Raw genomic sequence first — 461373 nt, 5'->3', positions numbered from 1 at the left:
ATTGGTCATTTTCTGCGAAAAACCAGTCTGGATGAATTGCCGCAATTATTTAATGTGCTGAAAGGTGAGATGAGCCTGGTGGGGCCGCGACCGATCATAACCGCAGAACTCGGGCGTTATGACGACGAGGTCGAATATTACCTGCTGAGTAAACCGGGCATGACCGGATTGTGGCAGGTGAGCGGACGCAGTGAAGTGGATTATTCCACCCGCGTTTATCTTGATGCCTGGTATGTCAAAAACTGGTCCATGTGGAACGATATTGCCATCTTATTTAAAACGGTCGGCGTAGTACTGAAAAAAGAGGGTGCGTATTAACGTATTGCCATAATGAGAAAGTCATCATTTATTAGCTTGATTTTTATATTCCCATGCCCGCAAAGACTCTGGCTTTCGCATGAGAGTAGTTGATGTTTTTTAATATCTTCACACAGGAATGGAAAATTGCGACTGCCGGAAGGGAATACGGAATTACTCTGGAAGGCAGATATTAAAACTGAACAGCAGATGATGTGAGATAATGAAAAATAGCTTTTTTAATATTTCGTTGGTGACATTTACGTCCGTTGTATTAAGCGGTTGCACCGTGATACCCGGACAAAGTTTACAAACTCAGAACAAGCAGGTTATCGAACAACCAGACAGTCATTTTGATATTGATAAACTGGTGAATGTTTATCCGTTAACGCCACGACTGGTCGACGGGTTGCGTCCGGATTCGGTAATGGCGCGTCCTAACCCGCAATTAGATCAACTGCTTAAAAGTTATCAGTATCACGTGGGTGTAGGCGATGTCCTGATGGTAACGGTCTGGGATCACCCAGAGCTGACGACACCGGCGGGGCAATACCGCAGCGCCAGCGATACCGGAAACTGGGTCAATGCCGATGGGACGATTTTCTATCCTTACATCGGCAAACTGAAAGTCACCGGAAAAACGGTCAGCCAGATCCGCGAGGATATCAGCAGCCGTCTTGCGACCTATATTGAAAGTCCTCAGGTGGACGTCAGTATCGCAGCTTTCCGCTCACAGAAAATTTATACCACCGGCGAAGTGTTGAAGTCAGGGCAACAGCCCATCACCAATATCCCCCTTACCGTCATTGACGCGATAAATGCGGCGGGCGGATTAGCGCCGGACGCTGACTGGCGCAACGTGGTGCTTAATCACAACGGCAAAGACACACAGATCTCACTGCATGCGCTGATGCAAAAAGGCGACCTGACGCAGAACCGTTTGCTGTACCCCGGCGATATCCTGTTTGTGCCGCGCAATGATGACCTGAAAGTGTTTGTGATGGGTGAAGTCGTCAAACAAAGCACGCTCAAAATGGATCGCAGCGGGATGACGCTGGCGGAAGCACTGGGCAGTTCAGACGGTATTTCGCAGAGCATGGCCGATGCCTCGGGGATCTTTGTTATCAGGCCGCTGAAAGGCAGCAATCAGGGCAAGATCGCCAACATCTACCAGCTGAACGCCAAAGATGCCGCATCGATGGTGATGAGTACCGAGTTCCAGCTACAGCCCTACGATATTGTCTACGTCACCACTGCGCCTGTCGTGCGCTGGAACCGCGTCATTTCGCAGATTGTCCCCACCATTACGGGAGTGCACGACATGATAGAGGCCGGTCGTTTCGTGCGGCAGTGGAATCCATAATGTTTGATTCCATTTTGGTGGTCTGCACCGGGAATATCTGCCGTTCGCCTATAGCTGAGAGGCTGCTGAGGCAGGTGTTACCCGACAAGAGAATAGACTCGGCTGGCATGGCGGCGCTGGTGAGTAACCCGGCTGACCCCGGAGCGATACAGGTCGCCAAAAAGCACCTGTTAGCACTTGAAAATCACCACGCCACCCAGTTCACGTCTGCCCTTGGGCGCCAGTACGACCTGATCCTGGTGATGGAGAAATCTCATCAGGAGCAAATCAGCCGTATCTCACCCGAGGCGCGCGGCAAGATTATGCTGCTGGGGCACTGGCTCGGACAGAGGGAGATCCCCGACCCTTACCGAAAAAGTCAGGAAGCCTTTGAATCTGTTTACCGGCTAATCGACCAGGCCTGTCAGTCCTGGTTACAAAAACTGAACGGATAACTCCATCAGGGAAATCAACGCATGTCTCCAGTCATATCCAAAACGCTCGCTTCACTCGATTCCGATGAAATAGATTTAAGTCGTCTAATTGGCGAACTTATCGACCACCGTAAATTAATTATTGCCATCACCTCGGTGATCACCGTGCTGGCCATTGTTTATGTTCTCTTGGCCACACCGGTTTATCAGGCTGATGCTCTGATTCAGGTGGAGCAGAAACAGGGTAATGCGATCCTCGAAAGCCTGAGCCAGGTATTACCTGACGCTCAGCCCCAGTCAGCGCCAGAAATCGCCTTATTGCAGTCGCGAATGATCCTCGGGAAAACAGTAGATGACCTGAACTTACAGGCCGTGGTGAGACAGAAATACTTTCCTCTTCTGGGCCGGGGATGGGCAAGATTAACCGGTGACGTACCGGGTAAGCTGTCGATCAGTCGTTTGTATGTGCCTTCGGGCGGCGGCGATATCCCTAAATTAATGATTACGGTTATAGATAAAAATAATTATCGGGTCGAAGGCGATAATATCGAGAGCAAAGGCGTGGTCGGCAGTCTGCTTAATGAGAAAGGGATTTCATTGCTGGTCAATGATATCCAGGCTCCGGCGGGCAGCCGTTTCAACGTCTATTACCTGAGCAGATTACGGGCGATAAACGATTTGCTTGATGCCTTCAGCGTCACTGACCAGGGAAAAGACACCGGCATCCTGAACCTCTCGCTGAACGGCGATAATCAGGAACTGATTTCAGCCATTCTCAACAATATCAGCCAGAACTATCTCGATCAAAATATCGCCCGTCAGGCCGCACAGGACGCCAAGAGTCTCGATTTTCTTGACCAGCAATTACCACAGGTTCGTACGGATCTGAACACGTCTGAAGATGCCCTGAATACTTACCGTCGGCAGAAAGATTCTGTCGATCTTTCACTTGAGGCGAAATCAATACTCGACCAGATAGTGAATGTTGAGAGCCAGTTGAATGAGCTGACATTCCGCGAAGCAGAGATTTCACAGCTCTACACTAAAGATCATCCTACCTACAAAGCACTATTAGAAAAGCGCCAGACCTTACTCAAAGAACGGGATCGTCTGAACAAAAGTGTTTCCGCCATGCCCGCGACCCAGCAGGAAGTCGCCAGACTCAGTCGTGATGCAGAGTCCAACCGTGCCATCTACATGCAATTGCTTAACCGCCAGCAGGAGCTGAGTATCGCCAAATCCAGTGCAATCGGTAATGTACGGATCATCGACACGGCCGTGACTGAGCCTAAAGCCGTTAAGCCGAAAAAAGTGCTGATCGTGTTAATTGGCCTAATACTGGGTGCTCTGATTTCAGTGGCATTGGTGCTTCTACGCGTATTCCTGCGTAAAGGCATTGATTCACCTGAGCAATTGGAAGAGAAAGGGATCAACGTTTACGCCAGTATCCCGCTTTCCGAATGGTTGAGCAGAAATAGTAAGTCAGACAGAAAACGGTCATTAAAGGCAAAAAGAAAAACATCGCCCACTAATTTTCTGGCGGTCGAAAACTCAGCAGATCTGGCGATTGAAGCGATTCGTAGTCTGCGAACCAGCCTGCATTTCGCGATGATGGAAGCCAAGAACAATGTGCTGATGATTTCCGGCCCCAGCCAGAGTGCCGGTAAAACTTTTATCAGCAGCAATCTGGCGGCGGTTATTTCGCAAACCAATAAAAAGGTGCTGTTTATCGATGCGGATATGCGAAGAGGATATGCCCACAAATTATTCAAAGTAGATATCGATGAGGGGCTTTCAAGTATTTTATCAGGTAAGACAAGCCCTGATAAAGCCGTCAAAAGTGTTTCATCCGTGAATATTGATTTTATATCAAGGGGGGAAATACCTCCTAACCCGGCCGAACTTCTGATGCATCCGCGTTTCGAGACACTGATTACCTGGGCGTCTGAACATTATGATCTTGTTATTGTAGATACACCGCCAATTTTAGCCGTGACAGATGCAGCAATTATCGGACGTTACGTCGGTACCACCTTGTTGGTTGCGCGTTTCGAAATGAATACTGTCAAAGAAGTGGAAGTCAGTATCAGACGTTTTGAACAAAGCGGTATACGCGTGAAAGGGTGCATTCTTAACAGCGTTATTAGAAAAGCCAGTAGTTATTACGGCTATGGTTATACAAATTATGATTACTCTTATTCAACAAAAAATGATTAAGCTAATTTGTAAAACAGAAATAACATCGGGTATGATATGAATATCGAAAAGTTTGCATTTCCGACTTTCATTTTTTTCATCTTTGTCAAAGCCTTTTCTGGTCCCATTGGTATGGTCGTTCCATTGGTTAATTACAGTGCCGTGCTCATTATGTTGGTGCTATTAATCTACAAATGGATAAAAAGCCTGCTGGTTATACCATCGCTGATGGTTATGTCTTTTCTTTTCATCTTTTATATCATGCTGGGGACGCTTAATAGTGGCCTGATTCAGACACTATTTGGTGTGTATATATTTATACCCTTTATGTTTAGTGTGGCGTATTCTGGCTCGATATTTGATGGCCTACTGAAATCTTCAAATAAATATTTTATTTTTTTTGCTGCCACAAGCGTAATTGGTGTTATGTATGTGAGCAGTTTTGGTGCCCCTTGGCTAGGGGGCATTATGGATATTGGTAGTTATTCTAAGGTAGTATCGCGAGACTGGACAGCGGGGGGGGCTTTACGTAATCCCGGTTTCACCGCAGCATCATTTGATGTAGCGACATTGATGTTAATCAGCTTCTTCTTTTTATTGTATAAGCTGAGAAGTAAAAAAAGATGGATAAGTTACGCATTGATTTCCCTTGTCCCCCTATACCCAATTTATCTTACAACGACCAAGACCACTATTTTAACCTATATAATATTAGTATTGGTGATGTTATTACCCGCATTCGTCGCTATTGCTTTCTCAAGGATATCAATCGTATTCAGCGTATTTTTTTCATATTTTTACATGTTGCCAGGACAAGGGCAGACACGTTACGACGAAACAAATACGTTTTTGCAAAGAATGTATGAAACCTGGCCTAAAGCTATGGGGTTATTAAAAGATAATTATGCTTACCTTATAGGGAAGGGCATAGGTGGAATAGGAACACCCTCATTATTTTTTTCACCTCAAAATTATAATCCGGCAGATAATGCATTAGTGTATCTGTATGTGATCAGCGGTTCAGTCAGTGTTGTATTCGTTTTCCTTTTCTTATTTAAGTTTCTACTCTCCAGTTTTAATGATAAATATGCCAGAACAGCTTATTATCTATTTGCCTTTTGCATTTTTACCGGTGGTGTGACGTACAATCTTTTTGAGTCGGTATTTTATTCTCCATTTTCCGGAGTGTTGGTAGGTGTTATTTTTAATAGCAGGTTCTGTGTGATGCGGAAGTTTAATGCGGTGAATTCAGTCAGGGTAAAAATGCAGTAAAAATAATCACCACTGGTGTTTACCTATATCCATTAAGGAGTCGATGTGATCCCCAAGGTCATACATTACTGTTGGTTTGGCAGAGCGAAAAAACCGAAATCTGTACAAAAGTATATTGATGCTTTTCATTGTCTTAAGCCCGAAGGATATGAAATCATTGAATGGAATGAAGAGAGTTATCCGCTTGAAGGCAATACTTATCTTCTTAACGCATATAAGCAAAAGAAATGGGCTCACGTATCCGATTTTGTCAGGCTGGACGTGTTATATAATTATGGTGGAATTTACCTTGATACCGATATTGAAATTGTTGCAGGTTTCGAAGATTTATTGAATCTTAATCTTTTTATGGGATTTATGTGGGATTGCAATTTGGGAACGGCAGTTATCGGTGTTTCTAAAGAAAATCCGATTATTCATAATCTCAGGGATAAGTATCTGAAAGAAGAAATATCATTGACTTCACCGAATAATGATTTGTTTACGCGTTATTTCCTGAATTCGGTATCCGGGTTTAAACTCAATGGTAAGGAGCAGTTGCTGCCAGGGAGTATTAAGATATTTGATAAATGTATTTTTGAACACCCTTCATTGTTTAAAAGAAAAAATAAAACAATACATCATTTCTCTCAATCCTGGAAAACAACAAAAAAGTTTAAATCCAAACTTAAAATAATGGTGGTCTCAATTATGGGGCTTTATTTATACAGAAAGTACATATGTAAAAAATCCCTCCGTATTTCACCCTTTTATGAACGCTATAAACATGATCTTCGTACTAAGTGAGTAATAGCATTAAATTAAAGAGAATGTAATGATAACTAGTTATTTATTAGATGAAAGATTATGAGAAAATATTTAGCAAACTCGCTTTGGGTTTTATCAGAAAAGGTGATAAGACTGACTGTTGTATTCTGTCTTTTTTCATACGTCTCTCAAAAGCTTTCGGTATACGATTTTGGGGTGTTTTCTCTGGCTCAGACCATAGCCTCATTAATGATCGGGATTGTTGCATTTGGGTTTGATAATGTGCTGATAAAGGAATTTGCAATTTCTGAAAAAGTTAATGAGGTTTTCTCAACCGCCTTCATCTTTAGAATGATGCTTTCAACCATAGTTGTTTTAATTTTTCTAATCTACACTTTGTTATCGGATTATAAAAATGTGTATAAGGCTGTTTTTTTAATTTCTTCTTTCAGTGTTTTCTTTCAGGTTCAGACAATTTATTACTCATATTATCAGGCAATATCGCGGTCTAAAGTCATTACGAAGACAAGTGTTATAGCATTAGTTATTTCTTCGTTGATTAAAATCACCATAATTTATCTTAATTTGGGTTTGGTCTACTATACCCTATCATTTTGCCTTGATTATTTATTCTCTTTCTTATTGATATTTCTTGTTTCCAGAAAAGGTGGGTTAATTCTTAGCTTCAAGTTTTTCAATAAAAAGACATTAACTTCTTTATTACGGCAGTCGTCACCTATTCTTATTTCTACTTTAATTGTAATGATTTACACACGGGTAGATCAGTTCATGATCGCCCAAATGACGGGAATGGAAGATGTTGCCAGATTCAGTGTGGCGGTCAGAATCTCAGATGCTTACATGTTCATTCCTCTTGCCATCTCAGCCTCTTTTTTTCCGATGGTGGCAAACGACAGTTCAGCCAGTAACATAAGAAAATATTTCAATATTACACATTTTTTTACCGTGATATCAGGATTACTGGTGATTCTGCTAACGCCATTTATCGTTAATTCGTTTTTTGGTGAGCGTTATCATAATTCTATTTCTGTTATCTATATTATCGTCATAGCAAATATTATCTCTTCATTAGGTTCTGTCAGTACCAACATTCTTATCATCCGTGGAATTACCTATCTGAGAATATACAGAGCGATATACGGATTGGTGATCAATGTCGTGTTGAATTTTTTGCTAATCCCTAAGTTTGGCATGCTCGGTGCAGCCTATGCATCGCTCTTCAGCCAGATAATTGCGGCATGGATAAGTAATGCTTTCACCAAAAAAACAAGAGACTGCTTTTATTATCAATCGCTTTCTTTGATGACTTTTGGTATCCCTGCAATAAAAGATATCATTAGGGCAGTAAGAAAGGTTTAATTCAATGAGAACGACTCTTGAATAGTTCACGTAAACAATTATTTGGAAGAAACATGAAGAATGTTCTTTTTGTTATGCCATTTCTTGGCAGAACAGGTGCTGAGCGCGTAATTTGTAATCTAATAAATAATATTAACTCTCGGTTGTACCGTTCTCATGTTCTACTTTATGCCAATGATCCGACACGTAATACACTTTTGAAAAATTTATCAGATGATGTTCCTGTTAGTTATCTTAATGTGAAAGGCCGCGCACGGTATAATTTGCATAAGATTATTTTTGGTATCAGACGTTATTGCAAGAAAAATGATATTGAGACGATGTTAATCAGTGATGGAACAGCGAATGCCTTTATATCACCATTTCTTTTTATATTGGGAAGTAACGTAAAAAAAATTGCCAGAGAATCTAATCTGCCAAGTCTTTACGAAAAAAATCCGCTAGCAAAAATGCTGTATAAATTATGTTATAAAAACTATGACGTTATTATCGTCCAAAGTGATGACATGCTGGCAGATCTCACATTGAAAATGAGGATACCAGAAACAAAGGTAGTTAAAATAAATAACCCATTAGACATTAAGCTGATAATGGAAATGGCTTCCCTGAAATCGGAGTATTCTTATCCGAAGCATAAAGTTAATCTTTTGACTATTGGCAGGCTGACTTACCAAAAAGGTTTTGATATTTTAATCAATGCATTTTCAAAAATCAGCAATGACAATCTCCACCTTACCATAGTAGGTACAGGTGAAGAAAAAGAAAAATTAACTCAGCAGGTGAATTATTTAGGCTTAAGTCAAAAAATAACATTTATCCCTTCAACTGATAATCCTTATGCATTGATGAAGCTTGCAGACGTGTTTATTTCAAGCTCTCGCTGGGAGGGATATCCTAATGTCGTTATAGAATCATTAGCCTGTGGCACCCCTGTCGTAGCAAATAACTATCCCGGTGGAATTAACGAGATAATCCACGAAAAAAATGGCTTTATATGTAATTTGGAAACGGAGTTATCCCAGGGTTTAGAGTATGTTACACATTTAACAGACATAGAGTTTGATAACCAAAAAATAATCAAGATATTTAAAGACTATGAATCATTACTCTAGCTGGATTTTGACGTTTCAAAGAGAGCAACAGCGGATGGAACACATATGATGCCGGTCAAAACTTTTGCTTTAATACTATTTATTATCCCCGCCTTTAGTTATGCAAAAATGGATATAGGTGTGGCCACTCATCTTAACGCCTACAACCAACCGTCAGATGATTACAGAGAGATAATCAAAAGCTTGGGTTTTGATTCTGTGAGAGATGGATTTTCATGGAACTCTGTGCAAAATGAAACAGGCAAACTGAACCTTTCGAAGGAACGAATGAATTCAGATAATTTTTTTGCTACAAATAGTCACCAGTCTGACGATATCTCGACACTATTTGTTCTGGGGTATGGCAGCAATCTCTATACACAGGGAGGATACCCTCAGAACCGGAAGCAAGTCGATAAGTTTGTAGACTATGTGGCCTGGGTGGCAAAACGTTATAAAGGAAAAGTTAAGTACTATGAAATATGGAATGAATGGTTGCTTGGAACCGGAGTAGGGTCAAAAAGAAATAAACCTGACGATGAGATATTTCTTTATCTTGTTAAAAAGTCTTCTGAGAAAATAAAAGAAATAGACCCGAATGCAGTTGTGCTTACCGGCTCTGTTAATCCATTACATAAGAATGAAGTTAACTGGCTAAATAGTCTGGTTGATAAAGGATTAATGAATTATGTCGACGGGATTTCTATTCATCCCTATGCATTTAATGAACCGGCAAATGTCAGAGATCCGGAGGGGAGTTTTATTGCCCTTGATAGCTTCGACGCTTCGTTGACAAACAGGGTGGGTAAACCAGTCTCACTTTATATCACTGAGATGGGCTATCCTACCGGCTCAGAATTTACAGGAGGTGTATCGAATGTTATTTCGGCACAGAACATTGTCAAGTATACGCTTTTAGCGGCATCAAAAAATTATGTCAAAGGGTTGTGGTGGTATGATTTAATGGACGATGGCGCCGATAAGACAAATAAAGAGCATAATTTCGGCTTACTACACCGTGACGGCAGTGAGAAGGAGTCAGCTCAGTTGATCAAAAAACTTCTTCCTATAATCAGAAATAAAAACTTATCAGTCTCCAGCAGTGAAAATAAACACTTTGTTATTACTACGCAAGAAGGTGAGCAGTTGGTATGGGAGCGTGGTCAGAACTATTCGCTAAAGCAATGGCTGACAAAAATAAACGGTCTTAATCATTAACTTCGAGGTGGTTATCGTTGAAAAATATACTGCGCGGACTCTATTTGATAGTCACGAAGTTTTTTAAAGTTATTTACTGTATTTATTATTTCAATGACGGCCGTATCGCACTTTATAGCGAACTTACCATAGGACTTAAGGTTTTAAAAAATAACAAAACCCGACTTCCACATCCATTTGGCGTGGTTATCGGAAGAGGCGTCAGCATTGGAGTGGGCTGCCGAATTTATCAGGGGGTTACCATAGGGTCCAAACTTGAAGATGGTGTCACCTATCCGGTTATTGGTAATAACGTAACAATATACGCGAACAGCGTCATTATCGGTGATGTGAGAATCGGTGATAATGTCATTGTTGGTGCTTCAACATTGGTTATACAAGATGTTCCTGAAAATTCAATCATTGTAGGCAACCCTGCAAGAATAATAAGTAAGTCTGTTTGATATTGCGATTTTTATTTTACCCCTCTCAAATTTATTTTAAATAACGCTGGGTTGATTATTTAATGATATATATTAATGGCCGTTTTTTAACTCAAAATATGACTGGTGTCCAAAGGTTTGCTGAAGAGATCTCATTACAGATTGAATATATGAGAGACGATGTGATACTTCTTGTTCCTGATGTCAAAGCTATCAAGAAACAGTCTTTGTTAAAACGTTTCAATATTGAAGAAGTACCTGGTTTAAACGGGCATTTGTGGGAGCAGATTACCTTACCTCTCTATTTATTGAGGAGAAAAAGTCCCTTATTGATCAACTTGGGTAACACAGCACCTGTTTTTTATTCACATCAGGTTGTTACACATCATGACATCACTTATTTAAAGTATCCGAAGAGTTTCCCTTTCTCTTTTAGGTTGTTGTATCGGATTATTTCACCTCTCATGATACGCAACAGTAAACAGGTTGTCACGGTAAGCCAATTTTCCCGTTCTGAAATATCAAGTCAATATCGGTGCCAGGAAGAAAAAATAAAAATAATTTACAATGCTGTTTCTGATTTATTTGAACCCACAAAAGAGGTAACTTCTGAGCCAGACAAAGAACGTTATCTATTGGCAGTATCATCCACTAATTATCATAAGAATTTCCATGGGTTAATTGATGCTTTTTCAGATGCGAATTTAGATATTGATTTGAAAATCATAGGTGACAGTGCTGATGTTTTCTCAACATTGGATCTTAAACGTAATCATCCGCGCATTCATTTTGTGGGAAGGGTTAATGATGATGAGTTAGTTAAACTTTATCAGCATGCCACCGCGTTCGTGTTCCCTTCTTTTTATGAAGGATTTGGCATTCCTCCTTTGGAAGCTCAGGCCTGTGGTTGCCCTGTCATATCGTCAAATACCGCCTCAATGCCGGAAGTGTTAGGTGAAAGTGTCTTATATTTTAATCCTGAATCTAAAAGAGAAATAATCAACGCACTAAGCTTAATTGTCAGTGATGTTGAATTAAGGGCGCAGTTAGTTGAAAAAGGCTTTAAAAATAAAGAGCGATTTTCCTGGGGTGAGTCGGCAAGTAAATTAAACGATATTATCCGGAATTTTAGTTTTTAACTATCTCCCGTCAAATTTACCAACCGAGGGTAATCATGATCCTTCCCGTCATTATGGCCGGTGGTACCGGTAGCCGTTTATGGCCAATGTCCCGCGAGCTTTATCCAAAACAGTTTTTGCGTCTTTATGGTGAACAATCCATGTTGCAGGAAACCGTCACCCGATTAAAAGGGTTGGAGGCGTCTGAACCGTTGGTTATTTGTAATGAAGAACACCGTTTTTTGGTTGCGGAGCAATTAAGGCAGATTAACCAGTTGTCGAATAATATTATTCTTGAGCCTGTTGGCCGCAATACAGCACCTGCGATTACCCTGGCCGCACTCAGTGCTATCGATGAGAATTATGATCCCTTATTGCTGGTGCTGGCCGCCGATCACGTTATTGAAGATACGGACGCTTTTCATCAGGCGGTTCAGAACGCCATCCCTTTTGCCGAGCAGGGTAAACTCGTCACCTTTGGCATTGTTCCTGCCGGGCCGGAAACCGGGTACGGATATATCCAGCGCGGCGGGGAATTCAGCGGCTATTCGGGGCCTGTTTTTCGGGTGCAGCGCTTTGTCGAAAAACCTGACTTGCCGACCGCTCTGCAATATCTCGAAACCGGCGAATATTACTGGAACAGCGGTATGTTTCTGTTCCGCGCTAAACGATTTCTGCAAGAGATGGCCACTTACCGGCCAGACATTCTCGACGCCTGCCTTAAAGCCATCGAAACCTCGCAACCTGACACGCAGCAGGCGTTTATCCGCGTGGATAAAGCCGCCTTTATGGCGTGCCCGGATGAGTCTGTCGATTACGCTGTAATGGAAAAAACCACCGATGCCATTGTCGTGCCATTAGATGCCGGCTGGAATGATGTGGGTTCCTGGGCCGCGTTGTGGGAAGTGAATAATAAGAATCTGGAAGGCAACGCAGTCACCGGGGATGTATTTACTCACAACGCCACAAATTGTTATATCAACACCGATGAGAAATTAGTGGCGGCTATTGGTGTCGAGAATCTGGTGATTGTGAATACCAAGGATGCCGTTCTTATTATTGATAAGTCTCAGGTGCAGGATGTTAAAAAAGTCGTTGAGTTTTTAAAAAGTAACGATCGCCGGGAATATCGTTTACATCGCGAGTCTTATCGCCCCTGGGGACGAAACGATAATGTGGTGAATACGCTTCGTTATCACGTCAATCGTTTAACAGTAAAACCTGGCGGTCAGTCCTCTTTGCAGATGCATCATCATCGCGCAGAACATTGGGTGGTTCTTTCCGGGACGGCGAAAGTTTCGCTCGATGATAAAACCTATTTACTGACTGAAAACCAGTCGACGTTTATTCCCATCGGTTCGCAACATATGTTGGAAAATCCGGGGAAAATCCCGCTTGAAATTCTGGAAATACAGTCGGGCTCTTATCTGGAAGACGACGATATTATTCGTATTAAAGACCACTATGACCGTTGCTAATTTAAGGGTGAAATATGTCTGGGAAATTAACGTGCTTTAAAGCGTATGACATCAGGGGCGAACTGGGGACGGAATTAAATGAAGATATTGCCTACCGAATAGGGCGCGCGTACGGGCAATATTTAAAACCCACAAAAATGGTGGTGGGTGGCGATGTCCGTTTAACCAGCGAAGCCTTAAAACTGGCTCTGGCAAGGGGATTACAAGATTCAGGTACGGACGTGGTTGATATTGGTGTCACGGGGACGGAAGAGATTTATTTCGCGACGTCATATCTCAGCCTTGATGGCGGCATTGAAGTGACGGCCAGCCATAATCCGATGAACTACAACGGCATGAAACTGGTGCGCGAAGAATCAAAACCGGTCAGCGGCGATACCGGTCTTCATGAAATACAACGTCTGGCCGAAGCTAATGATTTTAAAACGATTGATCCCGCTAAACGTGGCAGTTACGAGAAAGCTTCTGTACTCGATGCCTACATTGATAAATTGATCAGCTATATCAATTTTGACCATTTCACCCGGCCACTGAAGTTAGTCCTTAACTCAGGGAATGGGGCGGCTGGTCATGTTGTTGATGCCTTAGAAGAGCGGTTTAAACAAGCCGGTGCGCCCGTCGAATTTATTAAAGTCCACCATCAGCCGGACGGTAATTTCCCCAACGGTATTCCTAATCCGTTATTACCCGAATGTCGCCAGGATACGACCGATGCCATCATCAAACACCAGGCTGATATGGGTATTGCTTTTGACGGTGATTTCGACCGGTGTTTCCTTTTTGACCACACCGGTGAATTTATTGAAGGTTACTACATTGTCGGATTACTGGCCGATGCGTTTTTGGAAAAACATCCCGGCTCCCGAATCATCCATGATCCGCGTTTAAGCTGGAATACCATTGATATCGTGACGCAGGCCGGTGGCGTACCTGTTATGTCTAAAACCGGCCATGCCTTTATCAAAGAGCGTATGCGCCTGGAGAATGCGGTGTACGGTGGCGAAATGAGTGCGCATCATTATTTTCGTGATTTTTATTACTGCGACAGCGGCATGGTGCCGTGGTTACTGGTGGCTGAATTAATGTTGGTCAAAGGCCAGTCACTGCGAACAATGATTAATGATCGCATCACCGCCTATCCGGCATCCGGTGAAATAAACAGCATTCTGCTTCAGCCCAAAGAAGCGATTGGCCGCGTATTGTCGGTTTACGAAGGTGACGCGCTGCAGATTGATTATACCGATGGCATTAGCCTGGAATTTGAAGAGTGGCGTTTTAACCTGCGCAGTTCGAATACAGAACCTGTCGTGCGACTGAATGTAGAGTCCCGCGCTGATATTAAACTGATGCAGGAGCAAACCCAAAAGATCCTGTCAATTCTGTGTCAGGAATAATTTAAATCCAGAGGTTTCCATTATGTCACATGATGTGAGTGTTGGAATTGTCGCCGACTGGCTGGTGACATTTGCAGGTGCTGAAAAAGTTATCGCTGAGTTTATTAAAATATTTCCCGAGGCAGAATTGTATTCGGTGGTGGATTTCCTGTCTGATGAAAACAGAAAATTATTCTATGGAAAAAATGTCACGACTTCATTTATTCAACGCTTACCCTTTGCCAAAAATAAATACCAAAATTATCTGCCATTAATGCCGCTCGCTATTGAACAACTCGATGTGACAAAACATGACATCGTTTTATCCAGCAGCCATGCGGTGGCGAAAGGCGTGTTGACGGGGCCTGATCAACTTCATATCAGTTATGTGCATTCTCCTATTCGTTATGCCTGGGATTTTCAACACCAATATCTGCGGGAGTCTGGATTAAATAAGGGATTGAAGGGGAAACTCGCTCGCTGGTTTTTACACAAAATCAGGATCTGGGATTCCCGCACTGCCAACGGTGTCGATCACTTCGTGGCGAACTCCCAGTTCATTGCCCGTCGGATTAAAAAGGTCTACGGGCGTGATGCCGATGTTATCTACCCGCCGGTGGATGTGGAACGTTTTACACTGCAGGAAGAGAAAGAGGATTTTTATTTCACCGCATCACGCATGGTGCCTTACAAGCGTATTGACCTGATTGTCGAAGCCTTCACGCAGATGCCGGACAAAAAACTGGTGGTTATCGGCGACGGTTCGGAAATGGCGAAAATCAAAGCGAAGGCCGGGAGCAATATTGAAATCCTCGGGTATCAGCCCGATGCCGTTATGCAGAGTCATATGCGTCGCGCTAAAGCCTTCGTATTTGCCGCCGAAGAGGATTTCGGTATCACGCCGGTCGAAGCGCAGGCCTGTGGCACACCTGTGATTGCTTATGGGAAAGGGGGCGTTCTCGAAACGATACGACCTTATGGAGAAGCGCATTCCACGGGGCTGTTTTTCGCGCAGCAGACTGTCACCTCATTGATACAGGCCGTCCGTCAGTTTGAGCTGATCCATAAGTCTATTCTCCCGCAAGATTGCCGGGATAATGCACTGAGATTTTCTGCAGAACGTTTTCATCAGGAACTGGATGATTATATTAAAACGAAATGGAATGAATTTAGCGATCGCAAAAAAATAAGATATTAGTATTTAATCCCATGTAGTGACATTGACTGATTTCACATCTTACTTCTGTTTTATTTTTCTGGTTTGAAGACCTTACAATTCTAATCTTGCATCCCAAAAAAATGCGTTCTTTTTAATTGTAATCCAAGGATCGTGTATGTCTAAAGTTGCACTTATTACCAGTATAACTGGACAAGATGGTTCTTATCTGGCTGAGCTTTTATTAAAAAAAGGCTATACAGTCCACGGTATTAATCGACATATTCCTTTATCAGCCAGACAGCATACTGAATTTATTGATGACGGGTTCAGTATTCATTCTCCCGGATTTTATCTTCACGAGGAAGATCTGGCGGATACCTCTTCACTTAACAACCTGCTGGCCCGGCTTGCACCCGATGAAATTTATAATCTCGGCGGATTACGTCATACCGCTGAACGCCATCGTCATCACTCTTCTTATACTGAGGCAGACATCAGCGCGCTGAGGTTTCTTGAGGCAATCCGTTCTCAGGGGCTTGAGCAGAAAACCCGCTATTACCACGCATCGCCTGCCGAGCTGTGTGGTCTGGTTAACGGTATGACAATTAATGAAATGGTGACCTCTACTCTCTGCCCGCCGGAAACCGTTGCGCTGATTTCCGATTTTTGGACGGTGGTGAATTATCGCAAAACGTTTGGAATCTATGCCTGCAACGGCATTCTTTTTAATCATGAATCGCCGCGCCGCAGCGAGCATTTTGTGACCCGTAAAATCTCCATGGGGCTCGCGAATATCACTCAGGGGCTGGAGCAGTGTTTGTATCTGGGTAATCTCAATGCGTTACGTGACTGGGGGCATGCGAAGGATTACGTCAAAATGCAGTGGTCGATGTTGCAGCAAGATGAACCTGAGGACTTTGTGATTGCGACCGGCGTGCAATATACGGTGCGTCAGTTTGTCACCTTTGCGGCGCTGGAGCTGGGTATCAAGCTTCGGTTTGTCGGCAAGGGCACCGAGGAGAAAGGAGTGATTGCGGCGATAATCAGCCCGATTGCGGCGGCGTTAAAAGTCGGCGATGTAGTGGTGGCCGTTGATCCTCGCTATATCCGTCCTGCGGAAAAGTGCAAAGTCTCGGCGAACCCGACCAAAGCCCGTCGCAAGCTGGGCTGGGGGCCTGAAACATCGTTACAGGATTTGGTCATTGAGATGGTACAGGCCGATCTGGCCTCAGCTAAAGAAATGGCCCGGCTCAAACTTTATGGATGAATGCCGCTGACCAACAACCTTACCGCTGTAAAAGCCGAAGAATGTCTATATTCTTCGGCTTTTTTTTTGCCAATCAGCCGGTTTTATCAGGCTGTAAGATCAAAACGCGATCAGTCTTTGGGTCACTTTGTTTTTTTAGCAGCAGTGTGGCAGATACCACTGAGAGGAGAGTCCGTATCCCAAAAAGCAAAAAACCAGCCCTTAGGCTGGTTTCTTTAAATATGGTGCCCGGACTCGGACTAACGCCGCAGGCGTTTGAACAACGGCTTTGCCGTTGGCCCGCAGGGCGAGCCTGTTAAGGCGAGTCATCGAACGGAGTTCGATGGAGAGTCCGCACCCCTAAAAGCAAAAAACCAGCCCTTAGGCTGGTTTCTTTAAATATGGTGCCCGGACTCGGAATCGAACCAAGGACACAGGGATTTTCAATCCCTTGCTCTACCGACTGAGCTATCCGGGCAACGCGGCGCATTAAACCGTATTGGGCATGTGTCGTCAACGGGTTTTTATGACAAACGGCGGGTTGGTCACCCGAGTGATGTTTTTTACAACGATTTGCCGCTTTTCCCTTCAACGTCTTCACTGAGCCACGAAAGCCTCTGCGGCGTGAGAAATTTCGCGCTGCGGCGGTGTCGCATTCTGTAAGAATTTGGCGCTATGTTCAGGGTTGAACAGGGGGTAAAAAGATGACATTATTGCGCCGATTTATTAAACAACTCCCGTTCCCGTTTTCACGCGACAGCTCAAGAGGGTTGCGGCATGGCTGGTTTATCACATCGCGCTTTATGTTTTTTCTCTCAGCGCAGAACACATCTGATGATGATCTCCGGGTGCTGTAAACACCACGATTTCAGTTTTCCTCCTTTTGCAGATCCTTTCATGCGGTAAGGCTACCGTTTGCCCGCTGTAGGCATTATTAAAAACAGAGAATTCACTTCCTGCTCTGATTTTACTGTTGTCTATCAGACGTGGCTGAGCCTGAAACGCCAACTGTCACCACCTTGCCGCACCGGCATCGTCCCGTCACACTCGACGTCTCACTCAGGCCAACGTCAATTGCCGGGCTGGACTCTGCGCATTGTTTTCTTATGACGGAAGTGCCAGCTCATTGCCGTGCCCTGTGGCACACCCTCTTACTTAACCGTTTGAGAGTCTGAATGAAACTTTTAAAACTTGCAGCAAGCACCTCCGTTTCCCCCTATCTCCAGACCGCGCGTCTGGTGGCTGACCTGCGTCGCGCTGATTTTGCCGACGTCGCCGCCATCATTATCTCCGTCGGGGATTTGAACCACGGCAGGCTGGCGGAAATTGAAAAGCTGGGGTTTGGTATTCCCGCGTTTGTCGCTGTGCAGGGAACCGAGCAGGTTTCGCCTGAGTTTTTACCGGCGCTGAAAGGGGTGATCACCTTATCGGACGCCAATCAGGCGTTTTATGGCGCGCAGATTGAATCCGCGGCGCAGGCCTATGAAGAAGCTTTGTTCCCGCCGTTTTTCGACACGCTGAAAAAATATGTCGAAATGGAGAACGCCACCTTCGCCTGCCCTGGGCATCAGGGCGGTGAGTTTTTCCGTCGCCATCCGGCAGGGCGTCAGTTTTATGATTTCTACGGCCCGAATATTTTCCGCTCTGACATGTGCAATGCCGACGTCAAGCTGGGCGATTTGCTGATCCATGAAGGCTCGGCGAAAGATGCGCAAAAGTATGCCGCCAAAGTCTTTAACGCGGATAAAACTTATTTCGTTCTAAACGGCACGTCGGCGGCGAATAAAGTGGTGACCAATGCACTGCTGACCCGAGGCGATTTGGTGCTGTTCGACCGTAACAACCACAAATCTAATCACCACGGCGCACTGCTCCAGGCGGGCGCGACGCCGGTGTATCTTGAGACGGCGCGTAACCCGTTCGGCTTTATCGGCGGTATCGATGCTGCGTGTTTTGACGAAGATTATTTGCGCAATCAAATCAAACAGGTTGCGCCGGATCGCGCCGGTGAGAAGCGTCCGTTCCGCCTGGCGATTATTCAGCTCGGCACCTACGATGGCACCGTTTACAACGCGCGTCAGGTGGTCGATAAAATCGGACACCTGTGCGATTACATCCTGTTTGACTCCGCATGGGTCGGCTACGAGCAATTCATCCCGATGATGAAAGAGTGCTCGCCACTGTTGCTGGAGCTGAACGAGAACGATCCCGGCATCATTGTCACGCAGTCAGTGCACAAGCAGCAGGCTGGCTTCTCTCAGACGTCGCAAATCCACAAAAAAGATAACCATATCAAAGGCCAGAAGCGCCATTGCAGCCATAAAAAGCTCAATAATGCTTTCATGATGCACGCCTCCACCAGCCCGTTTTATCCGCTGTTTGCCGCGCTGGATGTCAATGCGCGTATCCACGCGGGCGGCAGCGGTAAACATATGTGGATGGAATGCGTGAAGCTCGGTATCGAAACCCGCAAGATGCTGCTCGAACAGTGCTCGATGATTCTGCCGTTCGTGCCGCCGGTTGTTGACGGTATCGCCTGGCAGAACCATGAAACGGAGAAAATGGCCAATGACGTGCGCTTCTTCGATTTCGTGCCGGGTGAGCGCTGGCATGCCTTCTCCGGCTATGCCGAGAAGCAGTATTTTGTCGACCCGTGCAAACTGCTGCTGACCACGCCGGGCATTGATGCAACGACCGGTAAGTACACCGAATTCGGCATTCCGGCGACCATTCTGGCGAACTATCTGCGAGAAAACGGCATTGTGCCGGAGAAGTGCGATCTGAACTCGATCCTGTTCCTGCTGACGCCGGCAGAAACACCGGCCAAAATGCAGTTGCTGGTCGAGGAAATTGCGCGTTTTGAGCAATATATCGAAGAAGATGCGCCACTCAGCGAAGTGCTGCCGACGGTGTATCGTAAAAATGAAGATCGTTATCGCAATTACACCATCCGCCAGCTGTGCCAGGAGATGCATAACCTGTACGTCAGTTTTGACGTCAAGGAACTGCAAAAAGAGATGTTCCGCGAGAAGAGCTTCCCGCAGGTGGTGATGAACGCGCAGGATGCGCATAACGAGTTTATCCGCGACAACATTGAGCTGGTGCCGATTGGTGAAGCAGAAGGCCGTATCGCCGCAGAAGGCGCGCTGCCTTATCCTCCGGGCGTACTCTGCGTGGTGCCGGGCGAACTGTGGGGCGGCGCGGTGCAGCGTTACTTCATGGCGCTGGAAGAGGGCATCAATCTGCTGCCAGGCTTCTCCCCTGAGTTGCAGGGCGTTTATATCGAGAAGAAACCGGTCGGCTGGAAACGCGTGATGGGGTACGTGATAGCGGTGTAATGTGTTAATTCCATTGTAAATAAGGGGCGAAAGCTCTTTATTTACTTGATTAATATAGATGGCTTATTGCGAGGTAGTCGCGGGAAATATATATTAGCGTTTAAATTATTATTTATAATGCTTCGTTGATTGCCATATAAATAACATATTAAACATTCCTTATCAATTAGTTGACTTATTGTTTATTTTTGGTATTTTACACGCGGTCATTTAACTAACTCATTATTGTCGATATTTTTATTGATTGACTTTTTTATACTCAATTTATTTTAAATCCATTAATGAGCTTTCATATTCGTTTTTTATTATCGCTATTTAATTCAAGGGAAAGAATGAATGGTAGTATGTAAAGGGCTGCCTTTAATTATTATGATAACACTCCCTCTATTAAGTGCATGCACGGTTGTTCCCGGGAGTCACTTGCCACTTTTAGGGAAAACGGTCAAACAATCAGAGAGTGCTACTGTTAATATTAATGACCTCGTCGATGTTTACCCGATCACTCCAGATCTCGTTGCGCATATGCAAAGTAAGCCTGTCATCGCACAAACGAATCCTGTATTAGAAAAAGAGTTAAAAGCCTACGAATACCATATTGGTATTGGTGACGTTATTATGGTTACCGTCTGGGATCACCCGGAGCTGACAACGCCAGCGGGGCAGTATCGCAGTGCCGGTGATACGGGAAACTGGGTGCATGCAGACGGTAGCATCTTTTATCCTTACATCGGAAAGGTTGACGTCGTGGGTAAAACGGTAACAGACGTTCGGGAAGATATTACTGAAAAACTTCGTAATTTTATCGAGTCACCTCAGGTCGATGTGAGCATTGCGACTTTCCGGTCTCAGAAAACGTTTGTGTCAGGAGAAGTGGTCAGAAGCGGACCACAGGCAATTACCAATATTCCGTTGACCGTCATTGAGGCAATCAATCAGGCGGGAGGTATTACGGAGTTTGCCGACTGGAATAACGTTACGCTGACAAAAAATGGAGAAGAAAAACATATATCATTATTAGCGCTTTTGCAAAATGGCGATTTGACTCAGAATTACCTCTTATATAATGGTGATATTCTTTATATACCGCGTAATGATGCGCTCAAAATTTTTGTTATGGGTGAAGTCAACAAACAAGCGACCTTAAGGATTGATCGAAATGGAATGTCGATCACCGAGGCTTTGGGTAATGCGGGGGGAATTGATCAACTGAGTAGTGATGCCAGTGGTGTTTTTGTTATTCGATCAAATAAGAATAAATCGCCAGCAAACAAAAAAATAGCCACGATTTATCAGTTGAATATCCAGGATGCATCATCACTCGTTCTCGGTACTGAGTTCTTACTTGAACCCTACGATATTGTCTATGTCACAACAGCTCCTGTTGTGCGTTGGAATCGCGTTGTGAGTCAGTTAGCGCCAACGATCACGGGCATAAACAGTGTAGTTGAAGCGGCGAGGTGGACACACAGTTGGGGAACATAATTTGTAAAAAAATTCTGGTTGTCTGTGTGGGCAATATTTGTCGCTCACCTGTCGGTGCGGAAATTTTGCGCAGACGGTTGCCCCGACAAAATATTTATTCAGCCGGACTTTGTGCGCTTGTCGGACATTCTGTTCATCCCTCCGCCTTACAGGTTGCGTCGCAATATGGAATAGTTATAGAACATCATTACGCACAACAGGTTACCCGGGCTTTATGCCATCAGGCTGATCTGATCCTTGTTATGGAGACATCGCACATTCCTTTGCTCGTCAATATCGCGATTGAGGCCAGAGGAAAGATAATGCTCTTCGGCGGCTGGCACAAAAATAAAAATATCCCCGACCCTATAGGTTATGATGAACCCATATTTAACACTATGTTTCATCATCTTCTTGAGGCCGCCGATGGATGGGTAAGATTTTTCGATAAATAAAGTTTTCGTTTTTATAAGGAAGTAATATGTCAAATAATATACATACCCTTACTCCCGAATCCAAACAAGAGGAAATAGATATCTCTCAAATCCTGGGTGTGTTAGTGGATGGTCGTTATTTTATAATCGTAATTGTGCTGATCGCTATTGTTATTACAGTCGCCATTCCTCAATTATCTACACCAGTTTATCGAGCTGATGCATTAATTCAACTCGAGAAAGATAAGAATAGCAGTTTTTTCCCGGAATTAATGACGAATTTGCCGGGCGCAGCACCGGTATCATTATCTGAAAGCACACTGATTAAATCCCGATCCGTACTGTCGCAAACAGTCGATGAATTTGATCTGGATTTAGGCATTTCTGAAGAAAAAAAGAGTATCTGGAATAAATTCTCCTCCTTGTTTTCCAGGGGTAAGAAACCGACGCTTAAAATCCTGCAGTTTGATATTCCAGATTATCTGCAGGATAAACCGTTTGAGTTGACTATTCTTGCAGGAGAAAAATATGTCTTGCAGAGTGATAATTATCAGGTAACAGGGAGTATCGGAAAAATACTCAATGATAACGAACTGAATGTTTTTATTGAATACACGGATGCAGTGGCGGGCAAGCATTTCACCATACATAAGATCGATCAGGTTGAAGCGGTGGAACAACTCCTGAAACGGCTTTCAGTAACGGATATCGGTACGAATAGCGGTATGCTGAAGCTCTCATTAACAGGAACAGATATAAAGCAGATTCCCGGTGTATTAGATTCTATTTGCAATAATTACATACGCCAAAACATAGCAAGAAACTCCGAGGTCGCCAGAAAAAGCCTAAATTTTTTACAAACGCAAATTCCCAAGATCAAAAAACAGCTGGAAGAATCTGAGACTGCACTCAACTCATACCGGGAGATGAATGATAGCGTAGATATCTCTATGGAGACGAAGGTACTGTTAGATAAAAGTATTGCTAACGCAACTCAGATTAATGAACTGGCGCTGGAAGAAGCCTCTGTCTCTGAGAAATACACGAAGGGACATCCCTTGTACAAAGCATTAAATGAAAAACAGATGATGCTAAATAAGAAGAAAAAAGAGATCGATTCAAAAATAAATGAGATGCCTAAAACTCAGCAAAACATTATGCGTCTTACTCGTGATGTGCAGACCGGAAATGAAATTTATATGCTCCTGCTGAGTAAACAGCAAGAATTGAATATTACTCAGGCAAGTGAGATTGGGAATGCGCGTATTATTGATGAGGCGGCAGTAAATTATCATCCCATGAAACCTGCCAAGTCTCTGTTATTGATCATTGGTGCTATGTTGGGTTTTATTATTTCTTCTGCAATTCTTCTTATTCGTTGTTTTCTTCAGCGCCTCGTGACGACGCCCGAACAACTGACACAGCTGGGGTTGACGGTATACAGCGAAGTACCTTATGTCCGCAGGAATAAAGCAAATGCATCAGGACTCATAGTCCTGAAAGATCCCTATCATTTAACGGTTGAGGCCATCCGAAGTCTGAGAACGAGCCTTTATTTTACGATGAAGTCCTCTAAAAATAAGATCATCATGATCTCAGGCCCTGACAGCGGTGTCGGGAAGAGTTTCATCAGTGGTAATCTTGCGGCAGTATTTTCTCAGTCAGGATTGCGTGTGTTATTGATTGATGCTGATATGCGGCTTGGGCATATGCATACACAACTGGAAGTTTCAGTGGGTTATGGCGTATCGGATATTTTATCGGGTAAAAAAAGCATTGAAGAGTGCATTGTTCATACAGCGCTCGAGAAGCTGGATTTTATTTCCAGAGGACCCGTTCCGAACAATCCTTCCGAGTTATTGCTAGGTTCATCGCTCGCCAGTTTATTGAATTATGCAAATGATAATTATGATTTAGTGCTTGTAGACTCGCCCCCTCTTTTGCGGGTAGCCGATGCCATTATTATTGCAAAACTCACGGGGACAAATCTGATCATTTCCCGTTTCGAACTCACTAAGTTGCATGAGATCAGCGCGACTATTTCTCGTTTTGAGCAGGCAGGATGCCGTATCAATGGCGTGGTATTAAATGCGATTAAAAGACGCTCATCGCGATCCCTTAGGAGTAAGTATTACGGGTATTATGGTTATGGTGAAGAGAAACGTCAGCCTTAGATAAAAAACGGAGACCCTTTCGGATCTCCGCTTTCATTTCTCATGCCATAAACCTCAATCCACGCGGCGATAGCTGCGCTGCGTGTTGTTCACTTTGTACAGATAACGACGTGATTCGGCTGAAGGGTGTTTTGTCGTCAGGGTGGCGTAGACGTCACCGGCAGACATGCTGTTGATGATACTAAACGCCTGTGTCTTATCACGGGAGAACACGCGTAACACGCTGCCTGCACCGCCGTTGTAAGCGGTAATCACCGCATAGCGACGCGCCGTTGGATCGTTAATATTCCCCAGATACGTTTTCTGCAAAATCGCCAGATACGCCGTACCTGTGTTGATATTATTTTGCGGATCAAACAGATAGCTGCGGCTAGGTTTGCCCCATTTCCCTTCGGATTTAAACACATCCACGCCTGCGGTGTGCTGCACGACCTGCATCAGCCCCAGCGCATCGGCGTTACTTACCGCATACGGGTTAAACGCGGATTCAGTCTGCATAATCGCCAGGATCAGTGACTGATCGACACCGTATTTGGCAGACGCTTCGCGGATCATCGGCAGATATTTGTGCGCACGCTGATTCAGGTGGTTTGGCACCATCTGGATAGTCACGGAATAGATGACGTGCAGACCGGACTGGCGGCGCATCAATTTGTTCTGAATCAGATAATCAGCAAAGCTCGCGGCGCGGCCTTCCCAGCGAATTGGCTTACCGGTGTTATCGAGCACCTGCCCGTACAGCATCGGTTCGCGGCTGATCTGAATGTCATTGGCGTCGGAATACAGGTCGACGTTACCCGGGTCTTCACCCACCAGTAAGGTGCTGATGATAGCCTGACGCAGGCTGGCGGCCGGATCGGTGCCCGAAATGGTTTCGAGGGTGATGGTACCCGCATCAAAGTTGATGTGGCTGCGGGTGTAATATTGATCGCTGTATTTTACGTAGTCCTTAGGACCCGCAATCAGCACCTCATTCATCCCCCAGATGTTCTCGATATTGTGGGCAAATTGGCCCATCAGAATATCGAACCCATTGGTGTCTTTGACGTAAGCTTCGTTGAACTGGTCTTTCTTACTGCCGGAGCAGGAGATCAGCATCGGGGCGATAACCAGCAAAGCTAAAATTTTCTTCATCTTAAAACCATTTCTGGTGATAGAAGCAGACACCCGAAAGCGGCTGCTTTGTTGTTATTGATGATTATTTTTGAACGATCAGCTTGAAGGCGGGGTATAGCCTTCAATGTGCACATCCTGACCTTCGAACAGAAAATTCACCATTTCCTGTTCCAGCAGTTTGCGGTCTTCGGGGTTCATCATGCTGAGTTTCTTTTCGTTGATAAGCATCGTCTGCTTGCTCATCCAGCGCGACCAGGCTTCTTTCGAAATCTCGTTATAAATGCGTTTGCCAATCTCGCCAGGGTACAGCTGGAAATCTTGCCCTTCGGCATCCTGCTTCAGGAAAGTGCAAAAAATTGTTCTGCTCATACTGATTCCTTATCGATCGTTTTTGGGGACGGTTGTTTTGCCAGTTGCGTCAGTAAACGCTCCACCGGCGCGGCCAGCCCGACGAATTGTGGTTGCGCTAAGTTATACCAGAGACCCGCACCTTCATCCATGCAACCCGCAGATGTTCGCAGATTTAACCACATCGGGACGATATCCAGATGGAAATGGCTGAACGTGTGACGAAAAGCGGTCTGCTGTTGAAGCTGATTCGGCGTTGCGCCGTATTTATGCAACCCCTGCACCAGTTCCTCTTCGGTGGCATATTGCGGGAAGCAGAACAAGCCGCCCCACAGGCCGACCGGCGGACGCTGTTCCAGCCACACTTTGTCATCTTGCTGAATCATCAGCATAAATGCGGTGCGCTCTGGCAGGGTTTTCTTGGGTTTCTTGCCAGGGTATTTTGCCCAGCTGTTGTGCGCATAAGCTTCGCAGCCGGTTTTCACCGGGCAGAGTTCGCATTTCGGTTTGCTGCGCGTGCAGACTATCGCACCGAGATCCATCATCGCCTGATTAAACTGGGCGACGCCTTTTGCTGGCGTCACGTCTTCGCTTATCGCCCACAACCGGTTCTCCGTTTTCTTGTCGCCTGGCCACCCGTCCACGGCATAACACCGCGCCAGCACGCGCTTCACATTCCCGTCTAAAATGGGATAGTGCTGATTCAGCGCCAGCGAAAGGACTGCGCCCGCCGTCGAACGTCCAATACCGGGCAGGGCGAGGATTTCATCGAACGTCGTCGGGAATACGCCGCCGTGCTGGCTGGCGATAGTCTGCGCCGCTTTATGCAGATTGCGCGCACGGGCGTAATAGCCTAGGCCGGTCCACAGGTGCAGCACTTCGTCGAGCGGTGCGGCCGCGAGATCAGACACCGTCGGGAAACGTTGCATAAAGCGTTCAAAATAGGGGATCACCGTCGCAACCTGGGTTTGTTGCAACATCACTTCTGAAAGCCAGACTTTATAAGGTGTTTTTTCGAGTTGCCAGGGCAGCGTTTTGCGGCCATAACGCTGATACCAGTCGAGCACCAGCATTGAGAAATTTTTTGCTTCCATGAAACCAGGGGCTTCCATCATGGGTGAATTACAGTCCGGCAGGGTTAAAAGACGGGGGTGATCACATCACAGTTGTTATCGGGCTGTAAACCGGAACTTTCCGGACTGTATTGACGGATTTCGTGCCCGCAATCCTTGCTTATCGGGAGTAAGTTTGGATAATGCGCCATTCTTCATAGTTAATGACCAAAACACCGCAGTGACCGAATACCGCGTCTTGCCAAACGGAGTGGAAACACCATGAAAAACGACGTCATTTCACCGGAGTTCGACGAGAACGGTCGCGCTATGCGCCGTATCCGTAGTTTTGTCCGCCGTCAGGGCCGTCTGACTAAAGGTCAGCAACACGCGCTGGACAACTTCTGGCCGGTGATGGGCGTGGAATATCAGGCAGAACCGCTGGCAATCGACGCACTGTTTGGTCGCGAAGCGCCGGTCGTGCTGGAAATTGGTTTTGGCATGGGCACCTCGCTGGTGACCATGGCGCAGAACAATCCGCAGCAAAACTTTATCGGTATTGAAGTGCATTCGCCGGGTGTCGGTGCGTGTCTTGCGACCGCACACGAAGAGGGTGTCAGCAACCTGCGCGTGATGTGTCACGATGCGGTAGAAGTGCTGGAAAAAATGATCCCCGATGGCTCACTCGACATGGTGCAGCTATTCTTTCCTGACCCGTGGCACAAAGCACGTCATAATAAGCGCCGGATTGTTCAGCCAGCGTTCGTGGAACTGCTGCGCATTAAACTAAAAGTGGGCGGCGTATTCCATATGGCAACCGACTGGGAGCCGTATGCCGAACACATGCTTGAGGTGATGACCAGCTTAGAAAACTGGAAAAACCTCTCGCAGGAAAACAACTATGTACCGCGCCCGGAATCGCGCCCGGTGACCAAGTTCGAAATGCGTGGCCAGCGTTTAGGCCACGGCGTATGGGATCTGATGTTTGAGAGGAAGCAATAATGGCTAAGAATCGCAGTCGTCGTTTACGTAAGAAGTTACACATTGCCGAGTTCCAGGAACTGGGCTTCTCTGTAAAATGGCGTTTCCCGGAAGGTACTCCGGTTGAAACCATCGACGAATCACTGGATCTGTTTATTGAAGGTGTGATCGAGCCAAACAAACTGGCCTTTGATGGCAGTGGCTATCTGCAGTGGGAAGGCCTGGTTTGCCGTCAGGAAATCGGTCATTGCACCGATGAGCACCGTGAGCAAATCAAAAAATGGTTGGAAGACCATAAAATGGAAGCGGTTGAAGTATCAGAACTCTTCGATATCTGGTGGGATTGATCTCCGCAGATTGACTAAGAACGCTGAAATTAAAGGTGCCTTTCCGGCACCTTTGTTACATCTGGAGGCAGGACGTTGGGTACCGAACTTGATAACAGTTTGCTGGAAGAAATTCTCCAGCAGGTCAGGCCGCTGATTGGCCGTGGCAAAGTCGCCGACTATATCCCTGCGCTGGCTGAAGTCAGCCCCGATCATTTAGGGATCGCCGTGTGTACCACGAAAGGAGAAATCTTTCGTGCCGGTGATGCCGATACCCGGTTCTCTATCCAGTCCATCTCCAAAGTGCTTAGCCTGACGCTGGCGCTGACCCGTTATCAGGAAAGTGAAATCTGGCAGCGCGTCGGCAAAGAACCCTCCGGCCAGCCATTTAATTCGCTGGTACAGCTGGAGCTGGAACAGGGGAAACCGCGTAATCCCTTTATCAATCCTGGCGCGCTGGTGGTGTGCGATATGCTGCAAACCCGCCTGACTGCGCCGAAGCAAAGAATGCTGGAAGTGGTACGTCAGCTGGCTGGATCGCCAGATCTCAACTACGATCGGCACGTTGCGCGTTCAGAGTTCGATCACTCCGATCGCAACGCGGCCATTGCGTACCTGATGAAGTCTTTCGGGAATTTCGAGAATGACGTCATCACCGTTTTGCACACCTATTTCCACTACTGCGCACTGCGCATGAGCTGCGAAGAACTGGCGCGAACCTTTGTTTATCTGGCCAATAAAGGCCATCCTTTAGGCAGCGAACAGCCGCTGATTGATGCCCGTCAGGCGCGGCAGATTAACGCCATGATGGTGACCAGCGGCATGTACGACGGTGCAGGTGAATTCGCCTACCGCGTAGGGATGCCGGGTAAATCGGGCGTCGGCGGTGGCATTCTGGCCGTGGTGCCGGGGGAGATGTGCATTGCGGTGTGGTCACCCGAACTTGATACGGCAGGGAACTCTTTGGCCGGTATTGCTGCCTTAGAACTGCTGGCTCAGCGTATTGGCCGTTCAATTTTTTAAGTTTGCAGTCTTAGGGAGAGTACATGTTAGTGAAAACCGGTGTTGTGAAAAGTAGGGTTTTAAAGACATCAGTGGCCGCGATGCTGGCGCTGACGGCATGGAGTGCGCAGGCCGATTACCAGTGCGCCGTGCAGCCAAAAGAAGATGTCGTCATCAAGCCGCAAACCGTGCAGATTGTGGGCACCAGCAGCGACTTGCTGATCACGCCAAACGGCAACGTGACCCTCAACGGTAAAGAAATCACCCTGAGCGCGAAACAGCGTCAGGAAGCCATCGACTATCAGGCGTCCCTGCGCCGTGATTTGCCGTGGATAGATCAGGGTGCCACTGCGCATCTGGAAAAAGGCCGTGTGGCCGTTGACCGCGTGATCGTCGAAAAACTGGGCAGCGACAGCAATGTGCGCAACCGTCTGGTTACGCTCGATAAGCAGTTGAAACAGCAGATGAATCTGATTATCGAGCATCGTACCGATGGTCTGACGTTCCACCATAAAGCGGTCGATCAGGTTAAACAGAATGGTCAGAAGCTGATGGAACAAACCATGGGCGGCGTGATGCAGGACAGCATCAATGAAATGGGCCTGAAACAGGCGGCCAGCGGCGGTAATCCGCTACAGGCGATGATGGGCAATCTGGGCGGTCTGCAACAGGCGGTTCAGGATGAGTGGAGCAAGCAGGAAAAAGAGTTCAAAGCCTTTGGTGATGACGTGTGTAAGCGCGTGACCGCACTTGATACGCAGCGTAAAACCCTGCTGGCTGATTTGAAACAGTAATCCCTCAGCCCAAAATGCAGTGACAAAAAAACCGCGATTAAGCGGTTTTTTTGTTGGTTCAGCATTCAACGCTCAGGGAGGATTTGAAATCCCTGAACCCGGCATCATTCCGCTAAAAACAACTCCAGCAACGAGTTCAGGAACAACTTCCCTTTGCGGGTGATCTGCCAGTGCGTCTGCGTTTCAACCAGATATTCTTTTCCAATAGCCTCGTCCAGCTGCGCGCGGATCACGGATTCTTCCTGTCCGGTATACAGGCTAAATTCTTCGCGCGGCGCCGCTTCCAGCAGGCGAAAACGGTTCATAAAGAACTCGAACGCCAGATCTTCGGTTTCGACCGCATGCTGTTTGTCCATGTAACGCCCCTGCATGTAGCCGCGCGGGTGTTTAGTCTTCACGGTACGCAGGATTTGCCCGTCAGGCTGCGTCAGCTTGCCGTGCGCGCCACAGCCGATGCCGAGATAATCCCCGAATCGCCAGTAGTTGAGGTTGTGCTGGCACTGATACCCTGGCCTGGCGTAGGCGGAGGTTTCATATTGCTGATAACCGGCAGCGGTCAGGAGCTGATCGCCTTTCTCGAAAATATCCCAAAGCGCATCGTCATCCGGCAGGGTTGGCGGACGCGAGGCGTACATCGTATTAGGCTCGATAGTCAGCTGATACCACGACAGGTGCGGCGGATTCAGAGCAATGGCCTGACGTAAATCGTCCAGCGCCTCTTCGAGCGTCTGATCCGGCAAGCCATGCATCAGATCCAAATTGAAGCTGCGCAGGTTAAGGCCGGTGGCCAGATGCGCGGCGCGTTTAGCTTCTTCAGGGCCGTGAATGCGCCCCAGACGCTCCAGTTTCTGCGCATCGAAACTTTGTACACCAATCGAAATACGGTTAACACCGGCGCGCTGATAAGCGCTGAAGCGGTCAGCTTCGACGGTACCGGGGTTGGCTTCCATCGTGATTTCAGCCCCGGCCTCAAGCGGCAAACGTGCCCGCACGCCGTCGAGCAGGTCTTGCATCGCTTTGCTGCTCAGCAGGCTTGGCGTTCCGCCGCCGATGAAAATCGTCCCTACGCTGCGATCGCCCACCAGATGCAGATCCGCATCCAGATCCGCCAGCAGATGTGCGACATAATCGTCATGCGGCACTTCGCCCTTTAACGCGTGCGAGTTGAAATCGCAGTAGGGGCACTTTTGCACGCACCACGGAATATGGATGTAGAGACTCAGCGGCGGCAACTTACGCATTCTTTTGTACTGCCTCTTTCATCGCGGCCAGTAACAGTTTCAGCGCCTGACCACGGTGGGATACCGCGCTCTTTTCTTCACGCGTCAACTCTGCGGCCGTTTTGCCAAGCGCCGGCACGAAGAAAATTGGGTCATAGCCAAAACCGCCTGCACCGGCTTCGGCGAAAGCAATCTCACCCGGCCAGCTGCCGTGGCAAACCAGCGGCGTCGGATCTTCCGCATGGCGCATATACACCAGCACGCAATGGAACTGCGCAGCGCGCTGCCCCTGCGGAACGTCTTTCAGCGCGACCAGCAGCTTGTCGAGATTTTGCTGATCACTGGCATCAACACCTGCGTAACGTGCGGAGTAAATGCCCGGTGCGCCGCCGAGAAAATCGACCGCCAGACCGGAGTCATCGGCAATCGCAGGCAAACCGGTTTCTGCCGCCGCGTGGCGGGCTTTCAGGATGGCGTTCTCGATGAACGTCAGACCGGTTTCTTCGGCAGACTCAACGCCGAGTTCGGTCTGTGCGACCACGTCCAGCCCGAAATCTGCCAGCAGATGTGCGAGTTCACGGACTTTACCGGCGTTGCCGGTAGCTAATACGACTTTCTGCATGGGAAGGTCCTGATTTAACGAATTATTCAGCGAGCAGTACCGCGACCTCGGCCGGGATATTTTGCGGATGGGTAATGCGGACTTGTTTATGGCGGCCCAGCTCGCCCTTTTCAATGCTGACCTGACTTTTGGCGACTTTAAACTGTTTGGCGAGAAATTTCACCAGATGCGTGTTCGCCTGACCGTCAACCGGCGGGGCGGTAATGGCGACTTTCAGTTCGTCGCCATGCAAACCGACCAGGCTGTCACGGCTGGCTTTGGGCTGGATAACCAGCCGCAAAACCAGCTCGTCGGACTGCCAGAAAACCGGACTTAGAGCTGGAACCACAGGGCACCCAGCAGATCCATACCGAGATAATTCAGCATGTAGAGGATCAAAATCACCACCATTGCCGAGAAATCAATGCCGCCCATCGCCGGGAGAATACGGCGGATTGGCGACATCAGCGGCTCGGTTAACTGCAACAGCAGGAAATCCATCGGGCCGCGACCCTGACTTACCCAGCTCATCAGAGAGCGGATAATCACCAGCCAGAACACCAGATAACCGGCAGCTTTCACCAGGCCTATCAGGCCAATCAACAAATTGCTCAGCCCGATATAAATGCCACCGCTTTGGATCAGCAACAGCAGCGGGAATTTCAGCGTGCAGAGCAGGAAAGCCAGCAGCAGGCTCGCGCTGTCGATTGGGCCCAGCGGCGGAATGATACGACGCAGTGGTCCGATAACAGGCTGTGTAATCTTCACCACAAACTGTGAGAACGGGTTGTAAAAATCAGTGCGAGCCCACTGCATCCAGATGCGCAGCAGTAAAACCATGACATAGAGGTCGATAAGAGTCTTGACCAGAAAAGTCAGCGTAAGCATAAATCCCCTTTGCCCTTCATCCTTCGAGCCGCTCCTGCGCTGGCAGCCTTCGTGAATCCTGGTCACATACTGATGTAGGCTTCCAGGACTTCGACTCAGTTGCCGCTTTGATGCGACTCAAATGATTTTGAGCATAAATTATAATTAAAACAGTTTTTCCATTTCCTGCGCGCGGGTAATGGCGGCCTGCATGGCCTCGGAAACGATCCCCGGTAATTTGCGATCGGTGAAGACTTTCAGAGCTTCAAAAGTGGTTCCGCCTTTGGACGTCACATTCTCACGAAGTTGTGACAATGGCGTGTCCGGACTGGCGGCCACTAACGCGGTGGCACCGCTGGCGGCTTGTTCAACCAGCATCCTCGCGGCATCTGCGCTGAAACCGAGACGCTGCGCTTCGGCCTGCATCGCTTCCATAAACAGGAAGAAATACGCCGGTGCGCTGCCTGCGGCGGCAATAATGTGGTTGATACCTTCTTCGGTATCGACCCAGCAAATTTTGCCGACCGCCGTCATCAGTTCGCCGCTGTAATCGCGATCCGCCTGCGACACCTGTTTAGGCGCATACAGTCCGCTCATGCCTTTTCCCACAAGGGATGGCGTGTTCGGCATAATGCGCACAATGTTCAGGTTATCACCGAGCAATTCGCAGAAACGCGCGACGCTGACGCCTGCGGCAATCGACAGTACCAGTTTGCCGCTAAAATCCACGTCTTTTTGCAGTGCTTTACACACATCTGCCATCATTTGCGGTTTAACGGAGAGCACTACGACGTCCGCTTCATTGGCGCAGCCGTTGTTGTCGCTGCTGCTTTTTACACCGTATTTCTCAGCCAGCACGTCACGGTGCGTGGCAGAAGGGGCACAAACGCTAATAAGCGCCGCCGGATAGCCGCTTTCGACCAGACCAGAAATGATCGCGCCTGCCATGTTACCTGCGCCGATAAAACATAATTTGCGATGTTGCATTCATGCTCCTTGTTTTTAATGGGGGCTGAATTGAGCCGATCAATAGTAAAACAGTAAACCGCCAACGCTGTTTATTGTTTTGCGCTGTAATCACGGGCACCGAAAATGGCGGTGCCGATACGTACCATGGTGCTGCCTGCAGCAATCGCAGCGGGCATATCGTCAGTCATGCCCATCGACAGCGTATCTGCCTGCGGGCAAATCGTCTGTAACGTTTGCAGCGCCTCGCGCATCTGCCCGAAAACTTCCAGCTGACGTGTGTAATCGCTTTCTGCCGCCGGGATCGCCATCAGGCCGCGCAGTTGCAGATTCGGCATCGCCATAATCTGCGTAGCCAGCGCTGCGACGTCACCGACGGCAATACCGGATTTACTGGCTTCATCGCTGATATTCACCTGAATCAACACCTGTAACGGCGGCAAGCCAGCCGGGCGCTGTTCGTTCAGGCGCTGGGCGATTTTCAGCCGGTCGATGGTGTGGCACCAGTCAAAATTCTCCGCCACTAAACGGCTTTTGTTCGACTGTAACGGTCCGATGAAGTGCCAGGTGAGCGCGGGCTGATGCCCGGCAAAGTGGGCTATCTTATCCACCCCTTCCTGCACGTAGTTTTCACCGAACGCCAGCTGACCGGCGGCAATCGCTTCTTCGACAGCGCTCGCAGGTTTTGTTTTGCTGACTGCAAGCAAGGTAATTTCTTCTGAAGACCTGCCGCAAAGCTGTGCAGCGGCTGCGATTTTCTCGCGGACATTCTGTAAGTTCTGCTCAATAGCGTTTTGCTGACTAAGGCTCATAGGGACTCAGGAGGATTTCAACATGGATATTGATGGATTAGTGGTGCGTAGTGTAAAGCAAAATGCCTCCGATCTGCACCTTTGTACCGGCTATCCGCCGATGTTGCGTATTGATGGCGAATTATGCCGCTGCGAGGATCTGCCGGTGATCGACGCGCCCCTGATGCAGGCGCTCTGCGGCCAGTGGCTGGATGATGCGCAGCAGGCGGTCTTGCAGCAGGCCGGACAGGTGGATAAAGCCCTGACGCTCGGCGAAGGCGTGCGGATGCGCCTCAATGTCTTCCGGCAATGGCACGGACTGTCTGCGGCGCTGCGACCGATCCCCGCCTGCTGCCCCGAATTGGCAAGTTTGCGGGCACCGGATATTTTGCAGCACATCATCATGCAGGAGGATGGATTGATTCTGGTCACCGGAGCAACCGGCAGCGGGAAATCTACCACGCTGGCTGCGCTGATTGACCACCTCAACCGCCATTCTGCGCGGCATATTATTACGCTGGAGGATCCGATAGAGCTGATTCACGTCAGCGAGCGATGTCTTATCCAGCAACGCGAGCTGGGTTTGCATACGCGATCGTTTGGTGAAGCGGTACGCGGCGCGTTGCGCGAAGACCCGGATGTGTTGCTGCTCGGTGAGCTGCGCGATACTGAAAGTATCCGGCTGGCGCTGACGGCGGCGGAAACCGGGCATCTGGTGCTTGCGACGCTGCATACGCGCAATGCGACGCAGGCCATCGACCGGCTGGTCGACGTCTTCCCGGCAGAAGAAAAGGCTTTCGTACGGGCACAGCTGGCGGGGAGTTTACGCGCAGTGGTGGCACAAAAGCTGGCGGTGACGGAAGCGGGAGAAGGTATAAAGGCGGGCAGGGTGGCGCTGTTCGAAGTACTGACATCGACGCCAGCGGTGTGCAATCTTATTCGCGAAGGCAAAACACATCAGCTGGCGGACATTCTGCAAACCGGCGCGCAGGCCGGAATGCAGACGTTTGCCCAAAGCCGGCAGCAGCGGCAAAGCGCCGGATTACGGGTCAGGGAGCTGGCTGACTCCACTGTTTCTCGAACCAGCTTTCCAGAATGATCACCGCAGAGGCGGCATCGACACTGCCTTTATCGAGCGCGCGGAAACCGCCACGGTCGAACAGGTCGGCGCGGGCTTCGACGGTACTCAGACGTTCATCGTGCAGCTCCACCTGAACGCCAAAACGGCCATGCAGACGATTAGCGAATTTGCGGGCGCGGGCAGTCAGCGGCTGTTCGGTGCCGTCCATGTTCAGCGGCAGACCCACCACCACGACGTCTGGCAGCCACTCTTTAAGCAGCTTCTCGATCTTCTGCCAGTCCGGCGTGCCGTCCTGCGCTTTAAACGAGGTCAGCGGGCGTGCTGTACCGGTGACTTCCTGACCGATGGCCAGACCGATGCTTTTGGTGCCGAAGTCGAAGGCAAACACCGTGCGGTTCGCCATTATGCGTGCCCCGCGTGGGTGGCGAGCTGGCTAACATCAATGCCGATCATTTTCGCGGCTTCGCGCCAGCGGTCAGCAATCGGTGTGCGGAAGAGAATGTCGCTGCTGGCTTCAATCGTCAGCCACGCGTTATCCAGCAATTCTTTTTCCAGCTGACCCTGTTCCCAGGCGGCGTAACCGAGGGCCACCAGCACATCTTTCGGCTGGTCGGGCGTCCCAAGAGTTTCCAGCACGTCTTTAGAGGTGGTGATCATGGTGCTGTCAGAAATAAGAATGCTGGAGCCAAAACCTTCGCGCGGGGTATGCAGGATAAAACCGCGGTCGTCGGCCAGCGGACCGCCGGAGAAAACAGGGCGATCGAGGCGGATATTCGGGTCGCGCGGCTGAGGGCTGATATCCAGCTTATCGAGGACATTTTCAATGGTGAAATCGTCGACCAGCTTATTAATTACCAGACCCATTGCGCCATCTTCATTATGTTCGCAGATATAGACAACAGAACGTTTGAACTGGGGTTCATCCAGCCCGGGCATCGCAATGAGAAAGTGATGTTGTAGATTCATGGTATGCAGGATGTTTAACCTCAGAAAGTAATGATGGCGCAGTCAACTGCGCCATTGTGCAGCGGTTTTGTTTAGCGCGCGGCGAGGCGCTTTTCGATAGCGTCCATCAGCATGCCGGTGACGGAAATCGGGAAGGCCGCTTCGATTTCACGTGCACAGGTCGGGCTGGTGACGTTAATTTCGGTCAGGCGGTCACCGATGATATCCAGACCGACAAAGATCAGGCCTTTCTGCTTGAGAATTGGCGCGACGGTGCGCGCGATCTGCCAGTCACTTTCGCTTAACGGACGCGCTTCGCCACGGCCACCGGCGGCCAGATTACCGCGGGTTTCGCCCTGTGCAGGGATGCGAGCCAGACAGTAAGGCACCGGTTCACCATCGACGACTAAGACGCGTTTGTCACCGTCTTTGATAGCAGGCAGATAGTTTTGCGCCATGCAGAAACGCGTGCCGTGCTCGGTCAGGGTTTCGATAACCACCGAGACGTTAGCGTCTTCCGGTTTCAGACGGAAGATCGACGCGCCACCCATGCCGTCCAGCGGCTTGAGGATCACATCGGTGTGCTCTTTATGGAAGGCTTTCAGCTGCGCGGAATTGCGAGTCACCAGCGTATCCGGCGTCAGTTCCGGGAACCATGCGGTGAACAGCTTTTCGTTACAGTCGCGCAGGCTCTGCGGTTTGTTCACGATAAGCGTGCCGTTTTCTTCAGCACGTTCGAGAATATAGGTGGCATAAATGAATTCGGTATCGAACGGCGGATCTTTACGCATCAGGATCACGTCGAGATCCTGCAGGGCGATATCCTGCTCGGTGCCGAATTCATACCAGCCGTCGTAATCTTGTTTTACGCTGAGTTTTTTGGTCGTCGCACGGCCTACTCCTCCGCGCAGATACAGGGAATTCATTTCCATGTAGTGCAGTTCGTAACCACGACTCTGCGCTTCCAGCAACATAGCGAAACTGGTGTCTTTTTTGATGTTGATGGATGAAATCGGGTCCATCACGATGCCAAGCTTGATCATGTCGTTTCCTCTTATCCCAGATCGCCGAAACGGACCTGTAAGGCCGTTATCGCGGTGAGTGCTGTGGTTTCTGTACGCAGAACACGGGGTCCCAGTAGGATATCAGTAAATCCGTAACCGGAAGTCATTGCAATTTCATCGGCGGACAAACCGCCTTCCGGGCCGATCAGCAGACGGACATGCTTCACCGGCAGCGGCAGGGTATTGATGCTGTGGCTGGCACGCGGATGCAGGTTCAGCTTCAGGCTGTCATCCTGCTCGGCACACCAGGCTTCCAGCTGCATCGCAGGACGAATTTCCGGGATACGGTTGCGGCCACACTGTTCGCAGGCGGCAATGGCGATTTTCTGCCACTGCTGCAATTTTTTCTCCAGACGCTCGCCGTCCAGTTTGACGCCGCAGCGCTCAGAGAACAGCGGAGTAATGGTGTTTGCACCCAGCTCGATGGATTTCTGAATGGTGAATTCCATCTTGTCGCCGCGAGAAATCACCTGGCCGAGATGCAGATTTAGCGGAGACTCGTTGTCAGACAACACGCCTTCGCCGAGGCTGACGCGCACACTTTTCTTATCCACCTGCGTAATGCTGGCCTCGAAGACCTGATTGCTGCCATCAAATAGCTGGACAGCCTGACCGGGCTGCATACGCAGAACGCGTCCGACGTGGTTAGCGGCATCTTCGCACAGTGCAATTTCGCTGTGGGCGATCAGTGTTTCGGGATGATAAATGCGGGGTATGCGCATGTGTGGCTGCTGTCCTTAAAATGTTTAAGCGGGTTATTTTGGCGTGATTAGCCCGCATTGTCGCGAGCTAATGTGCTCTGATGGCGTGTTTAATACTAAGTTAGCTTTTTCTCTGAGCGCAAGCCTGCTGAACGTAAGGATTATGATTCCCCTGCACGTTAGCGATGCGGTTATCGCGTTCGCATTCCCACGCGGTGACCGGATACTGACGATCCCAGGCGGTAAACAGCTGTGTTTGCTGGCGGGAAAGATTCAGTTTGTACTGGTCACGCATGTAGAAATAGGTGCGGGCGATAGCGCCGCGTGCGCGGACTGGCGGCTCGGCGGATTTGGCTTTAAAGTCGACTTTCATCTCGCAGCGTCCGTACTGGCCTTCACCGCCATTCCACTGGCTGTACATGAAGTTGTTGCGGTCACCGTTCACTTCACCAATTGCCGGCTGAAGGTTATGCAGATCGGTTTCTACCTGACGGTAATCGGCATTTTTCGCACAGTTTTTGCGCCCGCCGTCCTGCCAGCACTGCATCTGGTGGCCGAACTGCCACGCAGGCACCACGTGTTCCCATTCAATCCGGCTGGCGCGCTGTTCGCTTTTACGTACCGCGTAACCGCAGGATTTCAGATCCGGCGTCCCTTTTTTGCCCTGCCAGCTGATGTCACATCCGCAATAGAAAGAGGGCGCGCCCTGATTGATTTTGACGGCCGCGGCTTTGGCCTGGCTGAAATTGTTGATGCTCTTGCCGGACTGGCTGAATGCGCTGAGCGGTGCCAGTGCCAGGATAAACAGAAAGGCTGAAAGCGTTTTACGAAACATGTTTCTAAATGACCTGATGTGAAAAGGTCGGAAGGGTAACGGATGCGGTGCGGTGTGACAATGGGACATTGCTGCTATTTAGTGATTGAAAAATCAGCAGTTAGTCGTGCCTTTAGCATTAAACCGTAACAATTCGCCGCAATGACGACAGCGGTATTCCGACTCTTTACGCATCACTTTATTGTGACGACGTACGGTCAGCTGGTGGTCGCGACAGGCGCACAGATACGGATACGTTTTACTCTGCACCGAGGCGACTTCGAACTTATGAGTACGGCTGGCAGAAACGCCGAGGACGTGCTCCATCATCCAGCGCCACTCTTTACCGTGCGGCGCAGGTGCGCGGCCAAAACGGCGGAATACCAGCAAATGCGCCAGTTCGTGCGGGACCACTTCATCAATAAACGGTTGCTGATTTTCCTGTAAGAGCACCTGATTCAGCCGGATTTGCCAGTGTTGCAGATACGCACTGCCCGCGCTGGTGCCGCGTTGCTGATAGGTGATTTCAGGCTCCGGATAGTCGGTGCCAAAAAACTGATTTGCCATCTGAAGTTTTTCCCGCAGGCAGCGCATAACGGCTTGTTGCAGGGCGATGGGGAGTCGTGAGGTTTTCATCAGGCGAAGGATAAATGCGGCGGAGGGGAGATGCAATATGGAATTCCTCCCCTTTGCAGGGGAGGACAGTGACGCTTACTTACCGATGTCGCGCAGTGCTTCGCCTTTCATCAGATTGCGTTCAATGTGTTCCAGAGAGACGTTTTTGGTCTCAGGGATCAGCGCAATGGTGATGAAGATGAAGACCACGTTCAGCGCGGCGTACACCCAGAAGGTGTTGGCGTTACCGAGAGTTTCCAGCATGGTCAGGAAGGTGGCACCGACAATCATGTTAGCAATCCAGTTGGTCGCCGTGGAAACGGTGATACCAAAATCGCGGCCTTTCAGCGGCTGAATTTCGGAACACAGTACCCAGATCAGCGGACCGGCACTCATCGCAAAACCTACGATGAACATCAGCAACATGGCGATAGAGAAGTATTTAGCAAAGTCAGACTCCACACCGATGTGCAGCATCGTACCGAGAATACCCATGCCGACCGCCATCACCAGGAAGCCCAGTTTGAGCGTTGGCTTACGGCCCCAGCGGTCAACCAGACCGATAGCAATGAAGGTCGCCAGCACGTTGACCAGACCCACAATCACCGTACCCCACATTTGCTGAGAAGTACTGGCGAAACCGGCGATACCGAAAATTTTAGGTGCGTAATACATGATGACGTTCATACCGGTGAACTGCTGCATCACCTGCAACAAAATTCCGAGGTAAACCGCACGACGGAAGTTTTTGTTGTTGATGAACAAACCCCAGCCGCTCTGTTTCACTTTCAGGCTTTCACGGATTTCATCCAGTTCGCTTTTCGCCTGCGCGGTGGAATCGCGCAGTTTTTCCAGCACGCGGCGGGCTTTGTCGTCATTACCCCGAGCGGCGAGCCAGCGCGGGCTGTCCGGCAGGAAGAAAACGCCGATCAACAGCAGCAGGGCAGGGATGGTGATAACACCCAGCATCCAGCGCCATGCGCCACTGTAGCTGAACGCGGTATCTGACAGATACGCCGCCAGAATACCGATGGTGATCATCAGCTGGTACATGGAAATCATGCTGCCACGGATTTTCTCCGGTGCGATTTCAGACAGATAAATCGGCGCAGTGTAAGAAGCCACACCCACCGCCAGACCCAGCAGAACGCGGGCGACGATCAACACTTCGGTGTTTGGCGCGAAGGCGGAACACAGCGAACCGACCACGAACAGAACCGCACCGATCATCAGGCTGTATTTACGGCCAAGACGGAAGTTCAGCCAGCCACTGCCGACGGCACCGACGGCGGCACCGAACATCATTGAGCTGACCACCCACTCCTGCTGATGGTTAGTTATCTGAAAATCATGGCTGATAAACGGCAGTGCGCCAGCGATGACACCGATGTCCAGACCGAACAAAAGTCCGGCCAGTGCAGCGAGAAAACAGACAAAGAAAGTGACGCTTTTATTCGAGCGTTTTCCTTTGGTCGACGTTGAGTTGTTCATCCGGTCTCCAAAATAGTGCAATCGTATTGTGTTTGTAATAATGCTTAGGCTGTTATGTTATTAACCCTGCCTCCAGCTTAACGTGAACCCGGTCACAGTGTTGTAATCGTTTACACTAATGGCTGTGATTGGAATCATTGTTCTGGAAGGGATTCAAAGAGATGCAAAGCAGGAAGGGGTAAAGCCGTTAAAGTAATAGTGCATAAATTGATTTATATCAATCAAATTTCTGTTTCAAACTTTTACCTATAGAAATAATACATTATTTAATAACAAGTTATTACCTGTAACCGTTTTCATTTGGTTCGGTGTTTATGCTGTTTTAGGAATTTTCCTCAAATTTCAGGCAATAAAAAAACCCTGCCGCAAGGACAGGGTTGATGTGCAGAACTGTCTGAAAAGTGACTTACAGGCCAGCAGCGTCACGCAGTTGTGCGGCACGGTCGGTTTTTTCCCAAGGGAAATGTTCACGACCAAAGTGACCGTACGCAGCGGTTTCTTTGTAGATTGGGTGCAGCAGATCCATCATCTGGATCAGACCGTATGGACGCAGGTCGAAGAATTCGCGTACCAGCAGAGTCAGTTGCTCGTTAGAAATTTTACCGGTACCGAAAGTTTCCACCATGATGGACGTCGGTTCTGCCACGCCGATAGCGTAAGACACCTGAATTTCACAACGGTCAGCCAGACCGGCAGCGACGATATTTTTCGCCACGTAACGTGCAGCGTACGCCGCTGAACGGTCAACCTTAGACGGATCTTTACCAGAGAACGCGCCGCCGCCGTGACGGGCCATGCCGCCGTAGGTATCGACGATGATTTTACGCCCGGTCAGACCGCAGTCACCCATTGGTCCGCCGATAACGAAGCGGCCAGTCGGGTTGATGTGGTATTTGGTGCCGGCGTTCAGCCATTCTGCTGGCAATACAGGTTTGATGATTTCTTCCATCACCGCTTCCTGCAAATCTTTCAGGCCGATGTCTTCAGAATGCTGGGTGGAGAGGACGACCGCATCGATACCGACAATTTTGCCTTCATCGTACTGGAAAGTGACCTGGCTTTTCGCATCAGGACGCAACCAGGACAGGGTGCCCGCTTTGCGAACTTCAGCCTGACGCTGCACCAGACGGTGTGCGTAAGTGATCGGTGCTGGCATCAGCACATCGGTTTCGTTGGTCGCATAACCAAACATCAGACCCTGGTCGCCTGCGCCTTGCTCAAGCGGATCCTGACGGTCAACGCCCTGGTTGATGTCCGGAGACTGCTTACCGATGGCGCTCAGTACGGCACAAGAATTGGCATCGAAGCCCATCTGGGAATTGACGTAGCCAATTTCACGGATGGTCTGACGGGTGATTTCTTCTACGTCGACCCAGGCGGTAGTGGTGATTTCACCGCCAACGAGGACCATGCCGGTTTTGACATAAGTTTCACATGCAACACGTGCTTTCGGGTCTTGTTCTAAAATCGCGTCCAGTACGGCATCGGAAATCTGGTCAGCGATTTTATCTGGATGTCCTTCTGAAACTGATTCGGACGTGAAGAGGTGTTTAGCCATTATGTTCTTTACCTTCATACGACGGGTTAGATATCACTGCATAACACTGGGGAGACTGGCAGATGAGGAGCGGTGCTCGCCATTGTCGCAATGCGTCCTGCATGTCCCCATAAGGCAAAGCCTTGAAGCAGTTTGAGCATTAATCCACAAGCTTGCTACGGACGGATTAACATCTGGACGGCTATTTTAGGATAGCAGGTGTTACGAAAGCCAGTCATTTTTGTGATGAACATGGCGTTTTCGTGCGCCTTTGCAGTGATATTCACGCACTGAAACCATCAAGGCTGCATTTTCATTTTGCATTTACAGCAGGTTGCCGGTATAAACGCCGCGCGCCCGGCACTTTCTCGACGCCCGCGTATCCCAGTAATTACTGTTTTCTCAGTTCGAATGCCCGCGGGTGATGCGTGGCACGTGTGGAGGTGGTTAGGTTAATGACCCACTTTTTACCGCTTGTTACATTTCAACAGCATCTCCTGCAGACCCAAATCGGCCATGCAGCACTTCTATCAGAAAAAATTCTGTCATCCCTGCGTGGTTATAAACAGCCTGACTATAGACAGGGCAGCTGCCGACATCTGCACGCTACTCAGTAACCTCGGTCCGACTCATCATCGTATTCCCGACACAAAACTGACGTAGCCTGCAACCTCCTGGGGCATTTATCCCTTTAGTTTCTCCTGACTCGTTACACGGAGTCTAACAACGTGTTTTACAATCATATGAGTGAAAAACAGTTCCGGGGCTGTGGCGCACAGGTTTTTATCCTGTCTGAAAGCCAGCCGTTCGGGTTGTTCTCACCTGTTGTTACTGCGATAGTGGCTGGCCATGTTGTCAGTGTAGAAAGAGGATTTACCTATGTCTGATGACATCCAGTCCCATCGTCCGTCACATGCGGGCGATTCTGTTTCTTTGCGCTCCATGCAGGAGGTTGCCGTGAACGATCGTGATGCCAGCAAAATGCTGCGCACTTACAACGTTGCCTATTGGGGTAACAATTATTATGACGTCAACGAACTGGGCCACATCAGTGTTTGCCCTGATCCTGACGTCCCGTCGGCCCGCGTGGATCTGGCGCAACTGGTGAAAAAAATGCGTGACCAGGAGAACGGTCAACGTCTGCCAGCGTTATTCTGCTTCCCACAAATTTTACAGCACCGTCTGCGTTCGATTAACGCCGCTTTTAAACGTGCGCGTGAGTCGTTCGGCTACGAGGGTGACTACTTCCTGGTCTATCCGATTAAGGTAAACCAGCATCGCCGTGTGATTGAGTCGCTGGTTGAGTCTGGTGAGCCGCTGGGTCTGGAAGCGGGTTCAAAAGCGGAGTTAATGGCCGTACTGGCGCATGCCGGAATGACCCGCTCTGTTATCGTCTGTAACGGCTATAAAGACCGTGAATACATTCGTCTGGCGCTGATCGGCGAGAAGCTCGGTCACAAGGTGTATCTGGTTATCGAGAAGATGACTGAGATTAAGCTGGTGCTGGAAGAAGCTGAACGTCTGAACGTGATACCGCGTCTGGGCGTGCGTGCGCGTCTGTCTTCGCAGGGCTCCGGCAAATGGCAGTCCAGTGGCGGCGAGAAGTCTAAATTTGGTCTGGCGGCATCACAGGTTCTGCAACTGGTGGAAATGCTGCGCGAAGCCAACCGTCTGGAAAGCCTGCAACTGCTGCACTTCCATCTCGGTTCCCAGTTATCCAATATCCGTGACATCTCAACCGGCGTGCGTGAATCCGCGCGTTTCTACGTTGAGTTACACAAGCTGGGCGTCAACATTCAGTGCTTTGACGTCGGCGGCGGTTTGGGTGTGGATTATGAAGGCACCCGTTCGCAGTCTGACTGCTCGGTCAACTACGGCCTGAACGAATACGCGAACAACGTGATTTGGGGGATCGGTGATGCCTGTAATGAGCACGGCCTGCCGCATCCGACCGTGATCACAGAGTCTGGCCGTGCGGTTACCGCGCACCATACGGTGCTGGTATCCAACATCATCGGCGTTGAGCGCAATGAATTCCGTGACCCGATTGCCCCGGAAGAAGACGCACCGCGTGCGCTCGGCAGCATGTGGGATACCTGGAATGAAATGCACGATCCGGAAAATCGCCGCTCACTGCGCGAATGGCTGCATGACAGCCAGATGGATTTGCATGACGTCCATTCTCAGTACGCACACGGTATTTTGGATCTCACTCAGCGCGCCTGGGCGGAAGATATCTACCTGAATATCTGCAATATGATTCAGGGTCAGCTTGATCCGAGCAACCGCGCGCACCGTCCGATCATCGACGAATTGCAGGAACGCATGGCGGACAAACTGTACGTCAACTTCTCGCTGTTCCAGTCAATGCCGGATGCGTGGGGTATCGATCAGCTGTTCCCGGTTCTGCCGCTGGAAGGTCTGGATAAACCGCCGGTCGGCCGTGCCGTGCTGCTGGATATCACCTGTGACTCCGACGGGACTATCGATCACTACATCGACGGTGACGGCGTGGCAACCACGATGCCAATGCCTCCGTATGATCCGGAAAATCCGCCAGTGCTGGGCTTCTTTATGGTCGGCGCGTATCAGGAAATTCTCGGCAACATGCACAACCTGTTCGGTGATACCGCAGCGGTAGACGTGTTCGTCTTCCCTGACGGTGAAATCGAAGTGCAGCAGTCAGATGAAGGCGATACCGTCGCTGACATGCTGGAGTACGTGCAGCTGGATCCGAACGTTCTGCTGGCCCGTTTCCGCGATCAGGTGAAAGAAACCGATCTGGATGCCGACCTTCAGGCGCAGTTCGTCGAAGAGTTTGAATCCGGTTTGTACGGTTACACTTATCTGGAAGAAGACGAGTAAAAGCGCACAATAATCCGGCTTGAAGCTGAGCCGGATTAAGGTAAAATTCGCGCCAACAGCAGTACAATATGAATTTGTAGAAATCCCTTTCAGGTCGGGCAAACGACGTGGTTGGGATTTTTTTTCATCTATACTTCACCATTCTGTGTCAGCAGCAGGCTGCACGGCGATGCAAAAAGAGGACATTTTTTATGAGTAAATTAGTGAGCACTTTAGGCAATGAGCCTGATAACTCCCTGGTTTCCAACGCATTTGGTTTTCTGCGTTTCCCGCTGAACTTCCAGCCGTACACGGCGGAAGCTGACTGGGTCATCACCGGTATTCCTTTCGACATGGCGGCCTCTGGCCGTTCAGGCGCACGTCTCGGTCCTGCCGCTATCCGTCAGGTGTCAGTGAATCTGGCGTGGGAAGGTCAGCGCTGGCCGTGGGATTTCGATCTGCGCGATCGTCTGAACGTCATCGACTGTGGCGATCTGGTGTTCAACTTCGGTGATGCACAGGATCTGACGGACAAACTGCAACAGCACGCTGATAAAGTATTGTCATCTGGCAAGCGTATGCTGTCTTTCGGCGGTGACCACTTTGTAACCCTGCCACTGCTGCGCGCTCACGCTAAGCACTTCGGTAAAATGGCGCTGGTACATTTCGATGCGCACACCGATACCTATTCTAACGGCAGCAAATTCGACCACGGCACCATGTTCTTCCATGCGCCAAATGAAGGCCTGATCGACCCGAATCACTCCGTGCAGATCGGTATCCGCACCGAGTTTGATAAAAATCTCGGCTTCACCGTTCTGGATGCTGCGCAGGTTAACGACCGCACCGTGGATGATATTCTGGCGCAGGTGAAGCAAATCGTCGGCGATCTGCCGGTTTACCTGAGCTTCGACATCGACTGTCTGGATCCGGCACATGCTCCGGGCACCGGTACACCGGTCATCGGTGGCCTGACGTCCGATCGCGCGCTGAAACTGGTTCGCGGCCTGAAAGATTTGGATCTGGATATCGTGGGTATGGATATCGTGGAAGTGGCTCCGGCTTACGACCAGTCAGAAATCACCGCACTGGCCGCTGCCACACTGGCGCTGGAAATGCTTCACGTGCAGGCGTCCAAAAAAGGCTGATGTGCAGCCAGCTCGTCATTTTTTAAGGCACCCTTGTGGTGCCTTAATTATTTGTGTAGAGAATATGTTTTTATTTATTATATAAAATAAAGGCGGTGGTTATTGCGTTGAGAATAGTAAAATCGTTCACCACGGATGAATGTTTGGGGAATGAAAAACGCAGCGTTCTGCGCAAACCCTGCGCTTTATTCCTTCTTAGCGGGTATTATTTATCTTGCGCCATCCGTTCTTTCATATGATCGGCGCGTTCCTGCGATGGCGGGTGTGAGCTGAACAAACTCTTCTCACTACCACCGCTCAGTTTTGCCAGTTTCTCGAAGGCGGTCACCAGACCTTTGACAGGCAATTTGCGTTTTTTCAGTAAATCGTAAGAGTAATCATCGGCGTCAGATTCCTGCTTCTGCGAGAACTGCGCATTGATCAGATCTTCGCCCAGATCGGCCAGCTGAGTGCTGGAAAGCTGGCCGACGACGCCACCGGCCGCGCCGGCTGCGGTATGTGCTGCGGCTGCGCTGTAAGCCACCTGCATGGCTTTTTTGGTATGACCCAGCGCCACGTGACCCATTTCGTGGCCCAGTACGCCTTCGATTTCATCGTCGTTCATCATGTCCATCAGACCGCTGTAAACACGGATACAGCCGTTGGCCATCGCCCAGGCGTTGACGTCGCTGGTCAGATAAACTTTATAGTTCGCCGGGGTACCGTTGATGTTATTACCGAGGTTTTTGGCAATCTTATTCAGGCGTTTGGTATATTTACTTTTTGCTGATGCAATGTTGGAACCGGCATCCATTTCTTTGCAGGCGCCGTCAGTCATGTTTTTGACATCCTGATCGGTCAGCGTGGCAGCTTTATAAGCCTGCGAACCCGAATCCAGTAACGCATTGGTATTCAGACCGTTTTGACAACCGCTTAATAATACCGTTATGCCAACTGCAATGGCTGTTACGCGAAAATTCATAATCCATCGTCCTTTGATAGTGAATCAGAAAGTTAATTAATAAAATAAATCGCAGGAAGAATAACCAATCATTTTAAGTTAGCGAGGAAAAGAGGGCGGGGGATGTTATTTTCAGATTTTGTGCGGATTAATTTCTCTTATATAGAAATTAATGGAATTAATAGAAAGTAGTAAGGCTTTATAATTAGAGATGCGCCGGTGACGCATCTCTTAATTGATTATTTACCGGCGGCGATACGCTCGCGAATATGTTTGGCACGAGCTTCTGACGATGGGTGATCGTCAAACCAGCCGATGCTGCTTCCCTGATCCAGTTTCGCCAGTTTATCGAAGCTGGTCGCCAGACCGGTCGGATCGATCCCGCGTTTTTTCAGCAGGTCGAAAGAGTAATCGTCGGCTTGGGATTCCTGCTTTTGGGAGAATTGGGCATTCACGTATTTCTCGCCCAGATCCGCCAGCTGCGACTGTGACAGCGTAGCGCTGACGCCGCCGAGTGAGGAAATTGCTGAGCGTGCCGCCGTTGCGCTGTACGCCACCTGCATGGCTTTGCGGGTATGGCCGAGGGCGACGTGGCCCATTTCGTGGCCGAGTACGCCTTCGACTTCGTTGTCGTTCATCATATCCATCAGGCCGCTGTAGACGCGGATACACCCGTTGGCCATTGCCCAGGCGTTGACGTCTTTGGTCACGTAGACCTTGTAGTTGGCCGGTGTGCCGTTGATGTTATCCCCCAGCGCGGCGGAGATTTTTTTCAGACGCTGCGCATACTCGCTGCTGTCCGGCGCGATTTGCGCTTTTTTATCCATCTCTTCGCACGACTGAACGCTGAGGGTTTTCACATCAGCGTCGCTCAGGGTATACGCCTGATAAGCCTGCGCGCCGGATTGCATTAAGGTATCGGTATTTACTGTTGCACAACCGCTCACCAGAGTGGTGGCCAGCAGGCTCAACATTACAGGATGAAATTTCATCAATTCAGGTTCCCAGAGAAAGTGAAAAAATCAGTCAATGCAGCCTGAAAAAGGCTGTCATTGTAAGAATAGCGTTAAGGTAGGATTTTCGCAGTGCCCGATCTATAGTGTAAGTCCGAAAAAACGCACTGATTTAAAAGCGTATTCTGTGAACTTCATCACGTGAGTGATTATAGATTGCCGATTTAATGCCGAGTCTGAGAAAATGACTTCCTTGACTGCTTTATTAATCCGACCTGGAGTAGAACATGTCCTCTCGTAAAGAGCTTGCGAACGCAATCCGCGCACTTAGTATGGATGCCGTGCAGAAAGCGAATTCCGGCCACCCTGGCGCCCCTATGGGCATGGCTGACATTGCCGAAGTCCTGTGGCGTGACTACCTGAACCATAACCCGACAAACCCAAACTGGGCTGACCGCGACCGCTTCGTGCTGTCCAATGGTCATGGTTCCATGCTGATTTACAGCCTGCTGCACCTCACAGGCTATGATCTGCCAATCAGCGAACTGGCAAATTTCCGTCAGCTGCACTCCAAAACCCCAGGCCACCCGGAATACGGTTATACCGCTGGCGTTGAAACCACGACCGGCCCGCTGGGTCAGGGTATCGCGAACGCAATTGGTTTTGCTATTGCAGAACGCACGCTGGCTGCGCAGTTCAACAAACCAGGCCACGACATCGTTAACCACCAGACCTACGCTTTCCTGGGGGATGGTTGCATGATGGAAGGCATTTCTCACGAAGTGTGTTCACTGGCCGGTACCTTGAAACTCGGCAAACTGACCGCGTTTTATGATGACAACGGCATTTCCATCGATGGCCACGTTGAAGGCTGGTTCACCGATGACACCGCTAAACGTTTCGAAGCCTATGGCTGGCACGTCGTCCGTGGCGTTGACGGTCACAATCCTGACGCTATCAAAGCCGCTATCGAAGAAGCACATAACGTCACCGACAAACCTTCCCTGCTGATGTGCAAAACCGTGATCGGTTTCGGTTCGCCGAACAAAGCCGGTACGCACGATGTGCACGGTGCCGCGCTGGGCGCAGATGAAGTCGCCGCCACCCGTGAAAAACTGGGCTGGAAATATGCTGCGTTTGAAATTCCACAAGATATCTACGCACAGTGGGATGCGAAAGAAGTCGGCAAAGCGAAAGAAGCAGCATGGGACGAGAAATTCGCGGCCTATGCCAAAGCACATCCTGAACTGGCAAAAGAGTTCAAACGTCGTGTGAACGGCGAGCTGCCAGCTAACTGGGAAGCGGGCGCACAGAAATTTATCGAAGAGTTGCAGGCAAATCCTGCCAACATCGCCAGCCGTAAAGCATCTCAGAATGCGCTGGAAGCATTCGGTAAAGTCTTACCAGAATTCCTGGGCGGGTCTGCTGACCTGGCACCAAGCAACCTGACTATGTGGTCTGGTTCCAAGTCTATCGGCGACGATAAGGCGGGTAACTATATCCATTACGGCGTGCGTGAATTCGGTATGACTGCGATCACCAACGGTATCGCGCTGCACGGTGGTTTCCTGCCGTACTCTGCGACCTTCCTGATGTTCGTCGAATATGCGCGTAACGCCGTGCGTATGGCGGCTCTGATGAAGATCCGCAACGTGTTCGTGTACACCCATGACTCCATCGGTCTGGGCGAAGACGGCCCGACGCACCAGCCGGTTGAGCAAATCGCCAGCCTGCGCGTCACGCCAAACATGAGCACATGGCGTCCGGCTGACCAGGTTGAATCTGCGGTAGCGTGGAAATACGCAATCGAACGTAATGACGGGCCGGTTACCTTGATCTTCTCTCGTCAGAACCTGACCCAGCAACCACGTACTGCTGAGCAGCTGGCAAACGTGGCGCGCGGTGGTTACATTCTGAAAGATTGCGAGGGTACGCCTGAAGTTATCCTGATCGCGACCGGTTCAGAAGTGGGTATCACCGTAGAAGCCGCAGACAAACTGGCTGCAGCAGGCACTAAAGTGCGCGTTGTCTCCATGCCGTCTACCGACGCCTTCGACAAACAGGACGCGGCTTACCGTGAATCCGTCCTGCCAAAAGCTGTTTCCGCGCGCGTTGCGGTGGAAGCGGGTATCGCTGACTACTGGTTCAAATACGTTGGCCTGAACGGCGCTATCGTCGGCATGCACAGCTTCGGCGAGTCAGCTCCGGCAGACCTGCTGTTCAAAGAGTTCGGTTTCACTGTTGATAACGTGGTTGCGCAAGCACAGTCGTTGTTGAAGTAATTCCCTTCTCCAGTGGATCTCAAAAGCACCTTCGGGTGCTTTTTTTACATCCTGATACCATGAGCAGGCTTGCAGTTTCCTTGCTAAATGACACAGGTCAAACCCTTCACAGGCGATCCTCGTTACACTCGCATCATTCTGAAACTGTTTTAATCTTTCGGTTTTTGAGAGGAATCACTGTCTGAAACGTGATGAAAAAGTAAAATCACTGTGAACGCACGGATTTGCATGGTGTTTTTTTAAGCGATCGAAGCGATTCGTACGGTGAAATTCCTGGAATTATTCCTTTTAGACATAGTTTCGTTTATTCTCAGCTGAACCGTTTCAGTCAGGCGATTTGAGCTTATCGTCGTCACCACGTAGTTAACGTGTAGGAAAAGAAAAATTTTCTGCGGCACGTTTCGTGCGTACCGATGATGATGGTTATTCACCGTAAACGCACGCTGCATTACTATAGGTGTTACTGATTTTGAGTAACAACCGTGTAACAGGGAGAAGTATGCCAATACGTATTGCAATTAATGGCTTTGGTCGCATTGGCCGTAGCGTATTGCGCGCGTTATACGAATCCGGGCGTCGGGCGGAAATCTCCGTTATCGCTATCAATGAAATTGCCAGCCCCGAAGGCATGGCCCATCTGCTTAAATACGACTCCAGCCACGGTCGCTTCGCCTGGGATGTCCGCCAGGAAGGTGAAAACCTTTACGTCGGCGATGACTCCATCCGATTATTCCATCAACCTGATGCCAGCCAACTGCCTTGGGGCGAGCTGAGTATTGACGTCGTGCTCGATTGCACAGGCGTTTACGGTAGCCGCGCAGACGGCGAAACTCAACTTGAGGCCGGAGCCAAAAAAATTCTGTTCGCGCATCCGGGCGGTCACGATCTTGACGCCACCGTGGTGTACGGTGTGAACCACCAGTTGCTCGAGCGCCAGCACCGCATTGTGTCCAATGCGTCCTGCACCACCAATTGTATTATCCCTGTGATCAAGCTGCTCGACGATGCCTACGGCATTGAGTCCGGCACCGTAACGACCATCCACTCTTCGATGAATGACCAGCCGGTAATCGACGCCTACCACGCCGATTTACGCCGTACGCGCGCCGCCAGTCAGTCCATTATTCCGGTCGATACCAAGCTTGCCGCAGGGATCACGCGCATCATGCCTAAGTTCTGCGATCGCTTTGAAGCGATCTCTGTGCGTGTGCCGACTATCAATGTCACAGCCATTGATTTGAGCGTATTTGTCGAGGGTTCGGTCACGGTCGACGAGGTGAACCAACTGCTGCAAAAGGCCGCAACGGGCTCTTTTCGTGGTATAGTTGACTATACCGAACTACCATTAGTCTCGACAGATTTTAACCATGATCCCCACAGCGCCATTGTAGATGGAACGCAGACGCGGGTAAGTGGAAAGCACCTGATAAAAACACTGGTCTGGTGCGATAACGAGTGGGGTTTTGCTAACCGAATGTTGGATACAACATTGGCAATGTCCGCTAGCGGTTTCTAGTACGGTTGTTGCGGCCTCTCTGGCCGAAACCGCCTTCAAGCAACTTTAAAGAGAATCAACGAGAGGATTCACCATGTCTGTTATTAAGATGAGCGATCTGGATTTAGCAGGTAAGCGCGTATTGATCCGTGCGGATCTCAACGTGCCGGTTAAAGATGGCAAAGTAACGTCAGATGCACGTATCCGCGCTTCTTTACCTACCATCGAAACTGCCCTGAAACAGGGTGCACGCGTGATGGTTACCTCGCATCTGGGTCGTCCTACTGAAGGCGAATATAACGAAGAGTTTTCTCTGCTGCCTGTTGTTAACTACCTGAAAGAACATCTGAAATCTCCAGTTCGTCTGGCGAAAGATTACCTTGATGGCGTTGAAGTTGCAGAAGGCGAGCTGGTTGTTCTGGAAAACGTTCGCTTTAACAAAGGCGAAAAGAAAGACGACGAAGCGCTGTCCAAAAAATATGCTGCCCTGTGTGACATCTATGTGATGGACGCATTCGGTACGGCGCATCGCGCACAAGCTTCTACCCACGGCGTCGGCAAATTTGCTCCAATCGCCTGTGCGGGTCCTCTGCTGTCAGCTGAGCTGGAAGCACTGGGCAAAGCACTGGGTAACCCGGCGCGTCCGATGGTGGCGATCGTTGGTGGTTCTAAAGTGTCTACCAAACTGACCGTTCTGGATTCCCTGTCCAAAATCGCTGACCAGCTGATCGTTGGCGGTGGTATTGCGAACACCTTCGTTGCTGCACAAGGTAACAACGTGGGTAAATCCCTGTACGAAGCGGATCTGGTTGATACAGCAAGCAAATTGCTGGAAACCTGCGATATTCCTGTTCCTACAGACGTTCGCGTGGCCACTGAGTTCTCTGAAACTGCCGTCGCTACCGTGAAGTCTGTTAAAGACATCAAAGATGACGAACAAATTCTCGACATGGGCGACGAGTCTGCTTACCGCCTGGCTGAGATTATCAAAAACGCCAAAACCATTCTTTGGAATGGCCCGGTAGGCGTGTTCGAGTTCCCTAACTTCCGCAGAGGAACCGAAATTGTGGCGCAGGCCATTGCTGACAGCGAAGGTTTCTCTATCGCAGGCGGCGGCGACACCTTAGCGGCTATCGACCTGTTCGGTATCGCTGACAAAATTTCCTATATCTCCACTGGCGGTGGCGCATTCCTCGAGTTCGTTGAAGGGAAAGCACTGCCAGCGGTTGTGATGCTGGAAGAGCGTGCTAAGAAGTAATGAACCCTGAACAGGAAGCATAGGGTTTCCTGTTCTTCTTTGCCGCGCGAGGGGCTGCACAGTGGAACTCGCGCGACATAGCAAACCGATTCAATCCATCTACGGCCGACGAATACAGGACAAAGAACTATGTCTAAAATTTTTGATTTCGTAAAACCAGGCGTTATCACTGGTGATGATGTACAGAAAGTTTTCGCTGTTGCTAAAGAAAACAAATTTGCTCTGCCAGCGGTTAACTGCGTAGGCACCGACTCAATCAACGCCGTTCTCGAAGCTGCTGCGAAAGTCCGTTCCCCGGTTATCGTTCAGTTCTCTAACGGCGGCGCTGCGTTCATCGCAGGTAAAGGCCTGAAAACTGACGTGCCACAAGGCGCTGCAATCCTGGGTGCAATCTCTGGCGCACATCATGTGCATCAGATGGCAGAACATTACGGCGTGCCAGTCATCCTGCACACCGACCATTGCGCGAAAAAATTGCTGCCATGGATCGACGGTCTGCTGGACGCGGGTGAAGCTCACTTCGCCAAAACCGGTAAACCATTGTTCTCTTCTCACATGATCGACCTGTCTGAAGAATCTCTGGAAGAAAACATCGAAATTTGCAGCAAGTACTTAGCTCGCATGGCAAAACTCGATATGACTCTGGAAATCGAACTGGGTTGTACTGGTGGTGAAGAAGATGGCGTAGACAACAGCCATATGGACGCTTCTGCGCTGTACACTCAGCCACAAGACGTTGATTACGCATACGAAAAACTGAACGCAATCAGCCCGCGTTTCACTATCGCTGCGTCATTCGGTAACGTACACGGCGTGTACAAACCAGGTAACGTTAAACTGACTCCAACGATTCTGCGCGATTCTCAGGAATACGTTTGCAAGAAACACAACCTGCCACACAACAGCCTGAACTTCGTGTTCCACGGCGGTTCTGGTTCTACTGCAGCAGAAATCAAAGAATCTGTAGGTTACGGTGTTATCAAAATGAACATCGATACCGACACCCAATGGGCAAACTGGGACGGTATTCTGCAGTTCTACAAGAAAAACGAAGCTTACCTGCAAGGTCAGTTGGGTAACCCGGAAGGCGCGGACAAACCTAACAAGAAATTCTATGACCCACGCGTATGGCTGCGTTCTGCTCAGACTTCCATGGTGACTCGCCTGGAACTGGCATTCAAAGAACTGAACGCGATCGACGTACTGTAATTCTTGTCCTTCTGGTGCTTGACCACCGGAATGTGAGGATCGTAACCAAAGGGGCTTCGGCCCCTTTTTTATTGTTTGCTTTCCGGCCACAATAGTCCGTCCTGCGCGTTCCCGCATGAACCCCGAAGAGAGAGCCATGAAGCCAAAATCTGTCACCCTCGATGATGTGGCGCGCCACGCCGGTGTGTCTTATCAGACCGTGTCCCGCGTGCTTAATCAGGCGGCGCACGTCTCGACCAAGACGCGCGATAAAGTCGAGAAGGCGATGGCAGCGCTGAACTATGTGCCGAACCGCGTCGCCCAGCAACTGGCGGGTAAACAAAGCTACACGCTGGGGCTGGCGACCACCGAACTGGCACTTCATGCACCTTCGCAAATTGCCTCGGCGGTGAAAACCCGCGCCAATCAGTTAGGCTTTAACGTCGTGATTTCGATGACGGATAACCTGAGCTTGTCTGCCTGCCGCGCGGCGGTGAGCGAGCTGATGTCGCAACGCGTCGATGGCGTGCTGATCAACGTGCCGCTGTTCAACGACAGTGCCGATGCAATAGCACAGATGTGCGGCAACTTACCGGCGCTGTTTCTGGATGTCGATCCGCAGGCTGACGTGTTCAAAATTTTGTTCGATCCGCACTGCGGGGCAGAGCAGGGCGTGGAGCATCTGCTGGCGCTCGGGCATCAGCAAATTGCATTACTGACCGGTCCGCTCGAATCCATTTCTGCACGTCTGCGTTATGAAGGCTGGCTGGAGACACTGGCAAAACATGCTGTGACGCCCTGTGCGGTCCAGCACGGCGACTGGAGCGCGGCATCCGGTTACCAGCAGGCATTGTTATTACTGAACCAGCCTGTGCGGCCTGGCGCGATTTTGGTCGCCAACGATCAGATGGCGCTCGGCGTTTTACGTGCGGTACATGAGTATGGCCTGCGCGTGCCGGAGCAAATCTCGGTCATCGGGTATGATGATACCGAAGACAGCGCGTTTTTCTTCCCGCCGCTGACCACCATCAAACAGGATTTTCGCCTGCTCGGGCATGAAAGCGTCAACCGTCTGGTCGATCACCTGCACACCCACGGCGATCGTCGCCGCTCATCTCTGTTACTGCCGACCTCTCTGGTAGAGCGCCACACCACGGCGACGCGCGGTGAAACGCCTGTTTCACAGGAAGCATTGTCCCAGGAGTTGATCCGAATTGCGCGACAGCTCAGCGCGCTATAATTCTCAAAATCAGAACGTACTGACGCGGAATCTGTGATCCGCGTCCCTTTCCTGCTTCCCTTCGCTTTACTTACTGCTTCGTGTTACGCATCTTTATTTATATTGTGAGCGCATAACAATTTTGCAGAGGATAAACGATGAGTACATCAGGGGACGAAAAACTGTCATCGCTGGCCGTGGTTCTGGCCCGTCGTGACTGGGAAAAACCGGCATCGACGCAGGTCAACCGCCTCGCGGCGCATCCGCCTTTCAACAGCTGGCGTAATAGCGCCGAAGCCAGAGAAAATCACCCATCCTCCAGTCTTCGCTCCCTGAACGGTGAGTGGGGATTCAGCTATTTCCCCCGTCCGGAAGCTGTGCCTGAACAGTGGCTGCAACAGGATTTACCCGGTGCTGACCGGGTTCAGGTGCCGTCTAACTGGCAGCTGGCAGGTTACGACGCGCCGATTTATACCAACGTTCAGTACCCTATCCCGGTGAACCCGCCGTTTGTACCGGAAGAAAACCCCACCGGTTGTTACTCGCTCACAGTGGGCGTGGATAGCGCCTGGCTGAACAGCGGGCAGACGCGCATTGTGTTCAACGGCGTCAACTCTGCGTTCTATCTGTGGTGTAACGGTCAGTGGATCGGTTATTCGCAGGACAGCCGTCTGCCGGCGGAATTCGACCTCAGCGGGGTGCTGCGCGTGGGCGAAAACCGTCTGGCGGTGATGGTGCTGCGCTGGAGTGACGGCAGCTATCTGGAAGATCAGGATATGTGGCGCATGAGCGGGATTTTCCGCGACGTCACGCTGATGCACAAAACGGCGGAGCAGATCACCGATTATCAGGTGCGCACTCATCTGTTCCACGGTTTCAAGCAGGCCGAACTGGAAGTGCAGGTCAGCGCCGCCGTACCAACGGATACGGCGGCGGATTATCAGGTTCGCGTCCAGCTCTGGCATGGCGATAACGCAATCGCAGAACATACGCAGCCGCTCGGCAGTGACATCATCGATGAGCGCGGCAATGCGTTCGATAAAACCACCGTGCGCCTGCCGGTCAGCCAGCCTGCGTTATGGAGTGCTGAACAGCCTGCGCTTTATCGCGCGGTGATTTCCCTGCTTTCGCCAGACGGTGAGGTAATCGAAGCTGAAGCCTGCAACGTCGGGTTCCGTCAGGTAGAAATCAGCAACGGCCTGCTCAAAGTGAATGGCCAGCCGGTGCTGATCCGCGGAACAAACCGCCATGAACATCATCCTGAAAACGGTCAGGTGATGGATGAAGCGACCATGCGCCGTGACATCGTGCTGATGAAACAACACAACTTTAATGCAGTGCGCTGTTCGCATTACCCGAACCATCCGCTGTGGTACCGCCTTTGCGATGAATACGGCCTGTACGTCGTGGATGAAGCCAATATCGAAACCCACGGCATGCAACCTATGAACCGTCTGTCAGACGATCCCGTCTGGTTCAACGCCTTCAGCGAGCGCGTCACCCGCATGGTTCAACGCGATCGCAACCATCCGTGCATCATCATCTGGTCATTGGGTAACGAATCCGGCCACGGGGCGAACCATGACGCCATGTACCGCTGGATCAAATCTGTCGATCCGACCCGTCCGGTGCAGTATGAAGGTGGCGGCGCAAACAGCGCGGCGACCGACATTATCTGCCCGATGTATTCCCGCGTGGAGCAGGATCAGCCGTTCCCGGCGGTGCCAAAATGGTCTATCAAAAAGTGGATCAGCATGCCGGACGAAACGCGTCCGCTGATCCTCTGCGAGTACGCCCACGCGATGGGCAACAGCTTTGGTGGTTTCGATAAATATTGGAAAGCCTTCCGCCAGTTCCCGCGTTTGCAGGGCGGATTTGTCTGGGACTGGGTGGATCAGAGCTTGCTGCGTACCGGCGAAGACGGTGAGCGTTATATGGCTTACGGCGGTGATTTTGGCGATACGCCGAACGACCGTCAGTTCTGCATGAACGGTCTGGTGTTCGCAGACCGCACGCCGCATCCGTCGCTGTTTGAAGCCCAGCGCGCACAGCAGTTCTTCCAGTTCTCACTGCTTAGCACCGCGCCCCTGACGCTGCAAATTCAAAGCGAATACCTGTTCCGCCACAGCGATAACGAGCAACTGGTCTGGCGCATTGAGCAAGATGGCGAAGTGATTTCACAGGGTGAAGCCGTATTAAACATCGCGCCGAACGGTACGCAAACGCTGGAGCTGGGGCAGATCCCGCAGGCAAAAGGGGATTTATGGCTGAACGTTGCCGTGCATCAGCCGCAGTCGACGGCGTGGTCAGAAGCCGGACATCGCAGTGCGTGGGATCAGTGGCAACTGCCGCAGGCGCTGAGCCTGCCAGTGCCGGAAAAAATCACCGCCGCTGCGCCGGTTCTCGATGTGCAGGGCGATCAGATTTTTGTCGTGCACGGCACGCAGCGCTGGGAATTCAGTAAGCAGACCGGTTTGCTGGAACAGTGGTTTGATGGCAAAACGCCGCGTCTGCTTTCTGCGTTACGCGATCAGTTTGTACGTGCGCCGGTGGATAACGATATCGGCGTCAGTGAAGTCACCCGCATCGATCCGAATGCGTGGGTGGAACGCTGGAAAGCCGCCGGGATGTATCAGCTCGAATCGCGCACGCTGAGTGTGATCGCCGATCAGTTAGAAGATCGCGTGATCATTGTCGCCAGGCACGCTTTCCTTGCAGATGATGAAACCCGTGTGCTGAGCAACAAGGTTTACCGTATTGATAATCAGGGCGAATTGCACATCGACGTGAATGTGCGCGTGGCCTCTAACGCGCCGTCTCCGGGGCGCATCGGTATGACTTGCCAGCTGGCGGACACCGCAGAAAACGTCAGCTGGCTGGGGCTGGGGCCGCATGAGAACTATCCGGACCGCCGTCTGGCCGCGCAACATGGCCGCTGGACGTTGCCACTGGCAGAGCTCTACACACCTTACGTCTTCCCGACGGAAAACGGCCTGCGCGGTGATACACGTGAACTGGATTACGCCGGATGGCAACTGAGTGGCGATTTCCACTTTGGCCTGAGCCGCTTCAGCCTGCAACAGCTTATGGACACCAGTCATCGTCACCTGTTGCGCGCAGAGCAGGGCACATGGCTGAACATCGACGGCTTCCATATGGGCGTCGGCGGCGATGATTCATGGAGCCCGAGCGTCAGCCCGGACTTCCTGCTGACTGCCGGTCATTACCATTACGCCTTCACCTGGAAACGATCCTGATATCCCGCGCCGCGGCGTTAATCCGCTGCGGCGCAGCATTCAGTCGCAAGGAAACTGCAAATGAATTACATGAAAAATACCAATTTCTGGATGTTCGGGCTGTTCTTCTTTTTCTACTTTTTCATCATGGGAGCCTATTTCCCGTTCTTCCCGATCTGGCTGCACGACATTAATCAGATCAGCAAAAGCGATACCGGGATTATCTTCGCCAGTATTTCGCTGTTCTCATTACTCTTCCAGCCGGTATTTGGTTTGCTCTCGGATAAGCTGGGACTGAAAAAGCATCTGCTGTGGATCATCACCGGGATGCTGGTGCTGTTTGCGCCGTTCTTTATCTACGTGTTCGGCCCGTTGCTGAAAGTAAATATCTATTTGGGATCAATAGTCGGCGGGATCTATCTCGGCCTGATTTACAACGCCGGTGCGCCAGCGATTGAAGCCTATATCGAAAAAGTCAGCCGTCGCAGCAGCTTCGAATTTGGCCGTGCGCGGATGTTTGGCTGCGTTGGCTGGGCGCTGTGCGCGTCGGTGGTCGGCATCATGTTTACCATTAACAACGAGTTTGTATTCTGGCTCGGTTCTGGCTGTGCGGTGATCCTCGCCATTCTGTTGCTGATCGCCAAACCGGAAGTGACCTCCAGTGCGCGGGTGGCAAACGATCTGGGCGCGAATACCAAACCCTTCAGCCTGAAAATTGCCCTTGAGCTGCTGAAAGACCGCAAACTGTGGTTCCTGGCGTTGTACGTGATTGGCGTTTCCTGCACCTATGATGTTTTCGATCAGCAGTTTGCTAACTTCTTCACTTCGTTCTTTGCTTCCTCTTCTGAAGGCACGCGCGTCTTCGGTTACGTCACCACCATGGGCGAGTTGCTGAACGCCTGCATCATGTTCTTCGCGCCGCTTATCGTGAACCGTATCGGTGGCAAAAATGCGCTGCTGCTGGCAGGGGCTATCATGTCTGTGCGCATCATCGGCTCTTCCTTCGCCTCTTCGCCTGTCGAAGTGGTGGTGCTGAAAACGCTGCACATGTTTGAAGTCCCGTTTTTAATCGTCGGCTGCTTCAAGTACATCACGTCAGTATTTGAAGTGCGCTTCTCGGCGACAATTTATCTGGTGACGTTCTGCTTCTTCAAACAGGTGGCAATCATGTTTATGTCGGTGTTTGCCGGGAACATGTATGACCGAATCGGTTTCCACGGTACTTATCTGATCCTGGGAATGATCGCGCTGACCTTCACCGTGATCTCGGCCTTTACGCTGAGCGGACGTGGTCCGTTGCAGGCTTTCAAAACACCAGAGCCGTTGAAGAATCACCCTGCAAATTCCTAATTTCACTGGGATCTTGCCCCTGAAATTGGCACTTCATCGCATTGTTAGTTAACCTTAACCCACAGTTGCTGCCCGTATCCCGGGCAGCTTTGGTTTCTTATAACCCGTCAGGGTAATTTTTTTGGGGTAATTAAATGGATGATTTGAACGTTGTGGGTAGCATTAACAATGCGGGCAACTGGTTAGTGAGAAATCAGGCTTTACTGATCCATTACGCCGTCAACATCGTCGCGGCTATCTTTATTCTTATCATCGGTCTGATCGTTGCCCGCGTATTATCCGGCGCAGTCAGCCGTGTGATGAAATTGCGCGGTATTGATCTGACCGTGTCTGACTTCCTCGCCGCTCTTGTGCGTTATGCCGTTATCGCCGTTACGCTGATTGCCGTTCTGGGGCGCGTTGGCGTGCAGACCGCATCGGTCATCGCCGTTCTCGGTGCCGCAGGTTTGGCCGTAGCATTGGCCTTGCAGGGATCGCTTGCAAACTTTGCCGCAGGCGTGCTGCTGGTGATCTTCCGTCCGTTCCGTGCCGGTGAATACGTCGATCTCGGCGGCGTGGCCGGTACCGTGACACAGGTGCAGATTTTCTCCACTACGTTGCGTACCCCTGATGACAAAATGATTGTGGTGCCGAACGGTAAAATCATCGCCGGTAACATTATCAATACGTCACGCGAGCCGAACCGTCGTACTGAGATCGTTGTAGGCGTGGGTTATGAATCTGATATCGATCAGGTGAAAAAAGTTCTGGGCGATATTATCGCGGCGGACAACCGCATCCAGCATGACAAAGGCGTTACCGTGCGTCTTAATGAAATGGGCGCTTCCACGCTGAACTTTGTGGTACGTGTCTGGAGTTCCAACGGCGATGCTCAGGAAGTCTACTGGGATCTGCTGGAAGCCTTCAAACGTGCGCTCGACGAGAACAAAATCAACATCGCTTACCCGCAGATGGACGTGCATTTGCATCGCGTTGCGGATGCCGCAGCCAGCCAGCAGGAAGAACAACGTTCAATCGAAAGCAAAGGCATCGCGGAATAACGCGCGACTGGCCGAAAAATTCAGGCGCCTGCGGGCGCCTTTTTCATACACTAATTCGATGAATCCCTGTGATAAGCTAATCTAATGGGGGATTAGAATTATCCATTTCCTCTAATGCCATCAATGCCCTTACACTGCGCGCATTCTCTCTGACTGACTGTTTAAAGGATGACGACGTGCTGGCTATTTTCCTGCAAGGACTGGCGATGAGCGCCGCAATGATTTTACCGATTGGCCCGCAGAATGCGTTTGTAATGAACCAGGGCATTCGCCGCCAGTATCATTTGATGATTGCCGGATTGTGCGCGCTGAGCGACATCGCACTCATCTGTGGCGGCATCTTTGGCGGTAGCGCGCTGCTGAGCAAATCACCGCTTTTACTCCTGCTGGTGAGCTGGGGCGGCGTGGCGTTTTTACTTTGGTACGGCTGGGGCGCGTTCCGTACGGCGTTCAGCAAAAATCCTGAACTGGCGCAGGCCGAGGTGGCAAAGCAAAGCCGCTGGAAAATTGTGGTCAGCATGCTGGCCGTCACCTGGCTGAATCCGCACGTGTATCTCGATACTTTCGTAGTACTCGGCAGTCTGGGCGGCAGCCTGAATGCCGACGAACGTTCCTGGTTCGCGCTCGGCGCGGTCAGTGCGTCGGTTATCTGGTTCTTCGGACTGGCTATCCTCGCCGCCATGCTGGCGCCGTGGCTGAACACCGGCAAAGTGCAGCGGGTGATAAATTTTATCGTCGGCACCATTATGTGGGGCATCGCCATCCAGCTGGCACGGCAGACCGGCGTGCTTTAAGTTAGCCGGGTAAACAGGTTTTTGTCACTAATCTTAGTTTCTGTTGTAACGGATTATGCTACGGTTTCGCAGTTAATACGTTTATTGCCATATCTTTGATGATTAATGGAGGCACTGTGAAACTGAAAGCATTGACTGTAGCAGCGATGTTGGGATTAGGGACATTACCGCTGGCGTTGCAGGCGGCAGAATTACCTGCCGGACCGCACGTTGTGACCTCAGGAACGGCGAGCGTTGACGCCACGCCAGATATTGCCACGCTGGCGATCGAAGTGAACGTCTCTGCGAAAGATGCCGCAAGTGCCAAGCAACAGGCCGATGCGCGTGTGGCGGAATACTTTGCTTTCCTGCAGAAAAACGGCATTGAGAAGAAAGACATTAATGCAGCGAATTTACGCACTCAGCCGGAATACGACTACCTGAAAGATGGTACATCTCAGCTGAAAGGCTACCGTGCGGTACGTCAGGTACAGGTGACGTTGCGTCAGCTGGATAAACTGAACGAACTGCTGGACGGTGCGCTGAAATCGGGCCTGAATGAAGTCCGAGCCGTCGAACTGGGCGTTGCGAATCCGGATCGTTTCCGTGATGAAGCGCGACAGAAAGCGATTGATAACGCCACGCAGCAGGCGAAATCACTGGCTGAAGGCTTCCACACCAAACTGGGGCCGGTTTACAGCATTCGCTATCACGTCGCTAACTACCAGCCGATGCCGGTCGCGCGGATGTACAAAACCGCCGAAGCCGCAGGTCAGAGCGATGTGGCACAGACTTACGAACAGCAAAGCATTCACTTTGACGATCAGGTTGATGTGGTGTTTGAATTGCAGCCGCCAGCGCCCGCTCCTGCTGCGCAATAAATAAAATATGACGCTGTAAAAATGAAAAAACCCGCTCCGGCGGGTTTTTTGTTTCTGGCCGGACCGTCATTCAGTCCTGACGCAACACCTGATGGCCGTGCGCCAGCAGAGCGTCGGTGACTTTACGCATCATACGGCTTTCCGGGGCGAAGCGGTGCCAGTAAAGCATCCTGCGCTGGAACAGGCCCGGCGTCAGGTCGATCAGCTCGCCACTTTCCAGCTCTTTCTCGATTTGCAGATGCGGGATCATGCAGCAGGTGGTGCCCTGACGCGCCAGTTGCACGAAAGCTTCCGACGAGTTCACAATATGACAAGGCACGCTGCCCGGCGACAAATCAAAGTTCTGCTGTAAAAAGGCCTGATGCATATCGTCGAGATGGTCAAATGCCACCGCCGGCGCTTTTAACAACGCCGAGCGGGTTACGCCATTCGGGAAGTAGCGGTCGGCGAACGGTTTCGAACCGACGAACAGGTAATCGAGCGCGCCCAGTTGATCAACCAGACAGCTCGGCAACGGTTGCGGCTGGATACTCACCGCACCGACTACTTCACCACGGCGCAGACGTTCCTGCGTCCGTGTTTCATCTTCCACCTGTAAATTCAGGCGGATAGGGGAATCGACCAGCACCGATTTCAGCGCCGGTAACAGCCAGGTGGCGAGACTGTCGGCGTTGACCGCCAGCGAGAGCAGCAGCGGCGTATCATTGCTGTCGCTATTACTGTCACTGCCCAGCCACTCTTCTTCCAGCAGTTCGACCTGATGCAACAGCGCCAGCAATTTTTGCCCCTGTTCGGTCGGACGGGGTGGCACGGTGCGCACCAGCAAAGGCTGGCCGAACAGGTTTTCCAGTTGTTTAATGCGCTGTGAGACCGCCGATTGAGTGATGCAAAGCTTCTGCGCCGCGCGCTCAAAACCGCGCTCACGGATCACCGCGTCCAGTGCCTGCAACGTTCTATAATCTGGGCGTTTCATCGGAGTTCTGTCCCTTGGATTTCATTTTATCCAAACACTATGCCACAGATTGTCAGGTTTTGTGGTGATGAAAATCTTTGCGTTTGCAGCACGATTGCACTTAATAAGTGTGATCTCGCGACGGCGTTGTTTATCCCAATCACCCTGACTTGCTTTATAATCACCGGCACTTTCGGGTTATCAGACAGAGAAGCCATTATGACGCAGGAAGAATTGAAGAAAGCAGTCGGCTGGGCCGCACTGGATTACGTTACGCCGGGCACCATCGTCGGTGTAGGTACCGGATCCACCGCCGCCCATTTCATTGATGCACTCGGCTCGATCAAAGGGCAAATCGAAGGCGCGGTTTCCAGTTCCGATGCCTCTACCGCAAAACTGAAAAGCTTAGGCATTCACGTTTTCGACAGCAACGAAGTCGATTCGCTGGATGTGTACGTTGACGGTGCCGACGAAATCAACGGCTTCATGCAGATGATCAAAGGCGGCGGCGCTGCGCTGACTCGTGAAAAAATCATTGCTGCGATTGCAAAAAAATTCATCTGTATCGTCGATGCGTCCAAGCAGGTCGATGTGTTGGGTAAATTCCCGCTGCCGGTAGAAGTCATACCAATGGCGCGATCTTACGTGGCGCGTGAGCTGGTGAAACTTGGCGGTCTGCCGGAATACCGTAAAAATGTGCTGACTGATAACGGCAACGTGATACTCGACGTGCATAATCTGAACATTCTTGATGCCGTCGCGATGGAAAATAAGATCAACAATATTGCCGGTGTCGTGACCGTCGGTCTGTTTGCTAACCGTGGCGCTGACGTTGCCCTGGTCGGTACTTCGGAAGGCGTTAAAACTGTTACGCTGAAATAATCCAGCGATAAGCAGAAGATCTGGCTGCTGCATTAAAAGCAGCCAGACACACCTCTGTCATAACGCAATGTTATGAAGATGATAATTTTCTGACTGAATCATCTTTTCTTCAAAAGCCTTAATTCGGTGACTTATGTCACATTTTCGATAATCTCCTCCTGAACGTCTGGCGCAGTAAAATCTAACCAGCATGAAATGCTAGAAACCCTCTGGCACGGTGAGCCTTCTGCTACCGGGCAGGCAATCGTTTGTATTGATGATGGCGGATTTTTTGTTATGTTGGCTGTGAGCAATCACCTTGCAGTTCGAATTCAGGCAGAAACATATAGGGTCGGGAAATGGCAAAAGTATCACTTGAGAAAGACAAGATTAAATTTTTGTTAGTGGAAGGCGTCCACCAAAGTGCGGTTGATACCCTCCGTGCAGCGGGCTACACCAATATTGAATTTCACAAAGGTGCTTTGGATACGGAATCGCTGAAAGAGTCGATCCGTGATGCGCACTTTGTTGGGCTCCGATCGCGTACTCAGCTGACCGAAGAAGTTTTCCAGGCAGCAGAAAAACTGGTGGCTGTGGGGTGTTTCTGTATCGGAACCAATCAGGTTGATCTGAAAGCCGCCACGCGTCGCGGTGTTCCGGTCTTCAACGCACCGTTCTCCAACACCCGTTCCGTTGCCGAAATGGTGCTGGGCGAAATGTTGCTGATGATGCGCGGCATTCCTGAAGCGAACGCCAAAGCACACCGCGGCATCTGGAACAAACTGGCTGTCGGTTCATTCGAAGCGCGCGGCAAACGTCTGGGCATCATCGGTTACGGCCATATCGGCACGCAGCTGGGCATTCTGGCCGAGAGCCTCGGGATGCGCGTCTTCTACTACGACATCGAAAGCAAATTGCCACTGGGCAATGCGCAGCCGATTGCCTCTCTGGAAGAATTGCTCAACACCAGCGATGTCGTGACGTTGCACGTGCCGGAAACGATCAGTACCAAAGATATGATTTCCGAAGTGCAACTGGCGCAGATGAAGCCGGGCGCACTGCTGATCAACGCCTCACGCGGCACCGTGATCGACATTCCTGCGCTATGCAACGCACTGCGCAGCAAACATCTGTCAGGCGCGGCGATCGACGTCTTCCCGGAAGAACCGGCGACCAACAGCGATCCATTCAATTCGCCGCTGTGTGAGTTCGACAATGTGCTGCTGACGCCGCATATCGGCGGCTCTACCATGGAAGCGCAGGAAGGTATTGGTCTGGAAGTGGCGGGCAAACTGGCGAAATACTCTGATAACGGCTCGACGTTGTCAGCGGTCAACTTCCCGGAAGCATCTTTGCCGGCACACACCGAGAAAGCCAGCCGTCTGCTGCACATCCACGAAAACCGTCCGGGCGTGCTGACCAGCATCAACCAGATTTTCGCCGAGCAGGGGATCAACATCGCAGCGCAGTATCTGCAAACCAGCCCTGAAATCGGTTATGTGGTGATTGATGCTGAAACGGATATTGCGACGCTGACTACCGCGCTGCAGCTGATGAAGGCCATTCCGGGAACAATTCGTGCCCGTCTGCTTTACTGATCGCATCAGCTGAAACAACAAGGCCGCCGAAAGGCGGTTTTTTTGTGTCTGGTATCAGGGCGTTTTGGGGTATCGCGGGTCCTCTAATGACGATTCAAAATCTCATCAGAAGCAGCAGGGCGATCAGACCGCAGAGGATCATGGAGGAAAAGGTTATTTCGAACTGGTAGCGTCGCAGCATCTTGCGGTACCTCAGGGCAAAAATGGATAAAAAAACACCCGGCGGACCGGGTGTCAGATTATCAGTCCTGATAGCGGACAAGTGCAGACACTTATCTGGCTATCTTATTCAGACTTATGCAGCAGGTGTTGCTTTTGCAGCAGGAGCCGCTTTCTTAGCATGTTTCACGTGTTTTTTAGCAGCCTGGGCTTTCTGAGCAACCGGTGCTGCTTTCTTAACGTGTTTCACGTGTTTTTTAGCAGCCTGGGCTTTCTGAGCAACCGGTGCTGCTTTCTTAGCGTGTTTCACAGGTTTTTTAGCAGCCTGGGCTTTCTGAGCAACCGGCGCTGCTTTCTTAGCGTGTTTTACGTGTTTCTTAGCCGCTTGCGCTTTCTGAGCGACTTTCTTGTGAGTCTTATGTTTAGTTACATGCTTGGCAGCAGGTGCAGCCGTTGTTGCGGTAGCAGCAGGTGCCGGAGTTGCTGTTGTTTCAGCAGCGAAAGCGACAGAAGACAGGCCCATTGCAGCGGCTACAACCAGAGCTAATACTTTTTTCATCGTTAATTCCTCAAGGATTTTTAGTTTATGTGTCTACCCCACTGCGGGGCCGATGAAAGGATAATAAGCGTGTTGAACTCTGCTGTCCGTGAGTGATTGGTTTCGGCGTGTAACGGTATGTATAAATCAAAAAAAATATTATTTTTCAGTAGATTGAAGTGAAACGTGAACGTTTTTATGTTCTTTATTAAGTATTAGTTACAACATACTTAAGTTTTCACCGAGATAAACAGAAGGACCTGAGCATTACCACGTCCAGACGTTGCCCGGCGTAATCACTTCCGGCAATGGCACGTCCCAGTGCTCAACCGGCAATTCCTCTACTTTCTGGCAATCATGGGCTAAACCGATCGGATATGGCCCGCCGTTCTGCCAGTGCTCCAGCGTACGGTCATAAAAACCACCGCCCATGCCCAGGCGCTGACCTTGGTTATCGAACGCCACCAGAGGTGTCAGGATAATATCCAGCTGCGTGAGGGGGAGAACCTTTGTGACGTCCAGCTGTGGTTCGAGAATTTTAAGGCGATTACGTACAAGCAGAGTTTGCGGCGTGTAGTGCAGAAACAGCAAATGATGAGATGAAAAAGGGTGCAGCACCGGCAGGTAAAGCTGTTTGCCTTCTTGCCATAAACGCTGAATGAGCGGTGCGGTATCGAGTTCTCCGTCAAAAGACAGAAATACGGAAACAGTCGTCGCAGAGCGGATTTTAGAATGCGAAGCAACGCGTTCGGCGGCCTGAAGGGCAAAATGAGTTTGCTGTTCGGGAGTGAGATTTTTCCTGCGTTGGCGTATTTCGGTGCGGAGTTGTTGTCGGGCTAAAGTGAACTGAGGTGTGTGCAACATAGATACATGAACCAGAAAGGGATGTACCGAAAAGAAAGGGGAATCTCCGAGATGCCGTCGCAGGCTGTAACCCTTGAACCCATGGTTCAAGGTGAACGTGCTGTCGCAATCTTTAGGCTTCTCGGACGGACCGAGCATGCGCACCGATTACGGATCATCACATTCTGTTGGTACTAATTATCGGCTCAGGGGACGGGCCCGCTGGCGAACATCTCAGAGAAATTTTTTACCGTTTCTGACTGCCTGTGACCAGCAAATCAGCAACGTGTGTTATTCGAAAGGCGCCCCTTCACGTTCAGAGATCCGGCCTTGTTCGAGCAGTGCCTGCTCGATGGTTTGTTGCAGCATCCGGATACGTTGTTCCATATTGGATGCGTAATCGCGAGTTTTCAACCTTTCCTGAGCAAGTTCGTGACATACGTTCAATGCCGCGATGAAAACCAGTTGCTCTGTATTGGTGACTCTAGTGCGAACTTTCAGATCTTGCAACCGCTGATTAAGATCTTCAGCTGCCAGATTCAGTGCTTCCTGTTGTTCTGGCGGACAATTCACTCGTAGAGAGCGACCAAAAATTTGAATATCTACCGGTTGTGCAGACATGCCACCTTCCTGCTAATTTATTCGTCCGCCCCAACGTGACCACTACGACCTGGCGCAGGATGTTGGAAGCGGGCGCCACTATAACTATCTCAATACCAGGTTACAACCCCGTGGCTGACTGACTGCTGCCCGATTGTTCAGAGCGAGACATTCAACCCTCAGTGTGCCTGAGACAGGCTGCTAATCTGGTACTACGACAGACCTTGGTGGTAGCATAACACGAACTTATCCAGCCAACGATGGCGAATGCGCATGTCTATTGAGAATACTTACCCAACTTACGATTCGTTGGATCAAAACCTGAAACAACAATCGGTTGCTTTAACCGCAGCAGAAATGCACGGGTTGATCAGTGGTTTACTGTGCGGTGGCAACCGGGACGGTAGCTGGTTAACGCTGGTGCATGACCTGACGAATGAAGGCATGGCCTACCCGCACACGCTGGCCGATTTGCTACAGCAATTGCGTAAAGTCACCTCCGATACCCTGGAAGACGACAGTTTCGAATTCAAAATCATGATGCCTGATGATGATAAAAGCATCTTCGAGCGCGCCGACGCACTGGCGGGATGGGTCAACCATTTCCTGCTCGGTCTCGGCATGATGCAGCCCAAACTCGCCAAAGTGAAAGGCGAAGTCGGCGAAGCTATCGACGATTTGCGTAGCATCGCGCAATTAGGTTACGACGAAGATGAAGATCAGGAACAATTGGCGCAGTCTTTAGAAGAAGTGGTGGAATACGTCCGCGTGGCAGCCATCCTGTGCTTTGGCGAATTTGGCCACAGCTTGCCGACCGCCCCGGAAAATCCGCGTACATTGCATTAAGTTTTTCATGAATTGTTCTTAACACGATTAATTAAAACGATTTCAGGAGAGCAGGTGAGATGACTCAGCAAGAATTTGAGAATCGTCGTCAGGCACTTTTAGCCAAGATGGCACCAGGCAGCGCCGCCGTGATTTTTGCAGCACCCGAAGTGCCGCGCAGCGCCGACAGTGAATACCCGTATCGTCAGAATAGCGACTTCTGGTATTTCACCGGTTTCAACGAACCGGATGCGGTGCTGATTCTGGTGAAAAGTGATGAGAACCATAACCACAGCGTGCTGTTCAACCGCGTGCGTGATCTCACTGCTGAAATCTGGTTTGGCCGTCGTCTTGGCCAAGACGCGGCACCGGCTAAGCTGGGCGTCACCAAAGCACTGCCGTTCAGCGACATCAACCAGCAACTGCATCTGCTGCTCAACGGCCTGGACGTGGTGTACCACGCGCAGGGCGAATACGCCTACGCCGATGAAATTCTTAACCGTGCGATGGATAAACTGCGCAAAGGCTTCCGTCAGAACTTCTCTGCACCGGCCACGGTCACCGACTGGCGTCCGTGGGTTCACGATCTGCGCCTGTTCAAATCCGCTGAAGAAATCAGCATCATGCGTCGCGCCGGACAAATCACCGCGCTGGCCCATACCCGCGCGATGGAAAAATGCCGTCCGGGCATGTTTGAATATCACCTTGAAGGCGAAATTCATCACGAATTTACCCGTCATGGCGCACGTTATCCGTCCTACAACACGATTGTTGGCGGCGGCGAGAACGCCTGCATTTTGCATTACACCGAAAACGAGTGTGAGCTGCGCGACGGTGATTTAGTGTTGATCGACGCCGGTTGTGAATACAAAGGTTACGCGGGTGATATCACCCGTACCTTCCCGGTGAACGGCAAATTCAGCAAAGCACAGCGCGAAATCTATGACATCGTGCTGGCGTCAGAATACAAAGCACTGGAAGTGCTCAAACCAGGCAGCAGTATTCAGGCAGCAACCGAAGCTGCCGTCCGCGTGATGATTGAAGGTCTGGTCACACTGGGTGTGATGAAGGGCGACGTTGAGACACTCTATGCCGAGCAGGCGCACCGTCAGTTCTTCATGCACGGCCTGTCCCACTGGCTGGGGCTGGATGTGCATGACGTCGGCCATTATGGTTCGGTTGATCGTAGCCGTACGCTGGAACCGGGGATGGTACTGACCGTCGAACCCGGTTTGTACATTGCGCCGGATGCCGATGTGCCGGAAGCCTATCGCGGCATCGGTATTCGTATCGAAGACGACATCCTGATCACCGCCACCGGCATTGAAATTCTGACCGGCGACGTAGTGAAAGAAGCTGATGACATTGAAGCGTTGATGGCAGCAGCACGTAACTAACATGAGCAACGTTTGTCTATGAGCATAGTGATTGTTGGCGGCGGAATGACCGGTGCCACACTGGCGCTGGCGATATCCGCGCTGACGCAAGGGCGTCTGGCGGTGCATCTGGTGGAAGCCACTGCGCCGGAAAATCACGGGCATCCGGGCTTTGATGCCCGTTCGATAGCGCTGGCGCAGGGGACTTGTCAGCAGCTGGCTCGCGTGGGCATCTGGCCGGCACTGGCAAAAATCGCCACGCCGATCCGTGATATCCACGTCAGCGATCGCGGCCATGCGGCCTTCGTGCATCTCAATGCCGCGCATTACGGCGTTGAAGCATTGGGGCAGGTAGTTGAGCTGCATGAAGTCGGCAAACGTCTGTTTGCACTCCTGAAGGCCGCTCCGGGCGTCACGTTGCATTGTCCGGCCAAAGTCGTGGATATCGCACGGACGGCAGATTCTGCCAGCGTCACGCTCGATACCGGCGAAACACTGACCGCGCAGCTTCTGGTCGCCGCCGACGGTTCCCACTCCTCGCTGGCGAAGGCCTGCAATATTGGCTGGCAGCGCGAAGACTATGGTCAGATTGCGGTCATCACCAATGTCGCAACGTCTGAACCGCATCGTGGCCGTGCGTTTGAACGCTTCACACAACACGGTCCGCTGGCCTTATTACCGATGTCCGACGGGCGCAGCTCGCTGGTGTGGTGTCATCCGCGTGAGGCCAAAGCTGAAATCGATGGCTGGACTGAAGCGCAATTTCTCAGTGAACTGCAAAAAGCCTTCGGCTGGCGTCTGGGCACGATGAAACAGGCCGGTACGCGCTTTAGCTATCCGCTGCAATTACAGAAAGCCAACAGTCATATCAGCCACCGTCTGGCGCTGGTCGGCAATGCCGCCCAAACGCTGCATCCGATCGCCGGACAGGGCTTTAATCTTGGTTTACGTGACGTGATGACGCTGGCGGAAACGCTGGCAAATGCCGCCGCGCACGGAACCGACGTCGGCAGTTATCGCGTGCTGAGTGAATACCAGCAGCGCCGTCAGCCCGATCAGCAAGCTACCGTCGGCGTGACCGATGGTCTGATCCATTTATTTGCCAATCGCTGGCTGCCATTAATGGTCGGACGCAATCTGGGTTTACTGGCGATGGAAGGCATTACGCCGCTGCGCGATGCTTTTACACGCAGGACTTTAGGCTGGGTTGATCGTTAAGCCTTACAGGAAAAATTATGCAATCTTTTGATGTGGTTATCGCCGGTGGCGGGATGGTCGGTCTGGCGCTGGCGTGCGGATTACAGGGCAGCGGATTGCGCGTTGCAGTGCTTGAAAGCCAGCAGCCAGATCTCGATTCTCCTTTGCCGGAACAGCCGGGTCTGCGTGTTTCAGCCATCAATGCCGCCAGTGAGCGTTTACTGAAATACATCGGCGTCTGGGACAACATCACCGCGCAACGCGCCAATGCTTATCAGGGTATGGAAGTCTGGGATCGCGACAGCTTCGGCAAAATCGCGTTTCGTGGCGAAGAATACGGATTCAGCCATCTCGGCCACATCATTGAGAATCAGGTGATCCACCGCGCGCTCTGGCAACAGGCGGAGAAGTCCTCTGATATCACCCTGCTGGCACCCGCTACGCTGAAAAACGTTGCGTGGGGCGAAAACGACGCCTTCATTACGCTTAATGACGATCGCCAGCTGAGCGCGCGCTTGGTCGTTGGCGCTGATGGCGCACAGTCGTGGCTGCGTCAGCACGCCGATATCCCGCTGACATTTTGGGATTACCGCCATCATGCACTGGTGGCGACCATCCGCACCGAAGAGCCGCACCAGTCTGTTGCACGACAGGTCTTCCACGGCGAGGGTATTCTGGCCTTTTTGCCGCTGGCCGATGCGCATTTGTCTTCGATTGTGTGGTCCGTTTCGCCGGATGAGGCACAGCGCCTGCGCGGGCTGGAGCCTGAAGAATTCAACAAAATTCTCGCCAGCACTTTCGATCTGCGTCTGGGCATCTGTACCGTTGAAAGCGAGCGTCAGACCTTCCCGCTGACCGGTCGTTATGCCCGCAGTTTTGCCGGACAGCGTCTGGCGCTGGTGGGGGATGCGGCGCACACCGTACATCCGCTGGCGGGGCAGGGCGTAAACTTAGGCTTTATGGATGCGGCCGAGCTGGCGTCTGAAATCAAACGCCTGCAAAAAGAAGGCAAAGATTTCGGGCAGCACATGTATCTGCGTCGCTATGAGCGCCGCCGTAAGCACAGTGCTGCGTTGATGCTGGCCGGAATGCAGGGTTTTCGCGAACTGTTTGCCGGTGACAATCCAGCGAAGAAACTCCTGCGTGATATCGGCCTGACGCTGGCTGATTCACTGCCGGGCGTGAAACCTAAATTAGTGCGTCAGGCCATGGGGCTGAACGATTTACCCGAATGGTTGCAGGAAGATTCGCTTCGATTGAAATAATCTAATTTCAGCTCAGTTTTTCCATTACATTTTCTAATCCGGGGCCGGATTTCTCATTCTGCAAATGGTGAGAAATCCGGCCTTGTCGTTATATAACGTCGATATTTTTGCTGTTTATTTGTAGATTTTGCGCCACAAACCCCATTTTCCCAGTCAAAAACTCTGCACAATGCCCCTGCTATTTAACTGACATTCCCTTTGCTCTGCATATTTTATCTTATGGTTAGCAGGGGAATTCGGTGGTAAGTTCAGGTAAAGGGTATCGTTTGCGCTCCCTGCGAATTTCGACTTTTTCAGGCAGCCTTTTCGTCATGAGGAATAAGATGGTTAAGCAGACTCAGCTTTTTGAACAACATGTCGCGTGCGGTGCGCGTATGGTCGATTTCCACGGCTGGATGATGCCTCTGCATTATGGCTCCCAGCTGGATGAACACCACGTTGTGCGCCAGGATGCCGGCATGTTCGACGTCTCGCACATGACCATCGTTGATCTCCGCGGTGCCCGTACCCGTGAATTCCTCCGTTACCTGCTGGCGAACGATGTCGCCAAACTCACCGTTCCCGGCAAAGCGCTGTACACCGGCATGCTCAATGCCTCCGGCGGCGTGATCGATGACCTGATTGTTTATTTCCTTACCGAAGATTATTTCCGCCTGGTGGTGAACTCCGCGACCCGTGAGAAAGATCTGGCATGGATTTCGCAGCATGCAGAACCGTACGGCGTTGAACTGACCGTACGTGATGATTTAGCGCTGGTGGCCGTTCAGGGGCCGCAGGCGAAAGAAAAAGCCCAAACCTTATTTACTGCTGAACAAAAACAGGCCGTCGAGGGCATGAAGCCGTTCTTTGGCGTGCAGGCGGGCGATTTGTTTATCGCGACCACCGGCTACACCGGTGAAGCGGGCTATGAAATCGCGCTGCCGCAAGAACAGGTCGCAGATTTCTGGCAGAAATTGCTGGCGGCGGGCGTGAAGCCTGCTGGTCTTGGGGCACGTGACACGCTGCGTCTGGAAGCGGGTATGAACCTTTACGGTCAGGAAATGGATGAAGGCGTTTCACCGCTGGCGGCCAACATGGGCTGGACCATTGCGTGGGCACCGGAAGACCGCGATTTTATTGGCCGTGACGCCCTGGAAAGACAGCGCGAGCAGGGCGCCGAACAGCTGGTCGGTCTGGTGATGACCGAAAAAGGCGTATTGCGTAACGAGCTGCCGGTGCATTTCACCGATGCGGCAGGCAACACTCAACAAGGCGTGATCACCAGCGGTTCATTCTCCCCGACGCTGGGCTACAGCATCGCGCTGGCGCGCGTTCCGGCAGGCATTGGCGAGCAGGCGATTGTGCAAATTCGTAACCGTGAGATGCCGGTAAAAGTCACCAAACCGGGCTTTGTCCGTAATGGTAAACCGCTGGCGCAGTAACGAATCCGATTGAGTTGAACACAAAAATTTAAAAACATTTTCAGGAGATTATTGATGAGCAATGTTCCCGCAGAGTTGAAATATGCCTCTTCCCACGAATGGGTGCGTTCTGAAGGCAACGGCGTTTACACCGTAGGCATCACCGAACACGCGCAGGAATTGCTGGGCGACATGGTGTTTGTCGATCTGCCAGAAGTTGGCCGTGAAGTGGCTGCTGGCGAAGACTGCGCCGTGGCAGAATCCGTGAAAGCGGCTTCCGATATTTACTCCCCGATCAGCGGCGAAATCATCGCGGTGAACGGTGAACTGGAAGGTTCTCCGGAGCTGGTTAACAGCGAGCCATACGGTGCCGGTTTCCTGTTCCAGATTAAAGCGTCAGACGAAGCCGAACTGGCTAACCTGCTTGATGCAGCAGCTTATGGTTCCTCGATCGACGAATAAGTAAGACTGCACGACCGCCTCGCAACCCGTTTGCGGGGCGCATTCAACACCCGTAGCTTTTGTCAGTATCCCAAGACACCTCCAGCAGATTTCAGGAATGCGTAGCAAATGACTCAGACTCTCAGCCAACTCGAACACAGCGAAGCGTTTATCGGCCGCCACATTGGTCCGTCTTCTCAGCAGCAGCAAGATATGCTGGAGACGGTCGGTGCCGGTTCGTTAAATGCCCTGATCCAGCAGATCGTTCCGGTCGATATTCAGTTGCCGGGGCCACCGGCCGTCGGCGATGCCGTAACCGAACATCAGGCGCTGGCTGAGCTTAAAGCCATTGCCAGCCAGAATCAGCGCTATAAATCCTACATCGGTATGGGTTACAGCGCGGTGCTGACGCCGCCGGTAATCCTGCGTAATATGCTGGAAAATCCGGGCTGGTACACCGCGTATACGCCGTATCAACCCGAGGTGTCGCAGGGGCGTCTGGAATCACTGCTGAACTTCCAGCAGCTGACGCTGGATCTGACCGGTCTGGATCTGGCTTCTGCTTCGTTGCTTGATGAAGCGACCGCCGCTGCTGAAGCGATGGCGCTGGCAAAACGCGCCAGCAAACTGAAAAACGCCAACCGTTTCTTCGTGGCTGACGATGTGCACCCGCAAACCCTGGACGTGGTTCGCACACGTGCTGAAACCTTTGGCTTCGACATCATTGTTGATAAAGCCGAGAAGGTGCTGGATCTGGAAGGCGTGTTCGGTGTGCTGTTACAGCAGGTCGGCACCACAGGTGAAGTTCACGATTACAGCGCACTGCTGGCTGAACTGAAATCCCGCAAAATTATCACCAGCGTTGCCGCTGACATTATGGCACTGGTTACGCTGACCGCGCCGGGCAAGCAGGGCGCGGACGTAGTCTTTGGTTCGGCACAGCGTTTCGGCGTGCCAATGGGCTACGGCGGCCCGCACGCGGCGTTCTTCGCCTGTATTGATGATTTCAAGCGCTCAATGCCGGGCCGCATTATCGGTGTTTCCCGCGACGCTGCAGGCAAAACCGCACTGCGCATGGCGATGCAGACTCGTGAGCAACATATCCGCCGCGAAAAAGCCAACTCCAACATCTGTACCTCGCAGGTTTTACTGGCCAACATCGCCAGCCTGTATGCGGTATTCCACGGCCCTGAAGGCCTGAAACGCATTGCTTCACGCATTCACCGCCTGACCGACATTCTGGCCACTGGCCTGAAACAGGGCGGTCTGACCCTGCGTCACAATACCTGGTTCGATACCCTGACCGTGGAAGTGAAAGACAAAGCCGCCGTGCTGGAACGCGCGCTGAGCTTCGGTCTGAACCTGCGTACTGATATTCACGGTGCTGTCGGCGTGACGCTTGATGAAGCCACCTCCCGTGAAGACGTGCAGATCTTGTTCGCCGCTCTGCTGGGGGACGATAACGGTCTGGACATCGATAAACTGGATAAAGCTGTTTCGACTGACAGCAACTCGATCCCGGCCGCGATGCTGCGTGTGGATCCGATCCTGACGCATCCGGTATTCAATCAGTACCACAGCGAAACCGAGATGATGCGTTACATGCACCGTCTGGAGAAAAAGGATCTGGCGCTGAATCAGGCGATGATCCCGCTGGGTTCCTGCACCATGAAACTCAATGCCGCCGCCGAGATGATCCCAATCACCTGGCCGGAATTCGCTGAACTGCACCCGTTCTGCCCGACTGAACAGGCCGCCGGTTATCAGCAAATGATTGGTCAGCTGTCACAGTGGCTGGTGCAACTGACCGGTTACGATGCCGTCTGTATGCAGCCTAACTCTGGCGCGCAGGGCGAATACGCCGGTCTGCTGGCGATCCGCCGTTACCATGAAAGCCGTAACGAAAGCAGCCGTCACATTTGTCTGATCCCAAGTTCTGCCCACGGTACCAACCCGGCGTCTGCACAGATGGCGAGCATGACCGTGGTGGTTGTCGCCTGTGACAAACAGGGCAACATTGATCTGAGCGATCTGCGTGAAAAAGCGGCGCAGGCGGGCGATGCGCTGTCTTGTATCATGGTGACTTACCCGTCAACGCACGGCGTTTACGAAGAAACCATCCGCGAAGTCTGCCAGATTGTTCACCAGTATGGCGGTCAGGTTTACCTCGATGGCGCGAACATGAACGCACAGGTCGGCATTACTACGCCGGGCTACATCGGCGCAGATGTTTCGCACCTCAACTTGCATAAAACCTTCTGTATCCCACACGGCGGTGGCGGTCCGGGCATGGGCCCTATCGGCGTGAAAGCCCATCTGGCGCCGTTTGTACCGGGTCACAGCGTAGTACAGATTGACGGCGTACTGACACAAAATGGCGCGGTGTCCGCCGCACCGTTCGGCAGCGCTTCAATTCTGCCAATCAGCTGGATGTATATCCGCATGATGGGCGCGGAAGGGTTGAAACAGGCCAGTCAGGTTGCGATCCTGAACGCTAACTACATTGCCACCCGTCTGAAAGAGGCTTATCCGGTGCTCTACACCGGACGCGATGGTCGCGTGGCGCACGAATGTATTCTGGACATCCGACCGCTGAAAGAAGCGACCGGCATTAGCGAAATGGACATCGCCAAGCGTCTGATCGACTACGGCTTCCACGCCCCGACCATGTCCTTCCCGGTTGCCGGTACGCTGATGGTTGAACCGACCGAATCAGAAAGCAAAGTCGAGCTGGATCGCTTTATCGACGCGCTGCTGGCAATTCGCGGTGAAATCGACAGCGTCGCCAAAGGCGAATGGCCGCTGGCTGATAATCCGCTGGTGAATGCCCCGCACGTGCAGGACGAACTGGTCAGCGAGTGGACCCATCCGTACAGCCGTGAACTGGCGGTCTTCCCGGCAGGCAGCGAGAATAAATACTGGCCGGCGGTGAAGCGTCTGGATGATGTCTACGGTGACAGAAACTTGTTCTGTTCATGTGTGCCGATCTCAGATTACGAGTAAGACTCCAAATTCCTCCCCCTTCGCAGGGGGAGGAGCAACCACTTTCCTCACTTCCCCTGGAAACGCCCTGATGAAAATAGCCCTCGTTACCGGTGCCAGCCGCGGCATTGGCCGGGCCACGGCGATATTACTCGCCGAACAAGGTTACGCCGTCGGCGTCAACTACCTCCGCAATGAAATGGCCGCACGGGCCGTCGTCAACGACATCACCGTGAACGGGGGAAGGGCTATCGCCCTGCAAGCCGATATCGCCGACGAGGCGCAGGTTGTCGCCATGTTCTGGCGTATCAATGATGAACTGGGGCCGATTACCGCGCTGGTCAATAATGCCGGGATCTTGTTCCAGCAGACGACCATTGAAAATCTTTCTGCTGAACGCATCAACAAAGTGCTTTCCACCAATGTGACGGGCTATTTCCTGTGCTGTCGCGAGGCGGTGAAAATCATGTCGCATCGTCATGGCGGAAAGGGCGGGGCGATTGTGAATGTCTCCTCGGCGGCTTCGCGTCTGGGTGCTCCGGGTGAATACGTGGATTACGCCGCGTCGAAAGGCGCAGTGGATACCCTGACCACCGGTCTGGCACTGGAAGTGGCTGCCTGCGGTATCCGTGTAAACTGCGTGCGGCCCGGTTTGATCTACACAGAAATGCACGCCAGCGGCGGTGAGCCGGGGCGTGTGGATCGCGTGAAAGCCAGTCTGCCGATGCAGCGCGGCGGCCAGCCGGAAGAAGTGGCTCAGGCAATTTGCTGGCTGCTGTCAGATTCCGCGTCCTATGTGACCGGAAGTTTTCTGGAGCTGGCAGGCGGAAAGTAAAACCCTCTTTAACAACATCAGAAGCGCCTCAGGGCGCTTTTTTTTATGCCAAACGGTCAAAGCCACACAAACGGTCATAGTCGGTCACTGCGTCGCACGAGGAATTGTGACCGTTTGCAAATCTGTTGCTGTCTTGTTGCAGCCTGAATGACGATTTAATGCCGTTCCCGCCACAGATCCAAACTTTAACATTTCATCTCTTCTCATCTTTTCGTGACAACTATCACATGACGACGGCGGCGAAAAACGCACGCGGTCGCTTTTGAGGCACTGCGCATTCCGCAAGCATCCGGCTGCGTATCCTAATTGACATCGGGAAAGAGGAATCACCACATGCTGCCTGTAGAACGCCATCGTTTTATCACTGAAATCCTCAGCCAGCGCGGCCGCATTCTGGTGCAGGAAGTGGCGCAGTTATGCCGCATCTCGCTGGAGACTGCGCGGCGCGATCTGGCGCTGCTGGAAAGGCGCGGGATTTTGCAACGCAGCCATGGCGGCGCGGTATTTGCCCAACATGCGGCGTCCGGGACAGCCTCGGTGCCGTCGCAGATTGAGCAGGGAGAATCGTTTCGCGACCGCAGCAACCAGTCCCCCGACAGCAAAACCCGCATTGCCAAGCGCGCGTTGCAGCTGATCAATCCCGGCGATTGTCTGCTGCTCGACAGCAGCTCAAGCAGCTGGTTTCTGGCCCGGCAGTTGCCGGACATCCAGCTGGTGGTGCTGACCAATTCGGTGCACATCATTCAGACGCTGGCAGTGAAAGCCAATGTGCGGGTGATCGGGTTGGGCGGTGAATATTCAGCGAAGTATGAGGATTTTGTCGGCGTTCTGGCCGAACAAATGCTGAAAGAGTTCGTGATAAATAAATTGTTTTTCTCCTGTCACGGCATCAGCCACGAAGGTGGTATCCGTGAAAGTAACGAGCATCACGCGCGGCTGAAACAGCAAATGCTGCTTTCTTCCGAGCACAAAATTTTGCTGGCTGATGCCAGTAAATTCGGCCGGCGCTCTTTTGCGCGGATCTGCCACTACCGGGAAATAGACACACTGATAACAGACCATCTGGAGGATGAAGAATTCCGACAGGAACTGGCCTGGAGCAACGTCAACGTAATTGAGGTTTCTCCTTCACCCCTACAGAAAAAAACTAAAAACAGTCGCAACGGCCCTCTCGCTGCGGCAAATAACTGAACCTCTTTGGAGAGAAAACATGATCAAGAAATCCGTTCTTGCCTGCCTGTTTGCTACAGCCATGTTGTCCCTGTCAGCCCACGCTGCCGACAAAATCCGCATGGGTGTGGTGGTGAAAGTCGGCGGTAACGCCTGGTTCAACGCGATGGAAGCTGGGATCAAAAGTGAAGCGGCCAAACGCGGGATCGATGCCTGGCAGGTCGGGCCGACCAGCGCGGATCCGGCATTGCAGGTACGTGCCATTGAAGATCTGATCGCGCAAAAAGTGGATGTGATAGGCGTGGTGCCTAACGATGCCCGCGTGCTCGAACCGGTGCTGAAACGCGCCCACGATGCCGGGATCAAAGTCATCGTTCATGAATCACCGGATCAGAAATACGCCGACTGGGATTTTGAAATGGTGGATGCCACGCAGCACGGCATTACGCACATGGTCGCCCTCGCACAGTGCATGAAAGAAAAGGGCGATTACGCGGTGTACGTCGGCAGCTTAACGGTGCCGCTGCATCAGAAATGGGCCGATGCCGCCATCAATTATCAGAAAGAGCACTACCCGAATATGCATCTGGTCGGTGACAAGTTTGGCGTCGGTGAATCCCTCGACGACAGCATCCGTACCACCAATGACCTGATGTCCAAAGACGCCAACCTGAAAGGCATTCTGGCGATCGGTTCACAGGGTCCGATCGGCGCAGGCCGCGCGGTGCTGAACCGGGGTAAAACGGACGACATTTGCGTCTTCGGGCCGTTCAGTCCGGGTCAGGGTGCAAGTCTGGTAAAAGCCGGTGCCATCAAAGGCGGCTTTATCTGGAATCCGATGGTTGCTGGCGAAGTCTTCGTGCGCATCGCCGAGAAGCTGGAAAAAGGCGAAAAAATCACTGACGGCATGACCATTGAAGGTATGGGCAAAGTGAAAGTAGATGAAGCCACGCACACCATTCTGGGTAACGAAACCGAAAGCCTGGACAAAGCAAATCTGCCGAAACTGGTCAAAATGGGGCTGTAATCATGGCAATCTCCGAGATCATTCAAACAGACAACGAACCGCTGATTGATGTGCAGAATCTGTCGGTGACCTTTGGCGGACAGCGTGCGCTCAACGATATCTCCCTGCGGCTGATGCCGGGCGAAGTTCACTGCCTGGCGGGTACCAACGGCTGCGGAAAAAGTACGTTGATCAAAGTGATCTCGGGGGTTTATCAGCCGGACAACGGTTGCCAAATCACACTGTGTTCACAACAACAGGGCGTGCAAAGCTTCAGCAAGCTGAACCCGGATCAGGCGCGGCAGTTTGGCATTCAGGTCATTTATCAGGATCTGTCGTTATTCCCTAACCTCAGCGTCGCTGAAAACATCGCGTTCGACCACAACCTGCACGGGCTGATGGGCTGGTATCGCCCGTCACGCTTGCGTGAGACTGCTCAGCGCATTCTCACCGAACTTAATTACAGCTTAAATCTCGACAGTAAAGTCTCGACGCTGCCGATTGCCCAGCGTCAGCAGGTGGCGATTTGCCGCGCGCTGGTGGCCGATGCGCGGCTGGTTATCATGGATGAGCCGACCGCCTCGCTCACCCGTACCGAAGTCAACCAGCTGCTGCGCACCGTGCATTATCTGAAAAACAAAGGGATCAGCGTGGTTTTCGTCAGCCATCGTCTTGATGAAGTACTGGAAATATCCGACAGCGTGACGGTTATCCGCGACGGCAAAAAAGTCGGTACTTTCCCGGCTTCAGAGGTGAGCAGCGAACGTCTGACCGAGCTGATGACCGGCCTTAAACTCGATTACCGCCTGAAAGCCGCCAACATGAATGACGAACGCATCATGCTGGAAGCCGACAAACTCACCCGTGAAGGCCAGTACCACGATGTCAGTTTCAAACTGCACGCCGGTGAAGTGCTCGGCCTGTGCGGCCTGCTCGGGTCGGGGCGCACCGAACTGGCGCTCAGCCTGTTTGGAATGACCAAACCGGACAGCGGCAAAATTTATCTCGACAGCAAACCGGTACGTTTTCGCAGCCATGAAGACGCCATTAAATCCGGTATCGGCTATGTCTCGGAAGACCGGCTGACGCTCGGCTTGATCCAGCAGCAGTCGGTCGGCGACAACACGGTGCTGGCAATCATGGATCAGCTGCGCAGCCGTTTTCATCTGATCGATGAATACCGCAAAAACAAGATCATCCAGCAGTGGATCGAAAAACTCGGCGTCAAAGTCGCCAATCCGGATCAGGCGATCTCGACGCTTTCCGGCGGCAATCAGCAAAAAATCGTACTGGCGAAATGGGTACTGACCCAGCCGAAAATCCTGATCCTCGATTCACCGACGGTCGGCGTAGACGTCGGCGCCAAAGCCAGCATCTATCAGCTGATCCACCAACTGGCGGAAGAGGGAATTTCAATCCTGCTGATTTCGGACGAAGTCCCGGAAGTTTATTTCAACTGTGACCGCGTGCTGCATTTCAGCGAAGGGACGGTAGTGGGCGAATACCTGCCGCGCGGTATCACCCAGCAACAGCTTGCGGAGGCCGTCAATGCTTAAGCTCAGCCGGTTACGCCCGTCCAGCAACGAAGGCTATTTAGCCTGGGTGTTGCTGGTGGTTATCGTCACCTTTTCCCTGCTCACTGACCAGTTTCTGACCTTACAGAACCTGCTGGATCTCACCGAAAGCTACGCCGTCAGCGGCATTTTTGCGCTCGGCCTGTTTGTGGTGCTGGTCACCGGTGGCATCGACATTTCCTTTGCGGCGGTGGCATCGGTGGTGCAGTACATCATCGCCACGCTGGCGATCCACTATGGCCTCAGCAGCCCGGCGGGCAGCATTTTACTGGCTGTCGCGATCGGCACCGTGCTCGGCATGATCAACGCGATTCTGATCTACTGCCTGCGCATTGTGTCGATCATCGTGACCATCAGTATGCAGTCGCTGCTGTTCGGGATGCTGATGTGGCTGACCAACGGCACCAGCCTGTATGACCTGCCGGACTGGCTGACCACGCCCGTGCGCGTCCTGCCGTTCAGCGTTGGCGAGCACCATTATCAGATTGGCCTGCCGGTGGTGGTGATGCTGGGCGTCGCCGGGCTGAGCTGGATCCTGCTCAATAAAACGCACCTCGGGCGGCAGCTGTTTGCGGTCGGTGGCGATCAGGAATCGGCACGCCGCATCGGGATCCGCGTCGGTCTGCTGCATCTTTTCGCCTACGGCTATCTCGGAGCAATGGCGGCCATCGGCGGGCTGGTGCAGGTATATCGCGTCGGGGAAGTCGTGCCGAATGCGCTGGTCGGCGGCGAGCTGGACGTCCTCGCTGCGGCGGTGCTCGGCGGGGCCAGCCTCAATGGCGGCAAAGGCAGCGTGGTCGGCACACTGATGGGCGTGTTCCTGATTGGTGTGCTGAAAAACGGCCTTAACCTGATCGGCGTGTCCAGCTACTTCATGAATATCGTTATCGGCGTGGTGATTGTCGCGGCCATCACTGTTACCCATTACAAGAAACGCAAAGAAACCGAAGTCGGCTTCGCGTAAGGAACCCGCTATGTTCGCGAAAAGCAGAAATTTGAACCTGAAAACTAAGCCTGACACCCGGCCACGGCTGAGGATCGCCAGCCTGAAAATCGACAACACGACGCTCGGATTATCACTGTTACTGCTGGTGGTCATCATCGGATTCAGTCTGGCCATGCCGGGGCGATTCTTCAGTGACGCCACCTTTATGAGCGTCGCCTTCCAGCTGCCGGAGCTGGGTTTGCTGACGCTGGCGATGTTTATCCCCATTCTCAGCGGCGGCCTGAATCTGTGCATTATTGCCACCGCGAATCTGACCAGCTTACTGATGGCGTGGGTATTTCTGACCTGGCTGCCGCCGGACGCCAGCATGGCGATGCAGGCGGTATGGCTGACGCTGGCGTTGGTCGGCGCAATGATTCTGGCGCTGGTGATTGGCATGCTGACCGGCGCGCTGGTGGCCTACGTGGGTGCGCATCCGATTCTGGTGACGTTGGCGACCATGACAATGGTAAACGGCGTCGGTATCTATCTTTCACGCGGCGCGGCAATCAGCGGCATGCCGGACATCGTGCGCTTCATCGGCGCAGAGACGCTGCTCGGCATACCGGTGCCACTGATTGTTTTCCTGCTGACGGCGGGGCTGGTAGCGGTGTTTCTGGAGCGCACACGCCTTGGCAAATACATCTACATGAGCGGCAGCAACATCAACGCCACCCATTTCAGCGGCGTGAACACCCACCGCGTGCTGATCGCCATCTACGTCATCTCCAGCATGTTATGCGTCATTGCGGGGCTGATCATGATGGCGCGCTTCAACTCGGCGCGCATGGGCTACGGCGATTCATACCTGCTGCTGACCGTGCTGGCGATCATTCTCGGCGGCACCGACCCCAATGGCGGATTCGGCAAAGTGGCAGGCGTGGTGCTCTCGCTGATTGTCTTACAAGTGATTTCCACCGGCCTGAATCTCATGAACGTCAGCCCGCATTTCAGCCTGGCAATGTGGGGAGCGGTACTGATTGTGGTACTGGCGCTGAAATTCTTCCGTGCACGCTTTCTTCAGAAACGGGCGGGGCGCATGAGCGCCGCCAAAGCGCGCGCTGCACAACCTTAACGCTTTCATTTATCTGATTACTTTAGCCTCTGACCCAAGGACAACATCATGGAATACAAAATTTCTCCGTCGCTGATGTGCATGAGCCTGATTGACATCAAACAGCAACTGGAGGTTCTGAACCGCCGCGCCGATATGCTGCACATTGACATCATGGACGGTCATTACGTCAAAAATATCACCTTGTCACCGTTCTTTATCGAGCAGATCCGCCCGCACACCCCACTGATCCTTGACGTGCATATGATGGTGGAAAATCCGTCGGACTTTATCGAGCCGATTGCCCTTGCCGGTGCCGATTTCATCTGCCCGCACGCCGAAACCATCAACCGCGACGCGTTCCGCATCATCAACCAGATCCGCTCACTGGGGAAAAAAGTTGGCGTGGTGCTCAATCCTGCAACGCCGGTGGAGTACATCCAGCACTACATCCATCTGGTGGATAAAGTCACCGTGATGACCGTCGATCCGGGCTATGCCGGGCAGCCGTTCATCCCGGAGATGCTGGGGAAAATCGCCCAGCTGCGCGATCTCAAACAGCAAAAAGGCTATCGCTATCTGATCGAGATCGACGGTTCCTGCAACCTGCGCACCTATCAGGATCTGCTGTCGGCGGGCGCGGAAGTGCTGATCGTCGGCAGCTCCGGCCTGTTCACGCTGGACGACGATCTGGATATCGCCTGGGACAAAATGCTCGATCAGATGCGTCAGGCGCGTCACGCAGCCTGAGGGCAGGAGAGCCGTATGCCGCATTTTCTCGGAGTGGATGTCGGGGGTACCAATACCCGTTTAATGCTGATGGACAGCCAGCAACAGTTTCGTGGCTACCAAAAAACGCCGACCCAAAGCTGGGCGGGACAGAGCAGCCCGTTACAGGGTCTGGAAGCGCTGATCGCTGAGTTTCTGCACACGCAGGATTCGCACTGTCAGGTGGCGCAGGTGATGCTCGGCCTGCCGGGCGTTCTCTCGCGTGACCGCAATACCGTGCTGTCGCTGCCGTTCATTTCCGCGCTGGATAACCAGCCGGTGGCGGCGCTGCTGTCGGAGCGTCTGCATCTGCCGGTGACGATGGATAAAGACGTTAACCATCTGATGTGGTGGGATTTACAGCAGCACGGCGCGCTGCCGGACGTAGCGGTCGGGATGTATCTCGGCACCGGCCTGGGTAACAGTTTGTGGATCAACGGTGATTTTTATCACGGCGCGCATGGCGGTGCCGGTGAGCTGGGTCATATCCCACTGCCAGGCAATCTGTTGCTCTGTCCGTGCGGTAAAACCGGCTGTGTCGAGACGCTGACTTCCGGCAACTGGCTGACCGGCTGGGCGCGGCAACATGTGCCTCAAACGCCTTTCGCCGAGCTGTTTACGCGGCACGCCGGGCATGACGATTTAATCGAATTTGTAGCCCGTCTGGCACGTACCGTCGCCAGCGAAATGAACATTCTGGATCCGGAGTTTCTGGTGCTGGGCGGCGGTGTGCTGGCGATGGCGAACTTCCCGCTTGCGCAGCTGGAGCAGCAACTGCGGAGTCATCTGCGCAGCCCGTATCCGGCGAACGGACTGAGTATTCACTTTAGCGCCATTACCGACGAGACCGGCTGCCGGGGTGCGTGTTTAGCCGCACAGCGCATTTTTCAGTCGCAGCCTGCTGTTGCAGCGCGACCGTTTTCCTTGAGGAGAGAGGCATGAACAAAGGCAAGGTATGCGTATTCGGTTCTTTCAACCTCGACATCGTCGCAGGCATGGCGCGCTTTCCGCAGCCGGGGGAATCCCTGATTGCCCGCAACAGCATGATGGGCGCGGGCGGTAAAGGCGCCAATCAGGCCGTCGCCGCTCTGCGCGCCGGAGCGCGGGTGCATTACATCGGCAAGGTCGGGCGCGATGACTTCGGTATGTTCGCCCGTCGCCATCTCGACAGCGCCGGTTTCGATGCCGTCACGCTGTTTTCCACCGGCGAATGCCCGACCGGCAACGCGCTGATTTACGTCGCCGGTGCCGACGCGGAAAATATGATCGCAGTCGATCCGGGTGCAAATCTGACGGTCACCGACGAAGAGGTCGAACAGTGTCGTCCTGCCGTCGCGGCGGCGGATATCCTGCTGACGCAGCTGGAAAATAACTTACCGGCGATCGAAAAGCTGATAGGCATTGCCAGGGAAAACGACACTTACATTATCCTCAATCCTGCGCCGTTCCAGCCGGTCTCCGACCACCTGCTGGCGCAGGTAGATCTGCTCACGCCGAACGCCACAGAATGCACGCTGCTGACCGGTATCGAGGTGCGCGATATTCCGTCGGCACAACGCGCCGCCCTCGCGCTGCACGCCAAAGGTATACAGGCGTTGATCATCACGCTCGGTACGCAGGGCGCACTGCTGTCGGTCAATGGTGAAACCCAGCTCATCGCCGCCTGCCCGGCAACGCCGGTCGATACCACCGGCGCGGGTGACGCCTTTAACGGCGCGCTGGCTTCACAGCTCGCCGCAGGTTCGACGCTGCAAGATGCCGCTTTGTTTGCTTCCGCCTACGCCTCAGTTTGTGTGGAAAGGGCAGGTGCGGCGGCGTCAATGCCGACGTATAAGGAAGCGCGGGAACGGCAAAACAGCGTGATAAATGTTGAGTAGATTAAAATTAAAAAAGTCCTGAAAAGAAATTCAGGACTTTTTCAACGTACTCCGGGCAGTCAGTCATTGACTAATAACAGACAGTGTTGTTACTGCTGATTGTCCGTTAATGGTATAAATATTATTTAAATAAGACGAAAGGACTGGCAGAGTAAATGAACACTTTGTTCCTTCTGTTGGATTGTTTTTCACTCCGGTATATTGACCAGCACATAGCCCAGGAATATCGCTGTTAATTTGTTTTGCTAAGGCACTTGCCCATCGATAGGTTGGCATCCAATAATCACTCGGCGGAGTATAAATTGATTCATATTTTGTGCCATCCTCAAAGATCACCGAGAACTTAACGGATTGCCCAGTATGTAAATCAGAAGCAGATATATATCCTACCTGAAGGTACTTATCAAGAATACGTGTTGTATAATTCGCATTTTGACCTGTAGTCGTATAAATCTTGTTTAAATAGGATGAGCCTATCGGTGTCATGAACTTACAAGCATTATTTGCAGTGACCTGCTGTGTTAAAACGCCTGCGCATGCATCAGCTATTTTTTCATTGAAAATTTTTGTTAAACCCGGTGTCCAGCGGTAAACCGGATAATAATAATCACTATCCGGAGAGTAAACAGCGAACTGAGGAGTTTTTTCGCCAATAGTGATATCTATCCTTGCAAGCTGATTCTCTTTGAGGTCCGACCCCGTAATTTCCCCAACGTATTTCCATAATGGTATCGGTTCTACAGATAAAAGAGGTATTTTGGCCGGTGGAATTCGTCCTTTTGCAGTTTCTACGTCAATATTTTTAAAATCGCTTGTGTTTACTTGAGTTTGGTCGTGAAAAGTATTATTTGCCTCTAGAAACTCACCTGTAGGATTTCTCCATGTACCAAAAATGCCCAAGATAGTCTGGTCTTTTGCCTGGAACTTGTTATCAAAAACAACAAAATTACTAACTGAGATACTCTCCGTATCTGAATTTACAATATCCTGATAATAATTTACTGTACCTTCTTTTATGAAGTTATTAAATACAAATGTATCATTCATAAAAGTTGTTGCTGATGACTTATAAGCTCTTGCATCAAAGTCCACACTATCAAGATAATTTCCAACAAAGTAAACTCCTGTTGCATTACGGAATTTAGCCCCTCCTGAATCATCTGCTGGCCAACCTGAAAATAAGTTGTTTTTCAATGTGACATTGCTGTATTGCTTTATATACATAACATGATCGCGAGATATGTTACAGTTACCCGTTGTTGGATCACTTTTTAAACATGTCTTTTTATTGCCTGCTACAATATTGTAATTGAATTCAGAGTCAGTCAATCCATCAGTAGCGTACCATCCTGACTGGAAGTACCCTTGATCTTCTTTCACTATTAGCCTTCCATTTTTCGCTGCCAATTTTAGCTTGTTAACAAGTTCAAAGGTTCCAGTGTCATAATAGTTAAGGCGTGGGATTAAATTTGAATCTGAAATGTCGCCTATTATATTATGCTCAACGACAGTGTTTTTATTTCTGTAGGTACTTAAACCAATGCCAGGATGATCTTCATCACGTAACAGTATATTTCCTTGAATAATGAAAGGATTGTGGGATATGGCAAGTTGTACGTCAGTGTAGAGTGTGTTAATTAATGCGTTATTTATTATGCTAATATTACTTTTGTTTCCATAAAAATATATACGAACATTGTTGAAAACAATACCTTTTATTGTCAGGTTTTTTACTATCGAGCTATAGTTAGCATCCCCTACAAATGCAGTGTTATCACCTCTGTTGTCATGAAAAATAGTCGTACCAGTTTCCGAGCCCACTAAACTATTAGCAGTTTTTAAGACAATGTTCTGATTGATAATGTAATCACCCGCTGGGAAGAAAATCCCGCCATTTACTGGCATTGCCGAGCTAATTAGTCCTGAAACATCTGTCCCTGTATTAGGTAATATGCCCAGATCTTTGGCGCAGGTTAATGTGACATCTTTTATTTCCGGGATTTTTTCACCGGCACATAGCGTATCTGCTGCATAAACCTGGAGAGTAAGTAAATGCAGAACTGTGCAGAGTGATAGGCTGAGTATATTAGGATATATTCTCATGATAGTATTTCCTTAAGATATTATTTAATCTTTTTTTGGATGGTTTTTACTGATTTTCATAGCTATCTTGAAGGCTTGCGTAATTAAATGCACATCATTTTTTATGTAAAGGAGATAACACAACAAAGACTGACTTACTCGCGGATATATAAAATCATCATCAATAATTATTTATATTTTCATCACATCATTTATATTCCCGATGTGGAATTTTGATTACTCTCTGGGGAAAGGTTCACCTGCCACGATTGTGCCGAAACAGTTTGTTAAGCCTCCTCCCAAGAGTAGGGGAGGAGCTAAAATCAGAAATTAAAATTACTTCAGCCAGCCCTGCTGATGGGCGTTATCGAGATGGTTGCGCAGGTGTTGCCACAGTTCCGGGTGGATATCCGCGATGAAAGCATTGCGTGCCAGAACCTGTTCCAGACGGATATTGTTTTCCACCCAGCTCTGCCCCTGATTGTTCAGGTTCATGATCATCGGCATGATGCGGTCGATCACCAGTGCGAATTTCGCTTCCTGCGTTTCACCTGCTTCGTATTCATTCCATAAGTCGAGGAACTGGCCACCGAGCGGCGCGGGCAAAAGGCCGAACAGGCGTTTTGCTGCAATGATTTCCTGATCGTGAACCGCCGCGCGGGCAGCCAGATCGTAAACCAGCACATCGCCGGCATCGATTTCGACGATATCGTGAATCAACGCCATACGGATAACTTTATTGATATCAACACCCTCTGGCGCGAAAGGGGCCAGCGACATCGCCGCCACGGCGAAATGCCAGCTATGTTCTGCCGAATTCTCCCGACGATCGGTGCCTAACACTTTGGTGCGGCGTTGCACGCTTTTCAGTTTGTCGATTTCCATCAGGAATTGAAAAACTTCGGTCATGGCACCGAAATTCAGCGGGGGAGTTGCTACTGACATAATCAAACCTTAGTCAAATTGACGACATGATGAACAGCGTTATCAGAGATTTCAGCTATACGATAATCGCTTGGTGACAAAAAATCATGTTTTTGGGTGCGGAAACTCCCCGCGTTATAAAAATGTAATATAGGTAAATTATAAACAAAGTGAATGAATTGAAGGGCTTTGCAATCTGATGCGAAGAAAATGATGATCCGGCTAAGAGACTGTTACAGGACGAAATACTCAATTTAAGCGTACAGGTGTACACTGGAATCGTTCTCAGCTACTCTGCTGGTCTGGGTAATTTATAACCTGTCATTTTATTGTTCTGAGGATCCTCATCGTATGGGTAAGTCGTCTCCATCACCACAGGGATATCCGTGGGCTGAAGAAATTGCCAACAGTCTGAGTCACGGCGTTGGTTTGGTATTTGGGATTGTCGGGCTGGTGTTATTACTGGTTCAGGCGTTGGGCGATAACGCCAGCGCGATGGCAATTACCAGTTATAGCATTTACGGCGGCAGTATGATTTTGCTGTTTCTGGCCTCGACGCTTTATCACGCCATTCCGCATGAAAAAGCGAAATACTGGCTGAAGAAACTCGATCACTGCGCCATTTACATACTGATTGCGGGCACTTACACGCCGTTCCTGCTGGTCGGGCTGAATTCCCCGCTGGCAAAAGGCCTGATGGCGGTTATCTGGGGACTGGCGCTGTTCGGCGTGATTTTTAAACTGGCGTTTGCGCACCGTTTTGAAGTGCTTTCGCTCATCACTTATCTGACGATGGGCTGGCTGTCGCTGGTGGTGATTTATCAGCTGGCGATGAAACTGCTGCCCGGCGGCGTATGGCTGCTGGCGATCGGCGGCGTGGTGTACACGCTCGGGGTCATATTTTACGCCTCGAAGCGTTTTCGCTTCGGTCATGCCATCTGGCACGGATTCGTGCTTGGCGGCAGCGCCTGTCACTTTCTGGCGATCTATTTCTACGTCTAGCCTTGCTTGTGTGATGCAAAAGCGGAGCCCGTGCTCCGCTTTTTTATGCCTGTTATTCCCCCGCCCACCACTGGACCAGAGAGGGTACCGGGCTTAGATCGTAATGCGATTCTCCCAGCAGATGATTGAGGATTTTTGCGGAGCGCCACGCCGTCAGGGTCAGTTGCCCTTCGGCGCTGCCGTGGCTGTGGATCCCGGCGTTCACCGCATAAATCCGGTTCTTATCCGGGCCATCCCAACGCAGATTGAAATTCGGCTGCAACGGTAAATGCTGCTCGCGGTCATAAGGGATCCGCTCAAGCATTGGCGCGAGATACTCCGGCAGGCCGGGGCGATAGCCGGTCGCCAGAATCACGATATCCGCGCTGAAATGTTCTTCGCAGTTTTCCAGCCCGTGTTTGGCCTGCAAGCTGAAATCTCCGGCGGCATTGCGTGCGATATGATCGAGTGCGCGGTGTGGTAATAAACGCACGTTGCGTGGCTGATGCAACACGTCGAAACGGTGATAAAGCTGCTTATAGATATCTTCCAGTGTGTGATAACTGATGCCGTCCGACGGTAATTTTTGCGTGGCAATCTCGCGCTCACGCACGTCTTCCGGCAGGGTGTAGAAGTAATTCACGTATTCCGGCGTGAAGTATTCGTTGGTGAAAATTGACTCGTCCAGCGGCTGGAAGTTCGGTCGTCGTGAGAGCCAGCTCAGTTCAGCGAATTCTCCCCAGTGGCCGCTCAGCGCATTGAGAATAATGTCGGCGCCGCTCTGGCCGCCGCCGACCACGGCAACGCGTTTGCCGGTGAAATCCGGCTCGCGCAGTTCAATTTCGGCGGCATGAAAACAGTTTTCCCCCAGCGCTGCCCTTGCCGGTTTCGGTATCCACGGCGCGTGGCCGGTGCCGAGACAGATATTGCGGGCGCGGTGCTCCCCTTTTTTGCTCTGCACCACGAATTCCTGACGCTTATCGTCGAAATCAATACTCTCCACCGGCGCGGAAAAATGCAGATCCGGGATGCGGTCGCAGGCCCAGCGCAGATAATCGGAGAATTCATCACGGCTGATGATCAACTGTTCGGTGGCCAGAAAGCGATAAATTTTCTTCTGTTCGACCAGATAGTTGATAAAGGAGAATTCGCTGCGTGGCGCGACGGTCGTCACCAGATCCTGCAGGACATAGGTCTGCATGGTGGCGGTCGGCAATAACATGCCGGGGTGCCAGCTGAATTCCGGGTTTGCATCGAAGAAGGCGGCGTCGAGTTTCCCCGTATCCTTTGCCATCGCGGCCAGGCTTAAGTTGAAGGGGCCTATGCCAATACCTATCAAATCCTTCGCGGGCATCTTTCTGTTCCTTGTGTTTTCATTGAAATGATATGGAAAGTGCCTTAAGCATAGGTCAGCCATTGGCGACTGACATTTTTCTCGATAACTTATCGAATTATTCTTAAACTCAGTGACTTCACCCTTTCTTTCTCCCTGATTAAAAAGGATTTGCTATGACCCGCCTGCGTCGTTTCAAACAAGTTGATGTGTTTACCGCTGTGCCACTGAAAGGCAATGCGCTGGCCGTGATCCTTGATGCCGAAGGGCTGACGGATGATGAAATGTACGCCATGGCGCGCTGGACCAATCTGGCGGAAACGGCATTTGTACTCAAACCGGCGTCGCCGGAGGCCGATTACCGCGTGCGTATTTTCACCACCGATAAAGAGTTGCCTTTTGCCGGGCATCCGACGCTGGGTACGGCGTACGCGCTGTTAGAAAGCGGGCTGACGCCAAAAAATCCGGGGTATCTGATTCAGGAATGCGGCGTCGGGCTGGTTCAGGTGAACCAGCTGGCCGAAGGCGGGCAGGCGTTTTCCGCGCCTCCTGCGGTGCTGAAACCACTGGCGGCTGAGTATAACGATTTGCTGGCCAGCGCGTTGCGCGGCGGGAAAATACAAGCCAACGTCACGCCAGTTCAGGCCGACATGGGCATTATCTGGCTGGTGGTGCGGATGGAGAGCGCGCAGGACTGCCTGAATATAAAAGCCGACGCGGCAGCCATCAGCCAGTTGCAAACGCAGCTCGGCATCAACGGCGTGGCAGTCTATGGTCTGCATGATGACAATGGCCCGGCGAATTACGAAGTGCGGGCGCTGATCGATGAAGACGGTGTGCTGAAAGAGGATCCGGTCACCGGCAGCGCCAACGCCTGTCTGGCGCGGGTGCTGAAAGAAGCCGGTTTCCCGGACGGCAATAATACTGACCAAAAATACCTTGTGCGTCAGGGCACGAAGCTCCAGCGTGATGGCCGCGTCACCGTCACCTTCATTGACGGCGAACCCTGGATCGGTGGCGATTCCTGTACGCTGATCGACGGCACGTTAGATCTGTAAACTCAGCGGTTAGCGGATGCCAGCTCCTGTTGCGCCGTCTGCAACAGATGGATAAATGCCTGCATATGGGGGATGGCGTTCAGTTTATGGCGATGCAGCAGCCAGGTGCGGTTCTTCACCGTTGACCCATCTACGGTGACGGGCCGCCGGTAAAAATGCGCGGGCAACGGTAAATAGGTCGCGACAATCGCATATCCCAGCCCGTGTTCCACCATCGCCATGCAGACTTCCAGCTTGTCGACTTCCATGGTCACGTTGGGCGCGTGCGAGAAATTAGCATTCCACCAGCGCTCAATCAGCTGCGTAACGTGCGCACCGTGATGAATGCGGATCTGCGGCATATGCGGCAGCAGCGCGAAATCGAAATCCTGACTGTTCACCAGCACATAATCGTCTTCTTCGATCAGATGCTTGCTCTCCTTCCAGTTAAAATCGTCCTTCACCAGTGCCATATCAATTTCGCCGCGCAGTAGCTTTTGAATGATGTCCTCACTGAAGCCGCTCATCAGGTTCACGCGAATGCCCGGATGCGTCTGGCGAAACTGGCTCAGCAACGGCGGTAGCCTGTACGCCGCGAAGTTGCTGGAAACCCCGAGCGAAATCTCACCCTGCTGCGCCTGATCCAGACTGTGCAGATTGAGTTTCAGCTGCTGTAAATCATTGAGCACGCTCACCGCATGCTGTGCCAGATAATCGCCCTGCGCGCTGAACACCAGTCCCTTTTGCCCCTCTTCAAACAGGCGGATTGCCAGCTTGCGTTCGATTTGCCGTAAGCGATAACTGAGCGCGGGCTGCGAGGTATAAAGCTGCTCCGCCGCGCGGGTAATATTTTTATGCTGATAAACAGCGCGCAAGATCAGCCAGTCTTTCTCGTTCATTTTGTACCCGATGCAGGCCACGAAAAGTGATCACCATAAAATAATTTTTTCGTAAAAAGAGCAACGGATAAAAAGGCTGAATTTGACCGAAACTCTCAAAAGCCCTATTTCTGGTGGTACAGAGACGAATTAACGTGATGCCAGATTTTCATATCAGAAAAGAATTTTTGGTTTTGCACCACCGCAGGGAATAAAAATGTCTGGTTGCACCACACAAGAACAGAAAGTGCAGATCATCGCCGCCGTCGATTCACTTGCCGCAGAAGCCAGTACGCTGGCGCTTAATCTCCACGCCAATCCCGAACTGAGTTTTGAAGAAATTGAATCCGCCGCGGCGTTAATCGCGCCGCTGCGAGCCGCCGGTTTTGAGATTGAAGAACAACTGGCCGGGCTGCCCACGGCGTTTCGCGCCACCTTTGACAGCGGGAAGCCGGGGCCGGTTGTTGCGCTGCTGGCAGAATATGATGCGCTGAGGGATCTCGGCCACGCTTGTGGCCATAACCTGATCGGCACGGCCTCCGTCACCGCTGCGCTGGCGCTGAAACAGGTATCGCACCTGCTGAAAGGCCGGCTGGAAGTCATCGGCACACCGGCGGAAGAAGAAGGCGGCGGGAAAATTATCCTCAGCGAAAAAGGTATTTTTGACCAGGTTGATGCGGTGATGATGTTCCATCCCCGCGATAAAACCATGGTGGTGCGCGGCGGTCTGGCGTGCGTTGACGCGGTCTTCAAATTCTATGGCAAAGCCGCCCACGCCGCGTCTGCTCCGCAAAACGGTATCAGCGCGCTCGACGCGGTGATCCACACCTTCAACGGCATCAATGCACTGCGCCAGCTGTTCACCGACGACGTACGCGTTCACGGCATCATTACCGACGGCGGCAGCGCCACCAATATCGTTCCTGCCTTCGGTGAGGCGAAATTCCTGATGCGCGCCAACACGGTCGTTGGTTTGTCGGGGGTGAAGCAAAAAGTGTTTGATGCTGCACGCGGCGCGGCGCTGATGACCGGGGCGCGGCTGGAAATTGAAGAAGGGCTGACCTACGCCGAGCGCAATAACAACCTGACGCTGGCGCAATACTTCCAACAGAATCTGGAGGCGCTGGGCGTGGAGGTGGTTCCGCCACCGTTAAGCGGCGGTATCGGCTCTTCGGATATCGGCAATGTCAGCCAGATAACGGCGGCGATCCATCCCTATATCCGTATCGGCGATGTGCTGCCGCATACGCCGGAATTTGCGGCTGCCGCGGGTTCCGCCCCCGGTTTGGAAGGCATGTTGCAGGGCGCAAAAGCGCTGGCGATGACAGCGCTGGATTTGTATCAGGACGAAACCAAACTTCACGCGGTACGGGAAGAATTTTTAAGCTGGCAGTCAAAACAATCACTTCGGGGATGAGAATAATGTTGAAGAAAACGATGTTCCATAAGTACGTGGCGGCTGGCATTTTGACGTTGTCATTGGGCAGCTCAATGGCGCACGCCGGGGGCGAAACTCTGCGCGTGGGCGCTGACTTAGCGTTCCCGCCGTTCCAGTTCCGTGACGCCAGCGGTGCACCGACCGGGTTTGAGATCGACATTACCAACGCCATCTGCAAAGAGATGAAGGTGACTTGTGAATTTGTGGTCAGCAGTTTTGATGCCGAAATCCCTTCGCTGCTGGCTAAAAAAGTTGATTTTATTTCACCCCAGGGGCCGACGGAAAAACGCCGTAAGGTGATCGACTTCAGCGATTTTGTCTTCCATATCCCGACAAAGCTGGTGGTGCAAAAAGGCAGCCCGCTGCTGCCAACGCCGGAATCTTTGCAGGGCAAACACATCGCGGTGCAGCAGGGTTCTATTCAGGAAACGTACGCCAATGCTTACTGGCAGCCAAAGGGCGTGGACGTAGTGGCCTATGCCGATCAGGATACTATTTATCAGGACCTGATCGCCGGACGCCTTGATGGCGCACTCAGCCCGGCGGTGGCGGTGACCTTTGGTTTCCTTAATAAACCGGAAGGTAAAGACTTCACCCTGACCGGCCCGGAAGTGCGCGACGATAAACTGTTCAGCATCGGTTCATCATTTGGCCTGCGAAAGGGCGACGACAAAATGAAAAAATTGCTCAACGACGGACTGGCGAAAATCAAAGCTGACGGCACCTGGGAGCAGATCAAAATCAAATATTTTGGTCCGCTGGATATCTCGGTAAAAGGTGCCGTTTCTGCGCCTCAATAAGCCCGACGCGTTGCCGCTATTTGTCGCTCATCACCAGCAAATAGCGGCAAGGGTGTTCGCCGGGATTGCTGAACGTAATCGGCAGATCGACGCCAAACGTCAGCGCATCTCCGGCGGATAACGCATAATTCTGTGCGCCGTAATCTATATTCAGTGAGCCCTCCACCATCCATAAACGCTGCCGGTAAGCCTGATGGCTCCAGCCCGGATAGCTGACGCGGGTGCCAGCGGGCAGGGTGATTTCCACCAGTTCCGGGGCGCCGTGTTCTTCATGCGCCGTCACCTGTCGACGTAAATAGCCGATATCCGGATCCTGCCAGACTTCCTGCTGCGCGAGCGGCCGTAACGGCGCAGACTGGGCATTATCCTCCGCAAGCAATTGCGCGAGCGATACGCCCAGACTGGCCGCCAGGCGTCCCAACAGGCTGGCGCTCGGACTGCTGTCTTGTCGCTCGATTTTCGAAATCATGGCTTTACTGACGTCAGAACGGCTGGCGAGCTGCTCAAGGCTCAGGCCCTGCGCTTTGCGTAATGACTGCAACCGGGTGGCGATCAACTGGTCGATTGACATAGGGAAAGTTCCGTTGTTTACTTTTGTGGAATTAATTCTACTATAGTGGAATTTAACGCATAACGAAAGCCACTGGAAACGACTTATGAAACTGATTGCCTGCACTGAGCGCCAGCATGCTGTCGCGATTCTGGATATTTTTAACGACGCGATCCTGACATCCACCGCGTTGTATGATTATAAACCGCGCCACATCGACAGTATGACCCCATGGTTTGCCTCTAAACTGACCAATAACTTCCCGGTGATCGGGCTGGAAGATGAACAGGGCGTACTGCTCGGATTCGCCAGCTACGGCACCTTCCGTGCATGGCCTGCGTATAAATACTCCGTCGAGCATTCGATTTATATTCATAAAGACCATCGCGGAAAAGGGTTGGGAAAAGTGCTTCTCATGGCATTGATTGACGCCGCCCGTGAGCGGGATGTCCATACGCTGATTGGCGCCATTGATGCCACTAACGGCGGCAGCATTGCTCTGCATGAGAAAAACGGCTTCAGCCATACCGGCACAATCAGGCAGGCCGCGTTTAAATTTGACCGCTGGCTGGATTTGGCCTTTTATCAGTTGATTCTGGCTACGCCATCTAAGCCGATGGGTGGCTGAGAAGGGGGGACCGAATGAGAAAGCAAGAGCCGGAGGGCGCGCCGAAGGCCAGCAGCTTAAGCTGAGATTCAATCAGTCGGGAAACGTGAGGCGCACTATGTCAGGCAAATCGAAAACTCTCTATCAGGCAACCATGAACATACATAAAACAGCGCAGGATCCGCGCTGGCTGGCGGTCATTAACTGCGACGGCAGTGCTGACGGTGAATTTGTGTACGCGGTAAAAACGACCGGTATTTACTGCGCGCCTTCCTGTCCGTCGCGTCAGCCGAACCCGGAAAATGTTATGTTTTTCGACAATGCCGAAGCGGCCGAGCAGGCCGGTTTCCGGCCCTGCAAGCGTTGCCGTCAGGGGGTGATTTCACTGGCACAATTTCATGCACAGCGGGTGGAAAAAGCCTGCCGGTTGCTGGAAGAGTCTGCTGAAGTAGTGACGCTCAATCAGCTGGCGGAAGCAGTTGGCATCAGCGCCTATCATTTTCATCGCCTGTTCAAAGCGCAAACCGGGGTCACGCCAAAAGATTATCAGCAGGCGCAACGCGCCCGACGGGTTCGCGAAAAACTGGCAGACAGCGTTACCGTGACCGAAGCGATCCACGCCGCTGGTTATCCTTCCGATGGCCGTTTTTACGAAACTTCAGGTGCGACGTTGGGTATGACGCCGCAGGGTTTTCGCTCCGGCGGGCGCGATGTGCGTGTCTGGTTTGCGATCGCCGACTCTGCGCTGGGCGCAATTTTAGTTGCTGAAAGTCAGCGGGGAATTTGCGCGATATTACTCGGTGATGATCCGCAGGCGCTGATCATCGAGTTGCAAAATAGCTTCCCGCAGGCGGAGTTGCTCGGGGGCGATCCGGACTTTGAACAGCGTATTGCGTCGATTGTCGGCTTTGTCGAAGCGCCGCATATTGGCCTCGACTTACCCCTGGATATTCGCGGTACGGCTTTCCAGCAGCGTGTCTGGCAGGCACTGCGCGCCATTCCCGCGGGCACTACCGCCAGTTATGCGGAAATCGCCCGTCAAATCGGCTTACCGAAATCGGTTCGCGCGGTGGCCGGAGCCTGCGCCGCAAATGTGCTGGCGGTCGCGATCCCTTGTCATCGCGTAGTTAAAACCGACGGTAATATTTCCGGCTATCGCTGGGGCGTTGAGCGCAAACGCAGTTTGCTGGCGCGTGAAGAAAAAAACTGACTATACTGGCCCGACTGCGTTTTTTTCGATAATTATCAACATTGAATGAGGGATCCTGTGCCTGAATTATCACTGCGTTTTGCTAAGCCTGCGGATATTGATGTACTGGCTGCCTTACACGTCGCTATCTGGCGCGATACCTATCGCGATCTTGCGCCCGCAGAGGCTTTTTCTGCGCTGGACGTTCCGCGCCGGAAACTCTTCTGGCAGGAAAAATTTGAAAATCCGGCCGCCGGACAGTGCATTTTACTGGCCGAGGTTGACGGACAACTGGCGGGTTTCACTCTGGCATCGTCTTCATCAAATCCGGAATTTGGGGAAATGGCTGAAATCAAATTCCTGTACGTGTCTGGCGATTTTAAACGTCAGGGGATCGGTAAGCGGTTAATCAACGAAGCTTCACGACATCTTGCTGAGGCGGGTTATCGTAGTGCCGGGCTGGGCGTGGTGGAAGGCAACGAACCGGCTGTCCGTTTTTATCGCGCGCTGGGTGGTAAGGAAGCCGGACGTTATACCGATGCCGGGCCGTTATGGCGTTCTCGCAATATTATTTATGCCTGGCCAGACATTACGCTGCTGACCGCAATGTCATAGCGTTGCACTTTTTACGGTTCCCGCGCCAATAAATTGCGGGAACTGTTCATCTTTTCCCTTCGTTTTCAGCTCTTTCTCAGATCTTCCAGCCGTTGTTTCTGTTGACCTTCAGCCGTGAAATTCTCCGGACTTAACCATCGATCGAAGGTGCTTTTTGATGCTGGCCATTCGTGATCGAGCAATGAGAACCAGAGCGTATCGCGATTACGCCCTTTATTTACAATAGCCTGGCGGAAAGTCCCTTCGTACTGAAAACCAAAACGCTCAGCCGCCAGTTTTGACGGTTCGTTCAGGCTGTGGCATTTCCATTCGCAGCGGCGATATTTCAGGGTATCGAACAGATAGCGTTGCAGCAGGTAAATGGCTTCAGTGCCAAAGCGGGTGCGCTTCATCAGCGGCGACCAGTTCACCCAGCCAATTTCCGCAACGCCGTTGACGGCATCGATGCGCATCAGAGAGACGCTACCCACCGCGCGCTGAGTCGCCAAATCCACCACGGCGAAAAACACCGGGTCTTCACTTTTTTCCTGCAGACTGATAAATGCATCGCACTCTGCCTGCGTTGCAGGACGATCAACTGAGAGATACGTCCAGTCACGATTGTCATCAATACTGTGCCAGGCGTTGAATAAATCCTGACTGTGACGCTCGCGACTTAGTGGCTCGAGACGGCACCAGATACCGTCCAGTTGAACGTGCGTCGGGCGTTCGCGCGGTTGCCAGTCGGGCAGGGCATCACCGACGGGTTGACCAAAGTGGTTAAGGGTTGTCATAGCAGTTTCCATTCACTGTCGAAGAGCATCCATAAAATCAGAACAGATGGATGGCTGCAACCGGACCGGCCATAAAAACCAGTTAAGCGGGGATAATCCCCGCCTGGTTTCAGTGATATTCAGCAATGAATAAAATGGTTACAACCGCCCGGCGCTGCCACAAATCCTGATCTTCTCCTCGACGACCTTTTGCATGGCGATTTTGCCTGGCACGACGTATTTTCGCGGATCGTTCGCTTCAGGATGCTCGGAGAAATACTGCTTTATACCCTCAGCAAATGCGATCTTCAGTTCTGTAGCAACGTTAACTTTGCAAATTCCCAGTTCGATCGCCTGATGAATCATCTTCTCCGGGATCCCTGATGCACCATGCAGCACCAGTGGGATATCGACCAGTTGCCGGATCTGCCCCAGTCGGGTGAAATCCAGTTTAGGTTCGCCCTGATACAAGCCATGAGCGGAACCGATCGCCACGGCCAGTGAGTCGATGTTGGTGGCATCGACGAAATGTCTCGCCACGACCGGATCGGTAAAGAAGCTGTCGCCTTCGTCCACCACCAGGTCATCCTCCTGCCCGCCAAGACGACCGAGTTCAGCTTCAACGCTGGCATCGAATGCGTGGCACAAACGTACGGCTTGCCTGACTTTTTCGATATTTTTTGGCAGGGGAAAATGTGAGGCGTCGATCATTACTGATCGAATACCCGCGCGAACTTTTGTTTCGATATCACTTTGTTCTTCATGATGATCCAGATGCAGCGACAGCGGAAGGCGATATTTCCGCGCCGCTTCCTGACAAATTGAAATCAGGTAATCCGTTCCCGCATAGCTGAATGTGCCCGGTGTACCCGCCAGAATCACTGGCGAACTCATGGCTGCTGCAGTTTCGGCAACGACCTGAACGGTTTCCAGATTGTGGATGTTAAAGGCCGGTACGGCATATCCTTCGCGCTGCGCCGCCAACAGCATTTCCCTGTTTGAAATCAGATACATTGTTTCATCTCCCTGTCATATCCAGCAAAATTTTGCCGGTCATCGGCTTGCCCGCCAGCGAAATCACATCTGTGACGAACTCCTCCGGCGTGCTGAGGCTTGCAATAAGCGGCTCCAGGTTCATCTTATTTTCGGCAAATAACTGCGTCGCCTGCTGCCACTCGCTGCCCGGCCACGGCGCAGAGTAATTCATCCAGCTGCCCAGTATCGTCAGTTCTTTGCGTAAAATATGGCTGAAGGTGACAACGTTTAGCGTCAGATCTTTGTGTAAGGTGCCCACCAGCGCGACCTGCGCTTTCGGACCTGCGATATCCAGAGCCAGTGCCACGGTTTGCGGCGTACCCGCAGTTTCCAGGATTAACTGATTAAAGCGGCGTTCATGAGAATGCTGACGGATTTCTTCCTCACTCATGATTGCACTGTCGCAGGCATGGGTGGCACCGGTACTTAACGCCAGATCCAGTCGCCGGGGATTGATATCAATCGCGGTGACGGATTTTGCACCCAATGCGGCAGCGGCCTGAATGATGAGCTGGCCGATAGTGCCTGCGCCAATCACGACCACTTCTTTGCCCTCGCATCCACCCGCCAGTTTCAAGGCATGTAAGCCGACGGTTATGGGTTCAAAAAATGCGCCCTGCATCAGCGAAGTGCCTTTCGGCAGCCTGAACAGGTTTTTACATGAAACCACGACAAATTCGGCGTGCCCGCCATCGCGGCGGGATCCAATAAACTGATAGTGCTTACACTGTGAGTACGCTGCTTTGCAGCACTCCTCGCATTGAAAACAAGGCAATAACGGTACGCAAACCACGGCATCACCTTCCTGTAAATCACCGCACTCTGTGCCGGTGCTGACCACGTGGCCGCTGAATTCGTGGCCGAGTGTTATCGGATAAAAATGCGCACCGTTGGAAAAAATGCGGGGAATATCAGAGCCGCACAGGCCGGAATAGGCAACACGCACCAGCACGTCATCGGGAGCATTAAGTTCAGGCATCGGGCTCTCTTCAACGCTCATCTTCCCGCCCGTATGTACAACGACAGATTTCATAGTCAGTTTCCTTTTAGCGGGGGATTCCCCCCGCCGGAACGAAGTTTTAAGCGTTGGCCAGTTCAGCGGCCAGCTTTTCGGTTTTGATGAAATTGCAGGCGCGACGCCATGTGAGGAAGACACCGATGGCGTAAATCACGCCAATGATGCTCAACCCCGCGATGTTTTTAAGCGTACAGAGTTGAATCAGCAGATACGTGATCGGTGAGCCGCCCTGATCCATTGAGGCAACCCGGCCACCCGCGCTTAAGGCACCGGCATTTGCTGCCAGCTGGGTGTGCAAATCAATGGTCTGCGTGGCAATCCACAGGGTGATACTCATGATGATGCATCCGGAGATTAACGTGCGGAACAGGTTGCCCTGATGCACGGCGACCGCGATGGCGACAAAGAAGCCGATGGTAGCGAGGTCGCCGAACGGCAAGACCTGATTTCCCGGAACCAGTACCGCTATCAGAATCGTCAGCGGAATAAAGATCAGGCTGGCAGAGACAACGGCGGTATGGCCGAGCAACAGCGCCGGATCCAGGCCAATCAGGAATTCCTGCCCTCCGAAGCGGGCCTGAAGACGGCTACGGGCATGGCGTGCAATGGGCGTTAATCCATCCATAATCGGTTTGATCACCCGCGGCATCAGCAGCATAACCGCAGCGGTTTTGACCGCCAGTTGCAATACGCCTTTGATGTCATAACCCGCGAGGTAGCCGATGATAAGCCCCATCACAAAACCGACGGTGACAGGTTCACCAAACGGGCCGAAACGTTTTTGTACGTCATCTGCGCTGAAGTGAATTTTGTTCAGGCCGGGGATTTTTTCAATAATGGTATCGACCAGTACGGCAATAGGCCCGAGGTAAGCTGATGAACCGTGAGGAATAGCGATACCTTCGAGATTGAAGAAATTCCGCGTGTCTCTGGCAAACCAGTCACCCAGTTTGTAGATAAACGCCGCATGCGCCACCACCCCCATGATTCCGAGCCAGTAGGAGCCTGTCGCGAGATGCAACATGGCGCCGGTAAAGGTCATGTGCCAAATGTTCCAGATATCCACGTTGACGACGCGCGTCATGCGTGTCAGCAACATGAGGATATTCACACCGATCGCAATAGGAATGGCGACCAGAGCAATTTGTGATGCCCAGGTCATCGGCGATGAACCCGGCCAGCCGATATCGACAACCTGCAGATTGATTTCAAAATGCTCAGCCATCGCTTTTGCGGCAGGTCCGATGGAATCCAGCATCAGGCCAATGACCAGTCCGATACCTACAAAACCAATCCCTATATGAATCGCAGATTTAAAAGAATCACCCAGCTTCATCCCTAATATCAGGGAGAAAATGATGATCACTCCGGGCAGCATGACTGTTGGCCCGAGATCGAGGATGTAGCGCATAATTTCGGTAAACATGGCTTACTCCTGTAACAGGGTCAGTATTGTTTCACGCAAAGTTTCCATGCCCACACCAGAGATAAACGGCATGCCGTGGACCAGCGGAATATCCCCGAACGTGCGGTCGACTTTGGCTGTGGTACAAATCAGGTGCACGCCATCCATGAAAGTTTCAATTTCATTGATGCGGCACTGAACGATCTCCACCTGTATGCCGTGAGCTTCACACAGCTCTTTAATCTCTTCTGCCGCCAGCGTTGAGGTGGCAACAGCGCCGCCACAGGCGACAATGACTTTTCGTTTCACGGTAAGACTCCTTGATGGTCTGTTTTTGATGTTATTTTTTGTAGGACTTCGGGTACAGCGTTGGTCATAAAAACGTCTTTGTTCAAAACACCTTCTATGTTCACAATAACTTCAGGCAGAGACTGCTGCCGCCTTTAGGGGAGTCGCGGCAAATACATGCTGTTTAAACAAGGCTGCCAGCTGATCTTCGGGGACCGTCAGCAAGCCTTCGAAAAACGCAGGATCCTGCAACTGGCTGAATAACTGACGCAATAACACCAGTTGCTCCGACGGATGCGTGACGATCAGCGCCACAATCAATGACGCCGGCACCGTGCCTTCATCGTCAGCCTGAAAGAATTCAACCGGTGCATCGGGGCGTATCAGGTAAATGGCTGGCGTGAGGGCATGTGTAGAATCGCAATGCGGTATGGCGACCGCGTGTTTTTCAAGCTGGATACCGGTGGGGTATTCCGCTTCACGGTCAAGCAGCGCCTGCGGATAGCTATTCTCAACAACACCCGCTTCCACCATGCATTTACCGATATGCGTCAGTGCGTCGTAATAATCTTCAAAGGCGATACCGGTTTTAATGAAGACTTCGCAGTTATGCATGGTTGCACTCTCCGCAGGTTGCTCTTTGTGGAGTACAGCCAAAGTGATAGGCGCGTAAGACGTCCTGAATTTTGTCGATGATCAGTTCATGAGGATCGCTGGCCAGAGCGCCTGCCATCACACGTTCGAACTGGGCTGGCAGATACTGGCTTAGCAGTCCCAGCGGGATATCCAGGGATTGTAAGTTACTGATCAGCACTTCCATCGCCCGGTTGATACGCGCGTGTGGCCAGTAGTAGCGGATACGATCAGAAAGGCTGAAATGAAGGTCGATCAGAGACAGGCTGAATGTCGGGTTGTAATACTTTTTCCAGTAACATGGTTCATCAAGCATGACGCCGTCGATTACCGTCAGCAGCTGGCTGCGGGATTCTGGTGCAATGAGGACCTGTTCGATATTTGCGAGTGCAAAGACAGCCTCACGCAATGCAAAAGTTAGCGCCGGTCCGACTTTGAGAATGGCGTAATGATCGTTTACCAGATTGCGGTAGGAGTTCCGGGTCTGGTAATCGGTGGAATGTGCCTCGTAAACCAGTGGCGTGGTTTTTATATAGGCTGATAAATCTTGTGCGAGATCGGGCTGATAATGGATCACCCTGCTGTGATCGAACTCAACGCCGGGTTGAACCACGACGGCGATGATCCGATTGATGGCTTCTTCCAAACCGGCTTCACGGAATGCCTGATGGTGCATATTTAGCGTCGCTTTCGCGTCTCTGGCTGCGGTAACGTGCACATGCTGAATGGCTGATGCTTCGCCGCCGGGAACCGGCACTTCCGTACCAATGACGTAAGTCAGAGACGCTTTTTGCTGCGGTGTTGCCACTTTTTCCGCGATCTGACATAAACGTGCTGCACGCTGAGCGACAATAAAAGGATCCAGCGTAATAGGATCATCCGCACAGGACATTGAAGCATCCAGATGGATTTTACTGAAACCAGCTTCCACGTAGTGCGCGATTAAGACTTCCGCTTTACTCATTGCACTTTCAGCATTTTCGCTCTGCCAGCAATTTGGCCCCAGATGATCGCCCCCTAATATCAAGCGCTGAACAGGAAAGCCGATTTTCTCGGCTATCGCGAGAACGAAATCGCGAAAATCAATGGGCAACATACCGGTATAGCCACCGAACTGGTTAACCTGATTGGACGTGGCCTCGATGAGGACTTTTCGGCTGGTTTGTAGGTCTTCCCGAAGTGCAGCCTCGATCACCAAAGGGTGGGCCGAGCAGACTGAGCAAATACCGATACTTTCGCCATTCTTATGTTTTGATATTAATTCTTTCATTTTTCCTCCGTTTGTTTTCGAAGATATTCGTATCTTTCCGAAATCCAGACAATAGCGATTTTTGTTTTTCGTGATGATGATCGTAATATTTCGTAAGTTATTTCATTCGTTTTCTTTCGTTTGGGGCGCTGTGCCGTGTAATTTCATTCTGTACACAAATGGATAGTTCGATAAAACATGGTTACGTGTTTCACATTCGGACTATTTTTTTCTCCTCATTGCGAAGTCTTTTGTTTACACTAAGGCCTATATGGCGTTTTGGGCTAAACAGAATGAATACTTTCGATCGTCGCAATAGAATTATTGAGTTAGTCAATCTGAAGGGGAATGTTCAGGTTGCGGAGCTTTCGAGTGCTTTCGGTGTTTCCGAAGTGACCATTCGCTCTGACCTGACTTTGCTGGACCAAAAAGGTGAATTGACCCGTTTTCACGGCGGAGCGGCCAGGCGGCAAGAGAAGGAGAGCCGCGGACAGGATAACCAGCAGCATGAAATGGTGATGGAGGAACGTTATCTTCAGGCCAGTGATCCTAAAAAACGTATCGCTTTGGCGGCCGCTGGCATGGTGAAGCCAGGTAATACCGTGATCCTCGACAGTGGTAGTACTACGATGCTACTTGCTGAAGAACTGGTGAAATTCGGCGATATCACAGTCATTACCAATAATTTACCGGCTGCCTTTGTGCTTTCCGAGAACCCCGATATCACGCTGGTGGTGTGCGGCGGAACGCTGAGACATAAAACGCGTTCATTGCATGGCAACATTACCGAATATGCCTTGCAGGGGATTGTCGCTAACCTGATGTTCGTCGGCGCCGATGGCCTGGATGCGGCATCTGGCATCACGACGTTTAATGAGGGTTACAGTATCAGCGGCATTATGGCTGAGGCTGCCCAGCGGGTTGTTGTCGTCACCGATTCCACCAAGTTTGGTCGTCGGGGATACAACCTTGTGCTGCCAATGGATAAAATCGACGCCATCATTACCGATACGGACATCAGCGAAGAGGCACAGCAGGCACTAAAACAGACATCGACCGATCTCATTCTTGTTTAACTCCCTATCGAAGCAGGTATTTTCAACGCATGCTGACTGTATGCTGCTGGGAAAATAAGGGAAACAGGCAGTTTTAAGGGGTAAGCGGCATCACGAAAACAATGTGAAAGCGTTGCAGTAGCAGACAGAGTATTTTGGGAGATGAATTCAAACACAGGCCGCTGGGAATGATCCCTGTGGCCGGTATGGGGGATATCCAGGTTTCTTGTTATCTACCTCAAAAGTGAGGTATTTCTTTTCCAGAATGTCGTACGTGCCATTTTTTATGGATTTCTGCCTGCACATTGTTAAGTAATTTCAGATACCACAGTTCCCCTGTACGCAGGTCAACCGCTGTGCCCTCCTGCGTATAAGCTTGTCGCCTCGACAGAAATTTCTCGAGTGTCGCTGTGGTAGATCTCACCAATACCTTCACCGAAATAAAACCCGCAATCGGGGTTCGGGTCGTCTGTCGGATCCCGAGCAATATCGCTCCAACATTTTCGGCAATTAACTCGCCGGTACTGAATGGGCTCGTTTGGATCTGCAATGACGATGTTCCATAGCCAGCGCATTACATCATCGGCCCTTATCCGGCCAGAAGCTAACCGGTCTTTCATCGCAGACTGGACTGCGCGATTCACCTTAACATTTCTATACAGGCGTGAGGCTGCTGCGCAAAGAGATCCTGGTGCGCAATTGTACCAAGTGCGACGGTATGCTGCTGACTGATTCAGGTCTTTGAGATACTCATACACAAAGCGCTGTTGCATGTGGTTTAGCCAGTATTCATTGGGCTCATGACTTTCCCTGGCTCGATTTATTTCGTACTTCTGTATCAGTTGAGTATTGAATTGTGTGAGAGGGGGGGAACGTTAATCCCTGCAGGTTTTAAGTGTTGTTGCTGCGTACTATTTGCGTACCTGTTATTGCGTACCCAACCATCAGTCCTGGCGCGTTTTCTGATGGCGTCTTCACTCAGACCATACTTTTTACCCAAGGCTCTGTGGGAAAGTTGGGTGGTGATGTAGTCGTGTGGAGGTAACAAGTTTTCATGAGGCCAGTTATAAGTATAGGCTACTTGAATTCAATATTATAATTATAGTAGATATACACTCAGGAAAGTAGTTGCGAATTATTAAAATGTAAAGCGCCCGATTTATTTTTATCAGGCGTTTTAAATATTGAATAAATTAATCAATTTGAACTTCTATAATTACTTTTGATCCCGTGGTTTCCCTGCATCATCACGCTTTTTACGCAACTGTCCATCCTCGTTTCGAGCCCTCGGTTGTTCACCACCACCAGGTTTTGGAACATTTACATCTTTGTTGATTGGTCGTCTGTCAGTCATTTTTTGTTTCCTTTTACTTTAAAGATGAAAATATTATTTTCGTTTGTGTTTTTAACAAGTGGTTTATAACTGTGTAATTACTGCTTAATTAGATTTCACTTTGATTAGACTTCCGTCAATTGAGCTAATTGAGCCAGATCAAAAAATAGGTATTAATAATTCTCTAATTTTTTAGATTAATGGAGGCTCGACATTTTCCATTGACTACTTTGTATAAATTACATCGATAACGATATGATTTAAATAAATCACTAAAAGATTTTATGTCTGAGAGGGATACTGTAATTGCCTAAAGGTGGATGGGGGTTATTGATTTAACTCGGGTTTTATTATTTTATTGGATACCTCTTGAACTGAGATTACAGCAGTCACTCTAATATTATGCTTATCACCAGCATATCCTGATACCCCATACGTTTTATGGCTGCGTTGGCCGTCTGGCTGTTCATTGGGGCTTTGGGTTTTTTGATGGAGTGGAAAACGTGTTCCCGATGCTGGCTGAGTGGCGAAAGAGTTTGCAGGATATCCAGCGCGGGTTCAGAAAGCGGGATAACGTGAATGTAACCGCTAGCTTTGCGCTTCTGATTGCCTTTCATTTTATGCGCGGGGATCCGCCATTGTTTGTTCTCGAGATCGATATCCTCCCACGCAGTTTCAGCCGCTTCAGCTGGCCGTACTAAAGTCAGTAACTGCCACTTGATCACTAAACGCGTGGTGAGGTCGATACTCGCCAGAGAAACGGCTTTCATGAATGCGGGTAATTCTTCAGGCCGTATCGTTGGCATGTGTTCTTTGGCTGGCATTCTTGAATGCCCGGCCAATACCTGAGGCTGGGTTAGCGTCAATCAGGCCAGAGTTAACAGCATATATCATGATTTCGTTAACCCGCTGGCTCAGACGTCTGACAGTTTCTAATGCTCCGCGACCGGATACCGGTTCAAGCGCACTGATTACCGTCTTTGCTTTGATCGGGCTGACGGGGGAGATTACCCAGGGTTGGGAGCAAATCTTTTTCGATAGAGCGCCAGACGTCTTTGGCATAGTCGGCAGAGATTTCAGATTTTTTAATCTGCATCCAAGCTTCAGCGACCTTTGCAAAGGTGTGCGAGTTCATCGCCGTTTCAGCTTCAGTGAGCTCTCGCTGATGGTTTTGAGGATCGAAATTTTTAGCGAGGAGCGATTTGGCGTTCTCTCTCAACTGGCGCGCATCGGCAAGCGAGATTGAAGGGTAGGCGCCAAAACTGATCAGCGCTCGCGTTTTCGTGTCAGGCCGATAGTAGTTAAAGCGCCATATCTTGACGCCGCTGGGTTTGATCAAAAGGTAAAGACCGCCACCATCCTGCAAAGTGTGTTCTTTATCTTTAGCCTTCGCGGCTTTGATTTCTGTGTTGGTGAGTGGTGTGGTGGTCCGAGCCATTTTAGTAATACGCTTTGTAGTTATATGGAGGGGATATAACTAAACGTATAACCAAAAATGCCGGTTGTATACAGAGCTTACCGGCAGATAACAGGCAATAAAAAAGCCGCAAACCCTTGCGGGCTGCGGCTTTCTTTGCGGTAACGGCCTTATCTGGTAATAACCGAAACCTTGTTTGGTGGAGCTGGGGGGATTTGAACCCCCGTCCAGAATTACTACACCGTCGGCACTACATGCTTAGTCCAATCTTTACATTCGCCGGTTAGCTGCGGATGGACACGCCACTAACAAACTATCCTGATTGGGTTTAACGCTTTCACCCCAGGCAAGGTGTCCACGCGATCTCTTTTGGGTTTGACCTCTCTTGATCCCCGTCCTAAGAGCGGAGGCTAGGGAGAGAGGGCTCTAAGCAGGGTATTAAGCTGCTAGGGCGTAGTTTTCGTCGTTTGCGACTATTTTTTTGCGGCTTTTTACGAGGCCAACCGCCCCTCGGCATGCTCCTTGGGCTTCGCAAATCCTGTCGAATCCAGAATCAGCCCCAAGTACTATTTCGCAGTATACCAGCAAAACACTAAGCTAAGCCAGAGACTTAGCGATTTGCGTGCTTCATGATACGTGCTTTGTCTACTTTCCACTCACGATCTTTGATGTCATCGCGCTTATCGTGCTCTTTCTTACCTTTCGCCAGACCGATCTTCACTTTTGACCAGGCATTTTTCCAGTACATGGAAAGCGCGACCACGGTATAACCGTCGCGACTGACTTTACCGAACAGTGTTTCTAACTCACGTTTGTTCAGCAGTAATTTTCTTGTACGGGTCGGGTCACAAACAATGTGACTGGACGCCATGTTGAGAGGTTGAATGGTTGCGCCAAACAAAAAGGCTTCACCGTCGCGGAATGTGACGTAGCTGTCAGTGATGTTTGCTTTACCAGCACGCATCGATTTGACTTCCCATCCCTGCAAAGCAAGCCCCGCCTCGAATTCATCTTCAATGATATATTCGTGGCGAGCGCGTTTGTTCATCGCGATAGTCGCGGAACCGGGTTTATGTGCTTTTTTCTTTGTCATAGTGATACTTATTATACTGTAAGCGTTGCCGAATGAAATCCCCACGGGTCTGACTCTGTTGTTTTTCCTTTTTTGGCCCCCTGTGCTTCGTAGTTTTTATTACCGTGCGGATAAATGGTATTATCTGTACGTTTTATGACACCTGGAAAATGATATGCCACAGATAAGTCGTTCTGCGCTGGTGCCCTTCAGCGTGGAGCAGATGTACACTTTAGTGAATGATGTTGATGCTTACCCGCAGTTTTTGCCGGGTTGTACTGGCAGCCGTATTTTGGATAACAGTGATACGTCGATGACGGCGGCAGTTGATGTTTCGAAAGCCGGTATCAGCAAAACCTTTACCACGAAGAACACGTTAATCAGTAATAAGCGTATTGATATGCAACTGGTGGATGGCCCGTTTCGTAAGCTGACCGGGGGGTGGGACTTCATCGAACTCAGTCCGGATGCCTGCAAAGTGCAGCTCAGCCTGGATTTCGAATTTACGAATAAATTGATCGAATTGGCTTTCGGGAAAATCTTCAAAGAGTTGGCTGGCAGCATGGTTCAGGCGTTCACCCTGCGGGCGAAAGAGGTCTACAGTGTCTGACATCCGCGTTGAAGTGGTCTATGCGTTGCCTGAACGTCAGTATTTGCGGACCGTTAAACTCGAACAGGGCAGTAATGTCGAACAGGCGCTACTGGCGTCTGGCTTGCTTGAGTTGCGTAAAGATATTGATCTGAAAAAGAACAAATTTGGGATTTACAGTCGCCCGGTCAAACTGGCGGATATCGTCAATGACGGTGACAGAATCGAAATTTACCGGCCGCTGATTGCGGATCCCAAAGAGTTACGGCGTATCCGCGCTGAACGTTCCAAAAAATAAGGCGCCTCTGGCGCCTTATTTTTTTTACCCTGAAAGATGAATTCGTGGTTGTTACCAGCGACCATCACACCGGGACGATTTATTTTTGATCGCTTAACGTCGGCTTGTTATCAATGTTAGTCAGCGTATCTGAGCCGTTGAAGGTCAGTGTCAGTGTTTGCTGAGTGACGCCCTGATGGCCCGGTTCCTGACGGAACACGTAATACCAGACATCGCTGCCAAACGGATCGTGCAGCATCGGCGTGCCAAGAACATAAGCAACCTGTTGCTTAGTCATGCCGGTATGAATTTTTTGTACGTCAGCAGGAGATAAGTAGTTCCCCTGATTAATGTCAGGCCGATAAACCACCTTTTCCAGAGTGGAACAGCCCGCAGTAAGCATTACAAGAGCTACAGCGGCGGCAGTTAGCGTTTTACAGCGCATAGTCATTACATTCCTTTAGGGCATAAGATGCCGATGATAATAGACCTTTCATCAGTTTGAAACCTTTGCGGGGCACCTGTATGACCGCTGAACTGTAAAAAAGTTGAGCTTTTTACGCTGCGAGCAACTCTTTTGCATTGGCCAGGGTGTTTCGGGTGACTTCACTTCCACCCAGTAAACGCGCCAGTTCCTGCAAACGCGCCTTTTTATCGAGGCGATTCATTTGCGTTTCTGTCACTTCACCGTCGGTTTCTTTGCTGACAAAATAATGCTGATGGCCGCAACCTGCAACCTGCGGTAAGTGCGTAACGCACATTACCTGGGTTGATTCACCCAACTGACGCAACAGACGTCCGACAATCGCCGCAGTCGGGCCACTGATGCCGACATCCACTTCATCAAAGATCAGTGCGGGTGTTTCCATCTTCTGCGCTGTAATAACCTGAATCGCCAGCGCGATACGGGAAAGCTCGCCACCTGAAGCGACCTTAGCTAAAGCCTGCAACGGTTGTCCCGGGTTAGTGGTGACCTGGAACTCCAGACGGTCAGCGCCTTCTGCTCCCAGATGTTCCGGTTCGAAATGCACCTGAATCTGGAACTTACCGTGTGGCATGGAAAGAGCTTGCATACTTTGAGTTATCAGCAGCGTCAGTTCATCAGCGAAGAACTGACGCTTATCGTGTAGCTCTGCGGCAATGGCGACAGCTTGCTGGTAATGAGTCTGCACCGCTTCACTCAGTTCGGCCTGATTGGTTTCCTGATCATCGAGCGCCTGCTGTTCTTCGAGCAACTGGCGATGATGCTCGGGCAATTCTTCCGGCCTCACATGATGCTTACGTGCCAGATTCATCTGACGAGATAAACGCTGCTCCAGTTCAAACAACCGGTTCGGATCCATATCCAGACGTTCACTGTAATGGCGAAGTTCGTCACTGGCCTCGCTGATTTGAATCGAGGCGTCGTCCAGCATGATGATGAGGTCATTCATCTTGCTGTCGAGCTCAGCCAGTTCAGTGAGTTGGTTGCGCGCGCTGTATAGCAGGCTGACGATATTTTGATCTTCGCCATCGGCCAGTAAATACAACGCGCTCTGGCTCAGTGAGAGAAGCTGCCCGCTGTTCGCCAGACGTTTGTATTCTTCATCGATTTGTTCATATTCGCCGGCCTGCGGAGAGAACTCGTTGAGCTCTTTCAACTGATATTGTAATAACTGACGACGGGATTCACGTTCGTTCATTTGTTGCTGATACAGCGCCAGCTGGCGGCAACTCTGATGCCAGTTCTGGTAGGCTTTACGCATTTCAGCCAGCAGGAAGGGCTGATCAGAGTAGGCATCCAACAGATGTTTTTGATGTTCAGGTTTGAGTAAAAGCTGGTGGGCGTGCTGCCCGTGGATTTGGATCAGATGCTGACCCAATTCGCGCAGCTGCGATAATGGCACCGGTGTCCCGTTGATAAAGCCCCGTGAGCGCCCGTCATTGCTGATGGTGCGACGCAGCAGGCAGTCATGCCCATCATCGAGTTGATTTTCAGCCAGCCAGAGTTTAGCGGAAGGCGTATCGGCTAAGGTGAAGCGGGCACAGATATCTGCGCGGCTTGCACCTAGGCGCACCATGCTGCCATCGGCGCGGTTGCCCAGGCAAAGCCCGAGAGCGTCAATAGCGATGGACTTACCAGCCCCGGTTTCCCCGGTGATTGCCGTCATCCCTGCATGAAAATCGATTTCTAACTCACGGACAATAGCAAAGTTACTGATAGTTAATTGCGCCAGCATGATCACCTTCCTGTACATAACAACAGACCTGTAATTACATACAGTATAAACTGGTTTTATATACAGTAAAGAGGCTGGCGAATTATTTTTTCAATTCAGAATAGTTTTTTAGACCACCCGAGTTTGGTGCTTAAGGTATTGAAATAACTGTAATCCTTTGGATGAATAAGGTTCAGGTGGAACTCGCTGCGACGAATCACGACTTCTTCACCTGGCTGGATAGGCAACGCAATCTGGCTGTCACAGCTGATTTCCAGATCAGTGCTCATATGCGAGAACCGCAGGCAAATGGTGCTGTTACTGTTAATGACAAGCGGACGCGCCGAGAGCGTGTGCGGGAACATCGGCACCAGCGCAATCGCTTCTAACGTCGGCGTCAGGATCGGGCCACCGCCGGAGAGCGAATACGCCGTTGAACCCGTTGGTGTTGATATAATCAGGCCGTCGGAGCGTTGAGAAAACGCGAATTTGTCGTCGATATAGACTTCAAATTCAATCATGTGTGCGACTTTTCCCGGATGGAGCACCACTTCGTTGATAGCCGTGCTCACGCGACATTGCTGACCTTTACAGCGCACCATCGCTTCCAGCAGGAAACGTTGCTCACTGATATATTCGCCTTGTAAAACGTCATCCAGCTGCTGTAATGCGTTGTCCGGATCCAGGTCGGTGAGAAACCCAAGGTTACCGCGGTTAATGCCGATAACTTTTATGTCATAGCGCGCCAGTACCCGTGCCGCGCCGAGCATATTGCCGTCACCGCCGACCACAACAGCCAGATCTGCTAATTTACCGATGTCCGTCAGACTGCCGGTTTGCGCGCCTTCCAGGGCTAAATCTTGCGCCACCTGCCGCTCAACAATCACCTGATAACCCTTTGAGATTAGCCAGTGATAGAGCATTTCATGGGTGGCAAGTGCGGAAGGATGGCGAGGGTGTCCGACTATCCCAATGCACTCAAATTTTTTATTCATCGCTGTGGTTATCCTCAGCAGGGTGTGATGACTCCTGCATTATGACCGGTTTCATTAAAAACCAAACCTTGAATCCCCGGTTTTGATCCCCATAATAAGCCAACTAGCAAGATTAATGCTAAAACGCGGAGATATTCATGAGTAGTAAAGAACATAAGACACCTGACGAGCAAGTCTCTGAAGAACTGAATCAGGAACAAGAGCTGCATGCGCAAGCGGAAACTCAGGCGGCAGATGTCGTTGACCCGCGCGATGAACGCATTGCTGAATTAGAAGCACAGCTGAAAGAAGTCCAGCAGCGTGAGCGTGACAGCCTGCTGCGTGCGAAAGCGGAAGTGGAAAACGTCCGTCGCCGTACTGAACTGGATATCGAAAAAGCACATAAATTCGCCCTGGAAAAATTCTCCGGCGAGTTGCTGCCAGTTATTGATAACCTGGAACGTGCGATCGATTTGGCTGATAAATCCAATCCTGAACTGACCGGTCTGATTGAAGGGGTTGAGCTGACCCTGAAATCCATGCTGGATGCGGTTCGCAAGTTCGGTATGGAAGTTGTGGGCGATATTCACGTCCCATTCAATCCTGAACTGCATCAGGCGATGACCATGATGGAATCCGAAGAGCTGGAGCCTAATCACGTGATTATGGTTATGCAGAAGGGTTACACGCTGAATGGTCGTCTCCTACGCCCGGCGATGGTCGCGGTTTCAAAGGCGAAAGCCTGATTCTGTTTTGAACAGAGACAGATGATGAGAGAGGCACCTTTGCGGGTGCCTCTTTTTTACGTCATTCTGCAGGTAATACTGGCACCCAATCGATGGGAGCCAGCCCCTGTTGTTCCAACAAGGTATTCGCCTGAGAGAAATGTTTGCAACCCAGGAACCCGCGATGTGCCGAAAGCGGGGAAGGGTGCGGCGCTTTCAGAACATGATGGCGTTGCGTATCTATAATGTTGCCCTTTTTCTGTGCGTGCGAACCCCACAGTAAGAAGACAATCCCTTCGCGATTTTCATTCAGTGCCGCAATCACCCGATCGGTGAACGTTTCCCAGCCCAGTTTGGCGTGAGAGTGGGCCTGCCCGCCTTCAACGGTCAGAACCGTGTTAAGCAGTAACACCCCCTGATCGGCCCAGCTTTGCAGATAGCCGTGGTTCGGACGCTCAAACCCCGGAATATCCGTCATCAGCTCTTTATACATATTCACCAGCGATGGGGGCGCAGGAATACCGGGACGCACGGAGAAGGATAAACCGTGTGCCTGATTAGGACCGTGGTAAGGGTCCTGCCCGAGAATCACCACTTTCACATCTGCCAGCTCTGCCGAGCGAAAGGCGTTAAACACATCCTGTTGCGGCGGATAAATGGTTTTCCCTGCTGCACGTTCAGCGGCAACGAACTTCAGGGTTTCAACGAAGTAGGGCTTTTCTTTTTCCTGACCAATCACGTCATGCCAGGTGAGAGTAGTGGACATTGACGCTCTCCTTTTGAAGGTAATTTTGTTGCGCGTAGCTTACCTGCTCGTTCTTCTGAGTGAAACCCGCACATCATTTTGCTGATGTTTATCTGTGGCTTAAGGTTTGCGTGCAAATTTTATTGATAATTTACAAAAATAATTTAAGTAAAGGGCTTGGAAAAATTGATATAAAACATAAATATGCCGTGAGCAGGAAATAGGCACACTAAAAAGATTGATATTAGTCAAGGTTTGCGGGGTGTAGTGCTGTTATATCTGAGAGCAGAAATAACAGGTTGCCGTATGAACCTGGCACTCAACCTATTAACAGTATCGTAGCCAATTATGGAGGCAACATATGATCACCGGGATCCAAATTACCAAAACTAACAACGAAGCCCTGAAAAATTCTTTCTGGCTGCTGGATGATGAGAAAGCGGAAGCTCGCTGCGTGTGTGCAAAAGCGGGTTATGCGGAAGACCAGATCGTTGCTGTCAGCGAACTCGGCCAGTTCGAATACCGTGAAGTGCCGATGGAAGTTCAACCGACTGTACGCGTAGAGGGTGGCCAACACCTGAACGTTAACGTACTGCGTCGCGAAACGCTGGAAGATGCGGTTAAGCATCCTGAAAAATACCCACAGCTGACCATTCGTGTGTCCGGCTATGCGGTACGTTTTAACTCCCTGACTGCTGAACAGCAGCGTGACGTGATCACCCGTACCTTCACCGAAAGCCTGTAATCACAGCGCTGTTTCGCTGACTGAATCCAATAAAAAACCGCCTGAAAGGCGGTTTTTTTTCATCTGTATCAGGTGATTAGCTGATACTTATTTTGACGCGTCTTTCGCCGCATCAGGTTTTACGCGGCGTTTGCCTACGTTTTTACTGTCGCGATGGCGAACCTTCACTTTCACCTTCGATTTTTCCTGCGCGGATTTCTGTTTCTCTTTACGCTTCGCCAGCACTTTCTTCGATGGCTTGCCTGTGGTTTTCTCGCTTGGTGCTTTCGTTTTCGGACGCAGTTCGTCGATCACGCGAGGTTTCAGCGGCTCATTCAGATAACGGCCAATTTTGCCCAGCAGCAGATGGTCATGCGCTTCCACGAACGAAATCGCGGTACCTTTACGGCCAGCACGGCCGGTACGCCCGATACGGTGCAGGTAGATATCAGCCGTCAGCGGCAGGTCAAAGTTGAAGACGTGGCTGATGTCGTTGATGTCCAGACCGCGCGCGGCGATATCGGTGGCAACCAGCACGTTCACGCGGTCTTCGACCATGCGTTTAACCGCTTCAGTACGCTTAACCTGAACCATTTCGCCTTCGAGATAGCAGGAGTTAATTCCCGCTTCGCGCAGCCATGCAACCAGTTCGTGAACACGCTCACGCTTACGCACGAAGATCACGGATTTGGTGACATCTTCCTGCTTCAGCAGGTGGATCAGCATCTGCGTTTTGTGTGGCACATCATCAACGCGATAATACCACTGCAGGATCTTCTTACGTTCGCGACGTGACGGATCGGCTTCGATCTCTACCGGTTCAGTCAGAATGCGTTCGGCGAATTCACGGATGGCTTCCCCTTCAAGCGTTGCGGAGAACAGCAACGTCTGTTTGCGCCAGCGTGCTTCGGCAGAAATGGTTTCGATATCCTGCGCAAAACCCATGTCCAGCATGCGGTCAGCTTCATCGAGGATCAGCGTTTCGATGGCGCGGCAATCGAAGTTTTCTTCTTTAATGTATTGCAGCAAACGGCCAGTCGTCGCGACGACAATGTCCTGGTTTTCGCTGAATACTTCGGCATGGTTCATGTAAGCCACGCCGCCGGTGATCGTCGCGATATCCAGATCGGTATGCTTAGCCAGTTCGCGTGCCTGATCGGCAACCTGCATGGCCAGTTCACGGGTTGGCGTGAGGATCAGAATTCGTGGCGGACCAGATTTCTTACGCGGGAAATCCAGCAAATGCTGCAATGCAGGCAACAGGAATGCCGCTGTTTTGCCGGTGCCGGTAGGAGCCGAACCCAACACATCGCGTCCGTCCATTGCAGGCGGAATTGCCTCTGCCTGAATGACAGTCGGGCGGGTATAGCCTTTTTCGCCTAAGGCGTCTAGCAGGCGTTCATCGAGTTCGAGTTCGGAAAAATTCGTTACAGTCATGGTCTACCTCTACTTGGGGCGCCGATTATAGACGTGTTAGACGCGATCTTCACCTATTTAAGCGGTTTGTGTACCTTTTCCTCTGCATCTCTTTGCCCTATGCTACGTCAGTTTTCGTTCACAGGCCTGATGACTGGCGCAATTACGGTGAAATCAGTGACAAAAGAAGTCAGTTCCCCTCAGCCTTTACGGCGTAATGGATTTACCTTTAAACAGTTCTTTGTGGCGCACGATCGGTGCGCGATGAAAGTTGGCACCGATGGCGTTCTGCTTGGCGCAACGGCATCGGTGACCCATACCCGGCGTATTCTGGATATCGGCTGCGGTAGCGGACTTATCGCTATGATGCTGGCGCAGCGCACCGGTCCCCAGACGCAGATTGATGCCGTGGAACTTGAGCCTGCCGCGGCTTCGCAGGCGGCTGAAAATTTTGCCGAGTCCATTTGGGCACACAGGATGGCCGTGTATGCACAGGATATCAATGATTACGCCGATGAACATCAGGCAGCATATGACCTGATCGTCAGTAATCCCCCTTACTTCGAATCTGCGGTAGCCTGCCGCGATGAAGCGCGAAATGCTGCGCGATACACTGAAACGCTGACCCACGACGCGTTGCTCGATTGTGCGGCTAAGCTCATCACGCCTGAGGGAGTGTTCAGCGTAGTGCTGCCTTATGATATTGGGATGACGTTTGAAGCGATGGCGCATCAGAAAGGCTGGTTCAGCGCCTGGAGGATGGTGGTTCGCGATCGCCCAGGGAAACCCCTGAACCGTATGCTGCTGACATTATCCCGACAACCGGCAGATATTGTCGAACAGGAACTGGCGCTGCGCAAATCTGAAGGGATTTATAGCGAAGCGTTTTGCGCATTGATTACGGATTTTTATCTGAATTATTGAGAAGGGCAAAAATTGAAAAGTGCGTTCCTTCGCACTTTGACGCCATTAAGGCTGGAGGATCGTGGGCTGCGGGTTTTCCTGTAAATCAGGGTAATCCAGCGTGTAGTGCAGTCCGCGACTTTCCTTGCGTTCCATGGCACTGCGGACAATCAGCTCCGCGACTAACACCAGATTTCGCAACTCGAGCAAGTTATTGGAGATGCGGAAATTGGCGTAGTATTCATCAATCTCCTGCTGCAGTGTCATGATACGACGCAGCGCACGCTCCAGTCGTTTCGTCGTGCGCACAATCCCAACGTAGTCCCACATGAACAACCTCAATTCATGCCAGTTATGTTGGATAACTACTTGCTCATCGGAATTGTCCACCCGGCTTTCGTCCCACTGCGGTACATGTTTTGCCAGTTTGACGTGAGGTAACCGCTTAATAATATCTTCAGCCGCTGACCAGCCATACACCACGCATTCGAGTAAAGAGTTCGATGCCAGCCGGTTCGCACCATGCAAGCCGGTGTAGCTGACTTCACCGATAGCATATAAACCGTCGAGATCGGTACGCCCGTGCTGATCGACCATCACGCCACCGCAGGTGTAATGCGCAGCAGGAACAATCGGAATGGCTTCTTTGGTGAGATCAATGCCGAGAGAGCTGAGCTTTTCATCAATCATTGGAAAGTGATGTTTGATGAATTCCGGCGGGCGATGGCTGATATCAAGATACATGCAATCCGCGCCGAGCCGCTTCATCTCATGGTCAATGGCTCTGGCAACGACATCGCGGGGAGCCAGTTCGCCACGCGAGTCAAAGTCCGGCATAAAGCGCGAGCCGTCCGGGCGTTTGAGTACGGCGCCTTCGCCGCGCAGGGCTTCCGTCAGCAGGAAATTACGTGCCTGCGGATGATAGAGACAGGTCGGGTGAAACTGATTGAATTCGAGATTGGCCACACGACAGCCTGCGCGCCAGGCCATTGCGACACCGTCGCCCGATGAAATATCCGGATTGGTGGTGTATTGATACACTTTCGCCGCACCGCCCGTCGCCAGCACAACGGCTTTGGCTCGCAGCGTTTCGACATGTTCTTTGTCGCGGTTCCAGACATACGCACCCACCACGCGCTGTGTACCCGGTAAACCGATTTTGCTGGAGGTAATTAAATCAACTGCATTATAGCGTTCCTTAACGCAAATATTGGCATGTGCTCTTGCTTTACTTACCAGCGTAGTTTCTACTTCTTTACCTGTCGCATCAGCAGCATGCAGGATTCTGCGGTGGCTGTGACCACCTTCACGGGTCAGGTGATAACGTTCTTCTGAACTCGCGTTGGTTTCGGTATCAAACAGAACTCCCTGATCGATCAACCACTGGACGCAATGGCGTGCATTGCTGGCGATAAATTCAACGGCTTCTTTATCGCATAATCCTGCGCCGGCGATTAAAGTGTCTTCGACGTGTGAGGCAATACTGTCTGCTTCATCGAAAACGGCGGCGATACCACCCTGTGCGTAAAAGGTAGAGCCTTCGTTGAGAGGGCCTTTGCTGAGAATAGTTACGTGACAGTGGTCTGCAAGTCGCAAAGCCAAAGAAAGGCCCGCAGCGCCACTTCCGATAATCAATACATCACTGACAAATTCAGATGAAGGTTGCATAACGTATGATGTTTGCAGAAGAAGAGGGAAATTCATGTTAGCCTAAACCTCCGTGCAAAAGCCACGGGCATGAGACTTCATTAGAAAAAACAATGGCGATGTGGAACTTAACGTTCCATGTGAACTCCAAGCTGTACTTGCTCAGGAATATAATGATGAAAGCTGGCAGTACTACTTTATGCGCGGAGATAGTTTTGGGGAGATTTTACCTCGGATGAGCGAGCAGTTAGCCGATCAGGTTCTGGTTGAGCGGGTCCAGAAGGGTGATCAAAAATCGTTCAATTTACTGGTTATCCGATACCAGCATAAGGTAGCGAGCCTTGTATCCCGCTATGTGCCACAGGGCGATGTGCCTGATGTGGTTCAGGAATCTTTCATTAAAGCCTATCGCGCACTGGAATCGTTCCGTGGCGACAGCGCTTTTTATACCTGGCTGTACCGTATTGCAGTCAATACGGCGAAAAATTATTTAGTTGCTCAGGGCAGGCGTCCACCCTCCAGTGATGTGGATGCAAACGAAGCCGAGAATTTTGAAAGTGGCGGCGCTCTGAAAGAAATATCGAACCCTGAGAACTTGATGTTGTCAGAAGAGTTACGGCAAATAGTTTTCCGTACTATTGAAGCACTCCCGGAAGATCTTCGCATGGCGATCACTCTGAGGGAGCTGGATGGATTAAGCTACGAAGAGATAGCGACCATCATGGACTGTCCGGTGGGTACGGTGAGATCCCGAATTTTCCGTGCCCGGGAAGCAATTGACAATAAAGTTCAACCGCTCATCCAGCGTTAGAGATGACGGACACAGGAAGGGTACTTAGGCATGCAGAAAGAAAAGCTTTCCGCTCTGATGGATGGTGAAGCCATTGATAATGAACTGTTAAGTTCTCTATCAACAGATCCTGCGCTTCAGCAAAACTGGCAGAGTTATCATTTGATCCGCGATACCTTGCGTGGTGATATTGGGAATGTGGTGCATCTGGATATCGCAGATCGTGTGGCCGCTGCGCTGGCAAACGAGCCGGTTAAACTGGTTCCGGGGTCTGCGACTGAATCGCAACCTCAGCCTCATACCTGGCAAAAAATGCCGTTCTGGCAGAAGGTTCGCCCTTGGGCAAGCCAACTGACTCAGGTCGGTGTTGCAGCCTGTGTATCGCTGGCGGTGATTGTCGGTGTTCAGCACTACAATCAGCCTGATGCTTCTGGTGCTTCACCAGAAACACCGGCGTTCAATACTCTGCCAATGATGGGTAAAGCTTCTCCGGTCAGCTTCGGCGTACCGAGCGAAAGTAATACTGCTAACGGGCAGCAGAACGTCCAGGAGCAGCGTAAGCGCATCAATGCGATGTTGCAGGATTATGAATTGCAGCGTCGTCTGCACTCAGAACAGCTTCAACTCGAACCTGTCACCCCGCAACAGGCCGCTGTTCAGGTCCCTGGTACTCAGTCTTTAGGAACGCAAACGCAGTAATGAAGCAAAATTGGTTTGCCGTTTTTTTAGCAACGGGCAGCCTGCTTTATTCAGGTATCGCCTCGGCAGAGTCATCTACCGAGGCGTTATTACAGGATATGGGCAAAGCCAGCCAGTCGCTGAATTATGAAATGGGTTTTATCAACATCACGAAGCAAGGGATTGATTCCTATCGCTATCGTCATGCTATCTCTAACCGAACCTCGCTGGCACAGCTGGTTCTGATGGACGGTCCGCGCCGTGAAATTGTCCAGCGCGGAAAAGATATCAGCTACTTTGAAACCGGCCTGCAACCTTTCACACTGGATGGCGATCACATCGTTGATTCGCTCCCTTCCATTGTTTTCAGTGATTTCTCCCTGCTCTCAAAGTATTACGACTTTATTGCCGTAGGCCGTGCGCGGGCTGCTGACCGCCTCAGCCAGGTGATCCGTGTTGTTTCGCGTGATGGCACGCGTTTCAGCTACGTGATTTGGGTGGATGAAGAAACGAAGTTGCCAATGCGCGTCGATTTGTTGGATCGCGATGGTGAGACGCTGGAGCAATTCCGGGTGATTGGCTTTAATGACGTTGATAAAGTTGTCATCAGCTCACTGGCCGACCTCGAAAAAGCCAACCTTCCTCCTGTGCTTTCTTTACCGGCTTCCGAGCAGGTGAAGTTTACATGGCAGGTGAAATGGCTCCCGGCAGGGATCACCGAAGTGGCCAGCAGCCGCCGAACGTTGCCAAATATGCCCGTTACGATAGAATCACGGTTGTATACCGACGGATTGTTCAGTTTCTCAGTCAACGTCAGTGCAACAACCAACGGTCCATCTGAGCAATTGATCAGGCAGGGGCGCAGAACGGTGCAAACAGAAGTACGTAATGGCAATGAAATTACTGTCGTCGGCGAATTGCCGCCTTCCACCGCCAAACGTATCGCTGACAGCATCGTGTTCTCCGCAAAATAAATTTAAGGGCAATCGCATGATGAAAGAATGGGCCACCGTGGTCTCGTGGCAAGATGGTGTCGCATCACTGCGCTGTGAAACGCAGGCGGGATGCAGCAGCTGCCATTCACGTTCAGGATGTGGTGCCCGCGTACTTAATGAACTGGGGCCGCAAACCGAGCATAATCTGCAGGTCAACATCTCTGAGCGCCTGGAGCCGGGACAAAAAGTCGAACTGGGCATTCCCGAAGGAAGCCTGCTGCGTTCCGCATTTTTGGTTTATATGACGCCGTTGTTTGGCGTGATCCTCGGCGGCGGTCTGCTACAGGCGCTGTTGAAGGCTGATGTTTATGCGGTAATCGGAGCGGTGCTGGGGGGCGGGCTGGGCTTTTTACTCGCCAAAGCGCTGGCGGCGAAAGTTGATGGTCAGTCAGGTTATCAGCCTGTGGTTTTGCAGGTGGGCTTACCGCCAAATGCGTTCCGGTATTCTACGGAGTCAGAACCGAATCTCCCTTCCTGATATTAAGCCGCTATCTCTGAGAGATAACGGCTTTTAGTTTACGTCCTTGTCATCCTGCCTGTTCTAATGTCTGACCGGTATCCGGTTCTGAATCATATGCTCAATCAGCGCGATAAAAAGATCGGCACTGGAAAGCGATGCATACGGAACGGAGAATAAAATTCTGCCATGCTTATCGAGCAACCGGACCAGCGGGCTATTGCTGCCTCCGCTGATAAACTGAATATCCTCTACCGGCACGGTTTTACCTTCGTCGGATGTCAGCGCCAGCGCGCTCAGTCTGATTTTTTTCTCATTCATCATCATGAGCTTAGTGCTGAAGAAATGTTTCAGGCCACAGCGTGCATGCGTCGTGCTGGTGAAATGAATGTCACCGCCCTGGGCCAGCGTATTGAGTGCCCACGGGCCACGAAACATCAATTGCTCAGTTTTAATGATCTCAATTAGTCGTTCAGAGTTAGCAATGTTTGGCGTGATATGGTGCCAGGTTCGGCTATTTTCTTCGCGAAATAACATGGTATTCAAAATTCGCCGCGAATATTTTCCTGTTCTGAAACGATATATATCCATGATCCTTTCGAATGGAATGAACCTGTTTTTTTTGTCTTCCTGACTTATCACTAAAATGCCATTTTCATGCAACTGATAGATCTGATGAGGCCTGATCAGGCGTCTTAAAAACATCAGGACAACACCCAAAGCAATGCTCAAAAGTGCCGTAAAAAACACACTGTAGATGCTGCTTGCCGGGTGATCCACTGTCAGCAGAAAGGCAAGTTGTATTGCCCCTGCGACCAGTAAGAGAATTGACAGGACCAGTGTGATCCACGAGTTGGCTTTGGCAAAGCCATGCTGACTGAGCAGCCGCCCTTCATTGATCATGATGATAACCTTGTGACCGGATTGAGTTAAAAAAATAAAAGATGCTTAAGGAAGAATGGAGATTGAAAATTATATTTTAGGAATCAGTTTTTCTTTTTATAACAGTATATTAAGTACAGGGCGTGGTTTTTGTATATGGGTATTTTCCTAAAGCAGTAAAGGCCGCTGAATGTCGATAATCTGAAATCGGGCGCATGCGAAAGTATCTGCTGACAGAAGGTGGCGTGGATAACTGATGTCAATGTGCGTTCTGGCTTTCAGGAAAGCTCGCATAATCTGGAGTTAAGGTATGTCGAGACTAGGTTTTCACGGTGCTGACATGTAGAATGCTGCCACTTAGGCGAAAGACAGCCAATCTACAAACCGTCGCTGTATGTTCATGGCGAATGATCCAGAAATACCAAGGCAGAAAAACTTTTATAATGAAGCATATACGAAATTTCTCCATTATTGCCCACATTGACCACGGTAAGTCGACGCTGTCCGACCGTATTATTCAAATTTGCGGTGGCTTGTCCGACCGTGAAATGGAATCTCAGGTCCTCGACTCGATGGATCTTGAGCGTGAACGCGGCATTACCATCAAAGCTCAGAGCGTAACCCTCGATTACAAAGCCAAAGATGGGCAAGTTTACCATCTGAACTTTATCGACACTCCCGGGCACGTTGACTTCTCCTATGAAGTTTCCCGTTCACTGGCTGCTTGCGAAGGCGCATTGCTGGTCGTGGATGCGGGGCAGGGCGTAGAGGCTCAGACTCTGGCTAACTGCTATACCGCGATGGAAATGAATCTGGAAGTCGTGCCGGTTCTTAATAAAATCGATTTGCCTGCGGCCGATCCCGATCGCGCTGCGCAGGAAATCGAAGACATCGTCGGTATTGATGCGACAGATGCGGTGCGTTGCTCTGCGAAAACCGGCGTCGGTGTTCCGGAAGTTCTGGAACGTCTGGTGCGCGACGTTCCGCCGCCAGAAGGCGATCCGGATGCTCCTCTGCAGGCGCTTATCATCGACTCATGGTTCGATAACTACCTGGGCGTTGTCTCTCTGGTCCGTATTAAAAACGGCACCATGAAGAAGGGCGACAAGATTAAAGTAATGAGTACCGGACAGGTTTATAACGCCGATCGTCTGGGTATCTTTACGCCGAAACGCGTTGATAAAGATATTCTTAACTGCGGTGAAGTAGGCTGGCTGGTCTGTGCGATTAAAGACATTCTGGGCGCACCGGTGGGTGACACCCTGACGCTGCAACGTAATCCTGCGGATAAAGTTCTGCCTGGTTTCAAGAAAGTAAAACCACAGGTTTACGCCGGTCTGTTCCCTGTTAGCTCCGATGATTACGAAAACTTCCGCGATGCGCTGGGTAAACTTAGCCTGAACGATGCCTCGTTGTTCTACGAACCAGAGAGTTCTACCGCACTGGGCTTCGGTTTCCGTATTGGCTTCCTCGGCCTGCTGCATATGGAAATCATTCAGGAACGTCTGGAGCGCGAATACGATCTTGATCTGATTACCACTGCACCAACGGTTGTTTATGAAGTGGTGACCACCGGTAACGAAATCATCTACGTTGACAGCCCGTCTAAGCTCCCTGCGCTGAATAATATTCTGGAATTACGCGAACCTATCGCTGAGTGTCATATGCTGATGCCTCAGGAATATCTGGGTAGCGTGATCACATTGTGTATTGAGAAACGTGGCGTACAGACGAATATGGTTTACCACGGTAACCAGGTTGCACTGACCTATGAAATCCCAATGGCAGAAGTGGTTCTCGATTTCTTTGACCGTCTGAAATCAACTTCCCGTGGTTATGCCTCACTTGATTACAATTTCAAACGTTTCCAGGCTTCTGACATGGTACGTGTTGATGTTCTAATCAACGGCGAGCGCGTGGATGCCTTGGCGCTGATCACTCACCGTGGCAACTCGCAAGGTCGCGGACGCCAGCTGGTTGAGAAGATGCAGGAGTTGATCCCGCGTCAGCAGTTCGACATTGCTATTCAGGCGGCGATTGGTGCTCATATTATTGCTCGTTCAACTGTTAAACAGTTACGTAAAAACGTTTTAGCCAAGTGCTACGGCGGCGACGTCAGTCGTAAGAAGAAACTGTTGCAGAAGCAGAAAGATGGTAAGAAGCGCATGAAGCAGGTGGGTAACGTTGAGTTGCCTCAGGAAGCGTTCCTGGCCATTCTCCATGTGGGCAAAGACGGCAATAAATAAATCCTTAATTGAGTTGTAGGGAGTATGCATGGCTAACATGTTTGCCCTGGTTCTGGCGATTGCAACGCTGGTTTCAGGGATTATCTGGTGCCTTGACCGTTTCAAGCTTGCACCTGCTCGTCGGGCTAAAATTGCCAAAATTAAGGCCGAAACGGGCGGTGCCGTAGACGATACAACGCTGAACAAGGTGGCGAAGCAGCCGGGTTGGGTAGAAACCTGTGCTTCGGTATTCCCGGTTTTGTTAGTCGTGTTTGTGGTGCGTTCATTTATTTATGAACCCTTCCAGATCCCGTCAGGCTCCATGATGCCAACGCTGTTAATCGGCGATTTTATCGTGGTAGAAAAATATGCCTACGGTCTGAAAGATCCGATTACTCAGACTAAACTTATCGAAACGGGCGAGCCGAAACGCGGTGATGTCGTGGTGTTCAAATATCCGCAGAACCCCAAAGTGGATTATATTAAACGCCTTGTAGGCTTACCGGGTGACCGGGTGACTTACGATCCTTTCAGTAAGCAAGTTACTATTCAGCCCGCGTGCAAAAGCGGCAGTAACTGTAATACCGCGCTGGCTGTGACCTATGACGCCGGCGCTGCCAGTGATTTCGTTCAGACCTTCGGTCAGGCATCCGGTGGTGAAGCAAGCAGCGGATTCTTTGAAACCCCGCCGACGGCGAATGTCCCTCAGGATGGCGTCCGTTTGGTTCAGTTCAATGAAACGCTGGGCAATGTTACTCATCATATTCTGACCGTGCCCGGCGCGCGTGACCAGTTAGGGGCTTATTATCAGCAACCGGGCCAGCCGATGGGCACCTGGGTTGTTCCGGCCGGCCATTACTTCATGATGGGCGATAACCGTGACAACAGCGCAGACAGCCGCTATTGGGGCTTTGTGCCAGAAAAGAACTTAGTGGGTAAAGCTTCTGCCATCTGGATGAGCTTTAAAAAACAAGAAGGTGAATGGCCTACCGGCGTTCGTTTAAGCCGTATCGGTGGAATACATTAATTCTTGCTGTTGCTGCCCGGAATAATTCGAGTTGCAGGAGGTGAAAGCCCCTGCAACTTCAGTAATGACGGGCATATTAGCGCAGCATTAAATATCCACACGTTGTAGAATAACCCTTCGGGCGATAAAAGTTGGCTCTTCAGATTTTAATTTCATATTGAAAATGCACTGAGAGAGCCACTGCAAACGAAACAGCTTTGGATTGGCTTAGGGCGAAGCAGGCCTGTTCCGTATGCTGAAGTTTTTGACGCATTCTTGATCTATTGGTAACTCATGAATCCCATCGTAATAAACAGGCTTCAGCGGAAGCTGGGCTACACTTTTCAACAGCAGGAGCTTTTATTGCAGGCACTGACTCACCGCAGCGCAAGCAGTAAACACAATGAGCGTTTAGAGTTCCTGGGTGATTCCATTCTTAGTTATGTGATTGCTAACGCACTGTACCAACGTTTTCCTCGGGTAGATGAGGGCGATATGAGTCGCATGCGTGCCACGCTGGTGCGCGGAAATACGTTAGCTGAAATGGCACGTGAATTCGATCTTGGTGAATGCTTACGTTTAGGGCCGGGCGAATTAAAAAGTGGTGGTTTCCGCCGTGAGTCAATTCTTGCGGATACGGTGGAGGCACTCATTGGCGGCGTATTCCTGGACAGTGATATCCAGAACGTCGAAAAGCTGATTCTCGATTGGTACCGTAGTCGTTTAGACGAAATCAGTCCCGGTGATAAGCAGAAAGACCCAAAAACCCGTTTACAGGAGTTTTTGCAAGGTCGCCATCTGCCGTTGCCTTCTTATCTGGTTGTGCAGGTTCGCGGTGAAGCGCACGACCAAGAGTTTACCATCCACTGCCAGGTCAGTGGCTTGAACCAGCCGGTTGTAGGAACCGGGTCAAGCCGCAGAAAAGCCGAGCAGGCGGCAGCGGAACAAGCGCTGATACAGCTGGAGCTTGAATGAGCGAAGAAAAGAATTACTGTGGTTTTGTAGCAATCGTTGGCCGTCCTAACGTCGGTAAATCAACCTTGCTGAACGAATTACTGGGGCAGAAGATCTCCATTACTTCGCGTAAACCGCAAACAACACGTCACCGTATTATGGGTATCCATACAGAAGGCCCTTATCAGGCGATTTACGTTGACACCCCAGGGCTGCACATGGAAGAAAAGCGGGCGATCAACCGCCTGATGAACCGTGCTGCCAGCAGTTCAATTGGTGATGTTGAACTGGTTATTTTCGTGGTTGAAGGCACCCACTGGACGCCTGACGACGAAATGGTCGTGAATAAATTGCGCGATATCAAAGCGCCGGTTCTGCTGGCTATCAACAAAATCGATAATGTCACTGACAAATCGAAGCTGTTGCCACACCTGCAGTTCCTCAGCGAACAGATGAACTTTATCGACATCGTGCCAATGTCTGCCGAAAAACGTATTAACGTCGATACCATCGCCAGCATCGTCCGTAAGCGTCTGCCGGAAGCGATTCATCACTTCCCTGAAGACTATATTACTGACCGCTCACAGCGCTTTATGGCCTCTGAAATCATTCGTGAAAAACTGATGCGTTTCCTGGGCGAAGAACTGCCTTACTCGGTGACCGTAGAAATCGAGCGATTTGTGAGTAATGAACGTGGCGGTTACGATATCAATGGCCTGATTCTGGTAGAACGTGAAGGCCAGAAAAAAATGGTTATCGGTAATAAAGGCTCAAAAATCAAGACGATCGGTATCGAGTCTCGTCAGGACATGGAAAACATGTTTGAAGCGAAGGTTCATCTTGAATTGTGGGTTAAGGTCAAATCCGGTTGGGCAGACGACGAACGTGCGCTGCGCAGTCTGGGTTATACAGACGACTTATAAGGTCTGCGCCTATGGAAGGCTGGCAACGCGCATTTGTTTTGCATGGGCGACCTTACAGTGAAACCAGTCTCATGCTGGATCTTTTCACTGAAGGACAAGGGCGGGTGCGCATACTGGCAAAAGGTGCGCGCGGCCGCCGGTCGAATCTGAAAGGCTGCTTGCAGCCTTTTACGCCTTTACTGGTTCGCTGGAGCGGGCGGGGAGAAGTGAAAACCCTGCGTAACGCCGAGCCGGTCTCTCTGGCACTTCCTCTCTCGGGTCTGATGCTTTACAGCGGCCTGTACGTTAACGAACTGGTTTCCCGCGTGCTCGAACAGGAAGCTAACTACTCTTCGTTATTCTTCGATTATCTCAATTGTCTGCAAAATTTGGCGGGTGCGACCGGCTCTCCGGAATATGCGCTGCGTCAGTTTGAACTCGCACTGCTGCATCATCTGGGTTATGGCGTAGATTTTCTGCATTGTGCGGGCAGCGGCGAAGAAGTCAGTGACACCATGACCTATCGTTATCGCGAAGAGAAAGGGTTTATCGCCAGTCTGGTGATCGACAATTCAAGCTTTACCGGTAAAGATTTGAAAGCGTTGGCCAGTCGTGATTTCCCCGATGTAGCCACTCTGCGCGCCGCCAAACGTTTTACCCGTATTGCGCTCAAGCCCTATCTAGGCGGTAAGCCGCTGAAAAGCCGTGAGCTGTTTCGCCAGTTTCAGGTCAAAAAGCCTGTCGCACCTTCTGACAATTCTGCCAGCTAATTTTTTCCCCGGACTACACGCCACTGCACCCCAGGGTGTAAACTGCGGAAATTGGTTTTTTTCAACCACTCTTAAATTAATCCATTCTTAAATCTGGAGCTGTTATGGCTGAGTTGCTGTTAGGCGTTAACATTGATCATGTCGCGACACTGCGTAATGCACGCGGTACGGCTTACCCTGATCCGGTTCAGGCGGCGTTTATTGCTGAGCAGGCGGGAGCTGACGGGATCACCGTTCACCTGCGCGAAGACCGTCGCCATATCACCGATCGTGATGTCCGTCTTCTGCGTCAGACCATCCAGACCCGCATGAATCTCGAAATGGCGGTGACCGATGAAATGGTCGGGATTGCCTGTGAAATTCTGCCGCATTTCTGCTGCCTGGTTCCGGAAAAGCGTGAAGAAGTGACTACCGAAGGCGGACTGGACGTTGCCGGGCAGATCGACAAAATGACCGTCGCCGTCTCCCGTCTCAGTGAAGCTGGCATTCTGGTTTCCCTGTTTATCGATGCGGATCTGCGCCAGATCGACGCTGCCGTTGCCGTGGGTGCGCCTTATATCGAAATTCATACCGGTGCGTATGCCGAAGCGAAAACTGACCTTGAGCGCCAGGCTGAGCTTCAGCGTATTAAACAAGGTGCCGCCTATGCCGCGGGCAAAGGGCTGAAAGTGAACGCCGGCCACGGGCTGACTTACCACAACGTACAACCGATCGCTGCGATGCCAGAGATGCACGAGCTGAACATTGGCCACGCCATTATTGGTCAGGCCGTGATTGATGGTTTATCGGGTGCCGTACGTGAAATGAAAAACCTGATGCGGGAAGCACGCCGTTAATGAGTATTTTAGGTTTAGGTACGGATATCGTTGAGATAACCCGTATCGAAGCAGTAATTGCACGCAGCGGCGACCGGCTGGCAAAACGTATCTTGTGCGCCAATGAATGGGCTGTCTATCAGCAGCATCAGCAGCCGGTTCGCTTTCTGGCAAAGCGTTTTGCAGTGAAAGAAGCCGCGGCGAAAGCGCTGGGCACGGGCATCCGCAACGGGCTGGCGTTTGAACAGTTTGAAGTGGTGAATGATGTGCTGGGAAAACCGGGGCTGATATTTCACGCCCGTGCCGCAGAAATGGCGGCGGAGCTGGGCGTGAAAAACGTGCATGTGACGCTGGCCGATGAGCGACGTTACGCGTGCGCCACGGTGATCATCGAAAATTGAATTACACGGCGTGATGCAGTACGACGAATTTGTCCCAAAGCTGCTCGTTGGATTCGGTGTGTTGCGGATTGATGATGATCGTGTTGTCGATCGGGCAGACGCTCTGGCAGGTCGGCTTGTCGTAGTGGCCGACACATTCCGTACAGCGATCGCTGTCAATTTCGTAAATCTCATTGCCCATCGAGATCGCCTGATTCGGGCACTCCGGTTCGCACATATCGCAGTTAATGCATTTGTGTGTGATCAGCAGGGCCATAACGTTTCTCGTATCTTCAATAATCAGGGCGCGCAGTATACCAGAATTGCGCTGGCATAGTTTCCGTGCCAGCGCCTTTCCACGCGTGAACTGATCCTGATCAAACCAGCTTTTTTACTAATTCTTCGCTGTGGCGGATCCGCTCCGGCGCATGTTCCGTATCCTGCTGAACCAGCGCGACAAACAGCAGATCGGTCAGTGAATATTGCGCGGTGGTTGCCGAGAGCGCGGCACCTCGCGTAGCCGGTAATTCGGCGACGGTATACAGGCAGTGGTCGGCCTGCTGTTGTAGCGTATTGGGTGTAAAACCGGTGATCGCCAGTACTTTCGCACCGCTTTCACGTGCGACCCTCGCCGCCAGATTTATTTCACTGCGCTCGCCGCTCGATGAAATCGCCAGCAGCAAATCCTTTTTAGACAGCGCCTGCACAGTGGCGATAAGCACATGAGTGTCGGATTCGGCGATAGCTGTCACGCCGATTTTCAGCAGCTTATACGCCAGATCCTTCGCGACCAGACCGGACGCACCGATGCCCGTCAGCACGATTTTTCTGGCATCGGCCAGCATGGATAAGCCAATCTTTAACCGGGGCTCACCGTTAATATCCAGCGTGGCGCGCAACGCCGCCTGTTTTTCTGCCAGCAATTTCTCCCCGACCACATGCAAACTGTCCGTGCTGAGGATCTGATTGTGGACCGTCACAGGCGCATTGTTTTTCGGGGAGGCCAGCGATTCGCTCATCGCCAGTTTCAACGCAGGAAAACCTTTGTACCCTAATTTTTGTGCGAACTTCACGACGCCTGACTGGCTGACGCCCGCCATTTCCGCCAGTTTCTGCGAGCTCAGATGGCGTGCTTTATCCGGCTGTTCCAGCAAGAAATCGGCCAGCTTGCGGTCATTTTGTGCCAGCGTTGGGTAGAGCTGGCGGATCCGAATCATACAACTCATGCTGGGTTTTCCCCGTTCCTCAAAATACCGACATCACGTTTTACTGATTATGTTCTTTAAAGTAGCAAATATTTCTCGCATTGATGAATAAAATATTCAAGTATTGTGTAATTAATTTGAATTAAAAATTCAGGAGTGTGCAATGAATCAAACGATGAACTTAGGTGCTCTGGTTTCAGAGAGCCGTAACCCGGATACGATGAATCTGGATGAAATGTCTACGCTGGATCTGGTGACCTGCTTTAACCGGGAAGACCGCAAGGTGCCGGAGGCGATCGATAAGGTACTTCCGCAAATCGCCCAGGCTGTCGATAAGGCTGCCGCCTCATTTAAAGCCGGAGGGCGCCTGATTTATCTTGGCGCAGGAACCAGCGGCCGTCTGGGCGTGCTGGATGCGTCCGAGTGTCCTCCGACGTTTGGCGTCCCGCACACCATGGTCATTGGCCTGATTGCCGGTGGGCCGGGTGCGATGCTTAAAGCCGTGGAAGGCGCGGAAGACAACGAAGCGCTGGGGGTCGAAGATTTAAAAAATCTCAATCTGACCGCCAAAGATACGGTGGTGGGTCTTGCGGCCAGCGGGCGGACACCTTATGTCATTGGTGCGCTGCGTTACGCTACGCAACTCGGTTGCTCCACCGTCGCGATTTCCTGCAACCCTGATTCGCCGATTGCCCGTGAAGCCGGTATCGCGATTTCGCCGGTCGTCGGTCCGGAAGCGCTGACCGGTTCCACTCGTCTGAAATCCGGCACCGCGCAGAAACTGGTGCTGAATATGATTTCAACCGGCGCGATGGTCAAAACCGGCAAGGTCTATCAGAACCTGATGGTGGATGTGAAAGCGACCAACATTAAACTGGTCGATCGCGCCTGCCGCATTGTGGTTGAAGCCACCGGAGCTGCGCGGGAAGCCGCTGAACAGGCTTTGTCAGAAACCGAATTCGAAGTGAAACCGGCGATTCTGATGTTGCTGGCGGGGATCGATGCGCAGCAGGCAATTGCGCGTCTGACAAAACACAATGGATTCCTGCGCGCAGCTCTGGCGGATTAAAGCAAAGGGGATAAGCATGGCGACGGCGATGAACAAAACTCACCTGCTGGCTTCGAAGATCTTGCAGGGTGTGGGCGGTGAAGCAAATATCAGTAAGCTGGAAAACTGCATGACGCGCGTACGCGTGGAAGTGCATGACGACGGGCTTCTGGATCTGGCCAGCCTGAAAACGCTGGAAGGTATAAAGGGCTATCTGAAGCAGGGCGAGCAGCATCAGTTTATTGTCGGTCCGGGTGCGGCGGCAAAAGTCGTGGACGCCATGCGGTTACAGCTCAGCCCGGTGCGCACTGGCTCTGGTGAAAACGACATCGCGCGTAATAAGGCCAATGCGAAAGCCAAATATTCCGCGCCAATGAGCGGAGCGCTGCGCAAACTGGCAGATGTCTTTATCCCGCTTATTCCGGCTTTTATCGCCTCTGGCCTGATCATGGGCATCATCAATCTGCTTAAACGGCCTGATATTGCCGGTTCGATTGCGACAGAATATCCGAATATTCTCGGGCTGCTGGCGGTATTCGGCGGTGCAGTGTTTGCCATCATGAATATTCTGGTCGGTGTGAACGCCGCGCGGGTATTCGGTGGTTCGCAGGCGATGGGGGGCGTGATGGCGGGGATCCTCTCGAGCCCGGCGTTGGCGCAAATCACTTTATTCGGGGAAACACTTCAGCCTGGCCGTGGCGGCGTGATTGCCGTGTTGCTGGTGGTTGCGCTGATGTGCTGGCTGGAAAAACGCCTGCGGCAGTGGTTGCCGGAATCCGTTGAGCTGATCCTCAATCCGCTGATCACCACGCTGATTACGGCGACACTGGCGATCATCATCCTGCAACCGCTCGGCGGACTCATCTCTGACGGTATCGCGCATGGCGTGAATATCGCCATCGACAAAGGCGGTTTGCTGGTCGGCGCTATTCTGGCTGGGGCGTTTTTACCGCTGGTACTCTCAGGTTTACATCAGGGGCTGGTGCCAATCCACGTCGAGCTGATTCAGGCGCACGGTTCCAATCCACTGTTACCGATCCTGGCAATGGCCGGCGTCGGGCAGGTGGGGGCGGCGATTGCGGTCTATATGAAAACCCGCAATGCACGGTTGAAAAAAGTGATTAAAGGCGCCTTGCCGGTCGGCATTTTGGGCATCGGTGAGCCACTGATATTTGGCGTGACATTGCCACTCGGGCGACCTTTTATCGGCGCATGTCTGGGCGGAGCCGTCGGCGGTGCGCTAATCTGTTATTGGAAAGTCGCGACGGTAATCACTTTTGGAATTTCAGGATTGCCGCTGGCGCTGACCATTGTTTCCGGCAAAGTGATGTTGTATCTGGCAGGTTTAGTCATTACGGTATTAGCTGGTTTTATATTTACCTGGATGATGGGGTTCAACGATCCCGAGGAGTAACGGATTGACTACGAAGCCTGACCGACGGGTAGTGTTTTTTGATCTTGATGGCACGCTGCATCAGCAGGATATGTTTGGATCCTTCTTACGTTTCCTGCTTTGGCGTATGCCGCAAAATCTGATTCTGGTGGTGCCTTTACTGCCGCTGATTGGGCTGGGGCTATTCTTTCAGGGGCGCGCGACCCGCTGGCCGATGAGCCTTTTGCTTTGGGCGATCACCTTCGGGCACAGCGAGGCGCGACTCAAGGCACTGGAGTTGCAGTTTGTGAATACATTTCGCCAGAAAGTGGTGGAGTTCCCGGTGGTTCAGCGACGGTTGCGGGAGTATCTCGACAGCGATGATACCGAAGTCTGGCTGATTACCGGGTCGCCGGAAAGTCTGGTGAAGCAGGTGTATCACGAATCGCTGTTTTTACCGCAGGTGAAACTGGTGGGTAGCCGGATTGCGCGGGCTAAAGGCGGCTGGGTTTTACCACTGCGTTGTCTCGGCGAAGAGAAGGTCGTACAGCTGGAAAGCCGCATCGGTTCGCCACTGAAACTCTACAGCGGATACAGCGACAGCAAGCAGGACAACCCGTTGCTGTACTTTTGCGAGCACCGTTTTCGCGTCAGCAAACAGGGTGAGTTACAGCAGCTGGAATGATGTTTCCGGCTCTGCGCCTCGCAAACAGAAAAGGCCGGATTTCCGGCCTTTTCTGTTTTTCTTTCCCCGGCGATCCCGCCAGGGTTAAGAAACTTTCCTGGAAGGGCTACATTGCCGCTTTGAAAATCGCAACAATATCCTGATGTGTCCCCTGAATCGGGTTAGTCAGCGCACAGGCATCGTTCAGCGCGTTGGTGGCCAGCGTATTAAAATCTTCTTCTTTCACATTCAAATCACGCAGACCGGTCGGAATACCTACGTCGCGTGACAGCTGGCGGATCGCATCGATACAGGCTTTGGCACCTTGCTCGTCTGTCATACCTGCGACATCAATGTGCATTGCGGCGGCGATGTCTTTAAGACGCGGGCTGGCCACGCGGGCGTTATATTCCTGTACGAACGGAAGCAGCACCGCATTACAGACACCGTGCGGCAGATTGTAGAAACCGCCTAACTGGTGTGCCATCGCGTGAACATACCCGAGTGACGCGTTGTTAAACGCCATCCCGGCCAGGAACTGTGCGTAGGCCATGTTTTCACGCGCTGGCATGTTGGCGCCATCGTTGACGGCGGTGCGCAGCGAATCGGCAATCATGGTGACCGCTTTCAGCGCACAGGCATCGGTGATCGGATTCGCGGCGCTGGACACATAGGCTTCAATCGCGTGCGTTAATGCGTCCATACCGGTTGCGGCAGTCAGCCCTTTTGGCATACCAGCCATCAGATGCGGATCGTTGACGGACATCAGCGGGGTCACATTCTTATCGACGATGGCCATTTTGATATGACGTGCTTCATCCGTGATAATGCAAAAGCGGGTCATTTCGGATGCTGTACCGGCGGTGGTGTTAATGGAGATCAGCGGCAACTGTGGTTTAGCAGAACGGTCAACGCCTTCGTAATCTTTGATGTCGCCGCCGTTAGTGGCGAGCAGGGCGATCCCTTTTGCGCAGTCGTGCGGTGAACCCCCACCGAGGGAAATCACGCAATCACAGGCATCACGTTGCAGAATTTCCAAACCTTCACGCACATTGCGGGTGGTCGGGTTGGGATGTGTTCCGTGGTAGACGCTGCTTTGCACATCGCTTTGCGCCAGTAATTCCTGAACCTGTTTGACGACGCCGATATCGAACAGCACTTTATCGGTAACGATCAGCGCGTGGTGGAAACCGTGCTGTGCGATGGCAGACGCTGCATCGTTGAGTGCGCCTGAACCAATTACGTTGACAGAAGGGATGAAGAAAGTTGCGGTAGCCATAATATATTTCCTTATTGTTAATTCTTATGAGGTACAAATAAAGCTTATGATTGTTACCGGTAACACCGATTGATCTACCGCAATAATTTCTGCTTTTGGTGGGTAATAAATAAATTACCTTTATGAATTACAAGGTTATTGTCTCCTGTTTTTATTTCATGGATACAAATTCATTGATAAATATCCATGAGGTAAACTGTTCAATCATTGCTGTGAATAGTTTTCTTTGACATGTCCCGCCGACGTGGGCGAGCTACCCGAAGAAAGGTATAATGACGGCCGGTTTAAAATGATTGAGGTTGAAGTGGCAGAGGTTGAGTTGGCAGAAGTAAAAGATGATGAGTTCTGGATGCACCATGCCATGAATCTGGCACTTAAAGCACAGGATGAAGGTGAAGTGCCCGTAGGTGCCGTGCTGGTTTTAGATAATCAGGTCATTGGCGAGGGCTGGAACCGTTCCATCGGTCGTCACGATCCCACCGCACATGCCGAAATTATGGCGCTGCGGCAGGGCGGCAAGGTGGTACAAAACTATCGCCTGATTGACGCCACGCTGTATGTCACGCTGGAGCCTTGTGTGATGTGTGCGGGCGCGATGATCCACAGCCGGATCCGCCGCGTAGTGTATGGCGCGGCAGACGCCAAAACCGGGGCTGCCGGTTCCCTGATCGATGTGTTGCGCCATCCGGGCATGAATCATCAGGTAGAAATCACATCCGGCATACTGGCCGATGCCTGTTCGGAACAGCTGAGCGCATTCTTCCGTTATCGTCGCAGTCAGAAAAAAGCGCTGCGGCTGGCGCAACGCGTTGCTGAAAATGGCGCACCGCCGGAAGAATGATCACAGGATTATTCCTCCAGCGCTTCCTTCGTATCCACCACCGGATAGCCCTGGCCTAACTGAGCTTGCAACGCTGCCTGTTGCGCCTGTTTTTTCTCTCTTTCCATCAGATATCCCACCAGACTGAGCTGATAGCGACGGATGTTTTCGACGTAATTATAGGCCTGAGTCCCACGCGCATAGCCGTAGGTTGTGCGGCCGATATAACGTTTTTGATTCAGCATCGGCAACCGCTGTTTTACATCCGCCCAGCTGTCGGGGTTGGCTTTCTGTTGCGCCGTCAGCTTACGGGCATCCAGCATGTGGCCGTAACCCATGTTATACGCGGCAAGGGCAAACCAGATTTTCTCATCCTGCGGAATCGTTTCCGGCATCTTTTCCATCAGCCTCGATAGATAGAGCGCACCGCCGCGAATACTTTGCTCAGCATCGGTTCTGTCATCCACGTCCAGCCCGGATGCGGTTGCACGGGTTAACATCATCACGCCACGCACGCCGGTCGGTGATTTGGCCTGTGGATCCCAATGTGATTCCTGATAAGCAATAGCAGCCAGCAACCGCCAGTCGATGTCCTGTGCGTACTTTTCAAACAGCGGCTGCAGATCCGGCAGCGTTTTGTCGATGGCATTGAGGAAGGTGCGAGTATCGACGTAATCGAAGTCGCCTACGTGGCCGAGGTATTTTTCCTCGAGTTTCTCCAGCGTACCGTCGTCGGCAATCTGACTGAAAAAATCCAGCATGGCGGCGGAGAGGCTGTCATCGTCCGGCTGCTTGCGGTAATACCAGGTGACGGGTTCATCTTCGGTGACGTCGAAGGCAACGGCCAGACGCGGATACACACGCTGCATCAGTGCAATAGTCACGGAATCGCCCAGAGTGTAATCCAGCTTGCCGTTTTCCACCTGTTGCAACAGGTCGCGCGGCGACATCTTGTCTGTGGTGCTCCACGTCAGGTTAGGGAATTTTTTGCCCGCGGCTTCGAGCGTCGCAATATGCGCGGTGCCAGCGGAAACCATGAGCGTGCCTTTAATGTCGGCGAAGCTTTTCGGGCGTGCGGCACCCTGCCGGTAAACCAGCTGCTGCGAAATGGAATAGTATTCTGGCCCGGCCCGGTAGTTTTTCAGCCGTTCATTGTTGTAAACCAGACCCGATGCCAGCATGTCGGCTTTATCGTGGTCCAGCTCACTGAACATGGCGTCAACGGTGGTGTGCTGAGAGACGACCAGCGTCACGCCCAGATAATCTGCAAAGCGTTTCGCCAGCTCGTAATCGAAGCCGAGATTACCTTCCGGGGAGTCCATAAAAGTCAGTGGAGAATTGAGCGTGCTGACGCGCAATTCTCCACGGGATTTTATTTGATCCAACTGGTCGCCATCACCCCTGTGCCACGGCACGGCAGGCCATAAGGCCAGCGCCAGCAACAGGGCGGCAATCCCCATCAGGACATAATTAATTTTTAGTCGCGTCAAATAGTTATCTCGCTGCGGCGCTCTTGTTTTTATACGATATGCTGTGCAGTTAGTATGGTTATATCCCCAGTGCTGACGCATTTTGCTCAACAAAACGGCAGTCTGCAACTTTATTCATAATGCCCGCACAAAATGTCCGCCTATAAATGAATATCAATATTCCCTGCGCAAACGGTTTCGTCGGGCGATGGCTTTCTTTATAATAGGCCGCGTTTTCCCCCTGTTGCGCCCAATGAAGCACTGTGGTCAGTGTCTTCGAAGACGAGAGATCTGTGATTATGGAAATACTGCGTGGTTCGCCCGCTTTGTCGGCTTTTCGCATTAACAAATTGTTGTCCCGCTGTCAGGATGCCCACCTTCCGGTCAGCGATGTCTACGCCGAATATGTACACTTTGCCGATGTCAGCGCACCGCTGAGTTCGGACGAACAAACCAAGTTACAACGCCTCCTGAAATACGGTCCTTCTCTCGCTGAACACGCTCCAACTGGCCGCTTACTGCTGGTCACTCCACGTCCCGGCACCATTTCTCCGTGGTCTTCCAAAGCCACTGACATCGCTCACAACTGCGGTTTATCTCAGGTGCTGCGTCTGGAGCGTGGTCTGGCATTCTACGTACAGGCACCGCAACTGACCGACGCGCAATGGGCACAGCTGGGCGCATTGCTGCATGACCGGATGATGGAAACCCTCTTCGGTAAGCTGGAAGACGCCAGCGCTTTGTTCGCACAACATCAGCCCGCGCCGGTACAGCATGTAGATGTTCTTGGCGAAGGTCGCAGCGCGCTGGAAAGCGCCAACACCAAACTGGGTCTGGCACTGGCGCAGGACGAAATTGACTACCTGATGGAAGCCTTTACGTCGTTGGGGCGCAACCCGACTGACATCGAACTCTATATGTTCGCGCAGGCTAACTCCGAACACTGCCGCCACAAAATCTTCAACGCTGACTGGGTTATCGACGGCGAAACGCAGCCGAAATCCCTGTTTAAGATGATCAAAAATACCTTCGAACAGACGCCGGACTACGTGCTTTCTGCGTATAAAGATAACGCCGCTGTAATGGAAGGTTCGCAGGTTGGCCGTTTTTACGCCGATGCGAAAGACGGTCTGTACGATTTCCATCAGGAGCAGGCGCATATCCTGATGAAGGTCGAGACCCACAATCACCCGACGGCAATTTCTCCGTGGCCGGGCGCGGCAACGGGATCCGGTGGTGAAATCCGTGACGAAGGCGCAACCGGTCGCGGGGCAAAACCAAAAGCGGGTCTGGTCGGTTTCTCCGTTTCTAACCTGCGAATTCCGGGCTTTGAACAGCCGTGGGAAGAAGATTTCGGGAAGCCGGATCGCATCGTTACCGCGCTCGATATCATGACCGACGGTCCGCTGGGCGGCGCAGCGTTCAACAATGAATTTGGTCGCCCGGCGCTGTTGGGCTACTTCCGTACTTACGAAGAAAACGTCAACAGCCACAACGGCCCAGAGCTGCGCGGTTACCACAAACCGATCATGCTGGCGGGAGGCATTGGTAACATCCGTGCCGATCACGTGCAAAAAGGCGAGATCACCGTTGGTGCGAAGTTGATTGTCCTCGGCGGTCCTGCGATGAATATCGGTCTGGGCGGCGGTGCGGCTTCTTCTATGGCCTCTGGCCAGTCCGATGCGGATCTGGATTTTGCTTCCGTACAGCGCGATAACCCGGAAATGGAACGTCGCTGCCAGGAAGTCATCGATCGCTGCTGGCAGCTCGGTGAAGACAACCCGATTCTGTTCATCCATGACGTCGGCGCAGGCGGCTTATCCAACGCCATGCCGGAACTGGTGAGCGACGGCAACCGTGGCGGCCGCTTCCAGTTGCGCGATATCCTCAACGACGAGCCGGGCATGAGCCCGCTGGAAGTCTGGTGTAACGAATCTCAGGAACGTTACGTGATGGCGGTCGCACCTGCTCAGCTCGAACAGTTCGATGCCATCTGTAAACGCGAGCGCGCGCCTTACGCCGTGATCGGCGAAGCGACAGAAGAAATGCACTTGTCTCTGGAAGACAGCCATTTCGACAACCAGCCGATTGATATGCCGCTGGACGTGCTGCTCGGCAAAACGCCGAAAATGACCCGTGACGTCACGACGCTGAAAGCGAACGGTGATGACCTTAACGCGGAAAATATTCAAATCGCTGAAGCAGTAAAACGCGTGATGCATCTGCCTGCGGTGGCTGAGAAAACCTTCCTGATCACTATCGGCGACCGCACGGTTACCGGCATGGTTGCGCGTGACCAGATGGTCGGCCCGTGGCAGATCCCTGTCGCTGACTGCGCCGTCACCACTGCCAGCCTCGACAGCTATTATGGCGAAGCGATGTCTCTGGGCGAACGTGCACCGATTGCGCTGCTGGACTTCGCCGCTTCCGGGCGCATGGCCGTCGGCGAAGCGCTGACCAACATCGCGGCGGTGGAAATTGGCAGCCTCAAGCGCGTGAAGCTTTCTGCTAACTGGATGTCAGCGGCCGGTCATCCGGGCGAAGATGCCGGTCTGTACGCGGCGGTGAAAGCCGTGGGTGAAGAGCTTTGTCCGGCGCTGGGTATCACCATACCTGTGGGCAAAGACTCTATGTCGATGAAAACCCGCTGGCAGGAAGGCAACGAACAACGCGAGATGACGTCACCGCTGTCCCTGGTTATCACCGCGTTTGCCCGCGTCGAAGACGTGCGTCATACCGTGACGCCACAGCTGCGCACGGATAAAGGCGATACCGCGCTGCTGCTGGTGGATCTGGGTGCCGGTCATAATGCGCTGGGTGCAACGGCGCTGGCACAGGTTTATCGTCAGTTGGGTAATACCCCTGCTGACGTGCGCAGTGCAGAACAGCTCGGTGGCTTCTTCAATGCTATGCAGGCGCTGGTCTCTGAGCAGAAACTGCTTGCTTACCATGACCGTTCCGACGGCGGTTTGCTGGTCACGCTCGCCGAGATGGCCTTTGCTGGTCATTGCGGCCTGACGGCGGATATCGCTGCACTCGGCAATGACGCGCTGGCGGCCTTGTTCAATGAGGAGTTGGGTGCGGTGATTCAGGTTCGCGCAGAGGACCGTGATGCCGTTGAGCAGACGCTGGCGAAGTTTGGTCTGGCGGATTGCACGCATTATCTCGGTACAGTGGAAACCGGCGACCGTTTCATCATCACTCATGGCGACAAACCGGTGTACAGCGAAAGCCGCACCACGTTGCGTACCTGGTGGGCGGAAACCACCTGGCAGATGCAGCGTCTGCGTGATAACCCGGAATGTGCCGATCAGGAACATCAGGCCAAAACGCACGATCTCGATCCGGGTCTGAACGTCAAACTGACGTTCGCACCTGACGAAGACGTTGCTGCGCCTTACATCGCGAAAGGTGCGCGTCCGAAAGTCGCGGTGCTGCGTGAGCAGGGTGTGAACTCTCACGTGGAAATGGCAGCCGCCTTCCACCGCGCAGGTTTCGACGCAGTAGACGTCCACATGAGTGATCTGCTGGCCGGTCGCCGTGATTTGCAGGATTTCCACACGCTGGTAGCGTGCGGCGGGTTCTCCTACGGTGACGTGCTGGGCGCAGGTGAAGGCTGGGCGAAGTCTGTCCTGTTCAACGACCGCGTGCGTGAAGAGTTCGCCGAGTTCTTCCATCGTCCGCAAACACTGGCGCTGGGCGTGTGTAACGGCTGTCAGATGATGTCCAACCTGAAAGAGCTGATTCCTGGCGCAGAACACTGGCCACGCTTTGTGCGTAACCTGTCTGACCGCTTCGAAGCGCGCTTCAGTCTGGTAGAAGTGACCGCCAGCCCTTCGATGTTCATGCAGGGCATGGCCGGTTCACGTATGCCAATTGCGGTTTCACACGGCGAAGGCCATGTGGAAGTGCGAGACGCTGCGCATCTGGCACAGATTGAGCACAGCAATCTGGTGGCGCTACGCTTTGTGGATAACCACGGTCAGGTGACGGAAAACTATCCGGCGAATCCGAACGGTTCACCGAACGGGATTACTGCGGTCACAAACCTGTCAGGTCGCGTTACCGTAATGATGCCGCATCCTGAGCGAGTCTTCCGTACCGTCAGTAACTCCTGGCACCCGGAAGAGTGGGGCGAAGATAGCCCGTGGATGCGTATGTTCCGTAATGCGCGTAAACAGTTGGGCTGATACGCCAAATTGCGTCAGTAATAAAAATCCGCAGCGCGAAAGCCCTGCGGTTTTTTTATATCTGCACGCCACAAAATATGTGGCCTGGAGAAGTCAGATCCCCTAAATGTAAATCAATGTTTCAGTATTTTTTTGTGCCACAATTCATAACCCATTGTTTTTAAATGTTTATAAAAAATCACATCTGCATTGTTTATGATTACTTAATGCATGATTCAATATTTATATAGTTTTTACATTATATGATGCCCCGGTCAAATTAACAGGGCGTTCATTTCAATGAAAAATATCCGTTTATTAAATCTAAGCGCAATATTCTCTTTTTCAATTTATGCTGCTTTTTTACTTACCGCAAACCCTGCGCAGGCAGAGGAAAGTGTGATAGTTCCGCAAACTCAAACTGTTTCTGAACAGGGTAATAACGAAAGTTTATGGTCTGCATATAAAAATAATATTGCGGAAACCTGGAATGCTCCGCAGCACCAGGATCTCTTTCTGCCCGTATTAACACGCCACAATCGTCATACTCACAGTGAAAAACAAATTGATGGATATAACGAACATCCATGGGGTGGGGGTTACGGTGTTTCTCGCTATGATAAAAAAGGAAACTGGCATGCGCTTTATGCTATGGCGTTTAAAGACTCCTTTAATAAATGGGAACCCGTTGCCGGTTATGGTTATGAAAAGATATGGCAACCCCTGAATGATAAAGAATTCCGTTTAGGCGCCGGATATATTACTGCCGTCTCGGCACGTGATAATTATGATTACGTTCCTTTCCCGATGGTTCTGCCTCTGGTTTCAGCAGGCTATTCCCGGCTGACGTTCCAGGCAACTTACGTGCCAGGCGCCAACAGCAAAGGTAATGTACTTTTTGGCTGGTTCCGCTTTCAGTTTTGATAATTAATTTAATTACTTTAGTTTAATAATAGGATAATTCTCGCAGCCTCTCTGCGGATATTCTGAGTGTTCTGGGGATTCTAGGTGGTAATTGTATAAACAGAATCTAAATCATTTAAGGATAATTCTGATAATACATAATTTAAACGCTTTAAATTCATTAAATTAACGGCAATAAGGTTTTTTCGTTATACCTACGTTTACTTTATTGAGCCAGGCTTTGTTTATGATACTACCTCAATGCAGGGAGTTATTATGAAAATGCTAATCAATAAAGTCATAGCTGGTTTCATTGTGGTGGTGACATTAGGGTTAAGTTCGCCAGTCTGGGCATCCAATAGCGGGCTGGACCCGATGAACACCCCCAATAAAGATGGCACGCAGTCCATTTTTCCGCAGATGTGGGATACTTTCAAAGATAACGTGTCCAGCACCTGGAACGATTCTGATTCCCAGGACATCTATCTGCCGGTCATTACCTGGCACAACCGCCTGGCTTATGACAAAGAAAAAACTGACAGATATAACGAACGTCCGTGGGGCGGAGGTTATGGTATTTCCCGATATGATGAGAAAGGAAACTGGAACGGCATCTATTTTATGGCGTTTAAAGACTCACATAATAAATGGCAACCGATCGGGGGTTATGGCTGGGAAAAAATATGGCAGCCAATGAATGATAAAGATTTTCGTTTAGGATTAGGTTATACGGCGGCGGTCACCGCGCGAGATGACTATAAATATATTCCTATTCCGATCGTATTACCGCTGGCTTCGGTAGGCTATGACAAACTCACTTTTCAGGCGACCTATATTCCCGGTACTCACAACAATGGCAACGTGTTCTTTGCCTGGCTGCGTTATCAGTTCTGAATCAGTTTCTTTGTGACTGAACAAAGCCCCGGACGCAGGTTGTGAACCTGATCCCCCACTTCTGGTGAATATTCCACTATGCTAGAAATTCATCGCAGGAATCAATCTGTTGGATCCTGCGGTGATTTTTTATTTCAGGGAATCTACAAAACTATTCATTAAGAGGATCACTCGTGAAAAAAGCATCCCGTTTTCTTGCATTGTCTGCACTTGCCTGCGTTTTGCCGCTCTCCGTGCCTGTCGCTCAGGCCGCTCAGTCCGATAATTTAGAACTGCAACAGGTGCTGGTGCTTAGCCGCCACGGTATCCGTGCGCCGCTGGTCAATTATGGTGATGTGCTGGCCGAATCCACCACGCACACCTGGCCTGTCTGGAAAACTGAAGGTGGCTTGCTGACGCCAAAAGGCGGCCAGGTTTCCGAGCATATGGGACATTATTTCCGCGCCTGGCTGGCGAAAGACAAACTGCTGCCTGCCGCCGGATGTCCTGCAAACGCGCAAGTCTTTACTTACGCCAACAGTTTGCCGCGCACCATTGATACCGCGAAACACTTTACGACCGGCGCTTTCCCCGGCTGTGATGTGGCGGTCATCAACCGCGTAGAAATCGGTAAAATGGATCCGGTCTTTAACCCCATTATTACTGCCGAAGTGAACGAAACCTTCAAAACCAGCGCGTTGAATTCTGTTAATCAGCATGCGGGTGAGGGCGGTCTGGCGGGGTTGAATCAGCGTCTGAAACCCAATTACCAACTGCTGGAAAGTATTCTCGATTACAAAAACAGCAAAATCTGTAAAGAGAAACAACAGTGCGATCTGGCATCTCAGCCGTCGGATGTCGTGCTGACGCAGGGCAAAGAGCCGGGCATTACCGGGCCTCTGCGCATGGCGACCGGTGCGACCGACGCGTTCATGTTGCAATATTACGAAGGTTTCCCGATGAAAGACATCGCATGGGGAAAAATCAGTACGCCTGAACAATGGACGAAGCTGGAAACTATCAAAAATCTGTATCACGAGACCCTGTTCGGCTCGCCAGCGATTGCGGCGAATGCGGCTAAACCGTTGCTCACCTTTATTGCCGGCTCACTGGATCCAAAACTGGCGAATACCGCTGACGAAAAAGCGGCACAGCAGTCAAAACTGGCCGTGCTGGTCGGGCATGATTCGAATATCGCCTCGCTGCTCGCCGCGCTGAAAACGCAGGACTACACCTTACCGGGTCAGTACGAACGTACGCCAATCAGCGGCACCGTTGTTTTCCAGCGCTGGCATGACAAGAAAGCCAATAAAGATTTGATGAAGATCGAATACATTTATCCGACCGCGAAGCAAATCCGTAACAATGTTGCGCTGAGTATCAAAAATCCTCCTGAGCGTGTGACGCTGCAAATCGAAGGCTGTGCCGTCGATAAACAAGGTTTCTGCCCGATGGACGAATTCACTCAGGCTGTGCAGAAAGATCTGCAAGGTTAAGCTGAGTTATAAGACGTCTCCAGCCCGCTCCGGCGGGCTTTTTTACGCCTGAACTGTGCCGCAGGTCTTTAGCGCTGAACTGGCAATAGAATGCATTTTAAGTCAGTTCGCCGAAGTGCCGGGATGCGGGATAATTTGCCGAAGCCTTTATCATCAGTAGCGCGGAAAATTATGGCGTCGACCTCCTTTTACCTCAGCGCCCGACAGCGGGCGGATATCGTGGCCCGTTCCCGCCGCATCCTGTGGCGGCTGGAATTACCGACGTGGGTGCTTATCGCTGCCGTCTACAGCGGCTGGTTTGCCGTCGTCATGTTCTGGACGTCGCTCGGCGTGTGGATCGGCACGCCGCTGCTGATTTGGTTCACCACATGGTACATGTCGCTGCAACATGAACTTATTCACGGCCACCCGACCCGCAAACCGTGGTTAAATCAGCTGATGGGCACGCTGCCGCTGGCGGTCTGGTATCCGTACGGCCTGTATCGCGATACCCATTTGCAGCATCACGTTAATGAACATCTCACGCTGCCCGGCGACGATCCCGAAGGCTATTACTTCAGCCGCAACAGCTGGGAAACGCTTTCACCGGCAATGAAAGCGCTGGTTCGATTACGCAATACCCTGCCGGGCAGAATGCTGCTCGGCCCGCTGCTGGATATTTGCAGCACGCTGACCGGCGCATTCACGGCGGTGTTTCGTGGCGACTGGCGGGCGGTCACGATGTGGCTGACGCACGGCATTTTGCTGGCGGGATTGCTGTACTGGATGGTACAGCGCGGTTTATCGCCTGCCTTTTTTATTCTGGCGGTGAGTTATCCGGCGCTCAGCCTGACGAAAGTCCGCTCTTTCTTCGAACACCGTGCCGAACATGCGCCCGAGGCGCGATCCACCCTGAACGAAGCCGGTCTGGTGTGGCGGATCTTGTTCCTCAACCTGAATTACCATCTGGTGCATCACGATCTGCCTGGCGTCCCGTGGTTTGCATTGCGTCAGGTGTATGCCGCCGATCGTGAGGCATACATTGCGCGAAGCGAAGGGTTTGTGGTGAAAGGTTACCGGCAGTGGTTTCGCGATCACTCGAGGTCTCCGGTCGCCGTCGAAAGTCATCCTTTTGCGCCGGAGGGAGTGCCAGCGCAACCGTCGCGCAGCGACTATGATTATCAGCAGGACACCCCCTGACGGAGTCGCCAAATCATGCTGATGTCTTTACCGATGTACGCCATCTCCCCGCCTGACGTTGAGGCGTTCGCCAGCGTGTTGCGTGACAAGCTCCGCCAACTCGGCCTGCACGATACGCCTGACTCTCTGAGCTGGCCGCAGACGTTGCTGGCGCACTGGCAACGACCGGATTTACTGCTCAGTCAGACCTGCGGATTCCCGCTGGTGGAAAGCCTGCCGCAGGTGCAGCTGGTGGGATTATTCAGCTACCGCGCTCCCGGCTGTGACGGGTTCCGTTACCGCAGCTTTTTAGTTGTGCGTGAGGAGGATAAAGGGCGGTTTCTGGCTGATTTCCGCCACCGACGTCTGGCGTTCAACAGCACCGATTCTCAGTCCGGTTATAACAGCCTGCGCGCACTGGTGGCTCCGCTGGCCGACGCAGGGCGATTTTTTTCTGAAGCCTCAGCAACGGGCAGCCACCGCGAATCCCTTCATTTTATTCAGCAGAGTAAAGCCGATATTGCGGCTGTGGATTGCGTGACGATGGAATTGCTCAAACGCGCGGAACCTGAAACCCTCACCGGCCTGGTCGTTATTGGCCAAACTGCTGCCGTGCCCGGTTTACCGCTGATCACATCAGCACAAACCTCACCGGAACAGCTGGCGATTTTACGACAGGCATTGCATGAAATCGCGCACGAACCCGTCAGCGAGCCGTTACTGATCGAAGAGTTCACCGAAGTGCCGCGACTGGCCTACGGCGTGATCGCGCTAATGAAAGAGATCGCGCAGTCGTTCGGCGTCAGTGAACTGACCCTGCAAAAAACGGCATAAAAAAACCGGGCTTCTCAGCCCGGTTTTTAATTTCTCACACCATATTTTCAGTGCGTTTCGATAGGGAAATCTTCGTTCACGTCACCCCATTCTGCCCACGAACCGTCGTACAGCGCGACATCTTTCACGCCCAGCGCGTCCAGCCCGAAAGCCAGTGCCGCGGCGGTTACGCCCGAGCCACAGCTGGTGATCACCGGTTTATTCAGATCCACGCCCAGCTTTTCGAACGTTGCTTTCAGGGCCTGTGGCGCTTTCAGATGACCGTCCTGCGTCAGCTCGGTAAAAGGCACGCTAAGGCTGCCCGGAATATGGCCGCCGTGCAAACCCGGACGCGGCTCCGGCGCTTCGGCTTTAAAGCGCGCCAGCGAGCGGGCATCGATGATTTGCACTTTGCCCAGGGATTCTTTGACCTGCTGTGCCGAGACGACCACCGGACGCACAAGTTTGGCGTTGAACGTTGAAGGCACGCGGGTGTGTTCACCGCTTTGTGTCGGCTTACCTTCGGCAATCCAGGCGTTAAGGCCACCGTCCAGCACGCGGACGCTTTTCGCGCCGAAACTGGTCAGCATCCACCATACGCGCGGCGCAGAGAATAAATCGCCTTCATCGTAAAGCACGATAGTTTGCGTGTCGGCCACGCCGAGACGGCTCATTGACGCAGCAAATTCTTCGGCTGTCGGCATCATATGCGGCAGGCCGGTAGTACAGTCGGAAATGCTGTCGACTTCCACATAGATTGCATTGGGGATATGCGCTTCAAGATATTTGGCATGAAAATCAATCGGCGGGGTGATGCCCGGCTTGGATTTCCGACAATCGATAATGACCACGTCCGGTGAATTCAGATTCTTCGCCAGCCAGTCGGTAGATACGGTATGGGTAGAAAAAGTCATGTTCTGTGCCTTATCTTTTTTGTGAAGCCAGCTCAGAGATCGCCCGGGATCAGGGAATAGACCCAGGCGTCGCGCGGCTGACCGTGATAATAAAGACGATTGCGATGCAGGCCCTCGGAAGTGGCACCCGCTTTCTCCGCGACGCGGCGGCTGCGGAAGTTGCTTTCCATCGCCACAATTTCCAGCCGCGTGAGTTCAAGTTCGGTAAAAGCAAAACGGGCCGCCGCTCTGACTGCCAGCGTCGCCAGACTCCGGCCGGTGTACCCGGTACGGATCCAATATCCGACATTGGCGAACTTATATTCCTGCACGATGCGGTTAATGCCCACGCTGCCAATCAGCTCACCGCTGGCGCGATCGAACAGACAGAAATTGAATTCTGCGCCGCGATGGCGTTTTTGCTCGCTGTCGGTCAGATACTTGCGGCTGTCCTCCAGCGTGTATTTTTCGGTGCACCAGGTTTCCCATGCGCCAATTTCTTTTACTGAGGCCTGAACGGCTGCAAAGTGCAGCACGGCCTCCAGTTCGTTTGCAGCACGGATTTCGATTTCTTCGTCCTGATAAATCTGGCGTGTCATCATGATTATCATCCGTCAGTGTAGAAATGATTCGGAAAAGCAATCAAATCAGCCTCACACATACAGCATCAATATGTCAATTGGCGGCAAGGGCAATTAAGTGTGAAAAAACAGCGCTGTCTGGCTTGCGGTCTTACTCCTGCGGGACCAGCATCACCAGCTTGCAGTCGGCATATCCCGCCGGGAAAAATGTCTGCTGACGGTAACTTTTTTCACCTTCCGCCGGATGATTAAAGCGCCGTTCACCTCCCTCCCGCGACAAAACTTCCTGCTGCGTCCACCACTGATTGAAGTCTGTGCTGCGTTCGCGCAGGCTGATAACGGTCTCCCGAACCGCATCCGAATGCGCATAGTGGCTGGTTTCGGCGCGAAATTCTGCGACCACGCGCTTGGCGCGTTCAGCCCAGTTAGTCACCAGTTTACGCGCCAGCGGATGCAGAAACATGAAGTCGAGCAGATTGGGTTGCGGATCAGCCCCCAGCCAGCCGCTGAACAACGCTTCGGCCTGAGCATTCCACGCCAGTACGTTCCAGCAGCTGTCGAGCAGATAAGCAGGGCAGGTGAACTGATTCACGCAGTTTTTCAGGCTGACGTCCGGTGCGCCGGAAATGTGCACAGCCTGCGGATCTTTCACCGCCGCTAAGCTGAACAGATACTCGCGCGCGGCCGGTTCCATCCGCAAGGCGTTAGCGAGATTATCGAGCGTAGCCGCGGAAATAGACACATCACGCCCCTGTTCAATCCATGTGTACCAGGTGGCGCTGATGCCACTGATTTGCGCCAGCTCCTCACGCCGCAGGCCGCTGGTTCTGCGGCGCGATGACCCTGGCAGCCCGACCATTTCCGGCGTAACCCGCTCACGGTGGGTACGTAAAAAAAGCCCCAGTGCCTTCGGGCCGGTGAGTGACTCTGCGTTATCTATCATTCTTATCTCTCAGACTGGGAGTAACTGATACCAGTATAAACGCTCATATTGTACCCGTATAGAACAATGCCTATAGTGATTTTGAGGTCATTTGAAACCCGCATTTATCCCCATAAAAACAAGACAGGCAGGAGCAATGATGAACATGAAAAATACTCACAGTGAGGCGGTTGATAAGCAGTTTGGTTCGCAGGCACAGGATTATCTGACCAGCGCCGTTCATTCACAGGGCGCGGATTTGAAGCGGCTGGCAACCCTGCTGGCACCGCATAAAGAGGCGCAGGTTATCGATCTGGGCTGCGGTGCAGGACACGCCAGCTTTGTGGCGGCGGGCGTGGTGAAAAGCGTGATTGCCTATGATTTGTCCGCGCAAATGCTGGCGGTGGTGGCGCAGGCGGCGAAGGACAAACACCTGGATAACATCCGCGTACAGCAGGGCGTAGCGGAATCACTGCCGTTTGCCGACAATAGCGCCGATGTCATTATCAGCCGCTATTCCGCGCACCACTGGCACGATGTCGGGCAGGCGCTGCGCGAAGTGGCTCGTGTGCTGAAGCCGGGCGGGAAATTCATCATGATGGACGTGGTGTCGCCGGGACATCCGCTGCTGGATATCTATCTGCAAACCATCGAGGTGTTACGCGATACGTCGCATGTGCGTAACTATTCGCCGGGCGAATGGCTGAATATGTCATCAGAGGCCGGGTTGATTACCCGCGAGGTCACCACCGACCGCCTGTCGCTGGAGTTCACCAGCTGGGTCGCACGCATGCGCACACCGGAACATTTCTCCGTGGCGATCCGCGAGTTGCAAAAAGTGATGTCAGACGATGTCGTGCAGCATTTCGAGATCCAGCCCGACGGTTCTTTCACCAGCGACATTATGATGCTGGTGGCGTCAAAGAACTGAACGAATTGAAGAGGGGGAATAGCGCCCTTCTGTAAAAGGAGGGCGCAAAACGGCAGTTTTTATTTCTTCCCAAACATCTTTTGCCCAAGCAGCACTGCACCCAGAACAGCAGCGCCGACCACCAGGCCTACACCCAAATCAGTAGCGCCGGTGATCAGCGTATTCACCCAGCCCTGATGGCCGTGGGTGAATTTTTCCAGCAGGCTGTGCATGAAAGGCAGGCCATGGCTGATAATGCTGCCACCGACCAGGAACATAGCAATCGTGCCGACGACCGACAGCGTTTTCATCAGCCATGGCGCAAGATTCACAATGCCACGGCCAAACGCACGCACGCCGTTCATGACGCTGCTCTCACCGGAGAGTTTGCTCAGATACAAACCTGCATCGTCGATTTTTACAATCGCGCCCACCAGTCCGTATACGCCGATGGTCATGGCGACAGCAATCAGCACCATGACGGTGACCTGATTGAGGAACGGCGCAGCGGATACGATACCGAGAGAAATCACGATAATTTCAGCCGAAAGAATGAAGTCGGTGCGCACTGCGCCTTTTACTTTTTCTTTTTCGAGTTTTTTCGCATCAGCATCGGTTTTTACCTGTTCCGTTGCCGGTTTTTCTTCTTCCTGATGTTTGCCGGGCATCAGTTTGTGCGCGACTTTCTCAAACCCTTCATAACATAAGTACGCGCCGCCAATCATCAGCAACGGCGTGATAGCCCACGGAATGAAGGCACTGATCAGTAGCGCCAGCGGCACCAGTATGGCTTTGTTTAACATCGAGCCTTTCGCCACGGCCCAGACGATCGGTAATTCCCTGTCGGCTTTTACGCCCGTGACCTGTTGTGCGTTCAGCGCTAAATCGTCTCCGAGCACGCTGGCGGTTTTTTTTGCCGCCACTTTGCTCATTGCGGCCACGTCATCGAGAATCGATGCGATATCATCGATTAAGGCCAGAAGGCTACCACCCGCCATAATGTATGCTCCCCATAAAAACGTCCTTAGTATCATTGTTTAAATGAGCTCCCGCCCGCGCGGAAGCCCGAATCTGCGACCCTGACTGTGCAGGTGATCAAGGAAGCAGAAAATTCATAAAAAATAATCATATCAGTGATTGCACTACGGCGTCGATTTGTGCGAATGTTGTGCGGGCTATAAATAACTTTGAAAACTCTCCATCATTTCTCCATCAAATATCGTTAATTCTCTTGCAGTTATCATCGCCGAAATACTTCCTTTCAATCTCTCCTTATTTTTACCACAATGGTTAAACTTCTTTACGTTGCATTACGCCCCCTTTCATTGTTTCAACGATAATTATTTCAACGGATTACTTCCGCTCCATTAATTAACGAAACTAACGAAAGAAAGGTGCGTAATATGAAACTCTTACCTGCAATTACAGCTGTTGCTATTACTGTTGCTTCATTCTCAGCGCTGGCGGCTTCGCCAATTACTGCGCAAGAAGCACAAAGCGGGACTTACCAGTCACTGGGTATGGTGTCTGTGAGTGCGCCAAGCACCGTTCCGGGCAGCATGAAAGATGCATTGAACCAGATTGCCAGCGATAAAGGCGCAACACACTACCGCGTTGTCGGTGCGGGTACGCCGGGCGATTCAAGCCTGAACCGTGCAAACGTTGAGTTGTATAAATAAAAATCTGACTGTCTTCTGATTCACTTCAGATAGCGTGTGAGAAGGCCAATGTCACCTGACGTTGGCCTTTTTGTTATTTATACATAACCCGGCATAACGCTTTTTTTGGGAGTTATCCCATGTGATTTATTTTTAATTAGCCTCTGTGACGTTTATTCCCCTTATTAATCATTTCTTAAGAATTTTTCTGTTATATAAGGGTCTATTTCCTCAGGAGGTAGTTAATATGTTGAATGCCGCGAGAATGACGATTAAGAACACCGGTCTTTCGATCCAGAATCAATTTTTTTATTTGCAGAATTTTATTAGCTCACCACGGACAATGGGGACGCTGATGCCGTCGTCCCCCTGGTTGTGTCACGCGATGCTCAGCCAGATCGACTGGACAAAGTCTTTACATATCGCCGAGTTAGGCGCAGCTGACGGCGTGCTGACGCGGCGGATCCTTAACCGCATGCGTGCGGATGCACGGCTGGATGCTTTTGAGATTGAGCCGGCGTTTATCCGCAAGCTGAATCTGTTCGACGACCGACGGTTACAGGTTATGGCGCATTCAGCCGAGCACCTGACGGGAGATTATGATGCCGTATTTTCCTGTCTGCCGCTGCTGTCGATGCCGACGCGCATCAGCATGAAGATTTTGCAGAAAACGCAGCAGCAGCTGAAGGCGAAAGACGGTGTACTGGTGCTGTTCCAGTACAGTCATCTTTCCGAGAAAATGCTCTCCCGTTACTTCACCTGGAAAAAAATCCGCGTTGTGAAAAATTTCCCCCCGGCACTGGTCTATATTTGTAAACCACACTGATACAGCACTTTAGCGATCCAAGCTGCTGAGAACATTGCGCTGTAAAGATTTATCAGTATGATGCCACGGGTGGCGTAAATAAAACGCTACAGAAGCTTCACCGGCAGGTGACAAAAACCTGCCAGTGAGGCTTTTTTGTTGTACTATCTTGCGAGTACGTCCAGGCGCCAGATCAGCAACTATTTTGACATTCATGCGTCAGGTAAATGATGGATTTTCATCAGATGAGCAACGAGGCTCCCGGGGAATTAAGGACAGCGTTAATGACACAACCCATATTCATGGTAGGCGCGCGTGGCGCAGGTAAAACGACAGTTGGGAGTGCTCTGGCGAAAGCGCTGGGCTATAAATTTGTCGATACCGATCTCTATCTGCTGGGTACCTCAGGGCTCAGCGTGGCCGATATCGTTGACCGTGAAGGCTGGGCAGGTTTCCGCCGTCGTGAAACTGAAACGCTGAAGGCGATAAGCTCGCCGCTGACCGTGGTCGCTACCGGTGGCGGTGTGGTGCTGTCGGCGGAAAACCGTGATTTTATGCGCCAGACAGGCACCGTTATCTATCTGCGTTCACCGGCCTCCACGCTGGCAAACCGTCTGGAAGATGCCCCGATGGAAGATCAGCGTCCTACGCTGACCGGTAAGCCGATCACTGAAGAAATGATGCAGGTGCTGAATGAGCGCGAAGCATTGTATCAGCAGGCTGCACATCACGTTGTCGACGGTACGCAGGATCCGGCGCAGGTGGTGAATGCCATCATGGAAGCACTGGCCTTGCCGATGGCACGCTGACAGCCGTGATGATGAAAAACGACGAGCCCAGGTGGCTCGTTTTTTTATGTCTGCGGGGTGGGAAATCACGGAAAACGTAAACAAAATGGGCCACGTTATGTGATGAGTATCACGCAGGGTTACTTATTGTTCTTACGAATAGATGGGAGTAAGGTAATAACTCAGGTGATTACTTTAACCTCCACTACGGAACCCATGATGAAACCCCTGATGTCGTTCTTTCACCAGCACAGCAAAGCGATGCCCGCTGTCTGGTCGGTCACTATCATCCTCGTCGAAGCCTCTATCGCGCTGTATATTTTGCGTAATCTTTAATCGCTATAATCTGCTGAGTTTGACGCGCGTCACCTCATAAATACTCGGCAATTCATTCCCCCTTTCTCTTTAATGAATGGCTTTAGGATTATCTTTAAGCATATTTATTAAGTGCAATTTTATTCCGCCAAAAATAAACGCCTTGACGCTGACACGTATCAGCACTATTTTTCAATCAACTTTACAGGAACCTTGTTCCACATAGCGGAACTCTTCTCTTTATGAGCACTTTAGAGAATGCGACGGCAGTACTGAAGTTATTTTCGAGGCAGGGCGTCAACCAGGGTCATCCGGGGCTGTCATTTAGCGATGTGGTGAACAATTTAGCCTTGCCAAAAAGTACCGTGTCCCGATTATTAATGACCATGGAAAGTGAAGGCTTATTAGAGCGCGATCCGGACAGTCGTTTATATCGAATCGGAAAATTATTACTGGCGATATCCAGCCACTATTTATCGACGCCGCTGGTCGATGCGACAACGCCTTACATGACGCAGCTCAGTCAGCTGACGCAGTGCACCGGTTATGTTTCGATGCTCGAAGGCCGCGAGATAATGATCATGCGGATGTTTCCTGGCAGAACTTATCTGCAGGTGGTGACACCGGCGGGCAGTTTATTACCGGCGCATGAAACGGCGATTGGCCGGGCGATTCTGGCGCGCTACAGCGACGATGAAGTTCGCGAGCGGTATCGCGGCGAATATCAGGTGAAATCGGCGAATTCACCGAAAAGTATCGATTTATTATTAGTGCGGCTGGCTGAAATCCGGCAGAACGGATTGTCCTTTGCCAATAACGAAACCTTGCAGGGGATCAGTTCTTTAGCCACCAGTATTTTTAATAAGCACAGAAATGAGATTGTGGGGTTAGGGCTGTCTTTCTCTTCCCCAGCCGAAGGAAAGGGCATACCGGAAGGGATAAAGGATGGCCTGACCGCCGTGACCCGAAAAATTGCTGAAAAGCTGGGTGATGATGACTGGATTAATCATCAGCGTCTCTCCGGCTTGCAGTAAACGCATCGGGCAACCGATGCAGAAAGTGAAGTGAGTACCAGACCGACACCAGGGCTTATTTAGCCAGCACTAAACAATGACTGTTCCACGATGAACAGCGTTCGTAACCGTTTTTAGCTCATGCGCTTTTGCGCCGGTTACGTGGTTTAAGAGGACTTTGTGATGAGTTTACAAAACACATTTACGATATCTGCGTTTTATCCTTCCTTGTGCCATTCAGGGGCGACTGACCTGAATGGCCGGACATCCCGCTTATGATGACTTCTTTTGCTACCCTCACCATTGGACAGGCGCCGCGCAGCGACATAACACCGCTGCTGATGACGCATCTGCCGGACGAACCCGTCACGCATGTCGGGTTACTGGACGGCCTTAGCAGGGAGCAAATTGAGCAGCGTTATGCGCCGCAGGAGGGCGAGGCCGTGCTGGTCGCGCTGTTACTGGATGGTTCGCAGGTTTTACTTGCTGCGGCCGGTGCCGAGCGTGGATTGCAGGAAAAAATCCACCAGCTGGAAGCGCAAGGATGTGCCACTATTCTGCTGCTGTGCGGTGGCGAATTCAGCAGTTTACATGCCGACAGCGCATTGCTTATCGAACCGGAGCGGATGATCCCGCCGCTGATTGGCGCGATGGTCGGAACGCACCGGGCTGGCATTGTGGTGCCGGTGGAATCCCAGATTGGCTGGCAGACGAATAAATGGCGCAAGCTGGAACAGGCACCGTGTTTTGCGGTGGCGAGTCCGTATTTACCTGACGACCAGGCACTGACTGATGCGGCGATACGCTTTGCCGAGCAGGGTGCGGAAGTGGTGGTGCTTGATTGCTTCGGCTACAACCATCATCACGTTGAAGTGCTAGAGCAGCATCTCGATATCCCTGTGTTACTGGCGAATGTGCTGATGGTGCAACTGGCGGCTGAACTGGTGGCGTAAGCGGGGTTGTGTGCGTGCGTGACTCCCCACAATGGCACTGTGCAGACGTAAAATCAAATCAGTGATTGCGGTTTGCGGGCGGTGTCGCCGGGTGGGGAGAAAGCTATAATAATCAGTGACAGCGGCGGGTTTTTGCCCCTAATATGAAACCTCTGAAAATTATCGCAAAGGGCCAATCTATGTTGAAAAATAATGAGTATTTTGACGGGAAAGTAAAATCGATTGGTTTTGACAGCGAAAGTACGGGTGCCGCCAGCGTTGGCGTGATGGCCGTCGGCGAATACACATTTGGCACGGCAAAACCGGAAGAAATGACGGTCATCAGTGGTTCACTGAAAGTGCTGATCCCAGGCTCTCCGGACTGGCAGGTCTTCAAGCCCGGCGAAACGTTCTACATTCCGGGTAAAAGCGAATTCAACCTGCAGGTCGGCGAAACCACCTCGTACCTGTGTAAGTATCTGAGTAAATAAACCGTTTCAGACACAGTACCAATAGAAAAGGCGCCAATGAGCGCCTTTTTTACGTCCGGAGTTTGCGGGTTATCTTTGGGCTTCGCCGCCCAGCGCTTCGATCAGGTTTTGAATCAGCGCGGCCAGTTCACCGGTCATCAGGATGAAGTCGGCATCAAAGCGGCCAGCGAAATCTTCGCGGTCGATATCTTCGTTTTGATCGCGAATAACATCGCTGAATTTCAGACGCTTGATGCTGCCGTCATCGGCCAGCACCACGGCGATACGTTCCTGCCAGTCCACCGCCAGCTTGGTCACCAGCTTGCCATTCTCAATGTGCGTGGCGATTTCGTCACTGACCAGCGCCTGTTTTTTACAGCGGATCACGCCGCCTTCTTCCAGAATCGCTTTCAGCTCAGCTTCGTCCTGCAACGTGAAACCGGCCGGGGTCACGCCTGAACGTACCCACTCGGTCAGCGTCAGTTCGATTGGGCTTTCCATGGTCAGCGGCACCACCGGCAGCGAGCCGAGGCTTTTGCGCAGCAGGGCCAGCATATCTTCGGCTTTCTTGGCGCTGGCGGCATCGACCATGATCAGGCCGTTAACGGTGTCGATCCACATGAAAGTCTGGCTGTAGCGGCTGAAGGCGCGTGGCATCAGGCTGTGCAGCACTTCGTCTTTCAGGGAGTCTTTTTCGGTTTTCTTCAGCTTGCGATGCTGTTCACCTTCGAGCTGGTCGATCTTGGCCTGTAACTCCTGCTTGATCACCGGAGAAGGCAGAATTTTTTCTTCTTTACGCGCGCAGATGAGGATCTGGCCGCCGTTGACGTGAGTCAGCGCGTCGCCACCGTGGGAACCCATCGGTGAAACCCAGCCGGTTTTCGCCATGTCCTGGCTGCCGCACGGAGTAAAGGTGAAAGCGCTGAGCTGTTTTTCCATTTCGTCAGCAGATAACGAAACTTCACGGCTCAAACGGTATACCAACAAATTCTTAAACCATAACATGGCGTTATCCCTGTCCCGGCGCACTCGTGGTACGCTGATTAAATGAATACAGGGCGGCATGATACTCAATTGGGCGTCAGCCGTCGTTAAGAAATCGCCCCTGTGCGAAACATTGCATAACACCTTATTCTGGTGGTTGCCGCTTCAGGCTTCTAAACTGGATTAATGATAAAAAACTGACCCTACCCGATGTGACAGGAGAAGAAAACGTGCGAATTGGCATTGATTTAGGTGGCACAAAAATAGAAGTCATTGCGTTATCCGACGAAGGCCGTGAGCTTTTTCGTAAACGTGTGGATACGCCAAGGAATGATTACGAACGCACGCTGAAAGCGATTGAAGGGCTGGTGCTGGATGCCGAGAAGGCCACCGGCCAGCGCGGCAGCGTCGGTCTGGGTATTCCCGGCACGCTTTCTCCGTTCACCGGTAAAGTGAAAAACTCGAATTCGGTATGGCTCAACGGCCAGCAGCTGGATGAAGACCTGGCGCTGTTGCTCAACCGCGAAGTGCACATTGCCAACGACGCTAACTGCCTGGCGGTGTCCGAGGCCACCGACGGCGCAGGCGCAGGCCGTAACACGGTGTTTGCGGTGATCATCGGCACCGGCTGCGGTTCCGGCGTGGCGCTGCACGGTGCCGCGCACGCGGGGGGGAACGGCAATGCCGGGGAATGGGGGCACAATCCGCTGCCGTGGCAGGATGATGAGGAAAGACAGTTTGCCAGCGAAGTGCCGTGTTATTGCGGAAAATCAGGCTGCGTTGAGACGTTCGTTTCGGGTACTGGATTTGCGGAGGATTATTTCCGTCTGTCCGGCCAGCGGCGGAAAGGACCAGAGATTATTGCACTGGTGGAAGAGGGCGATGAAACAGCGGAGCTGGCGCTTGGGCGTTATGAACGTCGCCTGGCGAAAGCGCTGGCAAACGTGGTGAATATTCTCGATCCCGACGCAATTGTGCTCGGCGGGGGAATGAGCAATGTCGATCGCCTGTATGACACCGTTCCGCTGCTGGTGAAACAATGGGTGTTTGGGGGGGAATGCGAGACGCCGATCCTCAAAGCCCTTCACGGCGATTCCAGCGGCGTACGCGGTGCGGCATGGCTGTGGCCGCAGTCGCGGTTTGCGCTTTAATCTTTATTATCCTTTGAGAAACTATCGGGCGCGGGATTTGCTAAAAATACCGCGCCCGTTCATTCGGTCAGAGCGCCATCTCCCGTTTAAACACTTCCAGCGTATGCGCCTTCACGCGGATAAATTCCGGGTGGCTCATGATTTCTGAACCGCGCGGGCGCGGCAGATCGAACGGCACGATTTCTGCCACCTGGGTCGGGCGCCGCGTGAGCAGCAAAATCTCATCCGCCAGAAATACCGCATCTTCCAGATCGTGAGACACAATCAGCATGGTGACACCGGTCGCCAGCTGCACTTCCTGCAATTTATCGCGAATAAACAACGTCATTTCGAAATCCAGCGCCGAGAAAGGCTCGTCCAGGAACATCACTTCTGGCCGCGTCGCCAGTGCCCGCATGATGCACACAGTTTGCTGCTGCCCGCCGGAAAGCTCATAGGGATAACGTTTGAGATCGAAGCGAATATCAAACATCTGCGTCAGCTCATCGACGCGGGCGTTCACCTCGGCCTTGCTCATGCCGTTACGCACCAGCGGATAGGCGATGTTGGAACGTGCACTCATCCACGGAAACAGCGCATCGCGGTAGTTTTGAAATACGTAGCCGATGGTGGTCTGCGCCAGCGTTTTGCCGTCGAAAAGAATGTCGCCTTTGTCTACCGGGATAAGCCCGGCGATCATGTTCATCAACGTGGATTTCCCGCAGCCGTTCGGCCCGAAGATCGACACGATTTTGCCGCGCGGCAGATCCAGGTTGAGATCCGTATACAACGGCTGCCCGGCAAAGGCTTTGGTCAGCCCGCGAATAGTGACATGGGTATCCGGGCGCGTGGCGTATTGCGGCAGCTGAGGGCCTTTGTAATCAGGTTTTAGCGAGAGAGGTTGCGTCATGCTTTGCTACTCCAGTGGACGGTTTTTTTCTCGATCAGCAAAAAGGCCAGATTCAGTAAATAGCCCAGTGCGCCGGTGATAAGGATCGAGGCATACATGTCTTTGATATTGAAGACCTGCTGCGCGTCGATGATCCGATGTCCGAGGCCGGTTTCCGAACCGATAAACATTTCAGCGACGATCACGATGACCAACGCAATCGACACGCCGGTGCGCAGGCCGACAAACGTCTGCGCCAGACTTTCCATCAGCAGGATGTCTTTGAAAATGTGCCAGCGGGAAATGCCCATCACTTTGGCCGCCATCAGGCGGGTTTTCTTGGCATTCATTACGCCGTAGGCGCTGTTGAAAAGGATGACCAGTACGGCGGCAAAGGCGGCAATGGCGATTTTGTTGGCGTCGGTGATGCCGAAAATCAGCATGAACAGCGGGATCAGCGCCGAGGACGGCGTCGAGCGGAAGAAGTCGATCAGAAACTCCAGGCTGCGATACACTTTTTCATTGCTGCCTAAAATCACGCCGAGCGGGACGCCAATCACCGCCGCGAAGCCAAAGGCCACCAGCGTGCGATACAGGGTCGCGCCGATGTCAGTGCGCATCGAGACATCAGAAAACGACTGGAACATGAAGCCCAGCGTTTCGACGGGCGAAGGCAGCAGCACCGGATTCAGCCATTTGGCGCTCACTGCCAGCTGCCAGAAAAGAAACAGCAGCACCGGGCCAATCAGCGGCAATAATCTCGAAGACCAACGTGACGTCATAATAATTCCCCTTATCCCTGATAAATCAGCGAAGCGACATCCACCGGTTTGCTGAAGATTTTTCTTTCCGTAAAGACGTCATAAAACTTCTGGAACCATTGCAGGTTGTCGCCCTTTAGGTCGGGATACATCACGAAGCCCGGCAGCGGCACTTCTTTCACCAGCGCCGGTTCGATGCTGGTATATCCCGCCACGTTTTCCCGTGCTTTGTCCGGGTTGGCGGCAATAAATTCCACGGCTTTCTGGTAGGCGGCGATAAACTTTTTCGCGGCGTCAGGGTTGCTTTGAATGAAGGTGGAATTGAGCGCCGCTGCGCCGCCGAACCATGGAGCATCGGCATTACCGAGCACGTATTTGGAGATGACGCCGGTTTCCAGCGTGCGCGAAAGATGTTTCATACGCCCGACGGTGCCGGTCGGCTCAAGCGTATAAACGCCGTCAATTTGCCCGGCAGCAAGGGCTGGGGCGTGCTGACCGACGGGGAGTTCGATCACTGAGGGATTAGTGAACCCGTTCTTTTCCAAAATGATTTTTGCCATGGTGACGTTCTGGATGCCCGGCCCGCAGGCGATTTTCTTGCCTTTCAGATCCGCGATGGTTTTCGCCGTGCTGTTCAGCGGGACCAGAAATTCATCTAACACCAGCGTGTGATTGGACGGATTCGAACAGATAATTTTGAACAAGCCGGGCGATGTGATTTCCCCTAAACCCAGCGCACCGGTGGCGGTGCCGTTGGCGCAGCCGTGGATCCTGCCGGTTATCATTCCTTCGACAATTTGCTGTGCGCTGGCAAATTTGACGCCTTTGACGTTCAGCCCGGCCTCTTTAAAGAAACCCTGTTCGAGCGCGACGTACAACGGCAAACCACCGACAATCGGCCAGTAGCCGATGCGAATTTCATCGTCGTCCGCGGCGAAAACGGTGGTGGGGATCATTCCGCCCAGCGTCATCACGCCGCCGGTGATCGCCAGCCATTTCATCATCTGACGGCGTTGTTTATTGAACGGAAGGATTTCAGGTTTGTCGTTTTTCATCGGCGTTCCCCTTGGCGGTTATGCAGGCTGTGCAGCTTGTACTGCAACTTGTATACATAACGTTAAGCACAGGGCGTGCCAGATCGACGGTTTAACGAAATAACCGATTATTCATCAGGTTGTCTGGAGAGAGCGCACTGCAACGGTGCGATTTTTGCGCGGGTGCTCACAGAAAGGATCCACCACAGGGCAAGGCGATAGCACGATTGCTAGCGGCTTGCCCTGTGGCAAAGCGGTCAGACTTTAAATTCACTGCTCAGGCGGCTGACGCCCAGACCGTTCACTTTGGTGACTTTGATTTGCACCGGAATGCGGTCTTTCATCGCTTCGACGTGGCTTATCACGCCGATGGTTTTACCGGAGGCATTCAGGCTGTCAAGGGCGTCGAGCGCGGTGTCCAACGTGTCAGCATCAAGCGTGCCGAAACCTTCATCGAGGAACAGCGAATCAATGCGGGTTTTATCACTGACCAGATCGGACAACGCCAGCGCCAGCGCCAGACTCACGAGGAAACTCTCGCCGCCGGAAAGCGTACGGGTATCGCGCACCGCATCGGCCTGCCAGGTATCGACCACCTGCAACTCCAGTGCGTCGCTGGTTTTGCGCTGTAACAGATAGCGGCCGTGCAGTTTTTCCAGCTGACGGTTCGCCAGATACACCAGATGATCCAGCGTCAGCCCCTGGGCGAATTTGCGGAATTTCGCGCCGTCGCTGGAACCGATCATCTGGTTGAGATAGCCCCAGTCGTCGCAGGTCAGCTGTGTCTGTGCAATCTGACCGATTAACGCCTGTTGTCCGCTGTGCCGTTCTTTATCAAATTTCAGCTGATTGCTGACTTCACCGAGTTGCTGCTGTAACCCTTTCAGCTGTTGCGCCAGCGCGGCCTTTTCTGCGGTCAGCTGAGTGAGGTCGATTTCGTTCTCGCTCAAATGTGCAGGGCGTGCCAGACGGTGAGTTTCCAGCGTCGCGCTGGCATCACTCAGCAGTGCCTGCGCCTGCGCCAGCTGTTGTTGCAGCCGTTCTTTTTGCCGCTGTAGTTGCTGACGCAGCCCGTCATCGAGCAGGGCGAGTCTCACCGCATCTTTGTCAGAGAATTCGCTGGCGGCCAGCGCCTGTTGCCACTCGCTCTCAGCCTGATGCAGACGTGCCGTGGCCAGCTGATGTTGCTGCTGTGTGCTGGCCAGCTGACCGGCCAGTTTATCGCGCTGTTCCTGTGCTTTGTTCAGTGCGTCGGTCGCGTCGCTGACGGCTTTCTCGGCGGCCAGTTGCTGCTGATGTAAGTGCTCGCGAACCTGCGCAATCTGGCGATCGCCGAACAGACTGCGACGCTGCGCGTTCAGCTCTGCCAGCGTTTTCTCGCCTTCAGTAAACTGTTTTTGCAGGTGCTCCATCTGTTCCTGAAGTCTGACCTGACTTTGCCCGATAAGCGTAAACCGCTCGCTCAGCAGGGCGGCGTGTTGCTGCGTTTTCTGTTGCTCCGTCACGGCGTCATTCAGCGCATCTTTCGCCTGTTGCAGGGCCCGCGCCAGCTGTTCGTGCTGACCCAGCAGATCCTGAGATTGTTGTTCTTCGCGATCGCGTTCCGCCAGCCATTGCTGAGCAGCGTCGGTATCCTGCAACCCGAACGTCAGGTTCAGCGGGGTACTCAGCTGCTGCCAGCTTTCCTGATGTGCGTTCAGCTGTTGCTTATCCTGCTCAAGCTGGGTTTGCAGACGCATTTGCTGCTCTTTCAGGCTTTTGATCTTCGCCGCCAACTCAATGCCGCTGGCTTTTTCTTTATCGAATTCTGCCTGCATTTGCTCCAGCCGCTGCGCGGTTTCTGACGGTTTGACGTCCTGGTAGCTTTCCACCGCCGGATGCGACGTCGAGCCGCACAGCGGACACGGCTTGCCGCTTTGCAGATTCGCGCGCTCGGCGGTGAGGCTGACGATCAGCTCTTCACTTTTCAGGCGCGCTTTAACGTCATTGAGATGTTCCAGTTGCTTCTGACATTGCAGACGTATCGCGCCAAGCCGCTGTTCTTCTTCCGTGACCTGCGTCTGGATCTGTAGGAAATCGGCGTTTTGCTGCACCACCCGGCGATTCAGCGGAGGGTAAAGCTGTGCGAGCGAATACAGCTGCTGGCGCACTGGCCGAAGTTGTGTCAGTTCGGCTTGGCGTTTTTGCAAGGCCGTCAGCGGATGCTGATTTTCCAGCGTGGCCTGATGTTGTTGCTGCGCGGTGAGTGCATCGGTCAGGGCCGTATGCCGTGTCTGATGCTGACGACTTTGCTCCTCAAGCTTCTGGCGTTCGGCGGTCAGCTGTTCCAGCGTGAGATTCTGTTCGCTGACTTGTTTTTGGACATCATTCACTGACTGCCGGGTGTCGTTTTGCGATTTCTGCCACTGGGCGATGCTGTTATCCAGTGGCAGGATCTGTTCTTCAATCAGCGTCTGCTGCTGGCGCTGTTCTTCGGCCTGTTTCTGGCGCTCACTCTGCGCCAGTTCTGCGGCCTGTTTCAGCGGCGTCATCTGCGCCAGTTGCTGTTCCTGCTGGTGAATCAGCTCTGCGGTCTGCTGTTGCAGGCTTAGCGTTTCCTGCTCGCATCGCTGGCGATCGTTCAGTCGTGAACGGAGTTTTTCCGCCGGTTCGCTGCGCGCCAGTTGCTGTAACTGCGGCGCAGCCTGCGCCATTTCCTGCTCCGTCGCGGCCAGCTGTTGCACCGATTGCTGATGCTTTTGCTGCACCTGCTGCCACTGTTGCAGCCAGTTAAGATCCTGCTGACGCTGCTGCGCCTGCTGACTGAGGCTGATTTCCTGCGCGTTCAGTTCTTTAAGCTGCATTTCCAGCGCCAGACGCTGTTCTTCACTGAGCAGTTCGATACCGGCCATGCGCTGATGCAAACCGTCGAGCGCCACGCGCGCCTCTTTATGTTGTTCGAATACGCGCTCAGACAGCTGGCCGTAGATTTCCGTGCCGGTCAGTTCTTCCAGCAGTTCGGCGCGATCGTTGGCGTCGGCATTGAGAAAGGCCGCAAACTGCCCCTGCGACAGCATCATCGATTTGGTGAAACGGCCAAAATCCAGGCCGGTCAGTTCTGCAATAGCGTCAAGTTTATCGCGGACTTTATCCGCCAGAATTTTGCCGTCCGCCAGCAATGCCAGCTCGACTTTCGGCGCCTGTAAATTGCCGTCCGGCGAGTTCTTCGCCCGGCGCTGGCTCCAGAAGGCACGGTAGCCAATGCCTTTGACCTCGAACTCCACTTCGGCCAGCGATTCGGCGGTGTGGCGGGTCATCAGTTCATTCTGGCTGGGTGTGACGTTGAGGCGCGGCGTCTGATGATACAGTGCGAGACAAATGGCATCGAGCAGGGTGGTTTTCCCCGCGCCGGTCGGGCCGGTGATGGCGAATAATCCGTTGCTGGCAAAAGGCTCAGCGGTGAAGTCGATTTTCCATTCGCCTTGCAGCGAGTTTAGATTTTTTAAACGCAGGCTGAGAATTTTCATTGTGCGGCGTCCTCTGCGTGATGGCCGCTGGTGACCTCATCGACCACCTGCGCGAACAGCGTGCGCATCCGCGCCTGACGCTGTTCGTCGGCGTCCGCTTCGAGCGACAGCCGCCGCTCGAAGACATCGCTCACGCTCAGCTCGCTGAGGGTTTCTTTTTCCTGTTGTTCAATGCTGTTAATGCGCTGTTCTTTACTGCGGCGCAGCAGCACGACTTCCACCGGCAGTTCGGCGGTCAGCGTCTGGATCCGCCGCTGAATGTCGCTGAGGTAATCCTGCGTCGCGACTTCAATATCAAGCCAGACCGGTTTTGTGGCATCGCCGTCGGTAAACTGCATCAGTTGTTTTTCTATTTCGGCCAGCGAGCCTTTGATCATCTGCATCGGCTGAAATACCGGAATTTCCAGCGTGTCGATGCTGTTAAGCGTTGCACCCGTAAAATCGAGCAAAAACACGCTTTTGGCTTTGCCGAGTTCGTCAAAACTCAGCGCAATCGGCGAGCCGCTGTAGCGGATGTGGTGGGTTTTCGCCACGCACTGGGCGCGATGAATATGCCCGAGTGCAACGTAATCGACCGGCGGAAAGGCCTGTGCCGGAAAGGCGTCGAGGGTGCCTATATAAATGTCACGTACCGAATCCGAGGTGCTGACGCCGACGGTGGTCAGATGGCCGGTGGCGATGATGGGCAGCGGAACGCCGAGCTGGTCACGCTTCGCCTGTGCCGCTTTATATAAAGCGTCATAATGGGCGGCGATGGCTTCTTGCAATGCCAGCTGCTTGTCGCTGCCGGACTGACCAGCCTGACTGGCTATCAAATCGCGCGGGCGTAAGAACGGGATCGCACACAGCACTGCGCCGGGCGAGCCATCCCGATGATTTAATTCCAGAACCTGCTCAGACAAGTCTTCACCGACGGTAGCGATCACGCGGGTATTGAGGCAGGAAAGCAGTTCCTTAGATTCATTGAGCGTGGCGACAGAGTCGTGGTTGCCGGCCAGCACTACCAGCTGGCAGCCGGTGTGTTGTAATTCCACCACGAAGCGGTTATACAGTTCCCGCGCATAGCTCGGTGGCGAGCCGGTATCGAAAATATCGCCCGCCACAATCACGGCATCTGCCTGATGAATTTCCACCTGTTCCGTCAGCCAGCGCAGAAAAGCCTGATGCTCGGCGGCGCGGCTTTTGGTAAAGAAATACTGGCCAAGGTGCCAGTCTGAAGTGTGGATCAGGCGCATGAAACTCCCGGTGATTCGCTGCACGGTAACAATGGCGCAAAGTATAAACGCCGTCGGGGGACGATGTCCCCAGAAAAATCAGGCGCATTTCAGCAAGATGGCTGTCAAAGTGCGGTGTAATAGACCATCCTTTCTATTCATAAATCTGTCACAAAACTGACGCATAATGGCGCCCGCAATCAAATAAAAGATCGCTAACCTATTGGCAGGACCTACGATGGCTAGACGTATATTGGTGGTTGAAGACGAAGCTCCAATCCGTGAAATGGTGTGTTTTGTACTGGAACAAAATGGCTATCAGGCAGTAGAAGCTGAAGATTTTGATTCCGCGATTGGCCAACTGGTCGAGCCTTATCCTGAGCTTATCCTGCTTGACTGGATGTTACCGGGCGGTTCCGGGATCCAGTTTATCAAGCATCTGAAACGTGAAGCCCTGACCCGCGAAATTCCGGTGATGATGCTGACCGCACGCGGTGAAGAAGAAGACCGGGTGCGTGGCCTCGAAGTGGGTGCCGATGATTACATCACTAAACCGTTCTCTCCCAAAGAACTGGTTGCCCGTATAAAAGCTGTGATGCGCCGTATTTCGCCGATGGCGGTGGAAGAGGTGATCGACATGCAGGGTCTGACACTTGATCCTTCCTCCCACCGGGTGATGGCCAATGAGCAGGCGCTCGACATGGGGCCGACCGAATTCAAATTACTGCACTTCTTTATGACCCACTCGGAACGTGTTTACAGCCGCGAGCAGTTGCTGAATAACGTCTGGGGCACTAACGTTTATGTGGAAGATCGAACCGTGGACGTGCATATTCGTCGTTTACGCAAAGCGCTGGAAACCAGTGGACATGACAGAATGATCCAGACTGTCCGTGGCACGGGATATCGTTTCTCAACGCGTTATTAGTCCCCACAGCGGAGAATCTGTGTGTTAGAACGTTTGTCATGGAAACGGCTGGCCGGCGAATTTTTTCTGTTTTGCCTGCCAGCGATCATTCTCGGTATTTTTGTCGGCCATTTTGGCTGGCTTCTCTTTGCGTCGCTGCTGGCGGCGCTGGGCTGGAACTATTATAACCAGCTTAAACTCTCACACTGGCTGTGGCTTGACCGCAGCATCACCCCGCCAAATGGTCGCTGGAGCTGGGAGCCGTTGTTCTACGGGCTGAACCAGATGCAGATGCGCAACCGGCGTCGCCGCCGTGAATTAGGGCAACTCATTAAACGTTTTCGCAGCGGTGCAGAATCCTTGCCGGATGCGGTGGTGCTGACCACCGAAGAGGGCAATATTTTCTGGTGCAACGGTCTGGCCCAGGAACTGCTCGGCTTCCGCTGGCCGGAAGATAACGGGCAACACATCTTCAACCTGCTGCGCTATCCGGAATTTCGCGTCTGGATCCAGGCGCGTGATTTTAGCCGCGCCCTAAATCTCCAGCTCAATAATGAACATTACGTCGAATTTCGCGTGATGCCTTATTCCGAGGGGCAGTTACTGATGGTGGCGCGTGACGTCACGCAAATGCGCCAGCTGGAAGGTGCGCGACGTAACTTCTTCGCCAACGTCAGCCATGAACTTCGCACCCCGCTGACCGTTTTGCAGGGCTATCTGGAAATGATGGAAGACGCCAAGCTGGAAGAGCCGTTTCGCACTAAGGCGCTCGATACCATGCAAGAGCAAACGCGACGCATGGACGGGCTGGTCAAGCAGCTCCTGACGCTGTCAAAAATCGAAGCCTCCGCCAATATGGATTTGCACGAAAAAGTCGATATTCCGGTGATGCTCGGAATGCTGGAGCGCGAAGTACAGACGCTGAGCGGCGGTCAGCACGAAGTGGTGTTCCGCGTAAACGACAAGCTGAAGGTCTTCGGCAATGAGGATCAGCTACGCAGTGCGGTGTCGAATCTGGTGTATAACGCGGTGAACCATACGCCGCCGGGCACCAGAATAGAGGTCAGCTGGCAGCAAACGCCACAGGGTGCGCAGTTCCAGATTAGCGATAATGGGCCGGGGATTGCGCCTCAGCACTTGCCGCGCCTGACCGAACGGTTTTATCGCGTCGACAAAGCCCGTTCCCGTCAGACCGGCGGCAGCGGTCTGGGGCTGGCGATCGTCAAACATGCGCTCAGCCACCACAACGCCCGGCTTGAGGTGATGAGCGAAGTCGGCGTCGGCACGCGCTTTATGTTTACGCTGGCACCGAGACTGATTGTTCCTTCCGATAACACCTCTAAAATTTCAGTGAAACCGTAATTTGCTGTTTTCTATTGAGCCCGTCATTTCTACATGACGGGCTTTTTTTGCTTGCTGCTTCATGAACTCTCCGCATTTGATCATGAATTTATTTCACCTCCCATGAAAATTCCTCTGTTGTGGGTGAGTAACCGGCATGACAGTATGGCCTTAAAGCCATTTAGACATCTAGAAGTCTAAATGTAACGCGGCGTAATTATTTACCCTGTAAATCATTTGCATTTCGTCTGCGACGGGGTGCCATTAAGGAGTCTTTCATGCAACGTACCACCCCTCCGTTCCGTGCTGACGTGGTCGGCAGTTTCCTTCGCCCGGCGGCTATCAAAGAAGCCCGTAAGCAGTTTCAGGCCGGTGAGATTGATGCCGGGCAACTGCGCGCCGTTGAAGATACCGAAATCCGCCGCGTGGTGGATTTACAACGCGAAGCCGGTCTGCAGGTGGTCACTGACGGTGAGTTCCGCCGCGCGTGGTGGCACTTCGATTTTTTCGAAGGGCTGAACGGTGTGGAAGGTTACGACGCAGTCCAGGGGATTCAGTTCAACGGCGTACAGACCAAAGCGCGCAGCATTAAAGTCACAGGCAAACTCGGCTTTGGTTCACATCCGATGCTGGAAGATTTTCGTTTCCTGAAAAGCATCTGCGGCAGCGCAGTGCCCAAAATGACCATTCCAAGCCCGAGCGTAATGCATTTCCGCGGTGGCCGTAACGCCATCAGTAAAGAGGTGTATCCGGATCTGAAAGACTATTTCGACGATTTGGCACAGGTTTACCGCGACGCGATTAAAGCGTTTTACGACGCCGGTTGCCGTTATCTGCAACTCGACGATACCGTCTGGGCGTATCTGTGCTCGGAAGATCAGAAGCAGCAAATCCGCGAGCGTGGCGATTCTCCTGAAGAGTTAGCACGTACTTACGCTGACGTGCTGAACAAAGCCATTGCCGGTAAACCGGACGATCTGGTGATTGGTTTGCACGTGTGTCGCGGTAACTTCCGCTCGACCTGGATTTCAGAAGGTGGCTACGAGCCGGTGGCTGAGATCCTGTTTGGCGGTGTAAATATCGATGCCTTCTTCCTTGAGTATGACAATGAGCGTTCCGGTGGTTTCGAACCGCTGCGCTTTATCAAAAAAGGCCATCAGCAGGTGGTTCTGGGGTTAATCACCACTAAGTCCGGCGAACTGGAACTGGCCAAAACCGTCGAAACGCGTCTGGCGGAAGCGGCGCAATATCTGGATATCAATCAGATTTGCCTCAGCCCGCAGTGTGGTTTTGCCTCGACGGAAGAGGGCAACAGCCTCACCGAAGTGCAGCAGTGGGAAAAACTGAAACTGGTGGTGGATATCGCTGCCCGCGTCTGGTAATACGGCAGATTGGTTGTTTTGTGACCTCACAAATATGCTGGATATTGTGCGTGTAATCGCCTCTTAATGGTGATTTCACGCACTTTTTGCCATTAAGGAGCATATCTTGTGCTTACTTCGCTTAAAAATCATACATATCATATTGCGTGTTTCATGCCGTATTTAGTGATAAAGGCTGCTTTAGAGTATTAATCTGGTTGAACGCTCTGCTTTTTGGATCTCGGCTTGCCTTTCTGCGCTATAAACGTTTACCTTAGCCCCCGCTGTCGCTCGATACTCCCTGCATATGCCCGTCATATTTCACGTTGCAGATGCGTTGGCCACGCTCGTTAACCCGAATCACTTACCCAGGTAAGCCCATCGGGATTTCCTCGCTTGCCGCCTTCCCGCACCATGAAATATTTAGGGATAACAACATAATCATCTGCATATCATCAGGCGTTTTAAGCACACTTCGATCTTACAGTGGTGCTCTCTGGTCTTTTACACCATTCATCCTTTTGACGAAGCTGCACGGCGACAGCAACGGTCACTTTATTCATTTGAACAGGCAACACGACACCAATCATGAGTACTCGTTTAACAAATAAAGATATTCTGGCGCTGGGTTTCATGACCTTCGCTTTATTCGTCGGGGCGGGGAACATTATTTTCCCGCCGATGGTTGGCCTGCAGGCCGGTCCTGAAGTCTGGTGGGCAGCTGCCGGGTTTATGATAACCGCGGTAGGTCTCCCGGTGATGACCGTGATTGCGCTGGCGCGCGTCGGTGGCGGTGTCGATGCCCTGAGTACGCCGATTGGCCGTGGTGCCGGTATTCTGCTGGCGACCGTCTGTTATCTGGCTGTCGGCCCGCTGTTCGCCACGCCACGTACCGCAACCGTCTCTTTTGAAGTGGGTATCGCACCGATGACCGGTGACGGCCCGCTTCCTTTGCTGATTTACAGCGTGATCTACTTCGCGCTGGTGATCGGCATTTCACTCTATCCGGGCCGCTTGCTTGATACCGTCGGGCATTTCCTCGCGCCGCTGAAAATGGTCGCGCTGGCTGCACTGGGCGTTGCCGCGCTGCTGTGGCCTGCCGGTCAGACCATGCCTGCGGTGGATGCTTACCAGACCGTTCCGTTCTCCAGCGGTTTCGTTAATGGCTATCTGACAATGGATACGCTGGGCGCGCTGGTCTTCGGCATTGTTATTGTTAATGCTGCCCGTTCGCGCGGTGTGACTGATGCCAAACTGCTGACCCGTTACACTATTTTGGCCGGTCTGATTGCTGGCTTAGGTCTGGTGCTGGTCTATCTGAGCCTGTTCAAACTCGGGGAAAACAGTGCTTCACTGGTGCCTGGCGCAACCAATGGCGCAGTTATCTTGCATGCCTATGTGGCACATACCTTCGGTGGCGTCGGTAGCTTCTTCCTCGGTGCGCTGATCTTCATCGCCTGTATGGTGACGGCGGTTGGCCTGACCTGCGCCTGTGCGGAGTTCTTTGCTCAGTACCTGCCGCTGTCGTATAAGTCATTGGTATTTATTCTGGGTCTGTTCTCTATGCTGGTGTCTAATCTCGGCCTGAGCCATCTGATCCAGATTTCCATTCCGGTGCTGACGGCCATCTATCCGCCATGTATCGCACTGGTGGTGTTGAGCTTCACCCTGCGCTGGTGGAATAATACGACGCGCATCGTGGCGCCGGTTATGCTGGTCAGCCTGGTGTTCGGTATTGTCGACGGCATCAAAGCCTCTGCGTTTGCTGATATCATGCCTGTCTGGGCCGGAAAACTGCCGCTGGCAGCACAGGGTCTTGCCTGGTTACCGCCTTCAGTATTAATGCTGGTGCTGGTCGGTATTTATGACAAAATCAGTGGTCCGCGCAGCGTTACCGCGCACCAATAATTATCGGCAGAATATTCGAACGTAGTTGAATGAATGTTTCGCCATCAGGCCACGGAAACCTTTCCGTGGCTTTTTCATTGGCAGGACGCAGTGTTTTTTAGAATTCGCATTTTTGATTTTCCAAATACAGAAACGGGTTAGGGTCAATGCAACAATCAGCTGAACAACCAACCGCGCAGCCAGAAGCGCCGGGCACGAAGCTAAAACGCGGTCTGACAACGCGTCATATTCGCTTTATGGCATTGGGATCGGCCATAGGAACCGGGCTGTTTTACGGATCGGCGGATGCGATCAAACTGGCGGGGCCAAGCGTGCTGCTGGCCTATCTGGTCGGCGGCATTATCGCCTTTATCATCATGCGCGCCCTTGGCGAGATGTCTGTTAACAATCCGCAGAGTGGCTCTTTCTCACGCTATGCGCAGGATTATCTCGGGCCAATGGCGGGTTACATCACCGGCTGGACCTATTGTTTTGAAATCCTGATCGTTGCCATCGCGGACGTCACGGCGTTCGGCATTTATATGGGCGTCTGGTTCCCGGACGTGCCGCAGTGGACGTGGGTGCTGAGCGTGGTGCTGATTATCGGCGCCATCAATCTGGTCAGCGTGAAGGTGTTCGGCGAGCTGGAATTTTGGTTCTCCTTCTTCAAAGTGCTGACGATCATCATCATGATTGTGGCGGGCTTCGGCATTATTATTTGGGGCATCGGTAACGGCGGGCAGGCGACGGGTATTCATAATCTGTGGAGCCACGGCGGCTTCTTTAGTCAGGGCATCATGGGCACCATTTTGTCTTTACAGCTGGTCATGTTTGCCTACGGCGGGATTGAAATCATCGGTATTACTGCCGGTGAAGCTGAAGACCCGAAGAAGTCTATTCCAAAAGCCATTAACTCCGTGCCGCTGCGTATTCTGGTGTTTTATGTGGGCACACTGTTTGTCATTATGTCCATTTTCCCATGGAATCAGATAGGTACGCAGGGCAGCCCGTTCGTGCTGACGTTCCAGCATATGGGGATCACCGCAGCGGCAGGCATTCTGAACTTTGTAGTGATCACCGCGTCACTGTCGGCGATTAACAGCGATGTGTTTGGCGTGGGCCGTATGCTGCACGGAATGGCAGAGCAGGGGCAGGCACCGAAAATATTCAGCAAGGTGTCGCGTCTGGGCACTCCATGGGTCACGGTGCTGGTGATGATGGGGGCGCTGCTGATTGCGGTTTACCTCAACTTCATCATGCCTTCCAGCGTATTCCTGGTGATTGCGTCTCTGGCGACCTTCGCGACCGTTTGGGTGTGGATTATGATCCTGTTCTCCCAGATAGGTTTTCGTCGCAAGTTGAATAAACAACAGGTTAAAGAGCTCGAGTTCCCGTTGCGTGGCGGCGTCTACACTTCGGTATTCGGCATCATCTTCCTGGTGTTTATCATCGGCCTGATCGGTTACTTCCCGGATACCCGCGTGTCACTTTACGTCGGCATGGTTTGGGTTGTGGCGCTGCTGATAGGTTATGCGTTCAAGTTGCGTAACGACCGTAAGAAGCAGGCGTTGTCGCTCAGTAAGTAACGCGTAAGCAAGTGCTTACCTTCGGATAAAGAAAAACCCCCGATATCTTCGCGACATCGGGGGTTTTTTATTTTCTGCCGCTGAAGGTTAATAGCCTATTGCAGCACCCGCCGGGCGACGCACGTCATTCGCGCCATACAAATAGCCCTCACGGACTTTCCCCGACAATGCCGAGTCATTGCCTGAGTTCATCGGCGTGACACCCGCCGCGCCCGGTAAGCCCACCAGAATCAACTCTGCTGCGCCCCACGGGGTTTGCTCGACCATTTTGTAGCCCATCTTCGCTAGGATGTTCAGGCTGTCCTGCGAGACGCCACGCTGCTCGTAATAGACCTCATCCGGCAGCCACTGGTGGTGAATGCGCGGCGCATTGACGGCCTCCTGCGGAGGCATGCCGTAATCAATCACGTTAAGCGCGGTTTGCAATGTGATCGTGATGATGCGCGAACCACCCGGAGACCCCAGTACCATGAAGATTTTACCGTCTTTGGTCACCAGACTCGGGCTCATCGACGATAGTGGGCGCTTACCGGGGGCGATGGCGTTACGCGTCCCCTGCACCAGCCCGTACAGGTTTTTCTCGCCGACTTTGGTGGTGAAATCATCCATTTCATCGTTAAGGAAGAAACCGGTGCCCGGCGCAATCACCACGGAACCAAACAGGCCGTTGATGGTGTACGTCGTAGAAACAGCATTGCCCATTTTATCGACGATAGAGTAATGCGTGGTTTCCGGCTTCTCGTGCGGTTCCATGCCCGGCTGAACCTGCGTGGATGGCGTCGCTTTATCCGCTTCTATCTTCTTACGAATTTCTTCGGCATAGCTTTTGCTGATCAGACGATCGACCGGATTCTTCACAAAGGCCGGATCGCCGAGATAAGTGTTGCGGTCCATATAGGCGTGACGCATGGCTTCGGTCAGCGTGTGAATGGACGCCGCTGAGTTGAAGCCCATGCTTTTCAGATCATAGCCTTCAACGATGTTGAGGATTTCGCACATCGTTACGCCGCCAGAACTCGGCGGGGGCGCGGAGACAAATTTATAGCCGCGATAGCTACAGGTGATCGGCGCATCTTCTGTGACTTTGTAGTTAGCGAAATCCGCCGCAGTCAAAATGCCGCCGCCTTTTTTCGAGGCCGCTTCTACTGCTGCCGGGATTTTGCCTTTATAGAACGCGTCCGGGCCGTGCCTGGAAACAGACTCCAGCGTGTTGGCTAAATCGGTTTGCACCAGTTTGTCGCCAGGCTGCAACGGGCTGCCGTCTTTTCGCAGGAAGATACGCGCGGCTTCGGGATCTTCTTTGAAGCGGGCTACTTTGGTATCGAGAATATCGGTATCCGCGCGGGTCAGCACGAAGCCCTGGCGTGCGAGTTTTATCGCCGGTGCCATGACCTGCTCACGCGTGAGCGTGCCGTACTCTTTCTGAACCGTATCCATTCCCAGCACCGTACCCGGAACGCCTGCGGCCAGATAGCCGTAAAGGCTGGCGCCTTTTTTCACATTGCCATCGGCGTCCAGATACATATCGGCGCTGGCGGCGGCGGGTGCGGTTTCACGAAAGTTGATAAACGTGTCTTTACCGTCTGCCAGATGCACCGTCATGAAGCCACCGCCGCCAATGTTGCCACAACATGGGTTGACGACGGCCTGTGCGTAACCGACTGCGACGGCGGCATCAATCGCGTTGCCCCCCATCTTGAGGATGTCGACGCCGACCTGTGACGCTAAATGTTGCGAGGTGACGACCATACCGTTTTTCGCTTCAACGGCCGGATTTGACGCGGCCAGCAGCGGAAAACTGGTAAAAATAGCCAGCGCGATGAGCGATTTTTTCCATGGACTCCGTAACATGTAAACTCCTGTCTTTTGAAAATCAGAACCTTCAGGCTCTTGTGTGATAACGCTTTTTTGGGTGTTAACGATGTTGTTTAACGCAATACATTTATGCAAAGCGCACGCCACTCTTTATAAAAGTGCGTACCACTCTGACGCAGGTGATACGTTTTCAGCGTAGACGTAAAAGACCGGGAGTGAGCAGAAGGAAGGGGAGAACTGTGATCGTGGCAAATGGCAGGCAAAAAAAAACGGCCAGCGAGGCTGACCGTTATTGACCTTGATATCCGAAGAGGATTACAGGTTTGAAGCGTTTTCAGACAGGTATTTAGCCACGCCATCCGGAGATGCGCCCATGCCTTTTTTGCCTTTTTCCCACTGAGCCGGGCACACTTCGCCGTGCTCTTCGTGGAATTGCAGCGCGTCAACCATACGCAGCATTTCGTCGATGTTACGACCCAGTGGCAGATCGTTCACTACCTGGTGACGGACAACGCCTTCTTTGTCGATCAGGAAGGAGCCGCGCAGTGCAACACCAGCGTCCGGATGTTCGATACCGTAGGCTTTCTGAATTTCGCGTTTGATGTCAGCAACCATTGCGTATTTGACAGGGCCGATGCCGCCTTTCTCAACAGGGGTGTTACGCCATGCGTTGTGAACGAACTCGGAGTCAAAGGAAACGCCTACCACTTCTACGCCACGTTTCTGGAATTCTTCGTAACGGTGATCGAAAGCGATCAGCTCAGAAGGACAAACGAAAGTGAAGTCCATTGGCCAGAAGAAGATAACAGTTGGTTTGCCTGCGGTGTGTTTTTTGAAGTTGAAGTTTTCAACTACTTCGCCGCTGCCGAGTACTGCAGCTGCGGTGAAATCAGGGGCTGGGCGAGTTACCAGAACCATAAATTACTCCTTTTAAGACCCATGAGGGCATCGTAGGTGGAAAGGGTGAACAAAACGACTGCCAGTATAGGGGCAAGCCGGTAGTGAATAAACCCCATCGCGCCAATCAATCAGATAGCATCCGGCTATCAGTATTTGATCTAAGTCTCACGGTTCTTTATCAACAACCACCTGTCTTGCAGGGATTTGTGCTGTGACTCACAGGTTTAGCGCGGTTTGTCAGAGTTGACGATCTTTCGCCTGCTGCATCATCACCGGGTAAAATTGCCAGAATAACTGCTCGAGCGCGTCATAGTTCAGTTCGATATCGTGGAAGGAACCGGTCAGTGCACTGAGTTTTGGCCGCCGTGAGGCCATGCCGCGAAGTACATCGGCGATAAACGGAAGTGCGGCGTAGCGTTCCATCCAGCGCTCCGGCCATAACCAGGCATTCAGATTCTGGAAAGGCTCCGGCATATCCGGCAAATGCGGCGTAATTTCCTGCTGACAGGCGGCAAGAAAATCTTCCAGCGGTTGCTGTGGATGAATTGTCGCCCAATGGCGCGACAGGAAGTGATCCCACACCACGTCGAGCGTGATCGGCGAGACGCGGCGGAAATCATCACGGAAATAGCTGCGCGCGATCCGCACTTCGGGCAGGGAGTCGGTCAGGGTATCAACGCGGCGATGCATACGGATCCCGCTGACGATTTCAGCAGAATATTGTCCGTCAGGATTGCCGCGAACGAAGTCCGCCAGCAAATTGCCCAGCAGGGAACTGTCGGCCAGTGAGGCCAGATGGAGGTGCGCTAAAAAATTCATCGGCGAAGTATAACGCAGGAAACGTGATCTCTGACAGGTCAGCGGGTGCCTTTATTAGCGCAGAAGCTTGCAGGGGATGCCCCGTCCCACTAGACTAAGCCGCCTGTTTTTGTCGTTAAAGTGAAGTGAAAACCCATGCGTGTTGCCGATTTTTCTTTTGAACTCCCGGAATCCCTGATCGCCCGCTATCCGCAGACCCAGCGCAGCGGCTGTCGTTTGTTGTCTCTGGACGGGCCGAGCGGTGAGTTAACGCACGGCGTGTTCACCGACATTCTCGATAAAATCCTGCCCGGTGATCTGCTGGTCTTCAACAATACCCGCGTGATCCCCGCCCGCGTGTTTGGCCGTAAGGTCAGCGGTGGCAAGATTGAAGTGCTGGTTGAACGCGTTCTGGATTCGCACCGCGTTCTGGCGCACGTTCGCGCCTCAAAATCTCCGAAGCCCGGCGCAGAGTTGCTGCTCGGTGATAAAGAAGACATTAAAGCCACGATGGTGGCGCGTCACGATACGCTGTTTGAGCTGGAATTTAATGAAGACCGCGATGTCTTTACCCTGCTCAACGAAATCGGCCATATGCCGCTGCCGCCGTACATTGACCGTCCTGACGAAGATGCCGACCGCGAACTGTATCAGACAGTCTACAGTGAACGTCTGGGGGCTGTTGCTGCACCGACTGCCGGTCTGCACTTTGATCAGCCGCTGATGGATGCGCTGAAAGAAAAGGGCGTGGAATTTGCGTTCGTCACGCTGCACGTCGGCGCGGGGACGTTCCAGCCGGTACGCGTAGATACCATCGAAGACCACATCATGCACGCTGAGTATGCCGAAGTGCCTCAGGACGTGGTGGATGCGGTGCTGGCGTGTAAAGCGCGCGGTAACAAAGTGGTGGCCGTGGGTACCACGTCTGTCCGTTCGCTGGAAAGTGCCGCGAAAGCCAGCGAAGATGCGCTGATTGCACCGTTCTTCGGTGATACTAAGATATTCATCTATCCGGGTTATCACTATCAGGTGATTGATTCCCTGATAACGAACTTCCATCTGCCTGAATCGACCCTGATCATGCTGGTGTCGGCGTTTGCCGGATACAAAAACACCATGAATGCTTACCATCAGGCGGTGGCTGAGCAGTACCGTTTCTTTAGTTACGGTGATGCCATGTTCATCAACCGTAACCCGCTGGCCCCTCAGGAAGTGGTGGGCGAGTAAGTTTTTTAAAACTACCGGTCCGGACGCACTCGGTGCATTCGGGCTTTCTTTTCCGGGCGTCATGCCACGGACTTAACCTCATCAGACTGTTTCTCTGATGCTGGAGGCAATGTGAAGTACGAATTAAGCACTACTGATGGCCGCGCCCGTCGCGGACGTCTGGTCTTTGAACGCGGCGTGGTCGAAACCCCGGCCTTTATGCCCGTCGGTACCTACGGCACCGTTAAAGGCATGACCCCGGAAGAAGTTAAAGAAACCGGCGCACAGATCCTGCTCGGTAACACCTTCCACCTGTGGCTGCGTCCGGGTCAGGAAATCATGAAGCTGCATGGCGATTTGCATGATTTCATGAACTGGCACGGCCCGATCCTCACTGATTCCGGCGGTTTCCAGGTGTTCAGCCTGGGTGCGATGCGCAAAATCAAAGAGGAGGGTGTGCATTTCCGTAACCCGATCAACGGAGATCCGGTGTTCCTGAGCCCGGAAAAATCCATGGAGATCCAAAACGATCTCGGCTCTGACATCGTGATGATCTTCGACGAATGTACGCCATATCCTGCCGACTGGGATTACGCCAAACGCTCGATGGAGATGTCTTTGCGCTGGGCGCAACGCAGTCGCGATCGTCACAACGAATTGAATAATAAGAATGCTTTGTTCGGGATTATCCAGGGAAGCGTTTACGAAGATTTACGAGATGTATCATTAAAAGGGCTGGTAGATATCGGCTTTGATGGTTACGCTGTGGGCGGTTTGGCGGTAGGCGAGCCGAAAGAAGACATGCACCGTATCCTCGAGCACGTTTGCCCGCAAATTCCGCAAGACAAACCTCGTTATCTGATGGGCGTCGGCAAACCGGAAGATTTGGTGGAAGGCGTGCGTCGCGGTGTCGATATGTTTGACTGTGTAATGCCAACGCGTAACGCGCGTAACGGCCACCTGTTCGTCACCGACGGCATCGTGAAAATCCGTAATGCCAAGCATAAAGATGACACCTCGACGCTGGATGAACACTGTGATTGCTACACGTGTCGCAATTATAGCCGCGCCTACTTGCATCATCTCGACCGTTGCAACGAAATTCTGGGTGCGCGTTTAAATACCATTCATAATTTGCGCTATTACCAGCGTCTGATGGCCGGTTTACGCCAGGCTATCGAAGAGGGTAAATTAGAGCTCTTTGTGACAGACTTCTACGAGAGTAAAGGCAAACCGGTTCCGCCTTTAAACTTCTGATTTCTTAGTCGTGTCGGTATCACCTCAGGGCGGTGCCGATTTTATCATTTGTTGAGCCGTCATAATGGGGTATTGTGCGAGACGTTTCATCGCCAGACTCCATTTTGGAAATACGGTATTTTTTACAACAACTCTTTTGCTTCACAACAACAATGAGGGAATTTAAATGAGTCTTTTCATTTCCGATGCTGTCGCAGCGTCTGGCGCACCGTCACAGGGAAGTCCTTACTCTCTGGTTATTATGCTGGTGGTTTTTGGTCTGATTTTCTATTTCATGATCCTGCGCCCGCAGCAGAAACGCTCTAAAGAACACAAAAAACTGATGGATTCCATCGGTAAAGGTGACGAAGTGATGACCACCGGTGGCCTGATCGGTCGCGTAACGAAAGTGGCTGAAACCGGCTATGTCGTTATCGCACTGAACGACACTAACGAAGTGATGATCAAGCGTGACTTCGTGGCAGCAGTTCTGCCAAAAGGCACGATGAAGTCTATCTAATTTTCGATTTTCCCGAAGGGAACTGCCGTGTTAAACCGTTATCCTGCGTGGAAGTATCTGATGCTGATCGTTGTGGTCATCGTCGGGCTGCTTTATGCACTTCCCAACCTTTATGGTGAGGATCCGGCTGTTCAAATCACTGGTGCTCGGGGTTCCGACGCCAGTGAAGCAACGCTGGACCAAGTCCGTAACGTATTAGATCAAAGCAAAATTCAGATCAAATCAGTTGCTCTGGAAAATGGCGCTATTCTTGCCCGTTTCAATGACACGGATGTACAGCTTCGTGCACGTGAAGCGCTGACCGAAGCGCTGGGCGACAAGTTTGTCATTGCACTGAACCTCGCGCCTGCAACGCCGCGCTGGTTGAGCATGCTGGGTGCCGAGCCGATGAAGCTGGGCCTCGACTTACGTGGTGGTGTGCACTTCCTGATGGAAGTGGATATGGATACCGCGCTGAGTAAGCTGCAAGAGCAGACAATGGACAACATGCGCAGCGATCTGCGCGACAAGAATATTCCTTATGCCACGGTGCGTAAGCTCGACAACTATGGCGTTGAAGTGCGATTCCGTGATGCTGCCACCCGCGATTCTGCGGTCAGCTTCCTCGGCCCACGTCATCGCGATTTAGTGATCACCAACAGTGGCGATAACGCCATAAAAGTGGTGATGACTGATGCTCGTCTGAGTGAAGCTCGCGAGTATGCCGTTCAGCAAAACATCACCATCTTGCGTAACCGTGTTAACCAACTGGGTGTGGCCGAGCCGCTGGTACAGCGTCAGGGTGCTGACCGTATTGTGGTTGAGTTGCCGGGTATTCAGGACACCGCTCGCGCGAAAGAAATTCTCGGCGCGACCGCGACGCTGGAATTCCGTCTGGTCAACACCAATGTGGATGCTACCGCTGCAACTTCTGGCCGCGTGCCGGGTGACAGCGAAGTGAAAAATACCCGTGAAGGCCGCCCGGTTGTCTTGTACAAACGCGTGATCCTGACCGGTGACCATATCACTGACTCCACCTCCAGCATGGATGAGTACAATCAGCCGCAGGTAAACATCTCTCTCGACAGCGCTGGCGGTAACGCCATGTCTAACTTCACGAAGGATAACATCGGCAAACCGATGGCGACCCTGTTCGTGGAATATAAAGACAGCGGTAAGAAAGATGCCAACGGCCGTTCGATTCTGGCGAAACAGGAAGAAGTCATCAACGTGGCGACCATTCAGTCACGTCTGGGCAACAGCTTCCGCATCACCGGTGTGAACGATCCGAATGAAGCCCGTCAGCTGTCTCTGCTGCTGCGTGCCGGTGCGTTGATCGCGCCAATTCAGATTGTTGAAGAACGTACCATCGGCCCGACCCTAGGGATGGAAAACATCAAGCAAGGTCTGGAAGCCTGTCTGGCAGGACTTGCGGTCTCAATTATCTTCATGCTGTTCTTCTATAAGAAGTTTGGCCTGATTGCGACCTCTGCGCTGATTGCTAACCTGGTGCTTATTGTTGGGATCATGTCTCTGATACCAGGGGCAACACTGACTATGCCGGGTATTGCGGGTATCGTATTAACCCTTGCCGTAGCGGTTGATGCCAACGTACTGATCAACGAACGTATTAAGGAAGAACTTAGTAACGGACGTACAGTACAGCAGGCTATTGATGAAGGTTACAAAGGCGCGTTCAGCTCCATCTTTGATGCCAACGTCACGACGCTAATCAAGGTCATCATCCTGTATGCCGTCGGCACCGGGGCAATTAAAGGCTTTGCGATTACAACCGGTATTGGTGTAGCGACGTCAATGTTTACCGCAATCGTCGGTACCCGTGCCATCGTAAACCTGTTGTACGGCGGCAAGCGCATCAAAAAGCTGTCTATCTGAGGAGTGCGTTGTGGCACAGGAATATACTGTAGAACAATTAAACCACGGCCGTAGAGTCTATGACTTTATGCGCTGGGATTACTGGGCTTTCGGTATCTCCGGTTTCCTGTTGATCCTTTCTATCGCCATTATCGGTGTGAAGGGTTTCAACTGGGGTCTGGATTTCACCGGCGGTACGGTCATTGAAATCTCGCTGGAAAAACCTGCGGATTTGGACGTGATGCGCGCTTCGCTTGAGAAAGCAGGCTTTGCAGAACCGCTGGTACAGAACTTTGGTAGCAGCCGTGACATCATGGTTCGTATGCCACCGACTAAGGGTGAAACAGGCGGCCAGGAACTGGGTGCCAGAGTTCTTAGCGTGATTAACGAAACGACCAGCCAGAATGCCCAGGTCAAACGTATCGAGTTCGTTGGCCCGAGCGTAGGTGCTGATTTGGCGCAAAATGGTGCTATGGCGCTGTTAGTGGCGCTGATCGCTATCTTGGTTTACGTCGGTTTCCGCTTCGAGTGGCGTCTGGCAGCAGGTGTTGTTATCGCACTTGCTCACGACGTGGTGATCACCATGGGTGTGCTCTCGTTGTTCCATATCGAGGTCGACCTGACTATCGTTGCTTCGTTAATGTCGGTTATCGGTTACTCGCTTAACGACAGCATCGTAGTATCGGACCGTATTCGTGAGAACTTCCGCAAGATCCGTCGCGGGACATCTTACGAAATCTTTAACGTGTCGTTGACCCAGACGTTGCACAGAACATTAATCACATCCGGTACCACGTTAGTCGTGATCCTGATGCTGTATCTGTTTGGTGGTGCATTGCTGCGTGGTTTCTCACTGACCATGTTGATTGGTGTTTCAATTGGTACGGCTTCATCGATTTACGTTGCTTCGGCGCTGGCTCTGAAACTGGGCATGAAGCGTGAACACATGTTGCAGCAAAAAGTTGAAAAAGAAGGTGCAGATCAGCCTTCGATTCTGCCTTAATCTGCAAACCGTTCAGTAATAAAAAACCCCGCGTTGCGGGGTTTTTTTTGTCTGACATTTGGGGGGGTTACGGCTGAACCGGCGCGGGCTGAGGCGTGGCAACCATATTATGCAAATGGATAAAGCCCAGCGTTTCCATCGTGACCTGACTAAACTTCACGTCGAAAGTTTTTACCGGCCCCGGTAACAAATCCGGTTCGACGGTGATGTTTTGGGTTTGCATATCCACGGTCAGTGGTTTGCCGGTCACCGGATCCAGCTGGCCCCAGCTCAGGGACGCGGTAAACGGCGGCAACGGCTGACCGGCATTATTCTTCACTTCCAGAACGGCCTGTAATCCGCTCGCGTCAGGTGCCACACGCAGCAGCGTGACGGTCAGTTCACCCAGATCACTTTTCAGCAGCGCCGGGCTTTTCGCCGCAGGCAGCAAATACACGCCGTTGGTGGACTGACGGTTAAGCGTGGTCTGCTGCTCCAGCGCGACGGCCAAATCGGTCAGCCGTTGCAGTTTCTGATTCAGCTGGCCCACTTCGGTTTTCAGTTCCGGCAATTGTGGATTTTGCTTCGCGCAGCCGGTCAGGCTGAGCAATGCGGCGCAGGCCAGCCAAAGGCGAGGGTGTTTCGTCATATCAGAGATTTCCTTTCTTCTGCCCGATGTAACATCCGTCCGGGCACTAATAGAGATGCGTAAGTTTAACCCGATGTCTATGAAAGTAGCGACAGCCTTTGTTGTCGGCACACTTCGGGTTAAACTGATGTCCAATTGAGTTCGCGATCAGGAAGTGCTATGCATTGCCCATTTTGTGCCGCTGTTGATACTAAAGTCATTGATTCCCGCCTGGTGGGCGATGGATCGCAGGTTCGCCGCCGCCGTCAGTGCCTGGTGTGCCATGAACGTTTCACCACGTTTGAAGTGGCGGAACTGGTGATGCCGCGCGTCATAAAAAGCAATGAAGTCCGCGAACCTTTTAATGAAGACAAATTACGTAGCGGATTCCTGAAAGCGCTGGAAAAGCGGCCGGTCAGTTCAGATGACGTTGAAACCGCCATCAGCCACATTAAATCCCAGTTGCGCGCCACCGGCGAACGTGAAATTCCAGCCAAAATGATCGGCGGTCTGGTGATGGATGCGCTGAAAGGACTGGATAAAGTGGCCTATATCCGCTTCGCATCGGTGTATCGCAGCTTTGAAGATATCCGCGAATTTGGCGAAGAGATTGCCCGTCTTCAGGATTAAGGAACGTTAATGCTGTCCGAAAAAGCTTCTGATGAACGTTTTATGGCGCGTGCTTTCGAGCTGGCGCGCCGCGGACGTTTCACTACCACGCCAAACCCGAACGTCGGCTGTGTCATTGTGCTTAATGGCGAAATCATCGGTGAAGGCTACCATGTGCGTGCCGGTGAACCTCATGCTGAAGTCCATGCGTTACGCATGGCAGGCGAAAAAGCCAAAGGTGCCACGGCCTATGTGACGCTCGAACCTTGCAGCCACCACGGGCGCACGCCGCCGTGTGCCGATGCGCTGCTGGCCGCCGGGATCACCCGCGTGGTGGCCGCCATGCAGGATCCGAACCCGGAAGTCGCCGGGCGTGGTTTATATCGCCTCAAGCAAAATGGTGTGGATGTCAGCCACGGCCTGATGCATTCGCAGGCGGAAGCCGTCAATCTTGGTTTCCTCAAGCGGATGCGCACCGGTTTCCCTTACGTGCAGCTGAAAATGGGCGCTTCGTTGGATGGCAGAACGGCAATGGCCTCGGGCGAAAGCCAGTGGATCACATCTGCTGCAGCGCGCGCTGACGTTCAGCGTTTTCGCGCAGAAAGCTCAGCCATTCTCAGTACCAGTGCTACCGTGCTGGCCGACAATCCATCGCTGAACGTGCGCTGGAGCGAACTGGGCAGCGACGTGCAGGCGATTTATCCCGAAGAAAATCTGCGCCAACCGCTGCGGATCATTCTCGACAGCCAGAACCGTGTCACCCCTGAGCATCAGCTGATGAAACTCCCCGGTGATGTGCTGCTGGCGCGTCTGGAGAAGGATAATCAACTCTGGCCTGAATCCGTAGAGCAATGGTGCGTTCCTGGCCGCGACAATCGAATCGATCTGGTTCTGCTGATGATGCAGCTGGCGAAGCGTCAGATAAACTCTGTCTGGGTCGAAGCAGGCGCACAACTCGCCGGTGCCTTATTACAAGCCGGTCTGGTTGATGAATTAATCGTTTATATGGCACCTAAGTTATTGGGTAATAATGGCCGGGCGCTGTGTGAACTGCCCGGATTGCAGCATCTGAGCGATGCGGCGGAATTCGCCTTCAGCGATGTCCGGCAGATTGGCCAGGATCTGCGTCTGCGCATGAAACCGCAGTACTGAATAGCGTGCTGAAAACATCGTACTGAGAATTTTACGCCTCCTTGTCCGCATGGGTTTAAAAGCACATGTCCAGACAGGGTAATTTTATGATAGAATCCGCCCCCCTGCGGCTGGGGTTGAGAAACTCCTGAACCCACTTTAAGGAAAACTATGAACGTTATTGAAGGTGTTGTAGCCACGCCTAACGCGCGCGTAGCGATCGCGATTGCTCGTTTTAACAATTTCATCAACGACAGCCTGCTTTCCGGTGCTATTGATGCGTTGAAACGTATTGGTCAGGTCAGCGATGACAACATCACCGTAGTCTGGGTCCCTGGCGCATACGAATTGCCTCTGGCAACCCGTGCTCTGGCTGAAAGCGGTAAGTACGACGCCGTGGTTGCACTCGGTACCGTGATCCGCGGGGGCACAGCCCACTTTGAATTCGTCGCGGGCGAATGCAGCTCTGGCTTGTCCAGCGTTGCAATGAACAGCGAAATCCCGGTTGCCTTTGGTGTGCTGACAACAGAAAGCATTGAACAAGCCATCGAACGTGCAGGGACAAAAGCCGGTAATAAAGGTGCAGAAGCTGCACTGACCGCGCTTGAAATGATTAATGTTATCAAGGCTATTAAGGCCTGAATCTAGTTAAGGGGAAATCCGTGAAACCTGCTGCTCGTCGCCGCGCCCGTGAATGTGCCGTTCAGGCGCTTTACTCCTGGCAGTTGTCGAAAAATGACATCGCCGATGTTGAATTAGAATTCCTGACCGAGCAGGATGTCAAAGACGTAGACATTGCCTATTTCCGCGAACTGTTGTCGGGTGTAGCAAACAGTGCAGAGAAACTCGATGCATTGATGGCGCCATACCTGTCACGTCAGCTGGATGAATTAGGCCAGGTGGAAAGAGCTATCTTGCGTCTGGCTCTGTTTGAGCTGAGCAAGCGCCAGGATGTCCCTTACAAAGTGGCCATCAATGAAGCGATCGAACTGGCGAAAACCTTCGGCGCTGAAGACAGCCACAAGTTTGTCAACGGTGTGCTGGACAAAGCGGGCCCGCATATTCGCAAAAAATAATGTCAGCCAGAGTCAGCGTTTCTGATAAATGATCACACTCATTTTCAGCCGAATGCGCGCTCTGTTGATAGTCTGGTGATGTCACCTCGCTTATCTTCTGTGTGACACCCCTCTTAAGGCCGGTTTTCCGGCCTTAAGTCATTCTAACGATTTGGAATTGTACTATGGCATCCGGCGAATTTGACGTTATCAATCGCTACTTTAACCGGTTCAGAACTGCCCGGCAGGATGTTCAGTTAGGCATTGGTGATGATTGTGCCTTACTGACGGTGGGCGAAAAGCAGCTACTGGCAGTCAGTACTGATACCCTGGTCGAAGGCATTCATTTCCTTAAAACCATTTCTCCGGCCGATTTGGGTTACAAAGCGCTGGCAGTAAACCTCAGTGATTTGGCCGCAATGGGCGCGGATCCGGCCTGGGTTTCTCTCGCACTGACGCTGCCTGAGGTGAAAGCCGACTGGTTAGAAGCATTCAGCGACAGCCTGTTCGAACAACTTAACTATTACGGCATGCAGCTGATTGGCGGCGATACTACGCGCGGTCCGTTGAGCATGACGCTGACCATTCAGGGGCTGGTTCCCGTTGGGCGCGCATTAACGCGTTCCGGCGCGGGCGTCGGCGACTGGATTTTCGTGACCGGCACGTTGGGTGACAGCGCGGCGGGTCTGGCGGTACTGCTGGAACAGCTGAACATCAGTGATGATAAATCCCGCGAGTTTCTGCTCAAACGTCATCTGCGGCCATCGCCGCGCGTTTTGCAGGGGCAGGCGCTGCGTGATTTAGCCACGTCGGCCATCGACCTCTCTGACGGGCTGATTTCCGATCTGAAACACATTCTGAAAGCCAGCGACTGCGGCGCGCGTCTGGATCTTGACGCTATCCCGTTGTCTGACGCGATGAAGAAAATTGCTGATCCTGAGCAGGCGCTGAAATGGGCGTTGACCGGCGGCGAAGATTACGAGCTTTGCTTCACCGTACCGGAAATAAACCGGGGCGCGCTGGACGTTGCGCTGAGCCATCTGGGTGTAGATTTCACCTGTGTCGGTCAGATCGCACCGCTGTCGGAAGGTATTAAGTTCTTGCGCGGCGGCAAACAGGTAGAGCTGGAATGGCAGGGGTTTGATCACTTCGCCTGACGGGCCGTTAGACGGTTTGATTCAATGTAAAAAAAGGCGCGGCAGGTTGATTCTGTCGCGCCTTTTTTTTAACTCAAAATGTTTCGCTGATCTTATTCAAAACCGACGGCCTTGTGCGGTACGTAAGCCATTTCCAGTTCGGCGATTTCTTCGATGGTCAGCCTGATGTTCAACGCAGCAATCGCGTCATCGAGATGAGCGGGGCGGGAAGCACCGATGATAGGTGCCGTGATCACGTGTTTGCTGAGGATCCACGCCAGCGCAATCTGAGCACGCGGCACTCCGTGGTCTTCGGCAATTTTACCGACACGTTCAGCGATTTTACCGTCAGCTTCGTCGGTGGCGTCGTACAACGTATTGGCAAAACTGTCAGAGACTGAACGCGCAGTGGTTTCACCCCACGGACGCGTTAACTTACCCCGTGCCAGCGGGCTCCACGGCAGCACCGCGATGTTTTCTTCCAGGCACAGCGGATACATCTCTTTCTCTTCTTCACGCTGAATGAGGTTGTATTGATCCTGCATCGAGACGAAACGCGCCCAGCCATTTTGCTCGGAAATATCCAGCGCCTGTTTAAACTGATGGGCGTGCATCGATGATGCACCGATAAAACGCGCTTTCCCGGCTTTCACCACATCATTCAGCGCTTCCAGCGTTTCTTCAATCGGCGTGTTGTAATCCCAGCGGTGGATTTGCAGCAGATCGACATACTCCATGCCGAGTCGGCGCAGGCTGTCGTCGATGGATTGCATGACAGAGGCGCGTGACAATCCGCCTTCCAGACCGGTAATCGGATAAAACACTTTGGTAGCGACAACGATGTCATCGCGTTTTGCAAAGTCCTTCAGCGCACGTCCGACGATCTCTTCGCTGCTGCCGTCAGAATAGCTGTTGGCTGTATCAAAGAAGTTAATGCCCGCATCAAGCGCCTGTTTGATGATCGGGCGGCTGCTCTCTTCCGGCAGCGTCCAGGCATGTCTGCCGCGATCCGGTTCGCCATACGTCATACAACCCAGACACAGTTGCGACACTTTCAGACCGGTTTTTCCCAACGTGGTGTATTGCATTGCATCTCTCCGTTAAAGCCTGCGCCAAGACCGGCAGGCGTAAAAAAATGATTAGCATGCTTAACTGTAGCTCACAGAACGGCAGGATTGCGCAAGAGATGAGGGTATGGAGGGAGAAATCCCCTCTTTCAGGAGAAAGAGGGGGAAATGATCAGGCCAGCCAGTCGGTGATTTGACGGTCGATCCCTTCGGCATCCAGACCGACGTCATGACGAATTTCGTCCTGTGTACCCTGTGGCACAAAGTTGTCCGCCAGACCGATATTGAGCACCGGCACCAGCATACGTTTGGCCATCAGCAGTTCGTTCACGCCGCTGCCTGCGCCGCCCATAATGGCGTTTTCCTCAACCGTCACCAGCACTTCGTGGCTGGCGGCCAGTTCCAGAATCAGGGCTTCGTCCAGCGGTTTCACAAAGCGCATGTCCACCACGGTGGCATTACGTTTTTCAGCGGCTTCCAGCGCATCCGGTAACAAAGTCCCGAAGTTAAGGATCGCCACTTTCTCGCCTTCGCGGCGCACCACACCTTTACCCATTGGCAGTGACGCCAGCGGCTCGCAGGTTGCGCCAGTGCCGGTACCGCGCGGATAACGCACCGCTACCGGACCGCCATTATGGTGATAACCGGTATGGAGCATCTGACGGCATTCGTTTTCATCACTTGGTGTCATGATGATCATGTTCGGAATGCAGCGCAGGAACGAGAGATCGAACGCGCCCTGATGCGTCTGGCCGTCGGCACCGACAATACCGCCACGGTCGATGGCAAACAGCACCGGCAGATTCTGAATCGCTACGTCATGGATCACCTGATCATAGGCGCGTTGCAGGAAGGTGGAGTAGATCGCGACAACCGGCTTGTAGCCGCCGATCGCCAGACCCGCCGCAAAGGTCACGGCGTGCTGCTCAGCAATCGCCACGTCGAAATATTGCTGCGGATATTCGCGGGAGAAGCGCACCATGCCGGAGCCTTCACGCATCGCAGGCGTCACCGCCATCAGCTTGCTGTCTTTAGCCGCCGTTTCGCACAGCCAGTCGCCGAAGACTTTCGAATAGGTCGGTAAACCCTCTTTGCCTTTTGGCAAAATACCGGATGCCGGATCGAATTTCGGCACTGCGTGCCAGCCAATCGGATCCTTTTCGGCAGGTGCATAGCCCTTGCCTTTTTTGGTCATAATGTGCAGCAACTGCGGGCCTTTGAGGTCACGCATGTTTTTCAGCGTTTGCACCAGCGCCACCACGTCGTGTCCGTCAACCGGGCCGATGTAGTTAAAGCCCAGCTCTTCAAACAGCGTGCCTGGTACCATCATGCCTTTCAGATGTTCTTCAGTACGGCGTACCAGCTCTTTGATAGGCGGAATGCCGGACAAGACTTTCTTACCGCCCTCACGCAGATGGGAATACAACTTACCGGATAACAGCTGCGCCAGATGATTGTTCAGCGCCCCTACGTTTTCGGAAATTGACATCTCGTTGTCGTTGAGGATAACCAGCATGTCCGGCTTGATATCACCGGCGTGGTTCATGGCTTCGAATGCCATACCTGCCGTGATCGCGCCATCACCAATTACGCAGACAGTACGGCGGTTCTTGCCTTCACGCTCGGCGGCCACGGCCATGCCCAGACCGGCGCTGATTGACGTCGAAGAGTGACCGACAGACAGCGTGTCGTACTCGCTTTCACCGCGCCACGGGAATGGGTGCAGGCCGCCTTTCTGGCGGATGGTGGAAATCCGGTCACGGCGTCCGGTCAATATTTTATGCGGATAGGCCTGATGGCCGACGTCCCAGACCACGTGGTCGAACGGCGTATTGTAGACATAGTGCATGGCTACGGTCAGTTCAACCGTTCCCAGCCCGGACGCAAAGTGTCCGCTGGACTGGCTGACGCTGGCCAGTAAATACTGGCGCAGTTCGTCGCAGAGCTTAGGCAGGCTCTCTTTAGGAAGTGAACGGAGATCTTCAGGATTCTCCGCCAGCGCCAGTGTCGGGTATTTGGCTAGTTCAAGACTCATCAGTTGCTCATAGTAAGTATTAATTATCGCGCTCAATAATGAAGCTGGCTAACGCGAGAAGTGGCGCTGTGTTGTAAGAAAGCGCGGCGAGCTGGTCCAGTGCGGAAACGGCTTCCTGATACAGGTCCATGGCCTTGGCCTTTGCGCCGTCGAGCCCCAGCAGGGCAGGGTAAGTACTTTTACCGAGTTGTTGATCAGCACCCTGACGTTTGCCCAACGTGGCGGTATCGCCAATCACATCCAGAATGTCATCCTGAACCTGAAACGCCAGGCCAATCGCCTGTGCATAGGTATCCAGTATAGGCAAAACGGCGCGTCCGGTATTGCCGGCGGCCAGCGCACCCATGCGCACAGCGGCAAGGATCAGCGCACCGGTTTTATGGCGGTGGATTTTTTCCAGTGCATCAAGGCTGACCTGCTGGCCTTCGGCGGCCAGATCCAGCGCTTGTCCGCCGCACATGCCGCTGGCGCCGCTGGCAGTGGCCAGTTCGGACACCATCGACAGACGATCTTTAACCAGTACGTCCGGCATGTCGCCGTCGGCTAAAATAGTGAACGCCAGCGTTTGCAGCGCGTCACCGGCGAGGATAGCGTTCGCTTCACCAAATTTGATGTGACAGGTCGGCTGTCCGCGACGCAGATCGTCGTCATCCATCGCCGGCAGATCGTCATGGATCAGCGAATAAGCATGAATGCATTCGACCGCCGCCGCGGGCGCATCAAGATTTTTCAAATCCAGCCCGAACAGCTGCCCGGTGGCGTACACCAGATAAGGGCGCATGCGTTTACCGCCGAGCAACGCACCGTAGCGCATCGCTTCAACCAGCGGTAAATCAGCCAGCGGCTGCGCATCTATATACGCGGTCAGTACGCTGTCAACGCGCTGCTGCATGGCGCGCAGCTCACGGGAGAACTCGCCAGCCGGAGAAAGAGACATCGCTTCAGACATAAACCTTTACTCAGCTTGCGGTGTGAAAGGTGCCAGCGGTGCATCTTCATCGCTGTCGAGCAGGATCTGTACACGCTGTTCGGCCTGTTGCAGTTTTTGCTGGCCCTGACGGGCAAGCTGGACGCCTTGCTCAAATTCATTCAGCGCGTCTTCTAAAGGCAATTCGCCTGATTCAAGGCGGGCAACGATCTGTTCCAGGTCGGCCAGAGCCGTTTCGAAATTGGCGGGTGGTGCAGATTTTTTCGGCATAATTCTCTTTCAATATCGTTGATCAGACTCGGTGACCAGAGCGCTGAGACGGCAGGGTCGGTTCTCAGCCCAGGGAGACATCCCGTTAAGCATGGCACTGCTGTTTGGTTTTGCGCGCAGAATATCCATGAAAAGTGATATACTCTGCGCCGCTGAGTTTATTGCTAAGCCCAATGTGGCACAAAACTGATGATTCATAAACAAACATAAGGCTTAGCAATAATAGGATCCTAGATCCTTATTCAGCGACTTACTACCCCGTTCTTTAACCTGCTAACAAAAGACTGCCATGAAGTTTATCATTAAATTGTTCCCTGAAATCACCATCAAGAGCCAATCTGTGCGTTTGCGCTTCATTAAGATCCTCTCAAGCAGCATTCGCAACATTGTGCGACCGCATGATGAGACGCTGGCAGTCGTACGCCATTGGGATCATATCGAAGTTCGCAGCAAAGACGAAAGCAAACACGATCTCATCCAGGAAATGCTGTGCCGCATTCCGGGCATCCGCTACGTAGAAGAAGTGGAAGATCGTCCTTATACCGACATGCATAACATTTTCGAACAGGCGCTTGAAGCCTATCGTTCTGAAGTGGAAGGAAAAACCTTCTGCGTGCGTGTTAAACGTCGCGGTAAGCATGAATTCAGCTCCGGCGACGTAGAACGCTACGTGGGCGGCGGTCTGAATCAACACATTGAGTCTGCACGGGTGAATCTGACTTCGCCAGAAGTTACGGTGAAACTGGAAATCAACGACGACAAACTGGTACTGGTGAAAAGCCGCCTCGAAGGTCAGGGCGGTTATCCGATCGGCACGCAGGAAGATGTGATGTCACTGATCTCCGGCGGTTTCGACTCCGGCGTTTCCAGTTATATGCTGATGCGTCGTGGCTGCCGTGTGCATTACTGCTTCTTTAATCTCGGCGGCGCGGCTCATGAAATAGGTGTAAAACAGGTGGCGCATTACCTGTGGAACCGTTTTGGCAGCTCACACCGCGTGCGCTTCATTGCCATTGATTTTGAACCGGTGGTCGGTGAGATCCTGGAAAAAATTGAAGACGGTCAGATGGGCGTCGTTCTCAAACGTATGATGGTGCGCGCAGCGTCTTCTATCGCAGAACGTTACGGTGTACAGGCGCTGGTGACCGGCGAAGCGCTGGGCCAGGTGTCTAGCCAGACGTTGACCAACTTACGCCTGATCGACAACGTCTCTGACACGCTGATCCTGCGTCCGCTGATTTCTCACGATAAAGAGCACATCATCAAGATTGCCCGTGAAATCGGCACCGAAGACTTCGCCAAAACCATGCCGGAATATTGCGGTGTGATTTCGAAAAGCCCGACCGTAAAAGCGGTGAAAGCTAAAATCGAAGCTGAAGAAGCGATGTTCGATTTCTCGGTGCTGGATAAAGTGGTCAGCGAAGCGCGAAACGTCGACATCCGTGAAATTGCTGAGCAGGCCGCTCAGGAAGTTCCTGAAGTCGAAACCGTCGCTGAGTTTGTTTCTACCGATATCGTGCTCGACGTGCGTGCGCCGGATGAAGCTGAAGCAGACCCGCTGGCACTGGAGAATGTCGAAGTGAAGACGCTGGCATTCTATAAGCTGGCGACGCAGTTCGGCGATTTGGATCAGAGCAAAACCTATTTGTTGTACTGCGATCGCGGCGTCATGAGCCGTTTGCAGGCGCTGTATCTGAAAGAGCAGGGCTTTAACAATGTGAAAGTTTATCGCCCTTAGTTTCACGGCGATAAAAATAAAGGGGTTCAGCATCGCTGAGCCCCTTTTTACTTTCTGAGGTTCCGGTCAGGATTCGCGGGCGCCTTCATCGGTATAGTTGTAAATCCCCGGCGCGAGCACCAGCTGCGCGGCGATTTCGGCGGCCTTAGTTTTACCGAGCAGCAGATCGATAATCTTCAGGGCAAACTCCATCGACGTGCCCGGTCCCTGGCTGGTCAGCAGATTGACGCGCGGATCGAAAATCACCCGGCGATCGGACCATTTATTCGGATCGATTTTATCGCGCAGCCCAGGGAAACCGGTCATATTGCCGACCGGGAATAAGTCGTGATATTCCAGCACCAGCGCGGGCGCAGCGCAGATAGCGGCGACAATTTTCCCGCTGATGTGCATCTGACGGACTTTCTCCACCAGCAGCGGGCTTTCACTGAAACAGGTCGCTCCGCCGAGGCCGCCCGGCAGCACGATCACGTCAAAGTCGTCGTCGGCGACCTCGACCAGAGTGACATCCGCCAAAATACGCACGCCGCGCGAACAGCGGATTTCCAGATTACCGTCGCCCGCCACGCTGGCAGTGGTGACATCAATGCCTGCGCGAACCAGCAAATCAATTGCGGTGACAGCTTCAATCTCTTCGCTACCAGGTGCCAGGCAGACCAGAACTGATGCGCTCATAGTCGTTTTCCTTTCTTTTAATTTGTTCAAATATGCGGGTGTTTACCGGCAGGCTCAGCCCGTGTTTGCGCCCGCGGCGCAGTACGTAACCGGTAATATAATCAATTTCAGTGTGACGCTGATGACGGATATCCTGCAACATCGAGGAATGGTTGGCCGCCGTCGTGTCGATCACCTGATAGACAAAACTCAGCAGTGATTCGCTGTGGATCTCATATCCCTCTATCGCCATGACCTGTGCCACTTCCAGACAAATCTGCTCAATCTGGTCAGGGAAGGCGATGAGATCGCCATTAGTACATTCATGAAGCGCGGTGAGAGGATTGATCACGCAGTTTACCGCCAGTTTGTTCCACAGCGACGGCCTGATGTTGTCGTGCCAGGCGACGTCCGGCAGCGCATGATGCAAGGTATCCGCCAGCGCACTGTGCGCCGCGCCACGCGGCGTGACCGGCCCGATGTGAGTCATACCCGATGCGACGTGCATAATCGCGTTACCTTCGTGCCGGGCGGCGTGGGTGGTGGCGCCTTGTAAGATAGCCAGCCGGTTAGCCGGTAATTCATCCACCGTGCCCATGCCGTTATGCAGCAACAGGATGGTGCAATTATCATTGAGCATCGGCATCAGTGCGCTGACCGCACTGGAAACCTGCCACGCTTTGAGCGTCACCAGCAGCAGTTCGCTTTGCGCCAGATGCTCCGGATCGTTGGTCGGCATATTACGGTTAAACGCCACGCCTTCCGGGGAAATCACGTTGACGGCACAAAAAGGCTGCGGAATGCGGATCCACCCCTGCACGTCGTGGCCTTGCTGATAAAGGGCTGATAGCCAAAGTTGTCCCAGCGCACCGCAACCTAATACCGTAATTTTCATTGTGCCTCCCGGGAGTGGTGGCGAATTACGCCGTAGGAATCGGGTGTAGAAAGAATATTCTGCTGTCCGGTTATCGTATTAGTATAGACATTTGTGCTGCACATCACATTTTCACCTGCACTTTTTGACCGTCGTGCCCATTTGTGGCTGGAGCTTTGCTGTCGTTTGGCATCGGCGGTTGAAGGCGGTATTATGCACGCCATATAACGTGCAATACAAAACTACAGGGAGAAGCGATTATGCCGTCTTTTGACATTGTTTCCGAAATCGACATGCAGGAAGTTCGTAACGCCGTGGAAAACGCCAGCCGTGATCTGCAAACCCGCTGGGATTTCCGCAATGTGCCAGCCAGCTTCGATCTCAACGAAAAAAACGAGAGCATCAAAGTGGCCAGCGAATCTGATTTTCAGGTCAACCAGCTGGTAGATATTCTGCGTGAGAAGTTAGCCAAACGTGGGATTGAAGGTGGCGCGCTGGAAATTCCGGAGCAGATGGATCACAGCGGTAAAACCTACAGTGTGGAAGCCAAACTGCACTCAGGTATTGAATCGACGCTGGCAAAGAAAATCGTCAAGCTGATCAAAGACAGTAAGATCAAAGTCCAGGCGCAGGTTCAGGGCGATGAAGTTCGCGTGACCGGCAAGGCTCGTGATGATTTGCAGGCCGTGATGGCGCTGGTGCGCAACGGGGATTTGGGACAGCCGTTCCAGTTCAAGAATTTCCGCGACTAATCATCGTCGTTCTTTGAGCCGCAGCCAGGGATCCGATTCACTTATTAGTGCTGTAATTCAAATTACTGGGTTATCTCAGTTATAAGGGACGCTTATCGCGTCCCTTTTTCATGTGTGCTATTTCTTTTGTTGCAGCCGCTTCACCAGCTCGAAGTCTTTAAAGTAAATCGGTTTATCGTGCTGCATGGAGAGATTGCCGGCGATACCGGTCAGGATCGACATGGCGCCTGCGCGGTGATCGGCAGCGCGTTTTAACGGATCCTCTTTACGTTCGCCGAACAGATCCTCAAGCATGGCGTTATCTCCACCACCGTGACCGCCTTCGCCCAGTGAGAATTCGGCTTCCCACGCTTTGGCAAACAGCGGATACACCACTATTTTTGCCTCTTCCAGACTGCCTTCGTTTTCACGTTTACCGCCAGCATTCACGTAGGACATCTCGACGATTTTCATTTCAATGCGCCCTTTGGTGCCGTTGAATACTACGTTCAGTCCTTCCCATGGCAGATAGGCGTTGAGTGAATATGTCATCTGCACTTTGTTCTGGTATTTAACCAGCACCGACAGCGTATCTTCAATGTTGATACCGTCGCTGAAAACGCTCTGATCGCGGAAATAGTTATCCTCGTGCTCGGCATCAAGATACAACGCTTTGAGCTGAGCGTTATCAGACATATGCAGGGCAAAAGGGTCGTTATCAGCCTGCGGATAGCCGTGCGCACGCGGGTAAAACTCCGTCACGCCGCGCTTCTCGGCATTCTCTTTACCGTAAAATCGCAGGTCGCCTTGTGCATAAACTTTTTCCGGCGTGCTGTTAAGCCAGAAATTCATCAGATCAAAATGGTGGGTGGATTTGTGCACCAGCAGGCCGCCGGAGTTGCGCTTTTCACGGTGCCAGCGGCGGAAATAGTCAGCGCCGTGTTCGGTATTGAGCAGCCATTCAAAATGCACAGAAAGGACTTCGCCGATGGTGTCCTCCATCAGCAGTTCGCGGATTTTGCTGTGGTGCGGCGCGTAACGGTAGTTGAAGGCCACGCGAACCTGATAGCCAGTGGCATCGACCGCATCGAGAATACGCAGCGCACGGTTTTCATCAATGGTCATCGGCTTTTCAGTGATCACATCACAACCGGCATGCAGGGCGCGGACAATATAATCGTCATGCGTGCGATCCATGCTGGTGACAATCACGATGTCGGGTTTAGTCTCGCTGAGCATGTCGCCGAAGTCGCAGGCTTTCCAGGTGGGCACCGGCGCGATGTCACGCTGCGCCAGCTGCTGATTCGCATAATCCATGCGTGTCTGATTGGTGTCGCAGAAAGCCACAAACTTTGCGTTGTGGCGGTATTTGCCGGTGATCGCGTCAATGTACAAACCAGAGCGCCCGCCGGTGCCCACTAAAGCATACGTTTTCATGAGATCCCCAAAGGCTGAAAAGCCGTCATGGCTGACAGAATTTTTGTTAAGGAATTCCTGAGGATAATGATTGCGGGAGATTTTTAAGTGAGGTGTATCACAGCGGGAAACATCGAAATGAAATGGCGTGCCATTTTTAGAGGCACGCCGGAATTAACAGTAAAAATGTGCAAAAATCAGGCAGCGCTGACCAGCTGTTCCAGCGCCTTGCGGTTGGTCTGTTTTGTGTCGACTTTCACGTAAGCGCTGAATTCCTCCGGCACGACCACGGCTTCAGCCACACCCGGCTGCGCCATAATACGCGCCTGCAGGGCAGAATCTTTCACCGCCAGTTCAGACAGCGTGATGCGCAGGCTGCTGACGTACGGCGGTTCGGTCATGGTCGAGCTGACCATCAGCCAGACCACGGCAATTGCCGCACACACCAGGAAGACAGCGCCGGCACCGACGTTACCGTAGACGTAACCGCCTAAGCTGCCGCCAATCGCCACGCCGATAAACTGACTGGTGGAATAAAGCCCCATCGCGGTGCCTTTATATCCGGCCGGAGATTCTTTACTGATAAGCGACGGCAGAATGGCCTCCATCACGTTAAAAGCAAGGAAGAAGAGCTGGATACCCGCGATGACTGCCCACAAATGCAGACCGGCAGACCACAGCACGATTTCAGCCAGCAGTAAAACCGCCACGCAGCCCATGAAGACCTGCTTCATATGACGTTTTTTCTCGGCGTAGATAATAACCGGGATTACCGCGACGAAGGACGTCAGCATGGTGACCAGATAGACGCGCCAGTGCTCGCTTGGAGGGAAGCCTGCGTGTTCCATCACCTGCGGTAATACCACGAAGCTCGACATCAGCAGGATATGCAGGCACAAAATGCCGAAATTCAGCTTCAGGAGTTTCGGGTTGCTCAGCACTTTGCCGAAGCTGCCTTTCACCATGCTCGATTCGCGATTAAGAATATGGGTGGCAGGGGAGGGGACAACGGCGACGGTAATGATGATGCCGATGATAGTCAGTACGGCAATCGCCCAGAACAGCGCATGTAAACCCCACGCGTGCGTGATGATTGGGCCGAGCACCATCGCTATCGCAAAGGTCACGCCGAAGCTGATGCCGATAAAGGCCATCGCTTTGGTGCGGTTCTGCTCACGGGTGAGATCTGACAATAGCGCCATGACCGCGGCGGCAATTGCCCCGGAGCCTTGCAGAGCACGACCAATGATCACGCCCCAGATAGATTCGGTGGATGCAGCAACGATGCTGCCGATACAGAAAATGATCAAACCAAAGACGATCAGCGGTTTGCGGCCAACGCGGTCAGACATCAATCCAAACGGGATTTGGAACACAGCCTGTGCAAGGCCATAAATACCGATTGCGATGCCGATCAGCGTTTCGCTGGCACCGGATAACGCCATACCGTAGGTGGTCAGGACGGGAAGAACCATGAACATGCCGAGCATGCGTAAAGAAAATACTGTCCCTAGTCCCCATGTTGCCCGACTTTCCTGCGGGGTCATCTGGTTATCGTTCACATTACTACCTCAAAATAACAATCGTGCATTGTAGTGCTTTTGGCGAGTTGGGGTAAAACGATGGATCTTTAGCAGATATTACGGGTTTTGCTTTCCGGCAGAACAAAAGAAAAGGCCAGTATCGCTACTGGCCTTTCAGTGTGCTGATTATCGGAATGAACGACAGCGCGTCAGGCTAACAGCTCGGGTTACCAAACGTAGGTTAGCAGTGATGTGGGTGCGGAATTAAAGTCCACAGACATCATAAAGCTCAGCGACATAATGGTCACGATGGAGAAGCCAAACAGCTTCCTCGCCCAGACCACGTCGTTCTCAGCTTTGTAACCTTTCAGTGCCATGCCCAGCCACCAGACACTCACCGCACCTGCGACAATCAGGTATTTATAACCTGCATAGCCGCTCAGGGTAAGCATCAGTGTCGCAATCATAAACGCCAGAATGTAGACGGTAATATGATGCTTGGCGACGGAAATGCCTTTCACTACGGGCAGAACCGGGATGCCTGCAGCCTGATAATCTTTAAAGCGGAAGATGGCAATCGCGTACGAGTGCGGCATCTGCCACAGGCTGAAAATCAGAAGCAGGATCAGCGCACCGGTATCAAACTGGCCGGAAACGGCACAGTAACCAATCACCGGTGGCGCCGCGCCCGACAAGCTGCCGATCAGCGTGCCGTAGACCGAGTTGCGTTTCATGTACAGGCTGTAAACGCCGACATAAATCACAAAGCCCATCACCGCCAGCCACATGGCCAGCGGATTGGCGCCGATATACAACAACGCAAAGCCCACAATACCCAGAATAGTGGCGTAAACCAGGGTTGTTTTCGGCGGAATAAGTCCTTTTACCAGGGCCCTGTTCTTCGTTCTTTCCATGATCCGGTCGATGTCGCGGTCGATGAAGTTGTTAAACACACAACCCGATGCGACGACCAGCGAAACGCCCACCAAAGTGGCGAGAAAGAGTGGGAAGTCGATGTTGCCTTTGGCAGCAAGGAGGAATCCCCCGATGACAGAAATTAAGTTGCCGAAAATAATTCCTGGTTTCGTTACTTGCAGGTATTGCTTAATCATCACGTGCAGCTCGGCTCTTTAACTGACCATCATATTGAGGTTGAGGTTATACATAATCCACAATGAGCCCACAACGACGATAAAGATAATCACAGCGGTGAACAGAAATGCCACCAGATTCCAGCGAGCTTCCGACGCAGTACTTAAGTGCAGGAAGAACACCAGATGGACAACGATCTGGATGACCGCGGATGCAACCACGGTACCAATGATCAGTGAATGCGAAGCAGTATCGCTCATGACCATGGCGAACGGGATAACCGTCAGGATCACTGACAGGATGAAGCCAATCAGGTATGACTTCACGCTGCCGTGGCTTGCGCCGCCGTGGGAAGTGGCAGAATGACTCATGCTAATACCCCCATCAGGTAAACAACGGTGAATACACAGATCCAGACAACGTCCAGGAAGTGCCAGAACAGACTCAGGCACATCAGACGGGTTTGGTTAACGGCGTTCAGACCACGGCGGCTTACCTGTACCATCATGATGATGATCCAGATCAGACCGCAGGTTACGTGGATCCCGTGGGTGGCTACCAGCGCAAAGAACGCTGACAGGAAACCACTGCGATCCGGACCGAAACCTTCTTTGATCAGGTGATGGAATTCGTACACTTCCATGCAGATGAAGCCCAGACCGAACAGGAAGGTCAGGAACAACCAGCCGTTGACTGCTTTCACACTGCCCTTGCTCATACCGAGCATCGCCATGCCGTACGTAATACTACTGAACAGCAGGAAGAAGGTTTCTACCAGAACGAACGGCAGTTCAAAAATGTCTTTACCAGTCGGGCCACCCGCGGTCCCGTGCACCAGCACCGCGTAAGTTGCGAACAAGCTCGCAAACAGTACGCAGTCACTCATCAGGTAGATCCAGAAGCCGAAGACTTTGGTCTCACCCGCGTCGTGGTGCCCATGCTCTGCATGGGCTGCGTCGTGGTTAGTCAGGGTATCAGTTGCCATGTTTCACACCTGCTTTACGGATTTGTTCATGATGAAGATTTTCAATACGTTCGACTTCTTCAGCTGATACGTAGTAATCAACATCTTCGTCGAAGCTTTTCACAATCCAGGTCACTACCAGTGCGAGGAAGCTTACTGCTGCCAGCCACCAGATATCCCAGATTAATGCGAAACCACAAACCAGACTCAACATAGCGATGATGAAGCCTGCGCCGCTGTTACGTGGCATATGAATTTTTTCATATTTTGCAGGTTGCTTGTAAGCGGTGCCTTTCTCTTTCATGTCCCAGAACTCATCGCGGTCGTGAATTTGCGGCACGATAGCGAAGTTGTAGAACGGAGGAGGAGAAGAAGTTGACCACTCCAGAGTACGTGCATCCCACGGGTCACCGGTCAGATCGCGGTTCTGGTCGCGGTCGCGGACAGAAACGAAGATCATGATCAGCTGGCAGAGGATACCGATAGCAATCAGTGCTGCACCACACGCGGCGATAACCAGCAGCGGATGGAACTCAGGATCGATATTCTGGCTGACACGACGGGTCATACCCATGAAGCCCAGTACGTACAGTGGCATGAATGCAACGAAGAAGCCGATGATCCAGAACCAGAATGAACGCACACCCCATTTCTCATTCAGCGTAAAGCCGAAGGATTTAGGGAACCAGTAAGTAAGACCTGCGAAGCAACCGAAGACCACACCACCGATGATAACGTTGTGGAAGTGAGCAATCAGGAACAGGCTGTTGTGCAACACGAAGTCAGCACCCGGAACCGCCAACAGAACGCCGGTCATACCACCCACAGAGAAGGTGACAATGAAGCCAACGGTCCACAGCATCGCTGCGTTCAGCGTGATACGGCCCTGGTACATGGTGAACAGCCAGTTGAAGATTTTTACCCCGGTCGGGATAGAAATGATCATCGTCATGATGCCGAAGAAGGCATTGACGTTAGCGCCTGAACCCATGGTGAAGAAGTGGTGCAGCCAAACGACGAACGACAACACGGTGATGGCGATGGTTGCCCATACCAGCGAGGTGTAACCGAACAGACGTTTCTTAGAGAAGGTTGCGGTAACTTCAGAGAACACACCAAAGACTGGCAGAACCAAAATGTACACTTCCGGATGGCCCCAGGCCCAAATCAGGTTGATGTACATCATCATGTTGCCGCCCATATCATTCGTGAAGAAATGGGTGCCCAGATAACGGTCTAAAGTCAGCAGTGCAACAGTCACGGTCAGAATCGGGAAGGACACGATAATCAACACGTTGGTGCACAGTGCGGCCCAGGTAAATACCGGCATTTTCATCAGCGGCATGCCTGGTGCGCGCATCTTGAGGATGGTCGCGAAGAAGTTAACACCAGTCAGCAAGGTACCAATACCGGATATCTGTAGACTCCATATCCAATAATCGACCCCCACCCCCGGACTGTATTCCTTACCGGACAACGGCGGATAGGCCAACCAACCGGTCTGTGCGAACTCACCGACACCCAGAGAGATGTTGATAAGAATCACAGCGGCAGCGGTGAACCAGAAGCTGACGTTGTTCAGGAACGGGAACGCAACGTCGCGTGCACCGATCTGCAAAGGAACCACCACGTTCATCAAACCGATAACGAAAGGCATCGCCATGAAGAAGATCATGATTACGCCGTGCGCGGTAAAGATTTGGTCGTAGTGATGAGGCGGCAGGAAGCCAGGTTCACCCGCAGAGGCGAGCACCTGCTGGCTACGCATCATGATGGCATCGGCAAAGCCACGCAACAGCATGACGAAAGCCAGAATGATGTACATGATACCTAATTTTTTGTGGTCGACGGAGGTCAGCCACTCGGTCCACAGATACTTCCACTTGCCGAAATAGGTGATACCGGCAACAACTGCCAGACCGCCCAGGATTATTGCGGCAACGGTGACCATGATAATCGGTTCATGATACGGAACCGAATCAAGCGTTAATTTTCCGAACATCGTTTATTCCTCGGCTCCGGCTGCGTGAGACTGTCCACCCATATCCATGCCTTTCATGTCAGTGCCGGCAGGCATTGGCATGGTATGACCTTCTGGCGCTGCCTTCATGTCATGCATGGAGTATTTGCCAATGATTTCTTTGAACAGGCCTGGTTTTGCGACAGAGAAATATTCGACCGGGTTGTCGATGCTCTGTGCAGCCAGCTTGTTGAAGTCATCAGTGGTTGCCAGTTGGTTCGGTGCGCTTTTCACTTTCGCTACCCAGGTGTCGAAATCGCCACGGGTTGGGGTCGCAATTGTGTTGAACTTCATGCCAGAGAAACCACGGCCACTGAAGTTTGACGAGATGCCTTTATAGGTGCCAGCTTCATTTGCAATCAAATGCAACTGAGTCTGCATACCCGCCATCGCGTAAATCTGTCCGCCTAACTGAGGAATAAAGAACGAGTTCATCACAGAGTCTGAAGTGACTTTGAACTGAACAGGCACGTCTTTCGGGATAACCAGTTCGTTAACAGTTGCGATGCCCTGTTCCGGATAAATGAACAACCATTTCCAGTCCAGAGAAACGACTTCAACCGTCATCGGTTTTTGGTCAGATACGATTGGCTTGAACGGATCAAGCGCATGGGTGGTCTTCCAGGTAATCGTTGCCAGAATGGCAATGATAATAATTGGAACAGTCCAGACGACGGCTTCAATTTTGTTGGAGTGGGACCAGTTAGGACTGTAGGTTGCTTTTGTGTTGGAAGCACGATACTTCCACGCAAAGGCAAACGCCATGATAATAACTGGAATAACAACGATCAGCATTAAACCGATCGCCGTTAAAATCAGCGTTCTCTGTTCAAGTCCAATTGCTCCCTTGGGATCCATCAATGCCGTATTGCAACCGCTTAACATTAACGCGGAAGCAAATAAGGACAACATCCCAATACTTTTATTGTATTTCTTAAGTCTCATCTAACGACCTCAATAACTAGGGCTCTATTGTCGCTTCAGGTGTGCGGGCATTTTACGGGAAGGTTGCAGGACTGTAAACACGCTTAAACAAGTGTCAAAGCGCTGTTGACACTTTATGTTAACGCAGTCACACATGTCACGGATCGTGACAATTCACAGTGGGCAACAATATGTTGCGTATAGATTTTTTTCTATAGTGATGAAAAACAAGGGGTGTCGGAATTTGTAAATATTATTCTCACCGATTATCCGGCCGGAAGGTTTAATTAATGTTAAATTAATGTAGATTTCAGGTGAAATAAAAAGCATCAAATGAGCGCCTGAAAAATAAAAACAGAAAATATTATTTTTTTCGACGGCAAATTGTTGAGCAATATTTATAGATGAATTGTTAAATCGAATCCGCCATTCATTTTCAAAACGAATGGCGGAAAATCAGGCGCGTGCGCTGCGGCGCAGTGACAGGAAATCCAGCAGGCTGCCAAGGATAATTCCCGCCAGACAGATGAATGCTCCGGTTTCGAGCAGCGTCACTGCCAGCGATTGCCATGACGCCCAGCCCAGACTGTTTATAATCAGCGTAATCAGCCAAAGAGCGAGCAATACGCTACCGGCTACCATGCAGCGCAACGCCCAGCGATACGGCGTGGCGAAGTGGATCCGGGGCAGGAAACTGTCGGTTTTTTGCGTGTACTCCAGTGTGTCGCGACAGACCGCCAGCAACAACAGACCAGGAACGGCGGCCACGATAGAGAACAAATAAAACCACGGCCACCCGTAGGCTTCGACAAACCAGCCCGCAATCGGCCCGACGTAAACGCGGCCCACGGCGGAAAGGGCAGACAGCAGCGCGAACTGTGTGGCGGAGAATGACCGGTTGCAGAGCGTCATCAGCAGGGCAACAAACGCTGCCGTGCCCATACCGCCGCACAGGTTTTCAAAGAAGATCGCCGCGCCCATGGAATACAGATGTTTGTCAGTCACCGCAAGGATCCAGTAACCGGCGTTGGAGACGGCCTGCAAAATCCCAAACAGCATCAGCGCGCGGAACAGACTCAGACGTTGCATCAACATTCCGCCGAACAGCGCTCCGACGATCGTCGCCAGCAGTCCTAATGATTTGTTCACCAGACCGACTTCTCCGGCGTCAAAACCAACCCCACGAATTAAAAAAGTGGTGCTCAGGCTACCGGCAAAGGCATCGCCCATTTTGTACATCACGATCAGCAGTAAAATCAGCCACGCGTTGTTGCGGCCAAAGAAGTCTTTCAAGGGAGCGACCACCGCCATTTCGATGGTGCGCGGCGCGGGTTGTGAATATTCTGGCTCCGGTGCCATCAGCGTCGCGAGCACGCCGCACAGCATCAGGGCAGCCATCAGCCAGTACATGTGCTGCCAGCCGAGATAGCGGTCAGCCAGCCAGAGTGCCAGCCCGCCGGAAACCAGCATCGCCAGCCGGTAACCCAGCACCGAAACCGCTGCGCCGTTGCCGCGCTCTTCGGCGGGGAGTAAATCCGTTTTATAGGCGTCGAAGACAATATCCTGCGACGCCGAAGCAAAGGCTATCAGCACCGCCAGCGCCGCCAGCCAGAACAGGTCCTTTGAAGGATCCATAAAGCCCATGCCGAAAATCGCCACGACCAGCAGCAGTTGCGTCAGCACCAGCCAGCCGCGCCTGCGCCCGAGAAAAGAGGGCGTGTAGCGGTCCATCATCGGCGACCACAGGAACTTAAAGACGTAAGCCTGACCGACCAGCGAGAAGATACCGATGGTTTTCAGATCGACATTCTCGACCGTCATCCACGCCTGTAACGTGCCAGAGGTCAGCGCCAGCGGTAACCCGGACGCAAAACCCAGCAGCAGTAAAATGACCGTATTACGCTGTGTGAAAATCTTAAAGTACTGACTGATCATGAAAAGTATGTTCCTGCGGACAGGTGAAAGAGTGGCGCATGGGCATAATAAAGGAAGGGATGCTTCGCGGGGAATAAATTCACTGGCTTTCATTAGCATTCTGCCCGGACAGGCCGGGCAGAAAGTATCAGGCTGACAACAACGGAATCTTAACGTGCGTTAGCTTTAATGAAGTCGCTGATGCTGGTGTCAGACGCCATGTCGCTGATGACATCGCCCAGCGTGGTGTTCACCGCGGTGGTGATTTTAGCGTTGGTCGCAGACAGCGCGCCCTGAACGTTATAGGTCGAGCGGTAGTTTTTCACCTGCTTGCTGCCATTTTTCGCGGTAGCAATGATGGAGATGTCTGCTTTGGTGGTGATGTTGTAACGCAGATTACCTTCCTGTACGTCCGCATACAGGTTATTCACGACGATTTGCAGATCGACGACACCGTCAGCTCCGACCATGTAACCACGTGCAGTCATTTGTTTTTCGAGAGATTCCTGCAACAGGAAACGCAGGTCGCGTGACGGGGTCAGAGAAATCAGCTGGCCATCGCGGTTAACTTTCGCCAGCGCCTGATCCTGACGCTGGTCAGCGCCGTTAACGCTGATAGTGATGCCCTGAAGCGTTGGGTCTTGTGAAGGCAGAACGATTTTTGGCGAAACGTCCAGCGTGTTGGTGCTGGTGGCGCAACCGGCCAGCATCAACATCGCCAGCACAGGGAAAATAATTTTCTTTAACATGTGTGTTTTCTCAATATTTATAAGGGAATAGTGCTCATATTTATCTCGCCATCATAACATTGCCATTTGCGGGTGGAAGTCCCAACAATCTGGAAAAGTGATTTTTTAGCGTTTTATTTCATCAGGTCTGCTGATTACGGTCTTCATCCGTGGCTAAGCCGCCATTTCTTTGACAGACTGAGCGCCGATTTTATCAATCAAATCTATAAATTTTTTAACGTGATTAACGTGGATGTCGGAAAACAGCCTATTCTTAAAGGGTAGAACGTGAAGATAAAGGAATGTAAGACAAAGGGAACCCGACGTGCGCAGTTCTCTGCTGATACGGTGTAAGGAGATAGCGATGATTCGTGAGCAAATAGAAGCAAAGTTAGTCGAGGCGTTTGAACCCGCGTTTCTGGAAGTGACTGACGAAAGCTATCGTCATAATGTACCGGCAGGCTCAGAAAGCCATTTCAAAGTGGTCATGGTATCCGATAAGTTCCTTGGTGAACGTTTTCTGGCGCGCCATCGTGCTATATACGGGCATCTGGCTGAAGAACTTGCAGGCAGCGTACATGCACTGGCATTGCACACCTACACCCAAAAAGAATGGGAAGGGTTGCAGGACACGGTTCCGGCATCACCCCCGTGTCGCGGTGCCGGAACAATGGCCTGATCGTCGAGATCTGATTCACAAAAGGCATAAATATCGCCGTTTGACGCAGTATCACTGGAACTTTGCTTGTCAGATGCGGTATTAGTAGATGCGAATTTCATGAAACGGCCCGCGGGCCGTTTTTGTTTTTCCCAAGACAGGCAGACGACAAGGGCAATTTTCGCCTCTGCATCGACCGCATTTTTCGAAGGATCGAGTCCCCGTGTGAGTTTCCCTCCCGCGCTTGTAGATACCGTCCTCGACTCAATGCGTCTGCGTCGCTATAATGTCGCGTCTAATTTTTCCGGAATGGTTTCGGACGCTCTCGAATACAGGGCTACGTTCTGATACAGAACTGTCCCGGTTCTTAGAAGTCGTTTTCAAGGTAAGTTTGCGCTTTTGGTGCTTCTCATCTTGTGAACGACTTCTGGAGTTGACCGAGCACTGTGATTTTTTTTTGAGGTAACAAGATGCAAGTTTCTGTTGAAACCACTCAAGGCCTTGGGCGCCGCTTAACGATTACTGTTCCTGCTGAAAGCATTGAAAAAGCAGTGAAAAGTGAACTGGTCAACGTCTCTAAAAAAGTACGTATTGACGGCTTCCGTAAAGGCAAAGTACCAAGCCACATCATCGAACAGCGTTACGGCGCGTCAGTACGTCAGGACGTGCTGGGTGATCTGATGCAACGCAACTTTGTTGATGCGATCATCAAAGAAAAAATCAATCCAGCTGGCGCACCTAACTATATCCCGGGTGAGTACAAGCAGGGTGAAGAGTTCACTTTCACCGTAGAATTTGAAGTTTACCCGGAAGTTGAGCTGAAAGATCTGGAAAACATCGAAGTTGAAAAACCTGTTGTTGAAGTTAACGACGCTGATGTTGATACCATGCTGGAAACTCTGCGCAAGCAACAAGCTGACTGGAAAGAAACTGATGCAGCTGTCACCGCAGAAGACCGCGTGACCGTTGATTTCTCCGGTTCTATCGACGGTGAAGATTTCGAAGGCGGCAAAGCCTCTGATTTCGTACTGGCTATGGGCCAGGGCCGCATGATCCCAGGTTTCGAAGAAGGTCTGGTCGGTCACAAAGCCGGTGAAGAATTTACTATCGACGTAAACTTCCCAGAAGATTACCACGCTGAAAATCTGAAAGGTAAAGCGGCTAAGTTCGTTATTACCCTGAAGAAAGTGGAAGAGCGTGAGCTGCCAGAACTGACGCCAGAATTCATCAAACGTTTCGGCGTAGCTGATGGTTCTGTTGAAGGTCTGCGTGCAGAAGTGCGTAAAAACATGGAGCGCGAGCTGAAAGGTGCTGTTCGTAACCGCATCAAAACTCAGGCTATCGACGGTCTGGTCAGCGCTAACGAAATCGACGTGCCAGCTGCACTGATCGACGGCGAAGTTGACGTTCTGCGTCGCCAGGCTGCACAGCGTTTTGGTGGCAACGAAAAACAAGCGCTGGAACTGCCACGCGAGTTGTTCGAAGAGCAAGCTAAACGCCGCGTTGTTGTCGGTCTGCTGCTGGGCGAAGTCATCAGCCAGCACGAACTGAAAGCTGACGAAGATCGCGTTAAAGCGCTGATCGAAGAAATGGCTTCTGCGTACGAAGATCCACAGGAAGTTGTTGAGTTCTACAGCAAAAACAAAGAGCTGATGAACAACATGCGTAACGTCGCGCTGGAAGAACAAGCGGTCGAAACTCTGTTGTCTAAAGCGAAAGTGACTGAAAAAGCCACTACCTTTACTGAGCTGATGAACCAGACTCAACCTGCATAATTTTATTGCACGTTGCTGAATCTGTCCGCAGATTCACGTTTAAAAGCCCGCAGTTTTCACTGCGGGCTTTTTATTTGCCGAAAATCAGGTATTTTTGTTTTGGCTGTTGTTTTTGCACTATATTTATCTCTATAAGGCACAGCGCACGTAGAACCGCTCCGTTGTCTCCCGCAAAATGGCCTTTCAGCGGCCCGGATTGGGGGATAGAGAAAAGAATTATGACGGCAGGCTTGAAAAAGGGGCCTAAATCCCCCAATTGATAAACACGAACTCAGATAAATTTGTAGTCAGAATCTGACTGATAACGACCGTCAGGCGTGTAAAAGGCGACTTGGCCGCTTGAGCATAGTCATGTGTGTCTATCTCAAGTAGAATCGGTTTTAAATAGCGCCAAACAGAATCTATTAGGAGACGGTTATGTCATACAGTGGTGAAAGAGAGCAATTTGCACCAAACATGGCGTTGGTACCCATGGTGGTTGAGCAAACTTCACGGGGCGAGCGTTCATACGACATCTTCTCCCGTCTGCTTAAGGAACGCATCATCTTCCTGACTGGTCAGGTCGAAGACCATATGGCTAACCTGATTGTTGCCCAGATGCTGTTCCTGGAAGCAGAAAGCCCGGAAAAAGACATCTATCTGTACATCAACTCACCGGGTGGCGTGATCACTGCCGGGATGTCTATTTATGACACCATGCAGTTCATCAAGCCGGACGTCAGTACGATTTGTATGGGCCAGGCATGTTCAATGGGCGCGTTCCTGTTGACCGCAGGTGCAGAAGGTAAGCGTTTCTGCCTGCCAAACTCGCGCGTGATGATCCACCAGCCACTGGGCGGTTTCCAGGGGCAGGCGACGGACATTGAGATCCATGCGAAAGAAATCCTGAAAGTGAAATCTCGTATGAATGAGCTGATGGCGAAACACACGGGCAAAACGCTTGAAGAAATCGAGCGCGATACAGAGCGTGACCGTTTCCTGTCTGCTGATGAGGCTGTACAGTACGGTTTAGTGGATTCTGTATTTACCCATCGCGCCTGACGGCTCAATCGTGCCGGGCTGATGGTCTATAGTTATACTCATACCGTGGTTACGTGGGCGGAAACTTTCCGAAAAGGAAAAAGAGTGTGGCATTAACGACACTTTTCCACCCGATGTGAGTCATAACATGAATGAACAGACATCAGCCCTCATGCGGCTGTTGTGTAACATGGTCGTGTCGTCGCGTTATAGTAACGCTGCGGGACTGATACTAAAGAAGAGGTTTACTGATGACAGATAAGCGCAAAGACGGTTCAGGAAAGCTGCTGTACTGCTCTTTTTGCGGCAAAAGCCAGCATGAAGTGCGTAAGCTGATTGCCGGGCCGTCAGTGTATATCTGCGATGAATGTGTCGATTTGTGCAATGACATTATTCGCGAAGAGATTAAAGAAGTCGCGCCACACCGTGAACGCAGTGCATTACCGACGCCGCACGAAATCCGTCAGCACCTTGACGATTACGTTATCGGTCAGGAACCTGCGAAGAAAGTGCTGGCTGTGGCGGTATACAATCACTACAAACGCCTGCGTAATGGCGATACCAGTAATGGGATCGAATTAGGCAAAAGTAACATTCTGCTGATCGGGCCGACCGGTAGCGGTAAAACGCTGCTGGCTGAAACCCTCGCACGTTTCCTGGATGTGCCATTTACTATGGCCGATGCCACCACACTGACCGAAGCCGGTTACGTGGGGGAAGATGTTGAAAACATCATTCAGAAACTACTGCAGAAATGTGATTACGATGTTCAGAAAGCGCAACGCGGTATTGTCTACATTGACGAAATCGACAAGATTTCCCGCAAGTCTGACAACCCATCGATCACACGTGACGTGTCCGGTGAAGGTGTCCAGCAGGCGCTGCTGAAACTGATTGAAGGTACGGTTGCTGCAGTTCCACCTCAGGGCGGACGTAAGCATCCACAGCAGGAATTCCTGCAAGTTGATACCTCGAAAATCCTCTTTATCTGCGGCGGCGCGTTTGCCGGTCTGGATAAAGTGATTGGCCAGCGTATTAACACCAGTACCGGTATCGGTTTTGGTGCAGAAGTGAAAGGCAAAGAGCAAAAAGCCACTGAAGGTCAGTTGCTGGCGCAGGCTGAACCGGAAGATTTGATCAAATTTGGTCTGATCCCTGAGTTCATTGGTCGTCTGCCAGTGGTCGCGACGCTCAGCGAGCTGAATGAAGATGCACTGATTCAAATTCTGAAAGAGCCGAAAAATGCGCTGACTAAGCAATATCAGGCATTGTTCAATCTGGAAGGCGTTGAACTGGAATTCCGTGATGAAGCGCTGATTGCGATTGCGAAGAAAGCCATGAACCGTAAAACGGGTGCCCGTGGTTTACGTTCAATCGTTGAGGCTGCATTGCTGGACACTATGTACGATCTGCCGTCTCTCGACGATGTGGAGAAAGTGGTGATTGATGAGTCCGTAATTGCGGGCCAGTCAGAACCTCTGATGATTTATGGCAAGCCTGAGGCGCAACAAGCGTCTGGTGAATAATTAGCCAAACTATCCAGAGAGTTAGCCACAAAATGGGGGATTTAGTCCCCCATTTTTTTTTCGCACATTCTTATCGTTGAATGTCGGACATTCATCCCCATATACTCAGTTAACGACTTGCTGAAACCCGTCTGACTCGTGTTTCACGAGATTTCCTTAACCTGGCGGAAGCTAAACTAAGAGAGAGCTCTATGAACCCTGAGCGTTCTGAACGCATAGAAATCCCCGTATTGCCTCTGCGCGATGTGGTGGTTTATCCGCACATGGTGATCCCGTTGTTCGTTGGCAGGGAAAAATCGATTCGATGCCTCGAAGCCGCGATGGATCACGACAAAAAAATCATGCTGGTTGCGCAGAAAGAAGCGTCGACCGATGAGCCGGGCGTTAACGATCTCTTCTCCGTGGGTACGGTTGCCTCAATATTACAAATGCTGAAGCTCCCGGACGGCACGGTAAAAGTGCTGGTGGAAGGGTTACAACGCGCACGTATTACCACACTTTCTGACAGTGGCGAGCATTTTGCTGCCCAGGCAGAATACCTTGAATCTCCGGCCGTTGATGAACGCGAGCAGGAAGTTCTGGTACGCACAGCGATTAATCAGTTTGAAGGCTATATCAAACTGAACAAAAAAATCCCGCCAGAAGTGCTGACGTCGCTGAACAGCATTGAAGATGCTGCACGTCTGGCTGACACCATTGCCGCGCATATGCCATTGAAACTCGCTGACAAACAGTCCGTACTGGAAATGTTTGATATCACCGAGCGTCTGGAATATCTGATGGCGATGATGGAATCGGAAATCGATCTTTTACAGGTCGAAAAACGTATCCGTAACCGTGTCAAAAAGCAGATGGAAAAGAGCCAGCGCGAGTACTATCTGAATGAGCAAATGAAAGCGATTCAGAAAGAACTTGGTGAAATGGACGACACGCCTGATGAACATGAGGCGTTGAAACGCAAAATCGACGCGGCGAAAATGCCGAAAGAAGCGCGTGAAAAAACCGAAGCTGAACTGCAAAAGTTGAAAATGATGTCGCCGATGTCCGCCGAAGCCACAGTGGTCCGTGGTTATATCGACTGGATGCTTCAGGTGCCATGGAATGCCCGCAGTAAAGTGAAGAAAGATTTGCGCAAAGCGCAGGAAGTTCTGGATACCGATCACTTTGGCCTCGAACGCGTCAAAGACCGAATCCTTGAGTATCTTGCGGTGCAGACGCGCGTCAGCAAAATCAAAGGGCCAATCCTGTGCCTGGTCGGGCCTCCGGGTGTGGGTAAAACCTCTCTTGGCCAGTCCATCGCACGTGCGACAGGGCGTGAGTATGTTCGTATGGCGCTGGGTGGCGTACGCGATGAAGCGGAAATCCGCGGTCACCGTCGTACCTATATCGGTTCTATGCCGGGCAAACTGATCCAGAAAATGGCCAAAGTTGGCGTGAAAAATCCGCTGTTCCTGCTCGACGAAATCGACAAGATGTCGTCTGACATGCGCGGCGATCCGGCTTCAGCGCTGCTGGAAGTGCTGGATCCAGAGCAGAACGTAGCGTTTAACGATCACTATCTGGAAGTCGATTATGACCTGTCAGACGTGATGTTTGTCGCGACGTCGAACTCCATGAACATCCCTGCGCCATTGCTGGACCGTATGGAAGTGATCCGCCTTTCCGGTTACACCGAAGACGAAAAGCTGAACATCGCCAAACAGCATTTGTTGCCGAAACAGATTGAACGTAACGCGCTGAAGAAGAACGAACTGACGGTGGATGACAGTGCAATCATCGGCATCATTCGTTTCTATACCCGTGAAGCGGGCGTGCGTAGTCTGGAACGTGAGTTGTCTAAACTGTGCCGTAAAGCGGTTAAACAATTGCTGATGGATAAAACCCTCAAGCACATTGAAATTAACGGCGACAACCTGAAAGATTTCCTCGGCGTGCAAAAGGTCGATTATGGCCGTGCGGATACCGAAAATCGTGTCGGTCAGGTGACTGGCCTGGCGTGGACTGAAGTGGGCGGCGAGCTGCTGACCATCGAAACAGCCTGCGTGCCGGGTAAAGGTAAGCTGACGTACACCGGATCACTGGGTGAAGTGATGCAGGAATCCATTCAGGCTGCGCTGACGGTCGTGCGTGCACGTGCCGACAAGCTGGGCATCAACCCTGACTTCTACGAAAAGCGTGATATTCACGTTCACGTACCAGAAGGGGCGACGCCGAAAGATGGCCCAAGTGCGGGTATTGCAATGTGTACCGCCCTGGTGTCTTGTCTGACCGGTAACCCTGTGCGTGCAGACGTGGCGATGACGGGTGAGATAACCCTGCGTGGTCTGGTGCTGCCAATCGGTGGTCTGAAAGAAAAACTGCTGGCTGCACACCGTGGCGGTATCAAAGTGGTTCTGATCCCGGACGACAACAAACGCGATCTGGAAGAAATTCCGGCGAACGTGCTGGCAGATCTTGAGATCCATCCGGTCAAACGTATTGATGATGTTCTGAACTTTGCTCTGCAAAATCCTGCATACGGTGCGTTACCGGTTGCTGCGAAATAGTGATGTTGACTTACACAGTTGAATAAAACGCTGGCTGGCTGGTGAATTCTCACTTGCCAGCTTTTTTTTGTGCCGTTAACGTAGTCAGCGGTCAGAAGGTTTCAGGCTGCTTTCAGTCGCTTGCATAGCCCTGACAAGATTGATATAACAGCAGCGCGGTCGCGTCCGAAGGGAAATTCGGCGTGATGAAAAATATTAAGAGGGGACGAAAAGAGTGAATAAGTCACAATTGATCGACAAAATTGCTGCCGGTGCTGATATTTCTAAAGCCGCAGCGGGACGTGTTTTGGATGCGGTTCTTGGATCTGTCACTGATACCCTGAAAGCCGGGGAAGAAGTCGCTCTGGTAGGTTTTGGTACTTTCTCCGTGCGCGAACGTTCAGCACGAACTGGCCGTAACCCACAGACCGGTAAAGAAATCAGCATTGCAGCAGCTAAAGTACCTGGCTTCCGTGCAGGTAAAGCGCTGAAAGATGCCGTTAACGGCTAATTACCCGACGAGCTGACGTCAAATCCGTGTGAAGCGTATCACTGATGCATATTTACTCAGGTCTGGTTGTTAAACAATAACCTGACGTCACCGGGCTGGTAAGGTAAGATATAAGGCGCATCGAAAACGGTGCGCTTTTTTTATTACAGCGGAGTGTTGCCTCACTATGATGGACAATTTACGCGCGGCGTCCAATAACGTCGTGCTCAAAATCATTCTGGCCCTGATTATTCTGTCCTTTATTTTGACAGGGGTGGGCAACTACCTGGTCGGCGGTTCAGGCGACTATGCAGCGAAAGTGAATGGTCAGGAGATCGGTCGAGCTCAGTTAGAGCAAGCAGTGCAAAATCAGCGCAGCCGACTGCAACAACAGCTTGGAGATCAGTTCTCTGCGCTGGCAGGCAGCGAAGGTTACATGCAGCAGCTGCGTCAGGAATCTCTGAACAACCTGATTGATGTCACTTTGCTGGATCAGTATTCCAAAAAATTAGGCATTACGGTCAATGATCAACAGATCAAAGACGCGATTTTTGCGACGCCGCAATTTCAGACCAATGGTCGTTTCGACAACGCTAAATATCTCCAAAGTATCCAGAGCATGGGTTACAGCGCGGATAATTTTGCCCAGCTGATGAAACAGCAATTGATCAGTCAGCAACTCGAACAGGCGTTTGGTCAGTCTGATTTCATTCTCCCTGTTGAAAGCAAAACGCTGGGCGAGCTGATCCTGCAAACCCGCGATGTGCACACCGCGACGCTGGACACTGAGACTCTGGCAGCGAAACAGCAGGTGACTGACGCCGAATTGCAGGCTTTCTACGAGCAGAATAAAAACAACTTCTTGTCCCCTGAGCAGGTCAAAATCAGCTACATCCAAATGGATGCAGCGGCTATGCAGGGTAAAGCAGACGTATCGGATGCCGATATTAGCGCCTATTACGACCAGCACAAAAACGAGTTTGGTCAGCCGGAGCGCCGTCGCTACAGTGTTATCGTCCTGAAAACTCAGGCACAAGCGGACGCAGTTGCGGCTGAGCTTAAGAACGGCACTGACTTTGCTGAACTGGCGAAAACGAAATCCACCGATGCACTGAGCGGCAAAAAAGGCGGTGATTTGGGCTGGATGGAACCTGAAACAACATTGCCAGAATTTAAAAGCGCTAACTTGACCACCAAAGGTCAGGTATCGGGTGTGATTAAATCTGACAGCGGTTTCTTCATCCTGCGTTTAGAAGACATTAAACCTGAACAGGTTAAGCCTCTGGCCGAAGTGCGTAACAGCATCACTGATAAGCTCAAACAAGAGAAATCACTCGATGCCTACTACGCATTGCAGCAGAAGGTCAGTGAAGCGGCGACCAACGACAACGAATCTCTGGCTTCGGCTGAAGAAGTTGCCGGCGTGAAAGCGGCTCATACCGACTGGTTCACACAAAATCAAATCCCGGCAGCTATCAACTTCAAACCTGTAGTGCAGGCGATTTTTGAAGGTGGTCTTATCCCTCAGGACGGTACTCCGGGCAACAACTCTGACATCATCACGGTCGATGGTGATCGTGCGTTTGTGATACGTGTCGATTCACACAAAGCTGAAGGCGTTAAGCCATTTGCTGAAGTGAAAGATCAGGTGATGATGCTGGTGAAACGCCAGAAAGCGCAAAATCAGGCGCGTATGGAAGGCGAGAAACTGCTGACGGCGCTGAAAGAAGGCAAAGGCGATGATGCGATGAAAGCCGCAGGTCTGAGCTTTGGTGATGTGCAGAAAGTTCAGCGCAGCCAGCAACCTTCAGCGTTCGAAGAAACCGTCTTCGCTATGCCGCAGCCGCAGAAAGATCAGGCTGTCTACGGTTTGTCTCAGGATACCAAAGGAAACAGCGTGTTGGTCAAACTGACTGCCGTGACGCCGGGTGCTGTTCCTGAAGCGGATGCCGCACGTTTTGCTCAGGAAATGCAACAAACCTCCTCGAACGTGACCTTTGATGCGCTTCTGACTAACCTGCGTCAGCAAGCGAAAATCAAGTTCGGTTCTGCTGCACAAAACCAGTAAACGCCGCAAAGTTTTGCAACGCGTTGCAACAAACAAAGGCCGCTTTCGCGGCCTTTTCCACATTTGAAAGTTGCCCGTTGTTCGCTTTTTTTTCCTGATGCACTCTCTGTGTGCTGTCAAACACATGGAGGATACAGCATGAAAAAATTAGGCATTACTTCACTTTCACTCGCTCTGGCACTGGGACTTTCTACCTTACCTGTAATGTTGCAGGCGGCGCCTAATACTACCGGCACGGTTGCCACAACGTCCGTTGCCCTGGCAACGACGGCCAGCAAAGTGGCGGGTCCGCAGGTGAAAAAGGAGCAGGCGGCGGTGACGGATGAAAGTACCGTCAGCATCAATACCGCCACGGCAGAGGAGTTTGCCAAAGTGATGAACGGTGTGGGGATGAAAAAGGCGCAGGCCATCATCAGCTACCGTGAAGAGCTGGGGCAATTCACCGATATTGAACAGCTGCGTGAAGTGCCAGGAATCGGTGCAGCACTGTTTGAACGTAACAAGGACCGTCTGAAACTGTGACGGATGTCGCGGCGGCCAACCCTTAACGGGTGCCGCCGTTTTCTTCTGCTAATCTCTAAAGACATCTGACCAGTTCGGTTTATGCCTCAGGCGATCAGCAGGAGTTGTTTAATCACTATGCATACGTTTATCAAAGTTCGCGGTTTTCATATCGACGTTTACCAGCACGTTAACAATGCCCGATATCTGGAGTTCCTGGAGACGGCGCGTTGGGAATGGCTGGACAATCAGTCTGGCTTTAAGTGGATGAGCCAAAACAAAATTGCTTTCATCGTGGTGAATATCAATATCAACTACCGCAAGCCTGCCGTGTTGGGCGATCTCTTACGCATCGACAGCAGCCTTCAGCAACTGAATGGTCGAAGCGGTGTCATCGAGCAGGTAGTGACCTGTGAAGGCGATACGGTGGCAGATGCCACACTGACGTTTGTTTGCATTGATTTGCGCACGCAAAAAGCATTACCACTGGAAGGTGAGTTGCTGGAAAGGTTGCGCGAGCTTGAGCTGGAAAACGATCAGGCCAGCCACGACTGAATAAAATGAAAACGGGCAGTGAAATCTGCCCGCTCTTATCACAACCCGATGATCATTTCAGGCCGGTTTTCTTCTTCAGGCTGGCCATCACGCCTGCATTATCCTGCTGATACTGTTGCAGACCATTAGCGCGAAGATGGCAGGCTGCGCATTCACCACAACCGTCACCGGCAATGCCGTTGTAACAGGTCAGGGTGTGATGACGAACCAGATCGAGTTGCTGATAGTAATCGGCCAGCGCCCAGGTTTCGGCTTTGTTCAGCCACATCAGCGGCGTTTCAAATCGGACATCGCGCGCCAACCCAAGAGAAACAGCATGGTTGAGCGCTTTAACGAATTCATCGCGGCAATCCGGATAACCGGAGAAATCGGTTTCGCACACGCCGGTAATCACCGCTTCAGCCTGAATCTGATAAGCGTAAATCGCTGCCAGCGTCAGGAACAGAATGTTACGCCCGGGAACAAAGGTGCTTGGCAAACCGCCTTCTGTTTCTTCTCCAAAGCCCGGTACGGGGATGTTGTCGCGGGTCAGGCTGCTGACAGCCAGTTCGTTTAATAAACCGACGTCCAGCACTTTGTGGGCACGCGCGCCCAACTGTACAGACAGCTTTTGCGCGATCTCAATTTCAGCGCGATGACGCTGACCGTAATCGAAAGTGACGCAATGTACTTCGTCATACTCTTTCAAAGCCTGGATCAGGCAGGTTGTTGAATCCTGTCCACCGCTAAAAACTACCACTGCTCTTTTCATTCAGATTTCCTGTTCGCTAAAACTGACCGCGCATCGGGCAGCAAAATCCTGCTTATGGTACTGACCTTTGCCGCCGTAGTGTAGTGAAACAGCTGTGTTACGCGTTTTCCTGTGGCAGCGGCGGTGGTACCCAGGCCTGACAGAAATCGAACCAGCCCCACGCAGTAAGCTGAACACCGCTGATACGCGGCGGCGCGCTGACCTGATACTGATAGTTAAACAGCGGCGTGATAATACTGCGCGACATCCATTGATAAAAATGGTCGCGCAGTTCTTGAGAGCGTGAATTTTCCAGCGGGGTTTGCTGGATAGACGCCAGACGCTGTTGCTGGAGGAGCCGATCTTCTTCCCGCAAAATACCTGCCCAGAGTGGATCTTGCTGTAGCCAGTTTTCCAGCGTAGCTTCCGGCGATTCACCGATCAGGCGATCGCCGAGCAGCAAGTCAGCTGATTTCAGCAATTCGCCGTCTTCCCACAAGCGCCCGGCGTGATACACCACCTCCAGCGTACAATCTTCTTGCGCCAGCTTTTTCTGCAATGCCTGCGCCACCAGTTCAAACTCTACCGGCGGATGGAACAAAAGACGCAAACTTTTAGGCAGAGCCACATCGACATCCTCATTAATCGGGATCGGCCAGCCGGGCAGCATTTCTTTACTGGCTCTCACCAGGTCGTGGTCGATCGGCAGATTATCTAACATGCCGCTACTTTGGATTATCCGAATGATTTTTTGCGCCTGTTTTTCACTTAACACACCGCGTCGCATATTCGCGGCGATATAGCAGAATCCCAGGCTGGTGCTGCGCCGGACAGGTTTGACCTGCGAAAGCTCATCTTCCTCACCGAGAATAATCCGCACCGGATGCTGGCAACTGACATTGTCCCGCTGGGCAAACAATAATGGCGTGATCCAAAACTCGATAGCGGCCAGATACGGATGTTGTAAAGGATAGTAAGTGTGCTGTTCCAGACGGATCAATTCCGGGGAAAAGGTGGTCAACCGAAATGGGCCCGCGCCAATATGCGGATCGTCCGGGTGTGCCAGCAGACAGTTGAGATCGGCAAAACGGTGCGCAAGCCAGTAATCAGGCTTATCCAGATCGAACTGCAAACACAGCGCATGGGGCTGGGATAATTTAACCACTGACGCCAGATTGTGTTTACCGCGCGCCGATCCGCGCAGTTGTTCAAAACGTGCCACCAGCTGAGCCGTTTTCAACGGTTCGCCGTTATGCCAGAAAAGCTGACTGCGCAGGAAGAACTGCCAGGTCTTACCGTCATTACTGATTTGCCAGTGATGGGCAAGATTCGGCTGTGGCGAGCTATCGCCGGGAATAAAGCGCGTCAAACCGGCGTGGATCGTATGCGCCAGATGTTGCTCGGCGCGACCGGTAAGTGTCAGGGGATCCAGCGGCTGGAGAGGGCGGTAATAAGGAATGCGCAGTGTCGGAGCATCTTCCTGCCACTGGCCGCCGAGATGCGGTGCAAGCAGGGCATTCAGATGAGAAGGTGCCAGCTGGCTCAGTTGCAGCGCGGCGGAATGTTCGCCGTTTTTGAGTAACTCCTGTAAATAGGTTCCGCGTAAATCCTCCGGGGTTTTCAGGCAGCACAGGGAAGCGCGTTTACCGCGTCCAGCCTGTGATTGCCAGCTAATCCAGCCGGCATCCTGAAAGTGGCTCAATAAGGTTCGGGTGTGGCGCTCGCTGCAACAGAAGATCTCCGCCAGCTCCGCGACGGTGAATTGAGCCGGAGATGAGCCGGTTTTCAGGTGTAAACGCTGAAACTGATTAAGCCGGTTTTGCAGACGCACGATATATTCAGAACCTTTATTAGCACAGAAATTCTGCGTTCAGCATATCGCAGGTTTCGCTGCCCCGGCTTAAGTAAAGAACCAAAGTGTGAGCTAAAACCGGAACAGTATTCATAAACTGTTCACTATTAGTTCCGTAAATACCGGTCCATACTTTGAACGTGAAAACCAAGCCCGCCCGGAGAGGAACTATGTACCGTTTAGCCGCATTTGATATGGATGGCACGCTGCTTTTGCCTGACCACACGCTGGGCGAAAAAACGCTGTCCACGCTGCGTCAGCTGGCTGAAAAGCCGATCACCCTGACGTTCGCCACCGGCCGTCACTATCTCGAAATGAAAGATATTCTGGCCAATATCGGGCTGGACGGTTATTTGATCACCGGCAACGGCACAAGAATCCACGATCTTTCCGGCCACAGACTGCATGCCAGCGATTTACCGGAAGATTGCGCCCATGAATTGCTGCACACAACGTGGGATACGCCGGCGAGTCTGCACGTTTTCCGCGACGACGGCTGGTTTACCGCGCTCGATGATCCGGACTTATTGATCCCACACCAGTTCAGCGGTTTTCGCTATCAGTTACAGGATCTGCGTTTACTTCCAGATTCGGGTAACAGCAAAGTGTGTTTCTGTGCGCCGCATGAGGTGCTGTTGTCGCTGGTACCCCAGCTCGAAGCGCATTTTGGACCGCGCATCGACCTGTGTTTTTCTGCGATGGATTGTCTGGATGTGCAGCCTGCTGGCAGCAATAAAGGCAGCGCGCTGGCGATGCTGACGGCGGGGCTTGGGCTCAGCATGTCAGAGTGCATGGCATTTGGTGATGCTATGAACGACAAAGAAATGCTGGAAGGCGTCGGCATGGGGCTGATTATGGGGAATGCACTACCTGTTTTGAAGGCGCAATCCCCGCACTTACAAATTATCGGACACTGCCGTAATCAGGCGGTGTCTCACTTTTTGCAACACTGGCTGCACACACCAAACCTCACCTATTCCCCCGAATATTAAGGTTTTGCAGCGAGCCGGGTCATCTGTCCCGGCTTTTTTCATGCTTGCTTTTTGCTCACCATTCTTCGAACCAGAGCAGCGTTAGCTGAGCCCTTCAAGTTCTTGCGCGTACCCTGAAATATCCCCGATATTTTTCGCGACCCAGCTCTCATCGAAATATGTATTCAGGTACCGTTCGCCACTGTCGCACAGTAAGGTGACGATCGAGCCAGATTCACCTTTTTCACGCATCTGTTTTGCCAGTTGCAGCGCACCCCAGACGTTGGTACCCGTCGATCCACCGACTTTACGGCCGAGCACTTTCTCCAGCCAGTGGAGAGTGGCGATGCTTGCGGCGTCGGGTACCTGCATCATGTCGTCAATGACGCTTGGGATAAATGACGGTTCTGCGCGCGGACGTCCAATGCCTTCAATCCGGCTGCTGCATTGGGCGGTCACGCTGGCATCCCGCTGCTGATAATAATCGTAAAACACCGAGTTTTCCGGATCGACAACCACCAGTTCGGTGTCATACCCCTGATAACGAATGTAGCGGCCAAGCGTTGCGGACGTCCCGCCCGTGCCGGCGCTCATCACCAGATATCGCGGCACCGGATGTGGTTCCAGAGACATCTGACGGAAAATGCTGTCGGCAATATTGTTGTTGCCGCGCCAGTCTGTTGCGCGTTCTGCGTAAGTAAACTGATCCATATAATGGCCGTTCATTTCGCGGGCGAGTTGCTCGGACGCTGCATAAATCTGGCCAGAGTTTTGTACGAAGTGGCAGCGGCCGCCGTAAAACTCGATTTGCTGAATTTTGCGCGGAGCAGTGCAGGACGGCATGACGGCGATAAACGGCAGGCCGAGCAGGCGGGCGAAGTAAGCTTCAGAAATGGCGGTGCTGCCAGAAGAGGCTTCAATGATCGGCGTATTCTCGCGGATCCAACCGTTGCACAAGCCATACAAAAACAGTGAGCGCGCGAGGCGATGTTTCAGGCTGCCAGAAGGGTGGGTGCTTTCATCCTTCAGATACAGCGAAATTCCGGGAAAGTCGCCCAGCGACAGGCGAATCAAATGTGTATCTGCGGAACGCTGAAAATCAGCGTCGATTTCTTTAATAGCGTGATTAACCCAGGAATTGCGCATGGTGCAGGCTCATAATAGTGTGCTGATGATGCTAAGAATAACGTAACCGGCAGAGAAATAAGTTACTCTTTAACCCATGGAATGCATGTTTTGTAGAATTATTTTCTCCTGAGGTGTCTCATGGTAGATAAAATTGACCTTAAGTTGTTATCGCTGTTGCAGAAAGATTGCACATTATCCCTCAACGAACTGGCGGATGCGGTAAATCTCACCACAACGCCGTGCTGGAAAAGAATCAAGCGGCTGGAAGACGACGGGATTATTCGCGGTAAAGTCGCGCTGCTGGACGGCGACCAACTCGGGCTGAGCCTGACGGCGTTCGTGCTTATCAAAACGCAACATCACAACAGCGAGTGGTATCAGCGTTTTGTGCAGCAGGTTGAGGCGTTTCCTGAAGTGCTGGGTTTTTACCGTATGGCCGGTGAATACGATTATTTACTCCAGGTGCAGGTGGCCGATATGAAAAGCTACGATAACTTTTACAAGCGACTTGTGAACGGCATTCCGGGGCTGAATGATGTCACCTCAAGTTTTGCGATGGAACGCATAAAATCCACCACCGCATTACCGATTTAATGCAAAAGTTACAGTAAAAAGTTTCATCAGAAACCCCCGTTAACTCTGTTATCCTTGTCAGCCTGAAGAGGAAAGTTGCCCGTCTTTAAGCGGCTTATCCCAATAAAATCATCGTTATTATTTGTATGGAAAACGCTGCGTGAGATTGTTCGCCCAATTAGGCTGGTATTTCCGACGTGAATGGCGCCGGTATCTGGGTGCCGTCGCCTTACTGATCATCATTGCCATTCTGCAATTGCTGCCGCCCAAGCTGGTCGGGGTGATTATTGATGGCGTCACCACCAAAACGATGTCTTACGGCGTACTGTTTGCGTGGCTGGGGCTGATGATAGCCACGGCGATTGTGGTGTATTTGCTGCGTTACGTCTGGCGCGTGCTGCTGTTCGGTGCGTCCTATCAATTGGCAGTAGAACTGCGTCAGGATTTTTTCCGCCAGCTAAGCCGTCAGCATCCCGCTTTTTATCTGCGTCACCGCACCGGCGATTTGATTGCCCGCGCAACCAATGATGTCGATCGCGTGGTTTTTGCCGCAGGTGAGGGCGTTCTGACGCTGGTGGATTCGCTGGTCATGGGACTGGCGGTGCTGATCGTGATGGCGACCCAAATCAGCTGGGAACTCACGCTGCTTTCCCTCGTCCCGATGCCGGTCATGGCGATTATCATTAAACGCTACGGCGACCAGCTGCATCATCGCTTTAAAACCGCGCAGGCCGCCTTTTCCTCACTGAACGATCAGGCTCAGGAAAGCCTGACCAGCATCCGTATGATCAAAGCCTTTGGTCTGGAGAATCACCAGTCTTCGCAGTTTGCCGACGTGGCCGCTGACACCGGTGCGAAGAACATGCGCGTGGCGCGCGTCGATGCCCGTTTCGACCCGACTATCTATGTCTCAATTGGCATGGCAAACCTGCTGGCAATTGGCGGCGGCAGCTGGATGGTGGTTAACGGACATCTGACGCTCGGGCAGTTAACCAGTTTTGTGATGTACCTCGGTCTGATGATCTGGCCGATGCTGGCGCTGGCCTGGATGTTCAATATTGTCGAACGGGGAAGCGCTGCCTATAGCCGTATCCGCAGTCTTTTACAGGAAGCGCCGAGCGTGGTGGACGGGACTAAACCCTTGCCAGTGGGACGTTCGGTACTCGAGGCCAAAATTGCTGATTTCCATTACCCCGAAACCGCGCATCCTTCGCTGACTGGCGTAATGTTTTCTTTGCAACCGGGGCAAATGCTCGGGCTTTGTGGCCCGACGGGGTCGGGCAAAAGTACGCTGCTGGCGCTCCTCCAGCGGCAGTTTGATGTGACTGAAGGTGATGTGCTGTATCACGGCCTCTCACTCAAAGAGATCCAGTTGGATGACTGGCGTGCCCGTCTGGCGATTGTCAGTCAGACGCCTTTTCTGTTCTCCGATACCGTTGCGCAAAATATTGCGCTGGGGCGCCCGGATGCCACGCAGGAAGAAATTGAAGAAGCTGCGCGTCTTGCCAGTGTTCATGACGATATTTTGCGCCTGCCCGGCGGCTATGAAACTGAAGTCGGCGAGCGTGGCGTTATGCTTTCCGGCGGCCAGAAGCAGCGAATTTCTATCGCCCGCGCACTGCTGCTGAAAGCTGAAATTTTGATCCTCGACGATGCCCTGTCTGCGGTCGATGGCCGGACGGAGCATCAGATCCTGCACAACCTGCGTCAGTGGGGCAGTGACCGTACGGTGATCATCAGCGCCCATCGTCTTTCCGCTCTGACAGAGGCCAGCGAAATTCTGGTGTTTAACCACGGCACGATTTCGCAACGCGGGAACCATGAACAACTTGCCGCTAAGTCTGGCTGGTATCGCGATATGTTCCGTTATCAGCAACTGGAAGCCGCACTGGACGATGTGCCGCAGGAACAGGAGCCGGAAGATCGTGGTTGAACAAAAAGTGAGTAAAATTCAAAAGATGTGGCCCACGCTTAAACGCCTGTTGAGTTACGGCAAGCCATACAGAAAACCGCTTTCCATTGCGGTGCTGATGTTGTGGATTGCTGCAGCAGCAGAAGTGACCGGGCCAATTCTGATCAGCTTCTTTATCGATCACTATGTCGCCAAAGGCGAAATGCCCTGGGGCAAGGTCAGCCTGCTGGCACTGTGTTTTATTCTGCTGCAATTTCTGGCTGCGGGTTTGCACTATTTTCAGGCGCTGTTGTTTAACCGGGCAGCGGTCGGCGTGGTTCAGCGTTTGCGCACAGATGTGATGGACGCCGCCCTGCGCCAGCCGCTCAGTGCATTCGACACTCAGCCGGTCGGTCAGCTGATTTCCCGTGTCACCAACGATACGGAAGTGATCCGCGATCTTTACGTCACCGTCGTCTCGACCGTATTGCGCAGCATTGCCCTGATCGGGGCGATGTTGGTGGCGATGTTCAGTCTCGACTGGCGTCTGGCCTCGGTAGCTATCTGTATTTTCCCTGCAGTCTTCGTGGTGATGGGGCTCTACCAGATTTACAGCACGCCGATTGTGCGCAGGGTGCGCAGCTATCTGGCGGATATCAATGACGGTTTCAACGAAGTTATCAACGGGATGAACGTCATCCAGCAGTTCCGTCAGCAAAAGCGCTTCGGCGAACGTCTGACGCGCGCCAGCCAGTCGCATTATCTGGCGCGTATGCAAACGCTCCGGCTGGAAGGTTTCTTACTGCGCCCGCTGCTCAGCCTGTTCTCCTCTCTGATTTTATGCGGATTGCTGCTGCTGTTTGGATTCAGCGCGGAAGGTTCTGTCGGTGTCGGTGTTCTGTACGCTTTCATCAACTATCTGGGGCGTCTGAACGAACCGTTGATCGAACTGACATCACAACAGTCGATCCTTCAGCAGGCCGTCGTGGCTGGTGAACGTATTTTTGATCTCATGGACAGAACACAGCAGCAATACGGTTCGGATGACAAACGGCTGACCAGCGGTGAGATTGAAGTCAAAGACGTCAGTTTTGCCTATCTCCCGGAAAAATGGGTGTTGGAAAATATTTCACTGCACGTTCCGTCGCGTGGATTTGTGGCGCTGGTGGGGCATACCGGCAGTGGCAAGAGTACGCTGGCGAATTTGCTGATGGGATATTACCCGCTCAATAAAGGGGAAATCAGAGTCGATGGCCGTAACCTTGCTGATCTGTCTCATGCCAGCTTGCGCAAAGGGATTGCGATGGTTCAGCAGGATCCGGTTGTGCTGGCTGAATCTGTCTTCGCCAATGTGACCTTAGGGCGCGATATTGATGAAGCACAGGTCTGGCATGCACTCGATATTGTGCAACTCTCGCCGCTTATCCGCGAAATGCCTGAAGGGCTTAATACGCGTCTGGGTGAACAGGGGAATAATCTCTCCGTCGGGCAGAAGCAGTTACTGGCGATGGCGCGCGTTTTGGTGCAGGCACCGGAGATTCTGATCCTTGACGAGGCAACGGCCAATATCGATTCGGGAACAGAGCAGGCGATCCAGCGTGCTTTGCGGGCTATCCGTCAGCAAACCACGTTGGTGGTTATCGCCCATCGTCTTTCGACTATTGTCGATGCGGACAATATTTTGGTATTGCATCGTGGTCAGGCCGTAGAACAGGGTAATCACCTGCAGCTGTTAAACGAAAAAGGCCGTTATTATCAGATGTATCAGTTGCAGCTTGCCGGTCAGGTACTCGCCTCTACAGAGCAAGCCACTGCCGCTACCGAAAACGCGTAATCATCTTCCCAACGCAGGGCGTTACACTGCGTTGGGTCTCTTTCTGTCACTGCGTGTTTCGCAATATTTCTCTCTCCTTCCCCCTCTTTAATGCATGCCCAAGCGCCGATGGAACCTGTTGCACTAAAAAGCAGCGCGTAGCACTTAAATAGTGCGGGCTTTCTGATAATGCCCCGAACCACCGACTGTGCGCTGGGTCACGATTATTCTGAAAATGCCGTATTTCGCGGGTAAATCACCAATCTTTCAGAAATTTCAACTCTGGCACATCCTTTGCTTTATCCATTTCGTATCGGGCGCGGGTTCTCTCGCGGCAAGCCCTTAATTCGAGGAGTGGCAAAATGAAGCTGGTTACTGTGGTGATCAAACCTTTCAAGCTGGAAGACGTGCGTGAAGCGCTGTCTGCTGTTGGAATTCAGGGGCTGACCGTAACGGAAGTTAAAGGTTTCGGCCGTCAGAAAGGTCACGCTGAACTGTATCGCGGTGCAGAGTACAGCGTGAACTTCCTGCCAAAAGTAAAAATCGACATTGCTATCGCTGATGATCAGCTCGACGAAGTCATCGACGTGATCAGCAAAGCGGCTTACACCGGCAAGATTGGTGATGGCAAAATTTTCGTTGCTGAATTGCAACGCGTTATCCGTATTCGTACCGGTGAAACCGACGAAGCAGCACTGTAATTTCAGGCTCATCTCTTCGCATGAAGAGTTGAGATAAAAAAGCTTAGAAAACGGTTTTGAGAAACAGGGGTGGGTTAATAATGAAAAAACTTTTATCCATGATGGGGCTTGGCGCGGTTGCATTGTTGCCTTCGCTTGCCATGGCCGCCGCACCAGCAGCCGCTAACGGTGCTGATAACGCGTTTATGATGATTTGTACTGCACTGGTGCTGTTTATGACCGTGCCTGGCGTGGCGCTGTTTTACGGCGGCTTGCTGCGTTCTAAAAACGTGTTGTCTATGCTGACTCAGGTCATCGTGACGTTTGCTCTGGTTTGCGTACTGTGGATCCTCTACGGTTACAGCCTGGCCTTCAGCGAAGGTAACGCGTTCTTCGGCGGTTTCGGTAACGTGATGATGAAGGGTATCGGCCTGGATTCCGTCACCGGTACCTTCTCGCAGATGATTCACGTGGCGTTCCAGTGTTCATTCGCCTGTATCACCGTGGCGCTGATCGTTGGCGGTATCGCTGAACGTGTACGTTTCTCTGCGGTACTTATCTTCACCGTTATCTGGCTGACCTTCTCCTACATTCCAATGGCACACATGGTTTGGGCCGGCGGTTTCCTGGCGGCAGACGGTGCGCTGGACTTCGCCGGTGGTACGGTTGTCCATATCAACGCCGCTATCGCGGGTCTGGTCGGTGCTTACCTGTTGGGTAAACGTGCGGGCTTCGGCAAAGAAGCGTTCAAACCCCACAACCTGCCAATGGTCTTCACTGGCGCTGCAATCCTGTATGTCGGCTGGTTCGGTTTCAACGCCGGTTCAGCAAGTGCTGCCAGCCCGATTGCGGCTCTGGCCTTCCTGAATACGGTAATTGCTACCGCTGGCGCAATCTTGTCATGGACATTGGTTGAGTGGCTGGTTCGCGGTAAACCTTCTCTGCTGGGCGCAAGCTCCGGCGCTATCGCGGGTCTGGTTGCTATCACTCCAGCCTGTGGTACGGTCGGCGTCGGTGGTGCACTGATTATCGGTCTGGTCGGTGGTGTCACCGGTCTGTGGGGCGTCGTTACCCTGAAAAAATGGCTGCGTGTCGATGACACCTGTGACGTGTTCGGTGTTCACGGTGTGTGCGGTATCGTAGGTTGCTTGCTGACCGGCGTATTCACCTCCAGTTCACTGGGTGGCGTAGGTTATGCAGAAGGTGTGACCATGGGCCATCAGGTCTGGGTACAGTTCTTCAGCGTCTGCGTCACGCTGGTGTGGTCTGGTGTTGTGGCCTTCATCGGTTACAAAGTGGCAGATATGTTGGTCGGTCTGCGTGTCCCTGAAGAGCAGGAACGCGAAGGTTTGGACGTCAACAGCCACGGCGAAAATGCGTACAATCAGTAATTAAACGTTCAGAGAAAGCAGTGCGCTAATTCTCTTCACGAGCAGTACTAAAACTAAAAAATAATGATGAATAGCAAAAGGGGCGATATCACTATCGCCCCTTTTTCATTTTTGTTTTTCAGCCGGAGATACTTATCCGCAGAGACTTATTCTGCAGCACGCTTGCGGATCACACCTTCCTGCACCGTGGACGCCACCAGCACGCCGTCGCGGGTGTAGAACTGACCGCGAACAAAACCACGTGCGCCAGAGGCCGAGGTACTCTCAACGGCGTACAGCAACCAGTCATCCATGCGGAACGGGCGGTGGAACCACATCGAGTGATCGATAGTTGCGACCTGCATGCCCGGTTCCAGAAAACCGATGCCATGCGGCTGAAGCGCTGTCGGCAGGAAATTGAAGTCAGACGCATAACCCAGCAGATACTGATGGATGCGCAGATCGTCCGGCATTTCACCATTAGCGCGGAACCACACCGCACGGTGCGGCTCTTCGACGCTGCCTTTCAGCGGGTTATGAAATTTCACCGGGCGCATCTCAATGGGGCGATGACCCAGGAATTTATCGCGGATTTTTTCCGGGATCAGATGCGCCAGATTTTGGGCGATATCTGATTCAGAGATCAGCGACTCCGGCGGCGGCACGTCTGGCATGGTGTTCTGATGTTCAAAGCCCTCTTCATGACTCTGGAAAGAGGCGGTCATGTAGAAAATCGGTTTGCCGTTTTGCACCGCTTTTACACGACGGGCGCTGAAGCTGTTGCCGTCACGCAGGATTTCAACGTCATAGATGATGGGCTTACTGCTGTCACCCGGACGCAAAAAGTAGCTGTGAAAAGAGTGGATCCCGCGATCAACCGGAACAGTCTGTTTGGCAGCGTATAACGCCTGACCGACAACCTGCCCACCAAAGACCTGGCGCAAGCCCAAATCCTCACTCTGACCACGAAACAGTCCTTCTTCAATTTTTTCCAGATCGAGCAGATCCAGCAGATTTTTTAATGCCTGACTCATAGTGGCCTCACGAAAGTTACCGGTTGATTCATGCTGAAAGCAGCGCTTAAGTACCGCTGCTGAACAGGTCTAACCTGTTAATGATAGTGGATCTTATGAGCACTCAGAAGACCTGTTTCGCCATCGGGAGGAAAAAACCAGATTATTGTGCCATGATTAATGGGTAAGCTGGTTAAAGAAACCATTTTCATGTCGGCGTTTATTACAGCTTGTCGACAAGCGAATAATAAAAAGGGAGTACGATCTATGAAACTTTGGCAGATAGTAGGTGGAACCGCGCTGTCTCTGACTCTTGCCGGATGTGCACAGCATCACGAGGCACCCGCTCAGCAGGCTCCGGTGAATTCGGCAGCCAGTCCGGTCAGCCAGCCTGCAATAACTGGCCCGAATGTATCGGGTAGCGTGTTCATCAATCAGCGTGTCGCTCTACCGCCTGATGCGGTGCTGACCGTGACATTATCAGATGCCTCTCTGGCCGATGCGCCATCCAAAGTGATATCGCAGAAAGTGGCGAGAACGCAGGGCAAACAGTCACCATTTACGTTTATCCTGCCGTATAACCCACAGGACATTCCACCGAATGCCCGCGTCTTGCTAAGCGCAGCGGTGACCATCAATGGTCAGATGACGTTCGTGACGGATAGCATCAAAGAAGTGATTAACAATGGTCAGGGTACCCGTGCGGATCTGCAGCTGGTGCCGGTTGTCGCCGTTCCGGTTGCCACCAAGCCAAGCACGTTGGGGCCGTTGAGTAATCCGTCTGAGCCGACGGGATTAGGTACAGCGCCTGCTCCGGTGAGCGCAGTACCGACGCAGTCAACGTACTAAGTACGAAGGCTGTAAGACTAAGGCACCGCTTCGGCGGTGCTTTTTTATTTACACGTTAGATGGACTACCACTTCCAGCCGTATTTCTCTAAATCGACTTTGCCTTTCTTAAAGATGATCCCTTCGGCGAGCAGCGCCTGACGCTGGCGTTTAAAATCTTCGCCCTGTAATGAAATCTCACCGTGACGGTTAATGACGCGATGCCAGGGAAGGGTGCTGCCTTCGGGCAATTTCTTGAGGACACCGCCCACCTGCCTTGCCGCCCGCGGCGAGCCTGCCAGCTGCGCGACATTACCGTAGGTAGTGACCTGTCCGGCGGGAATGGCAGCTATAATTTGAAATACGCGCTGGCGAAAGTTATCGGGTTCCGGCATCACATCCTCCTCAGTGTTTGCTGGACAGTATGACGTAATTTCACATTTCAGGCAGGCGGGTTTAAGCGGTATTGTTTAAGAAAACAACGGTTGTCGGCGGTTAACTTGCTTTTGAGTCGGGCATCACTGATAATGCCCACCGCTTCAGTTCTTACACAGAGAAATGAAGCCAACAACGACAATGGGGGCTCTGTTGGTTCTCCCGCAACACTAACTTGTTAACTCGGTCAGGTCCGGAAGGAAGCAGCCATAGCAGGTGTCGTGTGTGCCGGGATGTAGCTGGCAGGGCCTCCACCAATTCAGGCCCTCCAACGTTCATTCTTCTTCCCAATTTCCTCAAATCACAACGCTAAAATACGTCCTTCAAACCTTCTATCACTTTCAGTGATGCACCAACGTTGCGAAGTAATACACCAGCGGAATCGCCAAAATATACAGCCCCAGCGGAACCTCGCGCGCTTTCCCCGCCACCGCCTTAATGATGATGTAAAACAGCAGCCCGCCAGCGATACCGGTACCAAAGCTGTTAGAAATCAGCGTAATCATCACCATCATCAGCACCGGTAATGCATCGGTGAAATTCGCCAAATCCACTTTACGTAAATTACTGAACATGTTCAGACCGATCAGAATCAGTGCTGGCGCGGTGGCTTCTTTTGGGATCATCAGCGCAATCGGGGTGAACAACAGCATCAGTAAGAACATGACGGCAGCCGACAGCGCAGTCAGACCGGTTTTACCGCCTGCTTCTGCTGCCGCTGAGGATTCGATTAACGCCGTTGCTGCCGGAATGCCGACAATCGGCCCGAGCGCCGCAGCAATTGAATCCACCATGAATGGCCTGTTGATGTGCTGCATATTGCCGTGTTCATCGAGTAAGCCCGCTTCACCGCCGACCGCCAGCGTAGTGCCCATGGTAGAGAAAAACTCAGAGGCGAAGAAGATAAACAGAAACGGCAGGAAAGCGATATTGATAGCACCGGTCAGATCAACCTTACCCAGCAGCGGAGCGACAGAGTGAGGGAGTGAAATCCATTGCGCAGGTAAATGCGTCACGCCAAACGGTATCCCCGCGACCGTCGCCAGTAAAATCGCCCACAAAATGGCACCCGGAACTTTGCGTGCCTGCAAACCTACGGCGACCAGCAAACCCAGCAGCGCGATAAGCGCGCCCGGTGCGGTGAAATCCCCCAGCGCCAGTGCATGCGTTTTGGCATTAGCCATCACCAGGCCGGCGTTGCGAAAACCGAGCAGGGCAACGAAAATCCCGATCGACGCTGTCAGCCCCAGCTTAATAGATTGCGGAACCGAACGGGTGACCACCTCACGCAGACCGAACACAGTCATCACAAAAAATAAGATCCCTGACCAGCAGGCGATACCCAGCGCAATTGGCCAGGTGATGCCGTCTCCGGCCAGCGTGATCCCGACCAGCACCGACCCGCCAATGCCGGGGCCGACCATAAACGGCAGGTTGGCGTAGAACGCCATTAGCAGGGAACCGAGCACAAAGACCAGAATCACGCCGGTAGTGGCCGCACCTTTGTCCATCCCGCCCACCGCCAGCAGTCCGGGGATCACCACCAGTAAATAGGCGGCAGCCAGAAAGCCCGTGATACCGGCCAGACACTCGGTTTTTACTTTTGTGTGGCGCTGACGAAGCTGGAAGCGGCGTTGAAGCCAGCTTTCGTCTGAGGATGCGGCTACACTTTTTACAGAACTGTCGGTCATAACATTCCCCTGAGAAGGATATTTAACGGTTGTGAGCTGTTATTTTTGTGTGTTTCTTTTTAATAAATATCAGGCCTCGTCGGGCCAGATTTCCAGAACAGGGTTGATAATCTCGCGTAACCCCCCGTCCGTCAGCCCCAGATCTGTCAGATGCGGGCCGTTATTACAGGCCAGACAGGTACCCTCAATGGCTTTGAATACCCGATACGGCGGTTCCCAGTCAGCAATCTGTGCGCTGAGTTCACGCAGGTTTTTAAACTGAGCAGCAAGGATGTTGGCAGGCAAATCTGAGAGCATTCCGGCTATCGGCATATCTACTTTTGCCAGCAGGTTTCCATTCTGAGCCAGCGCCATACCGCCGCCGCTGTCGATCAGCTGATTAGCAGCGAGCACCATATCAGCAGGATCACGCCCCAATACCACCAGATTATGAGAGTCATGGGAGTAGGAGGTCGCAATCGCGCCGCGTAATTCTCCCCAGCCCTCCAGCAAAGCCATTTTCGGTGTGGCGTCATGTCGTCCATGCCGGTGCTGTACCCAAATCAGACTGAACCCTTCGGGAATTTGTACCGCACCATCGTGGACGGCGACCGTGACTTCACTCCACTGCGTAAAGCGGGCACCTTTGATGTTACGTAAGCGCGCCTTACCGTTTATCAGACCTGGGATCTTCAACCGGAAATCTTCCCCGGTCAGTTTTTCAAGGCGCATTGTGTTGCGCGGCGCAATCACATCAGTGGCCGCAGCGGGGCTGAACAGCAGTTTGCCGTGTTCTGCGACACAGTCTCCGGCGACAAACACTTTGGCGGGGTTCAGCGTTTCTAAGGAGTCGAAAGCAATGATGTCAGCGGTACGTCCGGCGGCAATCAACCCGAGATCAGAGCGACGCAGACGAATTGCAGCGTTGAGCGTCGCCATCCTCAGGACGTCTTCTGCCCGCAGACCGTGAGATATCAGCAGTTTGACAAGCGCAATCAGGCCGCCTTTTTCCAGCAGATGGTCAGGCGGCACATCGTCAGTACACAGTGTAATCTGCGAGGAAAGATGGGGTAAGTTCAGCAGGGCAGCGGCGATATCCGGCAAAAGATAAGGATGTGAACCGCGAATCTGCAACGTCAGCCCGGCACGCAGTTTTTCCAGCGCGTCTTCCGCAGAGGTCAGTTCGTGATCTGACGTCACGCCCGCCGCCAGATAGGCCTGTAACTGCTCGTCCTTGAGGCCGCGTGCATGGCCTTCTATCAGCTTACCGCTGCGCAAACCGGCGTCGAGGATCTCCATCATCCGTTCGCTGCCGTTCAGTACACCGTACATATCCATGACTTCTGCGACGCCTGCGACTTCCGGCCAGCTCAGCATGGTTTGCATTTCCTGACCTTTAAAATCGGCTCCGGACATTTCCAGCCCTGGCGTGGAAGGTACGCTGGACGGTGCCGCGCAAATGACGCGCAAGGGCAGGTCACGGCTGGCTTTCACCGCGTACTCTACGCCTGCCACGCCCAGCACATTTGCCAGTTCATGAGGATCCCAAAACACCGTCGTCGTGCCCTGAGCCACCACAATTTCCGCATATTTTTCCGGTGGCAGGTGCGAGCTTTCGATATGAACGTGGGTATCGATAAGGCCGGGAGACAGAAAATATCCTGATAAATCATCAATATTAACGGCCTGGGTGAATTTTCCGCGCGGATGTACGCTGGCAATCATACTGCCCACCAGACCCACGTCTGCATCACGTATTTCGCCCGTCACCATGTCAATGACCCTTGCGTTGATCAACAGGCGGTCAAAGGGGATTTTCCCCAGCGCAGCATTAATTGCCTGCTGGCGAATGGGCAGGGAGGCCAGGTTATCGGTCATAGCTGTTTCCGGATTTGCAGAATGATGAGGCTTAATGTAGGGAGAGGCGGCGGATTTGCACAGATGATTTATTTTATCTGATTATAAGATGCGGTTATGCTGAGCAAACGTTTTCTATTTTATCGGAATAACTGCACATCATGTCTGAACCCTGGCGTCGCTTGCCTGCACTGTCTCTTAAGCAAATTCAATATTTTGTCACACTGGCTCAGCTGCGTAGTTTTACTGAAACGGCAAACCGACTGGCAATCAGTCAGCCGGCATTAAGCAGCGCATTGCGACAAATTGAGTCAGTCTTAGGCGGGAAGTTGTTACACCGTACGGCGCAAAATGTGAGACTCACTGAACAGGGCGAGGCGGTGCTGCCGTATGCAGAACGCTTATTAAATACAGCTCACAGTGTGTTCGATGATATGAAGCAAATAATGCAACAGGGCGGAGATGGAACATTACGTATCGGATTAGTGCCTTCGGTCAGCACGTTATTATTTCCAGCCGTTCCGCAATTACTGTCGGAATATTTCCCTGATATGCGTGTGGAATTTCACGACCTCACCAATGATGCGTTATTACTGGAACTGGAGAACGGATCGGTTGATTTTGGTATCGGAGCAACTGACAGCACGGTACCGGAATCAATAGCCGTGTACCCGCTGCTTGAAGACCCGTTCGTGGTAGTGATCAGACGTGATGATGCGCTGGCTGAAGGGCGTAATATCCCGTGGCGGCAGTTGGCGAAAAGGGATATTGCATTGTTTTCAAAAGGAAACGTCAGCAGGCTGGTGACGTCGATGAATGAGACTCATCGTCTGAATTTGCAGGTAAATTATCGGGTGGATTTTCAGGAGACGTTGTATGGGCTGGTGCGGTCGCGTTTAGCCCTGGCAATTCTGCCGGAATTATATACTGCAACACTTAACGATAATGAATTAACAATAATTCATCTGCAGCAGCCGACATTAAGCCGTACGGTTGCGATGATGCGTAAACCGGTTCCATTACGTTCTGAAAAAACGGAACAATGTTTTCAATTTCTCTTAAAGGCGTTTCATCAACGAGTTAAAGAAAAGAAAGACGGGATGCGTTAAGGCAATTGTTAAACAAAGCTAACGTTGTTTTGTTGAAATAATAAACATTGAGCCGAGCGATGATTCGGCTCAATGTAAACAGTCAACGTACAAATTTCCACACGGCAACGGGGATTTTATCGTACAGCTTATTCATCGTCAGTTCTGCCAGACGGTGGTCAGCTGCCGAGTAAAACAATTCGAGTTCGTCGTCTGAAAGTTCATACTTATTTTTTTCAATAACACGTTCAAGTGTATCAATAGTGGTGCATTTTCTTAAACGCATCAAATAGTCGATTTTGTTCATCGTGGCCTTTTCATTTTTTTCTGATGACAGCATATAAATTATTACTCAAGTCTTCATTAGGGTACAGATGTAGTCCCCTGAGAACATTCTGAATAATCGCTTTTTGGTCTTCTGCCATTGGCGTAAATCAGAATCATTTATTCCATAATTACTGAACAGGGTGTAGGTATCATCCAGATACTCTTCAACCAGATCACTTAAATGGTTATCGTCGGGGTACTTAATTTTAAAACTCATCACAAAGGATGCAATGTGTTCAATCAGTTCGTTGAGTTGCAGGTTAACAGCTGATGTAGGGTCGTTAACCCAACCATGATGACTGTCACCCAGTGTTGCAATCCCCTCATCATACAACATTTCATTCAGGAATCGTAACTGAGCGATATCGTGCCGCTTAGGCGAGTACTCATCCATATCATCCCCTCCGTAATGGTTTATTCGGTGTTGATAACACTCTGTGAGTAAACAACAAAACTTAATGGCTTACAGGAAACAGCTCTCACTACAAATGCTGGAAACATCACAAACTCAGTTAAATATCAGTAACAATCACAATAAACCGGTATCTGAAGGAGGTTCTACCAAGGATTATTCTACAGTTAACAGTTTAAATATAATTCATTTTTAGAATGCTGTGCAAACGTATTACTCAAACTTACAATTCGTCTGCAGTAGTTCCTCTGGAGGTGTCAATAATATCAAACTCAAGCCCTTCTGGCTTGACCATGAATGTGACATTTTGCGTCGTAAACTCGTCTGCATTAATGTCCAGACAGCCATTGAAAATCGTCCACTTGTAACGATAACTCATTGAATATTGGTTTTTGTCCGTTTGAGTTATAGACACGATTTGCAAAGAATTCGGCTCATAACGGGCATTTTCAGAAAAATAAGATAAATCGCCAATTAAAGGCTCTTCAATTTCAGATAAAGAACATTGGATTATCTCTTGCAGCTCTTTAACAGCGGGATTTTTCCCATAAATATCGCTGGAGATCATTTTCAGCACGGGTAATTTCCTCTTAAGTTCTGTTCTTACATTATTACATACTTTCTGGATTCTGTGTTTTTAGCACGAAAAAAAATTCTCATCATCTCTGCGTTTAGTACGTTGAATTGGCTGGCATTTATGATACGTACATCAATTTTTACCCTTTTCTGACAGTTTGGGTGCTGTCCGACGTCGTTAAGAAACTGAAACAGTTCATGTATTGATAAAAAAGATCTCATGTGATGTTATATTGTAACGATTTGGAGGGGCTATGACCAAAACACTTTTTACGATTTCTTCGCCAGTACGCTGCATCGTGGTACTGGCCGTACTCGTTGTTCTTTGGGCGGCGATTTACTGGGCGATTTCACTACCATGATTTTTGTCAACAATCTTGAAGTCGGCTATGACCGTCGCGCTGTGGCTATGCCGCTGTGTGGCCGCTTTTTGTCAGGTTCTTTAACGGCGATTATTGGGGCTAACGGCGCCGGGAAATCGACGTTTCTGAAAACACTGGCGGGTCTGCAATCTGCTGTCGCCGGTGATATCACATTCAATCAGGGCAAGCGTCCGCGTCTGGCATATCTACCCCAGCAGGCTGAGCTGGATCGTAGTTTCCCCATCAGCGTGTTCGATATCGTGGCGATGGGATGCTGGCCGCAAAGTGGCTTGTTTGGCGGGATTAACCGCCAGTCAGCGATGAATGTGGAGCAGGCGCTGGAGACAGTGGGGATGACTGAGATGGCGAGTTTTCCCGTAGGCTCGCTTTCCGGCGGGCAGTTACAGCGCACGTTATTCGCACGTTTGCTGGTGCAGCAGGCTCCGCTCATCATGCTCGATGAGCCGTTTACCGGCATCGACAGTCAGACGACCGAATTACTCCTTAAGGTCATCGCGCAGTGGCATCGGGAAGGCAAGACCGTCATTGCGGTGTTGCACGATATTTCGATGGTCTCCCGGCATTTCCCCGATGTGCTTTATCTCAGTGGTCAACAAAATCTGTGGGGAAGTGCGCACGATGTTCTGAGCCATTTTCCTCATCCCGCGCATGCCTGCGTTTCGTCTGTACCCTTTTCTCTGGTGGCGGGAGTGGCCAACTCATGATGCTTTTCCATTTGCTGGCCGACCCCTTTATTGAATTTGGTTTTATGCGCCGCGCGCTGATCGCCTGCATTGCATTATCGATAAGCGCGACACCTTTAGGCGTCTTTCTCCTGTTAAGGCGGATGAGTCTGGTAGGTGATGCGCTATCCCACGCCGTTTTGCCGGGGGCGGCAATAGGCTATCTGATTTCAGGTATGTCACTGGTGGCGATGGGGATTGGCGGGTTTATCGCCGGGCTGGCGGTGGCGATGCTGTCAGGGCTGGTGAGTCGCAAAACGCAATTGAAAGAAGACGCCAGCTTCGCCGGTTTCTACCTCGGCTCTCTCGCGCTGGGCGTGACGCTGGTTTCGCTGCGAGGTTCAAGCGTCGATCTCCTGCATGTTTTATTTGGTTCCATTCTCGCTATCGATTCTTCTGCGATGATCATGGTCGGGATCATCAGCAGTGTGTCGTTGCTGGTGCTGGCCTGCATCTATCGCGCGCTGGTGATTGAGTCTTTTGACTCGCTTTTTCTGCGCGTAAGTGCAGGTAAATGGCTGGCGGCGATCCACGGTATTTTCCTGGCGCTGGTGGTGATTAATCTGGTGGCCGGTTTCCAGATCCTTGGCACGCTGATGTCTGTCGGACTGATGATGTTGCCCGCGGCCAGCGCGCGTTTCTGGGCGCGTGATTTACCGCACACACTATTGAGCGCGATGATTATCGGGGTGATTTCCAGCGTCATCGGGCTGATTTGGTCATATTACGCATCATTGCCAGCAGGCCCGGCGATTGTGCTCAGCGCGACGGTTATTTTCTTTATTTCAGTTTTATTTGGAAAGCGTGGCGGGATGTTAACGGCCTCGCGTTGTTAAGCAGTAACACAATGAAAAGTAGCACCAAAAATTAAGGGGACATGATGAAAGTATTACCTGTATCACTCGCAGTAGCTGCCCTGCTGTCGAGCCCGTTGGCAATGGCGAAAACCGTAGATGCGGTAGCCAGTTTTTCTATTCTCGGTGATATCGTTCATGAAGTGGGGGGCGAGCACGTCAAGGTGACGACGTTGGTGGGCCCGGACGGCGACCCGCACAGTTTCGAACCTTCACCAAAGGATAGCAAAGCGATTAACGCCTCTGATGTCGTATTCGTCAGCGGTTTAGGGCTGGAAGGGTGGATCGATCGTCTGGTCACTGCGTCCGGTTATAAAGGTCATCTGGTCACCGCATCGGAAGGCGTTAACTCACGTAAAATGGAAGAAGACGGCAAGCAAATTACCGATCCGCATGCGTGGAACAGCATGGCTAACGGTGTGATTTACGCCACCAATGTGATGAATGCGTTGATCAAAGCGGATCCGGAAGATGCTGATTATTTCCGTCAGCGCGGCAAGGCTTACATTGAGCAGCTGCAAAAATTGGATGCGTGGGCGAAAACCGAGTTCACTGGCATTCCCCAGTCGAAACGTAAAGTGTTGACCAGTCATGATGCGTTTGGCTATTTCGGACAGGAATATCATGTGAGCTTTATGGCGCCGGTCGGCTTCTCTACCGAAGCTGAAGCCAGCGCGAGCGGTGTGGCATCACTGATTAAGCAGATTAAAGAACAGCAGGTAAAAACGTACTTCATTGAAAATCAGACCGATCCCCGTCTGGTGAAACAGATTGCCGCCGCCAGCGGTGCGCAGCCTGGTGGAGAGTTGTATCCGGAAGCGTTATCTGGCCCGCAGGGCCCGGCAACGACGTACATCAAAGCGTTTAAGCATAACGTTGAGACGATTGTCGCCAGCATGAAATAAGATCCCCCTCCTCACGGTGCTGCTGTGGGGAGGTTTACATCATGTCTTAGCATAAGAAAAAGCCCCGTCGGGCAAGCGACGGGGCTTTTGTTTTTTTTGCCACAGTGAGGCGATGAAGAAAAATTGCTTAACGTTTTTTCTTCTTACCCTGAACGGCTTTAAAGCGCGGATTACTTTTGCAAATCACATAAATTCTGCCTTTACGGCGGACAACGCGGCAATCCGGGTGGCGTTTTTTCGCCGAACGTAATGAACTCAGAACCTGCATACTACATCTCCCTGATGCTGTTTATTTCTTACCGAGGAAGCTGCCGAAACGCTGGTTGAAGCGCGCGGTGCTGCCTTCTTTTGAGTACTCTTTCTGCTTGCCGGTGTAATAGGGATGTGAGGCGGAAGACACTTCAATGGTGATGTAAGGGAAGGTCACGCCTTCCAGTTCAATGGTGCGGTCAGTGGAAATAGTGGAACCGACTTTAAAGTATTCGTTAGCGCTGGTGTCGTGAAATACGACGGTGCGATAAGCGGGATGGATAGCAGGTTTCATAATGCCTCTAAATGTTATGTTATACTATAACAATAATTATGCACCTATCTTACTTCATGTTCAAGGTTCAGACGAAAAAAAAGGCCGCATAAGCGGCCTTTCGTCAGGGTAGGGGATCCGGTTATAACGTCGGATGCTCTACTTTATGCGTGTGTTCAATATCCTGGTTCTTCTTACCGAAGCGGCGACGAACCACCACGAAGAAGACCGGAACAAAGAAGATCGCCAACAGCGTTGCGGTGATCATCCCGCCCATAACGCCGGTACCTACGGCGTTCTGAGAACCGGAACCAGCACCGGAGCTGATAACCAGCGGCATAACACCGAGGATGAAGGCAAGTGAGGTCATCAGAATCGGACGCAGACGCATACGGACTGCTTCCAGCGTCGATTCAATCAGCCCTTTACCTTCTTTATCCATCAGATCTTTGGCGAATTCGACAATTAATATGGCGTTCTTCGCTGACAGCCCGATGGTGGTTAACAGACCCACCTGGAAGTAAACGTCGTTACTCAGACCACGCATCGTTGCCGCCAGAAGCGCACCGACAACCCCGAGTGGCACAACCAGCATAACGGAGAACGGTATCGACCAGCTCTCATACAACGCTGCCAGACACAGGAATACTACGATCAGCGAGATAGCATATAGAGCCGGAGCCTGGTTGCCTGACAAACGTTCCTGATAAGACAGACCCGTCCAGTCATAGCCGATGCCGCTTGGGAGTTTGGAAGCCAGAGACTCCATCATCGCCATCGCATCACCACTACTCTTGCCCGGTGCCGGCTGACCCAGAATTTCCATTGAAGGCAGACCGTTGTAACGTTCCAGACGAGGTGAGCCGTATTCCCATTTCGCGCTTGAGAACGCGGAGAACGGCACCATCTGACCCGCGCTGCCGCGGACATACAGATTGTTGATGTCTGAAGGCAACATACGGTACTTATTTTCAGCCTGCACGTAAACTTTCTTCACACGACCGCGGTCGATGAAGTCGTTGACGTAGCTACCACCAATCGATGCACCTAACGTGGTGTTGATATCGGAAATAGAAACGCCAAGAGCCGTTGCTTTTTCCTGATCAATTTCGATTTTAAACTGTGGCGTATCTTCCAGACCGTTTGGACGGACCTGAGTCAGCAAGTCCGGGTGCTGAGCAATCATGCCCAGTAACTGGTTACGTGCCTGCGTCAGTTTGTCATGCCCAAGGTTAGCCTGATCAATCAGCTGGAAGTCGAAGCCCGTCGCCGTACCTAACTCAACAATGGCCGGTAAGTTGAACGGGAACACCATTGCATCTTTAATGGTGCTGAAAGCGCCCATCGCGCGGCCTGCAATTGCAGGAACTTTGTTTTCAGCGCCGCTACGTTCAGACCAGTCTTTCAGACTGACGAACGCGATACCGGTGTTCTGACCACGACCAGCAAAGCCGAAACCGTTAACGGTAAACACGGAGTTCACGTTGGCTTTTTCTTTGGTCAGATAGTAGTTACTGACTTCATCGAGCACTTTCTGCGTACGTTCCTGAGTTGCACCTGCTGGCAACTGCGCCATGGTCAGGAATACACCCTGGTCTTCTTCCGGCAGGAAGGAGGTTGGCAGGCGGATAAACAGGAATGCCATGCCAACAACAATCAGCAGGTAAATCACCAGATAACGACCGGTGCTGCGCAGAATATTACCTACGCTGTCGGTGTAGTGGTGCGTACTTTGCTCAAATTTCTTGTTAAACCAACCGAAGAAGCCTTTCTTCTCGTGATGCTCACCCTTGGCGATCGGTTTCAACATGGTCGCACAGAGGGCTGGCGTCAGGATCATCGCCACCAGAACTGACAGCACCATGGCAGAAACGATGGTGATGGAGAACTGACGGTAGATAACACCGGTCGAACCGCCAAAGAAGGCCATTGGGATGAATACTGCTGACAGCACCATCGCAATACCCACCAGTGCGCCCTGGATCTGCTCCATGGATTTCTTGGTGGCTTCTTTCGGTGGCAGCCCTTCTTCGACCATCACGCGTTCAACGTTCTCGACGACGACGATGGCGTCATCGACGAGCAAGCCTATCGCGAGCACCATCCCGAACATCGTGAGGGTGTTTATCGAATAGCCAAATGCAGAAAGTACGGCAAACGTACCGAGCAATACTACCGGAACGGCAATCGTTGGGATAAGTGTCGCGCGGAAGTTTTGCAGGAACAAGAACATGACCAGGAATACCAGGACGATGGCCTCGAACAGCGTTTTACCTACTTCTTTGATCGAAATTTTAACGAACGGTGTGGTGTCATACGGGTAAACAACTTCTAAGCCCGCCGGGAAGAACGGTTGAAGTTTAGCCAGTGTTGCTTTTACTGATGCCGCCGTATCAAGGGCGTTCGCACCGGTAGCCAGTTTGATACCCAAACCTGATGCCGGTTGTCCGTTGAAGCGAGCGATAACGTCGTAGTTTTCACCACCCAGTACGATTTTAGCTACGTCTTTCAGGCGAACCTGAGAGCCGTCCTGATTGACTTTCAGAATGATTTTACCGAACTCATCAGCGGACTTCAGACGGGTCTGCGCCACGATAGAGGAGTTCAGTTGCTGACCAGGAACCGGAGGTGTACCACCGAGCTGACCTGCTGCAATCTGGTTGTTCTGAATTTTAATCGCATTGATGACATCGACCGGTGTCATCTGGAAGTTGTTCAGTTTGTTCGGATCCATCCAGATACGCATCGCGTACTGAGCACCAAACAGCTGAACGTCACCCACACCTGAAGTACGGCTGACCGGGTCTTTAATGTTAGACCCTACGTAGTCGGCGATATCATCCTGCGTCATGGTTCCGTTATTCGAGATAAAGCCCGCGACCATCAGGAAGCTGCTGCTCGATTTCTCAACGGAGATACCTTGTTGCTGAACTTCCTGCGGCAGCAACGGTGTCGCCAGCTGCAGTTTGTTCTGAACCTGAACCTGTGCGATATCCGCATCGGTACCGGAAGCAAATGTGATGGTGATCTGGACAGTACCTGAAGAGTCACTGGTCGACGACATGTACATCATGTTGTCGATACCGTTCATGTTCTGTTCAATAACCTGGGTTACCGTATCCTGTACCGTCTGCGCATCGGCGCCCGGATAAGTTGCGGTCAGCTGGATAGCTGGTGGCGCAACCGTTGGATACTGTGCGATAGGCAATTGAAGTATCGCCAATGCCCCTGCCAACATGATGATGATGGCGATCACCCATGCAAAGATGGGACGATCTATAAAAAACTTAGCCATGAATTACCGGCTCCTATTAAGACTTCGTCGCTGTATCGGATGCAGCTGCTTTTTGATCAACTTCCTGTGCAGTAACCTGTACGCCTGGCTTAATTTTTTGCAGACCTGTCACGATGATCTTATCGCCACTTTTCAGGCCATCAGTCACGACCCATTTGTCGCCGATAGCTTGCGTTGTGGTGACGGTACGAAGCTCAACTTTATTGTCAGCGCCAACAACCATAGCCGTTGCATCACCACGTGGGTTACGGGTGATACCTTGCTGAGGAACCAGCAGAGCGTCGTTATTAACCCCTTCATCCAGACGTGCGCGCACAAACATTCCTGGCAGCAGTGAGTCATTTGGATTCGGGAAGATGGCGCGTAACGTAATAGAGCCGGTGGTTTCATCAACCGTCACATCAGAGAATTCTAATGTACCCGCCTGTGAATATTCCTTACCGTTGTCCATCAGCAGTTTGACTTGTGCTTTACCGTTGGCTTGTTTCAGGGAACCGTCAGCCAGTTCCTGTTTCAGACGCAGGAAATCGTTACTCGACTGAGTCACGTCAACGTAGATAGGATCGAGTTGTTGCACGGTTGCCAATGCAGTCGCCTGACCGTTCGACACCAGCGCACCTTCAGTCACAGACGAAATACCGATACGTCCGCTGATAGGTGAGGTGACCTTGGTGTAAGCGAGATTGATGCGCGCTGTTTCAACGGCAGCTTTCGAACTCACCACGGCGGCATCAGCCTGGGCAGCGGTAGCGACAGCAGTGTCGTAATCCTGCTTACTGATGTAGTTAGTGCCAAGCAGTGGTTTGTAGCGATTCACGGTCACGCGGGAAATTTGTGCGTTGGCCTGAGCTTTTACCAGATCGCCTTTAGCGCTGTCATACGCGGCCTGATAAGTGGCTGGATCAATTTGATATAAAGAGGTCCCGGCTTTGATTTCACTGCCTTCAACGAAGTTGCGTTTCAGAATGATGCCGCCAACCTGCGGACGTACTTCAGCGATGCGGAAAGCAGCAGTACGACCAGGAAGTTCGGTAGTCACATTCAGCGGTTCAGTTTTCAGGGTAACGACGCCAACCTGCGGAGCATGTGGCGCACCTTGTTGAGCTTCTTTATCGTTACATCCTGTAAGTGCTATGCTTCCGGATAGCATCAGAACTACCGCCAGAGGCGTTAACCCTCTGTTTTTGTTCATAAATAAACCTCAAGTGTCCGATTTCAAATTGTCCAATGGATCACAACATTCCAAATCCATTGCTGCGCTTATAGTATCTGCGTGCTATGTTACATACATTCAAGAATGTATGTAAATCAAACTCCCCTGAAAGATAAACCTATGGCACGAAAAACCAAATCACAGGCGCTGGAAACCAGACAGCAGATACTGGATGCTGCTGTGAGAGAGTTCTCGGCCCGTGGGGTATCGTCGACATCACTGACTGATATTGCAAATGCAGCCGGTGTGACGCGGGGCGCAATTTATTGGCATTTCAGAAACAAAGTAGAACTTTTTAATGCGATCTGGGAAGCCTACGAATCCCGGGTAAAAGTGCTCGAAGTAGAGTATCAGACAAAGTTTCCTAATAATCCACTGCGTATTTTACGTGAAATCCTAATTTACATTCTTGTTTCCACGGTCACTGATACACAGCGTAAAGCACTGATGGAGATTATATTCCATAAATGTGAATTTGTTGGGGAGATGTCATCCGTCCATGAAGCGCGAAAATCGCTATATATGGAAGGGTACGGGAAAATCGAGCGTATTCTGCTGCGATGTATTGAAGAAAAACAATTGCCCGCCACTCTCGATACCCGTCAGGCAGCTATTATTCTGCGCGCCTATCTGACCGGCCTGATGGAAAACTGGTTATTCATCCCTGAAAGCTTTGATTTAGAAGCTAATGCTGGGAGGTTTGTTGACACTTACATCGATATGCTCCGCCATTCTTCCTTCCTTTCTGCCGCTCCAAAGTCTTAATAATATTCCCAGACAAAAACAATAAGCCTGCAATGTTTATGGGGCATTGTGCAGATAAAATAAACAATTGCATGTTGTATTCAGAAACGCTTTTCCGCTTTCTTTAAGCCTGAAGGCTGCTATTGTCGTCACCATACTATTCATTCGGTAAATGAGTTGAAGCTCACGTATGTTTAACCGGTTTCTGGCCGTACCTTCTGACAACATGTTAACCCTGAAAAAAAATGGGATATTACGAATTTATACACTCGTGATATGCCTCGCACTTTTACTTGTCTCTCTTTCTTCTTACGCGGGCAGTAACGATGTCCCGACCCGTAATGAAGTGCAAAACCAGCTCGATACCTTTAACCGGCAGAAAAATCTCACGCCGGTCGATAAACTGTCGCAACAGGATTTAATCCACACGCTGGAGTACCTTGATGCGCTCGATCGCGTCAAACAGGACGCCACGCAGCTGCACCAGCAGGTCACCGAAGCACCACAAAAACTGCGCGCGTCAATAGACGGGCTTGATCAACTAAAAAACAGCGCCAAAGACGACGCCAATAAAGCCCAGCTTTCTGCGCTTTCCCTGCGTCAGCTGGAAAATCGCCTCAATGATACCCTCGACGATCTTCAGTCCTCACAGGAAGACCTCTCGACATTCAACACGCAGTTAATTTCGCTACAAACTCAGCCGGAACGCGTGCAGAACGCGATGTATACCTATTCTCTGAGTATTCAGAAAATCCGTAATGAGCTCAATGGAATGTCGCCGGGGCAGCAGGATTTACGCAACACTCAGCAAACCATGCTGGTGACCCAGCAATCGTTGCTGAATGCGCAAATCGATTTACAACGCAAAAGCCTGGAAGCCAACACCACGCTACAGGATTTACTGCAAAAACAGCGTGATTACACCAACGCCCATATCAATCAGCTGGAACATACCGCCCAGTTGTTGCAGGAAGTGGTGAACGGCAAACGCCTGATCCTCTCCGAGCGCACGGCAAAAGAAGCGCAGACCCCGGACGACACGTCCAATATCCAGAATGATCCGCTGGTGGCGCAGGAACTGGGCATCAACCGCAAACTAAGTGAACGCCTGATCGCCGCGACAGAAGAGGGCAATCAGCTGGTGCAGAAAAACATCACGGTGAAAAACTGGTTAGATCGCTCGGCGCAGTCAGAGCATGATCTTAAAGAACAGATCACCGTGCTAAAAGGCAGCCTGCTGCTGTCACGCATTTTGTATCAGCAGCAGCAAAATACCATTCCGCCTTCCGGCCTTATCACCGATATGAGCGCGCGGATTGCTGATCTCCGCCTTGATCAATTCACCATTAATCAGCAGCGCGATGCTTTATTCCAGGGTGACAGCTACATCCAGAGTGTTGTCACCAACAGCAAAGAAACGATTAATGATGACATCAGTGACGCGCTGGATCAGATTGTGGATATGCGCCGGGAGTTACTCGATCAACTGAATAAGCAGCTGGGAAATCAGCTGTCGCTGGCCATCAATTTGCAGATCAACCAGCAGCAGTTGCAGAGCATCAACCAGTCGCTGACCGAAACGCTGACTCAGCAGATTTTCTGGGTGAGCAGTAATAAACCGATGAACTGGGATTTCATTAAATCCCTGCCTGATGACGTCAAAAGCCAGCTGAGCAGCCTGAGTATCAATCTTCCCCGTGGCGAGCTGATGCTTGGGGCTGTGCGTTCCTTACCCGTGACTGTCCCGCTGCTGGTGGTGATTCTGTTGCTGCTGTGGCGCAAAAAATACATCAATCAGCGGATTGAAAGCCTGAGCAATGACGTCGGGCAGCTCAAGCGCGACAGCCAGCTGCACACGCCGCAGGCTTTGTTGCTGATGGTACTCAACGTTCTGCCGGGCGTTTTACTGATGCTGGGCGTTGGCTACTGGTTCTCGCAGTGTGATATCGAACTTAGCGACTTTTTATGGACACTGTCTCAGCGGCTGGCCGTTTTCCAGCTGGTGATGGGGTTCTGCTTCCGTATTCTCAAGCCGGGTGGCATCAACGAACGCCACTTCAATACACCGGCGACCACTTGCGCGCATTATCGCCGTTCGGTGATCCGCCTGAGTCTGGTGATGCTGCCGCTGATCTTCTGGTCGGTGCGGGGTGAAAAAGCGCCGCTCGGGCTGGTGGATGACATTATCGGGCAGGTGGTGATTTTACTGACACTCACCGCGCTGACCGTGCTGGTTTTCCCGATTGCGCGCGATGGCTGGCGCGAAAAAGATTCGCACAGTATTCGACTGGTGGTGGTTACCGCCATTGCGCTGGCTCCCGTGTTCCTGATTGGTCTGATGGTTACCGGTTATTTCTACACCACGCTGCGACTGGCCGGGCGCTGGATTGACAGCCTGTATCTGCTAATTTTCTGGAATATCACCTACCTTACCGCGCTGCGTGGACTGAGCGTGGCAGCCAGGCGTCTGGCCTACCGGCGTGCGCTGGCACGACGTCAAACGGCGGCCACCAAAGAGGGTGTGGAAGGCAGCGAGCCAGTCGAAGAGCCGCCACTGGGGTTGGATCAGATTAACCAGCAATCGCTGCGCCTGACCACCATGGGGCTGTTCTTTATTTTCGCGACAGTGTTCTACTGGATTTGGTCGGATCTGCTGACGGTGATTTCCTATCTCGACAGCATTTCGCTGTGGCATTACTCCGGCACCGTGGCGGGCACGGTGACGCAGCAAACTGTCACGCTGGGGAATTTACTCCTCGGTTTTCTGGCGGTGATCGTGGCCTATGTACTCACGCGTAATTTACCGGGATTACTGGAAGTTGTGGTTCTCTCGCGGCTGCAGCTGCGGCAGGGAACGTCGTATGCCATCACCACCATCCTCACCTATTCGATCACCGTGATCGGAGCCGTGACCGCGCTCGGATCGCTGGGCGTTTCATGGGATAAACTTCAGTGGCTGGTGGCCGCGCTGTCGGTCGGGCTTGGGTTCGGCCTGCAGGAGATCTTCGCCAACTTCGTGTCGGGTCTGATTATCCTGTTTGAGCGCCCGGTGCGTATCGGCGATACCGTCACCATCGGCTCATTCTCCGGCACGGTCAGCCGCATCCGCATTCGTGCCACGACCATCACCGATTTCGATCGCAAAGAAGTGATCATTCCTAATAAAGCTTTCGTGACTGAGCGGCTGATCAACTGGTCGCTGACAGATACCGTGACCCGCGTGCTGATTAAAATTGGCGTGGCGTATGGTTCGGATCTCGACAAAGTGAAAGAGATTTTATTGCAGGCGGCGCATGAAAATCCGCGGGTGATGAACGATCCTTCGCCGCTGGTCTTCTTCCTCAATTTCGGCGCAAGCACGCTGGATCACGAACTGCGTGTGTATGTCCGGGAGCTGGGAGACCGCAGTTACACCGTCGATGAACTTAACCGCAGCATTGATAAACTCTGCCGCGAGAACGATATCAATATCGCCTTCAATCAGCTGGAAGTGTATCTGCATAATCAGGATGGAAGTGAAGTTCAGGAAGTGAAGCGGGTGCTGAGACAGCCAGGAGATGAGCCGGATGCGGTGACACAAGGCTGAGGGTGGTTTTGCACATCAGGGGAAAACGATGAAATCCCCTGATATTTCCTCCGGCAGCCATTAACGCAGGCTGGCGAGCTTACAGATAACTGATGGAAAGCGAACTTTTGCTGCTTTTCAGCTTTTCCTGATAATCGCGCTGCACAATTTCCAGTGCGGCAAGGGCGGTTTCAGGCGCAATCTCGTTGCACTCGAGCAGGTAAATCAGATCAACAGCAAGCTGAAGTTCGGGAGGCGCATTTTCTACTGACATATTGGCCAACATTATAATTAGCAGGTTTTGGACTTATCATTATAGATAAGAAAAGGTCAACGAAGCATGCCGGATTCAAAAAATGTGATAAAGATTCAAAAACCTTTTTCCTGCCGTTCAATCTGTCTTTCAATTTTCGCCAGCGCCTGACGACAACGCATAAGCCGTCCTTCTAACGCGGCCAGTTCCTTCTGTACCCGCTGCTGATCGCTGAACGTCGCCAGTTGCCCGAGTGTGGTTTCCCGGTCTTCAATCATGGCGATCAGCCGACGCTCAAACTGCTGCGTTTCCGCCAGTCTGGTGTAGTTATCATGGCTTTTACGCTCCGGCGTCTGATGCGTTTTGCGCAGCGTTTGGGTGGCGAGCTCACGCTGCATGGCGGTGATTTGCGCCACCAGCCTTTCAGCGATAAATGCCACCTGCGCAGAGCGCTTTTCCACCACTTCCTGATTGAGCTGACGCAAATTATTTTTTATCTCTGCCAGATAATCCCGCAGACGTGTGCCTTTAGTGGAGAATAAGGCGATATCAAACCGCGCCTGCGTGGCGGAGACGTGTCCAATCGGTTCAATTTCCCGCGACAGTGTTTCAATCTGCTGATCAAGGACATGTAAAATTCGTTCTGTGCTCACGGGAAATCTCCATTGATGACGCGTCCGGCAAATATGACAGTGTTGCTGCGTCAGTTTACACTGGCCAGAGGAATACTTGCCGTGGTTTATCCGAATTAAAAGGAATTGAATGAAACGCGTACTACTGATCATTCTTGGCTGGATTTGCGTGATGCTGGCGACGCTGGGTGTTGTGCTGCCACTGTTGCCGACAACACCCTTTCTACTGCTGGCTGCCTGGTGCTTTGCACGCTCGTCGCCGCGTTTTCACCACTGGCTACTGCACCGTTCCTGGTTCGGCAGTTATCTTCGCCACTGGCAGCAGCATCGCGCATTACCAAAAGGGGCAAAACCGAAAGCGGTGGCGCTGATCCTGGTGACGTTCGCCGTCTCAATCTATTTCGTCCCGTTATTATGGGTTCGTATTTTATTGCTCTGCATGATGTTTATGTTGCTGATAATGATGTGGCGACTACCAGTGGTTGACCTTGAGCAATAAAAAAGGTGATCATGTCCGGCTGCGGGTTGCTTTTTAAAGCGGCTTTGCATAGATTTGGGCATCTCGTACGTCGGTGCGCTCCCAATTTCCTTCCTTAGACGACATGCTTTATATCAGGCATGACGGGGGACATTTGACCGCCCGCGTTTAAGTATGAACAGCAGCTATATCAGGCAATGACATTATGACCGCTACCGCACAGCAGCTTCAGTTAATTAAAGACAGTATCAAAACCATCCCTGACTATCCTAAGCCAGGCATACTGTTCCGCGACGTCACCAGTTTGCTGGAAGACCCGAAAGCTTACGCTGAAAGCATTAAATTATTGGCCGATCGTTATCGCGATGCCGGTGTGACCAAAGTGGTCGGCACCGAAGCTCGCGGTTTCCTGTTCGGCGCCCCGGTAGCATTGGTTCTGGGCGTGGGTTTTGTTCCCGTGCGCAAACCGGGCAAATTACCGCGTGAAACCATCAGCGAAACCTACGATCTGGAATACGGCACTGACAGCCTGGAAATCCACGTTGATGCGATCCAGCCGGGCGAAAAAATTCTGGTGATCGACGATCTGCTGGCAACGGGCGGCACTATTGAAGCCACTGCGAAACTGATCCGCCGTCTGGGGGGAGAAGTGACCGATGCCGCTTTCATCATCAACCTGCCGGAACTGGGCGGAGAAAAACGCCTGAACTCCCTGAACATCAACTGCTACAGTCTGGTTTCTTTCGACGGGCATTGATGACTGTTAAATGGCCTCGCTTTTATCGCGAGGCCATTTATTCACTGCTATTTCTCCGACTCTCCCGCCCACACTACCATCACTTTATCGTCACCTTTTTTGCGGCTAAATGCGTAATAGTCTGGCGTGTGCTGCGATGTCTGAACGCCTGCGCCGAGAGCAACGTGTTGTTGCCTGAATTTCCCCAGTTTTTGCCAGTGCGTCAGCAGGGTCTGCTTCGCTCCACTGAGCTCATTCCAGTTCATGTCAGAACGCGTCCCCTGCAAAGGGTCCGATCCCGTCGGGCCAAACGCGCGCCCGCTTTCATCGCCGTAATAAATCTGCACTGCGCCGGGTGCCAGCAGCAGCAAATCTGCTGCCCGCCGCTGTAAAGGCAGTGCGCCTTTCGCGTCAGCGTCGAAAAACAGCCGGGTGTCATGTGAAGATAGATAGCTCAGCACGTTGAAGTCCTGCATTTTTTCTGCCATTTGCTGATAAGTCGCATCGATGCCGGCGAAGCAACTCAGCGCGGCAGCAGCCTGATCCTGAAAATCAAAGTTGATCATCGCATCGAAACCATTGTCGTAATAATCACTTTTCATCACACCATGACCCCAGGCTTCGCCGGTCATCCAGAACGGTGCATCGTCTAGTGCCAGCTCAGGATTGGCCGCTTTCCACTCTTTCAGCGCGTCGACAGAACGTGCTTTCAGCAACGCCAGCGTCGGCTTTTCAACATGTTTAGCGGTATCAACGCGGAACCCGTCAATGCCGTACTCTCGGACCCACTGACTGAGCCATGTCACCAGATAGTTACGCGGCGTTGCGCCGGGAATGTCTTTCGCGGCGGTGTCAGGTTTATGACGGTAAAAAATTGGTAACCCGCTGATGTCTTTAGATTCGGTTTTGATATCAGGGAGAAAAGCCAGCGACATGGTGAGATCGTCATACCCCGGCGAGTCGTAATCGCCGATATCGGTGCGGATCCATTTTTTTCCCCACCACTTACTCCAGCCGTTCTTGTCGCCGAAATTAATATAATCGTTAAAACTGTGCCAGTTCTGACCGGGGCGAGGTGCCCAGTCGGTCCAGTTTTTACCCAGCGTCTTTTCTATCTCATCGCCTTTCAGATACAGCGATCCGAACTGGAAGGTTTGCATGTCGGCCAGCGTGGCGTAGCCCGTGTGATTGACTACCACGTCAAACAGAATGCGGATCCCACGTTTGTGTGCTTCTGTTACCAATCGATGCAATTCTTCGGCAGTGCCCATATTGGCATCGAGTTTTGTCCAGTCGAGGGTGTAATAGCCGTGATAAGCATAATGCGGAAAATCGCCTTTGGTGCCACCCCCGACCCAGCCGTGGATCTGCTCCAGCGGTGAGCTTAACCACAGAGCGTTGACTCCCAGTTGTTGCAAATAATCCAGTTTATTAGTCAGGCCAGCCAGATCGCCGCCGTGGAAGGTGCCGATTTCTTGTAACCCGTCGCTGTGGCGCCCATAGCTGTGATCGTTGGCAGGATTACCGTTCTCAAAACGGTCGGTCAGTACGAAATACACCGTGGCGTTTTGCCAGCTAAAAGGGGTGACGGGTTTACTTGCAGCGGATTCAAGCAGCAGTAAACCGCCACTGGCGGGATCGGGCATTATCTGTATATGTCCTTTGAACACCTTTGCTTCCTGACCGGAGTAAAAATCCCGTACGACTTCACCTTCGGAAAACGTCGAAGAGACGTCCACAGAAAGCGGTTTTCCATTCCAGCGCGGGCAGGTTTTCGTCACTTCAGCGACCGTTTCCGGCGTGGTATTAAGACTCAGCTGAAGGGTCGGCGTTCCGCTGCGGGTATCGATCCGTACCTGATAATCGCCGGCACGAAATTGCCGCCAGTTCACCGGCGCTTTGCTCGCGCACGGTTGCAGCGAGAGCATGACGTTAAGTTTCACGTCATCGGCAGGCTGCCAGCATTGATTATCCTGAAGAAGTTCAAGCGAGCGCTGGCCTTTTGGCAAAGTGGCGTGCGTGGTGAGAATTCCTGAAGACGTCTCAGAAAAGTCGGGGAAGCCTTGCAGCGACCAGTTCGCCTGCGAGGCGGGGGAAATCAACAATAACAGAGGCAGTGTCAGGCGTTTCATGGCTCTCCTTACGCGTGGCAGGAAGCATTCTTTTGGCAGAGATGAAAACAGTGTAATCCTCACGCCAGATTCGCCCTCATCCTTGCAGGGAAAATCTCAGGAGGAGGAAGAAGGGGGAGAACCTGCGGCGCAGCCCGCAAAAAGTAAAGTAATAGGAATGATAGCGACCCTGCTGATACACTAAGTAGTGGTAGTCTGGCTCCGGCATCATTATGCTGAGTCTTCAGTCTCCGTTACGCAGACCAGCGCAGAAAGACGGGTTAAACGATGTTTTTTCGTGTATCGTCAAATTATTCATTATAAATCAACGATGAAGTACTAATGAGCTATCAGGTTCTTGCCCGTAAGTGGCGCCCCCAAACTTTTGCCGACGTCGTCGGACAGGAACATGTGCTGACCGCACTGGCTAATGGCCTGTCGCTCGGGCGCATTCATCATGCCTACCTGTTTTCCGGTACCCGCGGTGTGGGGAAAACCACCATTGCCCGTCTGCTGGCGAAAGGGCTTAACTGCGAAACCGGCATCACCTCCACGCCCTGTGGCGTGTGTGATAATTGCCGTGAGATCGAGCAGGGCCGTTTCGTCGACCTGATTGAAATCGATGCCGCGTCCCGTACCAAAGTCGAAGATACCCGCGAGTTGCTCGATAACGTCCAGTACGCACCGGCGCGCGGTCGCTTCAAAGTTTATCTAATTGACGAAGTGCACATGCTCTCGCGTCACAGCTTCAATGCGTTGTTGAAAACGCTGGAAGAGCCGCCCGCGCACGTCAAATTTCTGCTGGCGACAACAGACCCGCAGAAATTACCCGTCACGATTTTATCGCGTTGTTTGCAGTTTCACCTGAAAGCTCTGGATCCGGAGCAAATCCGCAAACAGCTCGAAAACGTATTAACCCAGGAAACCATTGCTACTGAGCCGCGTGCACTTCAGCTGCTTTCCCGTGCAGCCGACGGCAGCATGCGTGATGCGCTGAGTCTCACCGATCAGGCGATCGCGATGGGTCAGGGCGCGGTCACCACCGAAACGGTGGCGCAAATGCTTGGTACCCTCGATGACGAACAGCCGCTGGCGATGCTCGAGGCGCTGGTCAGCGCCGACGGAGGTCAGATGATGGCGCAGGTCGAACAGGCTGCGTCGCGCGGGGTGGACTGGGAAAATCTTCTGGTAGAAACGCTGTCATTGTTGCACCGCATAGCGATGGTTCAGCTGTTGCCCTCGGTGCTCGACAACCATTACGCCGCCATCGAACAACGTTTACGTGAACTGGCGCGGGTGATCCCGCCTGTGGATGTTCAGCTCTACTACCAGACATTATTGATTGGCCGTAAAGAGCTGGCGTATGCGCCGGACAAGCGTATGGGTGTCGAAATGACGTTGCTGCGTGCACTGGCATTCCACCCGAAAGTCATTATTGCTGAGCCGGTTCCGCAGCCGGTCGCTGCACCCGTCGCCCAGGCACCGGCAAGTCATGTACCGCGCACTGCGCCCGCGCAGCCACAGCCGTCGTCACCGCAGCAGTACAACAATGATTCACCGCCGCCGCACGGCAACGCCGAACCCGCATCCATGCCGGATTCCACAGCCCAGCTGTTGCAGGCGCGAACACAATTACTCAGGCAGCAGGGGAGTACCACCCCAAAAAAAGCTGAGCCGGCAGCGCCAGGAAAAGCGCGGCCGGCAAACTCAGCACTGGAGCGTCTCGCCTCGGTGACTGAACGTGCGCAGACATTGGCCAGCGTGAAGAAAGAACCCGTAGCGCCGGTAAAAGAAGAAGCGTATCGCTGGAAAGCGCTGACTGAACCGCAGGAGTCCCTGGAACCGGTCGCGACGCCGAAAGCATTGCGGACAGCGCTGGAACATGAAAAATCACCAGAACTGGTCTCCCGCCTGGCAGAAGAGGCCATTGAACGTGATGAATGGGCGGCAGAAATTAGCCAGTTAGCCATTCCGAAACTGGTACAGCAACTGGCACTGAATGCGTACCGTGAACAGCCGGAACCGGGCAAAATTTGCCTGCATCTGCGTTCATCGCAAAAGCATCTGAATTCGCCATCGGCACAGAAAGTGCTCGCTGAGGCTTTATCGACACTGCATCAGAGAACGGTTGAACTCACCGTTTTGGAAGACGATAATCTGGCGGTGAAAACGCCGCTTGAATGGCGACAAACTATTTACGAAGAAAAGCTGGCGCAGGCGCGTCAGTCGATTATTGCGGATAATAACATCCAGACTCTGCGTCGGTTCTTTGACGCCGAACTGGATGAAGAAAGTATTCGCCCAATTTAAATCAAACGCCGCATCGTCGCGGCTCTATGGAGAGAAAGCTTATGTTTGGAAAAGGCGGCATTGGTAACCTGATGAAACAGGCCCAACAAATGCAGGAAAAAATGCAACAAGTTCAGGCTGAAATTGCTGCGTTGGAAGTCACCGGCGAGTCTGGCGCTGGTCTGGTAAAAATCACCATCAACGGCGAGCATAACGTTCGTCGTGTTGTCATTGATCCGACTTTGTTTGAAGACGACAAAGACATGCTGGAAGATTTGGTCGCGGCGGCATTCAATGATGCTGCACGTCGTATCGACGAAGTGCGCAAGCAAAAAACAGAGGCTATCTCTGGCGGAATGCAATTGCCACCAGGCTTTAAGATGCCGTTCTGATGCAAACCAGCCCTCTCCTTGAATCTTTAATGGAGGCGTTGCGTTGTCTGCCGGGCGTTGGCCCGAAGTCAGCGCAGCGTATGGCATTCCAACTTCTGCAGCGCGATCGCAGCGGTGGAATGCGGCTGGCGCAGTCGTTAACGCGCGCCATGTCTGAGATAGGCCATTGTGCCGATTGCCGTACTTTTACCGAGCAGGAAATCTGTACGATCTGCGCCAATCCTCGGCGTAAAGAGAACGGACAGATTTGCGTGGTAGAAAGTCCGGCAGACATTCACGCGATAGAACAAACCGGTCAGTTCTCAGGTCGCTATTTTGTGCTGATGGGCCACCTGTCTCCACTCGATGGCATCGGGCCGGACGACATTGGTCTGGGCCGGATGGAGGAGCGTCTTGAAAGTGAAAGCATTCAGGAAGTCATCCTTGCGACTAACCCGACGGTTGAAGGTGAAGCCACCGCCAACTACATCGCTGAGATGTGCGGCCAGTACGGCGTCCTGGCGAGCCGCATCGCGCACGGTGTGCCGGTGGGCGGTGAGCTGGATATGGTTGATGGCACCACGCTGTCACACTCTCTCGCCGGGCGGAATCCCTTCAAGTTCTGACTGTTATAGATCGGGTGCTGATTACCGCACCCGATTTACTTTCTGCCGTTCCCTTGTACATTTCTTCTTAAAAATTTCTTCGTATGCTTGAAAAACCACGTCCCTAACCCCACTTATTCCTCAACGTCTGATTTGGTCAATAACAGTATCTGGATTGAGGTAATTTGATGAGTATGAAAGGACAAGAGACACGCGGATTCCAGTCTGAAGTAAAACAACTTCTTCATCTGATGATCCATTCTCTGTATTCAAACAAAGAAATTTTCCTGCGTGAGTTGATCTCCAACGCTTCCGATGCGGCTGACAAACTGCGCTTTCGCGCGCTGTCCACCCCTGAGCTGTATGAAGGCGACGGCGAACTGCACGTGCGTCTGGCATTTGATAAAGAAAAACGCACCCTGACGCTGAGCGACAATGGTATCGGCATGACCCGCGATGAAGTCATCGACAACCTCGGGACTATCGCGAAATCCGGCACCAAAGCGTTCCTCCAGTCTGTCGGTTCTGAGCAGGCGAAAGACAGCCAGCTGATCGGCCAGTTCGGCGTCGGTTTCTACTCTGCCTTTATCGTGGCGGACAAAGTGACCGTGCGCACCCGTGCAGCCGGTGCCAGTGCTGAAGAAGGCGTGTTCTGGGAGTCTGCCGGTGAAGGTGAATACACCTTGGCCGATATCGAGAAAGCCGACCGCGGGACTGAAATCACCCTGCATCTGCGTGAAGATCAGGACGAGTTTCTGGATGACTGGCGCGTGCGCTCCATCATCAGCAAATATTCAGACCACATTGCGCTGCCGGTTGAAGTGGAAACCCGCAACGAAGAAGACGGCACTGTCACATGGGAACAAATCAACAAGGCTCAGGCTTTGTGGACCCGTGGCAAAGCCGAAGTCAGTGACGAAGAATACGTCGAATTTTATAAACATATCTCCCATGATTTCAGCGATCCGCTGAGCTGGAGCCATAACCGCGTTGAAGGTAAGCAGGAATACACCAGCCTGCTGTATATCCCTTCTCAGGCGCCATGGGATATGTGGAATCGCGATCACAAACACGGCCTGAAACTGTACGTACAGCGCGTGTTCATCATGGACGAAGCCGAGCAGTTCATGCCGAACTACCTGCGCTTTGTGCGTGGCCTGATCGACTCCAACGATCTGCCGCTGAACGTGTCCCGTGAAATTCTGCAGGACAGTCGCGTTACCCAGAACTTGCGCAGTGCGCTGACCAAGCGTGTTCTGCAAATGCTGGAAAAACTGGCGAAAGATGACAACGAAAAATACCTGCAATTCTGGAAACAGTTTGGTCTGGTATTGAAAGAAGGCCCTGCAGAAGACGGCGCGAACAAAGAAACGATCGCCAAACTGCTGCGTTTCGCCAGCACCCGCAACGATACCAGCGAACAAACGCTGTCGCTGGAAGAGTATGTTGCGAGCATGGTGGAAGGTCAGGACAAGATTTATTACATCACCGCTGACAGCTATGCCGCCGCGAAGAGCAGTCCGCATCTGGAACTGTTCCGCAAAAAAGGCATTGAAGTCCTGCTGTTGTCTGACCGCATCGACGAATGGATGATGAGCTATCTGACCGAGTTTGATGGCAAAGTCTTCCAGTCCGTCAGTAAAGCCGATGAGTCACTGGATAAACTGGCCGACGAAGAAACCGAAGAGCAGAAAGAAGCGGAAAAAGCGCTGGAGCCGTTCGTTGAGCGTGTGAAATCGCTGCTGGGTGAGCGCGTGAAAGAAGTGCGTCTGACGCATCGTCTGACCGACACTCCAGCCATCGTCACCACCGGCGCGGATGAAATGACCACGCAGATGGCAAAACTGTTTGCGGCTGCCGGCCAGGACGCGCCTGAAGTGAAATATATCTTCGAGCTGAACCCTGAGCATGCGCTGGTGAAACGTGCTTCGGACGTGGCGGACGAAGCACAGTTCAGCGAGTGGATCGAACTGCTGCTGGATCAGGCGCTGTTCGCAGAACGCGGCACGCTGGAAGATCCAAACCTGTTCATCCGTCGTATGAATACGCTGCTACAGGCATAATTTGCTGAAGTCACATTGTAAAGGGCACCGTGAGAACGGGGCCCTTTTTTATATCTGATCAACCTTGCTTCGCTTCCACTTCAATCCATTGCCTGAACGCCGTGATTTACGCTCCAGTTTTGGCCGCCTGAGTCTGGCTGTGCTGTTGCAAACCTTTCGGGTAAAAACGCCGGAGGACAGCCGCTTAACCCTTGTGCCCGTTGGGGTTGTTCCTTGAGCAAAAGCGCTCAAAATGGTATGGTTGACCGTTTTTCGAGATTCATAAAAATTACATGCAAGGGGATTTACGCAATGCGTATCATTCTGCTGGGCGCTCCGGGCGCAGGTAAGGGTACTCAGGCTCAATTCATCATGGAGAAATTTGGTATTCCACAGATTTCTACCGGTGATATGTTGCGCGCCGCTGTGAAGGCCGGAAGTGAACTCGGCAAGAAAGCAAAAGAGATTATGGACGCCGGTAAACTGGTGACGGATGAACTGGTTATCGCTCTGGTGAAAGAACGTATTCAGCAGGAAGATTGCCGCAACGGTTTCCTGTTAGACGGTTTCCCTCGCACCATTCCGCAGGCTGATGCCATGAAAGACGCGGGTATCAAAGTCGATTATGTTCTTGAATTCGACGTGCCTGACGAACTGATCGTGGATCGCATCGTGGGTCGCCGCGTACACCCAGGCTCTGGCCGCGTGTATCACATCCAGTACAATCCGCCAAAAGTGGAAGGTAAAGACGATGTAACTGGCGAAGATCTGATCACCCGTAAAGATGATCAGGAAGAAACCGTGCGTAAACGTCTGGTGGAATACCATGAGCTGACTGAGCCATTGGTGTCCTACTACGGTAAAGAAGCAGAAGCAGGCAATACTAAGTACGTCAAAATTGACGGCACCCAGCAGGTTTCTGCCGTGCGTGACGAACTGGCGGCTATCTTAAGCTGATTCGTACTGTATCTGTTCAGCCAACGGGGTGACTTCGGTCGCCCCGTTTGTTTTTCAGCCATTCCCCGCCAAAAATAGTCACAATTCGCATTGATAGCCACCACCGTTGTTCCGATCGTCTTTGTTTTCGTTACAATGACGTGCGCCTCTTTCTGAATCACCGTAAACGGAAGCGCCCATATTTTTCACCCTGGCTTCAATGCCATCAATTTAGGATATTCAGCATGACGCAGACCAAATTCGGGGTTCTTCTGGTTAATCTCGGGACGCCGGAAGCACCGACTCCGCAGGCCGTGAGAAAGTATCTGGGTGAGTTTTTGAGTGATATCCGCGTTGTGGACACCCCGCGTTTGCTGTGGTGGCCGATCCTTAATCTGGTGATTTTGCCCCTGCGTTCTCCGCGCGTATCCAAACTGTATAAGTCCGTGTGGATGGAAGAAGGCTCGCCGCTGATGGTCTTCAGCCGTCGTCAGCAAAAAGCGCTGGCCGAACGCCTGCCGGGCACGCCAGTTGAATTGGCAATGAGCTACGGTAAGCCTGGCATGAAAGATCCGATCGAAAAATTGCTGGCTCAGGGCGTGACCAAAATGGTCGTTCTGCCGCTGTATCCGCAATATTCGTGTTCCACCAGCGCCGCCGTGTTTGACGGCGTGGCGCGCGTGCTGAAATCCCAGCGCCGCTTGCCTTCGCTAAGTTTTATCCGCGATTACGCCACCCATCCGGCGTACATCTCCGCGCTGAAAGCCAGTATTGAACGCTCCTTTGCGCAGCACGGTGAGCCGGACCGTCTGGTCTTGTCGTTCCACGGTATTCCGAAACGTTTTGTGGCAGAAGGCGATGATTACGAACAGCGCTGCCGTGACACCGCACAGGCACTGACCGACGCGCTGCAACTGCCGACCGGAAAAATCATGCTGACCTTCCAGTCGCGCTTTGGTCGCGAACCGTGGCTGACGCCGTACACTGACGAAACGCTGAAGGGCCTGCCAGCGCAGGGTGTTAAGTACATACAGATTATCTGTCCTGGCTTTGCCTCAGACTGCCTGGAGACGCTGGAAGAGATCAAAGAAGAGAACCGTGAGATTTTTATTCATGCAGGCGGCGAACGCTTCGAATATATTGACGCCTTAAACGACCAGCCGGAGCATATCGATCTGCTGCAACAACTGGTCACTCAGCACTTCTGAAAGAAGGCTGAGCTTTTTGAATTTCCCGAGAATAACGAATGAAATTTCCTGGTAAGCGTAAGTCCAAACACTATTTTCCGGTCAGCGCGCGCGACCCTTTATTGCGTGATTCTATGCTGCAGGAGATGCAGCCGGAATCCGAAGGCGGCGCGTCTTACATCGTCGGCATTGACCAGACGATGGTGGATATTGAAGCGCGCGTGGATGAACATTTTGTCGCCCGTTACGGGCTAACGCCCGGCGAATCCAACATTCTGGATGATGAAATGTCGGAAGCGCTCTATCAGGAACTGATGCTTAATGCGCTGATCACCCATCAGTTCGCCGGGGGTACCGTCGGTAATACGCTGCACAATTACTCGGTGCTGGCCGATGACCGTTCGGTGCTGCTCGGTGTGATGTGTAATAACGTTAAGATTGGCGATTACGCTTACCGCTATCTGTGTAACACCTCCAGTCGCGTAGATCTCAACTTCCTGCAGGGCGTGGACGGCGCAATTGGCCGCTGCTTTACGCTGATCAGTGAAACCGGTGAACGCACCTTTGCTATCAGTCCGGGCAAGATGAACGGCCTGAAAGCTGAAAGCGTGCCGGAAGACGTGATTGCCGGCGCTTCAGCATTGTTGCTGACTTCGTATTTGCTGCGCAGCAAACCCGGCGAGCCGATCCCACAGGCCACGATGCAGGCCATTGAATACGCGAAAAAATATCATGTGCCGGTGGTCTTAACATTGGGCACGCAATATGTGATCGCCGATGATCCGCAGGCATGGCGCGATTTTCTGCGCGACCACGTGTCGATTCTGGCGATGAATGAAGACGAAGGTTTTGCGCTTACCGGTCTGAAAGATCCGCTGATGGCCGCCGACAAGGCGCTGGAATGGGTCGATCTGGTGTTATGCACCGCCGGACCGAACGGTCTGTTTATGGCGAGCTATACCGAAGAAGAATTTAAACGCACCACTCAGCATCCGCTGCTGCCGGGCGCGATTGCCGAATTCAACCAGTACGAATTCAGCCGTGCGATGCGTCGTGAATGCTGCGAGCAGCCACTGAAGATTTTCTCCCACATCGCGCCTTACATGGGCGGGCCGGAAAAAATCATGAATACCAACGGTGCCGGAGACGGCGCGCTTTCCGCACTGCTGCATGATATCGCTGCCAACGGGTTCCACCGAACCTCAGTACCGAACTCCAGTAAACATTCCCGCGAATACCTGACGTATTCGTCGCTGGCGCAGGTATGTAAATATGCCAACCGCGTCAGCTATCAGGTTCTGAATCAGCATTCACCACGTCTGACGCGTGGCCTGCCTGAGCGTGAAGACAGTCTCGAAGAAAGCTACTGGGAACGTTGAGTAAAAAGGGCGGGGGAGTCTCAATCGAAGAGCTCCCTCCGCCTCAATCCCGCTTATCCTGCCTGAACCTGATTACGGCCAGACGTTTTCGCGCGATACAGTGCGTCGTCCACACGTTTGAACAGGCTGGTAAAATCCTCGCCCGCTTCGTACTGCGCCACACCTACGCTTACCGTCAGCGCAGGCAGCCCAGGCCGGGATAATTGCTGTACGGCTTCGCGCAAATCCTCAGCAACGTGCATCGCGCCCTCCAGCGGCGTCAGCGGCAATAAAATTAAAAACTCCTCGCCACCCCAGCGGAACACCGTATCGCTCTCGCGGATGCCGGTTTCCAGCGTGCGCGCCAGCATGATCAGCGCATCATCGCCGGTGTTGTGGCCGTGCTCATCGTTTATCGCCTTAAAGTGATCGGCATCCACCAGCATCAGGCTGAAATTGTGTGTCCGCTGCGGATTCTGCGTCCGCGCATTTTCCACCAGTTGCATGAACTGACGGCGGTTGCCCAATCCGGTCAGCGGATCGCGCAGTGCCGCGTGTTCCAGCTCCTGCTCCAGACGCTTCTGCTCGGTAATATCGTGAATGATGCACAGCATCAGCCGTACGCCATTCAGCTCCACCGGACCGGCGTAGGTCTGGACGTGACGCAGATTGCCGTCAGCCAGTTTATGCACGAACGTCAGCGGCTTGTGTCCACCGGGCAGCCGGGAGATTTCATGCATCACCGGCAGCACGTCCAGCCCCATTGCATTGATTTCCCAGGTATGTTTGGTACACATCTCGTCGCGCGTATATCCATAAAAGCGCGTGGCCGCCTGATTCGCATCAACAATCTGACCGTTATTGGCCGGATCGATTAACAACATCGGCGCAGTATTGGTCTGAAAAAGCCGTTCGTAGAAACCACTTTCATCGCGGCGATAGGGCGTGTCACCTGGAATGGGCATCGGCACATTGGCGGCGGACGTGTGTGCGCCTTCGAATACGATGACGGTTTCGTTCGTATCCATCTGGAATGAAGACAGGCGGCAGCTCAGTGGGAATGCGCGGCCTTCCTTGTGGATCGTCCAGATTTCGACGATCTGATCGTCTTTTGCCAGATTCGGCAGATAGGACTCGAGGGACAACTGAGAATGAACCGAGAACTGGCCGTTGCGCAGCGGCCCGAGCAGGCTGTTACCTGCCAGCTTTCTGGCCGCCGTATTGGCGAAAAGAATGTGCTGACTGTGCGCCGAAACGACCCAGACCGGCGTACTTAAAATGTTTAACGTTTCCAGATGGGGTAACAACATTGCGCCTACCGATCTCAATTTGGCATAGCAACAGAATACAGCGAATTGATCTGATTAGGTGTTTTTTATCTGGGGGCAGGGTGAGAGCAAATGTCAGAATTTGAAACGGGCGCAGAAACAAACTGCGCCCGCCTTTATTACTGAAATCAGACCGGGCAAAACGGCCTTTTTTCGTCTTCGGTCATAATGTCGATCTGCAACATATCCAGCATACTGTTGGCGATTTCACGTTCGCCCATCACCACGCGATCCGCGCCGCGCTCCATGATGTACGTCACTTCGTCATCGTAATGCGCACGGGCAATGATCTCGATATTCGGTCGTTTGGTGCGCGCGGAGGCGACGATTTCACCGGCTTCGTAACCGTTAGGAATAGTCACCAGCAGCCAGCGGGCGCAGTCAAGACGCGCCAGATCCATGATTTCCTGATTGGCGGCGTTGCCCAGTACCGTGCTGATCCCCTGCTCGCGCAGCGCTTCGACCCGTGGACGGGAATTTTCGATCACGACCAGCGGGATACCGGCGGCCTGAAGCTTCTCGCCCAGCAGGCTGCCGACGCGGCCATAACCGATCAGCAATGCGTGATTACACAAATCAAAGGGGATCTGTTTTTCGTCTTCCACAGCTTCTTCGACGCTTTGATCTTCGATAGTCTCGGTTTTCGCCAAATATTTTTCCAGCAGCGTAAACAGCAGCGGGTTAAACATAATCGACAAAATAGCCCCCGCCAGCACCAGATTACGTCCCGGCTCGGACAGCAGCCCCAAAGAAATCCCCAGTCCTGCCAGAATAAATGCGAATTCGCCGATCTGCGCCAGACTGACTGAAATCGTCAGCGCGGTTCGCTTCGAGTGCCCGAACATTTTTACCAGTAAGAAGGCGGCGATGGATTTGCCGAACACGATAATCGCCAGTGTAGCGATCACTGTCAGAGGCTCGCGCACCAGTATCATCGGGTCGAACAGCATGCCGACCGACACGAAGAACAGCACGGCAAACGCATCGCGCAGCGGCAAGGTATCATGCGCCGCCCGCTGGCTCAGTTCGGATTCGTTCAGCACCATCCCGGCGAAGAACGCGCCCAGAGCGAAAGAGACGTCAAAGAACTCGACCGCGCCGTAAGCGATACCGAGCGCCAGCGCCAGAACCGACAGCGTGAACAGTTCGCGTGAACCGGTGCTGGCGGTTTTCGCCAGGATCCACGGCACCACGCGACGTCCGACCACCATCATCAGCGTCATGAAGGCCACGACTTTACCGATGGTGACAGCCAGCTCAATCAGCAACTCGGTCGGGCTGGCGTGATGGCTTTCCAGCATGCCGCTGAAGGCCGGTAACAAGACCAGCGTCAGTACCATCACCAGATCTTCAACAATCAGCCAGCCGATGGCGATTTGCCCGCGCTGGCTTTCAATTAATTGCCGCTCTTCCAGAGCACGCAGCAGCACCACGGTACTGGCGGTAGACAGACACAGACCGAACACCAGCCCGGTGGCCAGATCCCAGCCCATAAGGCTTGATAACCCCATCCCAAGCAGCGTCGCTACCGCGATTTGCGCTACAGCGCCGGGAATGGCTATCGCCTTTACGGCCAGTAAATCTTTCAAAGAGAAATGCAGACCGACACCGAACATCAGCAATATCACGCCGATTTCAGCCAGTTCGGGAGCAAGAGAGGTATCAGCAACAAAGCCTGGTGTAAATGGCCCGGCCAGAACGCCTGCAGCGATATAGCCAACCAGAGGGGAAATACGTAAACGATTGGCAATCATGCCAAAAATAAAGGCCAGTACCAGGCCACCGACAATCGTGGTAATCAAGGGCGTAGAATGATGCATTCAGACTCCTTCTGGTTATGCTCAGGGCGATATGTTGCAGATTGTTTCTAAGTTTATGGTAAAAATCATTTCCACGTTGAGGAATTTTGGCCTTTTTTGCAGTAAATCCCCCGCAGAGAACAAAAAAAATCTGAACAGATGATTTAAATGGGTTTTATCGGGCAGAACTCAAGTAGAGAGGGGATTGGATGCTGCCGATATTCTGAGTATCGGCAGCAGAAGGCGGGAGATTAGGCGTCTTTGCGTTCTAAATTAGGCAGGAAGGCAGTAAATATCCCGAGCAACGGGAGGAAGGCACAAATCTGATACACCAGCTCAATGCTGGTGATATCCGCCACATAGCCAAGCACAGCAGCGCCCAGCCCGCCCATGCCAAAAGCCAGACCGAAGAACAGGCCGGATACCATACCGACTTTCCCCGGCATCAGCTCCTGGGCAAACACCAGAATGGCTGAAAAGGCCGAGGCCAGAATTACGCCGATAATCACGCTCAGCACGCTGGTCCACATAAGATTCGCGTGTGGCAAAAGTAACGTAAATGGCGCGACACCGAGAATTGACGCCCAAATGACGTATTTGCGCCCAATCTTATCACCCACCGGCCCGCCGATAATTGTCCCCGCCGCGACCGCAAACAGGAAAACAAACAGGTGGATCTGTGCACTTTGCACCGAGACGCCAAATTTGTGGATCAGATAAAAGGTGTAATAGCTGCTGATACTGGTCAGATAGAAATACTTAGAGAACACCAGCACCAGTAAAATACCCAGCGACATCGCCACCGTCCGGCGCGGGAGTACGGTTACCGTATTTTTCACCGGGCCGCGTTTTTTGGCGATCTGATTTTGCTGGCGATACCATTTGCTGATTTGCAACAGCACGACAATACCGAGCAACGCCGCCAGTGAAAACCACGCAACGTTGCCTTTGCCGTAAGGCGCGATGATCAGCGCAGCGAGCAATGGGCCGAGTGAGCTGCCGAAGTTACCGCCCACCTGAAACAGCGATTGCGCCAGCCCGTGACGACCGCCGGAGGCCATACGCGCCACGCGGGACGATTCCGGGTGAAACACCGAAGAACCGGTACCTACCAGCGCCGCCGCCAGCAGCACGACCGGGAAACTCTGTGCCGCCGCCAGCAGCAGCAGGCCGGAGAGGGTAAAGCCCATACCGATTGGCAGCGAATAGGGTTGCGGGTGCTTGTCGGTGTAATAACCGATCAAAGGTTGCAGGAGCGACGCGGTGATCTGGTACGTCAGGGTGATCATCCCTATCTGGGTGAAGCTGAGCGCAAATTCATTTTGCAGCAACGGATAAATCGCCAGGATCAGCGACTGGATCATGTCATTAAGCAGATGAGAAACGCTGATCGCCGCCAGAATAGAAAACGCAGTCTTTTTGACTGCGTCTTTCTGCGGGCTTCCCGGCGTTGCCGTGTTATCGGTCATGGCAGGTGAACCTTCATCTTAAAATTATCGGGGCAGGGCTGTCAGTCGACTTTAGCGATCTCAGCGAACTGGCCTTTTAGTAAGCGGCAAAGATCGCCTGCCGCCAGTTCAATATCAAGCCCGCGTTTACCACCTGAAACATAAATGGTGGAAAACGTCTGCGCCGGACTGTCGATCACCGTCGGCAGCAATTTTTTTTGCCCGAGAGGGCTGATACCGCCAACCAGATAGCCGGTCACGCGCTGGGCGATCGCCGGATCTGCCATGTCGGCTTTTTTCGCGCCGAGGGCTTTTGCGACTTTCTTCAGATCCAGCATCGAGGCTACCGGCGTCACCGCAACGGCCAGATTCCTGGCGTCGCCGTTGAGGGAAACCAGCAACGTTTTGTAGACCTGTCGCGCATCCAGCCCAAGCTTTTTCACGGCTTCGTCGCCAAAATTCGTTTCGTCGCTGCTGTGTTCATACGGATGAAGAGTGAAGCTGATTTTATTTTTTTCCAGAAGAAGTACCGCTGGGGTCATGATCTTTCATCTCTGATTACTTTTTTGTTCGAAAAATCGTCGGCAGTTCAATTCGATGAAATTAAACAATAAAGTATGATTATTAAGCGAGGGAGAAATAGTAGTTCAATGAATGGTTATTGCCAAGACCCAGCGCGGGTTGTTACCCTGTGCCCGCCGGTGCCGCGTCCGCAAGGGCTGGCACTGTAGCTATAAAAATAAAATGAAATTCCTCTTTGACTGGCCGGCCTTAAAACCCGGCCATTTTTTTGATCGCATCCCCTTCATCCTTCGGGCTGCCTCTGCGTTGGCTGCCTGCGTTCACCCCGGTCACTGACTGCTATAAGCTCCCGGAGTTCTCTTCGTTGCCGCCTTGATCCAGCCCGATTGATTTTGGATAATCTGTTAGTCAGACCTTCTTATCCGCCAGCAAATCCGGCAAATTCCCTTCACCGTACAAATGCAGCGCGCCAACGGCGACGACATAATTTCCCGGCGGGAGATCCGACAGTTGTTGTTTCCAGCGCAGATTACGCTGATTCATCAGCACGTCGTACAGCTCACTGCTGAAGGTATTCGGTAACTGATCTAATGCCGTCACCGGCTTGGTATCCAGCCACCAGCTGATCATGGTTTGCAGCAAGCGGGCATTGGTGTGCCAGTGCGTCAGAGTGTCTTCCAACAGTCCCAGACCGTTGTCGGGAAGTTGCTGCAAGAGCGCAAACTGTTCCTGCGGCCCTTCCAGTTCGATGACCGGCATGTTCTGCTGTTTGGCATTCTGCAACAGCTGATAATCAATGCCGTAGTTGCCACGTAACCCGAGGCGCTGTGCCTGCGTCGCCTGTAACATCAGCGCGACCTGCCAGGACGGCAGCGGGTTGAGCGTCCACATCGACACACCCAGCTCTTCGCATAACTTTTCAACGTGCAGATACTGGGCTTCGGGTAACCGTTCGGCCAGCGGCGGGAACTCACCGGACATTTCGAAAGGGGATTCGGATCCACTGATATCTGCTTCGACAATCAGCGCATCGGCTTTTTGCATACGGCGCAACAGCTGCTCGGGGAGCGGCTGCATATCCTGCGTGCCCATATGAATGCTGCCGACCAGATGCAGGGAGCGGTGGCCGGGAAGCTGAATATCAATGGCGGGATAAGAATACTCGACGGGAAGCAGCCTGCGTAGCCAGCGGAATGTCTGTTTAAAAAACTGCGCCATATAGCATGGTCTCCCGAAAAATGAGAGACCATGCTATCGCGTCAGACGTTGGGCGAACAGAGGAAACGTCTTGTTTTTTAGGCCTGTTTTTTAGGCGTGAATCGTAAAAGGCGGTTGGCGTTTGCCACCACTGTGATGGAAGACAGCGCCATCGCCGCACCGGCAATCACCGGGCTGAGCAGGGTGCCGGTCAGCGGATACAGCACACCGGCGGCGATAGGGATGCCAATCACGTTGTAGATAAATGCCCCAAGCAGGTTCTGTTTCATGTTGCGCAGCGTGGCCTGCGACATCGCCAGTGCGTCGGCGACGCCGTGCAGACTCGGGCGCATCAGGGTGATGGCAGCGGTTTCAATTGCCACATCGCTGCCACCGCCCATTGCAATACCAACGTCCGCCTGCGCCAGCGCGGGTGCATCGTTAATGCCGTCGCCAATCATCGCCACCTGCTGACCTTTGGCCTGTAACGCTTTGATGGCATCAGCCTTTCCGTCGGGCCGAACACCGGCAATCACCGTATCAATTCCTGCCTGCGTCGCAATCGCCTGCGCGGTGCGCGGATTGTCACCGGTCAGCATCACCAGCCGGTAGCCGAGCTGATGCAGGCGCTGTAACGCCCCAATGCTGTCTTCACGCAGCGGATCGCGCAGGCCAAACAGCGCCGCAATTTGCCCGTCGACTGCCAGCAGAACCGGTGTCGCGCCTTGCTCCGTCATCTCATTGAGCAAACCATCAGCCGCCTGAGCATCCACGCCATTTTCCTGTATGAGCGCCTGATTCCCCAGCAGCAGCGTTGTGCCGTCGACGTCACCCCGTAAACCCAGGCCGCCAAGCGTGCGGAAGTTTTGCACTTCGGGAAGGGTTTGGCCTTGCGCTTTTTCGACAATGGCCTGCGCCAGCGGATGATGAGAGCCCTGTTCCAGCGCGGCAGCAAAGCGTAGCGCCTCGGATTCGCTGATGCCGCCAAAGGTATGGATATCCGTCACTTTCGGCTGGCCTTCGGTCAGCGTCCCGGTTTTGTCAAAGACCAGCGTCGAGAGCGTACTGGCCTTTTGCAGCGCATCGGCATCACGCACCAGCACGCCGAACTCCGCCGCACGCCCGACACCGGCGGTAATTGACATCGGCGTGGCCAGCCCAAGCGCACAAGGGCAGGCGATGATAAGCACCGTAGTGACAATAACCAGCGTGTACATCAGCTGTGGCTGTGGGCCGAAGAAGTACCAGAGGGCACCGCTGAACAGCGCGAATAGCACCACGGCAGGTACAAACACGGCAGAGATTCTGTCCGCGAGTTTACCGATCTCCGGCTTGCTGCTTTGCGCTTCACGCACAAGTTTGATGATGCGGGAAAGCGTCGTCTGGCTGCCGATGGCGTCCGCGCGAAACAGCACACTGCCGTCTTTCACCAGCGTTCCGGCATGCACTTTGTCGCCCTGCGATTTTTGCAGCGGGAGAGGTTCACCGGTCAGCATCGCCTCATCCATCCAGGCTTCGCCGCTCTGGATTTCGCCATCAACCGGCACACGATCGCCGGTGGTCAGACGCAGCGTCATACCTTGCTCAACATTTGCCAGCGGGATGGATTTTTCGCCCTGATCTGTAACCACGCGCGCGGTCGGCGGGGTGAGATCCAGCAGGCGTTCAAGGGCCTGTGATGACCGCTGGCGACCGCGTTGTTCCAGCGCGTGGCCAAGATTGATCAGGCCGATGATCATCACGCTGGCTTCATAATAAAGATGCCGCGCCTGCATGGGGAAGGCGTCCGGCCACAGGCTGACGGCGAAGGAAAATACCCATGCCGCACCGGTACCGAGTGACACCAGCGTGTCCATGTTGGCGGTCCCGTGCATCAGGCTTTTCCACGCGCTGCGATAGAAATGACTGCCCGCGACCACCATGACAGCCAGCGTCAGAACGCCGACAATCAGCCAGCCGGTCTGGTTCTGTGCAGTGACCATCATTTCGCCACCGAGCAGACCCCAGAGCATCAGCGGAATACCCGCAGCCAGACCAACGGCGGCCTGCCAGCTGAAGCGGATCATGCTGCTGCGCGCGGTTTGCTGCTGACGCTCGCGACGTTTGGTTTCATCAATAATAATTTCAGCGCCGTAACCGGCACGTTCAACGGCAGCGATCAGCGCAGCCTGATCGGCGTCGCCGCTGACCAGTGCGCTACGTTCGGCCAGATTAACCCGCGCACGTTCGACGCCGGTCACGCCCTCCAGCGCCCGCTGTACTTTACTGACGCAGCTGGCGCAGCTCATCCCGCTGAGCAGCAGTTGCACGCTGTCATCGGTGGCAGAAACTTTTGCCGGAACGGGTGACACAGCCGCTGACAGGGGTTCCGGCAAAACAGTCGCCTTATCGGTCAGCGGCTCAGATTTTGGGGATGGATCCTCCAGCAGTTGCGCCTCATAGCCCGCGTTCACCACAGCCTCAATCAGACTCTGGCTGCTGGCATCGCCTTTGACGATAGCTTTGTCGAGAGACACTTCCACCGCTGTGGTGCCTTCAACGGCTTCCAGTGCCTTACGCGTCGAAGCGACACAATGTCCGCAGGACAAACCTTGCAGGGATAAAACGGTTGTTGTCATGATGATTTCCTTTTTGTCTTGACCCGATAGTGAACTTTCATTAGTTATAGAGGATAAACCTTCCAGCAAGGGGAAGGTCAAGGAGTCAAAATGAATATCAGTGATGTGGCGAAAAGAACCGGGCTGACCAGCAAGGCGATTCGTTTTTATGAAGAGAAAGGGCTGGTGACTGCGCCGATGCGCAGTGAAAACGGCTATCGCAGTTACGCGCAAAAACACATTGAAGAGCTGACGCTGCTGCGTCAGGCGCGACAGGTCGGGTTTACGCTTGATGAGTGTCAGGAGCTGGTGGCGCTGTTCCATAATCCCGAGCGCCACAGTGCAGATGTGAAAGCACGCACGCTGGAAAAGGCCGCGGAGATAGCGCGGCACATTGAAGAGCTAAAAGTGATGCGCCAGCGTCTGCTGACGCTGGCGGAGTCCTGTCCGGGAGATGACGGCGCAAACTGCCCGATCATCGACAATCTCAGCGGCTGTTGTCACCACCCTCAGGATTCGCGGGAGTGAGGTTCCACCCGCAGCGTCGCGCCTTCCACACCGGTGATAATGACTTCGTCACCGACGTTTAACGGCGAGGTGCAGATAGCGCGCCAGCTGCTGTCGCCGATTTTTACCCGCGTAAAGTGATTCACCAGCGGCTCAATCACGGTGGCGTAAGTGCCCACCAGCTGCTGGCCGCGCTGATTGAGCGACGCGTTGGCGCTGTTTTTATCCACGCGCTGATTCAGCCACTTCCACCACAGCCACGCGGCGATAATGGTGAGTCCGGCAAACGCCGCACCCTGCCATTCCCACGGCAGCGGCAGGATCCAGGTAACTAACCCCACCAGCGCCGCAGCGACACCGCTCCACAACAAATAACCGCTGGCCCCGACGAGCTCAGCTGCCAGTAACAGGCCGCCGAGCGACAGCCAGAACAGATGCGGCGTTGCCATCAGGTTTTGCAGCATTATTTGCCGCCTTTGGTTTCTTTCAGCAATTCAGCGATACCACCAATCGAGCCCATCAGGCTGCTGGCATCCAGCGGCATCATGATCACTTTGCTGTTATTGGCGGAGCCAATTTTGGTCAGTGCATCGGTGTATTTCTGTGCCACGAAGTAGTTGATGGCATGAACACTGCCTGCTGCGATGGCTTCAGACACCATTTTGGTCGCCTGCGCTTCGGCTTCTGCTGCACGTTCACGCGCTTCAGCTTGTAAGAATGCCGACTGACGCTCACCTTCTGCTTTGAGGATCTGCGACTGCTTTTCACCTTCGGCGCGCAGAATAGCCGACTGACGCACGCCTTCCGCTTCAAGAATATCAGCACGCTTGGTACGTTCAGCTTTCATCTGCGCGTTCATTGCTGAGATCAGTTCAGCCGGCGGACGCACGTCACGGATTTCGATACGGGTGATTTTTACACCCCACGGATTAGTGGCTTCATCGACGATATGCAGCAAACGTGCGTTGATATTGTCGCGTTGTGACAGCATCTCATCGAGTTCCATCGAACCCAGAACGGTACGGAAGTTGGTCATGGTCAGGTTGACGATGGCCTGCTCCAGATTGCTGACTTCATATGCGGCGCGTGCCGGGTCGATGACCTGAATAAAGCAGACAGCATCGATGGCAACATTGGCGTTATCGCGGGAAATGATTTCCTGAGAAGGAATATCCAGCACCTGTTCCATCATATTGATTTTTCGACCGATACGGTCAACAAAAGGCACAACCAGGTTCAGCCCCGGCATCAGGGTTTTGGTATAACGGCCGAAGCGCTCGACGGTCCACTGGTAGCCTTGCGGCACTATCTTGATCCCGGCGTAAACCACCAGCAATGCCAGTACGATCAGAATGATGATTGGGATGTGAATGAGGTCAAACATAGTATGAAACTCCTGTAAAACTGTGTCCTGAATATTCCGGCTGGAATATTCCGATAAAACAAGTCCCTGTGCGTTTACCCACGGGTAATACGCGAGGTCAATTGTCGCACACTTACGCGAGTCATCGTATTAATAAAGGATAGTTCAGAGGAGAAAAAGGCGGAGGAAAGGGGACGGAAAACGCACACCGGCAGGGGAGAACCGGTGCGCGCAGGAAGTATTAATTCGCTATTTTCTGAGGAATCAGTACAGCAGGGAATATAACTGGCGGCGATATTTGGCGGCCAGCGCATCGCCGGTGCCAAGAGCGGCCATAATATCCATCAGCGTTTTACGCGCAGCACCGTTGGCCGCGCCTAAATCTTTCTTCAGGGGCGCCATCAGCAAATCCAGCGCTTCTTCGTTACGCCCGACCTGATGCAGTTGCAGGCTGAGTTTAACCACCAGCTCGGCGTTATCCGGATCGCCTGACAGTTCCATCTGAAGTTGTTGAATCTCTGGAGTATCCGCCGCTTGTTTCAGCAGTTCGATCTGAGCGATGAGTCCCTGATAGCGTGAATCTTTATCCTGCAACGGAATGGTCGCCAGCACGGTTTCGGCGTCGTCGATGCGGTTCAGATGAATGTGTGTTTCAGCCAGCAGCAGACCGATATCGCTGCGCTGATTGCTCAGCTGCCACGCGTCTTTCAGTAGCGGCAGCGCGTCCTGTAGGTTGCCTTCCTGCAACAGTTCCTGCGCCTGAGCCAGTTTCAGCTCTTCTTCTTTCGGCAGCACTTTTTGCAGCAATTCGCGGATCACTTCTTCCGGCTGCGGCCCCTGGAAACCATCCACCGGCTGCCCGTCTTTAAACAGGTAAACCGCAGGAATGGAACGCAGACCAAACTGCTGGGCGATCATCTGCTGCACATCGCAATCGACCTTCGCCAGAATGAGCTGACCGGCGTATTCGGCGGCCAGTCTGTCGAGAATTGGCCCAAGTTGCAGGCAGTGCTGGCTGCGTTCTGACCAGAAGTAGAACATCACCGGCACAGACATGGATTGCTCCAGCGCCTGTTGCAGGTTTGTTTCGTCGATATCGATAATAGTAGGTTGTGCAAGCATGAATTCGTTCTCTCGCTACCCTTCATACTTCGAGCTGCAAATGCGTTGGCCGCGCTCATTCACCCTGGGTACTTTGTTATCAAAGCTCCCGTGGATTCATGCGCTTGCTGCCTTATTGCAACTCAAATTATTTTTGGGTGTGTAAATTTAAAGTATTAATAAACAGATGGGGGCGGGCATTAGCGGCTTCAACCCCATCAGACTTTACTTAACTGTTTCCACGTAAAATTTTATCCAGCAAGCGGCCTGGCAAAAGACGTTTCAGCACGGTCAGTGCATGGGCGACCAGCGTGACCGGATAACGCAGGCGTGCGCGCGGATTTTCTAAAGCATGGTGCAGTTTAGGCAAAACTGCTTCCGGCTTGAGCGTAAAACGTTGCGCGATCCCCGGATTTTCCACCGGCTGGTCGGCCTGTGACTGATTCACATTGGCGGTGAAGTTACTGCTCAGTGGACCGGGTTCAATCAGGCTGACCTGAATGCCCGTGCCATGCAACTCCATGCGCAGCGTATCGGACCAGGCTTCCAGCGCGAATTTACTCGCGGCATAAACGCCACGGCGCGGCGTGGTAATCAGCCCCATCACTGAGCTGGTCTGGATGATACGCCCCTCGCCGTGGGGCAACATGGCGGGAAGCAAAAGCTGCGTCAGCTGATGGGTGCCGAACAGGTTGGTGGAAAACTGCTTCTCAAACTGTGCCCGGCTGATACTGTTCAGCGGGCCGTAAACGCCATATCCGGCGTTGTTAAACAGGCCATACAGGCGGTTGCCGGTTAACGCGATGACTTCGGCAGCGGCCTGAGCAACGCTGTGTTTATCATCGAGATCTAACTGTACGGTCTCAAAACCCATCTGCTCCAGTGTGTCAATATCCTGCGCTTTCCGGCATGCGGCCAGAACCCGATAACCACGACTGCGCAAATCCTGCGCCGCCACCAGCCCGATACCGCTCGAACAACCGGTGATTAATACTGCTTTTTGCATAACTTTACCTGTGAGGTGTCCCTATTTTTTATAGCTGTGATTTACTAGGGAGTCGGGTGAAAAAGGTAACGTCTTGGTTTTACTCACGTCCCGGTATTATTTTATTTATCGTATTTTAAACCTAATTGCTCAGCAGCGGGGCGAGTTTCTCAGCCATCCAGTCGGCGATAAACGGCTGAGCGGCCAGCGCAGGATGTAAACCGTCGTCCTGCATCCATTCCGGCTTCGCGGCGACCTGTTCCATAAAGAACGGCACCAGCGGCACGTTTTCCTGCTTCGCCAGCGCGGGATAGATGGCGTAGAACGCATCACCGTAGCGGCGGCCATAGTTTGGCGGCAGGCGAATTTGCATCAGCAGCGGTTGGGCATCGGCCTGCTTTATCTGGCTGATAATCTGCGTCAGCGTTTGGGAAATAGTTTGTGGCGGGAATCCCCGCAACCCGTCGTTGGCGCCCAGTTCAATCAGCACCCAGCGCGGGTGATGTTGTTGCAGCAGCGCAGACAGTCGCGCCAGCCCTTGTTCGGCGGTATCGCCGCTGATGCTGGCGTTAATAATGGTGGGTTTATTCCCCTCTTTTTGCCATTTGTTATTCAGCAGTGACGGCCAGGATTCGGCTACCGGAAGGCGATAGACAGCACTTAGACTGTCGCCAATAATCAGCAAGTTATCAGCAGCAACGGCGCGAAAACTCAATAATCCTAACAACATAAGGAAGGGGAGATGCCAGCGGAAAACGTTCTTGAAGTTCATCATCTTAATAAGCACGTCGGTCAGGGTGAAGGACAGCTAACCATCCTGTCCGGTGTGGAGCTGGTTGTCAAACCGGCGCAGACAATTGCGCTGATCGGCGAGTCCGGTTCCGGTAAATCCACGTTACTGGGAATTCTCGCCGGGCTGGACGACGGCACCAGCGGCGACGTGGTGCTGCTCGGCAAATCTCTCCGTTCGCTTAACGAAGAAGGCCGCGCCGCGCTACGGGCGAAAAATGTCGGCTTTGTGTTTCAGTCCTTCATGCTGGTGCCGACGCTGAACGCGCTGGAAAACGTACAGCTTCCGGCGTTGCTGCGCGGTGAAAGTGACAGCAACAGCCGTCAGCAGGCGGTGCAGTTGCTGGAAAGTCTCGGGCTGGGCGGGCGTTTGCATCATCTTCCGGCACAACTTTCCGGCGGCGAGCAGCAGCGTGTCGCCCTGGCGCGGGCGTTTATCGGCAAGCCGAAATTACTGTTCGCCGATGAACCAACCGGCAATCTGGATCGCGCCACCGGTGAGCGCATCGTCGATCTCTTGTTCTCGCTGAACCGCGATGCGGCCACCACGTTGATTCTGGTCACCCATGACGAGCAACTGGCCGCGCGCTGCCAGCGGCGTCTGCGTCTGCGTGACGGTAAGTTGTGGGAGGAAGCATGATCTGGCGATGGTTCTGGCGTGAATGGCGTTCGCCTTCGTTGCTGATCGTCTGGCTGGCACTGACGCTGGCGGTGGCCTGCGTGCTGGCGCTCGGCAGTATCAGTGACCGTATGGATAAAGGGCTGAGCCAGCAAAGCCGCGAGTTTATCGTCGGTGACCGCGTGTTGCGATCGGCCCATCCCATCACCGAAGCCTGGTTGCAGGACGCGGAAAAACAGGGGCTGAAAGTCAGCCGCCAGCTCTCTTTCATGACCATGACCTTCGCTGAAAACACACCGCAACTGGCGTCGGTGAAAGCCACCGATCTGGCCTACCCCTTGTACGGCGCATTACAGACTGAACCGGCGGGGCTGAAACCGGAACCGGGCACCGTGCTGGTTGCGCCGCGTCTGCTGGCATTGCTGAACGTGAAAGTGGGCGACAATCTGGACGTCGGCGATTCCACACTGAAAATTGCCGGAGTGATTGTGCAGGAGCCGGACTCGGGCTTTAATCCGTTCCAGACGGCTCCACGCGTCATCATGAATCTGGAAGATGTGCCAAAAACCGGCGCAGTCCAGCCGGGCAGCCGGCTGACCTATCGCTATATGTTTGCCGGAACGCCTGAGGCAATTCAGAGCTACGGCGACGCCATTAAAGGATTGCTGAAACCCGACCAGCGTTGGACCGGCATGGAAGATTCTGACGGCGCGCTGGGCAAATCTCTGCAACGTTCCCAGCAGTTCCTCACGCTATCGGCATTGCTGACGCTAATGTTGTCGATTGCCGCGATAGCCGTATCGATGGGGCATTATTGCCGCAGCCGTTACGATCTGGTGGCGGTGCTCAAAACGCTCGGCGCGGGGAAGAAGGCGCTGCGCCGACTGATTATCGGCCAGTGGATAGCCGTGATGGTGTTGGCAGGTATTTGCGGCAGTCTGGTCGGGCTGGCGTTTGAAGCAGGACTGATGAAGGTACTGGCACCGGTTCTGCCTGCGGCGCTTCCGCCCGCTGGCGTCTGGCCGTGGGTGTGGTCGATGGGCGCGATGGTGGTGATCTCGTTTCTGATCGGCATCCGGCCATACCGCCAGCTGCTGGCGACTCAGCCGCTGCGCGTGTTGCGTAACGACGTGGTCGCCAACGTCTGGCCGCTGCGCTATTTCCTGCCGGTGATGGTGCTGGTGGTCGTCGGGCTGCTGGCGGCGCTGATGGGCGGAAGTTCGCTGCTCTGGTCACTGCTGGCGGGCGTGCTGGTGCTGTCATTGTTACTGGGGATTATCGGCTGGGGCGCGCTGTTATTACTGCGCCGCCTGACGTTCCGCCAGCTACCGCTGCGTCTGGCTGTGAATCGTCTGCTGCGCCAGCCGTGGGTGACGCTGAGCCAGCTGGCGGCGTTCTCGATGTCGTTTATGTTGCTGGCCTTGCTGCTGGTGATGCGCGGAGACTTGCTGGACCGCTGGGAGCAACAGCTGCCGCCTGACAGTCCGAATTATTTCCTGCTCAACATCACCAAAGAGCAAATCCCGCAGGTGACGGATTTCCTGCATCAGCATAAAGCCGAGCCGGAAACCTTCTATCCGATCGTGCGTGTGCGTCTGACCAAAATTAACGACCAGATTGCCACTGACATCATCAAACCTGATGATGCGGCCGGTGAGGCGGTCAACCGTGAGTTAAACCTGACGTGGATGCAGGGCCTGCCTGATCACAATCCGCTGGTCGCAGGCAACGGGCCACCGAAAGCCGGTGAAGTGTCGATCGACGAAGGGCTGGCGGGGCGTCTGGGCGTGAAGCTCGGCGATACCGTGACCTTCAACGGTGATACACAGGAGTTCAGCGCCAAAATTACCAGTCTGCGCAAAGTCGACTGGGACAGTCTGAAACCGAACTTCTACTTCATCTTCCCGCCGGGCGCGCTCGACGGCCAGCCGCAAAGCTGGCTAACCAGCTTCCGCTATCACGGCGATGACAGCACGATCACGCAGTTCAACCGCCAGTTCCCGACGGTCAGCATGATGGATATCGGCTCGATTTTGCGTCAGGTTGGACAGGTTTTGCAGCAGGTGAGCAGGGCGCTGGAAGTGATGGTGATTCTGGTGATGTTGTGTGGCGGCCTGCTGTTGCTGGCACAAATTCAGGTTGGGATGCGCCAGCGCCGTCAGGAGCTGATCGTTTATCGCACGCTCGGCGCCAGCAAAAAGATGCTGCATCGCACGCTGTGGTGTGAGTTCGCGGTACTTGGGTTGGTCGCCGGTATCGCGGCAGCCATCGGGGCGGAAGCGGCATTATGGCTGTTACAGCGCAAAGTGTTCGATTTCCCCTGGGAGCCGAATTACCTGATGTGGATTGCCGTGCCGGTAGTCAGCGCGCTGCTGCTCTCGGTCTGTGGCGGCTGGCTGGGTGTGCGGTTGCTGCGGGGAAGGGCGTTGTTCAGGCAATACGATTCGTAGTTTTTAAGCACCCTCCCCTTCGCAGGGGAGGATGCTGGAACGTCAAAGCTTCTCAATCGCCCATTCGATACCGCTGGCATACTCTTGCGGCAGCATCGGGATCAGTGCGGTCAGACTATCTTTCAGCAGGCTGGCACTGGCGTCGTTGAGATTTAGGTGTCCGACTTTACGTCCGGGGCGTACTTCTTTCTCGTACCAGTGCAGGTTCACTAGTGGCAGGCTGAGCCACTGCGTAGCGACATCCGTACCAATCAGATTGACCATCACCGACGGCGTACTGACGACAGGTTTCGGCAGCGGCAGGCCGAGGATCGCCCGCAGGTGCATTTCAAACTGGCTGTAAGATGCGCCGTTTTGCGTCCAGTGCCCGCTGTTGTGTACGCGTGGGGCCAGTTCGTTGATCAACAAACCTTCGCTGACCACAAAACACTCCATCGCCATCACGCCGACATAATTGAGTTCATTAAGGATTGCCGACAGCATACTTTCCGCCAGCTGTTGCAGGGCGGCGTCGGGCTCCGGCAGCGCCACGCTGGTGCGCAGAATACCGTCCTGATGCAGATTATGGGTGAGCGGATAAAAGACCGTTTTACCGTCGTGACCGCGCGCCCCGACCAGCGACACTTCGCCGGAAAAATTGATGCCCTGCTCGACGATGCATTCGCCGTAGCAGTCTTTCGGCAATGTCGTTTCTTCGCCTGCACGCAGACGCCATTGGCCGCGACCGTCATAACCGCCGACGCGACGTTTTACAATCGCCAGTTCACCGAGCTGTGAGAAAATCTGCGGCCATTCGGCTTCATCGGCCAGTAACTGCCAGGGGGCGGTGGCGAGCCCGAGCTGGTCCAGCAGCTGCTTTTGCGTCAGACGATCGGCCAGACGTGGGAAAATATCGCGGTTGACGAACGCCGTGTGCGTCGCGAGTTCGCGGGTCAGCGCGGTTTCAGGCCAGCGTTCGATTTCAGCGGTGATCACGCTTTGCTGATAAGGCACGGCTTCCGGCTCGGCATCCAGACCTACCGGATAGACGGCGATCCCCAGCGGTTCGCCCGCCTGACGCAGCATTCTGCCTAACTGACCGTTTCCGAGGACGCAGACCGGTTTCATGCTTCCTCCCGCGGGTCGGGGTTATTCAGAACTTCATCGGTTTGCGCCTGACGCCATGCGGCCAGATTTTTGCTGATTTGCGTATCGTGCAGCGCCAGAATTTGTGCGGCCAGCAGGGCGGCGTTTGCGGCGCCCGCTTTGCCGATTGCCAGCGTACCCACCGGAATACCGCGAGGCATTTGTACGATGGAATACAGGCTGTCGATGCCGCTCAGCGCAGCACTTTGCACCGGTACGCCCAGCACCGGCACCAGCGTTTTCGCGGCCAGCATGCCCGGCAGATGCGCCGCGCCGCCTGCGCCTGCGATGATTACATCAAACCCGTTGGCCGAAGCTTGTTCTGCAAAGGTGAACAATTTGTCCGGGGTGCGGTGAGCGGAGACGATATCGACATGGAAAGGAATATTCAGCGTTGTGAGCACTTCGGCGGCGAACTGCATGGTCGCCCAGTCACTTTTAGACCCCATAACGATGGCGATTTTTGCCGGGGTAACGTTGGATGACATGTCTGTATAGCTCCTGTGATTATGCAAGCATCGCCAGAGGACAGGTTCTGGCGGAGAGGGCGCAAATGATATCACGCTCATGAAGCAAGGAAAACGGTTGCGTCGCCGCAGAACCGTGCTTTTTTGCTGAGAAGTTGTCGGCAGATTTGTATAATCCCAGCCACACTATTTTTAGCTTACCCGACGGGAAACTGATTTATGACGCAGGCTTTACTGGCACCGATTTATGATTTTCTGCACTGTGAAACACCGGCTTTGTGGGTGGATGTTGCGCTGGAAAATCAGGCGGTGATGCTGATTGACCACGCCAACTGTGAAAAGAAGGCGGCGGCCACGGCGATGAGCCTGATGACCAAATATCTCGATCGTACCGAATTATTATTTTGCGCAGCGCGGCTGGCGCGTGAAGAGTTGCACCATTTCGAACAGGTGGTGGAAATCATGCAAAAGCGGAATGTCACCTACACCCAGCTTTCGCCGTCGCGCTACGCCAGCGGAATGATCAAACACACCCGGCATCACGACGATTTGAACATTCTGGTGGACCGGCTGATTATCGGCGCCTACATCGAGGCGCGTTCCTGCGAGCGTTTCGCTAAAATCGCACCACATCTGGATGAAACGTTGTCGCGTTTTTATACGTCGCTTTTGCGCTCAGAATCACGGCACTTCGCCGATTATCTGGCGCTTGCGGAGCAGTATGCCGGTACGGATATCAGCGAACGGGTGGAATTTTTCGGGAGGATTGAAGCGGAATTAATTTTGTCGCCTGATGAGCAGTTCCGCTTTCACAGCGGAACACCCGTGTGCAGTCTTAAAACGGGAAGCTGATCAGCTCCACGTTTTCGGCAGTCACTTTGACCATCGATCCCTCTTCGTGCCATGCGCCTAACACGACGCGGTGGCCGGTTTTCTCACCGAGCGGCACGTCGTGGACAGCGGGACGATGAGTGTGGCCGTGAATCATCCATTCAACGCCTGCTGGCTGCATTTCGCTGACCACTGCCTGAGGATTCACATCCATAATCGCCAGCGATTTTCCCTGATTCGAGGCTTTGCTGTTGGCGCGCATTTTGGCGGCAATGCCAAGACGCCATTTCAGCGGCAACATCAAAAACAGCTTTTGGATCAGCGGATTATGCACTTTCTTGCGGAAGTTCTGATAGGAGACATCATCGGTACACAGTGTGTCACCGTGCAGGATCAACACGCGGCGACCATAAAGTTCGAGGACTTTCTTTTCCGGCAGCAGCGTCATCAGGCTGTCGCGCGCGAAACGTCTGCCGAGCAGAAAATCGCGGTTGCCGTGGATGAAGAAACAGGGCACGCCTTGCTGATGAAGTTGATTTAACGCCGCAGCGATTTGCGCGTGTAACGGCTCAGGATCATCGTCACCAATCCAGGCTTCGAATAAATCCCCGAGAATGTACAGCGCGTCGGCCTGCGGCGCATCTTCGCGCAGAAAACGCAGAAAACCGGCAGTAATTGCCGGTTCCTGTGCGCAAAGATGAATATCTGCGATAAAAAACGTGGTCATCCCGACGTTAATTATTCGCTGACTGTGACGCTTTTGATCACAACATCTTCTTTTGGAACGTCCTGATGCATGCCGCTGCGACCGGTTTTGACCGCTCTGATCGCATCAACCACGTCCTGACCTTCAACCACTTCTGCGAATACGCAGTAGCCCCAACCTTGCGCGTTTTTGCCGCTATGGTTCAGGAAGTCGTTGTCAGTCACGTTGATGAAGAACTGTGCAGTGGCAGAGTGCGGATCGTTGGTACGTGCCATCGCCAGCGTGCCTTTGGTGTTTTTAAGGCCGTTGTCTGCTTCGTTTTTAATCTGAGCATCAGTATTTTTCTGGTTCATGCCTGGCTCAAAACCGCCGCCCTGAATCATGAAACCGTCGATAACACGGTGGAAAATCGTGTTGTCATAGAAGCCTTTACGGCAATAGTTCAGGAAGTTTTCAACCGTTACGGGCGCTTTGTCAGCAAAAGTTTTTACTACGATGTCGCCGTGGTTGGTGTGGAAAGTGACCATATTAATCATCCTGCTTATGTTGATGTGTGCTCTTAGTAAGAGTCGCTACTATAGCCTTTTCTTATACCATAACTCAAAAGTTGCCGTCAGCAGACGGTTTGTGATGACTAAAGCCCGTCCGGCGGCCTTATGCCGTTTCGGTGAAGGCGTTTTCGTTATATTATGAGCCGGAGTGTCGCGTAAGCGCACAACCATCATTTTCTACGCCCAACACACGGAATAGCCTGATGCTGAAGATTTTTAATACCCTGAGTCGCCAAAAAGAGGAATTCAAGCCAATTCATGCCGGTAAAGTCGGGATGTACGTGTGTGGGATCACTGTTTACGACCTGTGTCACATCGGCCACGGTCGCACCTTTGTGTCTTTCGACGTGGTATCGCGCTACCTGCGTTACCTCGGCTACGACCTGAAATATGTGCGTAATATTACCGATATCGACGATAAGATCATCAAACGTGCGGCTGAGAAGGGCGAACATTTCTCGGCCTTAACTGACCGTATGATCGCCGAAATGCACAATGATTTCGCTGCACTTAACATTCTGCCGCCGGATTCTGAACCGCGTGCCACACAGCACATTGATGAAATCATCGAAATCGTGCAAAAGCTTATCGATCGTGACCACGCTTACGTGGCGTCGAACGGCGACGTAATGTTCTGGGTGGAAAGCGATCCGGACTACGGTTTGCTGTCCCGTCAGGATCTGGATCAGCTGCAGGCCGGCGCGCGCGTGGAAGTCGAAGCGAATGTGAAACGAAATCCGATGGACTTCGTGTTGTGGAAAATGTCCAAACCGGGTGAACCGAGCTGGACGTCGCCGTGGGGCGAGGGCCGTCCGGGCTGGCACATCGAATGTTCGGCGATGAACTGCAAACAGCTGGGCGATCATTTTGATATCCACGGCGGCGGTTCTGACCTGATGTTCCCGCACCATGAGAACGAAATCGCTCAGTCAAGCTGCGCACACGACGGCCCGTATGTGAATACGTGGATGCACTCCGGCATGGTGATGATCGACCGCGAGAAGATGTCTAAATCGTTGGATAACTTCTTCACCGTGCGCGACGTGCTGAAATATTACGATGCTGAAAGCGTGCGTTACTTCCTGATGTCCGGCCACTACCGCAGCCAGCTGAACTACAGCGAAGAGAACCTGAAACTGGCGCGTACCTCGATGGAGCGTCTGTACACCGCACTGCGAGGCACCGACGCCACTGCGACACCGGCCGGTGGTGAGGCGTTTGTCGCCCGCTTCCGTGCGGCGATGGACGACGATTTCAACACCCCGGAAGCCTATTCGGTGTTGTTCGATATGGCGCGTGATATCAACCGCCTGAAAACCGAAGATATGGCGGCGGCCAATGGCATGGCGGCAGAACTGCGTCAGCTGGCTGGCGTGCTCGGCTTGCTGGAGCAGGATCCTGAGCAGTTCCTCAAATCCGGTGCGCAGGCGGATAACGACGACGAAGTGGCTGAAATCGAAGCGTTGATCAAACAGCGTAACGATGCCCGCGCCAGCAAGGATTGGGGCATGGCGGATAAAGCGCGTGACCGTCTGAATGAAATGGGTATCGTTCTGGAAGATGGCGCGGCAGGCACAACCTGGCGCAGAAAGTAGTCCTTCCCCTGTTTTTTCAGCTACGCTCAATGGCTCCCGTTTGGGGGCCATTTTTATAAGGATCGTCCTGTGACTACAATGCTTCTGACCTATCAGCCACCGTACGACTGGCAGTGGATGACGGCCTTTCTTGGCGCGCGCGCTTTGCAGGGCGTCGAGCAGCAGGACGGCGAATTCTACCAGCGCACGCTGGCGGTGAAGCACAACGGCGAACGGCTGACCGGCTGGATCAGGCTGCGGCCTTTAGCCGGACAGCACAGCGTCGAGCTGCAGGTTTCGCCGTCGCTGGAACCCGTTGCGGACAACGTTGCGCAGCAGGTGCGACGGTTGCTGGATCTGGATGCAGAGCCGCAGCAAATCGCCGCCGGGCTAGGTTCACTGGCGGAAAATGCCATCGGGCTGAGATTGCCAGGCTGTGTGAACCGTTTTGAGCTGGTGGTCAGGGCGATCCTCGGGCAACTGGTCAGCGTGAAAATGGCAGCGACGCTGGCCACGCGGCTGACGCAGAGATGGGGCGAGCCGGTGAGTACGCCGTTTGCGGCACTGACGCATCTCTTCCCATCACCGGCGACTGTCGGGCAACTGACGGTGGATGATTTGCGCGGGATTGGCGTGCAGGCGAAACGCGCGGCCTGTCTGATCGGGCTGGCGCAGGCGGTGGAAGAAGGGCGGTTACCGCTCGATGAAATGACCGATGCGCAGGACAGTATCAAAATGCTGCTGGCTATGCCCGGCATTGGCAGTTGGACCGCCAGTTATGTGGCGATGCGCGCCTGGTCAGCGCCGGATGTTTTCCTTGGTGGGGATTATCTGATCAAACAGCGTTTTCCGGGCATGACGCCGGGAAAAATCGCCCGCTATGCCGAAATCTGGCAACCGTGGCGCACCTACGCCACGCTGCATTTATGGTTCAACAATGACTGGCAGCCGGACATGCCTTAGTGAATACCGAAATAGCCGGTGTTGAGCAGTTTTTCCAGCGAAGTTTCCGGGGCGATGGTATCGCCGCCAACCAGATCGATGCCTATCCCGGTCAATTTCTCCAGTGTCTCGGTGATATCGGCCGGTCCCGCCAGCGTCTGAGCATTCAGCCGGTGGGTGTTGCCGTGCAAAATGGTCACCAGCACTTCATGCATCTGGTTGTAATGGATTTGTGCCATAAAACTCGGGTCGATCTGTACGTAATCCACCGTATCAGCCGGCAGCTGGTTAAATTCCACCATGTTCTTGCCAATGTTCTGCACCACAATTTTGCAGCCGCGACGACGTATTTCAGCAATAAACACCCGTAAATCCGGGTGTTTTAACAGGACCGCGTCGTCAATCATCAGGTTGATGGATGACATCGGCAGCGGCGTTTCATCGAGCATCCCCAGCAAATCAGCGCGCAGGGTTGGCTGCAATAAGCCTTCCGTCGACACAGGGATCGCCACGCAAATGCCTTTATTGGCAATGCCCTGCCCGTAATCGGTCAGCACACGGCGTAACAGCCAGTGGTCCACTTGCGGCATCATGTCGTAGAAATGGGCGGCCTGCAGGAACAGTTCGGCGGTTTGCGCCATCTGATTGGGGATCGCCAGCTGCAAAGACATCTGATAGAAGCACACCGACAGCGGTGTTTTAGGCGGCGACGCCGCGCGGCAATGCAGGGTTATCTGATTCTCACTCAAAATACGGGTGATGTCCTCGGGGCGGAACAGCGCCGTGTGCGAGGAAAGTTGCAGTTTTTGCCGCGATTCATAGGTGAAGACCCGTCCGCGGCCGTTGTGTTTGGCGGTGTAACAGGCGACATCGGCCTGTGCCATGTACTCGCTGCCGCTGATATTGGCATTGTTAATTAACGTCAGCCCGGCGCTGGCGCCGATGCGGTAAATCTGGTCTTCCCAGACAAACTGGAACGCGTTGATCTTATTCACCAGCTGCTGAAGGGAGTTCAGCCCCTGATCCAGCGGACAATCCAACAGGATCAGCGCAAATTCATCGCCGCCCAGCCGCGCCAGACGATCGCTGTTGCGAATGTGATCCTGCATCAGCGTACTGATTTGACGCAGTAATGCGTCGCCCGCCGCGTGCCCCGCAGTATCGTTTATTGCCTTGAAACGGTCGAGATCGATAAACGCCAGACTGTGCGCCTGATGCTGTACTGCCGTCAGGCTGAGTGCTTTTTTCAGGCTTTTTTCGAAACTGCCGCGGTTGGCTAAACCAGTGAGTAAATCATGCGAGGCGCTGTAGCTGAGTTTGCGCATCAGCTCACGGGATTTACTGACGTCCTGCAAGACCAGCACGATGCCGATCGGCTCATCTTTCAGCGTACGCAACGGTGAAACCGCCAGCTGGACGTCAAACAGGCCTGTGCTGTGGCCGTGTAAAACTAACGATTGTTCAACGGACGAGTGCAGATTTTCTCTGATATCGAACTGTTGCAAATTGTCGAGCAACGGCCCGTCTGGCCCTTTAGTGATATGCACAATCCGGCCAACCGGCTGCCCCTGCGCCTGCGCCTCTTTCCAGCCGGTCATCTTCTCAGCCACCGGATTCATAAAGGTGATATTCAGATCGCGGTCAGTCGAAATCACGGCTTCGTTGATAGAGTTCAGCGTGATGTGCAGCAGCTCTTTCTCTTCATGCAATGCTTCGGACAGCCGCTTATTGGTGATTTCGGTGTGTTTAAGCTCGGTGATATCTTCAATCTGAGAGATAAAATAGAGCGGATTCTGGTTTTCATCTCGCACCAGTGAAACCGCCAGCAGCACCCAAACCATTTCGCCGCTGCGGCACAGGTAGCGCTTCTCCATGTTATAGCTCTGAATATCATCGTCTAACAGCTGCTGGAGCAAGGCGAGATCTTTACCTAAATCTTCAGGATGGGTGATGTCCTGAAACGACAGCGTTTTCAGGTATTCCGCATCATAGCCCAGGAGCTTGCAGAGTGATTTGTTCGCCTGCAGCCATTTGCCCTGCGGCGAGACCAGCGCCATGCCAATCGCCGAATACTCCATCGCATTGCGAAAACGGTTTTCACTCTGGGTGATATGAGATTTCTCGGTGCGCAGGGCGTGCATCGCCATTGCCATCGCATTCGCGGGCAGCAGAATCAGTAACAGCGGCAGGAAGATCAGCCCTTGTGGGATCTGAATAGCATGAGGCTGGACGGTAATAATGCCGCTGGTTTGCAGCAGGGCAATCATCAGCGTCATCGACAGGAAAATGATAAATGCCTCGATGCGCGGCAAACGAATGGCAGCCCAAAGCAAAGGAATGGTGATAAACGCGAAGGTATAAGGCAGCCATTTGAGGGCCATAAAACCGAGCGTCAGCGTCACAATTAGCGTGACCAGCAATTCAATCAGGCGGCGGGAAGTCAGAATTTGCGTGAGATAACCCCGCTGGTAGATAAGCCCCAGCGGGGTCAGCGCGAGGATTGCCACCGCTTCGGACATAAACCAGGTGGCAAAACGCTCCTGTAATTGCGCCGAGGTATGGATGTGCAGAATGAACATCATCATGATCACTGAGCTGACCAGCGGACAGAAAACCACCGCAATGACCAAAAACTTCACCCAGTGACTCAGGCCGGAAAGCGGATCTTGTTGCGGCAACGCCCGACGCAGCAGCAGGGCGCACAGCGTCGCCTCAATCAGATTGTTGAGGGTGTAGGGCAGATAACCGAGGATGTGCGATCCCATCAGGGAATGCGCGGCAGCAATACCTAACGCCGCGGCGCAAAGCAGCGGGATCCAGTCCAGATAACGGTGATGGAACAGCACGGGTATCAGAAACGCCGTGGGTAACCATAATCCTGCCAGACTGGCGGTTTTTTGGACAATATTCAGACACGCCAGAGCCAGCAGACAAATGGCAATGCCAGTCAGGAGAGGCACTTTCCAGTTGACCTTTTCCACAAGGAAAGCGGTCGGTTTACTTTTTTCCACGGTGAAAACCTTTTTCTGACTGGCAATGAGCAGCAGGCAGTAACATTGACGCTTGTTTTTGCTGTTATTTATCACCGGCTCACTGGGGATAAGGCCTGTTCAGCCGATTCACGTTGTGTCGGTGTGAATGATTATTATTTTAGGATTATTAGTATGAATTCTACATCACTCTTTCGGCGATAACGAATAATCCGTTACAGAAATAAAACGAGGTTTTCAGGGCTGTTGTTGTGATTGTTTTGCGAAAAGGGGAATTACCGGCCCGCAGGCCGGAAGACCGTCATCAGATCAGGAAGATTGTGGCGAGGCCGAGGAAAATAAAGAAGCCACCGGTGTCAGTCAGCGCGGTAATCATCACGCTTGAACCGATAGCCGGATCGCGGCCGATGCGCACCATGGTTAACGGAATAATCACACCCATCAGGGCAGCCAGCAGCAGATTTAGGATCATCGCCAGCGTCATCACCGCACCCATCTCCCAGTCGCCGTACAGCAGCCAGGTGACGATACCCATCAGGCCGCCCCAGACTAAACCGTTGATCAGCGCCACGCCGAGCTCCCTGAACATCAGAAATTTCAGGTTTCCTACCTGCACATGGTGCAGCGCCAAACCGCGCACGATCATCGTGATGGTCTGATTACCGGTGTTACCACCAATCCCGGCGACAATCGGCATCAGTGCGGCCAGCGCGACCAGCTGCGAAATCGTATGTTCGAATAAGCCGATAACGCGCGACGCAATAAAAGCGGTACAAAGATTGATCGCCAGCCACGCCCAGCGGTTACGGACCGCTTTGCCGACCGGAGAAAACACATCCTCTTCCGGGCTCAGACCCCCCATGCGGCGCAGATTGCTGTCGGTATCGTTGTTGACGAAGTCGACGATCTCTTCCACCGTCAGGCGCCCCATCAGCTTGCCTTTTTTATCCACTACCGGTGCCGTAATCAGGTCATAACGTTCGAACGCGCTGGCGGCATCTTCGGCTTTGTCTTCCGGCTCAAAGCTGGTGAGATCGGTAATCATCACGTCGGCGACTTTCGTCTCAGGCGGGTTGAGCAAAATCGCGGTCAGCGGCAGTTCGCCGAGCAGGGTATTTTTGCGATCGGTAATAAACAACTTGTCACTGGCCTGTGGAATACGTTTTTGCAAACGCAGAAAGCGCTGTACGGTCGCGAGAGTGACGTCCGGGCGGACGGTCATCAGCTCGAAATCCATGATACGGCCCACGCATTCTTTGTTGAACTTCATGACTTCGCGGACTTTTTCCCGCTGCTTCGGTTCCAGCGACGTGAGTACGCGGCCTGTCAGATCACGCGGCAGGTATTCCGCCAGATATACCTGATCGTCCACGTCGAGCAGCGACATGGTTTTCAGCAGGTCTTTGTCGCTCATTTCTTCGATCAGGCTATCCCAGACGGTTTCTGAGACCTCGACCAGCGCTTTACCGCGCGCGGCCGGTTCGACCAGCCGCCACAGCGCCAGACGTTCGCGGATCGGTAACGCTTCCAGTACGTCGGCGACGTCGGCTGCGTGGAGTTTTTGTACCCGCGCGCTGAGTTCTGCGGTGTAGTCCATGAGTTGTGCGCGCGTGGCGTCATCAACCTCAATCTCTTCCCCGAGAATACTGTCGGCGAGTTCATCGGTGTTGAGCAGCAGATCGAGGATCCGGCGGCGACTTTCCGCCAGCTTTTGGCCGTAATTCTTTGGTTTTTCGGCAGACATTCAGGGTCCTTTCTCTTTTTTACGTCCGGCAGGCCTTCAGGGCGCCGGTATGGATTTCGTCGTATCAGTGTGTTCAGGACGTGCTTCGGTCTGCGCTTCGCGTTGAGTTTGCTTTTGATTCTGATGATGCGAATACGCGCCGATAGCGGAGTAGACCAGACGTCCGAACAAAATAATAAAGCTTATCGACAACACAATTTTCGTCATCAACTTGATGTTGGATTTTCGAGACATAGTAAAGTCCGTTAAGGGGATCTTTGCTCCGGTGGCAGTGATAAAAGATGTAAATGATAACGGTTACAATATAACGCACAACTAAACGACTCTCCAGATAAAGGCAAAAAGCAAAAAGTGCGGTTTATTTTCACGGATAAGTGAAGTCGCGGGATGACATTACCATTCAGACAATCTATATGTTTAAAGTTAATCTCATTGTTTTGAATGTATTTGTTAATTTGTTAATCACGTGAGAAATTGTTTAAGGTCTTTTTAGTCAAAAATTTGAAGAATGTGTTTATTGATCAGTATCAAGAGCATTAATATAAAGCCGATTAGAATTCAGCTCTATTTTGGATTTATGACACCGACCTCCGCTGTTTTTCTTTTTTCCTGCTGGTTTCTGTGAAATGACATTTTTATGACGATAATTGAATGCGGAGCCTGTCGTCATTGTCGCCCGACGATTTCATGATGCCCGTTTCATCCTGATACCTTTACTGCGGCATGACTCATATCCGCAAAACTGACGATGGACCCGATGCAAAAATTCTTTTCCTGGAATGCACTGCGCCATAAATGGTGGGGACTTCCGATCTTCTGCGCGATGGTGCTGATCCCCATCACCTCCTGGCTCTCTCCGATCATTACGTTGCCGGAAGGTCGCACATATCTGATTTATATGCCGCTCGCGACCTGCGTGGCGCTGCTGATGGTCTTTGACTGGGCGGCATTCCCCGGCATCGTGCTGGCACTGTTCCTGCGCTATTACCTGCGCGTGGGTGTGGAAATGGGCACGCTGATGACGGTGATTTACTTCACGTCACTGTTTCTTGCCTGGCTGGGATATCGCTGGCAGGCGGGAAGCCGCTGGTCCGCGCCGCTCGGATTGATGAGTCAGCCGTGGGTACGCGTCGGCTGGTTGCTGATTTTCCTGACGTTCTTCTTCATTATTGTGCTGCAAATCGTAGTGGAAAGTGGTCTGCTGCCGCAGTATCTGGGCATGGCGACCCGCGAATTCATGACGCTGCGTACGCTGATTAATCTTCAGTCCATGATTCTGGGGATCCTGCTTAACTCGCATCTGATTTATCTGGTGATCCGCATTCTGCGGCAGCCACGTTACTGGCGCGTGTTACGCATGATGTTGCGTAAGCAGTGCGCACCGAGCGTGAAGTCTTTGGAAATCGTGGTGTGGTTTACGCTTCTGTGTACGATGGTAGGGTTGCTGTGCATCGAGGGGCTGAGCGAGCCTTTCATGAAAATTTTGCTCAGTGATTATACGCTCACGCTGTTGTTCCCGGTGCTGCTGTTCGGCGCACTGCGTTACGGCTATTACTTCATCAGCATCGTGTGGACCGTTATCCTCACCATTCTGTTTCATAACTATCAGGGCTTTATCTCTGAGCAAAACTTTATTCATAATCTGGTTTTTGTCTCCGCCCTGATGCTGGTTTATACCTTCACGCTGTTGCTGATGGCGGTGATTTCTTCACGCCAGCGGCTGCTGATGAAAAAATTCAGAGCGGCAGCGCTGCAGGATCCGGTATTTGGTCTGCCTAATCTGCGAGCTTTTAACCGGGATTTGGCGGTATATCCGCGCTCGCTGCTGTGCTTTGTACGTGTTTCGGATATGGATGTGCTGAGCCGTAATTACGGAATGCAGCTGCGTATCCAGTTCAAACGGCAGCTGGCAATGGGGCTGAAGCCTTACTTACAGCCCGGTGAAAAAGTCTATCACCTGCCAGGCTACGATCTGGTTCTGCGGCTGAACTGTGACAATGTCGACGAAAAACTTATTAAGCTGTATGAGTACGTTGAAGATTTTCGGCTGATCTGGAACGGTTTACCGCTGCATCCGAATATCGGTTTGTCTTACTGCACGGTCTATTCGCCGGTCGAACATCTGCCGATTTTGCTGGGTGAACTGAGCGGGATTGCCGAAATGTCGCTGACCACCGGAAAGCCGGAATCGAATAAAAGCGATCACAGCCAGGTGCAGACTGAAATCAGAGACAAAGTCGATATGCTGCATAAAATCCAGCGCGCGCTGGATGACGACCGATTTGTACTGATGGCACAACCGATCCTGGGCGTGCGCGGAGACAGCTATCATGAAATTCTGCTGCGCATGTCGGAAGGTTCAGATAAAGCGCTGATCATGCCGGATAAATTCCTGCCAGTGGTGCACGAATTTGGTCTGTCGTATCAGATGGATATGTGGGTGCTCAGGCACGCGCTGATGTTTATCAGCCAGAACCGCGTGCGGTTGCCGAGCCTGCGTTTTGCCGTCAACTTTACGCCATCAACCCTGTGCCGGCCGACGTTCACCCGCGATTTCAAAGCGCTGATGAAGGAGTTCGAGGTGGAACCCTTCCAGATCGTGCTGGAAGTCACCGAGTCGCACTTATTGCAGGACGTGAAGTACGCGGACTACGCCATGCGTGAGCTGCGCCACTACGGTTGCCGTATCGCTATCGATGACTTCGGGACGGGCTACGCCAGCTATGGCCGCCTGAAAGCGATTGAGGCCGATATCCTCAAGATTGACGGCAGCTTTGTGCGCAACATGCTGACAGATTCGCTGGATAGCTACATCGTGCAGTCGATTTGCCAGGTGGCGCGGATGAAGCATCTGGCGATTGTGGCGGAATATGTGGAAACCGAAGAGCAGAAAGCGGCGCTGCACGCGCTGGGCGTGGATTATATGCAGGGTTATCTGGTCGGAAAACCGCAACTTTTATCGACGCTGCTGGACGTGCCACAAGCCTGACACGCAGATATAGTACTTACGAAAAAGCCCTCAGTGCACAACGTGCCTGAGGGCTTTTTGTTTGGCCATCCAGCGTCATCGCATGACGCAAAACCGCTTAGCTTTCTTTCGCTTCGCCGTCTTCTTCTTCCAGCATCAGTTTCCAGCCGGTCACGTCATCCCAGTAACTTTGCTCGCGCTCAAAATCGAGCTGAACCAGGTTATTCTGCGCCAGATAACCCGCAGGGAAGCGCAGCGTCCAGTGATTATCATCCGTCGATAACCGCAGGGATTCCGGTGTGGTGGTGGACTGGCGCTGGTTATTGAGTAAAGCACCGAGGCGCAATAACTGGATCAGAGGAATGTAATGCTTCTTCTTGAACAGGTTGAGGCGCGGCAGCTCTTCGAGCTTGATCGCTTTACGATGAAAACGCACGATAGTCGCCAGCAACGTTTGTTGTTCCTGATTAAACCCCGGCAGATTGGTGTTTTGCAGGATGTAAGAAGAGTGGCGGTGCATGCCGGTGTGGTTAATGCTCAGGCCCACTTCATGCAACATGGCACTGAATTTCAGCAGCGACTCCAGCTGTGGCTGAACCAGCTTGGTGTTTTGCGCCAGCCACTGGCTGTATAGCTGCTCGGTGGTTTCCAGCACGCGGCGCGCCTGTTCCCGGTCGATATTGTAGTGTTCGGCCAGACTTTTCGCTGTACGGGTACGGATATCCTGATGACGGAAACGGCCTTCCATTTCGTACAGCACGCCTTCGCGCAATGCACCGTCGGAAAGACGAAGTTCTTTAACCGCCAGCGCATCAAACACGCCGCGCAAAATAGCCAGGCCCGGCACAAATACCGACTGACGATCTTCCGACAGCCCCGGTAAATCCAGCGCATCGAAACTCTTAAAATCCAGCACCGCTTCGGTGAGCATTTCCAGACGTTCCGGCGTAATGAGGCCATCTTTCTCGCCCATTTCGACCAGCACTTCATGGGCGGCTTTGATGCTGCCGGAGGCACCGAGCGCATACTGCCAGCCTTGCAGACGGTACTGCCACGCCAGCGTTTCCAGCTTTTGTGCGGCGGCGAGCTGTGCACGTTTGAAATTGCTGCGGCTGATTTCCCCGTTAGGGAAAAACATCTGCGCAAAGCTGACGCAGCCCATGCGGCGGCTTTCGGCAAGCAACGGCTCGAAGTCTTCGCCGATGACCAGTTCCGTGGATCCGCCCCCGATATCAACGACCAGTTTGCGACCTTTTTCCGGTTGCGTATGCTCCACGCCCATGAAAATCAGACGCGCCTCTTCCTGACCGGAGATGATTTCGATCGGGTAGGGGATGACTTCTGCGGCACGCTTGAGGAATTCCTCAGCATTCACCGCCTGACGCAGAGTATGCGTCCCGACGATAGTGACGTTGTTATCCGGAAAGCCTTGCAGGCGTTCGGCAAACAAAGCCAGGCAATCCAGCCCGCGTTGAATGGCTTCTTCACTGAGCACATTTTTACTGTCGAGGCCGTCAGCCAGATGAACGCGCTGCTTCAGGCGGCCTAACACCTGCAAGGCGCCGTTGACGACGCGCGCAATCACCATGTGGAAACTGTTCGATCCAAGATCAATCGCCGCAATTTCCTGTGGCTTGGCACTCAATGAGCTGTTTTTAAGGGGCATAATCGTGTAACGCTCCAGGGGGTTCAGGCTTGCTGACTCTGTTGTTCCAGATCTTTCAAATATTCGTAAATCGCCAGTTGCGCACGGACTTTGCGGCGATTTCCGCGTGGAACATACCGGTTGCTCAGTTCTTTATCAATCACTCTGGCTTTGACTGTGTCATTAAACAGCAACTCCAGAATGTCCAGCACGCGCTGCTTGAGACGCGGATCGAGCAGCGCCACCGCCACTTCGATACGGTAATCGATATTGCGCGTCATCCAGTCGGCGGACGACAGGAAGACTTTGGCATCGCCGCCGTTTTCGAACACGTAAACGCGATCATGCTCGAGATAACGGTCAATGATGCTGGTGACCTGAATGTTTTCGCTGAATCCCGGCAGATTGGGCACCAGTGAACACATACCGCGGATCAGCAGACGGATTTTTACCCCAACGTTGGACGCCACGTAAAGACGGTCGATCAGCCCTTTATCCACCAGGTTGTTGATTTTCAGCGTAATGCCACCGGTTCCACCGGCCTGAACGTTAGCGATTTCACGGTCGATCAGACGGTAAAGCATGTCGCGCGAGTTTTGCGGCGACACCATCAGATGCTCGAATGAGACCGGGCGGTAAGGGTTCTCGATGAAGTTAAACACCCTGCGGACTTCGTTGGTGATGCGCGCATCTGCGGTGAGCAACGAATAGTCGGTGTAAAGACGGGCAGTTTTTTCGTTAAAGTTCCCGGTCCCAATATGAGCATAGCGGACAATTTCGTCGCCTTCGCGGCGGGAAATAAGAAAGAGTTTTGCGTGAATTTTCAGGCCGGGCGCAGAGAAAATAACGTGTACACCGGCTTCAGTCAGACGTTTCGCCCAGTGAATATTCGCCTCTTCGTCGAAACGCGCCTGCAGCTCAACTACCACGGTCACTTTCTTGCCGTTGTGCGCTGCGTGGATCATCGATTCGATAATCCGCGAGTCTTTGGCGACACGGTAGATATTGATTTTGATCGACAGCACGTTCGGATCGAACGATGCCTGACGCAGCAGCTCAAGCACGTGCTCGAAGGTGTGATAAGGATAATACAGCAACACGTCCTGCTCGCGGATGGCGGCAAAGCCGTTGCGGAATTTATCGAACCACAAATGGCGCAGGCGCGGCAGAGGACGGTTCACCAGATTGGCTTTACCGACATTCGGGAAGCCGATGAAGTCTTTAAAGTTGTGGTAACGGCCACCGGCTATCACCGAATCGTAGTTGGAGATCCCGAGCTTACCGCGCAGTAATTCCACCATTTCATTAGGCATATCGCGCTGATAAACAAAACGCACCGGCTCTGCGGTCAGTCGCTGTTTCAGGCTCGAAGACATCAGCTCCAGCAGGCTCGATTCCATTTCCGTGACCAGATCGTATTCGGCATCACGGGTCATTTTCATCGAATAAGCGTTCAGCGTATCGTAATCAAAGAAGCCTTTGAAAATGTCGTCGAGGCAATAACGCAGAATGTTATCAAGCAGGATCATCGGCTTGCGGCGACGAGGCGCTTCCGGCGGCAGATTCACAAAACGCGGTACTTTGTCTGACGGGATTTCCAACAGCGCATAATGGATCTCATCGCCGCGGATAATTTCGACCGCCAGATAGGTGTAATCGTCTTTAAGGAACTGCACCAGATTGGTGTCGTGATTAATGAGGATCGGCGTGATGTGCTGGCGCAGGTGATGTTTGAAATACTGACGCAGCCAGAGCTGCTGATTTTCTGACACCTGACGCTCGTTAATCAGGAAGATCTGATTACGCGCCATCTCCAGTAACAGGTCGTTATAAAGGCTGTCGAATTCCTGATCGATCCGCAGGACTTTCGCCTGAATCTTTTTCAGCAAATGCCGCGATGCGCCGAGAAAACCCTGTTCTTCACTGATGAGGATCCGTCGTTTTAAGTCGGCAAAGCGGACTTTGTAAAACTCATCAAGGTTATTGGAATAAATGCCTAAAAACCGCATCCGTTCGATCAGGGGATTACTTTTGTCCGCTGCTTCCTGCAAAACGCGTTCATTGAAGGACAGCCAGCTTAGTTCTTTCTCGATATAAAGCTTTTCCTGACCCATTTTCACTCCGTTCGTTTAGCGTGCAACCTGGCCCATACAGGCGAAATCCGCCTGAAAACACCGCAATTTAGCTCACCATCATCTTCGTGCTGTTCGCTTTTCCAACGGTCAACGTAACAGGAAGCCTTTTGTGTGAGGGGCCTAGTGTCTACTAACAATATTGCGAAAGATTGACAGGAAAGTCCAACATAACAGGGAGAGTTTTATCAGATGAAATAAAAGAGGGGAAAACACAGGAGATATGCAGGAAAAGTCTTACCGGTGAAGGACATTCACGCCCTACACCAGCAGAAAATTGACCCGGACTGTATGAATTAAATCAGACCGCGCTGGCACCAATTACGGCTTCCGGTTTGATCTGTACCGGTTTGGTTTTGTATTTGGCCAGGAACTGCGGCTGGAAAATACACATGCGAATGGCGCTGCGATATTCCCCGTTCACAAAAAATTCCTGTTTCAGTTCGCCTTCCAGCTCAAACCCTAGTTTGCTGTAGATGTGGATCGCCTTTTTATTTTCTTTATCGACGATTAAATAGAGTTTGTAGAGGTTAAGCACCGAGAAGGCATAATCCATCGCCAGACGCACGGCGTCGCCTGCAAATCCTTTGCCCTGATGCTGCGGGTCAATGATTATCTGGAATTCCGCACGGCGGTGAATATGATTAATTTCCACCAACTCGACAAGGCCGACCGGCCCGCCCTGGAATTCGATAATAAAGCGGCGTTCGCTTTGGTCATGGATATGTTTGTTATACAGATCGGTCAGTTCGACAAATGCCTCATAAGGCTCTTCAAACCAATAACGCATGATGCTGGCGTTATTATCAAGACGGTGAACAAACGACAGGTCATCCTTTTCCAGGGGACGTAATCTGACGCTGTTATTGCTAAACATGGGGTGTTCCTCAAAAAATAAAGCCGTTTTACCTGAGGTAACCTTCTTGGAAATGAAATCTGAAACAACCGTGTTCCAGATGAAGGTCGGCGCACAAACGACGTTTAAACGTGCGCCGGGAACGCCATTATATCGGCTCAACTGTAAACAAGTGTCAAATGACAGGAAATAAAAAACCGGCACGAAGCCGGTTTATAGTGAAATCATCGCGTTTAAGCAGGTTAATCCGCTGCATAACCCTGATCAGGTAGTGGATTGTTATCCAGCAATGCCCGATCGTTTTTCAGGGATAAACGGCCTTCAACGAACCAGCTGACCACCAGCGGATAGATATTGTGCTCCTGCGTTTGTACGCGGGCCACCAAATCGTCCTCGCTGTCATCGCTAAATACCGGCACTTTGGCCTGCAAAATCACCGGGCCGCCGTCGAGCTGCTCCGTCACAAAATGTACCGACGTGCCGTGTTCCGTATCCTGATTTTCAATCGCCTGACGGTGAGTGTGTAAACCCGGATATTTCGGCAGCAGGGAAGGGTGGATGTTGATCATTCGCCCGGCAAAGCGCTGAACGAAGTCGGCAGTAAGGATACGCATGTACCCCGCCAGCACGACCAGGTCCGGCTGGTATTCATCAATAGCATCGGCCAGTGCGACATCAAACGCCGCGCGGTCTTCATAAGCTTTGACATCCAGCGCGTGCGCGGCAATGTCTGCCAGTCGCGCACGTTCCAGACCGTAAGCGGCGGATTTATTGCTGAAGACAGCAGTGATTTCTGCATTAATTCGTCCCTGCTGGCAGGCATCAATCAGGGCCTGAAGATTACTGCCTTCGCCCGATACCAGAACCACAATCCTTTTCATATCGCTACCTGTCTTCAGTCAGTTGATTTACCCGATTACTCAATTACCACGCGTTCCGCGGAGTCAGAGGCTTTAACATAGCCAATTTTCCACGCCTTCTCGCCATTGTCATTGAGTAAAGCAATCGCCTGATCGGCCAGTTCAGCCGGAAGGGCCACAACCATGCCCACGCCACAGTTAAAGGTGCGGTACATTTCGTGACGGCTGACGTTACCGGTGGTCTGCAACCAGGTGAAGACATCCGGCCACTGCCAGCTGGATTCGTTGATGATGACCTGAGTGTTATCCGGCAATACGCGTGGGATATTTTCCCAGAAGCCGCCACCGGTCAGATGCACGATACCGTGGACATCAACGTTTTCGATCAGGTTCAGGATCGATTTCACGTAAATCTTGGTCGGTGCCAGCAGGTGATCGGCAAGCGGTTTACCTGCCAGATCGGTGGTTTCCGGATTGGTGTTGCTGACTTCGAGAATTTTGCGTACCAGGGAGTAACCGTTGGAATGCGGGCCACTGGCGGCAAGACCGATCAGCACGTCGCCGTCAGCGACTTTGCTGCCGTCGATAATTTCTGATTTTTCCACCACGCCGACGCAAAAACCTGCCACGTCATAATCTTCGCCGTGATACATACCCGGCATTTCAGCGGTTTCACCCCCGACTAACGCACAGCCAGACTGCTTGCAGCCTTCGGCGATACCGGTTATCACGCTGGCGGCGATATCGACGTCCAGTTTGCCGGTGGCGTAGTAATCGAGGAAGAACAGCGGTTCAGCACCCTGAACGATCAAATCGTTGACGCACATCGCGACCAGATCGATACCGATAGTATCGTGGCGTTTCAAATCCATCGCCAGACGCAGCTTGGTGCCAACGCCGTCGGTGCCCGAAACCAGTACGGGTTCACGGTATTTTTGCGGCAATGCGCAGAGGGCACCAAAACCGCCCAGTCCACCCATGACTTCAGGGCGGCGAGTCTGTTTTACTACACCTTTAATGCGATCTACCAATGCGTTACCGGCATCGATATCTACGCCTGCGTCTTTATAGCTGAGAGAGGTTTTGTCGGTCACTGCGAAGTCCCCACGGCGGTTTGGGTTGGTGGTTGAAGAATAAAGCGGGGCAATTCTAACAGCGCAGGCAAACGTTTGCGAGCGCCTTATGCGATGACCCTTTTTGGGCTGTCTATACTCTATCGGGGTTCCTGATGATCCAGATCAGGCAATTGGCTGTAGCATTGAAAAAAAATGGCGTTATAATCTCGCGATTTTTTTTTGCAGCTCAACCACCTTAGGAGAATAAACAATGAAGATCGTCGAGGTGAAACACCCGCTGGTGAAACACAAGCTGGGCCTGATGCGTGAGAACGACATCAGCACGAAACGTTTTCGCGAACTGGCTTCTGAGGTGGGAAGTCTGCTGACGTATGAAGCGACTGCCGATTTAGAAACTGAGAAAGTCACCATCGAAGGCTGGAACGGTCCGGTTGAAATCGATCAGATCAAGGGTAAGAAAATTACCGTTGTGCCTATCCTGCGTGCCGGTCTGGGCATGATGGAAGGCGTTCTGGAGCACGTACCAAGCGCGCGTATCAGCGTCGTGGGCGTGTACCGTGACGAAGAAACCCTGAAACCTGTACCCTATTTCCAGAAGCTGGTTTCTAACATCGAAGAACGTCTGGCGCTGGTGGTTGACCCGATGCTGGCGACCGGTGGCTCGATGATTGCAACCATCGACCTGCTGAAAAAAGCGGGCTGCCAGAGCATCAAAGTGCTGGTGCTGGTGGCTGCACCGGAAGGGATTGCCGCGCTGGAAGCCGCGCACCCTGACGTTGAACTGTACACCGCCTCGATTGATCAGGGGCTGAACGAAAAAGGCTACATCATCCCGGGACTCGGTGATGCGGGCGATAAGATATTTGGTACGAAATAAGCAGCAAGCAATAGCCGACTGAGAAGTCGGCTTTTTTTTGATTTTTTTTTACTCGTCAAATACAACATCATTTCACAGAGGATCAATCCATGACCCGTCGTGTCATCGGGGTAAGCGAACGTCCGCCTTTACTGCAGACAATCCCCCTGAGTTTCCAGCATCTGTTTGCCATGTTTGGTGCCACCGTTCTGGTACCCATTCTGTTCAAAATCAACCCGGCAACGGTGCTGCTGTTCAATGGCATAGGGACTTTGCTGTATTTATTTGTGTGTAAAGGGAAAATACCGGCTTATCTCGGTTCCAGCTTTGCGTTTATCTCACCGGTGCTGTTACTGCTGCCGATGGGTTATGAAGTGGCGCTGGGCGGATTTATCGCCTGCGGGCTGTTGTTCTGTCTGGTGGCGCTGATCGTTAAGAAGGCGGGTATCGGTTGGATCAACGTGATGTTCCCGCCGGCGGCGATGGGCGCAATCGTTGCCGTCATCGGACTGGAACTGGCGGGCGTGGCGGCGAATATGGCCGGACTGCTGCCTGCCGATGGCGCACCGGTGGATTCCACCGCAGTGATCATTTCCGTCGTGACGTTGTCGGTGACCATTCTGGGTTCAGTGTTGTTCCGCGGTTTCCTGGCGATCATTCCGATCCTCATCGGTGTGCTGGTCGGCTACGCGCTGTCGTTCTTTATGGGCGTGGTGGATGTGTCTGCCATCGCGAATGCTCACTGGTTTGCGCTGCCAACGTTCTACACCCCGCGCTTTGAGTGGGTGGCGATTTTGACCATTCTGCCTGCCGCGCTGGTGGTGATTGCAGAACACGTCGGGCATCTGGTCGTGACGGCAAACATCGTCAAAAAAGATCTGCTGCGCGATCCGGGCCTGCACCGTTCGATGCTGGCAAACGGCTTGTCTACCGTACTTTCCGGTTTCTTCGGTTCTACGCCGAACACCACTTACGGCGAGAACATTGGCGTGATGGCCATCACCAAGGTTTACAGCACCTGGGTGATTGGCGGCGCGGCGATTCTGGCGATCCTGCTGTCGTGCATCGGAAAATTAGCGGCAGCCATTCAGGCCGTACCGGTGCCAGTAATGGGCGGTGTCTCCTTGCTGCTGTACGGCGTGATCGGCGCATCCGGTATCCGCGTGCTGATTGAATCGAAAGTCGATTACAACAAAGCGCAGAACCTGATCCTGACGGCGGTTATCCTGATCATCGGCGTCAGCGGTGCCAAGATCCACATTGGCGCGGCGGAGCTCAAAGGCATGGCGCTGGCGACCATCGTCGGCATTTTCCTCAGCCTGCTGTTTAAAGTGATTGAGATCTTCCGCGGTGAAGAAAAGATCATTGATATCGAAGACGAACGGGAAAATCCGCCAGTCTGATCGTTGAATTTCAGCTGAAACACCTGACCGGCGGGCGCAGTGCTTTCCGGTCAGGTGCTCGGATCACAAGCGGTTGCACTCGGCACAGTTCAATTTGCTGCGGATCCTTGCTAGAATTCGGTCGTTCCTTTTTATTGACATGACAACATCTGCGGTCTTCATACCGCTTCGGTTGAGGTGCTTCTGAATACGCCGGCACAGCTTTCCCTGCCACTTTATCTTCCCGATGATGAAACCTTTGCCAGTTTTTATCCGGGTGAGAATCCCTCTCTGCTTTCTGCGATTCAGACCGCATTGCATCAGGAACACGGCACCTATATTTATTTCTGGTCACGTGAAGGCGGCGGCCGCAGTCACCTTCTCCACGCAGCCTGCGCTGAATTATCCCAGCGCGGCGAAGCCGTGGGTTACGTGCCTTTAGATAAACGCGCCTATTTTGTGCCTGAAGTATTGGACGGCATGGAGCATCTTGCGCTGGTCTGTATCGATAACATCGAAGGGATCGCCGGCGATGACGAATGGGAAGCTGCGGTTTTCCATCTGTATAACCGCATTCTTGAAACAGGCCGTACGCGTCTGTTTATTACCGGCGATCGTCCGCCGCGTCAGCTGAATCTCAGCCTGCCGGATCTGGCGTCACGTCTCGACTGGGGACAAATCTACAAGCTTCAGCCGCTTTCCGACGAAGAGAAACTTCAGGCACTGCAGTTGCGCGCCAAACTGCGCGGATTTGAACTGCCGGAAGACGTCGGCCGTTTCCTGCTCAAACGTTTGGATCGTGAAATGCGCACGCTGTTTATGACGCTTGATCAGCTCGATCGCGCTTCTATCACCGCACAGCGTAAACTGACGATCCCGTTCGTGAAGGAAATTCTGGGGTTGTGATCGGAGGATGTCCGGGTTCGCATCACGAACCCGAACGGACGAGCGGAATTACAAAATGTCTTTCACCTGTTCCGGCGGACGCCCTAAACGTGCTTTGCCGTTGGCCAGCACGATCGGACGTTCAATCAGCTTCGGATTTTCCGCCATTGCCTGCAACAGCTGCGCTTCGCTCAGGTTTTTATCGGCCAGACTGAGTTCCTTATAAATCTCTTCGCCTTTACGCATCAGCTGGCGCGCAGAGCTGAACCCCAGCTTTTTCAGTAAATCCTGCAACGTGGCAACCGTCGGCGGCGTTTCCAGATACAAAATCACCTCCGGCTCGATCCCGGCGTCTTCCAGCAATTTCAGGGTTTCGCGGCTCTTGGAGCAGCGCGGGTTGTGATAAATCGCGACATCATGTGCCATAACATTCTCCCTTAAAGATTCAAAGTCAGCCTTTCTGATACTGACGGAAACGGCCCAGCAGCTGACGAAGCTGGTCGATACGCGCATCGTAACGGGCCTGTTCCAGACTGCCTAATTTCTGCAATGCGCTGGCGTTACTCAGCATTTCAATAGCCTGATCCAGACGTCCGATCAGCGCCATGCTTTCTGCACGGGCAGCCAGCTCCTGCGCGCGTAAACCCTGCGCGGCAGACGCCTGGGACAGCAGATCCCAGCCGTTCGGATCGCCCGGATAGGTGAAGGTATAGCGGTTAAGGATCTTGCTGGCGTTGGCCGGTTTCGCGCCTTCGAGATAGGCATTCGCCAGATTGAGCTGAAGCACCGGATTAGAGCTGGTGGCCGCGCCTGCCTGCTCCAGCCGGGCGATGGCCTGCGGGGCGCGTTTGCTTTCGATATCGTTATCGGTGGAGAGATCCAGCAGCCATTCGTTGCCCGGATTTTGCACCATCAGCGGTTCCAGAATCGCCCGCGCCTGATCGTATTTCTTCGCTTTGTAAAATTGCAGCGCCTGACCGTATTTCGCCGCCAGCTGTTCGCGCACGTTACCGTCGCTCAGCTTTTGCAAATAATCATCGGTCAGCGGGAAACTTTCCGAGCCGTACATCCCTAACATGCGCACTTTCGCCATCAGGTAGTTTTGTGAAGACTGCACGACAGTGTGCGGCATCTGATTGGCGCGGTTACGCACGTCGGCGAGACGGCTGTCGGGAAGGGGGTGCGTCAGCAACATTTCCGGCGGACGGGTGGAATAACTCGCCTGATCGGCAAGTTTTTGCAGGAACGCGGGCATTGCCTGCGGATCAAAGCCTGAGCGCTGGAGCACCTGCAAACCGATACGGTCGGCTTCCTGCTCGTTGCCCTGCGTGAAGCTGATCATTCCCTGCTGCGTGCCGGCCAGCGTACCGGTCAGCGCTGCCATACCCATTTGCGGGCTGGCCATCGCCAGCAGGATGGAACCGAGCGCACCGACCCAGGTCAGCGGCGCATTCCGTTGTTGATCTTCCATCGCACGGGCCAGATGGCGCTGGGTAACGTGGGAGATTTCGTGCGCCATGACCGAGGCCAGCTGGCTTTCATTATCGGTATAACGGAACAACGCCGAGTGCAGTACCACGTTGCCGCCGAAGAAGGCGAAGGCATTCAGCTCGTCATTATTGACGATGAAGAAATGGAATGGCGTGCGCACGGAATAGGCATGTGCCACCAGACGCTGCCCGAGTTCGTTGATGTACTGATTGAGCAGCGGATCGTTAATCAGCGGCGTACTGGCGCGCATCTGACGGACGTAAAAATCGCCCATCTGTAATTCCTGATTAATGCTCAGCGTGCCGCCCGCTGTGGTGCCGATATCCGGTAACTGATCGCTTACCGGCGGTGCCAAAGGCGAGTTGGTGTTTTTGGAGGAAGAGGTCACCGGCGTTGACCAGAATGAACTGTCGTCAGCGCCTGCCGGGAAAATTGCGCCAGTGAACAGGCTGCCAAGACACAGGGCGATCACCGTTTTTTTCAACCGCATTACCATAAACATTTGCTTCCCAATAAGTGAACCGCACATCGATGAGCTTTAAGAGCTTTTATTTCATGAACTGGCGAAGTGAGCATTATTTTCTGGCGCTATTGTTGGCGCTGAACTCTATAGTAGCTATCCTCGTGGGAGTTTAAAACACTCCGCTGGCTTCAGTTGTGTGACAACGAATTTAAAAGATAGTTACTTGTGTCTGAGCGCGCAGGGAACGAACAGCGCAACCCAACAGGCAATAAAAATCTCAGGAGCGTTCTCAGATGTTAGACATGTTATTACAGTGGTATCGCCGCCGCTTTACCGACCCGCAGGCCATTGCGCTGCTGGCGATCCTGGTCGCCGGTTTTTGTATCCTTTACTTTTTTAACGGTATTCTGGCACCGCTGCTGGTGGCGATTGTGCTGGCATATTTACTGGAATGGCCGACCGTGCGCCTGCAACACATCGGGCTTTCACGCACGGTGGCAGTGAGCGTGGTACTGCTGCTGTTTGCAGGGATCCTGATGTTAGGGATTCTGGTGATTGCGCCGGTTACGTGGCAGCAGGGCGTCAATTTGCTGGCGGATTTACCGAGCATGCTTAACCGTTTCTACGATTTTGCCGCCACGTTGCCCAAGCGTTATCCGGCGCTGGTGGATGCAGGCATTATCGACATGATGGCTGAAAATATGCGCAGCAAGCTCTCGGGGCTCGGTGAATCGGTGGTGAAATATTCCCTCGCCTCGCTGGTCGGGTTACTGACGCTGGCCATTTACCTGATCCTGGTACCGATGATGGTGTTCTTCCTGCTCAAAGACAAAGAGCAAATGCTCAACGCTGTGCGCCGCGTTTTACCGCGCGATCGCGGGCTGGCGGGACAGGTCTGGGCGGAGATGAATCAGCAGGTCACCAATTATATTCGCGGCAAAGTCCTTGAGATGATTATCGTCGGCGTTGCGACGTATCTGGTGTTCTGGGTGATGGATTTGCGCTATTCGCTGCTGCTGGCGGTCCTGGTAGGGATTTCAGTGCTGATCCCCTACATCGGTGCGATGCTGGTCACCATTCCTGTCGTGATTGTCGCGATGTTCCAGTGGGGGCTCGGCGCAGATTTCTGGACGCTCATTGTCGCCTACCTGGTGGTGCAAGGGCTGGACGGCAACGTCATCGTACCTTTGCTGTTCTCCGAAGCGGTAAACCTGCATCCGCTGGTGATCATCTTGTCGGTGGTGGTGTTCGGCGGTCTGTGGGGATTCTGGGGGGTGTTCTTTGCGATACCGCTGGCGACGCTGGTCAAAGCCGTCGTTCACGTCTGGCCGGATGAATTGCTGAACGAAACGGTCTGAGCCCATCATTCTCTGATTCAAATAAAAAAAGCGCGTCTGCGCTTTTTTTTATGAACGTGGATCAGGCGGCAATAATCAGGCTGATTTCTCGTTCAGATAGGCCATCACGATGTCATGGTGATTGGTGGTTTTGAAGTCGTCGAACACTTTCTCAACCTTGCCATTGCCGTCGAGCAGGAAGCTGATGCGGTGAATGCCGTCGTAGGTTTTGCCCATAAAGGATTTCTCACCCCAGACGCCAAACGCCTCGCACACCTGATGATCTTCATCGGACAGCAAGGTGAAGTTCAGCAGTTCTTTCTCGGCAAAGCGAGACAGTTTTTCAGGTTTATCGGTGCTGATCCCCAGCACTTCCACACCCTCACTTTTCAACTGATCCATGTTATCGCGCAGTCCGCAGGCCTGAACGGTACAGCCCGGGGTCATAGCTTTTGGATAAAAATAGACCAGGACTCTCTGTCCCTGGAAGTCGGCCAGATTAATTTGTTCACCGTCTTGATCGGGTAAACTAAATTGCGGCGCAGGATCACCGGCTTTCAGTGGGCTCATTGTCTTTCTCCGTATCACTTAGCGATTACTGCAGTTTATTTTCATTCTCAGAATAACTAACGACGTTAATACTGCCTTGCGCATTCAGTTCTGTACATAGCTGATGAAAGGCTTGCTCAATAATTGCCGGATCGGTATTCGCCGCGCTGTGTGCCGTCATCTGGATAGAGAGCTGCGCTGGCGTGCTGGCATCGGCTGGCCGGGTTTTTGAGGCCAGTTCTGCAATGTTCATCTGGTGCGTGTCGAATAAATCGGTAAAACGCTCGATCAGGTGCGGGGAGTCTTTAACTTCCACTTTCACCCAAACGGTGGCTGGCATCGGCGGGCGAACCGGTGCGCTGGTGCGTTTCATCACGATCAGCAATTCCAGCTCGGCGCCTTTTTGCGGCAGCGTGGATTCAATCAGCGTGATGGCGTTCCAGCTGCCGGAGAGCAGCATGATGAAAGTAAACTCGTCACCGAGCATCGCCAGACGGCTATCCTCGATATTGCAGCCGCAGCTGCTGACCTGGCGGGTGATGGTATTGACGATACCAGAGCGATCGGCACCTAAGGCGGTGATAACCAGATAATGTTGTTGTGGCTGCGGCAAAATGGCTGTTCCTGTCGTGCTTGGGAGTATTCCCAAGGTAAACATAAAAAAAACCGTCGGACAAGCGCTTACAACACGTTGATTGCTTGCTTTTGCAGTGGTGTCAAAAGTACCATGAGTGACCTGTTTGTGGAGGGGAAGGTCAATGTTTACGGGAAGTATTGTTGCACTGGTTACGCCGATGGACACCAAAGGTGCTGTCGATCGCGCGAGTCTGAAAAAACTGATTGATTATCATGTGTCCAGTGGTACTGCGGCGATCGTTTCCGTTGGCACGACAGGCGAGTCGGCTACGCTTAGCCATGACGAACACGGTGACGTGGTCATGCAAACGCTGGAACTGGCCGACGGGCGCATCCCTATTATCGCAGGCACCGGTGCTAACGCCACCGCCGAAGCGATTTCTCTGACACAACGTTTTGAAAAGAGTGGCGTTGTGGGCTGTCTGACAGTCACACCTTATTACAACCGTCCTACGCAGGAAGGCCTGTATCAGCACTTCAAAGCCATCGCTGAAAGCACCTCACTGCCGCAAATTCTCTACAACGTGCCCTCACGCACCGGCTGCGATATGTTGCCGCCGACCATCGCGCGTTTAGCAAAATTAAAGAATATTGTTGCTGTTAAAGAAGCAACAGGGAACTTAAGTCGTGTTAGTCAGATCCAAGTGCTGGTTGATGATGAAGATTTCATTCTGCTGAGCGGCGATGACGCCAGCGGTCTGGACTTTATGCAACTTGGTGGCAAAGGCGTCATTTCTGTCACAGCCAACGTGGCTGCCCGTGAAATGGCTCAACTTTGTGAACTGGCGGCCAGTGGCAATTTTGCCGAAGCACGTCGCCTGAATCAGCGCCTGATGCCGTTGCATCAGCATTTGTTTATAGAAGCAAACCCAATCCCGGTGAAATGGGCCTGTAAGGCACTGGGAATGATGGCAACCGATACTCTGCGTCTGCCTATGACGCCGTTAACAGATGCTGCCCGTCCGGTCGTGGAACAAGCACTTAAAAGCGCCGGTTTGCTGTAACTCTTAGGAAGATTTGATGGCCTCTTTATTTGACAAGAATAGTTTCCAGATGACCCGTTTGCAGAAAACAGCCGTAGCGAAAGTGGTCGGGGTTTCCCTGATTATGCTGCTGGCAGCCTGCTCCAGCGACCAGCGCTACAAGCGTCAGGTCAGCGGTGATGAATCCTACCTCGATGCGCCAGCGCTCAGTGAGCTTAAAGCACCGGCGGGCATGATTCTGCCAGTGCAGAATGGCACCTACGAAATCCGCCAGGGCGCGATGCAAGGCGCGGTGGGCAAACAGCTCGATATCCGTCCACCAATGCAGCCTCTGGCCTTGCTGAACGGTTCACAAACGCAGTTCGCCGGTGACAGCAGCACTGTATTGCTGGAAAACACCGCGCAAAACCGCGATTTGTGGAACAGTGTGGTGAAAGCCGTTCAGCAAAATAATTACAAAATTGCTAACCGCGACGACGCTAACCAGACGCTGACCACCGATTTCGTTGACTGGAATCGTGCAGATGAAGACTTCCAGTATCAGGGCCGTTACCAGATCAGCGTGAAACAGCAGAGCTACCAGTTAGCGCTGACCGTTAAAACGCTTGAGCTGAAACAGCAGGATAAAGCGGTGACCGCATCAGCTGAAATCCAGCGTTATAACAGCCAGATGATGAACTCGATCACCGCCAGCCTCGATAAAGTGCAGCAGGATACGCAGGCGCGTCTCGACAACCGTCGCGTCGGTGAAATCGACGTGCAGAGCGGTGCTGATGATACCGGTTTACCGGTGCTGATCGTGCGTACCACCTACGGCGCAGTGTGGGATCGTTTACCAAATGCACTGGCGAAAGCTGGCATGAAAGTGACCGACAGCAGCCGTCCGCAGGGGACATTGTCCGTTACCTACAAACCGTTGAATGACGATGCGTGGCAGACACTGGGTGCGAAAGATCCGGGCCTCTCTTCCGGTGACTACAAACTTCAGGTTGGCGACCTCGACAACCGCAGTAGCTTGCAGTTCCTTGATCCGAAAGGACATGCTCTCAGCCAGTCGCAGAACGACGCGATGGTGGCGGTCATGCAGGCCGCATTTAGCCAGAGCAGTGCAAAATAATACCAAGGGGCTCCGGCCCCTTTTTACATCTGTTTTTTCCACTGGAGTAAGTAAAGATGCAAAAGTTAGCTGAGTTGTATCGCGGCAAGGCGAAAACCGTCTACACCACTGAAAACCCGGACCTGCTGGTGCTGGAATTCCGTAACGATACGTCAGCACTGGATGGTCAGCGTATTGAGCAGTTCGACCGTAAAGGTATGGTTAACAACAAATTTAACCATTTCATCATGGCTAAGCTGGAAGAAGCCGGGATTCCGACCCAAATGGAACGCCTGCTGTCTGACAACGAAGTACTGGTGAAAAAACTGGATATGGTCCCGGTTGAATGCGTTATCCGTAACCGTGCTGCTGGATCGCTGGTAAAACGTCTGGGCATTGAAGAAGGTCTGGTTTTGAATCCGCCGTTGTTTGATCTGTTTTTGAAAAACGATGCGATGCACGATCCGATGATCAACGAGTCTTACTGCAAAACCTTCGGTTGGGTGAACGAAGAGCACCTGGCGCGTATGAAAGAGCTGAGCTACAAAGCCAACGACGTGTTGACCAAGCTGTTTGACGATGCCGGTCTGATTCTGGTCGATTTCAAACTCGAGTTCGGTCTGTTTAACGGCGAAGTGGTGCTGGGTGATGAGTTCTCACCAGACGGCAGCCGCCTGTGGGACAAAGAGACGTTGAACAAGATGGACAAAGATCGTTACCGCCAGAGTCTGGGTGGCCTGATTGAAGCCTACGAAGAAGTCGCTCGCCGTATCGGTGTGAAACTGGACTAAGCAACGCTTAGTTTTTAGCCCGGACGCGCAATCGTTTCCGTCGCGGGCTTATGCTAAAACGGGTGGTAGTTTCGCCACCCGATCTTTATCCCGCATTTAATTTCCTCTTTTTTACCCTGATTTATTTCATTTAATTCCTCCTGACCTAAAATTACGTCCCTGCGCGGATGGTATAAATCGCGCACGCTGGCTAGTCTTTATAAAAACAGTCTGGAGGTGGAGTATGCGTTGGCAAGGGCGTCGCGAAAGCGACAATGTAGAAGACAGACGCGGACAGGGATCCAGCGGCGGCGGTGGCCTGGGTGGTGGCGGTATGCGCCTGCCAATCCGTGGCAAAAGCGGCATTGTGATTATTATCGTGGTACTGGTCGCCGGGTATTATGGTATCGACCTTTCTCCACTGATTGACGGCGGACAATCCGGCAACGTACAGCGCCAGACGCAATCCCAATCCATCAGCCCGAAAGATGATGAGCAGGCGAAATTCACTTCCGTCATCCTCGCGTCGACGGAAGATACGTGGAAAGACATTTTCCAGAAACAGGGGATGACGTATCGCGAACCGAAACTGGTGATGTATCGTGGCGCGACCCGTACCGGTTGCGGAACCGGCCAGTCGGTGATGGGGCCGTTCTATTGCCCGGCGGACAGCACGGTGTATATCGATCTCTCTTTCTATCAGGAATTGCAGAACAAACTGGGCGCGGGCGGTGATTTTGCACAGGGTTACGTAGTCGCCCACGAAGTAGGTCACCACGTGCAGAATCTGCTGGGCATTGAGCGCAAGGTGCGGCAGTTGCAGCAGGGTGCGTCGCAGGCGGTGGTGAATCAACTGTCGGTGAAAATGGAATTGCAGGCCGACTGCTACGCCGGTGTCTGGGGCCATTCGATGCAGGAGCAAAACGTCCTTGAAGCAGGCGATCTGAAAGAAGCGCTGAACGCCGCACAGGCGATAGGCGATGACCGTTTGCAACAGCAAAGTCAGGGGCGTGTAGTGCCGGACAGCTTTACCCACGGCACCTCTCAGCAGCGCTATGACTGGTTCAAACGCGGTTTCGATACCGGTAATCCGGATCAGTGCAATACCTTCGGCAGCCTCTGATTTCGCGCAGACGCGACCATTCAGTTCTGGTCTGCCCGCAAAAACTGTTCAATAATCAACGACCGATTCAGAAAGGCTCTCCGGAGCCTTTCTGCCTTTCTGACAGGAAACGCAGGGAACGCTATGGCTTTTCTCGATCCAACCCTTTTGATCTTACTGGTCTTTGCCGGACTGGGCATCATCAGCCACAACAGCGCGGTGACTATCGCGATGTTTTTCCTGCTGACAGTGCGCATCACGCCGCTCAATACCTTCTTCCCGTGGATTGAAAAATATGGCCTGACTATCGGCATTATTATTCTCACCATCGGGGTGATGGCACCGATCGCCAGCGGAAAAATCAGCGCCAGCACCGTGGTCCATTCTTTCTTTCACTGGAAATCCATCGCCGCTATTTTGGTGGGCGTACTGGTATCGTGGCTCGGCGGACGTGGCCTCACGCTGATGGGCACTCAGCCGCATCTGGTCGCCGGTTTACTTGTCGGCACGGTGCTTGGCGTGGCGCTGTTTAAAGGCGTGCCGGTCGGGCCGCTGATCGCCGCCGGGCTGCTCTCCATGCTGGTCGGGAAAACCTGAGATGCCTGTCGTATCGGTCGCATCGTTACAGCAACAGATGCTGCGCCGCGGCGTGCGGCGCGTGCTGGTGTTCAGCGGTGAAGCGGACTGGTGCGTGGCGCAGGCTCTCGAATTTTCGGGCCAAAGCGCGGGGGACTGGTTGTGGATCAGTGATTCGCCGCCTGTGGGAGTGAACGCCTGCTCACCCTCTGCGGCGCATTCGCTTCTCGGTCAGGATTTTTTGCACGGCATTTTTGATGCCCGCACCGGGTTGAACGTGGACGCACTGGCGGCGTTTTCCGGAACACTTAAGGCCGGAAGCTGGCTGATTTTGCTGGTGCCGGACTGGTGCCGCTGGTCGCAATTACCTGACGCCGACAGCCTGCGCTGGAGCGAACAACCACAGGCGATCCCCACGCCGCGTTTTATCCGTCGTTTTCAGGCATTACTGGAAAGCACGCCGCACGTCGCGCTGTGCAGGCAACATCATCCTTTTTCACTTTCCCCTTTACCGCCTGCACCCGACTGGCTGCCGCCCGATGGCCAACCGACGCCTGAGCAGCAACAGATTTTACAGCGGCTGATGCAGGCCAAATCCGGTGTGTGGGTACTGACTTCGCCGCGCGGTCGCGGTAAGTCGCGTCTTGCGGGAATGCTGACCGCGCAGTGGCCGGGCACCTGCCTGGTGACTGCGCCGGGTAAAGGTGCTGTGAATCAGATCCTCGCCCATGCGCCTGAATCCACCCGTTTTATCGCACCCGATGCCCTGCTGATGATGTGCCGTGAAGCCGCGGTGGATGATGCGGACTGGCTGATTATCGATGAAGCCGCTGCTATTCCCGCACCGATGTTGACGGAGCTGGTGGCGGCTTTCCCGCGCGTATTACTTACTACCACGGTTCAGGGTTACGAAGGCACGGGGCGCGGATTTCTGCTGAAGTTTTGCGCTTCGCTGCCGCAGTGGCAGGATTTGCGGCTGACCGCGCCAATCCGCTGGTCGGAACAGGATATGCTCGAACCCCTGATAAGCGATGCGTTGCTGTTCGGCGAACCCCTGACAAAGATTAAAAACACAAACGTACCTTCTGCTATTTTTTCCCCCGCTGCTGACGACTGGCTGCGCCAACCCGCGCTGTTAGAGGATTTCTACGGTCTGCTGACCAGTGCGCATTACCGCACGTCGCCGCTGGATTTACGCCGTCTGCTGGATGCGCCGGGTATGACCTTCAGCGCCGCCCGACAGGGTGATACCTTAACCGGCGCGCTGTGGCTGGTAGAAGAAGGCTTGCTGAGCCCGGCGCTGGCGCATGATGTCTGGGCTGGAAGACGACGTCCGCGCGGCAATCTGGTGGCGCAGTCACTTGCCGCCCACGCCGGACTGGTGCTGGCGGCGGTATTGCGGTCGCGGCGCGTCAGCCGTATTGCTGTGCACCCGGCGTCCCGGCGTCAGGGTATCGCCCGCGCTTTGCTGGCTGAGGAAAAACAGCGAGCAACGGAGCAAGGTTTGGATTTCCTGTCGGTGAGTTTTGGTTATACCGATGATCTGGCGGCGCTGTGGCAGCAGGCGGGTTTTCGCCTCGCGCGTATAAGCACGCAGAAAGAGGCTAGCAGCGGATGCTATGCGGTGATGGCGATACTACCACTGAGCCCGGCAGGGCATGCGCTGGCGCAGACGGCTGAACAGCAGCTTTATCGTGACTGGCGCTGGCTGGCACCGCTGATGGACATTACTTTGCCGCTTCCGCTTGCCGCAGAGACGGCGCTCAATGAGGCTGACTGGCGCGAGCTGGCCGGCTTCGCTTTCGCGCACCGGCCGCTGGAAAGCAGTCTGCCCGCGCTAAACCGCCTGCTCATTAACAGTCACTTGCCCCTTCCCTTGCTGCGGGCACACCTGCAGCAAGGGAAAAATACGGCGGAAGTTGTGCAGCCGGCGGGGTTATCGGGGAGGAAAGCGCTGGTTCAGCGCTGGCGACAAGAGACGCAGCAGGCGCTGGCGGAACTGGATCCCGTAGCCTGTGAACGCTGGAGGCAAGGGATTTAGCAGCGCGGAGTCATTGCAAAAAATGGAAAGACTCGTTCAATAAAACCCGATTTCACTGTCCGGCAGGCGGCGTATAGTGGCTGAATTAACATAAACGGGAGAGACCCATGAGCTCAGAACAGATTATTGTCCAGCAGCCGCAAGAGCGTGCAAACCAGCTGATTTTATTATTTCACGGCGTGGGCGATAACCCGATTTCCATGGGCGAAATTGGCAAGTTTTTCGCAGTGTCCTTCCCGCAGGCGCAGGTGGTGAGCGTCGGCAGCCCGGATATTTGTGATTTTGGCCGCGGCTTCCAGTGGTTCTCCGTACAGGGCGTGACAGAGAAAAATCGTCAGCCGCGAATTGATGACGCGATGCCGCTGTTTATCCAGATCGTCCGTGACTGGCAGCAAAAAACCGGTGTGACGCCGGAACACACCACGCTGGTCGGTTTCTCGCAGGGCACCATCATGGCGCTGGAATCCACCAAAGTGGAAGAGCATCTGGCGTCGCGCATCGTCGCGTTCAGCGGCCGTTTCGCCAATCTGCCGGAAAAACCGATAGCCGCAGGCACCGTGGTGCACTTTATTCACGGTGAGCAGGATCCGGTGATCAACCCGTTCCAGTCGAAAAGCGCCGCTGAGCGACTGAAATCTTTAGGCAGCGCTTGTACCTTGAACATTCAGGCGGGCATGGCGCACGGGCTGGACTCGCAGATGATTAATACCGCTATCTCGCATTTGCAAAACGATCAGCCGCAGTAATCTGAACATTGCCAACAAAAAAGGCAGCCATCCCGGCTGCCTTCGTTTTTACCGGCCTTACTTCTTCTTCGGCCAGTCATCGTCTTTATCCCACTCGGCATTATTATCGCGATGAGGTGGGATTTCAGGTTTGTCGTTGAGGTACTTTTTCACATCAACGCGTCGCAGTTCTTTAATGCCGCTGATTAACATCCCGAACAGAATGATCAGAATGATCCACCAGTAATCTTTAATCCACTCCATGGCGTGCTCCTTAAATTGTTATGTAGGTAGGGCGATGAATCTTGGGAAGATAGTCGCGATCTCGCTGATTATCCAGTCGGAGCCCGCTAAATCTTGCCCTTGCCATGCACTGATAAGTACGTCCGGCGTCAGTTGCGCCGCGCACAATGTGGCCAGCGGGCGATAACTCAGGTGCCAGGGTTCAATGGCAACTCCGCCACGGTCTTCGGCATAAGGACGGAAAAAGCCAAACTCCGCCATATGATCTGACATCCAAGAGTTCAGCGGATAAAAATACCCGCCTTGCTCATATTCCCACGGCTCCAGCTGTAACGTCTTTCCTTCGGGCAGCAGGTGCGGATCGTACACATCCAGATCACTGCCCCAGTGGTGACGACTGGCGCCCGGAAGCGCCGACCAGCGCAGGATAAACCCGCAGCGTTCGGCGTCAGAGCATCCGCTGATATCCAACGGTTGACTGTCTTTATCTAATACTGGTCGCTCGCCGCGAAATTTGCCATTCCAGATAGCCTGCTGGCGCTCAAAATCACGAAAAGTGCTGGCAGGCTGTAAATCAAACCCGGCTTCCCGCGCTGCCTGCTGCATCCGGGCGAATGCCTCTGCCGCCTGCTTTTGCAGACGGTGCGGCCCGTCGGCCAATGTGACCAGGTGCGCAGTTGAGCGCCCGGTCAGCATCTCATTGGTGATCATGCGACTAACTGCTCCATGATGCGCTGATACATGCGGCTAAGCACTTGCAGATCGGCGGCGTGTACGCATTCGTTGATCTTGTGGATGGTGGCGTTAACCGGCCCCAGTTCGACCACCTGTGCGCCCATCAGCGCGATGAAGCGTCCGTCGGAGGTGCCGCCGGTGGTTTGCAGCTCTGGCGTAATTTCACTGTAATGGCGTACGGCGTTGACCACCGCGTCCACCAGCTCGCCGCGCGAGGTCAGGAACGGCTGGCCGGAGACTACCCAGTTCAGGGTGTATTGCAGATTGTGACGATCGAGCAGCTCCGCCACGCGCTGTTTGATGATGTCATCGGTCAGTTCGGTGCTGAAGCGGAAGTTAAATTGCACGTAGAGCTCGCCGGGAATGACGTTATTACTGCCGGTACCGGCGTTGATATTGGCGATTTGCATGCTGGTCGGCGGGAAGAATTCATTGCCGTTATCCCAGACGGTAGCCACCAGCTCGTTCAGTGCAGGCATCGCGCGGTGAACCGGATTATCGGCCAGATGCGGATAGGCGACGTGGCCCTGAACGCCGTGAATGTGCAGGTTGGCGGTCATGGAGCCGCGACGGCCATTCTTCACGATGTCACCGACGCGCGAAGTGCTTGAAGGCTCGCCGACCAGGCAATAATCCAGACGCTCGTTGCGTTCCATCAGCGCATTGACCACTTTAACCGTGCCGTTAACCGCGCTGGCTTCTTCGTCGGAGGTGATGAGAAACGCCAGACGGCCTTTGTGATGCGGATTTGCAGCCACGAAACGTTCGGCGGCGACGACCATTGCCGCCAGCGAACCTTTCATGTCCGCCGCACCACGACCATAAAGCATTCCGTCGCGCAGCGTTGGCTCGAACGGACCGGTAACCCACAGTTTGTGATCGCCGGTTGGCACCACGTCGGTATGGCCGGCAAACGCCAGCGTTTTACCTTCACCGCGTGTGGCCCAGAAATTCAGGGTATCGCCAAAAGGCATCAGTTCGATATGAAAACCCACCGCGCGCAGGCGGGCGATCATGATATCCTGACAGCCCGCATCTTCCGGGCTGAGGGAAGGGCGGCGGATTAACTGTTGGGCGAGATCGACAACGGGGCAGCTCATGTTATTTCACCTCCGCGAGGAATTGCTGATAGCTCTCTGGTTTGAATCCCAGCAGAGACTGGCCATCGGGAGCCAGCAGAAACGGGCGTTTGATGATGGCCGGATGTTCCAGCATCACCGCTTTGGCATTGGTTTCGTTATCGCAGGCGTTGCGGGTGGCATCATCAAGTTTGCGCCAGGTTGTGCCACGGGTGTTCAGCATTGCTTCCCAGCCCTGTTTTTCAATCAGGTTCTGCAACAGCGCGTCGTCCAGCCCCTCAACACGATAATCATGAAACTGATAACTGACCGCGTTTTCTTCCAGCCAGCGACGGGCTTTTTTGACGGTATCGCAATTTTTGATGCCATAGAGAACAAATGAGGCTGAAGCTGAAGTCGTTGCCATAGAAAAACGTAACCTGTCAGTAATTATGAACTTTTCACCAGCACAGAATGCTGGCGCGAGGATAGGGCACATAATGAGGCAAAACGCGGGCAGGATCCAGACGGGGCGGGAGTGTGATCGTGATTAAAGAAACATGAGAGAAGTTTGGCTTGTACAAAAAACAGACGTATAATCCCCGCGTCCAATAAAGGGGAGTCAAATGTTAGAGCAAGAGTTAGGTAACTGGAAAGACTTTATCGACCGTATGTTGAACGCGTAATTGCTGTAAAACTCAGGCCCGTAAAGCAAGACAGATTTATTTGCAGTGTCAGCCCGTCATTATAAAAACGTTTGTTCAGGAAGACCATTACGTCCGATTTAGCGACGATTCTTACACCAGTAAATCACTAATAAAAAAGGCGTTAATTCACATTAACGCCTTTTTTGTGGGTTTTTTTCGCCGTTATTTCGCGTCGACGGGTGCCGTTTCTACGATGTCGGCAATGATCGGTTCACCGGATTTCCCCGGAAAACGGCGGCGGATCAGTACGAAGAACAGCGGCACGAAGAAGATTGCCAGCACCGTGGCGGAAATCATTCCGCCGATAACGCCGGTCCCCACCGCATGCTGACTGCCGGAACCTGCACCGGTGCTGGTCGCCATCGGTAACACGCCGAAGATAAACGCCAGTGAAGTCATCAGGATAGGGCGGAGACGCATTCTCGAGGCCTCCAGCGTAGCCGCCAGCAGCTCCTTGCCTCTGACGTTCAAATCATTGGCAAATTCGACGATCAGAATGGCGTTCTTCGCCGACAGCCCGATGATGGTCAGCATCCCGACCTGGAAGTACACGTCGTTTTCCAGCCCGCGCATCCATGTGGCGATCACTGCACCGAGCACACCGAGCGGCACCACCAGCATGACTGAGAAAGGAATCGACCAGCTCTCATACAGCGCCGCCAGACACAGGAACACCACCAGCAGGGAAATCGCATACAGTGCCGGAGCCTGCGAACCGGACAAACGTTCCTGATACGACAGACCGGTCCATTCGAGGCCGATCCCTACCGGCAGCTTCGCCACCAGTTTTTCCATATTATCCATTGCTGTGCCGCTGCTGACGCCTTCAGCCGGTTCACCGACAATTTCCAGTGCCGAGTAGCCGTTGTAACGCTCCAGACGCGGCGAGCCGGTCAGCCAGTAAGACGTGGCGAACGCGGAGAACGGCACCATGGTTCCGGCAGAATTGCGGACAAACCAGCGGTTAATATCATCCGGCAACATGCGGAATTTCGCCCCCGCCTGAACGTACACTTTTTTAACGCGACCGCGGTCGACGAAGTCATTGACGTAGGAAGACCCCCACGCGGTGCTCAGCGTACTGTTGATATCAGAGATAGCCACGCCCAGCGCCTGTGCTTTCACCTGATCGATGTTGATTTGCAACTGCGGACTGTCATCCAGCCCGTTATGACGCACGCGGGTCAGACTGCTGTCTTTGGCGGTCATCTCCAGCAACTGGTCGCGGGCAGACATCAGCGCGGCATGGCCCAGCCCGGCGTGATCCTGCAATTCCATATCGAAACCGGTCGCACTGCCAAGACCGTTGATGGCCGGCGGGCTGCTGGCGATCACGCGGGCTTCGGTAATCTTATTAAACTCTTTAGTGGCCTGCTCAATCAGAGCGAACGAGGAGTCGTCCGCGCCGGTGCGGTCATCCCACGGAGTCAGACGTACGAACATACGCGCCACGTTTTGCCCGTTTCCGCCCGGTCCTGCGCCGATGGTGGAGAACACCGACAGCACATCTTTCTTGTCGGTATTGAGGAAGTATTTTTCGACTTTCTCGACCACTTTCTGTGTCTGCTGCAACGTCGAACCCGGCGGCAGCTGGATCTGAACGGTAAACACGCCACGGTCTTCCAGCGGCAGGAACGAGGTCGGTAATTTGATAAACATGAACGCCAGCGCCGCGACCAGCAGCGCATAACCGAGCATCCAGCGCACGCTGTTTCTCAGAATACCCGCCACGCCGTTTTCGTAGCGGCGGGCGTTGCGGTCAAACATGCGGTTAAACCAGCCGAAGAAGCCGCGTTTGCCGTGATGATGACCCTTTGCGATAGGTTTGAGAATGGTGGAACACAACGCCGGGGTCAGCGTCAGCGCCACGAATACTGAAAGCACCATGGCAGAGACGATGGTTATCGAGAACTGACGGTAAATCGCGCCGGTGGTACCGCCGAAGAAGGCCATCGGCACAAAGACCGCCGACAACACCATGGTGATCCCCACCAGCGCGCTCTGAATTTGCCCCATCGATTTGCGTGTGGCGTCTCTGGGGCTGAGTCCCTCCTCGCTCATCACGCGCTCGACGTTCTCCACCACCACGATGGCGTCATCCACCAGCAACCCGATCGCCAGCACCATCGCAAACATGGTTAACGTGTTGATGCTGTAGCCGAACTGATGCAGCACGGCGAAGGTGCCGAGCAGCACCACGGGCACGGCGATAGTGGGGATCAGCGTCGCGCGGAAGTTTTGCAGGAACAGGTACATCACTAAGAACACCAGCACGATCGCTTCAAACAGCGTTTTCACCACGTCGGTGATTGCCGCTTTAACGAACGGAGTAGTTTCATAAGCGACTTCGGCTTTCAGGCCGTGTGGGAAGTAGTGAGAGAGTTCCTCAAGACGCGCGCGCACGGCTTTATCGGTTTGCAGTTCGTTGGCACCGGACGCCAGTTTCACGCCCATACCGGATGCCGCCTGACCGTTATAGCGGCTGAGCAGGCTGTAGTTTTCCGCACCCAGACCAATTTCGGACACGTCGCCGAGTTTCACCTGCGAACCATCCTGATTCACTTTCAGCGTGATCTGACGGAACTGCTCCGGCGTTTGTAGCTGGGACTGGGCGTTGATAGTGGCGTTCAGCGCCTGAAAATCCACCGAAGGCGCGCCGCCGAGCTGGCCGACCGCCACCTGACTGTTCTGCGCTTTGATAGCCGCCACTACGTCGGCGGTGGTCAGCTGATAGTTATTCAGTTTGTCCGGATCAAGCCAGATGCGCATCGCGTACTGAGAACCGTAGGCATCGATACTGCCTACGCCGTCCACGCGGCTCAGCGGATCCTGAATGTTTGAGGCCACATAGTCGGCGATATCTTGCTTATCCATACTGCCGTCGGTAGAGACGAACGCCACCATCATCAGGTTAGTGTCACCGGTTTTGGACACCGTCACGCCCTGCGTTTGTACGTCCTGCGGCAAACGCTTGAGCGCCTGTTGCAGCTGATTCTGTACCTGTTGCAGCGCTTCGTTCGGGTCTGTCCCGGCGGTAAAGCTTAGGGTGATTTGTGATTTGCCATCGTTACTGCTTTGCGAAGACATGTACATCAGATTGTCGAGGCCGGTCATGTTTTGCTCGATAATCTGCGTGACGGTGTTTTCTAAAGTTTGTGCTGATGCGCCGGGGTAAGTCGCAGAGATGCGGACATTGGGCGGAGCCAGATCGGGATATTGTTCGACCGGCAAAAAGTAAATAGCCAGTGCGCCGGACAAGGAAAGGATGATCGCTAAAACCCAGGCAAAAATCGGGCGATCGATGAAAAAATTGGCCATGCGTCAAGAACCTCGTTATCACTCAGGCGGGAGTGACGAACATCAGCAAACAAACAGAACGTCAGTAATCTGACAAAAAAATCCACTGAGAAGCGTTTCCCAGTGGCAGTACTGTCCAAAGAGGACGGAGCGAGTGTTAGAGTGTAGTTCTACGTCCAAGCACTTTACCTGCTCACATTGGATAAAACGTGGAGAAATAAAGGAGATAATGTAAAAAACCCCCTCCGTACACGGGGTTATGTTTCCTAAAATCTTCTACGCTTGGTGTGATCCTTTCCAAATAACACGACCGGAGTACGTTTGATGAATTTGAATTCGGTGTTTGCCCGCCGTCTGTATCTTTGCTGGTTGCTGGAAAATGAACAAAAACCTAACGTGCCGAAGTTGATGGAAATTACCGGATGGCCGCGCCGGACCTTACAGGACGTGCTTAAAGCGCTGCCGGGCATGGGCGTCGAACTCGACTTTGTGCAGCAGGGGATCCGCAATAATGACGGTTACTATCAGCTTTCCAGCTGGGGGCCGCTCGACAGGCAGTGGACTGAACGTCATCGTGAACAACTCCTTGAGGCGATTTCACAAGGATGAGGATAGCGGGGGGAGAATAATCCGGCTAAGATGACGGGCTTCTCTCACCACTTCTGAGCGGGGGCATTGAATGTCATCTCAAGACGATTGTTTCTTAAACCAGTCATCAAAGATCGAAAACGTCCAAAGCGAGCTGTTGTCTGACAACTGGTACGTTCTGCGTAAATTCTCCTACGATTTAATCAAGCGCAATGGCGAACGCCAGCCGCAAACCCGTGAAGTGTATGACCGGGGCAACGGCGCGACGATCCTGCTCTACAACAAAATCAAAAAAACCGTCCTGCTGATCAAACAGTTCCGTATGCCGACCTATGTCAACGGCAATGCCACCGGTATGCTGCTGGAAACCTGCGCTGGTCTGCTGGATAACGATTCGCCGGAAGACTGCATCCGTAAAGAGGCAATCGAAGAGACCGGTTTTGCGGTGGGTAAAGTCGATAAGCTGTTTGAGGCATACATGTCACCGGGCAGTGTCACGGAGATCGTTCACTTCTTCGCGGCGCAGTACGACGAATCACAGCGTCAGAACGCCGGTGGCGGGGTAGAGGATGAAGATATTGATGTTCTGGAAGTGCCGTTTGCCGAGGCGCTTGAGATGATCAAAGATGGCCGCATCAAAGACGGCAAAACCATCATGCTGTTGCAGCATGCGCAAATTCAGGGCTGGATGGCGTAACCGTTTTTGAAACACCAAAGTGATGAATGAAAAAGGCACCCGGGGGTGCCTTTAGTATTTTTGAGCGGGATAAACGTTTACTGAGCCGCTGCGACCGGCGCGCTGACTGCATGGCTTTTGATGGCTGACCATGGCAGAACCGACCATTCCGGACCTTCGCAGGATCGCAGAACGCGGGGGAATGACGGATCAAAATACAGCCCCTTCGGCGTGAAATACCACGCGGGGAACTGCCAGATCTCCGGCTGGGAGTAATCACAATCGTCATCACTCTCTTCGGTCGGTTTCTTCATTTCCTGCGGATAGGCCTCGGTCAGCTGTTTCACCAGCCACGGTGCCCATTTCTTGTCGCGGTACTCGGCGAACGTATCAAAATCCACATCATTTTTGCCGGTTGAGACGCCGTCTTCGGCATTGAGATAATGGAACGGCGCACCTTCTCCGACCCAGATCACATCTTCCAGCGTCAGCGATTCGGCGGTTTTAGCATTCATATTCACCGGCGCTTCACCAAAATCTGGATGCGCACCGCCACAGTCGTAAGACGTGAAAATACTGATGCTGACCACGTCATTGCTCAGGAATTTCGGCGTCACGGTCTGTAGATATTCACCTTTGCCGAACCGGCTGGCGCCCAGCATACACGCATGCCAGCCGCTGACTTCCTGCCACAGGCGGGCGCGCAGCTTTTGGTTGATCGCGTGCAGTTCAGATTCCGGATAACCCGAGGCAATTTCAAACAGTGTGATTTTGGATTGCGGCTCAGTCCACCACTGCAACTGATAGCCCATGAAGTTTTCGCTTTTACCGGCGGTCAGCTGCAGCCCGGAAAGGCGTAAAAACTCATAAGGCTCGGTGTGGGCCAGGGTAGCCAGCCAGGCATCATCCGCCGGTGAGGCGGGGATTTGCGCCGGTTGCAGTTTTACCGGCAGCGTTTTGCCCTGCGGATTGGTCCAGCTCCCTTGCCAGCCGCCTTTTTCATCTTTGGTCAGTGAAAGCTCAGGGCGCGGCGTATCGTCAAAATCATCCAGCCCTTCCTGAAGTTTGAGTTCCTGACCGTCCAGTGCGCCGTTTAACGGCAGGTCCAGACGGTATTTCTGATAAAAGTAGCGACCCGTGACTTCATCGGGTTTATTTAAGTCCAGCTCGACGACAATAGCGGTTTTACCCAGCGTGCCGGAGTAGACCACCGGCGGCTCTTCCGCCAGCGCAGGCAATGCCAGCAGGGCTATCAACCAAATCCACAACTTCATCTGTTTCTCCCGGAGAAATGAACATCATCCTTTACGCCATTATTTTTTGTTATAGGCAACGGCGTGCGAAAGCCAGTGTACTGAAAGTTTTGTTACGCCACCATGACGGGATTTCTTTATTGTTAAAAATTATGCGTGACTCAAAAACCAACCGGCCGAGGTATCTCTTTCTAATTTCGAATAAAAAAATGCTGCTTTGTTAGCAGTCTCACTGGTGAGGTTACGCTATTATCAGGAAGATAACTTCGAGAAGAGCTGAACCTCATAATGAGCAGATGGATAACCGCCCCTTTATGCCTGCTGGCCGGAGTGCTGGCCTTTAGCGCCCAGGCCGAGCCAATGCAGGCCATGTACAACGACTGGCAGGTAAGCTGCGACAACCTGAACCACTGCGCCGCGCGCAACAGTCAGGACGGGCAGGAGCTGGTGATGAAAATCACCCGCGAAGCCGGGCCGGAAGGCAAATCGACAATCAGTATTGATTACCAGCGCAACAGCGATGAGCAAAGCGCCGACGCGCCGATGGCTAACCGGTTACAGATGAACGGTAAAACGCTCAGTTTTAATCACCGCGAATGGGATGTCAGTAAAAAACACCTCTCCAGCAGTAACCGTCTGGTGGTCAACGACTTCATCGCCGCAATTCGCGAAGGCAGCAGCATTCAGCTGGCTGGCAAAGCCGATCCCGCGCAACCGGTCAGGCCGATGATTTCGCTCAAAGGCCTGAAAGCCGCTTTGCTGGTCATTGACGATCGGCAGGGCCGCGTCGGCACTAAAACCGCCTGGGCAAACCGTGGCAACAAGCCGGTGAGCACCGTGCCGCCCGCCCCGGTTGCGCCGGTGTTGCCGCGCTTTAGCGAACCGCACGCGCTCTCCGAGTCGGAGATCTCCGCCATAACGCAGAACGCCGCGACCACCATCGAGAACAACGATTGCAGCCTCGATCCTTCCGAACGCGAAGTGCATATTTTCGCCCTCAGCAATGATAAAGCGCTGATGACCGTTAACTGCGATATGGGGGCCTATAACCTGTTCGCATTGGGATTCCTGGTGTCACGACAGGCTCCTTACAAAATGGAGAACCTGACGCTCAATATGCCGTTCAAACTGGGCGACGACGAACAGTCACCCGAGCTGATTAACGCGGATTTCGACCCAAAAACCGGCATGCTGTCGACTTACGATAAAGGGCGCGGGATTGGCGACTGTGGCGTATCTTCGCGCTGGGTGTTTGACGGTAAAGCGTTCAGGCTGGCGGCGTTCGCCTCCGAACCGGCCTGCGATGGCTACAGCATCGGCGGGGAATGGCCGGTACTGTGGGTCACTCAGAATCCGTAACTTTCTTCAGGTCACAAAAATGCCCTGCAAGCATGACGCTTTCAGGGCATTTTCTTTTCTATCTTAAAGTGCTGTGAAGATTATTCAGCAGACGCTTTAACGACGACCGTGTTGCTGGCAAATTCGACCTGCTGGTCGGCAACAATTTTGCAGCGTCTGCGGGTTTCGACTTTACCGTTGACCTTTACCTGGCCTTCGCTAATGACGGATTTCGCGCTACCGCCGCTGTCACACCAGCCCATAAATTTGAGCAGGTCGCAGAGTTCAACGTGCGGGTGCTTTTCGAGAAAAAAAGTTTCCATGTATTCCTGACTTTGTTTGGTACGAATGAATTAAGACTTAGTGGCGCTGATGTCGTGATATTCCTCACACGCCTGCAAGGTATTTTGAATCAGCGTCGCGACCGTCATCGGGCCAACTCCGCCCGGCACCGGTGTGATAAAGGAAGCGCGCTCAGCGGCGGCATCATATTCCACATCGCCGACAACTTTACCACTTTCCAGACGGTTAATACCGACATCAATAACAATCGCGCCCGGTTTAATCCATTCACCCGGAATAAAGCCCGGTTTACCGACGGCTACTACCACCAGATCGGCGTTTTCGACGTGATGACGCAGATTTTTGGTGAAGCGGTGCGTTACGGTCGTCGTACAACCGGCCAGCAGCAGCTCCATGCTCATCGGACGGCCCACAATGTTGGATGCGCCAATCACCACCGCATTCAGCCCGAAGGTATCAATGCCGTAGCGTTCGAGCAGGGTAACGATGCCACGCGGTGTGCAAGGGCGCAGGGTAGGCGCACGCTGACACAGACGGCCAACGTTATAAGGATGGAACCCGTCGACGTCTTTATCCGGATGAATGCTTTCCAAAACCTTGATGTTATCGATACCTGCTGGCAGCGGAAGCTGTACTAAAATACCGTCGATTTCGCCGTCGTTATTCAGTTGGTCGATGAGTTTGAGCAGTTCGCCTTCCGTGGTGGTGGCAGGCAAATCATACGAGCGGGAGATAAACCCGACTTCTTCGCACGAGCGGCGTTTGCTGGCGACATAAATCTGCGAAGCAGGATTTTCACCCACCAGCACCACGGCCAGGCCAGGGGCGCGTTTACCTTCCGCCAGTCGTTGTTGAACACGCGCTGCAACTTCGTTTCTGACTTGCTGCGCAATCGTTTTACCGTCAATAATCTTTGCTGCCATCAGGGAGTAAATCCATCAATTAATAAATGCAGGGGATGCGCCTATTTTGTCAGAAGCGGCGGGCGCTGTCAGGCGTTGAATGCGAATAACTTTGCTGAAGATTCACTGAGACAGTCTCCTTAAAAGTGTCTATTTTAGAAACAGGGCTTTTTGAATCATAAGGAAGGGAAACAATGACACGTAAAGTAGGGATTATCGGCGCAGGCCACGTGGGCGCAGACGTTGCATTTTCTTTGGTCACACAGGGTTTGTGCGACGTGATTGTTCTGCTGGATGAAGATGAGAGGAAAGCCGCCAGTCAGGCGCTGGAGTTGCGTGACATGGCTTCGCTGACCGCCTCGCGCGTGAAAGTAATCGCCAATGATTACAGCGAGTTGCAAGACGCCAACGTGCTGGTGATTGCCGTTGGCCCAAAAACGTTACTCCGTGAAGACCGCCTCGAAGAGTTAGCAGAGACCCGCGCCGCGGTGCGTGACATCATTCCCCGCGTGATCGGCAGCGGCTTTGGGGGTGTTATCGTCAATATCACCAATCCGTGCGACGTCATCACTCAGATTATTCAGCAGACCAGCGGTTTCCTGCATTCTCAGGTCTTCGGCACCGGCACGTCGCTTGACACCGCGCGCATGAAACGCGTTGTCGGCGAGTTCTTCGATATCGACCCGAAAAGCGTCACCGGCTACGTGATGGGCGAACACGGCGAATCACAGTTTGTCGCCTGGAGCACCGTCACGCTCGGCGGGCGTCCGGTCTCCGAGGTGGCGGGCAACCGTGACGTAGATTGGGCTAAAATGAATGACGCCGTGCGTGGCGGCGGCTGGGAAATTCTGCAAGGCAAAGGCTGGACCAGCTTCGGCATCGCTACCGCGACGGCACGTCTGGTGGACGCGATTTTGTCCGATGCGCACAGCGTGTATCCGGTTTCTGCTTGGGATGAAGCCCTGAACGTTTATATCGGCCAGCCTGCGGTTATCGGCAAGCACGGCATCGTGCAGACCCTGCAACCGGAGCTGACCGCCTACGAAGGCGTGGCCTATCATGCCTCGGCACGCGTAATTGCTGCGGCGCTTAAGTCAGAGAAATAAAGTACACACCCACATCCTGCCGCAGGGCAGCCGGGAAGAACGTCAAATTGTTCACGCATTAAGCAGAGAGATCGAAAGCCATTGACTCAACCCGGTCTGCCCGTATAATCCGAACCCGCAACGCTCCCGAATCGGGACAGCAATGCGCCCTTAGCTCAGTTGGATAGAGCAACGGCCTTCTAAGCCGTAGGTCACAGGTTCGAGCCCTGTAGGGCGTACCACCATTACTTATTTTAACGTCTCCCAAAGTCCACTAATCCCTCTAGTACCAAGGCTTTCAGCCATATCCCATTATCTCAACGTCTATTGCCATCCATTGAAATCAACATGTAAATGGGGGTATAAATGGGGGTATCCTCAGGTTCAATGAAGTGAGATACCCCCAATTGAAACTCAACGCCCGTCAGGTCGATACTGCCAAGCCTAAAGATAAACCTTACAAGCTCAGTGATGGCGGTGGCCTGTACCTCTTGGTCAATACTAACGGGTCACGCTATTGGCGCCTCAAATACCGGATAAACGGAAAAGAGAAACTGCTTTCCATTGGAGTTTATCCAGACGTTCCTCTGGCTGCTGCGAGATCAAAACGTGATGAGGCTAAACGAACCCTAGCTGCCGGCGGTGATCCGGGGCAGGAAAAACAGGCTGAGAAACAGTCGAGAAAGGTTAGCGTTGAAAACACCTTTGAATCCCTAGCCAGGGAATGGCACGCCTATAAAAAACCGAACTGGTCTAAAGGTTACTCTGAGGACCTCATGGAATCCTTCGAGAACGATATCTTCCCTTATGTCGGAAAACGTCCTGTAGCTGAAATCAAGCCGCTTGAAGTCCTCGATGCGCTGCGTAAGTTAGAAAAGCGTGGTGTTTTAGACAAAATGCGCAAGATCCGTCAGGCATGCAGTCAGACCTTCAGATATGCCATCGTGACTGGCAGGGCAGAAAATAATCCTGCTGGTGATCTAGCTGGTGCATTAGCTGTCCAAAAACATCAGCACTATCCCCATCTATTAGCCTCAGAGCTCCCTGATTTTCTCCGATCACTCAATGAATACCCCGGCAGTCAAATCACACTAAGGGCTACTAAGCTGCTTCTTCTGACCGGCGTCCGTACTATTGAATTACGCGCTGCCGAATGGGCTGAGTTCGATCTCCAGAACGATATCTGGGAAGTACCAGCATCTAGAATGAAGATGAAGCGGCCGCATCTGGTTCCGCTTTCGAAGCAAGTAAAAGAACTCCTGCTAGAAATTCAAGACATCACCGGTCGGTTTAAATTAGTTTTCCCCGGGCGCAATGACAGCCTTAAGCCGATGAGTGAAGCCAGTATTAACCAGGTGATTAAACGCATCGGCTATCGTGGCAAAGCTACTGGTCACGGTTTCCGTCACTCCATGAGCACCATTCTGCACGAACAGGGCTATAACACTGCCTGGATCGAACTCCAGCTCGCTCACGTCGATAAGAACAGCATCAGGGGCACCTATAACCATGCGCAGTACCTTGAGGCTCGTAGAGAGATGCTGCAGTGGTATGCCGATTACATGGACGCACTGGAACGTTCGTAGGGCAGCCAGCCAGAAAAGAGATTCATTTATACAGCTCTCTCACATGAGAGAAAAGTAGGTAGGTTCAGTCGGTTCAGTAGGTTCAATATTTTAATTTAATGATTTATAAGATATTTTATTGAGATTTTGAACCGACCGTGAACCGACTTTCGACCATTTGAACCTACCTTGTTGTGTCATTGCTCAAACGGCCATGTTGCTCGCATAACCGTGGCTGAATGCTGGACGAGTATACAGTGGTGTTTTATAGTAGACCCCAAGAGACACAAAAAAATTTACGATGGGTAAATTGGTAAATATTACACCTTTCGAAAATTAAATTAATGAGGTGGCAATATGAATAAAAAAATACTTATTACTAATAAGGAAATAGAGGATTCACTTTCAACTAGATTCAATGTTGATGAATTTTTGAGAGAAACTTTTAAGGATATGGACACTGAAGAATTCTCCGACTCAGAAGAGTTAGCTGCAGTAGATGCAGAACAAATTCTCTCAAAAGATCGTGAGTATACTGATATAGAGAAAAGAATCTATGCATCTGCGAAAGATTTGTGTAATGAGTTTTCAATATCAGAGGAAATATACCTCCCTGTCCTTATACTATTTGTATTAGCCGTTGCTAAAAGAAGAGAGCATGAGGCTAGGACTCATTTGAGTACTTTTTTTTCATCTTTAATACATGCTAATTTATTAAGCAAAGCGCCAGTATTAATTGGTGGTATGGGGGGAAGACCTGAACATACTAGAAAACCTGAAGCACTCGAGATTGCTAAAAATGAATGGGAGAATTATCCAACGAAGTCTCAAGATAACGTTACAAATTTCATTTATGCAAAGTTAAGTGAAAAATATACAGATGCCCCATCTATTTCAGCTATAAAAGGCTGGCTGAGGACATCTGGTCTTAGGCCCGGCTCGAAAAAAAAGTAAACTAACTTGTATAGAAACCATTCAACATACAATAACCGGTTTCTATACTCAAATACCTCTTTGTGAGTTTATTAAGGGGTTTAAATTGCAGAATATATATTAGATTTATCTAAACTCACCCTATGTACAACGTCCATCAACGGATAACAACACACATAGGGGTAGATATGTCTCAGTCGTTAATTAGGCTTTCAGAGGTTCAGCGTCGCTGCGGATACGGCAAGGCATGGATCTATAAATTAATCTCTCAAAATCAATTCCCTAAACCAATTAAAATTGGAATTCGCTCCATTGCCTTCGTTGAAAGCGAAATTGACGAATGGATCAACCAGCGCATTGCAGAATCCCGCAAGGGTGTCGCCTGATAAATACCGGGTGTTCATTACTTGCGAGAGTTTGCGACTCGATTCGTTCATCATCTAGATGCCGTCGCGACAGCTACTAAAAGCTTAAACGGAGAATAACCAATGAAACTGAAAAATATTCCCCTTCATGGGGCAGCCCAAACTCACCCAGAATTCGGCGCTGACGAATTTACACATGTAGCTGAACCAACTATGAGCAGCATGGAAATGGTTGATTATATCAATGCCGACCGCCAATCGAAGTCAGAAGCTGAAGGGTTTTCCTTTCCTTGCAAGAAGTATCGCAAGTTGCGGCATGACAGCTTGATGCAGAAAGTGCCGAAAGTATTGGGCGAAAACCAATCTCCAAAATTTTCTGGAGATCATATAGATGAGAAAGGACGTACTTATCCGTGCTTCCGCTTCCCTAAACGTGAAGCCTGTCTGATGGCTATGAGTTACAGCTACGAGTTACAGGCCAAAGTGTACGACTACATGGAGGAATTGGATCGCCAATCACATGGCTATCTCAACTACACCGTGCAGGAACTGCAGGATATTGTTGCTGGCGCGCGTAAACACTCAGATGATGATTCAAGTGACGCAGGACGCCGTCTCCGCAAGCGCCAGGACGATTTAGTATTGTTGGATAAAGCCGAGAAACTGGTTGATAGTCTGGGGCAAATTAATCTGGATTTTATCGGTAGCGGCAAGGTGGGGGAGTCTTACTAATGGCCACTCTTAACCGCGTAGCAAGTTTACGCAAAGAAAAAGGCAGTGTTCGCAGCGCTGCCTTTTGGGGAATTTACTCAGCCAACTACGAAAGTTTCGTAGTTAATATCTCAACCTACAAAAATTTCGTAGGTCAGTCTTCTGACGATTCCTTAGCTTTCTTGCATTGCCGCCGTTCTAGCTCGACATGCGCAATATCGACCATTGCACGTATATCTGCGCCAGCTCTGGCTCCGATTTCCTCGATTTTGGTCAGCGCGGTCAAAGCTTCATCTAAGTTGGACAGTAATTTATCTTCAACGCTTTCTTTGAGCAGGCGTCGAGCTATTTCATTCTGCATTGCATTAGTGATGAAAGAGCCAGATGTTTCGTCGAATTCTTTGACTAGTTCCATTTCTTCGATCACCTCATGGGGGATGCGGATTGAAATCTGTTTCGACTTGCTGTTTATCGTATTCGAAGCCATCACCAAACCTCTCTTATTTAAGTGTGATTCATTATACATGGAAAAGAATCACATAAAAGGCTTGACCTGTGATTCACTTGAATTTAAATTGAATCACACGTTTGATTTGCTATTGTCCACAAATGACAACGCCCTCCAGTGCTCGAACACTAAGAGGGCGCCTATCCACAATGTAACGGAGACTTACACTATGGCATTACAACATAGTACCCAAACTCGCCCCGAGAAAAAATACCTTTGGCGATTTCTTGCCCTAAATCGCTCAGATATGAGCGCAAAACCTTGTCGCATTTCGGTTGAAGCACTAACTGAGCACGATGCTCGTCGGGTTCTTGCACCGTTCCACATCCTCTCTTTGTCTGCTCGCCTGTCTGCACAGGGGGTGTGCAATGTCTAAAACCAAAACGCCTTTAGCACCTTTGCACCTCGATCTCTTGGATAACATGAATCGCATCTCGTCTTATCTGGACACAGCCATGTTCCTAGTTGGTCACGATGAAACTCATGCGCTTGGTATCGAGTTGATGGAACTGGCGCTGGTCGTCATTAAAAAAGCCAACGATGCCCATGACTTTGCTAAAGGAGAGCCAGCCAATGCGTAATCTTTCTGCAAAACGAGCTGCTGGAAAAATGGAGCGTAAAACTTACGACGTCCCAACGGATCCTCAGCTCTACGCAATCATGACCGCTGAACTGTTGGCATGTGCGCACCAGTTAGCAATCAACAACGATAGCAGCACCAATCACTGGATTGAGGCTTTACTGTCGGTTGCCGCAGAACGAGCCAAAGACTTAGCTGATATGTTGGAAGACGGGGAGGTTACTAATGGCTAAGAAAACTGAACTGGCGCTCGTGAACGCCAAAGACTTGCAGGTTATCGAGTATCGCGGTCAGCGTGTGGTGACCACCGAGCAGTTGGCCGCTGGGTATGGGGCAACGGAGAAGATGATCAACAATAACTTCTCACGAAACCAAAATCGCTTTATCGAGGGTAAACATTATTTCGATGTTGAAGGCGAGGAACTTCAGACTTTGAAGAACTTACCCTCTTTAAGAGGGGTAGTCGATAAGCGCACCCCACGCCTGAAGCTTTGGACTGAGCGCGGTGCGGCCAACCATTCGAAAATGCTTGAAACCGATCAGGCGTGGGATTACTACAACGATCTGACCGAGTTCTACTTTAGCCGCCGTGAGCAGTTGTCATTACCAACCGATCTCAGTCGTCTCGAAATCCTCCAGATGGCGATCGACTCTGAACAGGGGCGGCTGGTCGAGAAAGAGCGTGCCGATGAAGCTGAGCGAACAAAAGCCGAGATTGGTAGCCGGCGGGAAGCGACAGCTATGGCTTCAGCTTCAGCAGCTGTGCGCAAATCGAAGCAACTTGCTGAACGTCTGGGCGAGCACGAGAAACATGCCACAGTAAAAGCGGTGAAGAAAATCACTGATATCGAATACCCATGGCGGCCGCTCAGAAAATGGTGCAAAGAAAATGGAATTTCTCCGAGTGAAGTGCCTGATCAGCAGTTTGGTTTTGTGAAATCTTGGCCTCGCGAAGCCTGGTTAGCTGAGCATGGTGTGGATCTGCGTAACTTGTTCGGGGGTGAGGCATGAGTCATATCGAGAATATTTTAGGCCGCAGTGACATGCACAAAGAAGAAACCGAATCACTGAAGAATATTCGCATGCACTCAGAAGCGGCTTATGAAGGCTTGATTTCTGGTTTGGGGGCCATTGGCAATATCGCGTTTTGGGCTTGTGACAATAAGAACTATAGCGATGACATGGCGCGTTCTGACTTACACGCACTGGGTGAAATGTTGATGTATGTTCCCGGTATTACCGCAGCGTTGAAATTTAATGCAGAAGAGGCAGATTTTAATATCAAGGAGCGAGAGCAGAAAAAGAAACGCTAACGCAAAATATTAATTAGCCACTCTCAATAAATTTATTACCGACTCTGGTCGGGGGATCCCCTCGGCCTGAATTCGGGAAGGAGCATATATGAATAACTCTCTTGAATTAAATCGTAATCGCATCGCCGGAGCATTTTTAGAGTATTGCAAGCGCCTCAGCGGCGGACACCCTGTGTGCACAGTGAAGATAAAACGTAAGCAGGTGATCCTCGGTGAACTGAGCACCGACGCTGTGTGCCGCTGCCTGAAGGACTGTTTTGAAGCACAGTGCAATAAAGAGTACGGACAGGCTAGCAGCATTGAACTCCTGACTTCAACCTATTCCGGCATGTTGAGTAAAGACAATAGCAAGCTGACGCAGGAGGGCATTGAGTTTATGGCGGACATTATGAGCAATGCCGTGGAAATAGCCCTGACGCATCCTAAAAATAATTCTCTCGGTCTGGAGATGTATTAATGACAGCCAACGTAATTATACGCGATGTAATACGTTCAACCTCTGGTCGCTGGAGAGAGATTTATGAGTCATTGGGCATTAATGTCCCACGAACAGCGGGTGTTCATGGGCCGTGCCCAGCCTGTGGGGGCAAAGACCGATTCCGGTTTGATGATCAGGAAGGAAGGGGTACGCATTTCTGTAACCAATGTGGCGCCGGTGATGGTCTGGATCTAATCACAAAGGCGAAGACCTGTTCTGCATCTGAAGCGGCGGTGATGGTAGCTGAAGTTCTTTCATTGCCTATGCGAACCGTGCCCGTCGTCACTAAAACGGTGACAACTGATGTCACTGCAAAAGTGACAAAACTGCTTAAAGACTGTTCCCGCGGCGAGTCACATTACCTCGCTAAAAAGGGGCTTCCAAGCCCCTTCGATGCCCTTTTAGATGATGGCTCGATGGTGATCCTGCTTCGCGATATGCACGGTGCCGTGACTGGTGCACAGATTATCAAGCCGTCTGGAGAAAAGAGACTGCTGGCAGGAACCAAAAAGAAAGGGTCTTTTGTCGCACCTTTGCCACTTCCTGAGCAGGTTGAATCGGTGGTGATCACTGAAGGTTACGCCACCAGCGCTACGACCGGATTGCTGATGCTGGATGCACTTTTTGTTGCATCGATTGACGCCGGTAATTTGTTGCCGGTCGCGCAGTTGTTCCGTGAAAAATACCCAGAAGCTCGGATCATTATTGCCGGGGATAACGACTGGCATGAGCCCGGTGAGGTTGATGAGCAGGGTAAACCGAAAGTGAATACCGGCAAACTGTCAGCAGAAAAGGCGGCTCTCGCAATCAACGGTTGGGTGACTTTGCCACCGGGTGAAATTAAAGCCGATTGGGATGATCATCGCCAACAACATGGGCTTGAAGCCGCCAAGCAGGCTTTTATCAGCGGCCTGTATCAACCTGAGAGTGGAAGCGAGAAAGTATTGCTGACCGTCATCGAAGGTGGAAAACGTACAGCCAAAGATGACCTCAAGCCTTATGTCGATGGTCGCCGCGGTGGTTTGTACTGGATTGAACCGAAACTGGATAAAGACAGCGGCGAGGTGAACGAGAAAGAAGCGTGGCTTTCCTCTTACGTGGAAGTTGTCGGAGTCGGAGAAGATGATGCAGAGCGTTACCTCATTCTTGCCTGGACGCCAGAGGGCAGTAATACGCAGCGGACTGAGGCTATTCCGCTGCGTGATATCGGTGAGCGCGAAGGATGGGCCAAGCTCAAAGCTGGTGGAATGCTCATTACTTCTAAAAGCGGATTGAAGGCCATTCTTGCCGACCACTTACAGCGCAGCGGTAAGCGTGAGATGTGGGCAATTGCCAGCGCCAGCGGGTGGCAGTGCGGCGCTTATATCATGCCCGACGGTGAGGTGTTGGGATGTCCTGAGAAACCGGTTCTGTTCAACGGGCGTTCTGCCGCTGCGCGGGGATATACGGTTAAAGGAACGGTGGATAGTTGGCGCGATAGTGTTGCGAAACTCGCACAGGGCAATCCTTCCATGATGTTGGGTATCGCCTGTGCGCTGGCGGCACCACTGATTGGTATTGCTGGCGCTGATGGGTTTGGTGTTCACCTGTTTGGTGGTTCATCGGCGGGTAAAACCACGACAGGTAATGCCGCCAGCACTGTTTATGGTGAGCCTGATGCGCTCAAGCTGACGTGGTACTCGACGGCGCTGGGGCTGGTGAACGAGGCGGCGGCGCATAACGATGGTTTTATGCCGCTGGATGAAATTGGGCAGGGTAGCAATCGCCGGGCTGTTGCTGATGCCGCTTACGCACTTTTCAACGGCGTCGGGAAAATTCAGGGTGCCAAAGAAGGTGGCAACCGTGATGTGAAACGCTGGCGCGCGATGGCGTTCAGTACTGGCGAAATCGATATGGAAAGCTACATCCGCGCTGATGGCGGCAAGATTAATGCAGGTCAGCTGGTGCGCCTGCTGAACGTGCCAATCACCAAAGCAACGGAATATCACGGTTACGCCGATGGTAAAACTCACGCTGATGCGATGCGTGACGCCTGTAAGCAGAACTATGGCGCCGTCGGGCGGGCGTGGATCAACCAACTTGCGAGCCAGAAAAAGCCTGCTGTCGATACTGTCCGCACTGCCGAGCGCCGGTGGTTGGGGCTGCTGCCTGAGGAAGCCAGCGAACAGGTGCGGCGCGTTGCTTCACGTTTTGCCGTTCTTGAAGGTGCCTTGTTACTTTCCCAGCAACTCACCGGATGGAGCGAGCAGGAAAGTCGTGACGCTCTGCAGCATAGCTTTAACGCTTGGGTAAATGAGTTTGGCATGGGCAACCGTGAGAATAAAGCATGGGTAGAACAGGCTGTGGCATTCCTACAGCAATTTGGCTACAGCCGCTACTTACCTCATCCCCACACTGACCCTCGTGATTTACCGATCCCTAAACTTGCTGGTTATCGGGAGAAAAAGGATGGATTTGAAACCCTTGTCTTCCACACATACCCCTCTGTATTTCGTGACGAAATCGCTGCGGGTGCTAACCCAGTTGCCTTTGCTCAGGTGCTGGCTGAGGCCGGAATGCTGGATAAACCTGCCAAAGGAATAAGCAAAAAGACTCTCAGAATTGACGGGAAGCAGCCGCGCTTCGTGGTTCTTATGATGCCAGATGATGCCGAGGAATAACTCATGACAGCACATATTGCAGCACATGGCCGACTGGTGGCAGATATCCAGACCAAGACAACCAGCGGTGGCTCATCGATGGCGCTCGGACGAATGGCAGTCGCGCTACCGTGTCGTGATGCGGAAGACGGACAGTTAACTTTCTGGCTGGCCGTTACAGCTTTCGGAAAGCAGGCTGACTTCCTGGCAAAACACAGCAAAGGCGACCTTATCAGCGTTTCAGGTTCGATGAACATCAGCCAGTGGACTGGCAGTGATGGTCAGTTGAATACCGGGTATCAGGTGCTGGCCGATTCCGTTATTAGCGCCAGAACGGTGCGCAGCGGCGTTAAGCGTCCGTAATTAAGATGGCGGCCTGAGTGCCGCCTTTAACCATCTGAATACAGGGTGTGCAAATGACTCAAGAGCAGAAAGACGAAGTCCTGCGCCTCAAGCGCCAAGGGAAGGGCTACAAAACGATTTCTAAACTCACCGGTATCAATGTCAATACGGTAAAAACGACCTGTCGCCGTTCAGGGCTGTTTCGGGACAATCCTAAACACAGGGTGCTCTTTACTATTGCGGAACAGAAATACATTACAGCCCTCGCGATCCCTAAACCGTTGCCGCCTCAGCGTTCTGTCACTGGCGACAAACAAACCGATGCTTATCTGTGGGTACTGGAAGTGATCAAGACTGGCGAGCCTGCCCATATTGCCGTAGGAGAGGATGCGCTTAAAAAACTGACCATCACACCGAAGCAGGCGCAGGAGACTTATAGCCGATACCTGCAACAGGGTGGTGCGGGGTGGACTGCCATATTTTCAACTATGTGGATGGACAACCCGCAGCATTATATTGATGCGTCTAAGGAGCAATATATCAAAGCGGGTTCAGTTCGGGGGATTTTTGGCAGCCTTCAAACAGCTTTTGAACCTGTGGGAGCAGAGGTGCGTATTGAGGCGGTATACGGTAAATATCAGGATATTTATTGCGATTATATGAAGAAAGGGCCGGGTGAATTTGTTTTTACAGATGTGTTGCCCGAGCCATTCACTTTAAGTGATGTCGTAAGGGAGATCCTGTATTGGGATTGGCTGTACTCGATGCGAAGCAGCGCTTACAAAGAGCTATACCCAGATGAGAACTTATATGAGGATACCCACCTTTGGGATCGGGAGCGTTATCTTGACGGTCTTTTAGAAACGATAAAACCGCTTACCCGTGGTGAAGCTCTGGACGTGCTTAAGTGGTACCTGAAATATCCGCGTTTTCAAGACATGAATGCGGACAGTGATGAGGTGTATCTCAACCTGATAGGCATGCATGAAGTTGCGTAATTACTGGTTGTTTTATTGTTTCAAAATACGCAATGAAATCGAATTGTGTTGCGTTTTATGCAATAATTAATGCATCAAAAACAGCCTCCCGGTGGTCGACTGATGAAACTCGAAAACGCACTGAAGCAGTTCAACCCTAAAACCCAGAGAGGATATATTCATGCGTGACATTCAACTGGTATTGGAACGATGGGGCGTCTGGGCTTCGCAAGAAGGGTCTCAGGTTGATTGGTCTCCCATCTCTGGTGGTTTTAAATCATTACTTCCTAAAGAGGGCAGATCGCGGCCATCCTGCTGTGACAATGATGGAAGCATTGTTGATACGGCTGTCGGTATGCTGCGTAAGGCTGGCCGACAAGATGAGCTGGATTTGGTGATGCTGCATTACATGTATGATGTTTCTAAATCAACAATCGCCCGCTGGAAGAAATGTTCAGAGGGCAAAATACGGAACCAATTGATGATTGCCGAAACATTTGTTGATGCTTGCATCATGATGACTGGTGTCAGGCTTGAAATGGATGATTGGACACATAAAAGCGAATTTAAAAAAGTTGCTTGAAGGGCTATTCGTTACGAATTTTAGGCATTATTCTGCTAAGAGTGGTTAATTAGTTATTTATCGAACAGGTCTTTTAGAGCCCCGGAAGTCTAATGGGGCTTTTTATGCTCTACTTTTTGACTAGTACCGCGTACCCATCGCTGAAATCTTCAACTTTGTACTTTCTTAGTTTCTTCAGTGCAGCTAAAGAACCCGCAGAGGTTGTGATTGAAAGCGCTGCGAGTGCTGCAGGCCATCCTATTGCTGCTACAGCAGCGGGTGCCAACAGAAACTCAGCTGTTGAACTAGCTCCTCCTGTTGCAGGGACTAATGCCAAAGCTGCGAAAGATAAACTTACAGCCCCGAATGCAATAGCCCAAGACACGGCTCCAGATGAGACTAGTTTTATTGTACCTTTCGTTATATCTCCATGTACCTCAATTGTATTTGCACCACCAAGCAGAGCTTTAATAAGCTCTTTAAAAGTACTGGCCTGTTCCATCAATATCTTCCTATTTCATTGAAAAAAATTGTTTGTAAAATTCAAAATGGCTTTTTTGATAAATCTTTAAATGTCAATTGATGAGATTACATCAGTTAAAAGCTCTTTTATGGATTATCTTCTCAAAGATGAGTTCAAGAGCCATGTATATACGGGGCTTCCTACAATGAAAAATTAGTCGTCTTTACTCATCTTGGCAGCGGCAGCGGCAACAGCAGCGCTTATGAGTACTCCTGTAGCGGCAGAAATAACAGTTCCAGCCCCATCAGCTAGAGTTTTAGTGCAGGCTGGGCACAATTCTTCATCATATGCGCTCCCTCCTTTTGTGTAGTCATCACAGCCTGGTGTTCTGCAAGTAAAGACAATTCCTTTGCATGTCGGGCATTCGCATTTATCTCTACGGATTATGTTTTCTTCGATGATTACTGGAGAGACTTTTTCCCTGCAATGCGGACAGATCCCGGGGTGTTTCGTTGGCATGATATCTCCTTATTATCTGAATAGTAATTATACACAGAGATAATCGGCATTTAACTAAATAACTTGAATAAAAAATTACCTTAAGTCAGCTAGTTTGGCTGCTTCCCCAAATTTAGAGCCCGACCAATCAGTCACCTCATCCTCATGAAACCATGCGGTCGCGGCTCTATTTCCTATGGCCATTTAAACACAGCCCATTCAACTAATGGGAGGTGGGATAAATGAAAATGATCCCAGAAAAAGTCGCTTCCGGTCTGTCCTACTGCACGTCAGCGGGACTCATCTGCGCTGGCAGCTTTAGTGACTGGTTACGGCATTTAGACTGGAACCAGATCGCCATTGTCGGCGGTTTCATTATCGGTATTGCCACCTACATCACTGGCGCTTATTTCGACTGGCGCCGCACCCGAGCTTATGAGCGCGGAGTGGATGCCGGGATAATCAACCAACCGCCTGAAAAGCGCAGTCTCTTTAAGAAAACTGAGGACTGAGCATGGCAAAACTGAAAACAAAGCTCAGTGCATCAATGCTGGCGCTGATTGCTGCTGGCGCCTCGGCCCCCGGCTCTGATGGGGCAATTTCAGGCGGAGAAAGAAGGCACAAGCCTCATTGCCTACCCTGATCAGGGCGGCGTCTGGACAATCTGCGGCGGCGTGACCTATGTGAATGGAAAGCCTGTACTCAAGGGCATGAAACTAACGCGGGCGCAGTGCGATGTCATCGACAAAGCAGAGCAAGCCAAAGCGCTGGCGTGGGTTGATAAAAACATTCACGTTCCACTTACTCCTCCCCAGAAAGTCGGTATCGCTTCCTTCTGCCCGTGGAACATCGGCCCGGGGAAATGCTTCCCTTCGACGTTCTACCGCAAAATTAACGCTGGTGATCGCCTCGGAGCATGCGCAGAGATTAAACGCTGGATCTGGGACGGTGGGAAAGATTGCCGAATTCGTGCGAACAACTGCGCTGGTCAGGTCATCAGGCGTGCCCAAGAGAGCGAACTGACATGCTGGGGGCTGGATAGATGACAATGAAAGCATGGATTGTTGTCGGCGTAGAACTTATGCTTTCGGCGATGCTTGTTTATATCCTGCTCGGTGAGGTGAGTAAGCAAAGCGCCCGGGCTGATAAAGCAGCGTCTCTCGCACAACAGAGGCAAGACACTATTGACGACATGCAAATGCGTCAGCGTGATGTTGCAGCCCTTGATGCGAAATACACTGGAGAACTGGCAGATGCTAAAGCCACTATTGAAATGCTGCGGGATGATGTTTCTGCTGGTCGTAAGCGGTTGCAACTCAATGCAAGATGCCCCTCTTCGGACAAACCCCCGGCACCCCCGGCGTGGATGATGTCGGCAGCGCCAGACTTACTGACGCCGCTCAACGGGATTATTTCACCCTCAGAGAACGAATCGAAACAGCCGGAAAGCAAATAGCTGGTTTACAGGAATACATAAGCAACATTTGCTTGAAGTAAAAGCAAAAAATTTCATAGCCTCGCATTGCCCGGTTTATTGGTTAAGACTGCGAAACTCTTTGTAAAAAATAATGCAGGCGGTAATTAAATTTACTATTTGGATGATGACGATAGTGATTTCCTTGACTTCATTAATGCTCATATAACCTCCAGTAATGTTTCAGCATCCAAATGGTGCTGTTCTTTTGTGAGTGAAAATAAACCTGCTTCTGCAGGTGGGAGTCTTCTCCCTTCTATACTGGGTGGTTATTCAAAGCTGGCTGCGTTAGACATGAGCAGCACTTCCCTACAGTGAGTTGTATTGGCCTACGGTCGTTTCTATTGGAGGTTATATTGTAGTGGCATAGTGAATTTGGCCACCTGAATAGAGGTGATATCATCACCTCATAGTCAAAACAGGTGACATTATGACCGGACGTAACAGACGCAATTTTAGCCCCGAGTTTCGCCTCGAAGCCGCCCAGCTTGTACTCGATCAGCATTACACCGTTGCCGCCGCTGCCACGGCAATGAATGTCGGTAAATCCACGATGGACAAGTGGGTCCGGCAGTTGAAAGAAGAGCGAGGGGGGAAATCACCCATAGCTTCACCAATGACACCTGAGCAGATTGAGATACGTGAGTTGAAGAAAAGACTCCAACGCGTTGAAATGGAAAGGGATATATTAAAAAAGGCTACCGCGCTCTTGATGTCAGACTCCCTGAACAGTTCTCATTAGTTGAGAAACTCAGGGCGCGGTTTCCTGTTGCCGTTGTGTGCAACGTGTTTGGGGTTCATCGCAGCAGCTATAAATACTGGCGGCAGCCAAAGAAGCCTGATGCCGCACGCGTGGCATTACTGGGCCTTGTTCGTGAAAGCTATCGCGAAAGTAATGGTTCCGCAGGTGCACGTAATATTGCCGCGATGGTCACCACCAAAGGCGTAAAACTGAGCCGCTGGCGGGCAACAAAGCTGATGAAAGAACTTAATCTCATCAGCTGTCAGCAGCCTGGCCATCGATATAAGAAGGCGTCTAAGGAACACGTAGAGATACCTAATTATCTGGAACGCCAGTTTGCAGTAACAGAGCCTAATCAGGTCTGGTGCGGTGATGTGACTTATATCTGGACAGGTAAGCGCTGGGCTTATTTAGCCATTGTGCTTGATCTGTTTTCCCGTAAACCGGTTGGCTGGGCGATGTCATTTTTCCCTGATTCCGCACTGACAGGTAAAGCCCTGTCGATGGCCTGGGAAGCACGGGGAAAACCGGCTAATTTACTGTATCACTCGGATCAAGGCAGTCACTATACCAGCAGGAATTTCAGACAGTTACTGTGGAGATATCAGATAAAGCAAAGCCTGAGTCGCCGGGGAAATTGCTGGGATAACAGTCCAATGGAACGGTTCTTCAGAAGCCTGAAAACAGAGTGGGTACCGGATAATGGCTACGCGAATTTTAGCGAAGCCAGCACGGCAATAACGAATTACATCACAGGATATTACAGCCAGCTCAGACCTCATCAATATAATGGTGGTTTGACGCCGAATGAATCAGAACGATTGTTCTGGAAAAACTCTAAAGCTGTGGCCAGTTTTTGTTGACCACTACACTATGTTCGCTCAATGAGGAAGTTTTAGGGCGTAAAAAAGCCCTCGCGAACGAAGGCCAGTGAATTATCACAAAATTTAGTTTCGGAACGAGAGTGATGCTCCCGAAAGCATAATAGTAGCTCTTGAAAATTTGGCTTATGAAATATGGTTTAGTAATTAAAGAAATTTCCCCGTTTTTGAATAGCAAAAAAAGCCCGCGTTAACGGCGGGCAAAAATCAAAGGTATCAACATTACTTGCACTTCAGGACGGTAGTCATAACGTCCGTTTCTGATCCCTTCCCAATATTGATGCCAGGATAAATCAGAGATCCGGGTCTGTTTGATCCCTTCCCAATATTGATGCCAGGATAAATCAGAGATCCGGGTCTGTTGATCCCTTCCCAATATTGATGCCAGGATAAATCAGAGATCCGGGTCTGTTTGCAGGCTTCGGACAAATTCTTCCGGAGTCTGGTTATTTAATGAGGAATGTGGCCGGTACTGGTTATATTCCTGCCGCCAGTGCTCGATCTTCTCCTGAGCATCTTCCAGTGACAGGAACCAGTGCACATTCAAACACTCATCGCGCAGGCTCCCGTTGAATGACTCGACCAGAGCATTATCTGTCGGTCTGCCGGGCCGTGAGAAGTCCATTGTCACCTTATTTTCGTATGCCCAACGGTCAAGCGCTTTAGAGATAAATTCGCTGCCATTATCCGTCTGCAACCGGTGTGGTATACGGTGCTGCATTTGTTTCAGGCGCTCCATAACAGCCACCACATCCTCTCCGCGCAGCCCCTGACCAACTTCGATCGCCAGGCATTCACGACTAAAATTATCCACTACAGTTAGGGCACGTATCCGACGCCCGTTGAACAGATTATCAGCAACAAAATCCATGCTCCAGCACTGATCTAATGCGGTCACTTCTGGACGGGCGTGTCGGTGCCTGGCTGTAACATGCCTGAGTGGGCGTTTTGCTCGCAGATTCAGTCCTTCCTGACAGTAAATTCGGTGGGTTTTCTTGTGGTTGACTAACCAGCCTTCCCTGCGCAAAAGAATATGAATGCGCGGGCAACCATAGCGGATCCGTGTCTCCGCAATTTCTCTTATCCGGTGAGTCAGGGCCCTGTCATCACGACAACTGCGATAGAGGTATACCGTGCGACTCTGCATCATTAAACGGCAACCACGACGCAGCCCGATACGAAAGGCGTCCAGCAGGTAAGTCACCGCTTCACGCTTCTGAATGGGCCTCAGAACTTTTTTCGAATGACATCCTGGAGCATTTCCTTATCCAGACTGAGGTCCGCCACCAGACGCTTAAGCCGTTGGTTTTCGTCCTCAAGCTGCCGCAAACGGCGCAGTTCTGTTACGCCCATACCGCCAAATTTTTTCTTCCAGTTATAAAAAGTGGCTTCAGAAATACCCATCTTTCTGCACACTTCCTCCACCCGAGTGCCTGTTTCGGCCTGTTTAAGGGCGAATGCTATCTGTTCTTCAGTATAACGGGTCTTTTTCATGGTTGATATGCCTCTCAGTGAGATGAAAGAAAGACCGGATACTTTAGTTTAGGCTGGCACTGTTTTCAGGGAGGAGATCAATACCGACAGACAGCCACATATTATTTTTTCCCGTCAATAGACGAGACAGTAAAATGCTTAAACCGACGAGAATAACAAGCACTACCATCCAGCGTGACAGTCGTGGTGGGGTGGATCTGATGCAGGTTTTAGGAATATTTTTTAAATCTACGGCCATATCTTTTTTCTTGTATGAGAAAACTATGGGGAGTTAAATGGCAGAGGCAGGTAATGATTTATAGGTAACAGTATTTCCCTATGCCTTACATTTATTTCGCCCCTGAGTTTATTCAAAAGTAATGTAGAAGTTACCGTGATTTATTATTTACGCGGCATTGTCTTCAGTCAGTTTAGATAAAATATTTTTCATGGCTGTCGAAACATAGTCGCGATCTCCCTCAAGCCAAGCCTTACGCAGTGTACAGGTCTTATCCACATCAGGTGTTTGTATGTGTAACTTAAAGAGGCGGTTATCCATATGCGTGACTTTGACATTATTATACGGGGCGCGGTAGGTTTCGGAATATAGACCAGGGGTAATGATTAACTCTTTTTTTGACAAACCGATGACAATCCGGTTTTTAAGGCGGAAACCATTAACCAGAGCCAGCACGCCAGCCCCTACCAAAATTCCACCGGTTCCGAGACCCATGGCCATTATCGCCCCTCCGAGCACAATAAACACTACGCCATTAATAAAGAACGGGGTTGTTTTGAAGTATAGTTTCAAGCTTTCATTCGTCTCTACGTTTTCATCCCCATTTCCTTCTGTAGGTGTATTTGAACCTGGCTTTTCCTCAGTATTTATATTTTCCTCTTCTTCTGAAGAGGGAAATATAGCCATACCCTGATTAGATTTTTTTCATAACTAGACATGTAACCCATGAAAAATACCAAACCAATAGGCATCATGAAGAATGCGCCAATGCCTGCGATAATCCGCCCTGCTTTAGGCGCTCTAAATAATAACCCAATGCTTGCAATTTGCATAATCAACGCAACAATGAATAACGGGAGTATAATAGACCATAACCGGTTTGAACTGTCATAATCGTAGTCGCCCGGCGCCACAGATAAATTAAGCCAAGCAATGCATGTAATGAATATATTAACAAGCAGACCGATCCAAAGTATTAAGCTTATTTTTTTCATGTAAAATTCCTTTTTAGATAAATAAAAAATTGTTTATTTATAATGACGCGGCACAGTTTTACGTGTCGGTTTGAGCAGAATAATTGTAAGAGAAGCAATTCCAGTTGCCGATGCAAACCGGTTTAAGGCGCAGTGGTTGATTCCAGTTCCATCTCCGCAGGCCACTGGTCAGCTTTGCGCGGTCGCCAGTCGTCCGGGCGGCCAGGGCTGTCAGGTTCTGCAACAACCTGGTCGTGCTGCATATACACGCAGAGATAACTCCAGATCTGGCACAACTGTTCCCGCGAGCTTCGCTCTTTGGCGATAAGAAAGCGGGTGACAACTTTATTAGTGCCGGGCTCGCAGACGGAACCAAAAAGCTGGTAACCCGAGTCATAACGGGTGCTGGAATAGCGAATTTCCCCATGCACGTCGGCCCAGTTGTAGGAGCGGATGGTGACCGGCCATTTCAGCCAGGGGAAGAATGTATGTTTGTATTCGTAGATATAGATTTTTTGTCTTTTGCGATTCAAACGGAAGGGCTGGTCGCGGGGCTGGACAAAATACATTTTTAGGCAAAAAAGAGTCAGGCAAAAGAAAATAAATGCCCCCCCTAATCCTATAACAGTCATCACATAATCATCGTACCCTCCTTGTATGACAAAACCAAAAGCCCCCACGCCAATACCAAGAGTGAACATTAAAATTGCACTCGCAAGCATTCCCCCCCAGGAAACCTCCGTGCTATACCGAGGTATTTCCAGAAAGGTGTCGTTGAGTGTAGTGAGCCAGTGCAGTTGTGGTGGCACCAACTGTGGCTCATGGTTCTCCGGCATATCTTCCCGCCAGCAGGAAATTGGAGGGTTGAGCTTTGGTTTCGATTCATTAAATGAGGTAAGTAGCATGTTAGCGCAATCCTTTGGGGTTAGGTGTCCAGTTGGGTGGTAAGTTGCAGACTGTCATCCTGCTGGGTTTTGTCCGGCCAGTAGGTTACGACCAGTTCAGCGCCGGTAAAGCGGGTGGTATTGAGCGGAAACTCGCCGTCAAGCTGTACCCCGTGCTGAGTGTTGGCTGTTGTCAGAGACCAGGTTTCAGCCAGAGAAGTAACAGACGCTTTATCAGTAATGGGTGGCGGTATAACTGCTACATTCATCGCAGAGCCAAACCTAATTGGCGTTGTTTGGTATGTCTGCGGTGTCGGTGGCGTGAGCCCGGCCAGTTTCGTGGCCGAGGCGCTGCGTGCCAGCAATAAGCGCTCACCGCCGCCGATGGCGGTCAGCTCAACCAGCCAGTCAGAGCCCGCTGGGTTACAATCCGCCAGCGTCACCCGTGCCGCCACCATCCGGTTACCCAGTAGACGGGTGCTGCTCATCAACTCGGTGGCCCAGTCGCCACTCAACTGCGCTGACATACCGCTGGCGATGATATGCAACTGCGTCATCGCCTCCTGCATATCGGCAAGGCTTTTCTTGTGCCACATAGGTTTTTTAGTGTCCGATTTATGATCATCACCAAAACAGGTTTGCGACAGCCAGTGCTCCAGCGGGGAACGGACAAAAAGGTTACCGGTATTCAGAGTGTTTCGCGTTTAACAACTCAAAGAGTGACTTATCTGTTTGCATCAGCGAGCACTCTCTACACATTTCGCTTCTGGCGGAAGTTCTGGTGGTGATACCTGATAACTTTGCGGGCCAACCTCGCTAAAGCTGGCACTTTTCACATTCACTTCACCTGGCGTCAGTACAGTGACGCCCGAGCTTTCGATAACCAGTGCTGTCTGACCGCAGCTTAAGGTGATTTTTTTGCTTGCCTGAATAATGACCTCATCATCTTTACTGATGATTTTCATATGTTTGAGCGATGTTAACGCCATCGCATCACCCTGCGCCTGAATGTCGACCTTGCCTTTGTTAGCGTACATCTTGATGCCCAGCGTTTTGGCAAAAAGGCTGATGATTTCGCCTGCGGCCACGGTGAATTTCTTAAAGACGCTGAAATCACTGTTTTCTGCCGAGGTCTGAATAAAATTGTTGCCAGTGCTGATCTGAATACTTTGAGGCGAAACCTGTGCAATCCCCGCCGGCGCACTCAGCAGCAATGCTGACTCCTGGAGGTCTTTCATTGCGGATTCCATTAATGTTTTTTGCGCGGCTATCTGCGCTAATTCAGCTTTGGCGGTTTGCACCGCATCACTGAGGGATTTCGCCAGCCCCTGAGCCTGTTGCAGCGAATCCATCGCTGCCTGCATCTCCAGCACTTTCCCCTGAGCCTTTGCCTGACCGTCGGCGCTGATGAAGATGCCTTTTTGCGCACGAATTGCCCCGAAGCTGTCGGTGCGTAGTTCAAAGCCTTCCCAGCGCTGCTGCTTCGCCGCATCTACCAGATGCCCCAGGTTCAGCTGTCCGGCACGGACATGTCCTGATAAATGCGGTTCTGATGGCTGCGGGAAAGCAGGGCGAGGCGCGGTTGCAGACACAGCGCATAGCGGCTCTCATCTTTAGAAGTGGAAAGATGCGTAAACGCGGTGACCACGCCCTGGATCACGCGCTGCGGTTGCTGAACTGAGACGCCAAAGGCTTCGGCGACGGGCGCCTGAAGCGTCAGCGAGGCGTCCTGCATCAGCATAGTTGTCGGGTCGATGTTTTTATCGGTGCTGGTGAACTGAATGTCGTACTTAAACGGTGAACTCAGCCACTCTTCGACCTCAAAACTCAGCACATCTAGCGCTGCGCCGCTGCCGCGAACGGTGAGCTTGTGGTGGCTGTGGTCGAAAAATGGCAGTGAGTTCGTCATGTACAAATGTCCTTATCAGCATAATTAGCATTGTCAGCCACACCATATGAAATTTCTTGCGACTTACTTGAGGTTGAAAATTTTATAGCCTGTATTAGAGGGTAATTTATCTATATGACTCGAGCGTTCACCATCAGGTTTATTGCTATCGTAGATGATATTTTTTGTATCCAGTAAACTAATTTGTATATATATTTTATATTATCACCATTGATAAAGATTGATGCTATACCGGGGTGAGTAATAAAGTCGCTTTAATTTTCACCACAATAATAATGTCAGGAAGGCAGTTCTCAACATTATCTTCATTGTGAGGTGAGGTGCAGTGGTCTGATGAAGTTAATTATTTATTTTTAAATGTTTGGCGATTTTATCTCCAAATTAATATGGGGATGGCTTATCAATACTTCCTTGTATAAGCCAGTTGTTATCGACTAGTAAATACTCCTGTGTCCTAATTCTTTCTGCCAGCAACTAATGCATATGCATCATTAAGTTTTATTGAGAAAGATAAATTTTATTTGCTGGTGGTTTAGATAATCCTGGCCGTCAAAGGTTGACCCGTAATTGCACAATGAACCAAGATAATATGATTTAATGTTATCTGATGTAATAAGTAGAATGTGTCGCATTTTCGCGAATATTTTTTGATTGAAAATAAAAAAAAGGTGAATATTTATTGTTTATGAACCTTGCTATTATTGAAAGTTATGACTTTCGCAAGAATTCTCTCGCTTCTTACTTGGATGTTTTAATAAATCTTAAAACCCTATATTGATTTATTTTTATCTCTTTAGATAGGTTGGTGATATAAGTTTGATCTATTTTATCTAGTGTTTAATTGTCAGGTTTATAACGGGTGAATCTAGTGGTGAGTATATTTCAGGTTTGTTGTGATGTTCGCCTTTACTACCCAATACAGTGTGCCGTAACCATTTATATAATTGGTATATTCTGATCATTTTTCACATAGGATGAGACGATAAAATTTAATAAAAATAATTTAAATATATACCAACTAAAAGTATCTTTCAATGTTACACGCATTCATCATCACTCTTACATCATGTTTTCTCATTAAATCATCGAAAATCTTTTTAAAGGGCCGCGGCATTAGAGTCACTCTTTTCAAGAAAATCATCATCTGATCTCATCACCATCAATCTCAGTGATAATTTGATTAGAACGTAAAATAAATCCATTTAGATCCCCCCCGTTAAAATTATATTTTGATAGAAAACCCTCAATGTTATCGGCGTCATCCGCATAAGAACAGTTGGCCTTATCTGGATTAATCATTCTCATTGAGTATTCCTCTTCATCACACATTTCATTTTTATTCATTATTGAAAAAAACGCCACATTGGAATTTTGTTCTATAAACCATTTTTCGTTTACCATAGAATACTCCAAGGTCCCTATGTTATATCTCATTTTCCCACTGGGGAAATCATAGGTGTCATTTAATTTAACGCGGTAGGATAAAGACTTCCCTGCAAAAATTTCAACCCAAGAATCACGTTCCTGATAAGAGCTATGGCTACATTTACCGCCTAGGTAATCCAATCTAATGTTATCAGCAGTTATTAAGAACATTTCGCTACACGGTAGTGAATTAGTCATCTTTTTGGAATTAAATTTTGGTAAATTTTGCATGCTCATAAAGTAAGATTTCGTACTGTTATTTTCAATTTTCACTATGGCAAAAACGTCACCATTTTTTTGGTTGATAGATAAATGTAAGATTACTTTTGTATCTAATTGCATATTTTCACTTTCCAAATCACTTGTTTTGTAAAAAGGTGGTACTCCTGATGGGGGGGTGTCTGGTGTTATATATCTCTTCGATTCTAACAAAGGATAAAGTTCTGGTTTCTTATGCAGTACCCCATTCCAATATAATTTACCATACCCATACTTTCTTAAAGTAACTTCTTCGCTTGCTTTCGAGTTGATGGAGTAAAAACATGAAAATAACAGTGTAAAACATAAAGCTCTATTTGATTTCAAAATATCTTTCAATGTTATAAGCATTTTGCATGACCTTTTGGCTACCAGTGCTGACTAATTCATTCGCATTTTTCTGAAATTGAGCAGGGGATGTTTTCTCAGGATCTTGATTGTTGGGTGTCATATCTTCTGAATTGAGGATGAACCCATAATGAGACATTTCATGACAAAAGGTTGAGACGCGAGAGTCTTTCCCTGTCATTTTATCTCCCTTAAATTTCTTTCCAATATCTATAATGAAGTTATCAATTTGGGTTTTATTAACTGACGCATGGATATTTTCATTAACTGGTCTGAAATTTTCACTTCTTAATTTTTCGTTTAACTTCAGCATGTCATTTACACCAGTTAGAATCCATGCTCTAGCTTTTTCATCGGATATGCCGAAAATATTTTTGAACTCTTTTTGCTGTTCGATACCCCATGTCTCGAGTTCACTCTTTCTTATTAATAAAATTCTTTTTTGCTCCAAAAGAGTATCATTAACCATTGCGTTGAATTTATTGCTTATATTTTTCTCTAAAACGAAGTTGTCTTGTTTAGATGGAACTCCGCTTGTGGTTTTATCAACCATTTTCATCCTCTGAAAAATAATCAAGGCATTCGTTAATTAATTTTACTTTTATTTCTTTTGGGGTGTCAGTAAATATCTGTTCTGTTTTCCCTTGCTCATCCGTCATTCCTTTTGTTTCTGTTCCATCTGGAAGGTAAAGAATGTAATTTGAATTACTATAAGGCAACCCCTCGTCGTCAGAAAATGAAAATTGAATATTGTATTCATCTTGGTTAATTAGCGGGAACACGGCCATCTGAACCTTATTCGTTGCCGGAGTTAAACGTCCGTAATTCCCCGCCTTTATCAGATAGTCACCCGCCGTACCACACTCAATCTTGTTCTCATCCAGCGTGAGATAACTGCCACCAGCGTTAAGCGTGATCTTTTTCTTCGCAGTGATTTTGATTTCATCTTCGGTGCTGGTGATGGTGATGGCCTTACGGGCCAGCAGCTCCATGAGATCGTTTTGCGCCTGCAGGGTTATCGGCCCCTGATTGGCGATAAGCTTCACGCCCAGCTTTCTGACGAAGATACTTAGGGTATTGCCTACGCCGATAAAGAAGTTTTTCGCGACGCTGACGTCGGCATTTTTACCGGCGGTGGCAATCAGGTTATCGCTGGCACTCATTTGCAGATGACCCCCGCTGCTCAACGCGATCCCCTTTGGCGCACTCAGTAATAGGACTGCCTGTTTAAGTTCTGTGAGGTTTTGCTGCAACAGACTGATTTGAGCCTGAAGATCTGATGGATTGGCCGTCGCCGTCTGGGCATTTTCGGAAATAGACTGCATCTGCTCATGGGCGTTTTTCAACACGCTGATAGCGGGTTGCATCTCCAGCACTTTCCCCTGAGCCTTTGCCTGGCCATCAGCGCTGATGAAAATCCCTTTCTGTGCGCGGATGGCTCCGAAGCTGTCGGTGCGTAGTTCAAAGCCTTCCCCGCGCTGCTGTTTTGCCGCATCTACCAGATGCCCCAGATTCAGCTGGCTTTTGCCGCCGTATTCGGTGCTGAGCTTGATGTGCTCTTTACCGCGCTCGTCTTCGAGGCGCAGTTTGTTGTTTGACGGCGTGCGCAGGACGTTGCGCTTGTAGTTCTTGATGGTGACGTGGTCGCCGTGCGCCGAATCGTGCAGGACGTGGGCGATGTACGGGCGGTCCGGGTTGCCGTTCTCAAACGCAATCGCCACTTCGGTACCCGCCAGCAGCGGCATATGCATGCCGTAGGTGTCACCGGCGTAAGGGCGTGCCTGACGTACCCACAGGCTTTCGTAGCCCTGTTCCCATGCGTCCCGGTCGAACAGCATGTTGACGCGATAACGTCCGTCTTTGTCGATATGACCGTAGGTATCGTTGGCGGTGGTGCTGGTGACGCGGGCGGGCAGCGTCCCGGCCATGACCGGTTTACTGGCCGGAGCAGGGCGGAAGCAGTAATCCTCGGAGTACGGGATGGCGTCGAATGCCACCTCAAAGCTTTTGTCGCGGCGCGCCGAGCAATGGGTGTGAACAATAATCACGCCTTTGACGAAAGCCGGAGGGGCATCGCTGCCGGTCACTTTTAGCTCCATACCCGGTACTAAGGTGGCGGCGTTGGCGATACCGTTAAAGCGCGCCTGATTATTCAGATACTGCTCGTGGCGCAGGCGGGCGTAGAACGCGCCGCTTTCGGTTTGTGGCTCGCGGCCTTCGGCACCGGCGGTCAGGTAGTTATCGGCGTAGTGATAGGCTTCACCGTAGGTGGTGGCATCGCCGCGGGTGATATCGGCGCTGCCGGACAGGTCTGACGTCGCGGTACGGTAGTTATAATCACCGGTGCTGACGGATTTTTGCACCACCTGATGGATACTCGACAGTGCCCACGCGGACTCGACCCCGCTGTCGTGCATGCCGGAAGGCGGCACGGCGTTGAGAGTCAGCCCCTGCTGGTAGAACTGCTGGTCGTCGTAAAATTCGATGACGTCGATGTTGAGTTTCGGGTCAGCGGTGAAACGGAACCAGATACCGACTTCGGCCAGCAGGCGTGAAATAAAGCGCAGGTCATCTTCGCCGTACTGCACCACCTGTTCGCGGCGCGGATACTCTCGGGCGAGCGTGAAAACAAAATCTTGTCCGCGCATATCGTGGCGGTCGCGCAGGATTTTATCTACGATGTCCGGCACGGACATGTCCTGATAAATGCGGTTCTGATGGCTGCGGGAAAGCAGGGCGAGGCGCGGTTGCAGACACAGCGCGTAGCGGCTCTCATCTTTAGAAGTGGAGAGATGCGTAAACGCGGTAACCACGCCCTGGATCACGCGCTGCGGTTGCTGAACGGAAACGCCAAAGGCTTCGGCGACGGGTGCCTGAAGCGTCAGCGAGGCGTCCTGCATCAGCATCGTGCTCGGGTCGATGTTTTTATCGGCACTGGTGAACTGAATGTCGTACTTAAACGGCGAACTCAGCCACTCTTCGGCCTCAAAACTCAGCACATCCAGCGGTGCGCCGCTGCCGCGTACGGCGAGCTTGTGGTGGCTGTGGTCGAAAAATACCGAGGCAATACTCATTGTTCTTCCCCTTTGAACGCCAGCGTAATTCCTTCCTCTTCATCCCAGCCTAACGTCAGTGACGTCATCCGCTGTTTCTGCGACATGCGGCTCAGCAGTTGCTGGCTCAGCACCGGCAAAATCTGCTGATTGAGCAGGCTATCGATGTTGCGCGCGCCGGTGTCCGGTAGCAGGCAGGCAGCGACCAGCGTGTCGTACAGACTCTCTTCGATGGTGCAGCTCAGGCCGTAATGTTTGTTCAGACGTTTGGCGACCTGCGCCAGCTTCATTTCGACGATGGTGTGCAGGGCGGTGGCATCGAGCGGGCGGTAGACAAGCGTCTGGAAGCGGGCCAGCAGCGCGGGCTGGAAGTGATCGCGCAGGATCGGCCGCAGCAGTTCCTGCAGGTCGCTGTTGGTCGTTTTGGCTTTTGCGGTGACGTCCAGCGTGAATTTATCCAGCGCGGCCTGCAACGCTTCGCTTAAGGACTGGCCGGTCACGCCGGACTCTTCTTTTTGTGTCAATGGGTTTTCAGAAAGCGCGGAAGTTGTGCGGCTAAGGCTTTCCTGTTGTTGCAATTCCGGGCGCCCTTCGGACAATACATTCAGTAATGGTTTAAGGCTGCGGATGCTCTGGTTGTCATCCTGCAGAGATAGCGCCAGACGGCCCGCTTTCATCAGCGATAGTAAATCCTGAGAAAGTTGAGGACGCGAATGTACGGAACGCGGTAGGGCATCGAGATCTGCCAGCAGGCTTTGCCACAGGGCGTCCATGTCCCATTCGTAGGGGCGGGCAATCACGGTGATATCGCCTTCGCCCAGCTCCAGCAGCTTAAGCAGCCAGTGCTCGATGGAGATCTCCGCGTGGGCGCGGGTCTGGCAGCGCGTCGCGGCGGCTTCCAGCGCCTGTGCACAGTATGGGGTTAAACGACAAAGTAAAACGGCTGACTTGTTTTCCATGCTGAATTCCTTTTTCAGGTACGCTACCGCCCATAGCCTTCTCCTTTGCGGGAAACCCTGGCCCATAAGATCGATGTCCGGTGATGTTTTTGTTTGCTCAACCGCCATGTAGCGGCTCAGGAAACAAACTCAGCAGATAGTGAACCGTCTGCTGAAAAGTCCTACGCGATAGGCCGTTATGCCTTGGGTCCCAGAGCGTTCAGTTCACTGCGAAGTTCATTGCTCAGGGGCGGATCTTTAAGAATGGTTTCGAGTTCTTTGCGGAACGTCGCGTTGTCCAGAAGATTGGATTTGAGATCACGCAGCAGATTGTGCATCGCCAGTATGGCGCGCAGTTGCGGGATCTGACGGGCAACCTGCTCAGGCTCGTAATCCTTCATGTCTATAAAGCTGAGCTTGATACTTTCTTCACTGTGATCGCCGGCCAGCGTGTTTTCCACAGTCAGGTCCAGCGACGGGCTGAATTCCGCTAATACGCTATTAAATTTATTTTTGTTGATGTTAGTTTTTTCACGTTCGGAAAGAGGGCGGGTTTCTTTACCCTTGCTGTAGTCGCCCATTACCATAATTTTTAGTGGTAATTTGACTTTCTTCTGTGCGCCGCCGGTGTGTAAGTCAAGTTTGATATTAACGCGCGCTTTCGGAATTTCATTCTGGAAGCTATTAGACATGAGATAACCTTTCTGCATATTGTCTGAGGTGGAAAAGTCTTATTTTGCGACATGCAGAAAAATAGAGCTTTGCTTCCTGCAAGGCCACGAACGGATTATGTAAAACATATTAAAAAGCGCCAATACTGATACATTTAATTTAGCGTCAAGGGAAGTATGATATTACTTAACTAAAATTAAGCAATACTCATCATGAGAAGGATGATGCGACATGTTTTTCGCCTTACAGTAGGGTTTCTATTTAATCGTTCTTAATGGCGACACCAAAAATAACTATCAGATTGAAAAATCAGGAATTTATTTCATTGTACTATTGTTTTTAGGGAATTGACTGACATGGAATAGTAAAGTGTTTTCTTTAAAAAATCTAAAAATATCAGACTAAGAGTTTCCGTTAGAAAATCCCCTACCTGTTTCAAGAGAGATAGCGATGAGCTCAGGGTTTTTCTTTGCTTTCACAACAAAATATTATTTTCTTGAATCCATTAAACTAACTTCATTTATTAGATGAATGAAATTATGGGCAACCTCCCCGAGCCCCAAAAAATATTTCCCAACAGTTAATGGTGAATTGATAACCCCTCACGAAATCGTTCAATTAACTCGGGAGCACGAATGAGTTACAGACGAAAAGGAAGTTCAAAGCTGGTGACGTAATCAACATTAAGTAGTGCAATTCGCAGACGTTTTTCACTTCCGGCTTTATGATTCAAATATTCGTCAGCGACTTCCACCTATTGCCGAGTAAACGTGGCGTCTCCTCGGTGTCTGTAAAACTGTACTTTTCGATTTGATAATCAATGCGCTTCACCACGGCGTTTTCCTCCTAATCCTTGTTCACTCGTTAATTAATGTAACCTTGAAGCAACCCTGTAGAAAGTACATTATTGCTCAGTGGGAATTTATGACATTGAAGTCATTATCGCCAAAATGATGGTCATACTCTTAAATTTTGCTGGCATTAATTACATCATTGGTTAGCACGGCCTGCTCAAACCCTTCGTGGTATTTAATATTTTGCACTCCCTTATCAGTTACATTATTTTGTTAAGGTTCTTATCCCTGATCCGCCCCAGCTTCATCGTCACCTGCTCAGGCATTTCGTCCAGATTATCCTCGCGTAGTCCCATCACCACGTTATACCCCATCAGTAATGAACGATCGCCCAGACGCGGCAGCGGAGCCAATTTTATCGGGATGGTCAGCGTCAGGCTGGCATCGTAGTCGCATCCCAAATAGACCCGCAGCAGGGTGACGACGTCTTTGCGAAGCTGCCCGCCGGGCAACCAGCCTTTGGCCTCGACCGGATCTTCGGTAAACATCTCCACGCCAATGCAGTAGTTCGCATCCTCCGTATGACTGCCCAAAACCAGATGATCGCCCAGCCTTTGTTGCTCTGAAAACGAGAATCTTGCCCGTTTGCCTGCCAGCATCTGGGTCACCTTGTGCGGTTTTACGGTGACCCGCGTATTCGGCGCTTGCGTGTTGATCACGCTGGCAATTCCCTCTGCCGTGCGGGTGGTTCGCACCAGCGGTTGCAGCATCGCCAGCAGCCGTGACGCGGGGATGTCGCCGCTGTCCGTGATGCCAGTCAACGCCATCAGGCTTCGCGAAGTTTTATCGATGCCTCCCGCTTCAAAGGTGGCGGGGTAGCTGTATTTACGCCAGATGCGGTAAAACTGGGTCATCATCCGGTGGTTGAAGATATCTAAAAAGGCTTCAAGCCCTTCATGGCCTTCGCGCCGTTGGGTGATGTCATCGACGTAACTGCTGGGTAGCGGAGAATCGACGCCGTACAGCCCCATAAAGGTGGTGCGCACCGTGGGTGGTTTACCCGGATGGTTCGGGTCACTCTCTACCGCTTTGAGTTCGCTGACCGGAAAACCCATGCCAGGGTGCGGCCTGAAGCGCACCGGGTCATCTTTGGGAGAAAACGTGCTGCCGAGCGGCGGTTTGTCTGACATCTGCTGTTCGAGCAGCTGGCAGAAACGGTAGAAATTGAAAGCGTGTGAATGGTCATCGCCATCTTTGTCCCGCCAAAATTCCGGCACGTTATTTTCAGTCATATCGGTGATGTTGTGAGTATCCTTGCTCATCAGAACAGTACCCGCATTAAGCGACGCTCAGGCCATGACCACTGCGAGCCTGATTGACTGAGCGTGACCGTCAGCTGGATAAACCGGCGGATATCGGCGTACTGGGTATAAAACTGCTCCAGAATTTCGCTAAACAGCAATGCATCACCCTGGCCGAAGAACTGTGTTTCATCCAGAATCACGCGGATAGCCACGCCGTGCCAGCCTTCGGCGGGGTAGTGGGACGGTTTATAGTCAACGTGCGTAATACCGGCAATGCGGCGGGCGTTGTTCGGGTCATCCGTCCAGTTCAACAGTCCGAGGGCGTGGCGTAATGTGTCGAGTTCCATCAGCCCGGCGATGGCCTGCGGATGCAGCAGTGACATCACCTGCCACTGGTAAAGTTCGGCGGTGGGTGGGTAGTACGGCATCGACGGTCTGGTGCGGGTGGCACATTTTAGCTCGAGATTGCCGAGCGCCATCTCGCCGTCAAATACCGTGTCTTGCAACGCCATACGTGGGTACGCGCCGTTGGTGCATGTCATATTCAGGCGCATTTTCAGGCCGTTGTGCGCGTCATGGGTTCGGCCACCGAGCATCAGTATGGTTTCGTTCAGCCCCGAAGGCCCGCGATACATCCGCGTGTGGTAATAGCGGTCTGGCCAGGATTTCTCGTATTTGAGCATTCCGCCTTTCTGCCGGAACTGGCTGTAAGGCACGTAACTGAATTCCGCGTTGTCTTCGTTCACCTGCACCGCGTCGTTGACGGTGTAAATCTCGGTATGGCCGTCGCTGAGGCGGTGCGGTCGCAGGCGGTAATCGCTGACCGCCGTAGTCACCGTCAGTGGCTGGGCCAGCAGGCGGAACAGGTTAATCACCGGCACGCAGTGCATGCGCAGGGCGTCAGGCGGCACGGCTAAATCATACGGCCAGCGCTCACTGAACGTGACTTCGATATCAAAGGTGGTGGTGTCCGGCGGGAAGGCCATCGTCTCCAGCCCGCGCAACTGCATAAAGAAATAGCGTTCAGGGCTGGTGAAATATTCCAGCCACGGACGCATTTCCCCGCACAGCGCCGGGCTGTCGCTTTCTGGCCACAGGCTGGCGTCATGCTCTGTTTGCCAGTGTGGTACAAACTGCGCGTTGACCGGCGTGAGTTCAGACGAGCTCTGCCCGAAACGCACCTTCACCTGTTTCACCTGACGGCTCAACGCCAGATAAAGCGCCGACTGCAACGGCCGGTCGCCGTTGATGTACAGGCTGATATTCTGCCAGTCGGCGGGGCGAATTTCGGTCAGCGCAGGCAGGGTGAAGCGTAAGCGCAGTGCCTGCTGGCCTTCGTGCAAGGTGAATAAGCTGACGCTTTCGAGCGCAAACGGATGCACCGTGAGCGCACGGGTGGTGCGGTAGGCGCAGCGCTGGCGGTCATTGCCCAGCGGCTGGGTAAACAGTTCACTCTCGGCGGGCAGGACTTCTTCGCGCACGTGCAGTTCTGGCACGGCGGGTGTCAGCTCGACGATGGCCGTTGACGGTAACGTGCGGTTCACCACCGGCAGCAGATGCGCGAGCAGCGGCTCGGTCAGTTCCGGAATGTCGTCATCAATCTTCTGGCGAAGTTTAGCCATCATCAGCGAAAAGCCCTGGAACAACCGCTCCACCGAATCGTCGCGCGGTACCGGGCTGCCGTCCAGACCTAAGGTGCGCCCCAGCTCCGGAAACTCTTTGGCAAACTCAATCCCGGCTTCCTTCAGATATCGCATCTCGCCGTCGAAGTATTTTAAGAAATCATCGTCCATTTTAATCTCTGTGTTAGCGGAATATCGTGGTTGGTAATCTGAAACCGTCGAGGCTCAACAGGCTTACCGGATCATTGCCAGCGGTAAACGCCAAACGGTAGTTAAGCGGCAGTCCGTCCTCTGCCGTCCAGCTGACTCGGTAATGGGTGTCGTCCACCGACGTCACCTTGGCTTTCTTCAGCAGACGGTAAAACGCCCACGTACCTGATGTATCAAAATAGAGCCGCGCACCGGCGCGAACGCTGGTCCACATCAGTGATGCACCGGGTGCATAGGTATCACCCGGCCACTGAATGTCTTGCCAGAACGGCATCTGGTTGAAATACAGCAGCTTCTGTCCGTCGATACTCAGTTCGGTCTGCACCACATCACGCGCGGTACCCGCCTGTAGACGGAAGCGAAATCCCCACCCCGTATCGTTAAGCGCGTGACCTAAGCGGTCGAGCTGGTTCAATTTGCTGATAAAGGCCGGATTGATCGTCAGCCCCGGCGGCAGTTTGTCGGCCTTCTGCCAGCGGTTATCTTGGTACTCCAGCACGCCGTTCAGGTGCTCGCGGATAAAGCGGGCAATCTGTCCCGTCTGTGGATTGATGAAATCATTCAGCGCCGCTAACGACGCGTCCTTGTTGCTCTCCGTGAATGGGAAGGTGTTATCAAATTCTTCATGCCAGGCAGCGACAACCTCCTGTTGCCACTGCGCATCCATGCCTTTTACGCCGGTGGTCATTACGCCTTTCCACGTCTGGCTGAGCGGGGCCAGAAACAGCGCCTGTGCCATCGGTTGCCAGCCACTGCCCAGCTGCACGCGCAGACGGCCAGGTAATTCAGACACTGTGTTATCGATTTGCGTACCGCGAAATACCGATTGCGACAACGCCGCTGTCCCACCCGATGCCGCTGACAAATTACGCATCTTGTCGCGCAGGCTGGCCGTTTGTGACCGCCACGCGGAAAGAGTAATGCCCTTGCCGTTGGCCGCACCGCTAACCATCGACACCACGCCGCCGAACACCGGCTCCAGTAGTGGGTTGACCTCATTACGGCGTTCGTTCGGGCTGCCCGACAGTCCCTGCCACGCCAGCTGTTTCATTAATGCGATTTGCGGGGAGCGGCTCATATCGGAGGCCAGTGTCAGCCGTTTCTCAGGGTTGGTGGCCGCAGGCGTTTTCAACTGATTCAGCGTTTTCTGCCACACGGCACCGTATTCATTGAAATAGCGGGCTGTCAGACGTTCGCCCAACGCCATGGGGGACAAGGAAGTTTCAACAGGGTGCGCGGGGTCCGCCAGTACCCAGCTCACCTGTTCCTGTCGGCGTGCGACCAGTGAAGCAATGTCAGAGGCTATCGCGCCTTCATAGGCCTGGCGGGTAAAGCTGCCGGGTACGTCAGCATCAAGGGTAAACATCCCTTCGGCATCCTGCCCGTCAAGCAGCTGTGTCAGCGACAGGTTGCCGTAGTTACGTGACGTACGGTAGATAAGGTCGGCGTAGAGTTTTTGTTCAGCCCCGGTTCCGCTCATGCCCTGCAGTAAGGCAGACCGCGCCCGCGTCACCGTTTCGCTGTCCGGCGTTATTTTCCAGTCAGGGTGAAGGGCAAACTGTGCGGCAAAGAAAGCGATATCCTGCGGGGCAACGTTTTTCAGCAACGGCGTAAGCTGCTGCGCAAAATAACGCTGCGCGTCACTGTCTGCGGTTTTATCGGGGTGGGCCAGCATCAGGTAGGTTTTCAGCGGGTCATAGTCAGGCATGCCTGAAGTGAGCGACGCGCTAAGTTGATGCTGAGCCGGTTGCACAATAAGCCGCTGAGCTAACGAGGTGTACGCTGGCCAGAGTGCAGGCAGAAGCGAGTCCGTCACATCCAGACCAAAGCGGCGGTACAGCGGGGTCCCTTCTTGTTGCTGAACCAACAGGGTTTGCAGGGTGAGTTGCAACGCAGAGAGCACGGCAGGTGAGGGCGAGGCTTCTGCCCGGTGAACCAGCGCTGCGCTTTGCGTCACCAGCCGGTAATTACTGGCCCACGACACCACCGTACCCACTACGGCTATCAACATGACGGCGGCAACTCCCCACTGTGCAACTGCCCGCGCAGTGACACCCACCGGACGACCGGCGCGGCGGTTGATGTTCGCCGCTAAATCCTGCCAGATCGGCACGGCCACGCGCTCATGCGGATTATAGGCATGTGGCGTGAGCGCCGGTGAAAACACCACGCCATACAGCGGCAGCGGGAAATAACCACTGAGCAGCGGTTTGAAGGCATCAATCCAGTTGTTCAGGCGGTCTTTTACATCACCGGCGAGGCGCAGTAAAAACTCATGGCGTAAATCTTCGCTGATTTGTGCCATGCCGCGTTCGCGCAGCTCAGGCAGCAGTGACTCAACGGAAGAGGATAAAGAGTCGGGCGTGAGGCGTTTGTCCTGCAACACCCCGACCAGCTGCACCGGACGTTCCGGCTGCGGCCATAACTGTTCCCGCCTGTCCAGCAGATACACCGGCAATTCCCAGCGCAGGCGGCGACGGACTGATTCATATCCTCGCAGTACCGCATCGGCCTGTGATGCCTGCGTATATTGCGCCTCATGGCTGATCCAAATCAGCGCGTCAGCAGGGCAACGACGACGCAAGCGACGGATCGCCAGAAGATCGGCAGGATTGCCGCCCGCCATCAGGGACCCGCCCCACAGCAGCACGATATTACCGACCATCAGCCAGCCCTGTTCGGTCAGATCTGGCGCGACCTGCTCAACATCGGCCACGTCGCCCATCACCAGCAGCCAGGGGAGTTTGCGTTTCCAGCGGTAACCGTGACGTTGCTGTAGCGCAGCTTTCAACGTCATCACGTCAATGCTTGCCTGGGCAACGGGAAGCTCAGGCTCTTCCCCCGTCAGCGCACCTTTCGGGCGAACCGGCGCACGCCAGCGGGCCGGGGTCGTGGCAAGGGAAAACGACATCGCGATGAACGTGGCAGTGAGCAAGATAACAAAGGCAGTCAGCAACAGGCTCTGATGATGTTCAGGCTGGACGAACGCGGCGTGTTGTTCTGCCACACTGATGATGATGACGGCGACATCCAGCAACAGAAATAGCAGACCCAGTGGTCTCATAATTTTTTTAAACATCATTTTTCCCGCTGCGCAGAGCGGATAAAGTGCGGCTCAAGCAGGCGATTTATCAACAAACGCAGGGCAAATACGCTGCCAATCATGGTGACGATCAGGGTTAGGATCACGCTTACCGCCCCCCAGAATGAGAACAACCAATCCGGGAACACATGACCGAGGAACCAGAACAACACCAGGTTGAATAACAGGGAAGCCACCAGACAGCCCGCCGGATAAGTGTCATTGGGCAACTGGCTATGATAGTCAGACTTCACCGGCGCTTTTGTCCCCACGGCAATCGCCCAGGCAGCATCTTCAGCAGCGGTTAGCACCCACTGGCTCCCCTGACCACGCGTAACCATATCGGCGGCGGCGCCCACCATTAGCCATCCTGCCAATGGGCCATAGTTTCCACAGCCTTTGTCGAAATCCAGCTGCCCCGCCATCGGCGCATCTTGGCGCAGCGGCAGTTTGAGGTCATGCACGACCGCATTGAGTTTTTGACGCAGGCTTTCTGTGAGCCCGGAGAACCACACCAGCCGGAGTGAATCTGCCGGTTGCTGGGCCATATCGCGCAGCTCCTGTAAGTCTTCAGGTAGCTTCTTAAGATTTAACGGCATAGCTCTGAAAAGCTGCGGGAGACTGCTGAGTGCATCTTGCTTGAGTAGACGGGCGGGGGAGAGCAGGAGGCCGGTGGCGATTTCGGGGATGGGTTTATCGTCCACGCCGTCGTAGTAGTGCATAGCGATAATAATCGATGGCATACGGGCGTTTAAGCAGGATCCCCAGGCCTCCAGAGACGCCCCTGCATCGACCGGTTTTATCTGTAACTGGTATTCAGGATAAAGCGTTTGCCAAAGTTCTTCGAGGTAGAGGATGTGCGTTTCAGTTATCGCGGTTTGTGTCTGAAGGTAAAGGTTGAATGCCCCCTGTTTGGGTAAGTTCAGTGCTTTCATGGCGGTTTCAAAGGATGCAAAAATGTGCCGACAAAGGGTTTCAAAGCGATAAATCCCCGGCGGCACATCTTCATCAGGAAACAGCAAAACGGCGAGATCATTTTCATCGTCTTCTGGACGGGATAAACCCGCTACCCGAGGGAATAAGTCTGCTTCGGTGGTGAAACTGACGCTCTCAACGATGTACAGATGTTGATGTGCCCAGTTTTGCCATGCTGCATTGGTGTTTGCCTGCCAGTGTGTCCAGCTGTAATAAATCAGCGCGCCAACCTCCCATGAGAGGAGATAAAACGACAGACACGCCAATATTCCGACCAAAGTGAAACCGGTCAGCGGCAAATAATGGCCTGAAGACAGGGAGTACAACCCGGTTGATGGCGTATCGAGCACAACCCAGACCAAAGCCAACGCGAAAGCCAGCAGAAAAATAAACACACACACCCACGGCGACCATGACATGGGTTTTTGCGGCAAGCTCGCCTGGGGGACTGACCAGCTCATTATTCGAACCCTGCATCAGTCAGGCTGGCATACACCACCGACCCACATTCAGTTTTGCAGAGATGTACCACAATCCCTTTTCCCTGCTCGTCATAACCCGGTTCGCATTCGATGATGCGGTTAGGACCATGTTCCTCGCAGCTGACCATGTCATGTAGCAACGCCGCATTTTTTCCCTCAATCTCAAACGTTGATGAAGCCGATATCACGCTACCGCCGTGGGATGTTTTATCCCCAAGAACTACGACATTTTTCATGCGAGTTCTCCCTGCGGTTTCTGTGCCCGGACTAATGCGATATTGTCAGCCTCGGCCTTTTTCACTGCGGCGTCATAACGTTGCTGGGCATCGGCGTCAACGTCTTTACGAATAGCCGATGGAAGCGGAGGCGGCGTGAATGTACCTGTTGCGAAATAAACATCAGACCCTCTATGTGTCCAGTCAGCCATATCGCGCAGCATCTGCATCTGTGTTTCATTCTGACCGATATTACAGAAACCTATGGGTAAGTCGTAGGCCAGCACCTGCTGAAGGAACAACGGGTTCTGGGGTAAATCACTGTGGTCGGCAGGCCGGGATATATATTGGCTGATACGTGAGCGCATTTGCTCAACGCTTTCCCTGTCTATATTCCGTTTATCATAGGGAGAGCCTGAGCCTTGCGAGACAGGGAACGTTTTGCGCTCATTGTACCCATAGAGCTTGATATAGTATTTGTATGTATTGTCGTTGGGCTTCCCTGTTGCCGGATCGTTTGTGCTCCAGCTATAACCATAACGGTCATAATTTTTATCAGCCAGATAGATGGAATGCGCTGCTTTATCGGCGGGTAAGTCTTCAATATGTTTGCGGTCTTTATCGAAATCAGCCAACTGCTCCGCTGTTATTGGCAGAGGGACCTGTTCGGCATTGATGAACAGCTTTTGGTTTGGGTCCGGATTAGGCCATGCCTGGCGACTAAACACAGAATCATTGCTATCCCAGAATTTTTTGCCGCCATTTGGTTTCCAGTCCCTGCTCATATCCGGCAACGTACCGAACGGCGTTTGCGGATTAGGTGCTTCGCCACAGGCCATATTACGGGCGAGCATGCGCACAAAAAGTGAGTTTTTCGGCACCATCGCAAAAACAGGGTGCGGCTGGGTATAGTTGCTGGTTTTGGTATTGGGAAGCCCTTGCCAGCCAATACTCAATAAGGGTGACGACCCCATCACCCGGTCGTGTGGGCTGCAATAAATATACGTGCGTCCGTGATTGTCCCGCTCCGGGACATCAGGGTTGGTGGTTTTACCATCCGGTTGCCAGTTTTCACCCGCACAATCAAGGCCACAGACGAGTTTCTTAGGGTTAGCGTTCTTAAGCCGGTCCTTATTTTCAGCCACTTTGCCGACAATATCAGCAAAAGTGACGCGTCTGGCGGCTTCAGAAATACATTCGGCTAATGGGTAGGAGAGATAATCCATCCCCTTACTTTCCAGGCAGAGCGGGGAATTCATTATAAAAAGCGCATCAGGTGCAGCGCCCTCCATTGCTGCTGCGGCAGTAGCAATCATAGTGCCCTGGCTGTGAGAGATAACGGTGACGGTATCCGTCGGGCTAAGTTCGCGAATTTTCTTCACTAAATTTGCCAGTCGTTCGGCTGCATGAGCGTAGTATTCGCGCGGCGGTGCATTTGCCAGAAGCCGGTCTGTTTCCTCATTGATAAACTGCGTACTGAACGGGATCGGTATTTTATTGATCCATTTACTGAAGCCGTATTTGCTCCACAACGAATACAGTGAAGTACAGCCGTTTTGAAAAGGACCTCCTCCCCAGAAAAATGGATCTTGACTGTTTTGGATCTGTTCAGCATTGAGGTCGGTATAGCTATAACCTTTTGATGTTCTCAGTGGAATGACAAAATTTTTCTCCGCGTCTTTTTGGGCACGATATCCCCAGTAAAAGCGGATAACAGGAGAGCGATTTTTTAAACTAATTTTTACCGGAAACGTATTATCTTCGTTATACAAATTAGCATGTAACTGAAAATTGCTACCTTCAAGTCCAAGACGAGTATTTAGACCTTTACAAAGATTTTCTTCTGCTGGTGTGTACCATTCACCCTCAGAATTAACGCCATGAACAAAGATAACCAAACCTGGGAGTTGGATACCTTTTCTTACCTCCCCTCGAACACAAACATTTTGCGGACTCATAGTACTTCTGGCTTGTTGAATACCATTAGGTGTCGTTTCACTGTTCAGTAAACGAGTAGGCTGCTCGTGTCTATATAGTTCAGGCATAGGTCATCCTTGATATTTTGGTTTAGTCGGCATCGGACCAACGTTACAACTAAATTTACTACTAAGTGAGATTCCTAATTTATCATTAGGGAGTTTCTCTAACGTAGGGGAGTTATTAAGTTGATTAAACAATGCGTCAGCCTTAATATCTACCTCATGAATCTGGGCGTCAGAATAATTATGTTTATCTTTTAGCCAAATAAATGAGTAGCCTAATGGGTTACTTTTTACTAAAACATCTTCAGGTACACCGAATTTCAACATTCCCTTATAAAATTCGTCCTCTATCCATGCTTGCCTCACGTTATAAAACTCACCAGCGCTATTTGTTTGGTATTTTTCGGAATCGTAGTAGGCGCTTTTGATGTAGATGGCATCATCGCTAATAATGATTGTGTAATCCTTAGAGTTAGAGCTATTACTCGCATGGAATTTAATATCACTAAAATTCTTTCCCCCATCGCTACTGGCTGACAAAATGCTGTAAGCACAGCCTCGGAGTGGGTCCCCACAAGCATCGTTATCCCCACTCACTAATGGAATCGCCAGCATGTCGTCGTTTTTCGCTGCCCAGATAAACTTGCCTTTGTAGTTCATTGTTCCCATGGAAAGGAACCAGAGCTTCGTTTTTATCTTCTTGTTATCATTATGATAATAAATCGACCCATCATCACAGTTCGAATAATCCTCCAGCGTGAGATACCGATTTTTATCGATACGATAAATCACCTGTGGAGGGTTATGGATGGGTTGTACTGCCAGCTTTTCTGGCTGCGTCGATGTTTGCACCGGAGGCGGTGTCACGGCACAACTATTCAGGCTGGTTAGCGAAAATATTAATGCACCTGCGAGTAAAGTTAGCTTTTTCATGGTCATCCTTGATTTTTTAGTTGAGTCGGTATCAGTGCATCATTGCAAGTAAATTCACTACTTATTGATTTACCGATCTTTTCATCAGGTAATTTCTCTAAAGTCGGTGAGTTATTGAGTTGGTTTAACAACGTATGAGCCTTTACATCAACTTCATGAATTTGAATATCAGAGTAATCGTGTAATGCTTTTAGCCAAGAAGGTATATAACCTACTCGGTTATTTGCTAAAACATCTTTTGGCACCCCGAACTTCAACAAGCCTTTATAAAGTTCATCCTGGACCCAGACTTGCCTTACATTATAAAATTTACCATCTGTATCGACAGAAAATTTATCAGTAGGATATTTGTCTCTTTTGGTGTAGATAGCATCATCTGTAAGAACAACCGTGTACTCTTTAGAGTTTGAGCTATTACTTGCACCGAATATAATTTCACTAAATTTCTCCCCCCCATCGTTACTGGCTGACAGAATGCTATAAGCACAGTTTTTGATAGTGTCACTACAATGATCGTTGCCGCCTCTCACTAAAGGAAAAGCCAGCATGTTGTCGCTCTTCGCTGCCCAGATGAATTTTCCTTTGTAATTCATTACGCTTCGCGATGAGACCGCTAGTGGTAATTTTATATTTTTTTCATCATTATGAAAAAATATCTGACCATTGTCGCAATGGGTATACTTTTCAAGCGTGATATAGCGTTTTTGATCAATACGATATATCACCTGTGGCGGCCCGTAATTTTTTTCAGCCAATAGCTCTTTCTGTAAAGCTTCTTTCTTTAATTCTGCTTGCCTTTCATTATATTCTCGAGCCTGACGAGCTTCCGCTATTCCGGAAAAAGGGTTACCTATAATGAGGCCTCCCCAGGGGCCAACAGCACAACCTGTCACACTTATCACAACAGAAAGACTGAGCGCGCTGATGATTAATTTAGTTATTTTTTTCATATTCTTTCCTTGAAATCCTTATTCGCCATCCAGTAACGAAATGACCATATCCTGCGCGGCTTGTGATTTAGTGAGAGAGGTCATGCCTTTTTCATCGGTCAGCCCTTCAATGACCTGCCCGTCATCCAGCGTGATTTTGTATTTTTGGGACGCCAGTGGTTTACCATTGAGTGGGTGAGTAACCACAAACCCCTCATTAAACTGCTCCGGCTCAAACGATTTCATCGCGCTCTGCATGCTGGCAGAACCTTGTTTTACGATGCCGCCATTTTTCACCAGCAGTTTCCCCGGCCCGCCAATTTCAACGTTACCGCCTTTCAGTTTGATGTAGGCTCCGCCGCAGATCAGAACCAGCTCGTCCTGTGCTGTCACCGTCATTTTTTTGCCGCTGGCAATATGCGTATCGTCCGTTGACCAGGTGGTGAATTTTCCGCCCTGTGCCTGTACGTCGATGTCGCCTTTGGCGGCAAACATTTTGGTGCCCTGGCGGCTGTAGAGGCTGATTTGATCACCGGCCGCGACGGTGAATTTCTTCGTCGCGCCGATATCCACCTGTTTACCGGCGGTCAGCGTCAGGCTGTCTTCCGCGTATAGCTGCATACTGTCCCCGCTGACAATACCGACACCTTTTGGCGCGCTGAGGAGTAAAACGGCCTGCTGAAGCTTGTCGAGTTTCTGCTGTAACAGCGTTTGTTGCCGGTCGATATCGGCGGCTAATGCCTGCGCCTGTTGCGCACTGGCTGACAGACTCTGCATTTCTACCATTGCACTGGAGAGCAAGGCTTTTGCCTGTTGCATATCCAGCTGCTGGCCACCGGCGGACGCCTGCATATCGGCTGAGATAAACACGCCTTTACCGCCGCGAACGGCCACCCAGTCGTCGGTGCGCAGCTCGGCGCCGTGACCACGATCTTTACGCTTGTCATCGACCAGCGCACCCAGGTTCAGCTGGCTTTTGCCGCTGGCCGGTGTGGAAAGCTTGATGTGTTCTTTCCCGCGCGTATCGTCCAGTCGCAGTTTGTTATTGGCGGGAGTACGAATGACGTTCCGCTTGTAGTTCGGCAACGCCACATGGTCCGGGTGAGTTGAATCGTGCAGCGCACAGGCGATATAAGGCCGATCAACGTCGCCGTTCTCAAAGGCAATCGCTACGCCGGTGGAATCCAGCAGCGGCATATGGAACCCGTAGGTATCGCCGGAATAGGGTTTGGCCAGACGCAGCCAGCAGCTCTCAAAACCTTTCTGCCACTCTGTACGGTCGAAGCCAAATTGAGCGCGGTACAGGCCGTCGGCGTTGATGTGAGCGTAAGGTTCGTCCGGATGCGCGCTGGAGATTCGGGCAGGCAGCGTGCCGGTGACGGTCGGCCACGGCAACAACGCAGGGCGGTACGGATGCCGGGTATTACGCGGAACTGCGGTGAAGGTGACGAAGTACGCCGTATCGCGGGCGACGTTTGTAGAGTTCGTGGAGACAATAAGCAAGCCGTCCGGCGCTTCCGGCCAGTCTTTGCCGGGCGTGGTGATGACCATCCCCGGACGCAGCGTCATGCAGTTGGACTTACCCTCAAAAACGATCTGCTCACTGAGGTAACGTTCCTGACGGCGTTTGGCGTACCACATGCCCTGTCCGGGCTCGCTGCTGTATTCCTTGCCCGGTTCAGGATAGTACTCACCCCAGCGGTAATCTTCGGCAACTAGCGCCGGATAATCCGGATTGGTCTCCGCTGTGCCGGTCATATCGCTTTGCGCAGCGGGATAATAGTCGTCGTTAACCGTGACTGACTTCGGAATGGCCTTGCGGCTGACCGACATCTCCCAGATTGATTCCAGGCCGCCGTCAAACAGTCCCGCCGGGTTGCGGAACGGGATGGCGACCGGTTTCGGCCAGGCGTAAGAATGGTCGGCCAGCACCATGACATCGCAGTTGTTTTCTTCGTCATATTCGAAGAAGTAGGAAATACCGCTATCAGCCAGGCGTCGCGCAATATGGGCGTACTCACTTTCGCCGAACTGCATCATGAATTTTTTCAGCGGATACTGATCATTGAGCGCAAACCGAAAATCCAGCCGGTCCATGTTGTAACGCAGGAAGGTGTTTTCGGTCATGCTGATGACGCTGTCGTTCTGGTAAATCGCGTTATTGCTGCCCTGATTTAACCGGGTGACGCGGTGTTCCAGCGTGGCGACGTAGCGGGTTTCATCGGCAGAAGTGCTGCACTGGCGGAACTGGGTGATCACACCGGGGATAATGCGGGGTTTAACAGATTCCCAGGGCTTGCCGTCGGGGTACATCAGGAACAGCGCGGAATAGTTGATGATGTGCTGTGCGGGGATATCTTTCACCGCGCTGGTGAACTCAATCTCATAGCACAGGATATCGCTGATGGCCTCGCTGCCGCTGAACTTGAGCACCGATATATCGACGCCGGGCTGTTGGGATTCAAGCCGTTTAAGTCTTAACTGATAATGGTTGTGGATCGGTAATTTACTGCCGGCAAGAATGTAATCTTGGATACTCATCGTTTAAGTCCTTTTAACGCTCATGGGCGTGAATACCAAAACTGAAACCAAATAACGGGCAATCACGTTATGTAAACAGCAATGACTACCTAAAGCTCTTCCTGCTTATCAATCCATAGTGCAGCAGTGGAAGGCGATGATAATTGATGGTCATAATCCAATAATAAAGCATTGATGGTGTGAATATATCAATGAGTTTAAGTTTTCTGCATTAACAGAATACTTACAGCACACCATTGTCTTAAATCTTCCGTTCCCGAAATGAGAAAGTAGCATAATTCAGTGATGCACTAAAGCAAACTAGGTCACGGAAAAATGTAACGAAATTATTAATGAGGGAGGGTGTGGAGATTTATTAGGACTATTCTCGCAAATCACTCGGATTTTTCTTTAGCGAAAAGTCTGAGTGATTAGATGCTTGCTAATTAATTGAATGATCGCACCTTCACTAAAGCCAGATTTTTCTCATCAACTTGATAAAGAACAATGCATCACTAATGTTACTTATTCCTTTGAATAAACAGTGCAGCGATATCTGAGATATGAAATTAGCTTTCATGCCAGAGGTATTCTGAACCCTTTTCCGGTAAAGTCCCAAAAAATGCCGCGCTTCGACCAAAGCATGCCGGAACAAAAACAGGCTGATGTCTTTGTTTTCCTCCAGCCTGGCCAACCGGATAATTTCCGCTATGACTTCAATATAGCTTTGTGCCCTGACATCAAAATAGTCGCGCCGGTGCGTGATGGAATCTGCATTCACCTTATAGGTGTAATCCTTGCAATCCGACAGATAAAAACGCCCGTTGCTGGTTGCGAGATGAATGGTCCAGAGAATATCTTTGTGGCTTTTGCCAGCCTGAAAGGATAAGGAGTGCTGCTGGATATAGGACGATCTGGTGATCTGCAGCCACAGGTAGTGCGGCCATTCGCGGTGCGTCACGCATTGGCGTATCCAGTCATGCCCGGATAAGGATTGTCCGTAAGGTTGCCTGGTGCGTACGGGCGTTCTGGAAATTCCTGAACCCGTGCGCCAGGCATTGAAGATCACCACATCGGCCTGAGTGTTTATCGCGGTCTGCCAGCGTGCAAAGATGAACCCCTCTTCAACGTCGTCATCTGCATCAAGAAATATTACCCACTCACCATGGTGAATATCCAGTGCGGCATTGCGTGCCGCGTAAACGCCCTGGTTTTCCTGCTCAATTACAATGAGCCGGTTGTCGCAGATATCCCGGATAAGATTGCCGGTACCATCAGTGGAACCAGTATTCCTCCTGTGGGGATATTAATGCCGACAGTCTCTTGTGCAGATACATCGTGGTCTGCGGGCTCAAGGCCTGCCAGACGAAAAAGCAGTTCTGCATCGGGACTGAAGTTTTTGGCCTCGACAATGCACAAATGTTGATGAGTCCATTTCTGCCAGACTGCATGCGTATTTGCCTGCCAGTGCGTCCAGTCGAAATACATAAGTGACTGGATTTCCAGCGGCAGAAGATAGCCTGTGAGGCCAAACAGGATAGCGACCACAGTAAAACCGGTCAGTGGAAGATAATGGCCTGAAGCCAATGAATAGAGCCCCGTTGAGGGGGTATCGAAGACCACCCACACCAGCGCACTGAGATAGACGACAGCAAAAATGCACACACAAATCCACGGAGACCAGCGGTGTGGCTTTTCACAGGGTGCAGCCTGCGGCACTGACCAGCCCATCAGTCGAAGTCCACGGTTTGTGTGCTGGCAAACACCTGTGCCCCGCAGGCTGTTTTACAGCCGTGAACGACGATCCCTAACCCGCCTTCCTCATAGCCCATATTGCATTCAATAATGGGGTTGCTGCCATGCTCAGGGCAGGAGAACGTATCGTTAAGCAATGCCGCTGTTTTGCCGTCAATTTCAAACGTTGAAGAGGCAGAGGTCACGCGACCTCCATGCGAACTGCTGTCACCGAGTACCACGACTCTTTTGCTCATATTCAGTCTTCCTTAACGGCCACCGTGTTTATAAATTTCCATTTGTTTCATTTTGGCGAGTTCGTCTGGTCCAATGCCCCCCGCGCTTTCGGGAGCGACTTCAGCGGGGCGTGTATAGTGCGGGTGTTCCCCACTTGAAAAATAAGGATCCGATATTTGCCAGTCAGCAAGCCTGCGGTATTTTTCCAAATCACTCTTATTGTTTGAGCATTCGCAAAAGCCAATGGGTAAATCGTAAGCAACCACCTGAGTCATGAAAAGCTGATTCAGCGGTAATGTGCTGTGGTCGCTAGGCTGTGAGATAAATTTACTGATACGGGCATCTTTTTGTTCGCGGGTTTCACGGCGTCGGGTGAATTGGCCCCGCGTATCATCGTGAGAGCCGGGTAAAGACCATGTAGGTGACGAGGGTACGGATATCCATTGCTCTTCATAAAGGGATGCATAGTAAGGGAAAGTGTCATCATTAATTTTCCCCTGGGTATATTGCCCCCAACCCTTGCCATCAGTTCCATCTGCAGGCTTATCTCCGACTCTTGTACCGTCGAAGTTCAGTGGTATATCAAAAGGAGCAGGAACTTTCTCACCATTGATAAATAGTGTCTGATTAGCCGGAGGGGCGGGATAAATGAATTCTCCCCCGTCATCCCAAAACGATGCACCAGCAGGAGGAAGTGTACCAAAAGGGGTGTGAACCTGAGGATCGCCTCCACAATGTAGCCCTCGGGCCATCATCCGTTGGAACAGATGACCTTGATGTTCAGTAAGCAGCTTATTAATATTGCCATCAGGAGTGTTGGGGACGCCTTGCCAGCCGATACTACGAATGGCTTTCATACCCATAACACGGTCATGAGCATTACTGTAAACCCAGGTGCGGCCATGATTGTCGCGCTCATAAGTACCGTTTGGTCCCATCCCTGTTGGCTTCCAGCTCTTATTATCAGCATCGACTCCGACAACCAGACGGCTATAGTCCGCAGATGTCATCCTGTTAGCTTGCTGAGCAACTTTCTTAACTACATTCTCAAACGTGGCAACCCTGGCTTTAGTCGATATGCATTCATTAAACGGGTAGGCGAACCTGTCCATCGTTTTATGTTCAAGCGCATAAGGTGAATTCATCACAAATAAAGCATCAGGACCGGTTTTGGCAAGCAAGGTTGCCGCCATCGCAATCATCGTGCCTTGGCTGTGGGACATCAGCGTAATGGTATCTTTAGGATAATCATTTCTGATTTTATCGATTAAATTAGCCAGCCTTGTTGCAGCGTGGGCATAATATTGTCTCGCAGGAGCGTCTGAAACTAACCGGTCTAACTCAGTATTTGCGGCCTGAACGCTGAACGGGATTGGCATTTCCTTCAGCCATTTGCTAAAACCTTCTTCACTCCATAAAGACACCAACTGGTCGCAGCCATTTTGAAATGCGCCGCCGCCCCAATAGAAAGGCCCCTTAGCTTGTAATTCACTGTCAGAAAGTTTTTGGTATTTTTTCAAATCGTGATAATCATCGCCTTGAGCATTCCTCAAAGGGATTTCATATTTAATATTAGTGTTTTTTCCGGTTGAATAACCCCAGTAGAAACGGATAATCGGAGAACGCCCTTCTTTAATTACACTGCGAATATCTTTCTTACCATCTGAATACACATTTTCCCTCAGTCCAACATCGGCGGGTAAATTTAACCGCTTAGTCAAACCAGCACATAAATTTTTCTCCGCGTCATTGTACCATTCCCCCTCGGAATTCACTCCGTGAACAAAAACAATAATGCCGGGAAGTTGCATTGGGTGCTCACATGCTGCCCGAGTTTTATTATTTGATGGCGAGCACATGCTAGTCCACACATGTTTTCCATTATCATCAATATGAACAGGTGCAACACGTAATGGTTCTTGCGAGTTATTGGCCATTTTGTGGTGCCTCCGTAGCATTCGGGTCAAATGTTTGCTTTCTCGTCTTGCTAAAATCATCTGAACTGATAGAGCTGTTGCACGAAAAACGTGAAGTGCCAGAAGGTGTTTGTATTTCTTCAGGTAATTTATCTACTCGAATTCCATCTTCATCAGAGGGGGTGGGGTAAAGTTTATATTTATAGGAGAATACAGCTTTGTTGATAATGTAATAACCATCATTAAATATTGCTACATCGATATTATCACCGGAAAACCCGAAGCTTACGGGGAGAGGGATTTCCTTTTTATCATCTGACCAATATTTTAACTTTGCGGTGCAATCCATACGTTCACTTGGGCAAAACATCATCAGGATGGGGGCGGTAATAGTTTTTTCACCGGCTGCATAAATGAATTTTCCTTGCCAAGCTATCGTAGGGTTTTTAGTTAAAATATCATTACTACTCGAACCCCCGCTAATGTATATTTTTTTTCTGAGCTTGGTGTCGTTATAATAGACAATACCTCCATGATCGCAGTCTTTATAATTTTCTAGCGTGAAAAATCTGTGGTTATCAATCCGATAAACAACTTGTGGGGGGACATTGTAAATCATGTACTCAACCACCCCAGACTGCTCAGTTAGTCCTGCTCCACCGGTTGTCATAGCGAAGCCGTCTGCCGCTGTGGGGATATGACAGGCGGTAATTAGCAGGCAAGAAAAAATTGTGGCTGAAGCACACGCAAGCTTATTCAATGTTTTCATTCTTTCATCCTTAAAGTAATTCAAAACTCATACCGTCGAGTAGTGTGCTCTGAACAAGAGCCGTTTTTCCTGCAGCATCAGTCACGCCTTCCTGCACAGAACCGTCGGGCAATGTCATCCAGAAAGGCCCTTTGGCTTGTAATTCACTATCTGAAAGCTTTTGGTATTTTTTCAAATCGTGATAATCATCGCCTTGAGCATTCCTCAAAGGGATATCATATTTAATATTAGTGTTTTTTCCTGCCGAATAACCCCAATAAAAGCGGATGACTGGTGAACGCCCTGATTCAGTAATCTCTCGGGGTTTAGATATACCACTTGAATATCCATTTTCCAGCAATTGAAATTCGCTAGTAAGGTTTAATCTATTATTCAACCCCTCACAGATGTGCTTTTCTGCATCCTTATACCATTCACCTTCAGAGTTAACTCCATGCACAAAAATAATAAGCCCAGGAAGCTGAATCGGATAGTTACAAGCAGCCCTGACTTTGTTATTGGATGGAGAGCACATGCTAGCCCATACATGCTTACCATTGTCGTCAATATGTACTGGAGCGGTTCGAGTTGGCTCTTGTGAACTATCAGTCATTTGTTACTACTCCCGTTGCTACAGGTGAGTAACTCTGTTTTTTTGAATAAGTCACAGACGAAGGTTTTATCGAATTTGAACACGAAAAATATCTTGATATGGATTTTTTATTTATAGCTGGCATCTCATTTTTTTCTATAATAACCCCAAAGCCTTCTGGATTACTGTCCAAAGAAAGAGTGTGTGAGTAATATCGGCTATTATGAGAGTTTTTTACGTAAATATTATTATTGGTTATGATGATGCTTTTGTCCGATGTATCATCTCCGGTTGTAGTGCCCAATCTTAGTTTGTTTTTATTCCCATCAATGCTGTATGCCAACTCTGCACTGCAATCCATGTGATCGCTAGCGCAGTACATGACGAAAAATGGATAGGCAATTATATTTTCATCGGCTGAATAAATAAACTCTCCCTGCCATTCCATAGTGGGGTTTCGTGTTAAAATATCATTACTACTCGAACCCCCGCTAATGTATATTTTTTTTCTGAGCTTGGTGTCGTTATAATAGACAATGCCTCCATGGTCGCAGTCTTTATAATTTTCTAGCGTGAAAAATCTGTGGTCATCAATCCGATAAACAACTTGTGGTGGGACATTGTAAATCATGTACTCAACCACCCCAGACTGCTCAGTTAGTCCTGCTCCACCGGTTGTCATAGCAAAGCCGTCTGCCGCTGTGGGGATATGACAGGCGGTAATTAGCAGGCAAGAAAAAATTGTGGCTGAAGCACACGCAAGCTTATTCAATGTTTTCATTCTTTCATCCTTAAAGTAATTCAAAACTCATACCGTCGAGTAGTGTGCTCTGAACAAGAGCCGTTTTTCCTGCAGCATCAGTCACGCCTTCCTGCACAGAACCGTCGGGCAATGTCATTCGGTATTTTGCGTTAGGGATAGGTTCGCCGCTGAGAGGATGTACGAGTGCGAATTTCTCATCGAAATTCTCGGGCTCAAACGATTTCATCGCGCTCTGCATGCTGGCAGAACCTTGTTTTACGATGCCGCCATTTTTCACCAGCAGTTTCCCCGGCCCGCCAATTTCAACGTTACCGCCTTTGAGTTTGATGTAGGCTCCGCCGCAGATCAGAACCAGCTCGTCCTGCGCCGTCACCGTCATTTTTTTGCCGCTGGCAACATGCGTGTCGTCCGTTGACCAGGTGGTGAACTTACCGCCCTGAGCCTGCACATCGATATCACCTTTTGCCGCAAACATTTTGGTGCCCTGACGGCTGTAGAGGCTGATTTGCTCACCGGCGCCGACCGTGAACTTTTTGGATGCACCGATATCAACCTGCTTACCCGCGGTCAGTGTCAGGCTGTCTTCCGCGTATAGCTGCATACTGTCCCCGCTGACAATACCGACACCTTTTGGCGCGCTGAGGAGTAAAACGGCCTGCTGAAGCTTGTCGAGTTTCTGCTGTAACAGCGTTTGTTGCCGGTCGATATCGGCGGCTAATGCCTGCGCCTGTTGCGCACTGGCGGAAAGACTCTGCATTTCTACCATTGCACTGGAGAGCAAGGCTTTGGCCTGTTGCATATCCAGCTGCTGGCCACCGGCGGAAGCCTGCATATCGGCTGAGATAAACACGCCTTTACCGCCGCGAACGGACACCCAGTCGTCGGTACGCAGCTCAGCCCCGTGGCCGCGGTCTTTGCGTTTATCATCGACCAGTGCACCGAGGTTGAGCTGGCTTTTGCCGCTGGCCGGTGTGGAAAGCTTGATGTGTTCTTTCCCGCGCGTATCGTCCAGTCGCAGTTTGTTATTGGCGGGAGTGCGAATGACGTTCCGCTTGTAATTCGGCAACGCGACGTGATCTGGATGGCGTGAATCGTGCAGCGCATAGGCGATATAGGGCCGGTCAACGTCGCCGTTCTCAAAGGCAATCGCCACGCCGGTGGAGTCCAGCAGCGGCATATGGAAGCCGCAGGTATCGCCGGAATAGGGTTTGGCCAGACGCAGCCAGCAGCTCTCAAAACCTTTCTGCCACTCTGTACGGTCGAAGCCAAATTGAGCGCGGTACAGGCCGTCGGCGTTGATGTGAGCGTAAGGTTCGTCCGGATGCGCGCTGGAGATTCGGGCAGGCAGCGTGCCGGTGACGGTCGGCCACGGCAACAAAGCAGGGCGGTAGGGATGTTGCGTGTTACGCGGTACGGCGGTGAAGGTGACGAAATACGCCGTATCGCGGGCGACGTTTGTAGAGTTCGTGGAGACAATAAGCAAGCCGTCCGGCGCTTCCGGCCAGTCTTTGCCGGGCGTGGTGATGACCATCCCCGGACGCAGGGTTATGCAGTTAGATTTGCCCTCAAAGGTGATTTGCTCACTGAGGTAACGCTCCTGACGGCGTTTGGCATACCACATCCCTTGGCCTGGCTGGTTACTGAACTCTTTGCCCGCTTCGGGATAGTTCTCACCCCAGCGGTAATCTTCGGCAACCAGTGCCGGGTAATCCGGGGTGGTCTCCGTTGTGCCGGTCATATCGCTTTGTGCGGCAGGGTAGTAATCGTCGTTAACCGTGACTGACTTCGGAATGGCCTTGCGGCTGACCGACATCTCCCAGACTGATTCCATCCCGCCGTCGAACAATCCCGCCGGGTTGCGGAACGGGATGGCAACGGGTTCCGGCCAGGCGTAAGAATGGTCGGCCAGGACCATCACGTCGCAGTTGTTCTCTTCGTCATATTCGAAGAAGTACGAGATGCCGCTGTCGGCCAGGCGTCGCGCAATGTGGGCGTACTCACTTTCGCCGAACTGCATCATGAATTTTTTCAGCGGATACTGATCATTGAGCGCAAAGCGAAAATCCAGCCGATCCATGTTGTAACGCAGGAAGGTGTTTTCGGTCATGCTGATCACGCTGTCGTTTTGATAAATCGCGTTATTGGTGCCCTGATTTAACCGGGTCAGGCGGTGTTCCAGCGTGGCGACGTAGCGGGTTTCATCGGCAGAGGTGCTGCACTGGCGGAACTGGGTGATCACACCGGGGATAATGCGTGGTTTAACAGATTCCCAGGGCTTGCCGTCGGGGTACATCAGGAACAGCGCGGAATAGTTGATGATGTGCCGGGCGGGAATGTCTTTCACCGCGCTGGTGAACTCAATCTCATAGCACAGAATGTCGCTGATGGCCTCGCTGCCGCTGAATTTGAGCACCGATATATCGACGCCAGACTGCTGGGATTCCAAACGGGTTAAGCGCAGCTGATAGTGGTTGTGGATCGGTAATTTACTGCCGGCAAGAATGTATTCCTGAATACCCATCGTTTAATTCCCTTTAAATGTTAATCCTGAGTTACACCAGATTACTATTACGTGGCGACATCGGATCGAAACAGGTTGCTTGTATCAGCTGTCCTTCAGGCAGTCACTCAGACGATTATTTAAATAGGTCAGCTACTTTTCAACAATAATGATGAATGCAATGCCTGTAATTAATTGGTGTGGTGAATGTATAATGGATGAGTTCGCCGAATAGTCCTTGCATTCAGAGCGCACAAATCTTGATCAGAAGCCTTTGTCTCAACGCACCAAAAAACTACCATAAATCCAAGGGGTATTAAAATAGGGTATGTCACGGAAATGTGTAACTTAATTATTAGTGAGCTTAGTGGATGCTTTATTAAGATAATTCTTGTGAATGTATCCCTAAGATATTTTTGTGGGGAAATTCCTGGTGATTGAGTGTGGGGTGGTGATTATATCGCTTGTTTTTAACCAACAACCCATGCCTTAAGTTGTTTTTAGTACTTCGTAATCAATCCCCCTTTGTAGTCATTATCCTTTGGGGGAATTTTAGAGCCAGGTGATCCCGATTTACTGAGCAAACCTGAGCGACAAGGTTTCTGGACTCCTGTGTATCACTTGAGAATGCACAATAGCCCTTTTAAAACATTTAGTTATTGATGCGCCGACGTTCTTCTTAGCCGCAGGCTCCTGGTTCGGGCCCTGTAGGGAAACATCTCATAAATTTTTAAGTCTCTTTTCCCTGCTGCGTTTAATGACTGCCCTTAGTACAAACTGATTACTTATCGCTTAGTCGTCATTAAAGAACGATTGCAGGTTTTATGATATGATTTCATCAAAGGATGACAGGGATCTGATTTATGAGAATAATTATAATTGCTGCTTTGTGTTTGCTATTGTCCGCTTGTACATGGGAGTCGTTTCTGCGTCCAGTCTCTACAGATGTCTGCCCTCAAGGAACTAAGGAAGGTGCGAACAAGTCCCTGATATGAGATCATGTTTGTCATCTGGAGCCATGGAACAGGGTTCATCATGAGTCATCAACTCACCTTCGCCGACAGTGAATTCAGCAGTAAGCGCCGTCAGACCAGAAAAGAGATTTTCTTGTCCCGCATGGAGCAGATTCTGCCATGGCAAAACATGGTGGAAGTCATCGAGCCGTTTTACCCCAAGGCTGGTAATGGCCGGCGACCTTATCCGCTGGAAACCATGCTACGCATTCACTGCATGCAGCATTGGTACAACCTGAGCGATGGCGCGATGGAAGATGCTCTGTACGAAATCGCCTCCATGCGTCTGTTTGCCCGGTTATCCCTGGATAGCGCCTTGCCGGACCGCACCACCATCATGAATTTCCGCCACCTGCTGGAGCAGCATCAACTGGCCCGCCAATTGTTCAAGACCATCAATCGCTGGCTGGCCGAAGCAGGCGTCATGATGACTCAAGGCACCTTGGTCGATGCCACCATCATTGAGGCACCCAGCTCGACCAAGAACAAAGAGCAGCAACGCGATCCGGAGATGCATCAGACCAAGAAAGGCAATCAGTGGCACTTTGGCATGAAGGCCCACATTGGTGTCGATGCCAAGAGTGGCCTGACCCACAGCCTAGTCACCACCGCGGCCAACGAGCATGACCTCAATCAGCTGGGTAATCTGCTGCATGGAGAGGAGCAATTTGTCTCAGCCGATGCCGGCTACCAAGGGGCGCCACAGCGCGAGGAGCTGGCCGAGGTGGATGTGGACTGGCTGATCGCCGAGCGCCCCGGCAAGGTAAGAACCTTGAAACAGCATCCACGCAAGAACAAAACGGCCATCAACATCGAATACATGAAAGCCAGCATCCGGGCCAAGGTGGAGCACCCATTTCGCATCATCAAGCGACAGTTCGGCTTCGTGAAAGCCAGATACAAGGGGTTGCTGAAAAACGATAACCAACTGGCGATGTTATTCACGCTGGCCAACCTGTTTCGGGCGGACCAAATGATACGTCAGTGGGAGAGATCTCACTAAAAACTGGGGATAACGCCTTAAATGGCGAAGAAACGGTCTAAATAGGCTGATTCAAGGCATTTACGGGAGAAAAAATCGGCTCAAACATGAAGAAATGAAATGACTGAGTCAGCCGAGAAGAATTTCCCCACTTATTCGCACCTTCCCTAACAGTATTACCCAACAGTGCAGGTGAGAAAACGGGTGTTTAGACATTTATCTTTAGATTTTTTTAGTAAATTGTTACAGCACTTCTACTTCATATATTGATCCATGATCGTTTTATGGGATTTCATCATATTAATCCCATTCGCTGTTTGTTCATTGTCCGAAAATAAAATTATGGCAGGACATGCTGACGGTTATTATTGCTACAGTTTATATTCACTGAATATTCCCGTTGCGGGGAATTACAGCGCCGTTATCCGGCTTTCAATGAATGAGTACATCTCAGAATTGTTGGGCTGCGTCTTCTGGTTTTAGGCCAATGAAATGATCTATTGTGAACTGTAAAACAGCATAATGCACAAACTGGCGGCCTTTTTATATCTGCCAATAATTCAAAGAAACAGATTGGATGCATTTACAGAGAGTTGCACTCAGATTAGGAAGTTGTTTCGCAAAGGGATGGCGATATTCAATTATTAATTGAAATGTTAGCAAGCCAAATCATTCATTAAATTTATACCATGGTGTATTAACGGATGTTATTCAGGCGGTCTGCTTGTATTTTCGTGATGTTGCTTTGATTGTGACTTTTGGTTCTTGTCTGTGGGGGATGCGCGCTATTATCATTAGTGTATATTTTAACTTTGAATGGACTTAACGTGAGCGAAGAAAATTCAGAAGGGTTCTTTTCAGTCATTAAAAAAGTGATTGAAAGTCAGAAGTTCATCATTCCTTATCTTATCATTATTTCCGGGGCGGTGGTCTGGAGGTATTTAAACGGTATTGGCAGGACGGACTTGCTTCTCGATGCGTTCTCTATCAATATTGGATTAATATCTTTATTATTTTCTGCGTTAATATTTGGAGCGGGTGTCATAGTGCTTCTGGTTTTACCCAGCGCTTTACTTATCGGTTATCACTTCATGAGAAAAGACAGGCCGGGTGGTTATGATATATCTTCTGCGCCATGCTATTGTATTGGGGTGTCAGTCATAATGATATTAATCACTTTTCTCCCTGTTATTCCATGGGGGAGTGATTTGATCAAAGTGGGTAAAATATCCAGCGTAAAAATAGTGTATATTGCGTGCATGCTGACCATCGCATTCAGTATTGTTAATACGTTGAAGTATTATATTATTAAGCCCGGAACGGGTTCGCTATATTTTATGCGAGTTGTTGTTCAGTATGTTTTTGAGGTGTTTGTTTTATCATTGTATATGTTCTTTTCTTCATCATCAATTTTTTATCCTCTGATGATTGTGTTAAAGGCCAGTAATATTGATGATATGTGGGTGTTTTTATATTGGCTGGTCTTCATGATAGCCTTTATATTTTTATCGTACATGCCCTGTTTGTTTTACTTTTTCCTGGAAAAAATTAAAAATAAAGCCAAAAAAAACACATTGGTGATAATACAGGGTGTGTCTGTTGCTGTACTTGTCTCCACTGGCGTTCTGGTTTTTTTATTTCCAATGTTCCTTAATGCATTTATTTACTCTTCACTACATTCAGTGGGGATGGTGAGTAGTACGCCTCATTATTACTCAATTGATGCAGATAAGTATGATGTAAACATGTTCCCGAAATCTATTTGGGCAACGCAATCTTTGGAGGGGAATCAACCAAAGGTTTTCATTCATGCTTTTAGTCTTTTTTCTATCGGAACGATAAACTTGCTCTGTCCGAATTATATTCTAAATCTTAAAGAGGATGCTTATAAAGTGAACTTCAATCATTTTCCTCCCTCTTATGATAATGAAAAAATATCTTATTTTAAAAAAATGGCTCAGGGTTGCCTGGTTTTTGAAGATACGGAGTTTCAGCAGTGGGATACGCTTTTCGATTCAAAAGGAAAAATCAAAACATAAGAACTGCCGCTAAATAACCCGAGTGTCGAAAGTGATCACAGGCAGAAAAGTAAAGCGTCCGGGCCATCAGGCATGTTTCACGGCGTCTTTACGATCTGCCTTTTCCATCGCTGATGACATCCTACCGGCACACTTTCCCGTCCGTCATGACCAGTGTCATCTGCCCCTGCCAGAACTCGGCGAGGAAAATGTCGCTGACTTCTTTAACACCCAACGCCGTAATTTTCTCATGCAGCCATTCTTCGTCTTTCTGAATTGCGTCCAGTTCGGAATGTCGCACCCGACCGTCTTTCACCAGGATCACGGAGGGCATCTCGGCGCCTTCGCAGACGGCGGTGATCTGGCCTCCGGGTTCGATCTGTGCGTATTTCAGATTCTGAAAAGAGTGAATACCCTGAGCGTGTAACTGCGATGCGACGTTGAGGATGTCAATTTTGTTTCGGCGCCTGAGAATATTCTCCATGATAAATTTTCCGTCCTTCACAATAGGAATCGGATTACCAATGGCGAAGGAGCGAAATAAAAAGAAGCGTTTACTGATCGAGTTTAACAGGGAGATTAGCATGACGCCGATCACCAGTACGATAATATATTGGTAAAGTGGGATGACATCGTTATAGATGACGCCACCAATAATTCCACCTAAAACAAAGTTACCGATGAAATCTACCGGCGTCATCTGTGAAAGCTGCGTCTTGCCCGAAAAGTTCAGATGGGAAATAACAATCAGAAAACCAATAACGAATTTTGCCAAGACTAAAAGATAATATTCCATCAGATTCCTGCTCCTGTTTTTAAGTCGTTAACATAACACATTCACATAAGATGTTAAGTGGTTCACGGTTTTGATTATTTTTTCCGGGGCACGTGGCGGTTTTCAGAGCAAAGCGCTTGTGGCCTCTCATCTGCAAGGATTTAGGCTTACGCTGCGGGCGTTTTATTGTGTAGGATCAGGGGGGTAAAATTCGCTGAACGGGAGAGTTATGGCTTCGCTGAAAGAAGTAGCACAGTTGGCATCGGTCTCGTTGATGACCGTGTCCCGCGCCATTAATGAGCCGCAAAGGCTGAAGCCGGAAACCCTGGCGCGCGTGCAGCAGGCCATTGATGCATTAAATTATGTGCCTGATTTCTCTGCACGGAAAATGCGCGGTAAAAGCAGTAAAGTTTCCACGCTTGGTGTACTGGCGCTTGATACCGCGACAACGCCGTTCTCCGTTGAAATCCTTCTGTCGATAGAACTCACCGCCCGCGAATTTGGCTGGAGCAGTTTTCTGGTCAGCATTACGTCCCAGGAAGACAGCGAGCGCGCCGTCAGCCAGCTGCTTTCCCAACGACCCGATGGCATCATTTTTACCACCATGGGGTTGCGCGAAGTTGAGATCCCGGCGCGGCTGATGGATAAAAATCTGGTGCTGGCGAACTGTCTCAGCCGTGAACTCGCGCTGCCGGGCTATATTCCCGATGATTTTGACGGGCAGTATCAGGCGATGAATATGCTGATCCGTAAAGGTTACCGGCATCCGCTGTGCGTTTATTTGCCACAATCCATTCCCGCGGGCGTCCGCCGTCGCGCAGGTGCCGAGCAGGCGTGGCGCGAAGCCGGACTGGCGGAAGAACACCTTCGGCAGTTTCATATGGAACTGGGGGATGAACATTACCGCGACGTTGTCGGGATGCTCGAAAAGTTCATCATCGACGGTAAGCCGGATTTTGATGTGCTGGTCTGCGGCAATGACCGCATCGCATTTTTGGCGTATCAGGTGCTGCTGGCGAAAGGGATTGCGATACCGCAGCAGGTCGCCGTGCTCGGGTATGACAATATGGTCGGCATTGGCGATCTGTTCCTGCCGCCGCTGACCACAGTGCAATTGCCGCACCGCGAAATTGGCCGTGAAGCGGTGCTGCATCTTATCGAGCAGCGCCCCAATCACGGCCTGATAAAAATCGCCTCACCGGTGCTTGAGCGGGCGTCTTTATAGCATCCTGAGCAAATTAACCTGCGCTTAACGTCCAGTATTCACTCTGCACTAACACTGCTTCCCCCTTTTCTGCAAAGAACGAAAGGGCGCGCTGATCGGGCTGCGGGTAGATCCGGCTGCTGAGCGTTGCGTCTCCCTGATTGACGAAAACTTCCACCGAAGAGCGGTCGATAAAGATGCGCATTTCCAGCGGCTTGTCAGCCGTCAGCGCGACGCTGCGGTGATCGTTGATCCCATACTCCGGGAAATCACGGCGAAGACAGAGCCTTTGCGCCTGAGCGTCTGCGAAGACGCAGACGCCGTCGCCGAGTTTTATGCCGAAGCTCTGCGCATCAGACGCGCTGAGATCCCACTGCGCGATGATTTCGATCGCCTGCGCGTTATCCGTTATCTGCTCAACGCTGTTTCTGATGACATGCGGCAGGAGAGGGTGATGATCACGGCGCAGTGTCCGCACTTCGTCCACCGGCACCATGCAAACGTTGCCGTCGCGCAGCGTCAGTTCACGCGGTAGCGTCATGCAGCCCGCCCAGCCTTGCGCCTTTGATGGCATCACCGATTCCCACATGTCCATCCACGCGATGACCACGCGACGCCCGTCGGCAGCGGTAAACGACTGCGGCGCGTAGAAATCATGTCCGTGGTCGAGTTCGGTGAAACCTTCCAGCACCTCAAAATCCTGACCCGGCTGCCATGTGCCGCGCAGGCAGCCGCTCTGGAACAGGTTGCGATAATCATAGCCTTGCGCTTTGATGCCCTGCGGTGAACACATCAGAATGCGCTCCTCGCCCAGCGGGAAGAAATCCGGGCATTCCCACATGTAACCCGTGTTGTCATCGGCTTTGGCGAGGACGCGGTCGAGCGTCCACTCGCGCAGGCTGTCCCCTTTGTAAAGCAACACCTGCCCGCAATCGTGCTCATCCCGCGCGCCGATCACCATCCACCAGTAACCCAATTCGCGCCACACTTTCGGGTCACGAAAATGCATGATGTTGTCCGGCGGCGTGAGCACCACGCCCTGTTTGGTGAAGTGAATGCCGTCCTCGCTGGTCGCGAGACATTGCACTTCCCGGATAGCGCTGTCATTGCCTTCGCCGCTCAGCCAGACGTGGCCGGTATAAATCAGGCTGAGTACACCGTTGTCGTCCACGGCGCTGCCTGAGAAACAGCCGTCGCGGTCATACTCATCGCCCGGTGCCAGCGCCACCGGCTGATGCTGCCAGTTGACCATGTCCTGACTGGTGGCGTGCCCCCAGTGCATCGGCCCCCAGTTCTCGCTGAACGGGTGGTGCTGATAAAAAGCGTGATACCGCCCCTGATGATAAATCAGCCCGTTCGGATCGTTCATCCAGCCCGTCGGTGGTGCGAGATGAAAGTGTGGGTAGAAAGTATCGCCGCGCGTGGCTTTCCCGTCGCGCAACGCCTGTTCTGCGCGTTCCAGTCGCTGTTTCATAAAATCTCACTCTTTTTGAATAACACAGATGGAGGCGTCCGGCTCTTTTCACCGATGAGCAGGAAGCCGGAGATGAGGGTCAGGACAAGCACCAACATCCCCATGATCATGTAAGTGTCGGCAAAGCCGATCAGATCGTAGCCGTGCCCGGCCAGCGGGGATAACACACTGGCGCAGACCTGCGTGATGAACTGAAAACCGACCAGATACAGCGTGGCCGAAAGACGCGGATCGAAGCGGGTGGTGATGTACTTAAACATGGCAATCAGCAGGATCGGCAGCTCGACGGCGTGCAGCAGCTTCATGCAGGAAATCGTGACGGCATCCGCCGCCAGCCCCGAGCCAAAGACGCGCAGCGCCATGATCAGGCCGCTAAGTAATAATCCGTTTTTGGCCCCGATTTTGTTAACGATAAACGGGGCGAGGAACATCCCGCCGGCTTCTAAAAACACTTGAAAGGAGTTGAGGAAACCGTACATCTCGTTGCCGTTTTTAACGTCCGAGAACAGCGAAGAGAAGTACACCGGAAATTGCTGGTCGTAAACGTTGTAGACGCTGACGCCGGTCACAAACACGATCAGCGCCCAGAAACGCGGCAGGCGAAACAGTGCAACTGCATCGGCCAGCTGGAGGTTGCCGGGCTTGCCGTACTCGAGCTGGTTCAGCGCATCAGTTTTCACTTCGCGCAGCCGCCACAGCAGCAGCAGGAATATCACCGCCGAAGATGACGCCATCCAGAAGTTCAGGTTCGGGTTGATGTTAAACAGCATCCCGGCGAAGAAAGTGGCCGCCGCCCAGCCGAGCGATCCCCACATTCTGGCCTTGCCGAACTCAAACCCTAAAATGCGGCTCACCCGCTCGGTGTAAGATTCCAGTGCGCCGATCCCGGCAAAAAACGTCGCGCCGACGTACAAGCCCCCGGCTGCGGCACCCAGCAGAATATTGACCTGTAACAGCGGGGCAAAGATGAAGATGAAGAACGGGCCGCTGGCCAGTAACAGACAGCCGATGGCCCACAGCAGGTTTTTGCGCAGTCCTAGTTTGTCCTGAATAAAACCGTAAAGCGGCTGTGCGCACAGCGCCGTCAGGGCGATGGCGGAAAAGAACATTCCTGTTTCCGTACCTTTCAGCCCGACCTTTTGACTGAGCCATAGGGAAATAAGCGAAAAGGCGGAGGACCAGGTGTAGAAGAAGCAAAAAAGCAATCCGCTCAACAATGTGTAGTGACTTCGGTGGCTGTTTTTCATGGGCATATCCGTGCGTGTTTCGAAGAGATAGACCACATTGTTAACGTTAACTTACTGCTTTTCCCAGACGGTACGATGCGGAATTATGATGTTAATCACAAGTGTTAACGTTAACATAATTGAAGTGTGATCTGAACCGCAAAATTTTGTGGTTCAGTGCGCCGGCAGCGGGGGGGCACCGGGCAAACCACGCAATCCATGCTCAACCATCGCCATGTAAACCGCAAAGTAGTTCAGCACCATCTGCATGAAGGTCAGGTGCAGAATAATGGTGTTATTCGGTGTATCGAGCGTCAGTAATCCGTCAACCTCAGCGGCTTTCAGACACCGTTTAATGTGCGAGCGTGACACACCACATTTGAGCGAGGCTTTTAGGTAGTTGTACTCGATCACCGCCGTCTGCTGTTTGATGCTCTCGATATAGAGATCCATCAGCAGCATGTGTCCGGCATCTCTGAAAACGAACGCCTTACAATCCGGCACCATATCGAAGAGATACACCTGATTGAGGATGATTTCGGCATATTTTTGGAAATAATCAGCGGTGAAATTTTCCATTTTCAAACATCCGGAGACATCGAAATCCGGATAAAGCATCCCATAGGGGATCATCATGGTATTAATTAACGCACGGGTTTCATCAAGCGCCTTTGACGTCACCTGATAGTTTAACTTTCGTTTATCCTGCGGATCCTTTTTAACGTCCATACGACCGCCTACCCGGATGAAGAGCAGAAAGGAATCGATCGTATTGTCACTGATTAACCCTGTTTTCTTACAAAAATCTTTGACGTGGCGAAGTGTCGGTTTTTCTGTCGTGAAAAAATACGCCATGATGGCCGAACCGATAATAAAACGGTTTGCTTTAAAAATAACCTTAAAATAGAGAGGTTTAGTCAGGTAAAGTCTGAACAGAAGTTTGTAGTGCTTCTGCATGACTGCCTCAATATCTTTGTGGGACTTAATTTCTTCTGCACGGTGAAAAATTAATTCTGTGAGTTGTTGTTTGCTCTTCATATTGCTGCTTACTTTGCCTGGTTCCATAATACAAATAAAAAAATATCGCCATTGTTCTTTAGTGTTAATTTAAAGTCCGTTGAGAAACGGTTCATTATGCTATATGGCGATAGTGGGTGTTTAGCGATTGTTGTTAAAAGCAGTAAGGGTCTTTATTGCCCTTCTCAGGATAATCCTAGCACTAAAGTGGCTATTTAGCATAAACAGTGATTTTATTTTGACCGGTTAAAATAGTTTCAAAAGCCAATGACTTATTTTTTGTATGGTTATTTTAATTAGCTATTTCATTGAGTTAGACGGTTTTTATTACAGTATGGATTTTTTTGCCTTTCTCTTAAAAAAATTAACCACAAAAATGGACAGTGACATAACAAAGCCTGTGTGAGAATTTTCTTATCGCCAGGTTATACCCGTGAGTTCAGATGTCCGGGTTAACAGGGGTTCTCTCAGGAGGGGGAATTACCGGCACGTTGTTTAATGGATTTTATAAGGATTTATCATGGAAGAGTCACGTCATCAGACCCTGCGTTACGGCAATTCTTTTGCGTTGTTTTGTAAAAAGAAGTTCGCCAGATCACTGTGTTGTTCACTGATATTAATGACTTTTTTATCCATGCCTGCTGCATTGGCAAATATGAGCGTTTATCCCATGGAGGTGACGCTTAATAGCCAGGGCGCAGCGCAGGTACAGACTTTGTCGCAAAGCGGTGAGGCGCAGTTTATTAAAGTCAGCATTAAGCGTATAGATCGCCCTGCCACGCAATTTGAAAAAGAAATATTGATAGAAGATGCGGTTTCGCGTTCGCTGATTGCTACCCCGGATAAATTCGCGCTGGCATCGGGTTCGCAACGCATTATTCGTCTTATTTCGTTACAACCCCCGGAGAAAGAGACCGCCTGGCGTGTTTACTTCGAGGCCGTCGGTGCGCCGGAGGAATTGAAAGATAACACCGGTCAGGAGAATAAAATCAGCAACCAGGTGGGCATCAATTTAGTCTGGGGCGTGCTGGTTCATATTCCGCCGAAACACGCTGTGTTATCACTCATTCCATTATCGTCAGGCGACGTTAAAAACAATGGCACCGTGCGCATGGTGATCCGCGAAGTCGCTCTCTGCTTGCAAAAAAATAGCAGCGGCAGTTGCCAGTGGAAACAGGAACACGCCACGGTATATCCGGATGAGACATTGCGGTTCAAAGCCTGGACGCCAGCTGAAATAAATGCTGCACAGGAAATAAGAATTAAATATGTTGATCAAAAAACGAGAAATATGAACGAATACGTTCTCGGAAAATAATCAACTTATTCTAAGAGAATAACAACTTGTTTGTTATGAAGCAGTTCATTATCAATAAAACGGTCATGGATGCGCATCATTCTTCAAGCCGCAGGTGCGTTGGCTGTATTCAGCCACTTTCCTGCAGCTCGAATTATGTAGCGTTGTGACCATTACATAGATTTTCATGGAGCTACAAATGCAAAAATTAATCAAACCACTTTTCATCGCTGCTGCGTTAACGGCTGCATTTAATGCACAGGCTGTGCAGAAAGATATTACTGTCAATGCCAACGTTGATTCGACGGTTGATATGACTCAGGCAGACGGTACTGCACTGCCGGGCACCATTAATATGCAATATATTCCTGGTCGTGGTTTATCGACTTATTCACTGGATACCAAAATCTGGTCGAATTCTTCTACCGCCAATATCAACGTGGCGCTGGTGAGTACTGCCCAGTTAAACGAAACCGTAACCGGTACCGCCGTTCCGTTGAAAGTCACGCTGGGTGCAGATCTGAAACCGATCACCACCACGGCGACCTCCCTGACTTACGCATCCCTGTTTCCGGCGGGCACTGAGAACGGTTCTTCCGTTCTGCCATTGAAAATCTCCCCGGCAACCGTAGCGCCTCTGACGACCGGCACCTATTCCGGCGTGGTCAGCCTGTTAATCACACAGGCAACGACGTCGAGCTGATTTGCCGGAGTTGACTGATCGATTATTTCGGGGGGCAGTTCGCCCCCTTGTTATTCTTTTTCAGCAGGACGCTGTAATGAAGGTCAATTTCCGCATCGTTATAATCGCCTCTTTCATTACCCTGACCCCCTTTCTTTCAGCCCGTGCTGCCACCCAGGTTCCGCCTGGTTTTGAATCGCTGGTCACCGGCCAGACGCTGTGGGTCAATCTTTCTGTCTACGGGCAATCGCTCGGACTTTTTGAAGCCTCCGTTAACCTCGATACCGTCACTTTCCTCAAACCGGAAGACGTGGCGCAGGCGGTGATGACGCATTATCAAAAGAGTTCTCAGCAGCAAGCAGTACTGGATCGTCTGATCGGCAAGCCTATGGCACGTAACGGGAATCTGGCGTGCAGCAGTAACGGCGGCGTGGCAGGGTGTGACTATCTGGAAACGGATTCGGTTGCACTTATCTATGATGAAAATAATGCCAAAGTCGCGCTGTTCCTCGGCCCTGAGTTTGTGCCGCTTGCCGCAGACCAGAGCTCGCCGTACTACGAACAGACGGCAGAAACGGAAACGGCGTTTATCCATCAGCAGAATATTAACTTCGTTACTAATAACGATGACCAGACGTTATCCGTACAGGGCGCGGGCGCGCTCGGGCTGACGGAAAATAGTTATGCCGGTATTGACTGGGAATATCTGGCGCAGAAATATCGCCAGCAAAATCATCAGGATGTGCGTTTTAACAACGTCTTCCTGCGCCGTGACGTCGGCAAACGCTATTACGTTCAGGCAGGGCGCATGGACTCGCGGGATATTTTCAGCAACGCAGGCGGAAATATTACCCTCAGCCAGTTGCCGCTCAGCACCATCGAAGGTGCGCGCGTCGGTTCCACGCTTGCCTGGATGAACAATTCACAGGCCGCGCAGGGCACACCGGTGACGGTATTTATCACCCGCCCGTCGCGCATTGATGCCTATCGCGATCAGCAGTTGCTCGGCACCTTTTATCTGAATGCGGGGACACAGAACCTCGATACCACCGCGTTCCCTAACGGCAGCTACACCGTGACGTTGCGCGTTTACGAAGATAATCAGCTGTCGCGCACCGAGCAGGTGCCTTTTAGCCGCACGGGCAATGCCACCAGCCAGAACATCGAATGGTTTGTGCAGGGCGGTGCCATTCCTGAACGCGAGGTTCAGGGCAACGGCGCAGAATCAAAAAATGGTGCCGATCGCCGCGTGATGCAGGCGGGGATCAAAGTGCCGCTCACCCGTGAAGCCGCGCTCACCGGCGGTGTGGCCGCGACCAACCGCAACCATTTTATCGAAAGCGCACTCGACTGGAGTCACGGATTTGATAACCCGCTGCTCGACGGCATTCTCACCACCCGCTTCAGTTACCTGAAGGGCAGCGAAGGCTCGCGCGGCAACATTCAGCAGGTCACCTATAACGACGGTTTTTCTCTCAGTTTTTACCGCAGCGCACTGTATGCGCAGGATTGTTACAGCAACAACGGCGGCCAATACGGTTTCAGCGGCTGCTATCAGAGCAGCAGCCTGATGTTCAGCGTGCCGGTGAAAAGCTGGTACGTGAACGCCGGTTACAGCGCCAGCAAAAATGAAGGTCGCAACGTGATCCCGGCGCAGCTCGATGATAACGACGTGGTGCCGGTATGGACACGCCGCAGCAGTTATAACAAAACGCAGACGACCACCTGGCAGGCCGGGCTGGGACGCGGTTTCAGCGTCGGCGGCATCAACATCAACACCAGCGCCAATCTTTTTACGCGTACCAACAGCACCGGCATGAAGCGCGATAACGGCGGATTTCTCTCCGTTTCGCTCTCGCGCGTCAGCACGCCGACGATTAATGCGCGCTCGAACTACAGCTCGGTGGGCATGACTTATCAGACTGACCGCAGCAGTAAAGATCAGATTGGCTATAACGTCGCGCAAAACTGGTATTTCGATGCGCAGAATCAGCAGGAAATCGGCGTGAATCTCAACGGCAATCAGGACAATACGCTGAATGCTTCGGTCTACGGGAAAACCAGCGGCGAGTACGGCAGCGGCAGTCTGGCGTTCAGTTCAGCCTCTTCGGGGGCGTCGGGCCAGCGTTTAAGCAGCAGCGGTAGCTATAACTCCTCAATGGCGGTGGCGAAATCCGGTCTGTACTGGGGGAAATGGGGCAACGGCCTGCCCGGTGCTGCCGTCGGGCTGAACGTCGCGAGCACCGATGACAGCCGGGATACCCGCGTGGATGTCTCCGTTGACGGCGCAGGCAGCGCCAGTCTGCACGGTACAGGCCGTACGTTGTTCAGCGTGCCGGCGTATACGCAAAGTAATATCAGCATCAATGATTCCATCGAATCTACCGCCGGTATGCGCAGTGAAATCACGCAGGGTGCCGGACGCCGGACGCTGTTTATCGCGCCGGGACGGATGCTGGTCAGCAAGGTGAATATCGTCTCGCGCTACACCTATCTCGGCAGACTGATGATCAATCAGCAAACGCCGCTGGAAGGCGCAACGCCGCTAAATGTCGCCAGCTGGTCGGGATTAGGGCAGGGCGGATTCACGGCGGAAACCGATCACCGCATGAAGAATTTATATATGGCGCGTGGGATGCAGATGTACCGCTGCGAACTGAAGGTGAAAAGCACGCATGACGTCGTGCGTTATGTCGGCGACAGCGATTGTAAAACGGTCGAACTTGCGTCGGTGCCGCAGGACGTTCAGCAGCAGGCAAAAATGCTGATCGCTACCCGCCGTACGGATGAAGGACCTCTTGCACGGGCAGCGTTTTCTTCGCAGGAACAACAATAGGGATTTTGTATGAAAAGTAGATTTCTCGCCTGTCTGGCGCTGATATGCCTGATGGCTGGCGCGCAGGCGGCTTCGCTCACGCCGTCAGGACGCAATACCAGCGTCGCCGTGTCCTTCGACCGGATGTCCGTACCGGCGCAGTTGCCTATCTGGACCAACGAAAACGGCGGTTATGACACCAACGACGCACCAAAATGGGGGCGGAACACGCTGGTTTGTCAGTCACGAACCAGCAATCAGTACGGTGCCTGCCTGACGTTTCCGGTCTGGCTGGAAGCGTCCCCGGCGCCGTATCCCGTGCCGGTTTTGTTTACCGAAAGCACCACTAAACAGACGCTGGTGCTCAATGTCTATATGACCAAACGCAGATCGCTAAATAATGTGGTGGTGGCAACCAATCTGGTTCCGCTGAATGCCTTTGGTGGCGCGGTTACGCCGAGGGGCGACGGTACGGATTATTCGGCGTATGTACCTTCGTCGGAGCTGAGTAAATTTCCCTCCGCCGGAACCTGGAGCGGAACGCTCAAAATGTCGCTGATGCAATGGCCCGTAACCTGTACCGGTAATTCGCAGAACGTGAACGTGGGCTGTACCAACGTGATCAAGCTGGCTGACTGGATCGCCAGCATGACGTTTAAGGTGACGGATTACGGTAATCAGCAGATCTATCTGCCCGAGTTTGGCAATGCGGCGGCGAATCTGGATCTCGGGTTGAAAATTTTCCCCGGCGCCCGCGCCACCACCACCGTAAGCGGTAGCCGTTCCCTGGATATGTGTCTTTATGATGGCAATAATTCGGACAGCAACCGCGTAAGCCTGATCTTTCAGGACGAAGGTTCTGCCGCGCCCTCCAGAGCCACCGGGTTGTTTTCGTTATATCTCATTGGCGGGAATAAAAATCTGGCACAAGATCGTCTGGATTATTCGATAGAGGTGATTAATCCGCTCACCAAGGCGCGGCAGGCAGTACAAAACGGCACCGAGGTCATCTGGAGCGGTACCAATAAAGGCGTATTACGACGCGTGGTTTTACCGGGTCAGCGAAATTCCGTGCTGTGCGTTCCCGCACCGATGGAGTTAATTACGCCGTCTTTCACGTTATCGTCGAAAACGGCGGGGCGTTATCGCGGCACGCTCAGGATTATTTATACCCCGACGACGCAGTAAGTCTCCGACAATATTCTCAGCGCCTGACATTGATTGATGAATTTTACTCATAGGTGCTTTCGCATTTTGCCACCTAGTCCGCCTACGCGAAGCACGGTAACGTAGTTCAATCAATCATAAGTCTGTAATGGCTTGAGCATAACGTGGCAGGAGAAAGTGCAATGAACGCCTTCAAAGCAACTACGCTTTCACTATCAATGATGATGTCCTGCATGGCCCCGGCAGCATTTGCCGAAGCGGAGAATAAAATGAACGACACAATCAGAATCACCAAAAGCGGTTCCACCCCTTCTCAGAGCGGCCCGGAAAGTTACTTCACCGGTAAAGTGCGCATTGATGCGCCGTTCAGCGGCACAGAATCTGCACGCATTGGCGGCGCGACCGTGACCTTCGAACCCGGCGCGCGCACCGCGTGGCACACCCATCCTCTGGGCCAGACGCTGATCGTCACCCACGGTCGCGGCTGGTTACAGGAAGAGGGCCGCGACATTCGCGAAATGAACGTGGGCGATATCGTGTGGATCCCTGAAGGGGTGAAACACTGGCACGGCGCGACGCCGGAAAACGCTCTGACGCATATCGCGATTGCTGAATCCCTCAACGGCAGCCCGGTAGAGTGGATGGAAAAAGTGACCGACGCGCAGTATCAGAAATAAAGAACAGGTTTTCCGTTTTGGCAACATCCTGTCCGGTTTATCCGGACGGGATTTCTTACTTTCTACCTGTACAGGAAAAATATCATGACCCTGAAAGTGCTCGGATACGCTGCCCAGTCAGCGAAAGTGCCATTAGCGCCCTTTGAATTTGAACAACGCGAAGCCCGCGCCGACGACGTAGTGATCGACGTAATGTACTGCGGCGTTTGTCACTCAGATTTACATCAGGCCCGCAACGACTGGGGATTCAGCACCTATCCGCTGGTGCCCGGCCACGAAGTGGTGGGCCGCGTGGCGAAAGTCGGTAAGAACGTCACCAAATTCAAAGTCGGTGATTATGCCGGGATCGGCTGTATGGTCGATTCCTGTCGTACGTGCAGCCCGTGTGAGAAAGGGCTTGAGCAGTATTGTTTAGAAGGCAACACCCAGACCTATAACAGCGTGGATCGCCATGACCATATGCCGACCTACGGCGGTTACTCCAAATCCATCGTGGCGAGTGAAAGCTTCGTACTGAGAATGCCGGAAGGCATTGACCTCAAAGCCGCCGCACCGCTGCTTTGCGCCGGTATCACCACCTGGTCGCCGCTGCGCCACTGGAACATCACCAAGGGCAGCAAAGTCGGTGTGGTCGGGCTCGGTGGCCTGGGGCACATGGCGTTGAAACTGGCTAACGCACTGGGTGCGGAAGTCACGCTGTTCACCCGTTCCGCTGGTAAAGCGGAAGATGCACGCCGTCTGGGTGCGCATCACATCGTGGTCTCCACGGATGAGGCGCAGATGGCCGCAACCCACGGCGAGTTCGATCTGATCATTGATACCGTGCCTTACGTTCACGACATCAACCCTTACATGCCAACCCTGAACATCGACGGCACGCTGGTGTTCGTTGGTTTCCTCGGTGATATCAGCCCGATGCTCAATACGCTGTCGATGATTCTCGGCCGCCGCTCCGTCGCCGGTTCGTGCATCGGTGGTATTGCAGAAACGCAGGAAATGCTCGATTTCTGCGCCAAACATAACATCGGTTCTGACATCGAAATGATCAACATGCCGGACATCAACGACGCCTACGAACGTATGCTGAAAAGCGACGTGAAATATCGCTTCGTGATTGATATGGCGACGCTGACGGCGTAATAGATCCGCTTTACGCACCGCCTGCCGGCCCCATCGGGAACACTGCCTGATGGGGCCGTTTTTTTATTCCCCGTGCCCTCTATCTCAAATTTCCCCGCTAAACCCTTAGCTCTCTCTAAATAAGTCAAAAACACGCCTTATTCCCTCTATTGAAATCGATGCTTTAACTAGATGCGCCATCACTAACTCGACTACTATAAAAAGAATTATATTCAGCGAGCTTTGTCAGGTATGCCATATTTCTTCCCGGATGAAAGCCACGTGCGTGAACGTTCGGATCGTTTTTTACGACGAATGTATCTGATGCGCATGTTGGGCACTTTCCTCTGCTTTCTGCCCATTGCTTCTGTGCTTGAAGAGCGGGGTGCATCCTGGCTGCCAATCAGTCTGCTGGTGTTCAATGGTTTTGTCTGGCCACACCTCGCGATGATGATTTCGCGGCGTTCCAAAAAGCCCAATCAGGCCGAATTCAGGAATCTGGCGTTTGATGCCATTGCCGGTGGCGCCTGGGTCGCGCTGATGGGCGTTTGTCCTCTGCCGTCAGCGGTGATTACGTCTATCCTTATCGCGGATCGCTTTTCCGCCGGTGGCTGGCGTCTGTTACGCCGCGCGATGGCTTTTTATTGCATCGGATTTATTGTCTGCTGGCCGTTTTCGGGCATGACGTTTTATACAGAGGTGACCGTACGTACCCTGTGGCTGACGCTGCCCCTGTCAACTCTCTATATCATCGCCCTCAGCGCCGCCAATTATTCCATCTCCAGAAAGTTGCGTGATAAACAGCATGAACTGGAGAAAACCGCGCTGATGGATCCCTTCCTCGGCCTGCCAAACCGGCGGTTGCTCGACAGGCGACTGATGCTGGAGTTTGAACGTTCCAGACAAGATCTCTCCTGCCTGATGGTGCTCGACGTCGATGATTTAAAAATGGTGAATGACCTGTTTGGTCGTGAGGCCGGAGATTATGTGCTGCGTTCGGTGGCGACGATTTTGCGTCAGGAAACCGGCGAGCATGATTTTCCGGCATTGCTGGGTGACGATGAGTTTGTGGTGATCCTGCCGGGAATTTCCGAAGAGGAAGCCTACGCGGTGGGATACCGGTTACTGCTCAAAGCGTCTGAAATCCGGCTGTCGCAGGACGCCGGTTTCCAGTGCTCACTGAGCGCAGGTATCGCCACTTCGCGGGGGCGGGAAGATTACCACCAGTGGCTGGCCGCAGCCGAGCGCGCCGTGGCGACCATAAAGCAAAATGGCAAAAACAGTATTGGCAGCGCAGGCAGAGCTTAAGCTTTTCCTGGTCTACACTGATTTGGAATACATTTTTCCGGGATGAATAATGATGAAAAATATGAAAATAGTGATGATTGCAGCGGTTATGGCCGCCGGTTTTCTGGCAGGATGCTCAAGTATCGACGAACCTGTAGGGGAGCAAACCTACCGTCCGGCAAAATTTGATGAATCTTTTGCTCAGGGGCAGGCGAGTTATACGTCTTCCGTGTTTTCAATTCTGGAACGTCAACGTCGGGTGGATACCTACAAAAAGATTTACGATTTTTGTAGCGGCAGATACCAGACGCTTGGCGAAAGTAATGATGGCGAAAAGGTACACATCAGGTTTGCCTGTTTGCCGAAGACGCTGGCGCAAAGCAATTATTCTGCGCAGCCAGGATTGCCAACGCATTATTAATCTTACGTTTTGGGCTTAAGCCCACACTGCTGAGGCGTTATGAGCAAGGAAAGACCTGATTTTATCCGTCACTGGACTGAGCTCGAAGGCCCGGACGACGGCAGTTATCCCGGCGATGACGAGCTAATGTCAATCGGCGCACCGCTTGGAAAATCACTCGGGCTGACGCGTATTGGTATCCATCATGAACGCCTGCCGCCGGGGCGTCGCACCAGTTATCCGCATGCAGAAAGTGCTGAAGATGAGTTTGTGTATGTGCTCGAGGGGCATCCGGATGCGTGGATCAACGGCGATTTGCATCCGCTGAAGCCGGGCGATTCGGTGGCTTTTCCGCAGGGAACCGGCATCTGCCATAACTTCATCAACAACACCGATGAAGAAGTGCATTTGCTGACGATAGGTGAGGCGAACAAAGCGGAGAACCGTATTTATTATCCGAAGAATCAGGAATATGAAGCCACCCGTAAAGACCGCTGGCAGGATGTGCCGCCGCAGGAATTTGGGGAACATGACGGGCTGTCGGATCAAAAAAGAGGCAATAAAAAGCCGGTGTAATAACCGGCTTTTTTACGGGGTTTGTACCGCGTTTTTTTCAAAGATCATCATTTCTACAAAGTCTTCATTGGATTGAAAGCGACTGCCAGCGCTGCTGACAATAGGGCATCATGCGGTGAATCTTCAGCGTCTGCGCTTCATGGCGGTTAAGTGAGTAACCTTCCGGCGTAATTTCCAGCGTATCACCGGTCTTCAGCGAGAAGTTGTCATCAACCGATAAAATCAGCTTCAGGTTTTTAAACGCCTGAATGCAGATGTATTTGAGTCCTGTGTGCGGGGTATTCAGGATATCTATAATTTTCCATTCCATACCTTCACTCCTTTATGAAACTACCTGTTTTTCGTGCCTCATTTTTACCTCACAACCACGTCATTTTTTGTCATCACAAGGTAATGATTTCTTTATAGGCGTTCCAATAGGTTCAATGCATGAGCTGACTCACAAAAAGGAATAGCCAAATCATCGCGGGATCTCAGAATGAATTATTTAGGACAAAGTGAAGTGATTTTCGCTTTTTTAGAACAGTGTATTCGCACTTTTACAGAAAGCTGTCGCGTAAACAGGAAGCAAAAAAGCTTGAACTCAACGGGATAAAACGGGTATTTCTGAATGCTTTATGATTTTTGTTATATTTTTCAGGGCAGGATGAGATGAATTGCACACGTAAAAATCTTCTGGGTATCGCCTTAGCATTAAGTACGTTTTCGGCATGGGCTAATCATTGTATTGAAACCCGTGCGGGCATCGATATGGGATCCGGTACCACGAAAATTCAGGTTGCGCAGGTGGATATTTGCCGCCACCAGCTGGGTAAAGTGCTGTATGAAGACCAGCGCGCGTTGGGCTTTAACGATGATTTAGGCAAATCTGGCAATAATCAGTTAAGCGCCGCGATGCAGCAGCAGGGCGTTACCGCGCTCAAACAGATGGTCGATAAGGCGCGCACGTTCCATCCTCAGCGTATTACCGGCGTGGCGACAGCGGTGTTCCGCTCGGCAGCCAATGGCCAGCAGGTGATCGACCAGTTTAACCAGCAGGCACAGATCCAGCTGCGCATCATTACGCAGGAGCAGGAAGCTGAACTGGGGTTTATTTCGGCGAAAGCCGCGCTGCATGACAACCATATTAAAAATGAAGATTTGCTGGTATGGGACATCGGCGGCGGTTCGATGCAGATGACCGCCTTTCGCCAGCAGAAGGGTAAAACGGTAACCGATATTTATCAGGGGCGTCTGGCCTCGGTGACGCTAAAAGAATTCATCATCAGCGTGCTGAAAAATCAGGAACTCGACAAAGCGGCCTCGCCGAACCCGATTGGTTCGCTGCGTAATACGGTGCTGCGTTATGTGAATTTCTACGCGCGGACGCACGTCAGCCCGCAGATCAAAGAGGATGCCAGAACCCGTCGGGTGATCGGTATCGGCGGCGTTCACGGCTATTCGGTCAAAGACCAGCTGCGTTCCGCCAATAAAACTGATGGCTCAAACAATACCTACACCTTAGAAGATGTGCAGCGCGTGTCGAAAAAACAGGTGTGGAAAGGCGATAGCGAACTGGCCGGGGAATATCGGGCGACCGACGTCAGCAATTTGTTGCTGGTCGAAGGGTTTATGCAGGCGCTCAACATTCCACAGGTGACCGTGGTGAAAGCCAGCCTGATTCAGGGCATTCTGGTGCAATAACGCCCGTTTAACGCATGACTGAAGGAGCAGAACCGCATGACAACTGACTCAACGAATCCGCCGCACGATGAATTCATCTGGCTGGAAGGGATCCGCAACGAACAGGCGCTGGCCTGGGCGCACGAGCAAAATCCAATCACGCTGGCCGCCTTTACCCAGGGCAAAGAGTTTGATCCACTTCGCGAGAAAGTGCTCAAAGGGCTGAACTCGCCGGATCAGATCCCCGGCATCGGGCGGTTTGGCGAAAAGTGGTACAACTTCTGGCAGGATGCGGAAAATCCGCGCGGCCTGCTGCGCCGCACCACGCTGGATGAATACCGTAAATCTGAACCGCAGTGGGAAACGGTGCTGGACATTGATGCGCTGGGCAAAGCCGAAGGGAAAGACTGGGTGTATCACGGCATCTTTCCGTTGAAACCTGAATACAAGCGGGCGCTGGTTTTCCTGTCCCCGGACGGTGGCGACGCCTCAGAAGTGCGCGAGTTTGATTTGCAGACGCTGGAATTTGTCACCGATGGCTTCTTCCTGCCGGTCGCGAAAAGCCGCACCGGCTGGATTGACCGCGACCATCTGTTTGTCGCCACTGATTTTGGCGAAGACTCGCTGACCGACTCAGGTTACCCGCGCATCGTGAAAATCTGGTCGCGCGGTACGCCGCTCAGCGAAGCCACGACGGTCTACAGCGCGGCTAAAAAAGACATGATGGCCGTTGGCTATCACGACAGTTTCACCGGCTTCGAGCACGATTATGTCGTGCGGGTGATCGATTTCTATCACCGCGAAGTGTTCCTGCTGAACGCAGAAAAAGAACTGATCAAAATCGATTTGCCTGACGATGCCAAATTCAGTTCGTGGCGCGAATGGATCCTGATCCAGCCTTCCAGCGAATGGCAGGTCAACGGGCAAAGCTGGCCGTCCGGCTCGCTGCTGACCATGAATTTTGACGCTTTTATGGCTGGCGAACGTGCGCTGGTGCCGCTTTTTGTGCCGGCCGATCACAGCGCGCTGAGCGGCGTTACCGCCACGCGTGATCAGCTTAACGGCTATTCCTGCACCCGCGATCACATTATTTTGAGTATCACGCGTGACGTGGTGAACCGCCTCGAAGTGCTGACCCCAAAAGACGGCGAATGGCAGCGCGAGCCGTTCGGGCATGTGCCGGAACTCAGTAAAATCAACGCATGGGGCGTCTCGGACGATTCGAACGACTATTTCATGACCGTCAGCGGTTTCCTGCAACCGGCGAGTTTGTCGCTTGGCAGTCTGGATAACGGCGCGGAACAAGAGGCAGAATTGCTTAAACAGGATCCGTCGCATTTCGATGCATCCCGTTATCAGGTCAGCCAACATTTTGCGCAGTCCGAAGACGGCACCCGCGTGCCGTATTTCCTGGTCTGCCGCAAAGATGTGGTGTACGACGGCAAAAATCCGACGCTGCTGTACGGCTACGGCGGTTTTGAAGTGTCGCTCGATCCCTATTATCTCGGCGTGAGCGGGGTGGCATGGCTGGATCGCGGCGGCGTCTTTGTGGTGGCCAATATCCGCGGCGGTGGTGAGTACGGGCCGGAATGGCATAAGGCCGCGCTGAAGGGAAAACGTCTGCGCGCGTATGAAGATTTCGCCTCGGTCGCCAAAGCGCTGATTGCCAGCAATATCACCTCACCGGCACATCTGGCGGCGCAGGGCGGCAGCAATGGCGGGCTGCTGGTCGGCAATATGCTGACGCGATATCCGGAGCTGTTCGGCGCGATCGTCTGCGAAGTGGCGTTGCTGGACATGCAACGCTACACGCAAATCTCAGCCGGAGCTTCGTGGATTGCTGAATACGGCGATCCGCAGATCCCGCAAGAGTGGGAATTTATCCGCGAATTCTCGCCGTATCACAACATCGATCCGACGAAAAAATACCCGCCGGTCCTGTTTTCGACGGCGACCAGCGATGACCGCGTCGGGCCAGACCATGCGCGTAAAATGGCGGCCAAAATGCAGGCGCTGGGTATTGCTGATGTGTATTTCTACGAGAATACCGAAGGCGGCCACAGTGCAGCGGCAGACAAAGCGCAGTCCGCCTTTAAACGCGTAATGGTCAGTGAGTTCCTGCTGAAATTCATCGGACGCCAATCGTAACCTCAGGCGTTTTATGGATTCTCTGACTTAACTCAAACGGGATGCCAGTCTGGTATCCCGTTCATATTTCGACATGTTTTATCCGCATTATTCCCCGTAAAAGCGTTGCCTCATCAATCGTTCCTTGTTTATTATTTCCGCTTGTTTGATAACAATTATCAAAATCATTTTTCATTCATTCTCATTTTCGGGGCTTTGCATGTACAAGAACACCGCTCGCGTGCTGTCTGTAGCCGGTCTGATGGCCGCTTCCTTCTCAGTTTTTGCCACCACTTATCCGCTGACGGTAACCGACATTTCCGGACAGAAAGTCACTATCGAGAAAGCGCCGCAGCGCGTAATTTTACAGGATGGCCGCGATTTACTGGCGCTGGCGGTGCTGGACAAAGCCAATCCTTTTGAGCACGTGGTGGCGTGGAATAACCTGCTGAAGAAAACCGACAGCGGCACCTGGGATATGCTGAAAAGCAAATGGCCGGAATCTGCCAACATTCTCGATATGGGGTTCAGCGATAAAGGGCAGGTTGATCTCGAAACCGTGATTGCCAGGAAGCCGGATCTGATGGTTGCGCAGCTGCGTGCTAAAGATTCTCTCGCACAGGCGGGCGTGCTGGATAAACTGGCCGCACTGCACATTCCGGTGGTGTTCTTAGATTACGAACTCGATCCGGCCAAAAACACCGCGCCAAGCATCGAGCTGCTTGGCAAAGTGATGAATCAGGAAGACAACGCCCGCGCCTACACCACGTTCTACAATGCGCATTTCCAGAACATACAGAAAGCCGTTTCCGCCATCAAAACCAAGCCAAACGTCTTCATCGAACCGATTGCCGGTCGCGATGATTCCTGCTGCTTCACCCACGGTAATGCAGGCTGGGGGCGTTTGATTCAGGCGGTAGACGCCAATAACATCGGCTCCCAGCTGTTGCCGGGCGCATCGGGCACCGTTTCGCTGGAGCAGGTGATCAGCATGAAGCCGGACGTTTACATCATGACCGGTTCCGCACGTCCGAAAGGCGGTTCAGTCACCCACATTCTGCCGTTCGGTTACGGTGCGGATCAGGCGAGTCTGGATAAAGCGGCCAAGGTGCTGACCAGCCGTACCGGCGTGGCGCAGATCCCGGCCGTCATAAACGGTAATGTCTACGCCGTTTATCACCAGTTCTACAACCATCCGTACAACATTGTCGGGATGGAATATCTGGCGAAATTCATCTACCCGCAAGAGTTTAAAACGCTGGATCCGGCGAAGACATACCACGACATCGTGCGTAACTACACCAATCTGCCAGATCAGGATTTCATCCTCGGCTGGTCAGCGAAGAAATAAATTCAGCGTTATCCCGTCTGCTTTCCGGCAGGCGGGTTTCATCCTCCGCAGTGCCGGTTATGACCGCCATTTACATTCGTCACATTCGTTGACACTCCGTTAATTCATACCTCAATTCAATTGTATTAGTGTGATTCATAGAATCCCGCTATCGGTCGCCATGGCGATCGCCAGCGAAGCGTACGACATCAACAAGGTGAATTTATGCAATCTGAAGAACAGCGTTTAATTGACGGACTTTTTAGTCGCTTGCAACAGGCTGAGTCCAATACGGCGCCGCGTGATGCGGACGCTGAGCGTGTGATTCAGGCCCATATCCGTCAGCAGCCGTCGGCGCCGTATTATATGGCGCAGGCGATGATTATTCAGGAAGCCGCGCTGACCAAACTGAACGGTCAGGTGCAGGCCTTACAGCAGCAAATCGATCAGTTGCAACAGCAAACTGCCAAACCGCAGAGCAGCGGTTTTCTGGCCGGGCTATTTGGCGGCGGAGCTTCTGCGCCTGAACCGCAGCGTCCTGTATCGCAGGGCAGTCAGCCGATCCCCGGCACGCAAGGGTGGGGCGCTCAGCCGCAGCCTTCACAATACGCCGGGCAGCCACAGCAGGCACCGGCACAAGCCGCACCGCAGGCTCCGGGCTTTTTGGGCAGCGCGCTGCGCACGGCGGCGGGTGTTGCCGGTGGCGTGGTGCTGGCGGATATGCTGACCGGCATGTTCCATCACAGCCAGCCGCAGGAAATCGTCAATATCATCGAAGAGCCGCCGGTGCAGAATCTTAATCCCGCCGACAGCAGTTTTCTGGATGACAACAACCAGGGCTTCGACAGTAATCAGCCTTCCTGGGAGGATGCGTCGATGCGCGATAACAATTCAGATCTGGGCTTCGGGTCAGATAATTTCGACTCTGATGACTTCAATAATGACGATGATTCATTTTTCTGAGGATGCGCGATATCAGGGCGTGAAGGGCTGATTTTGCAGAAGAAAGCGGCAACGAAAAGTCAGGAATGAGAGCTTTATCGCTTATTGCTATCAGAATTCTGGACAAAATGAAGATCTGTTGCTGTACTGTAAATGACACACATTTTGTGTCCAACATTCACGTAAAGGTAAGTTTGATGTCTAAGATTAAAGGTAGCGTTAAGTGGTTCAATGAATCTAAAGGTTTTGGTTTCATTACCCCTGAAGATGGCAGCAAAGATGTTTTCGTTCATTTCTCTGCTATTTCCAGCCAGGGCTTCAAGACCCTCGCTGAAGGCCAGCGCGTAGAGTTCGAAATCACCAATGGTGCCAAAGGCCCGTCGGCTGCTAACGTTATCGCTATCTGACTTTAGCCGAATTCTTAAAAAACCCGCCGAAGCGGGTTTTTTTTTGCCTGTCTGTCATCAAGTAACGTTAAGCCGGTTTGCGCACCAGCGTCACGAACAGCAGGATGGCTATCGCGTAGCAGCCGAGCATGGTCAGCGCCATCGAGAGCGCAGGCATACTGCCGAAACCGGTCACCGGCACGGCAAGCGCGCCCAGCGCAAACATACACACACCCAACAGCGCCGACGCGCTGCCCGCATTTTTCCCCTGACTTTGCATCGCCAGCGATCCGGCATTCGGGCTGACAATCCCGATCACCATCACCGAGAAGAACAACGGCACCAGCAGCATAATCAGCGGCGCACCAAGACTGGCGGCGATCACCAGCGCGACAGACGCCACGGCGGCAATGCACAGACCGGTTTTCACCAGCGCCATTTCGCCATAGCGACGGCTAAAGCGGGTGGATACCTGCGCGGAAATGACCAGACCGATGCCGTTGACCGCAAAGCACAGGCTGAACATCTGCGGGCTAAGGTGATAAATCTGCTGCAAGACGAACGGCGATGCGCCGATATAGGCGAACATTCCCGCCATCACGAAGCCCTGCGTCAGGCACAATCCCATAAACGGACGGTGTTTCAGTAATGAAAAGACCGAGCCGAGCATGCTGAAAATCCCGCCCTGCGAACGGCGCTCCGGCGGCAGCGTCTCGTGCAACTTCAGCGCCGAGGAGGCAAACAGCATGATGGAGATGACCGCCAGCACGCCGAAAATCCCCCGCCAGTTCATCCAGCTCAGCATCGCGCCACCCAGCACCGGTGCAATGATCGGCGCCAGCCCGTTGACCAGCATCAACAAGGCAAAGAAGCGTGTCAGCTCGTGACCGTTGTACAAATCTCTGGCGACAGCGCGGGAAAGTACTGCGCCACCTGCACCGGCGATGCCCTGAAGTAAACGGGCAACAATCAGCTGATGAATATCCGGTGCTACGGCGCACCACACCGAAGCGGCCAGCAGCAAGGCCAGCGACCATAACAAGGGGCGAATGCGGCCAAAGCGATCGCTTAGCGGACCAAAAATCAGCTGGCCGAAGCCCAGACCGAGCAACCCTGCGGTGAGGCTCAGTTGCGCGCTGGCGGTGGAAGTATTCAGTTCACCGGCCAGTTCTGGCAGCGCCGGTAAATACAAATCGGTACATAACGGACCGAGAGCGGCGAGTGAGCCGAGAACCAGGGCATAGCCGAGGCGTTTTTCTTGCAGGTGAGCGCTCATGGTGGGGAGTTATTCCGGTTTACTGGGGGTGAAATCCGTGTTGAAGAGATCCTGAAAGTAGCGATGGTATAACGCTTCCAGAACCTCTGCATCGGCGTGAACGGTGGTCAGGCGGCGGAAGGCGGTGCCTTCGCAGATGACGGCGAGGCTTTCGACTTTTGCTGTCATTTCCTCATCTGAAAACTGTGGGAAACTTTTACTAAGGAATGATTTGGCTTCGTTAAACAGCTGCTTTTCTGAATCCCGCCAGATCTTTTCCACCGCCGGATTGCGGGTGGCTTCGGCGGCCACCTCCAGCATCAGCGCGTGGTCAATTTCGGCCTGCTCTTTTTGTTCCGAACAGACATCTTCCTTAAACGGTGAACTGAGATTACCAATTCGCCGGTGCGCCAGATTGTGGGCGATCTGCTGTAAATTATGGGCGTTACCGGTGATCAGCTGGATTTTTTTCATCACCATACGACGCACGATTTCTTCGATAATGGCGTCTTTGTTGGCGAAATAACGATAAATCTGCCCCACGCTGAGCTGCGACGTTTTGGCTATCTCTGCCATGCCGGCACCGTGAAAACCGTGCTTACGAAAACACAATCGGGCGGCGGCGATGATCTGGTCGCGGCGGGCGCTGATGCGCGCGTCTTTACTGCATTGTTGGGGGGCAAGCATGGAAGTCCTGGCGTGTCGCTGTCATTGATTGTGAACGATCATTCTCAATTATAGGCAATAAGGGCCATCAGGACAATATTTGTATCAGGAATGTAGCAAAAACGGCGCATTCCAGAAGATTGCACCGTTTTTATGAAGAGAGGGAATTAAGGTATGGCATGAACAGGCAGGATTATGCGAAATACGCCTGTAAGAAAGCCGCCAGGGTCAGGACACAAAGGGCCACAACCAGATATTCAGATGACGTTTTTGGAGCAGAAAACATGGCAAACCTCAATGTGTGCAAATAACGAACCAGACTTGATGTGGTCTATTATCTGCGACAAACATGAAGGAAACATTAAGACAAAGAGGAGAGTTGTGAATCTGCATCACGGTTTGAAAACAACAGCGGGGCGTTTACGCAGAAAAGCCTCGCTGCCGGAGAGGATCAGTGCGCGGTGTACCAGCTGACCAGCGCGAACGCCAGTAAAGTCATGGCAAGGGAACCGGCCAGATTAAGCGCCATGTTGAGCGCTGCCGCACCGAAACGGCCATCCTGCAACATGTAAACAACTTCCAGCGAGAACGTAGAAAAGGTGGTCAGGCCGCCGCAGAAACCGGTGGTGATCAGCATTTTCCAGACCGGATCCAGGTGCGTCATCTTGCTAAAAATGGCAATACACAGCCCGATGATAAACGCGCCGACCAGGTTGACCGTCAGCGTGCCGACCGGCAGCACCGGGCTCATTCCATTCATTTTCAGGCTGACATACCACCGGACAACGCTGCCAATGCCGCCGCCAATAAAGACTGCAAGTAAGGTGCTAAACATATAATCCCTTCTAAGTAAGTTGAATTCAGAAAGGTCCGGGCACGACGCTACGAACCTCTCGCGAGATTGCGTAGACATCATCAGCCGGTAAAGGCGGTTTGGGAGGAATGTCATCTCCATACAGCAGGCGCTGATTTTAGCGTGAAACGTCAGCCCATCGCCAGCACTATGGCATCGGCAATCAGATCGACTTTATCCGCCATGATCTGACTGGTGCTGATGCGGATAAACTGCCCCGGTCCGATGCGGCAACGTTCGCCCGGCAGCACGGCGATCCCGCGTGCGGCCAGCGTCACCAGTGCAAACTGCTCGGAGGGCACCGGGATCCATATCGCCAGCCCGTCACGTTCCGGGATATTCACGCCGCGAATGCGCAGGGCATCGGACATCGCTTTGCGCCGCTCTGCGTACACTGCTTTGGCGTGCGTAATACCGGCCTGCGTTTTTGCGTCGTTAATCAGCCACGCCAGCGCCTGTTGCAGGATACGGCTCGACCACCCCGCGCCGAAATTACGGAATGATTTGATTTGCTTCACCAAATCCTCGGAACCGGACAGTACCGCCAGCCGTAAATCAGGGCCGTAGGCTTTGGAATAAGAGCGGACATGCACGGTGCGATCCGGCAAGACGCTGCCCATACTGACCGGTGGATAGGCCGACAGTTGCCCGATGCCGTCGTCTTCGATAACCAGCGTATTGCTCTCGCCGAGGATTTCCGCCAGCGCCGCAAAACGCGCGTCATTCAGCGCATGACCGCAGTGGGAATGGGTACGCGGCTGATAGATAAATGCCGAAGGGTTTTTGTTCAGTGCCAGGCTTAGCGATTCCGGGATCGGGCCAAATTCATCACATTTCACCGGCACAACCTGTGCGCCGAGATTGTCCAGCATATCGAGCAAACGCGTCGCGGTCGGGTCTTCAATCGCCACCACGGAGCCCTGCATCAGTAATGTTTGCAGCGTGAGATTCATGGCGTCGAAGCCACCGTCGGCGGCCATAAACGACGGTGCGTTGTAAGGCCAGTCAGGTTTCACGGCATCGAGTAAGGCGGGCGCGATGGCTTCACGCTGATAGCTATTGAGATTGTCGGCACTGACGCCGTGCTGCATGGCTTCATGTAATTCCGGTAATAAGGCCGGATCGGGCGAGGAGAGCGCCAGATCGGCGATGATATGCTCGCCGAAATTACCGATCTTCTCAAAACGGGCAGGGCGCGGTGACAGCATATCGCCGCAGACCCAGACGCCATTTCTGCCGCGTCCCGCAATGACTTTCTGGCGGCGCAGCTGCCCCCAGGCGGCGGATACCGTCGCCGGACTCACCCCTAACGCCTGCGCCAGTTCGCGAACGGCGGGCAGGTGCGTACCTATCTCGATCACACCCGAACGGATCAGCGCTGCGGTTTCAATTGCAATACCGCGCATCGAACGATCCTGCAATTGTGTTGCTAACCATTGCGCATCCAGCGTTTTTTCAGGGGAATTTTCAGCCATTTTTTTGCCTTTTGTTCAGTAACAAAGATTCTATTGTACATATTAATTTATGCCATTAGTATCAAACTTAGCCAACGGAGGCGATAAAATAATCACGTTGCAGTGAACATGATCTCCTTCGTAAAAGAATTTGGTGCGTTTGTGGATCGGTTTGTGACCAACTGATGAACGCACAGTTATCTTTCTGCATTTCAGATGCTGACACTTAAGGGGATAGATGTGACGATTACCATCAGGCTGGCAGTACGTGACTGGGATTATTTTACGCCGCTGGCGTTGGGCGATCTTAAACCTGAAGGATTTAATCTCGAGATTGATCGTGTGGGGACGCTGGTTGATAACCTGGCGACCAGCGAGAAGTACGATGCAGGCGAAGTTTCGTTCAGCCGTTATGCACAGGGGCGCGCCCGTGGCGAATCCGATCTGCTGGCTATCCCGCATTTCCTGATGCGCGGTTTTCGTCAGCGTTGCATCATCACCCGGGATGACAGCCCGCTGACCGAGTTGTCGCAGCTGGCGGGGAAACGTATCGGCCTGACCGGCTGGCAGGATTCAGGCAACACCTGGACCCGCACGCTGCTGGCGCTGGAAGGCGTGGGGATTGAAGATGCAAACTGGTATGTGGGACGCCTGACCGAAGCGCACCCGATTGTCGATCGTCTGGCCGGTTTTGGCCGCGAAGGACGCATCGAAACGGTGCCGGGTGAACGTCCGATGATGGAACTGTTGCAGGAAGGCTGGCTGGACGCGATTTTCACGCCATTTATGCCCGACGGTTTTTTCAAACCGGATTCCGGTTTCCGCCAGTTCCAGCCCGATTTCCGTGCCGCCGAGCTGGCGTATTTCAATCGCGTCGGTTACATCCCCGGCATTCATTTGCTGGCTATCAAACCGGCACTGGCCGAAGCGCATCCGTGGCTGCCGCAGGCATTAAGCGACATCATCGACCGTTCGTATGAAATCTGGATGGATAAGCGCGCGAAATACGCCGATACCACGCCGTGGCTGCTGGATGATTTACGTCGCACGGTAGTGGATTTACCGGCGAACTGGAATACAAACGGTTTCGCGGCGAACGAGAAAATGATCGACGATTTTGCTCATGAATTACACGCACAGGGGCTGACTGCTCAGCGCCTGACGCCGGCAGATTTGTTCCCGCAGTTTGCCACCCGTTAATGGCCGGAGAAGTAATGATGAAAGTTGCATTAGGTCAGTTTGCTGTTGCCCGCGAATGGGAAGCCAACGTCGAAACCTGCCTGTCGCTCATGGCGAAATCACTGGAAGCCGGAACCGATTTACTGGTTCTGCCGGAAGGTATTTTAGCGCGTGATATCACCGACCCGGATTTGGTGCTAAAAGCCGCACAGCCGCTGGACGGTCCGTTCGTCAGCCAGCTGCTGGACGCCAGCCGTGGTAATCAGATGACCACCATGATGAGCGTGCATACGCCTGCACCGGATGGCCGCGCGTATAACGTGCTGATTTCTATTCGTAATGGCGAAATCATTTCCGAATACCGCAAGCTGCATTTGTATGATGCGTTCTCCTCGCAGGAATCAAAAAACGTCACCGCCGGCGACGACGTGCCGCCGCTGGTCAACGTGGCCGGTTTTAACGTCGGCCTGATGACCTGTTATGACGTGCGTTTCCCTGAACTCGCGCGCCGTCTGGTGCTCGATGGCGCAGACGCGCTGGTACTGCCTGCCGCCTGGGTGAAAGGGCCGCTGAAAGAAATGCATTGGGAAGTGCTGGTCACCGCCCGCGCACTGGAAAATACCACCTATATGGTGGCGGTGGGCGAATGTGGCGAGCGCAATATCGGTAACAGTATGGTGGTCGATCCGCTCGGCGTGGCCATTGCCCGCGCCGCCGAAGCGCCTGCGTTAGTGTTTGCCGAGCTGGACAAAGATCGTCTGGCACATGCCCGTAAAGTGTTGCCGGTGCTGGCTAACCGCCGTTTTGGGTTGCCGCAGCTGAACAACGACGAGGCCTGAATCCGACTGGTCCTCACCGGTTGACATTCAGCGCCTAAAAGCAGTAACGCGAGCGCCTCACCAGGGAACTCGTTGTAAATAAAGACCTATAAACAGAAAGCATTATCCAAAGAAGTCCGCCACGGAAGGCATTAACTATAAATACACAACATTCATAAACTCACAGACTGATTTTTTACACAGAGGATTAAGAGATGATGGCAAAACAATTACGTCAGGCCGCGGTTCTGACTGCTGCATTACTTTCCGTGTCTTCCCTGAATGCCTTTGCTGCTGAAAGTGTTGCGATTCCGACTCAGACAATGGATCCGGCGATCCACGCCAAATTACCTGCGGACATTCAGAAGTCAGGTGTGATGACCTCTGTGAACAATGGCTCTTTTCCTCCCTATGAAATCGTGACTGGCAGCAACGGTCTTGACGGTGCCAGTGCCGATCTGTCCCACGCGCTGGGAGAAGTGCTGGGCGTAAAAATTGAACACGCGTCGGTCACCGGTTTGTCCGGCATTTTGAGCGGCATGGCCGCAGGACGTTACCAGATGGGTATCGGCCCGATCGGTGATTATCCCGATCGCCAGGCGAAGAATGATTTCGTCGATTTCGTGAAAGAGTTTGTGGTGTTCGGCGTGCGTAAAGGCAATCCCGAAAAAATTAACGCGCTCGACGATACCTGCGGCAAGCGTATTGCCGTAATGGCGGGCGGTTCGGCTGAACAGGTGATCCGCAAGCAGTCTGAAGTGTGTGTGAAAGACGGCAAACCTGCCGTGACCGTGCAGTCATTCAGTGACCAGCCGACGTCCATTCTGGCGGTGCGTTCTAACCGCTCTGACGCCTTCTTCTCGTCTCAGGCGCCGCTGACGTACTTCGTTGAAAAAGCCAACGGCCAGCTGGAACTGACCGGCACTGGAAAATCTAACGGCTTCGGCGACATTTACCAGGGCACCGTGGTGCCGAAAGATTCCGCCGTACGCGATGCAATTCTGGCCGGTTATCAGAAGCTGTTTGATAACGGCACCTACGCCATCATCATGAAAAAATGGGGTCTGGAAGGCAATATGATTCAGGCACCGGGCATCAACCTGGCAAAGGCGCAACCTAAATGACCGACAAAACGTATAGTTCAAAGCCGGCAGTCAAGGACGACTATACGCAGGATCCACGCCGTAACGTTGAGTTCTCCCATGCACCCCGCAGCTTTGGCCGCTGGGTTGCCTGGATTGTGGTACTGCTGATCGCCGCAGATGTACTCTGGGGCGTATCGCAGAACAAGAACTTTGAATGGCACGTTGTCGCGCAATGGTTCTTGGAAGGTTCGGTGATCAAAGGTCTGGGCGTGACGCTGGGCCTGACCGTCGTTTCCATGTTGCTCGGTGTGTTCATTGGTCTGATGCTGGCCATTGCCCGTTTGTCTGACAGCCTGTTGCTGCGGCAGCTGGCGGGCTTGTACATCTGGTTCTTTCGCGGAACGCCGCTGCTGGTGCAGCTGCTGTTCTGGTACAACATGTCGACGTTATTCCCGCGCGTCGTACTGGGCGTTCCGTTTGGCCCGGAATACATGAGCTGGAACACCAATGATCTGATCACCCCGCTGACCGCCGCGATTGCCGGTCTGGCGCTGAACGAAGCCGCGTACATGGCGGAAATCATTCGCGCCGGTTTGCTCTCGGTGGATAACGGTCAGGCCGAAACCGCACAGGCGTTCGGTATGAGCCGCGGGCGCGCGCTGCGCCGGATTATTATTCCGCAGGCGATGCGTTCCATCATTCCACCAACCGGTAACCAGTTGATCAGTATGATCAAAGCGACATCGCTGGTCAGCGTCATCGCGATGGGCGATCTGCTGTATTCCGTGCAAACCATTTACAACCGTACCTTTGAAGTGGTGCCGATGCTGATGGTCGCCGTTATCTGGTATCTGTTTATCACCTCGCTGCTGAACCTCGGGCAGTCTGCCGTCGAGCGTTACTACTCCCGTGGTACGCGCCGTACGTTACCCAGTGTGAAGCGCCGTCAGAACGCGGCGGAAGAAAAAGCCGCGCCGATCATGAATTCACCGGGCATGGCCCGCAAGGAGGACTTATGAGTCATATGCCATCCGACGTACAGTCATCCGACACGGCGTCACTGGTGGTTGCCCGTAATGTACATAAAAGTTACGGCGACAACGAAGTGCTCAAGGGTATTGATCTGGATGTAAAGCCAAGCGAAGTGGTGGTGATCCTCGGGCCTTCGGGCTCGGGTAAATCGACGTTTCTGCGCTGCATTAATCATCTGGAAGATATCGATCGCGGTTCAATCATGGTGGGCGGTGAGCAGATTGGTTATGAACTGCGCGGCGACCGGCTGCACAAATTGTCCGAGCGGGCGATTGCGCGCCAGCGCCGGGATATCGGCATGGTGTTCCAGCAATTCAATCTGTATCCGCACATGACTGTGCTGCAAAACATTATTGAAGCGCCGGTGGGTGTGCATAAAGAATCCCGTCAGGAAGCGGAAAAATATGCCCGCGAGCTGCTGGAAAAGGTCGGGCTGAGCGATAAAGCCGATGCCTATCCGCGCCATCTTTCCGGCGGACAGCAACAGCGCGTTGCGATTGCCCGTGCGCTGGCGGTGAAACCTAAACTGATGCTGTTCGATGAGCCAACGTCGGCGCTCGATCCGGAACTGGTCGGTGAAGTGCTGGCAACAATGCGGGATCTGGCGCAGCAGGGGCTGACAATGATTGTTGTCACCCATGAGATCGGATTTGCAAAAGAAGCGGCCGACCGGGTGGTGTTTATGGATCGCGGGTATGTGGTCGAGCAGGGCGCGGCGGATGAAGTCTTAGTCAATCCGCAACATCCTCGTACGCAGGCTTTCCTGAGCCGGTTTATCTGACTGACAGCGGTGCAGCGAAACGCGGGTTGAAATCAAACTTGCGGCGTATTTTGGGCAGCGAAGGGCGGAATTGCTTTATGGGGGGGCGATTCTTGCTCATAATAGCCGTCGCTGGTCATAATGCGCACAGGTTTGGATCCGTTCTGTTACATTTTCGGGTTGTATTAGCGTCGCGAATGGCCGTTAATAATGACAGGTTGTTACCGCTGTTTTCTGGCACTCAGTGTAAAGAAGGTATGTATGGAAGGTCTAAGTATTACTAAATTGTTGGTGGTCGGCGTGCTGATCGTTCTGTTGTTCGGTACCAGCAAGCTGCGCTCTTTGGGCGGGGACCTTGGTGCTGCGCTGCGTGGCTTCAAGAAAGCCATGAACGATGATCCGGCTCCGGCAGCACCTGCTGAAAAAACGGCTGCAGAAGAAAAACGCGTAGAGCATAAAGACTGATATAAGTTCGCTGGCGTTACTGCAGAAAATAAAAAAGGTTGTTCTCGCGAACAACCTTTTTTGCATTCTGCAATTAAGAAGTAACAAAATATTTAAGCGCTGAACTGATTTCAGCGCCGCAAATTATTTTACTTCCATCCCTTTGGCTTGCAGATCCGCGTGATAAGAAGAACGCACGAACGGACCGCAGGCTGCGTGGGTGAAGCCCATTTCCATCGCTGCTTCTTTCATCTGGTCAAACTCTTCCGGGCTGACGTAACGCTGTACCGGCAGGTGGTGACGGCTTGGTTGTAAATACTGGCCGAGCGTCAGCATGGTCACACCGTGGCGGCGCAGATCGCGCATCACTTCGATGATCTCTTCGTTAGTCTCACCCAAACCAACCATCAGGCCAGATTTGGTAGGCACTTCCGGATGCGCTTCTTTGAAACGTTGCAGCAGAGTCAGTGACCACTCGTAGTTTGCCCCAGGGCGAACCTGACGGTAAACGCGCGGTACGTTTTCCAGGTTGTGGTTGAACACGTCCGGCGGCGTCTCGTTGAGAATATCCAGCGCACGATCCATACGGCCACGGAAATCAGGCACTAGTGTTTCGATTTTAATCGTCGGGTTCTTGGCACGGATGGCGGCGATACAGTCGGCAAAGTGCTGAGCACCACCGTCGCGCAAGTCATCGCGGTCAACCGAGGTGATCACCACATAACGCAGGCCCATATCCGCAATGGTCTGTGCCAGTTTTTCTGGCTCATTCACATCAGGCGCGGTAGGACGGCCATGTGCCACGTCGCAGAACGGGCAACGGCGGGTACAAATCGCGCCGAGGATCATGAAGGTCGCGGTGCCGTGGTTAAAGCATTCAGAAAGATTCGGGCAGGCGGCTTCCTCACACACGGAGTGCAAACCGTTCTTGCGCAGCGCCGCTTTGATGCCCTGAATTTTAGTTGAGTCGGCAGGCAATTTGATTTTCATCCATGCCGGCTTACGTAACATTTCCTGCCGGTCGCTGACCACGGTTTTCACCGGGATTAACGCCATCTTATCTGCATCGCGGTATTTAACGCCGCGTTCCATCTGAATCGGTTTACTCATAGTCTTGCAGCTTCCAGGTTTGTCTCTCGTAACTCGAGATTTTTCAGGACATTCAATGAACTGGCTGATTCATCAAAAAAAGTAGAAATAATGCGGAAATTATATCATTGAAGCATCGTTACGTTCAGCCCTTCGTCATGGCCTGAAGTGCTAAATGCTGCATTTTTTTAACCTGGGTCACATCATTTGTGCGCGGGTGAGGGCGTTTTTTGAGCGCAATCTACTGAATTTTCTCTGAATTTACTCAGAGGGCGGGGGGCGGTTGATTGGTGTTAATAGGGTGTGAATTTTTTTGCGCCCGTGCGGATTTTTCTTGCTGAGCGAAAGCATCACCGATGGCGTCAATAATCATGCTCAGCGTTTTGTCGCTGTTGGCGGCTTTTTTGTAATACATCATCACGGTGTACGACAGTGTCGGTATTTCGCAGGCGAGTTTCTGCACTTCGAATGTATTGGCAAACATATCCACCAGTTTTTCCGGCAGGATGCCCAGTAAGTCAGTGCTGGCGACCATCGACAGAATATTGATGGCGTTGTAACTGGTAAACACAATCGGCCGGTCGGGCAGGGATTCGCTGAGTTCAAATTGCATCCGCTTCAGGTCACTGGCGTTGGTGATGAGAGTGGTTTGCGGCAGCGACACGGCCTGTTCGGCGCTCAGGGTTTCGTTAACGGTAGGATGGTTTTTCCTGCAAACAAACACGGTGCTGTCTGACATCAGCGTGATGGCTTTCAATGACTTATTAAATAACGGGCTGGTGTCTATCACTAAATCGGCACGGTGCTGGATCAGCGTATCTTCCGGATCAAGCAAAGGCAGATGCTTGAGCGTGTAGTTGCAGTTAATTTTCTCAAGTTCTTTAAGGATCAGCGGAAAGGTGATGAGCGCAATATAAGGAAAGCAACTGACGGTCAGCACGCGGGATTTATCATTATCGTGCGTGAAGTCCAGCCCGGTCAGAATGGAGCTGAGACCCAGGCTGATATGTTTATGCAGGTTGGTCGCGTATGCCGTCGGGCTGATGCCCTGACCGGTACGGATAAACAAAGGATCGGGAAACGTATTACGCAATTTCTGAATAGACTGGCTGACCGACGAGGGCGTCAGGTTCAGTGCTTTGGCGGCATGAACAATGCCTTTATGCAGATACACCGCTTCAAAAACGGTCAGCAGGTTGAGATCCAGATTACGGAGCTTGCTCAGGCTGGCACTAATATCTTTATCATCCATATAACATTCCTGACAGTGTAGAAGACTGTCCCGGCGTGCTGCTGGCCGGGGAGTGCGCTTATCCTTAAGCGATAAAATGCTGATAGAGACTTAGCGTGATGATAGTAAACCAAATTACGGCATCAACCTGTGATTTCTCATGACATTTCCCGAGACAACTCACAAATCAGAGCGCGGCGACGCCATACTGCTCAATCTGCCAGGGCATATAATCAACTTGCTGATAATTAAGATGATGATTGAAAGCTTTTACCAACACTGGCATGACCTGATCGACAGTCAGCCCCGGCTTTTCGCGGCTGGCCTGGGTCATTTCCAGACCGGCATATCCACAGGGATTGATGCGGTGGAACGGTTCCAAATCCATATCAATATTCAGCGCCAGACCGTGTAAGGAGCAGCCTTTACGGATGCGCAACCCGAGCGAGCAGATTTTTTTGCCATCAACGTACACCCCCGGCGCATCGGCGCGAGGATAAGCATCAATTGAAAAATGGGCCAGCGTATCGACCACGGTTTGCTCGATTGCAGTGACTAACTGACGCACGCCGAGTTTTTTGCGTTTCAAATCTACCATCACATACATCACCTGCTGACCGGGACCGTGATACGTCACCTGACCGCCGCGGTCACTCTGGATAACGGGAATATCGCCCGGCATCAGCACATGCTCTGCTTTCCCGGCCTGACCCTGTGTAAACACGCGATGATGCTCAACCAGCCAGATTTCATCCAGCGTATCTGCTGTGCGGTGTTCAGTGAAATGATGCATGGCCAGCGAAACGGGCTCATAAGGCTGAAGACCAAGCTGACGCAGTACGATACGTTCTTGAGGATTTTGTGATTGCACGGCGGTTACCGTCAGTAGAAGGGAAGACGCCGCGCGACAGACTGACTCCCGCGCGGATTAATCAGAAAGGGCTTACAGCACCATGCGGACAATTTCGATATTGCCCAGCTCATCGTACAGGGTTTCGACCTGATCGATATGCGTGGCAGTGATCGTAATAGAAACGGAGTGGAAATTCCCTTTACTGCTCGGTTTTACCTGAGGATTGTAGTCGCCAGGCGCATGGCGTTGCACGACTTCCACAACCTGGTCCACCAGCTCGGGTTGTGCCAGGCCCATTACTTTGTAGGTAAAGGAACAAGGGAATTCGAGCAGTTCGTTCAGTTTGGTTTTCATGTGCACTCCAGCGTGTTGTACCGCGTATTAAGTATTGTCTCTGAAAGTATAACTCCCGCCGGAGCGGGAGCTAATATCTATACCCATTATATGGGGACTGTTGCAAACTATTTCAAGCGGGCACTTAACCAAACCAATGATGGAACATCAGTTTGATGTAATCCACGATGCGACCGAAGAAACCGCCTTCTTTCACTTCGTTCATCACTACCAGCGGACGCTCATCAATCGTTTTGCCATCCAGCTGGAAGTTGATCGAACCGACAACCTGATTTTTCTGCAACGGTGCGTGCAGTTCTGGCGTATTCAGTACGTAGCTGGCTTTCAAATCTTTCATGCGGCCGCGCGGGATGGTCAGATACGCATCTTTTTCCACGCCCAGTGCGACGCGATCGGTATCACCAAACCATACTGGCTCAGACGCAAACTCTTTGCCTGCTTTCAGCGGAGACACGGTTTCGAAGAAGCGGAAGCCCCAGGTCAGCAGCTTTTTGCTTTCAACTTCACGGCCTTTGTAAGTATGACCGCCCATCACGGCGGAGATCAGACGCATCTGGCCTTCAGTCGCAGAGGCCACCAGATTGTAACCTGCCGATTCCGTATGGCCGGTTTTGATGCCATCCACGCTCAGGCTTTGATCCCACAGCAAACCGTTGCGGTTCATCTGACGGATATTGTTGAAGGTGAACTCTTTCTCTTTGTAGGTCGCGTACTCTTCCGGCACATCGCGGATCAGCGCCTGGCCGATCAACGCCATATCACGCGCTGAGCTGTACTGACCCTCCGCATCCAGACCATGAACCGTACCGAAATGGGTATTTTTCAGGCCAAGAGCGTTTACGTAGTTATTCATCATGGCAACGAAAGCGTCCTGACTTCCGGCGACATGGTCAGCCATCGCGACGCAGGCATCGTTACCTGATTGCAGAATAATGCCACGGTTGAGTTCGGACACCGGCACGCGATCGCCTGGTTTGAGGAACATCAGGGAAGAACCTTTGAACACCGGATTGCCGGTTGCCCAGGCATCCTGACCGACGGTAACGATGTCCGTCGGGCTGATTTTGCCTGCCTTAATGGACTGACCAATCACGTAGCTGGTCATCATTTTTGTCAGGCTGGCCGGGTCACGGCGGGCATCGGCATTCATTTCTGCCAGAACTTTGCCGGAGTTGTAGTCGATCAGGACATAGGCTTCAGCATCAATTTGCGGAACGCCAGGGATCATTGTTTTTAAATTAACATCGTCGGCATAAGCGGACGCTGCACTGAAGGAGATAACGGTGCCAAATGCGAGGCTTTTGACTAAACGTGAAGTGTTTACAAGTTTCATGATCGGGACAACAACATCCGTAGGAGTAGGTGATAAACGTGCGTCACTATAGCAGAAGAGTCCTGTATCAGACATCTGCGATTACCGGCGCTTACTGATTTTTACTTATGAAACAGGGCTCACGCCCTGTCTCTGATAATTAATTGCTGGCCGTCACGAATGACTGCTGCTGCGCTTCGCTGGCCAGTCGCTGCTGTAACTGGACGGCCTGCTGGCGGGTGCTGAAGGGGCCAAGTTGCACGCGGTAAGTGCTGCCGTTCGCCTGCACTTTTCCCGGCACCGAGAAACGCTGGCTGAGGCTTTTCTGCCACAACTGTGCATTCTGCGGATTACTCAGGGCGCCGACCTGAACCATATAGCCTGAGCCTGAGATAGCCGTGGTGTGAGCAGGTGCCGCCACGGCTGCGGTAGCGGCAACCGGCGCTGCGGTGGCCATTACCGGCGCGGAGACCGGTTCACTACTTTCCAGAACACCATTACGTAACGGTGTGGGTGCGCTGAGGAAACCGCCATTGCCGCTGTTGCCTGACATTGTCGTCACAGGAGCATTGCCGCCTGCTGCTTCATCATTGGTCAGCGGCGCAGCGTTCGGGTTACTCAGCGTGCTGTTATCAATGGGACGCACATCGGAAGTGCTCACCGGCTCAGCCTGCATCGTAGGCGTTCCCATGTCGCTCGCGCCTAAGCTTGGGCGAGCGGGCAGGGCATAAGACTGTTTGGCGACGGTAGTGCCGATGGTGCCGGGGCCGGTCATGGTGCCGTCCTGAGCAACATTAATGAAATCGATGCGCACTTTGGTGCTGTTGGTCAGGTTCAGACGATCTGCAGCGGCCTGCGACAGGTCGATGATTTTGCCCGGCACGTAAGGACCACGGTCGTTGACGCGAACCACCAGCATACGGCCAGTGGCCATATTGGTAACGCGTACATAGCTTGGGATCGGCAGCGTAGGGTGGGCGGCGGTCATGGCAGTCGGATCAAATTCTTCGCCAATCGCAGTGGTGTTGCCGCCGTTTTCTTGCCCGTACCAGGCGGCCTGTCCTACCTGCGAGAAGTTGGACGGATCTTTGACGATTTTATAGGTTTTACCGTTAACGGTATAATCCTGCATCGTACCCTGATTATAAGGCTCGTAACGCGGATCAGCGCCGCCGATTTCCACCACCGGGCCGTTATACGCCTGTTGTGGCACCGGTTGTTGTTGCTGAGTTTCGTCAGTGGCGCAGCCACTTAACAGCAAACCGATAATGACAGCTCCAAGCCACTCCTTACGCATTGCTCACCTCTATAAATTTTTCGACAACATTTTTCGATGAGTATGTATCGACATGACGATACCAAACCCTGCCATTAGCACGATGAGTGCTGACCCGCCATAGCTGACCAGAGGCAAAGGTACCCCAACCACCGGGACAATACCACTGACCATGCCGATGTTAACAAAGACATAAACAAACAGAATCAGCATCAGTCCACCGGACATGACGCGTCCGAAGGTTGTCTGAGCATGGGCGGCAATCATCAGACCGCGCATTATGAGGCATAAATACAGGCCGAGCAGCACCAGCACGCCTATCAGACCCAGCTCTTCAGCAAGTACTGCAAAGATAAAGTCTGTATGGCGTTCTGGCAGAAATTCCAGCTGTGACTGAGTGCCGTGCAGCCAGCCTTTGCCGGAGAAACCGCCTGAGCCGATGGCGATTTTCGACTGAATAATATGATAGCCCGCGCCGAGCGGATCGCTCTCCGGATCCAACAACATCATCACGCGGTCGCGCTGGTAATCGTGCATCAGGAAGAACCACAGGATCGGGATAAAGGCGGCGACCAAAATGGCGGCGACGGCGATCAGTTTCCAGCTCATACCGGAGAGGAACAGCACGAACAGGCCGGATGCGGCGATCAGAATCGACGTCCCCAGATCGGGCTGTGCAGCCACCAGCAGGGTAGGGATGAAAATCAGCGCCAGCGCGATGGCGGTATTTTTCAGTGAAGGCGGACACACGTCGCGGTTAATAAAGCGCGCCACCATGAGCGGGACGGCGATTTTCGCCAGTTCCGAGGGCTGGAATTTGATGATGCCTAAATCCAGCCAGCGCTGCGCACCTTTACTGATGCTGCCAAACGCATCCACCAGCACCAGCAGAAAGACGCAGAAGATATACAGATAGGGCGCCCAGCTTTCGTAAACACGCGGTGGAATTTGCGCCATGACCAGCATGATTACCAGACCCATCAGAATCTGGCCGACTTTACGTTCCATCATGCCAAGATCCTGACCACTCGCGCTCCACATCACAAACGCACTGTAAGTCAGCAGCGCAAGTATGATCAGCAACATGGTCAGGTCGATGTGCATTTTCGACCACAATGATCTTTTTTGTTGGTTCTCAGTCATTGCCGGTTAATCACCTTCGGTTCCCGGCGGCGCAGGCGCGTCAGCCGGTAATTGTGTCGTGTTATCGCCCAATAAAATATGGTCGAGTATCTGCCGCGAAATCGTCCCGACTGCCGGACCTGCACCGCCGTTTTCCAGCACCACGGCCACGGCCACGGTAGGCTTGTCATACGGCGCAAAAGAGGTCATCAGTTTATGGTCACGCAGATGCTCTGCAATCTTATGCGCATTATAGATTTCATTGGCTTTCAAACCGTAAACTTGTGCTGTACCGGATTTGGCTGCAGCTTTATAGGGAGCATCAGCAAAAAACTTTCTCGCAGTGCCGTTCGGGCGATTGGCGACGCCATACATCCCGTCTTTGGCGATTTCCCAATAGCCGGAATGGATGTCACCAATCTGCGTGGTGTCTTCCTGACGGTATGGCACCTGCTTGCCATCAATTTTGGTACTCAGCAACAGATGCGGCGTTTTGACGTCACCGTCATTAATCAGCGTGGTCATTGCTTTCATGATCTGTATCGGCGTGGCAGTCCAGTAACCCTGACCGATGCCCACCGGAATGGTGTCGCCCTGATACCAGGGTTTCTTAAAGCGCTTAAACTTCCAGTCACGGTTTGGCATGTTACCGCTGCGCTCTTCCGAAAGGTCGATGCCGGTGTAATGACCGTAACCGAATTTGCCCATCCACTCTGAAAGGCGATCGATACCCATATCGTACGCGACCTGATAGAAGAAGGTATCGGCGGATTCCTCAAGGGCTTTGGTGACGTTCAGGCGGCCATGGCCCCAGTGTTTCCAGTCACGATAGCGCTTGTCCGAGCCAGGTAACTGCCACCAGCCGGGGTCAAATAATGAGGTATTTTTAGTTATCACGCCGGATGTCAGCGCAGAGACGGAAATATAAGGTTTTACCGTTGAGGCAGGCGGATACACGCCCTGCGTGGTGCGGTTAATCAGCGGTTTATCGGCATCATTTAACAGCCGGCTGTAATCCTTACTGGAGATCCCTTCGACGAACAGATTCGGGTCATAGCTTGGGTTCGAGACCAGCGCGCGGATTGCACCATCACGCGGATCGCTCACCACCACGGCCGCGCGGCTGGTAGTCAGGAGTTCTTCGATATATTGCTGCAACGGCAAGTCGATAGTCAGGTAAATATCTTTACCCGCCTGAGGCGGCTCTTCGTGCAACTGGCGGATCACCCGGCCACGGTTATTAACTTCCACTTCTTCATAGCCCGTTTTGCCGTGAAGCGTGTCTTCGTAATACCGTTCGATACCGAGTTTACCGATGTCGTGCGTGGCGGCGTAGTTGGCCAGAATGCCGTCTTTATCCAGACGCTCCACATCACGATCGTTAATTTTCGACACATAGCCGATGACGTGCGTCAGCGCGGAACCGTACGGGTAATAGCGGCGCTGATAGCCTTTCACTTCCACGCCGGGGAAATGGAACTGGTTCACGGAGAAACGGGCGACCTGCACTTCGGTCAATGCGGTTTTCACTGCAATAGACGTGAAGCGTCTGGATCGCTGGCGTTCTTTCTTGAAGTTTTCGATATCGTCAGGCGTTAAATCGACGATGGGCTTGAGGGCCTCCAGCGTGGCCTGCAGATCATCCACTTTTTCCGGGACCAGCTCGAGCTGATAAATGGTGCGGTTAAGCGCCAGTGGCGTACCGTTGCGGTCGTAAATAATGCCGCGGCTGGGCGCGATGGGCACCAGCTTAATGCGGTTATCATTGGAACGGGTCTGGTAATCCTGGAAACGAACAATTTGCAGGTTATACAGATTGAAGGCCAGGACACCGCTAAGTAGCAGAATGCCGATAAACGCCACCAGTGCACGGCGCACGAAGAGGGCTGATTCAGCCGTATAGTCGCGAAAAGGGTTACGATCTATTTTCATCCCACTACTTAATTCATGTTGCTGACATTCAATTCACCACCCGTTATTCGCGGTGGTATGGATGATTGGTGGTAATACTCCAGGCGCGGTAAAGACTCTCCGCCACCAGGACCCGCACCAGCGGGTGAGGGAGCGTTAACGGAGAGAGCGACCAGCTCTGTTCCGCTGCGGCTTTACAGGCCGGTGCCAGCCCTTCCGGACCGCCAATTAACAGGCTGACGTTGCGTCCGTCCTGTTTCCAGCGTTCCAGTTGTTGCGCCAGTTGCGGGGTTTCCCACGGTGTCCCTGGAATATCCAGTGTGACAATGCGGTTCCCCTTTCCGACAGCAGCCAGCATCTGTTCGCCTTCCTTTTCAAGAATGCGTTTGATGTCTGCATTTTTCCCGCGCTTCCCGGCCGGAACTTCAGTCAGTTCAAACGGCATATCTTTGGGAAAACGGTGCAGATAATCGTTAAAACCGGTTTGTACCCAATCTGGCATTTTGGTGCCGACGGCGACAAGTTGCAGTTTCACGGCTTAGCCCCAGAGTTTCTCGAGCTCGTACAGCTGACGGCTTTCTTCTTGCATGACGTGAACAATCACTTCACCCAGATCAACCACAACCCAGTCGGCTTCGTTAATACCTTTAACGCCCATCGCATCAATGCCGACGGCTTTAACTTCTTCCACCAGGTGACCGGCGATAGAAACAACGTGACGGCTGGACGTGCCGGTACAAATAATCATGCAGTCAGTAATACTGGATTTACCCACAACATCAATGGCAATGATGTCTTGTGCTTTCAGGTCATCGACTTTATCGATAACAAAATCTTGGAGCGCTTTACCTTGCAAAGGTTCCCCCTGGGGATGTTTGAAACACGTTGACTCCATAAGACATCCGCCGGTGTGACACCTTAGCGATGAACGGTCTCATGAAGGAGTGGCATAGCGGCAATCAGAAAACGCCTCAAAGCGTTTAATAATCAATAAATTATATTGATGATGTACGCGACGTAATCGAGAGCCGAAATTTAGCGGCGCAGTATACCACGCGTTGGCTACGCGCGGTACAAGCCCTGTGATTCTATATAGCGCTCAACGGCGTCGGGCAGAAGATCTGAACAATCGAGACCCGCCTTGCGGCGCTGACGGATTTCCGTCGCTGAGATATTCAGCAATGGCGTATTGGCCTGATAAATGAATCCGGCAGGCTGATGCCTGAGGTTCTCTGCATCGGTGACACGATGCGCATCATACCAACGCTGTAACTCAGGCGTATCAAGCTGCTCGTGATAACCCGGTCGTGCCATAACAATCAGATGGCAAAAATCCAGGAGAGATCTCCAGCGATGCCATTTGTGCAACGTCAGCAGAGAGTCCTGACCGATAATAAACGCCAGCGGGCAACTCTCGCCATGTTCTTTACGTAACGTTGCAAGAGTCTCAATGGTGTACGACGGCGTATCAACGGCAAGTTCACGCGGATCCACAGAAAACAGCGGATTGCCCTCGACCGCCAGTTCCACCATATGCAGGCGCTGTTGCGGGCTGGCGCCGGGCTGCGGGCGGTGCGGCGGAACATTGTTGGGAAGTAATATCACGTTGTCCAGACCGGTGTTCTGCGCCAGTTGCGTGACCGGTTTGAGATGGCCGAAATGGATAGGGTCAAACGTCCCGCCAAAAAAAGCCAGCAACGAAGCAGTTTTACCTGTGGAACGAGAGGGAATTGTCGGCATGGAAATATCCTGCGTCAGTACGAACCTTGTCCGACGAAGCTGACAGGTAAAGGTTTGCCACACAAAAGCATGGAGAGGCTTTCCAGCTCCGGCCACACGGACTGGCCGTAATCTTGCTTAAGGGTGATTTCCATTTGCGTCAGCAAACGTACTGCCTGATTAAGATCCGCGAGGGATAAACGCTGTAAGGCCTGGGTTACCAGCGTACGTCTGTTCTGCCAGACTTTTTGTTGGTCGAACAAAGTGCGCAGCGGTGTGCTGTCCATTTTACGTTTCAGGTTCAGCAGCATCAGGAGTTCGCGCTGGACGGTGCGCAGCAAAATCACCGGCTCGCTGTCTTCCTGTTGCAGCTGGCGTAAAATATGCCAGGCGCGTTTGCTTTTTCCCGCCAGCAGGGCGTCCAGCCAGTGATAAGGCGTGAAATGCGCCGCATCATTCACCGCATCTTCTACGCGGGGCAGCGTCAGTTTGCCATCAGGATATAGCAGGGACAGGCGTTCAAGAGATTGCGCTAAGGCCAGCAAATTACCTTCATAGCAATAGCACAGCAGCTGATTAGCCGGTTCATCAAGTTCAAGTGAGAGTTCTTTCGCGCGACGAGTTACCCAGCGCGGAAGTTGTGCCTGCTCAGGCGTCTGACAGCTGACAAAGACGCTTTTATCACTCAACGCTTTAAACCATGCACTGTTTTCCTGGCCTTTGGTCAGTTTGGTGCCGCGAATTACCAGCAAAATGTCATCGTGCAACAGCGTGGTCAGCTTGAGCAGAGGTTCTGCCATCGGCGCAGTTGGGCCATTTTCTGGCAGGCTCAACATCAGTGTCTGACGGCTGGCGAACAAGCTCAATGCCTGACAGGTGCTGAAAATCGAATCCCATTCAGTATGGGCATCGAGAATAAAGGTGTAATGCTCCTGAAAATCAGCCAGCTGTGCCGCTTTGCGGATGCTGTCCTGACTTTCCTGCAAAAGCAGAGGGTCGTTACCACATAATATATAACAAGCGCGCAGCCCCTCACGGAGCTGCGCGGCAAGTTGTTCCGGATAAACTCGGATCATTGTACAGAAGTGCTGGCCGGTGCCGTTGATACCGGTTTGGTAACAGACGACGACGGCGTCATTGCATCAGAAGATTTGCTGGCGGAAGAGCCGGTAGTAATCACTTCTACCTTGCCATCCACCTGATCAGCTTTACGCAACTCAGACGCATGAACCGACAACAGTTTACGGATCAATTGTTGTGCAATCTGCTGGCGCATCTCTTCGCGAATGATCTCCTGTTCGTTATCCTTCGCCAGCGCCGTTAACGGGTTGTCAAAGAATGAACGGAACACGGTGGCATTGATCGGATAAATATCTTTACCCGGCATCAGAACCGTCGCGCTGACACTCATTTGCATCTGATATTCAGCCGTTTTACCGTCCTGGAATACCGACGCCGTGCTTTGACCGCTTGTTTCAGGCCCGATTCGCAGCGAAGGAATATCCTTATGCTTACCGGTTGGGTCATCAACAATGGTCACGTTACTCAGACGTAACTGAGTACGAATATCACGCGTTAACGGACCGTAAGGATCCCCGCTGTCCAGAACGATAGTTTGCAGTTCGTCAGGCACATTGGTTTTTCCACGTAAGTGGAATCCACAGCCTGCGGTAACCATGACTGATGCTGTTAGCAGCAGTGTCACTATACGATGTCGCACAGCTCCTCCTTGACTCAACCTACTACCAGGTTAAGCAGTTTGCCCGGGACGTAGATTACTTTGCGAACCGTAACCCCATCCAGATATTTAGCGACCAAATGTTCTTCTGCCGCACGCTCGCGCACTTGTTGCTCTGTAGCATCAGCGGCTACGGTGATTTTAGCACGCACTTTACCGTTCACCTGCACAACGACCAGTTTTGAATCTTCGACCATTGCCTGTTCGTCAGCCTGCGGCCACGGTGCAGTATCCACATCGCCTTCACCTTTCAGTGCCTGCCAGAGGCTGAAGCACACGTGCGGGGTGAATGGATAAAGCATGCGAACTACCGCCAGCAGGGCTTCCTGCAGCAGAGCGCGATCTTGTTCGCTTTCCTGCGGCGCACGGCCCAGCTTGTTCATCAGCTCCATCACTGCCGCGATGGCGGTGTTGAAGGTCTGACGACGACCGATATCATCGGTCACTTTGGCGATGGTTTTATGCACGTCGCGACGCAGATCTTTTTGTGCTTCGTTGAGTGCTGCCACGTCGAGGGCAACGGTCGCGCCTTTTTCGGAATGCTCAAAGGCCAGTTTCCAGACACGTTTAAGGAAACGGTTTGCACCTTCCACGCCTGATTCCTGCCATTCCAGAGTCATTTCTGCCGGAGAAGCAAACATCATAAACAGACGTACGGTATCCGCGCCGTATTTCTCCACCATGACCTGAGGGTCGATGCCGTTGTTTTTAGACTTGGACATCTTGCTCATGCCAGCGTACACCAGCTCGCGACCCTCTGGATCGGTGGCTTTGGTGATACGGCCTTTTTCGTCACGCTCAACGGTCGCATCGACCGGAGAAACCCAGACGCGTTCGCCGCTGTTGCCGGTGTAATAGAAGGCATCAGCCAGAACCATACCCTGACACAGCAGGCGTTTTGCAGGTTCGTCAGAATCGACCAGGCCAGCATCACGCATCAGTTTGTGGAAGAAGCGGAAATACATCAGGTGCATGATGGCGTGTTCAATACCACCGACATACTGATCAACCGGCAGCCAGTAGTTGGCCGCAGCCGGATCCAGCATGCCTTCATCATATTGCGGGCAGGTGTAACGCGCGTAGTACCAGGAAGACTCCATGAAGGTGTCGAAGGTGTCGGTTTCTCGCAGGCCCGGCATGCCGTTAACGGTCGTTTTTGCCCACTCAGGATCGGCTTTGATTGGGCTGGTGATGCCGTCCATGACTACATCTTCCGGCAAGATCACCGGCAGTTGATCTTCTGGCGTTGGAATAACGGTACCGTCTTCCAAGGTGATCATCGGGATTGGCGCGCCCCAGTAACGCTGACGGGAAACCCCCCAGTCACGCAGACGATAGTTTACTTTGCGCTGACCCACGCCTTGCGCGACCAGTTTGTCGGCAATAGCATTGAAGCCATCTTCATGGCTCAGGCCGTCAAACTCGCCTGAATTGAACAGCGTACCTTTGTCGGTCATGGCTTCTGCCGTGACGTCCGGCTGGCTGCCATCGAGGGTCAGGATGACCGGTTTGATTTGCAGATTGTATTTGGTGGCGAATTCCCAGTCGCGCTGGTCATGACCCGGAACGGCCATTACAGCACCTGTGCCGTACTCCATCAGAACAAAGTTAGCGACCCAGACTGGCAGCTTTTCACCGGACAACGGGTGAATGGCATACAAGCCAGTGGCCATGCCTTTTTTCTCCATCGTCGCCATTTCTGCTTCGGCAACTTTGGTATTGCGGCATTCGTCGATGAATTCAGCCAGTGCAGGGTTGTTCTCCGCGCCTTGTTGCGCCAAAGGGTGCCCGGCGGCAACGGCAACGTAAGTCGTGCCCATGAAGGTGTCGGGACGTGTGGTGTAAACCGTGACTTTCTCGTCGCTGTCAGCCACGTCAAAAGTGATTTCGACACCTTCGGAGCGGCCAATCCAGTTACGTTGCATGGTTTTGACCTGCTCTGGCCAGCTTTCCAGCGTGTCCAGATCGTTCAGCAGCTGATCGGCGTAAGCAGTGATTTTGATAAACCACTGCGGGATTTCTTTGCGCTCTACCTTGGTATCACAACGCCAGCAGCAGCCGTCAATCACCTGTTCGTTCGCAAGAACGGTAAGGTCATGCGGGCACCAGTTCACCGCGGAAGTCTTCTTATAAACCAGGCCTTTTTCGTACAGCTTGGTGAAGAACCACTGTTCCCAGCGATAGTAATCTGGTTTGCAGGTCGCGATTTCGCGATCCCAGTCATAGCCGAAGCCCAGCAGTTTTAGCTGGTTCTTCATGTATTCGATGTTTTCGTAAGTCCACGGCGCAGGGGCGGTATTGTTTTTCACCGCAGCACCTTCTGCCGGCAGGCCGAAAGCATCCCAGCCGATTGGCTGCAAAACGTTTTTACCGAGCATGCGCTGATAACGGGAAATCACGTCACCGATGGTGTAGTTGCGCACGTGCCCCATATGGAGGCGACCTGACGGGTAAGGCAACATGGAGAGACAGTAATATTTCTCCTTGCCAGGCTGTTCGGTAACTTTGAAGGTTTGCTTCTCTTGCCAGTGAAGCTGAACGTGTGACTCGATGTCTTCTGGACGGTATTGCTCTTGCATGGCGGCCGGTGGTCCTGTGAGTGAAAACAGCTACGCCTGTAGCTCAAAAAGTTTTAATCAAAAGATCCGCATAGCATAGCTGATAAGCAGAGGCAGCAACAACACCCAGCGACGGGCTAAGGGGGATTTCTGCCTCCTAATGCCCCATTATTCGCAAACTGCGAAGCAGCCCGGGATAATCTTCACAACGGATCAGGGATTTACGACTAAAATAAAGACAAGTAAACATCTGCCGGGCGAACGGTCATGTCAGTTCAAGGAGAGGAAATAATGAGCAATATTACTCAAAATTACCGTCAGTTAGTGACGTCGCTGACAGAGCGATTGAAAAATGGGGAACGTGATATCAGTGCGCTGGTGCAAGATGCGCGCGTCCGCCTGCAGGACGAAGGGCAACTGTCTGAAATTCAGATTGAACAGCTCACCTCTGCGGTGCGGCGTGATTTGCATGAGTTTGCGCGCAATTACACGGAGAATCAGCAAGCGGAGAAGGATGACGGCACGGACAGCGTCTTTATGCGGGTTATCAAAGAGAGCCTGTGGAAAGAGCTGGCGGACATGACGGACAAAACCCAGCTGGAATGGAAAGAGGTTTTTAAGGACGTCAATCATCACGGGGTTTACCACAGCGGGGAGGTCGTAGGACTCGGCAATCTGGTGTGTGAAAACTGCCAGTTCAGTCTTGCGGTGTATACGCCGGAAATCCTCAGTAAATGCCCGAAATGCGGTCATACTGAATTTTCCCGTCACGCGTTCGAGCCTTAAGCTGCAAACTGCCTGCCCCCTGCAACCGCTGGGGGCAGGCGTAGACTTCTTTTATCAGTGCAGGATTTTCGCCAGGAAATCACGGGCACGATCCGATTGCGGGTTATTGAAGAAGTCGTCTTTGTTACGGTCTTCCACAATCTTCCCTTCATCCATGAAAATCACGCGGTTTGCCACTTTCCGGGCGAAGCCCATTTCGTGGGTGACCACCATCATCGTCATGCCTTCGTTCGCAAGTTCCACCATCACGTCCAGTACTTCGTTGATCATTTCAGGATCGAGCGCCGACGTGGGTTCATCAAACAGCATGGCAATCGGATCCATACATAACGCACGGGCGATAGCCACACGCTGCTGCTGACCTCCGGATAGCTGGCCTGGGAACTTATTGGCGTGCGCGGATAATCCCACGCGATCCAGCAGTTTCAGTCCTTTATCTTTGGCTTCCGCTTTATCGCGTTTCAGTACTTTCACTTGTGCCAGCGTCAGATTGTCGATGATCGACAGATGCGGGAACAGTTCGAAATGCTGGAAAACCATGCCCACTTTCGCGCGCAGTTGCGCCAGATTGGTTTTCTTATCGTTAACCGGCGTACCGTTAACCAGAATTTCACCTTTCTGCACCGGCTCAAGGCCGTTGACGGTTTTGATTAGCGTCGATTTACCTGAGCCGGAAGGGCCGCAGACCACCACAACTTCACCTTTTTTAACTTCGGTGCTGCAATCGGTGAGCACCTGAAAGTGCCCGTACCATTTAGAAACATTCTTCAGTGAAATCATGAAACGGTCCTTTTCTTCAAATAACGCACCAGCAAGGAAGCACAAAGGCTGATAACAAAATAAATAAGTCCTGCAAACAGCACCATCTCCACCAGCGTACCGTCACGGTCGCCGATGTTAGAGGCGCTGCGGAAGAAGTCTGCGAGGCCCAGTACGTAAACCAGTGAAGTATCCTGGAACAGGACGATTGCCTGGGTGAGCAGCAGCGGCACCATTGCGCGGAAAGCCTGCGGTAAGATAACCAGCTTCATCGACTGCCACTGAGTCATGCCCAGCGCCAGCGCGGCGGAAGATTGTCCGCGCGCGATACTGATAATCCCGGCACGAATAATTTCTGAGTAATACGCAGCTTCAAACAGGGCAAACGCCACCATTGCGGAAATCAGACGGATATCGGTTTTCGGCGACAGGCCGAGCACTTTTTGCAGGAAGCCTGGCACGATCAGGTAGAACCACAACAGCACCATAACCAACGGCACGGCGCGGAACAGGTTCACGTAGGCCGTTGCAAACCATCTGACCGGGGCAAACGTCGACAGACGCATCACGGCGAGCAGTGTGCCCCAGAGAATACCGACAACAATCGCCAGTGAGGTTATCTTCAGGGTGATGACCATGCCTTGCCACAGGTAGGGCAGGCCGGGACCTATAGAACTCCAGTCAAATTCATGCATATTTATTTACCTCCCATGTTGCCCGGCAGGCGGACTTTACGTTCTACAAAGTGCATCAGCAGCATAATCACCGCGTTGATAAGCACGTAGGCAACGGTAATGGCAGTAAATGATTCGTACGCATGCGCAGAGTAATCCAGCAATTTACCCGCCTGCGCAGCCATATCGACCAGACCGATGGTCGAGGCGATCGCGGAGTTTTTCACCAGGTTGACCATTTCTGAGGTCATCGGCGGCACAATTACGCGATAGGCATTAGGCAGCAGCACATAACGGTAGGTCTGAGGCAGCGTCAGCCCCATCGCCAGACCGGCGTTACGCTGGCCGCTTGGGAGTGACTGGATGGCGGCACGAACTTGCTCGCACACGCGGGCAGCGGTAAACAGGCCGAGACAAATTACGGAAGAGGTGAAGAACTGCACGTTTGGCGCGAGTTCTGATTTAAACCACATACCGATATTTTCGGGCAGCAGCTCAGGCACCACCAGATACCAGATGAAGAATTGCACAATCAGCGGCACATTACGGAAAAGTTCAACGTAACAGGTGCCGATGCCAGAGAGAAAACGGTTGGGAACGGTACGCAGGATACCGAACAGAGAGCCGACGAAGAAGGCGATGATCCAGGCGCAAATCGACAGCGCGACCGTGACCTGAAATCCATTCCAAATCCAGCCCAGATAGGTGGTATTACCGAAGGGGGCTTGTTGCAGAAAGATGCCCCAGTTCCAATCTATTGACATAAAAACTCCATGACGCGGGTAATAAACTACCCCTTTGAGTGATGACGTTACCAAAAACGTGGGTGAGTGACGGAAAAAATGCGGGGTGGGGAACGACCACCCCGCATCCGGTCTTCCTGTCCTTTCGGACCATCATCACAAGCTGGTTGGCCAGCCTTTATTTTTTAATACCCGGTACTACTACCCGTCTGCTACTTATTACAGTGCTTTATCGTTTGGTGCTTTGAACAGTGCTTTCATGTCATCGGACAGTTCAAAGTTCATGTTCAGGTTTTTCGGAGGAATAGGTTTTTTGAACCAGGTTTCAAACCACTTGGTGGCTTCACCGGAGGTCTGTGCCTTCACAATGGTGTCATCAACCAGTTTTTTGAATTCCGCATCGTCTTTACGCATCATGCAGCCGTAGGCTTCTTTTGACTGCGGTGTGCCGACGATATCCCAGTTATCCGGTTTTTTGGCTTTCGCACGTTCGCCAGCCAGCAGGGCATCATCCATCATGAACGCAACAGCACGGCCGGTTTCCAGCGTACGGAAAGAGTCGCCGTGGTCTTTGGCGCTGATGATGCGCAGATCCAGTTTCTTCTCTTCGTTCAGTTTGTTCAGCAACACTTCAGAGGTTGTCCCGGAAGTCACCACCACGGTTTTGCCTTTCAGGTCAGCAAAATCTTTAATGTCTGACCCTTTTTTGACTAACAGACGGGTGCCGATCACGAAGATGGTGTCTGAGAAGGCCGCTTGTTGCTGGCGTTCCAGGTTGTTGGTCGTAGAACCACACTCAAAATCAAACGTGCCGTTTTGCAGCAGCGGTATACGGTTCTGTGAGGTGATTGGCATCATTTTTACTTGCAGGTTCGGCAGGTCCAGCTTCTTCTTGACGGCCTCAACGATAGCGTTGGAATAGTCCTGTGAATAACCTACGACTTTCTGTTCGTTGTTGTAGTAAGAGAATGGCACTGAGGATTCGCGGTGACCCACGACGATAACGCCATTGTCTTTAATCTTCTTCAGAGTGCCGGTCAGTTCTTCCGCGTGGGCAAAGCTGCTTGCGGCAACGCTTGCCAACAGTACTGATAACGCTAATTTGCGCAATTGCATGTCCAACTCCTTGCTGTCATTAGGGATCCAAACTCAGGGATCAGAAAGTGCTAATGCCTCGTCATATGAAGCTAGAAAATAGCTGAATGTGAAATTTATGAAACTAAATTGTTTCTTTTTTGAGACGGGACACGCACCAAATCAAAGCAATTAACCGGCTATGCACTGCGAGGGTGCATGAGGAATAGCCTTTTTGTATCAAAATGATGCACAGCGTCAAAAAAAATCACTAATCAGATATCTTTCAATTAGATGTAGCAAGACTCATGCCAGATGACCTGATTTAACCTCGAAGGCAAACAAAAAGTCAGCGCTTAATACCGCCGTTCGGACAATCGGCAGCAGGTTAACGGGAGTGATTTCGGAAACAGGGAAGGGGATGCAACAAAAAAGAACAGGCGACCGTAGACGCCTGAAACTGAAGACTCATTTTACGTACCGGTGAAAACAGGCAGAGCATTAAGACGCCGTAAATTCATCCCTGATGGGGTGGACGCTGTACTCTTCTGCCTGCTTTCACCTCCTGAGCCGCCTTCCTGAAAGAAGGGACTCACTGCGCTGTTAAAACCTCAGCCTTTACGACGCCCAAGCCAGAGCGCAGCCGCTGCCATCACGAGGGTCGCAAACCAGACTGGCCACCAGCCCACGCGGGCATAAGGCGTCATACCGGTTGTCGGCGTGACTTTCACGTTCAGCACTTCACGGGTGAACTGCGGGATTTCAGCGGTCACATCGCCCTGAGCATTCACCACGGCAGTGACGCCGTTGTTGGTGCTGCGCAGGAGTGGCCGCCCCAGTTCCAGAGAACGCATACGCGCCATTTGGAAATGCTGCCACGGACCAATCGAATGGCCGAACCAGGCGTCGTTGGAAATCGTCAGCAGGAAGTTGGTATCAGGCTGCAGGTTATCGCGCACCTGTTCACCAAACACCACTTCGTAACAAATTGCCGTTGTGAGATTGAGGCCGCTGACAATCAGCGGTTTCTGCACATAATCACCACTGGTGAGGCCTGACATCGGTAAATCAAAGAACGGCGCAAGCGGGCGCAGAATCGTTTCCAGCGGAACAAATTCACCGAACGGCACCAGATGATGTTTATTAAAACGGTTGTCATCGGGATAACGATAAGTCTGTTTACCGCCCAGCACTATCGCGCTGTTGTAGACTTTCATGCCTTGTTCGTTACGGCGGGCATCAATAATACCGGTCACCAGCTGCGTGCCGTGAGAACGGTAAATGTTGTCCACCATGCTCAGGAAAGCTTGCTGATCGGATTCGATATCGGATATCGCTGATTCCGGCCAGATGATCATACTGGATTTGCCAAGGTAAGGGCGGCTGAGATCCAGATAGGTCTGCAAGGCGCTTTCCAGCGCTTTCGGATCCCATTTCATCGACTGAGGAATGTTGCCCTGAACCAGCGCGACATCCACGGCTTTGTCCGGCTGTTCCTGATACCAGTGAACATAACGCAACGGCCACGGCAGAAGCAGCATTGCCAGTGCAATCACGCCCGCTGTCATGCGACGCTGATGGATGGCATAGACCAGCAGGCCACTCAGGGAGGTCATCAGCAACGTGATACCGTTCACCCCGGCGATAGGAGCCAGACCTTTCAGCGGGCCGTCGATCTGGCTGTAGCCAAATTGCAGCCACGGAAAACCGGTCAGTACCCAGCCACGCAGGAAGTCGGTGATTTGCCATAACGCAGGCGCGGCGAGAGCCAGTTTCCACCACGTCGTTTTTGGCCATAATTTGCTGAACACGCCCGCGAATAACATGATGTAAAGCGATAGGTACGCCGCCAGCAGAACCACCAGAAACAGGTTGATGGCTTCTGGCATGCCGCCAAACGTCGCGATACTGACGTAGACCCAGTTTACGCCGGAGCCAAATAAACCCATCCCCCAGAAGAAACCTATCCATGCGGACTGCGCAGGACGGCGGTCTAACGTTAATGCCAGCAGGCCGCAAAGCGAAACAATCGCCGCAGGCCAGAAGTCATAAGGGGAAAAGGAGAACGTGCCACAGGCACCGAATAAAAGCGCCAGCAGGACGCGAGCCCGCTGGCGTTGGTATAAAGAGGCAATTGCCATGGAGTAATTATTCTTCCAGTATCGGTTGCGGCGCGTCGTCCGGTATTTTTACATGAACCTGAATAATACGGCGGCTGTCGGCCATCGCAACCTTGAACAGGTAACCGTCAATTTCAATGCTTTCGCCACGGGCTGGTAAATGGCCGAATGACTGCATCACCAGACCACCAATGGTATCGACTTCGTCATCGCTGTAATTGGTCTGGAACACTTCATTGAAGTCTTCGATCGGTGCCAGCGCGCGGACGGTGTAGGTATGGCGGCTGAGCTGGCGGATATCCAGATCTTCAGCTTCGTCATACTCGTCATCGATTTCACCAACAATCAGTTCAAGAATATCTTCGATGGTCACCAGACCGGAAACGCCGCCGAACTCATCGACAACAATCGCCATATGGTAACGCTGGGAACGAAACTCTTTCAGCATGCGGTCGACACGTTTGCTTTCAGGAACCACCACGGCGGTTCTCAGCACTTTATCGATGCTGAATGGCTCAGACGTTGTGCGCATAAACGGCAGCAAGTCTTTGGCCATCAGGATGCCTTCAATGTGATCCTTATCTTCGCTGATCACCGGGAAGCGTGAGTGGGCAGATTCGATGATGACATCGAGGCACTCTTCCAGCGGTTGATTGCGTTTAAGCGTGATCATCTGTGAACGCGGGATCATGATGTCCCGGACGCGCTGCTCGGCGATATCCATCACGCCTTCCAACATGTCACGGGTATCGGGGTCGATCAGATCGTTCTGTTCTGAGTCACGGATAAGCTCAACCAGATCGCCACGGTTTTTAGGTTCACCGTGGAAAAGCTGGCTAAGGATAAGGGAAAAGAAGCCCTTCTTGGGACTGGGGCTGTCACTATTTTGTGAATGGTCATCGCTCATGGCGTTTGGTTTGTTTTACTCGTAGTAGTGAAAAAATATTTAGCCAGCTTAGTAAACGCGGCGCAAGGGTGAAGTTCCCTTGCGCCGTGTTGCTATTGACTGCGCTAATCTCAGTTATCTTCTTTCTCTGAAATATACGGGTCCGGATAACCCAGTCCCTGCATGATTTCAGTTTCAATCGATTCCATCTCTTCGGCTTCTTCGTCAACGATATGGTCGTACCCCAGCAAATGCAAACTGCCGTGGATCACCATATGTGCCCAGTGAGCCGATAACGCTTTTTCCTGCTCTTTAGCCTCTTTCTCGACGACCTGACGACAAATAATCAAATCACCCAGCAGCGGCATCTCCATACCCGGAGGCGCTTCGAACGGGAAGGATAACACGTTGGTCGGTTTATCCATGCCACGATACGTCATATTAAGTTCATGGCTTTCAGGGATATCCACCACACGGATGGTTACCTCTGATTCTTCCAGAAACTGCGGAAGCACCGCCTCCAGCCAGGTCTGAAAGTCGTTTTCTGACGGTAAACCTGCTGCATCTTCGCAGGCAATTTGTAAATCGAGGATTACCGTATTCATTGACCGACCTGTTGGGAGGAATTGTGTTCGTGTTTTCGCTCAGCGGCAATCGCATCACGGCGTTTCTGATCTTCTTCTTCCCAGGCTTCATAGGCGACAACAATGCGCGCCACGACAGGGTGGCGAACCACGTCTTCGCTATGGAAAAAGTTAAAGCTCAACTCTTCAACCGACGACAATACTTCAATTGCATGGCGCAGGCCGGATTTCTGATGGCGCGGCAAATCGATCTGGGTAACGTCACCGGTAATCACCGCTTTGGAGTTAAAACCAATACGGGTCAGGAACATCTTCATCTGTTCGATAGAGGTGTTCTGGCTTTCATCAAGAATGATAAAAGCGTCATTGAGCGTTCGCCCGCGCATGTAGGCCAGCGGTGCGACTTCAATTACGTTGCGCTCAATCAGCTTTTCTACCTTCTCGAAGCCGAGCATTTCGAACAGGGCGTCATAGAGCGGGCGGAGATACGGGTCTACTTTCTGGCTGAGATCGCCCGGCAGGAAGCCGAGTTTTTCACCGGCTTCCACCGCAGGGCGGGTCAGCAGAATACGACGTACTTCCTGACGTTCCAGTGCATCTACGGCAGCGGCTACCGCCAGATAGGTTTTACCCGTACCCGCAGGCCCAATGCCGAAAGTGATGTCATGATCGAAAATATTGGCGATGTACTGCGCCTGATTTGGCGTGCGCGGCTTCACCATGCCACGTTTGGTCTTGATGATGACCGATTTACCGTAATCCGGTACGCTTTCAGCGGTTTGTTCCAGCACCCGGCTTTCTTTAATCGCCAGATGGATTTTTTCGGGATTGATGTCCTGCGTCTCACCGCGCACCGGCGCAGTGTCTACGTATAAGTCACGCAGGATGTCGGCGGCAGCGGCGACGGCCAGACTTTTGCCGACCAGTTTAAATGCGTTATCACGACGGTTGATTTCAACGCCCAACCGGCGTTCCAGTTGTTTGATATTGTCATCAAACGGCCCGCACAGGCTCAGCAGGCGCTGATTGTCTTCGGGCTCCAGTAAAATCTCTTGTGTTACAACGTTCAAACTATTCCTCTGGGCCACTCTGGACCTGTTGCGATGTTACCCGGCTGCACACTGCTTTCAGCCGTTCACCATACCTGAGTTAATAATACATGCCCTTGGCAAAATATGCTGCGCTGCGGTGACAGTTGCAGGCACCTTCATCCGGATATGCGGCCTTTCTCGGAAAATTAAACCCTGAAGGACTTAGCACTGCACAAATTCTCAATAGAAACAGGACGCCGAAGCGCCCTGTGAATGTGCTGCCATACATCGTCGTGATGGCTCAGGGTTGATACATTCCAACGCCTAATTCATTCTCTTTACGGGTGCGGGCGATGACTGACTGCGGAGACTCATGCAGGCGCAGCGCCATTTGCTCTTCGGTACGCACCACCACGCCACGCAATGAGTTGGTATAGACATCGACGATTTCCACATCGACAAATTTGCCAATCATGTCCGACGTGCCTTCGAAATTGACCACGCGGTTACACTCGGTGCGGCCGGTCAGTTCCATAATATCTTTTCGCGAGGTGCCTTCGACAAGAATGCGCTGAACGGTGCCCAGCGTGGCGCGGCTAAAACGCATCACCTGTTGCGTGATTCGCTCCTGTAACAGCGCCAGACGCTGTTTCTTCTCATCCATTCCGACATCATCCACCATATCCGCCGCCGGTGTGCCCGGACGTGGGGAATAGATGAAACTGAAACTGACGTCGTAATTCACCTGTGCAATCAAGTCCATCGTGCGTTCGAAATCGTCGTTGGTTTCGCCGGGGAAACCGATGATGAAGTCAGAGCTGAAATGGATATCCGGACGCGCGGCGCGTAATTTGCGAATAGTCGATTTGTATTCCAGCACCGTATGCGGACGCTTCATCATCGTTAAAATACGATCCGAACCGCTTTGAATAGGCAGGTGCAGGAAGCTGACCACTTCAGGTGTGTCTTTATAGACTTCGATAATATCGTCAGTAAATTCAACCGGGTGGCTGGTGGTGAAGCGGATGCGGTCAATGCCGTCAATCGTGGCCACCAGACGCAGCAACTCAGCAAATGTGCAAATGCCCCCTTCAAAGGCTTCGCCGCGATAGGCGTTCACATTCTGGCCGAGCAGGTTTACCTCACGCACGCCCTGTGCCGCCAGCTGAGCGACTTCAAACAGAACGTCATCACACGGGCGGCTGACTTCTTCGCCACGGGTGTAGGGCACTACGCAGAAGCTGCAATACTTATTGCAGCCTTCCATGATCGAGACGAACGCTGTCGGACCATCGGCGCGAGGTTCCGGCAGACGGTCGAATTTTTCAATTTCCGGAAAGCTGATGTCTACCACCGGGCTATGCGTGCCGCGCACGTGGTTCACCATTTCCGGCAGGCGGTGCAAGGTTTGCGGACCAAAGACGATATCTACGCACGGCGCGCGTTTGCGCAGTAATTCGCCTTCCTGCGATGCCACGCAGCCGCCTACGCCAATAATCACGTCCGGGTTTTTCTTTTTGAGTAACTTCCAGTGTCCCAGCAGGCTGAAAACTTTCTCCTGTGCTTTTTCCCTGATTGAACAGGTATTCAGCAGAAGGATATCAGCCTCTTCGGCATTATCTGTGAGCTGGTAACCGTGGGTGCTTTCGAGAAGGTCAGCCATTTTAGATGAATCATATTCATTCATCTGGCAGCCCCAGGTTTTTATGTGCAGTTTTTTAGTCATCAGCGTGTCAGTACTCAAAACAAAGGAAAATACGGGTGTTTGGCAATGCCGCAGCGCAGAGCGCAATTCAGAAGCACTATTGTAAACCCTCACTCCGGTGGTGACCAGCGCAGGAAAGCAGCTTAGGTCCTGATGCTGACTCAAAAATCCGGTACACTTTGTTTAATGAACTGAATAAAAAGCCGGAATAAAATGAATAATTCTGAGAAGTTATTTGATGCAGTGATCGTCGGCGGTGGCATGGTGGGCGCCGCTGCGGCTCTAGGCCTTGCGCAGCAGGGGCTTCAGGTGGCATTAATCGAAAATGAAGAGCCTGCCGTCTTTGACCCGTCAGCGCCCGCTGATTTAAGAATTTCTGCTATTGGCTGCGCGTCGGTGCGTTTCCTTAAGAAACTGGGTGCATGGCCTTCAGTCGAGCAAATGCGCTCTGTGCCATATCGCCGGCTTGAAACCTGGGAGGTCGATGGCTCCGAAGTAAAGTTTGATGCGCAATCACTCGGGCTGCCTGAATTGGGATTCATGGTCGAGAACCGTGTTCTTCAGCGTGCGCTGTGGCAACAATTTGATGGCTTCTCAAATCTGACCCGCTTTTGTCCGGCCAAACTGCGCCATCTTTTACAGCATGACGACAAAACCTGGTCGCTTCAGCTAACGACGGGTGAACTGCTGCACACGCAGCTGGTGGTTGCCGCCGATGGTGCGAATTCGCTGGTGCGTCAGCTGGCAGGGATCGGCGTGGATGGCTGGCAATACCGCCAGAACTGTATGCTGATTAACGTTGAAACCGAAACGCCGGATCAGGATGTCACCTGGCAGCAATTTTTCCCTTCAGGCCCGCGTGCATTTCTGCCGCTGTTTGGCCATCAGGCATCGCTGGTCTGGTACGACAGTCCGCAGCGTATCCGATATCTGCAAACGCTGAACATGAAACAGTTGACCACCGAAGTCATGCAGGCATTCCCGGCACGGCTTGGGAAGGTCACGGCATTGTCCTCGGGCGCTTTCCCACTGGTTCGCCGTCATGCGCAGCGTTATGTTTTACCGGGACTGGCGCTGGTGGGGGATGCAGCACACACCATTAATCCGCTGGCCGGACAGGGCGTAAATCTCGGTTATCGCGATGTCGAAGCGTTGCTGTCGGTGCTGGAAAAAGCGCGTGAAAGCGGTGAAGCGTGGAGCAGCGAGCGCGTGTTGCTGCGCTATCAGCGCCAGCGCCGTCTGGATAATTTGATGATGCAAAGCGGGATGGACTTGTTTTATACCGCTTTCAGCAATGATTTAGCACCGGTAAAAGTGTTGCGTAATCTTGCACTGATGACTGCTGAGCGCGCTGGAGGTTTGAAAACCAGAGCATTGAAATACGCACTGGGGATTTAATGAAAAAAGGCTGACGTTGAAAAACGATCAGCCTTTTTGAATCTGTCTTTAAATCGCAGAAAAGCAAAAGGCCCGAATAAATTCGGGCCTTTCAAATGTGGCTGGGGTGCCAGGATTCGAACCTGGGTATGCTGGTATCAGAAACCAGAGCCTTACCGCTTGGCGACACCCCAATGGTGTTTCTTACTTCTTTCTACAACCTGCTTAAAACGCGTAGTTGTAAAATGGTGGCTACGACGGGATTTGAACCTGTGACCCCATCATTATGAGTGATGTGCTCTAACCAGCTGAGCTACGTAGCCAAATTTTACTGATTTACTTCAAAACTTCAAGCACTAATTTAACTAACTTAATAATAAATTTCAAGTGCTTACCAATTAAAAGAGAGAAGTATGGCTGGGGTACCTGGATTCGAACCAGGGAATGCTGGTATCAAAAACCAGTGCCTTACCGCTTGGCGATACCCCAACAGTACAACTTCTTCAAACTGGGTTTTCTTCACTGACATATCAAAGATATGACGAGGAAAGAAATGGCTGGGGTACCAGGACTCGAACCTGGGAATGCTGGTATCAAAAACCAGTGCCTTACCGCTTGGCGATACCCCAACTGTGCTGCCGATGTCTGGAAATGGTGCGGGAGGCGAGACTTGAACTCGCACACCTTGCGGCGCTAGAACCTAAATCTAGTGCGTCTACCAATTTCGCCACTCCCGCAAAAAGATGGTGGCTACGACGGGATTCGAACCTGTGACCCCATCATTATGAGTGATGTGCTCTAACCAACTGAGCTACGTAGCCATCTTTTTTCGCGCTACCTTCATCGGCGTTGCGGGGCGCATTATGCGTATATGACCGTTTTGCGTCAACACCTTTTTTGGAGAAAAAGCCCTGATAGCGTCCATTTGTCTGGGTTATGACCACTCTGGTGATTAATTGGGCAAAAGACATTATTTTTACTGCCTTTACCCATAAAAAAATGGGCCACAAGAGGCCCATTTATAAGAAGGATATTAACCCGACAATCGGTTATTTATAGGCGGACTGATGAACGCCGACTGCACGGCCAGAAGGGTCGTCCATGTTTTTGAACGCTTCATCCCACTCAATCGCTTTCGCCGAAGAACAGGCCACTGAAGGACCGCCAGGGACGCATTCTGCGGCGCTGGGTACCGGGAACAGTTCTTCGAAGATCGTACGGTACAAGTAGCCTTCTTTGGACGTTGGCGTGTTGTACGGGAAACGGAAATGCGCCGTTTCAAGCTGTTGATCGGTGATCTGCTGAGAGGCCACTTCTTTTAACGTATCAATCCAGCTGTAGCCCACGCCGTCGGAGAATTGTTCTTTCTGACGCCATGCGACGCTGTGCGGTAAATAAGACTCGAAACATTCACGCAGGATATGTTTTTCCATCTTGCCGTTGCCACACATTTTGTCTTTCGGGTTCAGGCGCATAGCCACGTCGAGGAATTTTTTATCCAGGAACGGTACGCGTGCTTCCACACCCCATGCAGACATCGCTTTGTTAGCGCGCGCGCAGTCATACATATGCAGAGCCAGCAGTTTACGCACGGTTTCTTCATGGAATTCTTTGGCGTTTGGCGCTTTATGGAAGTACAGGTAACCGCCCAGCACTTCATCGGCACCTTCGCCGGACAACACCATTTTGATGCCCATTGCTTTAATTTTACGTGACATCAGATACATCGGCGTTGAGGCACGAATAGTGGTCACGTCATACGTTTCGATGTGATAGATAACATCGCGGATAGCATCCAGACCTTCCTGCACGGTGAAATGAATTTCATGGTGCACGGTGCCCAAATGCGTGGCGACTTCCTGTGCAGCGCGCAAATCCGGAGAACCTTCCAGACCGACGGCAAAGGAGTGCAGCTGCGGCCACCAGGCTTCGCTTTGATCTTTATCTTCAATGCGGCGACCGGCAAATTTCTTGGTGATCGCAGAAATCACCGAGGAATCCAAACCACCGGAGAGCAGTACACCGTAAGGCACGTCGGACATCAGGTGGCTTTTTACGGACTCTTCCAGCGCGTCTTTCAGCGCTTTGGCATCCGTGACGTTGTCTTTGACGTTGTCATAATCGAACCAGTCGCGATGGTAATATTCGCGGATTTCGCCGTCCTGACTCCACAGATAGCTGCCTGCCGGGAATTCTTTGATGGTGCGGCAAACCGGCACCAGCGCTTTCATTTCAGAAGCCACATACATGTTGCCGTGTTCGTCGTAACCCATGTAAAGCGGGATGATGCCCAGGTGGTCACGGCCAATCAGGTATGCATCTTTTTCCGTGTCATACAGAATGAAGGCGAACATGCCTTGCAGTTCATCGAGGAAGTCGTGACCTTTTTCCTGATACAGCGCCAGGATGACTTCGCAGTCAGACGCGGTCTGGAACTCGTACTTGTCGCCCAATTCAGCGCGCAGTGCCTGGTGGTTGTAGATTTCGCCGTTAACGGCCAGAACGTGGGTGTGTGCTGCGTTGTACAGCGGCTGTGCGCCGTTGTTGACGTCGACAATCGACAGACGTTCGTGCGACAAAATCGCTTTATCGCTGGCAAATACGCCGGACCAGTCTGGTCCGCGGTGGCGCATCAGGCGCGAAAGTTCCAGCGCTTTTTTGCGCAGCTCGACGGAGTCAGTTTTAATATCGAGCACACCGAAAATTGAACACATAAGTCTTTCTCCCTAACTTTCTCTGGCTGTCATTTTTATGAGGGTCAACGTTGCCGTTCTTTCTGTTTTAGTCTGGCGATGTTGCGTTGCTGACTATGAAAATGCGTCAAAACCCCCATGCTGTGCAAGCGGTTTAATACTCTTCTGAGAAATAGTATGTTGAGAGGTGCAGATCTTTAGCGAATTCTCAGTTTAATGGCCAGATTATTGATGGATCGTCATTTATATCGCGAAAAATTGAGATGGCGGCAAAAAATCAGGAAAGTGGATATAAAACAATCAACAAGATGAAAAAAAACGAGCCAGAACAGACGTCCTGGCTCGTTTTCAAAGACTTAACAGACGACGTTAAATGATGTCGATATCGGCAACCGACGGATAAATCCACGTCGGGCGGAAAGGCATCCCCTCGATATCGTTCAGCGTGGAAACGCCGGACAGCACCAGGATAGTTTCTAAACCCGCCTGAAAACCGGCCAAAATATCAGTACGCAAATTGTCGCCGACAATTACCGTGCCATCGGAATGCGCCTGCATTTTATTGAGGGCTGAGCGGATGATCCACGGGCTCGGTTTACCGACATAAAACGGTTTGCGGCCAGTGATTTTTTCGATAGGGGCACACAGCGCACCACAGGCAGGGGTAAATCCGTGGCCGTGGTTATCCGGATTCGTCGCGATAAAGCGTGCACCGTTGGCAACGAAGAACGCCGCTTTATGGATCATGTCCCAGTTATAAGATCGGGTCTCGCCAACAATCACAAAGTCAGGATTGATGTCGGTAATGGTGAAACCGGCTTTATATAATTCGTGGATCAGCGCACCTTCGCCAACGACGTAGGCTTTCTTGCCTTCCTGACGTTTGAGAAAATCAGCGGTGGCCATTGCCGATGTAAAGAAGGCGCTTTCCGGCACATCCAAACCCGCCGCGCTGAAGCGGTTTGCCAAATCTTGCGCGGTCTGGGAAGGGTAGTTGGTGAGAATGACCAAAGGCATTCCCTGTTCCTGAATACGGGCGAGAAACTTGTCTGCGCCGGGTACCGCGGTGTTGTCGTGCAACAGCACGCCATCAATGTCACAGATTACATTCTTAATCGTCATGATTTATAAACCCACTTTTCCAGCTCCATTTCTGGCAGCCAAAGACTATAGCACGTCTTAATTTTCCAGCAGACGCTGTAAAAGAACGCCATTGAGCATCGCGCGTTTAACCAGCGCAAAGGCGCCAATCGCCGACTGATGGTTCAGTTCCGAGGTCACCACCGGCAAATTACGGCGAAAATCTTTTAGCACCTGAGCATTAATACAGTTCTGGATGGCAGGCAGCAGCACTTTATCGGCCTCGGTAATTTCACCGGCGATCACCACTTTCTGCGGATTAAACAGGTTGATGGCTATAGATACCGCTTTGCCTAACTGGCGCCCGACATGGTCGATGACTTCCGTGGCCAGCGCATCATGGCGGTTCGCCGCTTTGCAAATGGCGGTAATCGAACAGTCATTGAGGCTGAGCTTGCTGGCATAGCCCTGGGTCAGCAGATGACGCACGCGGTTTTCAATGGCGGCATTAGCGGCAACGGTTTCCAGACAACCGAAATTCCCGCAATGGCAGCGCTCGCCCAACGGGTCTATCTGAATGTGTCCGATCTCACCGACGTTGCCGTTACTGCCGAGGAATATCTGTCCGTTAACGATAATCCCGGCACCCGTTCCGCGATGTAAACGAACCAAAATAGAGTCCTGACAGTCGCGGGTTGCACCGAAGTAGTGCTCGGCGAGAGCCAGACTGCGGATATCGTGGCCGACAAAACTGGTCACTTTGAACCGGGCTTCCAGTGCATCCACTAATTTCCACGCACCCACGCTGATGTGCGGCATGTAGCGAACGATGCCTTTATTCGGATCAACTAAGCCAGGAAGGATGACGGAAATGGCAATCAGCTCGCGAATTTTGCGTTGGTTCAGCTCGATAAATTGCGCGATCGACTCAAACAGCGCGTTCTCCAGCGTTTCCTGAGTGCGTTCCGGCAGGGCGTAATGTTGTTCGGCCAGTGATTTGGCGCTCAGATCATAGAGCGTGATGGTCGCATCATGGCGACCCAGGCGCACAGCAATGGTATGAAAGGGGCGGGCTTCGGTGATGATTGAAATTGCGCGACGGCCCCCGGTGGACGCCTGTTGCTCCACCTCTTTAATCAGGCCGCGCTCAAGTAACTGTCGGGTAATTTTGGTAACACTGGCGGGCGCGAGCTGGCTCACGTCGGCAATCTGAATGCGCGAAATGGGCCCCTGTTGATCAATCAGGCGGTAAACCGCCGCGCCGTTTAACTGCTTAACCAGATCAACGTTGCCGATTTGTGCCTGCTGTCCGCCAGTTGTCATCAATACTTTTATCCGCTCAATTAAACTTCGTCACCGTTAACGATAGTTTTTGTGATTTTAAAATCATGAGTGAACGCGGTGAGGTTGGCGACTTTACCTGCTTCGATGCTGCCTAAGCGGTCATCGAAACCAATCGCGCGTGCCGGATAAAGCGATGCCATACGCAGCGTTTCATCCAGAGCGATTCCGACATGTTCGACACTGTTTTGTACCGCTTCGATCATGGTCAGCGCTGAGCCGCTCAATGTTCCGTTTTCGTCCACACAGAGTCCATCACGGTAGTATATTGTTTTACCGGCAAAAATGAACTCATCAATATTTGCCCCGGCAGGCGCTGTGGCGTCAGTGACCAGCACCAGCTTGTCGCCTTTCAGTTTTTTCGCGTTGCGGATATTTGCCCAATCCACGTGCAGCCCGTCGGCGATAACACCGGTATAGACTTCTGGTGTATCGAAAATTGCACCAATCAGGCCAGGCTGGCGGCCGGTAATGGCAGGCATTGCATTATAAAGGTGCGTAGCAAACGAGATCCCGGCGGCAAAACCTGCGCGCGCCTGCTCATAGGTTGAGTTGGAATGACCCGCTGACACCACAATGCCTGCATCACGCAGCTGGCGAATGTATTTTGCATCGACCTGCTCGGGCGCGAGGGTGAGTTGGGTAATCACCTCGGCGTTGGCACACAGGAAATCAATCATCGCGCTGTCGGGCAGGCGGATAAAGGCCGGATTGTGGGTGCCTTTTTTCACCGGGCTCAGGTACGGCCCTTCGAGGTGCAGACCCAGCGCCTGATTAGGATATTTTTCCAAATAGGTGCGCATGACGCTGATACCGTGTTTCATGTAGTCATCGCTACAGGTGATCAGCGTCGGCAGGAAACTGGTACAGCCGGATTTTTCATTGGCTTTCTGCATGATTTCTAACGTTTCTAGGGAAATAGCTTCCAGAGAATCGTTGAACTGCACGCCACCGCAACCGTTCAGTTGCAGATCGATAAATCCGGGGGCAAGAATGGCACCGTCCAGACTGCGGGTTTCCACATTTGCCGGCAGTTCGCTGACCGGACAAACACGTTCGATTTTGCCATCGGCAATCACCACCGCGTGGTTATCCAGAACGTCGTGACCGGTATAAATCCGACCATTAATTAATGCGTACATCATGCCCCCTAGTACGTTTGCCCTTCTCCAGTCACGCTGCTGCTGCGTTGGCTGCCTCACTTACTCACTCCGGTCACTGAATTGCGTAAGCTCCCGGAGATTTGCTTCGTGCCGCCTTGACGTAGCGTGACTGGCTTTGGGCATAATTGTAAATTAAAGATTCTTCATGTTTTCCGCTTCTAACTCGCGGAAATATTTCACAGTTTTGACTTTCAGTTCCATGGTGGACGGTTCGTCACACACCATCACGGCTTTAGCGTGCAGTTGCAGACAGCTGATGGTCCACATGTGGTTAATGTTGCCTTCAACTGCCGCTTCCAGAGCCTGCGCTTTCGCGTGACCGGTAACCAGAATCATCACTTCTTCTGCATCCAGCAGCGTACCCACGCCAACGGTCAGGGCGTATTTTGGCACCTGAGACACATCGTTGTCGAAGAAACGGGAGTTCGCGATACGGGTTTCGTGCGTCAGCGTTTTGATACGCGTACGGGAAGCCAGCGAAGAAGCGGGTTCATTGAAAGCAATGTGACCGTCGTTACCCACGCCACCCATAAACAGGTTAATTTTGCCGTAGGATTTAATTTTTGCTTCGTACTGGCGACATTCTTCGTCGATATCTGGCGCATTACCATTCAGCAGGTTGATATTTTCGCTTGGGATATCAACGTGATCAAAGAAGTTTTTGTACATGAAGGTATGATAGCTCTCAGGGTGTTCCTGTGGCAGGCCAACATATTCATCCATGTTAAAGGTCACGACGTTTTTGAAGCTAACCTGGCCTGCTTTATGCATGGCGATAAGGTGTTTGTAAGCTTCAAGCGGGGTGCCACCGGTCGGAAGGCCCAGAATGAAAGGACGTTCGGCAGTCGGTTTGAAGGCATTGATGCGTTCAACGATATGTCGTGCAGCCCATTTGCCAACTTCAGCGGTGGTGTTTAAAGGAATCAGTCTCATCACGTACCTCTAGTTTCAGAATATTGAATATACTGTTTATACCCTTAGTCGCAACGGATGACTTCGGATATACGTAGACAAAGCTAAAGCAAAGTTCTTTGGTTCAAAGGCGGTCTTGTTAAGCGTAAACCACCGTGAAAGTTTATGGCTGGCACAATACCGTCTAGATTTTTTTAATAATAAAATAAGTTTTGTGTGTTGACCAGTCTGATGGCATGTTATCACCTCTTTTTGGTGACAATTATCACAAAAAGAGAGGTTTTAATTTGCGATACGAAATAATCTTTTTACACTCGCAGTGCAGTCGGTTAAATCGGAACAGTAAAGAGTAAAGGTAGTAACCATACTAATTAAACTACTTAGGTGATTCGCCTGACGGCGGATAGGGGGAAATGTGAATATTCTTGGATTCTTTCAGCGTTTAGGCAGAGCGCTACAGCTGCCTATAGCCGTACTACCGGTCGCTGCGTTATTGCTGCGCTTCGGACAGCCTGATCTTCTTAACATGCCTTTCATCGCGCAAGCCGGTGGCGGGATTTTCGATAACCTCGCATTAATCTTCGCTATCGGTGTGGCGTCGAGCTGGTCTAAAGACAACGCGGGTGCGGCTGCATTAGCCGGCGGTATCGGTTACTTCATCCTGACCAAAGCGATGATCACCATCAACCCGGCCGTTAATATGGGTGTTCTGGCGGGTATCATCACCGGTCTGGTCGGCGGTATGGTCTACAACCGCTGGTCTGATATTAAACTGCCTGACTTCCTGAGCTTCTTCGGTGGGAAACGTTTCGTTCCTATCGCAACCGGCTTCTTCTGTCTGGTGCTTGCCGCTATCTTTGGTTACATCTGGCCTCCGGTGCAGGATGCAATCCGCGCCGGTGGTGAGTGGATCGTGGGCGCTGGCGCATTCGGTGCGGGCATCTTCGGTTTCGTAAACCGTCTGTTGATCCCAACCGGTCTGCATCAGGTTCTGAACACCATCGCATGGTTCCAGATTGGTGATTTCACCAATGCTGCCGGTACTGTGTTCCACGGTGACATCAACCGCTTCTACGCGGGTGACGGCACGGCGGGGATGTTCATGTCCGGCTTCTTCCCAATCATGATGTTCGGTCTGCCTGGTGCGGCATTTGCCATGTATTTCGCAGCGCCTAAAGAACGTCGTCCATTGGTCGGGGGTATGTTGGTTTCTGTGGCAGTGACCGCGTTCCTGACTGGTGTGACCGAGCCATTAGAATTCCTGTTCATGTTCCTCGCTCCGCTGCTCTATTTAGTGCACGCCATCCTGACCGGGATCAGCCTGTACGTCGCAACGGCTCTGGGTATTCACGCAGGCTTCTCCTTCTCTGCGGGTGCCATCGACTACGCGTTGATGTACAACCTGCCAGCGGCAAGTAAAAACGTCTGGATGTTACTGGTGATGGGCGTTGTGTTCTTCATCATCTACTTCGTTCTGTTCAGCGTGATTATCCGCATGTTCAACCTGAAAACGCCGGGTCGTGAAGACGACATTGAAAACATGGGCGCGCCGGAAGCGAACAGCAATACAGAAGAAGGCCTGAACCAGCTGGCGCTGAGCTACATTGGTGCACTGGGTGGGTCTGACAACTTCAAAGGCATTGATGCCTGTATTACTCGTCTGCGTCTGAACGTGAAAGATGCCGGCACCGTGGATGACGCAGCGTGTAAACGTCTTGGCGCATCCGGTATCGTTCGTCTGAATAAACAAAGCATTCAGGTTATCGTTGGTGCAAAAGCCGAATCTCTGGCAGATGCTATGAAGAAAGTGATTGCACGTGGCCCGGTTGCCGCAGGTGTGGCAACGACTGCGCCGGTAGTGACCACTAAAGCTGCTCCACAGGCTGTGCCAAACACGTTGAAAACCGTGGTGGAAACGCTGGTGTCTCCGGTAACGGGTGATGTTGTGGCGCTGGATCAAGTACCTGATGAAGCCTTCGCCAGCAAAGCTGTCGGTGACGGCGTTGCGATCCGCCCGACCGGTAAAACCGTAGTCTCGCCTGCTGCGGGTACTATCGTTAAAATCTTCAATACCAATCATGCTTTCTGCCTGGAAACCGTTTCTGGTGCTGAAGTGGTGGTTCACATGGGGATTGATACCGTCACGCTTAATGGTAAGGGCTTTACCCGCCTGGTCGAAGAGGGCGCGACAGTGACTGCCGGTCAGCCTGTTCTGGAACTGGATCTGGATTATCTGAACGCCAACGCGCGCTCAATGATAAGCCCGGTTGTGGTCAGCAATATCGATGATTACACCGGTGTTGTTTCTCTGGCGAGCGGTTCCGTGGTGGCCGGACAGACTAAACTGTTCGATATCCAGGGCAAATAATCTTTTTGTCTGAGTGATAAGGTTTAAGTAAACACTGTTTAGTAAAGACAGTCAGAACGGGAAGAGAGCGATCTCTTCCCGTTTTTTATTGTTTTCGGACAGCCCGTAAAGGGATAACCACGATTTTATGCAACTAACGGTTGTTTCCCGACGTGGCTTGTTGGAACATAAGCGGTTATCCGTAGAGTCAATGTTGCGTAGAGGAATTGCACAATGAGTGAGGCTGAAGCCCGCCCAACAAATTTTATCCGTCAGATTATTGATGAAGATCTGGCGACCGGGAAACACAATACCGTTCACACCCGTTTCCCGCCTGAGCCTAATGGCTATTTGCATATCGGCCATGCGAAGTCTATCTGCCTGAATTTCGGCATTGCGCAAGACTACCAGGGTCAGTGCAATCTGCGTTTTGACGATACTAACCCGGCAAAAGAAGACATCGAATTCGTTGAGTCGATCAAATACGACGTCCAGTGGCTGGGCTTCGACTGGAGCGGTGATATTCACTACTCCTCAGACTATTTCGATCAACTGCACGCATACGCGCTGGAGCTAATCAACAAAGGTCTGGCGTACGTTGACGAACTGTCTCCCGATCAAATTCGCGAATACCGTGGTTCGCTGACCGCACCGGGCAAAAACAGCCCGTATCGCGATCGCAGCGTGGAAGAAAATATCGCGCTGTTCGAAAAAATGCGTAACGGTGAATTCGCCGAAGGTGCCGCTTGCCTGCGTGCCAAAATCGATATGGCGTCGCCATTCTTCGTGATGCGCGATCCGGTCATCTACCGTATTAAGTTTGCCGAACATCATCAGACTGGCACAAAATGGTGCATCTACCCGATGTACGATTTCACTCACTGCATTTCCGATGCGCTGGAAGGGATCACACATTCACTGTGTACGCTGGAATTCCAGGACAACCGCCGTCTGTACGACTGGGTACTGGATAACATCACTATTCCATGCCATCCGCGTCAGTATGAGTTCTCCCGTCTGAATCTTGAATACTCCATCATGTCCAAGCGTAAGCTGAACCTGCTGGTGACGGATAAGATTGTAGAAGGTTGGGACGATCCGCGTATGCCGACTGTTTCCGGTCTGCGTCGCCGTGGTTATACCGCTGCGTCTATCCGCGAATTCTGCCGTCGTATCGGCGTGACCAAGCAGGACAACAACGTTGAAATGATGGCGCTGGAATCCTGTATTCGTGACGATCTGAACGAAAACGCACCGCGCGCCATGGCCGTTATTAACCCGGTTAAAGTTGTCATTGAGAACTTCACCGGTGATGACGTGCAAATGGTGAAAATGCCGAATCATCCGAGCAAACCGGAAATGGGCACCCGCGAAGTGCCGTTCACCCGTGAGATTTACATCGATCAGGCTGATTTCCGCGAAGAAGCGAACAAACAGTACAAACGTCTGGTGCTGGGCAAAGAAGTTCGCCTGCGCAATGCGTATGTGATCAAAGCGGAACACATCGAGAAAGACGCGGAAGGGAATATCACCACCATCTTCTGTTCTTACGATATCGATACGCTGAGCAAAGATCCCGCTGATGGCCGTAAGGTGAAAGGCGTGATTCACTGGGTTTCTGCTTCTGAAGGTAAACCGGCAGAATTTCGCCTGTATGACCGTCTGTTCAGCGTTGCGAACCCTGGCCAGGCTGAAGATTTCCTGACCACCATCAACCCGGAATCTCTGGTGATTGCTCAGGGCTTCGTTGAGCCGTCTCTGGTCGCTGCTCAGGCAGAAGTCAGTGTGCAGTTCGAACGTGAAGGTTACTTCTGTGCCGACAGCCGCTATTCAAGTGCTGAGCATCTGGTGTTCAACCGCACCGTCGGCCTTCGCGACACCTGGGAAAGCAAACCCGTCGCCTGACTGAAATATCACGTCTGACTCAACGCAGCTTCGGCTGCGTTTTTTTATGTCTGGAAAATGGTGCGTTTGATTTTCATCGCGAATTAATGTGTTTTTGATGGTCACTTTTTAGCTCCCTGATTTAACCACTTTATGAATGCTGAAACGTGTAAAGTATGTGATTATTTATTTTAACTCTCTGAAATTATTGTTATTTACTATTTTCTGGCTGTTTAATCCCTCCTGAGTCGTTTCTGTTACACTTTTTCATCTTTATGTGCACTTTGTCATACTTCAGAGAACAATGATTAATTACTCATTGATAATTCGCGTCGCGAAAAATACTCTTAACCTGCTTTTTACGGTTACGCCTCTGGCGGCCGCTTTTAATACCCGTTTGGGTTTTGCACCATCTTTTTTAGTCAAAATGAGGAATTTCTATGCACAAGCACCTTAACCGGGGCAGGGGATCGGCTTATCTGAAACCTGTGATGTACACTCTGGCTGGCACCTTACTGGGTGGCGGAATGACTTTTTCTCAGGAAGTCAGAGCGGAAGGCTTTATTGATGATTCCACGCTGACTGGCGGAGTTTATTACTGGCAGCGCGAGCGTGATCGCAAAGATCTGAATAAGACTAAAGAAGAAACCCGACCTGATGGCTCGAAAGTTACGGTCAACAACCCTGATTACGATAAATATGCCACTAACCTTTCTCACTCCACCGCCAACCTGAATCTGGATTTCTCCTCCGGTTATGCGTGGGATATGTTCGGTATCGACGTCGCAGCTTTTACTGCGATTGAGCTGGCTGAAGCCAGCGACAGCGGCCACCCGAACGAAATCGCGTTCTCTTCCAAAAACCACGCCTACGACGAAGATTACTCCGGCGATAAGGGCGGGGTCAGCCTGTACAAAGCCGCGGGTAAATTTAAATATGGCGGTTTCTGGGGACATGCGGGTTACATCCAGCCTACCGGGCAGACGCTGATCGCTCCGCACTGGAGCTTCATGCCGGGCACCTATCGCGGCGCGGAAGCCGGTTATAAACATGATTTCGGCGAACCGGGCGAGCTGAGTTTCTCTTACATGTGGGCGGACGAATACAAATCGCCGTGGCATCTGGAAATGGATGATTTCCGCCAGAATGACAAGAAAACCGGTGTCTCCTACATTCATTCCCTCGGCGCGAAATATGATTTTAAAAATGATTTCGTCCTCGAAGCGGCCTATGGCGAAGCGGAAAGCTACGTCGATCAGTACTTTGCCAAAGCGTCCTATAAGGCCGATCTGCTGGGCAATCCGCTGACCACCAGCTACCAGTTCTACGGTGCGGAAGACCGCATCAGCGACAAGAACGATCCGAACAGTTTGTATGACGGTCTCGCCTGGTTGCAGGCGCTGACATTCGGCTACACCACAGGCCAGTTCAACTGGCGTCTTGAAGGGACGATGGTCAAGGCAGAAGGGAATCAGGGGTATTTCCTGCAGCGTATGACACCGACTTATTCCTCATCTAACGGTCGTCTTGACGTGTGGTGGGATAACCGTTCTGACTTCAACGCCAACGGTGAAAAAGCGGTCTATGCCGGGGTGTTATACGATCTGGCGAAATGGGATCTGCCGGGCTTCGCGGTGGGCGGTTCTTACGTTTATGCATGGGACGCCAAGCCTAGCACCAATGCGGCTTATGACCAGAGCCAGCGCCTGAAAGAGAGCGCCTGGAGTCTGGACGCGCTGTACACCATTCAGGAAGGCCGCGCCAAAGGCACGCTGTTCAAACTGCATTACACCCAGTACGACAACCATTCGGATATCCCGAGCTGGGGCGGTGGTTACGGCAACATCTTCCAGGATGAAAAAGACGTCAAATTCATCGTTATCGCTCCATTCACTATTTTCTGAGGTCGCCATGTCGATGAATAAATTACTGATGATCGTTGTTACTTGCGTTTTCCTTGCAGGCTGTGCTCCGACAACGGCGCAAAAAGAAGACACCAAATTGCGTGAGGCCTACAGCGTCTGTATCAACAAGGCGGAAGGATCGCCAGACAAAATAGCCTCGTGCCAGACGGTTCTTGACGTCCTGAAACAGGAAAAAGCGCACAAGCAATTTGCCGAACAGGAAACAGTGCGGGTGGTGGATTACCAGCGCTGCCTTACCGCGCGTAAAACCGGGGACGGCCAGGCTTACGCCGACGACTGCGGCAAAATCTGGCAGGAAATCAGAGCGAATAATTCTCCTAAACCAACGAATTAAGGATGAGGTTGGAGATGGAAAAAATTCAGACTCAACGCACTGGCATCATTATGATGATACGCCAAAACCGCAAATTACCGGTGATGTCTGGATAAGCTCAGCCTCTGCCGAGGGGGCAGGCTTTCGCCGCGCAGAGCCGGTCACCGATAAGCTTTAAGCGAAACCGCATGAGGCTAAAAAAAAACGAAACCCCGGTTCTCCGGGGTTTTTTATATCTGATGTTCAGCGCTCAGGCCAAAAAAAAACCGCTTTTCAGCGGTTAGTTAAGGCTTTACGTTGACGGCAACTTCACCGAACCGGGCAGATTACTGCGCGGGTTTATCATTGTGCAAAGAATCATCTTCGCGGCAATCGCCTGCTTCACAGTGGCCGTACAAGTACAGGCTGTGGTTGGTCAGTTTGATGCCATGTTTCTTAGCGATTTCACGCTGACGACCTTCGATATATTCGTCGCGGAATTCAATCACGCGGCCACAATCTAAGCAGATCAGGTGGTCATGGTGATGTTGCTGGGTCAGTTCGAATACGGATTTGCCGCCTTCGAAGTTATGACGCGTTACGATACCGGCGTCATCAAACTGGTTCAGAACACGGTAAACCGTCGCCAGACCAATCTCTTCACCCATATCAATCAGTTGTTTGTACAGATCTTCCGCACTCACGTGATGACCTTCCGGCGCTTGCAGCACTTCCAGGATTTTAAGGCGCGGAAGCGTGACTTTTAAGCCGGCTTTCTTCAGTGCGGTGTTGTTGTCAGTCATGCGGATTCAGTCCTGTTACTATGTGCTAATCAAGTTGAGGCATGGAGCCTGTGGCATCAGCGGCACAAAAATGTTCGTTTAGGATCCTTCGTTTAACGGAAGTGTGCCGATCCCCTAAACGATTGCCTGTTAATAAAGATCACTAAATGCCGGTCACATCAGAGAATGCAACGACTTGATCGATAGAAAAAACAGATGAACTCAGTGTACCTTGATACTACTGAAAGTAACAATTTTGTTGTGGCTAAATTGTTAATTTCAGTAATAGTTTGGCCCTTCAATTGTAGAATAAATCCTCAGGGCCAACAGGGTTTTTAGCCAATAATTTCTGAAAGGCTTAATTCTTCTGTAATTTGCTTAACCCACGCATCAACGCGCTCATTGGTTAATTCAGGTTGACGGTCTTCGTCAATCGCCAGTCCGATGAAGTGTTTATCATCGGCCAGACCTTTAGAGGCTTCGAAATGATAGCCTTCTGTTGGCCAGTGACCCACAATCACCGCGCCGCGTGGCTCAATGATGTCGCGCACGGTGCCCAGTGCGTCACAGAAATATTCTGCATAGTCTTCCTGATCGCCACAGCCAAACAGCGCAACCAGCTTACCTTCGAAGTCGATCTCTTCCAGGCTTGGGAAGAAGTCATCCCAGTCACACTGGGCTTCACCGTAATACCAGGTTGGAATACCGATCAGCAAGATATCGAATTTTTCCAGATCCTCTTTGCTGCTCTTCGCAATGTCATGCACCTCAGCAACATCTTTACCCAGTTGTTTCTGGATCATTTTTGCGATGTTTTCGGTGTTACCTGTATCGGATCCAAAGAAGATTCCTACTACGGCCATAAGATGTCTAACCTCTTGTTCTCAATGATAAGCCCTGCATTGCAGGCAATAATAACGCTGATAATAGCAAACTTGCGGGGCGGAGAATATGCTTCCGCTCGCCTTCTTAACTGACGAATAAGTTTATCGGCCAAACTTTTTAAGTGTTATCGCCTTCGTGTCTTTTGAAAGTCTGTCTTTAACCTCAAAGTTATTGAGGTTAAAAGCAAAGTGAAGAAATAATCCGACACACTCCTTAAGTTTAAGCACGTCCAGCCGATAGATGATGCGAGAGCAATCTCAACATAATAAAGAAATCGATGCCCGGAGAGGTGTTCAAACATGTCCAGAGGCACCCGTCCGCTGGTTACGTGTCTTGATTCTCCGCATCCCCCTCAATCCTCAGACCAGAAACAGTCATGTTTCGAGAGAGGCATATCGTGCAGTTTTTGAAAAACATTACCATCAGGACCGCTTTATTAATCATTCTTGGCGTTTTTTGCGTCATGTGGGCCGGTGTATCGCTTTACACCGTCAACTCGCTTAACACATTGACCCAAAACACCAGGAACAGTTCCGAACTCGTCAACAATATGGCGCTGATCAGCAAAGGAAATGATCAGTATTTTCGCACCGTCACCCGCTTGAGCCGAGCCGTCTCACAGCTTCAGGCCGATCCGACCAAAGGGCCGGAAATTTTTGATACCGCAAAACAGTCTCTCGATGGCCTGACTCAGGCTCTGGCGGGATTTAAAGCCGCGGCACATCCGGGCCTGGAAGAATCTGCAGTTCAGGAGTTGCTTGCCAGCTGGGAGAGTCTCGTTGCCCAGGGTGTCACCCCGTTGTTTGAGGCTGCCAGCAGCAAAAATATCGATGTGTACAATCAGTTAGCGAACGCCACCGTTCCGCCACTGAGCCGTGATTTTGGCGCGGCAATGCAAAAAGTCAGCAACCAGATTGCGGTGGATTTCAGCACGGCACAAACGGAATCTAACCACCTGACCTACGTCAGCAAAGTGATTCAGATCACCGCATTTATTATCGGCCTGATAATTTTACTGCTGACCGATCGTTATCTGGTGATGGCGCTGGTGAAACCGCTGGATAAGATCCGCGATCAGTTTGCACTGATTGCCAGCGGTGACCTGACAAATCACATGGAAGAGTTTGGTAAAAACTGTGCCGGTAAGCTGATCCCGTTACTCAACATCATGCAGGCCAGTCTGGTAAACACGGTGCAAACCATCCGCAACTGTACCAACAACATCTATCAGGGGGCTTCTGAGATTTCTGCCGGTAATAACGATCTCTCTTCGCGTACGGAAGAGCAGGCCTCGGCGCTGGAAGAAACGGCGGCCAGCATGGAAGAACTGACCGCAACGGTGAAACACAACGCCGACAACGCCCATCACGCCAGCCAGCTGGTGATTGAAGCGTCCGGCACCGCCCGCAAAGGCGGTAACATTGTGGCCGACGTTGTCAGCACCATGAAAGATATTTCCGGCAGTTCGAAAAAGATTGCTGAGATAACGTCCGTCATCAACAGCATCGCTTTCCAGACTAACATTCTGGCGCTGAATGCCGCGGTAGAAGCCGCACGCGCAGGCGAACAGGGGCGCGGATTTGCCGTCGTCGCCAGCGAAGTGCGCAATCTGGCACAGCGCAGTGCGCAGGCAGCGAAAGAGATTGAGCAGCTTATCAGTGAATCGGTTTCCCGCGTTGACAGCGGATCCAAACTGGTGGAAAACGCGGGGCAGACTATGGACGAAGTGGTGCGTTCGATTACGCATGTCACCGATATCATGGCGGAAATCGCGTCTGCGTCCGATGAGCAAAGCAAAGGTATCAGTCAGGTAGCCGTAGCCGTCACGCAGATGGACAGCGTCACACAGCAAAACGCCTCGCTGGTGGAACAGGCATCTCAGGCCGCCGTTTCTCTGGAAGAGCAGGCCGCGTTGCTCAATAACGCCGTTGCGACGTTCAAACTGCGAGACAACGTTACGCGCGTCGGGTCAAAACCTGCTGGGATGATTTCTGCGCCATTATTACGGCCTGATACGGGAATGGTTTCTGCGAAAAGTTCGGAAAACTGGGAAACGTTCTGAGTGATGCAGTGAAGTAAAATATTGAGCAGTATAAAGAGAAAAAACAAACGGGTAGCCTGAGAAGGTTACCCGTTTTCAATCAGCCTTCATGACCGTTAAGATGCGCCAGCAGCATCTCTTCAATCAATTCGCTACGACTGATATTGCGTTCTTCTGCCAGCTTATTGAGTGTATCAACAGCATCGGCGTTCATTTTCAGCTCGACGCGACGCAGACCGCTCGCTTTATCGCGGCGTAACTGGTTGCGCTTGTTGATCCTGAGCTGTTCATCACGGGATAGCGGATTAGTTTTTGGACGCCCCGGACGGCGGTCATCTGCGAACAGATCAATCGTCGTGCGATCCAGTTGTTCTTTTGCCATAGGTAGCGGTACAACCAGGGAAGTTTTTACATCGGAAAACGGCAAGCCGATTCCTGACGAGCGTTTCACACATTACGGGCTAAGAAACCCTGACCCAATTCACCCCCCGCCACTCAACCTGAGCGAAACGGGGCGGCAAAATTATAGCGCGCAATCATACCCTAGCGCGCCAGGAGTTCACAACGCCTGATTGCCCTGATTTCATGATAACTTCTGAAGTTGTGCAGACTTTTTGCACAATTTATCCCCAGGATGTTAAACCTCAGGCGAATCGATGAATCGATGCACAGCGCGCAGTACGGCGTCAGGTTTTTCCGCGTGAACCCAGTGACCGGTTCCGGCGACCACATAGGCTTTTGCCTGCGGGAACTGTCGGGCGATATCTTCACGGTAGGCGTCCTGCACATACGGCGACAGGCCGCCGCGAATGAATAACGCCGGGTGATCCCACGCGGGCACGTTCTCCCAGCCGATAATCGTTTCGTATTCACTCATCAAAACCGGCACGTTGAAACGCCATTCTCCCTGCTGGAATGATTTCAGCAGAAACTGGATCACGCCGTCTTCCTTTATATGCTCTTGCATGGAGGCGGTGGCGGACGTGCGATCGCGCGCACCGGCGGCGGTCACGGCATTGATCGCAGCAAAAATTTCGTCGTGGCGGCGGGTGTGATAATCCACAGGGGCGATATCAATGGCGATCAGCTTTTCGATGCGGTCCGGGATAAGCGCCGTCAGCGCCATCGCGGCTTTTCCGCCCATGGAGTGGCCGATAACGATGATTTTTTGGAAACCGACTTCTTCTAACGTTTCCACCAAATCCTGCGCCATCGCGGCGTAGGACATCTCTTGCGAGCGCCCGGACTGGCCGTGATTACGCAAATCTACCTGCAACACTCTATGCTCTTGTTTCAGGTCGCGGGCCAGAACCCCCAGATTATCGAGGGTTCCGAACAAACCGTGGATTAACAAAACCGGCAGGGCTGTGCTGCCAGAGACTTCAGGTTCTTGCAGGCGATAATGTAATTTCATGGCGAAGTTCATACAGATAAACAATCTCATTAGGTTATCATGAGTGGCGGATAATTTTTAAAACAGAAAGTTTTCTGCCAGATGCCTGAGCGGGATTTTACTACGTGGAGAAGAACAGGCCGGGGCCAGCATGCAGCGAAAGGTAATAATTCTGCTTTTTGCTTCGCGGCACGATTCCCTGTTTGTAAACGCGTAGAAATTTGTATAATCCTTTTGAACAAATTAAGTAGAAAAACAGTACTGGATAAAGATGAAAACTATTGAGGTTGACGAAGAACTCTACCGCTACATTGCCAGCCACACACAAGCTATCGGTGAAAGTGCGTCTGATATTTTGCGCCGTATGTTGAAGTTTACTGCCGGTCAGACCGCTCCTGCCGCGCCAGCGGCTAACATTCCGGGCACAGTCGTTCAGGAAAAACCGGCTGCCGTTGCGGCACCGACGTCGCGTGATAAAGTCCGCGCCGTTCGCGAACTGCTGCTTTCCGATGAATACGCCGAGCAGACCAAAGCGGTGAATCGCTTTATGCTGATTCTGTCGACCTTGTACAGCCTGAACGCGAAAGAATTTGCTGCTGCGACCGACTCTTTGACCGGCCGCACGCGCACTTATTTTGCCGGTGACCAGCAAACACTGCTGCAAAACGGCATCCATACCAAGCCTAAACACGTTCCAGGAACGCCGTATTGGGTTATCACGAATACCAACACAGGTCGCAAACGCAGCATGATCGAACACATCATGCAGCTCATGCAGTTCCCGGCGGAACTGACTGACAAAGTGTGCGGCACCCTCTAATTTCAGCGTCAGGGAGAAGCGCCAGTGGCTAATCACCCCCGTGCAGGGCAACCTGCTCAGCAAAGCGATTTGATCAATGTGGCGCAGTTAACGTCACAATATTACGTTCTGCAACCGGACCCACAAAATACCGCGCATGCGGTGAAATTCGGGACCTCCGGCCATCGCGGTAGTTCGTTGCGTCACAGCTTTAATGAAGCGCACATTCTGGCGATTGCTCAGGCGATTGCCGAAGTGCGCAAAGAGCAGGGCACTACCGGTCCGTGCTACGTGGGGAAAGATACCCATGCATTGTCCGAACCGGCATTTATCTCTGTGCTGGAAGTGCTGACGGCCAACGGCGTTGACGTCATCGTGCAGGAAAACAACGGTTTCACCCCAACTCCGGCGGTGTCTCACGCTATCCTGACTCACAACCGCAAGGGTGGCGCACTGGCTGATGGCATCGTCATTACCCCGTCGCACAACCCACCGGAAGACGGCGGCATCAAATATAACCCGACCAACGGCGGTCCGGCAGATACCAATCTGACGTCGGTTATCGAGAAACGTGCCAACGCTCTGCTGGCCGCAAAGCTTTCCGGCGTGAAGCGTCAGTCTCTGGATCAGGCGTGGA

The 461373-nt window shown here is 52.0% G+C and carries 419 protein-coding genes, 8 tRNA genes, 3 other RNA genes, 5 pseudogenes, 1 riboswitch and 1 other annotated feature (2 of these 437 cut by a window edge); of the genes and pseudogenes, 219 read left to right on the top strand and 216 right to left on the bottom strand.

Translation table 11 applies throughout. The features are described from left to right. The 15 genes from wbaP to I2123_RS19640 form a co-directional block, all read left to right on the top strand. Positions 1 to 318, top strand: the end of a protein-coding gene (wbaP, locus tag I2123_RS19710) for an undecaprenyl-phosphate galactose phosphotransferase WbaP (RefSeq protein ID WP_213051328.1). Its footprint begins 1113 nt before the window's first position; only the last 318 of its 1431 coding nucleotides appear in the window; its start codon lies off the left edge, out of view; it ends in the stop codon at positions 316 to 318. Positions 319 to 520: 202 nt separating this feature from the next. Then, a complete protein-coding gene (locus I2123_RS19705) occupies positions 521 to 1660 on the top strand; it encodes a polysaccharide export protein (protein WP_213051327.1) in 1140 nt (379 codons plus the stop codon). Continuing rightward, positions 1660 to 2094 carry a low molecular weight protein-tyrosine-phosphatase gene (locus tag I2123_RS19700; RefSeq protein WP_274611814.1) on the top strand — a complete coding sequence of 145 codons (435 nt, stop codon included), beginning with the start codon at positions 1660 to 1662 and terminating at the stop codon, positions 2092 to 2094. Before I2123_RS19705 ends, I2123_RS19700 begins: the two co-directional genes overlap by 1 nt. 21 nt (positions 2095 to 2115) lie before the next feature. Then, complete coding sequence (locus I2123_RS19695) at positions 2116 to 4290, top strand: polysaccharide biosynthesis tyrosine autokinase (RefSeq protein WP_213051325.1); 2175 nt, start codon at positions 2116 to 2118, stop codon at positions 4288 to 4290. Positions 4291 to 4326: 36 nt separating this feature from the next. Further along, positions 4327 to 5541, top strand: a complete 1215-nt coding sequence (locus tag I2123_RS19690) for a hypothetical protein (RefSeq protein ID WP_213051324.1) — start codon at positions 4327 to 4329, stop codon at positions 5539 to 5541. Between the two features lie 45 nt (positions 5542 to 5586). Further along, a complete protein-coding gene (locus tag I2123_RS19685; RefSeq protein ID WP_213051323.1) occupies positions 5587 to 6327 on the top strand; it encodes a glycosyltransferase family 32 protein in 741 nt (246 codons plus the stop codon). A 60-nt stretch (positions 6328 to 6387) separates the two neighbouring features. Further along, positions 6388 to 7668 carry a flippase gene (locus I2123_RS19680; RefSeq protein ID WP_213051322.1) on the top strand — a complete coding sequence of 427 codons (1281 nt, stop codon included), beginning with the start codon at positions 6388 to 6390 and terminating at the stop codon, positions 7666 to 7668. A 53-nt stretch (positions 7669 to 7721) separates the two neighbouring features. Then, on the top strand, positions 7722 to 8780 hold the full coding sequence (locus I2123_RS19675; RefSeq protein WP_244879856.1) for a glycosyltransferase: 1059 nt from the start codon (positions 7722 to 7724) through the stop codon (positions 8778 to 8780). Between the two features lie 45 nt (positions 8781 to 8825). Beyond that, the gene (locus I2123_RS19670; RefSeq protein ID WP_213051321.1) at positions 8826 to 9977 is read left to right on the top strand and encodes a cellulase family glycosylhydrolase; all 1152 of its coding nucleotides are present in this window, start codon (positions 8826 to 8828) and stop codon (positions 9975 to 9977) included. A 17-nt stretch (positions 9978 to 9994) separates the two neighbouring features. Then, positions 9995 to 10420, top strand: coding sequence for a serine O-acetyltransferase (locus I2123_RS19665; RefSeq protein WP_244879855.1), 426 nt, complete (start codon positions 9995 to 9997; stop codon positions 10418 to 10420). A 62-nt stretch (positions 10421 to 10482) separates the two neighbouring features. After that, entirely contained in the window at positions 10483 to 11538 is a 1056-nt protein-coding gene (locus I2123_RS19660; protein WP_213051320.1) for a glycosyltransferase family 4 protein, read from the top strand. Positions 11539 to 11573: 35 nt separating this feature from the next. Next, on the top strand, positions 11574 to 12995 hold the full coding sequence (locus I2123_RS19655; protein ID WP_213051319.1) for a mannose-1-phosphate guanylyltransferase/mannose-6-phosphate isomerase: 1422 nt from the start codon (positions 11574 to 11576) through the stop codon (positions 12993 to 12995). A 14-nt stretch (positions 12996 to 13009) separates the two neighbouring features. Further along, a complete protein-coding gene (cpsG, locus tag I2123_RS19650) occupies positions 13010 to 14389 on the top strand; it encodes a phosphomannomutase CpsG (RefSeq protein WP_213051318.1) in 1380 nt (459 codons plus the stop codon). Between the two features lie 22 nt (positions 14390 to 14411). After that, the gene (locus I2123_RS19645; RefSeq protein WP_213051317.1) at positions 14412 to 15566 is read left to right on the top strand and encodes a glycosyltransferase family 4 protein; all 1155 of its coding nucleotides are present in this window, start codon (positions 14412 to 14414) and stop codon (positions 15564 to 15566) included. A 136-nt stretch (positions 15567 to 15702) separates the two neighbouring features. After that, complete coding sequence (locus tag I2123_RS19640) at positions 15703 to 16794, top strand: GDP-mannose 4,6-dehydratase (RefSeq protein ID WP_213051316.1); 1092 nt, start codon at positions 15703 to 15705, stop codon at positions 16792 to 16794. Positions 16795 to 17175: 381 nt separating this feature from the next. Here I2123_RS19640 and I2123_RS19635 read toward each other — a convergent pair. After that, positions 17176 to 17251, bottom strand: a tRNA-Phe gene (locus I2123_RS19635). A gap of 697 nt (positions 17252 to 17948) precedes the next feature. Between I2123_RS19635 and speF the strand changes: the two genes are divergently transcribed. The 4 genes from speF to I2123_RS19615 all read left to right on the top strand — a co-directional run bounded on the left by speF (position 17949) and on the right by I2123_RS19615 (position 24180). Next, entirely contained in the window at positions 17949 to 20111 is a 2163-nt protein-coding gene (gene speF / locus I2123_RS19630) for an ornithine decarboxylase SpeF (RefSeq protein ID WP_112164151.1), read from the top strand. A 336-nt stretch (positions 20112 to 20447) separates the two neighbouring features. Next, a complete protein-coding gene (locus I2123_RS19625) occupies positions 20448 to 21593 on the top strand; it encodes a polysaccharide export protein (protein ID WP_213051315.1) in 1146 nt (381 codons plus the stop codon). Continuing rightward, positions 21569 to 22027 (top strand): low molecular weight protein-tyrosine-phosphatase, encoded by a 459-nt coding sequence (locus I2123_RS19620; protein WP_112164153.1) that lies wholly within the window; start codon positions 21569 to 21571, stop codon positions 22025 to 22027. The genes I2123_RS19625 and I2123_RS19620 overlap by 25 nt, the downstream gene beginning before the upstream one ends. A gap of 26 nt (positions 22028 to 22053) precedes the next feature. Continuing rightward, positions 22054 to 24180 (top strand): polysaccharide biosynthesis tyrosine autokinase, encoded by a 2127-nt coding sequence (locus I2123_RS19615; RefSeq protein WP_213051314.1) that lies wholly within the window; start codon positions 22054 to 22056, stop codon positions 24178 to 24180. 54 nt (positions 24181 to 24234) lie between these two features. On the opposite strand, the gene mltC is transcribed toward I2123_RS19615, so the two are convergent. From mltC to mutY, 3 genes are all read right to left on the bottom strand, one after another. Then, the gene (gene mltC, locus I2123_RS19610) at positions 24235 to 25314 is read right to left on the bottom strand and encodes a membrane-bound lytic murein transglycosylase MltC (RefSeq protein ID WP_112164155.1); all 1080 of its coding nucleotides are present in this window, start codon (positions 25312 to 25314) and stop codon (positions 24235 to 24237) included. Positions 25315 to 25392: 78 nt separating this feature from the next. Continuing rightward, positions 25393 to 25665, bottom strand: a complete 273-nt coding sequence (locus I2123_RS19605; RefSeq protein WP_112164156.1) for an oxidative damage protection protein — start codon at positions 25663 to 25665, stop codon at positions 25393 to 25395. Then, complete coding sequence (gene mutY / locus I2123_RS19600) at positions 25662 to 26738, bottom strand: A/G-specific adenine glycosylase (RefSeq protein ID WP_213051313.1); 1077 nt, start codon at positions 26736 to 26738, stop codon at positions 25662 to 25664. Before mutY ends, I2123_RS19605 begins: the two co-directional genes overlap by 4 nt. A gap of 240 nt (positions 26739 to 26978) precedes the next feature. On the opposite strand from mutY, the gene trmB reads away from it, so the two are divergent. From trmB to I2123_RS19580, 4 genes are all read left to right on the top strand, one after another. Continuing rightward, the gene (trmB, locus tag I2123_RS19595; RefSeq protein ID WP_213051312.1) at positions 26979 to 27698 is read left to right on the top strand and encodes a tRNA (guanosine(46)-N7)-methyltransferase TrmB; all 720 of its coding nucleotides are present in this window, start codon (positions 26979 to 26981) and stop codon (positions 27696 to 27698) included. After that, positions 27698 to 28024, top strand: a complete 327-nt coding sequence (locus I2123_RS19590) for a YggL family protein (RefSeq protein ID WP_112164158.1) — start codon at positions 27698 to 27700, stop codon at positions 28022 to 28024. Before trmB ends, I2123_RS19590 begins: the two co-directional genes overlap by 1 nt. A gap of 75 nt (positions 28025 to 28099) precedes the next feature. Next, positions 28100 to 29026 carry a glutaminase B gene (gene glsB / locus I2123_RS19585; protein WP_213051311.1) on the top strand — a complete coding sequence of 309 codons (927 nt, stop codon included), beginning with the start codon at positions 28100 to 28102 and terminating at the stop codon, positions 29024 to 29026. A gap of 23 nt (positions 29027 to 29049) precedes the next feature. After that, on the top strand, positions 29050 to 29799 hold the full coding sequence (locus I2123_RS19580; protein WP_213051310.1) for a YggN family protein: 750 nt from the start codon (positions 29050 to 29052) through the stop codon (positions 29797 to 29799). A 104-nt stretch (positions 29800 to 29903) separates the two neighbouring features. Here I2123_RS19580 and hemW read toward each other — a convergent pair whose 3' ends face one another. The 6 genes from hemW to I2123_RS19550 all read right to left on the bottom strand — a co-directional run bounded on the left by hemW (position 29904) and on the right by I2123_RS19550 (position 34265). Next, positions 29904 to 31040, bottom strand: a complete 1137-nt coding sequence (gene hemW / locus I2123_RS19575; RefSeq protein ID WP_112164161.1) for a radical SAM family heme chaperone HemW — start codon at positions 31038 to 31040, stop codon at positions 29904 to 29906. Beyond that, the gene (locus I2123_RS19570; RefSeq protein ID WP_213051309.1) at positions 31033 to 31641 is read right to left on the bottom strand and encodes an XTP/dITP diphosphatase; all 609 of its coding nucleotides are present in this window, start codon (positions 31639 to 31641) and stop codon (positions 31033 to 31035) included. Before I2123_RS19570 ends, hemW begins: the two co-directional genes overlap by 8 nt. Before the next feature lie 22 nt (positions 31642 to 31663). After that, a complete protein-coding gene (gene yggU, locus I2123_RS19565) occupies positions 31664 to 31969 on the bottom strand; it encodes a DUF167 family protein YggU (RefSeq protein WP_112164163.1) in 306 nt (101 codons plus the stop codon). Next, the gene (locus tag I2123_RS19560; protein ID WP_112164164.1) at positions 31954 to 32508 is read right to left on the bottom strand and encodes a YggT family protein; all 555 of its coding nucleotides are present in this window, start codon (positions 32506 to 32508) and stop codon (positions 31954 to 31956) included. The genes yggU and I2123_RS19560 overlap by 16 nt, the downstream gene beginning before the upstream one ends. 144 nt (positions 32509 to 32652) lie before the next feature. Further along, positions 32653 to 33474: a pyrroline-5-carboxylate reductase gene (gene proC, locus I2123_RS19555; protein ID WP_213051308.1), complete on the bottom strand. Its 822-nt coding sequence runs from the start codon at positions 33472 to 33474 to the stop codon at positions 32653 to 32655. Between the two features lie 71 nt (positions 33475 to 33545). After that, on the bottom strand, positions 33546 to 34265 hold the full coding sequence (locus I2123_RS19550; RefSeq protein WP_213051307.1) for a YggS family pyridoxal phosphate-dependent enzyme: 720 nt from the start codon (positions 34263 to 34265) through the stop codon (positions 33546 to 33548). Positions 34266 to 34287: 22 nt separating this feature from the next. Here I2123_RS19550 and I2123_RS19545 point away from each other — a divergent pair, with 22 nt between their 5' ends. Beyond that, complete coding sequence (locus I2123_RS19545) at positions 34288 to 35343, top strand: type IV pilus twitching motility protein PilT (RefSeq protein ID WP_213051306.1); 1056 nt, start codon at positions 34288 to 34290, stop codon at positions 35341 to 35343. Here I2123_RS19545 and ruvX read toward each other — a convergent pair. From ruvX to metK, 8 genes are all read right to left on the bottom strand, one after another. Further along, positions 35294 to 35728, bottom strand: a complete 435-nt coding sequence (gene ruvX, locus I2123_RS19540) for a Holliday junction resolvase RuvX (protein ID WP_112164168.1) — start codon at positions 35726 to 35728, stop codon at positions 35294 to 35296. The genes I2123_RS19545 and ruvX overlap by 50 nt on opposite strands. Continuing rightward, entirely contained in the window at positions 35728 to 36291 is a 564-nt protein-coding gene (locus tag I2123_RS19535; protein ID WP_213051305.1) for a YqgE/AlgH family protein, read from the bottom strand. Before I2123_RS19535 ends, ruvX begins: the two co-directional genes overlap by 1 nt. Positions 36292 to 36362: 71 nt before the next feature. Further along, a complete protein-coding gene (gshB, locus tag I2123_RS19530) occupies positions 36363 to 37313 on the bottom strand; it encodes a glutathione synthase (RefSeq protein WP_213051304.1) in 951 nt (316 codons plus the stop codon). Positions 37314 to 37324: 11 nt separating this feature from the next. Then, complete coding sequence (gene rsmE, locus I2123_RS19525) at positions 37325 to 38056, bottom strand: 16S rRNA (uracil(1498)-N(3))-methyltransferase (protein WP_112164171.1); 732 nt, start codon at positions 38054 to 38056, stop codon at positions 37325 to 37327. A gap of 100 nt (positions 38057 to 38156) precedes the next feature. Then, positions 38157 to 38870 carry a deoxyribonuclease I gene (endA, locus tag I2123_RS19520; protein ID WP_112164172.1) on the bottom strand — a complete coding sequence of 238 codons (714 nt, stop codon included), beginning with the start codon at positions 38868 to 38870 and terminating at the stop codon, positions 38157 to 38159. A gap of 93 nt (positions 38871 to 38963) precedes the next feature. Continuing rightward, positions 38964 to 39485, bottom strand: coding sequence for a SprT family zinc-dependent metalloprotease (locus tag I2123_RS19515; protein ID WP_112164329.1), 522 nt, complete (start codon positions 39483 to 39485; stop codon positions 38964 to 38966). Between the two features lie 75 nt (positions 39486 to 39560). After that, entirely contained in the window at positions 39561 to 40955 is a 1395-nt protein-coding gene (locus tag I2123_RS19510) for a sugar porter family MFS transporter (RefSeq protein ID WP_112164173.1), read from the bottom strand. A 406-nt stretch (positions 40956 to 41361) separates the two neighbouring features. Next, complete coding sequence (gene metK / locus I2123_RS19505; protein ID WP_112164174.1) at positions 41362 to 42513, bottom strand: methionine adenosyltransferase; 1152 nt, start codon at positions 42511 to 42513, stop codon at positions 41362 to 41364. Between the two features lie 858 nt (positions 42514 to 43371). On the opposite strand from metK, the gene speA reads away from it, so the two are divergent. Then, positions 43372 to 45357 carry a biosynthetic arginine decarboxylase gene (speA, locus tag I2123_RS19500; protein ID WP_112164175.1) on the top strand — a complete coding sequence of 662 codons (1986 nt, stop codon included), beginning with the start codon at positions 43372 to 43374 and terminating at the stop codon, positions 45355 to 45357. Positions 45358 to 45560: 203 nt separating this feature from the next. Beyond that, positions 45561 to 46484, top strand: coding sequence for an agmatinase (gene speB, locus I2123_RS19495; protein WP_213052571.1), 924 nt, complete (start codon positions 45561 to 45563; stop codon positions 46482 to 46484). 205 nt (positions 46485 to 46689) lie between these two features. Here speB and loiP (I2123_RS19490) read toward each other — a convergent pair whose 3' ends face one another. Together loiP (I2123_RS19490) and loiP (I2123_RS19485) are read right to left on the bottom strand one after the other, a co-directional pair. Then, positions 46690 to 47445 carry a metalloprotease LoiP gene (gene loiP, locus I2123_RS19490; RefSeq protein WP_213051303.1) on the bottom strand — a complete coding sequence of 252 codons (756 nt, stop codon included), beginning with the start codon at positions 47443 to 47445 and terminating at the stop codon, positions 46690 to 46692. Positions 47446 to 47663: 218 nt separating this feature from the next. Beyond that, on the bottom strand, positions 47664 to 48416 hold the full coding sequence (gene loiP / locus I2123_RS19485) for a metalloprotease LoiP (protein ID WP_112164177.1): 753 nt from the start codon (positions 48414 to 48416) through the stop codon (positions 47664 to 47666). A 248-nt stretch (positions 48417 to 48664) separates the two neighbouring features. Here loiP (I2123_RS19485) and tkt point away from each other — a divergent pair, with 248 nt between their 5' ends. The 10 genes from tkt to I2123_RS19435 all read left to right on the top strand — a co-directional run bounded on the left by tkt (position 48665) and on the right by I2123_RS19435 (position 63099). Then, positions 48665 to 50659 (top strand): transketolase, encoded by a 1995-nt coding sequence (tkt, locus tag I2123_RS19480; RefSeq protein ID WP_112164178.1) that lies wholly within the window; start codon positions 48665 to 48667, stop codon positions 50657 to 50659. Between the two features lie 499 nt (positions 50660 to 51158). Beyond that, positions 51159 to 52175, top strand: coding sequence for an erythrose-4-phosphate dehydrogenase (gene epd, locus I2123_RS19475; protein ID WP_112164179.1), 1017 nt, complete (start codon positions 51159 to 51161; stop codon positions 52173 to 52175). A 73-nt stretch (positions 52176 to 52248) separates the two neighbouring features. Continuing rightward, the gene (pgk, locus tag I2123_RS19470; RefSeq protein ID WP_112164180.1) at positions 52249 to 53412 is read left to right on the top strand and encodes a phosphoglycerate kinase; all 1164 of its coding nucleotides are present in this window, start codon (positions 52249 to 52251) and stop codon (positions 53410 to 53412) included. A 129-nt stretch (positions 53413 to 53541) separates the two neighbouring features. Further along, positions 53542 to 54621 (top strand): class II fructose-bisphosphate aldolase, encoded by a 1080-nt coding sequence (gene fbaA, locus I2123_RS19465; RefSeq protein WP_112164181.1) that lies wholly within the window; start codon positions 53542 to 53544, stop codon positions 54619 to 54621. A gap of 136 nt (positions 54622 to 54757) precedes the next feature. Continuing rightward, entirely contained in the window at positions 54758 to 55840 is a 1083-nt protein-coding gene (locus tag I2123_RS19460; RefSeq protein WP_213051302.1) for a LacI family DNA-binding transcriptional regulator, read from the top strand. Positions 55841 to 55977: 137 nt separating this feature from the next. Further along, positions 55978 to 59076 carry a beta-galactosidase gene (locus I2123_RS19455; RefSeq protein ID WP_213051301.1) on the top strand — a complete coding sequence of 1033 codons (3099 nt, stop codon included), beginning with the start codon at positions 55978 to 55980 and terminating at the stop codon, positions 59074 to 59076. A gap of 60 nt (positions 59077 to 59136) precedes the next feature. Beyond that, positions 59137 to 60405, top strand: coding sequence for an MFS transporter (locus tag I2123_RS19450; protein ID WP_213051300.1), 1269 nt, complete (start codon positions 59137 to 59139; stop codon positions 60403 to 60405). 134 nt (positions 60406 to 60539) lie between these two features. Beyond that, positions 60540 to 61445 carry a small-conductance mechanosensitive channel MscS gene (gene mscS / locus I2123_RS19445; protein ID WP_112164185.1) on the top strand — a complete coding sequence of 302 codons (906 nt, stop codon included), beginning with the start codon at positions 60540 to 60542 and terminating at the stop codon, positions 61443 to 61445. Between the two features lie 176 nt (positions 61446 to 61621). Continuing rightward, the gene (gene argO, locus I2123_RS19440) at positions 61622 to 62239 is read left to right on the top strand and encodes an arginine exporter ArgO (protein ID WP_112164186.1); all 618 of its coding nucleotides are present in this window, start codon (positions 61622 to 61624) and stop codon (positions 62237 to 62239) included. Positions 62240 to 62355: 116 nt separating this feature from the next. Beyond that, the gene (locus I2123_RS19435; protein WP_112164187.1) at positions 62356 to 63099 is read left to right on the top strand and encodes an oxidative stress defense protein; all 744 of its coding nucleotides are present in this window, start codon (positions 62356 to 62358) and stop codon (positions 63097 to 63099) included. 70 nt (positions 63100 to 63169) lie between these two features. Here the strand turns inward: I2123_RS19435 and I2123_RS19430 are convergent, their stop codons facing one another. Next, on the bottom strand, positions 63170 to 64072 hold the full coding sequence (locus tag I2123_RS19430) for a LysR family transcriptional regulator ArgP (protein ID WP_056773177.1): 903 nt from the start codon (positions 64070 to 64072) through the stop codon (positions 63170 to 63172). Positions 64073 to 64270: 198 nt separating this feature from the next. Here I2123_RS19430 and rpiA point away from each other — a divergent pair, with 198 nt between their 5' ends. Beyond that, the gene (rpiA, locus tag I2123_RS19425) at positions 64271 to 64933 is read left to right on the top strand and encodes a ribose-5-phosphate isomerase RpiA (RefSeq protein ID WP_213051299.1); all 663 of its coding nucleotides are present in this window, start codon (positions 64271 to 64273) and stop codon (positions 64931 to 64933) included. Positions 64934 to 65271: 338 nt separating this feature from the next. Continuing rightward, the gene (serA, locus tag I2123_RS19420) at positions 65272 to 66510 is read left to right on the top strand and encodes a phosphoglycerate dehydrogenase (protein WP_112164189.1); all 1239 of its coding nucleotides are present in this window, start codon (positions 65272 to 65274) and stop codon (positions 66508 to 66510) included. A gap of 295 nt (positions 66511 to 66805) precedes the next feature. Here the strand turns inward: serA and asr are convergent, their stop codons facing one another. The 4 genes from asr to zapA all read right to left on the bottom strand — a co-directional run bounded on the left by asr (position 66806) and on the right by zapA (position 68671). Then, positions 66806 to 67228: an acid resistance repetitive basic protein Asr gene (gene asr, locus I2123_RS19415; protein WP_213051298.1), complete on the bottom strand. Its 423-nt coding sequence runs from the start codon at positions 67226 to 67228 to the stop codon at positions 66806 to 66808. A gap of 246 nt (positions 67229 to 67474) precedes the next feature. Further along, entirely contained in the window at positions 67475 to 68071 is a 597-nt protein-coding gene (locus I2123_RS19410; protein WP_213051297.1) for a 5-formyltetrahydrofolate cyclo-ligase, read from the bottom strand. 39 nt (positions 68072 to 68110) lie between these two features. Continuing rightward, positions 68111 to 68294: non-coding RNA, 6S RNA (ssrS, locus tag I2123_RS19405), on the bottom strand. 47 nt (positions 68295 to 68341) lie between these two features. Further along, positions 68342 to 68671: a cell division protein ZapA gene (gene zapA, locus I2123_RS19400; RefSeq protein ID WP_013576788.1), complete on the bottom strand. Its 330-nt coding sequence runs from the start codon at positions 68669 to 68671 to the stop codon at positions 68342 to 68344. Between the two features lie 252 nt (positions 68672 to 68923). On the opposite strand from zapA, the gene I2123_RS19395 reads away from it, so the two are divergent. The 16 genes from I2123_RS19395 (at position 68924) to rbsK (ending at position 87405) form a co-directional block, all read left to right on the top strand. Beyond that, complete coding sequence (locus I2123_RS19395) at positions 68924 to 69496, top strand: YecA/YgfB family protein (RefSeq protein ID WP_112164192.1); 573 nt, start codon at positions 68924 to 68926, stop codon at positions 69494 to 69496. A gap of 59 nt (positions 69497 to 69555) precedes the next feature. Beyond that, positions 69556 to 70872, top strand: coding sequence for a Xaa-Pro aminopeptidase (pepP, locus tag I2123_RS19390; RefSeq protein WP_213051296.1), 1317 nt, complete (start codon positions 69556 to 69558; stop codon positions 70870 to 70872). Between the two features lie 18 nt (positions 70873 to 70890). Beyond that, the gene (gene ubiH / locus I2123_RS19385; protein WP_112164194.1) at positions 70891 to 72069 is read left to right on the top strand and encodes a 2-octaprenyl-6-methoxyphenyl hydroxylase; all 1179 of its coding nucleotides are present in this window, start codon (positions 70891 to 70893) and stop codon (positions 72067 to 72069) included. Between the two features lie 17 nt (positions 72070 to 72086). Further along, on the top strand, positions 72087 to 73313 hold the full coding sequence (ubiI, locus tag I2123_RS19380; protein WP_213051295.1) for an FAD-dependent 2-octaprenylphenol hydroxylase: 1227 nt from the start codon (positions 72087 to 72089) through the stop codon (positions 73311 to 73313). Positions 73314 to 73636: 323 nt separating this feature from the next. Further along, positions 73637 to 74734, top strand: coding sequence for a glycine cleavage system aminomethyltransferase GcvT (gene gcvT, locus I2123_RS19375; RefSeq protein ID WP_213051294.1), 1098 nt, complete (start codon positions 73637 to 73639; stop codon positions 74732 to 74734). Between the two features lie 54 nt (positions 74735 to 74788). Continuing rightward, positions 74789 to 75175 carry a glycine cleavage system protein GcvH gene (gcvH, locus tag I2123_RS19370; RefSeq protein ID WP_112164197.1) on the top strand — a complete coding sequence of 129 codons (387 nt, stop codon included), beginning with the start codon at positions 74789 to 74791 and terminating at the stop codon, positions 75173 to 75175. Between the two features lie 108 nt (positions 75176 to 75283). After that, positions 75284 to 78157: an aminomethyl-transferring glycine dehydrogenase gene (gene gcvP / locus I2123_RS19365; protein ID WP_112164198.1), complete on the top strand. Its 2874-nt coding sequence runs from the start codon at positions 75284 to 75286 to the stop codon at positions 78155 to 78157. Positions 78158 to 78227: 70 nt separating this feature from the next. Continuing rightward, positions 78228 to 78971, top strand: a complete 744-nt coding sequence (locus tag I2123_RS19360) for an SDR family oxidoreductase (protein WP_213051293.1) — start codon at positions 78228 to 78230, stop codon at positions 78969 to 78971. 333 nt (positions 78972 to 79304) lie between these two features. Further along, positions 79305 to 80162 (top strand): DeoR/GlpR family DNA-binding transcription regulator, encoded by an 858-nt coding sequence (locus tag I2123_RS19355; protein WP_213051292.1) that lies wholly within the window; start codon positions 79305 to 79307, stop codon positions 80160 to 80162. 19 nt (positions 80163 to 80181) lie between these two features. Further along, positions 80182 to 81168, top strand: coding sequence for a substrate-binding domain-containing protein (locus I2123_RS19350; RefSeq protein WP_413534510.1), 987 nt, complete (start codon positions 80182 to 80184; stop codon positions 81166 to 81168). A 2-nt stretch (positions 81169 to 81170) separates the two neighbouring features. Further along, entirely contained in the window at positions 81171 to 82703 is a 1533-nt protein-coding gene (locus I2123_RS19345) for a sugar ABC transporter ATP-binding protein (protein WP_213051291.1), read from the top strand. Beyond that, positions 82696 to 83685, top strand: a complete 990-nt coding sequence (locus I2123_RS19340; RefSeq protein WP_112164202.1) for an ABC transporter permease — start codon at positions 82696 to 82698, stop codon at positions 83683 to 83685. The genes I2123_RS19345 and I2123_RS19340 overlap by 8 nt, the downstream gene beginning before the upstream one ends. A gap of 10 nt (positions 83686 to 83695) precedes the next feature. Next, on the top strand, positions 83696 to 84781 hold the full coding sequence (locus tag I2123_RS19335; protein WP_213051290.1) for an ABC transporter permease: 1086 nt from the start codon (positions 83696 to 83698) through the stop codon (positions 84779 to 84781). A gap of 48 nt (positions 84782 to 84829) precedes the next feature. Then, positions 84830 to 85510, top strand: a complete 681-nt coding sequence (gene alsE, locus I2123_RS19330) for a D-allulose 6-phosphate 3-epimerase (RefSeq protein ID WP_112164204.1) — start codon at positions 84830 to 84832, stop codon at positions 85508 to 85510. A 15-nt stretch (positions 85511 to 85525) separates the two neighbouring features. Then, the gene (gene alsK / locus I2123_RS19325; protein ID WP_213051289.1) at positions 85526 to 86470 is read left to right on the top strand and encodes an allose kinase; all 945 of its coding nucleotides are present in this window, start codon (positions 85526 to 85528) and stop codon (positions 86468 to 86470) included. Beyond that, complete coding sequence (rbsK, locus tag I2123_RS19320) at positions 86467 to 87405, top strand: ribokinase (RefSeq protein WP_213051288.1); 939 nt, start codon at positions 86467 to 86469, stop codon at positions 87403 to 87405. The genes alsK and rbsK overlap by 4 nt, the downstream gene beginning before the upstream one ends. A gap of 63 nt (positions 87406 to 87468) precedes the next feature. Here rbsK and I2123_RS19315 read toward each other — a convergent pair whose 3' ends face one another. Together I2123_RS19315 and I2123_RS19310 are read right to left on the bottom strand one after the other, a co-directional pair. Next, positions 87469 to 89508, bottom strand: coding sequence for a hypothetical protein (locus tag I2123_RS19315; RefSeq protein WP_112164207.1), 2040 nt, complete (start codon positions 89506 to 89508; stop codon positions 87469 to 87471). 315 nt (positions 89509 to 89823) lie between these two features. Further along, positions 89824 to 90432 carry an HD domain-containing protein gene (locus tag I2123_RS19310; RefSeq protein WP_213051287.1) on the bottom strand — a complete coding sequence of 203 codons (609 nt, stop codon included), beginning with the start codon at positions 90430 to 90432 and terminating at the stop codon, positions 89824 to 89826. Positions 90433 to 90762: 330 nt separating this feature from the next. On the opposite strand from I2123_RS19310, the gene trhA reads away from it, so the two are divergent. After that, positions 90763 to 91413: a PAQR family membrane homeostasis protein TrhA gene (gene trhA, locus I2123_RS19305; RefSeq protein WP_112164209.1), complete on the top strand. Its 651-nt coding sequence runs from the start codon at positions 90763 to 90765 to the stop codon at positions 91411 to 91413. Positions 91414 to 91465: 52 nt separating this feature from the next. On the opposite strand, the gene I2123_RS19300 is transcribed toward trhA, so the two are convergent. After that, the gene (locus I2123_RS19300; RefSeq protein ID WP_213051286.1) at positions 91466 to 92746 is read right to left on the bottom strand and encodes a lysine N(6)-hydroxylase/L-ornithine N(5)-oxygenase family protein; all 1281 of its coding nucleotides are present in this window, start codon (positions 92744 to 92746) and stop codon (positions 91466 to 91468) included. A gap of 155 nt (positions 92747 to 92901) precedes the next feature. On the opposite strand from I2123_RS19300, the gene I2123_RS19295 reads away from it, so the two are divergent. Next, positions 92902 to 93783, top strand: coding sequence for a PhzF family phenazine biosynthesis protein (locus I2123_RS19295; RefSeq protein ID WP_112164211.1), 882 nt, complete (start codon positions 92902 to 92904; stop codon positions 93781 to 93783). A 2-nt stretch (positions 93784 to 93785) separates the two neighbouring features. On the opposite strand, the gene I2123_RS19290 is transcribed toward I2123_RS19295, so the two are convergent. Then, positions 93786 to 94661: a LysR family transcriptional regulator gene (locus I2123_RS19290; protein ID WP_213051285.1), complete on the bottom strand. Its 876-nt coding sequence runs from the start codon at positions 94659 to 94661 to the stop codon at positions 93786 to 93788. 196 nt (positions 94662 to 94857) lie between these two features. Between I2123_RS19290 and I2123_RS19285 the strand changes: the two genes are divergently transcribed. Next, positions 94858 to 96057: a M20 family metallopeptidase gene (locus tag I2123_RS19285; RefSeq protein WP_213051284.1), complete on the top strand. Its 1200-nt coding sequence runs from the start codon at positions 94858 to 94860 to the stop codon at positions 96055 to 96057. Between the two features lie 20 nt (positions 96058 to 96077). Further along, positions 96078 to 96878: a transporter substrate-binding domain-containing protein gene (locus I2123_RS19280; RefSeq protein WP_420834354.1), complete on the top strand. Its 801-nt coding sequence runs from the start codon at positions 96078 to 96080 to the stop codon at positions 96876 to 96878. A 16-nt stretch (positions 96879 to 96894) separates the two neighbouring features. Here I2123_RS19280 and I2123_RS19275 read toward each other — a convergent pair whose 3' ends face one another. Continuing rightward, entirely contained in the window at positions 96895 to 97449 is a 555-nt protein-coding gene (locus I2123_RS19275; RefSeq protein ID WP_213051282.1) for a helix-turn-helix domain-containing protein, read from the bottom strand. Positions 97450 to 97534: 85 nt separating this feature from the next. On the opposite strand from I2123_RS19275, the gene I2123_RS19270 reads away from it, so the two are divergent. The 3 genes from I2123_RS19270 (at position 97535) to I2123_RS19260 (ending at position 99839) form a co-directional block, all read left to right on the top strand. Beyond that, the gene (locus tag I2123_RS19270; RefSeq protein ID WP_213051281.1) at positions 97535 to 98056 is read left to right on the top strand and encodes a GNAT family N-acetyltransferase; all 522 of its coding nucleotides are present in this window, start codon (positions 97535 to 97537) and stop codon (positions 98054 to 98056) included. A 97-nt stretch (positions 98057 to 98153) separates the two neighbouring features. Then, a complete protein-coding gene (gene ada / locus I2123_RS19265; protein WP_112164217.1) occupies positions 98154 to 99245 on the top strand; it encodes a bifunctional DNA-binding transcriptional regulator/O6-methylguanine-DNA methyltransferase Ada in 1092 nt (363 codons plus the stop codon). A gap of 57 nt (positions 99246 to 99302) precedes the next feature. Beyond that, the gene (locus I2123_RS19260; protein WP_213051280.1) at positions 99303 to 99839 is read left to right on the top strand and encodes a GNAT family N-acetyltransferase; all 537 of its coding nucleotides are present in this window, start codon (positions 99303 to 99305) and stop codon (positions 99837 to 99839) included. 65 nt (positions 99840 to 99904) lie between these two features. Here the strand turns inward: I2123_RS19260 and I2123_RS19255 are convergent, their stop codons facing one another. The 7 genes from I2123_RS19255 to gatZ all read right to left on the bottom strand — a co-directional run bounded on the left by I2123_RS19255 (position 99905) and on the right by gatZ (position 106240). Further along, entirely contained in the window at positions 99905 to 100612 is a 708-nt protein-coding gene (locus I2123_RS19255; RefSeq protein ID WP_213051279.1) for a GNAT family N-acetyltransferase, read from the bottom strand. 138 nt (positions 100613 to 100750) lie between these two features. Then, positions 100751 to 101605, bottom strand: coding sequence for a tagatose bisphosphate family class II aldolase (locus tag I2123_RS19250; RefSeq protein WP_213051278.1), 855 nt, complete (start codon positions 101603 to 101605; stop codon positions 100751 to 100753). A gap of 4 nt (positions 101606 to 101609) precedes the next feature. Then, the gene (gatD, locus tag I2123_RS19245; RefSeq protein ID WP_112164221.1) at positions 101610 to 102659 is read right to left on the bottom strand and encodes a galactitol-1-phosphate 5-dehydrogenase; all 1050 of its coding nucleotides are present in this window, start codon (positions 102657 to 102659) and stop codon (positions 101610 to 101612) included. Positions 102660 to 102705: 46 nt separating this feature from the next. Further along, positions 102706 to 104070, bottom strand: a complete 1365-nt coding sequence (locus I2123_RS19240; RefSeq protein ID WP_213051277.1) for a galactitol-specific PTS transporter subunit IIC — start codon at positions 104068 to 104070, stop codon at positions 102706 to 102708. Between the two features lie 3 nt (positions 104071 to 104073). After that, on the bottom strand, positions 104074 to 104358 hold the full coding sequence (gene gatB / locus I2123_RS19235) for a PTS galactitol transporter subunit IIB (protein ID WP_112164223.1): 285 nt from the start codon (positions 104356 to 104358) through the stop codon (positions 104074 to 104076). A 111-nt stretch (positions 104359 to 104469) separates the two neighbouring features. Continuing rightward, entirely contained in the window at positions 104470 to 104952 is a 483-nt protein-coding gene (gene gatA, locus I2123_RS19230) for a PTS galactitol transporter subunit IIA (protein ID WP_213051276.1), read from the bottom strand. Then, positions 104945 to 106240 (bottom strand): tagatose-bisphosphate aldolase subunit GatZ, encoded by a 1296-nt coding sequence (gene gatZ / locus I2123_RS19225; RefSeq protein ID WP_213051275.1) that lies wholly within the window; start codon positions 106238 to 106240, stop codon positions 104945 to 104947. The genes gatA and gatZ overlap by 8 nt, the downstream gene beginning before the upstream one ends. 272 nt (positions 106241 to 106512) lie before the next feature. Between gatZ and I2123_RS19220 the strand changes: the two genes are divergently transcribed. Next, on the top strand, positions 106513 to 107295 hold the full coding sequence (locus tag I2123_RS19220) for a DeoR/GlpR family DNA-binding transcription regulator (RefSeq protein ID WP_213051274.1): 783 nt from the start codon (positions 106513 to 106515) through the stop codon (positions 107293 to 107295). A gap of 326 nt (positions 107296 to 107621) precedes the next feature. Here the strand turns inward: I2123_RS19220 and I2123_RS25825 are convergent, their stop codons facing one another. The 7 genes from I2123_RS25825 to smpB all read right to left on the bottom strand — a co-directional run bounded on the left by I2123_RS25825 (position 107622) and on the right by smpB (position 111117). Then, positions 107622 to 108047 (bottom strand): terminase small subunit, encoded by a 426-nt coding sequence (locus tag I2123_RS25825; RefSeq protein WP_213051273.1) that lies wholly within the window; start codon positions 108045 to 108047, stop codon positions 107622 to 107624. 443 nt (positions 108048 to 108490) lie between these two features. Then, positions 108491 to 108628: a hypothetical protein gene (locus I2123_RS19210; RefSeq protein WP_167457484.1), complete on the bottom strand. Its 138-nt coding sequence runs from the start codon at positions 108626 to 108628 to the stop codon at positions 108491 to 108493. Between the two features lie 368 nt (positions 108629 to 108996). Further along, on the bottom strand, positions 108997 to 109431 hold the full coding sequence (locus I2123_RS25585) for a tyrosine-type recombinase/integrase (RefSeq protein WP_244879854.1): 435 nt from the start codon (positions 109429 to 109431) through the stop codon (positions 108997 to 108999). Then, positions 109394 to 109669, bottom strand: a complete 276-nt coding sequence (locus I2123_RS25820; protein ID WP_414059709.1) for a phage integrase central domain-containing protein — start codon at positions 109667 to 109669, stop codon at positions 109394 to 109396. The genes I2123_RS25585 and I2123_RS25820 overlap by 38 nt, the downstream gene beginning before the upstream one ends. Continuing rightward, the gene (locus tag I2123_RS25580; RefSeq protein WP_244879853.1) at positions 109566 to 110045 is read right to left on the bottom strand and encodes an integrase arm-type DNA-binding domain-containing protein; all 480 of its coding nucleotides are present in this window, start codon (positions 110043 to 110045) and stop codon (positions 109566 to 109568) included. Before I2123_RS25580 ends, I2123_RS25820 begins: the two co-directional genes overlap by 104 nt. 176 nt (positions 110046 to 110221) lie before the next feature. Next, positions 110222 to 110585, bottom strand: a transfer-messenger RNA (tmRNA) gene (gene ssrA, locus I2123_RS19200). Between the two features lie 49 nt (positions 110586 to 110634). After that, a complete protein-coding gene (gene smpB / locus I2123_RS19195) occupies positions 110635 to 111117 on the bottom strand; it encodes an SsrA-binding protein SmpB (protein WP_112164228.1) in 483 nt (160 codons plus the stop codon). A 154-nt stretch (positions 111118 to 111271) separates the two neighbouring features. Between smpB and I2123_RS19190 the strand changes: the two genes are divergently transcribed. Next, entirely contained in the window at positions 111272 to 111706 is a 435-nt protein-coding gene (locus tag I2123_RS19190) for a type II toxin-antitoxin system RatA family toxin (protein WP_112164229.1), read from the top strand. Beyond that, positions 111699 to 111983, top strand: a complete 285-nt coding sequence (locus tag I2123_RS19185) for an RnfH family protein (RefSeq protein ID WP_112164230.1) — start codon at positions 111699 to 111701, stop codon at positions 111981 to 111983. Before I2123_RS19190 ends, I2123_RS19185 begins: the two co-directional genes overlap by 8 nt. Before the next feature lie 79 nt (positions 111984 to 112062). Here the strand turns inward: I2123_RS19185 and bamE are convergent, their stop codons facing one another. The 3 genes from bamE to nadK form a co-directional block, all read right to left on the bottom strand. After that, positions 112063 to 112407, bottom strand: a complete 345-nt coding sequence (gene bamE / locus I2123_RS19180; RefSeq protein ID WP_112164231.1) for an outer membrane protein assembly factor BamE — start codon at positions 112405 to 112407, stop codon at positions 112063 to 112065. A 112-nt stretch (positions 112408 to 112519) separates the two neighbouring features. Beyond that, positions 112520 to 114181: a DNA repair protein RecN gene (recN, locus tag I2123_RS19175; protein ID WP_167457485.1), complete on the bottom strand. Its 1662-nt coding sequence runs from the start codon at positions 114179 to 114181 to the stop codon at positions 112520 to 112522. Between the two features lie 95 nt (positions 114182 to 114276). Further along, a complete protein-coding gene (gene nadK / locus I2123_RS19170; protein WP_213051272.1) occupies positions 114277 to 115155 on the bottom strand; it encodes an NAD(+) kinase in 879 nt (292 codons plus the stop codon). 137 nt (positions 115156 to 115292) lie between these two features. Here nadK and grpE point away from each other — a divergent pair, with 137 nt between their 5' ends. Then, a complete protein-coding gene (gene grpE / locus I2123_RS19165; protein WP_112164234.1) occupies positions 115293 to 115880 on the top strand; it encodes a nucleotide exchange factor GrpE in 588 nt (195 codons plus the stop codon). Between the two features lie 61 nt (positions 115881 to 115941). Here grpE and ung read toward each other — a convergent pair whose 3' ends face one another. Continuing rightward, on the bottom strand, positions 115942 to 116625 hold the full coding sequence (gene ung / locus I2123_RS19160) for a uracil-DNA glycosylase (protein ID WP_112164235.1): 684 nt from the start codon (positions 116623 to 116625) through the stop codon (positions 115942 to 115944). A gap of 340 nt (positions 116626 to 116965) precedes the next feature. On the opposite strand from ung, the gene grcA reads away from it, so the two are divergent. Beyond that, the gene (grcA, locus tag I2123_RS19155) at positions 116966 to 117349 is read left to right on the top strand and encodes an autonomous glycyl radical cofactor GrcA (RefSeq protein ID WP_112164236.1); all 384 of its coding nucleotides are present in this window, start codon (positions 116966 to 116968) and stop codon (positions 117347 to 117349) included. Positions 117350 to 117436: 87 nt separating this feature from the next. On the opposite strand, the gene srmB is transcribed toward grcA, so the two are convergent. Next, positions 117437 to 118765 carry an ATP-dependent RNA helicase SrmB gene (gene srmB / locus I2123_RS19150; protein WP_112164237.1) on the bottom strand — a complete coding sequence of 443 codons (1329 nt, stop codon included), beginning with the start codon at positions 118763 to 118765 and terminating at the stop codon, positions 117437 to 117439. 156 nt (positions 118766 to 118921) lie between these two features. Between srmB and trmN the strand changes: the two genes are divergently transcribed. Continuing rightward, positions 118922 to 119668 (top strand): tRNA(1)(Val) (adenine(37)-N(6))-methyltransferase TrmN, encoded by a 747-nt coding sequence (gene trmN, locus I2123_RS19145; RefSeq protein WP_414065937.1) that lies wholly within the window; start codon positions 118922 to 118924, stop codon positions 119666 to 119668. A 45-nt stretch (positions 119669 to 119713) separates the two neighbouring features. Here the strand turns inward: trmN and nadB are convergent, their stop codons facing one another. After that, positions 119714 to 121315 carry an L-aspartate oxidase gene (nadB, locus tag I2123_RS19140; protein WP_208640446.1) on the bottom strand — a complete coding sequence of 534 codons (1602 nt, stop codon included), beginning with the start codon at positions 121313 to 121315 and terminating at the stop codon, positions 119714 to 119716. A 214-nt stretch (positions 121316 to 121529) separates the two neighbouring features. On the opposite strand from nadB, the gene rpoE reads away from it, so the two are divergent. Genes rpoE through rseC form a run of 4 tightly spaced genes read left to right on the top strand, consistent with a single transcriptional unit; the run spans position 121530 to position 124235 of the window. Next, the gene (gene rpoE, locus I2123_RS19135; RefSeq protein ID WP_056771962.1) at positions 121530 to 122105 is read left to right on the top strand and encodes an RNA polymerase sigma factor RpoE; all 576 of its coding nucleotides are present in this window, start codon (positions 121530 to 121532) and stop codon (positions 122103 to 122105) included. Between the two features lie 30 nt (positions 122106 to 122135). After that, positions 122136 to 122783, top strand: coding sequence for an anti-sigma-E factor RseA (rseA, locus tag I2123_RS19130; protein WP_112164239.1), 648 nt, complete (start codon positions 122136 to 122138; stop codon positions 122781 to 122783). Continuing rightward, positions 122783 to 123736: a sigma-E factor regulatory protein RseB gene (rseB, locus tag I2123_RS19125; protein ID WP_112164240.1), complete on the top strand. Its 954-nt coding sequence runs from the start codon at positions 122783 to 122785 to the stop codon at positions 123734 to 123736. Before rseA ends, rseB begins: the two co-directional genes overlap by 1 nt. A 16-nt stretch (positions 123737 to 123752) precedes the next feature. Next, positions 123753 to 124235: a SoxR-reducing system protein RseC gene (rseC, locus tag I2123_RS19120; RefSeq protein ID WP_213051270.1), complete on the top strand. Its 483-nt coding sequence runs from the start codon at positions 123753 to 123755 to the stop codon at positions 124233 to 124235. 63 nt (positions 124236 to 124298) lie between these two features. Here the strand turns inward: rseC and I2123_RS19115 are convergent, their stop codons facing one another. Beyond that, positions 124299 to 125117, bottom strand: a complete 819-nt coding sequence (locus I2123_RS19115; RefSeq protein ID WP_213051269.1) for a DUF6585 family protein — start codon at positions 125115 to 125117, stop codon at positions 124299 to 124301. Between the two features lie 422 nt (positions 125118 to 125539). Here I2123_RS19115 and lepA point away from each other — a divergent pair, with 422 nt between their 5' ends. From lepA to acpS, 7 genes are all read left to right on the top strand, one after another. After that, positions 125540 to 127342 carry a translation elongation factor 4 gene (lepA, locus tag I2123_RS19110; protein WP_112164243.1) on the top strand — a complete coding sequence of 601 codons (1803 nt, stop codon included), beginning with the start codon at positions 125540 to 125542 and terminating at the stop codon, positions 127340 to 127342. Positions 127343 to 127370: 28 nt separating this feature from the next. Then, positions 127371 to 128348 (top strand): signal peptidase I, encoded by a 978-nt coding sequence (lepB, locus tag I2123_RS19105; protein WP_112164244.1) that lies wholly within the window; start codon positions 127371 to 127373, stop codon positions 128346 to 128348. 273 nt (positions 128349 to 128621) lie between these two features. After that, complete coding sequence (gene rnc, locus I2123_RS19100) at positions 128622 to 129302, top strand: ribonuclease III (protein WP_112164245.1); 681 nt, start codon at positions 128622 to 128624, stop codon at positions 129300 to 129302. Continuing rightward, positions 129299 to 130204: a GTPase Era gene (gene era / locus I2123_RS19095; protein WP_112164246.1), complete on the top strand. Its 906-nt coding sequence runs from the start codon at positions 129299 to 129301 to the stop codon at positions 130202 to 130204. Before rnc ends, era begins: the two co-directional genes overlap by 4 nt. Before the next feature lie 11 nt (positions 130205 to 130215). After that, positions 130216 to 130953, top strand: a complete 738-nt coding sequence (gene recO / locus I2123_RS19090) for a DNA repair protein RecO (protein WP_112164247.1) — start codon at positions 130216 to 130218, stop codon at positions 130951 to 130953. Between the two features lie 104 nt (positions 130954 to 131057). After that, positions 131058 to 131789 (top strand): pyridoxine 5'-phosphate synthase, encoded by a 732-nt coding sequence (pdxJ, locus tag I2123_RS19085; RefSeq protein WP_112164248.1) that lies wholly within the window; start codon positions 131058 to 131060, stop codon positions 131787 to 131789. Then, positions 131789 to 132169 carry a holo-ACP synthase gene (gene acpS / locus I2123_RS19080; RefSeq protein WP_112164249.1) on the top strand — a complete coding sequence of 127 codons (381 nt, stop codon included), beginning with the start codon at positions 131789 to 131791 and terminating at the stop codon, positions 132167 to 132169. Before pdxJ ends, acpS begins: the two co-directional genes overlap by 1 nt. 1 nt (position 132170) lies before the next feature. Here the strand turns inward: acpS and I2123_RS19075 are convergent, their stop codons facing one another. Further along, a complete protein-coding gene (locus I2123_RS19075; RefSeq protein WP_056770866.1) occupies positions 132171 to 132425 on the bottom strand; it encodes a YfhL family 4Fe-4S dicluster ferredoxin in 255 nt (84 codons plus the stop codon). A 100-nt stretch (positions 132426 to 132525) separates the two neighbouring features. Further along, positions 132526 to 133374, bottom strand: coding sequence for a MurR/RpiR family transcriptional regulator (locus tag I2123_RS19070; RefSeq protein WP_112164250.1), 849 nt, complete (start codon positions 133372 to 133374; stop codon positions 132526 to 132528). A 154-nt stretch (positions 133375 to 133528) separates the two neighbouring features. On the opposite strand from I2123_RS19070, the gene murQ reads away from it, so the two are divergent. Genes murQ through yfhb form a run of 3 tightly spaced genes read left to right on the top strand, consistent with a single transcriptional unit; the run spans position 133529 to position 136458 of the window. Continuing rightward, the gene (murQ, locus tag I2123_RS19065; protein ID WP_213052569.1) at positions 133529 to 134422 is read left to right on the top strand and encodes an N-acetylmuramic acid 6-phosphate etherase; all 894 of its coding nucleotides are present in this window, start codon (positions 133529 to 133531) and stop codon (positions 134420 to 134422) included. Between the two features lie 28 nt (positions 134423 to 134450). After that, on the top strand, positions 134451 to 135815 hold the full coding sequence (locus I2123_RS19060; RefSeq protein ID WP_112164334.1) for a PTS transporter subunit EIIC: 1365 nt from the start codon (positions 134451 to 134453) through the stop codon (positions 135813 to 135815). A gap of 4 nt (positions 135816 to 135819) precedes the next feature. Beyond that, positions 135820 to 136458 (top strand): phosphatidylglycerophosphatase C, encoded by a 639-nt coding sequence (yfhb, locus tag I2123_RS19055; protein ID WP_112164251.1) that lies wholly within the window; start codon positions 135820 to 135822, stop codon positions 136456 to 136458. Positions 136459 to 136564: 106 nt separating this feature from the next. Here the strand turns inward: yfhb and yiaY are convergent, their stop codons facing one another. Further along, positions 136565 to 137716 (bottom strand): L-threonine dehydrogenase, encoded by a 1152-nt coding sequence (gene yiaY, locus I2123_RS19050; protein WP_213051268.1) that lies wholly within the window; start codon positions 137714 to 137716, stop codon positions 136565 to 136567. A gap of 289 nt (positions 137717 to 138005) precedes the next feature. On the opposite strand from yiaY, the gene tadA reads away from it, so the two are divergent. Beyond that, entirely contained in the window at positions 138006 to 138557 is a 552-nt protein-coding gene (tadA, locus tag I2123_RS19045; protein WP_213051267.1) for a tRNA adenosine(34) deaminase TadA, read from the top strand. An 8-nt stretch (positions 138558 to 138565) separates the two neighbouring features. Here the strand turns inward: tadA and mltF are convergent, their stop codons facing one another. Continuing rightward, a complete protein-coding gene (gene mltF / locus I2123_RS19040) occupies positions 138566 to 140026 on the bottom strand; it encodes a membrane-bound lytic murein transglycosylase MltF (RefSeq protein ID WP_213051266.1) in 1461 nt (486 codons plus the stop codon). A 278-nt stretch (positions 140027 to 140304) separates the two neighbouring features. Between mltF and purL the strand changes: the two genes are divergently transcribed. The 6 genes from purL to I2123_RS19010 all read left to right on the top strand — a co-directional run bounded on the left by purL (position 140305) and on the right by I2123_RS19010 (position 149438). Continuing rightward, positions 140305 to 144195 carry a phosphoribosylformylglycinamidine synthase gene (gene purL, locus I2123_RS19035; protein WP_213051265.1) on the top strand — a complete coding sequence of 1297 codons (3891 nt, stop codon included), beginning with the start codon at positions 140305 to 140307 and terminating at the stop codon, positions 144193 to 144195. Positions 144196 to 144474: 279 nt separating this feature from the next. Beyond that, positions 144475 to 145098 carry a lipid IV(A) palmitoyltransferase PagP gene (pagP, locus tag I2123_RS19030; protein WP_112164256.1) on the top strand — a complete coding sequence of 208 codons (624 nt, stop codon included), beginning with the start codon at positions 144475 to 144477 and terminating at the stop codon, positions 145096 to 145098. A 354-nt stretch (positions 145099 to 145452) separates the two neighbouring features. Beyond that, positions 145453 to 145971: a lipid IV(A) palmitoyltransferase PagP gene (gene pagP / locus I2123_RS19025; RefSeq protein ID WP_213052568.1), complete on the top strand. Its 519-nt coding sequence runs from the start codon at positions 145453 to 145455 to the stop codon at positions 145969 to 145971. Between the two features lie 173 nt (positions 145972 to 146144). Next, positions 146145 to 147446: a bifunctional glucose-1-phosphatase/inositol phosphatase gene (gene agp / locus I2123_RS19020; RefSeq protein ID WP_112164257.1), complete on the top strand. Its 1302-nt coding sequence runs from the start codon at positions 146145 to 146147 to the stop codon at positions 147444 to 147446. A gap of 171 nt (positions 147447 to 147617) precedes the next feature. Continuing rightward, entirely contained in the window at positions 147618 to 148625 is a 1008-nt protein-coding gene (locus I2123_RS19015) for a fatty acid desaturase (RefSeq protein WP_213051264.1), read from the top strand. 15 nt (positions 148626 to 148640) lie between these two features. Continuing rightward, positions 148641 to 149438, top strand: a complete 798-nt coding sequence (locus tag I2123_RS19010) for a phosphate/phosphite/phosphonate ABC transporter substrate-binding protein (protein WP_213051263.1) — start codon at positions 148641 to 148643, stop codon at positions 149436 to 149438. A gap of 47 nt (positions 149439 to 149485) precedes the next feature. On the opposite strand, the gene sseA is transcribed toward I2123_RS19010, so the two are convergent. The 3 genes from sseA to I2123_RS18995 all read right to left on the bottom strand — a co-directional run bounded on the left by sseA (position 149486) and on the right by I2123_RS18995 (position 151834). Next, complete coding sequence (gene sseA, locus I2123_RS19005; protein ID WP_112164260.1) at positions 149486 to 150331, bottom strand: 3-mercaptopyruvate sulfurtransferase; 846 nt, start codon at positions 150329 to 150331, stop codon at positions 149486 to 149488. 32 nt (positions 150332 to 150363) lie between these two features. Next, positions 150364 to 150912, bottom strand: coding sequence for a GNAT family N-acetyltransferase (locus I2123_RS19000; protein WP_213051262.1), 549 nt, complete (start codon positions 150910 to 150912; stop codon positions 150364 to 150366). Between the two features lie 130 nt (positions 150913 to 151042). Beyond that, positions 151043 to 151834 carry a helix-turn-helix transcriptional regulator gene (locus I2123_RS18995; RefSeq protein WP_213051261.1) on the bottom strand — a complete coding sequence of 264 codons (792 nt, stop codon included), beginning with the start codon at positions 151832 to 151834 and terminating at the stop codon, positions 151043 to 151045. A gap of 139 nt (positions 151835 to 151973) precedes the next feature. Between I2123_RS18995 and I2123_RS18990 the strand changes: the two genes are divergently transcribed. Next, positions 151974 to 152744: a class I SAM-dependent methyltransferase gene (locus I2123_RS18990; protein ID WP_213052567.1), complete on the top strand. Its 771-nt coding sequence runs from the start codon at positions 151974 to 151976 to the stop codon at positions 152742 to 152744. 59 nt (positions 152745 to 152803) lie between these two features. Here the strand turns inward: I2123_RS18990 and I2123_RS18985 are convergent, their stop codons facing one another. Further along, a complete protein-coding gene (locus I2123_RS18985) occupies positions 152804 to 153721 on the bottom strand; it encodes a DUF808 domain-containing protein (RefSeq protein WP_213051260.1) in 918 nt (305 codons plus the stop codon). 405 nt (positions 153722 to 154126) lie between these two features. Between I2123_RS18985 and I2123_RS18980 the strand changes: the two genes are divergently transcribed. The 6 genes from I2123_RS18980 (at position 154127) to ppnP (ending at position 158725) form a co-directional block, all read left to right on the top strand. Continuing rightward, positions 154127 to 154402, top strand: coding sequence for a YdgH/BhsA/McbA family protein (locus I2123_RS18980; RefSeq protein WP_112164265.1), 276 nt, complete (start codon positions 154127 to 154129; stop codon positions 154400 to 154402). A 226-nt stretch (positions 154403 to 154628) separates the two neighbouring features. Next, positions 154629 to 155207, top strand: coding sequence for a class I SAM-dependent methyltransferase (locus I2123_RS18975; protein ID WP_112164266.1), 579 nt, complete (start codon positions 154629 to 154631; stop codon positions 155205 to 155207). Positions 155208 to 155470: 263 nt separating this feature from the next. Further along, positions 155471 to 155995 carry a shikimate kinase AroL gene (aroL, locus tag I2123_RS18970; RefSeq protein ID WP_213051259.1) on the top strand — a complete coding sequence of 175 codons (525 nt, stop codon included), beginning with the start codon at positions 155471 to 155473 and terminating at the stop codon, positions 155993 to 155995. Positions 155996 to 156531: 536 nt separating this feature from the next. Then, positions 156532 to 157323: an IclR family transcriptional regulator gene (locus I2123_RS18965; RefSeq protein ID WP_112164269.1), complete on the top strand. Its 792-nt coding sequence runs from the start codon at positions 156532 to 156534 to the stop codon at positions 157321 to 157323. Positions 157324 to 157577: 254 nt separating this feature from the next. After that, positions 157578 to 158255, top strand: a complete 678-nt coding sequence (locus I2123_RS18960) for an AroM family protein (RefSeq protein ID WP_112164270.1) — start codon at positions 157578 to 157580, stop codon at positions 158253 to 158255. 179 nt (positions 158256 to 158434) lie between these two features. After that, positions 158435 to 158725, top strand: coding sequence for a pyrimidine/purine nucleoside phosphorylase (gene ppnP / locus I2123_RS18955; RefSeq protein ID WP_213051258.1), 291 nt, complete (start codon positions 158435 to 158437; stop codon positions 158723 to 158725). Between the two features lie 69 nt (positions 158726 to 158794). Here the strand turns inward: ppnP and rdgC are convergent, their stop codons facing one another. Further along, complete coding sequence (gene rdgC / locus I2123_RS18950; RefSeq protein WP_112164271.1) at positions 158795 to 159709, bottom strand: recombination-associated protein RdgC; 915 nt, start codon at positions 159707 to 159709, stop codon at positions 158795 to 158797. A gap of 209 nt (positions 159710 to 159918) precedes the next feature. Here rdgC and mak point away from each other — a divergent pair, with 209 nt between their 5' ends. After that, positions 159919 to 160839, top strand: a complete 921-nt coding sequence (gene mak / locus I2123_RS18945) for a fructokinase (RefSeq protein ID WP_213051257.1) — start codon at positions 159919 to 159921, stop codon at positions 160837 to 160839. A gap of 67 nt (positions 160840 to 160906) precedes the next feature. Here the strand turns inward: mak and I2123_RS18940 are convergent, their stop codons facing one another. From I2123_RS18940 to sbcD, 5 genes are all read right to left on the bottom strand, one after another. Then, positions 160907 to 161728: an ABC transporter ATP-binding protein gene (locus I2123_RS18940; protein WP_244207762.1), complete on the bottom strand. Its 822-nt coding sequence runs from the start codon at positions 161726 to 161728 to the stop codon at positions 160907 to 160909. After that, positions 161725 to 162489: an ABC transporter permease gene (locus I2123_RS18935; RefSeq protein ID WP_112164273.1), complete on the bottom strand. Its 765-nt coding sequence runs from the start codon at positions 162487 to 162489 to the stop codon at positions 161725 to 161727. The genes I2123_RS18940 and I2123_RS18935 overlap by 4 nt, the downstream gene beginning before the upstream one ends. Positions 162490 to 162500: 11 nt before the next feature. Beyond that, positions 162501 to 163523: an ABC transporter substrate-binding protein gene (locus tag I2123_RS18930; protein WP_112164274.1), complete on the bottom strand. Its 1023-nt coding sequence runs from the start codon at positions 163521 to 163523 to the stop codon at positions 162501 to 162503. Between the two features lie 236 nt (positions 163524 to 163759). After that, complete coding sequence (gene sbcC, locus I2123_RS18925; protein WP_213051256.1) at positions 163760 to 167008, bottom strand: exonuclease subunit SbcC; 3249 nt, start codon at positions 167006 to 167008, stop codon at positions 163760 to 163762. Next, the gene (gene sbcD / locus I2123_RS18920; protein ID WP_213051255.1) at positions 167005 to 168243 is read right to left on the bottom strand and encodes an exonuclease subunit SbcD; all 1239 of its coding nucleotides are present in this window, start codon (positions 168241 to 168243) and stop codon (positions 167005 to 167007) included. Before sbcD ends, sbcC begins: the two co-directional genes overlap by 4 nt. 217 nt (positions 168244 to 168460) lie before the next feature. On the opposite strand from sbcD, the gene phoB reads away from it, so the two are divergent. The 5 genes from phoB (at position 168461) to proY (ending at position 175304) form a co-directional block, all read left to right on the top strand. Further along, positions 168461 to 169150 carry a phosphate response regulator transcription factor PhoB gene (gene phoB / locus I2123_RS18915; RefSeq protein WP_112164277.1) on the top strand — a complete coding sequence of 230 codons (690 nt, stop codon included), beginning with the start codon at positions 168461 to 168463 and terminating at the stop codon, positions 169148 to 169150. A 21-nt stretch (positions 169151 to 169171) separates the two neighbouring features. Then, the gene (phoR, locus tag I2123_RS18910; protein ID WP_112164278.1) at positions 169172 to 170491 is read left to right on the top strand and encodes a phosphate regulon sensor histidine kinase PhoR; all 1320 of its coding nucleotides are present in this window, start codon (positions 169172 to 169174) and stop codon (positions 170489 to 170491) included. Between the two features lie 257 nt (positions 170492 to 170748). After that, on the top strand, positions 170749 to 171852 hold the full coding sequence (locus tag I2123_RS18905) for a cobalamin-independent methionine synthase II family protein (protein ID WP_213051254.1): 1104 nt from the start codon (positions 170749 to 170751) through the stop codon (positions 171850 to 171852). A gap of 567 nt (positions 171853 to 172419) precedes the next feature. Beyond that, complete coding sequence (gene brnQ / locus I2123_RS18900; RefSeq protein ID WP_112164281.1) at positions 172420 to 173739, top strand: branched-chain amino acid transport system II carrier protein; 1320 nt, start codon at positions 172420 to 172422, stop codon at positions 173737 to 173739. 146 nt (positions 173740 to 173885) lie between these two features. Beyond that, positions 173886 to 175304, top strand: a complete 1419-nt coding sequence (gene proY, locus I2123_RS18895; RefSeq protein ID WP_112164282.1) for a proline-specific permease ProY — start codon at positions 173886 to 173888, stop codon at positions 175302 to 175304. A gap of 87 nt (positions 175305 to 175391) precedes the next feature. Here proY and ggt read toward each other — a convergent pair whose 3' ends face one another. The 3 genes from ggt to I2123_RS18880 form a co-directional block, all read right to left on the bottom strand. Further along, positions 175392 to 177155 carry a gamma-glutamyltransferase gene (ggt, locus tag I2123_RS18890; RefSeq protein ID WP_213051253.1) on the bottom strand — a complete coding sequence of 588 codons (1764 nt, stop codon included), beginning with the start codon at positions 177153 to 177155 and terminating at the stop codon, positions 175392 to 175394. Positions 177156 to 177434: 279 nt separating this feature from the next. Continuing rightward, positions 177435 to 178037 (bottom strand): peroxiredoxin C, encoded by a 603-nt coding sequence (locus I2123_RS18885; protein ID WP_101075463.1) that lies wholly within the window; start codon positions 178035 to 178037, stop codon positions 177435 to 177437. 219 nt (positions 178038 to 178256) lie between these two features. Next, complete coding sequence (locus I2123_RS18880) at positions 178257 to 178838, bottom strand: ACP phosphodiesterase (protein WP_213051252.1); 582 nt, start codon at positions 178836 to 178838, stop codon at positions 178257 to 178259. Between the two features lie 135 nt (positions 178839 to 178973). Here I2123_RS18880 and queA point away from each other — a divergent pair, with 135 nt between their 5' ends. The 5 genes from queA to secF all read left to right on the top strand — a co-directional run bounded on the left by queA (position 178974) and on the right by secF (position 184636). Further along, positions 178974 to 180044, top strand: coding sequence for a tRNA preQ1(34) S-adenosylmethionine ribosyltransferase-isomerase QueA (gene queA, locus I2123_RS18875; RefSeq protein ID WP_213051251.1), 1071 nt, complete (start codon positions 178974 to 178976; stop codon positions 180042 to 180044). Between the two features lie 111 nt (positions 180045 to 180155). Continuing rightward, complete coding sequence (gene tgt / locus I2123_RS18870) at positions 180156 to 181280, top strand: tRNA guanosine(34) transglycosylase Tgt (RefSeq protein ID WP_213051250.1); 1125 nt, start codon at positions 180156 to 180158, stop codon at positions 181278 to 181280. Positions 181281 to 181446: 166 nt separating this feature from the next. Further along, complete coding sequence (yajC, locus tag I2123_RS18865) at positions 181447 to 181779, top strand: preprotein translocase subunit YajC (RefSeq protein ID WP_056770992.1); 333 nt, start codon at positions 181447 to 181449, stop codon at positions 181777 to 181779. Between the two features lie 27 nt (positions 181780 to 181806). Then, the gene (gene secD, locus I2123_RS18860; protein WP_112164288.1) at positions 181807 to 183654 is read left to right on the top strand and encodes a protein translocase subunit SecD; all 1848 of its coding nucleotides are present in this window, start codon (positions 181807 to 181809) and stop codon (positions 183652 to 183654) included. A gap of 10 nt (positions 183655 to 183664) precedes the next feature. Further along, complete coding sequence (gene secF / locus I2123_RS18855; protein WP_112164289.1) at positions 183665 to 184636, top strand: protein translocase subunit SecF; 972 nt, start codon at positions 183665 to 183667, stop codon at positions 184634 to 184636. Positions 184637 to 184703: 67 nt separating this feature from the next. Here secF and I2123_RS18850 read toward each other — a convergent pair whose 3' ends face one another. Next, entirely contained in the window at positions 184704 to 185264 is a 561-nt protein-coding gene (locus tag I2123_RS18850) for a DUF3251 domain-containing protein (protein ID WP_213051249.1), read from the bottom strand. Positions 185265 to 185423: 159 nt separating this feature from the next. On the opposite strand from I2123_RS18850, the gene nrdR reads away from it, so the two are divergent. The 5 genes from nrdR (at position 185424) to thiL (ending at position 189195) form a co-directional block, all read left to right on the top strand. Continuing rightward, positions 185424 to 185873: a transcriptional regulator NrdR gene (nrdR, locus tag I2123_RS18845; RefSeq protein ID WP_112164291.1), complete on the top strand. Its 450-nt coding sequence runs from the start codon at positions 185424 to 185426 to the stop codon at positions 185871 to 185873. Positions 185874 to 185882: 9 nt separating this feature from the next. Then, positions 185883 to 187004, top strand: coding sequence for a bifunctional diaminohydroxyphosphoribosylaminopyrimidine deaminase/5-amino-6-(5-phosphoribosylamino)uracil reductase RibD (gene ribD / locus I2123_RS18840; protein ID WP_213051248.1), 1122 nt, complete (start codon positions 185883 to 185885; stop codon positions 187002 to 187004). 150 nt (positions 187005 to 187154) lie between these two features. Beyond that, positions 187155 to 187625: a 6,7-dimethyl-8-ribityllumazine synthase gene (gene ribH / locus I2123_RS18835; RefSeq protein WP_056771010.1), complete on the top strand. Its 471-nt coding sequence runs from the start codon at positions 187155 to 187157 to the stop codon at positions 187623 to 187625. 20 nt (positions 187626 to 187645) lie between these two features. Then, positions 187646 to 188059 (top strand): transcription antitermination factor NusB, encoded by a 414-nt coding sequence (gene nusB / locus I2123_RS18830; protein WP_101075473.1) that lies wholly within the window; start codon positions 187646 to 187648, stop codon positions 188057 to 188059. Positions 188060 to 188223: 164 nt separating this feature from the next. After that, positions 188224 to 189195, top strand: coding sequence for a thiamine-phosphate kinase (gene thiL, locus I2123_RS18825; protein ID WP_112164293.1), 972 nt, complete (start codon positions 188224 to 188226; stop codon positions 189193 to 189195). Positions 189196 to 189287: 92 nt separating this feature from the next. Here the strand turns inward: thiL and I2123_RS18820 are convergent, their stop codons facing one another. From I2123_RS18820 to xseB, 4 genes are all read right to left on the bottom strand, one after another. After that, positions 189288 to 190262, bottom strand: coding sequence for an aldo/keto reductase (locus I2123_RS18820; protein WP_112164294.1), 975 nt, complete (start codon positions 190260 to 190262; stop codon positions 189288 to 189290). A gap of 151 nt (positions 190263 to 190413) precedes the next feature. Then, positions 190414 to 192276, bottom strand: a complete 1863-nt coding sequence (dxs, locus tag I2123_RS18815) for a 1-deoxy-D-xylulose-5-phosphate synthase (protein WP_112164295.1) — start codon at positions 192274 to 192276, stop codon at positions 190414 to 190416. Between the two features lie 19 nt (positions 192277 to 192295). Continuing rightward, the gene (ispA, locus tag I2123_RS18810) at positions 192296 to 193225 is read right to left on the bottom strand and encodes a (2E,6E)-farnesyl diphosphate synthase (RefSeq protein ID WP_213051247.1); all 930 of its coding nucleotides are present in this window, start codon (positions 193223 to 193225) and stop codon (positions 192296 to 192298) included. A 6-nt stretch (positions 193226 to 193231) separates the two neighbouring features. After that, entirely contained in the window at positions 193232 to 193474 is a 243-nt protein-coding gene (gene xseB / locus I2123_RS18805) for an exodeoxyribonuclease VII small subunit (RefSeq protein WP_112164297.1), read from the bottom strand. Between the two features lie 289 nt (positions 193475 to 193763). On the opposite strand from xseB, the gene thiI reads away from it, so the two are divergent. Beyond that, entirely contained in the window at positions 193764 to 195212 is a 1449-nt protein-coding gene (thiI, locus tag I2123_RS18800) for a tRNA uracil 4-sulfurtransferase ThiI (protein ID WP_112164298.1), read from the top strand. A gap of 66 nt (positions 195213 to 195278) precedes the next feature. Here thiI and yajL read toward each other — a convergent pair whose 3' ends face one another. After that, entirely contained in the window at positions 195279 to 195887 is a 609-nt protein-coding gene (yajL, locus tag I2123_RS18795; protein WP_112164299.1) for a protein deglycase YajL, read from the bottom strand. After that, positions 195850 to 196761: a 2-dehydropantoate 2-reductase gene (panE, locus tag I2123_RS18790; RefSeq protein WP_112164300.1), complete on the bottom strand. Its 912-nt coding sequence runs from the start codon at positions 196759 to 196761 to the stop codon at positions 195850 to 195852. The genes yajL and panE overlap by 38 nt, the downstream gene beginning before the upstream one ends. A 239-nt stretch (positions 196762 to 197000) precedes the next feature. On the opposite strand from panE, the gene I2123_RS18785 reads away from it, so the two are divergent. Next, on the top strand, positions 197001 to 197492 hold the full coding sequence (locus tag I2123_RS18785) for a YajQ family cyclic di-GMP-binding protein (protein ID WP_112164301.1): 492 nt from the start codon (positions 197001 to 197003) through the stop codon (positions 197490 to 197492). Between the two features lie 117 nt (positions 197493 to 197609). On the opposite strand, the gene I2123_RS18780 is transcribed toward I2123_RS18785, so the two are convergent. The 9 genes from I2123_RS18780 to I2123_RS18740 all read right to left on the bottom strand — a co-directional run bounded on the left by I2123_RS18780 (position 197610) and on the right by I2123_RS18740 (position 208073). After that, the gene (locus tag I2123_RS18780; RefSeq protein ID WP_213051246.1) at positions 197610 to 198908 is read right to left on the bottom strand and encodes a Gfo/Idh/MocA family protein; all 1299 of its coding nucleotides are present in this window, start codon (positions 198906 to 198908) and stop codon (positions 197610 to 197612) included. Between the two features lie 176 nt (positions 198909 to 199084). Next, positions 199085 to 200449, bottom strand: coding sequence for an MFS transporter (locus tag I2123_RS18775; protein ID WP_213051245.1), 1365 nt, complete (start codon positions 200447 to 200449; stop codon positions 199085 to 199087). A 188-nt stretch (positions 200450 to 200637) separates the two neighbouring features. Beyond that, positions 200638 to 201522 carry a heme o synthase gene (gene cyoE / locus I2123_RS18770; protein ID WP_112164304.1) on the bottom strand — a complete coding sequence of 295 codons (885 nt, stop codon included), beginning with the start codon at positions 201520 to 201522 and terminating at the stop codon, positions 200638 to 200640. Between the two features lie 18 nt (positions 201523 to 201540). Continuing rightward, complete coding sequence (locus I2123_RS18765; protein ID WP_056771051.1) at positions 201541 to 201873, bottom strand: cytochrome o ubiquinol oxidase subunit IV; 333 nt, start codon at positions 201871 to 201873, stop codon at positions 201541 to 201543. Then, the gene (locus I2123_RS18760; protein ID WP_112164305.1) at positions 201870 to 202487 is read right to left on the bottom strand and encodes a cytochrome o ubiquinol oxidase subunit III; all 618 of its coding nucleotides are present in this window, start codon (positions 202485 to 202487) and stop codon (positions 201870 to 201872) included. The genes I2123_RS18765 and I2123_RS18760 overlap by 4 nt, the downstream gene beginning before the upstream one ends. Next, on the bottom strand, positions 202477 to 204468 hold the full coding sequence (cyoB, locus tag I2123_RS18755; RefSeq protein WP_112164306.1) for a cytochrome o ubiquinol oxidase subunit I: 1992 nt from the start codon (positions 204466 to 204468) through the stop codon (positions 202477 to 202479). Before cyoB ends, I2123_RS18760 begins: the two co-directional genes overlap by 11 nt. Before the next feature lie 3 nt (positions 204469 to 204471). Further along, positions 204472 to 205431 carry a cytochrome o ubiquinol oxidase subunit II gene (cyoA, locus tag I2123_RS18750; protein WP_112164307.1) on the bottom strand — a complete coding sequence of 320 codons (960 nt, stop codon included), beginning with the start codon at positions 205429 to 205431 and terminating at the stop codon, positions 204472 to 204474. A gap of 435 nt (positions 205432 to 205866) precedes the next feature. Next, entirely contained in the window at positions 205867 to 207345 is a 1479-nt protein-coding gene (gene ampG / locus I2123_RS18745) for a muropeptide MFS transporter AmpG (protein WP_213051244.1), read from the bottom strand. 149 nt (positions 207346 to 207494) lie between these two features. After that, positions 207495 to 208073 (bottom strand): lipoprotein, encoded by a 579-nt coding sequence (locus tag I2123_RS18740; RefSeq protein ID WP_112164309.1) that lies wholly within the window; start codon positions 208071 to 208073, stop codon positions 207495 to 207497. Positions 208074 to 208416: 343 nt separating this feature from the next. Between I2123_RS18740 and bolA the strand changes: the two genes are divergently transcribed. The 9 genes from bolA to I2123_RS18695 all read left to right on the top strand — a co-directional run bounded on the left by bolA (position 208417) and on the right by I2123_RS18695 (position 219170). Beyond that, complete coding sequence (gene bolA, locus I2123_RS18735) at positions 208417 to 208731, top strand: transcriptional regulator BolA (RefSeq protein WP_112164311.1); 315 nt, start codon at positions 208417 to 208419, stop codon at positions 208729 to 208731. 449 nt (positions 208732 to 209180) lie between these two features. Continuing rightward, positions 209181 to 210485 carry a trigger factor gene (gene tig / locus I2123_RS18730; protein ID WP_213051243.1) on the top strand — a complete coding sequence of 435 codons (1305 nt, stop codon included), beginning with the start codon at positions 209181 to 209183 and terminating at the stop codon, positions 210483 to 210485. 417 nt (positions 210486 to 210902) lie between these two features. Next, on the top strand, positions 210903 to 211526 hold the full coding sequence (clpP, locus tag I2123_RS18725) for an ATP-dependent Clp endopeptidase proteolytic subunit ClpP (RefSeq protein ID WP_056771081.1): 624 nt from the start codon (positions 210903 to 210905) through the stop codon (positions 211524 to 211526). Between the two features lie 230 nt (positions 211527 to 211756). Then, complete coding sequence (gene clpX, locus I2123_RS18720; RefSeq protein ID WP_112164313.1) at positions 211757 to 213031, top strand: ATP-dependent protease ATP-binding subunit ClpX; 1275 nt, start codon at positions 211757 to 211759, stop codon at positions 213029 to 213031. 191 nt (positions 213032 to 213222) lie between these two features. Continuing rightward, positions 213223 to 215577, top strand: coding sequence for an endopeptidase La (gene lon, locus I2123_RS18715; protein ID WP_112164314.1), 2355 nt, complete (start codon positions 213223 to 213225; stop codon positions 215575 to 215577). Between the two features lie 214 nt (positions 215578 to 215791). After that, positions 215792 to 216067: a nucleoid-associated protein HU-beta gene (gene hupB, locus I2123_RS18710; RefSeq protein ID WP_112164315.1), complete on the top strand. Its 276-nt coding sequence runs from the start codon at positions 215792 to 215794 to the stop codon at positions 216065 to 216067. A gap of 166 nt (positions 216068 to 216233) precedes the next feature. Beyond that, the gene (ppiD, locus tag I2123_RS18705) at positions 216234 to 218114 is read left to right on the top strand and encodes a peptidylprolyl isomerase (RefSeq protein WP_213051242.1); all 1881 of its coding nucleotides are present in this window, start codon (positions 216234 to 216236) and stop codon (positions 218112 to 218114) included. A gap of 138 nt (positions 218115 to 218252) precedes the next feature. Then, on the top strand, positions 218253 to 218636 hold the full coding sequence (locus I2123_RS18700; RefSeq protein ID WP_213051241.1) for a ComEA family DNA-binding protein: 384 nt from the start codon (positions 218253 to 218255) through the stop codon (positions 218634 to 218636). 117 nt (positions 218637 to 218753) lie between these two features. Further along, entirely contained in the window at positions 218754 to 219170 is a 417-nt protein-coding gene (locus I2123_RS18695; protein WP_213051240.1) for a YbgC/FadM family acyl-CoA thioesterase, read from the top strand. Positions 219171 to 219222: 52 nt separating this feature from the next. Here the strand turns inward: I2123_RS18695 and queC are convergent, their stop codons facing one another. Together queC and I2123_RS18685 are read right to left on the bottom strand one after the other, a co-directional pair. After that, positions 219223 to 219921, bottom strand: coding sequence for a 7-cyano-7-deazaguanine synthase QueC (gene queC, locus I2123_RS18690; RefSeq protein WP_112164319.1), 699 nt, complete (start codon positions 219919 to 219921; stop codon positions 219223 to 219225). Between the two features lie 97 nt (positions 219922 to 220018). After that, entirely contained in the window at positions 220019 to 221731 is a 1713-nt protein-coding gene (locus I2123_RS18685; RefSeq protein ID WP_213051239.1) for an SgrR family transcriptional regulator, read from the bottom strand. A gap of 191 nt (positions 221732 to 221922) precedes the next feature. Between I2123_RS18685 and cof the strand changes: the two genes are divergently transcribed. After that, complete coding sequence (cof, locus tag I2123_RS18680) at positions 221923 to 222744, top strand: HMP-PP phosphatase (protein ID WP_213051238.1); 822 nt, start codon at positions 221923 to 221925, stop codon at positions 222742 to 222744. A gap of 81 nt (positions 222745 to 222825) precedes the next feature. Here cof and I2123_RS18675 read toward each other — a convergent pair whose 3' ends face one another. Then, positions 222826 to 223869 (bottom strand): PLP-dependent cysteine synthase family protein, encoded by a 1044-nt coding sequence (locus tag I2123_RS18675; RefSeq protein WP_213051237.1) that lies wholly within the window; start codon positions 223867 to 223869, stop codon positions 222826 to 222828. Positions 223870 to 223989: 120 nt separating this feature from the next. On the opposite strand from I2123_RS18675, the gene I2123_RS18670 reads away from it, so the two are divergent. The 5 genes from I2123_RS18670 (at position 223990) to amtB (ending at position 230199) form a co-directional block, all read left to right on the top strand. Further along, positions 223990 to 224445, top strand: coding sequence for an Lrp/AsnC family transcriptional regulator (locus tag I2123_RS18670; protein WP_112164323.1), 456 nt, complete (start codon positions 223990 to 223992; stop codon positions 224443 to 224445). A 139-nt stretch (positions 224446 to 224584) separates the two neighbouring features. Then, positions 224585 to 226357 (top strand): SmdA family multidrug ABC transporter permease/ATP-binding protein, encoded by a 1773-nt coding sequence (locus tag I2123_RS18665; RefSeq protein WP_213051236.1) that lies wholly within the window; start codon positions 224585 to 224587, stop codon positions 226355 to 226357. 7 nt (positions 226358 to 226364) lie between these two features. Beyond that, on the top strand, positions 226365 to 228149 hold the full coding sequence (locus tag I2123_RS18660) for a SmdB family multidrug efflux ABC transporter permease/ATP-binding protein (protein ID WP_213052566.1): 1785 nt from the start codon (positions 226365 to 226367) through the stop codon (positions 228147 to 228149). 341 nt (positions 228150 to 228490) lie between these two features. Beyond that, on the top strand, positions 228491 to 228829 hold the full coding sequence (gene glnK, locus I2123_RS18655; RefSeq protein ID WP_009639071.1) for a P-II family nitrogen regulator: 339 nt from the start codon (positions 228491 to 228493) through the stop codon (positions 228827 to 228829). A gap of 80 nt (positions 228830 to 228909) precedes the next feature. Next, a complete protein-coding gene (gene amtB / locus I2123_RS18650; RefSeq protein WP_120078237.1) occupies positions 228910 to 230199 on the top strand; it encodes an ammonium transporter AmtB in 1290 nt (429 codons plus the stop codon). A gap of 146 nt (positions 230200 to 230345) precedes the next feature. On the opposite strand, the gene tesB is transcribed toward amtB, so the two are convergent. Beyond that, the gene (gene tesB / locus I2123_RS18645; RefSeq protein WP_213051235.1) at positions 230346 to 231212 is read right to left on the bottom strand and encodes an acyl-CoA thioesterase II; all 867 of its coding nucleotides are present in this window, start codon (positions 231210 to 231212) and stop codon (positions 230346 to 230348) included. Between the two features lie 246 nt (positions 231213 to 231458). On the opposite strand from tesB, the gene I2123_RS18640 reads away from it, so the two are divergent. Beyond that, positions 231459 to 232040 (top strand): YbaY family lipoprotein, encoded by a 582-nt coding sequence (locus I2123_RS18640; RefSeq protein ID WP_213051234.1) that lies wholly within the window; start codon positions 231459 to 231461, stop codon positions 232038 to 232040. Between the two features lie 64 nt (positions 232041 to 232104). Here the strand turns inward: I2123_RS18640 and I2123_RS18635 are convergent, their stop codons facing one another. Beyond that, the gene (locus I2123_RS18635) at positions 232105 to 232413 is read right to left on the bottom strand and encodes an MGMT family protein (RefSeq protein ID WP_112168681.1); all 309 of its coding nucleotides are present in this window, start codon (positions 232411 to 232413) and stop codon (positions 232105 to 232107) included. Positions 232414 to 232604: 191 nt separating this feature from the next. On the opposite strand from I2123_RS18635, the gene ffs reads away from it, so the two are divergent. Then, an RNA gene (gene ffs, locus I2123_RS18630) (signal recognition particle sRNA small type) lies at positions 232605 to 232701 on the top strand. Between the two features lie 93 nt (positions 232702 to 232794). Here ffs and I2123_RS18625 read toward each other — a convergent pair. Both I2123_RS18625 and I2123_RS18620 read right to left on the bottom strand, forming a co-directional pair. Continuing rightward, on the bottom strand, positions 232795 to 234144 hold the full coding sequence (locus I2123_RS18625; RefSeq protein WP_112168680.1) for an NCS2 family permease: 1350 nt from the start codon (positions 234142 to 234144) through the stop codon (positions 232795 to 232797). 69 nt (positions 234145 to 234213) lie between these two features. After that, the gene (locus I2123_RS18620; protein WP_213051233.1) at positions 234214 to 236001 is read right to left on the bottom strand and encodes an adenine deaminase; all 1788 of its coding nucleotides are present in this window, start codon (positions 235999 to 236001) and stop codon (positions 234214 to 234216) included. A 140-nt stretch (positions 236002 to 236141) separates the two neighbouring features. Between I2123_RS18620 and I2123_RS18615 the strand changes: the two genes are divergently transcribed. Then, positions 236142 to 237089: a LysR family transcriptional regulator gene (locus I2123_RS18615; protein WP_213051232.1), complete on the top strand. Its 948-nt coding sequence runs from the start codon at positions 236142 to 236144 to the stop codon at positions 237087 to 237089. Between the two features lie 82 nt (positions 237090 to 237171). Here the strand turns inward: I2123_RS18615 and I2123_RS18610 are convergent, their stop codons facing one another. The 3 genes from I2123_RS18610 to I2123_RS18600 form a co-directional block, all read right to left on the bottom strand. After that, the gene (locus tag I2123_RS18610) at positions 237172 to 237375 is read right to left on the bottom strand and encodes an HHA domain-containing protein (RefSeq protein ID WP_056771138.1); all 204 of its coding nucleotides are present in this window, start codon (positions 237373 to 237375) and stop codon (positions 237172 to 237174) included. A gap of 45 nt (positions 237376 to 237420) precedes the next feature. Then, positions 237421 to 237789: an Hha toxicity modulator TomB gene (gene tomB, locus I2123_RS18605; protein ID WP_056771141.1), complete on the bottom strand. Its 369-nt coding sequence runs from the start codon at positions 237787 to 237789 to the stop codon at positions 237421 to 237423. A 241-nt stretch (positions 237790 to 238030) separates the two neighbouring features. Further along, on the bottom strand, positions 238031 to 238384 hold the full coding sequence (locus tag I2123_RS18600) for a hypothetical protein (protein ID WP_414059646.1): 354 nt from the start codon (positions 238382 to 238384) through the stop codon (positions 238031 to 238033). A gap of 357 nt (positions 238385 to 238741) precedes the next feature. Between I2123_RS18600 and I2123_RS18595 the strand changes: the two genes are divergently transcribed. Genes I2123_RS18595 through I2123_RS18585 form a run of 3 tightly spaced genes read left to right on the top strand, consistent with a single transcriptional unit; the run spans position 238742 to position 241247 of the window. Next, complete coding sequence (locus tag I2123_RS18595; protein ID WP_213051231.1) at positions 238742 to 239470, top strand: metal ABC transporter ATP-binding protein; 729 nt, start codon at positions 238742 to 238744, stop codon at positions 239468 to 239470. Continuing rightward, complete coding sequence (locus I2123_RS18590; RefSeq protein WP_112168676.1) at positions 239467 to 240324, top strand: metal ABC transporter permease; 858 nt, start codon at positions 239467 to 239469, stop codon at positions 240322 to 240324. The genes I2123_RS18595 and I2123_RS18590 overlap by 4 nt, the downstream gene beginning before the upstream one ends. 44 nt (positions 240325 to 240368) lie before the next feature. Continuing rightward, on the top strand, positions 240369 to 241247 hold the full coding sequence (locus I2123_RS18585) for a metal ABC transporter substrate-binding protein (RefSeq protein ID WP_112168675.1): 879 nt from the start codon (positions 240369 to 240371) through the stop codon (positions 241245 to 241247). A 127-nt stretch (positions 241248 to 241374) separates the two neighbouring features. On the opposite strand, the gene ykgO is transcribed toward I2123_RS18585, so the two are convergent. The 4 genes from ykgO to I2123_RS18565 all read right to left on the bottom strand — a co-directional run bounded on the left by ykgO (position 241375) and on the right by I2123_RS18565 (position 246257). Continuing rightward, positions 241375 to 241515: a type B 50S ribosomal protein L36 gene (gene ykgO / locus I2123_RS18580; RefSeq protein ID WP_015698299.1), complete on the bottom strand. Its 141-nt coding sequence runs from the start codon at positions 241513 to 241515 to the stop codon at positions 241375 to 241377. Positions 241516 to 241536: 21 nt separating this feature from the next. Further along, a complete protein-coding gene (locus I2123_RS18575; protein WP_112168674.1) occupies positions 241537 to 241791 on the bottom strand; it encodes a type B 50S ribosomal protein L31 in 255 nt (84 codons plus the stop codon). A 121-nt stretch (positions 241792 to 241912) separates the two neighbouring features. Next, complete coding sequence (gene acrB, locus I2123_RS18570; RefSeq protein WP_112168673.1) at positions 241913 to 245065, bottom strand: multidrug efflux RND transporter permease subunit AcrB; 3153 nt, start codon at positions 245063 to 245065, stop codon at positions 241913 to 241915. Between the two features lie 16 nt (positions 245066 to 245081). Continuing rightward, positions 245082 to 246257: an efflux RND transporter periplasmic adaptor subunit gene (locus I2123_RS18565; protein WP_112168672.1), complete on the bottom strand. Its 1176-nt coding sequence runs from the start codon at positions 246255 to 246257 to the stop codon at positions 245082 to 245084. Between the two features lie 141 nt (positions 246258 to 246398). Between I2123_RS18565 and acrR the strand changes: the two genes are divergently transcribed. Together acrR and mscK are read left to right on the top strand one after the other, a co-directional pair. Further along, positions 246399 to 247043, top strand: coding sequence for a multidrug efflux transporter transcriptional repressor AcrR (acrR, locus tag I2123_RS18560; protein WP_112168671.1), 645 nt, complete (start codon positions 246399 to 246401; stop codon positions 247041 to 247043). Positions 247044 to 247212: 169 nt separating this feature from the next. Further along, positions 247213 to 250608: a mechanosensitive channel MscK gene (mscK, locus tag I2123_RS18555; protein WP_213051230.1), complete on the top strand. Its 3396-nt coding sequence runs from the start codon at positions 247213 to 247215 to the stop codon at positions 250606 to 250608. A 79-nt stretch (positions 250609 to 250687) separates the two neighbouring features. Here mscK and rsmS read toward each other — a convergent pair whose 3' ends face one another. Together rsmS and priC are read right to left on the bottom strand one after the other, a co-directional pair. Beyond that, positions 250688 to 250861 carry a pleiotropic regulatory protein RsmS gene (gene rsmS, locus I2123_RS18550; RefSeq protein ID WP_112168687.1) on the bottom strand — a complete coding sequence of 58 codons (174 nt, stop codon included), beginning with the start codon at positions 250859 to 250861 and terminating at the stop codon, positions 250688 to 250690. Positions 250862 to 250956: 95 nt separating this feature from the next. Further along, a complete protein-coding gene (priC, locus tag I2123_RS18545) occupies positions 250957 to 251493 on the bottom strand; it encodes a primosomal replication protein PriC (protein WP_112168669.1) in 537 nt (178 codons plus the stop codon). A 109-nt stretch (positions 251494 to 251602) separates the two neighbouring features. On the opposite strand from priC, the gene I2123_RS18540 reads away from it, so the two are divergent. Next, on the top strand, positions 251603 to 251971 hold the full coding sequence (locus I2123_RS18540; RefSeq protein WP_213051229.1) for a DUF454 family protein: 369 nt from the start codon (positions 251603 to 251605) through the stop codon (positions 251969 to 251971). A gap of 184 nt (positions 251972 to 252155) precedes the next feature. Then, entirely contained in the window at positions 252156 to 252707 is a 552-nt protein-coding gene (apt, locus tag I2123_RS18535) for an adenine phosphoribosyltransferase (protein ID WP_112168667.1), read from the top strand. Positions 252708 to 252754: 47 nt separating this feature from the next. Here apt and I2123_RS18530 read toward each other — a convergent pair whose 3' ends face one another. Further along, on the bottom strand, positions 252755 to 254818 hold the full coding sequence (locus I2123_RS18530) for an alpha-amylase (RefSeq protein ID WP_213051228.1): 2064 nt from the start codon (positions 254816 to 254818) through the stop codon (positions 252755 to 252757). Positions 254819 to 255139: 321 nt separating this feature from the next. Here I2123_RS18530 and dnaX point away from each other — a divergent pair, with 321 nt between their 5' ends. The 7 genes from dnaX (at position 255140) to I2123_RS18495 (ending at position 263606) form a co-directional block, all read left to right on the top strand. After that, on the top strand, positions 255140 to 257107 hold the full coding sequence (gene dnaX, locus I2123_RS18525) for a DNA polymerase III subunit gamma/tau (protein ID WP_213051227.1): 1968 nt from the start codon (positions 255140 to 255142) through the stop codon (positions 257105 to 257107). Beyond that, positions 256440 to 256504, top strand: a sequence feature (DnaX frameshifting element). Its footprint overlaps the gene before it by 65 nt. A 41-nt stretch (positions 257108 to 257148) precedes the next feature. Next, positions 257149 to 257478: a YbaB/EbfC family nucleoid-associated protein gene (locus tag I2123_RS18520; protein ID WP_112168663.1), complete on the top strand. Its 330-nt coding sequence runs from the start codon at positions 257149 to 257151 to the stop codon at positions 257476 to 257478. Continuing rightward, positions 257478 to 258083 (top strand): recombination mediator RecR, encoded by a 606-nt coding sequence (gene recR / locus I2123_RS18515; RefSeq protein WP_112168662.1) that lies wholly within the window; start codon positions 257478 to 257480, stop codon positions 258081 to 258083. The genes I2123_RS18520 and recR overlap by 1 nt, the downstream gene beginning before the upstream one ends. Before the next feature lie 173 nt (positions 258084 to 258256). After that, positions 258257 to 260125: a molecular chaperone HtpG gene (htpG, locus tag I2123_RS18510; protein ID WP_213052564.1), complete on the top strand. Its 1869-nt coding sequence runs from the start codon at positions 258257 to 258259 to the stop codon at positions 260123 to 260125. 291 nt (positions 260126 to 260416) lie between these two features. After that, the gene (gene adk / locus I2123_RS18505; protein ID WP_112168660.1) at positions 260417 to 261061 is read left to right on the top strand and encodes an adenylate kinase; all 645 of its coding nucleotides are present in this window, start codon (positions 260417 to 260419) and stop codon (positions 261059 to 261061) included. A 224-nt stretch (positions 261062 to 261285) separates the two neighbouring features. Continuing rightward, positions 261286 to 262248 (top strand): ferrochelatase, encoded by a 963-nt coding sequence (gene hemH, locus I2123_RS18500; RefSeq protein ID WP_112168659.1) that lies wholly within the window; start codon positions 261286 to 261288, stop codon positions 262246 to 262248. Between the two features lie 38 nt (positions 262249 to 262286). Beyond that, complete coding sequence (locus I2123_RS18495) at positions 262287 to 263606, top strand: inosine/guanosine kinase (protein ID WP_112168658.1); 1320 nt, start codon at positions 262287 to 262289, stop codon at positions 263604 to 263606. Positions 263607 to 263659: 53 nt separating this feature from the next. On the opposite strand, the gene I2123_RS18490 is transcribed toward I2123_RS18495, so the two are convergent. The 6 genes from I2123_RS18490 to copA all read right to left on the bottom strand — a co-directional run bounded on the left by I2123_RS18490 (position 263660) and on the right by copA (position 272497). Further along, positions 263660 to 264895, bottom strand: a complete 1236-nt coding sequence (locus I2123_RS18490; RefSeq protein WP_213051226.1) for a sensor domain-containing diguanylate cyclase — start codon at positions 264893 to 264895, stop codon at positions 263660 to 263662. Between the two features lie 146 nt (positions 264896 to 265041). Further along, a complete protein-coding gene (gene ybaL / locus I2123_RS18485) occupies positions 265042 to 266733 on the bottom strand; it encodes a YbaL family putative K(+) efflux transporter (protein WP_112168656.1) in 1692 nt (563 codons plus the stop codon). 230 nt (positions 266734 to 266963) lie between these two features. After that, complete coding sequence (locus I2123_RS18480; RefSeq protein ID WP_112168655.1) at positions 266964 to 268181, bottom strand: MFS transporter; 1218 nt, start codon at positions 268179 to 268181, stop codon at positions 266964 to 266966. Positions 268182 to 268222: 41 nt separating this feature from the next. Then, complete coding sequence (gene ybaK, locus I2123_RS18475) at positions 268223 to 268702, bottom strand: Cys-tRNA(Pro)/Cys-tRNA(Cys) deacylase YbaK (RefSeq protein WP_112168654.1); 480 nt, start codon at positions 268700 to 268702, stop codon at positions 268223 to 268225. Positions 268703 to 269090: 388 nt separating this feature from the next. Next, positions 269091 to 269900 (bottom strand): TraB/GumN family protein, encoded by an 810-nt coding sequence (locus tag I2123_RS18470; protein WP_112168653.1) that lies wholly within the window; start codon positions 269898 to 269900, stop codon positions 269091 to 269093. Between the two features lie 77 nt (positions 269901 to 269977). Continuing rightward, entirely contained in the window at positions 269978 to 272497 is a 2520-nt protein-coding gene (gene copA, locus I2123_RS18465; RefSeq protein WP_213051225.1) for a copper-exporting P-type ATPase CopA, read from the bottom strand. Positions 272498 to 272587: 90 nt separating this feature from the next. Here copA and cueR point away from each other — a divergent pair, with 90 nt between their 5' ends. After that, entirely contained in the window at positions 272588 to 273004 is a 417-nt protein-coding gene (gene cueR / locus I2123_RS18460) for a Cu(I)-responsive transcriptional regulator (RefSeq protein ID WP_213051224.1), read from the top strand. Here cueR and I2123_RS18455 read toward each other — a convergent pair. The 5 genes from I2123_RS18455 to tesA all read right to left on the bottom strand — a co-directional run bounded on the left by I2123_RS18455 (position 272986) and on the right by tesA (position 277204). Then, entirely contained in the window at positions 272986 to 273447 is a 462-nt protein-coding gene (locus tag I2123_RS18455) for an NfeD family protein (RefSeq protein ID WP_213051223.1), read from the bottom strand. The two genes, cueR and I2123_RS18455, sit on opposite strands and share 19 nt — an antisense overlap. Further along, positions 273447 to 274367 carry an SPFH domain-containing protein gene (locus I2123_RS18450; RefSeq protein WP_112168649.1) on the bottom strand — a complete coding sequence of 307 codons (921 nt, stop codon included), beginning with the start codon at positions 274365 to 274367 and terminating at the stop codon, positions 273447 to 273449. The genes I2123_RS18455 and I2123_RS18450 overlap by 1 nt, the downstream gene beginning before the upstream one ends. A gap of 243 nt (positions 274368 to 274610) precedes the next feature. Next, positions 274611 to 275468 carry a co-chaperone YbbN gene (locus I2123_RS18445; RefSeq protein ID WP_213051222.1) on the bottom strand — a complete coding sequence of 286 codons (858 nt, stop codon included), beginning with the start codon at positions 275466 to 275468 and terminating at the stop codon, positions 274611 to 274613. A 208-nt stretch (positions 275469 to 275676) separates the two neighbouring features. After that, entirely contained in the window at positions 275677 to 276453 is a 777-nt protein-coding gene (locus tag I2123_RS18440; protein ID WP_213051221.1) for an SDR family oxidoreductase, read from the bottom strand. Positions 276454 to 276574: 121 nt separating this feature from the next. Beyond that, complete coding sequence (tesA, locus tag I2123_RS18435) at positions 276575 to 277204, bottom strand: multifunctional acyl-CoA thioesterase I/protease I/lysophospholipase L1 (protein WP_112168686.1); 630 nt, start codon at positions 277202 to 277204, stop codon at positions 276575 to 276577. Between tesA and ybbA the strand changes: the two genes are divergently transcribed. Both ybbA and ybbP read left to right on the top strand, forming a co-directional pair. Further along, the gene (ybbA, locus tag I2123_RS18430) at positions 277175 to 277861 is read left to right on the top strand and encodes a putative ABC transporter ATP-binding protein YbbA (protein ID WP_112168646.1); all 687 of its coding nucleotides are present in this window, start codon (positions 277175 to 277177) and stop codon (positions 277859 to 277861) included. The two genes, tesA and ybbA, sit on opposite strands and share 30 nt — an antisense overlap. Continuing rightward, entirely contained in the window at positions 277858 to 280290 is a 2433-nt protein-coding gene (gene ybbP / locus I2123_RS18425; protein WP_213051220.1) for a putative ABC transporter permease subunit YbbP, read from the top strand. The genes ybbA and ybbP overlap by 4 nt, the downstream gene beginning before the upstream one ends. Before the next feature lie 42 nt (positions 280291 to 280332). On the opposite strand, the gene purK is transcribed toward ybbP, so the two are convergent. After that, positions 280333 to 281397 carry a 5-(carboxyamino)imidazole ribonucleotide synthase gene (gene purK / locus I2123_RS18420; protein WP_213051219.1) on the bottom strand — a complete coding sequence of 355 codons (1065 nt, stop codon included), beginning with the start codon at positions 281395 to 281397 and terminating at the stop codon, positions 280333 to 280335. Continuing rightward, positions 281394 to 281903 carry a 5-(carboxyamino)imidazole ribonucleotide mutase gene (purE, locus tag I2123_RS18415; RefSeq protein ID WP_112168643.1) on the bottom strand — a complete coding sequence of 170 codons (510 nt, stop codon included), beginning with the start codon at positions 281901 to 281903 and terminating at the stop codon, positions 281394 to 281396. The genes purK and purE overlap by 4 nt, the downstream gene beginning before the upstream one ends. A 198-nt stretch (positions 281904 to 282101) precedes the next feature. On the opposite strand from purE, the gene I2123_RS18410 reads away from it, so the two are divergent. After that, positions 282102 to 282734, top strand: coding sequence for a MiaE family protein (locus I2123_RS18410; protein WP_112168642.1), 633 nt, complete (start codon positions 282102 to 282104; stop codon positions 282732 to 282734). Here the strand turns inward: I2123_RS18410 and lpxH are convergent. Together lpxH and ppiB are read right to left on the bottom strand one after the other, a co-directional pair. Beyond that, positions 282718 to 283440 (bottom strand): UDP-2,3-diacylglucosamine diphosphatase, encoded by a 723-nt coding sequence (gene lpxH / locus I2123_RS18405; protein ID WP_213051218.1) that lies wholly within the window; start codon positions 283438 to 283440, stop codon positions 282718 to 282720. The genes I2123_RS18410 and lpxH overlap by 17 nt on opposite strands. An 11-nt stretch (positions 283441 to 283451) precedes the next feature. Beyond that, on the bottom strand, positions 283452 to 283946 hold the full coding sequence (ppiB, locus tag I2123_RS18400) for a peptidylprolyl isomerase B (protein ID WP_056771274.1): 495 nt from the start codon (positions 283944 to 283946) through the stop codon (positions 283452 to 283454). 227 nt (positions 283947 to 284173) lie between these two features. Between ppiB and cysS the strand changes: the two genes are divergently transcribed. Both cysS and alkA read left to right on the top strand, forming a co-directional pair. Then, on the top strand, positions 284174 to 285565 hold the full coding sequence (gene cysS, locus I2123_RS18395) for a cysteine--tRNA ligase (RefSeq protein ID WP_112168640.1): 1392 nt from the start codon (positions 284174 to 284176) through the stop codon (positions 285563 to 285565). Between the two features lie 78 nt (positions 285566 to 285643). Further along, positions 285644 to 286507 carry a DNA-3-methyladenine glycosylase 2 gene (gene alkA, locus I2123_RS18390; RefSeq protein ID WP_244879931.1) on the top strand — a complete coding sequence of 288 codons (864 nt, stop codon included), beginning with the start codon at positions 285644 to 285646 and terminating at the stop codon, positions 286505 to 286507. Here alkA and I2123_RS18380 read toward each other — a convergent pair. From I2123_RS18380 to I2123_RS18370, 3 genes are all read right to left on the bottom strand, one after another. Next, positions 286504 to 289497: a PAS domain S-box protein gene (locus tag I2123_RS18380; protein WP_244879852.1), complete on the bottom strand. Its 2994-nt coding sequence runs from the start codon at positions 289495 to 289497 to the stop codon at positions 286504 to 286506. The genes alkA and I2123_RS18380 overlap by 4 nt on opposite strands. A 283-nt stretch (positions 289498 to 289780) precedes the next feature. Then, the gene (gene mgtE, locus I2123_RS18375; protein WP_213051216.1) at positions 289781 to 291220 is read right to left on the bottom strand and encodes a magnesium transporter; all 1440 of its coding nucleotides are present in this window, start codon (positions 291218 to 291220) and stop codon (positions 289781 to 289783) included. A 36-nt stretch (positions 291221 to 291256) separates the two neighbouring features. Continuing rightward, positions 291257 to 291454, bottom strand: a complete 198-nt coding sequence (locus tag I2123_RS18370; RefSeq protein WP_213051215.1) for a YfgG family protein — start codon at positions 291452 to 291454, stop codon at positions 291257 to 291259. Between the two features lie 523 nt (positions 291455 to 291977). Here I2123_RS18370 and I2123_RS18365 point away from each other — a divergent pair. Further along, the gene (locus I2123_RS18365) at positions 291978 to 294209 is read left to right on the top strand and encodes a sensor domain-containing phosphodiesterase (protein ID WP_244207764.1); all 2232 of its coding nucleotides are present in this window, start codon (positions 291978 to 291980) and stop codon (positions 294207 to 294209) included. Between the two features lie 97 nt (positions 294210 to 294306). On the opposite strand, the gene ppx is transcribed toward I2123_RS18365, so the two are convergent. The 5 genes from ppx to purM form a co-directional block, all read right to left on the bottom strand. Further along, positions 294307 to 295854 carry an exopolyphosphatase gene (gene ppx, locus I2123_RS18360; protein WP_213051214.1) on the bottom strand — a complete coding sequence of 516 codons (1548 nt, stop codon included), beginning with the start codon at positions 295852 to 295854 and terminating at the stop codon, positions 294307 to 294309. A 23-nt stretch (positions 295855 to 295877) separates the two neighbouring features. Then, on the bottom strand, positions 295878 to 297947 hold the full coding sequence (gene ppk1 / locus I2123_RS18355; RefSeq protein WP_112168634.1) for a polyphosphate kinase 1: 2070 nt from the start codon (positions 297945 to 297947) through the stop codon (positions 295878 to 295880). 319 nt (positions 297948 to 298266) lie between these two features. After that, complete coding sequence (gene speG, locus I2123_RS18350; RefSeq protein ID WP_112168633.1) at positions 298267 to 298842, bottom strand: spermidine N1-acetyltransferase; 576 nt, start codon at positions 298840 to 298842, stop codon at positions 298267 to 298269. Positions 298843 to 299063: 221 nt separating this feature from the next. Continuing rightward, the gene (gene purN, locus I2123_RS18345) at positions 299064 to 299702 is read right to left on the bottom strand and encodes a phosphoribosylglycinamide formyltransferase (protein ID WP_213051213.1); all 639 of its coding nucleotides are present in this window, start codon (positions 299700 to 299702) and stop codon (positions 299064 to 299066) included. Between the two features lie 35 nt (positions 299703 to 299737). Continuing rightward, positions 299738 to 300775: a phosphoribosylformylglycinamidine cyclo-ligase gene (gene purM / locus I2123_RS18340; protein ID WP_112168631.1), complete on the bottom strand. Its 1038-nt coding sequence runs from the start codon at positions 300773 to 300775 to the stop codon at positions 299738 to 299740. Between the two features lie 232 nt (positions 300776 to 301007). On the opposite strand from purM, the gene upp reads away from it, so the two are divergent. The 3 genes from upp (at position 301008) to hda (ending at position 303901) form a co-directional block, all read left to right on the top strand. Further along, complete coding sequence (gene upp / locus I2123_RS18335; protein ID WP_056771320.1) at positions 301008 to 301634, top strand: uracil phosphoribosyltransferase; 627 nt, start codon at positions 301008 to 301010, stop codon at positions 301632 to 301634. A gap of 89 nt (positions 301635 to 301723) precedes the next feature. Next, a complete protein-coding gene (gene uraA / locus I2123_RS18330) occupies positions 301724 to 303016 on the top strand; it encodes a uracil permease (protein ID WP_112168630.1) in 1293 nt (430 codons plus the stop codon). Positions 303017 to 303193: 177 nt separating this feature from the next. Beyond that, entirely contained in the window at positions 303194 to 303901 is a 708-nt protein-coding gene (hda, locus tag I2123_RS18325; RefSeq protein WP_101075803.1) for a DnaA inactivator Hda, read from the top strand. A 48-nt stretch (positions 303902 to 303949) separates the two neighbouring features. Here the strand turns inward: hda and arsC are convergent, their stop codons facing one another. Next, positions 303950 to 304306, bottom strand: a complete 357-nt coding sequence (gene arsC / locus I2123_RS18320; protein WP_213051212.1) for an arsenate reductase (glutaredoxin) — start codon at positions 304304 to 304306, stop codon at positions 303950 to 303952. A 25-nt stretch (positions 304307 to 304331) separates the two neighbouring features. Beyond that, the gene (gene bepA, locus I2123_RS18315) at positions 304332 to 305867 is read right to left on the bottom strand and encodes a beta-barrel assembly-enhancing protease (protein WP_213052562.1); all 1536 of its coding nucleotides are present in this window, start codon (positions 305865 to 305867) and stop codon (positions 304332 to 304334) included. A gap of 260 nt (positions 305868 to 306127) precedes the next feature. Here bepA and I2123_RS18310 point away from each other — a divergent pair, with 260 nt between their 5' ends. Then, positions 306128 to 307192 carry an AI-2E family transporter gene (locus I2123_RS18310; protein ID WP_213051211.1) on the top strand — a complete coding sequence of 355 codons (1065 nt, stop codon included), beginning with the start codon at positions 306128 to 306130 and terminating at the stop codon, positions 307190 to 307192. A gap of 75 nt (positions 307193 to 307267) precedes the next feature. Here I2123_RS18310 and bcp read toward each other — a convergent pair whose 3' ends face one another. Next, positions 307268 to 307741 carry a thioredoxin-dependent thiol peroxidase gene (gene bcp, locus I2123_RS18305; RefSeq protein WP_112168626.1) on the bottom strand — a complete coding sequence of 158 codons (474 nt, stop codon included), beginning with the start codon at positions 307739 to 307741 and terminating at the stop codon, positions 307268 to 307270. 25 nt (positions 307742 to 307766) lie between these two features. Next, the gene (locus I2123_RS18300) at positions 307767 to 308333 is read right to left on the bottom strand and encodes a glycine cleavage system transcriptional repressor (RefSeq protein ID WP_112168625.1); all 567 of its coding nucleotides are present in this window, start codon (positions 308331 to 308333) and stop codon (positions 307767 to 307769) included. 145 nt (positions 308334 to 308478) lie between these two features. On the opposite strand from I2123_RS18300, the gene dapA reads away from it, so the two are divergent. The 7 genes from dapA (at position 308479) to ypfH (ending at position 315670) form a co-directional block, all read left to right on the top strand. Further along, positions 308479 to 309360 (top strand): 4-hydroxy-tetrahydrodipicolinate synthase, encoded by an 882-nt coding sequence (gene dapA, locus I2123_RS18295; RefSeq protein WP_112168624.1) that lies wholly within the window; start codon positions 308479 to 308481, stop codon positions 309358 to 309360. Positions 309361 to 309376: 16 nt separating this feature from the next. Further along, entirely contained in the window at positions 309377 to 310456 is a 1080-nt protein-coding gene (gene bamC / locus I2123_RS18290) for an outer membrane protein assembly factor BamC (protein ID WP_112168623.1), read from the top strand. Between the two features lie 56 nt (positions 310457 to 310512). Next, positions 310513 to 311226: a phosphoribosylaminoimidazolesuccinocarboxamide synthase gene (gene purC / locus I2123_RS18285; RefSeq protein WP_056771346.1), complete on the top strand. Its 714-nt coding sequence runs from the start codon at positions 310513 to 310515 to the stop codon at positions 311224 to 311226. 223 nt (positions 311227 to 311449) lie between these two features. Continuing rightward, positions 311450 to 312328, top strand: coding sequence for a KPN_02809 family neutral zinc metallopeptidase (gene ypfJ, locus I2123_RS18280; RefSeq protein WP_112168622.1), 879 nt, complete (start codon positions 311450 to 311452; stop codon positions 312326 to 312328). A 123-nt stretch (positions 312329 to 312451) separates the two neighbouring features. After that, positions 312452 to 312904, top strand: coding sequence for a DUF441 domain-containing protein (locus I2123_RS18275; RefSeq protein ID WP_112168621.1), 453 nt, complete (start codon positions 312452 to 312454; stop codon positions 312902 to 312904). 1 nt (position 312905) lies between these two features. After that, a complete protein-coding gene (locus I2123_RS18270; protein ID WP_213051210.1) occupies positions 312906 to 314924 on the top strand; it encodes a tRNA(Met) cytidine acetyltransferase TmcA in 2019 nt (672 codons plus the stop codon). A 107-nt stretch (positions 314925 to 315031) separates the two neighbouring features. After that, positions 315032 to 315670: an esterase gene (gene ypfH, locus I2123_RS18265; protein ID WP_112168619.1), complete on the top strand. Its 639-nt coding sequence runs from the start codon at positions 315032 to 315034 to the stop codon at positions 315668 to 315670. A gap of 57 nt (positions 315671 to 315727) precedes the next feature. On the opposite strand, the gene I2123_RS18260 is transcribed toward ypfH, so the two are convergent. From I2123_RS18260 to I2123_RS18245, 4 genes are read right to left on the bottom strand one after another with little or no spacing between them, the layout of a single operon-like run. Further along, positions 315728 to 315913, bottom strand: coding sequence for a YpfN family protein (locus tag I2123_RS18260; RefSeq protein WP_112168618.1), 186 nt, complete (start codon positions 315911 to 315913; stop codon positions 315728 to 315730). A gap of 18 nt (positions 315914 to 315931) precedes the next feature. Beyond that, positions 315932 to 316603 carry a M15 family metallopeptidase gene (locus I2123_RS18255; protein WP_213051209.1) on the bottom strand — a complete coding sequence of 224 codons (672 nt, stop codon included), beginning with the start codon at positions 316601 to 316603 and terminating at the stop codon, positions 315932 to 315934. Then, on the bottom strand, positions 316600 to 317727 hold the full coding sequence (dapE, locus tag I2123_RS18250) for a succinyl-diaminopimelate desuccinylase (RefSeq protein ID WP_112168616.1): 1128 nt from the start codon (positions 317725 to 317727) through the stop codon (positions 316600 to 316602). Before dapE ends, I2123_RS18255 begins: the two co-directional genes overlap by 4 nt. Before the next feature lies 1 nt (position 317728). Continuing rightward, positions 317729 to 318112 (bottom strand): ArsC family reductase, encoded by a 384-nt coding sequence (locus I2123_RS18245; RefSeq protein ID WP_213051208.1) that lies wholly within the window; start codon positions 318110 to 318112, stop codon positions 317729 to 317731. Between the two features lie 199 nt (positions 318113 to 318311). Between I2123_RS18245 and ypfM the strand changes: the two genes are divergently transcribed. Continuing rightward, positions 318312 to 318371, top strand: coding sequence for a protein YpfM (gene ypfM, locus I2123_RS25815; RefSeq protein ID WP_112168684.1), 60 nt, complete (start codon positions 318312 to 318314; stop codon positions 318369 to 318371). Between the two features lie 183 nt (positions 318372 to 318554). Here the strand turns inward: ypfM and acrD are convergent, their stop codons facing one another. Continuing rightward, positions 318555 to 321710 (bottom strand): multidrug efflux RND transporter permease AcrD, encoded by a 3156-nt coding sequence (gene acrD / locus I2123_RS18235; protein ID WP_112168614.1) that lies wholly within the window; start codon positions 321708 to 321710, stop codon positions 318555 to 318557. A gap of 303 nt (positions 321711 to 322013) precedes the next feature. On the opposite strand from acrD, the gene I2123_RS18230 reads away from it, so the two are divergent. Beyond that, the gene (locus tag I2123_RS18230; RefSeq protein WP_112168613.1) at positions 322014 to 322298 is read left to right on the top strand and encodes a winged helix-turn-helix domain-containing protein; all 285 of its coding nucleotides are present in this window, start codon (positions 322014 to 322016) and stop codon (positions 322296 to 322298) included. A 70-nt stretch (positions 322299 to 322368) separates the two neighbouring features. After that, complete coding sequence (gene nudK, locus I2123_RS18225; RefSeq protein ID WP_112168612.1) at positions 322369 to 322974, top strand: GDP-mannose pyrophosphatase NudK; 606 nt, start codon at positions 322369 to 322371, stop codon at positions 322972 to 322974. Positions 322975 to 323051: 77 nt separating this feature from the next. Here the strand turns inward: nudK and I2123_RS18220 are convergent, their stop codons facing one another. Then, a complete protein-coding gene (locus tag I2123_RS18220) occupies positions 323052 to 324227 on the bottom strand; it encodes a hypothetical protein (RefSeq protein ID WP_213051207.1) in 1176 nt (391 codons plus the stop codon). A 267-nt stretch (positions 324228 to 324494) separates the two neighbouring features. Here I2123_RS18220 and I2123_RS18215 point away from each other — a divergent pair, with 267 nt between their 5' ends. Next, positions 324495 to 325565 carry a DUF1176 domain-containing protein gene (locus tag I2123_RS18215; protein ID WP_213051206.1) on the top strand — a complete coding sequence of 357 codons (1071 nt, stop codon included), beginning with the start codon at positions 324495 to 324497 and terminating at the stop codon, positions 325563 to 325565. 80 nt (positions 325566 to 325645) lie between these two features. On the opposite strand, the gene ybcJ is transcribed toward I2123_RS18215, so the two are convergent. Together ybcJ and folD are read right to left on the bottom strand one after the other, a co-directional pair. Continuing rightward, positions 325646 to 325867, bottom strand: a complete 222-nt coding sequence (gene ybcJ / locus I2123_RS18210) for a ribosome-associated protein YbcJ (RefSeq protein WP_112164341.1) — start codon at positions 325865 to 325867, stop codon at positions 325646 to 325648. Positions 325868 to 325897: 30 nt separating this feature from the next. After that, complete coding sequence (folD, locus tag I2123_RS18205) at positions 325898 to 326770, bottom strand: bifunctional methylenetetrahydrofolate dehydrogenase/methenyltetrahydrofolate cyclohydrolase FolD (protein WP_112164342.1); 873 nt, start codon at positions 326768 to 326770, stop codon at positions 325898 to 325900. Positions 326771 to 326943: 173 nt separating this feature from the next. On the opposite strand from folD, the gene I2123_RS18200 reads away from it, so the two are divergent. From I2123_RS18200 to I2123_RS18175, 6 genes are all read left to right on the top strand, one after another. Continuing rightward, on the top strand, positions 326944 to 327855 hold the full coding sequence (locus I2123_RS18200; RefSeq protein WP_213051205.1) for an L-lactate dehydrogenase: 912 nt from the start codon (positions 326944 to 326946) through the stop codon (positions 327853 to 327855). A gap of 144 nt (positions 327856 to 327999) precedes the next feature. Next, positions 328000 to 328076, top strand: a tRNA-Arg gene (locus I2123_RS18195). Between the two features lie 165 nt (positions 328077 to 328241). After that, positions 328242 to 329420, top strand: coding sequence for a tyrosine-type recombinase/integrase (locus I2123_RS18190; RefSeq protein ID WP_213051204.1), 1179 nt, complete (start codon positions 328242 to 328244; stop codon positions 329418 to 329420). 336 nt (positions 329421 to 329756) lie between these two features. After that, positions 329757 to 330353: a hypothetical protein gene (locus tag I2123_RS18185; protein ID WP_213051203.1), complete on the top strand. Its 597-nt coding sequence runs from the start codon at positions 329757 to 329759 to the stop codon at positions 330351 to 330353. Positions 330354 to 330520: 167 nt separating this feature from the next. Next, positions 330521 to 330718 carry a helix-turn-helix transcriptional regulator gene (locus I2123_RS18180; RefSeq protein WP_213051202.1) on the top strand — a complete coding sequence of 66 codons (198 nt, stop codon included), beginning with the start codon at positions 330521 to 330523 and terminating at the stop codon, positions 330716 to 330718. Positions 330719 to 330820: 102 nt separating this feature from the next. Further along, positions 330821 to 331429, top strand: coding sequence for a Rha family transcriptional regulator (locus I2123_RS18175; RefSeq protein WP_420834341.1), 609 nt, complete (start codon positions 330821 to 330823; stop codon positions 331427 to 331429). Positions 331430 to 331562: 133 nt separating this feature from the next. Here I2123_RS18175 and I2123_RS18170 read toward each other — a convergent pair whose 3' ends face one another. Beyond that, entirely contained in the window at positions 331563 to 331895 is a 333-nt protein-coding gene (locus I2123_RS18170) for a YlcI/YnfO family protein (RefSeq protein WP_213051201.1), read from the bottom strand. Here I2123_RS18170 and I2123_RS25740 point away from each other — a divergent pair. The 10 genes from I2123_RS25740 (at position 331780) to I2123_RS18120 (ending at position 338828) form a co-directional block, all read left to right on the top strand. After that, positions 331780 to 332292: a host cell division inhibitor Icd-like protein gene (locus I2123_RS25740; protein WP_338053225.1), complete on the top strand. Its 513-nt coding sequence runs from the start codon at positions 331780 to 331782 to the stop codon at positions 332290 to 332292. The two genes, I2123_RS18170 and I2123_RS25740, sit on opposite strands and share 116 nt — an antisense overlap. Continuing rightward, the gene (locus I2123_RS18160; RefSeq protein ID WP_213051199.1) at positions 332285 to 332497 is read left to right on the top strand and encodes a hypothetical protein; all 213 of its coding nucleotides are present in this window, start codon (positions 332285 to 332287) and stop codon (positions 332495 to 332497) included. Before I2123_RS25740 ends, I2123_RS18160 begins: the two co-directional genes overlap by 8 nt. Continuing rightward, entirely contained in the window at positions 332490 to 332729 is a 240-nt protein-coding gene (locus I2123_RS18155; protein ID WP_213051198.1) for a hypothetical protein, read from the top strand. The genes I2123_RS18160 and I2123_RS18155 overlap by 8 nt, the downstream gene beginning before the upstream one ends. Further along, positions 332722 to 333507: an ORF6N domain-containing protein gene (locus I2123_RS18150; protein ID WP_213051197.1), complete on the top strand. Its 786-nt coding sequence runs from the start codon at positions 332722 to 332724 to the stop codon at positions 333505 to 333507. The genes I2123_RS18155 and I2123_RS18150 overlap by 8 nt, the downstream gene beginning before the upstream one ends. Further along, a complete protein-coding gene (locus tag I2123_RS18145; protein WP_213051196.1) occupies positions 333504 to 333809 on the top strand; it encodes a hypothetical protein in 306 nt (101 codons plus the stop codon). The genes I2123_RS18150 and I2123_RS18145 overlap by 4 nt, the downstream gene beginning before the upstream one ends. An 88-nt stretch (positions 333810 to 333897) precedes the next feature. Continuing rightward, positions 333898 to 334266 carry a hypothetical protein gene (locus I2123_RS18140; RefSeq protein WP_213051195.1) on the top strand — a complete coding sequence of 123 codons (369 nt, stop codon included), beginning with the start codon at positions 333898 to 333900 and terminating at the stop codon, positions 334264 to 334266. Next, positions 334266 to 336947: a TOPRIM and DUF927 domain-containing protein gene (locus I2123_RS18135; protein WP_213051194.1), complete on the top strand. Its 2682-nt coding sequence runs from the start codon at positions 334266 to 334268 to the stop codon at positions 336945 to 336947. The genes I2123_RS18140 and I2123_RS18135 overlap by 1 nt, the downstream gene beginning before the upstream one ends. 3 nt (positions 336948 to 336950) lie before the next feature. Further along, entirely contained in the window at positions 336951 to 337289 is a 339-nt protein-coding gene (locus I2123_RS18130) for a single-stranded DNA-binding protein (RefSeq protein ID WP_213051193.1), read from the top strand. 53 nt (positions 337290 to 337342) lie between these two features. Further along, a complete protein-coding gene (locus I2123_RS18125) occupies positions 337343 to 338266 on the top strand; it encodes a hypothetical protein (protein WP_213051192.1) in 924 nt (307 codons plus the stop codon). Positions 338267 to 338426: 160 nt separating this feature from the next. Continuing rightward, positions 338427 to 338828: an antiterminator Q family protein gene (locus I2123_RS18120; RefSeq protein WP_213051191.1), complete on the top strand. Its 402-nt coding sequence runs from the start codon at positions 338427 to 338429 to the stop codon at positions 338826 to 338828. A gap of 109 nt (positions 338829 to 338937) precedes the next feature. Here the strand turns inward: I2123_RS18120 and I2123_RS18115 are convergent, their stop codons facing one another. Together I2123_RS18115 and I2123_RS18110 are read right to left on the bottom strand one after the other, a co-directional pair. Continuing rightward, positions 338938 to 339309 (bottom strand): hypothetical protein, encoded by a 372-nt coding sequence (locus I2123_RS18115; protein WP_213051190.1) that lies wholly within the window; start codon positions 339307 to 339309, stop codon positions 338938 to 338940. A 174-nt stretch (positions 339310 to 339483) separates the two neighbouring features. Further along, entirely contained in the window at positions 339484 to 339789 is a 306-nt protein-coding gene (locus tag I2123_RS18110) for a hypothetical protein (RefSeq protein ID WP_213051189.1), read from the bottom strand. A gap of 221 nt (positions 339790 to 340010) precedes the next feature. Here I2123_RS18110 and I2123_RS18105 point away from each other — a divergent pair, with 221 nt between their 5' ends. From I2123_RS18105 to I2123_RS18090, 4 genes and pseudogenes are all read left to right on the top strand, one after another. After that, complete coding sequence (locus tag I2123_RS18105; RefSeq protein WP_213051188.1) at positions 340011 to 340280, top strand: phage holin; 270 nt, start codon at positions 340011 to 340013, stop codon at positions 340278 to 340280. Positions 340281 to 340282: 2 nt separating this feature from the next. Continuing rightward, positions 340283 to 340814: pseudogene (locus I2123_RS18100) on the top strand (lysozyme). A 47-nt stretch (positions 340815 to 340861) separates the two neighbouring features. Beyond that, positions 340862 to 341265 (top strand): annotated as a pseudogene (locus I2123_RS25810) (lysis protein). 407 nt (positions 341266 to 341672) lie between these two features. Next, positions 341673 to 342847, top strand: a protein-coding gene (locus I2123_RS18090) for an IS3 family transposase (protein WP_112169525.1) whose coding sequence is annotated in 2 segments (ribosomal slippage) — positions 341673 to 341931 and positions 341931 to 342847 — 1176 coding nt in all. Because the reading frame shifts where the segments join, the coding sequence is not laid out codon by codon here. 412 nt (positions 342848 to 343259) lie between these two features. On the opposite strand, the gene I2123_RS18085 is transcribed toward I2123_RS18090, so the two are convergent. The 30 genes and pseudogenes from I2123_RS18085 to I2123_RS17945 form a co-directional block, all read right to left on the bottom strand. Next, positions 343260 to 344359 (bottom strand): IS3 family transposase gene (locus I2123_RS18085; RefSeq protein ID WP_213051187.1). Its coding sequence is split into 2 segments (ribosomal slippage): positions 343260 to 344098 and positions 344098 to 344359, totalling 1101 coding nucleotides; the frame shifts between segments, so codons are not numbered across the junction. A gap of 385 nt (positions 344360 to 344744) precedes the next feature. Further along, positions 344745 to 345263 (bottom strand): hypothetical protein, encoded by a 519-nt coding sequence (locus I2123_RS18080; RefSeq protein ID WP_213051186.1) that lies wholly within the window; start codon positions 345261 to 345263, stop codon positions 344745 to 344747. After that, a complete protein-coding gene (locus I2123_RS18075; RefSeq protein ID WP_213051185.1) occupies positions 345224 to 345571 on the bottom strand; it encodes a hypothetical protein in 348 nt (115 codons plus the stop codon). Before I2123_RS18075 ends, I2123_RS18080 begins: the two co-directional genes overlap by 40 nt. A gap of 122 nt (positions 345572 to 345693) precedes the next feature. Beyond that, a complete protein-coding gene (locus I2123_RS18070; protein ID WP_213051184.1) occupies positions 345694 to 346455 on the bottom strand; it encodes a DUF6708 domain-containing protein in 762 nt (253 codons plus the stop codon). A gap of 20 nt (positions 346456 to 346475) precedes the next feature. After that, positions 346476 to 347030 carry a hypothetical protein gene (locus I2123_RS18065; protein ID WP_213051183.1) on the bottom strand — a complete coding sequence of 185 codons (555 nt, stop codon included), beginning with the start codon at positions 347028 to 347030 and terminating at the stop codon, positions 346476 to 346478. Between the two features lie 141 nt (positions 347031 to 347171). After that, positions 347172 to 348343, bottom strand: a pseudogene (locus tag I2123_RS18060) (type VI secretion system Vgr family protein). Between the two features lie 1140 nt (positions 348344 to 349483). After that, on the bottom strand, positions 349484 to 350377 hold the full coding sequence (locus I2123_RS18050) for a hypothetical protein (RefSeq protein ID WP_213051180.1): 894 nt from the start codon (positions 350375 to 350377) through the stop codon (positions 349484 to 349486). Then, complete coding sequence (locus tag I2123_RS18045; protein ID WP_213051179.1) at positions 350340 to 350927, bottom strand: M35 family metalloendopeptidase; 588 nt, start codon at positions 350925 to 350927, stop codon at positions 350340 to 350342. Before I2123_RS18045 ends, I2123_RS18050 begins: the two co-directional genes overlap by 38 nt. Next, entirely contained in the window at positions 350920 to 353448 is a 2529-nt protein-coding gene (locus tag I2123_RS18040; RefSeq protein ID WP_213051178.1) for a type VI secretion system Vgr family protein, read from the bottom strand. Before I2123_RS18040 ends, I2123_RS18045 begins: the two co-directional genes overlap by 8 nt. Next, a complete protein-coding gene (locus I2123_RS25805) occupies positions 353445 to 354452 on the bottom strand; it encodes a Clp protease N-terminal domain-containing protein (protein ID WP_420834353.1) in 1008 nt (335 codons plus the stop codon). Before I2123_RS25805 ends, I2123_RS18040 begins: the two co-directional genes overlap by 4 nt. A gap of 110 nt (positions 354453 to 354562) precedes the next feature. Further along, complete coding sequence (gene tssB / locus I2123_RS18030; RefSeq protein ID WP_213051176.1) at positions 354563 to 355057, bottom strand: type VI secretion system contractile sheath small subunit; 495 nt, start codon at positions 355055 to 355057, stop codon at positions 354563 to 354565. Positions 355058 to 355680: 623 nt separating this feature from the next. Next, positions 355681 to 355871: pseudogene (locus tag I2123_RS25560) on the bottom strand (ECs1377 family protein); the annotation flags it as partial. Positions 355872 to 356091: 220 nt separating this feature from the next. Further along, on the bottom strand, positions 356092 to 357153 hold the full coding sequence (tssG, locus tag I2123_RS18025; protein WP_213051175.1) for a type VI secretion system baseplate subunit TssG: 1062 nt from the start codon (positions 357151 to 357153) through the stop codon (positions 356092 to 356094). Further along, positions 357153 to 358928, bottom strand: coding sequence for a type VI secretion system baseplate subunit TssF (gene tssF / locus I2123_RS18020; RefSeq protein ID WP_213051174.1), 1776 nt, complete (start codon positions 358926 to 358928; stop codon positions 357153 to 357155). Before tssF ends, tssG begins: the two co-directional genes overlap by 1 nt. Positions 358929 to 358941: 13 nt before the next feature. Continuing rightward, positions 358942 to 362031 (bottom strand): ImcF-related family protein, encoded by a 3090-nt coding sequence (locus tag I2123_RS18015; RefSeq protein ID WP_213051173.1) that lies wholly within the window; start codon positions 362029 to 362031, stop codon positions 358942 to 358944. A 14-nt stretch (positions 362032 to 362045) separates the two neighbouring features. Then, complete coding sequence (locus I2123_RS18010) at positions 362046 to 363485, bottom strand: hypothetical protein (protein ID WP_213051172.1); 1440 nt, start codon at positions 363483 to 363485, stop codon at positions 362046 to 362048. Next, a complete protein-coding gene (locus I2123_RS18005; RefSeq protein ID WP_213051171.1) occupies positions 363485 to 363742 on the bottom strand; it encodes a PAAR domain-containing protein in 258 nt (85 codons plus the stop codon). The genes I2123_RS18010 and I2123_RS18005 overlap by 1 nt, the downstream gene beginning before the upstream one ends. Continuing rightward, entirely contained in the window at positions 363739 to 365766 is a 2028-nt protein-coding gene (locus I2123_RS18000) for a T6SS effector phospholipase Tle3 domain-containing protein (protein ID WP_213051170.1), read from the bottom strand. The genes I2123_RS18005 and I2123_RS18000 overlap by 4 nt, the downstream gene beginning before the upstream one ends. Before the next feature lie 3 nt (positions 365767 to 365769). Further along, complete coding sequence (locus I2123_RS17995) at positions 365770 to 366636, bottom strand: T6SS immunity protein Tli3 family protein (protein ID WP_213051169.1); 867 nt, start codon at positions 366634 to 366636, stop codon at positions 365770 to 365772. A gap of 2 nt (positions 366637 to 366638) precedes the next feature. Next, positions 366639 to 367586, bottom strand: a complete 948-nt coding sequence (locus tag I2123_RS17990; RefSeq protein ID WP_213051168.1) for a T6SS immunity protein Tli3 family protein — start codon at positions 367584 to 367586, stop codon at positions 366639 to 366641. Positions 367587 to 367604: 18 nt separating this feature from the next. After that, positions 367605 to 370106, bottom strand: coding sequence for a type VI secretion system Vgr family protein (locus I2123_RS17985; protein ID WP_213051167.1), 2502 nt, complete (start codon positions 370104 to 370106; stop codon positions 367605 to 367607). Positions 370107 to 370554: 448 nt separating this feature from the next. Continuing rightward, positions 370555 to 371154 (bottom strand): glycosyltransferase family protein, encoded by a 600-nt coding sequence (locus tag I2123_RS17980; protein ID WP_244879851.1) that lies wholly within the window; start codon positions 371152 to 371154, stop codon positions 370555 to 370557. Further along, positions 371155 to 371316 (bottom strand): annotated as a pseudogene (locus I2123_RS25555) (glycosyltransferase family A protein); the annotation flags it as partial. It abuts the gene before it with no gap. Continuing rightward, positions 371310 to 371816, bottom strand: a complete 507-nt coding sequence (locus I2123_RS17975) for a hypothetical protein (protein WP_213051166.1) — start codon at positions 371814 to 371816, stop codon at positions 371310 to 371312. The gene I2123_RS17975 and the pseudogene I2123_RS25555, both read right to left, overlap by 7 nt. Continuing rightward, complete coding sequence (locus tag I2123_RS17970; protein WP_213051165.1) at positions 371816 to 372076, bottom strand: PAAR domain-containing protein; 261 nt, start codon at positions 372074 to 372076, stop codon at positions 371816 to 371818. The genes I2123_RS17975 and I2123_RS17970 overlap by 1 nt, the downstream gene beginning before the upstream one ends. A gap of 12 nt (positions 372077 to 372088) precedes the next feature. Continuing rightward, a complete protein-coding gene (locus I2123_RS17965) occupies positions 372089 to 373993 on the bottom strand; it encodes a T6SS effector phospholipase Tle3 domain-containing protein (RefSeq protein ID WP_213051164.1) in 1905 nt (634 codons plus the stop codon). After that, the gene (locus I2123_RS17960) at positions 373983 to 374741 is read right to left on the bottom strand and encodes a T6SS immunity protein Tli3 family protein (RefSeq protein WP_213051163.1); all 759 of its coding nucleotides are present in this window, start codon (positions 374739 to 374741) and stop codon (positions 373983 to 373985) included. Before I2123_RS17960 ends, I2123_RS17965 begins: the two co-directional genes overlap by 11 nt. A 10-nt stretch (positions 374742 to 374751) precedes the next feature. Then, complete coding sequence (locus I2123_RS17955; protein ID WP_213051162.1) at positions 374752 to 375333, bottom strand: T6SS effector phospholipase Tle3 domain-containing protein; 582 nt, start codon at positions 375331 to 375333, stop codon at positions 374752 to 374754. Beyond that, positions 375326 to 376093 carry a T6SS immunity protein Tli3 family protein gene (locus I2123_RS17950; protein WP_213051161.1) on the bottom strand — a complete coding sequence of 256 codons (768 nt, stop codon included), beginning with the start codon at positions 376091 to 376093 and terminating at the stop codon, positions 375326 to 375328. The genes I2123_RS17955 and I2123_RS17950 overlap by 8 nt, the downstream gene beginning before the upstream one ends. A 10-nt stretch (positions 376094 to 376103) precedes the next feature. After that, positions 376104 to 378596: a type VI secretion system Vgr family protein gene (locus I2123_RS17945; protein WP_213051160.1), complete on the bottom strand. Its 2493-nt coding sequence runs from the start codon at positions 378594 to 378596 to the stop codon at positions 376104 to 376106. Positions 378597 to 379610: 1014 nt separating this feature from the next. Between I2123_RS17945 and I2123_RS17940 the strand changes: the two genes are divergently transcribed. Both I2123_RS17940 and I2123_RS17935 read left to right on the top strand, forming a co-directional pair. After that, entirely contained in the window at positions 379611 to 380591 is a 981-nt protein-coding gene (locus I2123_RS17940; protein ID WP_000019402.1) for an IS5-like element IS5 family transposase, read from the top strand. Between the two features lie 806 nt (positions 380592 to 381397). Beyond that, positions 381398 to 382609, top strand: coding sequence for an LTA synthase family protein (locus I2123_RS17935; RefSeq protein ID WP_213051159.1), 1212 nt, complete (start codon positions 381398 to 381400; stop codon positions 382607 to 382609). A 121-nt stretch (positions 382610 to 382730) separates the two neighbouring features. Here the strand turns inward: I2123_RS17935 and I2123_RS17930 are convergent, their stop codons facing one another. Beyond that, positions 382731 to 383384, bottom strand: a complete 654-nt coding sequence (locus tag I2123_RS17930; protein ID WP_112169085.1) for a DUF421 domain-containing protein — start codon at positions 383382 to 383384, stop codon at positions 382731 to 382733. A gap of 208 nt (positions 383385 to 383592) precedes the next feature. On the opposite strand from I2123_RS17930, the gene I2123_RS17925 reads away from it, so the two are divergent. Then, complete coding sequence (locus I2123_RS17925) at positions 383593 to 384588, top strand: LacI family DNA-binding transcriptional regulator (protein WP_112169083.1); 996 nt, start codon at positions 383593 to 383595, stop codon at positions 384586 to 384588. A gap of 13 nt (positions 384589 to 384601) precedes the next feature. Here the strand turns inward: I2123_RS17925 and I2123_RS17920 are convergent, their stop codons facing one another. The 3 genes from I2123_RS17920 to I2123_RS25550 form a co-directional block, all read right to left on the bottom strand. Next, positions 384602 to 386041, bottom strand: coding sequence for a glycoside hydrolase family 32 protein (locus I2123_RS17920; protein WP_213051158.1), 1440 nt, complete (start codon positions 386039 to 386041; stop codon positions 384602 to 384604). After that, positions 386038 to 387288: an MFS transporter gene (locus tag I2123_RS17915; RefSeq protein ID WP_112169079.1), complete on the bottom strand. Its 1251-nt coding sequence runs from the start codon at positions 387286 to 387288 to the stop codon at positions 386038 to 386040. The genes I2123_RS17920 and I2123_RS17915 overlap by 4 nt, the downstream gene beginning before the upstream one ends. Positions 387289 to 387441: 153 nt before the next feature. Beyond that, complete coding sequence (locus I2123_RS25550) at positions 387442 to 387996, bottom strand: hypothetical protein (protein WP_244207744.1); 555 nt, start codon at positions 387994 to 387996, stop codon at positions 387442 to 387444. Between the two features lie 808 nt (positions 387997 to 388804). Here I2123_RS25550 and I2123_RS17905 point away from each other — a divergent pair. The 9 genes from I2123_RS17905 to I2123_RS17865 all read left to right on the top strand — a co-directional run bounded on the left by I2123_RS17905 (position 388805) and on the right by I2123_RS17865 (position 398304). Next, positions 388805 to 389602, top strand: a complete 798-nt coding sequence (locus I2123_RS17905; protein ID WP_213051156.1) for a fimbrial protein — start codon at positions 388805 to 388807, stop codon at positions 389600 to 389602. A 178-nt stretch (positions 389603 to 389780) separates the two neighbouring features. Then, positions 389781 to 390284, top strand: a complete 504-nt coding sequence (locus I2123_RS17900; RefSeq protein ID WP_112169076.1) for a CS1 type fimbrial major subunit — start codon at positions 389781 to 389783, stop codon at positions 390282 to 390284. 76 nt (positions 390285 to 390360) lie between these two features. Next, a complete protein-coding gene (locus tag I2123_RS17895; protein ID WP_213051155.1) occupies positions 390361 to 393099 on the top strand; it encodes a TcfC E-set like domain-containing protein in 2739 nt (912 codons plus the stop codon). Between the two features lie 9 nt (positions 393100 to 393108). After that, on the top strand, positions 393109 to 394266 hold the full coding sequence (locus I2123_RS17890; protein ID WP_213051154.1) for a CfaE/CblD family pilus tip adhesin: 1158 nt from the start codon (positions 393109 to 393111) through the stop codon (positions 394264 to 394266). A 248-nt stretch (positions 394267 to 394514) separates the two neighbouring features. After that, the gene (locus I2123_RS17885; protein ID WP_213052559.1) at positions 394515 to 394922 is read left to right on the top strand and encodes a (R)-mandelonitrile lyase; all 408 of its coding nucleotides are present in this window, start codon (positions 394515 to 394517) and stop codon (positions 394920 to 394922) included. Positions 394923 to 395006: 84 nt separating this feature from the next. Beyond that, positions 395007 to 396062: an NAD(P)-dependent alcohol dehydrogenase gene (locus I2123_RS17880; protein ID WP_213051153.1), complete on the top strand. Its 1056-nt coding sequence runs from the start codon at positions 395007 to 395009 to the stop codon at positions 396060 to 396062. Positions 396063 to 396323: 261 nt separating this feature from the next. Then, entirely contained in the window at positions 396324 to 397349 is a 1026-nt protein-coding gene (locus I2123_RS17875; protein ID WP_244879850.1) for a diguanylate cyclase domain-containing protein, read from the top strand. 49 nt (positions 397350 to 397398) lie between these two features. Continuing rightward, positions 397399 to 397749 carry a hypothetical protein gene (locus I2123_RS17870; protein ID WP_244879849.1) on the top strand — a complete coding sequence of 117 codons (351 nt, stop codon included), beginning with the start codon at positions 397399 to 397401 and terminating at the stop codon, positions 397747 to 397749. 39 nt (positions 397750 to 397788) lie between these two features. Further along, the gene (locus I2123_RS17865; RefSeq protein ID WP_213051151.1) at positions 397789 to 398304 is read left to right on the top strand and encodes a cupin domain-containing protein; all 516 of its coding nucleotides are present in this window, start codon (positions 397789 to 397791) and stop codon (positions 398302 to 398304) included. 64 nt (positions 398305 to 398368) lie between these two features. On the opposite strand, the gene I2123_RS17860 is transcribed toward I2123_RS17865, so the two are convergent. Then, the gene (locus tag I2123_RS17860; protein WP_112169062.1) at positions 398369 to 398614 is read right to left on the bottom strand and encodes a hypothetical protein; all 246 of its coding nucleotides are present in this window, start codon (positions 398612 to 398614) and stop codon (positions 398369 to 398371) included. Between the two features lie 341 nt (positions 398615 to 398955). On the opposite strand from I2123_RS17860, the gene I2123_RS17855 reads away from it, so the two are divergent. From I2123_RS17855 to cspE, 5 genes are all read left to right on the top strand, one after another. Next, entirely contained in the window at positions 398956 to 399987 is a 1032-nt protein-coding gene (locus I2123_RS17855) for a Ppx/GppA phosphatase family protein (protein ID WP_213051150.1), read from the top strand. Between the two features lie 36 nt (positions 399988 to 400023). Continuing rightward, the gene (locus I2123_RS17850) at positions 400024 to 402114 is read left to right on the top strand and encodes a prolyl oligopeptidase family serine peptidase (RefSeq protein ID WP_213051149.1); all 2091 of its coding nucleotides are present in this window, start codon (positions 400024 to 400026) and stop codon (positions 402112 to 402114) included. A 199-nt stretch (positions 402115 to 402313) separates the two neighbouring features. Further along, on the top strand, positions 402314 to 403444 hold the full coding sequence (locus tag I2123_RS17845; RefSeq protein ID WP_112169057.1) for an ABC transporter substrate-binding protein: 1131 nt from the start codon (positions 402314 to 402316) through the stop codon (positions 403442 to 403444). 204 nt (positions 403445 to 403648) lie between these two features. Continuing rightward, positions 403649 to 404386 (top strand): DUF2076 domain-containing protein, encoded by a 738-nt coding sequence (locus tag I2123_RS17840; protein WP_112169055.1) that lies wholly within the window; start codon positions 403649 to 403651, stop codon positions 404384 to 404386. 176 nt (positions 404387 to 404562) lie between these two features. Further along, on the top strand, positions 404563 to 404772 hold the full coding sequence (gene cspE / locus I2123_RS17835; RefSeq protein ID WP_056772010.1) for a transcription antiterminator/RNA stability regulator CspE: 210 nt from the start codon (positions 404563 to 404565) through the stop codon (positions 404770 to 404772). 67 nt (positions 404773 to 404839) lie between these two features. Here cspE and I2123_RS17830 read toward each other — a convergent pair whose 3' ends face one another. From I2123_RS17830 to I2123_RS17815, 4 genes are all read right to left on the bottom strand, one after another. Then, entirely contained in the window at positions 404840 to 406027 is a 1188-nt protein-coding gene (locus tag I2123_RS17830) for a multidrug effflux MFS transporter (RefSeq protein WP_213051148.1), read from the bottom strand. A 9-nt stretch (positions 406028 to 406036) separates the two neighbouring features. After that, a complete protein-coding gene (locus I2123_RS17825) occupies positions 406037 to 406693 on the bottom strand; it encodes a TetR family transcriptional regulator (RefSeq protein WP_112169051.1) in 657 nt (218 codons plus the stop codon). Between the two features lie 430 nt (positions 406694 to 407123). Beyond that, complete coding sequence (gene crcB, locus I2123_RS17820) at positions 407124 to 407507, bottom strand: fluoride efflux transporter CrcB (protein ID WP_112169049.1); 384 nt, start codon at positions 407505 to 407507, stop codon at positions 407124 to 407126. A 64-nt stretch (positions 407508 to 407571) separates the two neighbouring features. Further along, positions 407572 to 407634: riboswitch (Fluoride riboswitch) on the bottom strand. Positions 407635 to 407656: 22 nt separating this feature from the next. Then, positions 407657 to 409000 (bottom strand): aminotransferase class I/II-fold pyridoxal phosphate-dependent enzyme, encoded by a 1344-nt coding sequence (locus I2123_RS17815; protein WP_213051147.1) that lies wholly within the window; start codon positions 408998 to 409000, stop codon positions 407657 to 407659. A 219-nt stretch (positions 409001 to 409219) separates the two neighbouring features. Between I2123_RS17815 and I2123_RS17810 the strand changes: the two genes are divergently transcribed. The 6 genes from I2123_RS17810 (at position 409220) to tatA (ending at position 414318) form a co-directional block, all read left to right on the top strand. Then, the gene (locus I2123_RS17810) at positions 409220 to 410179 is read left to right on the top strand and encodes a substrate-binding domain-containing protein (RefSeq protein WP_112169045.1); all 960 of its coding nucleotides are present in this window, start codon (positions 409220 to 409222) and stop codon (positions 410177 to 410179) included. Between the two features lie 17 nt (positions 410180 to 410196). Continuing rightward, on the top strand, positions 410197 to 410997 hold the full coding sequence (locus tag I2123_RS17805; RefSeq protein ID WP_213052557.1) for a deaminated glutathione amidase: 801 nt from the start codon (positions 410197 to 410199) through the stop codon (positions 410995 to 410997). Between the two features lie 194 nt (positions 410998 to 411191). Continuing rightward, entirely contained in the window at positions 411192 to 412100 is a 909-nt protein-coding gene (locus I2123_RS17800) for an ABC transporter substrate-binding protein (protein ID WP_213051146.1), read from the top strand. Further along, entirely contained in the window at positions 412097 to 413080 is a 984-nt protein-coding gene (locus tag I2123_RS17795) for an amino acid ABC transporter permease (protein ID WP_112169041.1), read from the top strand. The genes I2123_RS17800 and I2123_RS17795 overlap by 4 nt, the downstream gene beginning before the upstream one ends. Then, positions 413077 to 413874 (top strand): amino acid ABC transporter ATP-binding protein, encoded by a 798-nt coding sequence (locus I2123_RS17790; RefSeq protein WP_112169039.1) that lies wholly within the window; start codon positions 413077 to 413079, stop codon positions 413872 to 413874. The genes I2123_RS17795 and I2123_RS17790 overlap by 4 nt, the downstream gene beginning before the upstream one ends. 240 nt (positions 413875 to 414114) lie before the next feature. Beyond that, positions 414115 to 414318 carry a Sec-independent protein translocase subunit TatA gene (gene tatA, locus I2123_RS17785; RefSeq protein ID WP_112169037.1) on the top strand — a complete coding sequence of 68 codons (204 nt, stop codon included), beginning with the start codon at positions 414115 to 414117 and terminating at the stop codon, positions 414316 to 414318. 123 nt (positions 414319 to 414441) lie between these two features. Here tatA and lipA read toward each other — a convergent pair whose 3' ends face one another. The 14 genes from lipA to leuS form a co-directional block, all read right to left on the bottom strand. Then, complete coding sequence (gene lipA, locus I2123_RS17780) at positions 414442 to 415407, bottom strand: lipoyl synthase (RefSeq protein WP_112169035.1); 966 nt, start codon at positions 415405 to 415407, stop codon at positions 414442 to 414444. A 244-nt stretch (positions 415408 to 415651) separates the two neighbouring features. Beyond that, positions 415652 to 416638, bottom strand: a complete 987-nt coding sequence (locus I2123_RS17775) for a YbeF family transcriptional regulator (protein ID WP_213051145.1) — start codon at positions 416636 to 416638, stop codon at positions 415652 to 415654. Between the two features lie 166 nt (positions 416639 to 416804). Beyond that, positions 416805 to 417488 carry a lipoyl(octanoyl) transferase LipB gene (gene lipB / locus I2123_RS17770; RefSeq protein ID WP_112169032.1) on the bottom strand — a complete coding sequence of 228 codons (684 nt, stop codon included), beginning with the start codon at positions 417486 to 417488 and terminating at the stop codon, positions 416805 to 416807. 72 nt (positions 417489 to 417560) lie between these two features. After that, positions 417561 to 417824 carry a DUF493 family protein YbeD gene (gene ybeD / locus I2123_RS17765; protein ID WP_112169030.1) on the bottom strand — a complete coding sequence of 88 codons (264 nt, stop codon included), beginning with the start codon at positions 417822 to 417824 and terminating at the stop codon, positions 417561 to 417563. 124 nt (positions 417825 to 417948) lie between these two features. Further along, on the bottom strand, positions 417949 to 419157 hold the full coding sequence (dacA, locus tag I2123_RS17760; protein WP_112169028.1) for a D-alanyl-D-alanine carboxypeptidase DacA: 1209 nt from the start codon (positions 419155 to 419157) through the stop codon (positions 417949 to 417951). A gap of 139 nt (positions 419158 to 419296) precedes the next feature. After that, entirely contained in the window at positions 419297 to 420433 is a 1137-nt protein-coding gene (gene rlpA, locus I2123_RS17755; RefSeq protein WP_112169026.1) for an endolytic peptidoglycan transglycosylase RlpA, read from the bottom strand. Between the two features lie 9 nt (positions 420434 to 420442). Beyond that, positions 420443 to 421555, bottom strand: a complete 1113-nt coding sequence (gene mrdB, locus I2123_RS17750; RefSeq protein ID WP_112169024.1) for a peptidoglycan glycosyltransferase MrdB — start codon at positions 421553 to 421555, stop codon at positions 420443 to 420445. Positions 421556 to 421561: 6 nt separating this feature from the next. Beyond that, a complete protein-coding gene (gene mrdA / locus I2123_RS17745; RefSeq protein WP_120078216.1) occupies positions 421562 to 423466 on the bottom strand; it encodes a peptidoglycan DD-transpeptidase MrdA in 1905 nt (634 codons plus the stop codon). Between the two features lie 43 nt (positions 423467 to 423509). After that, positions 423510 to 423980 carry a 23S rRNA (pseudouridine(1915)-N(3))-methyltransferase RlmH gene (gene rlmH, locus I2123_RS17740; protein ID WP_013576495.1) on the bottom strand — a complete coding sequence of 157 codons (471 nt, stop codon included), beginning with the start codon at positions 423978 to 423980 and terminating at the stop codon, positions 423510 to 423512. Positions 423981 to 423983: 3 nt separating this feature from the next. Next, on the bottom strand, positions 423984 to 424301 hold the full coding sequence (gene rsfS, locus I2123_RS17735) for a ribosome silencing factor (RefSeq protein ID WP_056771497.1): 318 nt from the start codon (positions 424299 to 424301) through the stop codon (positions 423984 to 423986). 206 nt (positions 424302 to 424507) lie between these two features. Continuing rightward, the gene (gene nadD / locus I2123_RS17730) at positions 424508 to 425185 is read right to left on the bottom strand and encodes a nicotinate-nucleotide adenylyltransferase (RefSeq protein ID WP_420834340.1); all 678 of its coding nucleotides are present in this window, start codon (positions 425183 to 425185) and stop codon (positions 424508 to 424510) included. A gap of 14 nt (positions 425186 to 425199) precedes the next feature. After that, positions 425200 to 426240 (bottom strand): DNA polymerase III subunit delta, encoded by a 1041-nt coding sequence (holA, locus tag I2123_RS17725; protein WP_213051144.1) that lies wholly within the window; start codon positions 426238 to 426240, stop codon positions 425200 to 425202. Beyond that, positions 426237 to 426884 carry an LPS assembly lipoprotein LptE gene (lptE, locus tag I2123_RS17720; RefSeq protein WP_112169021.1) on the bottom strand — a complete coding sequence of 216 codons (648 nt, stop codon included), beginning with the start codon at positions 426882 to 426884 and terminating at the stop codon, positions 426237 to 426239. Before lptE ends, holA begins: the two co-directional genes overlap by 4 nt. Positions 426885 to 426898: 14 nt before the next feature. Beyond that, a complete protein-coding gene (leuS, locus tag I2123_RS17715) occupies positions 426899 to 429481 on the bottom strand; it encodes a leucine--tRNA ligase (RefSeq protein WP_213051143.1) in 2583 nt (860 codons plus the stop codon). A gap of 270 nt (positions 429482 to 429751) precedes the next feature. Here leuS and I2123_RS17710 point away from each other — a divergent pair, with 270 nt between their 5' ends. Then, complete coding sequence (locus tag I2123_RS17710) at positions 429752 to 430246, top strand: zinc ribbon-containing protein (protein ID WP_112169019.1); 495 nt, start codon at positions 429752 to 429754, stop codon at positions 430244 to 430246. A 54-nt stretch (positions 430247 to 430300) separates the two neighbouring features. Here the strand turns inward: I2123_RS17710 and I2123_RS17705 are convergent, their stop codons facing one another. The 9 genes from I2123_RS17705 to miaB form a co-directional block, all read right to left on the bottom strand. Further along, entirely contained in the window at positions 430301 to 431026 is a 726-nt protein-coding gene (locus I2123_RS17705) for an amino acid ABC transporter ATP-binding protein (RefSeq protein WP_112169018.1), read from the bottom strand. Next, entirely contained in the window at positions 431023 to 431700 is a 678-nt protein-coding gene (gltK, locus tag I2123_RS17700; RefSeq protein ID WP_112169017.1) for a glutamate/aspartate ABC transporter permease GltK, read from the bottom strand. The genes I2123_RS17705 and gltK overlap by 4 nt, the downstream gene beginning before the upstream one ends. 2 nt (positions 431701 to 431702) lie before the next feature. Continuing rightward, positions 431703 to 432443 carry an amino acid ABC transporter permease gene (locus I2123_RS17695; RefSeq protein ID WP_112169016.1) on the bottom strand — a complete coding sequence of 247 codons (741 nt, stop codon included), beginning with the start codon at positions 432441 to 432443 and terminating at the stop codon, positions 431703 to 431705. 198 nt (positions 432444 to 432641) lie between these two features. After that, positions 432642 to 433538: an amino acid ABC transporter substrate-binding protein gene (locus I2123_RS17690; protein ID WP_213051142.1), complete on the bottom strand. Its 897-nt coding sequence runs from the start codon at positions 433536 to 433538 to the stop codon at positions 432642 to 432644. Between the two features lie 569 nt (positions 433539 to 434107). After that, a complete protein-coding gene (gene lnt / locus I2123_RS17685) occupies positions 434108 to 435637 on the bottom strand; it encodes an apolipoprotein N-acyltransferase (protein ID WP_213051141.1) in 1530 nt (509 codons plus the stop codon). A 7-nt stretch (positions 435638 to 435644) separates the two neighbouring features. Next, entirely contained in the window at positions 435645 to 436523 is an 879-nt protein-coding gene (gene corC, locus I2123_RS17680) for a CNNM family magnesium/cobalt transport protein CorC (protein ID WP_056771527.1), read from the bottom strand. A 110-nt stretch (positions 436524 to 436633) separates the two neighbouring features. Beyond that, complete coding sequence (ybeY, locus tag I2123_RS17675; protein ID WP_213051140.1) at positions 436634 to 437107, bottom strand: rRNA maturation RNase YbeY; 474 nt, start codon at positions 437105 to 437107, stop codon at positions 436634 to 436636. Further along, positions 437104 to 438174 (bottom strand): PhoH family protein, encoded by a 1071-nt coding sequence (locus I2123_RS17670; RefSeq protein WP_208640430.1) that lies wholly within the window; start codon positions 438172 to 438174, stop codon positions 437104 to 437106. Before I2123_RS17670 ends, ybeY begins: the two co-directional genes overlap by 4 nt. Positions 438175 to 438418: 244 nt before the next feature. Continuing rightward, entirely contained in the window at positions 438419 to 439843 is a 1425-nt protein-coding gene (gene miaB / locus I2123_RS17665) for a tRNA (N6-isopentenyl adenosine(37)-C2)-methylthiotransferase MiaB (protein WP_213051139.1), read from the bottom strand. Positions 439844 to 440035: 192 nt separating this feature from the next. Between miaB and ubiF the strand changes: the two genes are divergently transcribed. Continuing rightward, positions 440036 to 441220, top strand: coding sequence for a 3-demethoxyubiquinol 3-hydroxylase (ubiF, locus tag I2123_RS17660; protein ID WP_112169010.1), 1185 nt, complete (start codon positions 440036 to 440038; stop codon positions 441218 to 441220). A 98-nt stretch (positions 441221 to 441318) separates the two neighbouring features. On the opposite strand, the gene I2123_RS17655 is transcribed toward ubiF, so the two are convergent. From I2123_RS17655 to nagB, 11 genes are all read right to left on the bottom strand, one after another. Then, positions 441319 to 441393, bottom strand: a tRNA-Gln gene (locus I2123_RS17655). Between the two features lie 52 nt (positions 441394 to 441445). Next, a tRNA-Met gene (locus I2123_RS17650) sits at positions 441446 to 441522 on the bottom strand. A gap of 91 nt (positions 441523 to 441613) precedes the next feature. Further along, positions 441614 to 441688, bottom strand: a tRNA-Gln gene (locus tag I2123_RS17645). A 65-nt stretch (positions 441689 to 441753) separates the two neighbouring features. Further along, a tRNA-Gln gene (locus I2123_RS17640) sits at positions 441754 to 441828 on the bottom strand. Between the two features lie 23 nt (positions 441829 to 441851). Further along, a tRNA-Leu gene (locus tag I2123_RS17635) sits at positions 441852 to 441936 on the bottom strand. Positions 441937 to 441943: 7 nt separating this feature from the next. Continuing rightward, positions 441944 to 442020, bottom strand: a tRNA-Met gene (locus I2123_RS17630). A 228-nt stretch (positions 442021 to 442248) separates the two neighbouring features. Beyond that, entirely contained in the window at positions 442249 to 443913 is a 1665-nt protein-coding gene (asnB, locus tag I2123_RS17625; RefSeq protein WP_112169009.1) for an asparagine synthase B, read from the bottom strand. A 348-nt stretch (positions 443914 to 444261) separates the two neighbouring features. Further along, on the bottom strand, positions 444262 to 445014 hold the full coding sequence (locus tag I2123_RS17620) for an HAD-IIA family hydrolase (protein ID WP_112169008.1): 753 nt from the start codon (positions 445012 to 445014) through the stop codon (positions 444262 to 444264). A gap of 57 nt (positions 445015 to 445071) precedes the next feature. Then, a complete protein-coding gene (nagC, locus tag I2123_RS17615) occupies positions 445072 to 446295 on the bottom strand; it encodes a DNA-binding transcriptional regulator NagC (protein ID WP_112169007.1) in 1224 nt (407 codons plus the stop codon). A gap of 20 nt (positions 446296 to 446315) precedes the next feature. Beyond that, on the bottom strand, positions 446316 to 447455 hold the full coding sequence (nagA, locus tag I2123_RS17610) for an N-acetylglucosamine-6-phosphate deacetylase (protein ID WP_213052555.1): 1140 nt from the start codon (positions 447453 to 447455) through the stop codon (positions 446316 to 446318). Between the two features lie 153 nt (positions 447456 to 447608). Further along, positions 447609 to 448409 carry a glucosamine-6-phosphate deaminase gene (nagB, locus tag I2123_RS17605; RefSeq protein ID WP_213051138.1) on the bottom strand — a complete coding sequence of 267 codons (801 nt, stop codon included), beginning with the start codon at positions 448407 to 448409 and terminating at the stop codon, positions 447609 to 447611. A gap of 394 nt (positions 448410 to 448803) precedes the next feature. Here nagB and nagE point away from each other — a divergent pair, with 394 nt between their 5' ends. The 4 genes from nagE (at position 448804) to chiQ (ending at position 454878) form a co-directional block, all read left to right on the top strand. Then, the gene (gene nagE / locus I2123_RS17600) at positions 448804 to 450756 is read left to right on the top strand and encodes a PTS N-acetyl glucosamine transporter subunit IIABC (RefSeq protein ID WP_213051137.1); all 1953 of its coding nucleotides are present in this window, start codon (positions 448804 to 448806) and stop codon (positions 450754 to 450756) included. Between the two features lie 213 nt (positions 450757 to 450969). Next, entirely contained in the window at positions 450970 to 452640 is a 1671-nt protein-coding gene (gene glnS / locus I2123_RS17595; protein ID WP_213051136.1) for a glutamine--tRNA ligase, read from the top strand. Positions 452641 to 453059: 419 nt separating this feature from the next. Further along, positions 453060 to 454523 carry a chitoporin ChiP gene (gene chiP, locus I2123_RS17590; protein ID WP_213051135.1) on the top strand — a complete coding sequence of 488 codons (1464 nt, stop codon included), beginning with the start codon at positions 453060 to 453062 and terminating at the stop codon, positions 454521 to 454523. A gap of 13 nt (positions 454524 to 454536) precedes the next feature. Beyond that, positions 454537 to 454878 carry a ChiQ/YbfN family lipoprotein gene (gene chiQ / locus I2123_RS17585; protein ID WP_213052554.1) on the top strand — a complete coding sequence of 114 codons (342 nt, stop codon included), beginning with the start codon at positions 454537 to 454539 and terminating at the stop codon, positions 454876 to 454878. Positions 454879 to 455183: 305 nt separating this feature from the next. Here the strand turns inward: chiQ and fur are convergent, their stop codons facing one another. Next, complete coding sequence (fur, locus tag I2123_RS17580) at positions 455184 to 455639, bottom strand: ferric iron uptake transcriptional regulator (protein ID WP_013576469.1); 456 nt, start codon at positions 455637 to 455639, stop codon at positions 455184 to 455186. A gap of 314 nt (positions 455640 to 455953) precedes the next feature. Next, positions 455954 to 456481 carry a flavodoxin FldA gene (fldA, locus tag I2123_RS17575; protein WP_056771565.1) on the bottom strand — a complete coding sequence of 176 codons (528 nt, stop codon included), beginning with the start codon at positions 456479 to 456481 and terminating at the stop codon, positions 455954 to 455956. 419 nt (positions 456482 to 456900) lie between these two features. On the opposite strand from fldA, the gene I2123_RS17570 reads away from it, so the two are divergent. Then, entirely contained in the window at positions 456901 to 458565 is a 1665-nt protein-coding gene (locus tag I2123_RS17570) for a methyl-accepting chemotaxis protein (RefSeq protein ID WP_213051134.1), read from the top strand. Positions 458566 to 458644: 79 nt separating this feature from the next. On the opposite strand, the gene ybfE is transcribed toward I2123_RS17570, so the two are convergent. Together ybfE and ybfF are read right to left on the bottom strand one after the other, a co-directional pair. Then, complete coding sequence (ybfE, locus tag I2123_RS17565) at positions 458645 to 458926, bottom strand: LexA regulated protein (protein ID WP_056772022.1); 282 nt, start codon at positions 458924 to 458926, stop codon at positions 458645 to 458647. 255 nt (positions 458927 to 459181) lie between these two features. Further along, complete coding sequence (gene ybfF / locus I2123_RS17560; RefSeq protein WP_112169001.1) at positions 459182 to 459970, bottom strand: esterase; 789 nt, start codon at positions 459968 to 459970, stop codon at positions 459182 to 459184. A 238-nt stretch (positions 459971 to 460208) separates the two neighbouring features. Here ybfF and seqA point away from each other — a divergent pair, with 238 nt between their 5' ends. Further along, positions 460209 to 460757, top strand: a complete 549-nt coding sequence (gene seqA / locus I2123_RS17555; RefSeq protein ID WP_112169000.1) for a replication initiation negative regulator SeqA — start codon at positions 460209 to 460211, stop codon at positions 460755 to 460757. 24 nt (positions 460758 to 460781) lie between these two features. Further along, on the top strand, positions 460782 to 461373 hold the 5' portion of the coding sequence (pgm, locus tag I2123_RS17550; RefSeq protein WP_213051133.1) for a phosphoglucomutase (alpha-D-glucose-1,6-bisphosphate-dependent). It continues 1052 nt past the right edge of the window; the window shows 592 of its 1644 coding nt (coding positions 1–592); the start codon lies at positions 460782 to 460784; the stop codon falls past the right edge of the window.

It is taken from the genome of Rahnella inusitata (assembly GCF_018288855.1).
In the GTDB taxonomy this organism is placed as follows: domain Bacteria; phylum Pseudomonadota; class Gammaproteobacteria; order Enterobacterales; family Enterobacteriaceae; genus Rahnella; species Rahnella inusitata.
The sequence above is the reverse complement of the archived record's forward strand: the minus strand, read 5'-3'. Positions and strand labels throughout refer to the sequence as shown.

Excerpts from the sequence above, each read along its gene's own strand:
- I2123_RS19705 (WP_213051327.1), top strand. The coding sequence starts at position 521 with ATGAAAAATAGCTTTTTTAATATTTCGTTGGTGACATTTACGTCCGTT.
- I2123_RS19700 (WP_274611814.1), top strand. The coding sequence starts at position 1,660 with ATGTTTGATTCCATTTTGGTGGTCTGCACCGGGAATATCTGCCGTTCG.
- I2123_RS19695 (WP_213051325.1), top strand. The coding sequence starts at position 2,116 with ATGTCTCCAGTCATATCCAAAACGCTCGCTTCACTCGATTCCGATGAA.
- I2123_RS19690 (WP_213051324.1), top strand. The coding sequence starts at position 4,327 with ATGAATATCGAAAAGTTTGCATTTCCGACTTTCATTTTTTTCATCTTT.
- I2123_RS19680 (WP_213051322.1), top strand. The coding sequence starts at position 6,388 with ATGAGAAAATATTTAGCAAACTCGCTTTGGGTTTTATCAGAAAAGGTG.
- I2123_RS19675 (WP_244879856.1), top strand. The coding sequence starts at position 7,722 with ATGAAGAATGTTCTTTTTGTTATGCCATTTCTTGGCAGAACAGGTGCT.
- I2123_RS19670 (WP_213051321.1), top strand. The coding sequence starts at position 8,826 with ATGATGCCGGTCAAAACTTTTGCTTTAATACTATTTATTATCCCCGCC.
- I2123_RS19660 (WP_213051320.1), top strand. The coding sequence starts at position 10,483 with ATGATATATATTAATGGCCGTTTTTTAACTCAAAATATGACTGGTGTC.
- I2123_RS19655 (WP_213051319.1), top strand. The coding sequence starts at position 11,574 with ATGATCCTTCCCGTCATTATGGCCGGTGGTACCGGTAGCCGTTTATGG.
- cpsG (WP_213051318.1), top strand. The coding sequence starts at position 13,010 with ATGTCTGGGAAATTAACGTGCTTTAAAGCGTATGACATCAGGGGCGAA.
- I2123_RS19645 (WP_213051317.1), top strand. The coding sequence starts at position 14,412 with ATGTCACATGATGTGAGTGTTGGAATTGTCGCCGACTGGCTGGTGACA.
- I2123_RS19640 (WP_213051316.1), top strand. The coding sequence starts at position 15,703 with ATGTCTAAAGTTGCACTTATTACCAGTATAACTGGACAAGATGGTTCT.
- speF (WP_112164151.1), top strand. The coding sequence starts at position 17,949 with ATGAAACTTTTAAAACTTGCAGCAAGCACCTCCGTTTCCCCCTATCTC.
- I2123_RS19625 (WP_213051315.1), top strand. The coding sequence starts at position 20,448 with ATGGTAGTATGTAAAGGGCTGCCTTTAATTATTATGATAACACTCCCT.
- I2123_RS19615 (WP_213051314.1), top strand. The coding sequence starts at position 22,054 with ATGTCAAATAATATACATACCCTTACTCCCGAATCCAAACAAGAGGAA.
- mltC (WP_112164155.1), bottom strand. The coding sequence starts at position 25,314 with ATGAAGAAAATTTTAGCTTTGCTGGTTATCGCCCCGATGCTGATCTCC.
- I2123_RS19605 (WP_112164156.1), bottom strand. The coding sequence starts at position 25,665 with ATGAGCAGAACAATTTTTTGCACTTTCCTGAAGCAGGATGCCGAAGGG.
- mutY (WP_213051313.1), bottom strand. The coding sequence starts at position 26,738 with ATGGAAGCAAAAAATTTCTCAATGCTGGTGCTCGACTGGTATCAGCGT.
- trmB (WP_213051312.1), top strand. The coding sequence starts at position 26,979 with ATGAAAAACGACGTCATTTCACCGGAGTTCGACGAGAACGGTCGCGCT.
- I2123_RS19590 (WP_112164158.1), top strand. The coding sequence starts at position 27,698 with ATGGCTAAGAATCGCAGTCGTCGTTTACGTAAGAAGTTACACATTGCC.
- I2123_RS19580 (WP_213051310.1), top strand. The coding sequence starts at position 29,050 with ATGTTAGTGAAAACCGGTGTTGTGAAAAGTAGGGTTTTAAAGACATCA.
- hemW (WP_112164161.1), bottom strand. The coding sequence starts at position 31,040 with ATGCGTAAGTTGCCGCCGCTGAGTCTCTACATCCATATTCCGTGGTGC.
- I2123_RS19570 (WP_213051309.1), bottom strand. The coding sequence starts at position 31,641 with ATGCAGAAAGTCGTATTAGCTACCGGCAACGCCGGTAAAGTCCGTGAA.
- I2123_RS19560 (WP_112164164.1), bottom strand. The coding sequence starts at position 32,508 with ATGCTTACGCTGACTTTTCTGGTCAAGACTCTTATCGACCTCTATGTC.
- proC (WP_213051308.1), bottom strand. The coding sequence starts at position 33,474 with ATGCAACATCGCAAATTATGTTTTATCGGCGCAGGTAACATGGCAGGC.
- I2123_RS19550 (WP_213051307.1), bottom strand. The coding sequence starts at position 34,265 with ATGAGCCTTAGTCAGCAAAACGCTATTGAGCAGAACTTACAGAATGTC.
- I2123_RS19545 (WP_213051306.1), top strand. The coding sequence starts at position 34,288 with ATGGATATTGATGGATTAGTGGTGCGTAGTGTAAAGCAAAATGCCTCC.
- ruvX (WP_112164168.1), bottom strand. The coding sequence starts at position 35,728 with ATGGCGAACCGCACGGTGTTTGCCTTCGACTTCGGCACCAAAAGCATC.
- I2123_RS19535 (WP_213051305.1), bottom strand. The coding sequence starts at position 36,291 with ATGAATCTACAACATCACTTTCTCATTGCGATGCCCGGGCTGGATGAA.
- gshB (WP_213051304.1), bottom strand. The coding sequence starts at position 37,313 with ATGATCAAGCTTGGCATCGTGATGGACCCGATTTCATCCATCAACATC.
- rsmE (WP_112164171.1), bottom strand. The coding sequence starts at position 38,056 with ATGCGCATACCCCGCATTTATCATCCCGAAACACTGATCGCCCACAGC.
- endA (WP_112164172.1), bottom strand. The coding sequence starts at position 38,870 with ATGTTTCGTAAAACGCTTTCAGCCTTTCTGTTTATCCTGGCACTGGCA.
- I2123_RS19515 (WP_112164329.1), bottom strand. The coding sequence starts at position 39,485 with ATGAAAACCTCACGACTCCCCATCGCCCTGCAACAAGCCGTTATGCGC.
- I2123_RS19510 (WP_112164173.1), bottom strand. The coding sequence starts at position 40,955 with ATGAACAACTCAACGTCGACCAAAGGAAAACGCTCGAATAAAAGCGTC.
- metK (WP_112164174.1), bottom strand. The coding sequence starts at position 42,513 with ATGGCTAAACACCTCTTCACGTCCGAATCAGTTTCAGAAGGACATCCA.
- speA (WP_112164175.1), top strand. The coding sequence starts at position 43,372 with ATGTCTGATGACATCCAGTCCCATCGTCCGTCACATGCGGGCGATTCT.
- loiP (WP_213051303.1), bottom strand. The coding sequence starts at position 47,445 with ATGAATTTTCGCGTAACAGCCATTGCAGTTGGCATAACGGTATTATTA.
- loiP (WP_112164177.1), bottom strand. The coding sequence starts at position 48,416 with ATGAAATTTCATCCTGTAATGTTGAGCCTGCTGGCCACCACTCTGGTG.
- tkt (WP_112164178.1), top strand. The coding sequence starts at position 48,665 with ATGTCCTCTCGTAAAGAGCTTGCGAACGCAATCCGCGCACTTAGTATG.
- epd (WP_112164179.1), top strand. The coding sequence starts at position 51,159 with ATGCCAATACGTATTGCAATTAATGGCTTTGGTCGCATTGGCCGTAGC.
- pgk (WP_112164180.1), top strand. The coding sequence starts at position 52,249 with ATGTCTGTTATTAAGATGAGCGATCTGGATTTAGCAGGTAAGCGCGTA.
- fbaA (WP_112164181.1), top strand. The coding sequence starts at position 53,542 with ATGTCTAAAATTTTTGATTTCGTAAAACCAGGCGTTATCACTGGTGAT.
- I2123_RS19460 (WP_213051302.1), top strand. The coding sequence starts at position 54,758 with ATGAAGCCAAAATCTGTCACCCTCGATGATGTGGCGCGCCACGCCGGT.
- I2123_RS19455 (WP_213051301.1), top strand. The coding sequence starts at position 55,978 with ATGAGTACATCAGGGGACGAAAAACTGTCATCGCTGGCCGTGGTTCTG.
- I2123_RS19450 (WP_213051300.1), top strand. The coding sequence starts at position 59,137 with ATGAATTACATGAAAAATACCAATTTCTGGATGTTCGGGCTGTTCTTC.
- mscS (WP_112164185.1), top strand. The coding sequence starts at position 60,540 with ATGGATGATTTGAACGTTGTGGGTAGCATTAACAATGCGGGCAACTGG.
- I2123_RS19430 (WP_056773177.1), bottom strand. The coding sequence starts at position 64,072 with ATGAAACGCCCAGATTATAGAACGTTGCAGGCACTGGACGCGGTGATC.
- rpiA (WP_213051299.1), top strand. The coding sequence starts at position 64,271 with ATGACGCAGGAAGAATTGAAGAAAGCAGTCGGCTGGGCCGCACTGGAT.
- serA (WP_112164189.1), top strand. The coding sequence starts at position 65,272 with ATGGCAAAAGTATCACTTGAGAAAGACAAGATTAAATTTTTGTTAGTG.
- asr (WP_213051298.1), bottom strand. The coding sequence starts at position 67,228 with ATGAAAAAAGTATTAGCTCTGGTTGTAGCCGCTGCAATGGGCCTGTCT.
- I2123_RS19410 (WP_213051297.1), bottom strand. The coding sequence starts at position 68,071 with ATGTTGCACACACCTCAGTTCACTTTAGCCCGACAACAACTCCGCACC.
- zapA (WP_013576788.1), bottom strand. The coding sequence starts at position 68,671 with ATGTCTGCACAACCGGTAGATATTCAAATTTTTGGTCGCTCTCTACGA.
- I2123_RS19395 (WP_112164192.1), top strand. The coding sequence starts at position 68,924 with ATGTCTATTGAGAATACTTACCCAACTTACGATTCGTTGGATCAAAAC.
- pepP (WP_213051296.1), top strand. The coding sequence starts at position 69,556 with ATGACTCAGCAAGAATTTGAGAATCGTCGTCAGGCACTTTTAGCCAAG.
- ubiH (WP_112164194.1), top strand. The coding sequence starts at position 70,891 with ATGAGCATAGTGATTGTTGGCGGCGGAATGACCGGTGCCACACTGGCG.
- ubiI (WP_213051295.1), top strand. The coding sequence starts at position 72,087 with ATGCAATCTTTTGATGTGGTTATCGCCGGTGGCGGGATGGTCGGTCTG.
- gcvT (WP_213051294.1), top strand. The coding sequence starts at position 73,637 with ATGGTTAAGCAGACTCAGCTTTTTGAACAACATGTCGCGTGCGGTGCG.
- gcvH (WP_112164197.1), top strand. The coding sequence starts at position 74,789 with ATGAGCAATGTTCCCGCAGAGTTGAAATATGCCTCTTCCCACGAATGG.
- gcvP (WP_112164198.1), top strand. The coding sequence starts at position 75,284 with ATGACTCAGACTCTCAGCCAACTCGAACACAGCGAAGCGTTTATCGGC.
- I2123_RS19360 (WP_213051293.1), top strand. The coding sequence starts at position 78,228 with ATGAAAATAGCCCTCGTTACCGGTGCCAGCCGCGGCATTGGCCGGGCC.
- I2123_RS19355 (WP_213051292.1), top strand. The coding sequence starts at position 79,305 with ATGCTGCCTGTAGAACGCCATCGTTTTATCACTGAAATCCTCAGCCAG.
- I2123_RS19350 (WP_413534510.1), top strand. The coding sequence starts at position 80,182 with ATGATCAAGAAATCCGTTCTTGCCTGCCTGTTTGCTACAGCCATGTTG.
- I2123_RS19345 (WP_213051291.1), top strand. The coding sequence starts at position 81,171 with ATGGCAATCTCCGAGATCATTCAAACAGACAACGAACCGCTGATTGAT.
- I2123_RS19340 (WP_112164202.1), top strand. The coding sequence starts at position 82,696 with ATGCTTAAGCTCAGCCGGTTACGCCCGTCCAGCAACGAAGGCTATTTA.
- I2123_RS19335 (WP_213051290.1), top strand. The coding sequence starts at position 83,696 with ATGTTCGCGAAAAGCAGAAATTTGAACCTGAAAACTAAGCCTGACACC.
- alsE (WP_112164204.1), top strand. The coding sequence starts at position 84,830 with ATGGAATACAAAATTTCTCCGTCGCTGATGTGCATGAGCCTGATTGAC.
- alsK (WP_213051289.1), top strand. The coding sequence starts at position 85,526 with ATGCCGCATTTTCTCGGAGTGGATGTCGGGGGTACCAATACCCGTTTA.
- rbsK (WP_213051288.1), top strand. The coding sequence starts at position 86,467 with ATGAACAAAGGCAAGGTATGCGTATTCGGTTCTTTCAACCTCGACATC.
- I2123_RS19315 (WP_112164207.1), bottom strand. The coding sequence starts at position 89,508 with ATGAGAATATATCCTAATATACTCAGCCTATCACTCTGCACAGTTCTG.
- I2123_RS19310 (WP_213051287.1), bottom strand. The coding sequence starts at position 90,432 with ATGTCAGTAGCAACTCCCCCGCTGAATTTCGGTGCCATGACCGAAGTT.
- trhA (WP_112164209.1), top strand. The coding sequence starts at position 90,763 with ATGGGTAAGTCGTCTCCATCACCACAGGGATATCCGTGGGCTGAAGAA.
- I2123_RS19300 (WP_213051286.1), bottom strand. The coding sequence starts at position 92,746 with ATGCCCGCGAAGGATTTGATAGGTATTGGCATAGGCCCCTTCAACTTA.
- I2123_RS19295 (WP_112164211.1), top strand. The coding sequence starts at position 92,902 with ATGACCCGCCTGCGTCGTTTCAAACAAGTTGATGTGTTTACCGCTGTG.
- I2123_RS19290 (WP_213051285.1), bottom strand. The coding sequence starts at position 94,661 with ATGAACGAGAAAGACTGGCTGATCTTGCGCGCTGTTTATCAGCATAAA.
- I2123_RS19285 (WP_213051284.1), top strand. The coding sequence starts at position 94,858 with ATGTCTGGTTGCACCACACAAGAACAGAAAGTGCAGATCATCGCCGCC.
- I2123_RS19280 (WP_420834354.1), top strand. The coding sequence starts at position 96,078 with ATGTTCCATAAGTACGTGGCGGCTGGCATTTTGACGTTGTCATTGGGC.
- I2123_RS19275 (WP_213051282.1), bottom strand. The coding sequence starts at position 97,449 with ATGTCAATCGACCAGTTGATCGCCACCCGGTTGCAGTCATTACGCAAA.
- I2123_RS19270 (WP_213051281.1), top strand. The coding sequence starts at position 97,535 with ATGAAACTGATTGCCTGCACTGAGCGCCAGCATGCTGTCGCGATTCTG.
- ada (WP_112164217.1), top strand. The coding sequence starts at position 98,154 with ATGTCAGGCAAATCGAAAACTCTCTATCAGGCAACCATGAACATACAT.
- I2123_RS19255 (WP_213051279.1), bottom strand. The coding sequence starts at position 100,612 with ATGACAACCCTTAACCACTTTGGTCAACCCGTCGGTGATGCCCTGCCC.
- I2123_RS19250 (WP_213051278.1), bottom strand. The coding sequence starts at position 101,605 with ATGTATCTGATTTCAAACAGGGAAATGCTGTTGGCGGCGCAGCGCGAA.
- gatD (WP_112164221.1), bottom strand. The coding sequence starts at position 102,659 with ATGAAATCTGTCGTTGTACATACGGGCGGGAAGATGAGCGTTGAAGAG.
- I2123_RS19240 (WP_213051277.1), bottom strand. The coding sequence starts at position 104,070 with ATGTTTACCGAAATTATGCGCTACATCCTCGATCTCGGGCCAACAGTC.
- gatA (WP_213051276.1), bottom strand. The coding sequence starts at position 104,952 with ATGCATAACTGCGAAGTCTTCATTAAAACCGGTATCGCCTTTGAAGAT.
- gatZ (WP_213051275.1), bottom strand. The coding sequence starts at position 106,240 with ATGAAAGAATTAATATCAAAACATAAGAATGGCGAAAGTATCGGTATT.
- I2123_RS19220 (WP_213051274.1), top strand. The coding sequence starts at position 106,513 with ATGAATACTTTCGATCGTCGCAATAGAATTATTGAGTTAGTCAATCTG.
- I2123_RS25825 (WP_213051273.1), bottom strand. The coding sequence starts at position 108,047 with ATGCAACAGCGCTTTGTGTATGAGTATCTCAAAGACCTGAATCAGTCA.
- I2123_RS19210 (WP_167457484.1), bottom strand. The coding sequence starts at position 108,628 with ATGACTGACAGACGACCAATCAACAAAGATGTAAATGTTCCAAAACCT.
- I2123_RS25585 (WP_244879854.1), bottom strand. The coding sequence starts at position 109,431 with ATGCCAGCCAAAGAACACATGCCAACGATACGGCCTGAAGAATTACCC.
- I2123_RS25820 (WP_414059709.1), bottom strand. The coding sequence starts at position 109,669 with ATGCCAAAGACGTCTGGCGCTCTATCGAAAAAGATTTGCTCCCAACCC.
- I2123_RS25580 (WP_244879853.1), bottom strand. The coding sequence starts at position 110,045 with ATGGCTCGGACCACCACACCACTCACCAACACAGAAATCAAAGCCGCG.
- smpB (WP_112164228.1), bottom strand. The coding sequence starts at position 111,117 with ATGACAAAGAAAAAAGCACATAAACCCGGTTCCGCGACTATCGCGATG.
- I2123_RS19190 (WP_112164229.1), top strand. The coding sequence starts at position 111,272 with ATGCCACAGATAAGTCGTTCTGCGCTGGTGCCCTTCAGCGTGGAGCAG.
- bamE (WP_112164231.1), bottom strand. The coding sequence starts at position 112,407 with ATGCGCTGTAAAACGCTAACTGCCGCCGCTGTAGCTCTTGTAATGCTT.
- recN (WP_167457485.1), bottom strand. The coding sequence starts at position 114,181 with ATGCTGGCGCAATTAACTATCAGTAACTTTGCTATTGTCCGTGAGTTA.
- nadK (WP_213051272.1), bottom strand. The coding sequence starts at position 115,155 with ATGAATAAAAAATTTGAGTGCATTGGGATAGTCGGACACCCTCGCCAT.
- grpE (WP_112164234.1), top strand. The coding sequence starts at position 115,293 with ATGAGTAGTAAAGAACATAAGACACCTGACGAGCAAGTCTCTGAAGAA.
- ung (WP_112164235.1), bottom strand. The coding sequence starts at position 116,625 with ATGTCCACTACTCTCACCTGGCATGACGTGATTGGTCAGGAAAAAGAA.
- grcA (WP_112164236.1), top strand. The coding sequence starts at position 116,966 with ATGATCACCGGGATCCAAATTACCAAAACTAACAACGAAGCCCTGAAA.
- srmB (WP_112164237.1), bottom strand. The coding sequence starts at position 118,765 with ATGACTGTAACGAATTTTTCCGAACTCGAACTCGATGAACGCCTGCTA.
- nadB (WP_208640446.1), bottom strand. The coding sequence starts at position 121,315 with ATGCAACCTTCATCTGAATTTGTCAGTGATGTATTGATTATCGGAAGT.
- rpoE (WP_056771962.1), top strand. The coding sequence starts at position 121,530 with ATGAGCGAGCAGTTAGCCGATCAGGTTCTGGTTGAGCGGGTCCAGAAG.
- rseA (WP_112164239.1), top strand. The coding sequence starts at position 122,136 with ATGCAGAAAGAAAAGCTTTCCGCTCTGATGGATGGTGAAGCCATTGAT.
- rseB (WP_112164240.1), top strand. The coding sequence starts at position 122,783 with ATGAAGCAAAATTGGTTTGCCGTTTTTTTAGCAACGGGCAGCCTGCTT.
- rseC (WP_213051270.1), top strand. The coding sequence starts at position 123,753 with ATGATGAAAGAATGGGCCACCGTGGTCTCGTGGCAAGATGGTGTCGCA.
- I2123_RS19115 (WP_213051269.1), bottom strand. The coding sequence starts at position 125,117 with ATGATCAATGAAGGGCGGCTGCTCAGTCAGCATGGCTTTGCCAAAGCC.
- lepA (WP_112164243.1), top strand. The coding sequence starts at position 125,540 with ATGAAGCATATACGAAATTTCTCCATTATTGCCCACATTGACCACGGT.
- lepB (WP_112164244.1), top strand. The coding sequence starts at position 127,371 with ATGGCTAACATGTTTGCCCTGGTTCTGGCGATTGCAACGCTGGTTTCA.
- rnc (WP_112164245.1), top strand. The coding sequence starts at position 128,622 with ATGAATCCCATCGTAATAAACAGGCTTCAGCGGAAGCTGGGCTACACT.
- era (WP_112164246.1), top strand. The coding sequence starts at position 129,299 with ATGAGCGAAGAAAAGAATTACTGTGGTTTTGTAGCAATCGTTGGCCGT.
- recO (WP_112164247.1), top strand. The coding sequence starts at position 130,216 with ATGGAAGGCTGGCAACGCGCATTTGTTTTGCATGGGCGACCTTACAGT.
- pdxJ (WP_112164248.1), top strand. The coding sequence starts at position 131,058 with ATGGCTGAGTTGCTGTTAGGCGTTAACATTGATCATGTCGCGACACTG.
- acpS (WP_112164249.1), top strand. The coding sequence starts at position 131,789 with ATGAGTATTTTAGGTTTAGGTACGGATATCGTTGAGATAACCCGTATC.
- I2123_RS19075 (WP_056770866.1), bottom strand. The coding sequence starts at position 132,425 with ATGGCCCTGCTGATCACACACAAATGCATTAACTGCGATATGTGCGAA.
- I2123_RS19070 (WP_112164250.1), bottom strand. The coding sequence starts at position 133,374 with ATGAGTTGTATGATTCGGATCCGCCAGCTCTACCCAACGCTGGCACAA.
- murQ (WP_213052569.1), top strand. The coding sequence starts at position 133,529 with ATGAACTTAGGTGCTCTGGTTTCAGAGAGCCGTAACCCGGATACGATG.
- I2123_RS19060 (WP_112164334.1), top strand. The coding sequence starts at position 134,451 with ATGAACAAAACTCACCTGCTGGCTTCGAAGATCTTGCAGGGTGTGGGC.
- yiaY (WP_213051268.1), bottom strand. The coding sequence starts at position 137,716 with ATGGCTACCGCAACTTTCTTCATCCCTTCTGTCAACGTAATTGGTTCA.
- tadA (WP_213051267.1), top strand. The coding sequence starts at position 138,006 with ATGATTGAGGTTGAAGTGGCAGAGGTTGAGTTGGCAGAAGTAAAAGAT.
- purL (WP_213051265.1), top strand. The coding sequence starts at position 140,305 with ATGGAAATACTGCGTGGTTCGCCCGCTTTGTCGGCTTTTCGCATTAAC.
- pagP (WP_112164256.1), top strand. The coding sequence starts at position 144,475 with ATGAAAAATATCCGTTTATTAAATCTAAGCGCAATATTCTCTTTTTCA.
- pagP (WP_213052568.1), top strand. The coding sequence starts at position 145,453 with ATGAACACCCCCAATAAAGATGGCACGCAGTCCATTTTTCCGCAGATG.
- I2123_RS19015 (WP_213051264.1), top strand. The coding sequence starts at position 147,618 with ATGGCGTCGACCTCCTTTTACCTCAGCGCCCGACAGCGGGCGGATATC.
- I2123_RS19010 (WP_213051263.1), top strand. The coding sequence starts at position 148,641 with ATGCTGATGTCTTTACCGATGTACGCCATCTCCCCGCCTGACGTTGAG.
- sseA (WP_112164260.1), bottom strand. The coding sequence starts at position 150,331 with ATGACTTTTTCTACCCATACCGTATCTACCGACTGGCTGGCGAAGAAT.
- I2123_RS19000 (WP_213051262.1), bottom strand. The coding sequence starts at position 150,912 with ATGATGACACGCCAGATTTATCAGGACGAAGAAATCGAAATCCGTGCT.
- I2123_RS18995 (WP_213051261.1), bottom strand. The coding sequence starts at position 151,834 with ATGATAGATAACGCAGAGTCACTCACCGGCCCGAAGGCACTGGGGCTT.
- I2123_RS18990 (WP_213052567.1), top strand. The coding sequence starts at position 151,974 with ATGAACATGAAAAATACTCACAGTGAGGCGGTTGATAAGCAGTTTGGT.
- I2123_RS18985 (WP_213051260.1), bottom strand. The coding sequence starts at position 153,721 with ATGGCGGGTGGTAGCCTTCTGGCCTTAATCGATGATATCGCATCGATT.
- I2123_RS18980 (WP_112164265.1), top strand. The coding sequence starts at position 154,127 with ATGAAACTCTTACCTGCAATTACAGCTGTTGCTATTACTGTTGCTTCA.
- I2123_RS18975 (WP_112164266.1), top strand. The coding sequence starts at position 154,629 with ATGTTGAATGCCGCGAGAATGACGATTAAGAACACCGGTCTTTCGATC.
- aroL (WP_213051259.1), top strand. The coding sequence starts at position 155,471 with ATGACACAACCCATATTCATGGTAGGCGCGCGTGGCGCAGGTAAAACG.
- I2123_RS18965 (WP_112164269.1), top strand. The coding sequence starts at position 156,532 with ATGAGCACTTTAGAGAATGCGACGGCAGTACTGAAGTTATTTTCGAGG.
- I2123_RS18960 (WP_112164270.1), top strand. The coding sequence starts at position 157,578 with ATGATGACTTCTTTTGCTACCCTCACCATTGGACAGGCGCCGCGCAGC.
- ppnP (WP_213051258.1), top strand. The coding sequence starts at position 158,435 with ATGTTGAAAAATAATGAGTATTTTGACGGGAAAGTAAAATCGATTGGT.
- rdgC (WP_112164271.1), bottom strand. The coding sequence starts at position 159,709 with ATGTTATGGTTTAAGAATTTGTTGGTATACCGTTTGAGCCGTGAAGTT.
- I2123_RS18940 (WP_244207762.1), bottom strand. The coding sequence starts at position 161,728 with ATGACGCAACCTCTCTCGCTAAAACCTGATTACAAAGGCCCTCAGCTG.
- I2123_RS18935 (WP_112164273.1), bottom strand. The coding sequence starts at position 162,489 with ATGACGTCACGTTGGTCTTCGAGATTATTGCCGCTGATTGGCCCGGTG.
- I2123_RS18930 (WP_112164274.1), bottom strand. The coding sequence starts at position 163,523 with ATGAAAAACGACAAACCTGAAATCCTTCCGTTCAATAAACAACGCCGT.
- sbcC (WP_213051256.1), bottom strand. The coding sequence starts at position 167,008 with ATGAAAATTCTCAGCCTGCGTTTAAAAAATCTAAACTCGCTGCAAGGC.
- sbcD (WP_213051255.1), bottom strand. The coding sequence starts at position 168,243 with ATGCGCCTGATCCACACTTCAGACTGGCACCTTGGCCAGTATTTCTTT.
- phoB (WP_112164277.1), top strand. The coding sequence starts at position 168,461 with ATGGCTAGACGTATATTGGTGGTTGAAGACGAAGCTCCAATCCGTGAA.
- I2123_RS18905 (WP_213051254.1), top strand. The coding sequence starts at position 170,749 with ATGCAACGTACCACCCCTCCGTTCCGTGCTGACGTGGTCGGCAGTTTC.
- brnQ (WP_112164281.1), top strand. The coding sequence starts at position 172,420 with ATGAGTACTCGTTTAACAAATAAAGATATTCTGGCGCTGGGTTTCATG.
- proY (WP_112164282.1), top strand. The coding sequence starts at position 173,886 with ATGCAACAATCAGCTGAACAACCAACCGCGCAGCCAGAAGCGCCGGGC.
- ggt (WP_213051253.1), bottom strand. The coding sequence starts at position 177,155 with ATGTTACGGAGTCCATGGAAAAAATCGCTCATCGCGCTGGCTATTTTT.
- I2123_RS18885 (WP_101075463.1), bottom strand. The coding sequence starts at position 178,037 with ATGGTTCTGGTAACTCGCCCAGCCCCTGATTTCACCGCAGCTGCAGTA.
- I2123_RS18880 (WP_213051252.1), bottom strand. The coding sequence starts at position 178,838 with ATGAATTTTTTAGCGCACCTCCATCTGGCCTCACTGGCCGACAGTTCC.
- queA (WP_213051251.1), top strand. The coding sequence starts at position 178,974 with ATGCGTGTTGCCGATTTTTCTTTTGAACTCCCGGAATCCCTGATCGCC.
- yajC (WP_056770992.1), top strand. The coding sequence starts at position 181,447 with ATGAGTCTTTTCATTTCCGATGCTGTCGCAGCGTCTGGCGCACCGTCA.
- I2123_RS18850 (WP_213051249.1), bottom strand. The coding sequence starts at position 185,264 with ATGACGAAACACCCTCGCCTTTGGCTGGCCTGCGCCGCATTGCTCAGC.
- nrdR (WP_112164291.1), top strand. The coding sequence starts at position 185,424 with ATGCATTGCCCATTTTGTGCCGCTGTTGATACTAAAGTCATTGATTCC.
- ribD (WP_213051248.1), top strand. The coding sequence starts at position 185,883 with ATGCTGTCCGAAAAAGCTTCTGATGAACGTTTTATGGCGCGTGCTTTC.
- ribH (WP_056771010.1), top strand. The coding sequence starts at position 187,155 with ATGAACGTTATTGAAGGTGTTGTAGCCACGCCTAACGCGCGCGTAGCG.
- thiL (WP_112164293.1), top strand. The coding sequence starts at position 188,224 with ATGGCATCCGGCGAATTTGACGTTATCAATCGCTACTTTAACCGGTTC.
- I2123_RS18820 (WP_112164294.1), bottom strand. The coding sequence starts at position 190,262 with ATGCAATACACCACGTTGGGAAAAACCGGTCTGAAAGTGTCGCAACTG.
- dxs (WP_112164295.1), bottom strand. The coding sequence starts at position 192,276 with ATGAGTCTTGAACTAGCCAAATACCCGACACTGGCGCTGGCGGAGAAT.
- ispA (WP_213051247.1), bottom strand. The coding sequence starts at position 193,225 with ATGTCTGAAGCGATGTCTCTTTCTCCGGCTGGCGAGTTCTCCCGTGAG.
- xseB (WP_112164297.1), bottom strand. The coding sequence starts at position 193,474 with ATGCCGAAAAAATCTGCACCACCCGCCAATTTCGAAACGGCTCTGGCC.
- thiI (WP_112164298.1), top strand. The coding sequence starts at position 193,764 with ATGAAGTTTATCATTAAATTGTTCCCTGAAATCACCATCAAGAGCCAA.
- yajL (WP_112164299.1), bottom strand. The coding sequence starts at position 195,887 with ATGAGCGCATCAGTTCTGGTCTGCCTGGCACCTGGTAGCGAAGAGATT.
- panE (WP_112164300.1), bottom strand. The coding sequence starts at position 196,761 with ATGAAAATTACGGTATTAGGTTGCGGTGCGCTGGGACAACTTTGGCTA.
- I2123_RS18785 (WP_112164301.1), top strand. The coding sequence starts at position 197,001 with ATGCCGTCTTTTGACATTGTTTCCGAAATCGACATGCAGGAAGTTCGT.
- I2123_RS18780 (WP_213051246.1), bottom strand. The coding sequence starts at position 198,908 with ATGAAAACGTATGCTTTAGTGGGCACCGGCGGGCGCTCTGGTTTGTAC.
- cyoE (WP_112164304.1), bottom strand. The coding sequence starts at position 201,522 with ATGATTAAGCAATACCTGCAAGTAACGAAACCAGGAATTATTTTCGGC.
- I2123_RS18765 (WP_056771051.1), bottom strand. The coding sequence starts at position 201,873 with ATGAGTCATTCTGCCACTTCCCACGGCGGCGCAAGCCACGGCAGCGTG.
- I2123_RS18760 (WP_112164305.1), bottom strand. The coding sequence starts at position 202,487 with ATGGCAACTGATACCCTGACTAACCACGACGCAGCCCATGCAGAGCAT.
- cyoB (WP_112164306.1), bottom strand. The coding sequence starts at position 204,468 with ATGTTCGGAAAATTAACGCTTGATTCGGTTCCGTATCATGAACCGATT.
- cyoA (WP_112164307.1), bottom strand. The coding sequence starts at position 205,431 with ATGAGACTTAAGAAATACAATAAAAGTATTGGGATGTTGTCCTTATTT.
- ampG (WP_213051244.1), bottom strand. The coding sequence starts at position 207,345 with ATGATCAGTCAGTACTTTAAGATTTTCACACAGCGTAATACGGTCATT.
- I2123_RS18740 (WP_112164309.1), bottom strand. The coding sequence starts at position 208,073 with ATGTTAAAGAAAATTATTTTCCCTGTGCTGGCGATGTTGATGCTGGCC.
- bolA (WP_112164311.1), top strand. The coding sequence starts at position 208,417 with ATGATTCGTGAGCAAATAGAAGCAAAGTTAGTCGAGGCGTTTGAACCC.
- tig (WP_213051243.1), top strand. The coding sequence starts at position 209,181 with ATGCAAGTTTCTGTTGAAACCACTCAAGGCCTTGGGCGCCGCTTAACG.
- clpP (WP_056771081.1), top strand. The coding sequence starts at position 210,903 with ATGTCATACAGTGGTGAAAGAGAGCAATTTGCACCAAACATGGCGTTG.
- clpX (WP_112164313.1), top strand. The coding sequence starts at position 211,757 with ATGACAGATAAGCGCAAAGACGGTTCAGGAAAGCTGCTGTACTGCTCT.
- lon (WP_112164314.1), top strand. The coding sequence starts at position 213,223 with ATGAACCCTGAGCGTTCTGAACGCATAGAAATCCCCGTATTGCCTCTG.
- ppiD (WP_213051242.1), top strand. The coding sequence starts at position 216,234 with ATGATGGACAATTTACGCGCGGCGTCCAATAACGTCGTGCTCAAAATC.
- I2123_RS18700 (WP_213051241.1), top strand. The coding sequence starts at position 218,253 with ATGAAAAAATTAGGCATTACTTCACTTTCACTCGCTCTGGCACTGGGA.
- I2123_RS18695 (WP_213051240.1), top strand. The coding sequence starts at position 218,754 with ATGCATACGTTTATCAAAGTTCGCGGTTTTCATATCGACGTTTACCAG.
- queC (WP_112164319.1), bottom strand. The coding sequence starts at position 219,921 with ATGAAAAGAGCAGTGGTAGTTTTTAGCGGTGGACAGGATTCAACAACC.
- cof (WP_213051238.1), top strand. The coding sequence starts at position 221,923 with ATGTACCGTTTAGCCGCATTTGATATGGATGGCACGCTGCTTTTGCCT.
- I2123_RS18675 (WP_213051237.1), bottom strand. The coding sequence starts at position 223,869 with ATGCGCAATTCCTGGGTTAATCACGCTATTAAAGAAATCGACGCTGAT.
- I2123_RS18670 (WP_112164323.1), top strand. The coding sequence starts at position 223,990 with ATGGTAGATAAAATTGACCTTAAGTTGTTATCGCTGTTGCAGAAAGAT.
- glnK (WP_009639071.1), top strand. The coding sequence starts at position 228,491 with ATGAAGCTGGTTACTGTGGTGATCAAACCTTTCAAGCTGGAAGACGTG.
- amtB (WP_120078237.1), top strand. The coding sequence starts at position 228,910 with ATGAAAAAACTTTTATCCATGATGGGGCTTGGCGCGGTTGCATTGTTG.
- tesB (WP_213051235.1), bottom strand. The coding sequence starts at position 231,212 with ATGAGTCAGGCATTAAAAAATCTGCTGGATCTGCTCGATCTGGAAAAA.
- I2123_RS18640 (WP_213051234.1), top strand. The coding sequence starts at position 231,459 with ATGAAACTTTGGCAGATAGTAGGTGGAACCGCGCTGTCTCTGACTCTT.
- I2123_RS18635 (WP_112168681.1), bottom strand. The coding sequence starts at position 232,413 with ATGCCGGAACCCGATAACTTTCGCCAGCGCGTATTTCAAATTATAGCT.
- I2123_RS18625 (WP_112168680.1), bottom strand. The coding sequence starts at position 234,144 with ATGACCGACAGTTCTGTAAAAAGTGTAGCCGCATCCTCAGACGAAAGC.
- I2123_RS18620 (WP_213051233.1), bottom strand. The coding sequence starts at position 236,001 with ATGACCGATAACCTGGCCTCCCTGCCCATTCGCCAGCAGGCAATTAAT.
- I2123_RS18615 (WP_213051232.1), top strand. The coding sequence starts at position 236,142 with ATGTCTGAACCCTGGCGTCGCTTGCCTGCACTGTCTCTTAAGCAAATT.
- I2123_RS18610 (WP_056771138.1), bottom strand. The coding sequence starts at position 237,375 with ATGAACAAAATCGACTATTTGATGCGTTTAAGAAAATGCACCACTATT.
- tomB (WP_056771141.1), bottom strand. The coding sequence starts at position 237,789 with ATGGATGAGTACTCGCCTAAGCGGCACGATATCGCTCAGTTACGATTC.
- I2123_RS18595 (WP_213051231.1), top strand. The coding sequence starts at position 238,742 with ATGATTTTTGTCAACAATCTTGAAGTCGGCTATGACCGTCGCGCTGTG.
- I2123_RS18590 (WP_112168676.1), top strand. The coding sequence starts at position 239,467 with ATGATGCTTTTCCATTTGCTGGCCGACCCCTTTATTGAATTTGGTTTT.
- I2123_RS18585 (WP_112168675.1), top strand. The coding sequence starts at position 240,369 with ATGAAAGTATTACCTGTATCACTCGCAGTAGCTGCCCTGCTGTCGAGC.
- ykgO (WP_015698299.1), bottom strand. The coding sequence starts at position 241,515 with ATGCAGGTTCTGAGTTCATTACGTTCGGCGAAAAAACGCCACCCGGAT.
- I2123_RS18575 (WP_112168674.1), bottom strand. The coding sequence starts at position 241,791 with ATGAAACCTGCTATCCATCCCGCTTATCGCACCGTCGTATTTCACGAC.
- acrB (WP_112168673.1), bottom strand. The coding sequence starts at position 245,065 with ATGGCTAAGTTTTTTATAGATCGTCCCATCTTTGCATGGGTGATCGCC.
- I2123_RS18565 (WP_112168672.1), bottom strand. The coding sequence starts at position 246,257 with ATGAACAAAAACAGAGGGTTAACGCCTCTGGCGGTAGTTCTGATGCTA.
- acrR (WP_112168671.1), top strand. The coding sequence starts at position 246,399 with ATGGCACGAAAAACCAAATCACAGGCGCTGGAAACCAGACAGCAGATA.
- mscK (WP_213051230.1), top strand. The coding sequence starts at position 247,213 with ATGTTTAACCGGTTTCTGGCCGTACCTTCTGACAACATGTTAACCCTG.
- rsmS (WP_112168687.1), bottom strand. The coding sequence starts at position 250,861 with ATGTCAGTAGAAAATGCGCCTCCCGAACTTCAGCTTGCTGTTGATCTG.
- I2123_RS18540 (WP_213051229.1), top strand. The coding sequence starts at position 251,603 with ATGAAACGCGTACTACTGATCATTCTTGGCTGGATTTGCGTGATGCTG.
- apt (WP_112168667.1), top strand. The coding sequence starts at position 252,156 with ATGACCGCTACCGCACAGCAGCTTCAGTTAATTAAAGACAGTATCAAA.
- I2123_RS18530 (WP_213051228.1), bottom strand. The coding sequence starts at position 254,818 with ATGAAACGCCTGACACTGCCTCTGTTATTGTTGATTTCCCCCGCCTCG.
- dnaX (WP_213051227.1), top strand. The coding sequence starts at position 255,140 with ATGAGCTATCAGGTTCTTGCCCGTAAGTGGCGCCCCCAAACTTTTGCC.
- I2123_RS18520 (WP_112168663.1), top strand. The coding sequence starts at position 257,149 with ATGTTTGGAAAAGGCGGCATTGGTAACCTGATGAAACAGGCCCAACAA.
- recR (WP_112168662.1), top strand. The coding sequence starts at position 257,478 with ATGCAAACCAGCCCTCTCCTTGAATCTTTAATGGAGGCGTTGCGTTGT.
- htpG (WP_213052564.1), top strand. The coding sequence starts at position 258,257 with ATGAAAGGACAAGAGACACGCGGATTCCAGTCTGAAGTAAAACAACTT.
- adk (WP_112168660.1), top strand. The coding sequence starts at position 260,417 with ATGCGTATCATTCTGCTGGGCGCTCCGGGCGCAGGTAAGGGTACTCAG.
- hemH (WP_112168659.1), top strand. The coding sequence starts at position 261,286 with ATGACGCAGACCAAATTCGGGGTTCTTCTGGTTAATCTCGGGACGCCG.
- I2123_RS18495 (WP_112168658.1), top strand. The coding sequence starts at position 262,287 with ATGAAATTTCCTGGTAAGCGTAAGTCCAAACACTATTTTCCGGTCAGC.
- I2123_RS18490 (WP_213051226.1), bottom strand. The coding sequence starts at position 264,895 with ATGTTGTTACCCCATCTGGAAACGTTAAACATTTTAAGTACGCCGGTC.
- ybaL (WP_112168656.1), bottom strand. The coding sequence starts at position 266,733 with ATGCATCATTCTACGCCCTTGATTACCACGATTGTCGGTGGCCTGGTA.
- I2123_RS18480 (WP_112168655.1), bottom strand. The coding sequence starts at position 268,181 with ATGACCGATAACACGGCAACGCCGGGAAGCCCGCAGAAAGACGCAGTC.
- ybaK (WP_112168654.1), bottom strand. The coding sequence starts at position 268,702 with ATGACCCCAGCGGTACTTCTTCTGGAAAAAAATAAAATCAGCTTCACT.
- I2123_RS18470 (WP_112168653.1), bottom strand. The coding sequence starts at position 269,900 with ATGGCGCAGTTTTTTAAACAGACATTCCGCTGGCTACGCAGGCTGCTT.
- copA (WP_213051225.1), bottom strand. The coding sequence starts at position 272,497 with ATGACAACAACCGTTTTATCCCTGCAAGGTTTGTCCTGCGGACATTGT.
- cueR (WP_213051224.1), top strand. The coding sequence starts at position 272,588 with ATGAATATCAGTGATGTGGCGAAAAGAACCGGGCTGACCAGCAAGGCG.
- I2123_RS18455 (WP_213051223.1), bottom strand. The coding sequence starts at position 273,447 with ATGCTGCAAAACCTGATGGCAACGCCGCATCTGTTCTGGCTGTCGCTC.
- I2123_RS18450 (WP_112168649.1), bottom strand. The coding sequence starts at position 274,367 with ATGTTTGACCTCATTCACATCCCAATCATCATTCTGATCGTACTGGCA.
- I2123_RS18445 (WP_213051222.1), bottom strand. The coding sequence starts at position 275,468 with ATGCTTGCACAACCTACTATTATCGATATCGACGAAACAAACCTGCAA.
- I2123_RS18440 (WP_213051221.1), bottom strand. The coding sequence starts at position 276,453 with ATGCAAAAAGCAGTATTAATCACCGGTTGTTCGAGCGGTATCGGGCTG.
- ybbA (WP_112168646.1), top strand. The coding sequence starts at position 277,175 with ATGCCAGCGGAAAACGTTCTTGAAGTTCATCATCTTAATAAGCACGTC.
- tesA (WP_112168686.1), bottom strand. The coding sequence starts at position 277,204 with ATGAACTTCAAGAACGTTTTCCGCTGGCATCTCCCCTTCCTTATGTTG.
- ybbP (WP_213051220.1), top strand. The coding sequence starts at position 277,858 with ATGATCTGGCGATGGTTCTGGCGTGAATGGCGTTCGCCTTCGTTGCTG.
- purK (WP_213051219.1), bottom strand. The coding sequence starts at position 281,397 with ATGAAACCGGTCTGCGTCCTCGGAAACGGTCAGTTAGGCAGAATGCTG.
- purE (WP_112168643.1), bottom strand. The coding sequence starts at position 281,903 with ATGTCATCCAACGTTACCCCGGCAAAAATCGCCATCGTTATGGGGTCT.
- I2123_RS18410 (WP_112168642.1), top strand. The coding sequence starts at position 282,102 with ATGACGCAGGCTTTACTGGCACCGATTTATGATTTTCTGCACTGTGAA.
- lpxH (WP_213051218.1), bottom strand. The coding sequence starts at position 283,440 with ATGACCACGTTTTTTATCGCAGATATTCATCTTTGCGCACAGGAACCG.
- ppiB (WP_056771274.1), bottom strand. The coding sequence starts at position 283,946 with ATGGTCACTTTCCACACCAACCACGGCGACATCGTAGTAAAAACTTTT.
- cysS (WP_112168640.1), top strand. The coding sequence starts at position 284,174 with ATGCTGAAGATTTTTAATACCCTGAGTCGCCAAAAAGAGGAATTCAAG.
- alkA (WP_244879931.1), top strand. The coding sequence starts at position 285,644 with ATGCTTCTGACCTATCAGCCACCGTACGACTGGCAGTGGATGACGGCC.
- mgtE (WP_213051216.1), bottom strand. The coding sequence starts at position 291,220 with ATGTCTGCCGAAAAACCAAAGAATTACGGCCAAAAGCTGGCGGAAAGT.
- I2123_RS18370 (WP_213051215.1), bottom strand. The coding sequence starts at position 291,454 with ATGTCTCGAAAATCCAACATCAAGTTGATGACGAAAATTGTGTTGTCG.
- I2123_RS18365 (WP_244207764.1), top strand. The coding sequence starts at position 291,978 with ATGCAAAAATTCTTTTCCTGGAATGCACTGCGCCATAAATGGTGGGGA.
- ppx (WP_213051214.1), bottom strand. The coding sequence starts at position 295,854 with ATGCCCCTTAAAAACAGCTCATTGAGTGCCAAGCCACAGGAAATTGCG.
- ppk1 (WP_112168634.1), bottom strand. The coding sequence starts at position 297,947 with ATGGGTCAGGAAAAGCTTTATATCGAGAAAGAACTAAGCTGGCTGTCC.
- speG (WP_112168633.1), bottom strand. The coding sequence starts at position 298,842 with ATGTTTAGCAATAACAGCGTCAGATTACGTCCCCTGGAAAAGGATGAC.
- purN (WP_213051213.1), bottom strand. The coding sequence starts at position 299,702 with ATGAAAAGGATTGTGGTTCTGGTATCGGGCGAAGGCAGTAATCTTCAG.
- upp (WP_056771320.1), top strand. The coding sequence starts at position 301,008 with ATGAAGATCGTCGAGGTGAAACACCCGCTGGTGAAACACAAGCTGGGC.
- uraA (WP_112168630.1), top strand. The coding sequence starts at position 301,724 with ATGACCCGTCGTGTCATCGGGGTAAGCGAACGTCCGCCTTTACTGCAG.
- arsC (WP_213051212.1), bottom strand. The coding sequence starts at position 304,306 with ATGGCACATGATGTCGCGATTTATCACAACCCGCGCTGCTCCAAGAGC.
- bepA (WP_213052562.1), bottom strand. The coding sequence starts at position 305,867 with ATGGTAATGCGGTTGAAAAAAACGGTGATCGCCCTGTGTCTTGGCAGC.
- I2123_RS18310 (WP_213051211.1), top strand. The coding sequence starts at position 306,128 with ATGTTAGACATGTTATTACAGTGGTATCGCCGCCGCTTTACCGACCCG.
- bcp (WP_112168626.1), bottom strand. The coding sequence starts at position 307,741 with ATGAGCCCACTGAAAGCCGGTGATCCTGCGCCGCAATTTAGTTTACCC.
- dapA (WP_112168624.1), top strand. The coding sequence starts at position 308,479 with ATGTTTACGGGAAGTATTGTTGCACTGGTTACGCCGATGGACACCAAA.
- bamC (WP_112168623.1), top strand. The coding sequence starts at position 309,377 with ATGGCCTCTTTATTTGACAAGAATAGTTTCCAGATGACCCGTTTGCAG.
- purC (WP_056771346.1), top strand. The coding sequence starts at position 310,513 with ATGCAAAAGTTAGCTGAGTTGTATCGCGGCAAGGCGAAAACCGTCTAC.
- ypfJ (WP_112168622.1), top strand. The coding sequence starts at position 311,450 with ATGCGTTGGCAAGGGCGTCGCGAAAGCGACAATGTAGAAGACAGACGC.
- I2123_RS18275 (WP_112168621.1), top strand. The coding sequence starts at position 312,452 with ATGGCTTTTCTCGATCCAACCCTTTTGATCTTACTGGTCTTTGCCGGA.
- I2123_RS18270 (WP_213051210.1), top strand. The coding sequence starts at position 312,906 with ATGCCTGTCGTATCGGTCGCATCGTTACAGCAACAGATGCTGCGCCGC.
- ypfH (WP_112168619.1), top strand. The coding sequence starts at position 315,032 with ATGAGCTCAGAACAGATTATTGTCCAGCAGCCGCAAGAGCGTGCAAAC.
- I2123_RS18260 (WP_112168618.1), bottom strand. The coding sequence starts at position 315,913 with ATGGAGTGGATTAAAGATTACTGGTGGATCATTCTGATCATTCTGTTC.
- I2123_RS18255 (WP_213051209.1), bottom strand. The coding sequence starts at position 316,603 with ATGATCACCAATGAGATGCTGACCGGGCGCTCAACTGCGCACCTGGTC.
- dapE (WP_112168616.1), bottom strand. The coding sequence starts at position 317,727 with ATGAGCTGCCCCGTTGTCGATCTCGCCCAACAGTTAATCCGCCGCCCT.
- I2123_RS18245 (WP_213051208.1), bottom strand. The coding sequence starts at position 318,112 with ATGGCAACGACTTCAGCTTCAGCCTCATTTGTTCTCTATGGCATCAAA.
- acrD (WP_112168614.1), bottom strand. The coding sequence starts at position 321,710 with ATGGCCAATTTTTTCATCGATCGCCCGATTTTTGCCTGGGTTTTAGCG.
- I2123_RS18230 (WP_112168613.1), top strand. The coding sequence starts at position 322,014 with ATGAATTTGAATTCGGTGTTTGCCCGCCGTCTGTATCTTTGCTGGTTG.
- nudK (WP_112168612.1), top strand. The coding sequence starts at position 322,369 with ATGTCATCTCAAGACGATTGTTTCTTAAACCAGTCATCAAAGATCGAA.
- I2123_RS18220 (WP_213051207.1), bottom strand. The coding sequence starts at position 324,227 with ATGAAGTTGTGGATTTGGTTGATAGCCCTGCTGGCATTGCCTGCGCTG.
- I2123_RS18215 (WP_213051206.1), top strand. The coding sequence starts at position 324,495 with ATGAGCAGATGGATAACCGCCCCTTTATGCCTGCTGGCCGGAGTGCTG.
- ybcJ (WP_112164341.1), bottom strand. The coding sequence starts at position 325,867 with ATGGAAACTTTTTTTCTCGAAAAGCACCCGCACGTTGAACTCTGCGAC.
- folD (WP_112164342.1), bottom strand. The coding sequence starts at position 326,770 with ATGGCAGCAAAGATTATTGACGGTAAAACGATTGCGCAGCAAGTCAGA.
- I2123_RS18200 (WP_213051205.1), top strand. The coding sequence starts at position 326,944 with ATGACACGTAAAGTAGGGATTATCGGCGCAGGCCACGTGGGCGCAGAC.
- I2123_RS18185 (WP_213051203.1), top strand. The coding sequence starts at position 329,757 with ATGAATAAAAAAATACTTATTACTAATAAGGAAATAGAGGATTCACTT.
- I2123_RS18180 (WP_213051202.1), top strand. The coding sequence starts at position 330,521 with ATGTCTCAGTCGTTAATTAGGCTTTCAGAGGTTCAGCGTCGCTGCGGA.
- I2123_RS18175 (WP_420834341.1), top strand. The coding sequence starts at position 330,821 with ATGAAACTGAAAAATATTCCCCTTCATGGGGCAGCCCAAACTCACCCA.
- I2123_RS25740 (WP_338053225.1), top strand. The coding sequence starts at position 331,780 with ATGAAAGAGCCAGATGTTTCGTCGAATTCTTTGACTAGTTCCATTTCT.
- I2123_RS18170 (WP_213051201.1), bottom strand. The coding sequence starts at position 331,895 with ATGGCTTCGAATACGATAAACAGCAAGTCGAAACAGATTTCAATCCGC.
- I2123_RS18160 (WP_213051199.1), top strand. The coding sequence starts at position 332,285 with ATGTCTAAAACCAAAACGCCTTTAGCACCTTTGCACCTCGATCTCTTG.
- I2123_RS18155 (WP_213051198.1), top strand. The coding sequence starts at position 332,490 with ATGCGTAATCTTTCTGCAAAACGAGCTGCTGGAAAAATGGAGCGTAAA.
- I2123_RS18150 (WP_213051197.1), top strand. The coding sequence starts at position 332,722 with ATGGCTAAGAAAACTGAACTGGCGCTCGTGAACGCCAAAGACTTGCAG.
- I2123_RS18145 (WP_213051196.1), top strand. The coding sequence starts at position 333,504 with ATGAGTCATATCGAGAATATTTTAGGCCGCAGTGACATGCACAAAGAA.
- I2123_RS18140 (WP_213051195.1), top strand. The coding sequence starts at position 333,898 with ATGAATAACTCTCTTGAATTAAATCGTAATCGCATCGCCGGAGCATTT.
- I2123_RS18135 (WP_213051194.1), top strand. The coding sequence starts at position 334,266 with ATGACAGCCAACGTAATTATACGCGATGTAATACGTTCAACCTCTGGT.
- I2123_RS18130 (WP_213051193.1), top strand. The coding sequence starts at position 336,951 with ATGACAGCACATATTGCAGCACATGGCCGACTGGTGGCAGATATCCAG.
- I2123_RS18125 (WP_213051192.1), top strand. The coding sequence starts at position 337,343 with ATGACTCAAGAGCAGAAAGACGAAGTCCTGCGCCTCAAGCGCCAAGGG.
- I2123_RS18120 (WP_213051191.1), top strand. The coding sequence starts at position 338,427 with ATGCGTGACATTCAACTGGTATTGGAACGATGGGGCGTCTGGGCTTCG.
- I2123_RS18115 (WP_213051190.1), bottom strand. The coding sequence starts at position 339,309 with ATGGAACAGGCCAGTACTTTTAAAGAGCTTATTAAAGCTCTGCTTGGT.
- I2123_RS18110 (WP_213051189.1), bottom strand. The coding sequence starts at position 339,789 with ATGCCAACGAAACACCCCGGGATCTGTCCGCATTGCAGGGAAAAAGTC.
- I2123_RS18105 (WP_213051188.1), top strand. The coding sequence starts at position 340,011 with ATGAAAATGATCCCAGAAAAAGTCGCTTCCGGTCTGTCCTACTGCACG.
- I2123_RS18080 (WP_213051186.1), bottom strand. The coding sequence starts at position 345,263 with ATGGCTATATTTCCCTCTTCAGAAGAAGAGGAAAATATAAATACTGAG.
- I2123_RS18075 (WP_213051185.1), bottom strand. The coding sequence starts at position 345,571 with ATGAAAAAAATAAGCTTAATACTTTGGATCGGTCTGCTTGTTAATATA.
- I2123_RS18070 (WP_213051184.1), bottom strand. The coding sequence starts at position 346,455 with ATGCTACTTACCTCATTTAATGAATCGAAACCAAAGCTCAACCCTCCA.
- I2123_RS18065 (WP_213051183.1), bottom strand. The coding sequence starts at position 347,030 with ATGTGGCACAAGAAAAGCCTTGCCGATATGCAGGAGGCGATGACGCAG.
- I2123_RS18050 (WP_213051180.1), bottom strand. The coding sequence starts at position 350,377 with ATGCTTATAACATTGAAAGATATTTTGAAATCAAATAGAGCTTTATGT.
- I2123_RS18045 (WP_213051179.1), bottom strand. The coding sequence starts at position 350,927 with ATGGTTGATAAAACCACAAGCGGAGTTCCATCTAAACAAGACAACTTC.
- I2123_RS18040 (WP_213051178.1), bottom strand. The coding sequence starts at position 353,448 with ATGAGTATTGCCTCGGTATTTTTCGACCACAGCCACCACAAGCTCGCC.
- I2123_RS25805 (WP_420834353.1), bottom strand. The coding sequence starts at position 354,452 with ATGGGCCAGGGTTTCCCGCAAAGGAGAAGGCTATGGGCGGTAGCGTAC.
- tssB (WP_213051176.1), bottom strand. The coding sequence starts at position 355,057 with ATGTCTAATAGCTTCCAGAATGAAATTCCGAAAGCGCGCGTTAATATC.
- tssG (WP_213051175.1), bottom strand. The coding sequence starts at position 357,153 with ATGAGCAAGGATACTCACAACATCACCGATATGACTGAAAATAACGTG.
- tssF (WP_213051174.1), bottom strand. The coding sequence starts at position 358,928 with ATGGACGATGATTTCTTAAAATACTTCGACGGCGAGATGCGATATCTG.
- I2123_RS18015 (WP_213051173.1), bottom strand. The coding sequence starts at position 362,031 with ATGAGACCACTGGGTCTGCTATTTCTGTTGCTGGATGTCGCCGTCATC.
- I2123_RS18010 (WP_213051172.1), bottom strand. The coding sequence starts at position 363,485 with ATGAGCTGGTCAGTCCCCCAGGCGAGCTTGCCGCAAAAACCCATGTCA.
- I2123_RS18005 (WP_213051171.1), bottom strand. The coding sequence starts at position 363,742 with ATGAAAAATGTCGTAGTTCTTGGGGATAAAACATCCCACGGCGGTAGC.
- I2123_RS18000 (WP_213051170.1), bottom strand. The coding sequence starts at position 365,766 with ATGCCTGAACTATATAGACACGAGCAGCCTACTCGTTTACTGAACAGT.
- I2123_RS17995 (WP_213051169.1), bottom strand. The coding sequence starts at position 366,636 with ATGAAAAAGCTAACTTTACTCGCAGGTGCATTAATATTTTCGCTAACC.
- I2123_RS17990 (WP_213051168.1), bottom strand. The coding sequence starts at position 367,586 with ATGAAAAAAATAACTAAATTAATCATCAGCGCGCTCAGTCTTTCTGTT.
- I2123_RS17985 (WP_213051167.1), bottom strand. The coding sequence starts at position 370,106 with ATGAGTATCCAAGATTACATTCTTGCCGGCAGTAAATTACCGATCCAC.
- I2123_RS17975 (WP_213051166.1), bottom strand. The coding sequence starts at position 371,816 with ATGGGCTGGTCAGTGCCGCAGGCTGCACCCTGTGAAAAGCCACACCGC.
- I2123_RS17970 (WP_213051165.1), bottom strand. The coding sequence starts at position 372,076 with ATGAGCAAAAGAGTCGTGGTACTCGGTGACAGCAGTTCGCATGGAGGT.
- I2123_RS17965 (WP_213051164.1), bottom strand. The coding sequence starts at position 373,993 with ATGGCCAATAACTCGCAAGAACCATTACGTGTTGCACCTGTTCATATT.
- I2123_RS17960 (WP_213051163.1), bottom strand. The coding sequence starts at position 374,741 with ATGAAAACATTGAATAAGCTTGCGTGTGCTTCAGCCACAATTTTTTCT.
- I2123_RS17955 (WP_213051162.1), bottom strand. The coding sequence starts at position 375,333 with ATGACTGATAGTTCACAAGAGCCAACTCGAACCGCTCCAGTACATATT.
- I2123_RS17950 (WP_213051161.1), bottom strand. The coding sequence starts at position 376,093 with ATGAAAACATTGAATAAGCTTGCGTGTGCTTCAGCCACAATTTTTTCT.
- I2123_RS17945 (WP_213051160.1), bottom strand. The coding sequence starts at position 378,596 with ATGGGTATTCAGGAATACATTCTTGCCGGCAGTAAATTACCGATCCAC.
- I2123_RS17940 (WP_000019402.1), top strand. The coding sequence starts at position 379,611 with ATGAGTCATCAACTCACCTTCGCCGACAGTGAATTCAGCAGTAAGCGC.
- I2123_RS17930 (WP_112169085.1), bottom strand. The coding sequence starts at position 383,384 with ATGGAATATTATCTTTTAGTCTTGGCAAAATTCGTTATTGGTTTTCTG.
- I2123_RS17925 (WP_112169083.1), top strand. The coding sequence starts at position 383,593 with ATGGCTTCGCTGAAAGAAGTAGCACAGTTGGCATCGGTCTCGTTGATG.
- I2123_RS17920 (WP_213051158.1), bottom strand. The coding sequence starts at position 386,041 with ATGAAACAGCGACTGGAACGCGCAGAACAGGCGTTGCGCGACGGGAAA.
- I2123_RS17915 (WP_112169079.1), bottom strand. The coding sequence starts at position 387,288 with ATGAAAAACAGCCACCGAAGTCACTACACATTGTTGAGCGGATTGCTT.
- I2123_RS25550 (WP_244207744.1), bottom strand. The coding sequence starts at position 387,996 with ATGGACGTTAAAAAGGATCCGCAGGATAAACGAAAGTTAAACTATCAG.
- I2123_RS17905 (WP_213051156.1), top strand. The coding sequence starts at position 388,805 with ATGGAAGAGTCACGTCATCAGACCCTGCGTTACGGCAATTCTTTTGCG.
- I2123_RS17900 (WP_112169076.1), top strand. The coding sequence starts at position 389,781 with ATGCAAAAATTAATCAAACCACTTTTCATCGCTGCTGCGTTAACGGCT.
- I2123_RS17895 (WP_213051155.1), top strand. The coding sequence starts at position 390,361 with ATGAAGGTCAATTTCCGCATCGTTATAATCGCCTCTTTCATTACCCTG.
- I2123_RS17890 (WP_213051154.1), top strand. The coding sequence starts at position 393,109 with ATGAAAAGTAGATTTCTCGCCTGTCTGGCGCTGATATGCCTGATGGCT.
- I2123_RS17885 (WP_213052559.1), top strand. The coding sequence starts at position 394,515 with ATGAACGACACAATCAGAATCACCAAAAGCGGTTCCACCCCTTCTCAG.
- I2123_RS17880 (WP_213051153.1), top strand. The coding sequence starts at position 395,007 with ATGACCCTGAAAGTGCTCGGATACGCTGCCCAGTCAGCGAAAGTGCCA.
- I2123_RS17870 (WP_244879849.1), top strand. The coding sequence starts at position 397,399 with ATGATGAAAAATATGAAAATAGTGATGATTGCAGCGGTTATGGCCGCC.
- I2123_RS17865 (WP_213051151.1), top strand. The coding sequence starts at position 397,789 with ATGAGCAAGGAAAGACCTGATTTTATCCGTCACTGGACTGAGCTCGAA.
- I2123_RS17860 (WP_112169062.1), bottom strand. The coding sequence starts at position 398,614 with ATGGAATGGAAAATTATAGATATCCTGAATACCCCGCACACAGGACTC.
- I2123_RS17855 (WP_213051150.1), top strand. The coding sequence starts at position 398,956 with ATGAATTGCACACGTAAAAATCTTCTGGGTATCGCCTTAGCATTAAGT.
- I2123_RS17850 (WP_213051149.1), top strand. The coding sequence starts at position 400,024 with ATGACAACTGACTCAACGAATCCGCCGCACGATGAATTCATCTGGCTG.
- I2123_RS17845 (WP_112169057.1), top strand. The coding sequence starts at position 402,314 with ATGTACAAGAACACCGCTCGCGTGCTGTCTGTAGCCGGTCTGATGGCC.
- I2123_RS17840 (WP_112169055.1), top strand. The coding sequence starts at position 403,649 with ATGCAATCTGAAGAACAGCGTTTAATTGACGGACTTTTTAGTCGCTTG.
- cspE (WP_056772010.1), top strand. The coding sequence starts at position 404,563 with ATGTCTAAGATTAAAGGTAGCGTTAAGTGGTTCAATGAATCTAAAGGT.
- I2123_RS17830 (WP_213051148.1), bottom strand. The coding sequence starts at position 406,027 with ATGAGCGCTCACCTGCAAGAAAAACGCCTCGGCTATGCCCTGGTTCTC.
- I2123_RS17825 (WP_112169051.1), bottom strand. The coding sequence starts at position 406,693 with ATGCTTGCCCCCCAACAATGCAGTAAAGACGCGCGCATCAGCGCCCGC.
- crcB (WP_112169049.1), bottom strand. The coding sequence starts at position 407,507 with ATGTTTAGCACCTTACTTGCAGTCTTTATTGGCGGCGGCATTGGCAGC.
- I2123_RS17815 (WP_213051147.1), bottom strand. The coding sequence starts at position 409,000 with ATGGCTGAAAATTCCCCTGAAAAAACGCTGGATGCGCAATGGTTAGCA.
- I2123_RS17805 (WP_213052557.1), top strand. The coding sequence starts at position 410,197 with ATGAAAGTTGCATTAGGTCAGTTTGCTGTTGCCCGCGAATGGGAAGCC.
- I2123_RS17800 (WP_213051146.1), top strand. The coding sequence starts at position 411,192 with ATGATGGCAAAACAATTACGTCAGGCCGCGGTTCTGACTGCTGCATTA.
- I2123_RS17795 (WP_112169041.1), top strand. The coding sequence starts at position 412,097 with ATGACCGACAAAACGTATAGTTCAAAGCCGGCAGTCAAGGACGACTAT.
- I2123_RS17790 (WP_112169039.1), top strand. The coding sequence starts at position 413,077 with ATGAGTCATATGCCATCCGACGTACAGTCATCCGACACGGCGTCACTG.
- tatA (WP_112169037.1), top strand. The coding sequence starts at position 414,115 with ATGGAAGGTCTAAGTATTACTAAATTGTTGGTGGTCGGCGTGCTGATC.
- lipA (WP_112169035.1), bottom strand. The coding sequence starts at position 415,407 with ATGAGTAAACCGATTCAGATGGAACGCGGCGTTAAATACCGCGATGCA.
- I2123_RS17775 (WP_213051145.1), bottom strand. The coding sequence starts at position 416,638 with ATGGATGATAAAGATATTAGTGCCAGCCTGAGCAAGCTCCGTAATCTG.
- ybeD (WP_112169030.1), bottom strand. The coding sequence starts at position 417,824 with ATGAAAACCAAACTGAACGAACTGCTCGAATTCCCTTGTTCCTTTACC.
- dacA (WP_112169028.1), bottom strand. The coding sequence starts at position 419,157 with ATGAAACTTGTAAACACTTCACGTTTAGTCAAAAGCCTCGCATTTGGC.
- rlpA (WP_112169026.1), bottom strand. The coding sequence starts at position 420,433 with ATGCGTAAGGAGTGGCTTGGAGCTGTCATTATCGGTTTGCTGTTAAGT.
- mrdB (WP_112169024.1), bottom strand. The coding sequence starts at position 421,555 with ATGACTGAGAACCAACAAAAAAGATCATTGTGGTCGAAAATGCACATC.
- mrdA (WP_120078216.1), bottom strand. The coding sequence starts at position 423,466 with ATGAAAATAGATCGTAACCCTTTTCGCGACTATACGGCTGAATCAGCC.
- nadD (WP_420834340.1), bottom strand. The coding sequence starts at position 425,185 with ATGCCGACAATTCCCTCTCGTTCCACAGGTAAAACTGCTTCGTTGCTG.
- holA (WP_213051144.1), bottom strand. The coding sequence starts at position 426,240 with ATGATCCGAGTTTATCCGGAACAACTTGCCGCGCAGCTCCGTGAGGGG.
- leuS (WP_213051143.1), bottom strand. The coding sequence starts at position 429,481 with ATGCAAGAGCAATACCGTCCAGAAGACATCGAGTCACACGTTCAGCTT.
- I2123_RS17710 (WP_112169019.1), top strand. The coding sequence starts at position 429,752 with ATGAGCAATATTACTCAAAATTACCGTCAGTTAGTGACGTCGCTGACA.
- I2123_RS17705 (WP_112169018.1), bottom strand. The coding sequence starts at position 431,026 with ATGATTTCACTGAAGAATGTTTCTAAATGGTACGGGCACTTTCAGGTG.
- gltK (WP_112169017.1), bottom strand. The coding sequence starts at position 431,700 with ATGCATGAATTTGACTGGAGTTCTATAGGTCCCGGCCTGCCCTACCTG.
- I2123_RS17695 (WP_112169016.1), bottom strand. The coding sequence starts at position 432,443 with ATGTCAATAGATTGGAACTGGGGCATCTTTCTGCAACAAGCCCCCTTC.
- I2123_RS17690 (WP_213051142.1), bottom strand. The coding sequence starts at position 433,538 with ATGCAATTGCGCAAATTAGCGTTATCAGTACTGTTGGCAAGCGTTGCC.
- lnt (WP_213051141.1), bottom strand. The coding sequence starts at position 435,637 with ATGGCAATTGCCTCTTTATACCAACGCCAGCGGGCTCGCGTCCTGCTG.
- corC (WP_056771527.1), bottom strand. The coding sequence starts at position 436,523 with ATGAGCGATGACCATTCACAAAATAGTGACAGCCCCAGTCCCAAGAAG.
- ybeY (WP_213051140.1), bottom strand. The coding sequence starts at position 437,107 with ATGAATACGGTAATCCTCGATTTACAAATTGCCTGCGAAGATGCAGCA.
- miaB (WP_213051139.1), bottom strand. The coding sequence starts at position 439,843 with ATGACTAAAAAACTGCACATAAAAACCTGGGGCTGCCAGATGAATGAA.
- ubiF (WP_112169010.1), top strand. The coding sequence starts at position 440,036 with ATGAATAATTCTGAGAAGTTATTTGATGCAGTGATCGTCGGCGGTGGC.
- asnB (WP_112169009.1), bottom strand. The coding sequence starts at position 443,913 with ATGTGTTCAATTTTCGGTGTGCTCGATATTAAAACTGACTCCGTCGAG.
- I2123_RS17620 (WP_112169008.1), bottom strand. The coding sequence starts at position 445,014 with ATGACGATTAAGAATGTAATCTGTGACATTGATGGCGTGCTGTTGCAC.
- nagC (WP_112169007.1), bottom strand. The coding sequence starts at position 446,295 with ATGACAACTGGCGGACAGCAGGCACAAATCGGCAACGTTGATCTGGTT.
- nagA (WP_213052555.1), bottom strand. The coding sequence starts at position 447,455 with ATGTACGCATTAATTAATGGTCGGATTTATACCGGTCACGACGTTCTG.
- nagB (WP_213051138.1), bottom strand. The coding sequence starts at position 448,409 with ATGAGACTGATTCCTTTAAACACCACCGCTGAAGTTGGCAAATGGGCT.
- glnS (WP_213051136.1), top strand. The coding sequence starts at position 450,970 with ATGAGTGAGGCTGAAGCCCGCCCAACAAATTTTATCCGTCAGATTATT.
- chiP (WP_213051135.1), top strand. The coding sequence starts at position 453,060 with ATGCACAAGCACCTTAACCGGGGCAGGGGATCGGCTTATCTGAAACCT.
- chiQ (WP_213052554.1), top strand. The coding sequence starts at position 454,537 with ATGAATAAATTACTGATGATCGTTGTTACTTGCGTTTTCCTTGCAGGC.
- fur (WP_013576469.1), bottom strand. The coding sequence starts at position 455,639 with ATGACTGACAACAACACCGCACTGAAGAAAGCCGGCTTAAAAGTCACG.
- fldA (WP_056771565.1), bottom strand. The coding sequence starts at position 456,481 with ATGGCCGTAGTAGGAATCTTCTTTGGATCCGATACAGGTAACACCGAA.
- ybfE (WP_056772022.1), bottom strand. The coding sequence starts at position 458,926 with ATGGCAAAAGAACAACTGGATCGCACGACGATTGATCTGTTCGCAGAT.
- ybfF (WP_112169001.1), bottom strand. The coding sequence starts at position 459,970 with ATGAACTTCGCCATGAAATTACATTATCGCCTGCAAGAACCTGAAGTC.
- seqA (WP_112169000.1), top strand. The coding sequence starts at position 460,209 with ATGAAAACTATTGAGGTTGACGAAGAACTCTACCGCTACATTGCCAGC.